The organism is Methylotuvimicrobium alcaliphilum 20Z (assembly GCF_000968535.2).
Lineage (GTDB): Bacteria > Pseudomonadota > Gammaproteobacteria > Methylococcales > Methylomonadaceae > Methylotuvimicrobium > Methylotuvimicrobium alcaliphilum.
On sequence record NC_016112.1, the window covers coordinates 4,091,584 to 4,552,956 of the forward strand.

394 protein-coding genes, 2 tRNA genes, 1 other RNA gene, 1 pseudogene and 2 CRISPR repeat arrays (2 of these 400 cut by a window edge) are annotated in these 461,373 nt (G+C 49.4%); of the genes and pseudogenes, 176 read left to right on the forward strand and 222 right to left on the reverse strand.

Translation table 11 applies throughout. The features are described 5' to 3' along the window. The 7 genes from ubiB to MEALZ_RS17425 all read left to right on the forward strand — a co-directional run. Positions 1–156 carry the end of a ubiquinone biosynthesis regulatory protein kinase UbiB gene (gene ubiB / locus MEALZ_RS17395; RefSeq protein WP_014149961.1) on the forward strand. Its footprint begins 1,395 nt before the window's first position, so only the last 156 of its 1,551 coding nucleotides appear in the window; its start codon lies off the left edge, out of view; the stop codon is at positions 154–156. Positions 157–626: 470 nt separating this feature from the next. After that, on the forward strand, positions 627–1,799 hold the full coding sequence (locus MEALZ_RS17400) for a phosphoglycerate kinase (RefSeq protein ID WP_014149962.1): 1,173 nt from the start codon (positions 627–629) through the stop codon (positions 1,797–1,799). Positions 1,800–2,217: 418 nt separating this feature from the next. Then, the gene (gene rpoZ, locus MEALZ_RS17405) at positions 2,218–2,457 is read left to right on the forward strand and encodes a DNA-directed RNA polymerase subunit omega (protein WP_014149963.1); all 240 of its coding nucleotides are present in this window, start codon (positions 2,218–2,220) and stop codon (positions 2,455–2,457) included. 7 nt (positions 2,458–2,464) lie between these two features. After that, on the forward strand, positions 2,465–4,648 hold the full coding sequence (spoT, locus tag MEALZ_RS17410) for a bifunctional GTP diphosphokinase/guanosine-3',5'-bis pyrophosphate 3'-pyrophosphohydrolase (RefSeq protein WP_014149964.1): 2,184 nt from the start codon (positions 2,465–2,467) through the stop codon (positions 4,646–4,648). Positions 4,649–4,683: 35 nt separating this feature from the next. Continuing rightward, positions 4,684–5,085, forward strand: a complete 402-nt coding sequence (locus MEALZ_RS17415; protein WP_014149965.1) for a RidA family protein — start codon at positions 4,684–4,686, stop codon at positions 5,083–5,085. Between the two features lie 15 nt (positions 5,086–5,100). Further along, positions 5,101–7,182 carry an ATP-dependent DNA helicase RecG gene (gene recG, locus MEALZ_RS17420; RefSeq protein WP_014149966.1) on the forward strand — a complete coding sequence of 694 codons (2,082 nt, stop codon included), beginning with the start codon at positions 5,101–5,103 and terminating at the stop codon, positions 7,180–7,182. After that, a complete protein-coding gene (locus tag MEALZ_RS17425) occupies positions 7,179–7,751 on the forward strand; it encodes a chorismate--pyruvate lyase family protein (protein WP_014149967.1) in 573 nt (190 codons plus the stop codon). The genes recG and MEALZ_RS17425 overlap by 4 nt, the downstream gene beginning before the upstream one ends. Before the next feature lie 78 nt (positions 7,752–7,829). Here MEALZ_RS17425 and MEALZ_RS17430 read toward each other — a convergent pair whose 3' ends face one another. Beyond that, on the reverse strand, positions 7,830–8,273 hold the full coding sequence (locus MEALZ_RS17430) for a hypothetical protein (RefSeq protein WP_014149968.1): 444 nt from the start codon (positions 8,271–8,273) through the stop codon (positions 7,830–7,832). A gap of 308 nt (positions 8,274–8,581) precedes the next feature. Here MEALZ_RS17430 and hemL point away from each other — a divergent pair, with 308 nt between their 5' ends. Further along, on the forward strand, positions 8,582–9,862 hold the full coding sequence (hemL, locus tag MEALZ_RS17435) for a glutamate-1-semialdehyde 2,1-aminomutase (RefSeq protein WP_014149969.1): 1,281 nt from the start codon (positions 8,582–8,584) through the stop codon (positions 9,860–9,862). A gap of 470 nt (positions 9,863–10,332) precedes the next feature. Then, positions 10,333–10,950 carry a class I SAM-dependent methyltransferase gene (locus MEALZ_RS17440; RefSeq protein ID WP_014149971.1) on the forward strand — a complete coding sequence of 206 codons (618 nt, stop codon included), beginning with the start codon at positions 10,333–10,335 and terminating at the stop codon, positions 10,948–10,950. 34 nt (positions 10,951–10,984) lie between these two features. On the opposite strand, the gene hspQ is transcribed toward MEALZ_RS17440, so the two are convergent. After that, entirely contained in the window at positions 10,985–11,296 is a 312-nt protein-coding gene (gene hspQ, locus MEALZ_RS17445; RefSeq protein WP_014149972.1) for a heat shock protein HspQ, read from the reverse strand. A 158-nt stretch (positions 11,297–11,454) separates the two neighbouring features. On the opposite strand from hspQ, the gene MEALZ_RS23830 reads away from it, so the two are divergent. Then, positions 11,455–11,583 carry a hypothetical protein gene (locus tag MEALZ_RS23830; RefSeq protein WP_269844349.1) on the forward strand — a complete coding sequence of 43 codons (129 nt, stop codon included), beginning with the start codon at positions 11,455–11,457 and terminating at the stop codon, positions 11,581–11,583. A 67-nt stretch (positions 11,584–11,650) separates the two neighbouring features. Then, on the forward strand, positions 11,651–12,265 hold the full coding sequence (ribA, locus tag MEALZ_RS17450; RefSeq protein ID WP_083877788.1) for a GTP cyclohydrolase II: 615 nt from the start codon (positions 11,651–11,653) through the stop codon (positions 12,263–12,265). Between the two features lie 8 nt (positions 12,266–12,273). Here ribA and MEALZ_RS17455 read toward each other — a convergent pair whose 3' ends face one another. After that, positions 12,274–13,455 carry a M20 aminoacylase family protein gene (locus MEALZ_RS17455; protein ID WP_046061667.1) on the reverse strand — a complete coding sequence of 394 codons (1,182 nt, stop codon included), beginning with the start codon at positions 13,453–13,455 and terminating at the stop codon, positions 12,274–12,276. A gap of 86 nt (positions 13,456–13,541) precedes the next feature. On the opposite strand from MEALZ_RS17455, the gene lexA reads away from it, so the two are divergent. The 3 genes from lexA to MEALZ_RS17465 all read left to right on the forward strand — a co-directional run bounded on the left by lexA (position 13,542) and on the right by MEALZ_RS17465 (position 15,465). Then, entirely contained in the window at positions 13,542–14,213 is a 672-nt protein-coding gene (gene lexA, locus MEALZ_RS17460; RefSeq protein WP_014149975.1) for a transcriptional repressor LexA, read from the forward strand. After that, on the forward strand, positions 14,210–14,365 hold the full coding sequence (locus MEALZ_RS22850; RefSeq protein ID WP_014149976.1) for a hypothetical protein: 156 nt from the start codon (positions 14,210–14,212) through the stop codon (positions 14,363–14,365). The genes lexA and MEALZ_RS22850 overlap by 4 nt, the downstream gene beginning before the upstream one ends. 737 nt (positions 14,366–15,102) lie before the next feature. Continuing rightward, positions 15,103–15,465: a SirB2 family protein gene (locus MEALZ_RS17465; protein ID WP_014149977.1), complete on the forward strand. Its 363-nt coding sequence runs from the start codon at positions 15,103–15,105 to the stop codon at positions 15,463–15,465. Positions 15,466–15,554: 89 nt separating this feature from the next. Here the strand turns inward: MEALZ_RS17465 and MEALZ_RS17470 are convergent, their stop codons facing one another. From MEALZ_RS17470 to MEALZ_RS17495, 6 genes are all read right to left on the reverse strand, one after another. Further along, positions 15,555–18,098: a two-component system response regulator gene (locus tag MEALZ_RS17470; protein WP_048481348.1), complete on the reverse strand. Its 2,544-nt coding sequence runs from the start codon at positions 18,096–18,098 to the stop codon at positions 15,555–15,557. Between the two features lie 8 nt (positions 18,099–18,106). Continuing rightward, positions 18,107–20,914 carry an ATP-binding protein gene (locus tag MEALZ_RS17475; protein ID WP_014149979.1) on the reverse strand — a complete coding sequence of 936 codons (2,808 nt, stop codon included), beginning with the start codon at positions 20,912–20,914 and terminating at the stop codon, positions 18,107–18,109. Beyond that, positions 20,901–21,830, reverse strand: a complete 930-nt coding sequence (locus MEALZ_RS17480; protein ID WP_014149980.1) for an ABC transporter substrate-binding protein — start codon at positions 21,828–21,830, stop codon at positions 20,901–20,903. Before MEALZ_RS17480 ends, MEALZ_RS17475 begins: the two co-directional genes overlap by 14 nt. A 3-nt stretch (positions 21,831–21,833) precedes the next feature. Beyond that, positions 21,834–23,789 (reverse strand): TonB-dependent receptor plug domain-containing protein, encoded by a 1,956-nt coding sequence (locus MEALZ_RS17485; RefSeq protein WP_014149981.1) that lies wholly within the window; start codon positions 23,787–23,789, stop codon positions 21,834–21,836. A 187-nt stretch (positions 23,790–23,976) separates the two neighbouring features. Then, positions 23,977–24,741 carry an inositol monophosphatase family protein gene (locus tag MEALZ_RS17490; protein WP_014149982.1) on the reverse strand — a complete coding sequence of 255 codons (765 nt, stop codon included), beginning with the start codon at positions 24,739–24,741 and terminating at the stop codon, positions 23,977–23,979. Positions 24,742–24,770: 29 nt separating this feature from the next. Further along, positions 24,771–26,387: an alkaline phosphatase gene (locus tag MEALZ_RS17495; protein WP_014149983.1), complete on the reverse strand. Its 1,617-nt coding sequence runs from the start codon at positions 26,385–26,387 to the stop codon at positions 24,771–24,773. A 367-nt stretch (positions 26,388–26,754) separates the two neighbouring features. Between MEALZ_RS17495 and MEALZ_RS17500 the strand changes: the two genes are divergently transcribed. The 4 genes from MEALZ_RS17500 (at position 26,755) to MEALZ_RS17515 (ending at position 35,399) form a co-directional block, all read left to right on the forward strand. Next, positions 26,755–28,872: an HDOD domain-containing protein gene (locus tag MEALZ_RS17500; RefSeq protein WP_162531691.1), complete on the forward strand. Its 2,118-nt coding sequence runs from the start codon at positions 26,755–26,757 to the stop codon at positions 28,870–28,872. Between the two features lie 39 nt (positions 28,873–28,911). Further along, positions 28,912–31,395, forward strand: coding sequence for an EAL domain-containing protein (locus tag MEALZ_RS17505; protein ID WP_014149985.1), 2,484 nt, complete (start codon positions 28,912–28,914; stop codon positions 31,393–31,395). Positions 31,396–31,829: 434 nt separating this feature from the next. After that, positions 31,830–33,992, forward strand: a complete 2,163-nt coding sequence (locus MEALZ_RS17510; protein WP_014149986.1) for a zeta toxin family protein — start codon at positions 31,830–31,832, stop codon at positions 33,990–33,992. 513 nt (positions 33,993–34,505) lie between these two features. Beyond that, a complete protein-coding gene (locus MEALZ_RS17515; RefSeq protein WP_014149987.1) occupies positions 34,506–35,399 on the forward strand; it encodes a hypothetical protein in 894 nt (297 codons plus the stop codon). A gap of 590 nt (positions 35,400–35,989) precedes the next feature. Here MEALZ_RS17515 and MEALZ_RS17520 read toward each other — a convergent pair. The 6 genes from MEALZ_RS17520 to nadC form a co-directional block, all read right to left on the reverse strand. Beyond that, entirely contained in the window at positions 35,990–36,643 is a 654-nt protein-coding gene (locus tag MEALZ_RS17520) for a response regulator transcription factor (RefSeq protein WP_014149988.1), read from the reverse strand. Beyond that, positions 36,631–40,068 carry a PAS domain S-box protein gene (locus MEALZ_RS20825; protein ID WP_014149989.1) on the reverse strand — a complete coding sequence of 1,146 codons (3,438 nt, stop codon included), beginning with the start codon at positions 40,066–40,068 and terminating at the stop codon, positions 36,631–36,633. The genes MEALZ_RS17520 and MEALZ_RS20825 overlap by 13 nt, the downstream gene beginning before the upstream one ends. Positions 40,069–40,422: 354 nt before the next feature. Next, positions 40,423–42,627 carry a putative bifunctional diguanylate cyclase/phosphodiesterase gene (locus tag MEALZ_RS17530; protein WP_014149990.1) on the reverse strand — a complete coding sequence of 735 codons (2,205 nt, stop codon included), beginning with the start codon at positions 42,625–42,627 and terminating at the stop codon, positions 40,423–40,425. A gap of 70 nt (positions 42,628–42,697) precedes the next feature. Further along, positions 42,698–43,381, reverse strand: a complete 684-nt coding sequence (locus tag MEALZ_RS17535) for a hypothetical protein (RefSeq protein WP_014149991.1) — start codon at positions 43,379–43,381, stop codon at positions 42,698–42,700. A 296-nt stretch (positions 43,382–43,677) separates the two neighbouring features. Further along, complete coding sequence (locus MEALZ_RS17540) at positions 43,678–44,160, reverse strand: flavin reductase family protein (RefSeq protein WP_014149992.1); 483 nt, start codon at positions 44,158–44,160, stop codon at positions 43,678–43,680. A 1-nt stretch (position 44,161) separates the two neighbouring features. Then, positions 44,162–44,992 carry a carboxylating nicotinate-nucleotide diphosphorylase gene (nadC, locus tag MEALZ_RS17545; RefSeq protein WP_014149993.1) on the reverse strand — a complete coding sequence of 277 codons (831 nt, stop codon included), beginning with the start codon at positions 44,990–44,992 and terminating at the stop codon, positions 44,162–44,164. Between the two features lie 32 nt (positions 44,993–45,024). Here nadC and ampD point away from each other — a divergent pair, with 32 nt between their 5' ends. Then, complete coding sequence (ampD, locus tag MEALZ_RS17550) at positions 45,025–45,627, forward strand: 1,6-anhydro-N-acetylmuramyl-L-alanine amidase AmpD (protein ID WP_014149994.1); 603 nt, start codon at positions 45,025–45,027, stop codon at positions 45,625–45,627. 495 nt (positions 45,628–46,122) lie between these two features. Here the strand turns inward: ampD and lspA are convergent, their stop codons facing one another. Genes lspA through ribF form a run of 3 tightly spaced genes read right to left on the reverse strand, consistent with a single transcriptional unit; the run spans position 46,123 to position 50,382 of the window. Further along, a complete protein-coding gene (lspA, locus tag MEALZ_RS17555; RefSeq protein ID WP_014149995.1) occupies positions 46,123–46,596 on the reverse strand; it encodes a signal peptidase II in 474 nt (157 codons plus the stop codon). 15 nt (positions 46,597–46,611) lie between these two features. Then, positions 46,612–49,437, reverse strand: coding sequence for an isoleucine--tRNA ligase (ileS, locus tag MEALZ_RS17560; RefSeq protein ID WP_014149996.1), 2,826 nt, complete (start codon positions 49,435–49,437; stop codon positions 46,612–46,614). Between the two features lie 15 nt (positions 49,438–49,452). After that, on the reverse strand, positions 49,453–50,382 hold the full coding sequence (ribF, locus tag MEALZ_RS17565; protein ID WP_014149997.1) for a bifunctional riboflavin kinase/FAD synthetase: 930 nt from the start codon (positions 50,380–50,382) through the stop codon (positions 49,453–49,455). A gap of 398 nt (positions 50,383–50,780) precedes the next feature. On the opposite strand from ribF, the gene rpsT reads away from it, so the two are divergent. Then, positions 50,781–51,044, forward strand: coding sequence for a 30S ribosomal protein S20 (gene rpsT / locus MEALZ_RS17570; protein WP_014149998.1), 264 nt, complete (start codon positions 50,781–50,783; stop codon positions 51,042–51,044). Positions 51,045–51,090: 46 nt separating this feature from the next. On the opposite strand, the gene proB is transcribed toward rpsT, so the two are convergent. From proB to rplU, 4 genes are all read right to left on the reverse strand, one after another. Further along, positions 51,091–52,212 carry a glutamate 5-kinase gene (proB, locus tag MEALZ_RS17575; RefSeq protein ID WP_014149999.1) on the reverse strand — a complete coding sequence of 374 codons (1,122 nt, stop codon included), beginning with the start codon at positions 52,210–52,212 and terminating at the stop codon, positions 51,091–51,093. After that, entirely contained in the window at positions 52,199–53,233 is a 1,035-nt protein-coding gene (gene cgtA, locus MEALZ_RS17580) for an Obg family GTPase CgtA (RefSeq protein WP_014150000.1), read from the reverse strand. The genes proB and cgtA overlap by 14 nt, the downstream gene beginning before the upstream one ends. A 103-nt stretch (positions 53,234–53,336) precedes the next feature. Further along, positions 53,337–53,594, reverse strand: a complete 258-nt coding sequence (rpmA, locus tag MEALZ_RS17585; protein ID WP_014150001.1) for a 50S ribosomal protein L27 — start codon at positions 53,592–53,594, stop codon at positions 53,337–53,339. Between the two features lie 20 nt (positions 53,595–53,614). Then, entirely contained in the window at positions 53,615–53,926 is a 312-nt protein-coding gene (rplU, locus tag MEALZ_RS17590) for a 50S ribosomal protein L21 (protein ID WP_017842030.1), read from the reverse strand. Between the two features lie 267 nt (positions 53,927–54,193). On the opposite strand from rplU, the gene ispB reads away from it, so the two are divergent. Continuing rightward, entirely contained in the window at positions 54,194–55,204 is a 1,011-nt protein-coding gene (ispB, locus tag MEALZ_RS17595) for an octaprenyl diphosphate synthase (RefSeq protein ID WP_014150003.1), read from the forward strand. Here the strand turns inward: ispB and MEALZ_RS17600 are convergent. Then, complete coding sequence (locus MEALZ_RS17600; protein WP_014150004.1) at positions 55,201–56,778, reverse strand: sigma 54-interacting transcriptional regulator; 1,578 nt, start codon at positions 56,776–56,778, stop codon at positions 55,201–55,203. The two genes, ispB and MEALZ_RS17600, sit on opposite strands and share 4 nt — an antisense overlap. A gap of 273 nt (positions 56,779–57,051) precedes the next feature. Here MEALZ_RS17600 and MEALZ_RS17605 point away from each other — a divergent pair, with 273 nt between their 5' ends. Both MEALZ_RS17605 and MEALZ_RS23075 read left to right on the forward strand, forming a co-directional pair. Next, a complete protein-coding gene (locus MEALZ_RS17605) occupies positions 57,052–57,627 on the forward strand; it encodes a beta-class carbonic anhydrase (protein WP_014150005.1) in 576 nt (191 codons plus the stop codon). Between the two features lie 273 nt (positions 57,628–57,900). Continuing rightward, on the forward strand, positions 57,901–58,056 hold the full coding sequence (locus tag MEALZ_RS23075) for a hypothetical protein (protein ID WP_174888152.1): 156 nt from the start codon (positions 57,901–57,903) through the stop codon (positions 58,054–58,056). A 788-nt stretch (positions 58,057–58,844) separates the two neighbouring features. On the opposite strand, the gene lpxC is transcribed toward MEALZ_RS23075, so the two are convergent. The 19 genes from lpxC to rsmI form a co-directional block, all read right to left on the reverse strand. Next, positions 58,845–59,768, reverse strand: coding sequence for a UDP-3-O-acyl-N-acetylglucosamine deacetylase (gene lpxC / locus MEALZ_RS17620; RefSeq protein WP_014150007.1), 924 nt, complete (start codon positions 59,766–59,768; stop codon positions 58,845–58,847). Positions 59,769–60,194: 426 nt separating this feature from the next. Then, positions 60,195–61,352 (reverse strand): cell division protein FtsZ, encoded by a 1,158-nt coding sequence (gene ftsZ, locus MEALZ_RS17625; RefSeq protein WP_014150008.1) that lies wholly within the window; start codon positions 61,350–61,352, stop codon positions 60,195–60,197. Between the two features lie 36 nt (positions 61,353–61,388). Continuing rightward, positions 61,389–62,615, reverse strand: coding sequence for a cell division protein FtsA (ftsA, locus tag MEALZ_RS17630; RefSeq protein WP_014150009.1), 1,227 nt, complete (start codon positions 62,613–62,615; stop codon positions 61,389–61,391). 35 nt (positions 62,616–62,650) lie between these two features. Then, a complete protein-coding gene (locus MEALZ_RS17635) occupies positions 62,651–63,391 on the reverse strand; it encodes a cell division protein FtsQ/DivIB (protein ID WP_014150010.1) in 741 nt (246 codons plus the stop codon). Between the two features lie 6 nt (positions 63,392–63,397). Further along, the gene (locus tag MEALZ_RS17640; RefSeq protein WP_014150011.1) at positions 63,398–64,330 is read right to left on the reverse strand and encodes a D-alanine--D-alanine ligase; all 933 of its coding nucleotides are present in this window, start codon (positions 64,328–64,330) and stop codon (positions 63,398–63,400) included. Then, complete coding sequence (murB, locus tag MEALZ_RS17645; RefSeq protein ID WP_014150012.1) at positions 64,327–65,220, reverse strand: UDP-N-acetylmuramate dehydrogenase; 894 nt, start codon at positions 65,218–65,220, stop codon at positions 64,327–64,329. Before murB ends, MEALZ_RS17640 begins: the two co-directional genes overlap by 4 nt. A gap of 61 nt (positions 65,221–65,281) precedes the next feature. After that, entirely contained in the window at positions 65,282–66,721 is a 1,440-nt protein-coding gene (gene murC / locus MEALZ_RS17650) for a UDP-N-acetylmuramate--L-alanine ligase (protein WP_014150013.1), read from the reverse strand. After that, the gene (murG, locus tag MEALZ_RS17655) at positions 66,718–67,773 is read right to left on the reverse strand and encodes an undecaprenyldiphospho-muramoylpentapeptide beta-N-acetylglucosaminyltransferase (protein ID WP_014150014.1); all 1,056 of its coding nucleotides are present in this window, start codon (positions 67,771–67,773) and stop codon (positions 66,718–66,720) included. The genes murC and murG overlap by 4 nt, the downstream gene beginning before the upstream one ends. After that, positions 67,755–68,933, reverse strand: coding sequence for a putative lipid II flippase FtsW (gene ftsW, locus MEALZ_RS17660; protein WP_014150015.1), 1,179 nt, complete (start codon positions 68,931–68,933; stop codon positions 67,755–67,757). Before ftsW ends, murG begins: the two co-directional genes overlap by 19 nt. Beyond that, a complete protein-coding gene (gene murD, locus MEALZ_RS17665; RefSeq protein WP_014150016.1) occupies positions 68,930–70,306 on the reverse strand; it encodes a UDP-N-acetylmuramoyl-L-alanine--D-glutamate ligase in 1,377 nt (458 codons plus the stop codon). Before murD ends, ftsW begins: the two co-directional genes overlap by 4 nt. Beyond that, a complete protein-coding gene (gene mraY / locus MEALZ_RS17670) occupies positions 70,303–71,385 on the reverse strand; it encodes a phospho-N-acetylmuramoyl-pentapeptide-transferase (RefSeq protein ID WP_014150017.1) in 1,083 nt (360 codons plus the stop codon). Before mraY ends, murD begins: the two co-directional genes overlap by 4 nt. A 1-nt stretch (position 71,386) precedes the next feature. After that, the gene (locus MEALZ_RS17675; protein ID WP_014150018.1) at positions 71,387–72,748 is read right to left on the reverse strand and encodes a UDP-N-acetylmuramoyl-tripeptide--D-alanyl-D-alanine ligase; all 1,362 of its coding nucleotides are present in this window, start codon (positions 72,746–72,748) and stop codon (positions 71,387–71,389) included. Continuing rightward, positions 72,745–74,211 (reverse strand): UDP-N-acetylmuramoyl-L-alanyl-D-glutamate--2,6-diaminopimelate ligase, encoded by a 1,467-nt coding sequence (locus MEALZ_RS17680; RefSeq protein ID WP_014150019.1) that lies wholly within the window; start codon positions 74,209–74,211, stop codon positions 72,745–72,747. The genes MEALZ_RS17675 and MEALZ_RS17680 overlap by 4 nt, the downstream gene beginning before the upstream one ends. Continuing rightward, positions 74,208–75,947 (reverse strand): peptidoglycan D,D-transpeptidase FtsI family protein, encoded by a 1,740-nt coding sequence (locus MEALZ_RS17685; RefSeq protein WP_014150020.1) that lies wholly within the window; start codon positions 75,945–75,947, stop codon positions 74,208–74,210. Before MEALZ_RS17685 ends, MEALZ_RS17680 begins: the two co-directional genes overlap by 4 nt. Beyond that, on the reverse strand, positions 75,948–76,226 hold the full coding sequence (gene ftsL, locus MEALZ_RS17690; RefSeq protein ID WP_014150021.1) for a cell division protein FtsL: 279 nt from the start codon (positions 76,224–76,226) through the stop codon (positions 75,948–75,950). Further along, positions 76,223–77,149: a 16S rRNA (cytosine(1402)-N(4))-methyltransferase RsmH gene (rsmH, locus tag MEALZ_RS17695; protein WP_014150022.1), complete on the reverse strand. Its 927-nt coding sequence runs from the start codon at positions 77,147–77,149 to the stop codon at positions 76,223–76,225. Before rsmH ends, ftsL begins: the two co-directional genes overlap by 4 nt. 115 nt (positions 77,150–77,264) lie before the next feature. Then, positions 77,265–77,732: a division/cell wall cluster transcriptional repressor MraZ gene (mraZ, locus tag MEALZ_RS17700; RefSeq protein ID WP_046061673.1), complete on the reverse strand. Its 468-nt coding sequence runs from the start codon at positions 77,730–77,732 to the stop codon at positions 77,265–77,267. 553 nt (positions 77,733–78,285) lie between these two features. Next, positions 78,286–78,650: RNase P RNA component class A (gene rnpB, locus MEALZ_RS21100), an RNA gene on the reverse strand. A 202-nt stretch (positions 78,651–78,852) separates the two neighbouring features. Further along, the gene (rsmI, locus tag MEALZ_RS17705) at positions 78,853–79,713 is read right to left on the reverse strand and encodes a 16S rRNA (cytidine(1402)-2'-O)-methyltransferase (RefSeq protein WP_014150025.1); all 861 of its coding nucleotides are present in this window, start codon (positions 79,711–79,713) and stop codon (positions 78,853–78,855) included. 107 nt (positions 79,714–79,820) lie between these two features. Between rsmI and MEALZ_RS17710 the strand changes: the two genes are divergently transcribed. The 4 genes from MEALZ_RS17710 to MEALZ_RS17725 all read left to right on the forward strand — a co-directional run bounded on the left by MEALZ_RS17710 (position 79,821) and on the right by MEALZ_RS17725 (position 83,465). After that, the gene (locus tag MEALZ_RS17710; protein ID WP_223842327.1) at positions 79,821–81,638 is read left to right on the forward strand and encodes a penicillin-binding protein activator; all 1,818 of its coding nucleotides are present in this window, start codon (positions 79,821–79,823) and stop codon (positions 81,636–81,638) included. A 9-nt stretch (positions 81,639–81,647) separates the two neighbouring features. Further along, positions 81,648–82,010, forward strand: a complete 363-nt coding sequence (locus tag MEALZ_RS17715) for a YraN family protein (RefSeq protein WP_014150027.1) — start codon at positions 81,648–81,650, stop codon at positions 82,008–82,010. An 11-nt stretch (positions 82,011–82,021) separates the two neighbouring features. After that, positions 82,022–82,609: an SIS domain-containing protein gene (locus tag MEALZ_RS17720; protein ID WP_198482309.1), complete on the forward strand. Its 588-nt coding sequence runs from the start codon at positions 82,022–82,024 to the stop codon at positions 82,607–82,609. A 262-nt stretch (positions 82,610–82,871) separates the two neighbouring features. After that, on the forward strand, positions 82,872–83,465 hold the full coding sequence (locus MEALZ_RS17725) for a DUF5610 domain-containing protein (protein WP_014150029.1): 594 nt from the start codon (positions 82,872–82,874) through the stop codon (positions 83,463–83,465). 290 nt (positions 83,466–83,755) lie between these two features. Here the strand turns inward: MEALZ_RS17725 and MEALZ_RS17730 are convergent, their stop codons facing one another. Both MEALZ_RS17730 and recD read right to left on the reverse strand, forming a co-directional pair. Next, positions 83,756–85,093 carry a DNA recombination protein RmuC gene (locus MEALZ_RS17730; protein WP_014150030.1) on the reverse strand — a complete coding sequence of 446 codons (1,338 nt, stop codon included), beginning with the start codon at positions 85,091–85,093 and terminating at the stop codon, positions 83,756–83,758. Between the two features lie 120 nt (positions 85,094–85,213). Next, positions 85,214–86,848 carry an exodeoxyribonuclease V subunit alpha gene (recD, locus tag MEALZ_RS17735; protein WP_014150031.1) on the reverse strand — a complete coding sequence of 545 codons (1,635 nt, stop codon included), beginning with the start codon at positions 86,846–86,848 and terminating at the stop codon, positions 85,214–85,216. Positions 86,849–87,070: 222 nt separating this feature from the next. Between recD and MEALZ_RS17740 the strand changes: the two genes are divergently transcribed. Next, the gene (locus MEALZ_RS17740; RefSeq protein ID WP_014150032.1) at positions 87,071–87,532 is read left to right on the forward strand and encodes a septal ring lytic transglycosylase RlpA family protein; all 462 of its coding nucleotides are present in this window, start codon (positions 87,071–87,073) and stop codon (positions 87,530–87,532) included. A gap of 823 nt (positions 87,533–88,355) precedes the next feature. Here MEALZ_RS17740 and recB read toward each other — a convergent pair. Together recB and MEALZ_RS17750 are read right to left on the reverse strand one after the other, a co-directional pair. Next, on the reverse strand, positions 88,356–91,901 hold the full coding sequence (gene recB, locus MEALZ_RS17745) for an exodeoxyribonuclease V subunit beta (RefSeq protein WP_014150033.1): 3,546 nt from the start codon (positions 91,899–91,901) through the stop codon (positions 88,356–88,358). 94 nt (positions 91,902–91,995) lie between these two features. Then, positions 91,996–92,718: an SPOR domain-containing protein gene (locus MEALZ_RS17750; RefSeq protein ID WP_014150034.1), complete on the reverse strand. Its 723-nt coding sequence runs from the start codon at positions 92,716–92,718 to the stop codon at positions 91,996–91,998. 606 nt (positions 92,719–93,324) lie between these two features. Between MEALZ_RS17750 and ftsH the strand changes: the two genes are divergently transcribed. The 4 genes from ftsH to yfbR all read left to right on the forward strand — a co-directional run bounded on the left by ftsH (position 93,325) and on the right by yfbR (position 97,523). Continuing rightward, complete coding sequence (ftsH, locus tag MEALZ_RS17755) at positions 93,325–95,280, forward strand: ATP-dependent zinc metalloprotease FtsH (RefSeq protein ID WP_014150035.1); 1,956 nt, start codon at positions 93,325–93,327, stop codon at positions 95,278–95,280. Between the two features lie 393 nt (positions 95,281–95,673). Further along, entirely contained in the window at positions 95,674–96,078 is a 405-nt protein-coding gene (gene mscL / locus MEALZ_RS17760) for a large-conductance mechanosensitive channel protein MscL (RefSeq protein ID WP_014150036.1), read from the forward strand. 431 nt (positions 96,079–96,509) lie between these two features. After that, positions 96,510–96,662: a hypothetical protein gene (locus MEALZ_RS23005; RefSeq protein WP_017841142.1), complete on the forward strand. Its 153-nt coding sequence runs from the start codon at positions 96,510–96,512 to the stop codon at positions 96,660–96,662. Positions 96,663–96,938: 276 nt separating this feature from the next. After that, positions 96,939–97,523 carry a 5'-deoxynucleotidase gene (yfbR, locus tag MEALZ_RS17765; RefSeq protein ID WP_014150037.1) on the forward strand — a complete coding sequence of 195 codons (585 nt, stop codon included), beginning with the start codon at positions 96,939–96,941 and terminating at the stop codon, positions 97,521–97,523. 74 nt (positions 97,524–97,597) lie between these two features. On the opposite strand, the gene MEALZ_RS17770 is transcribed toward yfbR, so the two are convergent. The 12 genes from MEALZ_RS17770 to MEALZ_RS17825 all read right to left on the reverse strand — a co-directional run bounded on the left by MEALZ_RS17770 (position 97,598) and on the right by MEALZ_RS17825 (position 108,701). Beyond that, positions 97,598–99,121, reverse strand: coding sequence for a phytoene desaturase family protein (locus MEALZ_RS17770; RefSeq protein WP_014150038.1), 1,524 nt, complete (start codon positions 99,119–99,121; stop codon positions 97,598–97,600). Beyond that, positions 99,118–99,540, reverse strand: coding sequence for an acyl-CoA thioesterase (locus tag MEALZ_RS17775; protein WP_014150039.1), 423 nt, complete (start codon positions 99,538–99,540; stop codon positions 99,118–99,120). Before MEALZ_RS17775 ends, MEALZ_RS17770 begins: the two co-directional genes overlap by 4 nt. After that, complete coding sequence (locus MEALZ_RS17780) at positions 99,533–101,062, reverse strand: HAL/PAL/TAL family ammonia-lyase (RefSeq protein WP_014150040.1); 1,530 nt, start codon at positions 101,060–101,062, stop codon at positions 99,533–99,535. The genes MEALZ_RS17775 and MEALZ_RS17780 overlap by 8 nt, the downstream gene beginning before the upstream one ends. Continuing rightward, positions 101,062–101,664 (reverse strand): Uma2 family endonuclease, encoded by a 603-nt coding sequence (locus tag MEALZ_RS17785; protein WP_014150041.1) that lies wholly within the window; start codon positions 101,662–101,664, stop codon positions 101,062–101,064. Before MEALZ_RS17785 ends, MEALZ_RS17780 begins: the two co-directional genes overlap by 1 nt. 1,020 nt (positions 101,665–102,684) lie before the next feature. Next, complete coding sequence (locus MEALZ_RS17790; RefSeq protein ID WP_014150042.1) at positions 102,685–103,608, reverse strand: LpxL/LpxP family acyltransferase; 924 nt, start codon at positions 103,606–103,608, stop codon at positions 102,685–102,687. Continuing rightward, on the reverse strand, positions 103,605–104,339 hold the full coding sequence (locus MEALZ_RS17795) for a glycosyltransferase family 2 protein (protein ID WP_014150043.1): 735 nt from the start codon (positions 104,337–104,339) through the stop codon (positions 103,605–103,607). The genes MEALZ_RS17790 and MEALZ_RS17795 overlap by 4 nt, the downstream gene beginning before the upstream one ends. Beyond that, a complete protein-coding gene (locus MEALZ_RS17800) occupies positions 104,336–106,030 on the reverse strand; it encodes an AMP-binding protein (RefSeq protein WP_014150044.1) in 1,695 nt (564 codons plus the stop codon). The genes MEALZ_RS17795 and MEALZ_RS17800 overlap by 4 nt, the downstream gene beginning before the upstream one ends. Next, positions 106,020–106,571: a COG4648 family protein gene (locus MEALZ_RS17805; protein WP_014150045.1), complete on the reverse strand. Its 552-nt coding sequence runs from the start codon at positions 106,569–106,571 to the stop codon at positions 106,020–106,022. Before MEALZ_RS17805 ends, MEALZ_RS17800 begins: the two co-directional genes overlap by 11 nt. Beyond that, entirely contained in the window at positions 106,571–106,819 is a 249-nt protein-coding gene (locus MEALZ_RS17810; protein ID WP_014150046.1) for an acyl carrier protein, read from the reverse strand. The genes MEALZ_RS17805 and MEALZ_RS17810 overlap by 1 nt, the downstream gene beginning before the upstream one ends. Next, positions 106,816–107,079 (reverse strand): phosphopantetheine-binding protein, encoded by a 264-nt coding sequence (locus tag MEALZ_RS17815; protein WP_014150047.1) that lies wholly within the window; start codon positions 107,077–107,079, stop codon positions 106,816–106,818. Before MEALZ_RS17815 ends, MEALZ_RS17810 begins: the two co-directional genes overlap by 4 nt. A gap of 54 nt (positions 107,080–107,133) precedes the next feature. Next, complete coding sequence (locus MEALZ_RS17820) at positions 107,134–107,826, reverse strand: beta-ketoacyl synthase chain length factor (RefSeq protein ID WP_014150048.1); 693 nt, start codon at positions 107,824–107,826, stop codon at positions 107,134–107,136. A 17-nt stretch (positions 107,827–107,843) separates the two neighbouring features. After that, complete coding sequence (locus MEALZ_RS17825; protein ID WP_014150049.1) at positions 107,844–108,701, reverse strand: YicC/YloC family endoribonuclease; 858 nt, start codon at positions 108,699–108,701, stop codon at positions 107,844–107,846. 53 nt (positions 108,702–108,754) lie between these two features. Here MEALZ_RS17825 and MEALZ_RS17830 point away from each other — a divergent pair, with 53 nt between their 5' ends. The 3 genes from MEALZ_RS17830 to rdgB all read left to right on the forward strand — a co-directional run bounded on the left by MEALZ_RS17830 (position 108,755) and on the right by rdgB (position 111,040). Next, positions 108,755–109,654: a serine/threonine protein kinase gene (locus MEALZ_RS17830; RefSeq protein WP_014150050.1), complete on the forward strand. Its 900-nt coding sequence runs from the start codon at positions 108,755–108,757 to the stop codon at positions 109,652–109,654. 72 nt (positions 109,655–109,726) lie between these two features. Further along, positions 109,727–110,446 (forward strand): ribonuclease PH, encoded by a 720-nt coding sequence (gene rph / locus MEALZ_RS17835; RefSeq protein WP_014150051.1) that lies wholly within the window; start codon positions 109,727–109,729, stop codon positions 110,444–110,446. Next, a complete protein-coding gene (rdgB, locus tag MEALZ_RS17840) occupies positions 110,447–111,040 on the forward strand; it encodes an RdgB/HAM1 family non-canonical purine NTP pyrophosphatase (protein ID WP_014150052.1) in 594 nt (197 codons plus the stop codon). It abuts the gene before it with no gap. Positions 111,041–111,333: 293 nt separating this feature from the next. Here rdgB and MEALZ_RS17845 read toward each other — a convergent pair whose 3' ends face one another. Beyond that, complete coding sequence (locus tag MEALZ_RS17845) at positions 111,334–112,638, reverse strand: hypothetical protein (protein ID WP_014150053.1); 1,305 nt, start codon at positions 112,636–112,638, stop codon at positions 111,334–111,336. A 183-nt stretch (positions 112,639–112,821) separates the two neighbouring features. Here MEALZ_RS17845 and MEALZ_RS17850 point away from each other — a divergent pair, with 183 nt between their 5' ends. From MEALZ_RS17850 to MEALZ_RS17865, 4 genes are all read left to right on the forward strand, one after another. After that, the gene (locus tag MEALZ_RS17850; RefSeq protein WP_014150054.1) at positions 112,822–113,601 is read left to right on the forward strand and encodes a pentapeptide repeat-containing protein; all 780 of its coding nucleotides are present in this window, start codon (positions 112,822–112,824) and stop codon (positions 113,599–113,601) included. A gap of 65 nt (positions 113,602–113,666) precedes the next feature. After that, complete coding sequence (hemH, locus tag MEALZ_RS17855; protein WP_014150055.1) at positions 113,667–114,746, forward strand: ferrochelatase; 1,080 nt, start codon at positions 113,667–113,669, stop codon at positions 114,744–114,746. Positions 114,747–115,041: 295 nt separating this feature from the next. Next, positions 115,042–117,240 (forward strand): TonB-dependent receptor family protein, encoded by a 2,199-nt coding sequence (locus tag MEALZ_RS17860; RefSeq protein WP_014150056.1) that lies wholly within the window; start codon positions 115,042–115,044, stop codon positions 117,238–117,240. A 225-nt stretch (positions 117,241–117,465) separates the two neighbouring features. After that, entirely contained in the window at positions 117,466–117,954 is a 489-nt protein-coding gene (locus tag MEALZ_RS17865; RefSeq protein ID WP_014150057.1) for a PepSY domain-containing protein, read from the forward strand. A 347-nt stretch (positions 117,955–118,301) separates the two neighbouring features. On the opposite strand, the gene MEALZ_RS17870 is transcribed toward MEALZ_RS17865, so the two are convergent. Beyond that, on the reverse strand, positions 118,302–119,672 hold the full coding sequence (locus tag MEALZ_RS17870) for a cation:proton antiporter (protein WP_014150058.1): 1,371 nt from the start codon (positions 119,670–119,672) through the stop codon (positions 118,302–118,304). Between the two features lie 1,331 nt (positions 119,673–121,003). Between MEALZ_RS17870 and MEALZ_RS17875 the strand changes: the two genes are divergently transcribed. Continuing rightward, entirely contained in the window at positions 121,004–121,822 is an 819-nt protein-coding gene (locus tag MEALZ_RS17875) for an MlaA family lipoprotein (protein WP_014150059.1), read from the forward strand. A 386-nt stretch (positions 121,823–122,208) separates the two neighbouring features. Here MEALZ_RS17875 and MEALZ_RS17880 read toward each other — a convergent pair whose 3' ends face one another. Beyond that, positions 122,209–123,141, reverse strand: coding sequence for a bile acid:sodium symporter family protein (locus tag MEALZ_RS17880; RefSeq protein WP_014150060.1), 933 nt, complete (start codon positions 123,139–123,141; stop codon positions 122,209–122,211). A 560-nt stretch (positions 123,142–123,701) separates the two neighbouring features. Here MEALZ_RS17880 and MEALZ_RS17885 point away from each other — a divergent pair. Further along, positions 123,702–124,328, forward strand: a complete 627-nt coding sequence (locus tag MEALZ_RS17885; RefSeq protein ID WP_014150061.1) for a phosphoribosyltransferase — start codon at positions 123,702–123,704, stop codon at positions 124,326–124,328. Between the two features lie 90 nt (positions 124,329–124,418). On the opposite strand, the gene MEALZ_RS17890 is transcribed toward MEALZ_RS17885, so the two are convergent. The 4 genes from MEALZ_RS17890 to amrB all read right to left on the reverse strand — a co-directional run bounded on the left by MEALZ_RS17890 (position 124,419) and on the right by amrB (position 127,389). Further along, positions 124,419–125,327 carry a hypothetical protein gene (locus MEALZ_RS17890; protein ID WP_014150062.1) on the reverse strand — a complete coding sequence of 303 codons (909 nt, stop codon included), beginning with the start codon at positions 125,325–125,327 and terminating at the stop codon, positions 124,419–124,421. Between the two features lie 272 nt (positions 125,328–125,599). Next, the gene (locus MEALZ_RS17895) at positions 125,600–126,043 is read right to left on the reverse strand and encodes a SoxR reducing system RseC family protein (protein ID WP_014150063.1); all 444 of its coding nucleotides are present in this window, start codon (positions 126,041–126,043) and stop codon (positions 125,600–125,602) included. 22 nt (positions 126,044–126,065) lie between these two features. Continuing rightward, positions 126,066–126,623, reverse strand: a complete 558-nt coding sequence (gene amrA / locus MEALZ_RS17900) for an AmmeMemoRadiSam system protein A (RefSeq protein WP_046061240.1) — start codon at positions 126,621–126,623, stop codon at positions 126,066–126,068. Next, complete coding sequence (gene amrB, locus MEALZ_RS17905) at positions 126,610–127,389, reverse strand: AmmeMemoRadiSam system protein B (protein WP_014150065.1); 780 nt, start codon at positions 127,387–127,389, stop codon at positions 126,610–126,612. The genes amrA and amrB overlap by 14 nt, the downstream gene beginning before the upstream one ends. Positions 127,390–127,491: 102 nt before the next feature. Between amrB and amrS the strand changes: the two genes are divergently transcribed. Genes amrS through MEALZ_RS17920 form a run of 3 tightly spaced genes read left to right on the forward strand, consistent with a single transcriptional unit; the run spans position 127,492 to position 131,022 of the window. Then, a complete protein-coding gene (amrS, locus tag MEALZ_RS17910) occupies positions 127,492–128,577 on the forward strand; it encodes an AmmeMemoRadiSam system radical SAM enzyme (protein ID WP_014150066.1) in 1,086 nt (361 codons plus the stop codon). 26 nt (positions 128,578–128,603) lie between these two features. Next, the gene (locus MEALZ_RS17915; protein WP_014150067.1) at positions 128,604–129,815 is read left to right on the forward strand and encodes an ABC transporter permease; all 1,212 of its coding nucleotides are present in this window, start codon (positions 128,604–128,606) and stop codon (positions 129,813–129,815) included. 7 nt (positions 129,816–129,822) lie between these two features. Next, positions 129,823–131,022, forward strand: coding sequence for an ABC transporter permease (locus tag MEALZ_RS17920; protein WP_014150068.1), 1,200 nt, complete (start codon positions 129,823–129,825; stop codon positions 131,020–131,022). 39 nt (positions 131,023–131,061) lie between these two features. Here MEALZ_RS17920 and MEALZ_RS17925 read toward each other — a convergent pair whose 3' ends face one another. Beyond that, positions 131,062–131,940, reverse strand: a complete 879-nt coding sequence (locus MEALZ_RS17925; RefSeq protein WP_014150069.1) for an alpha/beta hydrolase — start codon at positions 131,938–131,940, stop codon at positions 131,062–131,064. A 192-nt stretch (positions 131,941–132,132) separates the two neighbouring features. After that, positions 132,133–132,588 (reverse strand): YaiI/YqxD family protein, encoded by a 456-nt coding sequence (locus MEALZ_RS17930; protein ID WP_014150070.1) that lies wholly within the window; start codon positions 132,586–132,588, stop codon positions 132,133–132,135. Positions 132,589–133,075: 487 nt separating this feature from the next. Here MEALZ_RS17930 and rep point away from each other — a divergent pair, with 487 nt between their 5' ends. The 31 genes from rep to MEALZ_RS18085 all read left to right on the forward strand — a co-directional run bounded on the left by rep (position 133,076) and on the right by MEALZ_RS18085 (position 170,888). Further along, on the forward strand, positions 133,076–135,079 hold the full coding sequence (gene rep / locus MEALZ_RS17935) for a DNA helicase Rep (RefSeq protein WP_014150071.1): 2,004 nt from the start codon (positions 133,076–133,078) through the stop codon (positions 135,077–135,079). Between the two features lie 38 nt (positions 135,080–135,117). Continuing rightward, positions 135,118–135,194 (forward strand) — tRNA-Arg (locus tag MEALZ_RS17940). 569 nt (positions 135,195–135,763) lie between these two features. Next, entirely contained in the window at positions 135,764–136,522 is a 759-nt protein-coding gene (locus MEALZ_RS17945) for a rhomboid family intramembrane serine protease (RefSeq protein ID WP_014150072.1), read from the forward strand. Between the two features lie 278 nt (positions 136,523–136,800). Next, the gene (locus MEALZ_RS17950; protein ID WP_014150073.1) at positions 136,801–137,364 is read left to right on the forward strand and encodes a Uma2 family endonuclease; all 564 of its coding nucleotides are present in this window, start codon (positions 136,801–136,803) and stop codon (positions 137,362–137,364) included. Beyond that, entirely contained in the window at positions 137,348–138,400 is a 1,053-nt protein-coding gene (locus tag MEALZ_RS17955) for a sulfite exporter TauE/SafE family protein (RefSeq protein ID WP_014150074.1), read from the forward strand. The genes MEALZ_RS17950 and MEALZ_RS17955 overlap by 17 nt, the downstream gene beginning before the upstream one ends. Then, positions 138,400–138,963, forward strand: a complete 564-nt coding sequence (locus tag MEALZ_RS17960; RefSeq protein WP_014150075.1) for a hypothetical protein — start codon at positions 138,400–138,402, stop codon at positions 138,961–138,963. The genes MEALZ_RS17955 and MEALZ_RS17960 overlap by 1 nt, the downstream gene beginning before the upstream one ends. A gap of 31 nt (positions 138,964–138,994) precedes the next feature. Next, on the forward strand, positions 138,995–139,180 hold the full coding sequence (locus MEALZ_RS17965; RefSeq protein ID WP_017841850.1) for an addiction module protein: 186 nt from the start codon (positions 138,995–138,997) through the stop codon (positions 139,178–139,180). Between the two features lie 56 nt (positions 139,181–139,236). Beyond that, positions 139,237–139,866 (forward strand): COG4648 family protein, encoded by a 630-nt coding sequence (locus MEALZ_RS20830; RefSeq protein ID WP_014150077.1) that lies wholly within the window; start codon positions 139,237–139,239, stop codon positions 139,864–139,866. A gap of 32 nt (positions 139,867–139,898) precedes the next feature. Then, positions 139,899–140,489 carry a hypothetical protein gene (locus MEALZ_RS17975; RefSeq protein ID WP_162472988.1) on the forward strand — a complete coding sequence of 197 codons (591 nt, stop codon included), beginning with the start codon at positions 139,899–139,901 and terminating at the stop codon, positions 140,487–140,489. 94 nt (positions 140,490–140,583) lie between these two features. Continuing rightward, positions 140,584–141,162 (forward strand): hypothetical protein, encoded by a 579-nt coding sequence (locus MEALZ_RS17980; RefSeq protein ID WP_014150079.1) that lies wholly within the window; start codon positions 140,584–140,586, stop codon positions 141,160–141,162. A gap of 487 nt (positions 141,163–141,649) precedes the next feature. Then, positions 141,650–142,297 carry a LolA-related protein gene (locus MEALZ_RS17985; protein WP_014150080.1) on the forward strand — a complete coding sequence of 216 codons (648 nt, stop codon included), beginning with the start codon at positions 141,650–141,652 and terminating at the stop codon, positions 142,295–142,297. A gap of 1 nt (position 142,298) precedes the next feature. Continuing rightward, complete coding sequence (locus MEALZ_RS17990) at positions 142,299–144,599, forward strand: MMPL family transporter (RefSeq protein WP_014150081.1); 2,301 nt, start codon at positions 142,299–142,301, stop codon at positions 144,597–144,599. 371 nt (positions 144,600–144,970) lie between these two features. Further along, entirely contained in the window at positions 144,971–147,376 is a 2,406-nt protein-coding gene (locus MEALZ_RS17995; protein WP_014150082.1) for a type I restriction-modification system subunit M, read from the forward strand. Beyond that, positions 147,373–147,738 (forward strand): DUF1016 N-terminal domain-containing protein, encoded by a 366-nt coding sequence (locus tag MEALZ_RS18000; RefSeq protein ID WP_014150083.1) that lies wholly within the window; start codon positions 147,373–147,375, stop codon positions 147,736–147,738. Before MEALZ_RS17995 ends, MEALZ_RS18000 begins: the two co-directional genes overlap by 4 nt. 60 nt (positions 147,739–147,798) lie before the next feature. Continuing rightward, entirely contained in the window at positions 147,799–149,124 is a 1,326-nt protein-coding gene (locus MEALZ_RS18005) for a restriction endonuclease subunit S (protein ID WP_014150084.1), read from the forward strand. Positions 149,125–149,144: 20 nt separating this feature from the next. After that, positions 149,145–150,317 (forward strand): DUF4268 domain-containing protein, encoded by a 1,173-nt coding sequence (locus MEALZ_RS18010; RefSeq protein ID WP_456299093.1) that lies wholly within the window; start codon positions 149,145–149,147, stop codon positions 150,315–150,317. A gap of 249 nt (positions 150,318–150,566) precedes the next feature. Then, complete coding sequence (gene tnpA, locus MEALZ_RS18015) at positions 150,567–150,860, forward strand: IS66 family insertion sequence element accessory protein TnpA (protein WP_014150086.1); 294 nt, start codon at positions 150,567–150,569, stop codon at positions 150,858–150,860. Further along, entirely contained in the window at positions 150,848–151,198 is a 351-nt protein-coding gene (gene tnpB / locus MEALZ_RS18020) for an IS66 family insertion sequence element accessory protein TnpB (RefSeq protein WP_014150087.1), read from the forward strand. The genes tnpA and tnpB overlap by 13 nt, the downstream gene beginning before the upstream one ends. 86 nt (positions 151,199–151,284) lie before the next feature. Further along, positions 151,285–152,877, forward strand: coding sequence for an IS66 family transposase (gene tnpC / locus MEALZ_RS18025; protein ID WP_014150088.1), 1,593 nt, complete (start codon positions 151,285–151,287; stop codon positions 152,875–152,877). A 116-nt stretch (positions 152,878–152,993) separates the two neighbouring features. Next, the gene (locus MEALZ_RS18030) at positions 152,994–153,779 is read left to right on the forward strand and encodes a Fic family protein (RefSeq protein WP_198482311.1); all 786 of its coding nucleotides are present in this window, start codon (positions 152,994–152,996) and stop codon (positions 153,777–153,779) included. Next, positions 153,760–156,801 carry a type I restriction endonuclease subunit R gene (locus tag MEALZ_RS18035; RefSeq protein ID WP_014150090.1) on the forward strand — a complete coding sequence of 1,014 codons (3,042 nt, stop codon included), beginning with the start codon at positions 153,760–153,762 and terminating at the stop codon, positions 156,799–156,801. The genes MEALZ_RS18030 and MEALZ_RS18035 overlap by 20 nt, the downstream gene beginning before the upstream one ends. Before the next feature lie 144 nt (positions 156,802–156,945). Next, positions 156,946–157,488, forward strand: coding sequence for a hypothetical protein (locus MEALZ_RS18040; protein ID WP_162472989.1), 543 nt, complete (start codon positions 156,946–156,948; stop codon positions 157,486–157,488). Positions 157,489–157,497: 9 nt separating this feature from the next. After that, a complete protein-coding gene (locus MEALZ_RS18045) occupies positions 157,498–158,820 on the forward strand; it encodes an NAD(P)/FAD-dependent oxidoreductase (RefSeq protein WP_014150092.1) in 1,323 nt (440 codons plus the stop codon). 525 nt (positions 158,821–159,345) lie between these two features. After that, on the forward strand, positions 159,346–162,990 hold the full coding sequence (locus MEALZ_RS21080) for a response regulator (protein WP_014150093.1): 3,645 nt from the start codon (positions 159,346–159,348) through the stop codon (positions 162,988–162,990). Continuing rightward, positions 162,987–163,388: a response regulator gene (locus MEALZ_RS18055; RefSeq protein ID WP_014150094.1), complete on the forward strand. Its 402-nt coding sequence runs from the start codon at positions 162,987–162,989 to the stop codon at positions 163,386–163,388. The genes MEALZ_RS21080 and MEALZ_RS18055 overlap by 4 nt, the downstream gene beginning before the upstream one ends. Then, positions 163,375–163,764 (forward strand): response regulator, encoded by a 390-nt coding sequence (locus tag MEALZ_RS18060; protein WP_014150095.1) that lies wholly within the window; start codon positions 163,375–163,377, stop codon positions 163,762–163,764. Before MEALZ_RS18055 ends, MEALZ_RS18060 begins: the two co-directional genes overlap by 14 nt. After that, the gene (locus tag MEALZ_RS18065) at positions 163,751–166,033 is read left to right on the forward strand and encodes an EAL domain-containing protein (RefSeq protein WP_014150096.1); all 2,283 of its coding nucleotides are present in this window, start codon (positions 163,751–163,753) and stop codon (positions 166,031–166,033) included. Before MEALZ_RS18060 ends, MEALZ_RS18065 begins: the two co-directional genes overlap by 14 nt. A gap of 860 nt (positions 166,034–166,893) precedes the next feature. After that, a complete protein-coding gene (locus tag MEALZ_RS18070; protein WP_014150097.1) occupies positions 166,894–167,295 on the forward strand; it encodes an exosortase system-associated protein, TIGR04073 family in 402 nt (133 codons plus the stop codon). Between the two features lie 36 nt (positions 167,296–167,331). Continuing rightward, the gene (locus MEALZ_RS18075; RefSeq protein WP_014150098.1) at positions 167,332–168,240 is read left to right on the forward strand and encodes a lytic transglycosylase domain-containing protein; all 909 of its coding nucleotides are present in this window, start codon (positions 167,332–167,334) and stop codon (positions 168,238–168,240) included. Between the two features lie 63 nt (positions 168,241–168,303). Continuing rightward, positions 168,304–170,205: a bifunctional diguanylate cyclase/phosphodiesterase gene (locus tag MEALZ_RS18080; RefSeq protein WP_014150099.1), complete on the forward strand. Its 1,902-nt coding sequence runs from the start codon at positions 168,304–168,306 to the stop codon at positions 170,203–170,205. A gap of 5 nt (positions 170,206–170,210) precedes the next feature. Continuing rightward, entirely contained in the window at positions 170,211–170,888 is a 678-nt protein-coding gene (locus MEALZ_RS18085; protein ID WP_014150100.1) for a transglutaminase-like cysteine peptidase, read from the forward strand. A gap of 23 nt (positions 170,889–170,911) precedes the next feature. Here the strand turns inward: MEALZ_RS18085 and MEALZ_RS18090 are convergent, their stop codons facing one another. From MEALZ_RS18090 to MEALZ_RS18100, 3 genes are all read right to left on the reverse strand, one after another. After that, on the reverse strand, positions 170,912–172,282 hold the full coding sequence (locus MEALZ_RS18090) for a TolC family outer membrane protein (RefSeq protein ID WP_014150101.1): 1,371 nt from the start codon (positions 172,280–172,282) through the stop codon (positions 170,912–170,914). 139 nt (positions 172,283–172,421) lie between these two features. Continuing rightward, complete coding sequence (locus tag MEALZ_RS18095; protein ID WP_014150102.1) at positions 172,422–173,210, reverse strand: vWA domain-containing protein; 789 nt, start codon at positions 173,208–173,210, stop codon at positions 172,422–172,424. Positions 173,211–173,532: 322 nt separating this feature from the next. After that, positions 173,533–173,871 (reverse strand): hypothetical protein, encoded by a 339-nt coding sequence (locus MEALZ_RS18100; protein ID WP_014150103.1) that lies wholly within the window; start codon positions 173,869–173,871, stop codon positions 173,533–173,535. Positions 173,872–173,958: 87 nt separating this feature from the next. Here MEALZ_RS18100 and MEALZ_RS18105 point away from each other — a divergent pair, with 87 nt between their 5' ends. The 4 genes from MEALZ_RS18105 (at position 173,959) to MEALZ_RS18120 (ending at position 180,156) form a co-directional block, all read left to right on the forward strand. Beyond that, on the forward strand, positions 173,959–176,139 hold the full coding sequence (locus MEALZ_RS18105; RefSeq protein ID WP_014150104.1) for a type I secretion system permease/ATPase: 2,181 nt from the start codon (positions 173,959–173,961) through the stop codon (positions 176,137–176,139). Positions 176,140–176,156: 17 nt separating this feature from the next. Further along, positions 176,157–177,497, forward strand: a complete 1,341-nt coding sequence (locus tag MEALZ_RS18110) for an HlyD family type I secretion periplasmic adaptor subunit (protein WP_014150105.1) — start codon at positions 176,157–176,159, stop codon at positions 177,495–177,497. Between the two features lie 10 nt (positions 177,498–177,507). Continuing rightward, the gene (locus tag MEALZ_RS18115) at positions 177,508–178,143 is read left to right on the forward strand and encodes a response regulator transcription factor (RefSeq protein WP_014150106.1); all 636 of its coding nucleotides are present in this window, start codon (positions 177,508–177,510) and stop codon (positions 178,141–178,143) included. A 294-nt stretch (positions 178,144–178,437) separates the two neighbouring features. Beyond that, positions 178,438–180,156, forward strand: a complete 1,719-nt coding sequence (locus tag MEALZ_RS18120) for a retention module-containing protein (RefSeq protein ID WP_014150107.1) — start codon at positions 178,438–178,440, stop codon at positions 180,154–180,156. 20 nt (positions 180,157–180,176) lie between these two features. On the opposite strand, the gene istB is transcribed toward MEALZ_RS18120, so the two are convergent. The 3 genes from istB to MEALZ_RS23090 all read right to left on the reverse strand — a co-directional run bounded on the left by istB (position 180,177) and on the right by MEALZ_RS23090 (position 182,740). Then, a complete protein-coding gene (gene istB, locus MEALZ_RS18125; RefSeq protein ID WP_014146713.1) occupies positions 180,177–180,923 on the reverse strand; it encodes an IS21-like element helper ATPase IstB in 747 nt (248 codons plus the stop codon). After that, positions 180,910–182,469 (reverse strand): IS21 family transposase, encoded by a 1,560-nt coding sequence (gene istA, locus MEALZ_RS18130; RefSeq protein WP_014150109.1) that lies wholly within the window; start codon positions 182,467–182,469, stop codon positions 180,910–180,912. Before istA ends, istB begins: the two co-directional genes overlap by 14 nt. A 124-nt stretch (positions 182,470–182,593) precedes the next feature. Beyond that, on the reverse strand, positions 182,594–182,740 hold the full coding sequence (locus tag MEALZ_RS23090) for a hypothetical protein (protein WP_176564468.1): 147 nt from the start codon (positions 182,738–182,740) through the stop codon (positions 182,594–182,596). 148 nt (positions 182,741–182,888) lie between these two features. On the opposite strand from MEALZ_RS23090, the gene MEALZ_RS18135 reads away from it, so the two are divergent. The 5 genes from MEALZ_RS18135 (at position 182,889) to MEALZ_RS18160 (ending at position 191,183) form a co-directional block, all read left to right on the forward strand. Next, positions 182,889–185,840 (forward strand): midas domain-containing protein, encoded by a 2,952-nt coding sequence (locus MEALZ_RS18135; protein ID WP_014150110.1) that lies wholly within the window; start codon positions 182,889–182,891, stop codon positions 185,838–185,840. A gap of 234 nt (positions 185,841–186,074) precedes the next feature. Continuing rightward, a complete protein-coding gene (locus tag MEALZ_RS18145; protein WP_068794399.1) occupies positions 186,075–186,641 on the forward strand; it encodes a hypothetical protein in 567 nt (188 codons plus the stop codon). A gap of 186 nt (positions 186,642–186,827) precedes the next feature. Further along, positions 186,828–188,669 carry a glycoside hydrolase family protein gene (locus MEALZ_RS18150; protein ID WP_014150112.1) on the forward strand — a complete coding sequence of 614 codons (1,842 nt, stop codon included), beginning with the start codon at positions 186,828–186,830 and terminating at the stop codon, positions 188,667–188,669. 164 nt (positions 188,670–188,833) lie between these two features. After that, a complete protein-coding gene (locus MEALZ_RS18155) occupies positions 188,834–189,352 on the forward strand; it encodes a class I SAM-dependent methyltransferase (protein WP_014150113.1) in 519 nt (172 codons plus the stop codon). Positions 189,353–189,716: 364 nt separating this feature from the next. Then, the gene (locus tag MEALZ_RS18160; protein ID WP_014150114.1) at positions 189,717–191,183 is read left to right on the forward strand and encodes an O-linked N-acetylglucosamine transferase, SPINDLY family protein; all 1,467 of its coding nucleotides are present in this window, start codon (positions 189,717–189,719) and stop codon (positions 191,181–191,183) included. Between the two features lie 93 nt (positions 191,184–191,276). Here MEALZ_RS18160 and MEALZ_RS18165 read toward each other — a convergent pair whose 3' ends face one another. From MEALZ_RS18165 to MEALZ_RS18275, 22 genes are all read right to left on the reverse strand, one after another. Then, the gene (locus MEALZ_RS18165; RefSeq protein WP_014150115.1) at positions 191,277–192,059 is read right to left on the reverse strand and encodes a Bax inhibitor-1/YccA family protein; all 783 of its coding nucleotides are present in this window, start codon (positions 192,057–192,059) and stop codon (positions 191,277–191,279) included. A 172-nt stretch (positions 192,060–192,231) separates the two neighbouring features. Further along, positions 192,232–192,750: a CRISPR direct-repeat array (repeat unit 29 nt; unit sequence CGGTTCATCCCCACGGGCGTGGGGAACGC). Positions 192,751–192,843: 93 nt separating this feature from the next. Further along, a CRISPR array of direct repeats spans positions 192,844–194,276; the repeat unit is 29 nt; unit sequence CGGTTCATCCCCACGGGCGTGGGGAACGC. A 115-nt stretch (positions 194,277–194,391) separates the two neighbouring features. Beyond that, a complete protein-coding gene (cas2e, locus tag MEALZ_RS18170) occupies positions 194,392–194,694 on the reverse strand; it encodes a type I-E CRISPR-associated endoribonuclease Cas2e (RefSeq protein WP_014150116.1) in 303 nt (100 codons plus the stop codon). Between the two features lie 132 nt (positions 194,695–194,826). Then, on the reverse strand, positions 194,827–195,738 hold the full coding sequence (gene cas1e, locus MEALZ_RS18175; protein ID WP_014150117.1) for a type I-E CRISPR-associated endonuclease Cas1e: 912 nt from the start codon (positions 195,736–195,738) through the stop codon (positions 194,827–194,829). A 3-nt stretch (positions 195,739–195,741) separates the two neighbouring features. Then, positions 195,742–196,044, reverse strand: a complete 303-nt coding sequence (locus tag MEALZ_RS18180; RefSeq protein WP_014150118.1) for a type II toxin-antitoxin system RelE/ParE family toxin — start codon at positions 196,042–196,044, stop codon at positions 195,742–195,744. After that, a complete protein-coding gene (locus MEALZ_RS18185; RefSeq protein WP_198482313.1) occupies positions 196,045–196,404 on the reverse strand; it encodes a type II toxin-antitoxin system Phd/YefM family antitoxin in 360 nt (119 codons plus the stop codon). A gap of 29 nt (positions 196,405–196,433) precedes the next feature. Continuing rightward, positions 196,434–196,709, reverse strand: a complete 276-nt coding sequence (locus MEALZ_RS18190; RefSeq protein ID WP_014150120.1) for a type II toxin-antitoxin system Phd/YefM family antitoxin — start codon at positions 196,707–196,709, stop codon at positions 196,434–196,436. 249 nt (positions 196,710–196,958) lie between these two features. Next, entirely contained in the window at positions 196,959–197,390 is a 432-nt protein-coding gene (locus tag MEALZ_RS18195; RefSeq protein ID WP_046061244.1) for a type II toxin-antitoxin system VapC family toxin, read from the reverse strand. Then, entirely contained in the window at positions 197,368–197,625 is a 258-nt protein-coding gene (locus MEALZ_RS18200) for a ribbon-helix-helix protein, CopG family (RefSeq protein ID WP_014150123.1), read from the reverse strand. Before MEALZ_RS18200 ends, MEALZ_RS18195 begins: the two co-directional genes overlap by 23 nt. A gap of 255 nt (positions 197,626–197,880) precedes the next feature. Further along, positions 197,881–198,066, reverse strand: coding sequence for a hypothetical protein (locus tag MEALZ_RS18205; protein WP_014150124.1), 186 nt, complete (start codon positions 198,064–198,066; stop codon positions 197,881–197,883). A 40-nt stretch (positions 198,067–198,106) separates the two neighbouring features. Beyond that, the gene (gene cas6e, locus MEALZ_RS18210) at positions 198,107–198,727 is read right to left on the reverse strand and encodes a type I-E CRISPR-associated protein Cas6/Cse3/CasE (RefSeq protein WP_014150125.1); all 621 of its coding nucleotides are present in this window, start codon (positions 198,725–198,727) and stop codon (positions 198,107–198,109) included. Then, positions 198,714–199,406 carry a type I-E CRISPR-associated protein Cas5/CasD gene (cas5e, locus tag MEALZ_RS18215; RefSeq protein WP_014150126.1) on the reverse strand — a complete coding sequence of 231 codons (693 nt, stop codon included), beginning with the start codon at positions 199,404–199,406 and terminating at the stop codon, positions 198,714–198,716. The genes cas6e and cas5e overlap by 14 nt, the downstream gene beginning before the upstream one ends. A gap of 3 nt (positions 199,407–199,409) precedes the next feature. Then, on the reverse strand, positions 199,410–200,660 hold the full coding sequence (gene cas7e / locus MEALZ_RS18220; RefSeq protein WP_014150127.1) for a type I-E CRISPR-associated protein Cas7/Cse4/CasC: 1,251 nt from the start codon (positions 200,658–200,660) through the stop codon (positions 199,410–199,412). Then, entirely contained in the window at positions 200,653–200,910 is a 258-nt protein-coding gene (locus tag MEALZ_RS18225) for a DUF2442 domain-containing protein (protein WP_014150128.1), read from the reverse strand. Before MEALZ_RS18225 ends, cas7e begins: the two co-directional genes overlap by 8 nt. 5 nt (positions 200,911–200,915) lie before the next feature. Then, positions 200,916–201,173: a DUF4160 domain-containing protein gene (locus tag MEALZ_RS18230; protein WP_014150129.1), complete on the reverse strand. Its 258-nt coding sequence runs from the start codon at positions 201,171–201,173 to the stop codon at positions 200,916–200,918. Between the two features lie 2 nt (positions 201,174–201,175). Further along, entirely contained in the window at positions 201,176–201,652 is a 477-nt protein-coding gene (casB, locus tag MEALZ_RS18235; RefSeq protein WP_014150130.1) for a type I-E CRISPR-associated protein Cse2/CasB, read from the reverse strand. After that, the gene (gene casA, locus MEALZ_RS18240) at positions 201,645–203,171 is read right to left on the reverse strand and encodes a type I-E CRISPR-associated protein Cse1/CasA (protein ID WP_014150131.1); all 1,527 of its coding nucleotides are present in this window, start codon (positions 203,169–203,171) and stop codon (positions 201,645–201,647) included. The genes casB and casA overlap by 8 nt, the downstream gene beginning before the upstream one ends. A 58-nt stretch (positions 203,172–203,229) precedes the next feature. Further along, positions 203,230–205,848, reverse strand: a complete 2,619-nt coding sequence (gene cas3, locus MEALZ_RS18245) for a CRISPR-associated helicase/endonuclease Cas3 (RefSeq protein WP_014150132.1) — start codon at positions 205,846–205,848, stop codon at positions 203,230–203,232. A 67-nt stretch (positions 205,849–205,915) separates the two neighbouring features. Beyond that, complete coding sequence (locus tag MEALZ_RS18250) at positions 205,916–206,896, reverse strand: helix-turn-helix transcriptional regulator (protein ID WP_014150133.1); 981 nt, start codon at positions 206,894–206,896, stop codon at positions 205,916–205,918. Between the two features lie 811 nt (positions 206,897–207,707). Continuing rightward, on the reverse strand, positions 207,708–210,377 hold the full coding sequence (locus MEALZ_RS18260; protein WP_014150134.1) for a sensor domain-containing protein: 2,670 nt from the start codon (positions 210,375–210,377) through the stop codon (positions 207,708–207,710). Further along, the gene (locus MEALZ_RS18265; protein ID WP_014150135.1) at positions 210,352–210,819 is read right to left on the reverse strand and encodes a hydrogenase maturation protease; all 468 of its coding nucleotides are present in this window, start codon (positions 210,817–210,819) and stop codon (positions 210,352–210,354) included. The genes MEALZ_RS18260 and MEALZ_RS18265 overlap by 26 nt, the downstream gene beginning before the upstream one ends. Continuing rightward, positions 210,816–212,345 (reverse strand): nickel-dependent hydrogenase large subunit, encoded by a 1,530-nt coding sequence (locus MEALZ_RS18270; RefSeq protein WP_014150136.1) that lies wholly within the window; start codon positions 212,343–212,345, stop codon positions 210,816–210,818. The genes MEALZ_RS18265 and MEALZ_RS18270 overlap by 4 nt, the downstream gene beginning before the upstream one ends. 1 nt (position 212,346) lies before the next feature. After that, positions 212,347–213,288, reverse strand: a complete 942-nt coding sequence (locus MEALZ_RS18275; protein WP_014150137.1) for an NADH-quinone oxidoreductase subunit B family protein — start codon at positions 213,286–213,288, stop codon at positions 212,347–212,349. 62 nt (positions 213,289–213,350) lie between these two features. On the opposite strand from MEALZ_RS18275, the gene MEALZ_RS18280 reads away from it, so the two are divergent. Further along, positions 213,351–213,704: a putative zinc-binding metallopeptidase gene (locus tag MEALZ_RS18280; RefSeq protein WP_162473024.1), complete on the forward strand. Its 354-nt coding sequence runs from the start codon at positions 213,351–213,353 to the stop codon at positions 213,702–213,704. A gap of 229 nt (positions 213,705–213,933) precedes the next feature. Here MEALZ_RS18280 and MEALZ_RS18285 read toward each other — a convergent pair whose 3' ends face one another. Together MEALZ_RS18285 and MEALZ_RS18290 are read right to left on the reverse strand one after the other, a co-directional pair. Beyond that, positions 213,934–214,356: a GlcG/HbpS family heme-binding protein gene (locus tag MEALZ_RS18285; RefSeq protein WP_014150139.1), complete on the reverse strand. Its 423-nt coding sequence runs from the start codon at positions 214,354–214,356 to the stop codon at positions 213,934–213,936. 64 nt (positions 214,357–214,420) lie between these two features. Further along, entirely contained in the window at positions 214,421–215,023 is a 603-nt protein-coding gene (locus MEALZ_RS18290; protein WP_017841793.1) for an arylesterase, read from the reverse strand. Here MEALZ_RS18290 and MEALZ_RS18295 point away from each other — a divergent pair. The 14 genes from MEALZ_RS18295 to MEALZ_RS18360 all read left to right on the forward strand — a co-directional run bounded on the left by MEALZ_RS18295 (position 215,022) and on the right by MEALZ_RS18360 (position 228,468). Then, positions 215,022–215,714: an ABC transporter ATP-binding protein gene (locus MEALZ_RS18295; protein ID WP_014150141.1), complete on the forward strand. Its 693-nt coding sequence runs from the start codon at positions 215,022–215,024 to the stop codon at positions 215,712–215,714. The genes MEALZ_RS18290 and MEALZ_RS18295 overlap by 2 nt on opposite strands. Beyond that, positions 215,711–218,194, forward strand: a complete 2,484-nt coding sequence (locus MEALZ_RS18300; RefSeq protein ID WP_014150142.1) for an ABC transporter permease — start codon at positions 215,711–215,713, stop codon at positions 218,192–218,194. The genes MEALZ_RS18295 and MEALZ_RS18300 overlap by 4 nt, the downstream gene beginning before the upstream one ends. 77 nt (positions 218,195–218,271) lie before the next feature. Then, complete coding sequence (locus MEALZ_RS18305) at positions 218,272–218,667, forward strand: glycine zipper family protein (protein ID WP_014150143.1); 396 nt, start codon at positions 218,272–218,274, stop codon at positions 218,665–218,667. A gap of 305 nt (positions 218,668–218,972) precedes the next feature. After that, positions 218,973–219,512, forward strand: coding sequence for a PAS domain-containing protein (locus MEALZ_RS18310; protein ID WP_014150144.1), 540 nt, complete (start codon positions 218,973–218,975; stop codon positions 219,510–219,512). After that, positions 219,512–220,993, forward strand: coding sequence for a methyl-accepting chemotaxis protein (locus MEALZ_RS18315; protein WP_046061245.1), 1,482 nt, complete (start codon positions 219,512–219,514; stop codon positions 220,991–220,993). The genes MEALZ_RS18310 and MEALZ_RS18315 overlap by 1 nt, the downstream gene beginning before the upstream one ends. A 602-nt stretch (positions 220,994–221,595) precedes the next feature. Continuing rightward, on the forward strand, positions 221,596–222,981 hold the full coding sequence (gene atpD / locus MEALZ_RS18320; RefSeq protein ID WP_014150146.1) for a F0F1 ATP synthase subunit beta: 1,386 nt from the start codon (positions 221,596–221,598) through the stop codon (positions 222,979–222,981). Positions 222,982–222,988: 7 nt separating this feature from the next. Then, positions 222,989–223,393: a F0F1 ATP synthase subunit epsilon gene (locus MEALZ_RS18325; RefSeq protein ID WP_014150147.1), complete on the forward strand. Its 405-nt coding sequence runs from the start codon at positions 222,989–222,991 to the stop codon at positions 223,391–223,393. Beyond that, on the forward strand, positions 223,386–223,724 hold the full coding sequence (locus MEALZ_RS18330; RefSeq protein ID WP_014150148.1) for an AtpZ/AtpI family protein: 339 nt from the start codon (positions 223,386–223,388) through the stop codon (positions 223,722–223,724). The genes MEALZ_RS18325 and MEALZ_RS18330 overlap by 8 nt, the downstream gene beginning before the upstream one ends. After that, positions 223,717–224,016: an ATP synthase subunit I gene (locus MEALZ_RS18335; RefSeq protein WP_014150149.1), complete on the forward strand. Its 300-nt coding sequence runs from the start codon at positions 223,717–223,719 to the stop codon at positions 224,014–224,016. Before MEALZ_RS18330 ends, MEALZ_RS18335 begins: the two co-directional genes overlap by 8 nt. Positions 224,017–224,020: 4 nt before the next feature. Next, entirely contained in the window at positions 224,021–224,689 is a 669-nt protein-coding gene (locus tag MEALZ_RS18340; RefSeq protein WP_014150150.1) for a F0F1 ATP synthase subunit A, read from the forward strand. A 277-nt stretch (positions 224,690–224,966) separates the two neighbouring features. Beyond that, positions 224,967–225,248, forward strand: a complete 282-nt coding sequence (locus MEALZ_RS18345) for a F0F1 ATP synthase subunit C (protein ID WP_014150151.1) — start codon at positions 224,967–224,969, stop codon at positions 225,246–225,248. A 4-nt stretch (positions 225,249–225,252) separates the two neighbouring features. Next, positions 225,253–226,053 carry a F0F1 ATP synthase subunit B family protein gene (locus MEALZ_RS18350; RefSeq protein ID WP_014150152.1) on the forward strand — a complete coding sequence of 267 codons (801 nt, stop codon included), beginning with the start codon at positions 225,253–225,255 and terminating at the stop codon, positions 226,051–226,053. Beyond that, entirely contained in the window at positions 226,043–227,566 is a 1,524-nt protein-coding gene (locus MEALZ_RS18355) for an alternate F1F0 ATPase, F1 subunit alpha (protein WP_014150153.1), read from the forward strand. Before MEALZ_RS18350 ends, MEALZ_RS18355 begins: the two co-directional genes overlap by 11 nt. After that, the gene (locus tag MEALZ_RS18360) at positions 227,563–228,468 is read left to right on the forward strand and encodes a F0F1 ATP synthase subunit gamma (RefSeq protein ID WP_014150154.1); all 906 of its coding nucleotides are present in this window, start codon (positions 227,563–227,565) and stop codon (positions 228,466–228,468) included. The genes MEALZ_RS18355 and MEALZ_RS18360 overlap by 4 nt, the downstream gene beginning before the upstream one ends. 166 nt (positions 228,469–228,634) lie before the next feature. Here MEALZ_RS18360 and MEALZ_RS18365 read toward each other — a convergent pair. Continuing rightward, positions 228,635–230,139 (reverse strand): IS3 family transposase gene (locus tag MEALZ_RS18365; RefSeq protein ID WP_408607020.1). Its coding sequence is split into 2 segments (ribosomal slippage): positions 228,635–229,701 and positions 229,701–230,139, totalling 1,506 coding nucleotides; the frame shifts between segments, so codons are not numbered across the junction. A gap of 455 nt (positions 230,140–230,594) precedes the next feature. Here MEALZ_RS18365 and MEALZ_RS18375 point away from each other — a divergent pair. Continuing rightward, entirely contained in the window at positions 230,595–231,008 is a 414-nt protein-coding gene (locus MEALZ_RS18375) for a Dabb family protein (RefSeq protein WP_014150155.1), read from the forward strand. Between the two features lie 280 nt (positions 231,009–231,288). On the opposite strand, the gene MEALZ_RS18380 is transcribed toward MEALZ_RS18375, so the two are convergent. The 3 genes from MEALZ_RS18380 to mpl all read right to left on the reverse strand — a co-directional run bounded on the left by MEALZ_RS18380 (position 231,289) and on the right by mpl (position 237,558). Next, positions 231,289–231,759, reverse strand: a complete 471-nt coding sequence (locus tag MEALZ_RS18380) for a nucleoside deaminase (protein ID WP_014150156.1) — start codon at positions 231,757–231,759, stop codon at positions 231,289–231,291. Positions 231,760–232,035: 276 nt separating this feature from the next. Continuing rightward, complete coding sequence (locus MEALZ_RS18385; RefSeq protein WP_014150157.1) at positions 232,036–236,121, reverse strand: hypothetical protein; 4,086 nt, start codon at positions 236,119–236,121, stop codon at positions 232,036–232,038. 84 nt (positions 236,122–236,205) lie between these two features. Next, positions 236,206–237,558: a UDP-N-acetylmuramate:L-alanyl-gamma-D-glutamyl-meso-diaminopimelate ligase gene (gene mpl / locus MEALZ_RS18390; protein WP_014150158.1), complete on the reverse strand. Its 1,353-nt coding sequence runs from the start codon at positions 237,556–237,558 to the stop codon at positions 236,206–236,208. 160 nt (positions 237,559–237,718) lie between these two features. On the opposite strand from mpl, the gene MEALZ_RS18395 reads away from it, so the two are divergent. Then, on the forward strand, positions 237,719–238,813 hold the full coding sequence (locus tag MEALZ_RS18395) for an alkene reductase (RefSeq protein WP_014150159.1): 1,095 nt from the start codon (positions 237,719–237,721) through the stop codon (positions 238,811–238,813). Here the strand turns inward: MEALZ_RS18395 and MEALZ_RS22855 are convergent. Next, positions 238,802–238,975 (reverse strand): hypothetical protein, encoded by a 174-nt coding sequence (locus MEALZ_RS22855; RefSeq protein WP_162472990.1) that lies wholly within the window; start codon positions 238,973–238,975, stop codon positions 238,802–238,804. The genes MEALZ_RS18395 and MEALZ_RS22855 overlap by 12 nt on opposite strands. A 368-nt stretch (positions 238,976–239,343) precedes the next feature. Between MEALZ_RS22855 and MEALZ_RS18400 the strand changes: the two genes are divergently transcribed. Next, positions 239,344–240,924, forward strand: a complete 1,581-nt coding sequence (locus MEALZ_RS18400; protein ID WP_014150160.1) for a methyl-accepting chemotaxis protein — start codon at positions 239,344–239,346, stop codon at positions 240,922–240,924. Between the two features lie 117 nt (positions 240,925–241,041). After that, positions 241,042–243,435 (forward strand): Lon protease family protein, encoded by a 2,394-nt coding sequence (locus MEALZ_RS18405; RefSeq protein ID WP_014150161.1) that lies wholly within the window; start codon positions 241,042–241,044, stop codon positions 243,433–243,435. Between the two features lie 145 nt (positions 243,436–243,580). Here the strand turns inward: MEALZ_RS18405 and MEALZ_RS18410 are convergent, their stop codons facing one another. Further along, positions 243,581–244,243, reverse strand: a complete 663-nt coding sequence (locus tag MEALZ_RS18410) for a PEP-CTERM sorting domain-containing protein (RefSeq protein ID WP_014150162.1) — start codon at positions 244,241–244,243, stop codon at positions 243,581–243,583. Between the two features lie 323 nt (positions 244,244–244,566). Here MEALZ_RS18410 and MEALZ_RS23245 point away from each other — a divergent pair, with 323 nt between their 5' ends. The 4 genes from MEALZ_RS23245 (at position 244,567) to MEALZ_RS18425 (ending at position 248,152) form a co-directional block, all read left to right on the forward strand. Continuing rightward, positions 244,567–244,740 carry a hypothetical protein gene (locus tag MEALZ_RS23245; protein ID WP_014150163.1) on the forward strand — a complete coding sequence of 58 codons (174 nt, stop codon included), beginning with the start codon at positions 244,567–244,569 and terminating at the stop codon, positions 244,738–244,740. 289 nt (positions 244,741–245,029) lie between these two features. After that, positions 245,030–246,346 carry a sigma-54 interaction domain-containing protein gene (locus MEALZ_RS18415; RefSeq protein ID WP_014150164.1) on the forward strand — a complete coding sequence of 439 codons (1,317 nt, stop codon included), beginning with the start codon at positions 245,030–245,032 and terminating at the stop codon, positions 246,344–246,346. A gap of 11 nt (positions 246,347–246,357) precedes the next feature. Beyond that, positions 246,358–247,281: an HDOD domain-containing protein gene (locus tag MEALZ_RS18420; RefSeq protein ID WP_014150165.1), complete on the forward strand. Its 924-nt coding sequence runs from the start codon at positions 246,358–246,360 to the stop codon at positions 247,279–247,281. 121 nt (positions 247,282–247,402) lie between these two features. After that, entirely contained in the window at positions 247,403–248,152 is a 750-nt protein-coding gene (locus MEALZ_RS18425; RefSeq protein WP_014150166.1) for an IS5 family transposase, read from the forward strand. 339 nt (positions 248,153–248,491) lie between these two features. Here MEALZ_RS18425 and MEALZ_RS18430 read toward each other — a convergent pair whose 3' ends face one another. The 3 genes from MEALZ_RS18430 to MEALZ_RS18440 all read right to left on the reverse strand — a co-directional run bounded on the left by MEALZ_RS18430 (position 248,492) and on the right by MEALZ_RS18440 (position 250,769). After that, positions 248,492–249,022, reverse strand: coding sequence for a hypothetical protein (locus MEALZ_RS18430; protein ID WP_014150167.1), 531 nt, complete (start codon positions 249,020–249,022; stop codon positions 248,492–248,494). A 451-nt stretch (positions 249,023–249,473) separates the two neighbouring features. Continuing rightward, positions 249,474–250,274 (reverse strand): hypothetical protein, encoded by an 801-nt coding sequence (locus MEALZ_RS18435; protein ID WP_014150168.1) that lies wholly within the window; start codon positions 250,272–250,274, stop codon positions 249,474–249,476. Positions 250,275–250,286: 12 nt separating this feature from the next. After that, positions 250,287–250,769, reverse strand: coding sequence for a hypothetical protein (locus MEALZ_RS18440; RefSeq protein WP_014150169.1), 483 nt, complete (start codon positions 250,767–250,769; stop codon positions 250,287–250,289). Positions 250,770–250,972: 203 nt separating this feature from the next. On the opposite strand from MEALZ_RS18440, the gene apbC reads away from it, so the two are divergent. The 3 genes from apbC to MEALZ_RS23010 all read left to right on the forward strand — a co-directional run bounded on the left by apbC (position 250,973) and on the right by MEALZ_RS23010 (position 253,629). Further along, positions 250,973–252,064: an iron-sulfur cluster carrier protein ApbC gene (apbC, locus tag MEALZ_RS18445; RefSeq protein WP_014150170.1), complete on the forward strand. Its 1,092-nt coding sequence runs from the start codon at positions 250,973–250,975 to the stop codon at positions 252,062–252,064. A gap of 403 nt (positions 252,065–252,467) precedes the next feature. Next, positions 252,468–253,034 (forward strand): dCTP deaminase, encoded by a 567-nt coding sequence (gene dcd / locus MEALZ_RS18450; RefSeq protein WP_014150171.1) that lies wholly within the window; start codon positions 252,468–252,470, stop codon positions 253,032–253,034. Positions 253,035–253,470: 436 nt separating this feature from the next. Then, positions 253,471–253,629 (forward strand): hypothetical protein, encoded by a 159-nt coding sequence (locus tag MEALZ_RS23010; protein ID WP_014150172.1) that lies wholly within the window; start codon positions 253,471–253,473, stop codon positions 253,627–253,629. 48 nt (positions 253,630–253,677) lie between these two features. Here MEALZ_RS23010 and MEALZ_RS18455 read toward each other — a convergent pair whose 3' ends face one another. The 10 genes from MEALZ_RS18455 to MEALZ_RS18500 form a co-directional block, all read right to left on the reverse strand. Then, entirely contained in the window at positions 253,678–254,481 is an 804-nt protein-coding gene (locus MEALZ_RS18455) for a heme ABC transporter ATP-binding protein (RefSeq protein WP_014150173.1), read from the reverse strand. Continuing rightward, positions 254,482–255,531, reverse strand: a complete 1,050-nt coding sequence (locus MEALZ_RS18460) for a FecCD family ABC transporter permease (protein ID WP_223842328.1) — start codon at positions 255,529–255,531, stop codon at positions 254,482–254,484. A 17-nt stretch (positions 255,532–255,548) separates the two neighbouring features. Next, positions 255,549–256,421, reverse strand: a complete 873-nt coding sequence (locus tag MEALZ_RS18465; protein WP_014150175.1) for a heme/hemin ABC transporter substrate-binding protein — start codon at positions 256,419–256,421, stop codon at positions 255,549–255,551. 286 nt (positions 256,422–256,707) lie between these two features. Further along, positions 256,708–257,256, reverse strand: coding sequence for a HugZ family pyridoxamine 5'-phosphate oxidase (locus MEALZ_RS18470; protein WP_014150176.1), 549 nt, complete (start codon positions 257,254–257,256; stop codon positions 256,708–256,710). Positions 257,257–257,864: 608 nt separating this feature from the next. Then, on the reverse strand, positions 257,865–258,854 hold the full coding sequence (locus MEALZ_RS18475; RefSeq protein ID WP_046061248.1) for a ChuX/HutX family heme-like substrate-binding protein: 990 nt from the start codon (positions 258,852–258,854) through the stop codon (positions 257,865–257,867). Positions 258,855–258,856: 2 nt separating this feature from the next. Further along, positions 258,857–259,135 carry a hypothetical protein gene (locus tag MEALZ_RS22935; protein ID WP_014150179.1) on the reverse strand — a complete coding sequence of 93 codons (279 nt, stop codon included), beginning with the start codon at positions 259,133–259,135 and terminating at the stop codon, positions 258,857–258,859. Positions 259,136–259,692: 557 nt separating this feature from the next. Then, positions 259,693–261,471 carry a Kelch repeat-containing protein gene (locus MEALZ_RS21085; protein WP_014150180.1) on the reverse strand — a complete coding sequence of 593 codons (1,779 nt, stop codon included), beginning with the start codon at positions 261,469–261,471 and terminating at the stop codon, positions 259,693–259,695. 168 nt (positions 261,472–261,639) lie between these two features. Further along, complete coding sequence (locus MEALZ_RS18490; protein ID WP_014150181.1) at positions 261,640–261,891, reverse strand: hypothetical protein; 252 nt, start codon at positions 261,889–261,891, stop codon at positions 261,640–261,642. Positions 261,892–261,900: 9 nt separating this feature from the next. Beyond that, on the reverse strand, positions 261,901–264,285 hold the full coding sequence (locus tag MEALZ_RS18495; RefSeq protein ID WP_014150182.1) for a TonB-dependent hemoglobin/transferrin/lactoferrin family receptor: 2,385 nt from the start codon (positions 264,283–264,285) through the stop codon (positions 261,901–261,903). A 39-nt stretch (positions 264,286–264,324) separates the two neighbouring features. Further along, complete coding sequence (locus MEALZ_RS18500) at positions 264,325–264,603, reverse strand: hypothetical protein (protein WP_014150183.1); 279 nt, start codon at positions 264,601–264,603, stop codon at positions 264,325–264,327. Positions 264,604–264,967: 364 nt separating this feature from the next. Between MEALZ_RS18500 and MEALZ_RS18505 the strand changes: the two genes are divergently transcribed. Continuing rightward, entirely contained in the window at positions 264,968–265,345 is a 378-nt protein-coding gene (locus MEALZ_RS18505; protein WP_014150184.1) for a hypothetical protein, read from the forward strand. Between the two features lie 147 nt (positions 265,346–265,492). Here MEALZ_RS18505 and MEALZ_RS18510 read toward each other — a convergent pair whose 3' ends face one another. Together MEALZ_RS18510 and MEALZ_RS20835 are read right to left on the reverse strand one after the other, a co-directional pair. Then, positions 265,493–266,539: a hypothetical protein gene (locus MEALZ_RS18510; RefSeq protein WP_014150185.1), complete on the reverse strand. Its 1,047-nt coding sequence runs from the start codon at positions 266,537–266,539 to the stop codon at positions 265,493–265,495. Positions 266,540–266,718: 179 nt separating this feature from the next. Beyond that, positions 266,719–267,951, reverse strand: a complete 1,233-nt coding sequence (locus MEALZ_RS20835) for a response regulator transcription factor (protein ID WP_048481350.1) — start codon at positions 267,949–267,951, stop codon at positions 266,719–266,721. Positions 267,952–268,352: 401 nt separating this feature from the next. Between MEALZ_RS20835 and MEALZ_RS18520 the strand changes: the two genes are divergently transcribed. Continuing rightward, positions 268,353–268,559 (forward strand): DUF6494 family protein, encoded by a 207-nt coding sequence (locus MEALZ_RS18520; protein ID WP_014150187.1) that lies wholly within the window; start codon positions 268,353–268,355, stop codon positions 268,557–268,559. 793 nt (positions 268,560–269,352) lie between these two features. Here the strand turns inward: MEALZ_RS18520 and MEALZ_RS18525 are convergent. From MEALZ_RS18525 to MEALZ_RS18545, 5 genes are all read right to left on the reverse strand, one after another. Continuing rightward, positions 269,353–270,144: a sterol desaturase family protein gene (locus MEALZ_RS18525; RefSeq protein WP_014150188.1), complete on the reverse strand. Its 792-nt coding sequence runs from the start codon at positions 270,142–270,144 to the stop codon at positions 269,353–269,355. Further along, positions 270,132–270,821 (reverse strand): TIGR04283 family arsenosugar biosynthesis glycosyltransferase, encoded by a 690-nt coding sequence (locus tag MEALZ_RS18530; RefSeq protein ID WP_014150189.1) that lies wholly within the window; start codon positions 270,819–270,821, stop codon positions 270,132–270,134. Before MEALZ_RS18530 ends, MEALZ_RS18525 begins: the two co-directional genes overlap by 13 nt. Before the next feature lie 420 nt (positions 270,822–271,241). Further along, positions 271,242–273,221 carry a GumC family protein gene (locus MEALZ_RS18535; protein ID WP_014150190.1) on the reverse strand — a complete coding sequence of 660 codons (1,980 nt, stop codon included), beginning with the start codon at positions 273,219–273,221 and terminating at the stop codon, positions 271,242–271,244. Between the two features lie 352 nt (positions 273,222–273,573). Next, a complete protein-coding gene (locus MEALZ_RS18540) occupies positions 273,574–276,891 on the reverse strand; it encodes a DEAD/DEAH box helicase (protein WP_014150191.1) in 3,318 nt (1,105 codons plus the stop codon). 471 nt (positions 276,892–277,362) lie between these two features. Beyond that, positions 277,363–278,034: a DUF3047 domain-containing protein gene (locus tag MEALZ_RS18545; RefSeq protein ID WP_014150192.1), complete on the reverse strand. Its 672-nt coding sequence runs from the start codon at positions 278,032–278,034 to the stop codon at positions 277,363–277,365. 424 nt (positions 278,035–278,458) lie between these two features. On the opposite strand from MEALZ_RS18545, the gene MEALZ_RS18550 reads away from it, so the two are divergent. Next, positions 278,459–278,545, forward strand: a tRNA-Leu gene (locus tag MEALZ_RS18550). Positions 278,546–279,153: 608 nt separating this feature from the next. Here the strand turns inward: MEALZ_RS18550 and MEALZ_RS18560 are convergent. Both MEALZ_RS18560 and MEALZ_RS18565 read right to left on the reverse strand, forming a co-directional pair. Continuing rightward, the gene (locus tag MEALZ_RS18560) at positions 279,154–280,155 is read right to left on the reverse strand and encodes a phage integrase (protein WP_014150194.1); all 1,002 of its coding nucleotides are present in this window, start codon (positions 280,153–280,155) and stop codon (positions 279,154–279,156) included. Between the two features lie 304 nt (positions 280,156–280,459). Next, entirely contained in the window at positions 280,460–280,642 is a 183-nt protein-coding gene (locus MEALZ_RS18565; RefSeq protein WP_014150195.1) for a hypothetical protein, read from the reverse strand. Between the two features lie 209 nt (positions 280,643–280,851). Here MEALZ_RS18565 and MEALZ_RS18570 point away from each other — a divergent pair, with 209 nt between their 5' ends. The 6 genes from MEALZ_RS18570 (at position 280,852) to fba (ending at position 286,413) form a co-directional block, all read left to right on the forward strand. Beyond that, the gene (locus MEALZ_RS18570) at positions 280,852–281,307 is read left to right on the forward strand and encodes a ribbon-helix-helix domain-containing protein (RefSeq protein WP_014150196.1); all 456 of its coding nucleotides are present in this window, start codon (positions 280,852–280,854) and stop codon (positions 281,305–281,307) included. Positions 281,308–281,437: 130 nt separating this feature from the next. Beyond that, positions 281,438–281,689, forward strand: a complete 252-nt coding sequence (locus tag MEALZ_RS18575) for a hypothetical protein (protein WP_046061251.1) — start codon at positions 281,438–281,440, stop codon at positions 281,687–281,689. Between the two features lie 1,206 nt (positions 281,690–282,895). Continuing rightward, positions 282,896–284,065: an acyl-CoA dehydrogenase family protein gene (locus tag MEALZ_RS18580; protein WP_014150199.1), complete on the forward strand. Its 1,170-nt coding sequence runs from the start codon at positions 282,896–282,898 to the stop codon at positions 284,063–284,065. Between the two features lie 61 nt (positions 284,066–284,126). After that, positions 284,127–284,447, forward strand: a complete 321-nt coding sequence (locus tag MEALZ_RS23530; RefSeq protein ID WP_223842329.1) for a class I SAM-dependent methyltransferase — start codon at positions 284,127–284,129, stop codon at positions 284,445–284,447. 27 nt (positions 284,448–284,474) lie between these two features. Next, the gene (locus MEALZ_RS23535) at positions 284,475–284,939 is read left to right on the forward strand and encodes a class I SAM-dependent methyltransferase (protein ID WP_332881507.1); all 465 of its coding nucleotides are present in this window, start codon (positions 284,475–284,477) and stop codon (positions 284,937–284,939) included. A 460-nt stretch (positions 284,940–285,399) separates the two neighbouring features. Further along, on the forward strand, positions 285,400–286,413 hold the full coding sequence (gene fba / locus MEALZ_RS18590) for a class II fructose-bisphosphate aldolase (protein ID WP_046061698.1): 1,014 nt from the start codon (positions 285,400–285,402) through the stop codon (positions 286,411–286,413). A gap of 389 nt (positions 286,414–286,802) precedes the next feature. On the opposite strand, the gene MEALZ_RS18595 is transcribed toward fba, so the two are convergent. Continuing rightward, the gene (locus MEALZ_RS18595; protein WP_014150203.1) at positions 286,803–287,072 is read right to left on the reverse strand and encodes a Txe/YoeB family addiction module toxin; all 270 of its coding nucleotides are present in this window, start codon (positions 287,070–287,072) and stop codon (positions 286,803–286,805) included. Positions 287,073–287,074: 2 nt separating this feature from the next. Further along, the gene (locus MEALZ_RS18600; protein ID WP_014150204.1) at positions 287,075–287,335 is read right to left on the reverse strand and encodes a type II toxin-antitoxin system Phd/YefM family antitoxin; all 261 of its coding nucleotides are present in this window, start codon (positions 287,333–287,335) and stop codon (positions 287,075–287,077) included. 213 nt (positions 287,336–287,548) lie between these two features. On the opposite strand from MEALZ_RS18600, the gene MEALZ_RS18605 reads away from it, so the two are divergent. The 6 genes from MEALZ_RS18605 to MEALZ_RS18625 all read left to right on the forward strand — a co-directional run bounded on the left by MEALZ_RS18605 (position 287,549) and on the right by MEALZ_RS18625 (position 289,883). Further along, positions 287,549–287,797 carry a type II toxin-antitoxin system Phd/YefM family antitoxin gene (locus MEALZ_RS18605; RefSeq protein WP_014150205.1) on the forward strand — a complete coding sequence of 83 codons (249 nt, stop codon included), beginning with the start codon at positions 287,549–287,551 and terminating at the stop codon, positions 287,795–287,797. Continuing rightward, positions 287,787–288,086 (forward strand): type II toxin-antitoxin system RelE family toxin, encoded by a 300-nt coding sequence (locus MEALZ_RS18610; protein WP_014150206.1) that lies wholly within the window; start codon positions 287,787–287,789, stop codon positions 288,084–288,086. The genes MEALZ_RS18605 and MEALZ_RS18610 overlap by 11 nt, the downstream gene beginning before the upstream one ends. A 99-nt stretch (positions 288,087–288,185) precedes the next feature. After that, on the forward strand, positions 288,186–288,395 hold the full coding sequence (locus MEALZ_RS23875; protein WP_014150207.1) for a hypothetical protein: 210 nt from the start codon (positions 288,186–288,188) through the stop codon (positions 288,393–288,395). A gap of 37 nt (positions 288,396–288,432) precedes the next feature. After that, complete coding sequence (locus MEALZ_RS18615) at positions 288,433–288,681, forward strand: type II toxin-antitoxin system ParD family antitoxin (RefSeq protein WP_198482315.1); 249 nt, start codon at positions 288,433–288,435, stop codon at positions 288,679–288,681. Further along, positions 288,681–288,977, forward strand: a complete 297-nt coding sequence (locus tag MEALZ_RS23990) for a type II toxin-antitoxin system RelE/ParE family toxin (RefSeq protein WP_014150208.1) — start codon at positions 288,681–288,683, stop codon at positions 288,975–288,977. Before MEALZ_RS18615 ends, MEALZ_RS23990 begins: the two co-directional genes overlap by 1 nt. Before the next feature lie 54 nt (positions 288,978–289,031). Further along, positions 289,032–289,883, forward strand: coding sequence for an REP-associated tyrosine transposase (locus tag MEALZ_RS18625; protein ID WP_014150209.1), 852 nt, complete (start codon positions 289,032–289,034; stop codon positions 289,881–289,883). Between the two features lie 81 nt (positions 289,884–289,964). Here the strand turns inward: MEALZ_RS18625 and MEALZ_RS21090 are convergent, their stop codons facing one another. The 5 genes from MEALZ_RS21090 to MEALZ_RS18645 form a co-directional block, all read right to left on the reverse strand. Then, a complete protein-coding gene (locus tag MEALZ_RS21090; RefSeq protein WP_014150210.1) occupies positions 289,965–291,875 on the reverse strand; it encodes an acyltransferase family protein in 1,911 nt (636 codons plus the stop codon). Positions 291,876–291,993: 118 nt separating this feature from the next. Further along, complete coding sequence (locus tag MEALZ_RS18635; protein ID WP_223842392.1) at positions 291,994–292,224, reverse strand: type II toxin-antitoxin system RelE/ParE family toxin; 231 nt, start codon at positions 292,222–292,224, stop codon at positions 291,994–291,996. Then, entirely contained in the window at positions 292,160–292,333 is a 174-nt protein-coding gene (locus MEALZ_RS23540) for a type II toxin-antitoxin system RelE/ParE family toxin (protein ID WP_014150211.1), read from the reverse strand. Before MEALZ_RS23540 ends, MEALZ_RS18635 begins: the two co-directional genes overlap by 65 nt. Beyond that, a complete protein-coding gene (locus MEALZ_RS18640) occupies positions 292,330–292,623 on the reverse strand; it encodes a ribbon-helix-helix domain-containing protein (protein WP_223842390.1) in 294 nt (97 codons plus the stop codon). The genes MEALZ_RS23540 and MEALZ_RS18640 overlap by 4 nt, the downstream gene beginning before the upstream one ends. Before the next feature lie 135 nt (positions 292,624–292,758). Continuing rightward, entirely contained in the window at positions 292,759–293,151 is a 393-nt protein-coding gene (locus MEALZ_RS18645; RefSeq protein WP_046061253.1) for a thiol-disulfide oxidoreductase DCC family protein, read from the reverse strand. A gap of 447 nt (positions 293,152–293,598) precedes the next feature. Here MEALZ_RS18645 and MEALZ_RS18650 point away from each other — a divergent pair, with 447 nt between their 5' ends. Continuing rightward, on the forward strand, positions 293,599–295,395 hold the full coding sequence (locus MEALZ_RS18650; RefSeq protein ID WP_014150214.1) for an assimilatory sulfite reductase (NADPH) flavoprotein subunit: 1,797 nt from the start codon (positions 293,599–293,601) through the stop codon (positions 295,393–295,395). Positions 295,396–295,408: 13 nt separating this feature from the next. Next, a complete protein-coding gene (gene cysI, locus MEALZ_RS18655) occupies positions 295,409–297,115 on the forward strand; it encodes an assimilatory sulfite reductase (NADPH) hemoprotein subunit (RefSeq protein WP_014150215.1) in 1,707 nt (568 codons plus the stop codon). 195 nt (positions 297,116–297,310) lie between these two features. On the opposite strand, the gene MEALZ_RS18665 is transcribed toward cysI, so the two are convergent. The 4 genes from MEALZ_RS18665 to MEALZ_RS18680 all read right to left on the reverse strand — a co-directional run bounded on the left by MEALZ_RS18665 (position 297,311) and on the right by MEALZ_RS18680 (position 300,097). After that, on the reverse strand, positions 297,311–298,363 hold the full coding sequence (locus MEALZ_RS18665) for an MJ1255/VC2487 family glycosyltransferase (protein ID WP_014150216.1): 1,053 nt from the start codon (positions 298,361–298,363) through the stop codon (positions 297,311–297,313). Beyond that, complete coding sequence (locus MEALZ_RS18670; RefSeq protein WP_014150217.1) at positions 298,360–298,887, reverse strand: phosphatase PAP2 family protein; 528 nt, start codon at positions 298,885–298,887, stop codon at positions 298,360–298,362. The genes MEALZ_RS18665 and MEALZ_RS18670 overlap by 4 nt, the downstream gene beginning before the upstream one ends. Positions 298,888–299,065: 178 nt before the next feature. Beyond that, positions 299,066–299,296 (reverse strand): hypothetical protein, encoded by a 231-nt coding sequence (locus MEALZ_RS18675; RefSeq protein WP_084685536.1) that lies wholly within the window; start codon positions 299,294–299,296, stop codon positions 299,066–299,068. Between the two features lie 3 nt (positions 299,297–299,299). Further along, positions 299,300–300,097, reverse strand: coding sequence for a UDP-2,3-diacylglucosamine diphosphatase (locus tag MEALZ_RS18680; protein ID WP_014150218.1), 798 nt, complete (start codon positions 300,095–300,097; stop codon positions 299,300–299,302). A 217-nt stretch (positions 300,098–300,314) separates the two neighbouring features. Here MEALZ_RS18680 and MEALZ_RS18685 point away from each other — a divergent pair, with 217 nt between their 5' ends. The 4 genes from MEALZ_RS18685 to MEALZ_RS18700 all read left to right on the forward strand — a co-directional run bounded on the left by MEALZ_RS18685 (position 300,315) and on the right by MEALZ_RS18700 (position 306,552). Beyond that, positions 300,315–301,175, forward strand: coding sequence for a DUF3014 domain-containing protein (locus MEALZ_RS18685; RefSeq protein ID WP_014150219.1), 861 nt, complete (start codon positions 300,315–300,317; stop codon positions 301,173–301,175). 148 nt (positions 301,176–301,323) lie between these two features. Continuing rightward, on the forward strand, positions 301,324–301,563 hold the full coding sequence (locus tag MEALZ_RS18690) for a hypothetical protein (protein WP_014150220.1): 240 nt from the start codon (positions 301,324–301,326) through the stop codon (positions 301,561–301,563). A 246-nt stretch (positions 301,564–301,809) separates the two neighbouring features. After that, complete coding sequence (gene ppnN / locus MEALZ_RS18695; protein WP_014150221.1) at positions 301,810–303,180, forward strand: nucleotide 5'-monophosphate nucleosidase PpnN; 1,371 nt, start codon at positions 301,810–301,812, stop codon at positions 303,178–303,180. 360 nt (positions 303,181–303,540) lie between these two features. Further along, a complete protein-coding gene (locus MEALZ_RS18700; protein ID WP_014150222.1) occupies positions 303,541–306,552 on the forward strand; it encodes a sensor domain-containing protein in 3,012 nt (1,003 codons plus the stop codon). Between the two features lie 1,467 nt (positions 306,553–308,019). Here MEALZ_RS18700 and MEALZ_RS18705 read toward each other — a convergent pair. Genes MEALZ_RS18705 through MEALZ_RS22865 form a run of 4 tightly spaced genes read right to left on the reverse strand, consistent with a single transcriptional unit; the run spans position 308,020 to position 309,566 of the window. Continuing rightward, complete coding sequence (locus tag MEALZ_RS18705; protein WP_014150223.1) at positions 308,020–308,397, reverse strand: hypothetical protein; 378 nt, start codon at positions 308,395–308,397, stop codon at positions 308,020–308,022. Positions 308,398–308,438: 41 nt separating this feature from the next. Continuing rightward, entirely contained in the window at positions 308,439–308,792 is a 354-nt protein-coding gene (locus tag MEALZ_RS18710) for a hypothetical protein (protein ID WP_014150224.1), read from the reverse strand. Positions 308,793–308,843: 51 nt separating this feature from the next. Continuing rightward, a complete protein-coding gene (locus MEALZ_RS18715; protein WP_014150225.1) occupies positions 308,844–309,356 on the reverse strand; it encodes a hypothetical protein in 513 nt (170 codons plus the stop codon). Positions 309,357–309,389: 33 nt separating this feature from the next. Further along, positions 309,390–309,566, reverse strand: a complete 177-nt coding sequence (locus tag MEALZ_RS22865; protein WP_014150226.1) for a hypothetical protein — start codon at positions 309,564–309,566, stop codon at positions 309,390–309,392. Between the two features lie 360 nt (positions 309,567–309,926). On the opposite strand from MEALZ_RS22865, the gene recC reads away from it, so the two are divergent. Beyond that, the gene (recC, locus tag MEALZ_RS18720; protein ID WP_014150227.1) at positions 309,927–313,067 is read left to right on the forward strand and encodes an exodeoxyribonuclease V subunit gamma; all 3,141 of its coding nucleotides are present in this window, start codon (positions 309,927–309,929) and stop codon (positions 313,065–313,067) included. 155 nt (positions 313,068–313,222) lie between these two features. Here recC and MEALZ_RS18725 read toward each other — a convergent pair whose 3' ends face one another. The 11 genes from MEALZ_RS18725 to MEALZ_RS18780 form a co-directional block, all read right to left on the reverse strand. Beyond that, the gene (locus MEALZ_RS18725) at positions 313,223–313,771 is read right to left on the reverse strand and encodes a PqiC family protein (protein ID WP_223842330.1); all 549 of its coding nucleotides are present in this window, start codon (positions 313,769–313,771) and stop codon (positions 313,223–313,225) included. Between the two features lie 79 nt (positions 313,772–313,850). Then, positions 313,851–314,852 carry an MlaD family protein gene (locus MEALZ_RS18730; protein WP_014150229.1) on the reverse strand — a complete coding sequence of 334 codons (1,002 nt, stop codon included), beginning with the start codon at positions 314,850–314,852 and terminating at the stop codon, positions 313,851–313,853. Positions 314,853–314,870: 18 nt separating this feature from the next. Then, on the reverse strand, positions 314,871–315,638 hold the full coding sequence (locus tag MEALZ_RS18735; RefSeq protein WP_014150230.1) for an ABC transporter ATP-binding protein: 768 nt from the start codon (positions 315,636–315,638) through the stop codon (positions 314,871–314,873). A 19-nt stretch (positions 315,639–315,657) separates the two neighbouring features. Next, positions 315,658–316,821: an MlaE family ABC transporter permease gene (locus MEALZ_RS18740; RefSeq protein WP_014150231.1), complete on the reverse strand. Its 1,164-nt coding sequence runs from the start codon at positions 316,819–316,821 to the stop codon at positions 315,658–315,660. A gap of 720 nt (positions 316,822–317,541) precedes the next feature. Beyond that, a complete protein-coding gene (locus MEALZ_RS18750) occupies positions 317,542–317,952 on the reverse strand; it encodes a hypothetical protein (protein WP_014150233.1) in 411 nt (136 codons plus the stop codon). A 21-nt stretch (positions 317,953–317,973) separates the two neighbouring features. Continuing rightward, the gene (locus MEALZ_RS18755; RefSeq protein ID WP_014150234.1) at positions 317,974–319,050 is read right to left on the reverse strand and encodes a metallophosphoesterase; all 1,077 of its coding nucleotides are present in this window, start codon (positions 319,048–319,050) and stop codon (positions 317,974–317,976) included. A 14-nt stretch (positions 319,051–319,064) separates the two neighbouring features. Beyond that, on the reverse strand, positions 319,065–320,279 hold the full coding sequence (locus tag MEALZ_RS18760; protein ID WP_014150235.1) for a cytochrome-c peroxidase: 1,215 nt from the start codon (positions 320,277–320,279) through the stop codon (positions 319,065–319,067). An 89-nt stretch (positions 320,280–320,368) separates the two neighbouring features. Continuing rightward, a complete protein-coding gene (locus MEALZ_RS18765) occupies positions 320,369–322,627 on the reverse strand; it encodes a sensor domain-containing protein (protein ID WP_048481351.1) in 2,259 nt (752 codons plus the stop codon). Between the two features lie 13 nt (positions 322,628–322,640). After that, positions 322,641–325,916, reverse strand: coding sequence for a chemotaxis protein CheB (locus MEALZ_RS18770; protein ID WP_014150237.1), 3,276 nt, complete (start codon positions 325,914–325,916; stop codon positions 322,641–322,643). 464 nt (positions 325,917–326,380) lie between these two features. Next, the gene (locus tag MEALZ_RS18775; RefSeq protein WP_014150238.1) at positions 326,381–326,605 is read right to left on the reverse strand and encodes a hypothetical protein; all 225 of its coding nucleotides are present in this window, start codon (positions 326,603–326,605) and stop codon (positions 326,381–326,383) included. Next, the gene (locus tag MEALZ_RS18780; RefSeq protein ID WP_014150239.1) at positions 326,602–327,639 is read right to left on the reverse strand and encodes an asparaginase; all 1,038 of its coding nucleotides are present in this window, start codon (positions 327,637–327,639) and stop codon (positions 326,602–326,604) included. Before MEALZ_RS18780 ends, MEALZ_RS18775 begins: the two co-directional genes overlap by 4 nt. A gap of 58 nt (positions 327,640–327,697) precedes the next feature. On the opposite strand from MEALZ_RS18780, the gene MEALZ_RS18785 reads away from it, so the two are divergent. From MEALZ_RS18785 to MEALZ_RS18795, 3 genes are all read left to right on the forward strand, one after another. Next, positions 327,698–328,189 (forward strand): dihydrofolate reductase, encoded by a 492-nt coding sequence (locus MEALZ_RS18785; protein WP_046061255.1) that lies wholly within the window; start codon positions 327,698–327,700, stop codon positions 328,187–328,189. Positions 328,190–328,491: 302 nt separating this feature from the next. Beyond that, positions 328,492–330,432: a multicopper oxidase family protein gene (locus MEALZ_RS18790; protein ID WP_014150241.1), complete on the forward strand. Its 1,941-nt coding sequence runs from the start codon at positions 328,492–328,494 to the stop codon at positions 330,430–330,432. Between the two features lie 465 nt (positions 330,433–330,897). Next, positions 330,898–331,719, forward strand: coding sequence for an AlbA family DNA-binding domain-containing protein (locus MEALZ_RS18795; RefSeq protein WP_014150242.1), 822 nt, complete (start codon positions 330,898–330,900; stop codon positions 331,717–331,719). A gap of 678 nt (positions 331,720–332,397) precedes the next feature. Here MEALZ_RS18795 and MEALZ_RS18800 read toward each other — a convergent pair. The 5 genes from MEALZ_RS18800 to apaG all read right to left on the reverse strand — a co-directional run bounded on the left by MEALZ_RS18800 (position 332,398) and on the right by apaG (position 335,928). Beyond that, a complete protein-coding gene (locus tag MEALZ_RS18800; protein WP_014150243.1) occupies positions 332,398–332,667 on the reverse strand; it encodes a Txe/YoeB family addiction module toxin in 270 nt (89 codons plus the stop codon). Then, a complete protein-coding gene (locus tag MEALZ_RS18805) occupies positions 332,648–332,920 on the reverse strand; it encodes a type II toxin-antitoxin system Phd/YefM family antitoxin (RefSeq protein WP_014150244.1) in 273 nt (90 codons plus the stop codon). The genes MEALZ_RS18800 and MEALZ_RS18805 overlap by 20 nt, the downstream gene beginning before the upstream one ends. 993 nt (positions 332,921–333,913) lie before the next feature. Further along, complete coding sequence (locus MEALZ_RS18815; protein WP_014150246.1) at positions 333,914–334,354, reverse strand: hypothetical protein; 441 nt, start codon at positions 334,352–334,354, stop codon at positions 333,914–333,916. A 381-nt stretch (positions 334,355–334,735) separates the two neighbouring features. Continuing rightward, entirely contained in the window at positions 334,736–335,569 is an 834-nt protein-coding gene (locus MEALZ_RS18820; protein ID WP_014150247.1) for a symmetrical bis(5'-nucleosyl)-tetraphosphatase, read from the reverse strand. Between the two features lie 2 nt (positions 335,570–335,571). Further along, positions 335,572–335,928, reverse strand: coding sequence for a Co2+/Mg2+ efflux protein ApaG (apaG, locus tag MEALZ_RS18825; protein WP_408607033.1), 357 nt, complete (start codon positions 335,926–335,928; stop codon positions 335,572–335,574). A gap of 101 nt (positions 335,929–336,029) precedes the next feature. On the opposite strand from apaG, the gene MEALZ_RS18830 reads away from it, so the two are divergent. The 5 genes from MEALZ_RS18830 (at position 336,030) to MEALZ_RS18860 (ending at position 341,521) form a co-directional block, all read left to right on the forward strand. Next, complete coding sequence (locus MEALZ_RS18830) at positions 336,030–336,551, forward strand: ankyrin repeat domain-containing protein (protein ID WP_014150249.1); 522 nt, start codon at positions 336,030–336,032, stop codon at positions 336,549–336,551. 77 nt (positions 336,552–336,628) lie between these two features. Continuing rightward, a protein-coding gene (locus MEALZ_RS18840) for an IS3 family transposase (protein WP_408607020.1) occupies positions 336,629–338,133 on the forward strand; the annotation gives its coding sequence in 2 pieces (ribosomal slippage) (positions 336,629–337,067 and positions 337,067–338,133; 1,506 coding nt in all). 360 nt (positions 338,134–338,493) lie between these two features. Further along, entirely contained in the window at positions 338,494–339,723 is a 1,230-nt protein-coding gene (locus tag MEALZ_RS18850) for an NADP-dependent isocitrate dehydrogenase (protein WP_014150250.1), read from the forward strand. After that, on the forward strand, positions 339,720–340,853 hold the full coding sequence (locus MEALZ_RS18855; RefSeq protein WP_014150251.1) for an efflux RND transporter periplasmic adaptor subunit: 1,134 nt from the start codon (positions 339,720–339,722) through the stop codon (positions 340,851–340,853). Before MEALZ_RS18850 ends, MEALZ_RS18855 begins: the two co-directional genes overlap by 4 nt. Next, a complete protein-coding gene (locus MEALZ_RS18860; protein WP_014150252.1) occupies positions 340,853–341,521 on the forward strand; it encodes an ABC transporter ATP-binding protein in 669 nt (222 codons plus the stop codon). The genes MEALZ_RS18855 and MEALZ_RS18860 overlap by 1 nt, the downstream gene beginning before the upstream one ends. A gap of 22 nt (positions 341,522–341,543) precedes the next feature. Here the strand turns inward: MEALZ_RS18860 and MEALZ_RS18865 are convergent, their stop codons facing one another. Then, on the reverse strand, positions 341,544–342,383 hold the full coding sequence (locus MEALZ_RS18865) for a 23S rRNA (adenine(2030)-N(6))-methyltransferase RlmJ (protein ID WP_014150253.1): 840 nt from the start codon (positions 342,381–342,383) through the stop codon (positions 341,544–341,546). A gap of 215 nt (positions 342,384–342,598) precedes the next feature. Then, the gene (locus MEALZ_RS18870; RefSeq protein WP_014150254.1) at positions 342,599–343,351 is read right to left on the reverse strand and encodes a DUF5765 domain-containing protein; all 753 of its coding nucleotides are present in this window, start codon (positions 343,349–343,351) and stop codon (positions 342,599–342,601) included. 362 nt (positions 343,352–343,713) lie between these two features. Between MEALZ_RS18870 and MEALZ_RS18875 the strand changes: the two genes are divergently transcribed. From MEALZ_RS18875 to MEALZ_RS18895, 5 genes are all read left to right on the forward strand, one after another. Continuing rightward, positions 343,714–344,517, forward strand: a complete 804-nt coding sequence (locus tag MEALZ_RS18875) for a response regulator (protein ID WP_014150255.1) — start codon at positions 343,714–343,716, stop codon at positions 344,515–344,517. 379 nt (positions 344,518–344,896) lie between these two features. Further along, on the forward strand, positions 344,897–346,345 hold the full coding sequence (locus MEALZ_RS18880; protein ID WP_046061702.1) for an ATP-binding protein: 1,449 nt from the start codon (positions 344,897–344,899) through the stop codon (positions 346,343–346,345). 465 nt (positions 346,346–346,810) lie between these two features. Next, positions 346,811–347,497: a response regulator gene (locus tag MEALZ_RS18885; protein ID WP_014150257.1), complete on the forward strand. Its 687-nt coding sequence runs from the start codon at positions 346,811–346,813 to the stop codon at positions 347,495–347,497. Positions 347,498–347,876: 379 nt separating this feature from the next. Continuing rightward, positions 347,877–348,260: a Spy/CpxP family protein refolding chaperone gene (locus MEALZ_RS18890; protein WP_014150258.1), complete on the forward strand. Its 384-nt coding sequence runs from the start codon at positions 347,877–347,879 to the stop codon at positions 348,258–348,260. A 127-nt stretch (positions 348,261–348,387) separates the two neighbouring features. Then, complete coding sequence (locus tag MEALZ_RS18895; protein WP_014150259.1) at positions 348,388–348,876, forward strand: DUF6515 family protein; 489 nt, start codon at positions 348,388–348,390, stop codon at positions 348,874–348,876. A gap of 214 nt (positions 348,877–349,090) precedes the next feature. On the opposite strand, the gene MEALZ_RS18900 is transcribed toward MEALZ_RS18895, so the two are convergent. The 7 genes from MEALZ_RS18900 to MEALZ_RS18935 all read right to left on the reverse strand — a co-directional run bounded on the left by MEALZ_RS18900 (position 349,091) and on the right by MEALZ_RS18935 (position 358,781). After that, positions 349,091–350,595 (reverse strand): IS3 family transposase gene (locus MEALZ_RS18900; protein ID WP_408607020.1). Its coding sequence is split into 2 segments (ribosomal slippage): positions 349,091–350,157 and positions 350,157–350,595, totalling 1,506 coding nucleotides; the frame shifts between segments, so codons are not numbered across the junction. A 147-nt stretch (positions 350,596–350,742) separates the two neighbouring features. Then, complete coding sequence (gene pgl / locus MEALZ_RS18910; RefSeq protein WP_014150260.1) at positions 350,743–351,426, reverse strand: 6-phosphogluconolactonase; 684 nt, start codon at positions 351,424–351,426, stop codon at positions 350,743–350,745. Positions 351,427–351,839: 413 nt separating this feature from the next. Next, positions 351,840–352,829 (reverse strand): M28 family peptidase, encoded by a 990-nt coding sequence (locus MEALZ_RS18915; RefSeq protein WP_014150261.1) that lies wholly within the window; start codon positions 352,827–352,829, stop codon positions 351,840–351,842. A gap of 308 nt (positions 352,830–353,137) precedes the next feature. Further along, entirely contained in the window at positions 353,138–353,638 is a 501-nt protein-coding gene (locus tag MEALZ_RS18920) for a DUF3368 domain-containing protein (RefSeq protein ID WP_014150262.1), read from the reverse strand. Positions 353,639–353,827: 189 nt separating this feature from the next. Continuing rightward, positions 353,828–354,172, reverse strand: a complete 345-nt coding sequence (locus MEALZ_RS18925; RefSeq protein WP_014150263.1) for a UPF0175 family protein — start codon at positions 354,170–354,172, stop codon at positions 353,828–353,830. A gap of 121 nt (positions 354,173–354,293) precedes the next feature. Continuing rightward, positions 354,294–357,785, reverse strand: coding sequence for a TolB-like translocation protein (locus MEALZ_RS18930; RefSeq protein ID WP_206742859.1), 3,492 nt, complete (start codon positions 357,783–357,785; stop codon positions 354,294–354,296). 420 nt (positions 357,786–358,205) lie between these two features. Continuing rightward, on the reverse strand, positions 358,206–358,781 hold the full coding sequence (locus MEALZ_RS18935; protein ID WP_014150265.1) for a DUF1318 domain-containing protein: 576 nt from the start codon (positions 358,779–358,781) through the stop codon (positions 358,206–358,208). A gap of 885 nt (positions 358,782–359,666) precedes the next feature. On the opposite strand from MEALZ_RS18935, the gene MEALZ_RS18950 reads away from it, so the two are divergent. The 4 genes from MEALZ_RS18950 to MEALZ_RS18970 all read left to right on the forward strand — a co-directional run bounded on the left by MEALZ_RS18950 (position 359,667) and on the right by MEALZ_RS18970 (position 365,149). Further along, positions 359,667–361,346, forward strand: coding sequence for a carbon starvation CstA family protein (locus tag MEALZ_RS18950; protein ID WP_014150267.1), 1,680 nt, complete (start codon positions 359,667–359,669; stop codon positions 361,344–361,346). After that, positions 361,343–361,615, forward strand: a complete 273-nt coding sequence (locus MEALZ_RS18955; protein WP_014150268.1) for a cory-CC-star protein — start codon at positions 361,343–361,345, stop codon at positions 361,613–361,615. Before MEALZ_RS18950 ends, MEALZ_RS18955 begins: the two co-directional genes overlap by 4 nt. A 4-nt stretch (positions 361,616–361,619) precedes the next feature. Beyond that, positions 361,620–362,627, forward strand: a complete 1,008-nt coding sequence (locus tag MEALZ_RS18960) for an ArsA family ATPase (RefSeq protein WP_014150269.1) — start codon at positions 361,620–361,622, stop codon at positions 362,625–362,627. A gap of 584 nt (positions 362,628–363,211) precedes the next feature. Beyond that, positions 363,212–365,149, forward strand: coding sequence for a TIGR03768 family metallophosphoesterase (locus MEALZ_RS18970; protein ID WP_014150270.1), 1,938 nt, complete (start codon positions 363,212–363,214; stop codon positions 365,147–365,149). Positions 365,150–365,369: 220 nt separating this feature from the next. Here MEALZ_RS18970 and MEALZ_RS18975 read toward each other — a convergent pair whose 3' ends face one another. The 5 genes from MEALZ_RS18975 to MEALZ_RS19000 form a co-directional block, all read right to left on the reverse strand. Beyond that, complete coding sequence (locus tag MEALZ_RS18975) at positions 365,370–366,221, reverse strand: DNA ligase (protein ID WP_014150271.1); 852 nt, start codon at positions 366,219–366,221, stop codon at positions 365,370–365,372. A gap of 113 nt (positions 366,222–366,334) precedes the next feature. Beyond that, entirely contained in the window at positions 366,335–369,862 is a 3,528-nt protein-coding gene (locus MEALZ_RS18980) for a translocation/assembly module TamB domain-containing protein (RefSeq protein ID WP_046061261.1), read from the reverse strand. A gap of 618 nt (positions 369,863–370,480) precedes the next feature. After that, positions 370,481–372,190, reverse strand: a complete 1,710-nt coding sequence (locus tag MEALZ_RS18990; RefSeq protein ID WP_014150273.1) for a GGDEF domain-containing protein — start codon at positions 372,188–372,190, stop codon at positions 370,481–370,483. A gap of 1,199 nt (positions 372,191–373,389) precedes the next feature. Beyond that, complete coding sequence (locus tag MEALZ_RS18995; protein WP_014150274.1) at positions 373,390–374,130, reverse strand: class I SAM-dependent methyltransferase; 741 nt, start codon at positions 374,128–374,130, stop codon at positions 373,390–373,392. Between the two features lie 167 nt (positions 374,131–374,297). Further along, positions 374,298–375,110 carry a hypothetical protein gene (locus MEALZ_RS19000; protein WP_014150275.1) on the reverse strand — a complete coding sequence of 271 codons (813 nt, stop codon included), beginning with the start codon at positions 375,108–375,110 and terminating at the stop codon, positions 374,298–374,300. A 159-nt stretch (positions 375,111–375,269) separates the two neighbouring features. On the opposite strand from MEALZ_RS19000, the gene MEALZ_RS19005 reads away from it, so the two are divergent. Next, entirely contained in the window at positions 375,270–375,716 is a 447-nt protein-coding gene (locus tag MEALZ_RS19005) for a sigma D regulator (protein WP_046061704.1), read from the forward strand. Positions 375,717–375,788: 72 nt separating this feature from the next. Here MEALZ_RS19005 and MEALZ_RS19010 read toward each other — a convergent pair whose 3' ends face one another. After that, positions 375,789–378,440, reverse strand: coding sequence for a UPF0182 family protein (locus MEALZ_RS19010; protein WP_014150277.1), 2,652 nt, complete (start codon positions 378,438–378,440; stop codon positions 375,789–375,791). Positions 378,441–378,960: 520 nt separating this feature from the next. Here MEALZ_RS19010 and MEALZ_RS19015 point away from each other — a divergent pair. After that, on the forward strand, positions 378,961–381,237 hold the full coding sequence (locus MEALZ_RS19015) for a multiheme c-type cytochrome (protein WP_014150278.1): 2,277 nt from the start codon (positions 378,961–378,963) through the stop codon (positions 381,235–381,237). 842 nt (positions 381,238–382,079) lie between these two features. Here the strand turns inward: MEALZ_RS19015 and pepN are convergent. The 4 genes from pepN to MEALZ_RS19035 form a co-directional block, all read right to left on the reverse strand. Then, positions 382,080–384,728, reverse strand: coding sequence for an aminopeptidase N (gene pepN / locus MEALZ_RS19020; protein ID WP_014150279.1), 2,649 nt, complete (start codon positions 384,726–384,728; stop codon positions 382,080–382,082). A gap of 230 nt (positions 384,729–384,958) precedes the next feature. Beyond that, complete coding sequence (locus MEALZ_RS19025) at positions 384,959–385,336, reverse strand: DUF423 domain-containing protein (RefSeq protein ID WP_014150280.1); 378 nt, start codon at positions 385,334–385,336, stop codon at positions 384,959–384,961. A 1-nt stretch (position 385,337) separates the two neighbouring features. After that, on the reverse strand, positions 385,338–385,856 hold the full coding sequence (gene moaB / locus MEALZ_RS19030; RefSeq protein ID WP_014150281.1) for a molybdenum cofactor biosynthesis protein B: 519 nt from the start codon (positions 385,854–385,856) through the stop codon (positions 385,338–385,340). A 264-nt stretch (positions 385,857–386,120) separates the two neighbouring features. Then, on the reverse strand, positions 386,121–387,476 hold the full coding sequence (locus MEALZ_RS19035) for a DegQ family serine endoprotease (protein WP_014150282.1): 1,356 nt from the start codon (positions 387,474–387,476) through the stop codon (positions 386,121–386,123). Positions 387,477–387,745: 269 nt separating this feature from the next. On the opposite strand from MEALZ_RS19035, the gene MEALZ_RS19040 reads away from it, so the two are divergent. After that, positions 387,746–389,116 (forward strand): cyclic nucleotide-binding domain-containing protein, encoded by a 1,371-nt coding sequence (locus MEALZ_RS19040; RefSeq protein WP_014150283.1) that lies wholly within the window; start codon positions 387,746–387,748, stop codon positions 389,114–389,116. Positions 389,117–389,196: 80 nt separating this feature from the next. Here the strand turns inward: MEALZ_RS19040 and rpmG are convergent, their stop codons facing one another. Together rpmG and rpmB are read right to left on the reverse strand one after the other, a co-directional pair. After that, positions 389,197–389,352: a 50S ribosomal protein L33 gene (gene rpmG, locus MEALZ_RS19045; RefSeq protein WP_014150284.1), complete on the reverse strand. Its 156-nt coding sequence runs from the start codon at positions 389,350–389,352 to the stop codon at positions 389,197–389,199. A gap of 11 nt (positions 389,353–389,363) precedes the next feature. Next, positions 389,364–389,600 (reverse strand): 50S ribosomal protein L28, encoded by a 237-nt coding sequence (gene rpmB / locus MEALZ_RS19050; protein WP_014150285.1) that lies wholly within the window; start codon positions 389,598–389,600, stop codon positions 389,364–389,366. A 722-nt stretch (positions 389,601–390,322) separates the two neighbouring features. Between rpmB and gshB the strand changes: the two genes are divergently transcribed. The 9 genes from gshB to MEALZ_RS19095 all read left to right on the forward strand — a co-directional run bounded on the left by gshB (position 390,323) and on the right by MEALZ_RS19095 (position 397,339). Next, entirely contained in the window at positions 390,323–391,270 is a 948-nt protein-coding gene (gene gshB / locus MEALZ_RS19055) for a glutathione synthase (protein WP_014150286.1), read from the forward strand. Positions 391,271–391,605: 335 nt separating this feature from the next. After that, complete coding sequence (locus tag MEALZ_RS19060) at positions 391,606–392,487, forward strand: energy transducer TonB (protein WP_014150287.1); 882 nt, start codon at positions 391,606–391,608, stop codon at positions 392,485–392,487. Between the two features lie 38 nt (positions 392,488–392,525). Next, entirely contained in the window at positions 392,526–393,089 is a 564-nt protein-coding gene (locus tag MEALZ_RS19065) for a YqgE/AlgH family protein (RefSeq protein ID WP_046061705.1), read from the forward strand. Next, positions 393,082–393,528 (forward strand): Holliday junction resolvase RuvX, encoded by a 447-nt coding sequence (gene ruvX, locus MEALZ_RS19070; RefSeq protein ID WP_014150289.1) that lies wholly within the window; start codon positions 393,082–393,084, stop codon positions 393,526–393,528. Before MEALZ_RS19065 ends, ruvX begins: the two co-directional genes overlap by 8 nt. Positions 393,529–393,537: 9 nt before the next feature. After that, entirely contained in the window at positions 393,538–394,056 is a 519-nt protein-coding gene (gene pyrR / locus MEALZ_RS19075) for a bifunctional pyr operon transcriptional regulator/uracil phosphoribosyltransferase PyrR (protein WP_014150290.1), read from the forward strand. Between the two features lie 3 nt (positions 394,057–394,059). Beyond that, positions 394,060–395,022, forward strand: a complete 963-nt coding sequence (locus MEALZ_RS19080; protein WP_014150291.1) for an aspartate carbamoyltransferase catalytic subunit — start codon at positions 394,060–394,062, stop codon at positions 395,020–395,022. Continuing rightward, complete coding sequence (locus tag MEALZ_RS19085; RefSeq protein ID WP_014150292.1) at positions 395,022–396,311, forward strand: dihydroorotase; 1,290 nt, start codon at positions 395,022–395,024, stop codon at positions 396,309–396,311. Before MEALZ_RS19080 ends, MEALZ_RS19085 begins: the two co-directional genes overlap by 1 nt. Next, positions 396,304–396,606, forward strand: a complete 303-nt coding sequence (locus MEALZ_RS19090; RefSeq protein WP_014150293.1) for a c-type cytochrome — start codon at positions 396,304–396,306, stop codon at positions 396,604–396,606. The genes MEALZ_RS19085 and MEALZ_RS19090 overlap by 8 nt, the downstream gene beginning before the upstream one ends. Positions 396,607–396,610: 4 nt before the next feature. Then, a complete protein-coding gene (locus tag MEALZ_RS19095) occupies positions 396,611–397,339 on the forward strand; it encodes an LOG family protein (protein WP_014150294.1) in 729 nt (242 codons plus the stop codon). A gap of 160 nt (positions 397,340–397,499) precedes the next feature. Here the strand turns inward: MEALZ_RS19095 and MEALZ_RS19100 are convergent, their stop codons facing one another. The 11 genes from MEALZ_RS19100 to MEALZ_RS19155 form a co-directional block, all read right to left on the reverse strand. After that, positions 397,500–399,071: an FAD-binding protein gene (locus MEALZ_RS19100; RefSeq protein ID WP_014150295.1), complete on the reverse strand. Its 1,572-nt coding sequence runs from the start codon at positions 399,069–399,071 to the stop codon at positions 397,500–397,502. A gap of 391 nt (positions 399,072–399,462) precedes the next feature. Then, positions 399,463–400,467: an SGNH/GDSL hydrolase family protein gene (locus MEALZ_RS19105; protein ID WP_162472991.1), complete on the reverse strand. Its 1,005-nt coding sequence runs from the start codon at positions 400,465–400,467 to the stop codon at positions 399,463–399,465. A 290-nt stretch (positions 400,468–400,757) separates the two neighbouring features. Beyond that, positions 400,758–402,773 (reverse strand): hypothetical protein, encoded by a 2,016-nt coding sequence (locus MEALZ_RS19115; protein ID WP_014150297.1) that lies wholly within the window; start codon positions 402,771–402,773, stop codon positions 400,758–400,760. Positions 402,774–402,801: 28 nt separating this feature from the next. Then, entirely contained in the window at positions 402,802–404,232 is a 1,431-nt protein-coding gene (locus MEALZ_RS19120; RefSeq protein ID WP_198482319.1) for an ATP-grasp domain-containing protein, read from the reverse strand. Between the two features lie 102 nt (positions 404,233–404,334). Next, positions 404,335–405,642, reverse strand: coding sequence for a sensor histidine kinase (locus MEALZ_RS19125; RefSeq protein WP_014150299.1), 1,308 nt, complete (start codon positions 405,640–405,642; stop codon positions 404,335–404,337). Beyond that, on the reverse strand, positions 405,639–407,468 hold the full coding sequence (locus MEALZ_RS23100) for a DUF1295 domain-containing protein (protein WP_014150300.1): 1,830 nt from the start codon (positions 407,466–407,468) through the stop codon (positions 405,639–405,641). The genes MEALZ_RS19125 and MEALZ_RS23100 overlap by 4 nt, the downstream gene beginning before the upstream one ends. Beyond that, a complete protein-coding gene (locus tag MEALZ_RS19135; protein WP_014150301.1) occupies positions 407,461–408,006 on the reverse strand; it encodes a DUF2878 domain-containing protein in 546 nt (181 codons plus the stop codon). Before MEALZ_RS19135 ends, MEALZ_RS23100 begins: the two co-directional genes overlap by 8 nt. Beyond that, positions 407,993–409,258 (reverse strand): SAM-dependent methyltransferase, encoded by a 1,266-nt coding sequence (locus tag MEALZ_RS19140; RefSeq protein WP_014150302.1) that lies wholly within the window; start codon positions 409,256–409,258, stop codon positions 407,993–407,995. The genes MEALZ_RS19135 and MEALZ_RS19140 overlap by 14 nt, the downstream gene beginning before the upstream one ends. 25 nt (positions 409,259–409,283) lie before the next feature. Then, positions 409,284–410,042 (reverse strand): DUF1365 domain-containing protein, encoded by a 759-nt coding sequence (locus MEALZ_RS19145; RefSeq protein WP_014150303.1) that lies wholly within the window; start codon positions 410,040–410,042, stop codon positions 409,284–409,286. After that, on the reverse strand, positions 410,039–411,280 hold the full coding sequence (locus MEALZ_RS19150) for an NAD(P)/FAD-dependent oxidoreductase (protein ID WP_014150304.1): 1,242 nt from the start codon (positions 411,278–411,280) through the stop codon (positions 410,039–410,041). Before MEALZ_RS19150 ends, MEALZ_RS19145 begins: the two co-directional genes overlap by 4 nt. Further along, a complete protein-coding gene (locus MEALZ_RS19155; RefSeq protein WP_014150305.1) occupies positions 411,277–412,215 on the reverse strand; it encodes an acyl-CoA desaturase in 939 nt (312 codons plus the stop codon). Before MEALZ_RS19155 ends, MEALZ_RS19150 begins: the two co-directional genes overlap by 4 nt. Positions 412,216–412,375: 160 nt before the next feature. Here MEALZ_RS19155 and MEALZ_RS19160 point away from each other — a divergent pair, with 160 nt between their 5' ends. The 4 genes from MEALZ_RS19160 to MEALZ_RS19175 all read left to right on the forward strand — a co-directional run bounded on the left by MEALZ_RS19160 (position 412,376) and on the right by MEALZ_RS19175 (position 414,146). Continuing rightward, entirely contained in the window at positions 412,376–412,924 is a 549-nt protein-coding gene (locus MEALZ_RS19160) for a nuclear transport factor 2 family protein (RefSeq protein WP_014150306.1), read from the forward strand. Further along, positions 412,897–413,451, forward strand: coding sequence for a chalcone isomerase family protein (locus MEALZ_RS20845; RefSeq protein ID WP_014150307.1), 555 nt, complete (start codon positions 412,897–412,899; stop codon positions 413,449–413,451). The genes MEALZ_RS19160 and MEALZ_RS20845 overlap by 28 nt, the downstream gene beginning before the upstream one ends. Positions 413,452–413,641: 190 nt before the next feature. Further along, complete coding sequence (locus MEALZ_RS19170) at positions 413,642–413,926, forward strand: BrnT family toxin (RefSeq protein WP_014150308.1); 285 nt, start codon at positions 413,642–413,644, stop codon at positions 413,924–413,926. Then, positions 413,910–414,146, forward strand: coding sequence for a CopG family transcriptional regulator (locus MEALZ_RS19175; protein ID WP_014150309.1), 237 nt, complete (start codon positions 413,910–413,912; stop codon positions 414,144–414,146). The genes MEALZ_RS19170 and MEALZ_RS19175 overlap by 17 nt, the downstream gene beginning before the upstream one ends. Positions 414,147–414,428: 282 nt before the next feature. On the opposite strand, the gene MEALZ_RS19180 is transcribed toward MEALZ_RS19175, so the two are convergent. The 3 genes from MEALZ_RS19180 to MEALZ_RS19185 form a co-directional block, all read right to left on the reverse strand. Beyond that, complete coding sequence (locus MEALZ_RS19180; RefSeq protein WP_014150310.1) at positions 414,429–415,466, reverse strand: porin; 1,038 nt, start codon at positions 415,464–415,466, stop codon at positions 414,429–414,431. Beyond that, positions 415,429–415,890 (reverse strand): hypothetical protein, encoded by a 462-nt coding sequence (locus MEALZ_RS23205; protein WP_014150311.1) that lies wholly within the window; start codon positions 415,888–415,890, stop codon positions 415,429–415,431. The genes MEALZ_RS19180 and MEALZ_RS23205 overlap by 38 nt, the downstream gene beginning before the upstream one ends. A gap of 143 nt (positions 415,891–416,033) precedes the next feature. Continuing rightward, positions 416,034–417,134, reverse strand: coding sequence for a hypothetical protein (locus MEALZ_RS19185; RefSeq protein ID WP_014150312.1), 1,101 nt, complete (start codon positions 417,132–417,134; stop codon positions 416,034–416,036). Between the two features lie 151 nt (positions 417,135–417,285). On the opposite strand from MEALZ_RS19185, the gene MEALZ_RS19190 reads away from it, so the two are divergent. The 3 genes from MEALZ_RS19190 to MEALZ_RS19200 all read left to right on the forward strand — a co-directional run bounded on the left by MEALZ_RS19190 (position 417,286) and on the right by MEALZ_RS19200 (position 419,180). Next, on the forward strand, positions 417,286–418,521 hold the full coding sequence (locus MEALZ_RS19190; RefSeq protein ID WP_014150313.1) for a mechanosensitive ion channel family protein: 1,236 nt from the start codon (positions 417,286–417,288) through the stop codon (positions 418,519–418,521). A gap of 100 nt (positions 418,522–418,621) precedes the next feature. Next, the gene (locus tag MEALZ_RS19195) at positions 418,622–418,852 is read left to right on the forward strand and encodes an AbrB/MazE/SpoVT family DNA-binding domain-containing protein (RefSeq protein ID WP_046061710.1); all 231 of its coding nucleotides are present in this window, start codon (positions 418,622–418,624) and stop codon (positions 418,850–418,852) included. After that, positions 418,842–419,180, forward strand: a complete 339-nt coding sequence (locus MEALZ_RS19200; protein ID WP_046061711.1) for a type II toxin-antitoxin system PemK/MazF family toxin — start codon at positions 418,842–418,844, stop codon at positions 419,178–419,180. The genes MEALZ_RS19195 and MEALZ_RS19200 overlap by 11 nt, the downstream gene beginning before the upstream one ends. A gap of 143 nt (positions 419,181–419,323) precedes the next feature. On the opposite strand, the gene MEALZ_RS19205 is transcribed toward MEALZ_RS19200, so the two are convergent. The 5 genes from MEALZ_RS19205 to MEALZ_RS19225 form a co-directional block, all read right to left on the reverse strand. Next, positions 419,324–420,103, reverse strand: coding sequence for a methyltransferase domain-containing protein (locus MEALZ_RS19205; RefSeq protein WP_014150316.1), 780 nt, complete (start codon positions 420,101–420,103; stop codon positions 419,324–419,326). A gap of 22 nt (positions 420,104–420,125) precedes the next feature. Next, positions 420,126–420,854: a response regulator transcription factor gene (locus MEALZ_RS19210; protein WP_014150317.1), complete on the reverse strand. Its 729-nt coding sequence runs from the start codon at positions 420,852–420,854 to the stop codon at positions 420,126–420,128. Between the two features lie 61 nt (positions 420,855–420,915). Beyond that, entirely contained in the window at positions 420,916–421,902 is a 987-nt protein-coding gene (locus MEALZ_RS19215; RefSeq protein WP_014150318.1) for a Tim44 domain-containing protein, read from the reverse strand. A gap of 265 nt (positions 421,903–422,167) precedes the next feature. Next, on the reverse strand, positions 422,168–423,532 hold the full coding sequence (locus MEALZ_RS19220; RefSeq protein ID WP_014150319.1) for a hypothetical protein: 1,365 nt from the start codon (positions 423,530–423,532) through the stop codon (positions 422,168–422,170). A 124-nt stretch (positions 423,533–423,656) separates the two neighbouring features. After that, entirely contained in the window at positions 423,657–424,292 is a 636-nt protein-coding gene (locus tag MEALZ_RS19225) for a BPSS1780 family membrane protein (protein WP_014150320.1), read from the reverse strand. 930 nt (positions 424,293–425,222) lie between these two features. On the opposite strand from MEALZ_RS19225, the gene gnd reads away from it, so the two are divergent. The 4 genes from gnd to MEALZ_RS19245 all read left to right on the forward strand — a co-directional run bounded on the left by gnd (position 425,223) and on the right by MEALZ_RS19245 (position 430,863). After that, complete coding sequence (gene gnd, locus MEALZ_RS19230; protein WP_014150322.1) at positions 425,223–426,668, forward strand: decarboxylating NADP(+)-dependent phosphogluconate dehydrogenase; 1,446 nt, start codon at positions 425,223–425,225, stop codon at positions 426,666–426,668. A 27-nt stretch (positions 426,669–426,695) separates the two neighbouring features. Next, positions 426,696–428,186, forward strand: a complete 1,491-nt coding sequence (gene zwf / locus MEALZ_RS19235; protein WP_014150323.1) for a glucose-6-phosphate dehydrogenase — start codon at positions 426,696–426,698, stop codon at positions 428,184–428,186. A gap of 662 nt (positions 428,187–428,848) precedes the next feature. Further along, a complete protein-coding gene (locus MEALZ_RS19240; protein ID WP_014150325.1) occupies positions 428,849–429,529 on the forward strand; it encodes an SDR family NAD(P)-dependent oxidoreductase in 681 nt (226 codons plus the stop codon). 71 nt (positions 429,530–429,600) lie between these two features. After that, entirely contained in the window at positions 429,601–430,863 is a 1,263-nt protein-coding gene (locus MEALZ_RS19245; protein ID WP_046061712.1) for an NAD(P)/FAD-dependent oxidoreductase, read from the forward strand. Between the two features lie 279 nt (positions 430,864–431,142). Here the strand turns inward: MEALZ_RS19245 and MEALZ_RS19250 are convergent, their stop codons facing one another. From MEALZ_RS19250 to MEALZ_RS19335, 18 genes and pseudogenes are all read right to left on the reverse strand, one after another. Beyond that, entirely contained in the window at positions 431,143–431,343 is a 201-nt protein-coding gene (locus MEALZ_RS19250) for a hypothetical protein (protein WP_014150327.1), read from the reverse strand. Next, a pseudogene (locus MEALZ_RS23880) lies at positions 431,333–431,602 on the reverse strand (BrnT family toxin). The gene MEALZ_RS19250 and the pseudogene MEALZ_RS23880 overlap by 11 nt, the downstream one beginning before the upstream one ends. A 391-nt stretch (positions 431,603–431,993) precedes the next feature. Then, positions 431,994–432,284 carry a HigA family addiction module antitoxin gene (locus MEALZ_RS19260; protein ID WP_014150329.1) on the reverse strand — a complete coding sequence of 97 codons (291 nt, stop codon included), beginning with the start codon at positions 432,282–432,284 and terminating at the stop codon, positions 431,994–431,996. Positions 432,285–432,298: 14 nt separating this feature from the next. Then, on the reverse strand, positions 432,299–432,625 hold the full coding sequence (locus MEALZ_RS19265; protein WP_198482321.1) for a type II toxin-antitoxin system RelE/ParE family toxin: 327 nt from the start codon (positions 432,623–432,625) through the stop codon (positions 432,299–432,301). Between the two features lie 332 nt (positions 432,626–432,957). Next, entirely contained in the window at positions 432,958–433,308 is a 351-nt protein-coding gene (locus MEALZ_RS23210; protein WP_198482323.1) for a hypothetical protein, read from the reverse strand. Between the two features lie 801 nt (positions 433,309–434,109). Next, the gene (locus tag MEALZ_RS19280) at positions 434,110–434,661 is read right to left on the reverse strand and encodes a hypothetical protein (RefSeq protein ID WP_014150334.1); all 552 of its coding nucleotides are present in this window, start codon (positions 434,659–434,661) and stop codon (positions 434,110–434,112) included. Positions 434,662–434,958: 297 nt separating this feature from the next. Further along, entirely contained in the window at positions 434,959–435,660 is a 702-nt protein-coding gene (locus MEALZ_RS19285) for a urate hydroxylase PuuD (protein ID WP_014150335.1), read from the reverse strand. A gap of 642 nt (positions 435,661–436,302) precedes the next feature. Further along, entirely contained in the window at positions 436,303–437,166 is an 864-nt protein-coding gene (locus MEALZ_RS19290) for an RnfABCDGE type electron transport complex subunit B (protein ID WP_014150337.1), read from the reverse strand. Positions 437,167–437,188: 22 nt separating this feature from the next. Further along, positions 437,189–438,046, reverse strand: a complete 858-nt coding sequence (locus MEALZ_RS19295) for a ferredoxin reductase domain-containing protein (RefSeq protein WP_014150338.1) — start codon at positions 438,044–438,046, stop codon at positions 437,189–437,191. Positions 438,047–438,272: 226 nt separating this feature from the next. Continuing rightward, positions 438,273–438,854 carry an electron transport complex protein RnfA gene (locus tag MEALZ_RS19300; protein ID WP_014150339.1) on the reverse strand — a complete coding sequence of 194 codons (582 nt, stop codon included), beginning with the start codon at positions 438,852–438,854 and terminating at the stop codon, positions 438,273–438,275. Continuing rightward, complete coding sequence (gene rsxE / locus MEALZ_RS19305) at positions 438,851–439,492, reverse strand: electron transport complex subunit RsxE (protein WP_014150340.1); 642 nt, start codon at positions 439,490–439,492, stop codon at positions 438,851–438,853. Before rsxE ends, MEALZ_RS19300 begins: the two co-directional genes overlap by 4 nt. Before the next feature lie 221 nt (positions 439,493–439,713). After that, positions 439,714–440,424, reverse strand: a complete 711-nt coding sequence (locus MEALZ_RS19310) for an FMN-binding protein (protein ID WP_014150341.1) — start codon at positions 440,422–440,424, stop codon at positions 439,714–439,716. An 11-nt stretch (positions 440,425–440,435) separates the two neighbouring features. Continuing rightward, on the reverse strand, positions 440,436–441,434 hold the full coding sequence (locus tag MEALZ_RS19315) for an RnfABCDGE type electron transport complex subunit D (protein WP_014150342.1): 999 nt from the start codon (positions 441,432–441,434) through the stop codon (positions 440,436–440,438). Beyond that, the gene (gene rsxC, locus MEALZ_RS19320; protein WP_014150343.1) at positions 441,427–442,767 is read right to left on the reverse strand and encodes an electron transport complex subunit RsxC; all 1,341 of its coding nucleotides are present in this window, start codon (positions 442,765–442,767) and stop codon (positions 441,427–441,429) included. Before rsxC ends, MEALZ_RS19315 begins: the two co-directional genes overlap by 8 nt. A gap of 4 nt (positions 442,768–442,771) precedes the next feature. Continuing rightward, a complete protein-coding gene (locus MEALZ_RS19325) occupies positions 442,772–447,628 on the reverse strand; it encodes a 2-oxoacid:acceptor oxidoreductase family protein (protein WP_174888162.1) in 4,857 nt (1,618 codons plus the stop codon). A gap of 609 nt (positions 447,629–448,237) precedes the next feature. Continuing rightward, the gene (locus MEALZ_RS23835) at positions 448,238–448,366 is read right to left on the reverse strand and encodes a hypothetical protein (RefSeq protein ID WP_269844354.1); all 129 of its coding nucleotides are present in this window, start codon (positions 448,364–448,366) and stop codon (positions 448,238–448,240) included. 46 nt (positions 448,367–448,412) lie between these two features. Then, entirely contained in the window at positions 448,413–449,117 is a 705-nt protein-coding gene (locus MEALZ_RS19330) for a hypothetical protein (RefSeq protein WP_014150345.1), read from the reverse strand. A 42-nt stretch (positions 449,118–449,159) separates the two neighbouring features. Next, complete coding sequence (locus MEALZ_RS19335) at positions 449,160–449,387, reverse strand: hypothetical protein (RefSeq protein WP_014150346.1); 228 nt, start codon at positions 449,385–449,387, stop codon at positions 449,160–449,162. 73 nt (positions 449,388–449,460) lie between these two features. Between MEALZ_RS19335 and MEALZ_RS22870 the strand changes: the two genes are divergently transcribed. The 3 genes from MEALZ_RS22870 (at position 449,461) to MEALZ_RS19345 (ending at position 451,370) form a co-directional block, all read left to right on the forward strand. Further along, positions 449,461–449,622, forward strand: coding sequence for a hypothetical protein (locus MEALZ_RS22870; RefSeq protein ID WP_162472992.1), 162 nt, complete (start codon positions 449,461–449,463; stop codon positions 449,620–449,622). A gap of 83 nt (positions 449,623–449,705) precedes the next feature. Further along, positions 449,706–451,094: a sodium:solute symporter family protein gene (locus tag MEALZ_RS19340; RefSeq protein ID WP_014150347.1), complete on the forward strand. Its 1,389-nt coding sequence runs from the start codon at positions 449,706–449,708 to the stop codon at positions 451,092–451,094. A 66-nt stretch (positions 451,095–451,160) separates the two neighbouring features. Then, positions 451,161–451,370, forward strand: coding sequence for a (2Fe-2S)-binding protein (locus MEALZ_RS19345; protein WP_046061270.1), 210 nt, complete (start codon positions 451,161–451,163; stop codon positions 451,368–451,370). A 72-nt stretch (positions 451,371–451,442) separates the two neighbouring features. Here the strand turns inward: MEALZ_RS19345 and MEALZ_RS19350 are convergent, their stop codons facing one another. Continuing rightward, entirely contained in the window at positions 451,443–452,006 is a 564-nt protein-coding gene (locus MEALZ_RS19350) for a DUF2780 domain-containing protein (RefSeq protein WP_014150348.1), read from the reverse strand. Between the two features lie 477 nt (positions 452,007–452,483). Between MEALZ_RS19350 and MEALZ_RS19355 the strand changes: the two genes are divergently transcribed. Next, complete coding sequence (locus MEALZ_RS19355) at positions 452,484–452,759, forward strand: cupin domain-containing protein (protein WP_014150349.1); 276 nt, start codon at positions 452,484–452,486, stop codon at positions 452,757–452,759. Between the two features lie 59 nt (positions 452,760–452,818). Here the strand turns inward: MEALZ_RS19355 and MEALZ_RS19360 are convergent, their stop codons facing one another. The 7 genes from MEALZ_RS19360 to tkt all read right to left on the reverse strand — a co-directional run. Further along, positions 452,819–455,308 (reverse strand): heavy metal translocating P-type ATPase, encoded by a 2,490-nt coding sequence (locus MEALZ_RS19360; protein WP_014150350.1) that lies wholly within the window; start codon positions 455,306–455,308, stop codon positions 452,819–452,821. A gap of 129 nt (positions 455,309–455,437) precedes the next feature. Beyond that, the gene (locus tag MEALZ_RS19365) at positions 455,438–457,180 is read right to left on the reverse strand and encodes an FAD-dependent oxidoreductase (RefSeq protein ID WP_014150351.1); all 1,743 of its coding nucleotides are present in this window, start codon (positions 457,178–457,180) and stop codon (positions 455,438–455,440) included. Positions 457,181–457,328: 148 nt separating this feature from the next. Continuing rightward, on the reverse strand, positions 457,329–458,408 hold the full coding sequence (gene fbaA / locus MEALZ_RS19370; RefSeq protein WP_014150352.1) for a class II fructose-bisphosphate aldolase: 1,080 nt from the start codon (positions 458,406–458,408) through the stop codon (positions 457,329–457,331). A gap of 130 nt (positions 458,409–458,538) precedes the next feature. Next, entirely contained in the window at positions 458,539–459,525 is a 987-nt protein-coding gene (locus MEALZ_RS19375) for a transaldolase (RefSeq protein WP_014150353.1), read from the reverse strand. A gap of 307 nt (positions 459,526–459,832) precedes the next feature. Continuing rightward, positions 459,833–460,036, reverse strand: coding sequence for a hypothetical protein (locus MEALZ_RS22875; RefSeq protein ID WP_162472993.1), 204 nt, complete (start codon positions 460,034–460,036; stop codon positions 459,833–459,835). Positions 460,037–460,149: 113 nt separating this feature from the next. Continuing rightward, positions 460,150–460,821 (reverse strand): hypothetical protein, encoded by a 672-nt coding sequence (locus tag MEALZ_RS19380; protein ID WP_014150355.1) that lies wholly within the window; start codon positions 460,819–460,821, stop codon positions 460,150–460,152. A gap of 102 nt (positions 460,822–460,923) precedes the next feature. After that, a protein-coding gene (gene tkt / locus MEALZ_RS19385) for a transketolase (RefSeq protein WP_014150356.1) crosses the window boundary here: on the reverse strand, positions 460,924–461,373 show its 3' end. 1,563 nt of this gene lie beyond the right edge of the window; the window shows 450 of its 2,013 coding nt (coding positions 1,564–2,013); its start codon lies beyond the right edge, outside the window; its stop codon occupies positions 460,924–460,926.

Here is a 461,373-nt window from a genome sequence, read left to right on the forward strand (position 1 = left end):
GCATTGAACGACGCAGGTCACGCCCGCGCGCAAATGGATCAACAAAACCGCGAATTGCATTTATTACGCAAACAAATCGAACGTAACCAAAATACCACATTGACTACGATTTTGATCGGCGCGGCAATGATAGGCGCTGCTATTTTGCTACAATAATACAACTTTAGATCACGCGACTAATTTGCCATATTCATCTCGGAGCAGTGTGGATTTTTGCTCCGTGCAATATCCGCATTCACCTTGCAACTAAACTCCATAGGTCATTAGCTATGAATCGAAATCATCCATAATTTAGGCGCGAAGGCCTCGGCGTCCTTTGACGAGCTTACAGCGCATAAATTTGATTAGGAATATGCACAAAGTAACTTATACAAGTAGTAGGCTTTGTGGCGGTTTGGTGACTCGCTTGACAGGACGCCGTGAATACGTCCATGTAGGCTTGACGGCGGAATCTGATTGCCATGGATGGCATGAATGCAGATTTTGCAGGAGCAAAAATCTGCCCTGCCGCCGACACCTGTCAACCGAGCCACCAAACCCCCTCCAACAGTTGTCTAAGTTATTTCATGCTCGTTCCTTAGCTACATTTTAAACCCTATCTCAACTCAGCATCAGGAGCCAAACATATGTCGATAAAAAAAATGGTCGATCTGGACTTATCAAATAAACGCGTATTGATTCGCGAAGACTTAAATGTCCCGATCAAAAACGGGAAAGTGGCTAGCGACATCCGCATACAAGCCAGCTTGCCCACTATTAAACACGCCTTATCAGCCGGCGCCGCAGTCATTCTGATGTCGCACTTAGGTCGTCCCGAAGAAGGCGTTTACAGCGAAGAAGCCTCGATGAAACCGGTTGCCGAACATTTACAAGGCTTACTAGGCAAACCCGTGCGCTTAGAGAAAGACTGGATCGACGGTATCGAAATACAGCCAGGTGAAGTCGTTTTATGCGAAAACGTGCGCTTCAATAAAGGCGAAGGGAAAAACAGCGAAGAGCTCGGCAAAAAAATGGCTGCCCTATGCGATATTTTTGTAATGGACGCATTCGGCACCGCACATCGAGCCCAAGCGTCCACGCACAGCGTTGCGCAATTTGCACCGATCGCTTGCGCCGGCCCCTTATTAGCTAAAGAATTGGACGCCTTAGGCAAAGCATTGGAGAGCCCTGACCGGCCTCTGGTCGCAATCGTGGGCGGCTCGAAGGTTTCGACCAAGCTCACCGTACTCGAATCCCTATCGCAAAAAGTCGACCGGCTCATCGTCGGCGGCGGTATTGCCAATACCTTTATCGCTGCAGCCGGATTTCCGGTAGGCAAATCCCTCTATGAAGCCGATTTAATCGATGAAGCCAACCGATTGATGGATCAAGCAAAACGTAACGGAGCTGAAATCCCGGTTCCGGTCGATGTGGTTTGCGCAAAAGAGTTTTCGGAAAGCGCCGCCGCAACAGTCAAAAAAGTCGCCGATGTTCAAGACGACGATTTGATTATGGATATCGGTCCTGAAACTGCGGCGCTTTATGCCGACATTCTAAAATCTGCGGGCACGATCGTGTGGAACGGGCCGGTCGGAGTTTTCGAATTCGATCAATTCGGTGGCGGTACCGAAGCCCTATCTAAAGCCATTGCCGACAGCAGTGGCTTTTCAATTGCCGGCGGTGGTGATACGCTAGCGGCCATCGACAAATATGGAATCGAAGAAAAAGTATCTTATACTTCGACCGGCGGCGGCGCGTTTCTTGAATTTTTGGAGGGCAAAGAATTACCGGCCGTAGCCGTTTTACAACAACGCGCTTGAGAAGCTCTGTATCGACTGATTACACGCCGAGGCAACGACTCCGGTGAAAAGTTATCGCATCTTCGAAATCATACCCATCGCAGATCAAAATTCGGCACCAGGGGCCCGTCAAAGGACGCCGTGAGAATACGTCCATGTAGGCTCTATGCCAGCATCCATGCTGGCAAAGCCTTTGCCAGGCCCCCCGGTACCTCCTTAGGCACTGCCGAAATTTGAAGTGCGAAAGGTATAACGCCTGTTTAAACTTAACACCACTGTCTCAGCCTCTCGCGACTGTTACAAACCGTTCGTAATTTGAACTGCAAAAGAGTTATCAGAGTCTTTTATTGAAACGCTGATTTAATCAGCGTTTCCTTTTATAATAAATGCCCTTTTCATCCGGCCTATAGGCCGGTATTTATTGTTTTACAGGATCACCATGGCCAGAGTTACTATTGAAGACTGCCTTGAGCACGTCGAAAACCGTTTTAAACTGGTGTTGTTAGCCAGCAAACGCGCCCGCCAATTGAGCAAGGGCGCGGAAGAATTTATCCCGCGCGGCAAAGACAAAGACACCGTACTCGCCTTGCGCGAAATTGCTGCAGGACATGTCAATGCCGACAACATCAATCTGCTGCATCGAACCGGCGACGATACCGAAGCCGATTTAACACTCTAATAAAGCCATGTTACAACTAGCTGACAGTCTCGAACTCGAACGTCCTCAGGATAAACTGATCCGGCGTTTATGCTCGACTCTGGAAAGCTATATGGACCAAAACCAAATCAACGATATCTGCAGGGCCTATCAGTATGGTGCGGAGGCGCATGCCGGCCAGTTCAGAAAGAGCGGAGAAGCTTACATTTGCCACCCTATCGCCGTGGCCATCAGCCTGGCGGAAATGCGCATGGATGCGAAAGGGATCATGGCAGCGCTACTGCATGATGTCATCGAAGACACGCACGCCAGCAAGGATGACCTCGGCCGCTTGTTTAGCATGGAAGTGGCCGAACTGGTTGACGGCGTTACAAAGCTGAGCAAAATCGACAGCAAATCGAGAGCCGAAGCTCAGGCGGAAAATGTCCGAAAAATGTTTTTGGCCATGACCAAAGATTTGCGCGTCATCATGGTCAAACTAGCCGATCGTCTGCACAACATGCAAACCTTAGGCTCGATGCCACCTGAAAAAAAACGCCGCATCGCTCGAGAAACACTGGATATTTATGCGCCCATCGCCAACCGACTGGGCATGAACCATATCCGCCATCAATTGGAATCCCTCGGTTTTAAAGCCTTATACCCCGGCCGCCATGCAGTCCTAAAAAACGCCGTCAAAAAAGCGCGAGGGAATCGAAGAGAAATCGTCGAAATCATCCAGAATTCGATTAAAAACCGCCTACGCGAAGCCGGCTTGGAATGCGAAGTCGAAGGACGTGAAAAAAATCTTTATAGCATTTATCAAAAAATGCTCAACAAAAAGATATCCTTTGCCGACGTGTTCGACGTTTATGCCTTTAGAATTCTTTGCGATCAACCCGACACCTGCTATCGCGTACTGGGCGTCGTTCATAATCTCTATAACCCGGTCCCCGGGCGATTCAAGGATTATATCGCATTGTCCAAGGCTAACGGTTATCAGTCCCTGCATACGATATTGATCGGCCCTTACGGTGTCCCGATTGAAATTCAAATCAGAACCCATGAAATGCACCGAATGTCGGAATCGGGCATTGCCGCACATTGGCTTTATAAATCCGATAGCGATAAAGCGGAAAGCGACAAAACCGAGCATGCCCAAGCACGAGCTAATGAATGGCTGCGTGAATTACTGGAGATTCACAAATCGGCCGGCAACTCCATGGAGTTTATCGATAATCTTAAAATCGACCTCTACCCCCAAGAAGTCTTCGTATTCACGCCTCAAGGCGGTATTATCAAATTGCCACGCGGCGCGACGATCGTCGACTTCGCTTATGCGGTGCATACCGATATCGGCAATTCCTGCGTCTCGGCTCGGGTCGATAAACAACTGGTGCCGTTGCAAACGCAACTCGAAAACGGCTTAACCGTCGAAGTCATCACCACATCTTGGGCCCGACCCAATCCGCTCTGGCTAAACTATGTCGTCACCGCTAAGGCCCGCAGCAGCATCCGCGCCTATCTAAAGAACTTTAAACAACAGGAAGCGATCAACCTCGGACGCCGCCTCCTGGAAAAAGAATTGCAAGGCATGAACTTACAATTGGACACCATTCCATCGGAGCGCGTGAACAAACTTTTGGAGGTGCTGTCGGTCAACTCGATGGATGTCTTACTCGAGGACATAGGACTCGGTAATAAAATGCCGTTTTTGGTCGCCAAACGCTTGAGCCAAGACGACATCTCGTCGACGGTTAGACTCGACGATAACGAACAAGGCATCAACAGCCCGCTAATTATCAAAGGTACGGAAGGCATGGTCGTCACACTGGCCAAATGTTGCCGCCCGATACCGGGCGATTCGATCGTCGGTTTTTTCAACCCCGGACGCGGCATCGTCGTTCATCATCATGAATGCAGAAACAGCAGCGATTCAAGAAAAAAACAAACCGGCTGGCTGGATGTCGAATGGAGCAAGGATACCAGTGGAGAATTTCCGGCGGAAATTCGCATTGAGCTACTCAATCAACGGGGAACACTCGCAACTATCGCCGCAACCATCTCAGAAATGGACTCGAATATCGAAAACGTCACTGTAGTCGACCAGGACGACCGAGTCTCGGTCGATTTGATCACACTCACCGTTAAAGACCGAGTCCATTTAGCCAATATTATGCGCCGCCTGAAAAAATTGACGATTGTTTTAAAGATTACGCGAGTCAAGGCCTAGATAAATACTCTTAGATCAAACTTATCACTCTGCTCATGAATAAAGAAATCATCCATACTCCGGACGCGCCACAAGCCATCGGCACTTATTCACAGGCCGTTAAGGTCGACAATACCGTTTACTTATCCGGTCAAATCCCCTTGAACCCTAAAACCATGGACGTTGTCTCGGAAGACATTCGTAACCAAATCACCCAAGTGTTCCTTAACTTAAAAGCGGTCGCATTAGCGGCCGGCGGCGATTTAACGGATATCGTCAAATTGAATGTTTATTTAACCGACCTATCCAACTTCCCTATCGTCAACGAGGTCATGGGTGAATTCATCAGCGAACCCTACCCGGCCCGAGCCGCGATCGGAGTCGCAGCATTACCGAAAGGTGTTGGCGTCGAAATTGACGCTGTCATGCATTTACGTAACGAACTCTATCCGGCATAGAGCCAACACTCTACGATGGACCGTAACGATCCACTTGATCAATCGGTCGCTTCATTGGGCGGCATCGGCAAACAAACGGCAAGCAAGCTAGAAAAGCTAGGCATCCGAAACTGTCAGGATCTTATCTTCCATCTCCCACACCGCTATGAGGATAGAACTCGAACCCAAGCCATTGGGGCTCTAAAACCGGGGATGACTGCCTTGATCAAAGGCAAAGTCGAATTAACCGACACGCTGCTGCGAGGCCGTAAAAGCCTGATCTGCCGAATCGGCGACGGCACCGGGTTTATTAGTCTACGTTTTTTTCATTTTAGCGCCGCGCAACTGACGCAGCTGAGCCCGGGAACCTACCTCAGTTGTTTCGCGGAAGTGCGTCACGGCTATGCGGGCTTAGAAATGATCCATCCCGACTATAAAATCCTCAACAATCCCGAACAAACGGTCACCGAAGACACCTTAACGCCGGTTTATCCGCTGACCGAAGGCTTAAGCCAATCCTTACTTAGAAAAGCGATCAAACAAACGTTAAACCTGCATCTTAAACACTTGACCGATTGGTTACCGGAATCGCTTTTACAGCGTTTCCATTATCCTACGCTAATAGAGGCCATCAACTTCCTGCATGCCCCAAGCGAACAGATGACCGCCGAGACATTACTCCAAAACGATAATCCGGCGCGAAAACGCTTAGCCTTTGAAGAACTGTTAAGTCATCATCTCAGTTTGAGAGTCGTCCGTGAACAAGCCCGCGCACAGCCAGCCCCTCCTTTTACTATTGACGAGATTACCCGTCGGCATTTTCTAAAATCGCTACCTTTCCAACTAACCGGTGCGCAACAACGCGTTATTACTGAAATCGAAGCCGATTGCAGTCAACAACAACCCATGTTACGCCTGGTACAGGGCGATGTCGGCTCCGGCAAAACCGTCGTTTCGGCATACGCCGCCTTACTAGCCTTGGCAACGGGATATCAAGTCGCAGTCATGGCGCCGACTGAATTGCTGGCCGAACAACATTTTCGAAATTTTAGCGCATGGTTCGACAGTTTTCAGACTCAAATCATCTTCTTGACCGGGCAAATCAAAGGCAATACCCGAAAGGCCGCGCTCGAATCGCTTGAAGATGGCTCTGCCGGCATCGTGATCGGGACACACGCCCTATTTCAAGAATCCGTCACCTTTAAAAAACTAGGTTTGATCGTCATCGACGAACAGCACCGCTTCGGCGTGCATCAACGTATGGCGCTCAGAGACAAAGGGCGTAATGCCGGAATTCGACCGCATCAACTGGTCATGACCGCCACACCGATCCCGCGAACCCTGGCTATGCTACAATACTCGGACCTGGATATCTCGATCATCGACGAATTACCGCCCGGCAGAAAGCCCATCGTCACCAGCGTCATTCCCTCCGAACGCCGCGAAGAGGTCATTGCCCGTATCGGTCACTGGGTCGCTCAGAAACGTCAGGCCTACTGGGTCTGCACCTTGATCGAGGAGTCCGAGGCCTTACAATGCGAAGCCGCCGAAAAAACCGCTGAACTACTCACCCAAGTATTACCGGACATTCGCATTGCACTGGTACACGGACGCATGAAAGCCGCCGACAAGGATGCCGTAATGCAAGACTTTAAGAACCACCGAATCGATCTTTTAGTCGCGACCACCGTCATCGAAGTTGGCGTGGATGTTCCTAACGCCGGACTCATGATCATCGAAAATCCGGAACGCTTGGGCCTATCTCAACTTCACCAGCTACGAGGACGGGTCGGCCGGGGCAAAGACGATAGTTATTGTTTGCTACTCTATCAATCCCCTCTCTCCGACACGGCGAGACATCGGCTCGGTATTCTAAGAGACACAAACGACGGCTTTATGATTGCCGAAAAAGACTTGGAGCTACGCGGACCGGGCGAAGTCATGGGTACCCGACAAACCGGGCAAATGCAATTTAAAATCGCCGATTTGGATCGAGACACGGATCTACTGGATAATATCCCAACGATTGCCGAATCGCTGCTTCACCATTCCCCCGATGCCGTTCAACCGTTAATCAAACGCTGGCTCGGAGAAACCGTCAATTATGCCGAGGTATGATACGCTTGCCGATTAAAAGCCTTTTATTAACACAAGAACCGAACTGGATCGTCAGTCGCCCCGGAGAGCACCATACGATTCCGCGGTCAGCGCAATCCTGGATCTACGAGCCCGGATCGATCACGCAACGATTGCGCAGCTACTACGGCGATGCCGTCAAAGTAAAAATACTACTCAATTGCCGGCGCCTGCCTTTTTTGAGCGAGCGCGAACGGCTCAAACTCAATCCGGGACGTTACACCTTAACCCGCGAGGTGTTATTGCATGCCGACGGCAAGCCGCTAGTCTTAGCTCGTACGCTGATTCCGGAAAAAACAATCAAAGCCGCTCGGCGCAACCTAGCCCACCTTGGCACTAAACCGCTGGGAGAAGTGATTTTTTCTTATCCTAAGTTAGCCAGACTGGAAATGGATTTCGCGCTTATCGCCCCGCCGCTTTGGACGCCCTTTGCCGTCAACGAAGCCTGTATCGAACAACCGCTCTGGGCAAGAAGAACCGTATACGCCATCCGCCAAAAACCGCTACTGGTTAACGAGTTCTTTTTACCGGAAGTTTTAAACTTGCTTTAAATCGAATTCGGCGCTGGCGGATGTTGCATGAACCTTCACCGCCAAGCGCCGAATTTTAAACGTAAGCGCTAGAACTAATTAGCGCTTACCGAATAGATTAGGACTTTTCGGTTGGGCTTTTTTTTGCAGACAGTGGTATGCGGCGCTTTCGAATTTAATCCTAAGAGACTGCGTATTTTTATTTTCTTTGACGAATAGCTCGGCTTCCTTAGCCGTCAAATCCTTGAGCAGATAAGTCGCGATACACATGCAAGGTTCGGCAAAACGTTTTCTGTCGAGTTCTTTATTGACTGAATTCTTAACTTCCCTTTCCACACATTGATCGGCAAATTGGTGTTCGAATTGATGCTTGACCAAATCGCTGACTTCGCTCCCATGCGCGTGATCAAACTTGACATGAGCTTTGGTTTTAACCGGCTCCGAAGGCCTCGAAGAAGACTTATCGTCCGAGCATCCGGCGATCAAAAAAAAGCCCGTCAACAAGACGCCCCACACTAGACTAATATTTTTTATATAATGCATTGTTTTGGTAATAGTTTTAAAGTTTAGATACTTAAGGCCAAACGAAACAATAATATGATGATTTCATGTCTTTGTATACCCTAGTACAATAGGAGTCGAAACCATCAGTCCTTTACAAGTATATATTTCGCACTTCAAATTTCGGCATTGTCGGAGGAGGCCTTGGGGTGCTCGGTAAAGGCTTTGCCAGCATGGAGCTGGCATAGAGCCTACATGGAAGTATTTACGGCGTCCTTTGACGGGTACCCCAAGGCCGAATTTTCATCTACGATGGTTATACTTTGACCCGCTCTAATTCAAAAAAAATCATGACCCATTCAAACGATCTATTCTCCGCAGCAAAACAAGTCATTCCCGGCGGCGTCAATTCGCCGGTTAGATCATTCGGCGGCGTCGGCGGCACACCGGTTTTCATCGACCATGCTTCCGGCCCTTATATTTTCGATAGCGAAAACAAGCGTTACATCGATTATGTCGGTTCCTGGGGACCAATGATTCTAGGACACGCCCATCCTGAAGTGATCGCTGCCGTCACTGAAACCGCCCAAAAAGGTCTTAGCTTCGGTGCGCCGACCAAAATTGAAACCCGCATTGCTCAAGCCGTTTGCGAACTGATGCCGTCGATCGAGTTGGTTAGAATGGTCAGTTCCGGCACCGAAGCGACAATGAGCGCGATTCGCTTAGCCCGCGGCTTCACCGAACGCGACAAAATCGTTAAATTCGAAGGTTGTTATCACGGCCATTCCGACTCGCTCTTGGTCAAGGCCGGCTCGGGAGCACTAACATTCGGAGTACCGAGTTCGCCGGGCGTTCCTGCGGCTCTGGCGGAAAATACGATCACGTTAACCTACAACGATAACGAATCTGTCGTCGAGTTATTCAAAAAAATCGGCGACAGCATCGCTTGCATCATAGTCGAACCGGTCGCCGGCAATATGAACTGCATCCCGCCGGTTTCCGGTTTTCTCGAAACGCTACGCCAAGTCTGCGACGAATCCGGCGCGCTATTGATTTTCGATGAAGTAATGACCGGATTCCGTGTAGGATTGCATGGCGCACAAGGGGTTTACAACATCACGCCCGACCTGACCACGCTCGGTAAAGTCATCGGCGGTGGCATGCCGGTCGGCGCTTTTGGCGGCAAACGACAAGTCATGGAATATCTCGCACCGATCGGTCCGGTTTACCAAGCCGGTACACTCTCGGGCAACCCGGTCGCCATGGCCGCGGGACTGAAAACACTCGAGCTGATTGCGAAACCGAACTTCTACGAAGTTTTAACCGAGAAAACGGCCCGCTTCGTCAATGGCATGAAAGACCGTGCCAGCCAAGCAGGAATACCCCTTTCAAGCAATGTCGTCGGAGGCATGTTCGGCTTGTTTTTCAGCGAAGACAAGCAAATCACTTCGTTCGCACAAGTCGCTCAATGCGATCAAGACCGTTTCAAACGCTTTTTCCACTCAATGCTCGACAATGGTGTTTATCTGGCTCCGTCGGCCTTCGAAGCCGGTTTCGTTTCAGCCGCGCATAGTGACGAGATCATCGATGAAACGCTGGATATCGCGGCAAAAGTCTTCAAGACTTTATAAACACGCGGATTAACCCTATCGTCGATTAAATTTCGGCACTTCAATACCTTCTCTCTTTGAGAGAAGGTTAGAATGAGAGCGATTAAAAGCTGAAACTTGATGCGCGTGTACTATAAACCTAACGTTCATGAAGGCCCGGCAAATGAAAGCGCGTGGCGTTGGTGGAGGGTGCGATCACTCGCCCGACAGGACGCCGGTGCCGAATTTTGATCTACGATGGGTATATATCGAAAAATTAAATAAAGAGTCTAAATCTACGAACTTTCACAGTAAAGTCGGTAGTTTAACCATAAAGCACATGCAGTATATTAGTTAATTCAATAGGTTGCTTTAGCAACCCACTAATTTTCGGGTGAACGAAAGTTTTACACAAACGGGTAAGAAGCTATTCTTCATGATTTTCATGGTGAAAGGCTCTTTCTAGGATAAACCAATTCGAGTTCTTTAATGCGCTATGACACGGAGATGATATGAAACCGGACAGCCTCTCGATCAAAAAACGCTATGACCGACTAGCGCCTTATTTCGACAACCTTGAAGCCGTCATGGAAGGCTTATTTTTCAAAAAATGGCGAAACCGCTTATGGGCCAAAGCCGAAGGCGAGCATATTCTTGAAATTGGCGTAGGCACAGGTAAAAACTTCGATTATTACCCGCATGGCGCCCGGATAACCGCAATCGACTTCAGCGGCAAAATGCTGGATATTGCAAGACACAAAAAAAACCGAAAACAGATCGATGTCGATCTTCATGAAATGGATATCGAATCGCTTGAATTTGCCGACAATTGTTTCGATACCGTGATTGCCTCTTTCGTATTTTGCTCGGTCCCCTCGCCCAGAAAAGGGCTCAAAGAATTGCATCGAGTCTTAAAACCGGGCGGACAAATCGTGCTGCTCGAACACGTTTTAAGCTCAAGACCTTTGCTTGCTCGCTTGATGAATCTATTGAACCCGTTGACGGTTTCATTGCTCGGCGCAAACATCAATCGGCAAACGATCAAAAACGTGCAAGCCTCCGGCTTCAGTTCGATTCATGTCGACTCGAGCAGCGGCGACATTATCAAACTGATACAAGCGCGAAAATAAACTCGATTGACGAACGGCTGCTTCGTTCGCGAGATCAGTTCTTCATGACATGCAACGAATAAACCCCGTTTTCAAAATCGTCAAAATAGTAATCTACCATCGGATTATGAATGCGCTGCTTGTTCTGACTGACCATCAAATTGCATTCCGCGACATAGGTTTGGTGACTGGCATTATCGACCAAGACATGATACCAAGGTTGATTCTTTGCGGGTCGACTGCGCGCTACTTTTTCGTACCATTCTTCGCCGCCGCGAAACTCGAAATCGACATCGTAGATAACCCCACGGTAATTAAACAATTTATGATGAACGATCTGCCCTAAAAAATATTTTGCTTCTTTCATAACCCGTCTCTTCAAGCCAAGCAGCTCTTATAAACCTTTCGCACTTCAAATTTTGGCAGTCCCTAAAGCGCCGCCGGGGTGCTCGGCAAAGACTTTGCCAGCACGGATGTATTCACGGCGTCCTTTGACGGGCCCCCGGTGCCGAATTTTGATCTACGATGAGTATATCTAAACTTGCCGCCACATCGGCCGCGCAAAGTCCGACTTCAATAAAAGAATATCATAATCATCACAAACACCCTAAACCGCCGAAAATGCATAAACCGAGAATTGCTGAAAAATCCTAAAGTTTTTCGCTACGAACCGGACGAATTAGTTAAAATACAGCCCATTACATTATTTCGATTAAACGACGTGAAGCCTCAGATAAAAAATCTTGTTCAAACCCGCATTCCAACCCGTTACGGCGAATTTGTTCTACATTACTACAGCAACAACATCGACACTAAGGAGCATGTAGCCTTCGTAAAGGGCTCAATCGCAAACCAAAGCCGAATTCCGGTTCGCATCCATTCCGAATGCTTTACCGGCGACGTTCTCGGTTCGCGACGTTGCGACTGCGGCGAACAGCTCGACAAGGCACTGCAGATTATCAGCAACGCGGGGCAAGGCGTGTTGATTTATTTACGCCAAGAGGGTCGCGGTATCGGGTTATTGAAAAAACTGCAGGCTTATAACTTACAAGACCAAGGCATGGATACGGTCGATGCCAACATTCATTTAGGTCATTTGGACGACGAGCGCGACTATACTTTCGCCGCGTTAATGCTACAAGACTTAGGCGTCGATTCGATCCAATTGATTACCAATAACCCGAGAAAAATCGATGCATTGACTCAACTCGGCATCAAAGTCGAGGATCGCATCCCGATCGAATCGGTTTTCCATAACGACAATCGCGCTTACCTAACTACCAAAGTCGAAAAAATGAGCCACTTGTTAACCCTGCCGAATGAAGACAAAAACTAATCGCACCGTCAAACTTCCGCCGGCAAAACCGTTTCCACCAAGCTAACCCAATAGGCGGCTCCCATCGGTAAAATTGCATCGTTAAAATCGTAATGCGGATTATGCAATAAACAACTGCCTTCCGAGGGGCCGTTACCGATCCATACATAACACCCAGGCACCTGCTGCAGCATAAAAGCAAAGTCCTCCGAGCCCATGCTCGGTACCGGGCACAAATCGACTCCTTCGCTTCCCGCTACCTTTGCTGCCGCCAGTAATGCCAATTCGGTCGCATCCGGCGCGTTGACCAACACCGGATACCCCGGATTCTCGGGATTGAACGCAACCGACCCGCTAACGCCCAATCCCGCACAAATTCCTTCGACCGTCTTTCTAATCTTATCAACAATCAATTCCTGCACCGCTGGTGTAAAGCATCGAAACGTACCGCGCAACACAACCGACTCGGGCAAGGCATTCCAAGTATCGCCCCCATGAATCTGCGTAATGCTGACTACCGCCGAATTGAGCGGGTCGACCGTACGGCTAACAATGGTTTGTAAAGCACCGATCACTTGCGCCGCGGCGACAATAGCATCGTTGCCTAAATGCGGCATTGCGGCATGTGAGGCACGCCCTGTGACAACAATCTCGAAACAATCGAACGAAGCCATCATCGGGCCGGATTTGACGGCAAAATGTCCTTCCGGAATATCGTGATAATTATGCATACCGAACACGAAATCGACTGGAAACAACTTAAACAAGCCGTCATCGATCATCCGTTTCGCACCGGCCCGGCCTTCCTCGGCCGGTTGAAAAATGAAATATACGGTTCCATCGAATTGAGGATGTCGACTTAAATATCCTGCCGCACCGAGTAGCATCGCACTATGACCATCGTGCCCGCATGCATGCATTTTTCCATCATGCTTCGAACGATGCGCAAACGTATTTTGCTCTTGAATAAACAACGCATCCATGTCCGCTCTTAGCGCAATTTTTCGAGAGCTCGTGCCAGCTTCCAAACTCGCCACAACACCGGTTTGCCCCAATCCTTCATGCACATCAAGCCCGAATTCCCTTAATCTTGCGGCAATAAAACGCGCCGTTTCGTTTTCCTCGAATGCGGTTTCAGGAAATTGATGCAAATGCCGCCGCCACTGCCGCATCGGCTCATGCCATTCCGATAATTTTTTTACTGTCGTCATAGCCATTCGAAAAACATAATAAAAATAAATATTGTTTTCTGTTTGTTCTTTGTATACTATTTTTCAAAACAGATAGAGAACAAACTATGCATCCTTTCAACTTAACCCGTAAACAACAAGAAGTATTTGATTTTTTACTCGATCAACAAGACTTTACACATCCACCGACACTCGACGAATTATGCGCCGCTATCGGACTAAAATCGAGAGGCTCGCTGCACAAACATATTCAAGGACTCATTAGTGCCGGCCTAGTTGAAGCTCCTAACCGTAAACAACGAGGCATCCGTTTAACAGCCCACGCCTTGGCACTGAAAGAACCTTCGGCTAACGATCAACGCAATACGCTACCGTTAGTCGGCGCAATCGCCGCCGGCAAACCGATCGAAGCCATTGAAAATATCAACTACATGCACGTCCCAGATCAACTAAAATCCGACAAGCCTTGCTATATCTTACAGGTTAAAGGCGAATCGATGATCGACGAGGGCATTTTCGACGGCGACTGGGTCGTCATCGAACAACGCAGCCACGCCCTTAACGGCGAAATCGTCGTAGCATTGATCGACAAGATGGAAGCCACGCTCAAAATCATCGAACAGTACCCGCATGAAACGGTACTGATTTCGGCGAATCCGGGTTTAAAACCAATGCGCTATAAACCTCATCAAGTTGAAATTCAAGGCGTATTGATCGGGCAAATGCGCAGTTATCGGCACAAAAACCCATCCCGCCACTTAACCGGAGAAAAATCATGACCCCACGTTATCACATGCAGGATCAAGTCCATGACCGTATCAAAGATCTGATGGGCGAAAACCAAACCTTCCCATGGAACGAAGGCCGGCTACCGAATATCGTCGCACCGGCCATTATCGTATTATTTTTACTCCTGGGCTTGAATTGGTAAACATGACTGTACACTTACCTCACTTCAAATTTCGGCATTAGCGTATGGAGGTACCGGGGTGTTCGGTCGATTTTTGCTCCTCGGCAATTGCTCCTGCATTGCCCTACTACACGCCATCCTTGGCGTAATGCAAAATCTGCATTCACACCATCCTTGGCGCTTAGCTGCCGCCAAGCCCCCATGGATGGGTTTACGGCGTTCCTCGACAGGCATACCCCATACCCTAAAATCGGCGAAACTGCTCAAACTAGGAATTGCTGCTGTTTTCTTGAGAGTAGCGCGTTAATGCATAGCATGTTATAAATTAACGCGCGGTTATAAACAGGTAAACCGGCGCCAAAAAACAACGGCTAACCCTAGAATAAGCATTGGGTCCACTAAAATATACCCATCGTAGATCAAAATTCGGCACCGGGGTGCCATCAAAGGACGCCGTGAATACGTCCATGTAGGCTCTATGCCAGCTCCATGCTGGCAAAGCCTTCGTCGGACACCCCGGCGCCTCCTTAGGCAATGCCGAAATTTCAAGTGCGAAAGGTATAGCTAATAAACACAATTATTCGACGAAATAACACATTGGTTGTTGATCAATGAATGAGGACAAGTCAAACCGCACCTCTAGAGAGTCATTAGTTTTGTGTCTACCATGCTTTCCGTGCACAATGCCCTGATTTCAAGTAATACGCAGAACATTCATCCTATTTGGCCATCACCTTTTCTAGAAAATTAAAATCACTATGATCAAACATATCCACATGCTTTTTGTCGCGCTCTCCATCATCAGCTTTACCGGGCGCATATTCTTGTCGGAAACCCACTCTGCATTACTATCGCAAAAATGGTTAAAAATAGCCCCGCATGTCATTGATACGGTGCTGCTAGTCAGCGGAATTTCATTGGTTTTTATCGGTGGCTGGCTCTCGGCCGATTTCGGCTGGATCATTGCCAAAATCGTGGCACTACTAGGTTATATCGGTCTAGGTATCGTCGCGATGCGCAGTCATGGCAATCAACGCTGGCTGGCATTTGCGGGCGCCTTACTTTGCTTTATTTATATTGCGCTCGTGGCAGTCAACAAACAAGCATTTTTCTTTCTGTAATTCTAAACCCTAACCGGGGCAATATCCTTGCCCCTAACCAAGCACTTTCGCTTTAAAAGATAGCCGCGGCGATCACGGTAAAAACCTGACTACTCCTTCGCCAATACCGAAATTGACTCGTTCAAAAAAGCTTCAAATTCATCGATCGCCACTGGCTTTGAAAACAAATAGCCTTGAAAAACCCGGCACCCCAGGTTTTGTAAAAATGTTAGCTGTTCATGGTTTTCAACACCTTCCGCGATGGTACTTAACCCAAGACCATCGGCCATCGAAATAATGGCTTTAACAATCGCTCGGCTTTTACTATCGGCAATACAGTCCCGGACAAAAGACTGGTCAACCTTCAGCGTATCCAATGGGAAGTTTCTGAGATAGCTCAAATTGGAATAACCGGTACCGAAATCATCGATTGATATTCGAACCCCGATATTCCGCAACTGGGCCAGCGTTTTGATCGATTCGTAAGAATGGTGCATCAAGCATCCCTCGGTTAATTCCAATTCCAACATCGACAAATCCTGAAGCCCACTAGACAAAATAATATGCCGTAAACGTTGCGCGAAGTCTTTTTTAGCAAATTGACGCGGCGAAACATTCACAGCCAAATAGCTGCAGGTTTTATTGAAAGGCGCCTGAGTTTCCTCCCAGTGCCTGAGTCGCTCGCAGGCTGTCGCCAGCACCCAATCGCCAATATCATGAATCAACCCGGTTTCCTCTGCCAATGGGATAAAATCCATCGGTGAAACCCATCCTAATTGGTCGTTGTTCCAACGAATCAAACACTCGGCGCCGATGACCGATTTCAGACTGATGTCGACTTGCGGTTGATAATGAAGCTCGAACTCGGCGTTTTCGATCGCTTTCTTCAACAGCGTTTCCAATGTAAAGCGTTGCCGCTCTCTTTCCGCCATACTGGGGTAAAATAATTTAAAGCGATTACGGCCTTTTTCCTTCGCGACATACATCGCGGTATCGGCATGCTTGATTAGGTCGTTACCGGTTGCGGCATCGTGCGGATAAAACGCGATACCGATACTTCCCGTCACCGTCAATTCATGATGCGCCAAATGGATTGGGAACGCCAATACCTTACGCACCTGCTCTGCTACCTGGGCCGTATGCAGTTCGGCAACGGACTTATCACCTCCCAAGTTGGTCAACAAAACAATAAATTCATCGCCGCCTTGTCTGGCCACGGTATCGGCTTCTCTGAACATGTCTTTTAGCCTTTCGGCAATCGTCATCAATAACTGATCGCCGACCGAATGCCCCAATGTATCGTTGATATTTTTAAAGCGATCCAAATCGATGAACAATAATGCCACGCTGTCATCCGTTCGTTCGGACTGAGCCAAGGCTATTCGCAGTCGATCGCTCAATAAGGTTCTATTTGCGAGCCCCGTCAAATCGTCAAAATAGGCTAACTTGCGGATTTCTTGTTCCTGTGCCTTTTGGTTGGAAATATCGGCAAATACAGCAATGTATTGGGCGACGTTCCCTTGAGCATCGGCAATAGCGGTGATACTCAACCACTCCGGATAAATCTCACCATTTTTACGCCGATTCCATATCTCGCCTTGCCACTTCCCGGTTTTTTGCAAGCCGTTCCATAACGAGCGATAAAACAGCTTATCTTGCTTTCCGGATTTAAGAATGCCGATATTTTTGCCAAGCACATCCTTCGCCGCATATCCGGTAATCGCTTCAAAAGCGCTATTGACTCGCAACAGCACGCCACGAGCATCGGTAATTGCAATACCGTCCAACGTATTCGCGAATACGGAGGCGGTTAGCCGAACTTCCAACTCCGACCGTATGCGTACCAACAAGTGAGTCAATTTTTCAGCAATACTTTTAAAAATACGGGCTCCGGCGCCATTATCAGTCGCCGGCGTATATAGTAAAACGCCCAATAACCGGTCCGCTTCGATCAATGACAATGCTTGCCACGGCGGAAAGCCGTTACCGGCAACTAATGATTGCGTCGGCAACCCCTCGATTCGCTCAGGATAATGCGTTAATCCGGAATCGGTTTGACCAACGAACTTCAATCCTTCATCATTCATTAGATAAAGCGCACAGGAACGGCTGAACGACTGAACTAAAGGCTCCGGTGCAATCAAATTTAGGGTTTGCCTTGCCATTTCTTCGAGCGAATCGAACGTTCCGCACTTCAATGCCATCAACGATGACAACAAGGCCTGCAAGCGAATGTCGTTATATTGATCGCTAAGCGCTTGTGCGGCGCGCAACATATAACGAACATGGTGGATCAGCACCGGCCAATTGATCGGTTTCGTAATAAAATCGCTGGCTCCAGCCTGATATGCCTCTTCAATCGACCGAGTGTCGTCGGAGCCCGTCAAGATCAGAATCGGGACATGCTGCCCTTGGGGTAATGCTCTGATTATCCGGCAAACTTCGATGCCGTCGATTCCGGGCATATTGATATCGAGCAAAATAATATCGGGATGAACTTGCTCATAAACAACCAGGCCGCGCTCTCCGCTTTCCGCCGATTCAACGGTAAACCCATGGGGTGCCAATGCCTCGCTAACCAAGATCCGAATCGCGGGATCGTCATCGATGATTAACAAAAGCGGTTGTTCGGCTGTTCGGTCTGTTGGCGACATAGTAGCGTTCACGATAAAGAATCGAGTTGCGCGCGCAAGGCATCGGCGACGCAATCGAATTCATTTTCAATAGTGGTTATTAAATCCGATAGATCTTGCCACTGTGCATCGATCGCCTGGATCTCTAAACGTTTACAAACTGCGGATAAGGTATCGGCACCGAGATTGGCGCTAGACGATTTTAAGCTGTGCGCGGCTTTTCTCACGACATCCCTATTCTCTTGCGCGTAAGCCTGCTTGATTGTTCGAATTTGTTCCGGCGATGTCTCTAAATAAATCGTTATGATTTTCGCTAAAATAGCGGTCGAACCACCGGGATCTAAGTCTCGAATTCTGGCGAGTGCATCCATATCCAACACCGAATGATCGGAACTTTCAATTGATCTTATTGAAACGCTTTGAACTTTATGCGGCAACCAATGCTTCAGCTTATCGATTAAGTCTTCGACGATAAAAGGCTTACTCAAAAAATCGTCCATACCAACTGTCGCGCAACGCTCCCGATCGCCGGAAATTGTTGCCGCCGTCAACGCAATGATGGGCGTTTTAATCCGCTGCTGTTCGCATTCGAGCGCACGAATTTTTTCGGTGGCCGTATAACCATCCATGACCGGCATCTGGCAATCCATCAAGATCAAATCGAAATCATGCTCGGTAAATTGCTCGACGGCTTCGGCACCATCGGCGCAAAGAGTCGTGCGGCATTCGAGGCCTGCAAGAATGGCCTTCGCGAGCTCTTGATTAACAAGGTTATCTTCAACCACTAAAATAGCCGCTTCCGGAAGTTTAACTAAATCGCATCGAGAAGAATTCTCACCAGCCCCGGGACAATTATCCGTGGCAAGAACGGAAGGCTTGATGCATTTTTGCAAATCGAGTAGATGATAGGGTTGATTCAAATAGGCATCCGCCTGTTCGGACAACTCCGCATTACCCCACAGCACTGTCCGTAACCCGGTTAATCCTGACGTCTTGCCGATTTCCGTCAACAAGGCGCCGAGTCCCGACAAGCGATCATCAATCACAATCGTATCGAACGCCTCCGCGTTATCGGCAGCCTCGCGCACCTTCGCTAACGCCTCATACGTTGTTGCCGAAGTTAGCGCGACCCCCGACCATGCCTGTATCTGTCTCGCCATAATATCAACCTGTGCACCCGGCTGAGCCGCAATTAAAACCTTACAACCTTGCAAGGACACCGCGGGCTCACTGTGCGCAGGCACCGGCTTCTCCAGCGTTAACTCCACGGCAAATTGCGATCCCACACCCGGTTCGCTGCTGCAATCGATAGAGCCTCCCATTAATTCGACCAATTGCCGGGTAATGCTCAGGCCTAGTCCGGAACCGCCGTATAAGCGGCTCGACGATTCATCGGCCTGAGTGAAGGGCTCGAAAATGAATTTGAGCTTGTCCGGCTCGATGCCGATACCGGTATCTTGGATTTCGATGCGATAGCGAACCGACAAAGCATTTTCATCCAGCACCCGCACCCTAATAATCACTTGGCCTCGATGCGTGAATTTAAGTGCGTTACCGACCAGATTCACCAAAACTTGATGCAAATGCGCCTGATCGCCGCAGACCCATGTCGATAATCTCGGCATCACGTCGAAACACAAATCGACATTTTTAGCCGCCGCTTGCGCCGAAAATAAATCGGCGATTTGATTCAAGGTGACATAAAGATCGAAATTGTCCGAATGTAAATCAAATTTACCGGCTTCGATCTTCGAAAAATCCAGAATATCGTTGATTAACGATAATAACGACTGCGATGAATTGGCGATCAATTGCACATAATGCCGCTCTTGCTTATTCAAGCCTTCTTTCAGTAATAATTCGCTAAAACCGATGATCGCATTCATCGGCGTCCTGATTTCATGGCTCATGTTAGCCAAAAATTGCGATTTAGCCCGATTCGCGGCTTGCGCTTCTTCAGCCAGCATGACGGCTTTATCGGTAGCGACTTCCAGCGCTTTCGTGCGCTGCCGAACTTTTTCACGCAAATCTTCACGCTGCGCCATGATGCGGGAACGGTAAATGCTCAATCTTCTGAGCATCTTATTAAACGCTTCGGTCAACTCATTAATTTCCCTGCCACCCTTGATTTTTAACTGCTGATCGAAGTGCCCGTTGGAAATATCGATCGCCGCATCGGCCAAACGCCGGGCGGGCAAAGTAATTTTCCTCGTCATCCTGACCGTCAACAAAATCGCGACTATCGAAATCGCCAAGCTTACCAATAGCGCATTAACGATCGCGATTCCTGCCGTCCGAAAAAAAGGCCCCAATAACAAACCGTATTCAATGCGCCCGATATATTCGGGCGTTTGAGAGCTATCGTTCAATTCCAGCAACATGGAATCGTCGGGCGCCTGACTGTAGCCATAAATCTCTTTGCCGAATGCCAAGCTTGCATAACGGCTTCTGTGCGTCAATAGCGTCAACAATCGCGGCCGCGCTTGCTCAGTTGGGGACGTAGGCTCATAATCGCCGTAGATAGTACTATGCCGATACATCAGCTGATTATCGGCATCGTAAAAACGGATATAAGCTATCTCGCCTATTTGATCCAGTTTACGTGCAATCTCATGCAATTCGCGGACATTACGGGTATAGAGCGCATATTCGCTGTTGATTGCAATCATTTCAACCAAAACCCGGGCATGGGTCAGCAGACGGCTGTAATTATCGGCAATAGACTGATAGGCATTGACGCCCGTAATAATCAGCGACGTACTGAGAATCAGCAAAATCACGAACGCATTGAACTCCTGAGTCAGGCTCCTTTGCGACTTTACGTTAAAAAACTTCATGGGCATCTTGAATCAAACTTTCCGGCAATTCCAACTTCATATGCCGTAGCGTTTTCATATTGATCGAGTAAAACACTTTCCGGGGCGGCTCCACCGGAATTTGTTCGGGAGGAATGCCGTTCAAAATTTTCACGATTTTTTCGCCGCACTGAACTCCAATATCGAAATAGTCTCGATCGAGCGAATAAAGCGCCCCTGCCTTGGTCCACTGATTCGACAAACCGACCAAAGGAATTCGGTTTCGAAACGAATAAAGCAACACATGCTTGGCGGTTTGCGCATTTAAAATACCGGATTCGGCGAAACTCCATAACGCTCCGGTATTCTGCGGCAAACGTTTCAATACGGACGGCAAATCCGAGTGATCGTTGACGGCTTGCGCATGAAGCCTGAGCCCGATTTGCTCGGCAAGTTGCTGAGCCCTACCTAATTCGGCACCGCTTTTTTCTTCATGATACAACACGGCAATCGACTTATCGGAACCGATAAACATCTTGAGCCATTGCAGTTCGATTTCCAACGGAAACTTCAGTACTAACCCAGTGACATTCTCGCTATCGCCCAAGGCTTTTTCGTCAACGATCAGCCCCGCGCATATGGGCAATTCGCTAAACTCAGATACGGCAAATGCAGTCGCCTGACTACCCAGCGATAAAACGGCTCGGGACCGACTGGCCGAAACGGCTGCTTTAATCGGGGCATTATTGCTGGCGTCTTTATAAACATGCACATCGAGCTCAATACGGAACCCGCTGACCGAAAAAGCTTGTCGAACACCCTCTAGAACCTCCTGATAAGGTTCCGCATCCCGACTCAAAATCGCGGTAATCGTAATACTCTGCGTATCGGCGAGACACTGGGGCACGCAAATCAGCAGGCTTGACAACCAGCAGCCGATTACGATCAATCGGCTCATCGGTTAAAACTCATAATTGAACTTAACCAAAAACAAACGCCCGTTTTGTTCGATGGTTTCGGCGCGCAAGTCGGTCGTAGAAGGATCGTGATAACGACTATCGAAGAGATTATAAATACTGCCGCTCAGCTCCAGCCCCGAAATCAAATTGCTGGAAAAAACGGTCATATTAGCCAGAAAATAGCCGGGCACGTTTGATGAAAATGTGTTGCGCCGGCTGGTATAACTCAAGTTAAAACCGGCAAAGACAAGATCTTGCCACAAAGGACCGGTAATATTGAGTTTGGTTAGGTGTTCGGGCGAGTTTTCGGGTTTTCTGGGGTCGCCCTGTACCTTCGATTGCTGGTAGGCATAACTGAAAGCCGCGCGCCAACCATTTTCCCACTGCCCTTGCAGCTCGGTTTCGATGCCGTAAGTTTCGATCGAATTGACGTTTTTATAAATATAAGGATTCTCAACCGTCCCGCCTCCGGTCAAGCGAATCATATCGAATTCCTGGTTGAAATAAGGCGCGAGCGTAAGCAGATAATTGCGTTGAATACGCTGAATGAGATTCACTTCATAAGAGCGCATCGTCTCAGGCTCTAAATCCGAACTCCCGACCCAAATATTGCCGAAACGGTAATTTTCCTCGAAAGCGCTCGGCACGCGAAACGACTGGCCGTATAACAGCTTTAAGGTCGTATCGGTAAACGGTTGGTAAATAAGCGCAGCCCGGGGATTTAGTGCATCGGCGATACCTTCATAACGGTCATACCGTACGCCGGCATTCAAGGTGAGATTATCTAAAATACGGTAATCGTCCTGAATATAAACACCCCAAATCGTGCGTTTGATAGCCACATCCGCAAATTGTTCGCCGGATCCCCGCTCGAAACTGCGCATCGCCTGCTGAAAATTATACCGGTATTCGCCGCCGACAATGACGTGATGGTCGCCGAATGATTTCGACAATTTCAGCTCGTTACCCCATAACTGACCGCGAAACACGTCGCGGCTTAAATCGTCCGGCACGAAGGCATAATAACCGTCGAAAGCATTGAAGTCGTAATAGGTACGCGCCATGACTTCGAGACCGTTATCGAAATAATGTTCGTAGAGCAAATCGGCATAAGCGCGATCGTCATCCAGACTATTACGGGAGTCGTTGAAAATCGTGTCGACAATCGGCACCGGCGGCCGCTTGCTGCGGCTGACGTAGGCGCCGCTCAAGGTAAAATCGCCCACCGTGTATTTGGCAAAACCGCGCTCGGAACGGTCCTTATCCACATCGCGAGCGGTCCCGAGACCGGCCACGGACAAATTATCCTCGCCCTCGCTCTGAAAATGCGAACCGGACAAATAGAGCTCCGATCCGTTGTCGAAGCGTTGCCCGTAAGTGAATTTCCCCTTATAGGTCTCCTGACTGCCGAATACACCGGTCACGGACGGACCTTCAAGATCGCGGCCGCGCTTGGTAATGATATTGAGTATGCCGAGAAAAGCATTGCTGCCATAGAGAGAAGATGCCGGCCCGCGAACCAGCTCGACGCGACTGATATCGTCGACATCAACCATGAACTCGGATCCGATCGCGCTGAAATCGACCAGGTTGTCGTTGCTGCGATGACCGTCGATCAATACCAAAACACGGGTATTGTAATCGCCGCTCCGATTGAAACCGCGAATACCGATACGCTGATAAATCCGATCATTGCTGGTATACATGCCGCGCATGCTGCCGACAATATCGCCTAGATTGCGATAACCGAATTTTTTGATATCCTCTGATGTCACGATACTGACAGACGAAGGCGCCTGCGTGACCGGCTGCTCGTATCGCGATGCGCTATAGACCGAAGGAATGTCTTCAAACAATATTTTTTCGTCGAGCGCTGCCGTAAAATCTTCGGCAACAACACGAAATGTCAGCACCAGATTCAGCAAAAAAGACCTGGCAAATACTTTCGGGATTATCAACAGGATTGCTCCACCATTCGACTCGATTGCTCGTGCAACCAAACGAAATACCGGAACGCAACGATGCAGGCCGGTTATTATACTTTAGAAATAAGCGAACAGACATTGTCTTAAACGCGAAACCAAGCCGCAACTCGATGCTTGATTATCGCCCCCGGGCAACCCTATCCTGGAAATTGCCGATACCTTACATCAACGGCAAAATCTGATCCAAAACCTTGCCGTTCGTGACCAAAATCTGTTTCGGAAAAATACCGGGATTACCCTTGAAGTCGGTCACGGTTGCACCCGCTTCCTTCGCGATCAATGCGCCCGCCGCGACATCATAAAGGTTCAATTCTTGCTCCCAAAACGCATCGACCTGAGCATCCGCAACCAAACACAAATCCAACGCCGCCGACCCCAGTCGACGCTGCCCGGCCGTCACTTGCGCTATCCGGCAAAAGCGCGCCAAGTTATTGTCTGTCAAATAACTTCGCAAACACGCAAAACCCGTGCTGACCATCGCATCGGCCAAGTTGGTTTCCGAAGACACATGAATACGCTCGCCATTCTTGTATGCGCCTTGCCCTTTTTGCGCCCAATAATAATCGTCGAACGCCGGTGCATAAACCGCGCCGAATTCCATTTCACCCTCAATTTCGAGCGCCACGCTGAGCGACCAAAAATACTGGCCTTTCGAAAACGAATGCGTGCCGTCGATCGGATCGACAACCCAACGACTGCTTTGGTTTTCGGTCTTACCGCTTTCCTCGCCCCAAAAACCGAATTGCGGATAGCGCCCGGTCAACTCCTTCTTCAAAAACGCTTCAACCGCGACATCGGCTTCGGTAACGAAATCGCGGGGCGCTTTTTTAGTAATTTCTATATGCTTCAAAGCTTTGAAATGATTCAATGCAATGGAACCGGCTTCGCGGATAACCCGCTCAAGATCGCTTGTAGAAATAGACATTATCGGCCTTAGAAATGAATTAAAGCCGTTTATTGTAAAGCATCGGCGGCAAGGCGGCCTATCTCAGTATGATGCAGAATTTTTTCAAAAGGTTGTAAAACCTGCCTAGGCCCTTGCATAAATACATACACCGGAGTCGAGGTGTGCGTGCCGGTGGCCCAGACCGCGTGCTGTTGTTCGGCAACTTCTCGCGCAAGCAGATTTTGACGATTGCCTGCCGGATAAGCAAAAAACGCGCTGTTAAAGCCCATCATAGGCACGCGCTTTAAACTCAATGATTTGTGGTTTGGCCGGTAATAGCGGTTTTTTTCAGTCGCCAAAATACGCTCGGCTTGTCTTTCATCGATTTTGAATTCGGTATAAAGATTAACCATCTCGACCAACCTAGCCGGTTTCTGTTGCGCCTTCGGCAAGGACTCGAAGCGCTTGAACAGCTCAAAGTAACTCAACTGCTGTGCATACAACCTATCCAACACTTCAGGATTGCCGTAATTGAAGGACGGTTGAAACTGCCTGCCTTCTTGAAAATACGCACCAGGAAGCGAGCGGGGCTCGGGTAAATCGGCCGCCGAATAACTAAAGCCGAAGCCGCCGGTTTCATGATCGGCCGTGACGATCAATAAGGTATCGTCTCGCCCTTGCATCCAGTCAAGCACTGCTTCGAGCGTTTCATTCATCCGAAGCATTTCGTGCAATAAGGTGCCGGTATCGTTGCCGTGCGAAGCCCAATCGATCTGCCCGGCCTCGATCATCAGAAAAAAACCTTGTTCGTTTTTCGACAAGATGTCCAGCGCCTGCCGCGACATTTCCTTCAATGTCGGAACGGTACGTGCCGGGTCTTGTTTGGCTAGGGTCTCGGCAATGCCATTCGGTAATTCGGACGCGGCAAACAACCCTAAGGTTTTGTCTCGGGCTTGCTGCAATTGCGATTTATTGAAAACCAACTCATAGCCCTGTTGCCGTGCTTGTGCCAATAGATTTTTTCGATCGTTCCGTTTCGAAGCGATCGAGTCGGTCCGGCCCAGTAATTGCGCTGCCGATCGGTAATCTTGCGATTGTTTGTCGTTGACGGTTTCGGGCAACCAATAACTCCATCCCGCCGAAAACATAACATCCGGACCGATAGCCAGCAAATCTTCGGCAATTTCATTTTCGAGACTTCGATGTGTCTGATGCGCGGCAAATGCCGCCGGCGTCGCATGCGTGATGCGCGTATCGGATACCAGCCCTGTAGCCTTACCGATACGCTTGGCTTTTTCGACAATCGTTTCGCGGCGGTTGCCGTCTTTATCCAGCCCCAGCATTTCCGATCCGGCAAAATATCCGGTCGCCAATTGAGACGCCGAAGCTGCGGAATCGGTGACTAACGTGCCGGCCGCGTGCGTCGTCGAAATAGTTAATTTGGCATCGCCTTGTTCAATCATGCGGTCGAAAGCGGTTTTGCGCGATTCGATCACACTGCTTGGCGCTTGCCTAGCATAAGACAATAACAACCCGACTTGCTGCGGCCCCATGCCGTCGCCGATCACTAAAATGACGTTGTTAATACGAGCATCTTCCGAATGCGCCAGGTCAACACCGGCACATCCTGATAATGCTAGGTTCAATAACCCCAGCAAACAGATCGCAATGTAAATTTTTTTCATATCAAATGCCGGCATCCGAATAAGCTTTAGTCAATATGTTGTTGTGCATGATTGTTATACCCTTTGCTCGTCAAATTTCGGCGTCGGGGTGCCCGTCAAAGGACGCCGTGAATACGTCCATGTAGGCTCTATGACAGCATCCATGCTGCCAAAGCCTTTGCCGAACACCCCGACGCATCCATACGCTAATGCCGAAATTTGAAGTGCGATAGGTATAGATTCAGCACGAGCTCACAAGCTCGAACCGTTCCGATGAATCAACGCTTATGAGTCTAACAAGAAACGAACGCCAAACACCGAATTATCGATTATGATAAGGTTATCAATACTATAAATTCGCCGATCGGTAAAGCTCATGGAAACCGCCATGTCAAAAATTCTCTCTGAAATAGACCCGCAGCAATTGCCGGCTATTCCTAAAGTCTTATTGAATCTGATCGAAGCCTTTCAAAATCAAGATACCGGCTTCGAGGACTTGACTCGAATCATCTCGCAAGACGCCGGGCTCAGTTCGAAAATATTGTCCGCGGCAAATTCGCCTTTCTATCAGCAATTCGGAGAATTAAAAAACTTAAATCGTGTGTTGATTATCCTAGGTCTCGAGCCGTTAAAGACCATCACAATGACCAGCGTGGCTCAACAATTTTTTAACCAAATCTCGCCGTCTCAACAGAACTATCTCGAAATCATTTGGTTCAGGTCATTGGCATGCGCTCATTTTGCAAGACGTTTGGCAAAACTCATCGGTTTTGAATCGCCCGATCAGGCTTACTTGACCGGCCTACTGCATCGCATCGGACAACTAGCTCTTTTGCAATGCTTTTCTAAAGAATACGGCGCATTACTAAACGATCATTCCGAAGACCTTCCCGAATCGTTCGAAAAAAAAACATTGGGAATATCACATTGCGAAATCGGCGCTTATATCATTGACACCTGGAATATTCCCGGCTTTCTCGCAGACGCCGTTTTGTATCAAAACAAAGCCTCTCAAGCAATACTCGATAGCTCTACCTTAGTTAAATTGATCAACTTGGCAGCGCAATTAAGCCGATTCGACAGACAAAACAGCGCCGTTGTTTACGCCGAAGCCCATGCGCTATTCGGACTCGGACAAGCGATTCTCGACGAAATAGCGGTCGATGTAAAAAAACAGGTCGAACAGACCGCCGGAAGCCTTGGAATTGCCGTTGCGAAGCCTGAAGACGGCACGACGGTCATCAGAGCAAAACTCGAAGAACGTAACGCGATTCAGAAACGTCTCGGCAAGCATGCCAGGGATTTGGCATTCCTCGGCGCCATTGCACGAAACAACGATTTATCCGAGCAATTCGATAAAATCCTAACGACTCTATTGCGTGACTTGAATATTTTATTCGGGTTCCGGTCAACAGCCGTGTTTCTAGTAAACCCGGAAAAGCCCATGCTTGAAGGTTATCCATTACCCGAGCAAAACAACGCCAACCTATTGTCGAATTTGTCGATCGAACTCAAGCCTAACCGCAGCTTGGTCGCGAATGCGTTATTGAACCAACGCTTGCTAGATTCTTATCAAACCACCCTGCCCGATCCCATTCCGGTTATCGACCGGCAAATTTGTCGATTGCTCGAAAGCGAAGGCATGTTAGCAATTCCCCTTAGCGCGAATAATAGGCATTGGGGAGTTATTGTTGCGGGATTGGCGCCGACCGACCAACTCCAAGTCAAGGCTAAACGGGGTTTGATCTCGTTATTTGCCGGCGAAGCAACCCGTATCCTCTCTAATCATCGTGTAGCAGGCGAGCGCATCAGAGAAAACATCGACACGATGCAATCGGACTTTCAATTACAGGTAAAAAAAATAATTCATGAAGCCAACAATCCGCTGAGCATCATCAATAACTACCTTTATTTGCTCAACCTTAAACTCGGTAGCGACAGCCCGCAAGAAATCGGGCTCATTCAAGAGGAAATCAACCGGGTCGGCGAGATCATCCTGCGCCTTTCCGACACACCGACACAAGAAAGCGCCGGCGGCGATTCCGGCCCGATCGATATCAACCAAACCCTAAGCGATTTGATCGCGCTTTTCGAGGGCGGACTCTTCGCCCCTCGTCGAATAGAGGCCAACTTGAAACTCGATGATCGGCTCCCGAAAATCGCCGTCAGCAAATCCAAGCTGAAACAGATTCTAACTAATTTAATCAAAAACGCCGCCGAAGCATTGCCTGACGGCGGTCAAGTCACGATCTCAACCCGCGACCGCGTTTATTTAGGCAATCACTGTTACGTGGAAATTCAAATCCACGATGACGGTCCAGGTTTACCCGATACGATCAGCGAACAGCTATTCCGACCGGTTACCAGCACGAAAGGCGAAGGCCACTCCGGACTCGGGCTTACTATTGTCAAAAACCTGGTCGACGAACTAGCCGGCACTATCGGCTGCAACTCGACGCCGGACGAAGGAACGACCTTTCAAATTTTCTTACCCAGAACGCTATAACCATGCCTATAATTAGTAAATAGGATCACGGTATTAAATATGGGCGCCATAGCAAGCTTACATTCTAACTCAGACATCGAGATACTAATTATCGATGACGAACCCAAGGCACGCGCAAGTTTACACGATATTCTCAAATTATCCGGCTATCGCGTCGCTATGGCGGAAAACGTCGAATCGGCCATCGAATTGATCAACGAGCAAAATTTTCCTTTGATTTTGCTCGACCTGAATATGCCTGTTCTGAACGGTCATCATTTTTTGGACTATCTAGCCCACCACGATATCGACACGCAAGTCCTGATCATCAGCGGCGAAGCGACTTTCGCCCAGGCCGCACGCTCATTGCGTTTTAACTTTGTCCAGGAATTCATTAAAAAACCCTATGCGGTCGAAGCCTTGCTGCATTCGGTTAAAATTGCCTCCGAAAAAATCCGCCTGAAAGAAATCAATAATAAAGTTCAGGCGCAATTATCGAAATCCGAACAATTACACCGCTTTTTCGTCGACAGTTCGCCCGACATCATTTACATGCTGAACGACCGAGGCGAATTCGTGTTTCTGAACAATGCCATCGCTAACATCCTAGGCTACGATAAGAGCGAAATCATCGGCAAACATTATTCCTCGTTGGTGTATCAAGCCGATCTCGACAAAGCGAAATACGCTTTTAATGAACGCAGGACCGGCGATCGCTCCACCAAGGCCATCGAACTTCGTTTACGGTGTAAAAACAGCGATCAGCCGAAATATGTCGAAACCAATTCAATTACAATCGTACTGAGTTCCAAAGGCGTTTATAAGAAGAAAAAAGAAAATAAGGAATTTGTCGGCACCTATGGCGTCATTCGCGACATCAACGACCGCAAACTATCCGAAAATACCTTGCGCAAACTCAATTTAGCGGTCGAAAACAGCCCTAATTTGATCTATATCACCGACAGTAAAGGCACGATCGAATATGCCAATCCGAAAATTTTTGAAATCTCCGGTTACACCGCCGAAGAAATTATCGGCAAAACACCGCATATTTTTAGTTCCGGAGAAACACCGCCGCACGAATATCAAGAGCTTTGGAGCACCATCTCCTCCGGCAAAATTTGGCGCGGCATTCTCAAAAACCGAAAAAAAACCGGGCAACTGTATTGGGCCCAACAATCGATCGCACCGATGCTGGACTCGGACAACCGGGTAACGAATTATGTTGCGATTCAAGAAGATGTGACCGAAACGCTCGCTCAGCGCGACATGATTACCTATCAAGCGACTCACGATCCATTGACCGACTTGATTAACCGCACCGAGTTCGACCGCCGTTTGAAACGGATTATCAACACGGCTAAAACCAAAGGCTCCGGGCATGTTTTGTGCTACCTGGATCTCGATAACTTCAAAATCGTCAACGACACCTGCAGTCATACGGCAGGCGACGAATTGCTTCGCCAAATCAGCCGGCAATTATCGACATTGATTCGCAATCGCGACTCCCTGGCCCGACTCGGCGGCGATGAATTCGCGATACTGATGGAACACTGTACGCTGGAACAAGCTCAAGCAACTGCCGAACGCATTCGGCAACACATCGAACGCTACCAATTCCGCTGGGACGACAAAAGCTTCCGAATCGGCGTCAGTATCGGCATGGTCACGATCAATGCAGAAAACGGCGGTTTCGATGAATTATTAAAACGCGCCGATATCGCTTGCTATATAGCCAAGCAAGACGGCCGAAACCGCTCCCATGTCTTCACCGAATCCGATCAGGCTTGCATTGATTACCGCAACGAAGCCGCGTGGCCCGAAAAAATCGAACAAGCCTTGTCGCACAACCGCTTCCGACTCTATCGGCAGCGAATCGTCGCACTGAAAAGTATCGAAGGCGATCATTACGAAGTGCTGTTGCGCCTGCAGGAAGACTCCGGCAAAATCATTACGCCAAACGCATTTTTACCGGCGGCGGAACGCTATCAATTGGCCGCTTCAATCGATCGATGGGTTATTCAAAAAGTGTTCAACTGGATGCTTGAACATCCCGACCGGCTAAGTTCACTAACGTTGTGCTCGATTAACCTTTCCACGGCAGGCTTGAACGACAAAGGACTACTCGAATTTATTATCGACCGCTTCAAGCAAACTGCACTTCCTGCCGAAAAATTCTGTTTCGAAATCACCGAAACGGCAACCATCTCCAATTTAACTGCAGCAACACAATTCATTACTTCGCTTAAGGAACTCGGCTGCCGATTTTCACTGGATAATTTCGGTAGCGGACTGTCTTCGTTCGCTTATCTTAAAAACCTTCCGGTCGACTTTCTCAAAATTGACGGCGTTTTCGTCCGCGACATCGAAACCGATTCGGTAGCGCTAGCGATGGTCAAATCGATTAACGATATCGCCCATGTCATGAATAAAAAAACCATCGCCAAATTCGTCGAAAACGATTCGGTAATGAAAATCCTTTTGGATTTGGGTGTTGATTATGTTCAAGGTTACGGCAGCGACGAGCCTTCACTTTTGAAATAAATCAGCAATTCCCAGTTTGAGAAATTTCTTCGTGTTCAGGGTGCGGGGTATGCCTGTCGAGGAACGCCGTAAACCCAGCACCTAAATCCAGCACCTAAATTCCATAGGTCTTTGGCAATGATTCAAAATCAAGGTTTATTTAGGTGCTGGATGAATTACCCAAAATAGTTAACCATAGCCAATGAACTATGGAATTTAGGTGCTGGGTAAACCCATCCATGGGGGCTTGGCGGCGGCTCCCTGCCGCCGACATCCTCGCCAAGCACACTCCGCACCCTTTTTTATTCTCAAATTGGGAATTGCTGGAAATAAGTCGGCCATGCCTTTCTTGTTCTTGTAAAATCCTGAGCTTGTAAATGCCCTAATGGATGTCGTCTTAAAAAGACTGTGACCAGCCTTTTCCGGACCGACACTTGACCAACGAAAGGTATACGATGAATGACACCAAAGTCCGGCTTTCCGGTTATCACCGCCTCAAAAAATTACGCACTGCATTAGCAACAGCCAGGGGTACCGTTCTACTTGCCGATTTAAAACGAGAAGCGGAAGGGACTATCTCGCATGACCAAACCAAACGGGTCACTTATCTAACCACTCTGTTCTCAAGAATTCATCGAGAACTGTTTCAAGACTGGAAAGACCAAGCCACGATTCGGCACCGCCCCGGTACGATGACCGATGCCGATAAGCGCCTGAAATTTCGTAAAACCATCGGGCGTTTGGTACTAGATGAAGAAGCTAATAGAGATACGGCTATTTTCGACAATAACGGCTTTGTCATCAACGCCGACAACATCGATGAAAGATTGGCCGATTTTTACTTAAAAATGCGCATCGTTAGACCCTTTGATTACGGTAATCGCATCACGCTCGATTTTTTCATGACCATCTTGGGAAGATTGCCGGCCTTCAAAGCCGTTTATGAACACGGCATCGATTTTCGCCGTATCGATCAACATGACGCCATCGCACTGCACGATACGTCAAGCGATATTGAAGCGCTAACGCGTGCCTTCCGCCATGCTCTCGACTCGCTACGCAACCAGTCATTAATCAACCAAGCCAACGGCTACGGAATTTGGCCCGAAAATAAAACCTTCGTCTCGGGAATCCCTTTCTTATCCTATGTCACCGAAAACGGCACCCAATGCCTGGTATCGGTCAACGGCGGATTGGTACCGTTGGACAGCATACAAGAAGAGCTATTTACCGCCGGCAAACACATTGCCGATTATCCCTTATGCTCACCGGATAACATTGTCGGCTACCTGCCCGGCACCGAAGCCTTGCGTACAACGGAAAAAACCGAAATCGACGGCATAACCGTCGGCAAACAAGGAGAGGCGCCGCTATTTTGTCTTGACGTCAATATGTTGACCGGCTTGCGCTCGCCCAGTCATGCCGAATTGTTGGAATTGGTCAAGCAGTGCGCGGGCAATCAGGCAAGCATTTTTAACTTAGCCGACAACGACAGCCTAAAACAACAATTACTGATTGCCGCGAACGGAGACGAACGTTTACAGCGAAGCGTTGAAATTGCGTATGTCAGGCTCGCCAAAATCGTGCGCATTCTCAAACACGCCGAAGACGATATTTTCTTCGGAAAAACGCCGGTCGAAGAACCCCGGCTATTTATGTCGATGGGCGGGGCAGGTTCCGGAAAAAGCGTCGTCGAGGAAATCGCGACAAATCATTGCGGGGACAATTTCGTAATTGCCTCGCTCGATGAATTCAGAAAGCAAAGCGATCTTTATAAAGTACTGACCGCTGCCAACCACCATAGCGACGATTACGTATACGTGGAACCATTCGCCAACCGATTGCGCGACGCGGTAGCCCATCGCGCCAAACTCGAGCGGATCAACATACTCTACGACGGCACCGGAATCCCTTATTCGCCTCGCTATTCAAGCATTATCCATGAATTCAAACAAGCGGGTTTTTATACGCAAATCACCGCTGTCGATGCCTTTATCGTCAAGCCCGGCAATCGCGAGCATGAACTGATCCGTTCCACCGTGATCGATAGCGTCAAACAACGCTTCGAAAAAACCGGCAGAGCCTTACCCTGGGTCATTACGGTTTATAAACACATTCGCTCCCCTGAATCGTTTCTCGATGCTTTAGAAGACCCGGCTCTGGATAAAATTTCTCTATTTGCTAACGACAGCGAACCGGGCATGCATTACTTGATCGCCGAAAGCTTCAATTTACCCGACCGCGAAGTCAAGTTACTCAAAACCCATCAACTCTCGGGTTCGCTCGCTAAATCCCTCATCTCGCTGAGTAAAACCAATGACGATTCGTTACTAAGAAATTTAGCACACAACGACAAAACAACCCTCAGGCGAATGATCGATCGAAATCCCGAGTACAACGAGCAAAATGTCGCTTACTTAATTCACAATAGACTTCACGATCACCGAGTATTAGTCATTTACAACTGCCGGCGAATGATCGATTTTATCGATAAACGGCAACTCAATCCCAATGCGTCAGGCGAACAAGGCCTATTACACAAACCGGAAGCATTGGCCTTCCATGTCGACCCTCCCTCCCGCACCCCTTGGCTAATCTCGCTTCAAGATTCGACTTGATTGAATCATGTGCCTCTCTACCAAACCGAAAATATCGAAATATCCTTGAGGTCTAAAGCGGAATGGGAGCGTGGGAGTTCCTGATTAGCAAGTTTCTTCAGCTAAAGCCCAAAGATCAGCATATCCCTAGCAGGACGGGTTCGTAAGCCATGCGCGTCAAGCTAAAAACGGCCAACCCACATCACGCTCTTTCCCAAGCTGGAGCTTGGGTAACAGCATATTTTAGTTTTTGCGACTACGACTGGCCCCTGCTCGGACACTTGCTTCGGCAAGCTGAAGCATCTTGTTAATAAGGTGAGAGTTTAACTATCCATTACCAATTTGGATACTCAATATAGACAAGCATCGCTGATTTCGGATGTATAAATATAAAAACACTACCAAGTCCTAATTGCTCACCCAAAGCGACTAGGTTATCCTTAGCAACCGGCAATCATAAGTTTCCGGAGCGAAAAACTATAAATATATTGGTCTTTTGCTATAACAACTAAAATAAAAACAGAGGTTCTCGAGATGGCAATGAATTTTTTGGATCAACTACTTAACCTAGCAGGGCTTAAATTGCCCGAAGCTAAAGAACGTTATGATCCTTCCGTGTATATACAAGAGGAGATCAAACCTTCGGCCGCTAATGCGGAACCGGCAAGGGCTAATAATACAGCACAACAGGAACAAGCGACTTCAGAATTAACCGGGGTTGCTAAATACATGGCGAAACAGAAACAACAAGAACAACCGCAAGCCGCTCAGGAAACGCAATCTGACACAGGCGAACCCAAAACGGCACAATTATCCGGTGTCGCAAGATATGTAGCAAAGCTGGAACAAGAAGCGCGAGAAAAAGCCGAGGCGGAAGCTGCTGCTTTGGCTAATATGAGTGGCGTCGAACGTTATCTCGCCAGACTGGAAGGCAAAACAGTAGCACCCCTAAACCAAACACCCGTAAACAACACACCGAAAGAAGTCGCACCGACTCGAGTCGAACGCTATTTGTCGAGTCGGATAGAAAATACATCTGCTAAAACGGTAGCGGCACCGGCTAAACCTGCTGCAAAAGAAACGAAAGCTGTAGCGAAACCCGTCGAGACCCAAGCAAAACAGCCAGAGACAGTGCCTGTTAGCAAGCAAGCCCAGCCTGACAAACCCGCCGAAAAGAAAGCAAGCAAACCGTCCGCGTCGGTCAAAAAAGAACCTGAAGTTAAAACAGCGCCAAGCGATAAAATTATCGACCTTACCGTTAACGGCGAGCAATGCCATGCTACGACCTCTAGAGGTAAACGCTGCCGACGCTCAACGGGTTTAAAAGTCATAGAAAGAACGATCGACGGCAAAAAATACAGATTTTATGCTTGCCCTCAACACAACAACAAAGACTTTCAGCCATCTCCCGAGATATTGGAAAGATAAACCTGGAAAAAGCATTTCATCATGAAGAATAATAAGTTAGTTCAATGACTTGCCCAGCCTTAACAAGTTAAGCGCCCATCATGACCTAAAGACCACAAAATGTTAAAGCTGGGCTTGTTATTTGTTTATACTCATCGTAGATGAAAATTCGGCCTCGGGGTGCCCGTCAAAGGACACCGTAAACCCAGCACCTAAATCCAGCACCTAAATTCTATAGGTCTTTGGCAAAGATTCAAAATCATGGCTTATTTAGGTGCTGGATGAATTATCCAAGACAATTAACCAAGGCAAATGGGTTATGGAATTTAGGTGCTGGGTAAATACGTCCGTGTAGGCTCTATGCCAGCTCCATGCTGGCAAAGCCTTTGCGAGCGCCATGGATGGCGTGAATGTCGATTTTGCAGGAGCAAAATCGACCTAGCACCCCGGCACCTCCATGCGTCAATGCCGAAATTTGAAGTGCGATGGGTATAGGTTAACGCGAACATAAACAGTTACACATCTTAGGAATGAGCAGGAACGTCCCTTTTATCAATATCGAACAGATTGTTGATAAGGAGGGCTCGGTTAAAACTTATACCGATATCAATTTATTCCGATTCAGAAGAAGATGCCTCCGGCGGCAGTCGACAAGTTTCACACAAACGGGCCAATTCCAGAAGGCTGGTTGCACCCGTTTTTTCCATGACTCGAGCACGGTGCACCTCGACGGTACGGTGGCTGATACCCAGTTGCCTTGCGATTTCCTTATTGGCATGGCCCGCCACCACCAGCGACATTACCTCCGACTCTCGGGTCGTGAGACCGTTTAAACGCCTACAGAGCGCTTGCTCTGCCAGTAGCGAGTCTTCGTACCTCCGGGCTTCTTGCTCTAGGACCCCCCGAATCCGTTCGATCAATAACTTACTGGAAACGGGCTTCGTCAGAAAATCAACCGCTCCGGCTTTGATCACGCGAACGGTCGTGGGTATGTCTCCATAACCGGTCAGGAAAATGATAGGCAAATGAATATCCCGACGGAACAATTCGGTTTGCAACTCGTCGCCGGTCATATCCGGCATGTTGAGATCGAGAACCAAGCATCCTCTCTTGCCCGGACAATAATCTTGCAGAAAATGCTCGGCACTCTCGAAAGTTTGATAATTAAAGCCGGCGACTTCCATGACTTCACCGAGGCCGTCACGCACCGCATCATCGTCATCGACGATGAAAACGTAGAAGGTTTGAGTGCTTATATCGCGCATGGCAAGGTAAAATGGATGCTAAGGCCGTTGCCCGCATTTGGCTCGGCCCACATTTTCCCGCCGTGAGCCGCAATCAAAGAACGGCTTATCGCAAGACCCATTCCTAAGCCGGCCGGTTTAGTGCTATGAAAAGGTTGAAAGATATTTCTAAGCGCTGCAGGATTCTCGACACCTATTCCGCTATCGCGCACTGTCACCAGTATCATGCCTGGATCCGCCTCATAGCGATGCGTTGTCACGATGATCGCTACGGCTTTTTCTCTCTGTTCCAACATAGACTCCAGGCCATTACGTAGCAGATTGATCAATACCTTCTGTATCTGCAGAGCATTGGCCTTAACCAGAGGCAAGTCAACGGCAAGATCCAGCTCAATTTTAAATTCATCAGAGAGCCCATCGGTTTTCATTAAATCGAACACTTCATGGATCGAGGCATTAATATCCACCGGTTCGCTAACGGTTTCCCCTTTTTGCAATAGACTCACTAATTGCCGTATCACTTCGCCGGCGCGCAGCGCTTGTTGCGAACATTTTTCCATTACCTGACAGAGCTTTTGCGGATCGGGCTTATCCGTTTGACACAAATGCAGCGCCACATCGGAATAGGAGGAGATGGCTGCCAGCGGCTGGTTCAATTCGTGGGCAAACGCAGCGGCCGTCTGGACCGCAACATATAAGCGGGACGACTGTTCCATTTTGTCGCGCCGCTCGTTGAGCTTCTTTTGCTTCATGTAGTCGGTAATGTCTAAATTGATGCCCAGGATACGGTAGGCTCGATTATTTTGATCGCTCAACAAAACACCGCGTGAATGAATCCAACGGTAAGACCCGTCTTTGTGGCGCAAACGAAACTCCAATTCAAAATTCGGCTTGTGATCGGCAATGAAGTTTTCTATCGTCGCCATGACATATGCGCGATCGTCCGAATGCAAGCGGCTTTCCCAATCCTCGCTCCGGTTAAGTGATTCGCTATCGTCAAGGCCGATTTGCCGTTTTAATTCGGGCGATAAAAATAACTGACGGGTAATCAAATCCCAGTCCCAATATCCGGCATTGACTTCTTCGACGACCAGGGCGAGTCGAGCTTCGGAGTTGCGCAGCTCTTGCTCGGCCTGTTTGAGCGCCGTGATATCTAGAAAAGCCCCCACGGCACCACGCGGCTCGCCTTGTTCGTTAAATAAGGGCGAAGCATTGCCGAGTATTGTTATCTGTTGGCTGTCGGGCCGAATAATATCGATGACTTGGTTTTTGACTACTTCTCCGCGAACGGCGCGCCGCATCGGTAAATCCTCATTTGCCAGCTCGAGCCCGTTTTGCATGACACGAATGGCGTTCATAACTTCACTACGGTTGGAAAGACCGACCCTCATCGGTATGCCGAGCATCACCTCAAGCGCCGGATTACCGCGAATATCGTAAACGTCCGAGCCATCGGCAATGCACAGTCCGATCGGTGCAGTATTGAAAATGACTTGCATCTCTTCTACTCTGCGCTCCAAGCTCCGGTTTAGTAAATCAATTTTTTTCTCGGTCAGCTTTCTATCCGTGACATCGACGACATGCACGACGACACCCTTGATCTTTCCGGTCGTATCCGTATTAGGAATATAAGTGGCCTGGACCCAGCGAGGCTCTCCATGCCCGTAGGGTATTTGTTGATCAAAATTTACCTGCTCCCCTGCAAGGGCGCGTTCGAAATAGGGTTTAACGGTACGCCAGGCTTCTTGACCGATGATTTCCGGTGCTTTTCGACCAAGGATCCGATCCGCTGTGATACCGAACCATTTTTCATAGGTCGCATTGACTCGCAAATACTTAAACTCGGTATCCAAATAAGAGATCAGCGCGGGCGTCGCGTCCATGATCAAACGTATTTCGTTTTCCCGGTCGCGTAATGTCAATTCGGCCAATTTACGGTTGGTAATGTCTTGAATATAACCATGCCACAGCATACTACCGTCCATTTCGCATTGCGGCATCGAATGACCTTCGATCCAAATCTCGCCTTTGGTCGGATGATTGTAGCGGAACGCGTCTCGCCAAGCTTGCAAGGTGCGCGCGGACTCGGCAATGGTTTGATGAATATGATCGAGATCGTCGGGGTGGGTGCGAGCGAAAACAGGGCTAAAATCCTCGGCTACAACATCGGGGCTGATCCCATATAACGATTCGAACAGCGGACTGGCATAAGGCATGCTTGCCGAGCCATCAGGGCGTAATCGGAACGAACAAATGACCCCTGGCACCGTTGCGGCAATCTTGGTTAATTGGTCCTGTAATCTTATCTGCTCCTTCATGGTCAATTCCGCACTCATGCGTTCCGTCACGTCGCGTATGATTGCGGTAAATGTTTTCCGACCATTAATCTCGCCCTTGGAAATGGATGCCTCGATCGGGAACTCCTCACCATCGGCTCGTATGCCCCTAATAGACGCGAGTTCATTTTTTATTCGATGAGCAAGTCCTGCCTTATCGAATCCACGTATATTTTTACCATGTGCTGCGCGGAACCGCTCGGGAATAAAACGCTCGATAGTCCCGCCGATGGCTTCATCCGTACTGCAACCGAACATTTTTTCCGCTGCTGAGTTGAATAGCAAAATACGTTGATCGACGTCGACAGTAATAATCGCATCGCTAGCCGACTCGACTATGTCAGCATAGCGCTGCCGACTATCCAGCAGCTCCAATTCGTTGCGTTTGTGATCGGTAATATCTTGCGTGGTCCCGAACCCGCCCAGCAAGTTGCCCTTTTTATCGTATTCCAGCCAAGCCTTTTCTCGAACCCATTTCACCGTGCCATCTACCAATAAACGGTGCTCGATATCGTAGGGCTCGCCGCGCAGACCCTCTCGCCACATCCGGTCGACATAGTCCCGGTCTTCCGGATGCACGATGGCTAGAAAAGTCTGATAGGTCTTCGGCGTGCCTATCGGAATACCGAAAATACGGTGATTCTCGTCGGACCAAATTAATTCGTCACGCTTGATATCCAGCCGCCAACTACCGATTTGCCCTACCGTTTGCGCACGATCCAAATCCTGTCGACTTTCCCATAACGCACGGGTGATTCGCCTATGAAAGCTGGTTGTCGCGACCATAACCACTGAGACAAAGCAAAAGGCTGCGTTTAATATCAATAGGTCGTCGAATTCGGTCTCGGCCGGAAACAATATCAGTGCATTGACTGCGATCAAGGATAATGCCGCCGCAAGAAAGCCGGGGTTCTTCCCTAACCAGAAAGAGACCAGATTAATCCCGAAAGCAAATAACAAAAATGCAGCGCGATCACCTATCACTGGAAAATAAATGGTCGCGAATGTCGTGGCGACGACGACCAGTACCGCCAGTCCGTATCGCAACACGGCAGGTTGATCGCCTAAATTAAAGAAAGTTTTTTGGATTTTACATCGCGCGTCGGTCATCGGCTCTGATATTTAATGTTTATTGACGAGTGTCAATTTTGGGTCGAGCTACATAAATTGTGTTTGCCTAACAAATTGATATTCTTTCTCTCATCTACTGCCAATAAGCTCTCATTCTTTACAAGCAAAGAGATCTCAACGATCGCTCGAATTGCGTCAATATCTGGTTTTTTAAAACACTGATTAGCTACTTATCGACCAAGTCTTAACATTTTCTGACAGGCCCCCCCTATTTTCAATACAAACAGAAACTTATGCATTTTTGGGCAGTCCTTTTCGGTTCCGGCTTGTCCGGGTAGGGTAAAAGTAGTGATGATTTCAGAAAAGACTCAAAACTGTTTTTCAGTCGACCGTTCATTCGCGTTTCTGTAGCAACGTATCAAAGGCTTCGGCGGATAGGGGTTTTGAAAGTAGGTAACCTTGAGCAAAATCACAGCCCATTTTTTCGAGTTGCTCTCGCTGTTCATGGGTTTCCACCCCTTCCGCGATCACCTTTATCTTGAGTTTGTGCGCCATAGCAATCATCGCTTCACAAAGCATTATTTTATTCGATTGATTCAGCAACTGGCTGACAAACGACCGATCTATTTTTAGATATGCAATATGAAATTTTTGCAAGCAGGACAATGATGAGCAACCGGTGCCAAAATCGTCGATACTGATCGGCATGCCAATTTCACAGAACGAAGACAAAGTGCTTGAAATAGCATGTGAAGTGTCCAATAGAAGACCTTCGCCTATTTCGACTCCAATACTGTCAACCGTAAGTCCATTTTGTTGCAAATGCTCGAACCAACTATTTTGATGTTCGCTGCCGTAATGGAATAACATTGGAGAGCCGTTGATGCTGATCTGAAAACGTTTATCAAAATATCTTCGCCAGAGCTTCACTTGTCGTGCCGCTTCTTTAAATACCCAATCGCTAATTTCAACGATTAATCCTGTTTTCTCGGCAACCGCAATAAAATCCGTCGGATTAAGCCATCCCTGCTGCGGATGTCGCCAGCGGATCAGCGCCTCCGCCTTATAAATTACTCCGCTTGCCAATTCGATAATGGGCTGATAGTGCAACTGCAACTGATTATCGGCAAGCGCATCTCGCAAATCGTTATCTAAAATGGCTTGGGATCGAACAGTCTCCTGTATGGTATGAGTGAAATAACTGAACCGGTTACGGCCCGCCTCTTTGGCGTCATACATGGCTTGATCGGCATTCTTCATCAATGTTTCAATTTCGGAGGCATCCTCCGGATAAAATGTGATACCGATACTAGCGGAAATATTGACCTTTTTGCCATTCAACAAAAGCGGCTCAGCCAGTTGTTGCAATATACCTTGAGCAATGCGTTCAATGCTGACACGATCCTCCATTTCATTCAGAATAATGGCGAACTCATCGCCGCCCAAGCGCGCCACCGTGTCGGTCTCGCGCACACAATGGTTCAACCGCCGCGCAATCTCCAACAACAGACTGTCACCCATGTCGTGCCCCAAGGTATCATTGATTTCCTTGAACCGGTCGAGATCAAGCAACATCAAAGCCATCGTCCGACCTTCCCTGTAGGCTTGTTTGATTGCCAATTGCATGCGGTCATAAAACAAATACCGGTTGGGTAAGCAGGTTAGCTGATCGAAGTTTGCTCGTTTCCACATCGTTTCTTCCGCGCGCTTGCGGTCGGTAATGTCGGTGCTAATCGCGACACGCTGCAGTACCTTACCGTTGCTGTCGTAATTGGTATTGATTCTCAACCATTCAAGATAAATTTCACCATTCTTGCGACGCTTCCAAATCTCGCCCTGCCAATGTCCGGTTTTCCGCAAGGCCTTCCAGATATTCAAATAGAAACGACTGTCATGGCACTCGGATTTATAAAAATGTGCGAATTGACCGACGACTTCCTCTTCGGTGTAGCCGGTAAGTTTTGTGAAAGCGGGATTGACGGCAACGATACGGTAACTGGCGTCGGTAATCAAAATAGCTTCGTCTATCGCCTGATAGGCCATTGTGGCGACTTGTAATCGACGCTCGGTTTGCTTGCGTTCGGTAATGTCCGAAACCGAGGCACGACAGGTTTGAAGTAAAGGATCGGCAATGGCCTTAATTTCTATCCAAATCAATCGCCCGGCTATTTTTAACGCCACCTCGCAGCTTTGATGATGCCTGATTGAAAATGTTTTCTCCAGAAAAGCATTGAATGTAGATTGAGACTCTTCAGCGACTAGCTTTGCAAAATGTTGTAGGCATAAAGTCGACCGCGGTATGCCAAGCAGCCACTCTGCAGCCTGATTGGCATCGACAATGCTGCTATCGGAGGCCAGCATGAAATAGGCAACGGGTATAAAATCGTCGAGCTTGGTATAAAGTTCTAACGAGGAATCAAGCTGGGTCGGGGCAATGCGCAACTTGTCCAGTTCGCCCCGGCGGACTTTTAGTTGGCGTTGTAGATTTTGGGAACCTGTCGCTTTTTGGGCGATTGCCGCCGACATTTTACTGAGTTGTAGTTCAGTTTGCTGAGGCAGATGGCTGTCATCGATAGTGCTATGGGGCATCTTTTTCATAAAACAGCTAACCCCCTCGAATTTATTGAAAACAATGAACCTAGACTAGTTGTCGATAGCGCCTTTTTAGTTAGTTCTTTGTCAGTATCTTGCCCTGGTCAAGTATTGATCCAATTTCTTCAAATTGAAGGACATTTCTATCGGTCGATAAAACAAAGTCGGCCAGCGCAGTGATTGCGAGCCAATTTGACCTATCATTGATAAAACTGAATGCGTCCATGAAGAGCGCCTTGAGTTTTTTCTCTCTTAGCTCCCGAGTCACAATAAAGCAATCAAGATACTCGTTGACGAGCTCTAAATCGGATGATCCGCCATAATATTGCAGCGCCTCGATATTCACTAACCGAGGGTTAATGAGCTCATTGTCGCACAATGCGATATATCTGGCTTCGGCCAGCGGTCCAACGAGTAAATTGATGATATCGGCTTCGAAAGCACACTGATAAGCAAGCTTTTGTGCATTAGAAAAGTATTTTGTCGTTTCGTGAAACGAGGTTGCTATCGTATGAATCAAGCGGCCGCCTTCTACTTTAGCCATATAGCGAGCCGATCGATCTCCCAAACACTCGGACGACTGAAAGTCGGTATTTAACGGTTTGACACATATCTGAAAAAAAACCGGCGGCAGTCCTTTCTGTTGGTTGCCCAAATGTATGGCTGCAGCATGGCCCGCTTCATGGAAAGCGATGTTACGGCTGATTTCTCTATGGGATTGTGAAGATGAGACCTTAAGATTAAAGGTACGATTCATCATGGTGAGCCCTCTCTTAAGATATAGGATTATTCTGTTTTATCGGGGGGTTAGTATCTATGAATCATCATCTGAAAACTATACGTATGAATACTTACGAACTGATGTTTCAGAGTACAGAAAATCGAATAAGAGAGATCTGCTTCTGGCAGCAAATCGACCCGTAGCTTTTGCTAATGAAATTTAGCTAGACCAAGGAATGGAGAGAATCCCGAGCGGCATCGAAGGATGAAACAGCTGATCATCGCGTACATCAGCCATGTGGGGTCTATCAAACAACAGCGGAAGGCTTATTCTTGCTATTCCTGGTATAGCTCGCTGCTGCCATCCATATCGCCGGTCTGACTATAGAGCATCGAAGGACCGTTTCTAAGCATCGCCGCGTCGACGACCCTCAACACAGCGATGCGATGATCGCCGGCATCGGTGAAATGACTGAGCTCGCAATCAAAATAGGCGAGGCTTTCGGGTAATACCGGTGCGCCGGTTTTCGCCTGTTGCCAGGCATATCCCGTCATTTTATCGGGTACGGAACGGCCGAAATGTTCCGCGATAGCCATTTGATCTCGACCTAGGACATTGACTGTACAGCATCGGCCCGATTCGAGCAGCCGATAAGAATTGTGCTCAGGATTGATGCTAAGCGCCAACATGACCGGATCGAAAGACACCTGCATGAGCCACGCTGCGGTAAAGGCATTGGTTTTTTCGCGGTCGCGCACGCCGACCACATAAACGCCGTGACTGATTAGCCGGCATAAATCCGCTATTTTTTCGCTCATGTCAATTCACCAGGTTGATACGCATCGAAAGGTCGATCGCTTTAACATTTTTGGTCAAAGCCCCTACTGAAATAAAATCGACGCCGGTTTCGGCAATTTTTTTAACGCTTTTCAGATCGATATTACCGGACGCTTCCAGCTCGACCCGGCCGCCGTTTAGCTTAACCGCGGCCTTCAAATCGTGAAGCCTGAAATTATCAAGCATGATCCGGTCCGGCGCGGCAGCAAGCGCCTGTTCAAACTCCTGCAGATTCTCCACTTCGATTTCGACCGGTAATTCGGATATTTCGCGCGCCATTTGCACTGCTGCTGCAATCGAACCCGCCGCAATGATATGATTTTCTTTGATCAAGATCCCGTCGAACAGGCCGATTCGATGATTAACGCAACCGCCGCAAGCCACTGCGTATTTTTGAAGTTTTCTCAAACCGGGTAAGGTTTTACGCGTATCGAGGATACGGCACTCCGTTCCGGCTACCGCATCGGCGTATTCTCTCGCTTGCGTCGCGGTTGCGGACATTGTTTGTAGAATATTTAACGCACTTCGTTCGCCGGTCAACAAGGCGCGAGCATTACCCTGTAACCGACATAGCACAGTATCCTTTGAAATCTTATCACCCTCGGTGACTAGCCATTCGATATGTACATTTTCGTCTAGGAGCCGGAACACGGCGTCGAAACAGGCGTGTCCGCATAAGACCATGGCTTCACGGGTGATAACTTCAGCCCGAGCGTTTTTGTGTTCGGGAATGATTTGCGCGGTAATATCGCCGGTACCGATATCTTCTTCGAGGAAAAGTTGAATTTGCTCAATAATGGACGATTGGTTCATACTTTAATGCTCCGCATAATTTTAAAAAGCCCATGATACTCTCGAATCACTGTCTCGATGATTGTACGCAAAGGCCTTCACCGAATCATGACGAACGCCCCGACCCTAACGATATTTCGCTAATTGTGATTCATTGCATCAGCTTGCCGCCCGGCGAATTCGGCACGCCGCATATCGACCGCTTGTTTAGCAATACATTATGTCCCGGCGATCACCCTTATTTTCAAGACATTCATCAAATAAGAGTCTCGGCGCATTTGCTGATCCGAAGGACCGGCGAAGTCGTACAATACGTACCATTCGACAAACGCGCCTGGCATGCGGGCCTTTCAAGCTATCGAGGCCGCGAACGCTGTAATGATTTTTCAATCGGCATCGAGCTCGAAGGGACCGAAACATCTCCCTACACCGACGAGCAATATGAACAACTCGCGGCAACGCTCCAGTGTCTATTTAAGCATTATCCGAAATTGTCCAAACAAACGCTGACCGGACACAGCGATATTGCACCTAACCGCAAGACCGACCCGGGCCCGTCGTTCGATTGGGATAGGCTGCTCGATTTATTAAGGAACGAGCATGAAATAACTTCGACAAATGTGGAAAGGGGGTTCGGTGGCTCGATTGACAGGTGACGGCGGCAGGGCAGATTTTTGCTCCTGCAAAATCTGCATTCATGCCATCCATGGCAATCAGATTCCGCCGTCAAGCCTACATGGGCGTATTCACCCAGCACCTAAATTCCATAGCCCTTTGGCTATGATAACTATCTCGCATAATTTAGGTGCTGGGTTCACGGCGTCCTGTCAAGCGAGTCACCGAACCGCCACAATGCTTAATGCTTGTAGAAGTTATTTTGTGCATATTCCTACTCCCTTTTGATTGAAAAACCGTCTAAGAATAAAAGGTATGGGATGTGTCTATCGAGGACCGCCGTGAACCCTTCCATGGGGGCTTGACGGCAGCGATCCCTGCTGCCGACATCCTCGCTAGCCACACCCCACACCTTCATAAAGTTAGCCATTTTTTGAGTATAAAGGGAGTAACGTAGTGTAGGCTTCGAGAACCCTTTCGAGCGAACCGGGTCAGGATACTCATCAAAAGGTACGCATTGCGTACCCACCGCTTTTTCACGAGGCTTCGTCTTTTTTGCCAAAACCGAACGACTCGGCAATCATCAACGCGACACCGATCGTAATTGCCGAGTCGGCGATGTTGAAAGCCGGCCAATGCCAATCCTGATAATAAACATCGAGAAAGTCGATTACATAACCGTAAGCGAGTCGGTCGATCAAATTGCCGACCGCACCGCCCAGCACCAATGCCAACGAAACCGCCAACAGGGTTTCATGCCGCTTGAGCCTTGCCAACCAAACCGTTATCACAACGCTGATCACGAAGGCCAGCACGGCAAAAAACCAGCGCTGCCAGCCGCCGGCTTCGCTCAAGAAACTGAATGCCGCACCGGTATTATGCACATAGGTCAGATTGAAAAACGGCAATACTTGAATCGATTGATAAAGCTGCATGTTTGCCGCTACCGCAAGCTTGGTAACTTGATCCAGAACCAGCACGACAAACGATAACCAAAGCCATTTCAACATTCGACCAGTCCTTATTTACGCGTAATGCCTGACTTCGCCGTCGCCGACTATATTCTCGACGCAGCGTCCGCACAATTCCGGATGATTCGGATCGTCACCGATATCAGAACGTTGATGCCAGCAACGCACGCATTTAACATGTTCGGATACCGAGACCTCGATCTTTAATCCTTCCAAATCGCATTGAACGGCATCATCGGGGCTCGATGCCAGTTCTTGAACCGTTGCCGCCGACGTAATAAACACAAAGTGCAATTCGTTCTCGAGTTGTTTCAAGACCGGGAAGTAACGCTCGTCGGCATACAAAGCGACCTCGGCATTGAGCGATGCGCCGATCGCACCGGTCTTGCGCACCCGCTCCAATTCCTTGCTGACCGCTTCGCGCACGGCCATTACCTTTGACCAGAAATCTCTATCCATCGGAGAATCTTTGTCCAACTCGAAAAGCCCTTGGTACCAAGTTTCGAGAAATACGGATTGACTGCGCTGCCCCGGCAAATAGTGCCAGATTTCGTCGGCGGTATAGCTGATGATGGGCGATAGCCAACGCGTCAATGCCTCGGCGACATGATACATCGCGGTTTGCGCGGAGCGGCGCGCCAAACCGTCCTCTTTCGCGGTATATTGCCGGTCTTTGATGATGTCCAGATAAAAACCGCCGAGGTCGACTGCGCAGAAGTTATGCACTTTTTGGTAGACCTGGTGGAATTGATAGCTTTCGTATGCGGCAACGACCTCTTGCTGCAAACAATAAGCGCGGTCGACGACCCAGCGGTCCAATGCCAATAGTTCGTTCGCAGGAACCGTATGCAGGGCCGGATCGAAGCCGTCCAAATTGGACAGCAAGAAACGCGCGGTATTACGCAAGCGTCGGTAGACATCGGAGGTTCTTTTCAGAATTTCGTCCGAGACATTCATTTCGGCGCGATAATCGGTCGCCGAAACCCACAGACGCAACACATCGGCACCCAAGGTTTTCATGATCGTTTGCGGTGCGACGACGTTGCCGCTCGACTTGGACATCTTCTTGCCGTCCGCATCGACCGTGAAGCCGTGCGTCAATACCGCCTTGTAAGGCGCCACACCGCGCATCGCGACCGATGCCAAGAGGGACGATTGAAACCAACCGCGATGTTGATCCGACCCTTCCAAATACAAGTCTGCCGGAAAATCCAGGTTATCCCGGGCATCGAGTACGGCATAATGCGTCACACCGGAATCGAACCAGACATCGAGCGTATCTTGCATTTTTTCGTAATGCTCGGCATCGTCGCCGAGTAATTCGGCCGCGTCCAATTCGAACCAGGCGTCGATGCCTTTTTGTTCGATGCGCAGAGCAACCTGTTCGATCAATGCCTCGGTGTTCGGATGCAAGTCGCCGCTTTCCTTATGCACGAATAACGCAATCGGCACGCCCCAGGTACGCTGACGCGATACGCACCAGTCCGGACGGCCGCCGACCATGCCTTCGATACGGGCCTGCCCCCAGTCCGGTATCCATTGGACCTTGCCTATCTCCTCAAGCGCCTTGTCGCGCAAACCGTTTTTCTCCATCGAGATAAACCATTGCGGCGTCGCGCGGAAGATGATCGGCGTCTTATGTCGCCAGCAATGCGGATAACTGTGCAGCATCGATTCGTGATGCACCAGTTTTCCTTGCTCAGCCAAAACCGCCAAGACATGATCGTTCGCGGTAAAAACATGCTCGCCGGCAAACAATTCGGTATTCGGCAAGAATACACCGTTGTCGCCGACCGGGTTATCGACCGGCAAATCGTACTTCAAGCCGACGACATAGTCTTCCTGACCATGACCGGGCGCAGTATGTACCGCCCCGGTACCGGCCTCGATCGTGACATGATCGCCGAGTATCACCGGCACTTGGCGCGCATAGAACGGATGTTGCAACAACTGATTTTCCAAAGCGTCGCCCTTGCAATAAGCGATCACATGATAATCTTCAAAGCCATAACGAAGCATTGCATCTTTCAGTAAGGCTTCGGCCAAGACCAGCCTTTCCTTCGCGCCGTCTTTTTCGCATTGCACGACCGCATATTCCAATTCCGGGTTCAATGCTACAGCCTGGTTGGCCGGCAAGGTCCACGGCGTGGTCGTCCAAATCACGACCGAGATTGGGCCTTCGCCTTCGTGCTCGGGCACATGATGACAGCGCGCCAAAAATGCGGCTTCATCGACGACCTGAAAACGCACATCGATGGCCGGCGAATGTTTGTCTTCATATTCGACTTCGGCCTCGGCCAGCGCCGAACCGCAATCGGTACACCAATGCACAGGTTTAGCGCCTTTGCTGAGATGACCGTTTTTGCTGATCTTGCCGAGTGCGCGAACGATATCGGCCTCGAACTTGTAATTCATCGTCAAATACGGGTTATCCCATTCGCCCAATACACCCAAGCGAATGAATTCGCCTTTTTGCATCTCGACTTGCTTGGCCGCATAGTCGCGGCAGGCATTGCGGAATTGGGCCTCGGAAACTTTGCCGCCGGCCTTGCCGACTTTCTTTTCGACCATCAGCTCGATCGGTAGACCGTGACAATCCCAACCCGGTACATAAGGCGCATCAAATCCGCTCAATGATTTAGACTTGACGATGATATCTTTCAAAACTTTATTGACCGCGTGACCGATATGAATCGCACCGTTCGCATAAGGAGGTCCGTCATGCAGAATGAAGCGAGGGCGGCCGGCAAACTCTTCCCTGATTTTTCGATACAGATCGATGTCGTTCCAAGCCGCCAGCCGCTCCGGTTCGCGTTGCGCCAGATTGGCTTTCATCGGAAAGTCCGTTTTAGGTAAATTCAGTGTAGTTTTATAATCCATCGTCGTTAACTTGAGTTAAATCAGTAAAATTTTTTTAGCTTCGGCCACATCGTTGACGATTTGCGCCTTGAGTTCGGTCAGCGAAGGAAAACGCATTTCATTTCTTATTTTCTTCTTGAAATGCACTTCGACATAGTGCCCGTAAATATCGCGATTGAAATCGAATAAATGGGTTTCCAAAATCACCTTCGAACCGCCGCCCACGGTCGGCCGGGTTCCGACATTAGCAACACCGGGAATTTCCCGCCCATCGATGCCTGTCATGACAACCGCGAACACGCCCTCGATCGGCGTGTTTTTTCGCGATAGCTGAATGTTCGCGGTTGGAAATCCTATCGTGCGCCCTATCTTATCGCCATAGGCCACTCGACCACAAACCGAATAAGAACGCCCGAGCATACTGGCCGCATAATCCAAGTCGCCCTCGCCCAAGGCATCCCGAATCATCGTGCTGCTAACCCGATGCCCGTCTAATTGGTAAGAAGGCGTATCTTCGACTTGAAAGCCGAATTCGAGGCCTTTTTCCTTGAGCATAGCAAAATTACCGCGCCGCGCCTTGCCGAAATGAAAGTCGTCGCCGACCACGAGATATTTGACATTCAGCCGTTTCAACAAAATATCTTCGATAAAAGCCTCGGCCTCCAAGTCTGCGAAATAGCGATTAAAACGCAGTATCAATACTCGATCAATCGGCGATGCCGAAAATTGAATGATTTTTTCTCGTAACCGGGTCAAACGCGACGGTGCATTTCGGCCTTGAAAATATTCCAACGGCTGCGGTTCGAATATCAAAGCGACCGACGGTAACCCCATGCCCCGGCCTTGCCGTGCCAATTTGTCGATAACCGCCCGATGACCTAAGTGCAAACCGTCGAAATTGCCTATCGTCAGCACACAACCTTTCGGCATAGGCTCAATGTGAGCCAATCCTCTAATCAATCGCATGAACACATCTTGTTAGAAAAACAGGGAATTCTAACATTATCCGGCGTCTGTGACCGACAAATTGCATTCCAAATTATAATACACCTTTCGCACTTCAAATTTCGGCACCGGGGTGTTCGGCAAAGGCTTTGCCTACATGGACGCATTCACCCAGCACCTAAATTCCATAGCCCATTGCTATGGTTAATTGTCTTGGATAATTTAGGCGCCGGGTTCAAGGCGTCCTTTGACGAACACCCCGGTGCCGAATTTTGATCTACTATGGGTACATAAAAGGTATTCGACAGCCAACTGATTAGCTTGCCCGATCTATCCCGCATCATTAAAAATTGACAATAGTAGCACTACGCAAGATAATATGCGGTCTTATTAACTCACCCTTTACGAATCGATATACTATGGCTAACACAGCACAAGCTAAGAAGCGGGCGCGACAAGCGGAAAAAAGCCGCATTCGTAACGCTGGACAACGCAGCAATCTGCGTACCTTCATCAAAAAAGTTCTGGCTGCGGTCAACGCAGGCGACAAAGAAAAAGCGCAAGCCGCTTTTCAAACTGCGGTTCCCATCATTGATTCCGCAGCCAACAAAGGACTGATCCATAAAAACAAAGCCGCACGCAGCAAAAGCAGATTAAACGCTAAAATTCGCGGACTTGCTTAATCGATAAAAAAGCCGAATGCGGTGCCCTTCGGCTTTTTACCCTCCCCTACATGACAACCATATTGTCACGATGAATTAATTCCTCATCGTCCGCATACCCGAGAATACACTCGAATTCCGAACTCGGTCTTCCGACAACTTTTCTCACATCTTCCGCACTATAATTAATTAAGCCTCGCGCAACCTCCATCCCTTGCGCACTCACGCAAGAAACCAATTCGCCGCGCTGAAACCCGCCGATTACGTTTTTTACCCCCACCGCCAACAAGCTTTTGCCAGCATCCCTTAAAACTTTCACCGCACCATCATCCAATTCCAGGCGACCCTTAACCTGCAACTGCCCGGCCAACCAACGCTTTCTCGCCAATAACGGCCCAATACTCGGCACCATATAGGTACCAATTGGCTTACCCGCCACGATTTCAGCAATCACATTCTCTGCAACACCGGCCGCAATCACGGTGGCGGCGCCGGAACGCGAAGCCAATCTTGCCGCTCGCACCTTGGTATACATCCCTCCTCGACCAAGCCCGCTACGACTATCTCCTGCCATAATATCGAGACTGGCATCATTCACATTGATTTCCGAAACCAAACGCGCAGCCGGATCAATGCTCGGATCTGCAGTAAACAACCCCTGCTGATCGGTCAAAATAACCAACAACTCGGCTTCAATCAGATTCGCCACCAAAGCACCCAATGTATCGTTATCGCCGAAACGAATTTCTTCGGTCGCCACCGCATCGTTCTCATTAATAACCGGCACGACACCGAATTTGAGCAGCGCCAACAACGTGCTCCTCGCATTTAAATAGCGCCGCCGATCCGACAAGTCATCATGCGTCAACAAAACCTGCGCGGCATGCAATCCGTGTTGCTGAAAATTATTTTCAAAAACACGAACCAACCCCATTTGCCCCACCGAAGCCGCAGCCTGCAATTCATGCAATGTTTTCGGACGAACCTTCAAACCTAAACGAGCCATACCCTCGGCTACCGCCCCTGAAGAAACTAAGATCACTTCGATACCGCGCGCACGCAAACTTGCCATTTGCGCGACCCAAGCCGCAATTGCCTCCTTATTGAGACCTCGTCCGCCGGCGGTCAATAAAGAACTACCGATCTTGACTACTACCCTTTTCGTTTTAGCAAAATCACTTCTGCTCACTGTCGCACCGCCGCCGATCTTCCAAAAAATTCATGATCGCGAACATCAGTTCACGCGTTCCCTCACCCCGCAAAGCCGAAACCTTGAACACAGGCCCTTGCCATTCCAATTCGTCGACAATAGCCTGACAATGCTGTTCCACCGAATCGGATTCAAGCCTATCGATTTTATTCAGCACCAACCAACGCGGCTTATCGGCCAAATCATCACTCCATGACTTAACCTCTTGAATGATCTTACGCGCTGAAGAGACTGGCGAATCCATCGACTCATAAGGCATTACATCGATCAAATGCAGCAATAACCCGGTGCGCGACAAGTGCTTTAAAAACTGCAAGCCCAATCCGGCACCTTCGGCCGCCCCCTCGATCACACCAGGTATATCGGCGATAACAAAACTGCGCAAATCATCGACCCTAACCACGCCCAAATTCGGATGCAAGGTCGTAAACGGATAATCGGCGACTTTCGGACGAGCCGACGACACCGCCCGTATCAGACTGGATTTGCCGGCATTGGGCAAGCCCAAAAGCCCGACATCGGCAATCAGAGTCAATTCCAGCTTGAGCATCCGATGCTCGCCAGGCGTCCCTTTCGTCGCCTGCATCGGCGTACGATTAATACTACTCTTGAACCGCGTATTCCCCAGACCATGAAAACCGCCCTGCGCGACCAGTAACCGCTCACCCGCCTTGACCAACTCGCCCAAAACCTCACCGGTTTCGGCTTCGCACACCAAGGTTCCGGGCGGCACAGGCACCAAGCAATCCTCTCCTTTCTTACCGGTACAATTGCGAGCCATACCGTTTTGCCCCCGCTGAGCCCTATGCACCGACTGGTAACGAAAATCGACCAAGGTATTGACGTTTTCGGTAGCTACCAAATAGACACTACCACCATCACCACCATCACCACCATCCGGCCCACCTTTCGGAATATATTTTTCACGGCGAAAACCGACAGCGCCATTACCGCCATCGCCCGCCTCAACCCGAATCACCGCCTCATCAACAAATTTCATCGCTTACACGCCGCATCTTCATCCGTTCACAAACAAAAAAGCCCCACCTTGAAGGGCGAGGCTTTTCATTAAACACTGCTTGCCGCGAATGCGGCGCAAGGTCTTATGCAGCAACAATACTGACAAACTTGCGTTTATTAGGCCCTTTGACCTGAAAAACGATCTTGCCCTCTGCCGTTGCAAATAGAGTGTGATCTCTACCGCAGCTAACATTATCGCCCGCATGAAATTTAGTGCCGCGCTGACGCACGATAATATTTCCCGCTTTTACGACTTGGCCGCCGAACATTTTAACACCCAAGCGTTTTGCATTGGAATCGCGACCGTTCCGAGTACTACCACCCGCTTTCTTATGAGCCATTACCCTACTCCCAAAAAAATTTAAGCAGAAATACCAGTAATCTGGACTTCTGTGAAATACTGACGATGCCCCATTTGCTTCATATGGTGCTTACGTCTTCTGAATTTAATAATTTTGATTTTTTTGTGCCTACCTTGAGACACCACAGTCGCCGTAACCTTGCCGCCTTCGACATAAGGCTGACCGACTTTTACAGCATCACCCGACTGAACCATCAGCACCTTATCGAATTCAACGCTATCGCCTGTTCCCAGCTCAAGTTTTTCTATTTTTAAGGTCGCACCTTCTTCAACCCGGTACTGTTTTCCACCTGTTTGAATTACCGCATACATCCGCGTCAGCTCCATCAAGCAACTATCTGTTAAAAGTAAACAGACAATTATATTTTTAAAAAAAAGTTACGTCAAACTTATATCCAACGAACTATTCGATTTCAACGCATAAAATAACACAAGAAAGCTATTGACACCAATATACTTTATTCAATAGCATGGTCAGTTATCTTAGCTTTCACCCGAAAATAATTTTATTAATCGGATTTCACGGGCAGCCCACCCGAAACAAACTTTAATTGACATTTTTTGAGCACTCATCGACTCATGACATCCCAAACCAACCTTAGCCCGAATACTAAGCAACATCCGGATTTCAACACCATCAAGGACCTCACAACCGAGGAAACCAAAGCGGTCGACAAGCTCATTCTCGACGAATTAAGCTCCGATGTCATTCTCATTAATCAAGTAGGTCATTATATTGTCGGCAACGGCGGCAAGCGTTTGCGCCCGATGCTGCTATTATTGGCAGCCAAAGCGCTCGGCCCAATTCATAACCATCATCTCATTTTAGCCGCAGTCATTGAATTCATTCATACCGCAACTTTACTGCATGACGACGTGGTGGACGAATCGGAATTACGACGCGGCAAAGAATCCGCCAATGCGGTTTGGGGCAATGCTGCCAGCGTTTTAGTAGGCGACTATCTGTATTCGAGCGCCTTTGAAATGATGGTTAGAACCAACAACATGCGCGTAATGGAAATCCTATCCAAAACCACGACTGCGATTGCCGAAGGCGAGGTATTGCAATTACTTAACTGCAACAACCCGGAGACCACCGAAGCCAAATATCTTGAGGTCATATCGCGCAAAACCGCAATTTTATTCAGCGCCGCCACACGACTCGGCGCAGTGATCTCGGAAAGCAGCCCGGAAATTGAAGACAACCTCGCACGATACGGCCAGCATCTTGGCATCGCTTTTCAATTAATCGACGACGCCCTCGACTATAAAGCCACCAAAGAAGAGCTCGGTAAGAATCTGGGCGACGACCTAGCCGAAGGCAAGCCCACACTACCGTTAATACACGCCATTCAGGTCGGCACATCCGAAGAAACTCAAATCATCATAGACGCGATCAAAACCGGCGACCGCGATGCCTTCCAAGAAGTCTATAACGTCGTGCAAAAAACCCAAGCCATCGCCTACACCGAACAAAGAGCCCACGAAGAAGCACAAAAAGCAATCGATGCACTAGCCATATTACCCGACTCGACCTACAAGACCGCCCTAATTGCTCTCGCCGAATTTTCGGTTCAGCGAAATTATTAGCGATCGATATCCAAACCCGGATTAACGCGAAATTGACCGGCATCCATGCCGTACTTTTTTAGCTTTCCGTACACCGCTCTCGGCGTCAAATCCATCGCTTCAGCTACTTTTTTGACATCACCGCGATGCTGGCGCAAAGACGCTTGCAAAAAATTCCGCTCCGCATCCGCGACAACGCCTTCCTTGATGTCCCGCCAACTACCAGCAACCGCCGCCGAAGAAAGCAATTCCAGATCAAGCTGCGTAATTTCGGAACCGACTGTAAACAAAACCGCACGCTCCAATACATTCTCCAACTCTCTGACATTACCAGGCCAATGATAAGCGCGAATCTTTTGCATCATGTCCCGACTAACTGAAAGCACCGTTTTATTATATTTTTCGCCCAACCTTTTTAAAATAACCTGAACCAAATACGGCAAATCCTCCCCTCTTTGCGTCAATGGCGGAATAGACAACTTGACCACATTCAAACGATAAAACAAGTCTTTACGAAACAAGCCCTGATCGACACGCTCTTGCAAATCCTGATTTGTCGCAGATATCAAACGCACATCGACCTCAATAGTTTTTTTACCCCCAACCCGCTCCAACTCACCCTCTTGCACCACCCTTAGCAGACGGGTTTGTGCGGCCGCAGACAACGAATCCACTTCATCCAGAAACAGCGTACCGCCATCGGCTCGCTCAAAAACACCTTGCTGAATCTCCACCGCCCCGGTAAACGCCCCTTTTTCATGCCCGAACAACGCACTCTCAATTAAAGTATCGGGAATCGCACCGCAATTAATTGCCATGAAAGCTTGACCGCTACGCCAACTCATCGCATGAATAGCACGTGCAACCAACTCCTTACCAACCCCTGTCTCTCCTTGAATCAAGACCGTCGCGACTGTCGGAGCAACTTTTTCAATCGCCTGCAATACTTTTTGCATTACCGGAGATCTTGCCACTATGACGGGCGGCTGCTTTTTAGTGGGCCTTGGCGATTTCAACCGCCATATTTTTTGCATGCTCTCTTCAATGCGAGAATGCAAATCCGTCATATTACTTGCACCCTCCTCACTATTTCGATGACCATATTCAAGCCCGGGACGTTCTTTTGCCTCTTCCTCATTCAGATATACCGACACATCGCAGCCACCGTCCTTACGAGCGATGCTCTTAGTGATTTCCACCTTGGCATAACCGAAGTTTCTGGCTGCAATCCCGCCGAAAACACTAGAGGTCATTCGACATAACTCCGGAAAATGCGTCACCCCCCCTCCAAAAGGACAGCAACTATTTTTAACTCGAATACATTGACTATCAGCCGAGTCCAGAGAAAATCCACCGCCGATTTTATTTTTTAACCCAACAATTAACTCAATATAGCTTTCCAGATCCAAAGCATCTTGGATATTGCGCTCTTCTCGATAGGTTTCCTCAAAAAACCTTCCCGCAGTTCGAGCGATGTATTCGATAAGCTCCTCGCTATGAGTTTTGCCTTGCTGCTCGGCAGCATGCATCAACTCCAACACAAAAGTCTGTAAAAAAAAGGTTGGCGTTAAATCGGAAAACGAAGTCTCATTCATGCGGCTCTCGTGTGAAATCTAATTTCACTAATTGAACCATAATTTCACAATATTTCCCAGGAAACTTTCTAACCTATTGTATTCACAAACCTTATAATTTTGCGATTCGATGGCATGCAAAATGCTTGACTTTATAAGATAAACCTTTTGAAACGAGTCCCAATTTAAAATATCAGCCTGCGCTTAATCCTTTGGAAACCCAACCCATTTATACTAAATACGCAGACGATAATAACGAAGCACTATTAAAACAACGATAATGAGGAGAAACACATGAGCAATGTATTGAATGAAGTTTTACTTGCCAACCGCGAATACGCCAATAGTTTCGACAAAGGCGACCTGCCGATGCCGCCGGGACGTCGTTTCGCAATCTTGACCTGCATGGACGCACGTCTCGACCCCGCTAAATACGCAGGCCTCTCCGAGGGCGACGCTCACGTCATCCGTAATGCCGGTGGACGCGCCAGCGACGACGCAATCCGTTCGCTAGTCATTTCCTACAAACTCTTGGGCACCCGCGAATGGTTCGTGATCCATCACACCGACTGCGGCATGGAAACTTTCACGAATGAAATTATGGGCGATTTATTATCTAGCAGTCTAAAAACCGCCTCAGTCGATGCCGATGGCTGGCATGACAGTTGCGAAGGCCCCGGCTGCACCGACGGCAAATACATCAATTGGCTGACCATCAAGGATCAGGCGCAAAGCGTGACGGAGGACGTGATGCGCATCAGAAACAATCCGTTGGTACCGTCCGATATTCCGATTTACGGCTATATCTATGACGTCAAAGACGGTAAATTGATAGAAGTTCCCGAAGCGACTGCGGCGGGACGCGCATAACGATGCAGCAGCCATGTTCAGCCGTAGTCATTGGAGTAAGCCCGGAGCAAGGATTGGACGCCACACTCGCCAAATGTTTTTCATCCAAAGGCTTGCACGTTTTTATTGCAGGCCGAAGTGAAGATAAGCTGCCATACCTTTCGCACTTCAAATTTCGGCAGTACCTGAGGAGGCGTCAGGGTGTTAGGTCGATTTTTGCTCCTGCAAAATCGACATTCACGGCGTCCTTTGACGGACACCCTGGCGCCGAATTTTGATCTGCGATGGGTATACATGCGGCCAAAACCACTCGCCAACAAGGAGGACCGGCCCTTAGTCGTCGCCGGCGCAACGGTTGAATACGCCATTGAGCACCTTTTCGAAACGATAGCCTTACAAGGCTATCCGCTCGAAATTGCCGCCTACAAATGTCGACAGCAATATTCGTAGCCCACTTTTGGAAACCAAAAACGAAACATTCTCTCGTTTGTGACAGCAAAATTGTTTGGGTGGATTTTATTCGGCAAGGAAGCCGCCCCTCTCATGCTCGAACGCGGCAAAGGTAAGCTGCTTTTTACAGGCGCTACCGCTTCGCTGAGAGCAAAGCCGACGTTTACAGCTTTCGCTTCTGCCAAAGCCGGACTTAGGATTCGGTCATAAATACCTTTCCGATTTTTAACGCAAGGTAAGCAGGTTCGGTAACTCGATTGATAGGTGTCGGCGGCAGGGAAAGCCGCCGTCAAGCCTACACGGACGTATTCACGGCGTCCTGTCAAGCGAGTTACCGAACCCGCTAAAAAGCTCATAGCACCAGGATGTTATTTTTCACGAAATCCTTAGAGCCTTGGCACAAGGTATTGCGCAAGAATTTTCACCGCGCGACAGGGGGGAGGGGATAACTAGCGAGGATGTCGACAGCAAGGAGCTGCCGCCAAGCCTCCAATAAAGGGGGCTCGGGCTCCTCGATAGACATGCTCCGCACCAAACAAACTTGAACGATTATTCAGAACGAAGGCAACTGGCAAGCCGCGCTCTATATCGACGACCAAGCAAACGCGATTATCGAAATCTTCGGCACCCAGCCAAGCGAGTGAACGAACCTCCGCAAAGCCTACTACTTGTAGAAGTTATTTTGTGCATATTCCTAACTGTCTTGGATAATTTAGGTGCTGGGCCTCTTTGACGGGCAGGACACCCCGGCACCGAATTTTGATCTACGATGCGTATAAAACGATCGACTATGTCGGCGTAACCAATGTCTGTGCGGAACGCATAAATGAAATCGGTGCTTCGTTTTCGTCATCAAAGGTCACCATCTCCCAAGCATCACGATCTTTAAGCAACGCACGTAACAGCATGTTATTCAATCCGTGTCCGGATTTATAGCCGATGAACTCGCCGATTAAACTGTGGCCAAGTAAATATAGATCGCCGATCGCATCGAGAATTTTATGCTTAACGAATTCATCGGCATAACGCAGACCATCTTCATTGAGAATTTTGTCGTCGTCGACCACGATGGCATTGTCGAGACTGCCGCCCAAAGCCAAATTATTTTGCCTGAGCATATCGATATCTTTCATGAAACCGAAAGTCCTGGCTCGACTGACTTCCTTGACGAAAGTGGTCGATGAAAAGTCCATCACGGCCGTTTTCAAATGATCTTTGAAAGCGGGATGCTCAAAGTCGATCGTAAACGTTACTTTGAAACCGTTGAAAGGCTCAAATGCCGCCCATTTATCGTCTTCCTCGACTCGAATCGGACGTTTGATACGAATATATTGCTTTGGGCTATCTTGCTCTTCAACGCCGGCGGATTGTAACAAGAAAACGAAAGGCCCTGCGCTTCCGTCCATAATCGGCACCTCGGGAGCGCTAAGATCTATGATGGCATTGTCGATCCCAAGCCCGGCGAATGCCGATAATAGATGCTCTATTGTCGATATTTTAATATTATTTTGTACGAGAGTGGTCGACAAGGTCGTTTCGCCGACATTTTCGGGCGTAGCATCGATTGTGACCGGCTCTTCTAAATCCACTCTGCGAAACCGAATGCCCGTATTCGGCTCTGCCGGGCGCAAAGTCAAATAAACCTTATCGCCGGTGTGCAGACCGACACCCGTCGCCCGAATAGTATTTTTTAACGTACGCTGTTTTATCATAATCAGTAATGCCAAATAAATGGGGCAAAACGCCGAATTTTAACACAATTTGATACTGCTCTAAGTAATAAAGCTAGGCATACACTACACGGCCATATTTAAGACTTTTATATACCCATCGTAAATCAAAATTCGGCACAGGGGTACCCTGCAAAGGCCCAGCACCTAAATTATCCCAAATAGTTAACCATAGCCAATGAACGATGGACTATGGAGTTTAGGTGCTGGGTAAACCCATCCATGGGGCTTGGCGGCAGCGATCGAACGCTAGGGATGGCGTGAATGCAGATTTTGCAGGAGCAAAAATCTGCTCTGCTGCCGACATCCTCGCCAGCCACACCCCATACCTTCATAAAGTTAACTAACTTTTGAGTATAAAGGGAGTAAGGGTGCAGATACCCATTCGGACTGCCCGCCAGCTCCCGATTAATCGGCTTGCCGTCTCAAAAATGCAGGAATATCCAAATAGTCCATGTCGACGTCTTTTTTCGGCTGCGCCCCGAAACGTGTGTTACGCGGCTCCGACCGGTTTTGGCGAATCACAGTTGGCTTCTCAAAGTTGGTATAATCATTATCCACAGCGGCTTGTTTGACCGCCAGTTTGATCGGTGCCGCGACTGCTGCAGGTTGAGAACCCATGCCTGTCGCGACAACGGTCACCTTGATTTCATCGCCCAGGGTTGGGTCGATCGCGGTACCGATTTTGATAATGGCATCCTCTGCACCGAACTCATGAACGATATTACCAACTTCATCGAATTCGGAAATCATCATATCGGCGGCACTGATGTTAACTAAGATGCCGCGCGCGCCTTGTAGATTGATGTCTTCCAACAATGGACAGGCAATGGCTTTTTCTGCCGCTTCTCTCGCTCTATTTTCGCCGGATGCGGAACCGGTACCCATGATTGCGGCTCCCATTCCCGACATCACGGTTCTAACATCGGCAAAATCGACATTGATCATACCCGGATGGGTAATCAATTCAGTAATGCCTTGAACCGCATCTAATAGCACATTGTTGGCGGCACTGAAGGCGCTCATCAACGAAATATTGTTACCCAATACCGGCAGTAATTTTTGATTCGGGATCGTTATCAACGAATCGACATATTTTTCCAATGCGACAATACCTTGTTCGGCGACCGCCATTTTCTTTTTGCCTTCAAAGTGAAACGGCTTGGTCACGACCGCCACGGTTAAAATCCCCAAGTCTTTGGCTATCTCGGCAATAATCGGAATCGCGCCAGTCCCGGTTCCGCCACCCATGCCGGCTGTCAAGAACACCATGTCGGCACCTTGTATGACTTCACGAATCCTATCCCGATTTTCTTCGGCGGCTTGCTGGCCCACATTGGGGTCGGTTCCCGCGCCTAAACCTTTTGTTAATTCCGCGCCTAATTGAATGATCGTATCGACATTAAGTTTCTTCAATGCTTGAGCATCCGTATTGGCACAAATAAATTGCACGCCGTCGATCTGTTTTTCAACCATATGGTTGACCGCGTTTCCGCCGCCACCGCCGACCCCAATGACTTTTATTACGGCATTTTCAGCGCCGATATCCAACAACTCGTATTTCATTTCGATTCCCCTTACAAAATCACAATTTTTTAGTTCTTAAAAATTACCCTGAAACCATTTCTTTATCTTGCCGATGAACCCGGTGTTTTCGACATCGAGCCCTTCAAAACTTCCTCTATGCTCTTTCCCATAGAGCAACAATCCAACCCCTGTGGAATGAACGGGGTTTTTCACCGCATCGGTCAATCCCGAAACATGTTGTGGCACCCCCATGCGAACCGGCATATGAAAAATCTCCTCGGCCAACTCTATCAATCCCGTTACTTTCGAGCTCCCTCCCGTCACCACGATGCCTGCAGCTATCATTTCTTCGTATCCGCTACGTCTTAATTCCGCTTGCACCAGCAGCATCAATTCTTCATAACGCGGCTCGATAATTTCCGCGAGATTTTGCACCGATATTTTACGCGGAGCTCGATCCCCGATACTCGGCACTTCAATTAACTGTTCGGTATTCGCTAATTGCGTCAATGCGCAGGCGTATTTCTGCTTGATTTGTTCGGCGTTTTGGGTCGGCGTTCTCAGGGCTACCGCGATATCGTTAGTCACCTGGTCGCCGGCTATCGGAATCACAGCCGTATGCTTAATCGCGCCGTTTGCGAATACCGCGATATCGGTCGTGCCGCCTCCGATATCGATCAAACAGACCCCTAAATCCTTTTCATCTTCGGTTAACACCGAATTACAAGACGCCAGCTGCTCCAAAACGATATCGTCGACTTCGAGCCCGCAGCGGCGTATGCATTTGATGATGTTTTGCGCGGCGCTGGCGCTGCCGGTCACCATATGGACTTTCGCTTCGAGTCGAATACCCGACATTCCGATCGGCTCTTTGATACCGTCTTGCAGATCGATCACAAATTCTTGCGGCAAAATATGCAAGATTTTCTGATCGGCCGGAATCGCAACCGCTCGTGCCGAATCTATCACTCGATCGATATCGTATTGCGTAACTTCTTTTTCCTTTATGGCAACGATACCGTGCGAATTGAGACTGCGAATATGGCCGCCGGCGATTCCGGCAAATACCGAGGTAATTTGACAACCGGCCATCAGCTCAGCTTCCTCGACAGCTCGCCTAATCGACTGCACGGTCGATTCCAGATTGACCACGACACCTTTTTTCAAGCCTCTTGATACCGTACATCCGATACCAATAACTTCCATCTCGCCGCCGTCCGTATATTCGCCGACAATAGCCGCGACTTTGGAGGTTCCTATATCAAGCCCGACTACTACATTTCGATCTGATTTTTTTGCCATTATATAAACTCTTACAACGCTCTTATCTTCGTCTGTTAGGACTGTCGCCGCTCGGCGGCCATTTTTTTCCAGTCTATTGCTTTAGCTTCCGGCTTCCACAACACGGTATATCCGTTCGGATATCTTAAATCGACTTTGGCCATCGCATCGATTTGCTCCGGCCCAAACAATTGCAGTGTTTTCAAAAATCGCTGAAAACTTTTAAGTTGCTCCTTCCTGCCCAGCAAAACCTCCGTTCCATTACTTAACAGAATCCGCCATGATCGCCTTTCATCAATAACGAATTCGCTTAATCCTAAGGCCCGATCGGCTAACGTTGTGCTGATGCCTTTCATAATCTCCAGTACTTTTTGCTGCTGCCCTGAAGGCCCCACCAACATCGGTAAATGATCGAAGCGATCGACATTCGCCGGAATAAACACCTCTCCGCGAGCATTGAGTAAGCCGATCTTCCCCCAGCGTGCTACAGCTGCCTGCTCATATACTTTTATATCAATCGCATCGGGCCAAACTCTTTTGACGCTGACTTTATCGACCCAAGGCATTTGTTCGACCGCTTCCTTGATCGCCTCGATATCGGCGGAAAAAAAACCCGTCTTTACCAGAGGCAACAATATTTCCTTCACTTCGCTTTTGCTAATATATTGAAAAACCCCTTCCGTTCTTACGTATTTGATGGCAGTAGCATGCGCTTCGTAATTTTTCAGATTACTCCATACGACCCACGTTATGCCTATCAATATCAAGGCACTCGCTATAATTCCGGAACCTCGCATGATTCCTTATCCGTAACTCGTTTCGAGAATTCGCCATACCAATTCCTCAAAGCTTATTCCTGCCTGTTTGGCGGCCATCGGCACTAAGCTGTGATCGGTCATGCCGGGCACGGTATTGACTTCAATCAATTGTGTCTGACCGGAATTATCGATGAACGCATCAACCCGCGCCCAACCCTCGACCGCCAGCGCCTCGCAAGCCGACACCGCCAATGCTTGAAGACGCTGTTCCGTCTCTGCATCTAGCCCGCATGGACAATGATAGCGAGTGGTATTCGCTCTATATTTCGCTTCGAAATCGTAAAACACATTCGGCGTTTCGAGGCGAATAACAGGCAGCGCTTCCCCGTTTAATACCGCGATCGTATATTCGTTGCCGCTAACCCAGGCCTCGGCATAGACATCGCACCCGGATTGCATAGCCAGACGAAAAGCTTCAATCAATTCCGTTAAGCTATTCGCCTTGCTCATGCCGATGCTGGACCCTTCCAAAGCCGGCTTAACGATAAGCGGTAAGCCAAGCTTTTCTATGCAAGCCTGCGCATCGTTTTCGCTTTTCAATAAAAACCATTTCGGTGTCGGCAAGCCTAAGCCCTGCCAACATAGTTTTGTGCGCAGTTTATCCATACTTAAGGCTGAAGCTAATACGCCGCTACCCGTATAAGGCAATCGCATCGCTTCTAAAACGCCTTGTAACACACCATCCTCGCCACCGCGGCCGTGAATAATATTGAAGACACGGTCCGCTTTGACGCCGGTCAGTGCATCAATTGCACTGCCGGTGACATCGACGACCTCAACATCTAAACCTTGGCTTTTCAATGCCTGAAACACCGCCGCGCCACTGATCAATGAAATTTCACGCTCGGCTGCCGTACCTCCCATGAGCACGGCCACGCGCCCGAATTGTTCGGGTTGTTTTATTTGAGTCGGCTTCATAAAGATTCACCCACCACACAAACTTCTGTTAGCAATCTTATCCCCTGCATTGTTTCCACGGTGTCTTGGACATAACCGATCAACGTTTCGATATCCGCCGCGTTTGCACCGCCTGTATTGACGATGAAGTTAGCGTGCTTGGCCGATACTTCGGCGCCTCCAATACGGTAGCCCTTCAATCCGCATGCTTCTATCAGCCGAGCGGCAAAATCGCCCGGCGGATTTTTGAATACCGAGCCGCAACTCGGCTGGTTGGTCGGTTGTGTCTGATTGCGTCGTTCCAACAATATCTTTATTTTTTGCTGGCTCTCGGCCACATCCCCCGGTTCCAGTCTCAACTCGGCGGACAAAAACCATTCTTGCGCCGGACCCGATACCGAACGATAGGCTATGTCGTAATCCGGGCGGTTTCGTTGTCTAATTTGTCCGAACGCATCAACCGTTTCAACGCTGTCAACGATAGCCCAGGTCTCACCGCCAAAAGCCCCCGCGTTCATTTTCAACGCACCGCCGAGAGTGCCGGGAATACCCGCTAGGAATTCGGCGCCAACCATGCCTTGTTCGCCGCAATATCTGGCGATTAATGCACAAGGAACGCCGGCTTCGACATATACGATAGATCCATCTTTTTTACTCATGCGCTTCAGTCGGTTACGCGTATTGATGACCGTCCCGCGAATACCGCCATCCCTAACCAACAAATTACTGCCTAGACCCAACCAAAAAAGCGGCTCTCTGCCATGCTGCGACTTTATAAAATTGATCAGGTCTTGTTTATCCTGCGGTATAAACATCCAGTCGGCCTCGCCGCCTACCCGCCAACTGGTATATTTGGCTAATTTTTCATGAGCAAGTAACCGCCCCTTTATTTCATCACGCACTGATTTCATCGCTCAATGATTGCGTTTTTCATCATATCTTGGCCACCTGTTTTCATCACGGGGTCTACGATCAACGATGTTCCAGCGCTGCCGCCAATTGCTCCGGCAAGTCGGTGGCAATTTGTCCGACATTGCCTGCCCCCATTGTCAGCAATACGTCGCCGGCTTGTAAAATGCCTGCCAATATTTCCGGTAGCTCTTCCAAGTCTTCGACGAAAACAGGATCAACTTGCCCTCTAACCCTGATCGCGCGACTCAAGGCCCGCCCGTCGGCACCGGTAATCGGAGCTTCTCCTGCCGGATAAACATCGAGCAAGATCAAGACATCGACGCTCGACAGCACTTGTACGAAATCCTCGAACAAATCCCGAGTGCGGGTATAGCGATGCGGTTGAAAGACAATGACTTCCCGCCGATTCGGCCATGCCTGTCGCACAGCTTCCAACGTCGCTGCAATTTCGCGTGGATGATGCCCGTAATCGTCGACCATCGTTAATCTGCCCTTATCGATCGGCAAATCACCATGTATTTGAAACCGTCTTCCAACACCTTTAAATGCTTGCAGGCTTTTAACAATGGCCGCGTCGTCGACATCCAAAGCCGTCGCGATCGCAATCGCCGCCAATGCATTGAGCATGTTATGCCAACCCGGCATATTCAAGGTTACCTTAAGCGGTTCGTAGCCTCCGGCACGCAATACTATGAAGCTCGTAAACATACCGTCTTGAACGACCTCAACGGCCCGAACATCTGCTTGTTTATCAACTCCGTAAGTCTTGAAGGGTTTGGACATCTGCGACAACACTTCTCGAACACCCTCATCATCGATACACATCACCGCCAATCCGTAAAACGGCAATTGATGAATGAACTTGATGAAAGTATCTTTTAAATTGCTATAGCTGCCTTGATAGGTCGCCATATGGTCCTGATCGATATTGGTCACGACCGCCATCATCGGCTGTAAAAATAAAAACGAAGCATCGCTTTCATCGGCTTCGGCAACCAAATAATGTCCTTGTCCGAGCTTGGCATTCGCGCCTGCACTGTTCAACCGTCCGCCAATTACGAAAGTCGGATCCAGGCCGGCTTCGGCTAGGATGCTCGCGATCAAACTGGTCGTCGTCGTCTTTCCATGCGTTCCGGCGACAGCAATGCCGAAACGGAAACGCATTAATTCGGCAAGCATTTCGGCGCGCGGAATAACCGGGATTCGCTTAATAACGGCTTCGTCGATTTCCGCATTGCTACGGTCGACTGCCGACGAAACGACAACCACATCGGCATCGCTGATATTCTCTCGGCGATGTCCGATAGTGACGCTAACACCTAGTTCAACCAATCTTTTGGTAGCAGCGCTTTCCTTAAGATCCGATCCTGAAACCTGGTAGCCTAAGTTCGATAAAACTTCGGCAATTCCACTCATACCGGTACCGCCGATACCGACGAAATGAATGCGATCAATGTTACCTAAGGCCTTGGTCGGCATTTTGACTCTAGGAAGATTCATCGTCCGACCTCCGCTTGACAACACAATGCCACAGCCTCTGTCGCATCCAGCTTGGCGCAGGCTCTCGTTTTCTTGCCCATTTCAGCCAAACGCTCGACCACGTCCTTGATTCGCTCGGCCAAAGTTTCGGGCGATAAATCTTTTTGCGGTAGAATCATGGCGCCTCCGACATCGGCCAAATAGCGCGCATTCGCGTTTTGATGATCGTCGATCGCATGCGGTAATGGAATCAACACAGCCGGAATACCGGCTGCAGCCAATTCGCTGACCGTCATTGCCCCGGCCCGGCACACCGCGATATCGGCCCATCGGTAAGCCTCTGCCATATCTTCGATAAATGCGGATACTTCCGCATCGACGCCTAATTCTTGATAACGCTGTTCGACTTGAGTACGCATGATTTCGCCTGTTTGATGCCTGACTTTCAATCCGCTCACGACCGCAACCGCATCCGGAACGACTTGATTCAGCACCTGCGCCCCCTGACTACCGCCGATAACCAGCAACCTGACCGCATCTCCGGGCTGATGCTCTTTTTTTTCAGGAATCCCTATCAATTCTTTACGTAGCGGATTGCCGCTCCATAATGCATTTATTTTTTTATCGAAGCTTCCTGGAAACGCTTCCAGCACTCGGTTAGCCCATTTGGCTAACAAGCGGTTAGTCGTACCCGGCACTCGGTTTTGTTCATGAATCACCAGAGGAATGCCCATTAATTTAGCCATTAACCCCCCCGGCCCCGAGACAAAGCCGCCCATACCCAAAACGACATCCGGCTTGCGGCGGCGCAAAATCCGCCACGCTTGCCCGCAGGCTTTTATCAACAACAATACGGCCTTGATTTTCGAGAATAGCCCTTTGCCGCGAACACCTGCCACCGACAGCCAATCGATGTCAATTTTGTGCGCCGGAACGACGCGGCTTTCCAAGCCGCCTTTTGTACCGAGCCAACTCATTTGCCAGCCTTGTTCGGCAAGATAATTGGCTACCGCCAGTGCCGGAAACACATGCCCGCCGGTTCCACCGGCCATGATTAAGATACGCGCGCCCAAACCGGCCTCCTTTTAGGCTGGCTTGCAGTCATTTCCTGAACTTCGCTATTGACTCGACACAATATTGCCACCGCACAACACATCACGATCATACTGCCGCCCCCGTAACTCATCAGAGGCAAAGTTAAACCCTTAGTCGGCAACATACCCATGTTGACGCCCATATTGATGAACGACTGGAAGCCGAACCAAATCCCGATTCCGTAGGCAATGAATGCCGCGAATTTGTTGCCGACCGCTTCGGCTTTAGCGCCGATATCAATGGCGCGCCAAACCAATAGTGCGAATAGTACAATGACCGTGACGACACCCAATAAACCCAATTCCTCGGCAATCACCGAAAACAAAAAATCGGTATGCGCCTCGGGCAAATAAAACAATTTTTGAATCCCGCTACCGAGTCCTACACCAAACCACTCGCCCCGCCCAAACGATATCAACGCCTGAACCAATTGAAAACCGGTGTCCTGCGGATCAGCCCAGGGATCCAAAAAACTGATCACTCGCCGTAGACGATAGGGCGAAACAATCACCAGCATCGCAGCTATCGCTAAAACCGAGGCCAATAAGATGCCGAATTGCCATAAACGGGCGCCAGCCAAAAACATCACGCCCAAGGCAATAATCAGAATCACGACTGCCGAGCCGAAATCGGGCTCCATCAGCAACAATACGCATGCGACCGTGAACAATAACAATGGCTTAAGCAAGCCGAACGAGGAGTTTCTAACCGAGTCCTCGTAACGCGTGACATAACTCGCCATATAAATGACCGAAATCAATTTTACGACTTCCGAAACCTGGATACGGAATCCGCCTATCGACAACCATCGAACCGCACCATTGACCCTGACGCCAAGCCCCGGTATCAATACCAATACCAACAAACCCAGACCGAATACGAATAAATTCGGCCCCCATTGCTCCCATTTTCTGAGCGGCACGGTAAAAACACCCGCCGCCAACACCAAACCCAGCCCGATATGGATCATCTGCTTGGTCGGATAAAGTAGGCTGTTGTTGTCCAGCTTCGCGCCCAAGTGCAACGAAGAAGACGACACCATCACATAACCGATGAGCAATAATCCCGTAATTACAGCAAGCAATAACGGATCGAAATAAAACCGGCCGGCTTTAATTGGCGCTATCTGAAGGCTCATGCATTTAGCTCCATAACTGCGGTCGCAAATTTTTCGCCGCGTTCTTTATAGCTTTTATATTGATCGAGACTCGCGCAAGCCGGAGAAAGCAATACGGTATCGCCTTCATCGGCAATTTCGGCAGCAATTTTCACTGCCCGGGCGACATTTTCAGCTTTATAAATGGGCACGCTGCCATTCAATGCTTGCTCGATTAAAGGCCCGTCCTTGCCCATTAGGATCACGCTTTTTGCCTTGCGTTGGATCGCCGGGACTAATTCGTTCATGTCCGCGCCCTTTGCATCGCCACCTGCTATCAAAATCACCTGACGGGTATAACCTTCCAATGCGGCAACGCAAGCACCGATATTCGTTGCCTTTGAATCGTTAACCCAAGTGATGCCGTTTTTAACGGCAACTCGCTGCATGCGATGCTCTAAACCTTTAAATTTTTTTAATGCTTTGCACATCGATTGTTCGTCCAAACCGATCGCCGTACCCAACGCTATTGCCGCCAATGCATTCGCGGCATTATGCAGTCCTTCAAGCGGCAACTCGTCCAGCATCATCAACCGCTTGTGATTCTGCATCAAATATCCTTTATGGCCATCCCAAGCCAAATGGAATTCCGCCTCGCTATTGATTGAAAACGTCGAAATCTTCCGACCCGGCACGGCCATATCGATAACCAAGGGATCATCGGCATTCAAAACCATAGCGCCGGTGCCCCGAAATATTTTTTGTTTTTCCCGAGCATATTCAGCGACATTGTCATATCGGTCCAAATGATCCGGCGATATATTCAACACTGTCGCCGCAGAAGCATTCAGTATCTCGGTACGTTCCAATTGAAAACTGGATAATTCCAAAATATAAAGTTCGATGTCCGGCGCCAATAAGTCCAACGCCGGCGTTCCCAGGTTACCGCCGACTGCCGTTTTTTTTCCGGCTTCCTTAGCCATTGCGCCGAGCATGGTCGTTACAGTACTTTTACCGTTCGATCCGGTAATCGCGACGATCGGCGCCGCTGCACAGGCCGCCAACAAATCGATATCGCCGATGATTTTAGCGCCTTGCGCATGCGCCTTGACGATCGAATCTTCTCTAAGCGACACGCCGGGGCTGACAATCAAATGAGTCGCCACTTTAAAAGCATCGGCATCGAAACCGCCGGTAAACACTGCTGCATCGGGCAGGTTTTCCAATAGCTTGTCGAGCAGCGGCGGCTTTGCCCGGCTGTCGACGATGGCAAAGCGTATCCCTTGTGCATCTAAGAAGCGAGCGACCGATAACCCCGTTTCGCCGGCTCCGACTACCAGCACTCTGGAATTGGCCGAATCCAGACCAAACTTTTCGGATAATGCCGTGGCTGTATTGACTACATTCATCGTCATCTCAACTTCAAAGTCGACAAACCGATTAACACTAAAATAAAGGTCACGATCCAAAATCTGACAATAACGCGCGGCTCCGGCCAACCTTTCAATTCAAAGTGATGATGAAGCGGCGCCATGCGAAACACCCGTTTACCGGTCATTTTGAATGATGCGACTTGTATAATCACCGACAGGGTTTCCATCACGAATACGCCGCCCATAATCACCAAAACAATTTCCTGTCTAACCAGCACCGCCAAGACACCCAGCGCCGCACCCAGCGACAGTGCGCCGACATCGCCCATGAACACCATGGCCGGATAGGTGTTGAACCACAAGAAACCTAGCCCGGCGCCGATTAATGCTGCGCAAAACACGATCAATTCGCCCGAATTCGGCAAAAACGGTATAGCTAAATATTTCGCAAACTCGACATGGCCAGACAAATAGGCGAATATCCCCAGGCCTGCCGCCACCATGATAGTCGGCATGATCGCCAAGCCGTCCAAGCCATCGGTCAAATTCACCGCATTGCTGCTTCCGACGATGACAAAATAAGTCATAACAATATATAGCCAGCCCATTTCGATACCGACATCTTTGAAAAACGGCACGATGAACTGAGTCTCGGCCGGTGTGCTTGCCGTGACAAACAAATAGACGGCGGCACTCATTCCGATTAGCGATTGCCAAAAATATTTGGCCCTCGCCGACAACCCGTCGCTATTACCCAGCATGACTTTTTTATAATCGTCGACAAAACCGATGATGCCGAAGCCCATCGTAACGATAAAAATCACCCAGACATAACGGTTGTCGAGGTTGCTCCACAGCAAGGTACTAATGCCGACCGCAACCAGTATCAACGCACCGCCCATCGTCGGCGTTCCGGCTTTGTCGAAATGCGTTTTAGGCCCATCCGTGCGCACACATTGACCGATTTTTCTTCTGGTCAATTTTTTGATCATGAACGGCCCGATCACCAGCGAAATAATCAACGCAGTGAGCGCACCCAAAATGGCCCGCATCGTCAAATATTGAAACACCCGAAACGCACTATCGAGCGTCATCAAATATTCGGTTAAATAAAGTAACATGCTATTTCCTGTAATTCTCTACGATGGCTCCGACCACACGTTCCATGCGCTGAGCTCTCGACCCTTTCACGAGTAGGGTTTCATGACCGTTCATTTCGCGCTTCAAAGCTTCTGTTAATTCATCTTGCGTTTCGTAAAAAATGCCTCCTTCGCCAAAAGACTGCACGGTATTCCGAGCGTCGGCTCCGGTCGCGAACAGCCTTTTTACGCCAATCGTTTTCATGGCGTCACCCATTTCGCGGTGTATTTTCGCGCTTTCGGGTCCCAGTTCGCCAAAGGCGCCCAAAACCACCCAGGGCTCACCGCCGCATTCGATCAACACATCGAGCCCCGCCTTCAGCGATGCCGAGTTAGCGTTGTAGGTATCATCGATCACGATATTGCCCTGACGCCCGGCCAGCGGCTGTAACCGCCCGGTAACCGGCTGGACCTTTTCCAGTCCTTGCTTGATCGTCATCGGCTCAAAACCCAATGCGGTAGCGGCGGCACCTGCGGCCAAGGCATTCAGTACATTATGCCGGCCGGCCAATTTGAGCCGCATCGGATAACGCACCGCACCTTGAATCCATTCGAAAGCTGTCGCAAATTCGCCGTTTTCGATACGCGTTACGATGTTTTCGGCGCGAATATCGGCGCCTGGTTTTAGCCCGAACGACAATACCTTGCGTGTTCCTGCCTGCTCTTGCCAATAATCGAAATAGGTATCGTCATGATTCAACACCGCTGTCCCGTCCGAACCGAGAGAGCCGATAATTTCGCCTTTCGCTCGAGCGATGCCGTCGACACTGCCGAAACCTTCTAAATGCGCGGGGCCGACATTGCTAATAATCGTCACCTGCGGCCTGGCATACCGACTGGTATAGGCAATTTCACCGGCATGGTTCGCGCCCATCTCGATCACCGCATAGCGATGCTCGGCGCCCATCTTCATTAAGGTCAACGGCACACCGATGTCGTTGTTCAGATTGCCTTGGGTATAAAGAACCGGGCCTTGAATCCCCAATATCGCAGCGGTCATTTCTTTGACCGTGGTTTTGCCGTTGCTGCCGGTAATGCCAACCACTTGTGCAGCTTGCCTGTTCCGCCAAAAACCGGCCAATTCAGCCAGAGCCAGGCGAGTATCGGACACTACAACAATCGGCATCGTCACCTCGACCTTACGACTTAAGATCGCCGCGACTGCTCCTGCCTGCTCGGCATCACCGACAAAATCATTGCCATCGAATCGCTCGCCTTTGATCGCGCAATAGAGATTGCCCGTTTCGATGGTACGCGTGTCAATACTGACTCCCGTGACGACCTTATCCTCGCCGAACAGAACTCCGCCGACATAATCCGCGATTTCGCTCAACATTAACTTCATTGCCCGACTAACCTCAGTGCTTTTATTACGGTCTCTCTATCGCTAAAAGGTATCTTTCGGCCTTTTACTTCTTGATATTCTTCATGGCCTTTACCCGCGATCAACACACAATCACCGGAGCCGGCCTCGCTAATCGCTGTCTGTATCGCCAGCGCCCTGTCATGGATGACGGAAATGCCGCCCGACCGACAGCCTTCCATAATGGCTTCGACAATCATTTCCGGCGCTTCTCCGCGCGGGTTGTCATCGGTCAAAATAACCCGGTCCGCCCACTTTTGCGCAATACGGCCCATTTGCGACCGCTTGCCCTCATCCCGATCGCCGCCGCAGCCGAATACGACCGTCAATTGTTTTTCGCATTGCTTACGAAGTCCCTTCAATACTTTTTCAAGAGCATCCGGCGTATGGGCATAGTCGACAAAAACCCATGGCTCATTGCCGCCACCATAACGTTCCATGCGCCCTGGGATCGCTTGTAAGCGTTCGATTTTGATAGCCGCTTCATCAAAATCGATGCCGGAAGCCAATAACGTGGCAAAAACCGTTAACGCATTTTCCGCGTTGAATTCACCAAATAAAGGGATACAAACTTTTTTTTGTCGATCCCGCCAGCTCAAGTTAAGCTCGATTCCTGATAATGTCTGACGAAGCGAATCGCCGAGAACCGATTCGCCATAGGGTAAGGTTTTGCCTCGGAGAGTGCCGGCCCATACGATTACACCGTCGGGAACCGCTGCCAGCACTTGCTGACTGTAGGCATCATCCAAATTGATCACGGCAAATTTCACACCAGGCATTGCCAACAACCTTAATTTGGCTTGAACATACCGCTCCATCGAGCCGTGATAGTCCAAATGGTCGCGACTGATATTCGTATAAACAACCCCTTGAAAACGGATAGCGTTCACTCGTCCCTGCTCTAAGCCATGCGAGGAAACTTCCATCGCAACCGCTGTCAGTCGGTCGTCGAACAATTTCGCCAACATGCATTGAATCGCCAATGCATCCGGGGTCGTATTGATCGTTTGGTGTAAATGGCCCGAAACTCCCCAGCCTAAGGTACCGATAATCCCGCATCGATCCAGGGCTTGAGCTAAAAACTGGCTGCACGACGTTTTTCCGTTAGTGCCGGTTATGCCAATCACATGCAATCGACCGGACGGCTCGCCATAGAATCGGCTTGCGATCGCTCCCAACTTCATATTCAAATCTTCGACCGCGATAAATGGCACATCACTCAGACCGCCGCCTAACCATTCGTTCGCCCCACGAGACTCATAGAGCACCGCACTTGCCCCGAGTTCGAGAGCTTGGCGAACATGCGCCAAGCCATGCTGCCTAGCGCCTTGCACGGCGATGAACACGTCGCCCGGTTTAATATCCCGGCTATTCAGAGATAACCCTCGAACGATGATATCCGCTCCGGTCCTTGCATGGCCCAAGAGCAGTTCTGCTAATTTCATTGCGCTACGAGATCCGGGGTTTTACTGATCAAAACCGGCATGGTTTCTTCTTGGTCCGGCGCGACATCGAGTATTCTCAGCGCACCGGCCATAACTTTGGAAAATACGGGACCTGCCACCGCACCTCCATAATAAGCACCAGCCGAGGGTTCATCCACCATCACCGCGATCACGACGCGCGGATCGCTAGCCGGTGCCATACCGACAAAAATCGATAAATATTTTTTTTCTTTATAACCGCCTTCGCCGGCTTTTTTAGCCGTTCCAGTTTTGCCGGCGACTCGATAGCCATCGACCCTAGCCTGATAGGCAGTGCCGTCTTTCAACACGACTTGTTCCAGCATGGTTCTAATCGACTGGGCCGTTTTCTCGGAAAACACGCGTTTGGCTTCGGGGTCACGATCGCGTTTCAATAAACTAACCGAATGCAGCACGCCGTTATCGGCCAAAGCCGTATAAGCCCTTGCCAGTTGAAGCACCGAAGCATTCATACCGTAGCCGAACGATAAGGTCGCCTGCGCGAATTGATTCCAGCGTTGGTAATCCAGCACGCTACCACTTGCTTCCCCTGGAAAACCGATACCCGCCGCGTTGCCGAATCCTAATTGATTGTAAATGCCCCAAAAATAGTCCGGAGGCATCTCCAGTGCGACAATGCTGGTTGCAACATTGCTTGATTTTTTCAAGACATGCGTTAAATCGAGCGTGCCGTAGTTATGCACGTCCCTGACAACATTTCTGCCAATTCGGTATATTCCATTCGTTTCGATTTTTAAGTCAGGCTTGATGTAACCGCCGTCGAGCGCCGCAGCGATAACAAAGGGCTTGACCGTCGACCCCGGTTCGAAAACATCGGTAATCGCTCGATTCCTAAAAGCACTGCCCTTGAGATGCGTTCGGGTATTTGGATTGAACGCAGGATGGTTAGCATCGGCCAGCACCTCACCGGTTTTTGCGTCTAAGACAACCAATGCCGCTGCTTTCGCTCGGTGTTCTAGCACTGCCGACTGCAATTCTCGATAAGCCAAATATTGAATGCGCTCGTCGATACTTAATTGTACATTCCGCCCATCGATCGGTGCGGAGATCGCCTCGACATCACCGATAATTTGCCTTTTGCCGTCGCGAATAACCCGCTTGCTCCCGGCCGTCCCTCTCAGTACTGAGTCATAGGCAAGCTCAATACCTTCTTGGCCGACATCGTCAACATTCGTAAACCCGACCAAATGAGCCGATACCGGACCCGCCGGATAATAGCGTTTAAATTCCCGCTCGAAATAAACACCTGGGACATCTAATGCTTTTACTTGCGCAGCCAAATGCGGATTGATGCGCCGTTTGACATAAACAAAACGCCGCTTAGTACCTGGCACGATCAAGTTGTTAATTTTCCTATCAGGCAAATCGAGAAGCTTTTCCATTTGTCTGATATCAGCCTGTTCGGCACCCGCGAGTTCTTGCGGATTGACCCAAATCGATTGAACCGGGGTGCTAATCGCCAATGGCTCTCCGTTTCGGTCCAGTATCATGCCTCGATAAGCAGACACCGATACCGAACTGACATGACGCATGTCGCCCTGCTGTTTGAGAAATTGCTTTCTCAATACTTGCAGATCGAAGGCCCGAACAGCCAGCAAGCCCATCGCTCCAAGCATAAAAACCAGTAACACTTTACGTCTGACGGTAAAGTCCGTTTCCGGCTTCCCCTTTTTTTTACGCGTTGAAAAACCGTGCATCTAAGGTTTTAAATAAATAATTTTGTCTCGTTCCGGCATGACCAGTTTTAGCTTATCCCGAGCAATTTGTTCGACTCGATTTTCTTCCGCTAATGTCGTCAACTCCAACTGTAATTGCCCCCACTCCACTTCGTATCGATCCAGCTCGCGTTCTTGTTGCTGTATTTCGACAAACAGCAATCGTGACTGATACTTACTGTAAATGACCCCCAGTGCGGATCCCAGTAATAACAGCAACAAACCTGCCAAGGATAAAATAGCGCTCCTGGTTTCCGTCACAACCGCTCCGCCACGCGCATGATTGCGCTTCTTGACCGTGGATTTTTCGCTACCTCGTCTACACCGGCTTTAATCGCCTTGCCGACTTTGCGCAAAATCCCCTTCTTTATCTCAGATTCCATAATCGGCAATCTGCCTGGATCGTACTTGGCACCCGACTCCGCTCGGATAAAGCGTTTGGCGATTCGATCCTCCAATGAATGAAACGAGATCACAACCAGCCGTCCTCCGGGTTTCAATACATCGACCGCCTGTTCCAAACCACTTTTCAACTCTTCGAGTTCTCGATTGACTGCAATCCGAATTGCTTGAAATGTCCGTGTTGCAGGGTGTTTATGCTTTTCTCTAACAGGCACGCTGTTTACAATTAGCTCGGCAAGTTGCCGCGTCGTCGATAGCGGTTGCTCCCGGCGTTGTTCGACAATGGCGCGAGCAATTCGACGTGCAAAACGCTCTTCGCCGAATTCGAATAACACTTGAACCAAATCACGCTCATCGACTTCGGCCAACCATTGCGCTGCAGACAAACCCGAGCGATGGTCCATACGCATATCCAAAGGGCCGTCATATAAAAAACTAAACCCCCGTTCGGGGGTATCCAATTGCGGCGACGAAACACCTAAGTCCATTAGCAGGCCATCCACCCGCCCTTGCACATGCTCCTGCTCGGCGATAGCTTGTAACGACGAAAAGCATGCATGATGCAGGCTAAAACGCTTATCGCTCGCTATTTCTCGTGCCCATTCCGACTGAATCGCATCTGCGTCCCGGTCTAAGGCGAGTAAGCGGCCGGAAGGACCTAAACGATTCAAAATCCCCCGACTGTGTCCGCCACGCCCAAACGTACAATCGATATAAATGCCATCGGTTTTAATGGCAAGAGCTTGCAACGCCTCCGAAAATAATACGGGCGAATGCTCCATTTAATAAATCTCCCGTATTAACCCAGCCTTAACAATTTGTAGTGACCATGAATTACGATATCGAATATTACCATTAAGTTTCAATTACTTGCGCCAGCCAAATGTTGCAGTCGAGTTAAAAATACAAAGATCCTAACTCTTCGAGACCTTCGGTATCGTCGCTATTCATCCATTCGGCTTCCTTGGCATTCCATGCCTCCTCATTCCATATTTCAAATTTATTCAATTGTCCAACCAACATAATCTTCTTGTCCATGCTTGCAAAAGTTCTCAGTTTCTCCGGCAATAATATACGGCCTTGCATATCCATTTCGCATTCTGTCGCGTTACCGATCAAAAACCGCTTAAGCTTGGTCAACATTTTATTTAAAGTCGGCTTCTTAAGAATGGCCTGCTCGACCTTTTCCCATTCCGGCAAGGGATAGAGCCACAAACAGCCGTTCTCGCCGACGCAATGCTCATCGACTGCAACCGTGACGATTAATTGCCGATCACAACTTTCCAACAACTCCTCCCGATATTTAGTCGGAATAGCAAAACGCCCTTTCGCGTCAAGGTTGATTGGATTGATGCCTCTTAACAAGATAAGCCCCGGCTCGCCAAAAAATTCCCTTTTTTTCCACTTTACACCACTTTTGTTCACTATAGATTTCAATCAGACCTTAGTCAAGATCGATTTGAATTTAATTATTTTCGACAAGACAATGACTTATGAAAACAGAACAAAACGCTTTGAACAGGGCACAGCCGGAAAAATAATTTATTCGTTTTATCAAAACGTTAATTAATAATGCTAAAGAAAACTATTACTTAATAACAAAGCGTCGAATCAGAACCATCTTAGGATTAAGCAAATCCAATCCGACAAATGCTGCAAAGGACTTGCTGCCACCGTAAAACTTAATCGGCAACAAAGAGCGCTGAACCCGGTTTTCAATATTAAAGACATGAAAATAGGCTTTGTCTCGCACTGAAAAGAAGAGAAAAGAAGTATTATGGACTTTGAAAATAACATAGCCGCTGCGGACTAAGACAATCTGAATCGCCGATTGTTAGAGAATTAACGGCAATCAGATTAAAGGGGGGGATGCGCCGATCTTTTCTGCAAATGCGCAAAAACTCGGTAATCGCTAATAGAAAAGAGTCGGCCTGTAAGCCGGGTTCTGTCGCGAACAGTCATTCATCTAGGCCGCAAGTCACCTTACGGCTCGAGCGATCTACCCGGGAACCGCGCGGGCCACGCGTCTGTTCCCCTATTTGATCTTGCTCCGAGTGGGGTTTACCCTGCCACGCCTGTTGCCAGCCGCGCGGTGCGCTCTTACCGCACCATTTCACCCTTACCCCTTACCTAGAATTAAGATCTAGGTAAGGGGCGGTATATTTTCTGTGGCACTTTCCGTAGACTCGCGCCTCCCAGGCATTACCTGGCACTCTGCCCAATGGAGCCCGGACTTTCCTCTCTTCTACCCTAAGGCAAAACAGCGACTGTCCGGCCGACTCTCGGCGGAAATTATACGCGAATTAAAAACATGTCGGAAAATTAATTTGCGGTGAGCGGTGAAATAATGCGACATTTAATCCATTTGTCAAGCCAAAATTTCCTCTTTCCTCTTTCCTCTTTCCTCTTTCCTCTTTCCTCTTTCCTCTTTCCTCTTTCCTCTTTCCTCTTTCCTCTTTCCTCTTTCCTCTTTCACCTTTAACCTTTAACCTTTCACCTTGCCCATCATCTCCAAAGCCGCCTGATACAGCACCTTCTTCTTAGCCCCGGTAATTTCAGCGGCTAAAGACGCGGCTGTCTTGACAGAACATTCATTTAAAAGAATCTTTAATACCGATAAATGTTCGGCACTCAATGCTTGATTATTTTTGTCGATGACGGCGCCTTCGACAATCACGACGAATTCGCCTTTGCGCATGTTTTCGTCGCTTTCAACCAATTCCAGCATCTCGTCCAAACGGCGCTTGACGATCGTTTCGTGTAATTTAGTAATTTCCCTCGCAATTACCAACTGCCTGTCGGCCTGCAAGATTTCCGACATATCCTTCAATGCATCTAAAATTCGATGACTGGACTCATAAAAAACCCAAGTCGACTCGCAATTCAACCGCTCTTTAAAAAATGTCTTACGTGATGACGAAGTCCGTGGCAAGAAACCTTCGAAAATAAACCGACTCACAGGTAAACCTGCAGCAGACAAGGCTGCAATCAAAGCGCAAGCACCCGGAATCGGTGAAACCTCGATGCCGGCATCTTTGGCCATGCGTACCAAAGGCATACCGGGATCGCTCAATAGCGGCGTACCTGCATCCGAAACCAACGCAATATCGAGACCTCCGCGAATTTTTTCGAGCAATCCGGCCGAAGCCGTTTCTTCGTTGTGCTGATGCAATGAGACTAAGCGGTTGGCAATACCGTAATGCTGTAATAGCATTCTGACATGTCGAGTATCTTCCGCGGCAATCAAATCGACTTCCTTTAACACGTCGACGGCCCGGAAACTAAAATCCGCTAAATTACCTATCGGCGTGGCAACCACGTATAATTTGCCGCATTGACTAGACATTGGATTCTCTCATCTGATTAAACCGATCTATTTTAAAGGTATACCCTTCTATGAGTCGCCATTTTCATTCGCCATTTTTGCTGCTTTGCACTTTTCTCGCAGGGTGCATGCCCCCCCAAGACCATGAACCGTCTTTTCCGGCGGACGCTCACACGGCTAAAGCCTTCATGGATCAAGGCCAACCCGCCAAAGCCGCGCAAGTTTATCGACGCATTGCCGACGAGCAATCCGAGTTTCAAGACCAATTACGCTTATTTACGATCGAATCGTTAATCCAATCCGGCGATAGCGATACCGCTAAACACTATGCCGACGCAATCAACCCGGATAACCTTACTTTGTTGCAACGCAACCAGCTTAATCTTTATTACGCGCAAATCGATCTCAGCTTCGGCGATGCGGAACAAGCAAGCGCTAGACTAAATCTAGTCAAACCGCTGCAACTACCGCGCTCCGATCAAATCAAATTCCATCAATCCCGTGCCTTTGCCTATTCGTTGACCGGCGAACTGAAAAAAAGCGCTGCTTCGAGAGTCGAATTGAGCCATTTGCTGCCGCCCGCGCAACAACCGGCCAATCATGCCGCAATTCTTGAGACCTTAAGCTTGCTACCCGTAGGGACGCTGGAACAAACAAGCCCCGAAAGCACCAATGTCTTATCCGGATGGATGGCGTTAGCGCAATTACTCAAAACCAACCAACATAATCGCGCTCTGTTGGATACCGCATTGGATCAATGGCGGCAAAACTATCCTCATCACCCCGCTGACTCGGCATTTCTGCAAGGCTACTTGGCTCAATCGGCGCATGCTTTCAAACAACCGGGCAAAATCGCCGTGTTTTTACCCGAAACAGGCCCTATCGGACGCGCAGGAAAAGCCATTCGCGAGGGCATCATGGCCGCCTATTATCAGGATCGCAATGAAACCAAACCCGATCTTCGTTTTTACGACAGCGACCAAAGCCCACTACCGGTGCTTTATCATCAGGCTATTGCCGAGGGCGCGGAAATGGTCATCGGCCCGCTCAGCAAACCCGACATTGAAAACCTAGCGGCATCATCTGATTTGAGTATTCCGGTTCTTGCACTAAATCATGTTCCGGAAATAAACAAAGCCAATCTTTACCAATTCGGACTCAGCCCAATCGACGACGCCGAACAAATCGCTAGCCTTGCCTGGTTCGACGGTCGACAAAACGCATTGTTATTGATCCCCGATACCGAGCAAGGCTTAAGAATCGGCGAATACATCCGGGATTTCTGGAATAAAGCCGACGCAAACCTGCTGGAAATTCAAACTTATCAAGCCAATCAGACCGATTTTTCCGAACCGATTAAAAAACTATTGAATTTGGATGAAAGCAATCAGCGTTATCAAAAAATCCGACAATTCTTACCAACAGCCGTTTTCGTCCCGAGAATCCGACGCGATGCCGATGTCATTTTTCTGAATGCCTATGAAACGGCGGCGCGCTCGATTAATCCGCAATTGCGTTTTTTTCATGCCCAGCACTTGCCGATTTATGCCACACCCCATATTTATAGCGGTTTGCCTAATCCTCAGCTGGACACGGACTTGAACACGATAACGTTTTGCGACATTCCTTGGCTATTCGACAATGTTTACCAAGGCGAATTAAGTATTAATGCCTTACGCAGCACTTGGCAACAATTCCCCAGCGTTTATTTACGTTTAATGGCAATGGGTATCGACGCCTATAATCTGGTTCCGCATCTTGGTAAACTAAGCAGCGTTCAATATCATGGCGCGACAGGCAACTTGTTGCTGACGAGGGACGGCCGAATCAAAAGAAATTTGGTTTGCGCCAAATTCAATCAAGGAGTACCTAAGGTCATCGGTTTTGTTCAAAGCACGTCCGAGAGCTACCAAAGCATCGCGGTTCCGAACGACGACTCGTATTGAGGACAGCATTTGTTAAATCCATTCAAAGCCAAACACCTGGTCAGCGGCGAATCTGCCGAGGAGAAAGCTCACCGCTTTCTTATCGAGCAAGGCCTGCAACCGGTGGCCCGTAACTTTCGCTGCCGTTTGGGAGAACTGGATTTGATCATGAAAGACGGCGAAGCGCTGGTAATTATCGAAGTCCGCTACCGTAAATCCGACCGTTTCGGCAGTGCTTTGGAAAGCGTCACCCCGCGAAAACAATCGCGCATCATTGCCGCCACACGGTTCTATTTATCACGACACCCGTCGCCTTGTCCGATACGCTTCGACGTTGTTGCCGTTTCCGGCAACGCCAATATCGATTGGATAAAAAACGCCTTTTTAACTTGACCACTTCCATCATGTTACAAGAACGAATTACCCTGCATTTCAACGAAAGCCTACAAACTCTACAAGATACTTTGGCCGGTCTCGGCGAAACGATTGGATTCGCCTCACAAAAACTAGTGACGGCGATATTAAACGACAACAAAATCCTAGTCTGCGGTAACGGCGCTTGTGCCGCAAATGCCGGACAGTTTTCGGCGGCGATGCTAAACCGCCTGGAACGCGAGCGCCCGGCCTTACCGGCAATTGCGTTGACTGCCGACACCGCCGTTATTACCTCGATTGCTGCGGATTACCATTTCGACGACATCTTCGCCAAACAAGTCAAGGCCCTTGGCCAAAGCGAAGATATCTTGCTGGTCTTTTCCAGTAACGGCAACCCGGCCAATATTCTCAAAGCCGTTACCGCCGCACACGACAAAAATATATCGGTGATCGCATTGACCGGGCATGATGGCGGTATGCTGGCACCTATCTTAAATACCTCGGATATTGAGATCCGGGTCCCCTCCAGTAACGACAGCCGGATCCGAGAAACGCACTTATTGATTAGTCACTGCTTATGCGATCTGATCGATCACCAAATATTCGGAAGCCTTTAACCTAGGAAAAGCGATTAACCATGAATAATAAGTTAATTCAATAAGTTGCTGTAGATTTGCATAAAACTTTCGCACACCGAATAGGTTGGCGAGAATGGAGAATGTTTAGGTATTTTCTTGAAATCCTTCATGTGCGTCATGGTTAACTGCCGAATTTAGATGTAACGTTAAAGCCTCACTCTTTTCAAACTAAAGATTTGAAAACCACGGCCGCTACAATAAGTGGATAACACTTTAACAAATCTTAACTTCGAGGCTAATAATGGAGATCAAAACAGAACCGTTCGGCCAGACGGTAAGTTCCATGGCCAAAGACCCTTCCCATAAAAGCGAAGGGCCATTCGGGCAAAAAATATCCGAATTAGCTCAAGCTAAAAAATCCGAAACCTCGGCTGCTGAAGCCAAAACCGAATTAAACCGTTCGATCTTGCAAACTTCGCTCGATGTCAGTTTAAGCGCCGGTAACGAGCCGATGGCTCTATTATTCAAGACCGCGCTCGAAGGCATTAATGACGCGCTCAAAGCCGATTTCGGCGACAATGCCATTCAAAAAGCTTACGAAGATGGCGTGGATGTTTCTCCGGAAGCCACCGCCGGGCGCATCGTGCAAATGAGCACCGCTTTTTTCGAGCGTTATCACGCTAATCACAGCGACCTCAGTATCGAAGAAGCATTGGAATCGTTCGTCGAACTGATCGGCAAAGGCATCGACAAAGGCTTCGGTGAAGCTCGCAATATTTTGCAAGGACTCAACGTACTGGGAGGAAGCATTGCTGATAATATTGATAAAACTTATGACTTGGTCCAGGAAGGACTGAAAGCATTCGTTGAAAATTATCAGTCTGCCAGAGAGTAACGCTACTTTAGCCTGCTTAGGATTTCGCGATAAATATACCTTTCGCACTTCAAATTTCGCCAGTGCCTGAGGAGGCGCCAGGGTGTGCGGCAAAGGCTTTGCCAGCATGGAGCTGGCAAAGGGCCTACATGGACGTATTCACCCAGCACCTAAATTCCATAGCCCATTGGCTATGGTTAACTATCTTGGATAATTTAGGCGCAGGGTTAACGACGTCCTTTGACGGGCACTCCGGCGCCGAATTTTCATCCAAGATGGATATATAACCAAATCCTTACCACACACAAAGTCTAGTTTGATACATTTGACTCATCTACCTGCTCTATGCCCGCTCGGTCCGCAATCGACTTCGGAAATTCCTTTTTCACTTTTACACCGAGATCGACGAAGCTACCGGCCTGCCGAATCAGGTTGCCGTTTCCGGTCGTCAATTTATTCATGATGCCGTCGTATGTTTGCCCGACTGTCGCAAGTTGCCTGCCAAGCTTTTCGAAGTCTTCGACAAACCCCCTGATTTTATCGTACAGTGCTCCGGCTTTGTCGGCGATCGCGCGCGCGTTTTCGTTCTGTCGTTCATAGCGCCAAATATTGTCGACGGTGCGAAGCGTAGCCAGTAACGTGGTCGGCGTGACTACGACGATTTTGTGTTCGAAGGCATCATTGAACAGTTTTTCATCAGCCTGAAATGCAGCCATGAATGCCGCTTCGATCGGCATGAACAACAGCACGAAATCGAGAGAACGCAGGCCCTTCAAGTCGGAATAGTCTTTACCGCTCAAACCTTTAATGTGTTCGCGCACGGCTTGCACATGCGCCTTAAGCGCCGCTTCGCGCTCTTGGTCGTCCTCGGTCGAACAATATTTTTCATACGCCAGGAGCGATACTTTCGAGTCGATCACGACATCCTTATTTTCCGGTAAACGAACGATCACATCGGGCTTGAACAAGCGGTTATCATGATCCCTGAATGCGCCTTGGGTCTCGTATTCTACGCCTTTGCGCAAACCGGATTGCTCCAGAACTTTTTCCAGAATCATTTCTCCCCAATTGCCCTGTGTTTTCTTGCTGCCTTTGAGCGCACGGGTCAAATTCAATGCTTCCTGGTTCATTTTTTCGGTATCGCGGCGTAACGAGATGATTTCCTGGCGAAGAGAAATGCGGTCTTTGGTTTCGTTGTCGTAGATATTCTCGATGCGAGTCTTGAAATCTCCGAGCTGCTGCCGAAGTGGGGCAACGATATGATCGAGCGCGGTTTTATTATGTTCGGCGAATTGCTTGCCGCGTTCCTCGAAAATTTTGGCGGCCAGATTTTCGAATTGGGTTTTGAGTTGTTGCTCGGCTTGCTGCAGCAATAGCAGTTTTTCCGAAGCGCTTTTACCTTGTTCTTCGAGCCGGGCATGCAGGTCGGCATTCGCAGTTTTAGTTCTGAGTAACTGTTGTTGTAAATGATCGCATTCGCTCTCCTTGGCATCGAGAATTTTAAGTTTTTCCTCCGCGACGGCTAGGCGAGTTAGCATTTGCTGATTGTTTTTTTTCTCTCGAAGATTGAATAGCAGCACCGATACAATACCGGCGAGAAATCCGATCAACAACACAACCGGTCCGGGTATTTGGTTTAGTAATTCCATTAGGTTTGTTCAAGAAATAGCATGCTGATAACACTGATTAACACCGATAAAGAGATCATTGCTCAGCTCCCTATATTAAAGTCAAATTGGTAGACTGGCTTTTTCTTTGTCATCCTAGCTTCATAAGTCGGCTGTGGGCATTAGTTTTTGCGCCAAGCCCCCGAAGCGTTCGATTTTACGCAGCACGGTTTCGTTGAAAACCTTTTGATCGGCCAGTATTTTGACCGATTTCCGGGCGCGGGTAATCGCGGTATAAAGCAATTCTTTGGTCAACACCGGATTATGTTGGTCTGGAAGAGCGATAAGAATTTCTTCGAATTCCGAGCCCTGGCTTTTATGGATCGTCATCGCATACACGGTTTCGCAATGCGGTAATCGGGCCGGCAGGCATTTTTTTATACTACCGTCGGGACGCTGGAAAAACACCATCAATTTCCCGTTTTGCTCAGAGTCTTTCAGGCACAGACCGATATCGCCATTATAAAGCTGCAGCGCGGCATCGTTTTGCGTGATCATGACCGGACGTCCATGATACCAAGTCCCGATAGGGTTAATATGACCTGTTGAAGCCAATCGGCGCTCAACTCGGCTATTAATATCGGCGACGCTATATTTTCCGGCCCGATTCGCACAGAGCACTTGAAATCGCTTGAAGACATTAAAAATTTGCTCGATATCATTTGAATTCTCGATCGCGCGTAAATAATCGAGCCGCTGTCCGGCAATATAGGCGATAGCATCTTGATTCAATAAGCCGATGTTTTCATTACCGGCCTGCAATGCCGACCAAGCGGCTTCAGGGAGCTGCAAATTGACCGCTTCGGCCAAGTTTTTGATCGTCACATCGAATCGGTGCGCTTTTTTTAGTTCGACAGTATGATCCGGCAACGCTGCGGTCAAGTCTGCCAATACCGCGCCCGATTCGACCGATGCCAACTGATCCTTATCGCCGAGTAAGATCAACCGGGCACTGGGTTTGAGTGCATCGACCAATTTACTCATCAACGCTAAATCAACCATCGATGCCTCATCGACTACGACCAAATCGAAAGGCAGGGGTTTTTCGGCATTATGCCGGAAATAAGGCGAAGGCGGACGAGAGCCTAGCAGGCGATGCAGCGTCGTGACCGATTCGGGAAGAGATTGTTTGATAGCTTCCGAGCAAGGCAAGGCGCTCTTGCTGTTACCTATCGATTCCTGCAGGCGCATTGCGGCTTTTCCGGTCGGCGCTGCCAAAGCGATGAATAACGGGCGTTCTGCCAATTCCTGCAGCAAAGCCAGAATCTTAACGATAGTTGTGGTTTTACCAGTCCCGGGACCGCCGGTAATGATGCAGAACGTTCGATTAAGCGCGGTTTTGGCTGCTTCACGCTGCCAGTCGGTTTCTCCTGTAGTGGTCGGGAAGTAGCGGTCCAATAAGGCCTCGGCGTCAGCATGGGAGACATTGACGCGGGTCATTGCACCGATCCGGTTGACCAAGTTTTTTTCATAGGCCCAATAACGCTGCAGATAAAGTCGGTCGTCTTCAACTATTAACGGCGCGGCATCGGTCGTCGAAGCCAGACCTGATGCCAAGACTGCCTTACGGGCTTTGGCATCAATACGGATACAACTATGCCCTTGATTTTGCTCGAAGGAAAGACGGGCGATCAGTTTTTCGAAATTATCTTGCGCGGCACCGCTCAAGGCGCTACGGCGACTCAAAAAACGAGAAAAAGCCATATCGAGGCGGGTAAAAGTAGATTCTTCTGTCATTTGTCAGATAAATTTCGGCGCTTGTTGCCGGAAAATGAAGTTAATAAGACGCTTTAAAACGTCACGAGAGAAATAAAGGGAGCCCTTATAAGGCAGTGTCTCAATAGCTTTTGGCATGGAGATATTTACCCCGAATATTGATTTTGAATTCTACGGCTTAAGTTTAGCTTAATATTCTCAAGGGTAAAATCATTTTATTGTTAAATAATAAGGCTTTACATTATGAATAAAATCATATTGGCAAGTTCTGTGTTTGTGATGAGTAGTCTATTTACTCAGCCTGTAAAGACAGTTGAAGCATCCGATCAGCATAAAGCGAAGCTGACTTCGGGTAAAATCTCCGGAAAACCGACAAAAGGACGATTGGGCCGAGCCTCTTGGTACGGGCCTAAGTTTCACGGCAAAAAAACCGCTAGCGGACGCAAATTCGATATGTATGCGATGACTGCGGCCCATAAAACGCTGCCATTGTTATCCTACGTGAAAGTCACCAATCCCAAAAGCCATAAATCGGTTGTCGTACAAATCACCGACCGCGGGCCTTACCATGGTAAAAGGGAACTGGACTTGTCCTATGCCGCAGCCAAGGAAGTGGGCATTCAAAAGCAGGGAGTCGGTTTTGTAGAGATTCAACCGCTGAGTCGTTCTCAAGCGATAACCGAAATTCGCAACAATGATTCATAATCGAATCATAAATAAGCGAATAGCAAAAAAAGCCGAATGACATTTGTCTTTCGGCTTTTTTATTTCGTGGGTGAAATTATTTTATGCCCCCCATACCTTTTATTCTTAGACGGTTTTTCAATCAAAAGGGAGTAAGGATTTCGTGAAAAACAACTTCCTGGAGCTATAAGTTTTGTAGCGGGTTCGGTAACTCGCTTACCGTGTATTAAAAATAGGGAAGTTATTTATGACCGAATCCTAAACAGCGTAGCCCGGATGGAGCGAAGCGCAATCCGGGCAGCTCGGAGCCTCGCCATTCCCGTATTCCGCTACGCTGCATACGGGCTACATGCTTTAAATATACACTCCCAAGCTAGAGCGCTCATCGTTATACATAAGTCAAAAATTACCCTTTTGCCATCTTAACCAATGAGACCTCGATTCCATTTTTTGTCGCTCAACGTTCCCGACTTCGAAATCGCGATCTGGGGATCGCTCCCACAGAGCACCCTACCCCCCTTGCATAAGTATCTACACAAGTTTTCAGCTTTATAAAACAATTAGTTAAGTTAATTTTTCTGTAATCTAGGATAAAAAAGTAGACTAAAAACTTCAATTTTTAGCCCCCTATCTTCATAAAAAACCAGAAGAAACTTTATAACAGCATGATTTTAAATGATAAAGATGTGTAGATACTTATGCCCCCTTGTGGGAGCGACGCCTTCGTCGCGATTTCGAAGCCACTGATGTTCAATATCCGCAGATTTATCAAACAGCACCGCTTCCAAGTATACGGCGACCTCTGTTTAGCAAGTTTACCGATACTTGTGTATAACGGCGAGAGCTAGAGCTTGGGAGCGAGAGCCTCCGTTCCACCAAAAATCTCCGATAAGGCCTCGATACGTCGTAAATCCGGCCTATCCCGATAAACACCGCTCATCGGCTGTTCGGGCTGCATGCCGCGCACGAATAAATACAATGCCCCGCCGAAATGCTTTTCGTAATCGTAATCGGCCAAGCGTTGACCCAAATAGCGATGTAACACCAGCGTATACAGCCAATATTGCAATCCGTAATTATGCTCGCGCATCGCGTCCGTCAACGTTTCCGGCCGGTAGTCCGGCAGGCTGTTGGTTTTATAATCGATGACGAAATAACGGCCGCCGTATTCGCAAATCAAATCGATGAAACCGGTCAAATAACCGCACATTTGCTTGCTGTTCAGCGCTTGATAAACCGGAGAGTCCGATAAGATCGCATTGATATGTGCTGCGTTCATCGGCTGCATTGCGAGATAAAACGGCATTTCCTTCAAACATAGCTCATCGGCAATATTCATCAACAGAAAAGCCGGATCGTCTTCGGCCAAAGGCGTTGTCACGACGGCTTGCAATAAGCGGTCGATGGCTTCAGGGTGCTCCGTTTGCAAACCGTAGCGTCGACAGGTGTTATCGCGCAACTCGGCTATGTCCGGCATATCGGCCAAATACGCGAAATCGAGATGCTCCAGCAAGTCGTGCACGACGTTGCCGGTATGCGCGCCTTTCGGCAACGCCTCCTGCATGCCGACCGCCGACAAGGCCGGTTCCGCATCGAGCGAAGCCGATTCGCGGGCCTTGTCTTCCGGCAATTCCGGCGCATCCTGTAGACTCAAGGCCGAGAGTGCCGTGTAACTGCTCATTTGCCAATCGGTGCGCAAAGAACGTTGCCTCGATCTTGCCGATAGCCGGGTTTCGTCGAGCGGTTTTTCGTAACGACCCTTTGGCATCGCCGGTAATTCCAATAAACGATATTCGAAAGCCTTCGGGTCGCGGCTGCAATAATCGATCAGGATCGTTTGTTGCGCGGCAAAATCGCAATCTTCGAAATCGAGTAGCCAAGCCAATGCAGACTGATTCGGAACATCCTTGCTTCGAACATCGGCCCAGGCCAGATAACTGCGATATTTAGCCCGGGTCAGAGCGACATAACATACGCGCAAATCCTCGGCCAATTCTTCGTCGATCGCTTGCGCGCGGCGGCGTTCGAAATCCTCCGAGCCTAAATCGGCGACGATGCGCCCTTGCTCGTGACATTGAATCAAAGTCCTACCGGTCGAGAGCCGGCTGCTGCGTTGCCAAAGCGACGGACAAAAAACGATATTATACTCGAGCCCCTTCGACCGGTGCATCGTGACGATCTTGACCGCTTCGTCATCGCTTTCCAAGCGCATGCATTGCTCTTCGAGACTGACTTTGCCGTCCGCCGTATCGGCGATGCGCGCGCGCAGCCAGTCCAGCGTTTTTCCGATGCCTAAATGCTCGTCGACGGCGGCTTGCTGCACTAACTCGATTAGATGATGCAAGTTGGTCAAACGTCGCTCGGCAAGCCGAGTAGCCGATAGTTGCAGACGTATTTGTTCCTGGTCGAGCAAGCGCTGCATCATCGCCATCAGCCCTTGACTCTGCCAATGTTGATAGTAATTCAAAAAATGCGACAGCCAGGCATCCAAAGCCGCTTCTTGATTCAAGGTACGATATAAAGTCTGCCCGTCTAACCCGAACCAATCGAGCGTCAAGGCTTGCTTCAATAGCACCGTGTCGCCGGGGTGGGCAATGGCTTGCAGCAAGCAAAACAAATCGGCCGCTTCGGCGGTCGCGAATACCGATTCGGTGCTGTTCAAAACCGAAGGGACGCCGGCTTCGCGCAATGCCGCTTGATATTCCGAGGCTTGCCGATTGGTTCTGACCAATACCGCGATATCGCCCGGCTGAACCCGCCTGCCGCTATCGCTCAAAAAGTAAGGCTCGTTGAGCAATCCGACGATTTCGTTGACGACCTCGGCCTGAAGGCATTCGCCGGCTTTGCCGGAACTCCAGTGGCCCTTGTCGCTTTGCGGCAGCTGCCAGAGCATCATCGGCGCCAGCGTCTTTTTATCGAGACTTAGGGCTTTGTCCGCATTGTCGGGAGCCCCTATGACTGGATGGAATTGCAACTGTTCGAGAAAAAAGGCCCGCTCGCGCCTGAATAAGGCATTAACCGCCTCGACCAGGGTCGGCTGCGAACGCCAGTTCGTGCCGAGGGTAAACCGATGATGCGCCTGTTGCTGTGCGGCAAGGTAGGAAAAAATATCGGCACCGCGAAATTTATAGATCGCTTGCTTGGGATCGCCGATCAAATACAAATAATGTGCGTCTGAACCGAATAAGGTCGAAAATATCAGCCACTGATTCTGATCGGTATCCTGAAATTCGTCGATCAATGCGGCCTTGAAGCGTTGTCTCAATTCGGCGGTCAATAATTCCCCTTGATTGCCTTGCAAGGCATTGGCAAGCCGGCTAATCAAATCATCGAACGACAATATATTGAGTTGCTGCATCTGCTTGTCCAGTTCTATGCGGACATGTTCTAACAGCGCCCGACGAAAAACCAGACCGATTCGATCGATCGAGTCGACCAATACCTCGAAAGGCGTGGTGTCGATTTTCAGTGTTGCCAGATACTCGTGCTTGCGCTGCTCGCCGGTTTGCGTTTTGGTTTTTCTAAACTTGTTACCGTTCAAGCCATCGACCAGGCCGGTTACCGTCAAACATGCAAAAGCCTCGGGGCTTGGAAGCTGCAGTGTTTCCTGGTTTAGCCAGGCGCGCAACTCTTGCAGGCGATGTTCAAAAATTTCGGTATACGACGATTTGAAGAAGCCGTCACCAAAGTGGTTCAGCAGTGTTTGAGCAGCCTGATCCAAGTGGATACGCGCTTGCTCTGCCTGTTCCCGGCAGACGGCTAATGCTTCGTTCGGATCGCGATACTCCGGAAAAATCTCGATGTCGAGCGGAATGCGATCGATACCGGCTAATAATGCATCCGGAGTTGAGTACGTTGCGGTCAACAAAGCGGCTTCCCAGGAGGCTCTTTGATAAATTTGGCCGCGCCAGAAATCGTCGGCACAAGCTTGCTTAACGGCAGCCGCATCGGCGGTCAGTTCGGAATCGAATAGCTGGCCGCTTTCCAGCGCATGCTCTTTTAAGACCCGTTGGCAAAAACCGTGAATCGTAAACACGGCGGCCTGGTCGATATCGAGTAGCGCCAATTCCAGCCTTTTTTTGATCAGGTCGCGGTCGATCTCGAGCCGGTTTAACCACGTGATGATCGCGCCGTCAATGTGTTCGGTTTTCCCGCTTGCAGCCTGTTTAGCCTCATTGAGTCTGAGCCTAATTCGCTCCTTCAACTCCTCGGTAGCGGCCTTCGTAAAAGTCACCACCAACAACTCGTCGATTTTCATGTCGAATTCGACGACAAAGCGCAGAGCCAGCATTGCGATCGCATAGGTCTTGCCGGTACCGGCGCTGGCTTCGATTAAGTTGATACCTTGGCGGCAATCGGTTGTTATCGGGTCGAAATGTTCGGATAGCATAGAGCTTTTAGTGAGGGTGTTGGCTTGCTTGAATTTATGTAGCGATTCGCGGATTTTCCGAGTGAGTCATCAAAAATAATCGGCTATATTTCATTCAGCCACGACCCCAAGCTTGATCGACACCGATCCAAACCGATTTGATACCGAATTGCTTCTTTAAGGCTTCTGAAAAACGTTGGGCTTCCTGCATGCTGCTAAAGCCGGGTATGGTCAATCGATACCAGGTTTTGCCGTCGACGACTACCTCATTAATGTCAACGGTAACACCTTCTTTTCTCAGACGTCCCGCTTTCTTTTCAGCGGTAGCCGCTTTTTGAAAGGCGCCAATATTAATCGAGTAATCCTGAGCTTTTGGGGCGTAGCTCCGCTGCTGAGTTCCTGATTTAGACTTGGCTGTCGACTTGACAGATAGTTGCTTGATTTTATTTTCCAAGTTATTAAATTTATCAAACAAGATTTTTTGCTTTTCGAGCAAGTCATTTATTTTATCAGCCCTAACCACTTCTGGCTCGGTCGAGTCGATTCGCGCCTCTTTAGCATCGCTCAATTCAGAAACTTGTTGACTCAAGCGCTCAATTTTTGCCGCCAACTCATCATAATGTTGGTAGCCTACCATTTTACTGGGCTGCTGTTGTTGTGCAATCAATCGGGACACTTGCGCTTTAAGATCGGCATTTCGATTGTTACTGATCCAAGCAAAAATCCCGGCGATCAATAACGCAATGATAGCAATGCTTAGCGCGGCGATATTGAAGCTTGATGTTTTAGCCTGATTTGTCTCTAATTGCTTTCTGGTAAGTTCGTCAAATTCTGTCACCGGTTTTCTCCATTGTTGGCTTGATTATGCGGATGCAATCGACTCATCGATTTTAAATAAACTCTTTGCTATATCCATCATAGATCATAATATAGATCATAATTCGGCATCGGGGCAGCCAAAGGCCCAGCACCTAGATTATCCAAGACAGTTATACCTTTCGCACTTCAAATTTCGGCAGTGCCTAAGGAGGCACCGGGGTGCTCGCAAAGGCTTTGACAGCATGGATGCTGGCATAGAGCCTACATGGATGTATTCACCCAGCACCTAAATTCCATAGCCCACTGGCTATGGTTAACTATTTTGGGTAATTTAGGTGCTGGGTTCACGGCGTCCTTTGACGAGTCCCCGGTGCCGAATTTTGATCTACGATGAGTATAACCATAACTAATAGATATGGAATTTAGGTGCGAAGTAAATACACCCATATAGGCTCTATGCCCCTTACCTAACGCTGGGTGAGGGAGCGCACACCCCGGCGCATCTTCAGGTACTGCCGAAACTTGAAGTGTGAAAGGAGTGAGAAGCGTTAATTTTTATAATTTGAGTGGTACTATGTGAGAATAGACAGCTGATCCATTTCGTCCGTTTTCCGAGGTCATCACTATGGACAAAAAAAATTCCGATAATTTCCTGCAAATATTGACCGGGTTTCTGCTTCAATTACTGAAATCGCTAAAAACAATACTGACCGGTCTTTATCGGTCACTTTTTAAACCCGAGCCGGAAAAGGAAATCAATGCGCCGGAAAAGCCCGATAAGAACGATAAATTGACACGCTATTTGTTGATCGGCCTGGGCTTGTTGATGATTTTCTCGATCTTCAATCAGGCTACCGAACTACAAAAAGACGAACTACCCTACAACCAATTTCTCGAATTGGTTAAGAATAACAAAATTCAACGTGCCGTGGTCACTGAAAAAACGATTACCGGCCTGATCAAGCCCGACACCCCGTCAGATTCTCCCCAACACTTCATGACCATTCCTCTGTGGGATGAACATCTCGCCGAGACGCTCGCAGAGCATAACGTCGACTACATCGTTAGAAGCGGAGAAAGTTGGCTTGGCAATATCCTATTCAATTGGATCATTCCGATGCTGATCTTAGTAGCGATCTGGTCCTGGCTGTTTCGGCGCATGGCCGGCGGCGGACCGGCCGGGCGCGGCTTTTTGAATATCGGTAATAAAATCAAGATACATCCGGAAACGCAACCGAAAATCACGTTCGACGATGTTGCCGGTAGCGAGAGTGCGAAGCAGGAGCTAAAGGAATCGATCGAATTTCTTAAAGCCCCGGAAAAAATTCAAAAGCTCGGCGGACGTATGCCGAAAGGCGCATTGCTGGTCGGTCCGCCCGGAACCGGTAAAACTTTGCTGGCAAGGGCGGTGTCGGGCGAAGCCGGCGTGCCGTTTTTTAACATTAGCGGCTCTGAATTTATCGAACTGTTCGTCGGTGTCGGTGCTGCCCGAGTTCGCGATTTATTCGAACAGGCTCGCCAAAAAGCCCCTTGTATTATCTTTATCGACGAACTCGATGCGATTGGCCGCTCGCGCGGAGGGCCAATGGTGATGGGCGGCCATGACGAACGGGAACAAACGCTCAATCAATTGCTGACCGAAATGGATGGATTCGACCCGTCGTCGGGCGTGGTCGTATTGGCCGCGACCAATCGCCCGGAAATTCTCGACAAAGCCTTGCTGCGCGCCGGACGCTTCGACCGGCAGATTATTGTCGACAAACCGGACCTCGAAGACCGCGTCAAAATTCTCAAACTGCATAGTGCTAAAATGCGGCTCGCTTCCGACGTCGACTTGACCGTCGTCGGCAAACGCACACCAGGATTGGTCGGCGCCGATTTGTCGAATATCGCGAACGAAGCAGCGATTCTAGCGGCGCGCGTCGATCGCGACGATGTACGCATGGAAGACTTCGAAGCGGCGATCGACCGTATTTTGGCCGGTCCCGAGAAAAAATCGCGAGCGTTGGGGCCCGAGGAAAAACGCCGCGTTGCTTACCACGAGGCAGGTCATGCATTGGTCGCCAAGCATGTTCCCACCGGTCAGCCGATACATAAGGTTTCGATCATTCCGCGCGGCGTTTCGGCTTTGGGCTTTACACTGCAGCTTCCGGTCGAGGAAAAGTTTCTGTCCACCGATGCCGAACTAAAAGATCAAATCGCGATTTTGATGGGTGGGCGCATGGCGGAGGCGATCGCATTGGGCAATGTATCGACCGGCGCGCAAAACGACTTGGAAAAAGCCAGTGAAATCGCTCGGGCCATGGTGTGCTATTTGGGCATGAGCGCCAAACTCGGTGCGTTGACTTACGGCAAACGTCAACAACTGCAATTTCTCGAAACCGAAGGCACCGAATATCGCAATTACAGCGAGGAAACCGCTAAGCTGATCGATGCCGAAGTCAAGGCGCTGGTCGATGAGGGAATCGAGCGCGCGATGGATATTTTGACTGCTAAACGGCACGTTTTGGATCAGCTTGCCGAAATTCTTCAGGAAAAAGAAGTAATCCACGGAGAGGATATCGATGCGCTTTTGGGTTAAGGAGAGCCAAAACGGAAATAGGCAAGGCCAAAAGACATTTATCGACGAAAAATACTGTTCTCCCAAAAGGCATAAGTATCTACACAATTTTTCAGTTTTATAAAACAATTAGTTAAGTTAATTTTTCTGTAATCTAGGATAAAAAAGTAGACTAAAAACATCAATTTTTAGTCCCTATCTTTATAAAAAACCAGAAAAAACTTTATAACAGTATGATTTTAAATGATAAAGATGTGCAGATACTTATGCTCAAAAAAAAGGGGGGGGATCAGGGCGGACTTGGAGTATCGGTGAGACGAACTTAACCTCGACCTCATTAACAAAGGATGGTATTGGAGTGGACTTCTATGGCAAGAGCAATAATAACAATTCTATCTTTTGTGGAGTTTTACTATGAGTATTTTAAGTGAGTTCAAAGAATTCGCGGTTAAGGGCAACGTAATCGACATGGCGGTCGGTATTATTATCGGCGCGGCATTCGGTAAAATCGTTTCGTCATTTGTCGGTGACATTATCATGCCGCCAATCGGCGTTTTGATCGGGGGCGTAGATTTTTCCGATCTAGCTATTGTGTTAAAGGAAGCCACGGAAGGTGCGGAAGCCGTTACTTTAGGTTACGGTAAATTCATTCAAACATTGATCGACTTTACTATCGTCGCTTTTGCGATTTTCATTGCTGTCAAATTTATTAACAAGCTCAAGAGGCAAGAGGCGCCGGCGCCGGAAGTTGAGCCGGAACCTTCCAAAGAAGAACAACTATTAACCGAGATCAGAGATTTGCTCAAAGAGAAAAAATAAAAAACGCATAAATCTTTAAATCGAAAAGGGGATATTCAACCCCCTTTTTATTGTTTGATGTTAACCCAGCTCTAACATCGTTGCCATTAAGTTAAGCCGTCACAGAAATAAGTAATACTTGCATTCAGGCTCTAAATGAGTGTCAAAAGCTTGCCATACACGTCACTGGACTCCGCCACAAATCCGTATGGAACGGATTTGCATTTACCCGAAGGGCTCCGGGCAGGATAGCCCGGAGTGAATCCATGGCAAAATAACGGTCAGAAGCGCAAAAGGGAGTCTCAAATTAACCGAAGAATGAGCTAAAAGATCTTTTGTTACGCAATAGGAAACAATCTATCAATAATTAATCCTATTGTTAACACTAAGGCAACTCGGTATAGTTGCCTTCAATCCCATTAATTCATACCTTTTCACTAGGATATTGCGAAATGACTGATTTTCAGAAAGATATCGCGCTCGGTCTGATGTTTATCATCGGAATTTTCGGATTCATTTCCGGAGCTTTTATCGTTTCAGCAATGACATTTGCCTCGGCCGCGATGTTTAGTATCATGTTTTCCAATCGCCGTATTCGCGATTGATTCTCCCCCTCGTTACCTTTTTTACCTCGTGTGTTGTTTTGCCGGAGCTTTATGCTCCGGCTTTTTTTTGTCCGCCGGAACCTGCAAAGCGGTTTAAGGAACGGGCATGAATTAAGTTAGGCAACCGACGCCACAATTTTTGATCGTATTCAAGGCGCCGAATTATGATCTACAAAGGTTATACTTCGCGCGAATGTGGCCGCGCGAAGTATATTAATATCCGTGATATTTTATCGTTAAAATAAGTTACGCATTTTTCGCTACGGAGCCACAATCATGTCGGGATTTTTCGCTACCATCAACCGTTTGAAATATATTCAACGCTGGGGGCTTAAACGTAATTCGATCAATGAAAACGTCAAGGAACATTCATTCGATGTCTGCGTGATCGCGCATTTATTATGCATCATCAAAAACGAGCTATTCGGCGGGGCGATCGACCCCGGCGAGGTCGTCTTGGCCTCACTTTATCATGACGCGCACGAAAGCATTACCGGAGATCTGCCGACGCCGATCAAAAAATTCAATCCCGGAATATTAAATCATTATAAGGACATCGAGTCGGTCGCCTCGCAGGCATTAGTCGATACCTTGCCCGATGCGTTAAAAGACGATCTGTATAACTATGTCACCGAGTCCTGCGAGGAGTCGATTACCGAATTGGTCAAGGCTGCCGATACGATCAGCGCCTATGTCAAATGCGTCGAAGAGACTCGGGCCGGCAATTTCGAGTTTAAGGATGCCATGGACGACATTGAAATACGACTCAACAAGATCGATTTACCGGAGGTCGATTATTTTCGGGAGCACTTTCTGCCGGCCGTGCATTTAACGGTGGATCAGCTATATCAAGGAGAATAATGTCGGTTAGCGGTTAGCGGTTAGCGGTTAGCGGTTAGCGGTTAGCGGTTAGCGGTTAGCGGTTAGTAGTGATTCTATGCTTGTCCAATCGATTCGATCAATCGCCAGAACTCGGCTTGTTGCCTAATTCCCAACACTTTTTGTGCAGCCTGCACACCGGAGACACTGACGCCGTATACGCCGCCGCCCGGCGAAGTCCAATGGCCGGCGAAATACAGCCCCGGCAGCGGCGATTGATTGGGGATACGAGTGGGGCCGACTTGACTCGGCGAGACGTCCCAGCCGTAGGCTGCGCCTTGAAAATTTTGCGTGTAGCGGCGCATTGTCGCCGGTGACCCGCCTTCAATGAACAAGATATGATCCTCAAGTCCGGGAATATACTTTCCGGCCAGTTTTAGCATCGCATCCATATAGCCCGGTTTGGCCTGTTGCCAGGACTCGGCTGCTTGATAAGGCAGCAAGGTGGTCAGCATCAACAAGTGTTGTCCGGGCGGGGCCAGATTCGGGTCGACCAGCGTCGGCGCGGTGATACTGAGCCAAGTAATCTCGCCGTTGCAGGTCGCGGCAAAATTCTTCTCATGATCGAAGTCTTGGAAACAAAACGACTCGTGAGCCAATTTATGCTCGATGAGATCGATATCGGTCGCGATATAAACTGCGAAAATTGACAAAGAATGCTGCATTTTTTTGATGCGTTGAATATAACGCGGCGGAAAATGCTCTTCGCCGATCATCTCGCAAATCGTATGCCGGATGTCGGCATTGGCGATCACGACCGGCGCGGCAAACTTTTCATTTTTTACCTCGACACCGGCAATCCTTCCTTTTTCGATCAGAATTTTATCGACCGGCGCTTTGAAGCGGATCTCGCCGTCGTGCCGTGCGAGCCCGTCGACCAGCGTATCGGCCAAATGCTGGAAACCGCCCTTGCAGTAATAAGCGCCGTCGACCATGTAGCCGATCAACATCGTCGACCAATAGACAAAAGAGACTTCCGAAGGCGGCAGGCCAAGATAAGGCCAATTGCTTGCGAAGAGCCCCAGTAATTTCGGGTTGATGATGAATTCTCGTGCCACTTCGGCCAGGGTTGCTTTGCGGTATTTGCATAAGGCCGGCATCAAGCGATGCGCCTCGGCGAAATTAGTGCAGGCCATGATTTCATCGGCGACGGTGATTTCTTCGGCCACCTGCAGACATAAACGGGTCAAGTCGCGTAAACCCTGCCGTTCTTCCGGAAACAGCCGCCCCAGCCGTTCGCAAAACGCCTCGACCGATTGCGGCAAGGCGGCGTCCAAACCCGGATAACGGGCATGGCTGAACGGGTCTATGTTGATGAACTCGATACAGTGTTCGACATCGAGCGCCTGTAACACCTTGTAGATGATTTGTCCGCCCCGGTAACCGTCAGGGCCGCAGCCGCTGATCAAATGCACGCCGGAATCGAAACGGTATTTTTTGCGCTTGAAACCGTGCGCATAACCGCCGGGCCGGTCATGGCTTTCGAGTACCAACACCGACTTACCGGATTTCGCGAGCAAACCGGCGGCGGTCAAGCCGCCAATGCCGCTGCCGACGACGATGACATCGTAGTCCTTCACGATTCGTTAAGTCCTAGTTTTTCCAACAAAACCGGCGGCGACTCGTAACACATTTCTCCTGTGGCGATCTCGACCGCGACTTGATAGGTATAACCGCGCGTCAAGCGCGCGCCGGTTTGTTTATCGAAAATCAGGTAATTGATTTTCATGCGGTTTTCCCACTCGGTCAATTCGGCATGCACGATGATTTTTTGGCGGAATTTCGCAGGCTTCGCATAGCGGACGCGCACATCGACGACCGGCCAGGCATAGCCGGATTCGCGCATTTGCATGTAACCGTAGCCAATCTTGTCGAGCAGAGCGCAGCGGGCGATTTCGAAATATTTCAGATAATGGCCGTGCCAGACGATTTCCATCAGATCGACATCGAAAAACGGCACTTCGATTTCGACTTCGCAGGAGACGATGGCCTTAGTCATACAGAACCCAATGCCGGTCGCGGATCAATTGCAGGCAGAGGCGCAAGTCCCGCTCCAATGCCCGGTCGGCGTCGAGAAAACCGATCTTGGCCCTCACCTGCTGCATCGTATTCTTGAGGCCGGCACTAAAATCCGACTGCCCCCCACGCAATTCGACGCCCTGTACGACGGCGATCAACAACGCCGCGGCGACTTGCTCGGTCAATTCGATGATGCGCACGCAGTCGCGGGCGGCAATCGTGCCCATGCTGACCTTGTCCTGATTGTGGCATTCGGTCGAACGCGAAAACGCACTGGCCGGCATCGTCAACTTCAAGGCCTCGGCGGTCCAGGCCGACACGGCGATTTGTAAGGCTTTGAAACCGTGATTCAGCATCGCCTCGTCGCCTTTCGCGCCGGATAAATTGGCCGGCAAGCCGTGATTGAACTTGGTGTCCATTAATTGCGCCATCTGCCGGTCCATCAGATCGGCCAGATTCGCGATAGCCGTTTTCAGGCTGTCCATTGCGAATGCGATATGGCCGCCGTAAAAATGTCCGCCGTGCAAGACATGTTCGCCTTCGGCGTCGATAATCGGGTTGTCGTTCGCGCTGTTCAATTCGTTTTCGATGAATTGCCGAAGCCACGGCAGCGCGTCTTCGAGCACGCCGATCACATGCGGCGCGCAGCGCAGCGAATAGCGGTCCTGCAGGCGCGTATCGTTGCGCGGCGTCTGTTCGGTGACATGTAGGTCGTCTCGGATGCGCGCGGCGACCCGGATTTGCCCTGTATGCGGTTTGACCGAGAACAGTTTTTCGTCGAAATGATAGGCATTGCCGTTCAGCGCGACCGAAGCCAACGCGGTGATGCGCGTACACAATTGCGACAGATAAGCCGCGCGTTGATAGGCCAGACAGGCTACTGCCGTCATCGCCGCGGTACCGTTCATGATCGCAAGGCCTTCCTTCGGTTTCAGCGTCAACGGAGCGATGCCCAATTTCGCAAGTACTTCAGCGGCATCCAGCTTCTCGCCGCGATAGATCACTTCGCGCTCGCCGGCCAGCACCGCCGCCAAATAGGATAACGGCGTCAGATCGCCGCTGGCGCCGACCGAACCTTCCTGCGGGATCAACGGCAGTATGTCGTGCTTGAGTAATTCGGCGATCTGTTGCAGCAAGCGGTAACGTACGCCGGAAAAACCCCGCGCCAAACTATTCAAACGCACCGCCATGATCGCGCGGGTTTGCGGTTCGTCGAAATGCGCGCCGAGGCCGCAGCCGTGGAAAGTATAAAGATGGCGCGACAAGTCGCCGGTCTTGTCCAGCGGTATCGACACCGTGCAGGAGTCGCCGTAGCCGGTCGTGACGCCGTAGACAAAGCCTTCTTCCCGCAGCAAGGTTTCGATGAATTCGGCGCCCTTGTCGATCCGCGCAACAAAGGCCGGCGCATCGCTCAATTCGAGCCGATGCGAGCGGTTCGCAAGCGCGGCAATGTCTTCGATCGTCAAGTCTTGTCCGTCGACGATTACGGTTCGTTTAGTCATTAGCGGCCAGCAAAAAGATCAGTTAAATCAATTGATAAGTCGGGAAATAGATAAGATGATGCCGACTCATCGGCAAACATGGCTTTGAGCTGATACTGCCCTTCAGCATCGAGAACAAACTGGTGAATCGCTTGTTGTTCCGGGTAAACCAACCAATATTCTTGTACGCCGCATTCTTGATAAAGCTGATATTTGATTTGCATCTCCCGCTTGGAATTACCTGGAGAGAGAATTTCGATGATCCAATCCGGCGCTCCGTTGCAACCTTGTTTATCCAAAATGTCGGGATTACAAATGACGCAAAGGTCCGGTTGCACGACGGTAAAAATTTCCTGATTGCTCAGCACGGATTGTTTTCTGTCGTAAAGGCGCACGTCGAAAGGCGCCGGAAAAATTTCGCAGCGTTTATTTTTCAGATGGAGGTCGATGCCGACTAGTAGTTTTCTTTCGATACGTTGATGCAGAACGTTCGGCGCGGGTGACATCAACATGACTTTGCCTTTGATCAATTCGATGGTTTCTTTGATATGCCAGGTCAAATAATCGGCATAGCTATAGGTTTGCTCAGGGTCGAGTTGCGACAATTCGGTGATTTTAGGCATAATAATGATTACCTGCTCTTAATTTTAGCCAGGGTTGTCGAGGGCTAAGCAATACTGCCATTAAGTAAAGGGAAACCCGTCATTCCGCCATGGGCTGGCGGAATCCAGTACCATGGATGGCAAGTTTTTTAAGGTACCTTAGAGCTTGAATGCAAAAATTACTTATTTTAATCACAGCTTAACTTAACCTGATTAGCAAGTTTCTTCAGCTAAAGCCCAAAGATCAGCATATCCTTAGCAGGACGGGGTTCGCAAACCATGCGCGTCAAACTAAAAACGGCCAACCCACATCACGCTCTTTCCCAAGCTCCAGCTTGGGAAAGACACCCCGGAAGCTCCAGCTTCCTGAGACCGACACAACCTCCGCTCACTCTCAATAAGCCCCGCGACTCGCTCGTTCAATTTTTCTCCTGATTAGCAAGATGCTTCAGCTTGCTGAAGCCAATTGTCCGAGCAGTGGCCAGTCGTAGCCACTTCTGCGGGACGGGTTATTTAACCCGTCCCCAACGTTTCGGTTTGCCCTAAACATTTCGGCTAACTTCGGCCAAAGTCAAAACGTTTAGGACGGGGTTGCAAACCCCGTCCTGCTAGGGATATGCTGGTTTTTGGGCTTTAGCTGAAGAAACTTGCTAATCAGGATTTTTCTTGATTGTCGGGAAGCTAGAGCTTCCTGAACAGGTTACCCAAGCTGGAGCTTGGGTAACAGCATATTTTAGTTTTTGCGACTACGACTGGCTTCTGCTTGGACACTTGGTTTCGGCAAGCTGAAGCATCTTGCTAATCAGGTAACTTAATGGCAGTGAGGGCTAAGCAAGGGAGCATCCTATCACATCGCCCCTTAGGGTTTGGTCGAAAATAACTTCCCTATTTTATGGAGGGTTCGGTAGCTCGATTGGCAGGTGTCGGCGGCAAGGAAGCCGCCGTCAAGCCTACACGGACGAATTCACGGCGTCCTGTTAAGCGAGTTACCGAGCTCTCAACAAAGCTCATAGTTCCAGAACGTTATTTATGACGAAATCCTTAATCATTTCCATCCTGCCAAAAATCGTAAAAATTGAACCATTGCAGCGGCTCCTGCAGGCAATAGTACTGCAAGCGGTCGGCATAGTCCTGAGCATAGCGTCTGGCCCGTTCGTCGCGCTGTTTTCTCGGTAGATTCAATCCGTCGCCGAAATGATCGAAATAAATCGCTTGCTTGCCCTGTCGTTTCAAGCAAAACAAGGTATAGACCGGACATTTCAGCAATGACGCTAAAATATACGGTCCTTGCGGAAACATTGCCGTTGCGCCGAGAAAGCGCGCCTTGACAACACGCCCTTGCCCTGTGACCGGAATTCTGTCGGCGGCAATCACGACCAGTTCGCCGGCTTCGATTTTGTCCTGCAGCAGCATTGCCGTCGCGGCGTTCATCTCGGTGACTTGAATCAGATTCATACGCCCGGATTCGGCATAACGGTTTAGCAGCGCATTGAATTTTTCGGCATGCTTGGTGTGCACCAAAACATTGACCGTTAAGTTTTTGCGCAGCTTCGCGATGACCCGGCACACTTCCATATTGCCCAGGTGAGAGCCCAGGATCAAAACGCCCTGGCCGTGTTCGAGATGACTGACGATGGCGTCCCGGCCATGGTAGTCGACATCGTTTAACGAGATTGCGCCGCTCCAGGCCGCCAGTTTATCGATGATCGCATTCGCGAAAGCGATGAAATGCAGATAACCGCCGTAGCGGCCGCTTCGTATCGTGTCTGCGGGCAGAAAGGCCGATACGCGCTTTAAATAATCGATGCTGGCTGCGCGCGCCTTACCGTTGAGCAGCCAGTAATAACTGACCACCGGATACAAAAACACTTGCAGCACCCGGCGTCCGAACAACAGATAGACCTTGAGCAGTAATTGCATGCCCCAGATGACGCCGCGTTCTTCCATGTTGGCCCAATGTTTCATCGCCAATGCCTCATCAACAAGCGAGGCAGGCGTATCAGCATGCCGAAGAACAATTGCGCATGTTTTCGCGAAATCAACAGATTATCGCGCAGCATGTCGAAATGCGAAACGCCGTCCAGCGGATAGCGCACTTCGGTTTCGACATTGAGCACATCAACGCCTTGCCAGTAGAGACGCACAGCGATTTCGATGTCGAAGTCCATGCGCAGGCCCATTCGGGTCGATTGCAGCAAGGGCTCGACAGCTACGAGCGGATAGCAGCGAAAACCGCACATGCCGTCTGCGATTGAAAGCGAAAGCGTGTTGATCCAAATCCACAGATTCGTGAATTGACGCCCGTACAAGCGCCCCTTGGGCACGGTGTCATCGAAACGGGGCTTGCCGAGAATCAGCCGGTTTGGATGTCGTTCGGCCGCCTTAAGCAGACGATCAATATCCTCGAGCCGGTGCTGTCCGTCGGCATCGACCTGCAGCGCATGGCTGAAGCCATCGGCTATCGCTAGGCGCAAACCGTCGATGACCGCCGCGCCTTTACCACCGTTGTCTGGGCGTTCGTATAACACGACCCAGTCTTGTTCACGTTCAGACAATTGCTTCAACACCGAACTGCAAGACGTCGTGCTGCCGTCGTTGATCAAATAGCAAGGCAGACCGTAAGGTTTTAATTGTTCAACGACCAGGCCGACCGCGTCTTCGTGATTGTAAACCGGGATAATGACGCAAGCCTTCATGGGCGTGCTCCGTACAACATTCGTCCGGAACTGTGCGATTCGCTGACCGAACTCAGATCGAAATAGAGCTTGCCGGCCTCGTCTCGCCATTCCAGCGCCATCTTGATTAAGGCATCCGGTAGAATGATTTTTTTAAATTTGACCGCTTCCATCGTCAGAAAAGGCTGTTCGATCGAAAAAAACAATTTGCCGTAATGTTCGGCCCAAGCCAATTGCGTCACGCCCGGCAGAATCGGCATGCCCGGAAAATGGCCGTTGAAATAGACCAGTTCGGGTTGAATGCGAAATTCCAGTTCGGCGCTGTTGATCGCGATCCGGCAGTATAGCAATTGCGGATATTTGGCCGAGTCCAACGCGAACAATTGCCGAAGTAAGGCATGATCGATTTTACCCTGTCGGGTCATCGGCAAGCTGTCGAAGAACAGCCATTTGCGCGGTAACACCACCGATTCGAAGGCCCGTTGCAATTGCCGCCGCAATGACTTGAATATGGCCGCGCGGCCTTGGTGGCGTAAAGCCTCCAAGCCGCTTTCAGTCAGCACGATAGCGGCTGCCACACGGTCCCGCCGGTTGCTGAGCAGCAAACAATGCGCCTGTTCGACCCAACCGGATTGACTCAAGGCGTTTTCCAATGCATCCAACGATAAGCGTTTTTCCTCCACTTTGACGATGCGGTCGAGCCGGCCCAGCAAGCTAAAGCGCCCCTCGTCGTGCAGCTCAATCCGATCGTCCATCGGGTAGGCGACAGCGTCGGGCAAGTACGGCGATGTCAGCAAACAGCGGCCATCCTCGCTCCGACTAAGTCCGATACCGGCAAAGGGCGTCCATCGCGTATCTTGAGCGGAGCGGCGCCACGCAATGCCGCCGGTTTCGGAACTGCCGTAAACTTCGATGACTTGTTGCCCGCAAAGCCGCTCGATTTGCGTTGCGGCGTTGGGCGGCAGCGGCCCGCCCGAACTGAAAATAGCGCTGAACTTGGCTATTTGAGCCCAATCGGTCAGTTCATCGAGTCTTTTCAATTGCGCGGGGCTTGCGACCCAATAGGCGGGTTGGCCTGCCAAGGCTTTCAACATCGGCTCGGGACTCAAAAATAGCTGGCTGTGAAAACAACGTCCCGACGCCAGCGGCCATAACAATCTGAACAACAATCCGTAAATATGCTGATGACTGACGGTCGCGGCCGCCGCCGACTCTCCCAACAGTCGGCCCCACTGAGCTTCCAGGGCGTCGATCTCGCGTTGCAATTGCAGCAGGTTTTTGACGATGGCCTTAGGTCTGCCGTTCGAACCGGAGGTAAAAAGCGTCACAGACGTATCTGTCGGGTTTAGCGCATGCAATTCGATATTTACTTCGGCAGGGCTGGCCAATGTCGATTCGCGCCCGTGCCAGGCGCCGATCAATGCAACGCCTTGCCCGGCTAGCTCGTCGGCGGTCACCTGGCAGTTATTGCCGGGAATGATGACTTTTTTGTTTGAATGCCACAAGGCAAACAGCAGCACCGCGAACGGATAGGCGTCTTCATGATAGAGGGCATGGCAAGACTCAGTACGGTGCTGTAATGCCGCGGCCGCGGCCGCGACATCGGCGCAGAAGCTTCGCCGGTCCAACCGTTGTCCTGCATGCACGGCGACCGTTCGTGCGTGATGCGAGGGTAATGCGCAGCGGCTCAGCGGAATTGGTTCAACGCACATGGTCCTGCGTCCTGATTCGCACCCAATATTCGATCGCCATCAATAATCCCATCAATACATAAGCCAGCAGGCCATTATACAGGCTCCAACAGGCAAAACTGCACCACAGCGCGGTCGCGGCGGCAATCAGTCCGTTCAGTAAAAAAAACACGCACCAGACCTGAGTGACTCGTCTGGTGTAAAGCACGCCTTGCGGCGGCAAATCGGGATGTTGAAGACGCGCCAGCCGTTCGATCACCGGCGGCGGGAAAAATAGGCTCGAGGCAAACACCAGTAGCAAGCCCAGATTCATCAAAGCAGGATAAAAACGCAGAGTGATCTCGTTATTATTCCAGACGGCCAGGCCGCAAAACAGCAGCGCGGAGATGATCAAGCCTTGACTGGCCGCGCCGGTAGTCCGACCGCTGACCAGGCGCACAAGCAACAGCGCGGCCAAGGCCATGGCAATCTGCCAGGGTTGCACCGATCGAATGCCGAAATAAACGGCCAGCGGATATAACAGCATCAAGACACCGATGACGCCGTTAAGCCATTTGCGCATTAGATATGGATCAGTTTATCGACGGCTTCGACGACATCGCCTACGGTGCGTGCGTTCTTAAAATCTTCCGGCTTCACGGCCTTGCCGGTCAACTCCTTGAGTTTGACGATCATATCGACCGCATCGATGCTGTCGAAATCGAGGTCTTCATAAAGACGGGCCTCCGGCGTCACGTCGTCCGCGTCTATCTCGAACATCTCCTGCATGATTTCCCTGATCATTTGCAGAATGTCATCGCGATCGTTCATGCTGCCCTCTGCTCGGAGTCAATAAATTCAGCCAGCGCCGCGACCGACGCGAAAATTTTTACCACGTCGTCTTTTTCCGAATCGATTCGGATATTGTATTTCTTTCGGATCGCGAGTCCCAGTTCCAAAGCGTCGATCGAGTCCAGCCCTAAGCCTTCGTTAAACAGGGCTTCGTGACTATCGATATCGTCAACGCCGATATCCTCCAAATCGAGCGACTCGATAATCAATTTTTTTAATTCATTTTCCAAACTGCTCATACATTTCTCTAAAAATTATATCAATAGCGGTCGCCGCCGAAATTCAGGCTTCGCTTAGTCGGGACGTTTTTCCCAACTCCAATTCCGGCGCGGCATGCAGAAGGTCAGCCGAGTCTGCGGCTCGGTCAAAAAGCGAATAAAGGCCGGCAATTGTACCGGTTGTTCGCCGTCATTTCCGGTTGATACTGAAGAAGACACTGTCAGCGCTTGTCCCGCGCCGCTTTTTGCAATCATCAATGCTAGCGCGCAACTCGTATCCGAAGACAAGCGATAAGGGGAAGACGGATAAAAGGTCGGCAGCGGCTCATCGTAAAACACCAGCAACACCCGTTCCGCGCCTTCCTGAAGCAAACCTAATCCTTCAATAAATGCCGGCGCCATGCCTTCCTCGCCGGGAGCGAGCACGGTACATTGCAGCTTGTTTTTCCAGGCCATCGAAAACAAACCGGCAATGGCATTGTGGACCGACAAGCTAAACCCGGTCGGCGAGACTTCCTCGCCGGCCTCAAGCATCTCCATCATGGACAAGGATTTAGCCAATTCGCCGTGAGCGGAACTGAATACCGCTGGCACCATGACGTCTTCGTCAAGGCATTGAGCAACGGCACAGAATACGGTCTTGGCCAGCGGTGTCAAGCGCCTTTTCAGCATCGGCGGAACGTTGGCAAGCCATTGGGCGGGATTGGCCGGTTGGAGAGGCAAAGGCGGCCAAACCGACCATTTGGATAAGATGAAATCCGATTGCATTCGAGCTCTCTTTAGATTCACTCGATATTCTGAATTTGTTCGCGCATTTGTTCGATTAACACTTTCAAATCTATCGCAATGCCGGTCATTTCCTTATCGGCGGACTTAGAGCCTAAGGTATTGGCTTCACGGTTCATTTCTTGCATTAAAAAATCCAGCCGGCGGCCGACCGGTTCTTGGGCTTTTAGGCTTCGTAATACCTCGTTGACATGCGTTTCGAGCCGGTCTAATTCTTCTTCGACATCCAGTTTTTGAGTCAAAAAAACCAATTCCTGCTCCAGTCGGTCGAAATCGGGTTCGATAACTAAATCGTGAATTCGGAGCTTCAATTTTTCCCGAAGATGCGACAATACTTCGGGCATTCTGTTGCGTGCTGCAATGACAAGTTCGCGCATCTTTAGACAACGCTCGTCGATGAGACTTGCCAATTGCTCGCCTTCCCGGGTTCTGACCTCGAGCATTTGATCGAGAGTTCGGTCGACTAAATCAAAAATGCCTTGGCCAAGAACTGCGTTATCGGTGCCGGTTTCTTGTTGAATGCCGGGATAAGCCAAAATGTCGAGAGCCGAAAAAGTTCGGTGTTCGGACATTAGCGATTCGATAGTGCGGGCTGCGTTTAAAAGTGCCTCAACCGCCTGTAGATCGACGTTAAAATTTTGCGGAAGCTTTTTATAATTTAATGCGCATTCCACTTTGCCGCGTTTGATTTTTGCGGCAATGGCGCTACGTATCGGCGCTTCGGCAAAGCGTAAACGCTCGGGTAGCTTGACAGTGATGTCGCAATAACGATGATTAACCGAACGCAGTTCGCAAAGAACGGTTAAATTTTCGATGACTGCCTCATCTCCGGCAAATGCCGTCATACTTCTAATCATTTTTCACCTATAATTGTCGTGTTTTTCACGAATTAACCCAATGACGCGACTCAGTGGCTGAATACTACGATCCGGATAACTATCCAAAGCAATGGAATTATCTCCAATCCGGCACCATTATAGACGACTATATGATCGAGCGGGAATTGGCACGCGGCGGCTTTAGTTCCGTTTACTTGGCTCGCCGGCGATTGGATCAAGTTCAAGTCGCGATCAAGGAGTATCTGCCTAGAAAACTAGCCCATAGAACTTGGAATAATCAAGTCGTGGCTAACAGCGAGGAAACCAAAGCTTTGTTTAAGCGAGGTAGGGCGCTATTTTTCGAAGAAGCGATGGTATTGGCGAAGTTAAAACACCCGAATATTGTTGAAGTCATCAATTTTTTTCAAGAAAATTCGACAGTGTATATGGTGATGACTTACGACTACGGGCTTACCTTGGAAAAAATCCTGCAAAAAAGATTGCTGGATATTAGCGAGGAGTTTTTAGTGCAAGTTTTCGTTGCACTCTTAGATGGCGTTGGGTTTATTCATCAGCATAATCTCGTGCATTTGGATATTAAGCCGGCCAATATTTTAATTCGGCCCGGAAACGATCCTGTATTACTGGATTTCGGCGCGATTCAAACTTTTCCTAATCCGGCACGACATAAACAAAGCAAAGTACTGACCAACGGGTTTTCTCCGGTCGAACAATATTTAAGCAATAAACCGCTCGGGCCTTGGACCGATCTGTATGCGATCGGCGCGAGCATGCGGGCTTGCCTCGACTATAAGTCGCCGCCTCAAGCAACTGAGCGCGCTCAGAATGACTCGCTGATCCCTGCCGTGAAGGCGCACAAAAAAAAATATTCCAAAAAACTGTTGGCGGCTATCGATTGGGCGATGGCGGTTAAACCGTCCGATCGTCCGCAAACGGTGGCCGATTATCTAAAAGAGCTGACCGCGAGTTGAATGCTCAAAAGCCCTCTTTAAAGTGGATGCTTTCGGTTATACTGTTTCGCTATTTAAATCATGAGTAACACTATGAGACCAAGCGGACGCAACCCTGAGCAATTGAGAGAGATTAAGTTTACCTGCGGATACACCAAGCATGCGGAAGGTTCCGTGCTGGTAGAATTTGGCGACACGCGTGTGATATGTACGGCCAGTGTCGAAACTAACGTGCCGCGATTTCTCAAAGGTAAGGGCGAAGGCTGGATTACCGCCGAATACGGCATGTTGCCGAGATCGACACACGACAGAATGGGACGCGAAGCGAGTCGCGGCAAACAAGGCGGACGCACTCAGGAAATTCAACGTTTGATCGGGCGCTCGCTGAGAGCCGCGGTCGATATGAAGGCGCTGGGTGAAAACACCATCACGATCGACTGCGATGTGCTGCAAGCCGATGGCGGAACGCGAACGGCATCGATCACCGGCGGCTTTGTTGCCTTGTCGCTGGCGGTGCAAAAAATGCTCGCTAAAAAGCAAATCAAGAAAAACCCGTTGCACGGTCAAGTCGCATCGGTTTCAGTCGGTATCTTCAAGGGCGTTCCGGTATTAGACTTGGATTATGCCGAAGACAGCAATGCCGAAACCGACATGAATGTCGTCATGAATGACGCTTCGGCATTCATTGAAGTGCAAGGTACTGCCGAAGGTCACGCGTTTCGTAAGGACGAGCTCGATGCGATGCTGAGCCTGGCCGAGCATGGCATCAAACAATTGCTGGAAAAACAAGCCAAAGCCCTGGAAAACTTTTAAATGTTATCGAATCCATCCCAACCGATCGTTCTGGCCAGCGGTAATCCCGGTAAGATCCGGGAAATTCAGGCGATTTTGGCCGGCCATCCGATTGTGCCGCAGTCGCAATTTCAAATCGCGGAAGCCGATGAAACCGGCAAGACCTTCGTCGAAAACGCGCTCTTGAAAGCTCGTAATGCGGCATTCCATTCGGGATTGCCTGCAATCGCCGACGACTCCGGGTTGGCGGTGGATTATTTGCACGGCGCTCCGGGAGTGATCTCGGCGCGTTATGCGGGTTCGGATGCCAGCGATCAAGATAATGTCGAAAAGTTATTGAAGGAATTGGCCGGCGTGCCGTTCGAACAGCGAACCGCGCGCTTCATCTGCGTGATCGTGTTCATCGAGCATGCCGAAGATCCCTGTCCCGTCATCGCGCAAGGGATTTGGGAAGGCCGTATCTTGGATGAGCCGGTCGGAGACAACGGTTTCGGTTACGATCCTGTATTTTGGGTACCCGAGTACGAATGCGCTTCGGCTCAGTTAGCGTCTGAAGTCAAAAATGCGATCAGTCATCGAGGCAAGGCGCTAAGCATTTTGGCATCGGCTCTTTAAAGTCGGCTTCCCACTTAAGACGGGACAAAAGCACTAAGAATTATACCCATCGTAGATCAAAATTCGGCACCGGGGTGCCCGTCAAAGGACGCCGTGAATACGTCCATGTAGGCTCTATGCCAGCATCCATGCTGGCAAAGCCTTTGCCGAGCACCCCGGCGCCTCCTTAAGCATCGCCGAAATTTGAAGTGCGAAAGGTATAACCCTTCGCCCTGAGCGCAGCCGAAGGGCTCGCCACGAACGGATTGACCTTAAACTGTTCCGCGTTAAGTGAGCAGCCTTAAAGTCGAGCGCTATCCGCCCGGGTCGACGACGACAACCTGCGCGAATCCTCCGCCGGGTGTGCGGAAATTAGTCGTCTGGCCTTGATACAATCTTGCGCTGACTAACTGCACTTGACCGTTGTAAACATAATTACGCAAGTCCAATTTAAAACCCATCACTGCGTCATCGACTTCCAAGTGCCTTTCGCTTGGCGCTACCCATTGTTGCGCGACATAATCGCCTTGCAATATTTCCCCGAATACTCGCCGAGTGAGTTTATCGCCGCGATAAGCAGCCTTACTGCCGTAACCTTTGGCCGGTTTGAAAAATAAACGTTTCCGATCGGACCAAAGTTTTTCCGCGTCTTGTTCTCGCACAACGACGGTTTGCGCAATTCCGGACAGCAAAATCTCGCGAGTGGCAGCATCCACGCCAATTTCTTCTAAAGCCGCTGTGTCGGTCAACACGGCCAAATTGCGTTTATCGGCATATAATGCGTGATTTCTGGGATAAGGCGTCACGACTACGGCATTGTCTAAATAGGCATTGCGCAAAGCTTGCGAGGCAATTTCTTCCAAACTGAAATCGGTCAGACGGTTATAAACGAGGTCGATGTGAAGCTCTCGACATAACAGCTTGCCGTTGCTGAAGGTCAACTCCGACGGATCGCAAATGACCGCTTCGATACCGTGCCGCTCGAAGAGCTTTTCGAATAGTAAAAACTCCGGATACATATATTGCTCGGCCGGTTGCTCATCGACGATGGCAACCGTTTTTAATGTCTGCTCGCCCCGCTCCTGCCGCCATTCTTCGAGGAACATATCGATGAAAACTTGCTCGAGCGATTGTTTTAACTCCATCCCGGGCAATTGACCCGGACGCCTGTCGCCTGCCTGATCGCAACAAGCGATTTGGGCGCGTGCCAGGATCGCATTGACCAGGGCGCCGCCGGCATTCGTATTGATTTCGATTAATTGCGGCCCGCTGGGCCCAATATGAAAATCGTAACCCAAAAAAACGCCTCGGGCTTTCGGCGTAAAAAGGGCGGTTTCAGGCGCATAAGCCAATACCCGCTGTTGATAAGCCGGTAAATCGATCACTTTTTCCAATGCCGCGATAATCTTCCATTGCCGCCGTAAGCAGGATTCATCGACGAATACGGCCGATTCCGCGAATAAATGCGGCCGCTCCTCGGTGAGCATGCGGAATAGATTGAGGTCGTTAAGAGCCAGCAATTCATCCCGCAAAGCATGACGGTCGAGCGACACGCAGCGGCATTCGCTATTTAATAATTCGACTTTTTTGGCGCATGCCGGATCGTTACAAGAAGTCATGAGTGCGTTTTGAGACAAATGCAGGGAGAATAGGAAAGGAGATTAGTTTAACTCAGAAATATCGGAACGTCAGGAACAAAGCATTTCGTTTGTAATGGAATGAGCGTTTTAGAAAACGGAACATGCCCTTGCTCAAAGTATATAATGAGTTTCGATTAAGCCAACGCATTAGGAGATGTTACGATGAAAATACCTACCCTATTTACCTCGTTGTTTTTATTGGCACTCAATACTTCCTCGACGCTAGCGGCCGATCTTGACCGTGCGCAAATCGAACAATTGCTAAGCAAGGCTACAAAAGAGAAACCGGCCGATTTGCGCCGGAAGGACTTACGTGGAGTCGATTTATCCGGCTTGGATTTTCGCCATGCCGATTTATGGGGTGCCGATTTGAGAAAGGCCGACTTTAGCAATAGTAATTTGTCCGGTTTGGTATTGGATTTGACCGTGATGACCGGCATCAATTTATCCGGTGCCGATCTTTCGAATAGTAGCGTATTCGGCGTCAGTTTAGTCAAGGCCAATTTGAGCAAGGCTAATCTAAGAGGCAGTCGCTTCATTGCCGTGATGGACGGTGCTAATTTAAAGGGCGCCGATCTGAGAGACGCCAATTGGGGCGCGGATATGAAAAATCAGCCGATGGGTTTGATGCGCGCCAATTTAAAAGGCGCCGATTTAACCGGAGCCAATTTGGCCGGGGCTAATTTGAGTCGGGCCATGTTACGTTTGGCCAAATTGAACGGTGCCAATCTGCAAAACGCTAATTTAATGGTCGCGGACATGGCCGGTGCAGATCTCACCGGTGCCGATTTGTCGGGTGCCGATCTTTCCCAAGCCAAATTGCTGGATACCGATTTTTCACAAGCCAACCTTGCCGGCACAAAATTTCATGGCATAAAAGATAAAGCTGAACTTAGAAGTTTAGAAAAGAGCAAAAATTTAGACCAAGCGCTGTTCGATTGATTCTGCTTTGTCAATAAGGCTGAGTTAACAAACTTCAATAAAACAATATTCCAAAGCGAAAAAGTATGAAATTTAAAGGCAGTCCCGAATTTACGCATAAACAAAACGATAAAGTCGGTGTTTTGATTACCAATCTCGGTACGCCGAAAGCGCCGACCGCGAAGGAGTTGCGCGTTTATCTTAAGGAGTTCTTGTCCGACCCTCGGGTCGTCGAGGTTCCTCGATTCATCTGGTGGTTCGTGTTGAATTTCATCATTCTGCGAATTCGGCCCCGTCGTTCGGCAAAATCATACAAATCGATATGGACCGACAAGGGTTCGCCGTTGATGTTTCATACCCGGCATCAAGCCGAAGCCTTGCAAAAAAATCTACAGGCGGATTGGGGCGACGATCTGGTGCTCGATTTCGCGATGCGCTACGGTACTCCATCGATCGCATCGGTACTGGATAGGCTATTGCAACAAGGCGTCCGAAAATTATTGGTGCTGCCGCTATACCCGCAATATTCGGCGTCGACGACCGCCTCGACTTTCGACGCCTTGGCGGATCAATTCAAAAAGCGCCGTTGGTTGCCGGAATTGCGCTTCATCAATCACTATCACGATTTCGACCCATTCATTCAAGCCGCGGCCGACCATATTCGGCATCATTGGCATGCACATGGCCGTGCCGATAAATTGATTTTTTCTTATCACGGCATTCCGTTGCGCTATCTACATAACGGTGACCCATATCACTGCGAATGCTACAAAACGTCTCGATTGATCGCCGAAGCGCTAGAACTGGCTCCGGACGAATACATGACAACGTTTCAGTCTCGTTTCGGCCGGGAGGAATGGCTTAAACCTTATACCGACGAGACGCTGAAAGCGTTGCCGGGGCAAGGCTGCAAGTCGGTACAAATTTTCTGTCCGGGTTTTGCCGCCGATTGTCTCGAAACGATCGAAGAAATTGGCGTCGAAAATCGGGCGTATTTTTTGAGCAGCGGTGGCGATCATTACGAATACATTGATGCGCTCAATGCCGAGCCAGGGCATATCGACGCGCTGGGTCAATTGATTCGGCAACACCTTCAAGGCTGGGAAATCGAACACGATACAGAGAAGCGCAATCGTTTGGCGAAAGCGTTGGGGGCGAAGGTTTAAGGGGGGAGTTAGCGGTTAATAGTAAGCGGTGAGCAGTGAGCGGGAAGGAGTAAACAGTAAGCAGTGAGCAGGAAAGAGGAAAGAGGAAAGAGGAAAGAGGAAAGTAGGGCTTGACAAATGGATTAAATTCTGCATCATTTCACCGCTCACCGCTCACCGCTCACCGCTCACCGCTCACCGCTCACCGCTCAAAAGTTCCCCAACAAAAAAATTCAGGAGTTTTTCCTATAGGTAAAAGGGATAACGCTCACTAAAATGGCCGCTTTCAAAAAAGTGGCTTATGAGTGGTAGCGCAATGTCTTTAACTTCTATAATAAAAATCGAATCTAATCAGAATGCGACGGGTAGCGGGCAAGGCCAAGTAGCGCCGTTCCGCATGTGCTTAATGACGGTAGCCGTGTTGGCCGCCGTGAATGCTAATGCGGCTAAAGTAGATGATCGTCCACCGGCCGTAAAACTGCCTCCTCTGGAAATTATCGGTGAAGAACCTTCGCAATTAGAGCATATTCCTGGCTCCGGCTTCGTCATCGATAAAACTACGCTCGATCGACAAGGCCCATTGTCGACGAAGGATGCCATGCGTACCATTCCGGGTATTCATATCGTTGACGAGGACGTGTTGGGACGGCGTTTTAATTTAGGCATACGAGGATTGGATCCAAGGCGATCGGTTCGCACGCAATTACTGGAAGATGGTGCGCCGATACAATTGGCGCCTTATAGCGATCCCAGTAATCACTATATTCCAACTAATAAACGTATCGATCGTATCGAAGTCTTGAAAGGTTCCGGACAAATCATGTACGGTCCTCAAACTGTCGGCGGCGCGGTCAATTTTGTCAGCGCGCCGATTCCTGAGGAATTCGGTGGATCGATTTCGGCGGCCGGCGGCAATAACGGCTATTACGATACCCACTTAAGATTGGGCGGTACGCTCGATAATGTCGGCCTGTCTTTGGATTACATTCGGCAAGAATCGGACGGCAATCGTAGCGGCCAGCATCAAGAAGTAGATGATTTGGCACTCAAAGCCCTGATTAAAATCGACGATCGTCAACGCCTCATGCTAAAAGGGATATTGACTCATGAAGACGCGGATATGGGCGAGGCCGGCCTAACCAGCGAAATGTACCAGCGCAGTCAACGCACCAACCCTTTACGTAACGATAGCTTCGAAGTACGCCGTTATGCGGGGCAAGCGCTCTATGAATTCGATATTTCCGATACGATGCAGTTCAGCACCAACATCTACGGCAATCATATGTTCCGGGAGTCGATTCGGCAGGCTAACGATTCCTCGCAAATGAATAACTGTGCTAATCGACGCGAACCGATTTCCGCCGATGTAGCTCCGACATGCGGGAATGAACAGCGGCCCAGGACTTACAATGTGTTTGGCATAGAACCTAAGCTGGTGTTCATGCATGACGCATTCGGTGTACAGAGCGAAACCACGTTGGGTATACGCGGGCATTTTGAATGGGCCGACCGCGAACGTTATGTCGGTAATGCCGGACCAAGAGATACCACTCAAGGTAGGAATAACAACAATCACGGGCGTAATCGTTACCAAGACAATTCATTAGAAACCCAAGCGCTATCATTTTTCGCACAAAACCGCTTCTTTCTGGGCGACTTTACCGTAACGCCGGGGGTTCGTGTCGAGCATTATCATCAAGACAATATCAACAATATCGACAGAGCCACGGAAAGTTTAGTTAGGACGGAAGCCCTGCCTGGCGTTGGCGTGACCTATAATGGCATAGATAACACCACGCTATTTGCCGGCGTTCATCGAGGTTTCGCGCCGGGTAGAATCGGTGATTTTGTCGACCCGACGAAAAATATCCTTAGCCAAGTAGAGCCCGAATTAAGTTTGAATTACGAAGCCGGTGTTCGAACCTCGCCTACTGCGGGTGTTAATCTTGAAATGACCTATTTCAGAATCGATTTTGAAAACCAAATTGTGGAAGACATAACGGTCCCGGATACTCGGTTTATCAATGTCGGCGAAACGGTACACCAAGGGGTGGAAACCGGTTTTCGTTTGGATTCCAATCAATTATTCGGTACCGATTATAATTATTATTTAACAACGTCTTATACCTATCTCGATGCTTATTTTGCCAGTACCGAAGCCAGGGCGGGGATCGTTAAAGATAATCGTTTACCTTATACTCCGGAGCATTTAATCAACGCCAATGTTGGTGTCGAAACGCCTTGGGGTCTGGACATCCGTTTTGGTATTCAAAGCGTTAGTCAGCAATATGTCGACATTGAAAATACCCGAGAAGAGAATGCGAACGGACAAGAAGGCATTATTCCCGGTTATACGGTTTTCAATGTCTCGGCAAATTATCAAGTTGTCAAAAACGTCAATGTATTTATGAATGGCTATAATCTGAGCGACAAAAAATTTATAGCCAGCCGTGTAGATGGTATTCACCCGGGCCAGGGGTTTCAAATGATGGGCGGTGTGAAGTGGGCTTTCTAATAGTGTTTCTTATAAAGTTGCGGCAGCTAAGATTGACTGCGTAAGATAAAGGCTTTTGACAAAGCCTCCTGGCCCATATTAAAAAATATAGTCAGGTAAGGTACGCATCGGATATCTTTCTTGAGGCTTGGGGTAACGGAAAGCTTGGGCTATGCTATCAGGTACGTACCATCTACGGTTGATGCCCCTTCAACTTTTTATGTTCATTAATGAGGTCTATCTATCATGAACCACAACTATAATATTATTTGTTTGAGCGTCTTGCTGGGCTTATTCGGCACAGCAGCCGTTGCACAAGACAATACGGCCTTCGACTCCTGCCGGAAAGCTGTCGGCGAGGTGACGCAAGACCCGATTGTCAAAATGAAGCTAAAAAACAAAAAAGGCGTCGAATATTACAAAATCAAGGCAAAATCGTCTGACGGCGCTAAATGGGAGTTTAAATGCGATAAAACCGGCAACATTTTCGAAAAAGAACAAGAACTTCCGAGCGCCGATCACCCAGCTTTTGCGGCCTTAAAGAAAATCGATGAAGAACAGGCCCGAAAAATAGCGCTAGAAGCCTATCCGGGCAGGGTTAGCGAAGTGGAATATGAAATCAATACCGACGGTTTTGCGGTCTACGAATTCGAAATAAAAATGGCGGATGGACGCGAAATGGAAGTCGAGGTCGACGCAGGAACCGGTAAAATCATCAAGGCCGAGGAAGATTGATTTTTTAGTGCACCTTGCTGTCAATTGCAGGTTCGGTGCGGGTTATTCAACCCGTTCCGAACGTTTATGTCTGCTTTAGGCATGGTCGAAACGATCAGGACGGGGTTGAAAACCCCGTCCTGCAGTTGTAGGGTGCGCATCGCGCACCTTTCCACGGTGCCGAACCTGCGAGAGGTCCCGACCCTACTGCTCATACAATCTGGCTTTCAATCGATGATAGCCGCTATAAAGCGGAAATATTCAATATCTTGTTGCACAAATCCTTGCCCGACTTTTCAAAGAGTTCGGAAATTAGACGGCTCTCGCTTCATTGCTACCCTGCTCTTTTTTTCCGCGCCCCTGCGTGATCAATGACTGTCAACGTGTTTTTTCAATAAATAAGACAACAAGGGCGGCGTCATTAGTGTGGTGATAATCACCATCAGCACGATCACCGAAAAGACTTCGGAGGGCAAAATGCCGGCGGTGTGACCGGCCATTGCGAATACCAAGCCGACCTCCCCGCGCGGCACCATGCCTATGCCGACAACCATTTTTTTAGCGGCGCCTGCCCCCAAGCCCGCAACCAGTTTGCCGACGACCGCTACCACGGTCAGAATTAACGCGGTCAATAAAGTTTGCGTGTCGAACAACGTATCGAGTTTTACGCTCATACCGGTCAACACGAAGAAAATCGGCGTAAAAAAGTGATAAAGCGGATTCATCAAATCCTCGACATGCTTTTCGGCATGCAGGTCGACTACCTTCATGACATTTTCCTTGATTTCTCCCGTTTCGTGTTGCACGCAAGCTTTCAAGTCGGTGACGATTTCAGGATCATGGAAAAAACGAAAATGTACTTGATCGAGCACCAAGCCGGCAGCAAATGCGCCGATAATCGGTGAAAGCCCGGCAACGTGCGCAAAATAGGCAAACAACAAACAGAAAGTGACCGCCAAGCCAAATTTCATGCCGACGCCGGAACTGATTTTGGACAGCGCATGGCCGATCGGTGCAGCTGTATAGTGACCGAGAATCACAGCGCCGAATAAAAACAGGAAGGACTCGCCGAAAATGCCGGCGATCTCGCCCGAGCTAATGCTGCCGACCGTACCGATCGCCATCACGATCGAAAACGCGATCAATGCCAAGACATCGTCGAATACCGCAGCGCCCAAAATAATTTTGGCTTCCTGAGAGTCGAGCAGCTTCATGTCGCGAAAAATACTGGCTGCGATAGCCACCGACGTTGCCGTCAACGCGCCGCCGATCATCAAATAAACATGATCTTCGAAACCCGGCATCAACAAAGGGCCCGCGACAAAAGCACCCAAAACGAACGGAACGACAACACCGATCAACGCTACCAGCAAAGCGCGGGGGCCGACTTTCATCATTTCGCTGATATTGGATTCTAAGCCGATTTGAAACAAGAGAATAACCACACCCAGCTCGGCGAAAAATAAGATATGTTGATCGAATTTTATCGCTTCGAAAAAATCGAAGCCGATGAGCCCTAAATTACCGAGCACAAGACCTAAAATTAATTCACCCAAAATTGCCGGCTGACCGACTTTTTCAATCAGGCTGCAGGTTTTAGCGCCTATCAATAAGATAGCGATGAATAAAAAACTGCGTGCATCGATCGGGTCGCTGCCGTCAATCGACGGCGATGCGCCAAAAGCAGGGCCTGCAATTAGCGCAATAAAGATAAAAGACCAAAGCCATTGCCGATTCATTCGTGCATCTCCTAAATTTATGGTGATTTTATTTTTTAAACCTTATGCCCTTAACCCATGTTTGACACTAAGATTTAATAATCATTATAAATCAGTACCTTACTAATTTAAAAATCGCCATCAGGCACTACATTTAAAAATTTAGCGTTTACGTTAAGTGTTTTTGTTAATGATTACAATTGTTTATGATTTTTTAAGAAAACAGTGAATCTTGTATTACATTTATCTTAATTGTCAATACTTGTAGTGCCATAAAATTAATAACTCTTTTTCATTCAATGGCTTGTGATTTTGCTTGTTAAAGATAGGTTAACGCTTATAGAGTCAAATAATTGAATAAAATAGTTATTATTGCTTTTTTGATTAACATTTTAATCAAGTGATGTGCGCGAGTGGCGTGTGTTAAAAACCGAAAATGTGACTGTGTGAAGTATAAATTATTCTAAGTTGTCGATTAGACTACGACTTTAAGAATATTGACCTTTGTTAACTTGAAAGCTCATAGTAAGTTCGGTCTGCTATGCTAATGCCCATAAATTTGGGTTTGACTCGTTTTTGATCGAAAAAACATCTTAAGAATCAAATGTGAGAGTGTCTTATCGAGGACCTTCGTTGACGACATCTTCACCAGGTATATCTTTCACTTTTAAAGGTAATTATTCACATCCCCTATCGTTCCCACGCTCCAGCGTGGGAACGTAGACCGAGACGCTCTAGCTTCCCGTACCGCTGGAGCAGTACTCAGGCGTTCCCACGCAGAGCGCTCATCGTTATACATAAATTGTAGGGTACGCTGCGCGTACCAAAGCCGTGCCCTGGCGGCTCGGTTGGCACATGAACATCGCGGGGTTACCATGGTACGCACAGCGTACCCTACGCGGATCGCCTAGCGCTAGGTGATCCGCGAGTGTTAAGTGACAATAAATGGTATTGAGGTCTCGTTGGTTAAGATTGCGAAAAGGGTAATTTTTGACTTATGTATAACGATGAGCGCAGAACGTGGGAACGATAATTGCCGTGGGACTAAATAGCTACTTTTAAAGTGAGTCAATCTTTGGCTATAAAGCAAGGAAGAATGGTTGGTTTATGGCGGTCATTCAGGCGGGAAACGGCGCTGAATATTGATTGCATAAAGCTTTGTTCGATGATTAACGTCGCACCCTATTAGGTCTTAATTAACATTGTTTACTGGACATTTCGAGGAGGCTCCGCAGGATTTATTCTTTTTTACCGTCAGCTGTTGGCAGAATCAGCAATAAGAACTCATAACAATCAGGAATTACTGCTAAAATGACGCCGATTTATTTAATGAATAACTAAATAAGAAGACTATGCGCCTTAAATTACTCGCCTCCGGGCCTCATACTTTTACAACAGCAGGCTTGTTATGCACAGTCCTGTTGAGCGGCTGCGCCGCGACTCCCGCCAACCCAGACGATCCATGGGAGGGCTGGAATCGTAGCGTGCATTCCTTCAATGAAGATCTCGATCATTACATCATGAAGCCAATTGCCAAGGGCTATGATTACGTGACCCCTGAGCCGGTCAATCAAGGGGTCACCAATTTCTTTAGCAATATCGACGATATTGGCGTGATTCTCAACGATATCTTCCAATTGAAATTAGCTCAGGCCGGAAAAGATACCGGACGTTTTTTTCTTAATACAACATTAGGCTTGGGAGGCTTTTTCGACGTAGCAAGCGAAGTCGATTTACCCAAGAATATTGAAGATTTTGATCAGACTCTTGGCTATTGGGGTGTTCCAACCGGTCCATATTTAGTGCTGCCGTTCATCGGCCCGGGCTCTCCGCGAGGCGTAGTGGGCCTGGTTGGCGATGCCTTGATGGATCCGTTAACTTATACGATGTTTGCCGGAGCAGCGGTTAGCGCAGCAAGTACAGCAGCCAATGCGATAGAGGGTGTCGACAAGCGTGCTGGCTTGTTGTCTTCGGAGAAGATTTTAGATGAAGCCGCAGTCGATCGTTACGAGTTCATCAAGACCGCTTATTTCCAACGCCGCGAATACTTGGTTAGGGACGGTGTTATGTCGCCGGACGATCATGATGATTTGTTCGATGATCTGGACGGCTATTTTGACGATGAAGATACCAGTCATCACTTGCAATTGGACAGTCCCGCCGATAAATAGTACGACAGGCTGATTAAAATTACATAAGCAGGCGATTGTTGAGATACATTTTGCTAGTCAAATTTCATTGCCTGTATGCCCGCAAAGACCCAGCCCTAAATTACCAAGATTGTTAATCATAGCCAATGGACTATGGAATTTAGGTGCTGGGTGAAGCTGATTTTATATAACGCCAAGAATGACTTGTAGTAAAAGGGGCTTAGGCGATGCTGGGCGGAAAAATGATCCTGTATTTTATGTACCCACACTATCCTTGAAACTCTGCAATTGCCGAGAAACAAAAGCCTCTACCCTAATGATAAAGCCCCACCCCGGGCAGCCTTCACAAGCCGATACCGAAACTCGCGAAAGCAAGTAGTTCATCCTCCATTATTAATTATCCCCATCTATCTTTTACTCTTTCGTATACGCCACCAGGCCGCCAGTACACTGCCGATAATCGAATGAAAACTTGCCGAAATGGCCGAGGGAATCGGTGCCAGGGCCATTTGTGCAAAGCTGGACTGGGCAAGTACCGCGCCTAAGCCGGAGTTTTGCATGCCTACCTCGATTGAAATTGTGCGAGATGCGTTTTCTTCAAGCCTCATCAAACGCGCCATTGCATAGCCGATTGTAAACCCGCCTAGGTGCAACAAGGCAACCGCGCTCAATAACGGTAAAGCCGAATCCTTTATCGTGCCTGCATTCGCACCAATGATGCTCGCGCAAATCAAAGCAATGACCATCACTGAAACGAGCGGTGCGATTGGCGTTACGGCCTGAACTAAACGCGGCGTATAGCGATTCAGCAACATACCCGACAAAACCGGCAAAATCACCACTTGTAGAGTATTAAAGAATAAGCTCCAAGCATCCACCGGAACATAAGCTCCGGCTAGCCAGTGAGTTAATAGCGGTGTCATGACAACGGCGGCGAATGTAGAGCACATCGTCATCAATACCGATAGCGCGACATCGGCATGAGCAATGTAGCTGACCACATTAGATGCGGTGCCGCCGGGACAGCATGCCACCAGTATCAGACCGACCGCCAATTGCGGATCGAGCGAAAACCCATAAGCTATGGCCCAACCCAAAAGAGGCATCACGGCAAATTGAGCAACGACGCCGATTAAAACCGGTCGAGTAGTACGCGTTACCCGTCGAAAATCCTCGAAGCTAAGCGTAATACCCATGCCGATCATGATAATAGCCAAGCCCCAAACAATCATCGGACCGCTGAACCAAGTAAACCAAGTAGGGAAAAATAATGCTAAACCGCTACAGGTGATGACCCAAAAAGGAAAAAGATTGGCGAGCAAATTAAGTAAGCGAAGCACGTCGTTTTAAACCGAATAAATGACAGGCGACAAGTATACTTTAAATGAGCTCATTCGCGGTTAATCAAGCCGGAGTTTGTATTTGGCACAGCAAATTCGTTCGCCTTCCCCAAAAATCAAGGCTATATTCGCGTTAATAGTTAAAATTAATACTAAGACCAATCTCGAAACTTGAAGACTGCAGGGTACGCTGTGTGTACCCTGCAGTCTCACCCGTAGCTTGGAAACGTGCCCTCCTGTGTTGCTTTATACTGACATAAGCTACGCGCAGCGTACCTAAAATTCATATTGAACTTTTAAGTGCTTCCGGTAGTGGTAGGTGCGTTTTCAGCTATAACCGTATAAATATACCTTGCTGATCGGCATGTCGGCTCTCAAGCAATTCAAGGTTACGCAGTAGCGGAGCGTCATAACCATTGAACAGCCATGACGCCGATAAATGCGACACCAAGCAACTATCACAGCCGAACTTTGGTCCAATGATTAAAATTTCGAGAACTGGCTCAGTCATCTCAATAATTGAGACTTAAATTTCAGTGCCCCACAAATAATTTTCGCCCATGCAAAATAACTTTACAGCAAAAATCATTTCTCTTCAGGAAGCCTATTCAGTATCTCATAGACTTGCCCTCGACATCATGAAAAGCTCGGTATCTTTCGATATCGTTATTGCGGTTGCCCGGGGCGGAATGTTCCCCGCGCGCTTGATGTGTGATTTTTTAAACATTGGCCAACTAGCATCCATGCAGATAAAGCATTACCAAAGTGGAGCGGAGATTCTGAAACACACTGAAATAATCGACCCCATTACGGTAGATATTTCAGGGAAAAAGGTTTTGATTGTCGATGACGTTAACGATACGGGGGAAACGCTAATCGAAGCCGTTAATCATGTACAAAGCCTAAAACCAGCTTTGCTCAAGACAGCCGTCTTGCATGAAAAGAAGAATACTGTTTTCGAGGCCGACTTCAGCATCGAAAGACTGGATGAATGGAAATGGCTGGTCTATGAGTGGGCGGCGGCGGAAGATATTCTGAATTTTTTGAAAAACGACGGCATGCTGCAACAAAACATAGAAACAATACGTGATCATTTAGACAAAAAATACGATCTTTTCATTGAACACCGACTCCTTCACGATATCTTGCAAATGGAACAAAACTATACCTTTCGCACGACATCCTAAGTTGTTAGGATGTCGGCAACTCAATTCTGCCGACATCCCGTAAACCCCGAAAATCAGACATTTTTGCCCTACCCTAATAGGGTGGTCTGATTATTTATTGATTTTGCTTTTGATGAACGAGATGAGCGGCTTAACGCCATTTTCGATGAAAAAGCAAACGGTTTGCTTTGCTGCATGATAAATCACGGCGCTCATCGAAGTCTGTTCATCGAGCGACAGCTTCTTAGCCGATGCTTTTCTGATGTTGTGATAGTGAACAGCCAAGCCGTCGACAAAGACGTAGCGATACGCCCACATTTCGGCGATCGATGTAAACCACATAAATGCGAACGACACGGCCATACCCATGCCGGCGATAATCACGAGCCAGGCAAACATAGGGTGTAGCTTAGTGAGCCACCACGACATGATGTCCGCTATCAAGAATACGTAAGGCATGCCGATTGCGGTGCTTTTGATTACGACCGACGCGGTTTCGGAAAAACTAAAAATCAGACCGACGAACATAAAAATAAAAGCAATACCAAATAAATGGATATGCGATATGCGAATCAACGAGGCGAAGGTAGCGCCTTCGTCTTGTTCGGTCACGGCTTTCAGTTGAGAAAAGTCGTTGTAATTAGGGATTCCCGACGCATCGGCGTTGTGACACATCACACATTTGGTTTCGATGATTTTTTTTGAGCCGCTGGATGCGTATTCCGATTGTTCCGCACCGTCCCGAGTCCATTGAATCAGTGCGAAGCGCTCTTGCTCGGTCGCATAGGGTTTCATCGAGCCGTTTAACTTGGTTTCGAGTAAGGTACCCGAGCGGTTGCCATAATAACTGTAGACGATATCGTCGATCGATAGTCCGAACTTGCCGTCGGCCATACCGTGCGTAAAAAGAATTTGTATCAACGCAAAAAAGTAACCGACAGCAACGGTGCCTAAATAGCCGGTAAACAAGACTTTGATCGGAAGGTCGAGTTCTTTGAGATGGGATTTAAAAGGATGCATAGCGTGTTTCCATGGAAAATAAAAATCGAATTCGTAAAAAGGAAGGTGTAGACATAATAGACGCAAATTGCGGTCCATGTCGGGGCTTGAACGCATGCGAAATGCGCATCTCGTGCAATTTTATAAGACTTTCGGCGTCACCAAGCCTGAAAAAGCCATGAGACGCGGTTCCGGCGACTCTTTCGAACAACCGCGCTCTTTTTAGATCGTGCAATTTCATAGCAAATGGGATTCTAACCAGGTTCGCAACGAGTACTAAAACGGTGCAAAGGTCAGTCCGTTGATCTTCTAATGACGACAGGTCTCGAAAAAAAGGTATAGAAAAAAGATTGCTGCAGCTTGGAGATTGCCCAGAGGGACAGTAATAATGCCGAAATCGCGGTGCCGGCAATCACCAGATCGCCATGTTCGTATCCGGAAGGCAGAAATGCTTCCGCGACCGCGCCGCTTAGAACCATCACAACCAAGGGCAACATATATAGCAATAGCGAGGCCTTGATTAAAATCCCCTCGCTAATTCCGATAACGACTTCGTCGCCGGTTTTTAACTCGATGTCGCAATCGACGGCGATCGAGCGCTTCTTGATAAACTTATCGAGCACCGAGGTGGAGCAGGAGCTTTTTTGCAGGCAACCGCCGCAGCCCTGCTTTGGCTTGCTTTCGACCCAAACTTGGTTATGTTCGATTTTTGCCACGATTGCATTTTCTTCGATCATGATCGCTCCTCGCCACTTTGAATCAATCGATAATTTCGGCAGTATACCGCGAAACCTTAATGCTATCCGACCAATAATACGGGGGAAGCCCGGCTTTTTGTTTGAGATGTTGCAAGAACTGCCGAGGATCGGGCAAGGACTCCCATACCGAAGGTAAAAAGGTACCTCGTTTGAGGCCTTCTTCTAAAATCAAGCCGTCGATACCAGGGCGCAATTGGTCGATTAGATCTTGCTCCGAAGTGAATGCAATCGGTTCGGCGGGATTCAGTATCGAAATATGAATGTCCAATGCATCGAGCTCGTCGGCTTCGAGCGGTGGAAACCGGTAATCCTTGAATGCTGCGGAGAAAGCATTCTCGGAGACATCCTCAGCCATGGGTCTAACCGCTTCGAGCATGCCGATGCAGCCGCACAGTTGTCCTTGTTTTTGCAAGGTCACGAATGTTGCGCGCGGCACAGTCAATTCGGGTGGATAATCGCTTAGATCGATCTTGAGCGCTTTGCCGGACTTTAAGCCATGAGCAATGGATGACTTGGCTAAATCCAGAAGGCGCCTGCGGTCTTGTTCAGTCAACGACATAGGCGCCATACCCCACGACTCGGTCTTTATCGCCTGCGGTATCACCGGAATTTCTGAGATCGACGGCTTTAATACGCATCGATTTTTGCCGCAACAATTTCAATAATCCGGAAACCGGAACTTTGCCGCAGGCGGCCTCGGACGATAGCTTTTCGTATTGCATTTGCTCGATCAAGGTACTGGTTTGTTGATCGAGTTTTTTAGCAGTCGAATAATCGTGATAATGACTTAAATCGGAGCTGATGACGATCAAGGTTTCGGGACCGCCCCAAACCAAATCGAGAGCACGGCTGACTTGATCGGCCGAAGCATCGCCGGCAACTATAGGCACTAATTTAAAATCGGCCAAGGTTTCCTGCAAGAAAGGCAAATGCACTTCCAGGCTGTGCTCATGAGTATGCGCTTGTTCGATATATTCGACAAACGGCAACTTTATCAATGCTTCGACCGCAGTCCGGTCGATAACTACATTGCCCAATGGCGTTGTGTAGTAGTCGGTACGGGTAACGGCCAAGCCGCGAAAAGCCACACGGTGCGAAGGCCCGATCAGCACGACTCGGGTGATGCTGTCGCGGGCTTGTTTTAGTCTCGCATAGGCGCTGGCGGCAACCGGGCCTGAATAAATGTAACCGGCGTGGGGGGCGATAATCGCCTTCGGAACTTTCGCCTCGGTTTCGGCATCATTTAAATAATGATCCACCATTGTTCGTAACTTAGTCGGATCGTCAGGATAAAACAAGCCTGCGACTGCGGGTCTTCTGTTCATAGACAATATCCTGTATAAAAAGAGGAATGAAGAGGATTTTATAGCGGAAAGCTTACAATTCACTGACCCGTTAAAACATTTATTGGTTCCGGGAGAGCGCTAATGCCTAACTTGATTACCCCAGACACCGTTACGACACGCTATTGGCATGCCTTAGAGGATGGGCGCGTACAATGCGATCTATGTCCTAGATTTTGCAAATTGCATGAGGGTCAGAGAGGATTGTGTTTCGTCAGGCAAAACCAAAACGGTCAAGTTGTCATGACCAGCTACGGCCGGTCTAGCGGCTTTACGATCGATCCGATCGAAAAGAAACCATTGAACCATTTTTTACCCGGCACGCCAATTCTATCCTTCGGCACGGCCGGATGCAATCTAGCATGTAAATTCTGTCAAAACTGGGATATCAGTAAATCGCGCGAGATGGATGCGCTGATGAGCTTGGCATCGCCCGAAGCCATTGCCAGAGCCGCGCGGGAAAACGGCTGCGATAGCGTCGCTTATACATACAACGATCCGGTTATCTTTCATGAATATGCCATCGATACCGCAATCGCTTGCCGAGAGCTTGGAATCAAATCGGTCGCGGTAACGGCCGGTTATGTGTGTCCTGAGCCTAGGGCCGAGTTTTATCGATATATGGATGCCGCCAATGTCGATCTCAAGGCCTTTACCGAAAACTTTTATCATAAAATTACCGGCAGTCATTTGGATGCCGTGCTCGATACGCTGCTTTATCTTAAGCATGAGACTTCAGTTTGGTTCGAGTTGACGACCCTGGTCATTCCCGGCGAGAACGATTCGGAAAACGAATTCGAGGCGATGACGCAATGGGTCGTCGAAAACTTAGGCCCCGATGTGCCGATGCATTTCACGGCGTTTCATCCCGATTGGAAAATGATGGATAAGCCGCATACGCCAGTTTCTTCTCTACTGCTCGCGCGAGACATTGCTATCAAAAACGGCGTCCGTTACGCCTATGTCGGTAATGTGCATAAAAAAGAAGCGGACAGCACTTACTGTCATCACTGCGGAAAACTCCTGATCGGCCGCGATTGGTATCAATTATCCGAATGGAATCTCGACGAAAAAGGTTGTTGTAAATTTTGCGGAACGCGTTGCGCCGGCGTTTTCAATGAAAAGCCTGGGAATTGGGGTGCGCGGCGCCAAGCAATCGAGGTCGCTTAATGCTCTTTGCCTAAATCCCCAAGTTCATGCTGATTCATGACACTTTAACTCAAGCATTTGGCTCGATTAAAACCCAGCCGTTAAGGGTTTCGTTGATTATTCTCGCGATGAGCATCGGTGTGGCGTCGGTTACAGTATTGGTTGCATTGGGCGAAAGCGCTCGCAATTACATAGTCCAAGAATTCGAAGCGCTCGGTACGCATTTGGTGATCGTTTTACCGGGCAGAACGGAAACTGTTGGCGGACACCCACCGATTATGGGCGAAACGCCGCGCGATTTGACGCTAGACGATGCCGAAGCCTTGTTCAGAAGCCATTATATCGCCGCGGTTGCGCCGGTTTCGGTCGGTTCCGCGCCGGTTTCGGTGCGCGGCCAAGCGCTCGAGCGCGAGGCGAATATTTTGGGTTCGACGCATGCGTTGCAGCGCGTGCGCCGATTGACTATGGCTCAGGGGCATTTTTTACCGGATATGGATGTTAAGCGAGCGCAACAAGTCTGTGTCATCGGCCAAACGATTCGCGAGGAATTATTTCCGAGAGGTCCGGCCATCGGACAATGGCTGCGTATCCATGATCGCCGTTTTCGAGTCATCGGCGTGCTGTCGACCGAAGGCCAATCGATCGGCGTCGGTTTCGATGAGATCGTGATCGTTCCGGTTGCCTCGGCGCAAGCCTTATTCGATACGCAAGGCCTGTTCCGGGTCTTGGTCGAAGCCAAGTCCAAACCGGCGATGTATAAAGCGGTCGACGACATTCGCGAAATCATCAAGGCTCGCCACGAAGGCGAAGACGACGTGACGATCATCACGCAAGACAGCGTGGTACAAACCTTCGACAAAATATTGACCGCACTGACCTTGACTGTCGCCGGGATTGCCGGCATCAGCCTTGCGGTGGCGGGTGTGCTTGTTATGAATGTAATGTTGGTCAGCGTGACGCAACGTACATCTGAAATCGGCCTGCTGCGGGCATTAGGCGCAACCAAGAGCCAATTGCAGCGTTTGTTTTTGACCGAGGCGGCGTTGTTATCGTTGGCCGGAGCGGTTTTAGGAGTCGCTGTCGGTCAATTGATTTTGTTCGTGTTGCAAATGCTGTATCCGGCGTTTCCGTTCATTTTTCCGAATTGGGCGCTTGCCGCCGCGCTAGCAGTATCGCTGGCTACAGGCTTGATTTTCGGGGTGTTGCCGGCACGCAAGGCGGCGAAGATGGACCCGGTTTCCGCGTTGGCGAAAAGGTAAGCAGACGATGACTATTTTCGATTTGGCCGGTTTATCGCTCCGCACCGTACTCAATCAAAAGCTACGTTCTTCATTGACCGCACTGGGTTTGATTATCGGCATTGCCGCTGTCGTGATTCTGACTTCGATCGGGCAAGGCATTCATCGTTTCGTGTTGGACGAATTCACGCAATTCGGCACGAATCTGCTCGCGATCACCCCAGGCAAAACCACGACCTTCGGCATATCCGGAGCCACCATCAGCACGGTGAGGCCCTTGACGATCGGCGATGCCGAGAGTGTCGGCAGGCTCCCGAATGTCATCGCCGCAATGCCGATGGTGCAAGGCAATGCCCGCGTGGAAACGATTGGCCGCCACCGGCGCGCCAATGTTTTCGGCGTGAGTTCGGCATTGCCGGAAATTTGGAAAATCAATGTTGCCAGCGGACGGTTTCTACCCGAAGACGACCAGAGCGCTTCTCGAGCATTCGCCGTTTTGGGTAGTAAATTGGCTACCGAGCTATTCGGCCGCGCCAATCCATTGGGCGAGCGCATTCGCATCGGTGGAGACCGCTACCGAATTATCGGCGTGATGGAATCGAAAGGTCAAATGCTCGGATTCGATTTGGACGACACGGTTTATATCCCGGCGGATAAGGCCTTGGAATTATTCAACCGGCAAAGCCTGATGGAGATCGATGTCATTTACAATCCCGACATTTCGGTCGACATCGTCGAGCAAGCCATTAAGGATTTATTGATTCGGCGCCACGGTTTCGAGGATTTTACGATCATAACGCAGAATAAAATGCTCGAAACCATGGATTCGGTGTTATCGATTCTGACGCTGGGGGTTGGCGCGTTAGGCGGTATTTCGTTATTGGTCGGTTCAGTCGGCATTTTGACGATCATGACGATCGCCGTTTCCGAACGTATCTCCGAAATCGGCCTGCTGCGTGCGCTCGGCGCCGAGCGCCGCGTGGTTTTTCAGTTGTTTTTAGCCGAAGCCTTGGCGCTTAGCCTCGCCGGAGGATTGGCCGGTATTGCCGTCGGCATGCTTACCGTGCAATTGATCGTCGAGTTTATTCCGGCCTTACCGGTGCAATTGGCATGGGATTACTTGGCTGCCGCCTTTGTATTGTCGCTGGCGATCGGCATGGCCGCCGGCGTGATGCCGGCGATCAAGGCCGCACGCTTGAATCCGCTGGAAGCCTTACGGACCGAGTAGCCGGAACCGAAACGTGAGCTGCCGGGCGTTGCATTCTGTCTATTGCCGGGTTTTTAAATATCGGTCGAGAAACGCTAATACTTCGTCTTTGTATTGCTTGGCGTTGTATTCGAATAAGTCGTTATGGGCCGCGCCTTTGAAAACGACCCACCGTTTAGGCTTGTTCGCCGCATCGAATAACTGCCGTGCTTGAGTGATCCGCGTATGTCGGTCAAGGTCGCCATTTGCGATTAGAACAGGCGCTTGGGACTTGGCGATATGATCGATAGGGCGAAGGTCCGACGGCGAAACGCCCAGGCGCGGTTTAAGCTGCCAAAGCAATAATGGCGTCAATACATGGCTCAATGGCCCGATGCGCATTGCAATCCGGTTGTCGACCGCATCCGCTATCGTGGTATAGACCGACTCTAAAACCAGAGCATCGACATCTAACGGCGATGCCAATAATGCGGCAGCGCCGCCTAATGAAATTGCGACGACTCCGATTCGATGCCCGGGGTTCAGTTTTCGGGCATAAACCACAGCCGCACGTACATCATGGCGTTCGAGATGGCCGAATGTGATATATCGGCCTAAGCTTTCACCGTGGGCTTGAAAATCGATCAAAACCACGGCGTATCCCGCATCGAGAAAAAACTTGGCGCGCCCGAGCATGGCTTTGCGGTTAGCGCGAATCGGATGCAGCAGAATAATTGTCGCTTTTGCATCATCGCTCGATGCATACCAAGTCGCGATAGAGGCACCGGATTCGCTATCGAGCATAGTCTCGACTACCGGGAAATCTAAGTTTTCCGCTTCTATGTGACGATAAGCCGGTGCGACTAACGCGCCGCCTACTTGCCAGGCCTCAACCAGCAAGGCAAGCAAAACCAAGCCGCTCGCACCAATAAAGTATCGCCAAAAGTTGGATCGGGACATCGAAAAACCTACTCCCCTTTTGATTGAAAACCGTCTAAAAATAAAAGGCATGGGATGTGTCTATCGAGGACCGCCGTGAACCCATCCATGGGGCTTGACGGCAAATCCCTGCTGCCGACATCCTCGTTAGCCACACCCCATACCCTCATAAAATTAGCTAATTTTTGAGTATAAGGGGAATAGAAGCGATCTTTAACGATGCTTAGCGTATTGCGTCAATAATTTATCCAGATGATTAGCAAAGTTTTTTCGGTCGTTTTGATTGAGAGCAGCGGGACCTTCGGTTTGAATGCCGCTGGATCGCAATGTATCCATGAAATCCCTCATATTCAGCAGCGATCGAATATTTTCGCTGGTATATAATTCGCCACGCGGATTCAATGCCTTAGCGCCTTTTTCGATCGCTTCGGCAGCCAAGGGGATATCGCCGGTAATGACAAGGTCGCCCGGAGCGAGTTTCTTGACGATTTCATTGTCGGCCACATCGAACCCCTTCGACACCCGAAGGAAAGCGATAAAACGCGACGGCGGCACATTCACTGAATGATTGGCGACCAACGTCAATTGTGTCTTGGTACGCTCGGCCGCCTTGAACAAAATCTCCTTGATCACCACCGGACACGCATCGGCATCCACCCATATTTTCATATTGCAACCCTGTTGATCAGCGCGTGAACAAAAAAAGAAAAAGCCAATTTTTTCCAAAAACCCTTGCAAGCTTAACGAAAATTCTACTCCAATAACCGACAGAAGGTAACTATCATTCCCACGCTGGAGTATGAACGATAGTGGGATGTGAATAAATACGACAGAGAAAGCCGATGCATCTATACAATTGAAGCAGTTGCTACCGATACTTCGAATAAAACCGCTAAGGAATATGCACAAAATAACTTCTACAAGTAGTAGGCTTTGTGGCGGTTCGATAAATCGCTTGACAGGACGCCGTGAATACCTCCATGTAGGCTTGACGGCGTTCCTCGACAGGCATGCTCCACACCCTAAATTGCGAGAATATGTTCAAACTGGGAATTGCTGGGTACCTCCTACCAAGAGTTATTGAGAAATTAGATGTCAAACATGGGTTAAAATATATCCATCGTCGAAGTCCGCTTATTTCATTTCGTTAAACAACATGGCCGAACTTAATCCCCAACAACTTGCGGCGGTGCGTACCGTCGATGTGCCTTTGCTCGTGCTGGCAGGTGCCGGCAGCGGCAAGACGCGCGTGATCACCGAGAAAATCGCTTATCTGGTCAAGCAAGGCACGCCGGCCCGGCATATCGCCGCCGTAACGTTCACGAACAAGGCGGCGCGCGAAATGAAATCGCGCGTTTCGAAACTGCTGAACGACAAAGACATTCGCGGCTTGACCGTGTCCACTTTTCATTCGCTCGGTTTAAATATTCTTCGCAAGGAACACAAGACGCTCGGTTATAAAGCCGCGTTGACACTGTTTGATGAACAGGACAAGCAAACCCTTCTGAAAAACCTGGTCATGCACAACGGGAAGGAATGCGATATCGATAAGGCCGATCATTACGCTTGGCAGATCGGGCAATGGAAAAACGCCTTCGTGACGCCGGAACAGGCCCTGTCTCATGCGACGCAAGAGCAAGCACCGGCCGCGCATCTATATACCGATTACACGCGCAGCTTGAAAGCCTACAATGCGGTCGATTTCGACGATTTGATTTTGATGCCGGTGTTATTGTTTCAACAGTATCCGGAGGTTCTCGAAAAATGGCAGAACAAGATTCGTTATCTGCTGGTCGACGAATATCAGGATACCAATATCACGCAATATCAATTGGTAAAACTGCTAGCCGGTAACCTCGGGCGTTTCACCGTGGTCGGCGACGACGATCAGTCGATTTATGCCTGGCGCGGCGCACAACCGGAAAATTTGGCGCAATTGCAAAAAGACTTCTCGCGCTTGAAGGTTATTAAGCTTGAGCAAAATTACCGCTCGGCCGGGCGGATTTTGAAAGTTGCGAACCAATTGATTGCAAACAATCCGCACTCGTTTGAAAAACGCTTGTGGAGCGATTTGGGCTTCGGCGATCCGCTTCGCGTGTTGAGCCATAAGGACGAAACCATCGAAGCGAAACAGGTCGTTTCGGAAATCATTCATCACAAGTTTAAAACCGGCAGTAGCTACAAGGATTACGCGATTCTATACCGCGGCAACCATCAATCGCGACTGTTCGAACGGGCGCTACGCGAAAACAACGTGCCGTATTTCATCAGCGGCAGCACGTCGTTTTTCGCATATACCGAAATCAAAGACATACTCAGTTATCTACGCTTGTTCGTGAATCCGGACGATGATGCCGCGTTTTTGCGCATTATCAACACGCCGCGCCGCGAAATCGGTCCAACCACGCTGGAAAATCTCGGCGCCTATGCGAACGAGCGTCATGTCAGCTTGTTTAAGGCTAGCACCGAAATGGGTCTAATGCAGCGGCTGTCCGACAAGGCGCGACAGCGGTTACAAAAATTTACCGACTGGGTGAACGATACCGCCGATCGCATGGAGCGCGGCGATACTTTCGCAGTGATCGAGCAGATGATAAGCCAAATCGGTTACGAAGCCTGGCTGCGTGAAAATGCGAAAACGCCGCAATCGGCCGAACGCAAGATGCAAAATGTTTACGAACTGATCGACTGGTTGAAGCGCATCGCCGACAAAGACCAAGGCAGCGAGAAGTCATTGTCTGAAATCGTCTCGAAAATCATGTTGATGGATATACTCGAGCGCAACCAGGAAGAAGAGGCCGGCGATCAGGTCAGCCTAATGACACTGCACGCGGCCAAAGGCCTCGAATTTCCGCATGTTTTCTTAATCGGCATGGAAGAAAACCTACTGCCACATCAAAACAGCATCGAAACCGATAATATCGAGGAAGAGCGCCGCCTTGCGTATGTCGGCATCACGCGCGCGCAGCGTTCGCTGACCTTCAGTTATTGCACGCACAGAAAGCGCTATGGCGAAATTTCCGAATGCGAACCGAGCCGCTTTTTGGGCGAATTGCCGTCCGACGATTTGGAGTGGGCCAACAAAAAACAGCTTGATCCGGCCGTGATCAAAGAACGCGGCAAGGCCAGCCTTGCGCATTTGAAAACAATGCTATCGTAATTATCGCTGCGATCGGTTAGAATACGCATCCCAAACAAGCGCCCGTAGCTCAGCTGGATAGAGCGCGGCCCTCCGGAGGCCGAGGCCAGAGGTTCGAATCCTCTCGGGCGCGCCATTTTGACATCTACCCCAAAACGGCCATTTTTGCTCTGTGCCCTGCCCTTTAAAATCGATTGAGGTCAAATGAAGACTTCGACCTTTACCCCCGTTTGCGCATTTCGCCCATTTCAAAATAAATCAGCACAGATTTGAATTCTATTTTTTGAATTGATATTGAGCTATTCCTTGATGTATCAGCACCAATATTAATATACCTTTCGCACTTCAAATTTCGACAGTGCCCGAAGAGGCACCGGGGTGTGCTGGCATAGAGCCTACAGGGATGTATTCACCCAGCACCTAAATAAGCCATGATTTTGAATCATTGCCAAAGACCTATGGAATTTAGATGCTGGGTTCACGGCGTCCTTTAGCGGACATCCAGGCGCCGAATTTTGATCTACGACGGGCATCTAAGATAAAAGTTAGCTTTTTTTGAGCATAAGGGGAGCAATTGAAACCTATCGGAAAAGCGTGGCACGGCCCGGCCAAGGCATCTTTATCGGCGAACCGCTTGCTAAACCGTTTGCCTAGTCTGCAAAAAAGTTTTAGTGTGAGAAGCATTAAAGCCTACCGAGATTAAAAATGATACCGATACGAGACGATAACCCCACCGTTCGCCCTCCCGTGATCACGATCGTAATCATTGCAGCGAATATCGCGATATGGCTATTGCTTCAAGGCGCTGGCGGAGAAGCTGCATTGGTTAAGTCGCTGTGTCATTACGGCTTAATTCCGGGTGAATTATTGAATACGGTGCCCAAAGGCATGACAATTCAGGTCACTGCGAACTACGGCTGTATTCTGAGCGGCGAAACAGGCAATAGCACCCTGTTGACTCATGCCTTTTTGCACGGGAGTTGGTTTCATTTAATCGCCAACATGTGGTTTTTATGGATTTTCGGCGATAACGTCGAGGATGTGATGGGTAGCTTTCGATTCGTAGTATTTTATTTGCTTTGCGCAATCGCCGCGGCGGGGGCCCAGATTTATAGCAACCCGGGAGCCGCGATACCTATGGTAGGCGCCTCAGGCGCGATCGGCGGCATCATGGGCGCTTATGCCCGGCTATATCCAAGAGCACGGGTACATACGATAATACCGATTGGTTTTTATATCACTTCGTTTTCCGTTCCCGCCGGTTTTATGCTGGGTTATTGGTTTTTGATTCAATTGTTGAGCGGCATTCCGGCAATCGGCGATGAAGCCGGCGGTGTCGCCTTTTGGGCGCATGCAGGCGGTTTTGTCGCAGGACTGATTTTAATCAAACCGATGCACCGCCCCGACTATCTGGCCGAACATAACGCGCTAATGGCCGGCCGTCGACCCGATGACCGGTTTTGATTCGTCACCATTTTGTCATTTAGGAACGAGCATGAAACAACGTCGACAACTTTGGAAGGGGGTTCGGTGGCTCGCTTGACAGGTGTCGGCGGCAGGGCAGATTTTTGCTCCTGCAAAATCTGCATTCATGCCATCCTTGGCAATCAGATTCCGCCGTCAAGCCTACAGGGACGTATTCACGGCGTCCTGCCAAGCGAGTCACCGAACCTCCGCAAAGCCTACTACTTGTAGAAGTTATTTTGTGCATACTCCTTAAGATTCTCAGGATAAATAGATTTATGCAACAAGCAGAATCATTAACATTTACCGCAAACGATTTTTTGGCCTGGGAGGAATCCCAAACCGAGAAACACGAATACATTGCCGGCGAAACCTTCGCGATGGTCGGCGCGCGGCGCGAGCATGTTCTCGTTACCGGTAACTTATTGGCCGCGCTGAAGCTACGATTACGCGGTACGCCTTGTCAATCCTACATGGCCGGCATGAAACTGCGGGTCGAGTCGGCCGACGCGCTCTTCTATCCCGATGTCATGGTGACTTGCCATCCGGAAGACCGCAAGGCCGGGCAATTTTTAGCCCATCCGACGCTCATCGCCGAAGTATTGTCCGACTCCACGGCGGCATTCGACAGGGGCCCTAAATTCGCCGCATACCGCAGTTTGGAGTCGCTCAAGGAATTTGTCATTGTCGATATCGACGCGCTACGGGTGGAGTGTTATCGGCGGACTTCGGACAACGAATGGATGCTGCATGATTACACCGGCCAACAAGATTGCCGATTTTCCAGTCTCGAATTAACGGTTCCGCTCGCTGAAATTTTTGAGGATGTTCTTGCGGATTAAGCGTTCACCAGCCTTGATCGACAATCAAACGGTAATTCATCCAACCGACCGTTTAAATAAACCATTACTGTTTAGCACGGCTTTGGCACTTGCGGTTTGGCTGATTTGGTACGCCTACAGCTCGCCGGATAGCCTATCGATCATCGAAGAAAATTGGACCGTCACTTTGACGATGGTCTTCGGCTCGTTCATCGCCGGCGCGACCAGCGAAGGCGGCGGGGCGGTCGCTTTTCCTGTGTTCACGAAAGTACTGCATATCGCGCCGCTCGATGCCAAGGTCTTCTCATTGGCCATTCAAAGCGTCGGCATGACCGCCGCGTCGTTGACGATTATCGCACTACGCGTTCCGGTTGCCTGGCCGGTCATTGCCTGGGCCAGTTTAGGCGGTTTGGTCGGGGTTTCGATTAGCTCTACGGCATTGGCGCCCTTGCTACCGCCCGCTCTGTTAAAAATGCTGTTCACCGCGATGATCGCCGCTTTTGCATTGCCGTTGACGATCTTGACTTGGCAAAAGCGACTGTATAATGACACGCTGCCGTTTTTCGGCGCGCGCGAAAAAGCCATTTGGCTATTGACCGGAACCGTCGGTGGCGGCATGACCGGCTTGGTCGGTAGCGGCATCGATATCATTTGTTTTTCGGTGATGGTGTTGTGGTTCCGTTTATCGGAAAAGGTGTCGACGCCGACTTCGGTGATCTTGATGGCGGTCAATGCGCTGGCCGGATTTGCGCTGCATGGGTTCTTGCTGGATAGCTTCAACGCGACGGTTGAGCGTTACTGGCTGGCGGCGGTACCGGTCGTCGTGATCGGCGCGCCATTGGGCGCTTATTGTTGTACAAAACTGAATAGTCGGGCCATTGCCGTGATTTTGATCCTGTTGATCCTGGTCGAGTTGCTCAGCTCGCTGATATTGATTCCATTAACTGCTAATATTATCGGCATCAGCCTGACGGTTTTCGTCATTTTTTTGTGGTTCTATTATCGAATGGCCCGGTCCACGCGTTACCGACCGGCTTGTGAAAGAGGAGAAGAATAATGATGCGCACGACTACTTACGGTTTATTTTTATTAATACTGTTTTCGCTGGCCTCCTGCACCAGGGCCATCAAGCCCGAAGCCCTACCGTCACATATCACACTGGGGGACACTTATTACACGCAATTCGTGATGCGTTACGAAAAAGACGTCCATCCGACGACCAATTACCGGCGCGGCGCGTCGATTCCGGTCAATACCCCGGTTAGGCTATTGAAAATGACCAATAAAACGATCGAAGTCGAGGTCGATAATTCCAGCCAGCATTTGACGGTCAAAAATTTTCAGAAACATACCGGCGATGACGTCTATCAGGCCTTCGATAAATTATTCGCGCCAAATAAAGTCGATTTATCAAGGTTCAACGCCTTGGAAAAGCAGCATATTCAAAACGGCACGGTAGCTAAAGGCATGAGCAAGGACGCAGTACTAGTCGCGATCGGCTATCCGCCGATGACCCAAACGCCGAGCTTGGACGGCAACCGCTGGGTTTACTGGAGCCACCGTTTCAATCGTTTCAATGTGCATTTCAAAGACGGCAAGGTGAGTTGGGTCGAGGAATGATTATTCGGTTTTATAGAGTTCGAGAATGACCATGAATACATTTGAAATTAACAAAATGACTACGACAGAACGTCTTGAAACCATGGAGGCAATTTGGGATTCCTTGGTCCGTGACGAAACTGAAATTGGCATGCCTGATTGGCACCGAGATGTTCTCGACGAAAGACGCTTACGTATTGAACGAGGCGAAGCGAAGTGTTTTTCCCTTAACAAATGAGTGGTCGGCGCTAAGCCCATTTTTGCTTTTTTCCCTACTATGTATCCTTGTTCGACATGACCGCCCTCATAAAAAGCATTATCGCCACCGGCTTGTTTTTGTCCTATCCGTACCTGATTTACCGGGGGATCGAAAGCGGGATGGTCTGGTTGGCTCCGGCTATTTTTTCCGGCATCTATCTCATGCGGGCGTGGGCCGCTCCCAGCCTGAGAGTCAAAATCTACAAAGGACTGTTCGCGCTTGCCTTGCTGTTGGGCGCGTATTATCTGCAAACCGTCACCGCGAAAATATTGCCGGTATTGATTCAACTCATGTTGATGGGCGTTTTCGGGCGGACTTTGCTCAAAGACAAGGGACCGCCGTTTATCGAAAGCTTCGTAAGGTTGGAGTTTCCGGAAATTCCTCCCGAAATCCTTGTCTATTGCCGTCAATTGACCCTGCTCTGGACCGCCTTTTTCGCATTCAATGCCCTCATGTGTACAGTCTTGGCAATCTGGGGCAACGACTTTTGGTGGACACTCTATAACGGCGCATTGATCTATGCGATGATCGGCGCTCTGATGATCGGAGAATACATTTATCGCCATTTCCGCTTTCCCGGCCTGGGCATTCCCGACCCGCGCTCGACGATTAAAACGATGATCGTCAACGGACGTAGAATCTGGATGGACGTGCAGGCGAGGTAATCCATGTTATGGATATGCACGAAAGACCATTCATGATCGAACTCAGATGGGAAGGGCCATTTAGCTGGCCAAACCGGATTAATCAAGGAATTGATAAGCCCCTTAGTGATTCGACAGCATCATCGAAATGTGGAGTTTATCTCTGGACTGTTGAGTATTGCGGAGGTTATTTGATATATGCAGCGGGAATAACACGCCGACCATTCGAAAAAAGATTTCGAGAACATACGCGAGCTTACCTTAATGGTGTTTATACCGTTTTCGATGTCCCATCCTTAAAAACAGGTGTCCGTAAAGTGATCTGGGATGGCTTTTGGTTTCAAAAAAATTGTGCGGCAAAAAAATTAGAATTCGATAACCGGTCAGAAGAAATTAGCATCGCAACGAATGAGCTTCTATCAAATTATCGCGTATTCGTCGCACCGATTACACCTAATCCACGTCTTTTAGAACGCATTGAAGCGGCTATAATGAACACACTCTATAGCACAACCGGGCCAACCAGTACGATACCGGATAGAGGAATGGCTTTAGCGCCTCGCTGGCCTGAAGAAGATCCAATACGAATTCGAAACAGTTCTCCCGTATTGTTACATGGCCTTCTGGAAGAATTTGAGGCTTAAGATAGTCGCTATGAAATTAGGCTATTTCTGTACCCGACACTGAAGATACCTACATAATAACTCCTCCAATTATTTTTTACAGCATGGACAATCAATGCAATTGGAACTTATTGGACCGTTTAAAATTTGTTCGGCGCATGAAGGTAATTTTTTTAATTTACCGAATGCATCAAAAAGAGGAATCTACATTTATGCCATTCATCTAGCGAATATGGGTTATCTGGCAACCTATGTCGGAGAAACAGGCGCTTCATATTCAAAACGCATTAAAGAGCATACTGTCAACACATTGAGTGGCTACGAGCGTATTTACGACCCTGATGCTTTGCAAGCGGGCAAAAAAATTTTACTCTGGGATGGGCTGTGGAAATCGAATCGGCAAAACTGTTTTGGAGAATTTATCGAGCGACATAACGAACTTGCACCAATTATCAGCCAATATGTCCGTCTGTTCGACATTTTTTTACTTCCCTTGGATTCGACTGCAAGAGTTCGTCGGCGCATCGAGTCTTCCATAGCAAGGCATCTCATGTGCCAGCCGACGCCAATCTCCGGGCTTATCGATTCCGATATCCGTTATCTAAAAAAATTGAAAGATGAGGAATCACCAATCAACGTAAAAATCTCTGGAAGCTCGGTTATTTGCGGATTTCCACTCAATATCTTGGCTTGAAGGAAAATAAGCTAATTCAATAGCTTTACATGGCCTCAGCTCGGGATAAAAGAGTCATACATTCCAGGGAGTTAAGACAGTATCAGGTGGCTCTGGAAGAAGTGTGCGCGGCATGGATGCCGCGCTCAAGCCTACATGGACGTATTCACGGCGTCTTCTGGAAGAGATGCCTGATACTGGCTGGTTTCTTAAACCGAACTTATACCCTTTGCCAGTCAAATTTCGGCGTCGGGGTGCCCGTCAAAGGACGCCGTGAATGCGTCCATGTAGGCTCTATGACAGCATCCATGCTGCCAAAGCCTTTGCCGAACACCCCGACGCCTCCATACGCTAATGCCGAAATTTGAAGTGCGATAGGTATAGGTTACATAAGATTTCTCTCCGTGCGAAAAATGTAAAGTTATCTCTTACTGATAAACTTCATAGTTAAACTGCCGGATTTAAGATGAGCATCCGTAAAATCAAGCTGCATGAACAAACACTCTAAATGAAAAAACCTATCAAAAACCCGTCTTGCCTTAAATTGCTTTTGCTGCTGCCGGTCTTATTGCCGGCAAATGCTGCCCATGCCGTCGATACCGAGTGGAAAGTCATGCAAAGGATGCAATCGGATACGGCGGTTCGAATCGCCTATCGAGAAACCCGCATACTGGAACTCATCGACCAACCTTGGCAAGGCAGCGGATATCTGTACTCGCTTGCGCCGGATTTGATGATCAAGGAGCAATTACAACCGGAGCGGGTATTGATGGGAATCAAGGGCGACCGGATGTTATATTTCGATCCGGTGAATAATTTGCGCCATCGCGGCGAGCTGGACGCGGCAAATCCGTTAAGCTTGCATATCGCCTTTTTCAATGCCTTGGTCAATGCCGATGTGGCCTTGCTGCATCGGGTGTATCGCGTCGATTTCGACGCCCGGGAGCAAGACTGGCTGATGACGCTGAAACCCAGGCGCGGCGACCGGTCCGGACTGACTGTCGTTATTTCCGGCCAGCCCGGACAACAAGCCGAGCGTATCGAAATCAGGCAGGCCGACGGCGATTTCAGCGAATTTTTGTTGCGCAAGGATGCTGAAGGCGAGGCGATCGAAACCGAAGTGAATCGCTTGTATAAAGAATTGCAGGGGAACTGATTTGCCGAACCGACGCAATAGCCTGTTTTATCTGTTGCCGCCGCTGTTGGCATTACTGGTGGCACTGACGGTCGAATTCAAGACCGATCTTTCCGCCTTCATCATCGCCGGCGACAATGCCGAGGAACTGTTGCTCGCGAGCGAAATGCAGTCCGGTGCATTGTCGCGGCGCTATCTGATTTCGGTCGGTTCGGATACAGGCGAGCCGGTGAGCGGCGCTTTCATAATAGCATTGCAGGACCGATTGAATGCCATCGACGGCGTGCTCGAAGTCTGGTCGCCCGAACGACAAAACCAAAACATCGAAGCGGTGCAAGCGCTATACCGCGATTACGCCGGCGCGCTGTACAGCCTTAAGCCGGAGCAGGATTTGGCAGAGCTGTTCACGCCGCAAGGCTTGGCGCAACGAGCCGAGTTTTTGAAACGAGCGCTATTGTCTCCGCAGGGCGCGATGGTCAAAAGCATCGCCTTGCAAGATCCCTTGTTATTGACGCTGAACGGCTTTCGCACCGTCGGTGCGCAAATGCAACAAGCCGGCATCACCAATACGCAATACCGGAATCTGATCCTGGAAACCGAAATGGCCGGATTGGACGCGCCGCAACAAAGCCGAATTCAGGCGGCGATCGAACAAGCCTTCAAAGAACTGATGCATGACCGGCCGGAGTCATGGCGACTGGAAATGACCGGCGTTCCGGTGTTCGCGGCAGCAACGCAACAATTGATTCAGGGCGATATCGTCCAAATCAGTATCCTTTCTTCGCTCGCGCTAATGGCGTTGTTTCTGCTGTTGTTTCGTTCGTTCGGGGCGCTACTGCAAGTGTTCACCTTATTAATTATCGTGATCCTGAGCGCGATACTGACCACCGCTTGGGTGTTCGGCTATGTGCACGGCATGACGATCGCGATCGGCTCCACGCTGATCGGTATCTGCATCGACTACCCGATACATGCGATTGCGCACGCGCAAACGGTTCGCGCCGAGGACAAGACCGCGGCAATTATTAGAATCTGGCCCAGCCTGTTACTGGGCGGCATAACGACCTTAGTCGGTTATGCCGCCTTAGGCGCGTCCGGTTATCCGGGATTTCAACAAATAGCGGTCTATGCCGGCACCGGTATCATTGCCGCTTTATTGTTGACTCGCTTCATCCTGCCTGGCTTGGTCGCGGACGGCGACCGCAGAACGTTAACGGTTCCGCTAGTCGCGCGTTGGGCAAATTTCTGCGCGCGTTTTCGTCCTTGGCTATTGACGGTATTATTGGTGCTGCTGGCCTCGTCGTTGTTCGCCTTGCCGTCGTTACGCTGGCTCGAAGACATGCAGGATCTAACGCCGGAACTGGATTATCTGAAAGAAAACGATAAACGAATCAGGGCGCGTATGGTCAGCATCGAGCCGGGGCGTTTCTTGCTGATTACCGGGCAAGACATCGAAACCGCACTGCAAAAAGCCGAGCAAGTTTATCCGGTGCTGGATCGATTAAAACAACAAGGCGATCTAAACGAGTATTTCGGCCTGTATCCGTGGTTACTATCGACACGTCAGCAAGAACTTAATCAGGCCCTATTGCAAGACCATCTGACCGACGCCAATCGGCAGCTTTGGCAACAGGCGCTGCGAGAACAGGGCTTGTCGGTCGAACGGCTAGGTCGGTTCGACTATCCGAAGCAGGACGCGCTGACATTAGAGCAGGTATTCGAAACGCCGGTCAAAAGATTGATCGACAGCCGCATCATCAGCACGGAGCGTCAAAGCGTCGTGATGATCTGGCTGGCCGAACATGAACCCGAAGCGCTACGGGCGGCGCTAGCTACGATAGAGGATGCACGCTATTTCAGCCAGCGAGATATGCTCAACGACATGACCCGCGACTATACCGAGCGGGCGCAAACTTTGCTGGCGGCCGGTTTATTTATTATCGTGCTGCTATTGGCCGTGCGCTACCGAAGCCTGGTAAAAACGCTGCAAACCCTATTGCCGGCGGTACTGGCGGCGCTGTTCATTTTAAGTCTCTGGTCGCTCGGCGGCGCGGCGATCAGTTTTCTGCATTTGGTCGGTTTTCTGTTGGTCGTCGCAATCTGTGTCGATTACGGTATTTTTTACCAGGAAAATCGCGGCGGCGATATCAAACTAACCTATCAAGCGATGGCCGCCTCGATGTCGACCAGCGCGCTGGCTTTCGGTTGTCTAGGTACAGCCGAGAGCACGTCGCTAAGAATTCTGGCCGGTGTCGTCGTGCTCGGCGTGTTGCTGGGCTTTTTGTTTTGTCCGCTGATTATCAAGCACCGGGAGGATGCTTGAAGATACGGTAAAAAAACAACATCCCCGAATAACTTTCACGCTCCGCGCTCGTCGTTATCTAATCAAATTTCGGCGCCGGGGCGCTCGGGCTAATGGTTTGAATGACACACATCAGAAGCCTTAGGATTTCGTGATAAATAACGTCTTTGAACTATGCGCTTTGTTGAGGGTTCGATAACTCGCTTGGCAGGACGCCGTGAATACGTCCGTGTAGGCTTGGCGGCGGCTTTCCCTGCCGCCGACACCTGCCAATCGAGCAACCGAACCCTCCGTAAAATGGGGAACTTATTTACGACCCAATCCTTAAAAAAATTGAACAACATCTGAAATGAATCAGTTCCCGATGAAACCGGGCACTCAAAGGAAAAAAAATGGACCACAGTGTACACAATAAGCTGATCTCGTTTATCTGGAATATCGCCGACGACTGTCTGCGCGATGTGTACGTTCGCGGCAAATACCGTGATGTCATTCTGCCTATGGTGGTATTGCGTCGGCTCGATACCCTGCTTGAGCCAACCAAAGAAGCGGTGCTGGAAGAAGTAAAATTTCAGAAAGAAGAAATGCAAGCCACAGAGTTGGACGACGAACCGTTAAAAGCCGCCAGTGGCTATGTGTTTTATAACACGTCCAAGTGGACGCTAAAGTCACTCTTCAATACCGCAACGAACAACCAGCAAATCTTGCTGGCAAACTTTGAAGAATACCTGCTCGGTTTCAGCGACAACGTCAAAGAAATCATTGAATGCTTTAACTTGAAGTCTCAGATTCGCCACATGGCGTCAAAGCAAGTGCTGCTGGATGTCGTCGAAAAGTTTGTCTCGCCTTATATCAATCTAACGCACGAATCCGTTGAAGATCCGAATGGCAACAAAATGCCAGCATTGACCAACCTGGGCATGGGTTATGTGTTTGAAGAGCTGATCCGCAAATTCAACGAAGAAAATAACGAAGAAGCGGGAGAACACTTTACACCCAGGGAAGTGATTGAACTGATGACCCATTTGGTCTTTGACCCGGTAAAAGACCGGCTTCCACTGACCATGACTGTCTACGACCCGGCTTGCGGCAGTGGCGGTATGTTGACCGAATCGCAAAACTTCATCGAAGAAAAATACCCGAACGACAATCGTGATGTGTATCTCTATGGTAAAGAGATCAACGACGAAACCTACGCTATCTGCAAATCCGACATGATGATTAAGGGCAATAACCCGGAAAACATCAGAGAAGGCTCAACCCTGTCTACCGATGAATTTGCCGGTACCAAGTTCGACTTCATGCTGTCCAACCCTCCCTACGGCAAAAGCTGGGCCGGTGAACAGAAGCACATCAAAGACGGTAGTGATGTGATTGACCCGCGTTTCAAAGTAAACCTGAAAGACTACTGGGGCAATGAGGAAGTGGTTGATGCCACGCCTCGCTCCAGTGATGGTCAGCTGCTGTTCCTGATGGAAATGGTCAGCAAGATGAAAGACCCGGCCGTAAGCCCGCTCGGCACCCGTATCGCCTCTGTTCACAATGGTTCGTCACTGTTTACCGGCGATGCCGGTGGTGGCGAAAGCAACATTCGCCGTTACATCATCGAAAACGATAGGCTGGATGTCATCGTGCAATTACCGAATAACCTGTTTTACAACACCGGTATCACCACCTATATCTGGGTTTTGAACAACAACAAACCTGAATCACGCCAAGGTAAGGTGCAGTTAATCGACGCCAGCCTGCTGTTTCGCAAACTGCGCAAAAACCTGGGTAACAAAAACTGCGAATTTGCCCCCGAGCACATTGAAGAAATCACCCATACCTATTTGGCCTGCGCCGAAGTTGAACGCCAACTCAACGACAACCAAGACCCCATTGGCCTGGCCAGCAAGGTGTTTAACAATGCCGACTTTGGCTATTACAAAGTCAGCATTGAGCGCCCTGACCGGCGCAAAGCGCAATTCACGCCAGAGGCCATCGCGCCGCTGCGCTTTGATAAAGCCCTTAGCGAAGTGATGGAGCACCTTTACCAAGAACACGGCGAGCGCGTCTACGACGCCGGCTTTTTAAAATCCATCGACAAAGCCATTCTCAGTTGGTGCGAAGACAACGACATCAGCCTAAACACCAAAGCCAAAAGCAAATTGCTGGATGTGAAACACTGGCTGTCATTGCAAGCCCAGCACCGCGTCGCCACCGAGCTGATGGCCGCCATCGGACAGGAGGAATACAATGACTACAACCAGTTTAAAGAATTAGTCGAAGCCCAACTTAAAGCGCAAAAAACCAAACTGAGCGCCTCAGAGAAAAACGCCATTTTAAACGCCGTAAGCTGGTACGACGACAGCGCCGCCAAGGTGGTGAAAAAAGTGGTTAAACTCAGTAACGACAAAATGACTGAATTGCTCGAACGCTACCAATGCACCGAAGCCGATTTACCCGATTTTGGTTATTATCTGCTCAAGGGCAATGAATTCATCACCTATGAAAGCAGCGCCGACCTGCGCGACAGCGAATCCATCCCGCTGGCTTACCCAGCCAAGGGTGAGCATTCCGCTATTCATCAATACTTTGTGAATGAAGTACAGCCCCATGTCGACGAAGCCTGGCTTAACCTCGATTCGGTGAAAATCGGTTATGAAATCAGCTTTAACAAATACTTTTATCGTCATAAGCCGCTGCGTTCATTAGAGGAAGTTGCAACCGACATTATTCACCTGGAACAGCAGGCGGAAGGGTTGATCGCAAATATTTTGGGTTTAAAAAATCTATCCGAGGAAAACACAGTATGAAACATGAGATGGCTAGCGTGCCCCATGAGTTCATGTCTGAGGTGAAAGCGTTGGTTGAAAAGACGCGTAATACGATCGCCCAAGAAGTGAACCAGCAAATGACGTATTTATATTGGCAACTTGGAAAGCGAATCAACGAAGAAGTGTTGCAAGGGCAGCGCGCTGACTATGGGAAAAAGATTGTCACATCGCTGTCGCGACAATTGACTGCTGATTACGGCAAGAGTTTTAGCGAGAAAAACCTACGCAAGATGATGCAATTTTCGGCAATTTTTCCGGATGAAAACAATGTCGCACCACTGATGCGACAATTAAGCTGGACCCATTTCACTCTTCTGATCCCCATTGCGGATGAATTTTGAAAGCGTTCACATTGGGCAAGTTCAAAGCCGAAAAAACTGCAAAATTAGGAAGATACAATTATGGTAACTATTGCAGAAATGCCGAAGTATAAGGCTTATAAGGAATCTGGTGTGGATTGGCTTGGTCTTATTCCTGAACACTGGGATTTAAAGCCACTCAAGCATGGTGCCAATGTAGTTCTAGGTAAGATGTTATGCCCATCCAATAAAGGTGGATACTTTTTAAGGCAATACCTCAAGTCAAAGAATATCCAATGGCTGAAAGTTGATGTTAGCTCGGTAGATGAAATGTGGTTTTCTAAAGAGGAGCTAGATCTATACAAACTTGAGATTGGCGATTTGGTTCTTAGTGAGGGTGGAGAAGTAGGCAAAACTTGCATTTGGCAAGGTGAACTAGCGGAATGCTATATACAAAATTCTGCGCACAGAGTCAGAATGTTTGAAGAGAATAATAATAGGTTTTTCCTTTATCAAATGTATTCTTGTGGAAATAGAGGTTATTTTGATGCAATCGTAAATCGCGTAAGCATTGCACATTTGACTAGAGAAAAGCTCGTTAATGTGAAATTTGTTTTTCCGATTCAGCACGAACAGGCTCTCATTGCCAAATACCTAGACCAAAAAACCGCCCAAATCGACGAAGCCATTGCCATCAAGCAGCAGCAAATCAGCTTGCTCAAAGAGCGCAAGCAAATCATCGTTCAGCAAGCGGTCACGCAAGGCCTCGACCCCAACGTACCCATGAAAGATTCGGGCGTGGATTGGATTGGGATGATTCCAGCGCATTGGGAAGTTCGTCGAAGTAAATTTTTGTTTACACAGCGAAAGGAAAAAGCTTGGAAGGAAGATGTGCAATTATCAGCAACTCAGGCTTACGGGGTAATACCGCAAGAACAATATGAAGAATTGACTGGTAAGAGAGTTGTTAAAATCCTGTTCCACCTAGATAAAAGAAAACACGTTGAAAAAGATGATTTCGTTATAAGTATGAGAAGTTTTCAGGGGGGACTGGAAAGGGCGTGGTCACAAGGTTGTATTCGTTCCTCGTATGTGGTTCTTAAAGCTTCAGAAAAAATAGATCCTTCATTTTATGGGTATCTATTGAAACTGCCCTCATACATCAAAGCACTGCAGCAGACAGCAAGTTTTATTAGAGATGGGCAAGATCTTAACTTTGACAATTTTTCTCAAGTTGACCTATTTATTCCCCCAATTGAGGAGCAAGCTATGATTGCAAATTACATTGATGCTTTTATGAAGTCTTCGGATGAAGGATCGATTCTTTTAGAACAGCAAATAGAAAAACTCAAAGAATACAAAACCACCCTGATCAACAGCGCCGTGACAGGCAAGATCAAGATCACGCAAGAAATGGTCGAGCAATAGGACGCACGAATATGTTCACGGTGAATCATCAAACCAACAGAATCAGTCCGGTTAAAACGAAGAAGTTTAGTGAATTGGGCTTTACCGAGCGCAAGCACCTTCAGGAATGGTTAGCACACCAGCCTGACGCACTCGGCGAAGAGCTGTTGATTATTCAAAAGGAGTTCGATGGTTTTGATGATACCCGTGAACGCTTGGATTTACTGGCGCTCGATAAAGATGGCAACCTAGTCATTATTGAAAACAAGCTGGATGACAGTGGCCGCGATATGGTTTGGCAGGCGCTTAAATACGCTTCTTATTGCGCCAGCCTGACCAAGGCACAAATTGTTGAGATTTACCAGCAGTACTTGGACCGCTATGAACCAGTGACAGGAGAAGTTGACCTGTTAAATGCCCCTCAAAGTGCCTCAAGCCGAATTTGCGAGTTCTTGGATGCGCCTGATTTGGATGAGTTAAAGCTCAACCTGGGGAATAGCCAGCGCATTATGTTAGTTGCGGCAAACTTTCGCAAAGAAGTGACCAGCACCGCACTGTGGTTATTGGGCCAAGGGATTAGCATCGCCTGCTTCAAAATCACCCCCTATTCACTGGGTGAGCAGCTACTGATTAATATTGACCAGATTATCCCGACACCAGAAGCCAAAGAACTGATGATTGGCATTAATGCCAAAGAAGCGGAAGAAAAAAGTACCGAAGTGGTATTAAAAAACCGTCATACCGTTCGCCGGGAATACTGGGAACGCGCCTTAGAGGCTTTTCAGAAAAGCCCTTGTCAACTTTATAACAATATTAGCCCTAGCAATGACCATTGGTTATCAGCCGGTTCTGGTTTGAGCGGTTGCCCTTACAACCTGATTTTTCTGCAAAAAGAACTACGGGTTGAACTGTCGATCAGCCGCAGTGAAACCGAGGATAATAAATTCTTGTTCGATTATTTGCTGGGCCAAAAAGCTGATCTCGAACAAAGATTTGGGAATGCTCTGCACTGGATGCGGCTAGACGATAAAAAGATGTCTCGTATCCAGTTCTGCGTTGAGGTAGATGGCTACAACAAAGAGACTTGGCCAAAAGCCGTCGCCTGGCATCTTGAACAGATGAGTAAATTTGAACAAGCCTTAAAAGGTAGCCTACAAAAGGCGGCAGAGGCACTGAAACAACACCATCTAGCAGGTAGTGAACATGCTCTATAACCCGCCTTACACCATTACGCCCGCTATTCTAAAGCAGGTTGCCGGCATCAGTGAGACCATAGGGCGTTTAAGCATGCAGGTGGAAATGAACAACGCTCTGCGGTTACGCCGTGCCAACCGCATTCGCACGGTGCAAGGCTCGTTAGCCATTGAGGGCAATACCCTGAACGAAGGTAAGCGTCCAACGCCACCATCTAAAAAATTTTTCCCGCCGTTGTTATCCTCATTATTTTTCCACGAGGAGAGCACATGGCATTATCGGACAAACAGAAACATCACATCGAAGCCTGGCAAGCCAGCGGATTGACGAAATCAGCGTATTGCCGTCAGGTCGGTTTAAGCTACAAAACCTTTACCCGTTGGTGCCGATTGGCTCGGCAAGCGGCGGACTCCGATGCGCCTGCATTAATACCGGTCCGGCTGCAACCGGAGTCGACGGCCTCGGGTTCGTTGTCGTTGCGTTGGCCGCAAGGCCACGTTTTGGAAATACCGGGCAGTGTATCGCCACATTGGCTCGGGGAGCTGCTGCAATGTCTGGCTTGATTGAGAGTCCGGCGCAAATCTGGCTGGCGGTCGAGCCGGTCGATATGAGGCGGGGCATCGATGGCTTGTCGGCGATTGTCCAACAGCGCTTAGGTTATGCGCCGTGCGCCGGGGCGGCGTTTATTTTTCGTAATCGCGCCGGTAATCGTTTGAAAGTGTTGCTGTGGGACGGCAATGGCGTTTGGCTGTGTCAGCGGCGTCTGCATCGAGGCTCGTTTACCTGGCCCAAGGCCTCCGAAACCGTATTTGCCCTGAGTCAGGCGCAGTGGCAATGGTTGATTGCCGGTGTCGATTGGCAGCGCTTATCGGCGTCATCGTCAGCCGATTGGCAAGTCTAAAAGGCCTGAAAAAAAACACGTAAAAAATCGTAGAAACCCAGTTGAATCAAGTGCTTCAGAGGGCTTAATAGGGTATAATAAACCCCATGAATCCACTGGCTGAACTTGATCAATTGAACCTAGAGCCCGCCGCGAAAAATCATGTCGCGGCGTTGCTTCAGGCGCTTCTTGATCAAGCCGCTCAGGACGCCAAAACCATTGAGGCTAAAGACCTCAAAATCGGCGCCCTGACCTACGAATTGGCCTATTACAAGCGTATCCGCTTCAGCACCAAGAGCGAAGCGCTGGCACCGCTGCAACGCGACGTATTCGAGGAAGCCTTCGATACCGACATTGCCGCTATCCAAGCCGAGGTCGAGCAGCTTCAAGACGACCCGGCGGGTGATACTGCGGGTCGCCCCAAACGTCCGCGCGCCGGCCGCCAACCCTTACCGGATCATTTGCCCCGCATCGAGCACCGTCACGAACCCGAATCCTGCACTTGCGGTCAATGCGGCAAGGACTTGGTCAAGATCGGCGAAGACGTCACCGAACAACTGGATGTCGAGCCGGCCAAATTCTTTGTCCATCGTCATATCCGCCCGCAATATGCCTGCCGGACTTGCGAAACCGTCACGGCGGCACCGATTCCTCCGGCCGTGATCGACGGCGGTATGGCGGCAGTCGGCTTGCTGACCTGGGTGCTGATCGGCAAATTCCTCGATCACTTGCCGTTGTACCGACTGGAACAGATCGCCGCCCGCAGCGGTGTGATCTTGTCCCGCTCGACACTGGCCGATTGGGTCGGACGCCTCGGCGTCGCCCTGGAGCCCTTGGCGGAACGCCTGGCTTGGCATCTAAGGCAACGCGATAGCTTGCATGCCGACGAAACCCCCGTTTCGCAACTGGATCCCGGCAACGGCAAAACCAAGAAAGCCTATTTATGGGCTTATCGCAGCAACGACTTGCAACCCGGCCCCAAGATCCTCGTCTTCGACTACCAAGCCGGTCGCAGTGGCCGGCATGCGCAGCGCTTTCTACAAGACTGGCATGGTCACCTGCTGGTCGATGACTACAGTGGCTACAAAGCCCTGTTTGCGACGGCGCGTGCGCATCCCGAATCGTCTTGCCTACTCGAGCCGTGCGTCGAACTGGCGTGCTGGGCGCATGTGCGCCGAAAATTCTTCGATCTGTATCAGGCCAATCAGAGCCCGATCGCGCAGGAGGCGTTAAATCGTATCGCGGTCTTATATGCGGTAGAAGCCGACGCGCGGGAACTGACGTCCCTAGGACGCCAAACCCTTCGGGCCGAAAAAAGCCTGCCGGCACTCACGGACTTACACGACTGGCTGCACCAAACCCGGTTGCGCACCGCACCGAATACCGCGTCCGCCAAAGCCATCGATCACGCGTTAAAACGCTGGCCAGCCCTGACGCGTTACGCCGAAACCGGCGATTTACCGATCGACAACAATCCGGTAGAAAACGCCATCCGACCCATTGCCCTGGGCAAAAAAAACTGGCTGTTCGCGGGATCCGAACGTGCCGGCCAACGGGCCGCCGTCATTCAAACCCTGCTCGGCACCGCCAAACTCAATGGACTTGATCCGGCCGCTTGGTTAAATGAAACCCTGGAAAAACTACCCACCTGGCCCAATAGCCGGATCGACGAATTGTTGCCGTTCGACCGCGGGGATTAAATCATGTTCTGTCGAGCACGAATAGGTGGCTCGGTTGGACGCTTACGAACGAAGCCCAGATCACCGCTATTTTAGAGGGTAAGCGCATCATTGCCCCACCCAAAGAAGTGCTGGAAGTGCAGAACGCACTGAAGGCCTACGATTATCTGAGCCAGTGGCAACCCGCCAATAAACAGCACTTGCTGCACGCGCATCAGGTGTTGATGGCGGGTTTATTAGAAGACGCTGGGCATTACCGCCAAGGCGGTGTGGGCGTTATGTCGGGCAATCAGGTGGTGCACATGGCGCCGGTAGCCAATCAGGTGCCACGGTTAATGGCCGACCTGCTTAACTGGCTGCAAACCAGTGATGCGCCAGCGTTGATCACGAGCTGTGTGTTCCATTACGAGTTTGAATTTATTCATCCCTTTGCCGATGGCAATGGCCGCATGGGGCGTTTGTGGCAAACCTTGATTTTAAGCCAGTGGCAGCCCGTGTTTACCGACATACCCGTTGAAAGCCTGATCCACCAACATCAGGCGGAATACTATCAAGCCCTGCGCGACAGCACAGCCCGCTCGGATTGTGCGCCCTTTATTGAATTTATGTTGGCCATCATTGCTGTAACTCTGCAAGAAACCTTGGCCAACGAATCGGACTCACAGCAAAAAACGAGGGTAGAAACGCGGGTAGAAACGCGGGTAAAAACCCCGGAAAAGATTTTGGCACTACTGGCACACCACCCCGAAATGGCATTAGCCGATGTGGCGGTGCAATTGGGGCATTCGCTCAGTACCATTGAACGCGCCGTTGCCAAACTGAAACAGCAAAAGCGTCTTGTCTATCAGGGCCCTAAAAAGGGTGGCTATTGGCAAGTAGTAAACCAAGAACAGAGGGATAAACATGGTCAGTCAAACCAATGAACAAGCCTTAGAAGCGGCGATTGAGCTGGCGTTAACCGGCACTTGTCTTGAAGCTAAGAAAGGAGGTATAACCGATATGGTTGTGCCGCCTTATGCTGCGCCGCACTGCGGTTATGTTGCTGGAATACCGGCTGATTTCAATATGCAATACGCCATCGATGAACGTTTCTTCTGGCAGTTTCTGGAAAAAACTCAGGAACAAGAGCTGGCCAAGCTTCAGAAAAACAACCCGGGCGATTGGCAACGTAAGCTGCTTGAACGTTATGACCGACTGATCAAAAAGCACGGTATCTTACATCTATTGAAAAAAGGCTTAAGTGTCGATGATGCGCATTTTAACCTGCTGTATCCCGCACCACTCGCCAGTAGCAGTGAGAAAGTAACGCAGAATTTTGCAAATAACATTTTCAGCTGCACAAGACAGGTTCGGTACTCGCTTGCCAATCCGCTGCAAGAGATCGATATGGTGCTGTTCATCAATGGCATTCCTCTGGTCACGCTTGAGCTAAAGAATGCTTGGACGGGGCAGACTGCGCGTTATCACGGCCTGAAACAATACCGTGAAGACCGAGATACAACACAGCCGTTACTGACGTTTGGACGTTGCTTGGTGCATATGGCGGTGGATACGGATGAGGTTTACATGACCACCAAATTGGCTGGGGAAAGTACCTTCTTCTTACCTTTTAACAAAGGGCATAATCTGGGCCAGGGTAATCCTCCAAATCCGCAGGGTCATAAAACAGCTTATCTTTGGGAAGAGATCTTCACCAAAGACAGTATTGTCAACATCATTCAGCACTTTGTTCGGCTAGATGGCGGCAGCAAAGATCCATTGCCAAAGCGAACGCTCTTCTTCCCGCGTTACCATCAGTTGGATGTTGTTCGAAAGTTGGTCGATCATGCCTCGAACAACGGCGTCGGTCAGACTTATTTGATTCAGCACTCTGCCGGTTCAGGTAAGTCAAACTCGATCACTTGGGCGGCTTATCAGTTGATTGAAACCTACCCTGCGTCGGAAGCGGTATCCGGTGGCAAAGGTCTGGAGCAACCTTTGTTTGACTCGGTGATTGTTGTCACAGATCGGCGTTTATTGGATAAGCAACTCAGAGACAACATTAAGGAATTCTCTGAGGTCAAAAATATCATCGCCCCGGCACATAAGTCATCCGAGCTGAAACAGGCATTAGAGAATGGCAAGAAGATCATCATCACGACCATTCAAAAATTCCCCTTTATTATTGACGGCATTAGCGATCTGAGTGATAAACGCTTTGCCGTGATTATTGATGAAGCTCACAGCTCGCAGTCGGGTTCGGCGCACGATAGCATGAACCGAGCCATGGGGCGCACAGATGTCGAAGAAGCGGAAGATGCGCAAGACAAAATTCTGCAAGCCATGAATTCACGCAAAATGCGTGGCAATGCCTCTTATTTGGCGTTCACGGCAACCCCGAAAAACAGCACCTTAGAGAAGTTTGGCCAGAAGCAAGCAGACGGCACATTCAAACCATTTCATCTGTATTCGATGAAGCAAGCGATTGAAGAAGGCTTTATTTTGGATGTGCTGGCCAACTACACCACCTACAAAAGCTACTATGAGATTGAAAAATCCATTGCCGAGAACCCTGAGTTTGACACAAAGAAGGCACAGAAAAAGTTAAGGGCTTATGTTGAGCGAAGCCAGCACACCATCGATACCAAGGCCGAAATCATGCTTGAGCATTTCATTCCACAGGTGGTGAATGCCAAAAAGCTTAAGGGCAAGGGCAAAGGGATGGTGGTGACTCAAAATATTGAGGCAGCGATCCGCTACTACAAAGCCATTCGTCGTATTTTGGAAGCGCAAGGCAATTCGTTTAAGGTTCTAATCGCCTTTTCCGGCACCAAGGAAGTGGACGGTATTGAGTACACCGAAGCCGATATCAACGGCTTTGCAGAAACCGACACCAAAGACAAATTTGATACCGATGAGTATCGCTTATTGGTGGTTGCCAATAAGTACCTGACCGGCTTTGACCAACCCAAGCTTTGCGCCATGTATGTCGATAAAAAACTCGCCAGCGTTTTGTGCGTGCAAGCACTATCCCGCCTTAACCGTAGTGCGCCGAAGTGGGGTAAAAAAACGGAAGACTTGTTTGTTTTGGATTTCTTTAACTCCGCTGAAGATATTCAGGCTGCATTTGATCCGTTCTATACGGCGACTTCGTTGTCTCAGGCAACCGATATCAATGTTCTGCATGAGTTAAAGGATGCTCTGGACGAGGTAGGGGTATATGAGTGGTACGAGGTAGAGAATTTTGTTGCGCGTTTTTTTAACAATGAAGACGCGCAAACGTTAAGTCCGATTATTGATACCGCAGCGGCCAGATTTGAGAGCGAATTGGAACTGGCGCCTGAAGCTAAAATAGACTTCAAAATCAAGGCCAAGCAGTTTGTTAAGATATACGGCCAAATGGCATCGATCATGCCTTATGAGATGGTGGCATGGGAAAAGCTATTCTGGTTCCTGAAGTTCTTGATCCCTAAACTAAAAGTGGCAGACCCTGATGCGGATGCCATCGATGAACTGCTGGAGTCAGTAGACTTGAGCTCATACGGTTTACAACGTGTGAAACTCAACCATGTAATCAAGCTGAACGATCAAGAAACAGAGCTCGACCCGCAAAACCCTAATCCTCGCGGTGCGCATGGCGGCGAGAAAGAGGCTGATCCGCTAGACGAAATCATCCGTACCTTTAATGAGCGCTGGTTCCAAGGGTGGAGTGTGACGCCTGAAGAGCAAAGAATTCGTTTATTGAGTATGCGAGATGCACTGACTAAGCATCCGGATTTTAAAAGTAAGTATCTGGAAAGCGCCGATCCCCACAACCAGCATTTGGCTTTTGAAAAAATGGTGAAGGAAATCATGTTACAAAAACGAAAGGATGATTTGGACTTCTATAAGCTTTGGGCAAATGATGCCGCTTTTAAAGCTTCGCTTATGAACAGTATACAGCGTATGGTTGACGGGTATATATAATGGTAAAAGCCGTATTGATCATGAAGAGCTAATTATTCACACCCCTCTATCGTTCCTACGCAGAGCGAAGGAACGATAATTGCTGTGGGACTGAATACTTACGCTATGCTTATACGCTTGTTTATTAATACTAAGAGGAGGTAAATGATGAAATTAACTTATTTGGTCTTATCGGTTTTTCTGTTGGGTTTGAGCGGTTGTGCTTCGCAAGGCTCGAAATCCGCCAGTCAGCCGATACAAACCAGCGGCACCGGCACCTTGATCATTAAACCGATCGCGTTTAAAGACGAATCTTATATTCGAGGCGCAGTCAAAGAAGAATGCAACCTAGACGGCAAGTTATCTCAGTTCATCAAAGAAAATGCCGCGCGGAACTATGCAACCATCCTGACCGATACCGAAGCAGGACCGGCGGACGCGAAAGTTCTGACAGTCACGATCGATGAAGTGCAAGGCGCTGCCGGCGGAGCATGGTCAGGCCCTAAAATCGTCACGATTACCGGAACACTCACTGAAAACGGCAAAGAGTTGGGCGATTTCAAGGCCCGCCGTTATTCCGGAGGCGGCATGTTCGGCGCCTATAAAGGCACTTGCGCCATTTTAGGTCGCTGCGTTAAAACCTTAGGCCGAGATGTCGCCGAATGGATGATGCATCCGACTGCAAAGGCTGTTTTGGGCGATTTATAAGGTCATTTTATGACTGCTATCCCCAGCTCATGCGACGTTCTGGTGATCGGCGGCGGCCCGGCCGGTAGCAGCGCGGCTACACATCTGGCGCAAGCCGGCATCGATGTCGTGTTACTCGACCGGGCGACTTTCCCTCGCAACCAAGTCGGTGAAAGCCTGATTCCGCATATTTGGAAATTTACCGATATGACCGGCGTATCGGAAAAAATCGAACAAGAAGGCTTTCTCGCTAAAGCCGGCAGCATCACGGCCTGGAACGGCAAAATCAAACAAATCCGCTTTTCGGACTTCGGTTATACCCGCCCCGGCCTGCATGTCGAGCGCGATATTTTCGACGACATCCTGCTAAAGCATGCCCAAAGCTGCGACGCCCGGGTGTTTCACGAAGTCGCGGTCAAAAAAATCGACCTTTCCGACAGCCGTTGGCCGAAAGTACACTATACCGACAAGCGCGGCAGCAGTAACGATGACGGCAGCATTCGTTGCCGCTTTGTCGTCGACGCGAGCGGCCCGAGCTCTTTGTTGGCCAACCAGTTTAAAACCCGCCGGACTATCAGTACGCAAACTAATTTTTTATCGTTGTGGGGTTATTTTACAGACTCACGATTTGTCGGCGTCGACCGCCAAAGCCATAGCGAAGACGAGCTGGCAAAAGTCAAGCCGGTTACCTTTGTCATGTCCTTTGAAGACGGCTGGATCTGGCATATCGTATTGCGCGGCAAAACCAGCGTCGGCCTTATCGCGCCGACCGAGCGCACCAAAGGCATGGATCGCCAGCAACGGGAAGCTTTTTTTCTGAACGTCTGCACAAAACTGCCGCACTTGAGCCGTCTGCTAGAAACCGCACAATTCATTGAAGGCTCGCTGCAATTCAGGCCGAATTATTCTTATTATTCCGACAATATCTGCGGCGAAAACTATTACTGCATCGGCGATGCTGCGGCTTTTGTCGACCCGGTATTTTCTCACGGCGTGCAAAATGCCTTATACAATGCGGCGGCGGCGGCGCTGGCGATCAAAGAATCGCTCAAGCACGAAAGGCATCGCTTGCGTTACAGTCAATTATGCGAAAGCCGTATGCAGCAGTTTTACGGCTTCTCGAGAGCCTTGTCGCTCGGCGACTTCGGTTGTAATGGCGTCAATCCGCAGCTCGTTAAAAATCTGATGAAAGCGATGCCGCCTTTGGAATTGGAGCTCATCCTGTTCGCCTCGGAAACCACCAACCGCTCCGAAAACTTCCGACGCCTGGCCCGGGAAGCCGGCGTGTTAGGGTGCTTTGAGGAAAGCTTTTCCGGTAAAGCTCATGAACGAATCGAAGCTTTGGATTTTTAAGCGGAGCAACCCGGATTTAGTGAAATGGAATCCGAAAATTTCGAAGCCTGAAATCTCCCGTATTCCGCCCTGTCTGCGGACGATTACGCAAAAGGTGTTGCTTTATTAACAAGACAATTGCCTTTGGGGCTTCGGCTTGTCCGGGTTAAGCAATGTCAACAGAAATAAATATGTGATAGCTGTCTCATTTCTCAAGAAGATAAGGTGCATTATCTTCATATAAGAAAGAGAATCGACGTTAGAAATCGTTATTACCGGAGTGCTATGCGTACCACGGCAACTTCACCAATGCTTAACACAAGCCTTTAAGGTTTGATCCGGGTAGGGATTCGGTGCTTAACGAGCATGAAGGTACGCGCAGCGTACCCTACAATTTATGTATGACGACGAGCGGTTCTCCGTGGAAACGAGGAAAAACCTTTATCCAAAAAAGGAGCGATGCACTGTGTTGTAGGTAGTTTTTTTACGCGGGAGCAAGCCTAACATTCATTTCAGCTTAACTAATCGATTAAGCAAGGCGAATTCATGAAAAACACATTACAGCAACTGTTGCCTGCCGCTTTACGCAAAAGCTTGTCGATCGGCCTTAGAGGCCGCCTGCTGTTGCTGGTTTTTGTGTCGTCGATTCCGGCTTTCGGTTTAATCATCTATTCGGCGATCGAAGATCATAAGGCTGCCGAACGAGAAGCTCGAGAACAAACACGGGCTCTAGCCGCGAGGATCGCCGATAAACAAAACCGGCTATTCGAAGAAACGCGGCAATTGCTGATGCTATTACCGAATATACCTTATGTCACCGTTCCCGAATTATTGCCTCTCTGTCAAGAATCCTTGCCGCGCATTCATCGCCAAAATCCTTTATTCGCCGACATCGGCATGACGGATAGCGAAGGTAATTTATTATGCAATGCACTGAATTTCGAGAACCCTGCCAATTTTTCCGAACGATTATGGTTTCGCCGCGCCATCGCTAGCCGACAGTTCGCCATCGGCGATATCATCTTTGGTCTACCTTTAAAATCGCCCGAATTGATCATGGGTCACCCCGTCTTTACAGAGGACGGAAAGCTATTGAAAGTACTCTATGCCTCGATCGACCTGTCTTGGCTGCAGGCGGCACTAACACCGTTATTACAGTCGGACGAGACCGTGGTATCGCTCATCGATACCGATAATACCGTGTTGCTGCGCGTTCCGGATACCGATTACGAATGGACAGGACGATCCGCGCCGGCGTGGGAAATACCGAACGACAACTGCCGGGCATTCGAAGAACTTAAGGGTGTGGACGGCATTTCACGAATCTATGCCTCCGAACCCGTGCTATGGATCAACGATAAATGCATCCATGTGCGGGTCGGCGTGCCCAAAAAGGTTTTTTTCGAGCTGGTAGAATCGCGCATGTATCGAAACATCGCCGTATTATCGGCCGCTAGCTTTGCGGCATTGTTAATTGCCTGGTTCGGCAGCCGATGGCTGGTCTTGCATCGAATGAATATTTTAACCGATGCGGCGCAACGTCTGGGCGAAGGCGATTGGTCCGCGCGCGCCAACCTCGATAAATCCGATGACGAAATCGGCCGTCTCGCGCGCATATTCGATCAAACGGCCGCTCGATTACAGAGCCGCGAGGCCCGCCTGATGCAATCCGACCGGGCGCTGTCGCACGCCAACCGCGCCTTGAATGTCTTGAGCGCCGGCAACAGAGCCATGCTGCATACCGAGGACGAACAAAGCTTGCTGAATGAAATCACCCGTATGATCGTGGAAAAAGGCGGTTACCGAATGGCCTGGGTGGGATTTGCCAAGCACGATACCGACAAAAGCATCGAACCTGTGGCGCACGCCGGCAGCGATCGGGACTATGTCGACCGCCTAAACCTAAGCTGGGGAAATGATAGTACGCGCCATGGCGCTTGCGGACGAGCCATAGCCGAAGGCCGTCCAATAGTCGTGCCCGACATCGCCATGGCGCCGGAATACCGTTCCTGGCGAGAGGCGGCTTTGCAATGCGGCTTCGCTTCTTGCATCGCACTACCGTTGATCGATAGTCATCAAACTTTGGGCATGCTCAGCATCTATGCCACGGAAACCGATGCTTTCGACAGCGTCGAAATCGAATTATTGAAGGAGGCTGCTGCCGATTTGACTTACGGTATTTGCAGACTGCGCGATCAAGCCCGGAGCCGGCAAGCCGACGAAATCGAAGACCTCTACAACAAAGCGCCATGCGGTTATCATTCGCTGGACGAACAGGGACGCTTCATTCGCATCAACGACACCGAACTGGCTTGGCTGGGCTACGCACGGGAAGAAGTGATCGGTAATATGCGTTTTTTCGATCTCTTGACACCATCGAGCCAAAAGGTATTCGAGGAAAATTTTTCTATTTTCAAAAAACGAGGCTGGGTACGCGAGCTCGAATTCGAGATGCTGCGCAAGGACGGCACGATTTTACCGGTATTACTGAATGCTTCCGCGATTCGCGACGAAAACGGTAGCTATTTATCAAGCCGATCGACCGTTTACGATATCACCGATCGAAAACGCGCCGAAGAAGCGATGCTTCAGACCAAAGAAGCAGCAGAAACCTTATCCCGCATCAAAAGCGAATTTTTGGCCAATATGTCCCACGAATTACGCACGCCGCTTAACGCAATCATCGGCTTTTCCGAAGTACTCAAAGACGAGCTGATCGGAGAAATGACGCCGGAGCAACGTGAATATGTCACCGACATCTTTCATAGCGGCCAGCATTTACTCTCGTTGATCAACGACATCCTCGATCTGTCGAAAATCGAAGCCGGCAAGATGGCCTTGGATCTCGACACGCTCGATATCGACGATTTACTGCGCAATAGTCTTGCTATTGTCAAGGAAAAGGCTGCGGCACACCGCGTCCGGCTGCAGCTTGAAACGGCAGAACCGATAGGGCCGGCCATGCTCGACGGACGTAAGACCAAGCAGATCATTTATAACTTACTGTCCAACGCGGTCAAATTTACGCATGAAGATGGCCGGGTGACACTACGGTACCGCAAGGTAAGCCGCCTCGATGTCGAAGCTTGGACTTCCGATGCGGAAACTTGTCTGCGAATGCCTTTACCGGTAAACCACTTCGAGCAATTTATGGAATTCGAAATCGAGGATAGCGGCATCGGAATTTCGGTCGAGGATGCGCCTCGCCTATTCCACGCCTTTTCGCAATTGGATTCCTCACTGTCCCGTAAAAGCGAAGGCACCGGGCTAGGCTTGGTGTTAGTGTTAAAACTAGCCCAACTCCACGGCGGCACCATGGCCGTGGCCAGCACGCCGGGACAGGGCAGCCGTTTCTTCGTTTGGCTGCCCTGGCGCGATATCGGTGCCGATCATATCGAGCGGCTCCCCTCTAACCGGCAAAACGAGTTGGACTCCGGGCATTCATTGGCGCTGGTGATCGAAGATAACCCGGTCGCCGCCGAGTTGATCCGCTTGCAATTGGAGCCGGAAGGATTCGAAATAGCGCTTGCCGAAAATGCTGCAGCGGGACTTGAACTCCTGGCGCGCCTACAGCCCTCGCTGATCATTCTGGATATCCTTTTGCCGGACATGGACGGCTGGGAACTGTTGGCCCTTATCAAACAATCCGATAGCCCCGCAACGAACATTCCGGTGGTCATCGTATCGATAGTCGCAGACGCGCAAAAAGGCTTCGCTCTGGGCGCCAGCGCGGTATTGCAAAAGCCGGTAGGCCGAAACGAATTGGTTAACGTGCTGACAAAATTAAGACCGGTAACGCCGATGGAAGGCGTCAAAGTTTTGGTCGTCGACGACGATCCGAAATCCGTGGACCTGTTATCAGCTTATCTGCTCGAACCCGGGTATATTGTATTGAAGGCCTATGGCGGCAAGGACGGCATCGCTCTGGCTCAACGCGAACGACCCGATCTGCTGGTGTTGGATTTGATGATGCCAGATATCAACGGATTCGATGTCGTGGAAGCACTGAAGCAGAGCCCCGACACCGCCGATATTCCGATTGTAGTGGTAACAGCGAAGACTTTGACGACTGAAGACCGCGCCGTCTTGAACGGAAACGTTGAGACCATCATGGAAAAATCCAGTTTCAATCACAAGAGTTTCGCCAACGAAGTCCGAAGATCTTTGCGACTGAACAAGAGAACAATATGACTGCGCAAATACTGGTAGTGGAAGATACGTTTATCAATATGAAACTCGTCTGCATGCTGCTTGAAAAGGCCGGCTACCGGGTGTTGCGGGCCGACAACGCCGAAGACGGCATCGCGCTGGCGCAAAGATATTTGCCCGACCTAATTCTGATGGACATTCAATTGCCCGACATGGATGGTCTTGAAGCGACTCGTCTTTTGAAAAAAGCGGATGCTACAAAGCATATTAAAGTCGTCGCATTGACCGCTTTCGCAATGAAAGGCGATGAGGAAAAAATGATCGCGGCCGGTTGCGACGGCTATATCGCCAAACCGATTCAGTACAAAAATTTTCTTGGAGAAGTTGAAAAAACGCTTTCGATGAACCTCCCAAAGGAAGAACGCCATGACAATACCTAAAAAAATCTTGATTACCGACGACGACCCGATTAACCGTAAACTGGTGGAAAGCCTTTTAAAACCGAATGGTTACGATATTCGTAGCGTGGAGTCCGGACAAGCCGCGCTGGATGCGGTCGATTTCGACCCGCCCGACTTGATTTTGCTCGATCTGATGATGCCGGGCATGGATGGCTTCGAAGTGGTCAGGCGGCTCAAAGCCGATGCCGCTACCGGCCGAATCCCTATCGTGATGTTGACGGCGCTCGATGACGACGGTTCGCGCGCCCGCCTGACTTCGGCCGGGATCTCCGTGATCCTGACCAAGCCTTTAGACCGCTGGGCCTTACAAGGCTGTATCAATCAATTGCTGGGAGGCTGTCATGGCATCGAGTGATACGCCTATCGGCGAAACTCACACGAAAACGGAGCTAGAGAGGAGGAACCGGCTCTATACCATGTTGAGCCATATCAACCGGTGTATTATCCGCACCAAAGACCCTCAGGAACTTTACTTTGCAGCTTGCCGCATCGCCATCGAAAGCGGCGGTTTCGCGATTGCCTGGATAGGCTTGATCGACTCGGAAACTGGAAGCCTGATACCGGTCGCCTCTGCCGGTAACGTCACGGTAACTCAGCTCAAGAGTTTAAATGAAGGCAAATTCGACGTCTTATCGAACGACAAGGAGACCGCCGGCGGGTCGCGCTTTTCATCCTGGACCGAAATGTCCGAGCAATTAGGCTTGCTTGAAGGCGCCTCCTTTCCGATACGGCTTGAAGGCAAGACCGTCGGCTCTTTCAATATCGCGGCGAAAGAGCCGGGCTTTTTCCGCGACGCCGAAATCAATCTATTGCTCGAAGTGGTGGATGATATTTCGTTCGCGCTCGACATTATCCGCCGTGAGGAGAAGCGGACCGCCGCCGAGAGTAAGATGCGCTATTTCGTCTATTACGACTCCCAAACCGGCCTCCCTAGCCGCGCGCTATTCGAAGAACGCTTGAACGAATCTTGTTATAACGGAAACGCGCATCAAGTCGTCGTGATGGTCGTTAACCTTCGCAGGCTACAAATCGTCTTGCATTTACTGGAACCCGATACCGGCCTGGCGATTATTCGGACTCTGGTCGACAGACTCGAATCGGTATTGCCGGCCGTTCCTCGCGCTCGCATCGACGAGGCGAAATTCGCCCTGCTATTGCAAGATCCGGAAGGTTTGCATGTCGCGGAAGAGCTGGCCTGGGAAATTCATAAGGTCTTGGCCGAGGCCGTCGAGATCGACGGGCAAGAGTACTATCTCGACCCGTTTATCGGCATCGCAAGATTTCCATTGGACGGCGAACCGGCGGAGGTTCTCAAGCACGCCATACTGGCCGCCTCTTCCCCCGACACCGACACTATTTGCCGTTTTTTCTTCGCCGATATGGATGAAGGATCGCGGCGGCAACTGAATCTCGACACCGCCTTGCGCCGCGCTCTGGAGCGTAATGAATTCATTTTGCATTATCAACCGCAATTGGATTTATCGACAGGCCGAATCATCGGCGCCGAAGCCTTACTGCGTTGGCAAAGCCGCGATTACGGCTTGGTTTCGCCGCTGAACTTCATCCCGCTGCTCGAAGAAAACGGCATGATAAACACGATCGGCGAATGGGTGCTGCAAGAGGCTTGCCGGCTCAATCGAAAATGGCAAGACGAAGGACTCCCGCCGTTGCGCATGGCGGTCAATCTTTCGGCTAGACAATTTCATGGCGGCGATATTCCGAACATAGTCAAGCGAACTCTCGAGAAAACCGGTCTTGAACCGCAATGGCTGGAATTGGAACTGACCGAGAGCATCGTACTGATGGATGCCGATAAAGTCATCCGTACGATGCACGAGATATCGGCGGAAGGCATCGGTTTCGCATTGGACGATTTCGGTACCGGCTATTCATCGCTCAGTTATTTGCAGCGGCTTCCGGTTGCCCGGATCAAAATAGATAAATCCTTCGTAGCTAATCTCACTTCTAATCCAAGCGATGCGGCGATCGTTCGCGCGGTCGTCGGAATGGCGCACAGTTTAGGCTTGAAAGTCATCGCCGAAGGCGTCGAAACCGAAGGACAACTGGGTTTTTTACGCGGCATCAACTGCGAAGAAATCCAGGGCTACTTATTCAGCCGCCCATTGCCGGCCGATGATTTTACCTTGTTATTACGAGAGGGCCGAAGTATTCCGCCCAAGCAAATCGAGAAGCCGGAACGGGTCTTATTACTAATCGACGACGAGTCGAATATCATTTCGGCATTGACGCGCGTATTACGACGCAAGGGATTTCGCATCGTCGGCACTACGAGTATCAAGGAAGGATTCGAATTGATGGCGATTCATCAACCGGGCGTTGTCATTTGCGACCAGCGCATGCCGGAAATGACCGGAACCGAATTTCTAAGGCGGATCAAGGACATTTACCCCGACACGATACGCATCGTGCTGTCGGGTTATACCGAATTAAATTCCGTGATCGATGCGGTCAATCATGGCGAAGTCTACAAGTTTCTGACCAAGCCGTGGGAAGACGAAGCGCTTTGCCAAGTAATCGGCGATGCGTTTAATATTTACGAATTGCGCCAGGAAAATCGCTATCTTTCTCGAAAGCTAAATACAAATCGAGCTAGATCCGAATAGACTTAAAGAGACCTTTTCCCCGCGTGCATCAAGCTACTCCCTTTTGATTGAAAAACCGTCTAAGAATAATAAGGATTTGGTCGAAAATAACTTCCTTATTTTTGGAGGGTTCGGTAGCTCGATTGGCAGGTGTCGGCGGCAGGGAAAGCCGCCGAGACATCCTCGCCACGCACACCCCGCACCCTTTTTATCCTCAAATTGGGAATTGCTGCCGAACCCTCAACAAAGCTCATAGTTCCAGGATGTTATTTATACCTTTCGCACTTCAAATTTCGGCAGTGCCTGAGGAGGCGCCAGGGTGTGCGGCAAAGGCTTTGCCAGCATGGAGCTGGCATAGAGCTTACAGGGATGTATTCACGGCGTCCTTTGACGGACACCCTGGTGCCGAATTTTGATCTGCGATGGGTATATCACAGCAATTCCCAGTTTGAGCAGTTTCGCCGATTTTAGGGTGTGGGGTATATCACGAAATTCTAAGGTATGGGATATGTCTATCGAGGATCTTGGACGATTTTGATACTGCTAGGTTTCCACGCTTTGTGTCGTAATCACCGGGACCTAAATGAAAAGACGGTTATAATTACTTAAATTAATTAACTATTCAGTCCCCAGGCAATTATCGTTCCCACGCTCTGCGTCACTGCCATTAAGTTAAGCCGTCACAAAATAAGTAATACTGGCATTCAGGATCGAATGTGCTTCAAAAGCTTGCCATCCATGGCACTGGATTCCGCCAGTCCATGGCGGAATAACGGGTTTCCCTTAACTTAATGGCAGTGACGCTCTGCGTGGGAACGATAGGGGTGTGAATAATTACTAAATTAATCGTCGTTTAATAATAATTTTGGAGCGTTTATATCATGATCGATAAAGCTATTAAGTTGCCGGTTTTTGTCATTTTGCTTTGTGTGTCGACGTTTGCTCATGCCGAGCCCGAACAGGATAGCTATGCCACTCAATTTTTTGCCAAATCAGGCAATGCTTTGGCAAATATCACTACCGGTTGGCTAGAAGTCCCTAAAAACATTTATATTACCACTCGAGAAACTAATATTATTTACGGTTTCATTGGCGGCACCGGCATGGGGATTTTTCATTTGGCTGGACGCATAGCCACAGGCGTGTTCAACCTTATCACCGCGCCGATTCCTTCCGACCCGATCGTCAACCCTCACTACGTCTGGAACGATTTCGGCACGAAAACCACATACGCCGTTCAGTTTTACCTAGAAGAACCCAGTACCGAAACAGCTCCTCAATAACCTAAGTCGTCTGTTGACGAAAGCAATTCTATCAAAATGTCTTTCATCCCCCGATTATTGCCGTTATTGTTGGCCCTACTCGTAATATTATTTCACGGCACGTTTAGCTTCGCTCAACAAGATGAAGAACTCGAAACGATACTCGAATTAGAGATGCCCGCAACACGTCAATTGATGGAACGCGCTTTTAGGTTGACGCGTCATGGGCGTAATCGTAACGACTATTGGCAAGCGGCAGTCAATTTTTGCAAAGCAGCGCGCCTAGGCAGCATCGAGGCCCAATATCAATTAGGCATGTTGTACGCATCCGGAACCGGCGTTCGCTCTCATCGTGATTACGCTGCCGCTTTATTTGCCACGGCCGGACAGCAAGGTCATCAATTAGCTCAAGCCATGCTCGATTCCATGCCGTTGAAAAAACTACAACTACCCGGCTGCATGCTTTCCGACAAACAATTGCCGGCTAAATCGGGCTATCGATCGCATTCGTTCTCTTTTTCCAAGGATATCGACATTGATAAGCTGATAAAAAAACTGCCGCCTCAAAAAACATGGATCATCGATTTGGTCTATACGATGGCGCCTTGGTATCAAATCGATCCACGCTTGGCGCTATCGATTATCAGCATTGAATCGAACTTCAATCCCAATGCCGTCTCGCCCAAAAATGCGATGGGCTTGATGCAATTGATTCCGGCCACGGCCGAGCGCTTCAATGTCCAAGACGCGTTCGATGCCGCACAAAACATCAAAGCGGGTTTACGTTATTTGAGGTGGTTGCTAAAACGTTACGATGGCGATGTGGCGCTCGCCGCGGCCGGCTATAATGCGGGGGAAGGCGCTGTCGATCGACATAAGGGCATTCCACCCTATCCCGAAACGCAGGCTTATGTAGCGCGCGTACTCAATTTATATAAAAAGAAACGATGCTGCGATGGGTTTTGAGTTTGGTTTCGTTGCATCATGATCAGGCGCCCGGCCTCATCATCAATCAATTAAGGCGTTAATATGTCATTGTCTAAACAATTGCTTTTGCTAATTTCGTTGATTTTTCTGGTTATTTTCAGCATCAATTTTGCGTTGAGTTTAAACAAGATCAAAAGTTATCTGGAAATCGAAGCCCAGGTTCATGCTCAAGATACCGCAACGTCTTTAGGCTTGTCCCTCAGTCCTTATATGACTAACGAAAGCGATCCCATTTTAGAGACGATGATCAACGCGATTTTCGATATGGGTTATTATCGCGAGATAAAGTTGGTCAACGTCGACAATAAAACCTTGATCAAAGTAACCAACGACAGAGTGTTTACCGAGGTTCCTCAATGGTTTGTCGAATGGCTGCCTATGCAAACTGCAACCGCATCGAGCGAAATCAGCTCCGGCTGGATGTTAAGCGGGACGATTTTTGTTTCGACCAACCCGGGATTCGGTTACCTAAAACTCTATCAATTGGCCCAAAGCGCCATGACGTTTACGTTGATTACTTTCGTCGGCGCGGTTTTATTGTTATTTTTGATATTACGTTTCGTTTTATCGCCGCTGAAAAATATTAATGCATTGGCCTTATCGATTGCGAAAGGACAGTTTAAAACCATCGAAAATATCCCGTGGACAACCGAGGTTAAAAATGTCGCCTTATCGATGAACTTAATGTCGAAAAAAATCGAAGGCGTCATTAACAACCTGAATCATAAACTGGACGGTTTAGGGAAAAAATTACACAACGACGACTTGACCGGCTTGCTCAAAAAAAGTTGTTTCGAGTCGGACATGAAACAATTGTTCCTGAACAACACAGAAGCCTATGTTTTCATTATTAAAATAGACGGCCTAACTAAACTAACGAAAGAATACAGCGACGAGCGAGTCGACGCTTTTTTGAAAACGTTCGCTCAGTCTCTTCGAGACATCAGCGCTTGTTATCAAAAACATCAGGTTACGCCCTATCGGCTATTGGGCTCGGAATTCGCTTTGTTGGGGCGTACTTTAGATCGAAATCAAGCCGAGCATTTAGCTGAGTCGTTGATCGAGTCGCTCACCGAAATCGCCGAAAAGTACGGTCACACCGATATTGCTCACATCGGTATTTCTTCGATAAACCCGCTTGGAACACCGGCGATTAGCTTGGCTTCGGCAAACGAAGCTTTCGAACAAGCGCAACTGATAGGCGCAAACAGTTACTTCATCAAGGAGGACAGCAGTCATGCGAAAGATGTCGGCGAGTGGAAAAATTTGGTCTTCGACGTCATCGATAACCGTGACTATGAAATTGCTTACCTCGATCCAATCCAAGACCTGACAAGCGAACGGGTTTTGATCGAAGAAGCTTCATTTCATGCACTCGATTCCGAAGGAAATCCCATCTCGGTAGGCCCGTTTGTCGCAATAGCTGAAAAATTCAAAAAAATCATTGCGTTGGATCGCGATATTATTCGGCATGCGCTTGACTATATCGACGCGCAACATCTCCAGCACGCGATTGCCGTCAATGTTTCGACCCGAACGATCAAGAATGCCGAATTCAGAACTTGGCTGGTCGAACAACTCAAATCTCGTCCCGTCGGCAAACAATTGATTTTCAATATTGCAGCTTATGCCGTCACCAAAGACTTCGACGCTTATTGCGAGTTTTTCCGATTTGCTCGCACGCTCGGCGCGGGAATCATGATCAAGCGATTCGAGCCTCAATCGATGCCGTTGGAATATACCAAAGCATTGCGTCCCGACTTTATCCGTCTGACACGCGAATTAAGCAATGATTTAACCGATCACGAGGCAAAGATAGCGTTTATCGAAACTATCGTGCAGGCGGCCGAGTTACTGGATATCAAGGTGATTGCCGAAAACGTCCAGTCCGATGAAGACTGCGCAACGCTCCTCGCTCTCGGTGTCGATGGCGCCAGTCGATAATTCTCATGACGATAAGCGTTTTACGACAATGGCGCCTGATCAAGTCGATCTGCTTGTTGGTCGGCTTGTGTCTGAGTCTGTTCGCAACGGCTCAAATCGACATCAGTTCGGAGCTATTGTCACGAGTCGAAAACAAATATGGTGTAGCGGGGCGTCAGCGTGTCGAAGCTTGGAAACAATTGCTGGAAAACCCCGACATTAAAATATTGTCGGCGCGAGAAAAACTCAAAAAAGTCAATGATTTTTTCAATCAAAAAATTGACTTTGTCGATGATATTCTTTTGTGGGGCGTGGAAGACTATTGGGCGACACCGGTCGAGTTTTTGGCTCAAGGCGCTGGAGACTGTGAGGACTACGCCATCGCCAAATACTTTACGCTAAAAATACTGGGAGTCCCCGATGACAAATTACGCATCACCTATGTCAAAGCCGTTGAGTTGGGACAAGCACATATGGTTCTGACATATTTCGAGACGCCACGCTCAGTGCCGCTAGTTTTAGATAATCTCATCCCTCAAATCAAGCCGGCAACCGAACGCGGCGATCTGATACCGGTTTATAGTTTCAACGGTTCGGGGTTGTGGTTGGCCAAAGCGCGAGGCAGCGGCCAACGTGTCGGCGGATCCGATCGTTTGAGTCTTTGGACCGATCTCACGAACAGGCTGCTACAGGGCAGCCTGTAAGGCGTCTTTTCAGTACGCTCCTCTCAATTGAAAAAACGGGCATCCGCCTGTTGTTCTTCGGTGATTGGTTTGATCTCTTCCGGCAAGTCCGTTCCCAAAAACCGGTTCAATTTCCCCATGCCGGCCAAAATGCGATAACGCGCCGCAAGTTCGTTATACATGGCATCGGTATAGGCTATGCTGGCCATATAGACCTCGTTCGTCGTATCCAGCAAATCTAAAAGCGTGCGCTGACCGATATTGAATTGACGCTTGTAAGCCTCCAGCGTCTTGATGCTGGAAGTTCGATGCGATTCAAAAAAAGCCATTTGGTTGTTGAGCGTTTGATAAGCGACCCAGGCCAGCCTAACACTTTCCATAACCTGTCTATAGGTATTGTCTCTTATGTTTTTGGCTTGAGCGATTTCGTGAGCGGTTTGGCGGCGTCTGGCGATGTCTCGCCCGCCATTAAATAAGTTGTATCGCACGCGAACCATAGCCGTTAAGTCTTCATTGACGCCGCGAATACCACCTGTGTCGTCATTGTTATCATAACTCACTTCAAAATCGACCCGAGGATAAAACGGCGCCGACGCGGTCTCATGCTGCGCTTTCGATTCTTTGATATCCGACTCAGCTTCTTTTAGCGTAGGATGATTCGCCAAAGCCAATTCGATCGCGTCATCGAGGTTCGACGGGATGTCGCCGTTTTCCTTCGATGGGCTGGGTGCTTCTTCCAATGTTTTAGGTAATACGCCTATGACGCGATAATAGCCAGTCTCGGCATCTTGCAAATTACCTTGTTGAGCGAGAAAATTCGATTCTGCGTTGGCAAGACGGCCGGTTGCTTGATCTAGGTCCGATCTACGGCCGACCCCGCGCTCGGTCCGCAGCCTGATTTGACTAAAAATACTGCGATGAGTATCGAGGTTTTCCTGCGCCAAATCCAATAAGTCTCGATTTCGTAGCATTTCGATATAGGTTTGAGCAGCTTGAAGACCAATGATTTCGGATCTTCCGAAAACTCTATACGCCTGCGCATCGGTTTTGAACGTAAACCGGTCGACTTCATGCGGCGTTTCAAACCCATCGAAGATCATTTGTCGAAATTGTACCGATGATTCGGTTCTGCCAAATTGATTGACGCCTCCCCTTTGATTAGTACCGCCAAACCCTCGCGTGAACGGCGTATTCGCTCTTTCCAAACCGTAACCGGCGGACACATCGATCTTGGGTAAATAATTCGCCTTGGCTTGATCGATTTCTTGTTCATAAGCCAAACGTACCGATCTGGCTTCCTGAATCTCGGGATTCTCGTCGAGAGTTCGTTGTACGGCTTGACGCATCGACTCGGCATGACTTGGCAAAACAGTCAAACTCAATGCCAAACAAAAACCTAACAATGGCTTCTTCATATCTATTTTTTCCGTTAATGTTATATCCCGCACCCGTTTCGTTTACCGAGTAAATATACCTATCGTAGATCTAAGGCACCGCGGTGCCTCCTTGGGCACTACCGAAATTTGAAATGCGAAAGGTATAGATTACGGACAGTTATTCGGTCTCATTCTGATTTTCATGCAAAACGACCGAAGCAATAAAGGCATCGAAACCGGATGCCGGGTAAATGGTCCTCGATGTAGTATAAAAACCGCAACCGCCTATATCCGCAAGTTTATTTAACATCGATTGCCCCGGTATATCACTCGAATTTCCTGTCCATACCGTGTAAATGCAAATCGAATCGCCGTAACGGGCTTTCAGAACCTTGGCGAGCGTCACCGGAGAAGTGATGTAACCGTTGCCATCGCTAATGATCAATAACGCCGTTTGCCCTGAAATCGAAGACAAATCCGCTACGACTTCTTCAAGCGCATTAGTCAGCGTCGCGCCACCGCTTACGCACTCTTGTTGGCCTAGGCTAGACAGCCATCGATCATGATCATGGGGCTCGAGCGGGTAATCCAAACGGCTAAGCCGCCAGTCCAAACAAGGCCCAAAGCCAAATCGTCGAAGCGCGACATTAATGTCGAGCCCTTCGATACTGTTGTTTATCCGAAACAATAGCTCTCTGGCTACCGAAAATTTTGTTGGCTTGGCATCGCCGGGAAAATCGTTATCTTGATCGGCATTGCCATGATAGGCTTCTTTCATCGAAGACGAGCTATCCAAGAGCACATAAACGTGATCGGCTTTTTGTTGATAGCCGTGGTTTTGAATCAAATGATCGAGCTCGATCGTTTTTATCGGCCGGAAGGTTCTGATTGGCTGTTCTGCACAAGCGCTTAACGCAATCGCTATCGGAAAAATTGTCGTCAGTAAGATTTTTTTTATTTTTATCATAGAAGAATTATGGGTGTTACGAGATCGATGATCTCTTAACGTTCAAGCGAGCTATTTTAACGAATGTTCGTACGCTCAATATACCTTTCGCACTTCAAATTTCGGCAGTGCCAGAGGAGGGGCCTGGGTGTCCGGTCGATTTTCGCTCCAAAATCGACATTCACGCCATCCATGGCGCTCACAAAGGCTTTGCCAGCATGGAGCTGGCATAGAGCCTATATGGACGTATTCACGGCGTCCTTTGGCGGACACCCAGGCGCCGAATTTTGATCTACGACGGGTATACATCCTTATCAATCGCGGTTCTCAAACGAGAGTATTGCTAAAATATACCTTCGTCCGTATCGATCAATGGTGAAAGAGAAATCATATCCGAACGCAGTCGCTGACGTTTGGAGAGTTTTTCCTGAGCAAACGGCGGTAATTCGGTAATAGCAAACACCTGTTTTTTTATCAATAGATCCACCACGTCTTCCAAAACCCGAATAAGCTCTAAGTCGGACTCTTCTAGTTCCTGCAAGACTTTGTTCGACAAGGACTGAGAGTGTCGATACTCCAAAACCTCGGGTTCGTCATCGGTCAACCATTGTGCATCAATGGCCGTTTCGGTGTCATATAACGCTATAATCTTTCCCGCGCTATCGCGTATTGCATAGGGCATAAGTTATCGTAAAAGTAACCAAAAGCGTTTTCATTCTAGTACAATCAAACGCTTTGTAAATAATTATTGGCAGCGACAATAACAACAATGAGCCTATCGAATTCGGAACAAGCGGGGAATATAGAAATAGCCGGCGGCAACGACAACGACAGTTCGTCGGTTAACGATCCTTTACTGAATGCATTGTTGGTCTTATGTAAATTGTTGCAAAACCCGCACTCCGCCGATGCGTTGACGGCCGGCTTGCCCTTGGAAAGCAATCGCCTGACTCCGGATTTATTTCCGAGAGCCGCCAAAAGAGCGGGCCTGGCGGCAGGTCTTGTCGTCAGACCGCTCGATCGAATTTCCAATTTGGTCTTGCCCGCCATTTTGCTGTTAAAGCAAGGTCAAGCCATAATCCTGCTGTCGAGAGATGGCAACCAATGTAAAGTTCTGTTTCCTGAAACGGAAGACGGAATAAAAACTGTCGCGCTGAACGAACTTAACCAAGATTACACCGGAGCCGCCTTTTTCGTTCAACAAGAGCATTCTTTCGACAGCCGCATCGACCAAACGCAAGCGCCCAAGTCAGTACACTGGTTCTGGGATGTCATTTTCAAGTCCTGGCCGATTTACAGCGAAGTCTTGATGGCTTCGTTTCTGATCAACCTCTTCGCGATATCCACGCCGTTTTACGTCATGAACGTGTATGACCGAGTGGTGCCTAATCATGCGCTGGAGACCTTATGGGTCTTATCCACCGGCATGCTGATTATCTATACTTTTGAATTCATCATGAAGAGCTTACGCAGTTACTTCATCGACACCGCCAGCAAACGTGCCGAAATCATCTTGTCAGCTACTTTATTCGAGCGCATCATGGGCATCAAAATGGAATCCAGGCCAACGTCACTAGGCGTGTTTGCCAATAATTTCAATGAGTTCGAGTCATTTAGAGACTTTTTGACCTCGGCAACACTAACCGCATTGATCGATTTGCCTTTCACGATTCTTTTTTTGATCGTCATTTGGTATCTTGCGGGAGACATGGTAATCATTCCGTTGACCGTCATTCCGGTCGCATTAGTCAGCGGGTATTTCATTCAAAAGCCGTTGAGAAAATTGTCTCAACAATTATCCCAATTTTCGTCGCAAAAAGGAGCAACGCTCTACGAATCGTTATCGAATTTGGAAACCATCAAAGGCGCCAGCGCCGAAGGACAATCGCAAAAAAAATGGGAAGAAACCGTCGCTTATATGAGTAAGCTGAGCGTGAAATCCCGTTTTTACTCGTCTTTTGCGACTAATCTCATCACTTTTTTACAGCGCATGACCTATCTGATGGTCGTTATTTATGCAGTCTATTTAATCATCGAGGGTGAATTGACGGTAGGCGGGCTCATCGCCTGTACGATTTTGACACGCCATGCCTTGAATCCAATAGGAAAATTCGCCGCGTTGTTGACGCGTTACGATGCCGCCCGAACTGCGTTAGATTCATTGAAACAATTGATGAATCAACCCGTTGAGCGCGACGAATACAAAAAATATTTACATCGCCCCAAATTCAAAGGCTCCATAGAATTTAAAGATGTGACTTTCAGCTATCCAAATCAACCGATCAAGGCACTTGAAAATGTCTCATTCAAGATCGATGCCGGGGAACATGTCGCGATACTCGGACGAATCGGGTCCGGCAAATCGACGGTCGAAAAATTGTTACTAGGGTTTTACGAGGTTCAATCCGGCGCAATTCTGATAGACGGCACCGATATTCGTCAAATCGATCCATCAGACTTACGCCGTCAAATCGGTTACGTGTCTCAAGACATTTCGTTGATGCACGGCAGCGTCAAAGACAACATTACGCTCGGCGCCCGATACGCAGACGACACGATGATTTTACAAGCCGCACAATTAGCCGGAGTGACTCATTTTGTTGACAAACACCCGCAAGGCTTCGAAATGCCGGTCGGCGAACGCGGGCGCTCGTTGTCTGGGGGGCAACGGCAAAGTATTGCCGTAGCTCGCGCACTGCTGTTGTCCCCACCCATTTACGTGATGGACGAGCCGACCAATGCAATGGACAACAGTACCGAAGATGGTTTCAAAAAACGCTTGGCCCCTCATATCAGGGATAAGACACTATTATTGGTGACGCATAAAACGTCTTTGTTAAGTTTGGTGGATCGTTTGATCATTATGGATAACGGACGAATCATAGCGGACGGCCCGAAAGACCAGGTTCTCAACGCTTTAAAACAAGGTCAGATCAAAGTTTCCAGTTAATCGGAGAGGATTCAACAGTGTTTTTAAATTCAAGCGCGCGCGAAAAAGACGAAGACGCTAGATACATAAGCGACATCTATGCCGGTGTGCTGTATCGCTCCTCGTTTCACAGCCATCTCATTTTGTGGCTAACCGCTTTGTTTACCTTAGTCGCATTGGCTTGGGCAAACTTCGCGATGCTTGACGAAATCACGCGCGGTTCCGGAAAAATAATTCCTTCCACCAGACTACAAGTCATTCAAAATCTCGAAGGTGGAATTCTGGCTGAAATTCTTATCCGCGAGGGCGATATCGTCGAAAAAGGCCAACCGTTAATGCGCCTCGATGATGTTCGCTTTGCCGCAACCTTCGGCGAGGAACGCATCAAACAATTCGAGTTACAAGCACAAATCGCAAGGCTGAATGCATTGGTCAATAAAACGCCACTGCTAATCCCCGAAACCATCGAAACCAACTACCCCGAATTAGCGCGGCAAGCTCAACGCTTGTATGAATCCAAAAAAGAAGAATATCAATCGACCTTGGAAACCATTCAACAACAAGTTTCTCAACGCGAACAAGAACTCGTTGAGGCGGAATCGAAAATATCACGTTTGACGGATAGCTATGCGATGCTGGCCAAGGAACTGGAATTATCGGAGCCGCTGGTCGACTTTGGCGCGTTGTCCGAAGTGGAATTATTACGCTTGAAAAGAACGGCCAACGACTTACAAGGAGAACTAAGAGCCACGCAACTGTCGGTACCGCGTTTACGCGCTGCGCTGAAAGAAGCCAAAAGCCGTATCAATGAACATCAAACACAATTTCGCACGGCTCTTATCCAGGAGCTTAATGACGCTAAAGTTGGATTCGATCGCATTGCCGAATCGATGCGCGCTACCGAAGACAAAGTCAGCCGCACGTTGATCAGAGCCCCCGTTAAGGGCACAGTCAAGCAAATCAAAATCAACACGATCGGAGGCGTTGTTCAGCCCGGCATGGATTTGATCGAAATCGTACCGTTTGAAGATCAACTGCTCATACAAGCCGAGATCAGGCCGTCCGACATTGCCTTCTTGCATCCGGGTCAAAAAGCCATTATCAAATTGACCGCCTACGATTTTGCGATTTACGGCGGCTTGGAAGCAACCTTGGATCATATCAGCGCCGATACGATTACCAACCCGGAAGACGGTAAAAATTATTATCTTATTCGTTTGACCGCCAAACAAACTTATTTCGAAAGACATGGGGATCTGTTGGACATCATTCCGGGCATGACCGCCGATGTCGAAATTTTAACCGGCAAAAAAAGTGTTTTGGACTACTTACTGAAGCCTATTTTACGTGCCAAAGCAACCGCGATGCGAGAACGATAAGAACGTAACGATGACAGCTTCGATTCTAATCATATCCAGCTCGAATACTACGTTGAATAAATGGCGCTCAGCGCTATCCAACAATTATGTCGTCGAGTTCGCCGATCGAATGGAATCTATAGATAATCGCTATCAACTGGTCATCATAGAAACAAGTTTTATAGATCGAGAACGCCCCCCTTATCAATTCATAAAAAATTATTCGGGCCGGGTTTTGTTGATCGGACATAATTGGCCCGATAGTCGGCAAATAGAGCTCATGACAGCCGGTGCAGCCGGGTATTGCGAAGAAGACGTCGGCACAAAAATTATAGGAATAGCCGTATCGAGAATTTTAAAAGGCGATCTCTGGATGAAACGTCACCTGGTTTCGAAAGTAGTCGCCGAACTGGTCAAAATTGCCCATTCAAGCACACCACCCCCACCCCATTCCACATCGGTCGATCTCGACTGCCTGACGCCACGCGAACATGAAGTGATCGAACGGGTTCAAAAAGGTCTGAGCAACAAATTGATCGCGTCCGAGCTCGATATTTCGGAAAGAACTGTCAAAGCTCACATGACATCTATTTTCCATAAATTAAATATCCCCGATCGATTTCATTTAGCCGTTTTGCTTAACGATAGAAAACAAGAATCGAATTAGAACTTTTTAAAACGGTAATTATACTCATCGCAGATCAAAATTCTGCACCGGGGGTCCGTCAAAGGACAACCAGGCGCCGAATTTTGATCTACGACGGGTATATTAAATAACCTCCCTAAACCCTCGGCAACTACTCCTGCGTTTTCGCTCTGTTCATTATGTCACAGTACCACACTGTACTTTTCGTACAATAGTCAAAAAACTAAAACCGTGGAACAATGAAAGCGTCAGTAAATTAATCAATAGCCTTTGACCGAAAGGTTACTATAATTATCAAAAGCTTGGAGAGCAATAATGGCCGTTCAAGGTGTCGTGTCAGTCATAGAAGGAACCGTTAAAGCCATCAGTGCCGATGGAACGGAACGCATTTTGAAAAGCGGCGATCTCGTATTGCCGGAAGAAAGGATACAAACCGACGCGAATAGTTCTATCGGCATCTCTTTTGATGACGGATCTTTCATTACACTAGGCCATAACACAAATGAACTGATCAGCGAATTATTAGAATCCGGCAATGACTTACTCGAAACCTCCCAAGCTTTAGCAGACTCGGAAGAAGATCTTCTAAGCGAACTTGAAGATAGAAGAGACGCTATCCAACAAGAAGTTGACGAAATCCAACAAGCATTATTGGAAGGCGCAGATCCAAGCGTTGACTTAGAAGCTCCTGCAGCTGGCGCGCCTGGCACCGGAGACGGTACGGTATCGGAAGGAAGCAACGAAGGCAGTAGCACCGTCATCATTGAATACGAAGGCGATCAAGTCGACCCTGATGCTGGATACAGCACTATTGGCCCAAGTCAAGAATTTACCGAAGATAATGAAAGCTTCGATCCTCTTTTAGCGGAAGAAGGTGATACGGACACCGATACCGATACGGACACCGATACGGACACAGACACAGATACCGACACAGATACGGACACCGATACAGACACGGACACGGATTCCGACACCGACACCGACACCGACACGGATACCGACACGGATACCGATACCGACACGGACACCGATACGGACACCGATACGGACACTGATACGGATACCGATACCGATACCGATACCGATTCCGATACAGACACTGATACGGATACCGATACCGACACAGATACGGATACGGATTCCGACACCGATACCGATACGGACACCGATACCGACACCGATACGGATACCGATACCGATACTGACACCGATTCCGACACGGATACGGACACGGATACCGACACAGACACAGACACAGATACGGACACGGACACAGACACGGATACCGATACCGACACCGACACGGATACCGACACGGATACCGACACCGATACTGACACCGATACTGACACTGACACTGACACCGATACGGATACGGATACGGATACGGATACTGACACGGATACCGATACAGACACGGATACCGATACGGATACAGACACGGACACGGATACCGATACCGATACCGATACGGATACCGATACGGATACCGATACCGACACCGACACGGATACCGACACTGATACCGACACTGATACGGATTCCGATACAGACACGGATACGGACACCGATACCGATACCGATACCGATACCGATACCGATACCGATACTGACACCGATACGGATACGGATACGGATACCGATACCGATACCGATACCGACTCAGATACCGATACAGACACGGACACGGACACGGATTCCGACACCGACACCGATACGGACTTGGATACCGACACGGATACCGACACGGATACCGATACGGATACAGATACAGACACGGACACCGATACGGACACGGATACCGATACCGATACCGATACCGATACCGACACAGATACGGACACCGATACAGACACGGATACCGATACCGACACCGACACGGATACCGACACCGACACGGATACCGACACTGATACGGATTCCGATACAGACACGGATACGGACACCGATACCGATACCGACACGGATACCGACACTGATACGGATTCCGTGTCAATGGCCAACAGAATTGAGCCAGTTTTGGCCATTTAAATTGAGCCACTTTTCCAGGGTTACGATGCTTGATTTAGCTTTGATTTGAGTCGATAACTTTCCCCTCCCAGCATAAAAATGTGTGAATGATGGATGATGCGGTCGACGATGGGTACGGCGACGTTGTCATCGATAAAAAACTCGCCCCAGTTGGTGAATTCCTTGTTGGTGGTCAGGATCACCGAGCGGTATTCGTACAGCGCATTGATGAGCTGAAACAGGTTGTGCATGCCTTGTTTGTTCATCGGCAGGTATCCTAGTTCGTCGATGATCAGCACATCGAATTTGAGCAGTTGGTTGATTTTCTTTTTCAACTCGCCTTTGAGTTCGGCCAGTTCCAATACCTCCATCAAGCCTAGTGCGGTGTTGAAGCTGACCTTATAACCGGCATCAATGGCTTTCAGGCCGATGCCGATGGCCAGGTGGGTCTTGCCGACCCCGGGCGGTCCGATGAAGACCACATTGTCCCGATTGTCGATAAAGCCGAAGTCGAGCAGACTGTTGACTTCCCGTTTACTGATGGTGGTCTGAAAGCGATAATCGAACTCTTCCAGGCTTTTGAGCAAAGGAAAGCCAGCGCGTTTGCGGTTTTGCTCGATGCGCTTGGCGTTGCGCTGGCGCTGTTCATGTTCAACCAAGCTTTCGGCAAACTGCAGGTAGGAACTTTCATGGGTCTCGGCTTGGCCAAGCAAGGTCGGCAAGTGCTCGGCAATGGCCGTCAGGCACAAGCTGCGGTATTGCCTGGCAATCTGATCAATGGATGGCATGGCTCTCTCCTTGGCCAGCCGAGTGGCCATTCAGGGCACGATAACGGGCCAGCGGACATTCTTGCTTGATGGCGGCAGTGGCCTGCTCTGATGGCGGCATCGATAGGGCATCGCTGTCGTCCGAGCGTCCCACAGACTGCCGCCAGGCCTCCAGTCGTTCTTTCAGGCCGCTGGCCGTTAACCGAGGCGTGTCGATCAGTCGCGTCAGCACCGCTTCGGGAATCGCACCCTGCTGTTTGATCTGCTCGGTCAGCACCTGCTTGGCACCGGCCAGCTGGTCTTTGTAGATTTTCGGCGAGCTGGCTTTCAACAAGGCACATAGCTGAGTCACGACCGCCGGAGACGGCAGCAGTTCATGCAAGTCCTTTTCAAGCGTTTCGATGCGTAGCGACATATCTCGGTAATGATGCCGGTTCTTGATAATTTGCCCCTTTTCCAGACACACAGCATGTTCGGCGATCACTTTGTGAGTACTGAGATCGCTGATCTGGATGACGCCGTTAGCTTCATGCACGGCGACACGGGCGCATTGATACGCCATCGGTACCGAGTATTTATTGGATTGCCAGGCGATCAAGCCGGTTTTATCCGCCTTGCGGGTGATGCGGGCCTGGCTGGCGGTAGCGTCAACACAAGACGGCGTCAGGTAAGCCCGCATATGGCCTTGCTCGTTGGCCGCGTAATGTATCGCCGGTTGTTGGCCGGTGGTGCCGTGTCGCCGTTGATTGGCTATCCCGTCGAGCCAGTCGGTCATATGGGCCTTCAAAGCATCCCAGTCGGTAAAAGTCTCGCCATACAAGGCATTTTGTTTGACGTATTTGACCCCGGCCTCGACCTTGCCTTTGCTTTCCGGATCATAACCTTCACAAGCCCGAATCGTGAAGCCCGCTGCCGTGGCGTACTGATGGAAGCGCTGGTTCAAGCGCAACTCGCGAAACACTTCGCTAATGACCACCAGCTTGGTCTGATCGTACACGCACTCTTGCGGCATGCCGCCGAAATAGCGAAATGCCGCATCGTGCTGGCGAATCAGCATCTCGGTATCAATCGGCTTGGCACAGATCGAAACATGCATCAGACGCGAATACGATAGCACAAACACTATGAAATATACCGTCGTCGCCACGCCGCCAATCATCACATCGCGGAGTTCGCCGCCATCGACCTGGCATTGTTCGCCCGGCACCATGTCCAATACCGGCTCATAATAACGCGCCTGCTTAAAGCTAATCTCTTGCTTGAGAGCCTGTATATAACGCCGTACCGAACGGTCGGAAACGGCCAAATCGTCCACTTTGGCCTTCAGTTTGCGCAGCACTTTGACCGCTGACAAGCCCGGATAGGTTTGCAGCAACTGAATAATGTAGTCGCGGTAATCGTCCAGCTTCTTACCACGGGATATCTCTTCCTGCAGGGCACTAATGTCCGCAGCCGACAGCTTCAGGTATTTGCTCACGGTGTTACGGGAAATACCCAATTGACTGGCAATCTGACGCTCGGATAAGCCGTTGCCATCGTTGTATAACGCTTTAATCTGATGGATCACAATCCACTCCTTCATGACGCTCCCTGGAAAAAATTCAGGGACTCTGTCAGATTTATTGGTATAAATAAAGTCTGAAAAAGTGGCTCAAAATTGTTGGCCATTTCTGGCTCAGTTTAATTGACCATTAACATTCCGATACAGACACGGATACGGACACCGATACCGATACCGACACGGATACCGATACCGATACCGACTCAGATACCGATACGGATACGGACACGGATACCGACACGGATACGGATACCGACACAGACACGGATTCCGACACCGATACTGATACTGATACCGATACAGACACGGATACTGATACCGACACGGATACGGATACAGACACAGATACGGACACAGACACGGATACCGATACCGACTCAGATACAGACACCGATACGGATACGGACACGGACACCGATACGGACTTGGATACCGACACGGATACCGATACCGACTCAGATACCGACTCAGATACCGATACAGACACGGATACTGATACCGATACAGACACCGATACGGATACTGACACTGACACCGATACGGACACGGACACGGACACCGATACGGACTTGGATACCGACACGGATACCGATACCGACTCAGATACCGATACAGACACGGATACTGATACCGATACCGATACCGACACGGATACCGATACAGACACGGATACCGATACAGACACGGATACTGATACCGATACCGATACCGATACGGACACTGATACGGATTCCGATACCGACACCGACACGGATACCGACACGGATACCGATACAGATACGGACACCGATACAGATACGGATACAGATACGGATACGGATACGGACTTGGACACCGATACAGACACGGATACCGATACGGATACCGATACGGATACCGATACGGATACGGACTTGGACACCGATACAGACACGGATACCGATACGGATACCGATACGGATACCGATACCGATACGGATACCGATACCGACACGGATACCGATACCGATACCGACTCAGATACCGATACCGACTCAGATACCGATACGGATACCGATACCGACACGGATACCGATACAGACACGGACACGGACACGGATTCCGACACCGACACCGATACGGACTTGGATACAGACACGGACACCGATACAGACACCGATACAGACACCGATACGGATACCGATACAGACACGGACACCGATACCGATACCGATTCCGATACAGACACTGATACGGATACCGATACCGATACCGACACGGATACGGACACCGATACCGATACGGACACCGATACCGATACCGATACCGATACCGATACTGATACTGATACTGATACCGATACGGACACCGATACAGACACGGACACAGACACGGATACCGATACAGACACGGATACGGATACGGACACAGATACCGACACGGACACCGATACGGATACTGACACGGATACGGATACGGACACTGATACGGACACTGATACGGATACGGATACCGATACGGACACCGATACCGACACTGATACGGACACCGATACGGATACCGATACCGACACGGATACCGATACGGATACCGATACCGATACAGACACGGATACGGATACCGATACGGATACCGACACGGATACCGATACAGACACGGATACCGATACAGACACGGATACGGATACCGACACGGACACCGATACCGACACGGACACCGATACAGACACGGATACGGACACCGATACCGACACGGATACGGATACGGACACAGATACTGACACCGATACGGATACTGATACAGACACGGACACCGATACAGACACCGATACAGACACCGATACCGATACGGATACGGATACGGACACCGATACTGATACCGATACGGACTTGGATACCGATACGGATACCGATACCGATACCGACACGGATACGGACACCGATACCGATACCGATACCGACTCAGATACGGATACGGACACCGATACTGATACTGATACAGACACGGACACGGACACGGACACAGATACGGACACAGACACGGATACCGATACGGATACCGACACGGATACTGATACCGATACGGATACGGATACGGATACGGATTCCGACACAGACACGGATACGGATACGGATTCCGACACAGATACGGACACCGATACAGACACGGATTCCGATACCGACACTGATACCGATACGGATACGGATACGGATACAGACACTGATACGGATACAGACACCGATACCGATACGGATACGGATACAGACGATGACTGCGAGATACCTCACGCAATCTCATATATTGCCTTCAAGCTGGAAGGACGAACCGGCGGTGTTATAAAAGTCGAGTTTCCAAGTAGCCCTGAATTTACCAATGTTGCTATCGCCGTATCATTGGCTGAATTCATTGAAAACAACAATGGCTCCAATGTGCTCGATATCATCATCAAAGCCGGACCGGGGCATTACGACCAAACAGGACAATCGACTACTACCGATGGCTGGACGACTAATCCTGGAGGTCTAGTTATTGGACGTACTTATTCACTTCAAGACTTTATCGATCAAGGTTTTGAGGCCGACCCTGACTCTAGCTGTATTACAGAATATGCAGCGGTGAGTATGTCTGCGGAGACAATAACTACTTATGAATTTGATGAAGAGAATATAGTCAACGCTGAAGAAACCTCTTTTGAAGAAGAGTTTTCGGATGAAGAAATTGACACCAGTACAGAAGACGAGGATTCGACCGAAGAAAAAGAGGAGTCCACCGATGATGAAGATGTGACTGAGGATGAACAATCTGATGAGGTCGATCAAGATTTGTCTGACGGTGAAGACACCACTGACAATGAAGAACCGGATAATTCCGATCATACCCCGGATGACCACGAGCCAGATCAGGATGAAGAAAGCAAAATGCCTGAAGAAGGCTCTACTTCTGATGAAACCGACGAGTCCGCCAAAACTCAAAATGTCATTAACAACGAAGAACCTGATAATGGTGATGAAGAGGATTCCGATCAGGATAACAATGGCAACAGGCAAGGCAACAATGGTCACGGCAATGGCGATCAAGATGCTCCTGCCAATTCCGGAGACAACAATAATGCTGAAAACAGCGACAACTCCGGCCAAGGCAACAGCGGCGGCAATAGGCAAGGCAACAACGGTCATGGTAACGGCGACCAAGATGCTCCGGGCAATTCCGAAGACAACAATAATGCAGAAAACAGCAATAACTTCGATCAAGGCAACAGCGGCAAGACTTTAAGTCTCGAAGACCTGTTAGATGATGGAGACGATTTGTTCATGAGCGATAACGACCCTAGAACTTCTGGCGCCGATATGGACGACCCGCTTAATCCATTTGAAAACGGCTTCGATTTACCCGATAGCCTAGAACCGGATCCGGAATAATTAATGACCTTGTAAGCTCATATTCCGTAGTCGATCATTCTAAAAAGTTAATGGTCGCCTGCGGAGTCCATGCGATTATTGACTAGCACCATTCAATTGGAATATTGCGAATTATCTCGCAGATAATCCGGCTACGCCTTGATAGGTTCTCTAGTTGTAAACCAATTCGTTACTTCATACATGGGAGATTAAATGATAATCCAACATCGGTTCTACAAATGCACGGCATTGATCATGCTATTAATTTTTATGGTAATCATGCCTGCCAAAGCTGCATTGATTTCCGACTTTACCGGTCCTTATAGCCTCAACAATTGGACGGAAACCATAGGTGGCAATGGCGCTATTGATTTAGACGGGTTTAGCTCTGTGACTTTAACCGGATCAGATCGAGAAACTCCTTTAGACTATCCTAATGAGTCTCCTATTGTTGTCGATTTCACGATTGAAGCAGTCGCTTCTGGTTTCGTATCTTTTCAATGGTTTTATGAAACATTGGATAAAGATGAGTGGTTTGGAGGCTCTCAATGGGACCCATTCGGCTACTTGCTTAATGATGTGTTTTTCCAACTCACTGACGACAACGGTGCTTTTGAACAAACCGGCCAAACCCACTTCTTCGTCAATGCAGGCGATATTTTCGGATTTCGACAAAAAACCATAGACGATCAATTCGGAGCCGGAATTACAACAATCAGTCAATTCAGCGTGCAGGTGCCTGAACCTCATATTTCGTTTCTATTGAGCCTGGGGTTAGCCTGCTTTCTTTTAACTTATTCGCGTCGGCTAAAAAGAAGTTGACAGGCTACATCATCGACTTTCATCGCTTCGATAAACTCCAGAGAAAAGCCCAATAAAATACACGCGATAAACCATCCCAAACTAATGAGCCGCTCCGAGCGGCTCATTCCTGCTTTGTGGACCGACAGACTCTAAGTCTGTCCAAGAAAATCAATCAAACCACCCTTCGATGCACAAAACTCACTCATGGCAGATCAAAACCGAGCATTTCATAGCAAAACGGACTTTTCGGCGGAACATCGGTTATTGAATGACATCCGTCAGGCATTAATTTCCGGAGAGAGCGCTTTTTCAACGACTGACCTTGACTTGCCATTCGATCCGGCTATTTCGCAGATTTACATTTCGCTGTTTCAACGAGGTTTGAAATCGATACGCTGGGGGGCTAGAAGAGCAACGATCGAAGCTACATTGCAACGTATCGTTGAAAAACTCAAAACCAACCCGGCTCTTTCCGACTTTGCCGTTCAAGACGCCAATCAATGCCGGATTTTGTTTGAGATGGTGACCGAAGAGCGCCCGTGCCCACTGAAATCGTTAACCGGGTCGACGTTTTGCGACAGCCGTTTCGAGCCGGGCATTACCGGCATCAAATACGAATTTAAAGGCGTATTACGCTACTTTATGCCGACCGACGCCGTCGTGCATAGCATCATGTCCGTTTCGCAACTGCTGCGCTTCCTCGCGAAAAAAACCGGCATCGCGAAACAATCCAACCGGTTTTCAGTTCGCGAAAAACTGATGCGAAGCGAACCGATATCTTCTAGCCTGATCAAAAGTATTGCGTTCATCAGCTATACCGATCGAGAAATCTTACCGCTTTATCGCGGTTATCCGATTAGCAAAGTTCGATTCGACAAAGAAACCTTGCTTGAAAGTACATTGAAAAGCATCGATTGGCTCGTCGCCAACATGAACGATGACGGCAGTTTTTTGTATTTTTACGACGCTTATCAAGATACGAAAGTAGACTTCGATCACCCCAAAATGGCCGATCCTTTGTATAACAACATATTGCGTCATTGCGGCGGAACTATCTCGCTGTTGCGCGGTTATGAATTAACCGGACGCAACGATTATCTCGAAGCCGCTGGCCATTCGATGCAATATCTGTTTTCGACACTCAGAGAACACGAGTGGCAAGGACGCTACGCCTGCTATCCGTTCGACAATAAAAAATCGAAACTCGGCGGCGCGGGCGTTGCACTAGTCGCGCTGATGCATTATTACCGGCATACCGGCGATGAAGCCTATCGACTCACTATCGACGGTCTCGTTCGACATATTCTGTCTCGAATCGCCGACGACGGCGAAATGATCGGTTATTACATTCACCCGTTATTCAATCAAGGCCAGCCAATCATCGACCCGCCCGATGATATCAAAAGACAATTATTCTCTTTTTATTATCCGGGCGAAGCCTTATTGGGACTGGCTCTATACTACCAGTGGATCGATCGGATCGATGACGATTTAAAAAAAGAAATCGCCGAAAAAAGCGAAAAAGCGCTGGATTTTTTAGTGGACATCCGGCCCGTAAAATACAAGGAATTGTTTTTGGAGTTACCCGCCGATGCTTGGCTAATGCAAGCGACCGAGGAATGGGTTAAGGTCGAAGGTTTTCGCAAAAATAGCTATATCGACTTTGTGTTTAATGATGCGAATGCCATGATCGAACATAGTTATACAGATGAGAACTCGCCCTATTTAGATTATGCTGGAGGCTTCTATTATTACTATGGCGACCATGTTTATCACGACGGTTCGCGTTGCGAGGGCTTAATTGCCGCATATTATCTGTCGACCTATCTGGGGGAACAGAAGCGTGCCGACAAAATAATGGCGGCAATGATCGCGTCCGCCAAGGGCCTTATGTATACCCGACATACAGCGGAATCGACATATGCGCATTTATATCCGGAAAAAAGCATAAACAGCTTTCGTTTTAAACTAACTCGTCAATGGGTTAGGGTCGACTCGGTACAGCATACGGCTTGTTTTTATTCAAGGTTATACTTCGTGATGTAAGGTCGAATTTCCGACTTAGAGAGCAAATACAATCAAAGTGCTTTTCTGTTGGGTCACATTATTGGCGCAAATATCCTGTAGTTCTCGAACAGGCACTTCGGAGCAGAATTTGATTTGCAAAGAAAATAATGAAGTATTTTCAGTAGTTCTGGAGGCGTGCAAAAATGGCAAGCAAACTACATATCGGCGGCACGAAAAGAAAAGCGGGATGGGAGATATTCAATATTGTAAAAACCGACCATGTCGACCATGTGGGTAATGCCAATGATTTATCTCGTTTTGCGGATAACACATTTTCTGCAATCTATGCTTCCCATATTTTGGAACATTTCAGCTATATTAGCGATCTACAAGAAGTTTTGAAAGAGTGGTTTAGAGTTTTACTTCCCGGTGGAAAAATTTATCTTAGTGTCCCGGATCTAGATACATTGGCCACCCTGCTGGTCGATAAAAGCCTAAGTTTTAAAGATCGGTTTTATGTGATGAGAATGCTCTACGGAGGGCAAACGAATGCATACGATTTTCATATGGTAGGCCTTAACGAAGATTTTTTAAGGTTTTATTTAACAAAGGCCGGGTTTAAAAGTATTACGAGAGTCGAAAGATTCGGCATTTTCAACGATACGAGCAATAAGCAGTTTTTAAACCGGCCTATTAGCTTGAATATGACAGCCCTTAAATAAACTGTAATCGTTTAGCCCATTTATACCATCGCACATCAAATGTCGACGCTTCAATACCTTCTCCCTCTGGGAGAAGGCTAGGATGAGGGGATAAAAAAACCGAAATTTGATGTGCGATAGTTATAAATTGCACCACGAGGTTCATGATGGTCTAGCCATTGTCCCGGCAATTGAAAGTTCTCTGGTTGAGAGGGCGCGGTCACTCGCCCGACAGGACGCCGTGAATACATCCATGTAGGCTCGACGGCGGCTCCCTGCCGCCGACGCCTGTCGGTCGAGCAACCGCACCCTCTTCGGAATCGGCATTGTGTTGAATATCGAAAAATTAGGGGACTAAACAAGGCAATCAGGTAGGAAACAGAAAATGTCGGATTCATTTAAAAATGTGTTTGCGCAGGGAGTTGCTGCATTTGAGCAAGGTAACTATGACGAAGCCGCTGCTTTTTTGAAAGAAGCAAAGAGCATGAACACGGATGACTCGCGTGTTTTTCGCGTGCTAGGCAATTGCTTGCGTCTGCTTGGCAAGGTCGATGAAGCTATTTCAGTATATCGAGAAGGATTGCAAATCAAATACGATTTAAATACGCATCAACGTTTAATCAATACCTTAAATTACAGTGACGAGCCTCCTTCGTTAGTTGCCCTAGAGCATAAAAAATGGGCCGAAGCATATACAAATCACTACGTTTTAAAATATAAACTTTCGCTTAAGCCACGCAGTAAACATTTAAAAATTAGAATCGGCTATGTGTCTCCGGATTTTAATGCTCATCCGGTGGCTTATTTTTTGTTGCCTATTATTCAAAATCACAATAAGGACATTTTTGAAATATTCTGTTATGCCAATATTAATCAAGAAGATGGTGTGACTCATCAATTTAAACTGGCCGCCGATCGATGGATCGATATTCGACACATGTCTACAGTACAGTTGTTCGATCAAATTCAACAGGACGCTATCGATATTTTAATCGACGTGGCAGGCCTGACCAGCGGTAATCGGTTAGATGTATTTGCTTTACGGGCTGCCCCCGTCCAAGTGACTTATTTAGGGTATCCCGGCACAACAGGTTTAAAAACAATGGATTATCGCCTTGTTGACTCGATCAGCGACCCTCAAAATGTCTCAGACGAGTGGCATTCAGAAAAACTGTATCGCTTGCCAGATTGTTTTTTATGCTTTCGTCTGCCCCCTGAAAATTTGAAAATAAATGATGCGCCGTGTCAATCAAAAAGTTTTGTGACCTTCGGTACGTTCAATAAAATTTCAAAAATCACAGATAGAACGATTGCTTTATGGGTACAAATCTTACAGGCCGTTCCTGATTCCAAATTTGTGCTGAAGGGGAGAGGTTTTGAAAAGAAAGTTGAACAGAATCGTATCAAGAAACGTTTTGCCTCTGCCGGTTTAGAACAGATAGACAGACTAGTATTGTACGGATTCTCGCCAAAAAGATCAGAGCACTTATTGCTGTATAACGAACTGGATATTGCACTTGATACTTTTCCTTACAACGGCACCACAACAACGATGCAGGCTATTTTTATGGGTGTGCCGGTCATTGCTTTAGACGGTAAGTCACATGTCGCAAGAGTCTCGCAATCCATATTAAGCGCAATAGGCGCAAATGAATTAGTCGCAATGGATGAAGAAGACTATTTCTTAAAGGCGGTACATTTGGCGAACGATAAAGAACGCATCGCGCATTATAAAAAAGAGCTACGTTCGATGCTTGAAGATTCACCGATTAGGAATGAAATGAATTTTATTGCAAACCTGGAAGAAGCTTACAGGAGAATGCTTCGAGAAAAACAACTAAGGATTTGGTAAAAAATTACTTCCCTGTTTTTAAAATGTAGGGACAATAATAGGCAATCGAACACGGGCCGACGAGAGCCTGTTGTCACATTTCCCGTTTATCCCTCATCGTCTAGCATTTGCAATCAGCCTCAGAACCGAAATGTACATCCACACTAAGGTCACTAGCATGCCCAGTCCCAAGTACCAGCGCATCCACGAAGGTTGAGCGCGTTGTATAGCATTGTCTATACGACGAAAATCGACTAGTAAATTTAACGATGCGGTCACGACGATAAAGCCAAACCAAAGCATCCCACCCACACCGGCACCATGCAAAAAAGGCAAGGGCACACCGGCAAGCAATGCGGTAAATCCCACCAAATAAACCAGCGCGATAGTAGCCGTCGCGGCGTAAATCAGCACAAAAAGTTTTCGCGTTACTTTAATCACACCGGTCGCATACAACGCATACATTACCAAAGCGATGCTGAATGTCACAACCAAAGACTGTACGGCAATGCCAGGAAAGCGTTGTTCAAGTGAAAGCGCCAATCCGCTCATGAACACCCCGCCCGCTAAGGCATATAACGGCGCGGTTACAGACGCCCAGTGCCGATAAAAAGCGGTCAGTAATACCAAACTAAAGCCGAAAACGCCGCCGCCGAAGCCGATATTACGAACGATGTTCGCGACTACTTTGTCATTGCTCGCAATGCTCGGATAAAAATAAGCCGCCATAGCCAGTGCAGCCAATAAACTGAGCGTAAATAAAAGCCCCAGAGAAAACATCTGTTGCCGAAGAGAAAGCCTGAAAACCGGTTGCTCAGTTGGGGAAGAAATGGGTTTAAAGCTTCGAGGTAAATTCAATAATGGGCTACCCAGTCCCAAAGTTCTCGGTAATGCCATAAGTCGCGTACCTTGTCATAATCAAATCAGCATTTTAGCCATAGATTTGATAAAGTCTCAATAACACATGCGACAACTACGTTGACATTTACCGGTACAGAACAGGCAAGTAATATATCCCCACAGGTGTGGGGATCGCTTGGTCTTTGTTTCTGTCTTGATGCTGAAATTGCGGTTCATCCCCACGGGCGTGGGGAACGCGCCAGGTTGTTTTGGTGCGTGCGCTGCGCTTCTGGTTCATCCCCACGGGCGTGGGGAACGCCGATTTTGAGGCTTAGGCTTGTCTTAGTATTACGGTTCATCCCCACGGGCGTGGGGAACGCATAGCTAGTCCCGGCTGGATTTCGGTCGCCGACGGTTCATCCCCACGGGCGTGGGGAACGCTTGTTGGCTTCTTCGGACGCGCGCTGTAGCACCGGTTCATCCCCACGGGCGTGGGGAACGCCTGCAGCCGCTTTCGCGCTCTCGTCATCCTGGCGGTTCATCCCCACGGGCGTGGGGAACGCGTCATGTTCGCGAACGAACAAGGCCCCTTTTCCCGGTTCATCCCCACGGGCGTGGGGAACGCACGCGAGGTGCTCGAATGAAAGGCGTTGGGTCCGGTTCATCCCCACGGGCGTGGGGAACGCCACTAATACTGATTTCGGCAATTTGATCGGGACGGTTCATCCCCACGGGCGTGGGGAACGCAAGTTGCGTCTGATCATTTGGGTGCCGACGAGCGGTTCATCCCCACGGGGGGGGGGGAACGCACTAACTCAGTCGTAGCCCTGGAAATAACCTGCGGTTCATCCCCACGGGCGTGGGGAACGCGCCAGCGCGCGGAAAACAAAAACGCACGATCGCGGTTCATCCCCACGGGCGTGGGGAACGCTTAATAATAGAAATGGCCCGCGTCCGTGAAATACGGTTCATCCCCACGGGCGTGGGGAACGCTGCTAAAAACAGAAGCTGAAAACCGAAAAGAACGGTTCATCCCCACGGGCGTGGGGAACGCCGTCCAGAACCGATCGCACGACCGCAGCCGGACGGTTCATCCCCACGGGCGTGGGGAACGCTTGGCTACGGGCATAACCTAGACTCAAAGCCACGGTTCATCCCCACGGGCGTGGGGAACGCCTCAGCGGTCGAATCCCAAGACTGGTATCAAGCGGTTCATCCCCACGGGCGTGGGGAACGCCTTGCTAGTGTCCTCGACCGCGTCCGCCAACGCGGTTCATCCCCACGGGCGTGGGGAACGCTTCCTCTTGTGCGGCCGGATTTGCCGGGATGACGGTTCATCCCCACGGGCGTGGGGAACGCTTCTGCAAATACTCCAACCGCTCCAACAACCGCGGTTCATCCCCACGGGCGTGGGGAACGCAAGAATGGTACTACATCGATCAAGCGGTAAGGCGGTTCATCCCCACGGGCGTGGGGAACGCGCGACCAATGCCGTCTAAATACCAATCCCCACCGGTTCATCCCCACGGGCGTGGGGAACGCAAATCAAACGCACATGAATTCGTCATTTACAACGGTTCATCCCCACGGGCGTGGGGAACGCGGAGATGAACCGCAAGAGCAAGGCGCTGGACCTGGTTCATCCCCACGGGCGTGGGGAACGCTTTTTATAATGTTTGTTCATGATTCGGTTTGTCGGTTCATCCCCACGGGCGTGGGGAACGCGATAGCGATTAACACTGCATTGAGCGCTGCCGCGGTTCATCCCCACGGGCGTGGGGAACGCGACGACGGGTATCGAGCGGACGAATGCGTATACGGTTCATCCCCACGGGCGTGGGGAACGCTCTGTATGCCGGTATATTTTCGGGGATAACAACGGTTCATCCCCACGGGCGTGGGGAACGCCGTGTACTTTCAGCCGTATCTGATGCAAATGGCGGTTCATCCCCACGGGCGTGGGGAACGCGTGGTGTCGTCCAGATCAACATACCAAAGTAGCGGTTCATCCCCACGGGCGTGGGGAACGCTAGGAAAGCGGCACCCATGCCCACAATAGCAGCGGTTCATCCCCACGGGCGTGGGGAACGCCGCTGATGTTCAATCCAGTCGAGGCGTTGATCCGGTTCATCCCCACGGGCGTGGGGAACGCCCCCAACAGCATGCCAAGCCCTTCTTGAGAAGCGGTTCATCCCCACGGGCGTGGGGAACGCTTGACACCCGTACCGGCAGCAAAGGCCGTATCTGGTTCATCCCCACGGGCGTGGGGAACGCACTTATCTTAACCGATTGTTAGATAAACAGAAAATCAACCTGCAAATTTCTACCGATTATTTTCGGTATTTCCGGATTGTTAAAGAGCGGTTCATCCCCACGGGTGTGGGGAATGCTAAAGAGCTTTGGCTTCATCGTCTTCAATAGGATAAAAGGATACGAGTTTCAGCCCGTCGAGCTCGACCGGCAGGCGTCGGTTTTTGCCTAGCGTCATGAAATCGAAACCGGACTCGGTATTGGTCGACCAAACCATCACGGCGTTGCCGTCTTCGATACCGGCCTCGATCTGTTGCCAGATCATTTCGCGGACTTTAACCGATAAATCGCCGACATAAACTCCTGCTCGGATTTCGATGAGCCAGACGGCTAAACGACCTCGCAGTCTCGGCGGTACATTTTCAACGACAATGACTAACATGATGATTCGGTGAGTGGTGAGTAAATATTGTTATCGCGCTTCAAATTTCGTTTTTTGCTCCCCTTATCCCGGCTCGTTTCGGGAGAGAGTTAGCACGAATGCGCCGAAATTCGAATTACGAATAGTTTAGCGCTAACTTCGGTGCCCAACGTCGCCGATGTTTTCCGGGTTCGGTATTGCCGGCTCGATGTTTTCTTCGGCCGGCTTCGGAATTTCCAACTCGCCGGCGGCAAGGACATCTTCGATCGTCGGGATGATTTTTTTCAGGATTTTGGTTTGCCGAAAGATATCCCGGCACATCAGGCGCACCTCACGCTCCGGATCGTGATAATTTTTCGCAGCGATTTTGAAAGCGTGCGGAATGATATCGTCGAATTTGAACAAGTCGGCGATATCGTAAACGAACGACAAGGGCTTGCCGGTATGAATAAATCCGATCGCCGGCGCATAGCCGGCGGCCAATACCGCCGCTTCGCAGATTCCGTAAAGACAAGCGGTCGCCGAACTAATGCAGCGGTTCGGCATGTCGCTTTTGTCCCATTGCGACGGATCGTATTTGCGGCCCTTCCATTCGACGCCGACCTGCTTGGCCAACAGTTGATATGTCTTTTTGACTCGGGCGCCCTCAATGCCGCGCAATTGTTCGACGCTCCGTCGTTCGGGCGGCTTTTCGCCGAAACGGATTTCGTACATTTTGCGAACAACTTTCAAACGCGCTGTGTCGTCCAAAGCCAGCTTGGCCTGATACAACAATCGGTCGGACCTTGCGCCGCCCGGCTGTCCGGAAGCATAAAGCCGAACGCCCGCATCGCCGACCCAGACCAGCAAGGTACCGGCTCTAGCGGCCAATGCTGCGGCATGATGCGAAATCCGAGTGCCCGGTTCCAGCATGATACAGGCGATGCTGCCGACCGGGATATGGGTACGGATACCGGTTTCGTCGATGACGACGAAGGCGCCGTCCTTGACATCGATTTGGCCTTTCTGGATGAAGACCATAGATACGCGTTCTTTCATGGCGATGGGTTTTAAAGGTGGAAGCATAGGCTAGGATTGGTTTAGGTCAGGAAGTTGCAACAATCGTTCGCTCCGCCAAACCCTAACGACATGGATTTGCGGATTGTCCAACCAATAAACGACTCGAAAAGGCGGGTGGATAAGTTCGCGAATTTTGGGCTCGGCAAATTCCGGCACGATCCTGCCAATCTCGGGATGTTTGATCAGGACTTCAAGATGGGCAATGATCCCAGAAACAAACTTTTCGCCGATGTGCTCGATCCCCTGCTCCCGATAGTAGGTTTTGATGTCCATAAGATCGTTAATGGCTGAATCGGCAAACAGTAGTTTCATTTAGTCAATAGCTAACTTGGTTTTGACTTCCGCCAACTCCATGACTCGGCCATTTTTCACATCCATCAAGCCCTGGGCGACGGCTTTCATAAAGGCACGCTCTTCTTGATCTTTTTCGTAATCATCCAAATTTTGCACCACTGCGACTCCACGGCCCCGGCTGGTTAACAATATAGGCCGATGGGTGTCTTTTACTTGATTAATCACCTTGGCCGGATTTATCTTTAAATCGCTTAGCGAAATAACATCTTCGGAAAATTTAGTTTGCATCTGCTCATCCTTACTGATTTTAAGACCGGATTTTAGCACCTGTTTACTGGTGCTGTTTGATTCTACGAAGATCGACAGTAAATCAGACAAGGTCGGCACGGATAGCCAGACCGAAGAGTTCATATCAATCCGCGGCGCTGGCGTAGCCTTGCGAATGCCTCTTGACTGGAGACGGTCTTTCCTTCTACTGCCGCCTGTTGGCTTTGGGTCAACAACTTTAGCAACGCCAGCGTTTCTTGGGTTTGTTCATAATCGGCGACCGATTGAATCACCATGGCCGCTTCACCGTTTTGAGTGATAACCGGCGGTTGATGGTCGGTTTTGAGTTTTTCGATCACCTCGGCGGCATTGGCTTTTAAGTAACTGATGGGTTTTATATTTTCGGACAATTTCATTCTGCATACTCGCAAATAAGTCTAAATTTCAGACCGGATTAGATCATCACCAGCAACCTAACGAACTCTAAGCCGGAGCCCAAGGCCGTTACCATATTCGCTTGGCGTCGAGTGATAATTTGCAAAGTCGCCCTCACAACACATCGTTAATCCGCAGTAACGTCATGCCGCAGACTACAGCGGCTTCGGCTTGTGTATATTGATTGACCTGAATGCGTTGTAATAATTTCACATGAGCTTGCTTGTACATCAGGAATCCGGAAACAAAAGATTTTGAAAGGGTTTGCGATTTTTCCAACGGTAGGTTTGAAAGTCTCGCATATCGGTAGAAAGAATGCGTCCGTGACCCAATTCTTCCGCCAAAATAACCAACGAGGCGTCGGCTAAATCCATCGGCAAGTCGGCGTATTTTTGCATCAACACTATCATCCGTTTCAAGTGAGCGGGACGCAGTTCGTAAATGTCGAACAAGCCTTCATCGTATGTCGAGAGAAATGCACAAGCTTGATTTTGCCCCAATCTCGATTGCAAAAAATAGCTGGTTTCCGTTATGACTGGCCAAGTCGAAACCAAACCGGCATCAATCCGGCCAAGCATATCAACGGCTTTAAGATGATATGAGTCATCCTTGTTGAGCAACGCATACCAAAAACCGGTATCAGCGATGACCCAGTTTTTCATCGATATATTCTGCGACATATTCTTTATACCGGACCGAACCATCGCTTGGCCCATGGCCTATGCCGGCCAACTTATCGATTAACATCCGGTTTTTTTCTGCGCCCGATAATTCCGTTTTTTCATAAAGTAAATCCAAGGCAATTTTGATGATTTCCGTCGTATTCAGATTCGTTTTCCGTTGTATGGCTTTCAGTTTCTGTTCGTAATCTTCGTCAATTCGAGCGGTAATACGCATTTCAAATCTCCTATGCGACTCTTTGTCGGTCGACTATAACACTAAGCCCTCGGCAACAGAAAGCAAGCCGCAGCCGACGGATTTGAGCGGGCGAAGCATCAGAAACCGGTTTTGAAAAGGTTTATGATTTTTCAACGGTAGGCTTGAAAGTCTCGGATATCAATGGAGAGAATATCAATTGATACCGTGCTTTTCCTTCAAGCCGTTATAAAGATAGTCTTTATAGTTTTCCGACAAATCTTCCGGCCCTTCGGCTCACCCGACAAAATTGCTTTCCAACAAAGCCTTCATCTTGGCGCCGGAGTGAGTTTTTTGCCTTAACGACTCGGCTTTTTCCGCCAGCAGTTCCTTGATAATCCGGGTTACGGTTTCGCCGGTTTGTTCCTGGATAAAAAGTAAGTCTTGTTCGCTTTGATCGTCTAATCTGGCATTGATTTTCATATTCGCCGCCTACATTCGGCATGCCGTGCCGACTATATCATCAAACTTTGGCTACCGACAGCAAGCCGCAGCCGAAGGCTTTGGCCGGGCCGATACCTTGTTGGACTTGCCCAATAAATTTATCCGGTTCTTGTACGATCAAAACACCTTCAAATGTAACAGGTACAATCTTGCCGCTGTGACCTTTTGGATTTTCTTCATCTTTTTTATAAAAGTACAACGGAGGGCAAGGACGAATAACCAAACTATCGAGCTGCGCCCATGACTGCAGTTTGCGTTCTAGCCAATTTTGACGGTCTTCATCTTTTATCAGGGGCACACGATTAGATTTAATTTCCCCTTTTTTATTTTTTCTCTCTTGCTCATCTTTTATGGTTCTAACCGGATTGGCAACCAGCAAGAAACGCAAGCGCTGGTTTTTAATTATGATTAATGGAAGCTCTCGCGTAGCCAGCAAATTGACCTGTTTATTTCCAACACTTGGCGCTATTTCAGACTGCATCAAAATAGATGCACCTACACCCACTTGTTGCTGCTCAACTCGAAATAAAAAGCTGCGCACTTTATCGTCTTGACCTGGAAACAATTTCCATAAGTCTTGATGTATCTGGTAGATATTTTTCGGTTTTTTAAAATCAATGAATACTTTACTCAGGTACATACTTGTCTCCCGAACCTAAAATATAAATTTTTCGGTTGTTAAATTGGCGCACGTTAGTAGCAAATAAGGGTTGATCACGCACCATCATTGGTGTACCACCGTCCAATGCTATTTCACTGTAAAGCGTACCTTGATAGGGCTCAATTAAACTCAGGGCTGCTTGTACATTGTGTGCGCTCACGACTGTTTCGTATAGAGGGCTTTGTATTGGACAAGAACGCCGTCCTAGAAACGGTGTGTAAACCGGCTTTTTGATTGCCTGCTTGATTCGCTCCAGGTCATAATCAGTATTTTCTGAAAAAGCTAGCGCTACTGTAAATTCAGCATCGCAAAGATATTCGCGCCTTGAAACTATTGCTTCAGGCCTAGCTTTTCCGTCAACCTTTCTTGCATGTTGCACAGTATGAAAATCAGTGATTTTTTGCATTGACACGAGTTTGTCTTCTGCGCCTTTCCGCTGGGCAATTTTGCGTTTATTAACCCGAACTGTCAGTTGAAAACTCTTATCCAGTTTTTTTAAGGATTTTATTTCTTCGCGCTCGATGCCAAGACACGCACCTAACAAGCCGACAATCGCGCTACGCGTTGGAAATATTAAGCTGGGGCGATAATCTTCATAAGTATGTCCTCCCCAAGCCTGCATAGCGCCTTGCAATTTAATGATAAGGTAATCCTGCATGATCTATACCTTGCCGTCATTTTGTAACCATTGCTCCAACTCGGCTAAGGTTTTCATGCGTTGGGTGGATGGTAAAGCACAATTTTCACTACTGAAAAAAACAGTCATGTCTTTAAAACCGTAAATATCATCAGTTTTTTGTTTATATTCGCAAAAAGCATCAATTGATGGTTTACGAAAACCACCTTTTTGTCCTCTTGCAACAGGTTCTTCAAAAGCATTGGCTAAGGAAATAGGCATATCACTCAACGATACACAGGCAAAATCGGTAAGATTAAATGCGGCAAAACTATTTTGTTTAGCGGATGGAATAGTGGTGGCTAGTAAATGTAAAAAATGTTTGGCGATTTCCAATGCCCGCGCACGGTCAACACCCAGGTTTTTTTGCAACAGCGACAGGTTAAGGCTAGCGTAACGGTAAAAAACACCGGCGCTGAATTCTTGGGTATCCAAGTGGCCTGAACCTGTTTCACCGGAGTCTTGAATCAAATCGTCAACTGCCGTAAACCAATCAATATCGCCATCGACGGTATGCGTAGTGATGGCATGGGCGACCGCCATTGCGCCGTCAACTTTGCTCATAAGGCCATCGGTTGTCATACGCCCAAACAGGGCAATGTCCACGGCGGAAGCGAGGGCGTTGTTGATGGCTTCGGCTTTCTCCTTCAATTGTTTTTCTATTTTTTTGTTAATCGCTTTCTCTATTAAATCCTCTAAGTTCTCTTTCTTCTTTTTTGTATCTTCAATCTTTTTCATTTCATCCGCTGATAAGCCTTCATTTTTAACTGCTTTGATGACACGGCAAATTTCCCTAATTTCATTGCTTACCCAAGGCGCAACGGCAATTTTTTTGCTGGCTTTCTTGGCCGCCCCTTTTTCAGCTGGATCATCGCCATTGTCTGACGCGTCGGCTTCGCCAGCAGTCGCTTTAGCAGTTTTCACAAAGCGGTCAATTGCTTCGCTAACAAAAGCGGGCTCAAATTCGTCACTTAGTTCTTCAATAAACTTCTCGTTCAACTTGCTTAAATCGCGGGTGCGGATAGACGGTTCTCCCAAGTTTTGCTGCCAATAATTGTTGCTATGTTCTTGCAAACGGGGCTTGCGCATTTCCCGCTTCAAACTCTGGCTGGAAATCCGCACCCGTCGCGTGCCGCCAAAAACAGCGGTTTTTTGCATCCCCATATCATCACGATTTAGGCAGGAGGAATTATGAGAAATCAGGATGTGGTAATTGACGAAGTTTTTATCAGACATTTAGGGTTCCTTGTGATTGTAATAATTCATGCAGAAATTCAGGGGCTAAATCAGCGCCATTGGGCCAAACAATAGTATCGAGTTCTTTATCTAATTTGACTTGGTTGAACACATTCAAATCTTTAAGCGGTTCAAACATACCTCCCCACAATTCGTTGCTTAAATCGACAACGCCTTCTACGTCATCGTTAAATTTGAGCCATATTCGGTAATCTTGCAGATGCTTGGCATCGATAACGTGTAATATCATTGCGGTTACTCCAAAGGGGCTATTTCTTTTAAAGGCTCGCGTTGTTGACAGTAACGCCAATTTTCAAATAGTTCTTCCTGATGCAAATCCAACCATTCCAACACATGTTTTAACGCTCGTTTTGGGAACTTACCCTCAACAATGCCGCCATCGATGGTGACGATAATTTCGTACTCGCCGTATTTGGCATGGAAGTGGGGCGGGCTGTGATCTGACCAATACATGGTAATAATGATGCCTAAAAAACGGCTGATGATAGGCATGATCAAACCTCTGTTGTTTCTTGGGTTTGGGATGATAAGGAAATATAAAAATCACGCATCAATTGGTGCTTGTTCTTTTTCCCCCAATAAAACAGAAGATTACCCAGCTCTGTCCAGTCGGCATAAGCAATGGGTTTTATTTGTTGCACAACCCGCCTTAACTGAATCAAATCATCAGGAGATTCTCTACGTACCACTAAAAACAAGCGTTTCTCGCTAATGCCATGCTCTTGTAATGATCTGCCGAGTGGTGTGCCATTAGTTCGCTGTTGCACCCAAGGTAAAAAATAAACCACCTGCGCTGCCTGTTTTTCGTGTTGTTTTAATTGAAATTTAGTCGCGTTGATTAATTGATAGAACGCAGCAATTCCCGGCATATCATCAGGACTGGTTGTACGCCGTAACATGGCCTTCTGGCCGTTATCCAGTTGCTTATAGCGTTCTACTAACTTTAAATAATCATTTTCCGGCTTAGTCATGTACTGCTCCCATTTTATTTAGCCTATTGTTTAACAGGGCGCGGCTTTCAATAATGGCCTGTAGCATTTTAGGTTCATGCTCATAAGGTTCCATAATTTGTTCAAAAATTTTCCGAGCTAAAGCTGCAAATTGTTTTTGATAAGACGCTATGTCCTCCCAGGCCAATTTTCTTAAAATACTGTGCATCATACTTTCTGAGTTTTCGAAATACGCTTGCTTGGCTTTACCTTTTACTGCTTTTTTAAAACCCGATTCTTTGCCTTTATGCTTGCCCTTATCTATGGCGATACGAGCAAATTCATTCATTGCCCAATCCAATTTTTTGTAAACTTCAAGTCCCATCTTAATTAAATGATCCATTTCAGCACTTTTATTTTCCCAATTGGTAGAAAGACTATAAGTTTCATGTTTACGTCCGGCCAGACTTTCTGCGCTCCCGCCTTTAACATAACCGCCTACGGCTAATTTGATATTACGCCCCCGCCAAGTGCTGTTATCTTGATATTGCTGTACGACCAACGCACAACTTGTACCTTCTTGCTGTGCATCAACTATTTTCAATTGCTTGTTCGTATAGAAAAAACACAACATTTGCCCCCATAACGGCAAATCATTGCGAGCTGAAAGAAAGGGTTTTTCTTTCGCGTTGCCTGTGTGTAGCCGTAGTATGTCAATCGGAGTATGGGGGTGTTGCCAAAAGCCTGGAACGCTACACATGCCGGCATTTTTAAAAAAGCCAGTGGCCAAATCATTTTTAACTTCCAACTTTATTTTTGCAGGTTGCCAGAATAAACCTCGCAACAAGCCGATTTGCAGCGCGTGTTCTTGTTTGTCTGTATGCGGCTGAATAACCCAAGTGGGCTGCCGAATCTCTGCACTCAATAATTCGGGGGCTTTCTCCTGTAAAAACGCTTTACTCAGTACGTTTGTCCAAATGGTTTTTCTTAAATTCTCACTTAAAACTAGGGTTGTTAACGGCATTGAGCCTTTTAAACCTACTGAAAATGCCGCGCCCCCTAAGCTAAAACCATTAGTCGCTTGCTGAAATAAAGCAATGGCAGCATCGCCCAAATGAACAGCCTGAATCTCGTCAGGCGTGTTAAAAAAACCATTAGATGATGCACTGGTGCTGGTTTTTTCAGGCAAACCTATAAACAGTTTCTGTAACGATGCCCAATTTTTATTGCCTTTCTCCGGTGTCACTGTGGCGCTTTGCATAAAAGGTGTCTCGGCGTGAAGCAGATCAAACCAGCTGATAAATGGTTGTATGGCCTGCTCATACTCTAGTTCAGGCATCGGTTCAGACCAGCGTTTTTTCAAGGCTTTTGCATCTTCCGGCATCAACACTACTTGCACCAAGCAAACAAGTAACTGCAAGGCAGCGAGATCCATATCGTCACGCAAAACCGCTAAATGCCAATCTTGTTTTTGCTTATCGCACAACAACTGTTTTAAGGAAATTCGTTGCGCTTCACCGTTTAACGATACGGGGATCCAATTATCAATCAGTAAATTCATTTTTTCTCCAGTCCAAAATTAGGCGCGATTTGTAAGATACGGTCAAAACCGCTGTTCCTTACGTTTTCTTTATCGCCAAACCTATCTCTTTACAATAAATAAACGCAACCTTTTCCAGCCGACTAATCCAGTGTCCTTTTTCAAGAACCATCGGTAAAAAGCGCAATCCTCTAGCATCTGCTTTAGGCAGTTGATCCTGCCATCTCTGAGTGACAGAAACCGAGTTCAAGTTGATCGCCTCCCAATACTGCCATTTTTCCAAGCCCTCCAAATCAACATCGTCTAAGGTAAAAAACTTGCCTTGTTTTTTAATGACCGGAATAATGGTTAAACTCATTTCACCGTCACGCGTCAGTGATCCGGCTTTATCGCTTTCATCGCTTTTAATCTCCTCAACCTTCCGATGAATTATCATGTTTGCAATCATGCGCTGAACGCCAACTACTTCATCTGAATATTTTTGGTAGGCTGTTTCTACTGCTTCCGGCTCATCGCCCCATGCTTCTTCACGGTAAACCTTTTCTATCCAATCCCGATATGCGGTATAAGCTCTTAAATCTTCCTGATTTGAACTAAAGACAATTACTTTATTTTTCAGAAATTGTTCTGTTCGCCACAAGGCCCTTAGATTTTGATAAACATAGCGGGTATCACCGTAGACAGTCTCTGTAGCCGGCACAATCACCACGCACCGTGGATGTTCAAACCCTAGCGGTCTGTTATAGCGTTGATGCCGGTGCAGTCGACCCAAACGCTGGAACAATAAATCGACCGGACAAAGCTGAGTCAACATCCAGTCAAAATCTAAATCGAGACTTTGTTCAACTACTTGGGTTGCCACCAAAATTCGCCCACCTGACGCACGTTCTTTTTCATTCTTACCGTAATAGCGGGAAATTTCTTGCTCTATTTTCTGACGATCAACAAATCGAAAGCGCGAATGGAATAAATCAACTGGAATCGTCGTTAATGCGGCTAACTGATGGGAAAAATGTTGCGCATCGCTAACCAGATTGCAGATTACAGCAACTTTCGCACCTTGCTCAGCGGCTTGAACGATTTTTTCCAACTGCTCTGCCGATAAAACGAGCTGCTCAGCCCGCCATGTTTCAACATTTACAATGCGTTCAGCAGTTTGCTCGGATTCCGGCAATTCAAAGGGAGAAATTTGATTGGCAGACGCATGGGTCACTAACGGATACGCCGGATTTTTCTGTCCCGATTGAACACCCCAGCTTTGTAATAATTTGGCTTTTTGATGATGCGGCAATGTCGCGGACAATAAAACAGCACTCCCGGAGGCTTGCTTTTGTCGCTTAAGTACTTCAGATAGTAAACCGTACATGTAGCTGTCATAGGCATGAACCTCATCAATAATTAAAATGCTTTTTTGAATACCAAAGCCACGGACAAATTGATGGCGCACCGGCAGCACCGATAATAAAACTTGGTCTATGGTGCATACGCCCATTTGCCCTAAAAATGATCTCTTTTTACTCGCTCCCAGCCATTCTGAGCATTGTACCAGCGCTTCTTCAGCGCCTTGGGCTGTCAATCGGGAATTTGCCAGAATGGCTTTGAAGTCAGAGTTTAAATCCCTTTTGCCATGCGCCAAAACTACGCTTGCACCGCCATCAAATAATTTATCGGCAACCTTTTCTAATCGCTTCAACATTGCGTTGGCAGTGGCTTGGGTCGGCAATGCAAAGATGATACTGCTGCCATATCCAGTTTTGGACGTTAATAATTTTGATGCGTAAGCTAATGCAGCTTCGGTTTTTCCAGAGCCGGTAGGTGCTTCGATAATCGTTAATCCTTGTTCAAGAGGAAAACTATCAACTACTGTTTGTAAACCTTGTGGCTTGTAGTCTGGGAATAGAACAGTCATGCCCCCTTTACCGCTCACTTTCGACAACACACCGAACGCCTTTAGTGCATTTTTGGCGGCAGGTAAACGCGAATCAAAATAGCTTTTTAGATCGGTTTGTATTGCCGTTTGATAGGGGAAATAATCATTCGATGATCCTATCCAATCACAGACGCTACAAAATCCTGCAAGCATGCGTGGCATGGTCTCTGGGATGTCGCTGTATTCCAAGCCAGCAGGCTCCAAGAACAGTTTTTTAAGACTTTGCACCCATTCAATGCGTGCCTGTTTATCTTGTCGCTTAATGTCATCACTAATAAACGCAGGCTCTACCAACGAATCGTTGTCAGGAATGCGCCCATGATGCCCTGCCACTTCCCGCATCCAGTCCATGGCTTCATTTTCACTTATACAATCAAAACCATATTCGGAAACTTCTTGCTCAAACCAACCATAGCCATTACAGCCGTGATCGTACTTGGTATCCACTAAGCTATTAAGAGTGGTGTATATATCGGTTTGTAACTTTTGCATCGTGACGGACGATTTCATCTGAAACCGAATATCCAGCTTACCCAAGTCATGCAAAACGATAAAAAACATCAGCCAGGCATAGGCTTTTTCTTCTGTTTCTACCTCGATTGATTGCCTGAATTGCTGTCGAAGTGGAGCGCTACTTTCCCACCATTGATCAGCCACCGCCGCCACATCCAAACAATGATACGGCAACAAATGATAGGCCGGACCATCGGCATTTTCCGCATCCGGCCTGGCTTTACCCCAGTATCGGTAATACAGCGCTTGATTCATATCGTCCTCGTCTAACGGTCTTGTTGGTCATTATGCATAGCCACCGTATCAAAGCGTGATACGGTACTTATTCTTTTTGATAAATTTTCGCCATTTTTTGAATTTGCTCGATCGCGGCTTCGCGTAAAAAGGCAGGTTCCAAAATTTCGACTTCGGCGCCGTGGCGGAGAATATCCATTAATAGTTCGCGGTGATCGCCGAACGGTATGTTCAGCTCGTAACTGCCGTCTTCGTGCCAGCGGCCGGTTTGTTTCGGATGCCATTGTTCGTCGGCGACCCAGCGGGCGCGTTCGGGCGTGAATTTCAGTTTTGCGGTGTGTTCGGCTTTGCCGGAGAAGATGCCGTAGGAGGAACTGAAATAATCTTCGAGTTGCTGTCGATCGACGTTTTGGGAGGGTATTTCTTGGCGGGCGGCGGTTTTAATGCGTTCCAGTGCGAAGGTGCGCAGTTCTCTTCTAAAGTGACACCACGCGTCAAGGTACCAGTTGTCCCGGTAGTAAACTAGATTTTGCGGGGATACGCTGCGTGTGGTTATTTGTCCGTCGCTACGCGCGTCGTAGACCAAATCGAGGCGTTTATTATCGAATAGCGAGCCTGCGATCTTGGCGAACCATGGATTTCGAACTTTTTGTCGCGAGGCGATCGGGATGATTTTGATGCATTCCAGTTTGCGTTCTGCGCTGCTTCGATCTAACGCGAGAAGTTTTTCGATCCGGTTTTGCAGTTGTGCGATTTGCTCGCCGAACAGGCCCGGCGATATTTTGCGCAGCATGGTATGGCAGGTCAGCAAGCCCCATAATTCCTCGGCATTGAACCATAAGCCGGGCAGTTCGTAAGGGTGTTCGCCGGCTTCGGTGTCGTAATAATAACCGTTGCGTTTACGGTCGTAGGCGATCGGCGCGTCGAAGTGGTCGCGCATGAGTGTTAGCAACCGCTTTACGGTCGCTTCGCTGCATTCGAGTTTTTCCTGTAATTGGGCATTGGAAATCGGCGTTCGGCGACCGGATAGGATGGTGTGTAATTGGTAGATTCGTTCAAAGCGGTCCATCGCCGCATCTCCTGGTTTAGTGTCAGGTTTTTTAAGGATAGCGTATTTTCGGAAAACTCATGCTCACTTCCATTGAGCTAAAGGTCAGGATTTACATTTGATATCAACAAAGCGGGGCTTGCAGTCAAGCATTTACACATGAAGGGAGCAGGTTTAATTAATAATTTAACCTGCTCCCTTTGGGACCGTTATCGGCCACCAGCGTTATGGAAAATATATCGAATCAAGGTTCTGCACTCTTTTCTGACAATCTTTTCGAAAATCGACATTGTATCGGCTTTCGGTTCTGTTGATTGTTTCAAGTGCGACTGATCTTCAGATCCGGCTTTCAAAACTGCACGTTGATGAAATATTTTATGCAACTTGTTCGCATGAATCATAATGACCTCCTAGAGGATGAAAGAACATTATTTTGCAAAAAATGGCAAGGCTAAACTTCCATATTTTTCATTGCCATTCGGGTTAATCCGGACATAATTTCCGCATTTCAAATTTCGGCATTCCGCTACTTATTTCAGCCCGCCTAATCTTGATTTACGAAAAATTACTCCATAAAAATACCCTGCATGATTTTCCAAAGACTTCATTAATTGGCGTCTTCGAATATAAATTTATCCATTTTTCCTTTCATTTTTCTTTCATCTAGAAGCAAATAGACACCTATCTCCCAAAGTATGTATCCATATCGCGATGACTATACCCATCGGAGTTCAAAATTCGGCACCGGGGTCCCCGTCAAAGGACGCCGTGAATACGTCCATGTAGGCTCTATGCCAGCTCCATGCTGGCCCCTCACCTAGCGTACCCGGCTTCAATCAAAAAGATCTGCATCGAACTTTTGCTTGGCCAATAGCTTCCGGAAGCTTTCGGCGTCCAGCGGGCGGCTGTAATAATAGCCCTGCACTTCGTCGCATTTTAATTCGTTAAGAAAAGCCGCTTGTTCTGCGGTTTCGACACCCTCGGCCAAAACGGTTAGTTTCAAACTGTGTCCGAGTGCGAGAATCGCTCGGGTAATGGCCATATCATTGCTATCTTGCGGAATATCCATCACGAATGAGCGGTCGATTTTCAACTTGTCGACCGGCAGGCGTTTCAAATAACTGAGCGACGACTGCCCGGTTCCGAAATCATCGATCGCCAGGCTCACACCCAATGCGCGAAGCTCTTCCATGATACGAACGTTCTGTTTCGCTTGACGCATGATATAGGTTTCGGTGATTTCGAGCTCTAGGTGCTGGGGAGGCAGTCCCGTTGTTGCAAGGACGTTGCCGACCGTTGCCAAAATATCGCTGCGTTCGATCTGCGCGCCGGACAGATTGACCGCGACCTGTTTGAATGCGTAACCGGCGTCGAGCCATGCCTTGGCTTGACTGCATGCGGCCGATAGCACCCATTCGCCGATCGCGACGATCAGCCCCGATTCCTCGGCGATCGGAATGAACTTGTCGGGCGCGATCAGGCCGTGCTCGTGATGATTCCAGCGCAATAAAGCCTCGGCTCCGATCAATTCGCCGCCGGATAAGGCGAATTGCGGTTGGTAATGAAGATGGAATTCCTGGCGTTCCAGTGCGTCGCGCAGCTCACTTTCGAGAAAAAGACGTTCTTTCGCGCGCGTAGTTAGATACGTTTCGTAAAACTGAAAATTACCGCGTCCTTTTTCCTTGGCTCGATACATCGCAAGATCGGCGTGTTTGATTAAGGACATGGTGTCTTTGCCATCCTCAGGATAACAACTGATGCCTATCGACGTGCCGATCTCCAGCTTATGGCCTTGAACGATGAAAGGTCTAGAGAGGTACGCAATGATTTTGCGGGCGACCTGTTCGACATCGGAGCGGCTCCCGGTATTTTCGAGCAAAATGATGAATTCGTCGCCACCCAAGCGCGCGACCGTATCGTCTTGGCGCAAAGAACTCTTGATTGCGTGTGCGACCATGCGCAAAAGCTCGTCTCCGGCCGGATGCCCGAGACTGTCGTTGACGTGCTTGAACCGGTCCAGATCAAGAAACAAAACTGCCAGCGGATGGTAGTCGCGATTCGCCCTCTCCAGTGCATGCTCGCAGCGCTCGTTGAATAACTGCCGGTTCGGTAGTTCGGTCAAGGCATCGTAATAGGCCAGATGGTAGATATGTTTCGCGCTTTGCTTTTGTTGGGTTAAATCGTAAAAGACGCTGATATAGTGCGTCACGCGTCCGATGGCGTCGCGCACCGACGATATATTTTGCCACAGTGGTATCAGTTCGCCGTTCTTACGCCGGTCCCAAATCTCACCCTGCCATTTGCCGTCCCGTTCGAGTGCGGCCCACAGACTGCGATAAAATTGCTTATCGTGGTGCTCGGATTTCAGCAAGCTCGGTTTTTGTCCCAACACCTCGTCGGACGAATAGCCCATGACTTCGCTGAACATGCGGTTGACCTTGACGATGCGCGTATTCGCATCGGTGATTAGAATGCCATTCAGGCTATTGTCGAAGACGCTCGCCGCAAGACGCAACTGCTCTTCGGCCAAGCGTTGCTCGGTGATATCCTGAATCGTTCCGACCAACCGTAAAGCCCGCCCGGCATCGTCATAGTAGATGACGCACCGTTCGTGTATCCACTTAATTTGTCCGCCGGCCGCTAACAGACGATGTTCGATGTCGTAAGAACCATGCGTGCTTAGGGCGGATGTGAAAGCCCGGTCGACTGCGGCCCGGTCGGCTGGATAGACGAGTTCGAGAAAGTCCGCATAGTTACGGGGTATCGAAGCCGAATCGAGCTCGAAAATAATACACACTTCCTCCGACCAAGTGAGTTTGTCGCACGTCAAATCCATTTCCCAATGCCCCAGGCGGGCGATTTTTTGCGCCTCTTTCAGGCGTTTTTCGCTTCGGCTCAATCGCTCTTGTTGTTGTTTGAGCCGCGTGATATCGCTCGCGCAAATGACGGCGCCTTCTTCTTTGCCTTGAGGGTTGTGTTGCAGACTCGCCTCAAACCAATAATGGCGATAGCTTCCGTCGCGGCTTCCCAGACGGTGCTCAGCGGCATAGGAACCCGAACGCCGCACGACTTCAAACAGCGGAGAAAAAACGGGCCACGGCAAACCGATCGCTTGTGCGACAAGCGCTTGTCGTTCGTCGGGATGCAACCAGTCGTCCAGCACGCGATTGTCCGGAATCGAATCGGTTCCGGTCAACTCCTGCGCGCAACGCCGATTGACTTGGCGTATATGCCCATCAGGTCCCAGCACGATCATCATCGCGCCGGTCGAATCCATGACGCGACGGATGAAATTACTTTGATTCAGCTGATGTAGGTTGGCTTCCTTTAGCTCGTTACTACGTATTTCGAGCACCCGCAGCATCGAATCGGCCTGCTTGGCGTCGATCGACAATTGTTGCTCGAGCGCCGCGTTGGCGATTCGAAGCGCTTCGAATTCGACCCGCAAACGCGTCAGTTCCTCATTTAGGTGCGATTCATTGACGGGAAACTTGCTCGGCATATTTTTCCAGTAGAACGAAGGCATCGTCGACAGCTTGGCGCACCGGTTTTGACAAGCCCGGACGGAACGGTGCCGCTCCAAGGATTTCCGCTGCGATGATCTCGATGCGTGGGCAGTCCGGCAACGCGGCAACGGCCTTTAACAAATAGCCTACGCCGATGCCGTGGCCCGGTAACGTGATTTCGGCCGTAACAACATTCGGCGATAATCGGCTTAATTTCCCTGGTATGCCGCCCGATGCGACGGCGTCGACGACCATCACCTCATGGCATCCTTGAAATAGCGCTAATGCCGCCAGACCGGGCGTTCCGGCGTCGAACACGCGCACGTTATCCGGCAGCGGCAGCGCCGCTAGCCGTTGGTAAACCGCCGGACCGAAACCGTCATCACCGTGGAGCGGATTACCGAAGCAAACGATATGACATAATTGCCGATTACTCATGGCCCGAAACGTAGCCTCGTGCCGGTGTTCAGCACATGTACCGTGCACACTAGGCACGGATCGTGGGAGCGAATGACATGCCCGATTTCTACGGGATCGTCCGGATCCTGAACGCTCAGTCCGACTAGGCTTTGCTCCCAATGCCCCGGCAAGCCTCCGCTGTCTCTAGGAGAGGCGTTCCACGCGGTTGGTGTGATGATTTGATATTTTTCGATGACACCGTCTTTGATTTTGAGCCAGTGCCCGAGCGCCCCGCGCGCGGCCATGATCAGACCGTATCCTTCTCCGTCGGTTTCCTGTGTTTTGGCCGGATTCAAAATATGCGGCTCGTGTAGATTCGCTGTTAACTCGTCGAGTATCAGTCGCGCTTGCTTCAATTCGACGGCGATTCGCCTGACCCGCGCGAATTGCCGAAGCCAAGCGCTGCCGCCTTCGGCTTGGTGCAGCGACGCAATCAGTGCATCGCCGCCGATCAGCAGCTCGGCCACCGGTCCGGTCTGCACCACCTTATCGCCGTAGCGCGGAGCCTTCGCCCAAGTGTAGCGGTCGCTGTTCGGCTGAAAATCGGGGACGGTTTCGCCGTTCCACGGATGCCGCCCGCCGTCATAAGGCCGGAACCAGGAATGACGAACGTGCTCATTGATCAGTTGTTGATCGTATGGCCCGACCGTGCCGCTTCCGCCGTCGTAGAAACCGCCCGGCAGCACACGCGCGTCGTGCGGCGCGGACCAACTGTCGGGATCGCACCAGGCGCCATAGCTGAGCATGTGCGGCGTACCCGAGGCGCACAGGTGTAGGCCGAGCGAGCGGGCCGCGCGGCTCATCAAACCCAGCGCGCTGCCGGCATGCGCCGGCGTATCGAGCCAAGCGAAATAGCGCTCGGCATCTTCCAAGGCCAGCCAATCGTCGAGCGAAGCGCCGATGACGCGCCGTTCGTACCAGCGCTGAATCTCATCCAATACCGAGCGGCAGGCCAACAGCCGGCGCAGATCGGCCGGCGTCGTCACGCCGCCGGGTATCATATAGGATGAATGCGGCCATTGCCCGCCGAAATGCGCGACGATTTCGACCGCTTTCCGCGTTTGAGCCAACGTTTCGAGATAAATCGAACCGCGAAACGGTTCGAAAGCGTCGACCGCATCGTCGAACCAGCTGTGCTGACTATAACGCCGATGGCAAAAATCGGGCGCGAAAAACAGAAAGGTTTGACGTAAATCGTTCTGTATACCTTCGGCAATCAGGCAAAGATTGCGGATGCGCGTCGCATTCGGCGGCACCGGCGTCCGCCAGGCATGTTCGAGCGCGAGCACTGCCGAGTAAAGATGAGCCGTGCCGCAAATGCCGCAGACCCGCGGCGTGATCACCAACGCATCGCGGGGCGCCCTGCCCATCATGATCTGCTCGAAACCGCGATACAGTGTGCCGACGGTCCGAGCTTCCGTGACGACGCCGTCGTCGAGCACCAAAGCGATTTCGAGGTCTCCCTCGACGCGGTTCAAATTGATGTTGACTTCAATCGTAGCCATCTCAAACGTCCATTTTCTTGTCTTTGACGCGTTCCGGCGCAGCGGCGCGGGCAAGATTCTTGTATGCCATGTACCGGGGACGTTCGACGCCCAGCGGCAAGCGCAACGGAATGTCGCCGATTTTCTCAGTCAGGAACAAATCGGTGTCGCGAGGGAAGCTCGGCGACGTGCAACCGAAACAAGGCACGCCGGCGCGAGTCTTGCTGCTGGTGCCGTTCCACAGATCGCTGTTGCATACCGCCTGCGTCATCGGCCCTTGGCAGCCGAGATTGAAAAACAGACAGGCGCGCCCGCCCGGTTCGTTTTCTTCGATGTCGTATTCGTGATACTCGTTACGCGTACACCCCTGATGAACGACGGTATTGAAGAACGCCTTAGGACGATTCAGTTCGTCCAGCGGCAACGGCAGTCCGGCGGCGAGCCAGGCCAGCGTCTGGGTCATGGCGTGGGGATGTGCCGGACAACCGGAGACGTTGACGACAGGAAGGCCCGCGCGCGAACGCCACTCCGGCGGCAACAGACCGCCCGGAGTCGAACGGTTGTATTGCAGGCCGATACAATCGCCCGGATTCGGCGCCGCGGCATGAACGCCACCGTAGGCAGCACAGGTGCCCATCGCGACGACCGTACCGGCCCGCTCTGCCAATTCACGCGCGATGTCCATGCGCGCCCGGCCGCGGTAGCTATCGTACAGACCGGTACCGCGCGGGGCCGTGACGATGCTGCCTTCGACGCAAAGTATGTCCAACGCTTGTTCGCCGTTGACGATGCGTTCGAGCAGCGCGTCGTGCTCGCGCATCGACGCGCCGGACAACGAGGGGTGCCATAGCAATTCAACGCCGTGAGCCGAAAAAATTTGTTCGAGGCTCGGTGATTCAGCACTCAATAGCGCCAGCGAATCGCCGCCGCAGGCGCCTGTCTGTAGCCAGAATAAGGTAGCCATCGTTTTCGTCTCATTTGAAGTAAATCATTGCATTATAGGGAAATTGCTTAACTTCACAACACATCGCTAGATATCCCCATATCTTTTCATTTTTAGACGTTTTTTCAATAGAAAGGGAATACCTCGACGTGGCGAGCGTGCAAGATACCGCTCAGAATTTTGGGCTCGGCGGTGGCGGTTACGCCGATGACCTGGATGCGATACTTTGCTCATTCGGCGCGATCGGTTTGGTGGTGAATGAGATCAATAGGGACATGGGGTTGCTCGACTTGACGCACGAGCTCATCACACCCGCAATTCAGGGCAAACTCGCCTACATTCACGCACTAGCGTGCACTGCCATTAAGTTAAGGATTTTTCCGTTCGCCCTGAGCCTGTCGAAGGGTGAATGGAAAAATCCTGGGTCGATAAGTTAAGCCGTCCATGGTTCGACAGGCTCACCACGAACGGCTTAACTTAATGGCAGTGCGCACTAGCGTGGGGAAGATAAGTCGATTGGCATGGCGACCAATGCGACAAGAATGACGATGCGGTTTGTTTTTGTTTCAGTATTATCTAAGGAGGCTTCGGGGCGTGCGGCCGACATCTGTCAATCGAATCCTCCTTCCTTGCGATATTAGAATGAAGTTATTTCATGCTCGTTCCTTAGCAAAATAAACCGGCCGCGTGGATTCCGGCGATCGCACAGCGCTCGTCTTGGTCGGAGACGTCGCCGGAGATTCCGACCGCGCCGAGAATTTTGTGGTCGGCATTACGAATCAATACGCCGCCCGGTACGGGCATGACTTTTCCGTCGGCCAAGCCGATCAGCGCGTTCATGAAGTCGGGGCGTTGCTCGGCGACGGCGGCAAGATTTCGCGACGACATGCCCATGTTAACCGCGCCCCACGCTTTGGCGATCGCGACTTGCTCTCGAATCATCGTGGCGCCGTCTTCACGTTGCATCGCTTTGAGATGACCGGCTTCGTCCAATACGACCACGGTCAGCGGTTCCAAGTTGAGTTGGCGGGCATTGGTTAATGCGACATGAATGATTTGATTGGCTTTTTCCAGAGTTAAGGCATTCATCAATGATCTCGTTATTATATTTATTGGAGTGAATCGGCTGGGTGGAAACCCGAAATAAGGCTTGTCATTTTAACAGCGGACCTAAATATTCCCATACTTTTTCGGCGATAATCGGTTGTGCGTCGGCATTCGGATGAATTCGGTCGCGCTGCATCAGTTCTGCTTTCAGGGCCACGTCTTCGAGTATAAAAGGCACGAAAGGCAGGTCGTGTTCTTTGGCCAGTTCCGGATAAACCTGGTAAAAAATTTCAATATAGCGTTTACCGAGATTCGGCGGCATGCGCATGCCTAGCAGCAAAACTTGCGCACCGGCCTGTTTCGAACGCTTGACGATTTCATTCAAGTTGTCGTGCATTTGCTTGGGGGTCAATCCTCTTAAACCGTCGTTGCCGCCAAGCTCCAGCAGCACCCATTCCGGGCTATGCCGCGCCAACGCGCTGTCGATGCGCGCCAATCCGCCGGCGCTGGTATCGCCGCTGATGCTTTCGTTAACCACCTGATGCGGGAACTTTTCGGCCTCCAGCTTTTTCTGAAGTAAATCGACCCAGCCTTTCCCCGCTTCTATTCCGTATCCGGCGCTGATACTATCGCCTAATACGACAATCGTTTCAGCCGACACGACCGCTGAACTTAACGCTATTATTACTGCAAGCAAAAATTTAAACATGACAAAGACTCAACCTGAAAGAACGTTAAAAGATATTATCGTCACCGAAAATCTCGGTAAAACCGTGCAAACTTCGGATGGCACCTTACATATCTTGGCATCGGTCGATTTACAAATCAAACCGGGAGAGAGTCTCGCGGTGGTCGGCGAGTCCGGTTCCGGCAAATCGACTTTATTGAGTTTGTTGGCCGGGCTCGATACGCCGACAAGCGGTTCCGTGACGATTGACGGTCGCGATTTGACGGCGATGGATGAAGACGGGCGGGCGGAGGTACGTAACGAGTTGATCGGCTTTGTGTTTCAGTCGTTTCAATTGTTGCAGGGGTTGACCGCTGTCGAAAATGTGATGTTGCCGTTGGAGTTGGGCGGCAACAAAAATGCGCGTGTTTTGGCCGCCGATTTGCTCGGCAGGGTGGGATTAAGCCACCGGCTCAATCATACGTCAAGGCAGCTTTCCGGCGGCGAACAACAGCGCGTCGCGTTGGCCCGCGCTTTCGTGACGCGGCCGGCTATTTTATTCGCCGACGAACCGACCGGCAATCTGGACAGTAAAACCGGCGAACAAATCATCGATTTATTGTTCGAATTGAACCGAGAAAACAGCACCACGCTCATATTGGTCACGCATGACAGCCATTTGGCCGAACGCTGCCGGCGCAGCATTAAACTCGATGCCGGGAGACTGGTATGACGCGTTTTAATCTGGCGCTACGCTTGTTGTTTCGCGATAGCCGTTCCGGCGAACTCACGATTCTGATTGCCGCGTTGATCATCGCCGTGACCAGTTCGACTGCAATTACGCTATTCGCCGATCGCCTGCATCGTACGATGACCTTACAAGCCGCCGATTTTCTCGCGGCCGATTTGGTAATAACGAGTCCCGAACGCATTTCCGGCACATGGCTGAAAAAGGCCGGCGAATTGGCCTTGACCCGTTCGGAAACCGCCGAGTTTTCAAGCGTCTTGATGGAAAACGACGAACTGTTGCTGGCCGGCGTGAAGGCGGTCAGTCCCCGTTATCCGTTACGCGGTTTTTTAAAGGTCACCGGCGCCGATTTCAGCGACGAGCAAATAGTGGCTTCCGGACCTGAGCCGGGGTCGGTATGGGTTGAAAAACGCGTGCTGTCGGCACTACATTTGCAAATCGGCGATGCCTTGACGGTCGGCGAAAAAGCGTTGACGATCAGCCGTGTCTTGACTTACGAGCCGGACAAGCGGGGCGATTTTTACAGCCTGTCCCCGCGGGTCATGATGCATGCCGACGACTTACCTGCTACGGGAGTAATACAACCGGGCAGTCATGTGCATTATTTCTTTCAGTTTGCCGGCGAGGCGCAGAGCATCATGGCATTCAATCGTTGGGTCAAGCCGCAGCTGAATCCATCCCAGCGTATCATGGATATTCATCAAGACCGCCCTGAAGTCGGCAATGCGCTAAATCGGGCCGAGCGTTACTTAGGTCTGTCCAGCATTGTCGTGATTTTGATCGCCGGCGTTGCGATTGCCGCCGCAACGCGCCGGTATAGCGAACGTCATTTCGATGCCACGGCGGTATTGAGATGCTTAGGCTTGAAGCAAAAAGAAATTTTATGGCTTTACGGTAGTCAGTTTTTTATTCTCGGAATGTTGGCCAGCGCCATCGGTTGTCTTCTAGGCTGGTTTGCGCAGGCCGGGCTGTTTCATCTTTTGCATGATTTGTTACCGGATGCCATCGCCTCGCCGAGCTGGTTTGCGGTATTTTTCGGTTTCGCGACGGGCATGGCGGTGTTGTTGGGTTTTGCTCTACCGCCGCTGCTGAGACTCAAACGGGTGTCGCCGCTACGCGTGTTGCGCCGCGATCTGGAGCCGTTACCGTCCGCGGCTTGGCTGATTTACGGTTTGGCGATCGCTATTATCGCGGTTTTGATATGGCGTTATACCGAAGATTTTAAAATGACCGGCATCATCATCGGCGTCGGCCTGATCGCGTTACTCGTATTGGGCAGCGCGGTTTACGGAATCCTTTGGGCCTGTCAAAAATTGTTGCCCAGTTTGCCCCTAACTTGGCGTTTCGGCGTGCAAGGTTTGATTCGTAACCGGCAGGCATCGGTGAGTCAGATTTTGGCATTTAGCATCACGCTGGTGGCGATGACCTTGAGCTTCACGGTCAGAAACGATTTATTGACTGATTGGCAACGTCAGTTGCCGGAACAGGCGCCGAACCATTTCGTGTTGAATATTTTTCCCGAACAACAAGCCGGTTTCCAGCAGGATTTGGATGACCAAGGCCTGACCGGCAGCCGCTTTTATCCGATCGTTCGCGGACGACTCGTCCGAATCAACGGCATTCCGGTGCAGAAAATCGTCAGTAAGGATTCCCAAGGCGAACAAGCCACGCATCGCGACTTGAGCCTAACCTGGTCGGAGCAGGTGCCGGATGAAAACAAGATTCTATCCGGCAAGTGGTGGACGAATGATAGCCCGGGTTTGGTGTCGATCGAGCAAAAATTGGCTTCGAGTCTAGGCGTGGAGCTCGGCGACAAGCTGACTTTTACGATCGGCAGCGAACAATTGCAAGCGAAAGTCGTCAATATTCGCAGCGTTAAGTGGGATACGATGAAGCCTAATTTTTATATGATTTTTTCGCCGGGAACCTTGGACGGATTTGCCAGCACCTCGATGACCAGTTTTTATTTGCCGGAAAATCAAAAACATTTCTTGAATGAACTGGTCAAACGCTACTCGAGTGTAACCGTTCTGGAAGTGGATTTGATTCTCAAACAATTCCAAACGATCTTGGCGCAACTAACCCAAGCGATCAACTATTTGTTATATTTCGCACTACTGGCCGGATTTACCGTGCTGTTCGCGGCGGTTCAAGCCGGGTTAGACCAACGCATTCATGAAGGTGCGCTGATGCGAACGCTAGGGGCGCATCGGCAATTTTTAAGGAAGACGCATATAATCGAATTTGCGCTATTGGGTTTTAGTGCGGGGATTTTGGCGATCGGCCTGTCCGAAATCGTGCTTTTCGCGTTATATACCGAAGTGCTGCACTTGAATTACCGGCCCAATTTTCTGCTATGGTTGGTCATGCCTACGCTTAGCGGTTTTTTTATCGGACTCGCAGGTTTCTGGGGCGTTAGGCATGTAGTCGACAAACCGCCGGTATCCGTTTTAAGGGAACTTTAATCGATATAATTCATTCTTTATTCATATATAAGGTTTTATTTTTGCTCCAGCTATAAACTCAACAAAGAGGTATATTTATGAAAAAATCGACACTTGGAATCACCATGATCGGTGGACTGTTACTTTCGGCTTGTGCATCTCAAACCGGTTGGACACCCACGGTCGATACTTACGATAGCCCCAATGCTTATCGCTTGAATCAAGACCTTTACGAATGCGAACAATTGGCTCGTGAGGCAGCAGGCGGTACCGCTAAGGAAACCGCTATCGGCGCGGGTGTCGGCGGCTTGATTGGCGCGGCCGGCGGTGCTGCTGTCGGCGCCTTTACCGGTGATCCCGGCAAAGGGGCTGCGATCGGCGCGGCGGCCGGCGGTTTCGGCGGCGGTGCTAAACAAGGCTTCGAGGCCGAGGAAGCCTTCAAAAGAGCTTTCCGCACTTGTTTACGTAACCGCGGCCATAGAGTCGTCAATTAAATAAAGTCGTTAATTAATCGGCTTATTGCTACCTAAATCCTTAGAGGCGATATATTTATCGCCTCTAAGGTCATTTGATGAAACAACTATCTTCATCCTCTCGTCTCATCTTCTCTCTAACTCTCGTTCGTCTGTCGTTGAAAAATTTCGAACGATTTCCGTTTTTCTACCATACTTTTCGATAAACCCGGATAATAATAAGGGTATAAACTATTTAGTTGGTGGCGATATTTTTTACAACAGCTAGAATTTATGGAATCGACTCTGCTTAAAATGTATCGAACCTCATAAGGCGCTTCACAAAGATGAAAAAAAATATTATCCCGAATAATAACGAAAAGAAACTGGGCGATAACGACTTTATCGTTTCGAAAACCGATATTATCGGCAAAATCACTTACGCTAACCGTATTTTTATGGAAATTGCCGGATACTCCGAATCCGAATTGCTTGGCGTACAGCACAACATTATTCGACATCCCGAAATGCCGCGCGGCGTATTTCGGTTTATGTGGGATACCCTAAAGTCCGGAAACGAATTTTTCGGTTTTGCCAAAAACCTGTGTTCCGACGGTGGGTTTTATTGGGTTTTCGCAAATATTACGCCGGACTACGATAAAGACGGCAAATTGCAGGGTTATTATTCGGTTAGGCGCAAACCGCCGACTTCGGCATTGGATGTTTTGGTGCCGATTTATCGGGAAATGCTGGCGATAGAAAAAAGCTGTTCCGCAAAAGAAGCTCCGGATAAATCGTTGGCTTATTTATTCGATGTCGTCGCGCAGACCGGCGCCAAAAATTATGACAGTCTCGTTCTGGGGCTTTATAAACCGAATGGAGTTTAATGATGAGCCGCCATACCAGTGCCGATATCCCTTATCTCAAAGCCAAGGTCAATTATGCCGTAGCCGGTATTATTTTACTCGCTACGATCAATTTTTTGTACGCGACTTTTATCAGCGGTTTTTCATGGCTAATTCTACTCTTTAACCTTGGACTGACTGTCATTGCGTTTTACGCGCTCACAGAGACAAAAAAATATTTAGGCATTATTGGCATCATCCAAGATGTATTAATTAAAACTAATGACGGCGAACTTTACCACCGTATCACCGGAACCAAGGGAATGGGCGAACTCGGCAAAATCGCCTGGGAATTGAACGAAATGCTCGACATCATGGAATCTTATTTCAAGGAAATCACGACTTGTTTCGATCAAGCGGCCAAAGGCAATCATAACCGTTACGCTCTTGCGGACGGCTTTCCCGGCTTACTTAAATCGTCAGCGAAATCGGTCAATAAAGCACTGCGAGTCATGAGCGATAATGAAACGATGATCACGAAAAATCGCCTATCCGCCGGACTGCACCTGCTGAACACCTCGAATTTACTCGATAATCTCAAATCCAATCAGGAAGACCTACTGAGCATTACCGAACAAATGCATAAGGTTGAGGGCATAGCGATCAACACAGGGAATAACGCCGAAAATAGCTTGTCGTCGGTCAATACGATTAGCCATTCATTAATCAATATCAATGACAATATTCATTCGGTTAGCGATGTCATTACCGCGCTGATCGATGACAGTAAAAAAGTAACCGAATCCTTATCGATGATCACCGGTATCGCCGACCAAACCAATCTGTTGGCGCTCAATGCTTCGATCGAAGCCGCACGCGCAGGCGAATACGGGCGTGGTTTCGCGGTCGTCGCGGAAGAAGTCAAAAACTTGTCCGATCACACTAAGAATGCGGCGCTGGAGGTTACTAAAACACTCAATTCATTCAATAAGCGCGTCAATCAAATGCATTCCGAAGCCGAGGCATCCGCCGAACTTTCCCAAGAAATCATGGAAAAAGTCGACGAATTTCGGAATCAGTTTGCCGATCTTTCAGTTTCGGCAAAAGCGTCGGTCGGCTATATTAGTTATGCCAAGGATAAAACCTTCGCACTATTAACCAAAGTCGATCATATCGTTTATAAACAGAACGGTTATATTGCGATCGAAAACTTAAAGCGTTGTCCGCAAGCCGATGCGATCGATATCGATCATCAGCATTGCAGACTTGGCAAATGGTATTTCGAAGGACTTGGGCATGAGCAATTTAGATCCACGCAAGCCTATGTCAGGCTGAATAAGCCTCACGAAGACGTGCATAAATTCACGCGACGCGCCTATGAATATTCACGAAACAACTGGCAAAGCAACAAAGCGATCATCGACAACATAATAAACGACATGCAACAATCGGAAGATGCCAGCGCCGAAGTGATGGCATTGATCAGCGAGATGGTTGAAGAAAAGCATGCAAATTTGTCCTAGCCCAGCCTAAATAAATGTAGTGCCTATGGCTTAAAACATTGAATTATATAAGTTAAAACCATGCCAATTTTTTATCCAGCTTTTACAAATATGACCAGGTCTGTATTGCAGTGAACTAGTATTTGTTTTTACTTATTTTTCAATATCTTATGGCCTGAGAATGTTAAGACTGGGCCAGTACAGCATTATTTTTGTTTTGGCGGTTCGGAATATAGAAAAACTTGACTATTCAAAAGATTATTGATCTCATGACCTGTCAAAAAAATGGATGTTGTACTCGTGTACTAGCGAGATAGGGCGATTATGTCTGGTGGCTGTCGATACCGATTATTGGGCGTTTAAGTGGACCTACTCGGTTTACTATTTTCCGTTTATTGCAAGGTTCTTTTGCCGATTGCAACGAAATTATCAATAGGTTGATGACCTATACTTTTCGCAAATCTAATTTGGGTGCAGGGGTATTCCGTGGTGGCCCCGCACCTAATCCGGTATATCGATAAACCGCTGCTCTTGCAATATCTATCCATGAAGGTAACGACTATCGGACCCAAAAGCACGACAGATATAGCACTGCACTACATAGCTCAACTCAGGCGGCAAATATGAATGATGAAACGAGCCTTACCCATGCCGGTTCAGTTGTTTCGGTCACCGGAAGCGTGGTCGATATCCGGTTCGATCGCTATTTGCCGCCCATTCATACGATTCTGTATGCCGGTCCTGATCGCCGAGTCATCATCGAGGTATTGACGCAGCTCGACGATGCACGGGTTCGCGGTATCGCAATGACACCGACACAAGGATTGGCCCGAGGCATGTCGGTCGAAAACTCGGGCGGCCCTTTAAAAGCGCCGGTAGGCAAAAACATTCTGTCGCGCATGTTCAATGTATTCGGACGTCCCATCGATCGATTGCCGATGCCGTCCGATATCGAATGGCGCTCGGTTCATCAGATGCCTCCGCCGCTAGCGCGTCTTTCGACAAAATCGGAACTGTTTGAAACCGGCATCAAGATCATCGATGTATTGGCGCCTTTGGAACGAGGCGGCAAGGCGGGATTATTCGGCGGCGCCGGAGTCGGCAAGACGGTTCTGCTTACCGAGATGATTCATAATATGGTCGGGCAACACGAGGGCGTGAGTCTGTTTTGCGGTATCGGCGAACGCTGCCGTGAAGGTGAAGAGTTGCACCGGGAAATGACAGATGCCGGGGTATTGCCGAACATGGTCATGGTATTCGGACAAATGAACGAATTGCCGGGAAGCCGGTTTCGGGTCGGTCATGTCGCGTTGACGATGGCTGAATATTTCCGCGATGACGAACGCCGGGATGTCCTACTGCTGATCGACAATATTTTCCGTTTCATTCAGGCCGGCTCCGAAGTTTCCGGGCTCATGGGGCAAATGCCTTCGCGCCTGGGTTATCAATCGACGATGAGCACCGAACTATCGCAATTACAGGAACGCATTGCCAATACCGATACCGGCGCGATCACATCGATACAAGCCGTTTATGTGCCGGCCGACGACTTTACCGACCCCGCCGCGGTTCATACCTTTTCTCATTTGTCGGCCTCTATCGTGTTGTCTCGAAAGCGAGCAAGCGAGGGGCTGTTTCCTGCGATCGATCCACTGCAATCCAACTCCAAGATGGCGACACCGCGTATCGTGGGCGAACGGCATTATCGAATCGCACAGGAAATCAGAAGCACGTTGGCTCAATACGAAGATTTGAAAGACATCATCGCGATGTTGGGACTCGAACAGCTCTCGCGGGAAGATCGTAATATCGTGTATCGCGCCCGCCGTTTGGAACGTTTTTTGACGCAGCCGTTTTTCACAACCGAGCAATTCACCGGCCTGAGCGGCAAGCTCGTTAGCCGCAACGATGCGCTGAACGGTTGCGAGCGCATTCTCAACGATGAGTTCAAGGATTATCCCGAAAGCGGACTTTATATGATAGGTTCGATTGACGAAGCCAAAAAGTGAGTCCACTATGAAGCCGTCATCGATGCATCTTAAAATCTTGTTGCCTTTCCGGGTATTCGCCGAGCACGAGGACGTCAGTCGGATCGTTGCCGAGACTTCCCAAGGCTCGTTCGGCATATTGCCGAACCGCCTGGATTGCGCTGCGGCTTTGGCTCCGGGCATTCTAACCTATGAAACGGCGTCGGCTGACGAGGTTTATTTGGCCATTGATCAAGGCGTGCTGGTCAAGATTGGAAGCGAGGTCCTGGTATCGGTGCGCAACGCCATCGGCGGTATCGAATTGGATCGATTGCGCGAGGCTGTGGAGCACGAATTTCTTGAATTGGACGAACACGAAAAAAACGTTCGTTCGGTCATGGCTAAACTGGAAAGCGGTTTTGTCCGGCGCTTTATGGAGTATCATCGTGGCTGAACCAAACGATAAAAAAAAGCGGTCTACCGACTTGCCGTTGAGCCGTCAAGTCGGTGCAAAGGCCGAACGCAAGCTCGAAGCCCAACGGCAAGTGAATAAGACAATCTGGTTCGGCTTGGGTTGGTTCGGCTTGATCGGCTGGTCTGTCGCCATTCCAATGTTACTGGGAACCATCGTCGGTTTATGGCTAGACAGTCGATATCCCGGCTCCCATTCCTGGACCTTGATGTTATTGATCGGGGGATTGATGCTTGGGTGCTGGAACGCCTGGCGTTGGGTGTCCGAAGAAGAAATCCGAATCCATAAAAAACAGGATAAAAAAGATGACTGAAAATCTGATGTTGGCACTGGCTTTCGGGGCCGGCAGCTTGCTGGGGATGTTTTTTTTCGGAGGACTTTGGTGGACCGTGCAAAAAGGCCTTCAGTCAAAACGTCCCGGACTCTGGTTTTTTAGCAGTATGCTGCTTCGAACCGGCATCACGCTGGCCGGTTTTTATTGGTTGGCTGCCGATCATTGGCCAAGGCTTTTGGCTTGTCTATTAGGCTTTGTCGTTGCTCGTTTCATCGTCGTTCGGTTGACCCGTTTCGAATCGATAAAATTGCCCGAAACTGTCGAGGAATAAGCACATGCGTTTGAGTTCAGATCAAATCATTTTTTGGCAATACGGTTTTATTAAGCTTAACGGCACGATCGTGACGACTTGGGCTATTATGCTAGTGTTGGTTGTCGGTGCGATTCTGATCACTCGAAACCTAACCAGAAGCCTAGAAAATAAACGCTGGCAGAGTGTTCTGGAAGTCATCGTCATTACCTTGAATCAACAAATCGAGGAGGTCGGCCTGAAGCGACCGGAAAAATACCTCGGGTTTCTGGGTACCTTATTTCTGTTTATCGTCACCGCCAATCTGTTTGCGATTTTACCCGGCTATGAACCGCCGACCGGTTCGTTATCGACCACGGCAGCATTGGCCATCGCCGTTTTCATAGCCGTGCCGTTTTACGGTATTGCCGAGCAAGGCTTTGGCGGTTATTTAAAGTCCTACTTAAAGCCGACGCTGATTATGTTGCCGTTCAATATCATCGGTGAATTATCCCGCACCTTGGCATTGGCCGTGCGTCTGTTCGGCAATATGATGAGCGGTACGATGATTGTCGCGATATTGTTAGTTGTGACACCCTTGTTTTTTCCGATTATCATGAATGCATTAGGTCTACTAACCGGCATCGTGCAAGCCTATATCTTTACGATACTGGCGACAGTGTATATTGCTGCGGCCACCCGCCGTCATGATTGACGACATGTGAAGGTAAAGTATGCATCGCGTACCCATTACGGGACAAATTATACCCATCGTAGATCAAAATTCGGCACCGGGGCCCGCCAAAGGACGCCGTGAATACGTCCATGTAGGCTCTATGCCAGCATCCATGCTGGCAAAGCCTTTGTCAGGCACCCCGGTGCCTCCTTAGGCACTGCCGAAATTTGAAGTGCGAAAGGTATAGCCGGGATACCTTTGCAAAGGCTGCGCAGCATACCTTACAAAGCTAACATCAAAAATTAGAGGAGTCATTATGGATATTATCGCTTACATTGCCGTCGCATCGATCATGACCGCTGGCATTACCATCTGCATTGGCAGTATTGGGCCAGCTTTGGGTGAAGGAAAAGCGGTTGCAGCCGCATTAACGGCATTGGCGCAACAACCTGATGCTGCGGCAACAATTACCCGAACGCTGTTTGTTGGTCTGGCCATGATCGAATCGACCGCCATTTATTGTTTTGTCGTGTCGATGATTCTGGTCTTCGCCAATCCTTTCTGGAATTATGTGATAGCCCAGACAGCGGGGCAGTAAAGCCATGCTAATCGACTGGTTCACCGTTTTCGCTCAACTTGTCAACTTCTTGATTTTGATGGCTTTGTTGAAGCGCTTTCTTTATAAGCCCATCATGCAGGCGCTGACCGATCGCGAAAACAAAATTGCCGGACAGCTGGAAGAAGCCCGAAAAATAAAGGCCTCTGCCGAACGAGAACGCATCGAATATGTCGACAAAATTGAACGTTTCGAGCAGCAGCGCGAGAGCCTTTTGAAACAAGTACATGATGATGCGGCTCACGAACGCGAAAAACTGATTAAGGCGGCAAGAATTGAAGCCGATGAGCTTCGTTCCGCCTGGCAGCAAGCGTTAAAAAACGAGCAAAATCGCTTACACCGGGAACTCATGCGAAATACCCGGGAGGAAGTTTTTGCCATCAGCCGTAAAACGTTAGCCGATTTGGCTTCGGTGAGCCTGGAGCAGCGTATTTGCGAAGCCTTCCTCCAACGTCTGCACACGCTCGACGACTCCGAAAAAAATCGGCTTAGCGATGCGATCCAAGAGTCATCGAGTCCAATCCAGGTCCGTAGCGTTTTCGCTCTGATGCCGGAACAGCAAAGCGCGATCAAACAAGCCGTCAGCGATGTATTTTCGGTGAATGCAGAGATTGAATTCGATGTCGATGCCGACCAAATCAGTGGCATCGAACTGAGTTCGAACGGTCGGAAACTATCCTGGAACATCGCAGAATACCTGCAAGACTTTGAGAACAGTATAGACCGGACACTAACGGCTAAAACCGTATCTCAGAGCCATTCCGGACCTGATGCTCATGTCGCCTGATCAGTTAGCAAGCGTTCTGGAAAGCGCCTTCGAGAACATCAAACAGGCTCGTGAAACCTTTAGCCCGCAAATGACCTTGCAAGAGGTGGGCACGATCACAACCGTGTCTACCGGCATCGCCAAAGTGTCCGGATTGCCGGGTGTGGGTTTTGAAGAGTTGGTCAGGTTTCCGAACAATTTATACGGCATTGCCTTCAATGTCGAAGAGGACGAGACCGGCGTCGTGCTGCTCGGCGATTATTGGCATTTACAGGCCGGCGATGAAGTCGAACGCACTGGCCGGGTGATGGACGTGCCGGTGGGCACAGGACTCATTGGACGCGTGATCGACCCGCTAGGTCATGCCATGGACGGAAAAGGACCGCTCGATTTTAGCGAGCGCCGTCCCATCGAGCGCGAAGCGCCAGCGATCATGGACCGGTCGCCGGTGACCGTACCGCTGCAAACCGGCATTAAAGTCATCGACGCATTGATCCCGATCGGTCGAGGTCAGCGCGAACTGATCCTGGGCGATCGGCAAATCGGCAAAACCTCCATTGCGATGAACACGATCCTTAATCAGCGCGATCAAAATGTCCTATGTGTTTATTGCGCGATCGGCCAACGGGCTTCGGCCGTGTCCCAAGTGATCGCCACCTTACAGGAAAAAGGCGCGATGGATTATACGGTGGTCGTGGTCACGGGCGGCCACCGCCCATCCGGTCTAGCCTATATCGCGCCTTATGCGGCGACCAGCATAGCCGAATATTTCATGGAACAAGGCCGTGACGTACTGATCGTCTATGACGACTTAACCAATCATGCCCGCGCTTACCGCGAGCTTTCATTATTGTTGCGCCGGCCGCCGGGACGCGAAGCTTTTCCCGGGGATATTTTTTATATTCATTCCCGATTATTGGAGCGCGCGACACATTTGCATGACGATCTCGGCGGCGGCTCATTGACCGCGCTGCCGATCATCGAAACCGAAGCGCAGAATCTGTCCGCCTATATTCCGACCAATCTGATTTCGATTACCGACGGACAGATTTATTTGTCGCCGGCCTTGTTCGAATTAGGCGTATTGCCGGCCATCGATGTCGGCAAGTCGGTATCGCGGGTGGGCGGCAAGGCACAGCGCCCCGCCTACCGTTCCGTTGCGGGCGACCTGAAGCTGGCTTACGCGCAATTCGAAGAATTGGAAACCTTTGCCCGTTTCGGCACCCGTCTCGATGAACATACCCGCAAGACGATCGAACACGGACGTCGTATCCGCACCTGCCTTAAACAACCGGAATTCGAAACGTTTTCGGTAGCCGAACAAATAGCGGTTTTACTGGCATTGACAGAAGGCTTGTTCGATACCGTACCGCTGGACCGAATGCCCGAGGCTGAGCTCGCGGTTCGCGATGCATCACGGGAGCTGCCCGAAGCGCTACGGCAAAGCCTGTTGTCGAACGAACCTTTGAGCGACTCGAACCGCGGCGCTATCATTGAACTCGCCGGCAAGGCACTGGCGCCGATGCAAAAATGACCGATACGCCGAACGAATTGCGCCGTAAAATCGAAGGCGCGGGCGATCTGAAAAGTGTCGTGCGGACGATGAAGGCGCTGGCCGCTTCCAGCATCGTTCAATACGAAGAAGCCGTACGTTCATTGGAGGATTACGCCCGCACCGTCGAACTGGCGTTGACGGCGAGTCTCAAGCCGATGGGCGTAGGCGCCTATGGCGAAACCGCGCGGCGCAAAGCCGAGGATCGGATCGGCGTGATCGTTTTAGGCACCGATCAAGGCTTGGTCGGACAGTTCAATGACGTGTTGGTCGAATTCGCGATCAAGCGACTTCAAGAATTAGCGGGCGAGCAAATCATCTGGACCGTTGGCGAACGCATTCACGGGCATCTGCTCGACTCGGGATTGGAGGTAAGCAGAGTATTTGCGACGCCCAATTCGGTGGCTGCCATTACACCGTTGATCGGCCAACTGTTGCTCGAAACCGAAACCCGGCAACTGAGCCATGAAAGTTCGCTTTATCTTTTCCATAACCGGCCTAAATCGGAGATCGGCGCCGTCTATGAGCCGGTCTGTCTGCGTCTGTTGCCCCTGGATTCCGCGTGGCGGCTCAAGTTTGTCAAGGCGGCTTGGCCGACCGATAATCTTCCGGAAACGGTCGGCGATTACGATGGGACGCTGAGAGCCCTGATCCGGGAGTATCTCTTCGTTTCGATGTACAGAGCCTGCGCCGAGTCGCTCGCCGGCGAAAACGCCAGTCGCCTGGCGGCGATGCAGCGGGCCGAAAAAAATATCGACGAACTGTTGGATGACCTCGGCCGAACCTTCAATCAGACACGCCAAAGAAGTATCGACGAGGAATTGTTCGATGTCATTTCCGGTTATGAATCGATGTCTAAAAAAGACGATTCGGGCAAAAGGTAAGGTACGACAACATACCCTGTCAAAAAACTTGCCTATAAACCTAAAAAGGGTAGTTTGAGGTTTCACCATGCCGGTGAAAGTGTTGTAGCCCCTTCATGCTTCGACTGGCGGTATATGTCAATGATTTTGAGACACCCATAATAAAAAATTAGTGTAGATTGTGAGTTTAGTTTTCCTGGTCGAGAGCCTCATTTGCCGTCCGTGAAGGGGGCGGGTTAATCCAAGCGGCTTCAGGTACGGCTTGGGCATGGGGTTGGCGGTTTTTGAAGCGTTCCGGATTGCGCTCGAATGCGGCATGCAGGACTTGCGTGCGCTGCGTAACTATCTCGACGGCTTGGCCGCTGTGAACGCTGGCCGGGGTTAACAGTGCAATGCCGGAGTGATAGTGGTCATGGTTGTACCAGTCGAAGAACGTTCCGCAAAAGCTTCTGGCATCTTCGATAGCGCCGAATTGAGCCGGAAAGCCCGGTCGGTATTTCAAGGTCTTGAACTGCGCCTCGGAATACGGGTTGTCGTTGGAGACATGGGGCCGTGAATGGGTTTTGGTCACGCCCAGGTCAGCCAGCAGTTGCTCGACGCCTTTGGAGGTCATACTGCTGCCGCGGTCGGCGTGAATAGTCAATTGGCCTTCACGGATAGTTTGCCGAGTACAGCTTTCGCCAATCAGTCGCTTAGCCAGCTCGGTGGATTCGCGGTGCGCTACCATCCAGCCGACCACGCAGCGGCTGAAAATGTCGATAATGACGTAGAGGTAGAAATACGTCCATTTGGCCGGGCCTTTGAGTTTGGTGATATCCCATGACCATACTTGGTTGGGCGCAGTGGCGAGTAACTCGGGCTTGGTGTAGTTGGGACGACGAAGCTGGTTGCGGCGCTCGCGCACTTCCTGGTGGCGCACCAGGATGCGATAGAGGGTGCTGATGGAGCACAGGTAAACGCCCTCGTCGAGCAGCGCCGCATAGACCTGATAAGGCGAGCAATCCATGAAACGCTCGCTGTGCAGATGCGCCAGGACGTGTAGCTCTTCGTCCGTACTCAGTGCCAGCGGCGGGCGCGGACGTTCGACCGGCCACGAAGAGCGATCTTGTTGTGCGCGATAAAACGAGGCACGGTTGAAGTTGAGCGCCTCGCAGGCGGCCTTAACGCCAACCTCACGGCTGAGTTCAAGCGTGGCCTTCATGATGCTCTCCCGGTGTGGGCTGGAATCTCGCACAAGCCCAGCAGTTGCGAAAGTTTTTTTTGGACATCGATGATAGCCTCCGCCTGTGTTAGGCATGCCTGCAAACGCTGAATTTCGGCTTGCAGACGAGCATTTTCAGCGGCTAACGGATTCTTGTCCGAAGGTTTGCGGCCACGCGGCTTGGATAGACCGGCGCGGATGGCCTGCTCACGTTCGCTGCGCCATTTGCTGAGATGTGAGGAATATAATCCCTCTGTGCGCAGCAACTTGCCGATGCAGCCCGGTTCGCTACACGCATCAGCCTGGGTCAAGATGCGCTCTTTGTATTCGGCGGTAAACGTCCGGCGGGCGGCCTTTTCAAGCACTTCGCTGGTGATGCGGGAAGGTTCCGCGGCGAACGCGGAGGACACTTCAGCCGCCCTACGGGCGTCTTGCGTGTCCTCCGCGTTCGCCGCGGCATGAGGAATAGCTTGTACGGTTGTGTCAGTCATGAGATTTTCTCCGAAAATGTTCCCTAATTAATGCATGGGGCGGTGTCTCAGGTATATTGACACAGAGGGTGGGCTCAGCACGAACGGTCTACAACACATGCCAATTGCTCTTATTAGGCTTATAGTTTCTTGTCGGGTTTAAAACGGCAACAACAAAAACCGCCGTGATTCATCATGCCGGTTCCCGCTTCATGACGGATAGATTAAGGATTTGGTCATAAATAACTTCCTTATTGTTAATGCAAGGTAAGCAGGTTCGGTAACTCGATTGGCAGGTGCCGGCGGCAAGGAAAGCCGCCGTCAAGCCTACACGGACGTATTCACGGCGTCCTGTCAAGCGAGTTACCGAACCCGCTACAAAACTCATAGCTCCAGGAAGTTATTTTTCACGAAATCCTAACCGGCTTTTACCATTCTGCGATCGACCATCGCCTTAATTCCGAGGAGGAAACAAAATGAAATTAGCGAAACCGCTTTCACTCTTAATGATATTGGCCGCATTGAGTTCGGCCGCAGGCGCAAAGGAACAAGCAACCGATCCCAGTGAACAGCGCAAGGCTCATCATGTGGTGATTATCTGGCTGAAACAACACGGCGATGAAAACGCGCGTCGTCAATACATCGAGGGCACCAAACGCCTGGCCAAGCTACCCGGAGTGCTCGCCTACAACATCGGCACGCCTACCGCCGTCAAACGTAAACATGGCAGTCACTCGCTCGACGGTTCCTACGATATCGCGATCTCCAGCACCTTCGAGAACCAGCAAGCGCTGGAAAATTATTTGAATCACCCCGTGCATGATCAAGTCCTTAAAGAAGTCTTGAAACCCTTGGTCGAAAAATACAAGGCTTACGATTTCATCGAATGATCAAGAGCCTAGATTAGTTGGCGTGATTCGAATTTAGGAACAAGTATAAATATACCTAACCGAGCCCTAGATTGCCGCATCGCCCTATTCAATATTTATGCTGTTACCCAAGCTGGAGCTTGGGAAAAAGCGGATAAATGGCAATCGAGGTTCCTCGTTCCCATCGCTCCAGCGTGGGAATGCATACCGATCTTGCCTCGGCAGCTAAGGTATGGGTTTCCACGGATGAACGCGGAAACCCAAAAACTTTGGGGGAGCGATTCCCAAATCGCCCCTCACCCTATTCAATATTTTCCTGGTGGAATATGCCGCGCGGTGCGTTGTCGAACAGCGCATTGCACTCGGCTTCCAACAACCCGCCGACAACATGGCTTTTTCGAAACGGTGTTTTTGCGGCGACTTCTTCGGCGCGGATTTCGATCTGCCACCACCCCCGGCTTTGCAAATACGGAATGGACGTGCCGTAATAAACGGTACCAATTCCCGCCCATTCGATTGCGCTTTGGCACATCGGACACGGCTCGGCCGTCGTGTAAAGGTCGAATTCGCTCCAGTCGCCCGCAGGATATGCCTCGGCACAGCGGTTGATCGCATCGATTTCGCCATGCCAAGTCGGATTCAACGCCGACCGGTTATGGCCTTCGGCGACAATCTCGCCGGCCGCACGCCGAACGATCACCGCCCCGAAAGGAAACTCGGGAACCAGCAAAGCCTGTTCGATCGCTCGGCGCATGTAATCTTCATAAGACATTAACATACCTCGTAAAAGTGAGAAGGCATTGAAGTGCCGAAACTTGAAGTCGCGTAGGTCGGGTTAGCGAAAGCGTAACCCGACATGACGCTAAATGCTTTTTATAGGCTCACAGTAACTATTCAGCGCATGCGGTAGGTTTGGTGTCAGGCATTGATTTCTAAGGACGCGTGAATACATCCCTGTAAGCTCTGACTGCAACGTCCTGTTGCAGACAGCCTTATAAATCAATGCCTGACACCTTCTCATACATAACTTATGCTGAATAATTACGGCTCACAATTGATTCTTCTCCCGATACCCTGAATCCAACGGCGATTCCAGCTTAACGATGTCCTTTTTCCACAGCCCATTCGACGAGAAACAAGTCCAGCCCCATTTCAGCCAGTTTAATAATGCAATTGCAAGCCAGAGCGACCAGGCCAACATTAGCAGGCGGTAGACCATCAGCGGAACCGATACGACGGTTGCGGTCGGCAGTAACTCGGCGCTTCTGTCCTGGTACCAATTCAGACGGTAGGCGCTCGATTGGTTACCGGTAATCTGCATGTCCGGCGAGCCTAGGAGCCCTTGTTCGACGGCCCAGAATAACAACATCAACGACAACAACGTCAAAAGCCCGAGACCGACTTGCGCGGCGTTGAAGGTCTTGGTCGATTGCGCCGGCCGTTCTTTGCGAAGCCCCAATGCGATCAGCCAGAGCACAACGATCAGTGCCGACAACACCGGTATTTGACTCAAGCCGATCAACAGCAACAGCCAGTGCCGGGTTTTCAGTGGCGTCAATGTGACTTTGCCCAGGCCGAACGAGACGATCACGATCACCACCAGTACGCCCCAGATTAACACCGCCGGTCCGAAACGCGGCCCCATCGTCATCAGTACCCAGCGATCCTCGCCCAACGTGACGTGTATGTTGCTGTTGACGCTCGGCAAGGCCAAGTCGACTCGGGACGACTCTAGCACGCTCGACATCGGCACCGGCTCCTGCCAGTTCAAGACGATTTGCTGTTTGCCTGGATCGATCGGCAACACCACTTCACGGTCTTTTTGCCGGATCGGGCGTGATTGGCCGTTGATCGTGAGCGCCTCCAGTACGGCCTGTTCGGGGAGTTGAATCGTATGCTGCACGGCGAGCGAGCTATCTAGAGCAAGCTCCAATTGCGCATTACGGCTGCGGCTTCCCGGAGTCAAATTCAAGCGGCTGCTCTCAATCGTCAGCGTTTGGCCTGGTGCAGGTTCGGGTCGGCTTACCGTCAACAGGATTTGCTCACCGGGCCAAGGCCGCCATTCGGGCAGCCAATAACCGCGTTTATCTTGATGCATCATTGCGATGCCTGCCGTTTCGATATGCCAAACCGGACTCACATCGGCACGCCAGACTTCGATCCATTGGCCGGTTTGTTCGGCACTCAATTCAATGTGTTCCGTTTTTTTCAGCACCGACTCCCAGTGCATGACGCTTTGCGTAGCGGTCATATTGACCAAGGCCTTGCCCTTTTCGACACGCACGCCGCCGGTAATCACCGACTCTCCGTCAAGCAGCGGCACGGCCAAGACGATTGAAGAACCGGATGGCGAGACTCTGACGACGCGGGTCTCGACGCGCCAATCCAAGCCTAATTGTAAAGTCCGTTCAATTCTAACGAACGACGGCAAGATGCCCGGATCGAATGCGGCTTTTTCCGTTACTGCTTCGGTTTGTGCTATTCGGGAAAACTGGAGTTGATCGTCGGTCAAGCCGTTTTCATGAACGCCGAAAACCTGCCAATCGCTGACTGCCAATTCGGCGCGCTTCGGTTTCAATGGCAACGGCACGGTAAATTTTGCCATTGCCGGCGCTGTGCCTTTCATCACGACCCGATGCAAACCTGCGTCGAGAGCAAGCCATAAGCCGTTATTGAAGCTGTACAGCGCTTTTGCCGGTTCGCCGTCTATACTGACCGTATTCGGAAACCATTGCTCGTAGTGTCCCGGCAACGGCACCGCGACTTTGTCCCGTGCGTGTACTTCCAAATCGATCGTCAATTCCTTGCCGGAAATCGTAAATCTCATCAGCGAAATGCCGGCACAATTCGGCACGCAATCAGGCGCTTTCTGCAGCCGGTTTTTCAATTCGTCGAGCAATACAGGGTCGGGAAACGCTGCTTGTACCGGTGTACTTGGCGTCATCATCAATAGCGGCAGACCCAGTATGACCAATAGACTTGCTGCCGAACGATTGAATTTGAAGCGTTTCGGCAAGCGTTCGAGCATCGCGATCGCCAAGAACGCAATCAAGCCGACTCTCAGAAAATTCAGCAGCATTGTCACGAACGGCGACAGATACCATAAGCTGATTTGCTGGTCGGGAGCTACCGATCCGTTCCAGCTCAAATTGATTGTTTGCCATTGCCATTGCGGCAAACCGGGGCCGGTTTGGATTTTTGCATTCGGATCGGTACGTTCGGAAAGCCGTTTTTGCGGTACGGCAGAAGGCACGGCTTGCGCGACGATGCCGGCGGCGCTTCGCGCCTTTTTACGAACCGTATCCAGCGACGGCGCTTCCATCATCATCAATTCATCCGCCGCTTCAGGCATCGCGCCGGCAACGGGACGCTCGTAACGAGGGCCTTGAATCTGTTGCCACGGCTTTTCCAATTGCGGATAGAGTCCGATGCGCACCTGATCGACCATAAACGGTATCGCAATCAACACCAATACAGCTAAGGCGATATTACGGTAAGCGCCGGCCACGTTGCGGAACCGCCCTTCCGGTAACACTTTCAATAAAGCCACTGCCGCCAGTATATTGAGCCAAACCCATTGAGGCGCCCCCGGTTCATGCCAGATCAATACCAAGGTCAGTAAAGTCAATGCGCCGCGATAAACATCCCATAGCCGCAACGCCGCGAGTGCCGCTACCAGTACTAAAAACAAATCGAGCAAGGTCCAACGCGACAGCCAGGAATCCGGCACATTATCGACACCGCCGGCGGCAAATAAGCGCCAGCCGGGCGGCAGGTTCAGTTCGGCGCGAACTTGATGAAAAGATTGCGCCCAGCCGACTGCGTTCAATGCTCCGGGCGATCCATCGATTCGGCTATCGGCATCCAGCCGAATGACGCCCTTTCTGATCTCGACGCCTCGGCTTTGCCCGTCAGGCGCGCGCGTAATCAATTGGTTTGTACCATCCAGGCTAACGCGCCCGAGCTCGACGCCAGGCAATGCATCGAGTCGCCATCCTTGCGATAGGGTTCCGGTAATTTTATCATTGACGGTATATCCTTTGCCGTCGAAATCGAGCCATAGAGTCCGGGTCAAATTCAGGTTGTTAGGTTCTCCGTCCGGGTCGCCACGACGAATCGTTTTCAAGACTAAGCTCTCGCCTTGTTTAATCGCGTATGCTGGGAAGCGCTTCCAATGTTCGGGCAAATTGGTTTGGCTCGGATCGATTGCAGCCGGACGCTCGATTTCGACGACACGCAAAGACGGTCGGGCATCGAAAACCCAAATTTCGGATTTCGGCCAACCGTCCGGCTGATCGGATAAAGGTTCGGATATAGGAATTGAGTTGAGCGCCTCGGTACTTCGCGCCAGGATGTCAAGCTGCCAACGTCCGGGTCGGACTTGTACCAATAACTGACCGTCCGGTTCCAATCGGGCAGGCAGGGGACTATCGATGCGTAACGGAAGAAAGCCTTCCAGTATCGGATAAGCCAATTTGACTTCGCGCTGCTCGCCCGACACATTCAAATCCAATCGCGTGAGGACTTGCATCGGTATCTCGTCGATCAGTTGCCGGAATACCTGAAGCTCCAAGCTATTGCGTTCATCGGGTTTTACGGGGCGGTCATCGGTTCCGGTAAGCCACAATTGGCCTTGTTTTAGGTTAGGTTGATCGATAATTTGGCCTTTGATGCTCAGAGTGATGAGGCCTGTGTCCTGCGGGATCGTCAAGTTTTCGGGCAATTTATCCCAAGCAAAAGTGCCATCGATCGTGTAAGTGCCGGCTTGGAAAAAAACGGCTGGATGCCCCTTCTTTTCCGTTACCAAGAGCGGCTTGCCGTTAGCTGTTACATTGAGCGGCCATTGTTTGGCATGTCCGGGCAAACTCACCCAGCTTTCCCGGTACACTTTCCAAACGATCGTAAAGCGACCTTCGGTGCCGCTAAGCACTAAATCCAATCGCGACGGCCAGGCGCAGCGCTTCTGTTCGAAACTGTTATAGAGAAACGGACAACCTCGCTCCGTATCGTCGTGCAGGACCCAATCGATCCAGGGCTTGAGCGGTTCGGGAACATTTTCCGGTTTGAGCGGCTCGGCCCAACAGGGAAAGGCAAGCCATAATAAGGGCAATAGTAAACACCGAACTCTGAGCATGATCTGAACTCCTGTCGATAAAGGGCGAGGAAAACAATTGCTAAAGCATGCGTTTTGTCTCTTAGGGTACGCGCGTTGCGCTTCCTATCTCAACTCTTGCTGTAAGCGCGTATAAATGCCACCGAAACTGCCGTTGCTCATCAATACGAAGTGACCTCCGTAACGGGCTTCCAATTTGAGCTTGGCGATGATTTCGTCGAGAGTTTTACAGATTTCGATATTGCCGGCGTAATTTTTTAGACCGCTTAAGTCCCAGCCCAGGTTTTCCGGTTGGAATAGAATGGCTTGATCGGCTTCAACCAGCGATTTAGCCAGCGATTCGGTATGAATGCCCATGCGCATCGTATTCGAGCGAGGCTCGACGATCGCAATGATGCGCTCGGAACCGACTTGCTTGCGCAAACCTTCCAAGGTTGTCTTGATTGCGGTCGGATGATGTGCGAAGTCATCATAGAGCGTCACGCCGTCGATTTTGGCCAAGACTTCCATGCGCCGTTTGACATTCTTGAACTTGCCCAATGCCGCGATCGCATCCTTAGGCGTAATGCCGATATGGCGTGCCGCTGCAATCGCGGACAGCGCATTGCCGACATTGTGATTGCCGGTCAAATTCCAAAGCACCTCGCCCTGCTCCGCTCCATCATAATTAACCTTGAATCGAGTCCCGTCCGAATTGATCAATTCGGCATTCCAGGCCGACCGGCCTTGGATCGAAGTCTTTTCGACCGGCGTCCAACAGCCCATGTCCAACACATCGGTTATATTGTCATCGGCTTCGGGTGCAATCACGAGGCCTTCGCCAGGCACGGTTCTGAGCAAATGGTGAAATTGTTTCTTGATCGCATCGAGGTCCGGAAAGATGTCGGCATGATCGTATTCGAGATTGTTCAGAATCGCGGTTCTCGGCCGATAATGCACGAATTTCGAACGCTTGTCGAAAAACGCGCAGTCGTATTCGTCGGCTTCGATCACGAAGAACGACGACTCGCCTAGCCGAGCGGAAATGCCGAAGTTGAGCGGAATGCCGCCGATCAGAAAGCCTGGTTTGAAGCCTTGATATTCCAATATCCAGCTCAGCATGCTGGTTGTCGTGGTTTTGCCGTGCGTGCCGGCGACGCCGAGCACCCAGCGCTCGGCCAAGACGTGTTCGGCGAGCCATTGCGGGCCGGAAACGTATTTCAAGCCGCGATTCAAGACTGCTTCGACTTCCGGATTACCGCGAGACAGCGCATTGCCGATCACGACCAAATCGGGCTTGCAATCGAGATTTTCGGGCCGGTAACCGCTCATCAATTCGATACCTTGCTGTTCGAGCTGAGTGCTCATCGGCGGATAGACATTCTGATCGGAACCGGTGACTTTATAGCCGAGTTCCCGCGCGATCAGCGCCAACCCGCCCATGAAGGTACCGCAAATGCCTAGTATGTGTATATGCAAAGTCTTATCCTTTTACAAAAAACAATATGATGTCCGGTACAATCATAGCCGTAGCGATTCTTTTTGCAACCTTATAAGAAAAACCAATTTTCCGATTCAATGGGATCACTGGAAAGTTGAGTTCACCCGAATTTCCCGTAACACCTCAAGAGCAGAAAAAATGACTTCCGAAGATATTTTATTTACCCCCGTAAAAATAGGCAGATATACACTGAAAAACCGCATCATTATGGCGCCGCTGACCCGAAGCCGCGCGCAGCAACCCGGAGATATTCCCTGGGAGTTGAATGCCGACTATTACCGGCAGCGAGCCGGTGCCGGATTGATTATCTCGGAAGCCACGCATATTTCGCCGCAAGGTAAGGGCTATGCCTTCACTCCGGGTATTTATAGCGCCGCGCAAATTGACGGCTGGCGCAAAATAACCGATGCGGTACATGAAGAGGGAGGATTAATTTTTTTGCAACTCTGGCATGTCGGTCGCGTTTCGCATCCCGACCTGCAACCGGGCAATGCTTTACCGGTCGCGCCTTCGGCTATCGGTATCGAAGGCATGGCATTTACCGAGGCAGGTTTGAAACCCTTTGTTACGCCTAGAGCGTTGGAGTTGTCGGAAATACCGGGCATTATCGACCAATACCGCATCGCAGCCGAAAATGCGTTGATTGCCGGGTTCGACGGCGTTGAGATTCATGCCGCGAACGGTTATTTGCTGGATCAATTTCTGAGGGACGGTTCCAATCATCGAACCGATGCTTACGGCGGCAACATCAATAACAGAATGCGCCTATTGCTTGAAGTCACCGAAGCGGTCGTAGGTGCGGTAGGCGCCGACCGTACCGGTTTGCGTTTGTCCCCGACCAATGCCTTCAACAGCATGAGCGACAGCGATCCGCAAGGCCACTTTAATTATGCGGCCGAACAATTGAACCGTTTCGATTTGGCCTATTTGCATATCGTCGAACGCATGGTTCCGATCGAGGAAGATACCGCCGAATTCGATTTTGCCGCGTTGCGGCGGCATTTCAACGGGCCTTATATCGCGAACGGCGGCTATGACGCGGAAAGTTCACGAAACAGTATTGCCCGAAATTTATGCGACACGGTTGCTTTCGGCAAGCTTTACATCGCCAATCCTGACTTGACCGAACGCTTTCGCCTGAATGCGTCGCTCAACAAGCCCGACCCCGATACCTTTTACGGCGGCGATGAAAAAGGTTATACCGATTATCCGGCCTTGAATTCAGTCGACTAAAGCGATTTCATGCTCGTCCAGTTCCGAGCGGTATAACCAACATGCTTTTTCGCTCTTATCCGCCTCGGAACCGTTTTTTTCATCGCCGAAGCTGCTTAAATACTCCGAACTCAAGCCCGGATAAAAACTGATGCAGACTTCATCCAATTCGTTAAATATCATGCTTTTTGCTCTCATCTCAATTCAGCTTGCATGATAAGTGCGGAGTTTTACATTTACGTGACAACGCTGAAACAAATAATCGGGTTTAGATATATTTATGAAATAATACTGCGACTTATGTTATCAAGACGACGAGGGCTCCAAGTTTATTCGGATCATCCTAAATTCGGCAGTTTAACCATGAAGCGCATGAAGTCTTTCAACGGTCTCGTTATGACTGAACATGGCAAATAAACCAGCTTCGCACTTAAGGCAGGACAAAAGCACTAAGGATTAACCTTAAACTGTCCCGCGTTAAGTGAACAGCCAATAAACCGATTTAATTCGCTTATTCTCAGCCCCCCGTGCTCCCCAATAATGGTCAAACCATGAGAAAAAACCTTCCCATTACACAAAACGAAATCAACTATCCCAGTACCGCCACGATTACTTCGGCAACCGATCCTAAAGGAAAGATCACTTATATCAATCAGGATTTCTTAAAAATAAGCGGTTTCAATGAGCAAGAATTGCTTGGACAAGCTCATAACATCGTTCGCCATCCGGAAATGCCGGAAGCCGCGTTTGCCGACTTATGGAATAGTATTCAGAAAGGCAAGCCGTGGATGGGCATCGTCAAGAATCGCTGTAAAAATGGCGATTATTATTGGGTCGACGCCTTTGTGACGCCTCGCTTCGACAAGGGAAAAGTCATCGGATTCGAATCGGTTCGGGTAAAGCCCGAGCCCGACACGGTTGAACAGGCAAAGAAAACTTACCCAAAACTAGCATCGGGGAAAAGTATCAACACCTTGCTTAATCGCATGAAACTGGGATCTAAATTATTGATCGGATTCTCGTTGCTACAAACGCTAATTTTTGCCGGCCTATTTATTTTTGGTGTTATCAAACTGCCCCCTGCCACGATTGCCTTGGCGATATCCCTGTTATTTTCGTTCGGCCTGATATCGGCGCTGGTACGCCCGCTAAACGATGCCGCATTAGAAGCGCGATCGGTTATCGATAATCCGGTCATGCAACACATTTACACCAACGACGGGGCCGAGTCCGGACAGCTGTTACTCGCTATTAAACTTCTTAAAGCTAAATCGAGGACTATTGTACGCCGTTTGATACAAGCGACCGAGACGCTTACGCAACAAGCCCAAGCCACCGAACGGGAGATCGAACAAGTCAGCGAAGCCATGAAACACCAATTGCAAGAAACCGAGCAGGTGGCGACGGCAATGCATCAAATGACCGCGACGATCAATGAAGTTGCGCAAAGCGCCAGCAATGCCGCCAAGGCTGCAACCGATGCCGACCAAATATCTCAGCAAACGATGCAACGGGTCGGCGAGACGGTCAAATTAATCGGCGCCTTGTCTTCCGAGGTCGACAGCGCCGAATCGGCCATTTTAAATCTTGCTCAATACAGTAAAGATATCGGCGGCGTATTAGAGGTCATTCAAAGCATCGCCGAACAAACCAATTTGCTGGCACTCAATGCCGCAATCGAGGCCGCCCGAGCCGGGGATCAAGGCCGCGGTTTCGCAGTCGTTGCCGATGAAGTTAGAACTTTGGCCGGACGCACGCAAAAGTCGACAGAAGAAATCAATAAAATGATCGAAGTCTTACAACAAGGCGCCAAAAATGCCGTCGATGAAATGAGCAAGGTACGAATCAAAGCAGCCGATGGTGTCGAACACGGAGAAAATTCGGCCAGATTATTGACCGAAACCACGCAGTCGGTCAGCACGATTAGCGATATGATTTTACAAATCGCCAGTGCGGCCGAGGAGCAACACATCGTGTCCGAAGAAATCGCTCGAAACATCGAAGCCATCGATCGCTTGTCAAAAGAAACATCCGAACACGCAACGATAGCCAGTCAAGCCGGCCGCAATCTTTCGAAACTCAGTAAAGATCTCGATCTAATGGTCGAGCAATTCGATGACAATCAAAGTTAAATGGCGCGCGTGCAACTGTGTAAGGACTGCCGAATTTTGATCTACGGGTATAATAACGCTCTCTGCTTCCGAACGATTAGCTACTCACCATTACATTAGCGTCATCTATTATTCATCATGACTGACTACCAGCCGCTTCCTCCGGAAGCCTTGAAATTAACTATTAACCCGAACAGCCTGGATATCCCCCAGGCAATAACTACCGAGCAGCCTTCCATTATAGGTCAAGCCCGCGCCCGATCGGCATTGGAATTCGGCGTCGCGATGCAAAATCCCGGCTATAACATTTATGTCATGGGCGAACCGGGCACCGGGCGTCTGTCAATGATTACCCAACAGCTTGAACAATCGGCTCCAAATCAACCGACGCCGCCAAGTTATGCTTATGTCGATAATTTCGATAATCCGCGCGAACCGGTCTCGATCGAATTGCCTGCAGGATTTGGACAGAAGTTCTGCGCCGATATCGATGAATTGATCGACAATTTGCTGGCTACTTTTCCGGCCGTTTTTGAAAGTCCGACCTATCAGCAAAAAAAAGCCGCGATCGAACGCGGCTTTAATCAACGCTATAACATGGCGATTCATCAAGTCGAGAAAAAAGCGGAATCCTTGAATGTCGCGCTCTATCGCGAGAGTGAAACGATCACTTTCGTGCCCGTTAAGGACGACAAGTTATTGGAAGACGAGCAATTCATACAATTACCGCAAGCCGAGCGCGAAGCGTTTCACCGTCATACCGAGGAGCTCGAAAACTATCTTGGCGATGTCTTGCTGGAGCTGCCGCAATGGCGGCGTTCACTGGTCGAACAACTCAAGCAATTGGACGATGCGACGATTAATCAAGCCATCGAACCGCTCTTCGAGGCGTTGATCGAAGACTATCAAAACGTCGACGATGCCATCACCTATTTAGACGAAATCAAAAAAAACCTGAGTCAAACCATCGTCGACGTATTGGCTGCGAATCCTGGACTCGATAGCCGCGATCAGATCAGTAAGCGCCTTTTGCTGAAAGAGCAGTACGCTCCTAACGTCTTGGTCGATTATAAAACCGAATGCGGTGCGCCGGTCGTTTACGACCCGCATCCGATTTATCCGAATTTATTCGGGCGCATCGAATATATCAGCGATCAAGGCACCCTGGTCACCAACTACCGACGAATCTGCCCGGGCTCGCTGCATCAGGCCAACGGCGGTTATTTGATACTCGATGCCGAAAAACTGCTCACTTATCCTTTCGTCTGGGAAGGTTTAAAGCGCGCGCTGAAGTCCGGTCGTATCGAAATCGAGTCGCCTTATTCGGAGCTCGGCATCAATACAATGACGTTAAAGCCGGAAGTTATCCCGCTCAACATCAAAGTAGTTTTAGTCGGCTCGCGGGATATTTATTACCTATTGCATGAACTGGACGACGAATTTAACGAAATGTTCAGAGTGCTGGCCGATTTCGATCACCGCATTTTGCTGAATCCGGATTCGATGCAAAATTTTGCGCAACTGATGATAAGACATGCGCGCGACACCGGCTCCAAAACATTGACTTCGGCCGCTATTGCCCGCCTCATCGAGCATAGCTGCAGGCTTTCCGAAAACCAGCACCGTTTATCGGCGCATATTAACGATTCCCTCGAAATCATCGGCGAAGCAAACCTCTTGTGCGCGCGTAACGCCGCAGAATTCATCGACCAAGCCCATATCGAGCAGGCCCTTTCCGCGCGCGAACAACGCAACGGTAGGCTATCCGAGGAAATTCTCGACGAAATGCTCGACGGTACGATTTTGATCGATACCGACGGCACCGCAATCGGTAAGGCAAACGGCTTGACTGTTCTGGAAATCGGCGGCAGCAGTTTCGGCGCGCCGGCGCGTATCACCGCGACGGTTTACCCCGGTTCCCGTGGCATCGTCGATATCGAACGCGAAGCCGAACTCGGTCAAGCCCTTCATTCGAAAGGCGTGATGATATTGACCGGCTATCTCGGGCATTGTTACGCACAACAATTTCCGTTTGCCATTTCTGCCAGCATCGCAGTCGAACAATCCTACGGTTATATCGACGGCGATAGCGCATCCTTGGCCGAATTATGTTGTTTGATATCGGCGCTGACACGAACGCCGATCAAGCAAGGTTTTGCCGTGACCGGATCGATCAATCAATACGGCGAAGTGCAAGCCATCGGCGGCGTCAATGAAAAAATCGAAGGCTTTTTTAGACTATGCAAAGCGCGTGGCTTAACCGGTCAACAAGGCGTGATCATTCCTGCGGCGAATAAACGTAATCTCATGCTGATGAAGGATGTTATCGATGCGGTTGAAGCGGGACAATTTGCCGTCTATGCGGTCTCGACCGTCGATGAAGCACTAGAATTATTAACCGGCCAAGAAGCCGGCTTCATGGATTCGGAAGGCAACTATCCGGAAAATAGTATTAACTTCAAGGCCATTTCGAGACTTAAGGAAATCTCCGATATGGCGCATGAGGAAGATAAAGAAGAGGGGCCGGAATAAAGCTAAGGATTTGATTATACTCATCGTATATCAAAATTCGGTTGCTCAATTGAATTGCGCCTTCGGCAGTGCAGGCTTTTGGCCCTACAAAATCTATGGCACTGCCGACATTCTATCGCTGAATATCCCCGGCGACTCTCGCGTATCACATGCCGAATAGGTGTTTCCGTTTTACCTGCGATCTAGCTCCTAAACCCAACAATCCGATACTGAAAAGCAGCGTTAAACTAGGCTCCGGTACCGTCAATGCTAGTGTACTGATGCCGCGGTCTTCGGCTGGTCTGATAAAGGCGGATACATGAGAGTAATCGTTGCTGACATTGCCGCCTTTGTTTGTCCAGCGGCTATTGAATCCACCATCAATACCGAGTGCGATCCCGCTGAATAAATAAGCAATGGTGCTATTGTTAGCCTGCTTAACAAGCAAAGTCCAATCGACAAATTTTCCCAGCCAATCATCCGGTGCAAGCAATGAATAAGAAAACAAGTCATCTCCTGTATTAGGATCCGATAATTCCGATACGGTTAATGTGAAGCCGGCGATATCGGCGCCGCTTGACTCAAAACCATTGCCGTCATTGAATTTACCGATAAAGGAAAATGCATCGCCTTCCCCTTTAAGGTTATCGCTTACAAAAGTTTTTTCTTGCGGGGGGCGAATCGTACTATCGCCGATGCATGCGGTGGCATAGAAGCCGTTAGCCATTGCGTCATTCGCATTGCAAGCAATTATCGATGCCGTCGAATTTAACGGTACCCCCAGTAAAAATAAACATATCCACAGTAAAACAGGCTCACAAAATCTCATGTTGCATTCCTAAAGAAATTAAAAAAGAGGGTAATAATGAACAACAAAATTTGATAATACTGGGCTGAACCTAGAAAAAGCATTTCACCATGAAGATCATGAAGAATAAGAAGTTAATTAACTTGTCATTTGTTGGCATGCAACTTTCGCTCGCCCGAAAGATTAGCTGCAATGTTTAGGTAATCTCTTGAAATACTTCATTAACTTCATGCGCTTCATGGTTGAACTGCCGAATTTAGGCTGAACGTTTATGCCTGATCAAAAGCGCAATTAATCATTCAGTGCCGTTGCGCTTCTAGTCTTCGCTATGACTGGTTTTTCTCATGAAGCCGAATGTAATCAATGCAAAACTCAACAGAAAAAATAAAGAAGGTCCGGGGGCCGTTGACGTCAACGCTTTAAAAAGGAGGGCCAAGATGGAATACAGCAATATTGATTTTGCGTTCATTGTTGATCCTATAATTCAATTAAGTTTCAAAAAAGTAACTGCTATTTAATCAATAGCATTTTTCAAGCCAACTCTCTTAAATCTCTATTCCTGCTTACTGCATCAATGAACATAACCAAGCCAATGCCTTCTAAGAACCGAACCGCCTCATACGGCAAGCAACGGTTCTTTTTTTGATTAAAACCGAAATTCTATTAATAATGAATTAATCAGTTAGAATGCTTTCCGGGCCTGACAACAATGTCATGTTGACTGTCAGGGCTGACACGTCACTAAATCGAAATACTGACAAGTGGCGCTGAAATTTGGTTTTCGGATATAGCTTGCTGATTGGAACTATGCAAATAAACTCGTTCACGCTGAATTCTCTGCTCGAAACCCACGACCTGCCTTTTATTATTGTCAATGCAGCTCAACAAATCGTCGGCGTTAATCGCGCTTGGGAAAATCATTTCGGGCAGACCAGAGAAAGTATTTTGGGTAATGCGTGCTGCAATAATCCGGGCGATTGCCGGCATCGACGTTTTTTTCAAACGCTTGAACCTTATGCGGGTTTATTCAGCGATACCCTGGACGAACGCGAGTATTTATTGAAAGTTCGGGGCTATCCTTTGCTCGATACCGACGGCACGCTTTATCTGGGAGAGTCGGTACTTACCGCCGGTGCGTCGGAACCTCAGGATAAAAGCCCGAAGATGGTTGGCACGTCTTCTGCTTTCATAAATCTGAAATCTAACTTGCAAAAGGCCGCTCAATCGAATGTACCGGTCATGTTAAACGGCGAAACCGGAACCGGCAAAGAGCTCGCCGCCGAATTTATTCATCGGCAATCGCAAAATGCCGATGGAGAATTTGTCATCGTCGATTGCACGGTACTCGGAGAAGACTTGTTCGAAAGCGAACTGTTCGGCCATGAAAAGGGCTCCTTTACCGGGGCGGCATCCGCCAAAAAAGGATTGTTCGAACTAGCGGACGGAGGCACTTTGTTTCTTGATGAGGTCGGCGAATTGCCGGTCTCTTTACAACCTAAGTTATTAAGAGCATTAGAAAGCGGCCAATTTAGGCGGGTAGGCGGTACCACATCGTTGACATCGACGGTTCGAGTCGTGACGGCCACACACAGAAACCTTGGAGAAATGGTGAGAAACGGACTGTTCCGGGAAGATTTGTTTTACCGATTGTCGGTTTTTCCGTTAGAAATACCGGCTTTGAGAGACCGGATAGAGGATATGCCGGCACTGGTAGGACATTTTCTTAAGTCTTTCGGGCAACGCGACTGCTGTGTATATAGTACGACCAAAGCCGCCATGCAAAAATTAATGCAGCACAAATGGCCCGGCAATATACGCGAACTGAAAAATTGCCTGCAGCTGGCAACGTGCCTTTGCAAAAACCACACTATCGATGAACTGGACATTTCCATCATGCGGCGTCAAGGCGCTACATTAAAACCCGGTATGATAGAAAGACGCGGACAAGGAGCGGTAATTGAGGACACTGGGGCATCAAACATAAACCCTTTGGATACTATCGAAGCCGAGTTCATTCGGTCCTTGATCAAAAAATATCAAGGCAACCGTAAGCTGATTGCTTCCGAAATGAATATCAGCGAAAGAACTTTATACCGCAAATTAAATCGCCTCAATATCAATTAATAGAGTTGACAATGGAATCATCACTGAGTAGTTGGACTATCAACACTATCGATCCAGGCTTGGATAATTTTTCGCATCCGGTAGACTTGCGTGAAGAAATCAATCGCATCAAGGCGCTACCACCCTTGCCGGGTATCGCTCGGCAAATTATTGAATTGGCGTCGGATCCGTTAGCGGATGTTAAAAAATTGGCGGCAATCATCGAAATGGATCCCATTCTGAGCTCGCAAGTGATTCGCTGGGCCGGTTCGGCCCTTTACGGCTACCGGGGCAAGCTCGTATCGATACAAGAGTCGATAGCCCGTGTATTAGGCTATGATTTTGTGATGAATTTGGCTCTGGGCCTTAGCGCGTTATCGCCGCTTAAAGCGCCGAAAATCGGGAAGGTCGGCACTCGAATGTTATGGATTCAAGCCATTGCCGGTTCCCGCCTGACATTGACACTCGGCGAAATGATGCCGGCCGAAGAAAGACCGGACCGTCAAACGTTGTTTTTAGCCTCGTTGCTGCACAACATCGGCTTTCCATTGCTCGGGCACGAGTTTCCGGAAGAGTTTGCTTATTTATCGAGAATCATCGATGCCAATGCCACACTAAGCGTTTACAACATCGAGCGGTTTGCCTTCGGCGTCGACCATACTTTGCTAGGCGCTTGGCTCATGCGCAGCTGGTCGATGCCGAAACCGATTGTCGATGTCGTTTATCATCACCATAACCCTCATTACCGCGGCGACAATTACCGGCTTAATTTATTGGTGTATTTAAGCGATTGCTTATTGGGAACCTTAGGTATCGGCGACGGGCAAAATCAAAATTACGGCGAAGAGGAATTTGCCGTATTGAATTTGAATTCGGATGCGGTTCATCAAAAACTCGCCGAACTCAGTGCTTCGCTTGACGATATTGCCGCAATGGCCGACCAATTGACTAGCTAATGAGGATGTAAAAGTATTGGCGAATACATCATTAGGGGCTGTTGCCGTTTTGTAATGTACCCTTGAATTTCAATAATTCCGCCTCATAACTCGTTTATTTTTAGCCAAAAATAAGCAAACTATGCCGCGACAAATGTTAACGGATGAACGGTGGGAAAAATTGAAGATGACTATGTTGAAAATGGGAATATATGACAAACCCTTTCTTCGGCAAACAACCGAAGGGATTTTTTATCGTTTGCGCGTAGGTTGTCCCTGGCGAGATCTACCCAGTGCCTTTGGTAACTGGAATGCTGTTTATAAACGCTTCAATGAATGGTCTCGTAAAGAAAAACTGATGGGTATTTTTAACGAACTGATCGTTGAGCCTGACTTGGAATGGCAATTTATTGATGGCAGTATTGTGAAAGCTCATCAGCATAGTAGCGGTGCGGCACATGGTCAAGAATCAGCGATTGGTAAGTCGGTGGCGGGCAATACAACCAAAATCCATATGGCTGTTGATGCCTGTGGTCTTCCCATCCACTTTACACTGACAGGTGGCGAAGTTCATGATTGTAAAGAAGCGCCAATCTTAGTCGCTGAACTGCCTAAGGCAGACTATATCGTTGCTGACAAAGGCTATGACAGTGAACCACTCCGTGTTCAGATTAAAGAAAAAGGAGCTGTTCCTGTCATTCCAAGAAAAAAGAATTCAACCGTAGGGAATGATGATATGGATTGGTGTCTCTACAAATATCGTCACCTCGTTGAAAATGTGTTTGCAAGACTGAAACATTTCAGAGCTATTGCTACACGATATGACAAGCTAAAACGAAATTTTGAAGCTTCTGTGGCCTTAGCTTGCGCTTTTTTATGGTTACCTATGTGAAACGGCAACAGCCCCTAAACAATTTATTCACCATGAAGGACATGAAGAAAAAGACTATAAATGCAATAAACTAATTGTTCATGTCACTTCATGCGTTTCATGGTTATACCCTTTGCTGGTCAAATTTCGGCGCCGGAGTATCCGTCAAAGGACGCCGTGAATACGTCCATGTAGGCTCTGTGACAGCATCCCAGCTGTCAAAGCCTTTGCCGAACACCCCGGCACCTCCACGCATCAATGCCGAAATTTGAAGTGCGATGGGTATATTTCGTAAGATTGAATACTTCACAGTCTTTAACTCATGGGGCGGGTTTATACAACTCGCCCCGAACGTATTGCTCACTTGCACTCCGGCGGCTCCGGGGCTTTCGGCGTTTCCCCGAACAAGCTCCAACTCGTATTTTCTTGAACGTCGAAAAGGTAAGGCGCTTCGCGGGCCTTAAGATAAGCGGGCGTATATAAACCCTCTTGTATACTGAATTCGTCATACACGGCTTCGCAAAGCATTGTCAGCATTAACTCGCCGGCTTGCAATTCGGTGAGTTTCAACTGCGTTTCTATTTTCGCGCAAACCGTCCCGTCCGCGATTGTTTCGTTTTGTCCGGCAATCCGGTCTCGTCCCGGCTCGCCTCGGTAAATAATTCCCGCCTCGGTTTCATCGAAGCTCAATCTGCGTGTGCTGCATTCGGTCATCAAGATGACCGGACCGGCTTTCGCGGCACCGATCAATTGATCGGTTTTCGACCAATACAGCAGGGCTTTTCGCGGCTCGCCGTCGGAATTCAACGCATCCAGTTCAGCTGTATACATCGAAAGCGTACAACCGTTGAGCAGGACTAATAAATAAATCGAAGTAAAAAGTTTTTTCATGTTTTCTGTTCCGCTTAGGGTTTGATCGCAAATAACTTCCTTATTTTACGGAGGGTTCGGTTGCTCGATTGGCAGATGTCGGCGGCAGGGCAGATTTTTGCTCCTGCAAAATCTGCATTCACGCCATCCATGGCGTTTGCAGATTTTTGCTCCTCGGCAATTGCTGAGTTACATGGATGTAATGAATGCAGAAAATGCAGGAGCATTTTTCTGCCCTGCATTGCCCTAATACACGCCATCCATGGCGTAATACAAAATCTGCATTCATGCCATCCATGGCAATTAGTCGCCGCCGTCAAGCCTACAAGGACGTATTCACCCAGCCCCTAAATTCCATAGCCCATCGGTCATGGTTAATAGTTTTACTAATTTAGGGGCTGGGTCCTGCCAAGCGAGTTACCGTACCCTCAACAAAGCGTATAGTTCCAGGACGTTATTTATCACGAAATCCTTAGTTAGTGACTAAATCGAACAAGCCATCGCCGACCATCGGGTTTTCCCAATATGCCACATGTGCCATGAGCCAGGCTTTTCCGGTATCGACCGGCCGGTCGCGGATGACCCAACCTAAGTCCGGCGATTCGGTGCGGTATTTTTCGGCGATCTCGAAGCCGTTTAGCGTTTGGCCGAACAGTTTTCCGGATACGACCGGATCGGTCCGGTCCCAATAATTGAGCCAGCGGAACATCTTGGTTCCCTCGCCAAGAGATTGGACTTTCTGACGCCTTTTCTTGAACATCGACAACCCTATCGGCGAACCGAGCGTGATTAATCCCTGTACCGGCCAGGTTCGGCGCGAATTTCTGTCGAAGTAATGGTTATCCTTGATCAACTCGTTGATCACATCAAAGGCATAGATCGAACCTAAACTGTGAGCGACAACATAGCAAGGACTGCCTCCGGTAAAAATCTCGAGAATCTTATTCTTGAAGCCTTGCCTAATTTGTGCTGCGGTGCTGGTGTCGAGGCGCGCGGTGACGACATCGCCGATGAGATCGAGGGCATTGCCGGCCAAAACTTCGCCTATCGGATTGGCGGCAATGAGTTTGATTAATTTCCCATATTTGCTTTGCGCTTGATTGTTTAAATTTTCATAACGATAAAGATCGGTCTTGAATTGAAGCGGCATATTGCCCAGACGACTTTTTAGTAACTGTTCGATGAGTCGATCTTGATTCAAATCGCTATCGTCGCCGGTCTGAACGCCATGAATGATCAAAACGGTACGCGGTTTTTTCGGGTCTACAGCCATGGAAGCTCTCCTTTAAAGTTTTGCAATACAGCGTTTTTCCACGGTATCGGTAAAAAATAAAAACCGATTCATTTGCTTTAATTTGATTTCAAGTTGACCGAAATGCTGAGTTGCCTGCAACAGGTATTCGGAACCGGTGACGAAACTATCGCTAAATTTTTGTTCCACGATCAGCTTGCCGTTAAGCAACTCGACTCGGGTAAAAGTTTCGGGTGCGGCATCGAAATAAATGCCGTCCCCCAATGTGCCGATTGCGGTATATTCTCCGCTAATCGTTAAATATTCCCGGCCCGGAATTGTAAAATCAATGCTTATGCGACATGTTCGACCAAATTCGGCCGGCGTATCGACATAAGTCCCATCAAAACTTAGCGACTTCCCGTTTAATTGAAAAAAGTCACTTAAAGCAGTATGAGCCTTTTGTTTCAAATTCTCGTTAGAATAAGCCGTCATCGTCAACACCGCTAAGACAACAATAAAAATTCGTTTGACCATTTCAACAACCTGGAAAATGAGCGATATGACATCAAGGTATTAAAAAAATAGTTCGCTAAAGCAATTTTCGCAAGCGTGGGATAACGACCGCTAAGTTTTGAAATAGCTTGTTCAGTGGTCAATAATGATTTCAGATTGTACAATACTATTCCTTAGTATTTTAGTTGGTTATTAATTCAACACTTCCTTACCCCGGAGCACTCATGGCACAAATTACCCAAGCAGACATCGAAAATCGATTGAAGACGTTTATCGACCCCAATGTTGAAACCGATTTGGTTTCGGCTAAATCGATTAAATCGATCAACGTTGACGGTGCAGATGTCTCGATAAAACTGGAATTAGGCTATCCAGCCAAAAAACATCTCGATGAGTATAAATTAGCTGTATTGGAGCATTTAAAGACGCTGGATGGCATCGGTACCGTGACGATCGATATTACTATCAATATTTTGTCGCATGCGGTACAGCAAGGCTTGAAGCCGCTGCCGGGCATCAAAAACATCATCGCAGTCGCATCCGGCAAAGGGGGCGTCGGCAAATCGACAACGGCGGTAAATTTAGCCCTGGCCTTGGCGGCGGAAGGCGCTAAGGTCGGTATTCTGGATGCCGACATCTATGGGCCGAGCATTCCGACGATGCTCGGACAATCCGGTTTTCCGGAAAGCGAAGACGGCAAAACCATGCTGCCGAAGATGTCGTTCGGTTTACAAACCAATTCGATAGGCTATTTGGTCGACACAAGCCAGCCGATGATTTGGCGCGGCCCTATGGTCACCGGCGCGTTACAGCAATTGCTTAAAGAAACGCGTTGGACCGATCTCGATTATTTGATAGTAGATCTACCGCCCGGCACAGGGGACATTCAATTAACGCTGTCGCAACAAATACCGGTTAGCGGTGCGGTTATCGTCACGACGCCGCAAGACATCGCGCTTCTCGATGCGCAACGCGGTTTAGCGATGTTCGAAAAGGTCAACGTACCGGTGTTGGGCATCGTCGAAAATATGAGCGTGCATATTTGTAGCCAGTGCGGTCATGAAGAAGCGATTTTCGGTAGCGGCGGCGGCGCGGCGATGGCTGAAAAAAACCAGGTACCGCTATTGGGTGCGTTACCGTTAGATAAAGACATCAGGCTAAATGCCGATTCGGGCCGTCCGACGGTCGTCTCCGATCCCGACGGTCGCTCGGCTGAAATTTACCGTGAAATTGCACGAAAAATGACCGCGAAACTAGCCTTGAAAGCCAAAGATTTCAGTAGCAAATTTCCGAATATCGTGATTCAGAATACCTAAATTCGAGCGGACGGACTTTGCAAACGAGATATTGAAACAGCAGCAATTCCCAATTTGGAGATCAAAAAGGGTGTGGGGTATGCTTGGCGAGGATGTCGGCAGCAGGCCAGATTTTTGCTCCTCGGCAATTGCTGAGTTACATGGATGTAATGAATGCAGAAAATGCAGGAGCATTTTTCTGCCCTGCATTGCCCTACTACAGGCCATCCTTGGCGTTCGAGCTGCCGCCAAGCCCCCATGGATGGGTTTACGGCGTTCCTCGACAGGCATACCCCAGACCCTAAAATCGGCGAAACTCCTCAAACTGGGAATTGCTGTTGAAACAGGAAATCCTTATTGTTTTATAATGGCTTGCTTCTATGGTAAAAAAAACCGGATTTCAATTAATTAGGACAAGAATTCAATGAGCATCAAATCGGATAAGTGGATACGCCGGATGGCGGAACAACACGGCATGATCGAGCCGTTCGCCGCAACGCAGGTTAGGGAGACGGAAAAAGGCAGAGTGATTTCGTATGGCACTTCGAGTTACGGATACGACGTGCGTTGCTCGGACGAATTTAAAATTTTCACGAACATTAATTCGGCAATCGTCGATCCGAAGGATTTTAGCGAAGCGAGTTTCGTCGACGTTAAATCCGATGTCTGCATCATTCCACCGAATTCGTTCGCGTTGGCACGCACTGTCGAATTCTTTCGCATTCCGCGCGATGTGCTGACGATCTGTCTTGGCAAATCGACTTATGCGCGCTGCGGCATTATCGTCAACGTCACGCCGCTCGAGCCGGAGTGGGAAGGTCATGTAACCCTAGAGTTCTCAAATACCACACCGTTGCCGGCCAAAATCTATGCGAACGAAGGAGTCGCGCAAATGCTGTTTTTAGGCGGCGACGAGGTATGCGATACATCTTATGCGGACCGAGCCGGTAAATATCAAGGCCAAACCGGCGTGACTTTACCGAAAGCCTAGCCGCGCAGGTCATTCGGCTTAAGCATGGGCTGTTGGGTAGGCTGTCGAAAAAAGCTATTTTAGCTAATTTTTGTGTTCACGCTTTTTAATCTCAAAATATTTTAGAAACTGTTGGTGACCATAGGCTAGAAAACGCTAGGTGTAGGGCGAGCATCGCGCACCTGGGTGGTGTGGGGACCTGTCTTCGGGTTCGGTAACGTGCGGTATATACTTCGCGCGGCCATATTTTCGGTTTTCTAACGCGCTCTTTTGTCCGGTAGCTGCGTTGCGAAAACAGTTACATAGCTTGCTATGCGCCTGTTTTCGCGCCTTGCTACCGAACAAAATAGCATTGCCATAAAAGCCGAAAATATGGCCGCGCGAAGTATAAAAGGAGTAGACAAAGCACATTCTGAAGGTATGCTCTTAAAATGCATATTCAACCGAGGAGGAACTTATGGGGCCTTACTATCGCGGCTCATCGCAAGGCGTAGGCGCTTTTTTTGATTTGTTTTATCAACATCCCATTTTGATGCTGATTTTAACCGCTGGCATTGTAGTCATGGGGATTTTTATATACCGGAAAAGGAATCGGGATAAGATGACTCGCTTGTAATTTGTCGTTCTGTATTCGCAATTCGACCCGTTAGGCAGGTGTCTGTATTCATTCGGCATTTCGCAACAAATGCGGAATCACCAGCGGACAATTCGTTTTAGTAGGGTGAACGGCTATCGTTACCGGATAGCCGAAAATTTCCTTGATCAAATCGGCATCTAAAACCCGCTCCGGACTGTCGAATGCCATCAAGCGGCCCGAATGCAGAACCGCAATACGGTCGGCATAGAGTGCAGCCAAATTCAAATCGTGCAGAATCGCCAGAACGCCCGCCTGAAAACGGTCGGCGAATCGTCTGGCGATCGCCAACACGCTATGCTGATGCGCAAGATCGAGCGCCGATGTCGGCTCGTCGAGCAATAAATAGCGTGGCAGATCACCGACCGGTTCCCATATCTGCGTCAAAACTCTCGCCAATTGTACGCGCTGACGCTCGCCGCCCGATAGCGTAGTATAAATTCTATCGACGAACATTTCGGTATCGGTCAATGCCATTGCTTGCCGAATGATAGCATTGTCGTGCGCCGGATCGCCGTTACGCCGATGCGGGCAGCGCCCCATCGCTACGACCTCGAGTACCGTGAACGGAAACGATAGCGTCGAGTTTTGCGGCAGCACGCCGCGCACGCGGGCCAGTTCGGCTACCGGCCAATCGTCGAGTTCGGTGCCGTTCATGGTAATAAAACCGTGCCGCGGTTTCAAATCGCCGCACATTGTTTTCAGCAATGTCGACTTGCCTGCGCCGTTCGGCCCAACGACCGCGAGTACTTCGCCGGGCTTAACGCACAGCGTGATATCGTCCAACAAACGCTTGCCGCCGATGCCGACAACTATCTTACGCGCCTCCAGCATTCAGCCTCCTAGCATCCGTTGCCGATACAGTAACCACAAAAAGAACGGACTGCCCAAAACGCCGGTGACGATACCGATCGGTATTTCGGCAGGTACGGCCAAGCTGCGCGCCAAACCGTCCGATACCAACAACAGACTGGCGCCGAGCAAAGCCGAGCCCGGCAGTATGATGCGATGGTCCGGACCGAGCCTGAGCCGCAGCAAATGCGGTACGACCAGCCCAATGAAACCGATGATGCCGCCCAATGCGACGCAACAGCCCACACCGAGTGCAACCAAAACGATCACTGCGGTTTTGACGGTTTCGACCGAAAATCCGAGATGGCCGGCTTCCGCCTCGCCGAGTAATAGCGCATTCAAAGCGCTTGAAAAATACGGGAGCAGCAACAAGTTCAGCAGAAAAAACGGCAAGCCGGCGACGACTTGACTCCAGTTAGCGCTGCCGAGACTGCCCATGCTCCAAAATGTTAAGGTACGCAATTGCTGATCGTCGGCGATCGAAGTCAACAAACCCGTTAAGGAACCTGCCAATGCGTTGACGGCGATTCCGGCCAGCAGCAGCGAAGCGATATCGAGACGGCCGCCGGAACCGGCGAAACGGTAGACCAGCCAAGTCACCGCGAATCCGCCCGAAAAAGCCGCTGCAGGCAGATAATAATAACCGAGTATTTGCGCCACGTTCCGCAGCAGGCTGGTTTCGAGCACGATCGCAGCGACCGCTGCCAATGCCGCGCCGCTCGATACGCCGATCAATGCCGGGTCGGCAAGCGGGTTACGGAATAAGCCCTGCATTGCCGCTCCCGAGACGGCCAGCGTCGCGCCAATCAACACGCCTAGTGCGATACGCGGACCGCGTATCGATTCCAATACGGCGCGATGGCCGTCATTGAACGGCCAGGGCAGTTGCAGACCGAAAACCTCGCTCAGAATGGCGAGTACTTGGCCCGGTGAAATCGAATAGGCGCCGATCCCGAGCGATATGATGGCCGTTACAAACAGCAGCAGCGTCAAGCCGCCCAGAACTGCATAACGTTTCGTTCCGCCAGACATTGCAAACGCCGCTTTCATCATTCGGACGCCACGGTATCGACGGTGCGCAAGCGCGCAGCCAAGTCCAGCGCGGCTTGACCGGATCTCGGGCCGAATCCCAACAAATACAGGGCATCCATCGTTACCGCTTTGCCTAGCTTGCCGGCCGGTGTCGCACCGAAACCGGGCATTTTGAACAAGCGCTCGATGCCGCCGATCGCATTCGCTGCCATATCGGTCAACACGATCACATCCGGCGCTGCTTCGATCAAAGCTTCGCTACTTGCCGGCTTAAAGCCTTCGAAACCTTTCAAAGCATTGTCGCCGCCGGCGATACGGATCATCGCATCGGCAGGCGTTCCCTCACCCGAGACGATCGGCGCGCCGCGCGATATAGCCAACACAAACAATACTTTCGGACGTTTCGCAATCCCGGACGTGAATCGATCGAGTCGATCGAAATCTTCCTGTACCTGTTTCGCCAAGCGCTCGCCCTGTTCGGTCGCATTCAACCATTCGGCGACGGCTCGAATTTTGGACACCACGCCGTCCGCCGAATTGTCTTCGTTAACGGTTTTGATTTCCACACCGGCTTGCCGGATCTGCTCGATAACCGTTTGCGGCCCCGAACCTTGCGTCGTCAATAATAGAGTCGGCATCAGCGACAAAATGCCTTCTGCCGAAAGATTGCGCATATAGCCTACCTGCGGTAATGCTTTCGCCGCTTCAGGCCATTGACTGGTCGTGTCGACGCCGGCCAACAGGTTTTCCGCACCGAGTGCATAGACAATTTCGGTCAATGAGCCGCCGACCGCAACGATACGCGGTTCGTTTGCCGAAGCGCCTGCAGTTACGAACACGACGCAACACATGACGGTACGGACGATCTTGAATAGTTTGTTTTTATGCATGTTGTGTTACTGACCTTGAAAGGTTTGGTCTTAAATAACTTCCCTATTTGATAGAGGGTTCGGTTGCTCGATTGACAGGTGTCGGCGGCAGGGCAGATTTTTGCTCCTGCATTGTCCTAATACACGCCACCCATGGCGTAATGCAAAATCCGCATTCATGCCATCCTTGGCAATCAGTCGCCGCCGTCAAGCCTACACGGACGTATTTACGGCGTCCTGTCAAGCGAGTTACCGAACCCTCAACAAATCTCATAGCTCCAGGAGGTTTTTATCACGATATCCGAAATCAATGCGCCGGCATCGATTCCGGCTTGCTTTGTGCGCTGTTCCGATGCCCGGTATCGTTGACATGGCGGAATTCGTCCAAGGCTTCGCCTTCGATCGTGAAAGCGCGGGCAAAACCTTGTACAAACGATCCTTTCGTCGGATGAATACGAAACAAATGGAAGTCCTGCAATTTTTTCAGCATATCGATGAATTGCCCGAATTTCTGTTGAAACGCATCCATGACAAAATGAAATTGTTCGCTATCCCTCGCGATTTCTTCGGCCTGCCCTTGAAACGTGGCCCGTTGCCGCGCGAATAAATGCGATGCTTTATCTTCATCTTCGATGAACAACAGACTGACCTTGTCGTTCTCCAAAAGATTGCGGGTATGAGCCGCCAATTCGCTGATATAGATATAATAATCACCTTGGTATTTCACATAGGCCGCGTAACTGGCTTCCGGCTTACCGTCCACACCTACGGTCGCCATCAACACCGAATCGAAAGAATCGGTCAGTCGGCTGCAGTCCTCACGGACTTGTTCAAAATCTACTGTGGTATCGTTCATGTCATTGTCTCTTTAGTTATTTGAAAATTTGCCGGTCATGTTGCCGCTTTCACCGTAATTGGCGTAGCAGCTTTTGGGTTCGATACCGGTTCGAATTGTCGATCATCGGTCTTGAGGCATTCATCCCAGTCCGCATCTCATTGCCATTAAGATCACGAAAACCCGCGTCATTCCGCCAAGGAGTGGCGGAATCCAGTGCCACGGATGGCAAGCATTGAATACATTCATGTGATATGGATGTCGGCAATCCATGCCGACATGACGGCTCCTGATTAGCAAGTTTCTTCAGCTAAAGCCCAAAGATCAGCATAACCCTTAGCAAGACGGGGTTCGTAAGCCATGTGCGTCAAGCTAAAAACGGCCTCCCACATCACGCTCTTTCCCAAGCTCCAGCTTCCTGAGACCGACACAACCTCCGCTCACTCTCAATCAGCCCCGCGACTCGCTCGTTCAATTTTTCTTGATTGTCGGGAAGCTAGAGCTTCCTGAACAGGTTACCCAAGCTGGAGCTTGGGTAACAGCATATTTTAGTTTTTGCGACTACGACTGGCCCCTGCTTGGACACTTGGTTTCGGCAAGCTGAAGCATCTTGCTTATCAGGTGACGGCTTAACTTAATGGCAATGAGTCTGCATGTTCGAAGAGAATCATAGCGATAGTGCTTCCGGCAGTATCGTAAAGCTCCAAGGTTTTGGCCACAGTATTCCCGGCCGGACGTTCGGAGAGAAGCAGTTCGGCCAACGCGTCTTCCTTCAAATGCAGGTTGAAACCGTCGTCGAGCACGTTGAACCAGGGGCCGGTGATCATCAGTTTCTCGATCGGGCCCGAATGAACCTGCAGCGCGCCGGCATTGCCTACTAAAACGGTCAAACCGGCGCCAACTTCTGACGCTTTTTCCATGAAACGCCGAAACAACGGGGGCGGCAGTCGTTCGGTTTGCAGCGGCTCGGTGCTTTGATAAGGCACGGCTCCACAGGCGATCAAGCGCTCATGCCATGCCTGTCCTAGCCTATCGTTGCCGGCCACGGCGGCTACCGAATCAATGTTTAGCACCGGAGATTCGACATATTGCCGTTGGGATTGATCTTCGGAGCGGTAACGTTCGATCAAGGCCCGATAGGCCGGTATACATCTGCTTTCGGTCATATAAATCTTATGCACGGCAGTACCGTCGCGATCGAAAAATTGCAGACTGTTGCGAGCTCCCTGACGAGTTTGTTCGGTCACGGCGAAAGCAGAATGCCAATGGCGAAAATCCAGAAACAGATCGATGTTATCGCCCTGAATCCGTCCGCCGGTATCGGTCAGCCGGATACTTTGGTAAAAACCGGTTTTTTCGTGCACCGCATCATCGTTGCGGGTCAATGCCATTACCTGGCCTAATGATTCGATTCCACCCAGCAGCCCCTGCCAATCGGCGTCAAGACGAGTCGCATTTTCCCCGCAGCCGGTCGCCAGGAGTTCGACCTCGCTGACTTCCAAAGCGGAAGCGGCCTCCCTAATCCGCAATTGCGACCTGTTCTCGCGTAGTTCGTCCCAGCGGCGTTTTAACGCCTCGGGAGAAATCGAGTTCGTTCGACTATCGTTTGCTTGGCACATGATCATTCCTCTTGCGAATTTTCGTAACCGGACGACTGAGTCTGCGTACAGCGGTCTATCCATGCAATGCAGCGCCAAATTCCTGCCAGGCGTATGAAACCGCAGCGCTGTTCAGGCGTTCCGTCGAAGTCGGGATGGCCGATCAGTGCGTCGATCAGTTCGACTACCGCCTGCGATATGAACCATACACGTTGCGTGAGATATAGCCGCATGTACAGCCGAATTTTCTTCTCGATTTCGGCGGGACCGGGGCTAGCCGGTTGTGTCTGTATTCGATACATTTCATCCTCCGGGCGCTTAGGCGCTTTTAGATTAAAATATGGCCCGAGCCGGGCCGAATTGTCCGGTGCGGGGTTGATAGGGTTTAGCTTAAAATCGCAGGCGCATTTTGTCTGCGCCGCCAACCGATCAAGCCCAGCACGTTCGAACTCAACAGCCAGGCGAAGGCTGGAACGGGAACCTCGGTAATAATGCGTACCATTTGGCATATAAGCTCCCGTCGCCGCCTCGAGTCCAACTACCCAAAATGGCTTCATGGGAATTATCGAAACCGTAGGCGAGTACATAGGATTAGAGACCTCTGGAAAAGATCGGCCGCAGCTATACCTTTCGCACTTCAAGTTTCGGCAGTGCCTGAGGAGGCGCCGGGGTGTGTGGCAAAGGCTTTGCCAGCATGGAGCTGGCATAGAGCCTACAGGGATGTATTCACGGCGTCCTTTGACGGACACCCCGGCGCCGAATTTTGATCTGCGATGGGTATAGACCGGCATAGCCGGTCTATACGGCGATACAGCTTTTTTTATTAACTGAGTCATGAATAACGCCCTCGCTTTATCACTTAGGGGCATGCTTGGTTCCAATAATCACTCCATTGGCGCCGATATTCCCTAATATTTCTAGCGATAGGCGCACCGTCTTCGGTTAAATCGCAATTCCAGTAAGCCGTTCCGGCTCTACAAGCACGGGCAAACAAATTGACATCGCGATTAGTGAATCGTCCGTCTCCATCTAAATCGCAGGTTTGGTCTTCTTCCAGCCAGGGTTTCCAGGTGCCATCCAGTTCCCATGCCGTTATTGCCGATTGCTCAGGTTGTTGAGCTGCATCGATGACGTAGATTTTTCCATCGGTCGCGAACGATACCGGCTCGGCTATCTCTTTAGGCAAATTCGGGCCGATTTGCCAAGTATTGGACACCGGGTCATAGATTTCGACTTTATCCGACTTGGCCAAGCCGCCGGCGCTATTAACGGAGCGTCCGCCGATTAGATAGATTTTTCCATCCAACACCGGGGCCTGTATACCGCTTTGAAATGCCCTCGGCGTCGGCATCGGAGTCATGGCTCTCGTCTCCCAGCGATTGAGCTCAAAATCGTAGGCCGCAATCGCACCGAATAGTCTATTTCTTTGCAGCACGCCGCCGCCTAGAAGATATGCGTGGGCTTTGCCGTCGATAGAGACAGCGGCCAAGGCGGCGCCTTCGCGCCGATTAGTACCGGGTATGTTGCGATGCCTTTTCCATTCATTAGTTTCGGGATTAAAGCTTTCGAGACGATTGATCAATCTGCTTGTGCCATTCGGCCGGGTTTGTTTGCCGCCGAAGACAAATATCTCCCCTCGATCCGTAGTTAGCGCAGTTGCCTCGAACCGGGATGTCGGCATGGCATCAAGTTCAGACCGTTCCACAAGATGATCTTCATTTAACTCGTAAACTCTAGTCGTTTCCATACCCAAGATATAAAGCTTACCGTCTGTAATCGTACTTACGTATTCTTTTAGACTGGATAAAATCCCAGTATCGGTCACTGCAAAACTTCTGTTTGCGTTTTCAGGTAGCAAGTAGGCTTTTTCGCCGATCTGGGCCAATAGACTTGGTACATCGTTCAGCATATCCACGACAGCAAGGTCTAATCGGGTCCATGCAGGCGAATCCGGCGTTGTATCGGGATCCGGTGTCGGCCCAGGCTCAAGATCATGATCAAAAAGAGAAGCCGCGGCAATATCGATCGCAACCTGAGTTAGGCTTTGATGAGGCGGACTATTGAATGAAAAATTATATGCGACAGGTTCTGCAGGTAAGTCCCAGATAGCCAGGTAGTGTACTAAATCGGTTGGGCCCATAGAGCTTGGGAAGGCATCATCATAAAACGTTTTCTCGGTAAAGGTAGGCGCCAAATTGTTTAATTTAATCGAGTCATAATTCATCTGTATGCCCGAAGCTTCGAATTGCAGAACAGCTCGAACCTGTCCCATACCGACGTTACCGGTAACCGAGAAATTATAGTTTTGAGGAACCGAAAAACTGTAAAGGTTTCCCGAGCCGGCAACAAAAGTCCCGGCACTCCAAGCGGCAAAAGCATCGGAGACATTGGCTTCGCCGACGTCCGGAGCTGCGGTGCGGTCGGTTGCAGTACCATAGGAAGCATCGATGAAGGTATCCCATTCGGCGTAGAGCGTACCGGCATCGCCGCGCGCCCATCCGCCCCAAGATGCCGCATGCGGGGCATCGAAACCGTATCCCGGATTGTAAGGATTCGGGCCGTTTTGTATATCGGCCGCAGCCAGGCCGGATACGCTTAAAAATGCTGCGCTTAAAGTTAATCTCAATAAAGTTTTCATTCTTTATCCTCGTAAATGAAAGTTAAAAACCCTTTTCTTAACCTCAAAGACGCAGGGCGAGTCGGTACAAATTTTTAAAGCCGCTTTGATTCGATCCCGAACAGTCAATCCGCAACTCTATCGAAGACATGGGAGGCGCGGCGGCAAGACGCCATTGAAAAGAATTTGTTAGCGCCTCGATTCGCACCGGATGGATTCGAGTGCATGACTGCCGGTTTCCTTGCCGGCATTTAGCGAGTCATCACCGGGCCGAAAATCGACAACATAACGGTATTGTTTGCCGCAATGCAGAATCACCTCTTTTTGTCCTCGTTTGAGAATGCGCATCTCGATGCGCATATCGGCATAGCCTTCATGCGTGAATAATTCGTCGAATAGCGACGACAATTTTTGTTTAATGTCTTGGTAGCTTAAGTGCATCGCCGTATCTCAAAATGCTATTTTTAGCGTCGCGCCGACGTTGCGTCCCGGTCGCGAATAACGCTTCCAGAAATCGGCGTTCGCGTAGGCTCCGAAGGTTGCATGCGGGTCGCCGGCCCGCGTATTGATGTCTTCCCAGTCGATATAGGTTTTGTCGAACAAATTGAACACGCCGACGTTAACCGAAACATGATCGTTGAAACGATAGTAGCCGTTAAAGTCGACGACGCCGTATCCTCGGGGCAGGAATTGCGCATCGTCCGGAGCGGTCTTCGGACGCTTGGCGTCGACCAAGGTTAATATCAATTCAGAGCCCCAGATTCCCGAAGGTTCTTCGTAGCGCAGACCGATCACGCCTTTGGCGGGGCTGATGCCGCGTAAGGACACGTCGTTTACGGAACCGGTTTCGAGATTGACGCCCTCTGCATACGATCCGCTGGCTATTAAACTCGCTCCTTCCAAAGTTTCATGAAACCAATCCAAGTAAAGTTGGCTTTTGAATTCGACGCCCTGAATCCGAATATCGTCAGGGTTATTGATTTGCTGAAATGTCAATCTTGGCGTATCGCCGTAGGCCAAACAGAATCCGGTCTCGGTCGAAGGCACGCAAACCGTGTCCAAAAATAAAAAATTCTTGTAATCGTTGCGAAAAAAAGTCAGATCGAACGTTCCGGCCGCACCTTTGCCGCGCAAACCGATCTCAAATCCGGTGCTGGTTTCGGGTGTCAGATTGAAGTTCGGGATTGTTTGATAACCGAATTGATCGTTGACGAAACCGGCGTTGCTTTCGCCAAAATTCGGGCCTCGGAACCCTTCCGCATATTGTCCGTGAATCGTTAATTCATCGGTGATATGGAATAACGCGCCCAACTTAGGCAGAAACTTGTACTCGTCGAGTTCAGTCGGCTGCACCTTAGACGTCGCATCGTATAGCGAGTCTTTTTGCGGCTTTAAAGAGTAGAACTCGATGCGTCCGCCGGGAATCAACTCTACGCGCCGGTCGAGAAACGTGATGCTGTCTTGAAGATAAGCTCCCGCCTTCGTCACGATACTTTCAGGAAAATCGCGCACCGGAAACGTGTCGGGCGCGACGGTTTTCGAAACGGTACCCGGTTGAATGAACGGCGGTCTACCGGTGGTATAGGTCAGACTGCCATCCCGCTTTTGCGTAATCGTGTTCATGCTGATTTGACCGCCGTATTGCAGTGCATGATCGAAAATACCGGTCGAGAAATGTTTGTCGAAGCGAATTTCTCCGCCGATATCGTCGTTATCGAAGCTGAAAATACGGTGGATTAAATGGCGTTTATTCAGCGGATTGTCGCGATCTTGCCAAGTCTCTTGTGTCGCCGCAGTTTTTTGCCGGTATACGCGCCAGAATGCGCTATCGAATAACGCAAAACCGAGACGGTCGAGCGTATGATCCAATGAGATCCGCCAACGTGTTTGTCTGTCATCGGTGATCAGGCTGAAGATTTTCGTATTCGGCGGAAAACCGATGCCCAGCGGATCTCTGGCATGATAAGCGTCGAGCTCGGACTCGCTGTGCATCCACTCGCCGGTCAAGCGCAGCACATTGTCATCGTCGAAGCGGTAGAGCAGCTTGCCGAGTCCGTTGTAGACTTCGTTGTCTTGCGGGCTCGGCGCGGTCCGTCTTGGATTCAGCTCTTTGTTGTCGCCTTTCGTGTCGGTTTCTCGGCTTTCGGAATGCGTTAACAACAGCAAACTCTCGAAACCCATCGATTCGCCGGCTAAGGTTGCGGTTTTCAAGAAGCTGCGGTCGGTCGAGTTGTAGCCGAGCTTGGCGTCGGCATAATAATCGTTACCGAATGTGTCGAGGTAATCGCGCGGATCTTTGGTGACAAAGCCGACCGTGCCGCCCAGCGCATCGCCGCCGTATTGGGCAGACCCGGCACCACGTATGATTTCGACCGATTTCAGCGCATCCATATCGACCATGTTTCGCGTCGCCGATGCGAACGAGCCGATCGAAAATGCATCCGGCAAACGGACGCCGTCGACTTGCATCAACACCCGATTGCCGCCGAGACCGCGAATCGTAAAGCCGGTCGCGCCGAAACGCTGAGGATCGTTACCGACGTTAACGCCCGGCTCGTAACGGATCAGATCTTTAATACTACGGACCATTCGCCGCTCTATCGTCTCGGCGTCGATTACCGAAGCGGTGCCCGGCTCTTCATCCAACGGACGGGTGCTTGAAGCGCCTTCGACAATCATCGTATCGAGCTCCACCGTATCTTTCATCGCGGCCTTCTCATCGGCAATCGCCGGCGCATTCGCCAACAGTACGCAAAAGCAAGCGCATGCGGTTTTCGAATATTTGCAGTTTAGCGGCGCAGGACATAGCCGAATAAACGAAAAGGCGTTTAACATGTTGGCGAGTGAATTTTTTAGGTTTCATCCTGAACAAACTCAGTGTAATTGAGTGCGCTTGCGGTTTTGTTGCCGCTTTTCCAGCAATGTCTGCGTCACTTGTTGCCAATGATTGAGTAATTGCCGATACATTTGTTGGCCCGTGGGCAGTTGTTCCAGCTCGGACTCGGTAATGAGTCGGCGTAGTTGATTGACGATCATGTGCGCCAGCTTCGGGCAATGATGTCCGTTACTGAATTGGGTGATTAGCATTAACGTGCTCGCATGAAGATGTGTAATTTCATGCAGAGCCGATGTTTCCGATTGATTTTCCAACATGACATCCTCATTCGAGTAAGCAAAAAAAATTGGCGCACGCAGTGTGCGATATGTTTAAGAGAGAGAAGCATCGTGCGCCAAACGATAGTCAGGAGAGGTCAAATATCTATCGTAGCGCTAATAATAATGATTCTCATTTATATGTCAACAAAAATATATCCCCTTAGATCAAAACTCGACTCCGGGAAATCAGTCAAAGAAAGCCGCGAATACGTCCATGTAGACACTCACTCTATGCTTCCTCACCTAATGTTAGGTGAGGGACGAACGCCATTTGCTGGCGTGTAGCTGGGCACCAACAGAACAGTAGGCGCTTAGACGATGCAGTAGCGGGTATCTGTTCAACGCCGCTCATATCGACCAGATGAGCTGGTATGCGAGCGTTCCCAGCGCGGTCGCGACCGTGATAAGCAGCGGCACTCATGAAATCGCCGCGATCGGTAACGTCCCATGGACATCCGGCGTTCCAACCATGTTGAAAATATCAAAACCGAACAGCAAGGATTTTTATTACCTGTCCTATTGTCAAGCGACCGGCAGCGCGACAGTGATTGTCAACGGCGCGGCAATCGCAAACGCCGGCAAAACCGACTTTACCGACAGCAACAGGGGCTCCGGCACCGTCTACGACTTTTTGGTTGGCGCCCGCGATCAAGAGGGCAATGCCTCGGCGGCATCGATAACGGTTACGGCCGGCAGCACGAAAGGCGGCGGTGGTAGTAATGGCAACGGCAAGAAATAAACCGGTCGCAGAGCGATAGGCATGAAAAAGCCGGGGTTCATTCCAATACGAACCCCGGCGTAGTTGTTTATGCCATTTTCGTCAACGTTGGTTCCCGAGCCAAACTAATTGAGACTTAGGCTTGGCAGCCCGAACCATGCAAGCTAATTACTCGTCGGTAGGGCACTCCACCGGCAAGGCCACATCCACATGTACCCCGTAATAGTTGTTTTGTTTAACTACGATCTCACCGATTTGGCCATCACCGACCTTTTTCCACATGAACAATCCGGGCGAGGGGTTTCCACTTGGGGCTTCAGCATAATCCTGAACCTTAATGTTGTCATCGCGGATCGGGTTGCCATCCTCGTCTAACTTGAGATTGCCTTCCTCGTCAAGCTCGTAGTTGATGCCAAACACCCAATCTCCGGAGAGATTAATGGTGATCGTCACGTTGTTATCCCCATCTGGGTTATCCCCATCTGGGACGCTGAAAGTCACTGTTCCGACCGGAATATCCTGGCCGGCAAACAGGTCGACTGTCTTTACTTCGGATTTATATTCAACGTAGGTCGCCCAGTTTCCTCTTTGCGTATATCTATCTCCAGCGGCCCACGCAGTTTCATCCTCATAGCAAATCCCTAGCGGCGGTCCTAGCTCCGGATTCCAGCAAAACCCGCCGATATTGCTCAGTTCTGCAAATCCACCAGATACTGGCGGAGAAGCGAGGCCGGTATCTTTAAGCTTTTGCGGCATGTAGACATAGGTATTGGCTGCAGGACCGCCTTTGATAATTGCGGCTCCGATTGGGTATGTCGAAGTCCAGTCAACAATGGTGCCATCAGTAACGACAACGCTGATGGCGTTCGCGCACTCGGCAGGTAAACCACCGGTTGGCTCAAAAATCTCGGGGTCTTCAAGGGTGGCTTGACTGGTGAAGTTTTCGTAGTCTTTCTTGTCAGTTCGGCATTGGTAGTGGAGTGGGTTGCCGAAATAAGCTTTACCGACATCGGCACACGAACGATTGCCACCCCGCTGGTTACCATCCGCCGGAGGGATGATATAAGGAGTAACCACTTGTGTTGTGGAAATAGGCGTGCTTGCAACAGCACTTTTATCTTGGGGAACATCGGCTGACGCTCCGCTGCTCAACCCCAGCGTCAACGCCGACGCGAACAATGCGATCGCGATTTTGTTGTGTTGTAACGTTTTCATGATAAACCCCCTTAGGTTTAATTCGAATTCCTTTCGTTGATTAGTGCGATCGAGCAATTCTGCTCGATCGCGTTATTTCCAGAAACTTTCAAAAACTGCAGGGGCAGTGTTCCATAAATGTGACGAAGTTCACATTACCCGAATAGGTAGCTTGATGCCCGTGTCGCGACTCGGAAACGTCAGCGCGGGAAATTAGACTTGGCGGCCAGTTGGCTGCGGCGTTGAATGCCGAGTTTATTGAAGATATGCTTGAGATGCATCTTGACGGTTTCCGGGCTGATCTGAAGTTGCCTGCCGATCTCCTTGTTCGTCAGGCCCTCCGCGACCAGCCGGGCAATGTTTTGTTCGCGCTCGGTCATCGAAGCACAATCATCGTGCCAAGAGTCTTCCGGTTTTTGTTCGCCGTGAATCTTCGTCAATTCCAGCAGCGCTTTTTGCAGCACCTGACGGGGCAGCCAAAGCTCGCCCTCGCTGACGGCAAGGATGGCTCTTTTGAACACATCGGTCGAATCGAGCGTCGACAAACGACCGAATACCTCATAGCTCAACGTCTCGTTGAAAAAATCCGGCACGTCGGGATGGGTCAATAGCATGATTTTGAGCTCCCGATCCGCTTGTCTGATCGTTCTCAACCAGTCGTCTAGCGTTCCTTCGATCGACGTAAGGTCGAGCAGCAATAGCTTCGGCTCGATCAGGCTCAACAAGGTCGGTATAAAGCTCAGATCGTCGACGAATTGCCCGACCACGCGGATCGGACCTTCGCGATCAAATAATTGGGCAATTTGAGTGCCGAAGCCTTTCCGCGCTGAAACGATCAACACGGTGCAAACCGGGGCCGTGGCGTTTTGCGGCGCCTGTGCGATCGCTGTTGTGTCGATACGGCCGATTGAACCGCAACGCCCTTCCGTAACAGGACAGACCCGATCCTGCGGCGCCATCGCGGAATCGGGTTGCTTCGCGCACTCCGGGGAGCGATTGCCGTCTTCGAGAGCCAATACCTGCTTGATACGGTCTTCGACGACTTCGAATGGCACGGCTTGCTCCAAAAAGCCCGAATCATTCGGAGCATCGAAGGCATGGACTTGTTGATGTGCCGCTTTGTTGAGCAGACAAACGACCGGAATGTCGATATTGTCGCGTCGACGCTGCAAGAACTCCCGAATCGGCAGACAGAAGCCCGGACAATCGATCAGGATCAAACGCGGATCGGTGCCGGCGAGGGGTCGAAAGTCGGCATTGGGCGAGACATTGAAGGCGGCATAGCCTTGTTGTCTGAGCCGCCGGGTCAACTCAGCCGCATGATCATCGTTCTGCGAAACAATCATGATCTGTTTGTCCTGACTGCTTCGTTTCGATAGAACGTCGCTACGACTATCTTTTTCGGTCCCTTCGGCTGATCGCTTAGTCATCATGTTCCCAATGTTGGCATTGAAGCCGATGCAAGCTCTCTCTCGCTCATCGGCGGGGCGCTGAAAAGAAGTCTTTCGTTTAGGCAGAGATCGATTATAGAGTCAACTCAGCCTGCGATCAATTTCTTAAGCTTGATTACCTGACAAGGGGCCACGCCAGTGAAAGTGTTGTAGACCCTTCATGCTTCGACTTGGCTCGAACGGTCTACAACACATGCCAACTGCTCTTTTTAGGTTTATCAATGCGCACGTCAATCTCACGCGAGAGCCTTTCAACAGGCGGGCCACTTAATCATTCAGATAAAGCTTGATACCTATCCGTATTGGTGGTTTGATTGACGCTGGTCGATTTTCAGGGTCGGTCTTTCCCGACCGGTGTTTCTTTTTGATTTACGGAGGTTGCTATGAACGAAGATACTTTGAATATGGAAGTCAGGAAATTTTTGAAACAAGTCGGCGTCACGTCACAGCGAGAACTTGAGCATGCCATTGTCAAGGCCATTGAAACGGGCGAGTTGAAAGGAACCGAAACGCTACAGGTAAAGATGACCTTGGAATTGCCGGGCGTTCGGTTAACGCATACGATCGAAGATCAAATTAAGCTGGAATAAAACTATACCTGATTAGCAAGATGCTTCAGCTCTCGTCTTTATAGATTAAGTATAAATATACCTAATTGTGCAAAAAGTAGCGACCGAGCGCTAAATTGTTGTGTTGTCCGGAAAGGCTATCGGTGTTTGAGCGTTACTGGCTTCGATAGTCGCGACGAAGGCGTCGCTCCCACAGAGAGCTGCGGACGCTCTGTGGGAGCGATCCCCTGATCGCGATCTCGAGGCCGAGAGTGTTAAGTCACAATAAATGCTATCGAGGTCTCATTGCAGCAATTCCCAATTTGGAGATCAAAAAGGGCGTGGGGTATGCTTGGCGAGGATGTCGGCAGCAGGGCAGATTTTTGCTCCTCGGCAATTGCTCCTGCATTGCCCTACTACACGCCATCCTTGGCGTTTGAGCTGCCGCCAAGCCCCCATGGATGGGTTTACGGCGTTCCTCGGCAGGCATACCCCACACCCTAAAATCGGCGAAACTGCTCAAACTGGGAATTGCTGGTCTCATTGGTTAAGGTTGCAAAAGAGTAATTTTTGACTTATGTATAACGATGAGAGCTCCAGCTTGGGTAACCTGTTCAGGAAGCTGGAGCTTCCCGACAATCAAGAAAGATTGAACGAGCGAGTCGGGGTTGATTGAGAATGTGCGGAGGTTGTGTCGGTCTCAGGAAGCTGGAGCTTGGGAAATAACGTGATGTGGGTTAGCCGTTTTTAGCTTGACGCGCATGGCTTGCGAACCCCGTCCTGTTAGGGATATGCCGATCTTTGGGCTTTAGCTGAAGAAACACGATATCTCGCGTCACTCCCGGCGTAACGCGCTAAACGGCAAACGCAACAAGTTCGCGAGGCCGAGTTCTTCGGGATTTCTGAACGGCGCTAGGCCGATCGGCATGTCGGTTTGTGCTTGCTTGGGTTCGGCGCGGTAGGTGCCGCATAGGCGATCCCAGCAAGAAATCGAAAAGCCGTAATTACTGTCGGTTTCGACCTGTATCGTCGAATGATGAATGCGGTGCATGTCCGGCGTGACGATGAGCCAGCGTAGCATTTTGTCGACCCGTTCCGGGATGTCGACATTACCGTGATTGAACGTGGCCGCGCCGTTCAGGATAATTTCGAAGGCGATCACGGCCAGCGGGTCCGCACCGAGCAACAAGATCCATGCGATTTTATAGAGCATCGAAAAAACGATTTCCAACGGATGAAAGCGAACTGCCGTTGTCGCATCGAAGGCTATATCGGTGTGATGAATCTGGTGCAAACGCCATAACAACAGCCATTTATGCGAGAGCACATGCTGTCCGTAAATCGCAAAATCGAGCGCGATCAAGGTAACTGCGACAGCCGGCCAGCCTTGAATATCGAAAATGTTCAACAATCCCCAAGACTGCTCTTGCGCATAAACCGCGCTCAGATAGGCCGCTCCGCCGACCGTCAATCGCATCAGCAGCATGTTGAACAGAGCCAAGCCGATGTTGATCGGCCAGCGCTGTTTGCGGTCGGGCGATTGCTTACGTCTTGGTCGCAACGCTTCCCAACTGATCATGATCAAAAAAATGCCTAGCGCAATAGATAAGCGGATTACGGTTTCCATAATTTTCCTGTTCGGTAAAGATAAGCCAATGTCTCCGGATGACTGCCCAAAAAATAACGTAGCCTTAGACTCCACATCAATAGAATCGTTCGGTATAAGCCATAGCTTTCCCAGCGTCTGCCGGAACTGACGACATGATCGATTAGACACGCGGGGTTGCCCCATTTTTTCAAAGATTTGCTTAGCGCGATATCTTCCATCAAGGCGATATCGGGAAAGCCCCCCACGGAATCGAAGGCTTTGCGATGCACGAAAATCGCCTGATCTCCGGTCGCGATGCCGGTCCATCGCGAACGTAGATTCATTAGTGCGGCGATCACCTTCAACATGACATGACTACCGCTCAGACGGATATCGAAACGCCCCCAATATACGCCTTCTTTCAGCGCTTGAGTAATCGAGTTCAATGCTTGTTCGGGCAAGACAGTATCAGCATGCAAAAAGATCAAGACTTCGCCATGCGCATGCTTTGCCCCCCGATTCATTTGTTTGGCGCGGCCGACCGAGCCGGTTAATACAAGGTCGGCCAAGTCCTCGGCCAGCGCCACGGTACGATCGCTACTGCCGCCGTCCGATACGATGATTTCCGCATGTTCGCGTAAGTGTTGCAGTTTGCCAAGACACTCAACGATCGAGGTTTGTTCGTTGAGTGTCGGGATTATGATCGAAAAGTGCATGATTTATTTAGGATTTCGTAATAAATAACGTCCAGGAACTATGAGCTTTGTTGAGGGTTCGGTAACTCGCTTGGCAGGACCCAGCCCCTAAATTAGTAAAACTATTAACCATGACCGATGGGCTATGGAATTTAGGGGCTGGGTGAATACGTCCTTGCAGGCTTGACGGAGGTGACTGATTGCCAAGGATGGCATGAATGCAGATTTTGCATTACGCCATGGATGGCGTGTATTAGGGCACCAACAGTAGGCGCTTTAGGCGATGCAGGGCAGAAAAATGCTCCTGCATTTTCTGCATTCGTTACATCCATGTAACTTAGCAATTGCCGAGGAGCAAAAATCTGCCCTGCCGCCGACACCTGCCAATCGAGCAACCGAACCCTCCATAAAATAGGGAAGTTATTTACGACGAAATCCTTATCATTGCGCCGGCGGAAGCGCTTCCGTTTCCAAAGCCGGATGGATTCGGTTGATTTCGGTCACTGAAAGACCGGGGCGTAACGGCGAATAACGCCCGTATTCGACTAAATCGGCGGGCGCTATCGTTCCGACGATGCTTTCAAGTTCGGATAGCTTCAAACCTTGTCTTATGAGATACACGATATAGGTATGGCGAATGGCATCGGCATTGAAATCTTCGGGATGTGTCATGCCGGCATCGATCGCCGCAACGCTTATAATCGCGGAAAGATCGTCGATCGCTAGCGGGCTATCGGTATACCAGGCCGGAAATCGATGTTGCCCGTTAAAATAACTCAATAAACCGTCGAGCGGAATGGTTCTCGGTACGGGGCCGCTCAACCGGATTTCTCCAGCCTCGGCATCCAGATGCTCCGGAGTCAATGCCGCAGCTTCCTTCAATGTAACACCAAGCAATAATAAAGCAATCAGTTGCTTGCCCATTGTATTCGCTTCATTGAGCAACGCGCGTAAATCGGCATCCGACAATTCACGAGGCACTGGCGCATTCAGTCGCTGATGATTGCGGATTTGCGTGAGTCGTTCGGGCGAGACTTGCGGCAAGTCCAGCCGTCCGGTGCCAAACCCCAGGTTGGCGTAGGCCGACAGCGCCGATAAAGCATCGTCCGACTGCTTTTCGCGGGGCGGATGTAAAAATTCGGCTAGCCAAACGCCGAACAGTCCGAGCATGACTGACCCGATAACGATAATCAGTGTATCTCGGTTGTAATTCGGGCTGATGGGATCGCGGGCAAGAAAGGCTCGGTCAATCACGGTAACCTGAGGGTATTTTTCGACCGGACGCGTTTCGATTTGCACCAGTCGTTCTTGCGTTTCTCGATAAATTTTTTCGAGCCCATCGAGATCGGCTTTTAGGCTTTCATGTTGTGCGAAGCGTGAGCTAAACTCCGATGCCATGCGTTTGTGATCCTCGAGCTGTTGACGAATACGATCGAGTGTCATTTTTGCGGCTTGGTATTCTTGCATCGCATCGGTATGCACGATTCTTGTGCCGTATTGCTGCTTGGCTGCGATTTCCTTTTCGAGCTTTTTGATTTCCTCGGGAATGAATCTCATCGACGGTTGCCGAGCCAGGTATTCCCGGGTATAGCGTTTGTCGAATTCGGCCAGCTTTTCCCTGAGCTGTTGCAAGCGTTGCTCCAATTGATCCAGGCTGCGTTGATCCTGAGTCGGCACGACGGCTTGACCTTCTTCGATGGCCTTTTCGACGGCTTCGAGTCGAGCCTTGGCTTTGACTTCGGCCTCATTGGCGTTATTCAATGCCGCCGTTAGTCCGGTTAATTTGGCCAATACCGTATTTTCTTGGCGTTCGGTCGAGGCGATGTCATGTTCGTTCCTAAATTCGATCAGCGCGTTCCGAGCTTGTTCGATTTTAATTTCCAATTCACCCAACTCATCCTTGACGATTTGTATTGTCTTACCTTTGCTGCTTTCGATTTCCGCCGCTCTGGCATCCAAATATACGTCGATCCAGGTATTAATCAAGACCGGTAAAATCTCCGGCATTTCTCCTTCGGCCTGCATCTCGACCAACTGCGTGTCGGGCAACGATTGGACTTGCAAGATTTCCTTGACGTCTTCTAAAGTCAGATTGGCTTGCGGATACGTTATCTCGAGCCTCTTGAGCGTTTCATCCAACAGTTCGCGGCCCAGCAAAATTTGCCGCTGTATCGCGACATGTTGGATATCGGCGGTTTCCGAGACCTGATCGATCGCGGTCATTGCCGATGTCAGTAAAGTTGCAGTACTGCGGTATATTGCAGGGCGGCTGTAGTTGAAAGCCAAGCCGATGAGCAATGCGCTCAGGAATACGCCGAGAAAAATTGGTAAACGAGAGAGAAACCAGCGTTGGGGCGGCGTGCCAGGCGAGTAATACCCTGCATCATTGATGACTTCAATATGCGGCGGATAATCGTTCATCGTTATACTCCCTTTATACTCAAAAATTAGCTAACTTTGTGAAGGTATGGGGTGTGGCTAGCGAGGATGTCGGCAGCAGGGAGCTGCCGTCAAGCCCCCAGGGATGGGTATACGGCGGTCCTCGATAGACACATCCCATACCTTTTATTCTTAGACGGTTTTTCAATCAAAAGGAAGTAATGCCCGTTGTTTATGATGGATCTCGAAGATCACAGATTACACGAAGTTTGCATTTTTTAAACGGTTTTGGCTGGCGCCGTCGTTCGTTTCGCCGGCTGCAAACCCCAGCCTGCCAAGATATCAAATATTTTCGTGTGTTTCGTAGACAAAATGTTTTTTATTGGATCAATGCCTACGACTGTACCGGATCGAATAATGCAGTCAAATCCTCCGAAGTCAGATTAAAACCTTGCTCGTTGTTTTCCTGATAAACTCCGGACGCCAATGCACGCTTTTTTTCCTGCAAGGCAAGAATTTTCTCTTCGACCGTGTTTTCAGTAATCAGTTTATAAACGAATACCGGTTTGTCTTGACCGATTCGATAAGCCCGATCGGCGGCTTGGCTTTCCACCGCGGGATTCCACCAAGGATCGTAAATAATCACGGTATCGGCTTCGGTAAGATTTAAGCCGACACCGCCCGCCTTAAGGCTAATCAGGAATACGTCGACTGTGCCGCCGGTAAATAAATTAATCGCTTCGTCACGGTTTTTAGTCTGGCCGGTCAATTTACTATAAGCAATTTTCCGGGTTTTCAATTCGGTTTCGATGAGCGCGATCATCTTCGTGAATTGCGAGAATACCAAGATTCTTCGGCCTTCCTCAAGTAACTCGGGCAGCAATTCCATCAATAGATCCAGTTTAGCCGACTGTTTGACTTTTTGAGCCTCTTTCAAGTTTAACGTTCTCGGATCGCAGCAGGTTTGGCGCAGTTTCAGCAAGGCATCCAATATCGTAATGTGACTGCGCGCCAGCCCTTTTTGCGCGATCGCATCGCGAACCTTTTTCTCCATGGTCAAACGGATGCTCTCGTATAAGGCGGCCTGTTTGGTGTCGAGCGGCACCGAACGGATCATTTCGGTCTTCGGCGGCAACTCCTTGGCAACCTCTTGCTTGGTCCGGCGCAGTAAAAAAGGTTCGAGCCGGCGCGACAAGCGCTTGCGTTGCTCATAGTCGCCGTGGGTTTCGATCGGCGTACGATAGGTGCGCTTGAAAAAAGCGCTGTCGCCGAGAAAGCCCGGCATCAAGAAATCGAATTGCGCCCATAATTCGCCCAAGTGATTTTCCAGCGGCGTGCCGGTTAAACATAATCGATGATTCGCATTGATTCTTCTGACGATGGCCGATGCCTTGGCCTTGGGGTTTTTGATAATTTGCGCCTCGTCGAGAATCAAATAATGATAATCGGGCTCGGTCAGCGCCTCCTCGTCGCGCGGTAGCAAAGGATAGGTCGTCAGCACAATATCGAAATCGTTGATTTTATGAAAATGCTGTTTTCGGTCGACACCTTGTAGTATTAATACTCTCAAACTTGGTGTAAAGCGCTCGGCCTCGCGCCGCCAATTGCCCATCAGACTGGTTGGGGCAATGATTAGACAGGGAGCAGTCAAACGTCCCTGCTCTTTTTCCAGTTGGATATGCGCTAGTGTTTGAATGGTTTTACCGAGCCCCATATCGTCGGCTAAAATTCCCGCGAATTGATATTCGCGCAAAAATTGTAGCCAATTGAGCCCCAATTGTTGATAGTCGCGCAATTGCGCATTCAAGCCTTCGGGCGGCACAACGTTGGCGATACCTTTGAAATCCCGTAACTTCTTAGCGACTTCGCGAAGCGCCTTACCGCCTTTCAGGCTGAAAAGGCCGTAACTATGCGTTTCCAAATCGGCTAATGCGACCGCATTGAAACGAGATAGGGTCAATACGCCCTGGTCACTGTATGTACCTGCATCGAATAACTCGAACAAGATATCCAAAAACGGCTTAATACGCTCCGACGGAATGTTTAAGTATTGATGCTCGCCCATCGGAATGCTCAGCATTTCGGGTAATTGGTCGCCTTTAAAATTTTCCAAGACCGGCATGATCAAAGGCAAAAGCGGTAACGACTGACCGTCCACGTTAATATTAAAACGCATTTCAAACCAATCGTTACCGCTTTCGTCGATTTCAGCATTCCAAGTATCGGCTTCTTGGAATTTCATCAAAAAGCTATCGTTAATTTCAATTAGCCAACCGGCTTGTTCCAGTTCGGGAACGGTATTTTGCAAGAATGAACCCCAACGAACCGCTCCGCTCGCGTCAGAGGGCTCCGTCTGTGCCGTCATGACAAATTCCGTGTTGCCGGGCCAATCCATCGAACGAAAGCCTTGATCGGTTAAGCGTTGAATCGCCTCGGATTCGGCAGCCTGGTCGCGTGCGATACGCAATAAGCCTTGTTCGGTTTTAATCACTTCCCAAACATGGCGTTCCGGTTCGGCTGAAGCATTATCCGTTTTCGAATAAAAACTGTGCACTTGATTTTTTTCGAGCGTATGCGTCGCAAAAATATGCCCGGCATAATCGAAACCGACCGTCATTGCATGGACATAATTCGACGTCGTAAATTGCGTACCGAACAATGTCAGTACAGGGCGGGGCTTTTGACCCCGCAACTCAACGATTTCAATCCTGCGCGGCGGCGGTAAGGGTAATTCGGGATGTTGAAGCGTTAAACGCTCGCTAAACTCTTCGGCGGCTTCGGCGGGAATACGCGGAATTGTCAGAATTTTTTGCAATTGTTGAAAATCGATTCCATGTATATTCAAAGGCCCGATTAAACCGTTTGCAGGGTCCAGATACATCGGCGGTTCGGTCAAGATTAAAATAGCATTATGTTCGATGGTCAATACCAACTGAAAATCGCCATTATCCTGCATGAGCCATTCGAAATTTAAATCGCGTAATTCGCCGTTCCTTATCGCCGGTTCATCCAATGATTGATAAAACAAACGTTCGGTTTTAACGGCTTGAGTCAGAACCAAATAACCGGTTGCGCCGTTAATGATCGGTACGCCTTCATAAGTGCTTGGTAAAGCGGTGATTAAACGGATAAGTTCTTCGTCGCCTTCTTGAAAATAAGTGTTTGAAGCATACCCATAGCGCAGATTATTGACTGTAGTTTTACGGCCCTTGGATAAGCCGCCGGTTTTCTTTTCACGGGTAATCGTCAAATCGAGATTGAACTCCCCTTTTTTCGAGGCCGGCAGCAGGGTATAGGCAAGAAAATCTTGATAAGGCGATTTGGCGGATGTTTGTTTGTTAAGTGTTTCGAGCCAGCCCAGCCAACTGGAGGTACGGTTACCGGTTTTTATCGGCATGTCAGTCATGTCATTGCGGTATTTAAGGCAAACCGCCGCGACATGCTTACAGTTAAAATGCATCGGACAGGAACAATAACCGACGATTTCAACATTATTGAATTTGTCGTTCCAGGTGACTTTTATATTTTGTTGATAATAGTTGCTACCGCTCCCTTTGACCGTAGATTTCAATTGGACATGCCAGTCACTCTCTTCGGTAATGTTCATTTTCGATACCATGCCGCTTTGGTAATAGCTGAGCCCGCGCGTATAAGCGGAGTCGCCGCATTCGTAACGGATATCGGAGCTTAAAATCTTCTTTTGATCGGTCATTGCTACGTCTGAATAAAGTCGGCAAACCGGTCATTATATACTTTGCGCGAAACAATGCCGATGCGCGGTTTTATTTTTGGCGTTATAACGAAATGAATTTTTTCTATACCTTTGTAAGTATTCAGACCCCTTTGGCAAATTACCGCAATATTGTCCTCCTCCTTTGAAAAAGGGGGATTTATTTAAACAATCTCCCCTAGCCCTCTTTTTCAAAGAAGGGGGACTGAATACTTAGTAACGATCATGAAATAACATCGACAACTTCTGGGAGGGGGGTCGGTGGCTCGATTGACAGGTGTCGGCGGCAGGGCAGATTTTTGCTCCTGCAAAATCTGCATTCATGCCATCCTTGGCAATCAGTCGCCGCCGTCAAGCCTACATGGAAGTATTCACGGCGTCCTGTCAAGCGAGTCACCGAATCGCCGCAAAGCCTACTACTTGTAGCAGTTATTTTGTGCATATTCCTTACAATCAATCCCGGGAGAAATAGATGTCCCCGTAATAAGCCTCGGCGCTGCCGCCGGCATTATCGGTATCGGTCATCAATGCCACGGCATCAATGTAGCGAATAGGTTCGCCGAATTGCGCTTCCAAATCGCGGAGTACATTACGTTTTTCTTGATACCAAGTAGCGGTTTGATCGTCAGCCGAACGCAAAGCGATCATCATCGCATTACTACCGGCAAAAGCATTCGGCCAAACCTTGCCTTTCGGCGAATTGCCGGCCCAAACATAATTGATCGCCCGCGTTCGCCAGAATGCCCAGCCGCCGCTAACCACCACATAGACACGAGCCGCATAATCGTCGCCGGACTTACTTTGCTCGTCGATCTTTCCCAAACGGTTTTCGATGCGCCATCGCCAATTCAAATAAGGCGTTTTTTGAAGATCGATACGCTGTTCTTTAAATAAACCGGACGCCGCCCGATCGCTCTTCGCTCTTAATACGCGAACATCATCCAACAACTCGATCGTATAAAGCGTAGTGCCTTTAAACGATTTAGGTTTCCAGCCGGCAAGGCTGCCGGAGGAGAATTCACCGACCACAAGCCGGCTTGTATCGGCACAAACCGAGCCAAGCCCCGAGAGTGTAGCGATTAACAAGCAACGGATAAAAAACGAACTCAGAAATGATGAATGCAAAACGTGTTCCTCAAGTAAAAGTATTGATTTCAAACGTATCTCGAAACCAGGCAATGGCAAAACGGAAGAACGTTACAAGTAGGCGCCAATTTAAGGAAAAACGCGTCATTACGTCAGGAATTAGCGGAATCAAGGACTACGGATGGCTATGCGTATCTTCAGATCCCATCTAATCTGGATATCGGCAATCCTTAGCGAGATAACGAATAAAGCCGCAAATGCACTATAGAATAGGCATTAAGTTGGCGCTTATGAAAACATTCTACATTGCGAATTCGAAAAATATCGTCGTTTTATCAACTTGCCCGTAAGCGTATCTTAATAAGAAAAATCCGTTTCGCTAGAAACAAAACGCAAGTAAAAAAATACTGGCGAATTCCGTCCGGCATAAGGTACAATGCGCAGCTCTACGACATCCTTAAATGCCTGGGTGGCGAAATTGGTAGACGCAAGGGACTTAAAATCCCTCGGGAGCAATCCCGTGCCGGTTCGATTCCGGCCTCAGGCACCAACAAAAACAACGACTTACATAATGACACGTTGTCGCATCTTTTTGAAGGTGTCGACCAAGTGTCGACAAAAAAAGTCAGACCTGAAAAACTCCGCCGAAAATATTGGACCGACCTGTCGCTTGATAACTATATCAGGCTTGAACGTTTGGCTGCTCAAAATGGTACTACCACTTATAAAATGGCAAGCGCTATAGTAAGCGCCTATCTTTTGGGGGGTTTGGTTCGGAAGGCCGATTGAGCTTATGCCCTCTCGCCGTCGCCGTCGGTCGTTGCTTTTTGGGGGCACAGGCAGGGCGCGCGGTCAAGGGCGCTTAGCGTTCATTTACCCTTGACCGCGCGCCCTGCCTGTGCCCCCCTTAGATAACGTCCGGCGGCGTTGGCGAGAGGGCCATGCTCTTGAGCCCGAGCCCGAGGGAGTGTTGCGCTAGGGATTGGAGAGGAAATCAATCATTTTTAAGCGTTACAGCCAGTTAGTTAAAAACCTTTGGAGCAAAGCGGAAAAGCGTTTTTAGCTTACTGGCTGTTAGCTTAACTATGATTGATTGGATCGGAAAGCCCGTCCCGTAGGGAGCGCCTAACAAACAACAATGAAAAAAAGCAACAACAATCAAAATATTTTTGCAAAAGGGCTTAACTCCCTCGCCTTTTCTAAATGATCGGGCGATAAGTGCGCGTAACGCATTGTCATGGTTAGGCTTTGATGCCCTAAAATCTTCTGTAAAGTCAAAATATTGCCACCGTTCATCATAAAATGAGAAGCGAATGAATGCCTTAGAACGTGCGAACTCTGCCCTTTAGGAAGAATTATTGACGTTCGCTCAATGGCGAACTTAAAAGCCTCAATACAATTACAAAATAAAGCGCTGTCGTCGTCCAAACCGCTTCCGTGATCGATCAAACGCTTGGTCAAGCCCTCCGGTATAGGAACGCAGCGCGATTTACCGCTTTTGGTGCCGTTAAAGCTTACGGCATTATTTCGAATATTACGCTTAGTAATGCCGATGGCTTCAGACCAACGCGCACCAGTAGCAAGGCAAAGGCTAGCAACTAACAGAATGTCGCGGCTGTTGGACTTTTCGAGCTCAATGAACAATTCTTTAATTTGCTCGGTCGTCAAATAGCTGAGCTCCTGTTCGTCAATCTTGAATTGGCGAAGCTTAGCGGCCGGATTTTCCTTATTCCATTGTCCTAGCCGGATCAACTCATTAAAAGCGCTCCTGACATAGGCGATTTCGCGATTAACGCCGTTAGGCGTAATCCCTTCGGCTAAACGTGCCGTTCTATACTCGCTAAGCATCTCTGGCGTAACCTGGTGGCCGTAAGGGTCGCCTAGCCTTTCACAGACTAATAAAAGCCTTCCGAACGTGTTTTTTTCCGCCTTGAGCGATTTCCCGTGATGATCGTGCCAAAACCGCATAAGATCGGAAAGCCGGCGAAAGTCTTTCTTGTCGGGCTCCCAATCCGGGTTCTTAATGATTTTGGTTTTAACGTGCGCTTCCCATCGTAAAGCCTCGGCTTTCGTCTTAAAGTTTTTGCGAAAGCGTTTGCCGCCTCGTCCTCCTGGTTGAATGTCTGCCAACCAACCGGACTCTGTTTTTTTGATTGCCATTTAAGTACCTCACAAAAATTCGCGGCGGTCGAGGGTGCGATGCATTGGACGCGCTTTGGAACATCGATAAAGTTCGGGTGAGCGTTAGCGAACAATACCAGTGAGGCGTAATCGAAGCCAGGCGAGCCCCTCGACCGCCGCCGCGAATTTCTTTTAGCTTTTTCTCTCGTTCTCGGGTCTCGTTTCCTCTTTTTGCTTTTGGGGGTGGGACGCCTCTGTATCACGTCACAATGAAAGTTATAGGACGCTCTGTTAGAGCTTGTTAAAGCTCTTTTGAGAATCCTATAACCTGACTTGTGACTGTTTATTTTTGGCAATCCTTGAGCTTTTCTAGGCTCTCTTTGAGTTGATTGTTTACGACCTGTAAAAGCCCTGTTAGGTGGCTTGCATCAACGCCTTTAGCGTTTATACAAAGCATTTCGATGCTTGCATACGCATCTAAAAGGGTGTCTAGTTCGTCGCGTACGTCTAAAAGTGGTTTGCTCATGGCGTTAAATCCTGTTAAATTATGTTAAAGGTTGTTAAATGTTGTTAAGGTTTGATGCATAATAGTTTAATCAGCCGCAATGAGCAAGCATTATTTCTTGTTAAGTTTTAACATGAAATAACAAGAAAAAGGCATGTCTTGTTATCTATTAGCAATTGCTGTTAACAAATAATAAGTAATAATAAGAATTAACAGGTTATAATGGTCGAATGAGAAAACCGGCGAAAAGATTAACTAAGGCGCAATTAAAAGAGCTTAAGGCGGTAATTTTGAGCCTTAATCCTAACTTGGCACTTGATGCTGTCATAACGCTTTCAAATCAGTTTGAAATGTGGCAAGCCTATCAGCAAAGAAAGTATTTTCTTGTACGTGAACCGATAGACTTTATTGAAGAAACGGTATCAATTGATTTTAGCGCCTTGGATGACCGGCAAGGGCAAGATGAAAAAAGCGAGGTTGAATTGGTGAAAGTTAACAAACAAGCGGAACCGGAAAAGCAATCCAGGCGAACGCGCGGCAAGGGCAATAAACCGGCGAAAAAAGTAACATCAATTGCTATTGATCCTGATGTCTATGCCAAGCTTGAACTAAAGGCTGAGGCTGAGCAACGTTCTATTGGGGCGATAATTCGTCTTGCGATCGGTCAATATCTGGAAAATACGTAATTACAGTAATTACGTAATTACGCTTAAACCGATGAAAAAGGGGGAAAAAAACTGTCAACAAAGTGTCAACGTAAACCAGCGAAACACAAGAAAAATAAGCTTAAACCACTAAAAAAGAGAGTCTAACATTATGAAAAATCAAGAAAATCAAAATATTGAAGAAAATTCCGAGGGTCTTAAAATCCCTCGGTGGCAACACCGTGCCGGTTCGATTCCGGCCCCAGGCACCAACGAAAACAACAAGTTACGAAAAATAAGCTTATTAGCAAAAGCTAATAATTCGGGTTTTGTCGCAAATTTGTCGCACTTCCAAAAAAAACCACTCCCTCTTACCCGCACACGCTGCCGGTTTATTGCTCCCCATTTTTTGGCAGCTTTTTAGCTCCTGGAATTCCAGGAACATTACTGATTATTGTCTGATTATCTTGTTTATAGATGGGTAACGATTAACTTGCGTTCCGCCTTGCGTCAAAAGGGGTGGTGTTTCACTACCGCCTTTGTAAACCTCGTCTTGTTTTAATAAAGTCCTCGTTATGGGGTATTCGTCCTATACCCCATAGGTGTTTACCCATTGTAAAGGGCTGGGGGTCAAAAAAGGGGCAGCTTGAATTAATAATCCAACCTGACCCCCCTTTTTTATTTTTGCTAAATTGCCGGCTTCGCTGATTTATGCGATCGGCGGCAACAAGCTCGAACAAATCACCACGCTTTAACCTAAATTCGGTAGTTTAACTATGAAGCATATGAAGTTAATGAAGTATTTCAAGAAATTACCTAAACATTCTCGCTAACTTTTTTGGTGAGCGAAAGCTCTATAGCAAGTTGTTGAATTAACTTCTTATTCTTCATGATATTCATGGTGAAATGCTTTTTCTAAGTTTAAGAAATATTCTTGCAAAAGCCCGAAACAAAGCAGTATTCAATAGGTTGAACGCAGGCCAAATCCAATCGACGCAAACCGCACCAGCAATTCAGCCAGACGCGATGTATACCTTTCGTACTTCAAATTTCGGCAGCGCCTTAGGAGGCGCCGGGGTGCTACTCCCTTTATACTCAAAAAATGGTTAACTTTATGAAGGTATGGGGTGTGTATATCGAGGACCGCCGTGAACCCATCCATGGAGGCTTGACGGCAGCGATCGAACGCCAGGGATGGCGTGGATACGGATTTTGCATGGAGCAAAAATCTGCCCTGCTGCCGACATCCTCGCTAGCCACACCCCATACTTTTTATTCTTAGACAGTTTTTCGATCAGAATCGATATTCACGCCATCCATGGCGCCCGCAAGGGCTTTGCCTGCATGGGGCTGGCATAGAACCTACAGGGATGTATTCCTTCAGCACCTAAATTCCATAGCCTATTGGCTATGATTAATTGTTTTAGATAGTTTAGGTGCTGAGTTAACGGCGTCCATTGACGGACATCCCGGTGCCGAAATTTGATCTACGATGGGTATGGCGCCACTATGGACACCGCAATGGATTGCGGGAACCCGTCTACATTTTGGTTTTCGATAACTCCCAAAATTCGTAAGGTTTTTTGTATAATGCCTGCCACTAGACCGACGGACAACCCAGGAGATATCAATGACCGCGACTGAAACCTTTCTCGAAGCCGTTCGAGACATAACGCCGATCATTCGAAAACACTCCGATGCGGCCGAGCGTGAACGGAAAATGGCCGAACCTGTTGCGCGAGCGATGCAACAGGCCGGTTTGTACCGGATGTGGCGGCCGAAGGTGTTCGGCGGATTCGAACTCGACCCGGTCTCCGGTTTCCGCATCATAGAGGCCGTTTCGCGCATCGACAGCGCGGCAGGCTGGAATCTGCAAATCGCCGCCGCGCACGATCTGTTCGCGCCGTGGTTCGGCGATCAGGCCGCGCAGGAAATCTTCGGACGCGATGCGATTCCGGTCGGCGCCTTCAATCCGGCGCGCAAGGCCGTTCCGGTCGACGGCGGTTATCGGATTTCGGGGCGCACGTCGTTCGTCAGCGGCGCGCATCATGCGACAGTGTTTCTCGGCTTCGCGAACGTGCACGACGGCGATACGCTGCGCGTCGATTCAAACGGCATGCCCGATACGCGTCTGATCGCGGTTCCGGCCAACAAGGTCAAGATCATCGACAACTGGAACACAATGGGCATGCGCGGCAGCGGCAGTCATGACGTCGAAGTCGACGACGTCGTCATTCCCGAACACTGGGCCGCGCCGTGGGGACCGTTGCGCAATCCGGGCAGCGCTTATACCGGTCCGTTGTACCGGTTGACGATTTGGCCCGCGATCGCGGCATTGGTCGCGCCGGCGCTCGGCATTACACACGCGGCAATCGACGAGGCGATCGGTTTGATCGGTAACAAGATACCGGCCTACGGTTCGACGACCTTGATCAAGCAAAGCCTCGTGCAATCGCAACTGGCGCGGGCCCAAGCGAAATTCGACGCGAGTCGCTCCTACTTTTTCGGCACATTCGACGAAGCCTGGAAGGAAGCGCTTGCGGGCAAACCGATTACGCTACAGATGAAGGCCAAGTTGCAGCTCGCATCGACTCATGCCGTGCTCGAATGCGCGCAGGCGGTCGACTTGATTTACGAGATCGCCGGCGCTTCCGGAATCCGCGAGGACTACGGTTTCGCACGGCATTTCCGGGACATTCATGTCATCACTCAACACGGTTTTCTAAACGCGAGCAAGCTCGAATCGGTCGGGCGAATCTTGCTCGGACTCGAGTCGGAATGGCCGTTTTTCAAATTTTGACGTCCGGCCACCTTTTTTCCATTCTTAAATCCAGCGAGGCGAAAGCAATATGGAACAAACGATGAACGAACTGATGAACCACACCGCCGACATGGGTCAGGCAGAGATGTTTTCGAAGGCGTGGTACAACGAATATTTCCGGCGCGCGGCCGAGAGTTCGGCGCATGCGCGTTTCTGCGAGGCGGTGTATGGACGCGATTTGTGTCAGCACGGCATGATGGACGTCGACGAAATGGCATTTCTGGCCACGATGCTCAAACCCGGCGAGAAGATCCTGGAAATCGGTTGCTCGAACGGTCATATCACCGAGCAGCTTCACGAACAGGCCGGCTGCGAGATATTCGGCCTCGATTATGCCGATGTCGCGGTTGAACAGGCGTAACGAAGAACCGAAGACAAGCGAGACACGCTGAATTTTCACTGCGTCGACCTGATTCGCGACGAGCTGCCGGGCGGCGATTACGACGTCATCGTCGCGATCGACTCGATCTATTTCATGGGCGATTACGGGGCGATGCTGCGCAAGCTCAACGCGACACTGAAACCCGGCGGGCGCATGATCGTCGCGGCGTTCCAGGTCAAGGAAGAGGGCGATCCCTATACCATCCTCGAGCCGGGTCATACCCACATGGATCAGGTGTTGAAAAGTTTATCTTGGGACTATGAGCAACACGATTTCACGCCGAATGTGCGCAATCACTGGATCAAGAATTACGAATATTCGCATAGGCTAAAAGCCGATTTCGAGGCCGAAGGCAACGCCTTTCTATGTGAGGCCCGCATGGCCGAAAACGGCTGGTTCAAGGATCATGCCGAACGGGAAACGCTGGTGCGCTATATTTATCAAATCGAATACAACCCGGCGGTGATCTGACGGGGTATTTCAATTGAATCAAAAGGCTATGTTTGCGTTAATAGTTTGATACCCTATGGAAGCTCTTAAAAAATCCAGAGTCAGCGTAAAACAAAAGTATATAACTCTGAATAACTTACTTTTTCAAAATCATGCCGGTGGTTGAAAGGTGGGTTCGGTTGCTCGATTAACAGGTGTCTGCGGCCGGGAAAGCCACCGCCAAGCCTACATGGACGTATTTACGGCATCCTGTTAAGCGAGTAACCAAACCCTCTACCACGCACGCTGTATTGGAAAGAAATTATTTTTTGAATATTTCCTAAATATCTTGTTTAGCAGGCAAGAGACCCTTCAACTGCTAACGCGAACATTGCCAATCAAAAAAGGTCGAGTTGATTTAACAATTAAACTCGCCTCTTTTCCGCAAGCGTTGATGTCGACACTTAACACGAATCAAAAACAAATCGAAGGAGAGCCGCTCATGGCTTTAGTCTCATTACGACAACTGCTGGATTATGCCGCCGAACACGGTTTCGGCATTCCCGCATTCAACATCAGCAACATGGAGCAGGTCCAGGCCATCATGCAGGCGGCCGATGCCTGCGACAGTCCCGTGATCATGCAAGGCTCGGCAGGCGCCAACCGCTATGCCGGAGAAGTGTTCTTGCGTCATTTGATCATGGCTACCGTCGAACAATACCCGCACATTCCGGTTGTCATGCACCGGGATCATGCACCATCCCCGGACATCTGCGCCCAGGCGATCCAATCGGGCTTCAGCTCGGTGATGATGGACGGCTCCTTGCTGGAAGATATGAAAACGCCGGCCTCTTTCGACTATAACGTCGACGTGACGCGCACCGTCGTCAAGATGGCGCATGCCTGCGGCGTGTCCGTGGAAGGCGAAATCGGCTGCCTGGGGTCTTTGGAAAACAAAACGGGACAGGCGACGAATCGCTTGTTGACCGACCCCGAAGAAGCGGTCGAATTCGTCGAACAAACACAAGTCGATGCGTTGGCGGTAGCCATCGGCACCAGCCATGGCGCCTATAAATTCAGCAAACCGCCGACCGGCGAGGTCTTGGTGATCAGCCGTTTGCGCGAACTGCAACAGCGCTTGCCGAATACCCACTTCGTCATGCACGGTTCGAGCTCGGTGCCGCAAGACTGGCTGAAAGTCATCAACGAATACGGCGGCGACATTCCGCAAACCTATGGCGTGCCGGTCAATGAAATCGTCGAAGGCATAAAATACGGCGTTCGTAAGGTCAATATCGACACCGATCTGCGCATGGCCTCCACGGGCGCGATTCGCCGCTATATCGCCGATCCGACCAACGCATCGGAGCTGGATTCTCGCAAGATATATCAGTCGGCCAGGGATGCAATGCAAGCGCTTTGCCAATCACGCTACGAAGCGTTCGGCTCGGCCGGACACGCGGGTAAAATCAAAGTCGTGCCATTGCGCGATATGGCGAAGCGCTATCAAGGGTAAGAACACTTTGAGCGATAGAAGCCAATTTAGCGTTTATTCAGTCATTCAGTCATAGAGAAACCATCGCAATATTATCTGGAGAAACGGGTAACCTGTAGAAAAGCAGCAATTCCCAGTCTAAGAAGTTTCGCCGTGTTTAGGGTGCGGGGTATGCCTGTCGAGGAACGCCGTAGACCCATCCATGGGGGCTTGACGGCGGCTCCCTGCCGCCGACATCCTCGCCAAGCACACCCCGCACCCTTTTTTATCCTCAAATTGGGAATTGCTGGTAGAAAAGGGGCGATTTGAATTATCAATTTAACCTGACCCCTTTTTTAGAAGTGGCTACGACTGGCCACTACTCGGACAGTTGACTTCGGCAAGCTGAAGCATCTTGCTAATCAGGAAAGTTAATGACGGCTCTCGTAATGAAAACGGCAAGCGATAATGACTAACTCTGTATCGGTTGCCCGATATACCAGGCGGTTTGTATCATCTATGCGTCGTGACCAGTAACCGGATAAATCGCCACGTAGCGGTTCGAGCTTTCCGATTCCGGTAAACGGATCGCGCGCAGAGGCTGTAATCAAGAGGTTTAACCGCTTGAGCGTTTTGTTATCCTGATGTTGCCAGTACAGATAATCCTCCCATGCATCGGGAACAAATCGAATGGCACGCATGATTAATCACTAGGGTGTAATTGATGTTCTTGCGCCTGTCCCGCTTTGTCTTGTGCGATGGCTCTGGCTAATGCCGCCGCGTTCGCTGGATTACTAGTCAGGTGCAATGTCTCCATGATGCTGTTGTAGCTATCCAGCGACATCACCACTGCATCACCTTCTGCATCACGACGACTGATAATGATAACGTCAGCATCTTTTACTACCTCATCCAATATAGACTTGAGAGCATTGCGTGCATGGGAGTAGGTAACGACTTTCATACTTGCCTCACTTGATCATTAAGTTGTACAAGTATAGACAAAAGGAACGGCAATTCAATAGCGCATTATCAAGAGGAACAGAATAAATTCATCTTTAACGATCGTATTCACGCGCCAGCTTTGCTAGCCGCGTGCAATTGATTGCTATGACTTTACAAGACCTATTACCAGGGCTAATATTTGGCCTCATGATAATTAACCCAAGGTATCTCCATGACGCATCAAATCCTTACTGACGTGGCTGCCAGCATCTCCGAACTAAAAGCCAACCCCATGAAGATCGTAGCCAGCGGAGAAGGCATGCCCATTGCCGTGCTTAACAGGAATGAGCCTGTGTTTTATTGTATCCCCACCAAAGCCTATGAAGCTATGATGGACCTTATAGAAGATAAAGAGCTACTGGAAATTGCCAGGAGCCGCATGGACGAAGAAAGCATTAAGGTTAACCTGGATGATCTATGAGTTAGCATTTAAGAAAAGTGCCCTGAAAGAATGGAAAAAGCTCGGTCCCAATGTAAGGGAACTTTTCGCTAAAAAACTTAAAGAGCGGCTTTCCAGTCCACATGTTCCTTCTACAGCAGTTAGCGGAGGAACAAACCTGTACAAAATCAAACTGCGTCAACTTGGATATCGGTTAGTCTATTCAGTATCAGATACTACCGTCACTGTCACTGTCCTTGCCGTCGGAAAAAGAAATCGAAATGAAATTTATGATTTGGCTCTTTCACGCGAGAAGGCCGAAAAGCCATAACGCCCGAAATAACCGGCGTGCTTTAGCGGTCGCACCGGCCATTTATTTCAAGGCCGCTACAAAGCGATACTGGTTGATGCCGAAAGTTACCTTCTAGAAATGACGCGTTATGTTGTACTCAACCCGGTCCGGGCCGGAATGGTGGCAACGCCCGGAGACTGGTTATGGAGCAGTTATCGGGCAATGATCGGTGAAGCACCGACACCGATAAGGTTGGCGACCGGTGGCTTGTTGGCTCAGTTTTCAACTCGGCCATTAGGCGCCAAGAAATGGGGAATTGATTCGGCTCAAGGAAGTGGTAAGATATAATCATACTTTTGCTTTATGAGGAGCACCAGGAATGAGCATGCACCGGAAAACCATCACGCTGACTGAACAGCAAGACGACTGGGTGAAAGCTCAGATTAAAAGTGGTCACTTTGGCAATGATAGTGAGTATATCCGCGATCTCATTCGAAGAGACCAGCAGGCCAAGGAACGTCTTGCCACCCTGAGGCAGGCGCTCGCTGATGGTGAGTCAAGTGGGAAGCCTAAACCGCTGGATATATCGGCTATCAAAGCGGCTGGTCGTAAACTGGTGAAGGCGGCTAGTTAGTGCTTAAGCTAAGCGTCACGCCGAGGGCGGAATCTGACCTGACCGGAATCTGGCTGTATACTTGCGAAGAATGGGGGACTGATCAGGCTGATAAATACCTGGATCAGCTTGAGGCAGGCATGAAACAGCTGCTTAGCTATCCATTGCTTGGCGCTGACTACGCTCATGTGTTTCCTGGGTATCGTAGATTACAAGTAGAGCATCACGCAGTTTTCTATCAAGTTCTAGAGCCGGAGGTGCTCGTTGTTCGTGTGCTGCACGAAGACATGGATGCCCCTCAAAGGCTTCTGGGTTAGGGAGGATAGGGGTCAGGTCTATATTAGTAGTGTTGTTTAATATATACTTTGTTCATGACCAGACCCATTAGAATCGAATTTTCAGGCGCACTCTATCATGTGACCTCCCGTGGCGACCGCCGTGAAAGCATCTATGAAGATGATGAAGACAGAGTTCAATTCCTTGATGTTTTGAAGCGTGTTATCGAGGATTTTAACTGGGTTTGTCATGCCTATTGTTTGATGACTAACCATTATCATTTGGTCATAGAAACGCCTGACGCCAATCTTTCGAAAGGTATGCGGCAATTAAACGGTGTTTTTACACAAACATCGAATCGCCGTCACGGCCGCACCGGCCATTTATTTCAAGGCCGCTACAAAGCGATACTGGTTGATGCCGAAAGTTACCTCCTAGAACTGACGCGTTATGTCGTGCTTAATCCGGTCCGAGCCGGATTGGTGACATCGCCCGGAGACTGGTTATGGAGCAGTTATCGGGCAATGATCGGTGAAGCACCGGCACCGATAGGGTTGGCCACCGATGGCATATTGGCTCAGTTTTCAACTCATCGCAACACGGCAATAAAGCGCTATAGGGAATTTGTCACACAAGGGATGGATCAGGAATCCATCTGGCGAGAGCTAAAACGTCAAATATTCCTCGGTGACGACACATTCGTATCGCAGATGCAGGAAAAAATTAAAGGGAAAAACAACGATGTAAATTTTCCAAAAGCACAAAGACGAGCGCCCGCATTGCCATTAGCCGAATACCAAAAACTTTCTGCCAGCCGGAACGAGGCGATCGTGTCGGCCTATGCCACTGGGGAATATAGCTATCAAGCAATAGCGGATTATTTTGAGCTGCATTTTACAACCGTCGGTAAAATTATCAGAGCAGCAAAATCAAAAAGAAGGCTATGAACCTAGACCTGACCCCTATCCTCTACTCTGTTCCCACGCCGAAACGTGGGAACAGAGGGGGTGTGAATAATTACACTTGAATTAAAGCCACCGCCCTGCCTCTGATTGCGCTACAAAGTCGGAAAACACCTTTCTAACACCAAGAGTCGTGAGATGATTGGTATCCCTATATAACGGCAACATCGATTCGGAATGGCCATTAAAACAGTCTAGCCGTCCGCAAGCAGAATTAATCAGTGTTAAAGCTTGATTGAAAATCACGAAATTATCGGCCTCAGCGATTGTTTGTATTTTATTTTTTAACTTTTTGTGGCTTGCATGCCTAAGCGCTTTCACTCTCGATATCTTATTAAGGACAGCCGCCTTGGTTGGCTTGTAGTTAAAATAAGGGCGTGAAGTAAAATAAAATACTTTGGCTCCGCTATCCATGAAACGATCTAGCAAATCGGTCAACGACTCAATATTGTTATCGACTTCGCCAGGCGGAAGTTTGGCGATGTGTGCGTTCATCGCGCTGATAAAGATTATGAAATCAAAACCGATCTCTTCAACAGAACGCTCTAATAATTGCCGTGCTTTCCCGCATTCGTTTTGGTGTCTTGCAAAGTGTGACTCAATAAAGGCACATCCTCCCACAGAAATTTGCCAGGCCTCTAAATCGTTGGCTAAAACCAAATCCATGAATTTTGTGGAGTAGTCGGCGCTATGAGAATCGCCTACTAATAGTATTTTCTTTGAATCGGGTCGGTCGGTTCTCTTGCAAAGGCTAGCGCGCTCGGAAACGCATGCCGCACCATTGAGACTATTTATGGGCCGGTGCTCGATCCAGGTATTGGCCAAATAGTTTTTTGGAAGATGAGTTAAAGACATGCGCTCGTAAAAGCCTTTCATTAAATGCCCTGTGATGCCGAATATAAAAAATAAACTGCTAACAATGGCGCCGGTTGTAAATAGTTGCTTACGGCTAAAGAAATGTTTGTTTCTAAAAGGATTTTCGACATATTTCCAAGTCAAGTATGCCAGCACTATTGCGGCAGCGGATAACATGCCGAGCGTAAGTTTATTCGGTTCATCGAGACTGTTATGCCGAGCAAAAGCAAATAAAGGTTGATGCCACAAATAGGCGCTGTAGCTGATTAGTCCAATACCGACAAATAACTTATTGCCAAGAAATTTTCCGGCTAGCGTTTGTTGCGTAACGCATGTAATGATTAGAGCAGCGCCGACTGTCGGAACCAAAGCGTACAGACTTGGAAAAGGCTTTTCCTCATCGAAACCGAAGATTGCATAGGCAATTAGCAATAACCCGAAAACGGCGCCGATTTCTCTTAGTGTTCTAGTGAGCTTGGGTTTGTTCTCTCTGGAAGCATGGAACGCAACAAAAGCACCCATTAGTAGCTCCCATGCCCGAGTCGGTAATAAATAAAATGTGGCCAGTGGTTTTGCGGTCGAGCCCCACTGGGCCGCGATTAAGCTGGAAACGGCAACAATCGAAAGCGTTATCAAAACCCAATGTTTACCTAAGCGCCAAATAAACAGCAGAAATAGCGGAAAAAAGAGGTAGTATTGTTCTTCAACAGCCAAACTCCATGTATGAAGCAACGGTTTTAACTCAGCGGTCGCGTCGAAGTAACCGCTCGTCTGCCAAAACAATAGGTTCGACGCAAATGCGGAAACAGCCACAAGGCTTTGCGAGTAGTTTTTCATGTCTTGCGGCAGTAACCATAACCAAGCAAAGGGCAGGCTGGCGAACAGAACGACAAATAAGGCTGGCCATATTCTTCGCGCCCTGCGCTCATAAAAGTTGACGATGCTGAACTTGTCTTGTTCGAGCTCCGACAAAATGATGGAGGTAATCAAATAACCGCTAATGACGAAGAATATGTCTACGCCGACAAAGCCTCCGCTGAATGATTCAAATCCGGCATGAAATAATATAACTGGAACGACAGCAACAGTTCGCAAGCCGTCTATTTCGGCACGATAACGCATTTCGAGGATTGTGGTTGTGTTGAAGAATTGACTCCATTCGTCGCGAAAAACCGTTCAACTTTGATGAAGGCGCGGGATTGTGGGATCACGGGATTAAAAGGGATCGTGGGGGCAGGCCTTACAATTGACATTTACCCTTTTTTACTGCGTTATCTAACTGAAGAATCGTTTCAAAATCTCGTCCGCCATGGAAGATCCCAATAATCGATACGAAATCCTCACCCACTTCAAAAGCAATTGTGGTTCGTCTTTTGTAGTTTGGAATCCGAAGGCCAGGACGTATTTTATCGCGGCGGTTGCCACGGTGCGGAAAAAATCGATAATCCTTCACAATAGCTAACGATGGCATCGGTATATCGCTCTGCAATATTTGGTGATGCTTCGACAGCGAGATAGCGATAAAGCGAAGTCAGTTGCTCCTCTGCCTCTAGCGAGAAAATGACCTGATATGTTTTCAAACTTTTTTGGCGGTGGCAGCCTTATGTTCAGCAGCAAGCCTTGCCCGAGCCTGTTCCACTGAGACAGCCCTTGCAGGGTCGGCTTTCAGGGCATCATAGGCCGGTACGACTTGTTCCAAAAGCCAATTCTCTACTGCTCGGTCACGGGCCATAAGTACCCGCAATCCATCCCGAATCACTTCACTTTCTGTTGCATACTCCCCGGTAGCGACCTTAGATTTTATAACCTCGGCCATTTCTATAGGAAGCGTGATGCTAAGTTGTTTTTGGTACGCATAAGTGTTATCTATCTTAAGAACAGGATTAAATCCTACTCTATTGGATGGCCTGAATCAATTCACATATCGCTCATAGTTTGCAATTTATAGATTGAGTTCAGGGGCTCTATAGCGGACTAAAAAAGGTAAAAAAGGGGTCAGGTTGAATTAATTTTTTTCGTCGATGCGCCGTTTTCCGGTCAACGGCAGACGATAATAGGCGAATAGGCGGTAAGCGCATTCCATCAGAGGTAAGAGTCCAGGAAGTGTTTCGACCAAGACAGCCAACCGGCGATAATAGGGCAAACGCTTCCACAGAACCAAGAATGCACGCGCCCCGGTTTGCAACTGCCTGTTTTCGTCGATGACATGGATACGCTCCATCGCCTGTTTATAACTGATTCCGGCGCTATCGAGAGCTGCCTGGTCGCGGACTATATCAACCCATTCAATCGCGCCGTCTCGATCGAGTCTTTTCATCGCCTTAACTTCGGCTTTGCATATAGGGCAGTCGCCATCATGGAAACATCTAACTTTCGTTGAGAATTGTGGTGTCGTCATTATTTGTCCCGAAAAATCGCCAAACCTTGCTTCATCTATACCACGACGGCCAATAAATCAAAGCTAATTATACCGAGCGGAAGCTGGATTAATGTTCTCAACGGACGGAAACTAGCTTTAATGATAATTGCTGAGTAAAATACTTGGTTATTAGCGTCCGACTTAAAACTGAATCTGTTCAATCAGGGCCAAACGTTGACCCTAAACAGAGCAGTTGGCATGTGTTGTAGACCGTTCGTGCTGAGCCAAGTCGAAGCATGAAGGGTCTACAACACTTTCACCGGCTTGGTGAAGCCTCAAACCAGCCCTCACCCTTCGACAGGCTCAGGGCGAACGGCAGTTTGTGGCTCTCAACTGCTCTTTTTAGGTTGATAGATTTTTGTCGGTAGACATGGGACTTTTCAATAGTTAAAAACTATTCAGCCCTACTGTATAAGGAAAATATTTATGCGTGATACCTTCCCCGAACAAACTCAAACGCCGTTAGACGAGGAACGTTATCGGTTGTTCCGGCAGCTTTCATCCCTGTTAACGTCGGAACAAAAAGCCTGGGTAGCCGGTTATCTGACCGCGCAATTGTCATCGGCGGTAAGCACCACCGCCCATGAGGCAACAGCCGACGAAATCACCATTCTGGTCGGTTCGCAAACCGGCAACTGCGAAGAGCTGGCCGAACAAGTCCATGACTTAGCCGCCGAACGCGGGCTGCGAACCGTGATCAAGGACATGGGCGATTATAAGGCGCCGCAACTGAAGACTGAAAAGTATTTGCTGGTAATCGTAAGCACCTATGGCGAAGGCGATCCACCCGATAATGCTCGAGATCTCTATGACTTTTTATTCAGCAAACGGGCGCCCTCATTAAAACACACCCAATTCGCCGTGCTGGCGTTGGGCGATACCAGTTATGAATTTTTCTGCAAGACCGGCGCCGATTTCGATCAACGCCTGGAAGAACTTGGCGCCACGCGGCTGTTCGAGCGGGCCGATTGCGATGTCGATTACGAGACGGCGGCGGAAGACTGGATGACTTCGGTGCTGAACGTATTAAGCCAGCGTACGCTGAGTGTCTCTGAGGAAACGGGCCTGACGCCGGCCACGGCTAATACCGCCGCCCTATCTCCGTATTCACGTAAAAATCCATTCTCGGCCGTATTGTTGGATGACATCGTATTGAACGGGCGCGGCTCGAACAAGGAAACCCACCACTATGAATTGTCGCTGGAGGGTTCCGGTTTAAGCTATGAACCCGGCGATGCCCTGGGCATCTATCCTCGCAATGCGCCGGAGCTGGTCGAAGAACTGCTAGAAATCATGCACTTCAACGGGGATGACGCAGTCAGCAGCGACGGCAAGGCCCGTTCATTGTATGAAGTCCTACTTTACGACTATGAAATCACGACCTTGACCCGGCCGATGCTGCAAAAATATGCCGCTCTAAACGGCAACCCCAAGCTGGAAGGTCTGTTTGACGAGGCGCATAAGCAAGATCTAGCCGACTATTTGTATGGCCGCGAAATCATCGATTTGATCACCGATTTTCCCTGCGCCGATTTGAATCCGCAAGATTTCATCGATAGTCTGCGTAAATTGCCGCCGCGCCTTTATTCGATCGCCTCCAGCCTGAAACAACATCCCGATGAAGTGCATCTGACCGTTGCAACGGTCCGCTATCAAAGTCACGGCCGCCGCCGTCATGGTGTCTGCTCGACCTTCCTGGCCGACCGTATCGGCTCGGAAACTACGATACCGGTCTATGTTGATCACAACAAAAATTTCAAGTTGCCGAGCGACCCCAGTGCGCCGATCGTCATGATCGGTCCAGGCACCGGTATCGCGCCGTTCCGCGCCTTCGTTGAGGAACGCGAGGCCGTCGGCGCCAACGGCAAGAACTGGCTGTTTTTCGGCGATCAGCATTTCATGACCGACTTTCTCTATCAAAGCGAATGGCTGCGTTATCTAAAAAGCGGCTTGCTAACGCGGATGAACGTCGCCTTTTCTCGCGACCAGGCCGAGAAAGTCTATGTGCAACAGCGCATGCAGGAACACAGCCGCGACCTCTATGCCTGGCTGCAGGAAGGTGCCTATCTTTATGTCTGCGGCGACGAAAAACACATGGCTCGCGACGTGCACGAGACCCTGCTGGGTCTGGTCGAACGTGAAGGCGGCATGAACCGCGATGCGGCGGAACACTATGTGAAGACCTTACAGAAAGAAAAACGCTATCAGCGTGATATTTATTAACGAGGATACAAACATGACCGACGTGTCTGAGGAAGAATTGAACAAGCGTGTCGAAGTGGAACGCATCAAGGATGCCAGCAATTATCTGCGCGGCAGCCTGGTGGAAAGCCTGAATAACCCGTTGACCGGCGCGCTGACCGATAGCGATACCCAACTATCCAAGTTTCACGGCATTTATCAGCAGGACGACCGCGACCTGCGCGACGAGCGACGCAAGCAAAAGCTGGAACCGCATTATCAATTCATGGTTCGAGTCAGGGTCGCCGGCGGCATTTGCACGCCGGCGCAGTGGCTGGAGATGGACCGTATCGCCACTACCTGGTGCAACAACAGCATACGCCTGACCACGCGCCAGGCGCTGCAATTCCACGGCATCCTTAAACGCGACTTGAAACGTAGCATCGCTGAAATCAACGCCTCGCTGCTCGACACCATCGCCGCCTGCGGCGACGTCAACCGCAATGTCATGTGCAGCCCGGTGCCGGAACAATCCCGGCTGCACGGGGAAGCCTATGAATATGCCCGCCGCATCAACGATCACCTGACTCCGAGAACGACCGCCTATCATGAAATCTGGTTGGACGAAAAGCTGATCGATTCCAGCCGCCAGGACGAGGAACCGATCTACGGCAAACATTATCTGCCTCGTAAATTCAAGACCGCAATCGCGGTGCCGCCCGCCAACGATGTCGATATCTTCGCCAACGATCTAGGCTTCATTGCAATTGCCGAGAACGACCGTCTAGTCGGTTTCAATGTCACGGTCGGCGGCGGCATGAGCCTGACCCACGGAGAGCCGAACACCTATCCGCGTTTGGCCGACGTGATCGGCTACTGCCCCAAGCACAAGACACTGCAAGTCGCCGAAGAAATCGTCAAGATCCAGCGCGATTTCGGCGATAGAACCAACCGCAAGCATGCGCGGCTGAAATACACCATTGACGACCGCGGCGTCGACTGGTTCAAATTCGAATTGAATCGTCGCCTGGGCTGGCAACTGGAAGAGCCGAGAGAATACAAGTTCGAATATACGGGCGACCGCTACGGTTGGCTCAAGGGCGTCAACGACACCTGGGATTACACCGTTTTCATCCAGAACGGCCATATCGCCGACGACGATGCGCCGATCATGACCGGGCTGCGCGAAATCGCCAAGGTCCATGACGGCGACTTTCGGATTTCACCAAACCAGAACCTGATCATCGGCAAGGTCAGCGATCACAATAAACCGGTAATCGAATCGCTGCTGCGCCAATACGGTTTTATAGAACCGGGACAGCAAAGCGCGTTACGCTTGAATGCGATGGCCTGCGTCGCCTTTCCGACCTGCGGACTGGCGATGGCCGAAAGCGAACGTTATCTCCCGGCTTTCCTCGACAAACTGGAGCCGCTACTGCAAAGGCTTGGCCTGGAGAATGACCCGATTTTGCTGCGCATGACCGGCTGCCCGAACGGCTGCGCCCGCCCTTTTCTCGGTGAAATCGGCCTAGTCGGCAAGGCACCGGGCAAATACAATCTGTATTTAGGCGCCGGGTTCGAAGGTCAACGATTAAACAAGCTGTATCGGGAAAATATCAATGAGGAGCAGATTCTGACCGAATTGACGCCGTTACTGCAACATTATGCCGACGACCGTCAAGTCGGCGAACGTTTCGGCGACTTTGTAATCAGAAACGGCTATGTCGAAGCAATGATAGCGGGGCGCGATTTTCATCGTTGAATATCGAAGTCAAAACGCCAAAGCTTCGCTCAAAGCCATCGGCTGCCGAGCATCAATGGCTTCGACGATAACAAAAAGGGGTCAGGTTGAATTATTAATTTAACCTGACCCCTTTTTTGGACCCCTTTTTTGGTTTTGCTTTTTGCTTTTTTCAAATTGGCCGATGCGAATTGAGCGACAGAATGGCGCGCGTCATCAAATATCCGCATGCCGCTTGATCTGCAATACGTCAACGCTATCCCATACCGCTTCGGTAAATTTCATGTCCATTTGCGGCATGCCGTCTTTGATCCATTGCACGATAATTTTGGCGACATTCGGGTAGGTGATGTGTACTGCATGCCGATTGTGCAGCCAATTTTCAATGACGGCGACATCCATATTGAACATCGTATGGCCATAGCCGAGTTGTTCGAGCGCGGCGGCGTTGGAAATTTGTTCCATTTGCGCGTGCAGTGGTTTGGCGAGAATTTTTTTGCCTAGTTGCAGCGATTCGCTGGCCAGCTCGAAACCGGCATTACTGATGATGCCGGCGCTGTCGTATAAGTCTTTTTGAAATCCGTCACGCGATAGCGGCTTGCACAGAATATGAGGATATCTTGATTCGACCGGTTGCGGCGCGTAAATATGAAATTCGAAATTTTCGAACGGGCACAAATTCTTGATGACTTCGCTTTGATCTTCGAACGGCAAATAGACGATGATTTTATTGTTGACGATCGATTTCGGAAATTCCGGCGTTTCAATGATCGGCGGCAGGATCGGTTGACCGAAATGATGCCAATGCAAGCCGATGCCTTGGTCGGCCGGAGCGAAATATTTCATCACTTGGTCGGCGATCGGATCCGAGCCGGTCTTAGGGATTTTATGGTTGAACGCATATTGATGGCCGATACCGAGTACCGGAACTTTTTGCTTTTTGGCGGCCCAGGCCGTCACCGGCTCGAAGTCGCTGATGACCAAATCGTAACCCTTTAGATCCAGCGTATTGATATCTCTTATAAAACGAATCGGCCGGGCTTGCAATGCGGTTTTGAGGTAATTGACTTGGCCTTTTTCGGTGTTGAAGGTTAGTCCTTCTTTAAGCTGATAACCGTTGAACACCTCCATGTCGAAATATTTGTCGGCGGGACGGCCGCTGAATTGAAATGTGACATCGAAACCCTGGGCGTAAAGTTCTTTCGCCATGACTCTGGCACGGGTAATGTGTCCGTTACCCGTGCCCTGTACTCCATAAAATATCTTCATAGTGATAATAAGTAATCCAAGCTGAAAATTGCCGTGCCGACGCCTATTGCGGCCCCCATCAAGGTATCGGTCGGGAAATGCACTCCCAATACCACGCGTGAGAAAGCGACCGATGCCGCCCATAGATAAAGCGGAATCAATAAGACCGGTATGAAGAAACCAACTAAGGTCGCCATCATGAAGGCTGCGGAAGTGTGTCCGGAGGGAAAACTGAACTGATCCGAAGGGATAATGACGCTACGAAAATTTTCCAATGCCGCTTGCGGACGATTTCGTTTAAAACTATTTTTAAGAATGAAATAAATCGGACGTTCGATAAGAAACGCCAGGGCCATGGCTTTAAACAGCGGCGATTCGGCACCGCTTTCCCAATACAGCCACGCGGCCGCTAACACATAAAGTATGCCGTCGCCGGTTTTCGAAATATAACGGCATAGACGAACCAGGTGCGTATGGATGCTAACGTTATTCAGCCAGGTAAACATGAACACGTCGCATTTGTGGATCGAATAAATCAGTTTCATAGTCTTGCCCTCGATAGGTGCCATACGCGTCGACCGCGACAGCGTAAGGCGGTGAAAATCATCGATTTTCCATTTATGTTTTGCTCCTTAATTTCAGAGCGAAGCTTAAGGCTGCTCTGTGACAATTAGATGAAGATTTGTTTAAGATTTGATGACAGCAAGCCGAACTGAGATGGCATTAACGAACCTTGCGGCGTAGAGCGCGACCCTTGCGCCAGGCGTGTGAGCTATGGCGGTTTTTCTTGAAGAGTTTGATGACGGTGCGCTTGATTTTGTTCGATGCTTTAAGCATGATCGACAAGCCCACGACCATGGTCGGCAGACCAAGCGGAACCGGCAACGGAAAGAGGATGAGTCCGGCGACAAAGACAGTGCCGCCGACCGACATGAGAATGGTTTTTTTGAGCACCGATTATGCCGCTTGCGCAAGCCCGGTGTCTTCGCTGACGGCATCATCGAGCAATACATGGCTATCTTCGAGCCAGCGTACGATACTGAGCGTTCCGTGCTCGTCCTCGGTTAGCGCGGTGCAGCTTTCGACCCAATCGCCGCAATTGCAATAAGTTTTACCAAACTCCATCGTAGCAATATCGGCATGATGAATATGGCCGCAAATAATGCCGTCCACTTTGCGTTTTTGCGCCTCGAGGCTCAGAATGTGCTGATAATTAGTCATAAAGCTGACCACGTTTTTAACTTTGTGTTTTAAAAACGCGGATAAAGACCAATATTTGTAGCCCAATCGAGTACGGACGGCATTGAACCAGCGGTTGACCAGTAACAAGACTTCATAGGCTTCGCCGCCGATATAGGCTAGGCTTTTGTTATGACAAACGATGCTGTCGAATTCATCGCCGTGTAAAACCAAAAATTTACGGCCGTCTTCGGTAGTATGGACAGCATTCAGTTGAATATCGATGCCGTTGAAATGCATGCCTGCATGCTTGCGAAATACTTCGTCGTGGTTGCCCGGAATATAGATGACCCGGGTACCGTTTTGCGCTTTATTGATGATGCGCTGCACGATATCGCTATGCAGCATCGGCCAATAAGCGCCGGTTTTGAATTTCCAAAAATCGATGATGTCGCCGACCAAATACAGATAATCGGATTCGGTATGATCGAGAAAGTCGCGCAAATATTCGGCTTTACAACCCCGTGTGCCTAGATGCGTGTCGGATATCCAAATGGAACGGTAATGTAGTTTCATTGTAATAGATCCCAAAAGCGGTACATGGCGGCTAAACTACCGGGATAATGTTACAACTTGTTAACCGTTCGATGACGTTTCCATGAAAGGCGAAGGTTTTGATAGGCTAACCTCAAAAAACGTCTGATATTTGGGAGTTTCGAGTTGTGTTTGACGAAAACATGACCATACGAAGTATTCCTGAGATGAAAATACATAATGATAAAAGGGGAAAAACATGGGGTGCTATGATTTGTATCAACGAAGAAAACCGATCGGAATGATCGTTTTCTTGTTAATACTGCTGTTAATTATTGCCGGAGGCGCATGGCTATATTGGCGTTCGACGCAGACGATTGAATCTGAGGTAGGTTTAGAAACTTATGAGCTGCCGGTTCCCTCGGTAACAAAACTTGATGAGGCATTGGTGTCCAACGTTTTGTCGGATAACGAATTAAAAACAAATAGCGAACAAGCAGAAACAGAAGAAACGGAGCCTACAGCTATACCCAGTCTCAAAGAAAGCGACGACTTTATCAACGAAAAATTGACCGCGTTATCGCCTGAACTTGCCTACTGGTTGAGATCGGACGAGCAGATTCGTAAGATTATTCTGATTATCAACGACTTTTCTCAAGGCCAGCGCCTTCATAAGCATATGCGTTGGCTCAGCTTGGATGAACCGTTCATTGCCGAGGAAGACCAGCAAGGACTTTATCTTCCGTCCAAAAGTTATCAGCGTTATAACGCGTTCGCCGAAGCAATCGACTCGGTCAACGTCCATGATATTCTGGAGTTTTATCAAAAAGTCAGACCGCTTTGCCAAGAAGTCTTTGCACAATTCGGCTATCCGGACAGTTATCGGTTAGAGGATTTGATCAAAAAAGCAGGCGCCGAAATTTTATCGGCACCGGTCGTAGAAACGCGAATTGCGTTGATTAAACCGTCGGTACTATATCAATTTGCCGATAACGATATGGAAGCGCTCAGTCCCGTTCAAAAACAAATGCTCAGAATGGGGCCGCACAATACCCGTATCATTCAAAATAAATTGCGTTTATTGATCGAGGCCTTGATAAACATGGACGACACGAATTAAAAAATGGTAATTATTCACACCCCCTATCGTTCCCACGCTCCAGCGTGGGAACGATAATTGCCGGGGGACTGAATAGTTACAAAAAATGCGGGACTTAACCGATTAGCCTACGATAAACATTTCTTGATAACTAAATCCGATATAAACGATGACTGATTTATTACCTCATTTGCACATAGCCGGATTGGTTGTGCTAATTCTGATGGTTATTTTATGGACATTATTGCCGTTCGCCGTATTTGGTATCAAGGCGAAGCAAGACCAGCAAACGCGCATTTTGCGATCCGTTTTAAAAGAACTGCGCACGCTTAATGCCGAACAGACGCCACTTGAAAACGAAATACCCGAACAGGAAATTAGCTACGAAAATAAGCATAACGGTGACTGATTCGGTAAATTCGCGCCGCCTCTGATTTTTGGTATACCTATCGGACTTCAAATTTCGGCATTAGCGTATGAAGGCTCCGGGGTGTTAGGACGTCGATAGTCTCTTACCTAGCCTTGGGCGACACAGCCATTATACCCGTCGTAGATCAAAATTCGACCCCGGGGTGCCCGTCAAAGGCCCAGCACCTAAATTCCATAGCCCCTATGGGCTATATTTTAAGAACACCGCAATACATCCAAGGAAAATATGAAACAAGATGTCGTAGACGCAAGAATCTCTCCGGCCGGTCACTTGGCCGTTCTGTCCAAGACCGAAGTCAATAAATTACTCGATACCAGTCAAGGCGGGCTTTACCGCTTACTGCACAATTGTTCGCTAGCGGTGTTGAATTGCGGCAATTATATGGATGACGGCAAGGAACTGCTCGAACGCTACAAATCCTTTGAAATTCGTGTGCTTCAAGAAGAGCGAGGGATCAAACTTGAAGTGAAAGGAGCTCCGGCCACCGCATTCGTCGACGGTCATATGATCAAAGGCATCAAAGAACATTTGTTTGCCGTTTTGCGCGATATTATCTATGTCAGCGACGAGATCAACGATAACCCGAAATTCGATCTACAAAGCTCCGACGGCGTGACCAATTCGGTTTTTCATATACTGCGCAATGCCAATATCTTGAAAGCCGGCAAGCTGCCGCAATTGGTGGTTTGCTGGGGCGGTCATTCGATTTCGCGCGAGGAATACGATTATTCGAAAGTGGTCGGTTATCAAATGGGCTTGCGAGGACTGGATATTTGCACCGGCTGCGGACCCGGCGCGATGAAAGGGCCGATGAAAGGCGCAACGATCGGTCATGCCAAGCAGCGTATCGGAACCGGGCATTATATCGGTATTACCGAGCCGGGCATCATCGCCGCCGAAGCACCAAATCCGATCGTTAACGATTTGGTGATCATGCCGGATATCGAAAAACGGCTCGAAGCCTTCGTAAGAGCCGGCCACGGTATCGTCGTATTCCCGGGCGGAGTCGGCACGGCCGAGGAAATATTATATTTATTGGGTATTTTGCTGCACCCTGACAACAAGGACATTCCGTTTCCGTTAATCTTTACCGGACCGGCAGGTTCCGAGGAATATTACAAGCAAATCAACCGTTTTATAGGCGACACCCTAGGACTTGCCGCGCAACAACGTTACAAAATCATCATCGACGACCCGGCCAGGGTCGCGCGAGATATGAAAGAGGGTATGCAGCGGGTACGCGAATTTCGCCAGCAGCGCGAGGACGCATATTATTTCAACTGGGCCTTGCAAATCAGTCCTGAGTTTCAACAGCCATTCAACCCGACTCACAAAAACATGGCCGCCTTGCAATTGCATAAAGATCAAGAAAGCCATCATTTAGCGGCAAATTTGCGCCGGGTGTTTTCTGGCATAGTCTCCGGCAACGTTAAAGACGATGGAATTAGAGCGATAGAACAGCACGGCCATTTCGAGATTAAAGGCGATGCCGAAATCATGGGGCCGGTAGATGAATTGTTGAGCGCTTTTGTCAAGCAACAACGCATGAAGCTGCCCGGCAAGACTTATAAGCCGTGTTATCGCATCGTTAAATAAACCATCGAAGTTGCCTGATATACCCATCGTAGATCAAAATTCGGCACCGGGGTGTCCGTCAAAGGACGCCGTGAATACGTCCATGTAGGCTCTATGCCAGCTCCATGCTGGCAAAGCCTTTGTGAACGCCATGGATGGCGTGAATGTCGATTTTGCAGGAGCGAAAACCGACCGGACACCCCGGCGCCTCCTCGGGCACTGCCGAAATTTGAAGTATGAAAGGTATACCTTGTCTATGCTTCAGTTTTAGCGACTTGGATTGGCGCGAACGGTCTACAGCAAATTCTAAGCGCTCTTTTTAGGTTTAGAGAAAAAATACACGAAGCCGAAAAAATAACAATAACAATTGGGAACTCGTTTATGGATACCTTGCCGCCGCTCATTCAGGCACATATGACGGAAATCTATCTGGTTTACGGAATGGCCTTTTTATTCCTGGCCGCGGCGATTTATTTACAACCCAAAGATAATTCGGTTCTGCCTTTTTCGACAATACTGGTTTGGCTGGCTCGCTTCGGAATGTTGCATGGCATTAGGGAGCTTCAATGTGCCTGGGAGCTAATTGATGGCTCCTTAAATGAAAAAAACTCCTTGGTCGGAAACTTATTAAGCTTCGCTTCTTTTTATGCTTTGTTCGAATTCTCCCGGCGCTTTTGGCTGGTGCTTGCATGTAATTCCGAAAACAATCGACGCCGGTTAAAATACATCCGCTTATTTCCTGTTGTTTCCCTGCTAATTGCCGGGATAACGGCGGCGCTATCGCAAAATTACGCCGCTATATTCGACAGCGGCATTCGCTATTTGCTCGGTTTTCCCGGGGCGGCTTCGGCTGGCATTGCGTTTTTGGTTTACGAATACCGCAACCGACCGTATTTGAGTACACTCAAACTTAACTTTGCAATGCTGTTGGCCGGCTATAGTCTGGCTTTTTACAGTCTTTTTACCGGATTGGTCGTTAACGCTCCTTGGTTTGCGACACCAAGCCTTGCCGACGCCCGGATATTTTCGGAAACAACCGGAATTCCTATCGAGGCGTTGCGCACTTTGTGCGCTTTGGCCTTGGCGACGGCAACCGGCATCATGCTGTATCGGGTTAATGTCGAAAAACATCGTAGGGAGTTTCAAGCATCGGCGCAATTGGCCGATTTGAATGCCCGCTTGGAAACTACCATTGCCGCTCGCACTGCACAATTAGAGCGTGCGAATGAAAAATTGCAACAGGAAGTCGAGGAGCGGCGACATATCGAAGAATCGCTTCGGCAAAGCCAAGAAAACTTGAATCGTGCGCAAAGTGTTGCCCATATCGGAAGTTGGTATTTAAATCAGGCCGATAACGGTTTGGAATGGTCGCCCGAGACTTATCGGATATTCGGCGTGCCGCCGGGCATGCCGTTGACTTATGAAGAATTTTTGGAGCGCGTGCACGAGGAAGATCGAGCGTTTGTCGATCGAGCTTGGCAAACCGCTTTAAAAGGGGCCGAGTACAATATTGAACATCGAGCATTGATCGACGGCAAGGTCAAATGGTTACGCGAACGGGCCGAATTGGAATTCGATCGGCAACGAAAAATGATTGGCGCAGTCGGTACCGTGCAAGACATTACCGAATTGAAACAAGCCGAATTGGCCCTTCAACAATCCTTCGAAGATTTGAGCCGCGCCGAACAAAAACAACGGGAGTTACGCATCGTGGCCGAAGCCGAACAAGGCCGGATGGCGGCATTGTTGTCGGCGATGAGCATCGGCATTTTGTTCGAAGACAAGGCCGGCTCCATCGAATACGTTAATCTTGCCTTTCGCCGAATGTGGGCCATAGAAGACGATTTGGATCCGGTCGGACAATCGACTCAATTCGTATTGGAAAATTCGACGCACCGGTTCGCGCGGCCCGATCATGCCTCCAAATACGTGTTGAAAGTCCTGGATACGCATGAAATCAGCGAACGTTTCGAACTGGATCTCTACGACGGCCGCATTCTGACGCAAGTTTCTTATCCGGTGACCGATACCGAGGGGCGAATTTTAGGCCGTTTGTGGATTTATGAAGACATTACCCACGAGCGGCAAACCGCTCAGCAATTGCTTTATTTAGCCGAACACGATGCGTTAACCGGACTTTACAATCGACACCGTTTTCAAGAACAGCTCGATCACATGATTGCGATGGCGCGCCGCAATCACGATAAATTCGCGTTGATTTATTTCGATTTGGATGAATTTAAATACATTAACGATAACTTCGGCCATAGAGCCGGCGATACCGTGCTAGTTCGGATAGCCGGGGAAATTTCGGTGGTTTTGCGCGAGGTTGAGATATTCGCGCGTTTGGGCGGCGACGAGTTTGCGATATTAAGCTATCTACATCCGCAAAACGACATTTCGGTGTTGCCGAATCGGATTAATCAAGCTGTCGCGTCGATCCCGTTCCGGTTTCGGGGCACCAATATTCGTCTGACGACCAGTGTCGGGTTGGCTTTCTTTCCGGAGCACGGAGAAACGGTCGAAGATTTGGTGGCCCATGCCGATACCGCGATGTATCAGGCCAAAGCCAATGGAAAAAACACTTGGGCCGTTTACGATCCCAAGAGGGACGACTCCGGCGCGGCAATGGAAAGAATGTCTTGGCGTCAACGCATCGAACAGGCTTTACGGCAAGATTTGTTGGAATTGCATTTTCAAGGCATCTATCGAGTCGATAACGGTCAACTCTGTCATTTCGAAGTGCTGGTTCGCATGCGCGATCCGCAACATCCCGAGCAATTAGTCATGCCCGGCCAATTTATCCCAATCGCCGAAAATAGCGGGCAAATACTGGAAATCGACCGCTGGGTTTTACGGAGCAGTATTGCCTTATTAAGCGAAAATTCCATTTTACCGTCCTTGGCGGTCAATATTTCCGGACGTTCGTTCGACGACCCCGAATTGCCGCAATTTATCCGCGCTTGCTTGGAAGAAAACCGAGTCGATGCGAACCGCTTGATCATCGAGTTAACCGAAACCGCTGCGGTTTCGGATATCCGCGATGCACAGCGCTTTATCGAGGGCATTCGCCAAGCGGGGTGCACGGTTTGCCTGGACGATTTCGGCAGCGGTTTTTCCACTTTTGCTTACTTAAAATATCTCGAAGTCGATATTTTAAAAATCGACGGCATGTTCATTCGTGATTTGCCGAATAACCGAGAGAATCAAATATTTGTCAAAGCAATGGTCGGTATCGCAAAAGGTATGCACAAAACGGTCTTAGCAGAATTTGTCGAGGACGCGGCAACTCTGCAGATGCTCAAGGAACTCGGCATCGATTTGGCCCAAGGCTATCATTTAGGCCGGCCCAGCGCCGATTACGGAAAATTCATCGAAAATCGCGCGACTTGACGGTGCTTTGACCGGCCTAGTTTCGTTTGTCAAAGCATAAGCATCTACACAAGTCGTTAACCCTGCAGGGATTGCGCGTATCCCGCAGGTATGGCGGATTCGTCGTTATACATAAATTGTGGGTATGCAGCTTGGGTAACAGCATACCCGGGAACGGTGCTGTTTGATAAACCTGCGGATATTGAATATCAGTGGCTCCGAAATCGCGATCTGGGGATCGCTCCCACAGAGCATCCGGCCCCTTGATAGGGGTAGGGAAGATTTCTCTCCCCTCCCTCCGAACCGTGCATGCGGTTCTCCCGCACACGGCTCTCCAGTCGGTGGTTTCCTCATCGGGACAAGCTGGTGAGCAATGGTGTTATTAATTGGTGAACCCCATTACTCCGCGTTACCACGTCAGCCCGCAAACTCGGTTTGATTCGTTACCTTCGGCTCCCTTCAACGGCTGAGCCTCTTTAAGCCTTTTACCTGAGGTTGGCTTAATGGCCGTGACACCGAACGCTACCTCGTTTCCACCTTCCTACCCTTCTTTCCTATGGCCGGTTTTGCTAGCCGGCTTTTACCATCTTTTCCCCTCTCGGTTTAGGCTCGTGTTTGTTTTCTCTGTTTCCGCCTGGTTTCCCAGCGGTGCCACACTGTCCTCGCCTTGCCTTGAGCTTCCTCGACTTACGGTAATATAAGGGTTCTGACTCCTGCCACGGTCACCTCCGTAACAGGTCTCCCCAGTTTCTTCACAATACCTTCTGAACATTCCACTCCCAACCACAAGGTAGGCCCATTTATCGTTTTATCTGCCACAACAACGTAAATGATGGTTTTCAGGCTTCGTCGACTCCCAGGGGACTCGCCGCCTTACCCCGCCGAATCGGATTCGCTTTACTGCGGACTGCTCTTTTGCCTCCAGTTGCTCTCCACCCCACCTCGCGGTGACGCAGTTACTTTCAGCTACGACGTTATGGCTTACGCCGACAGGGACTTACACCCTGCTGATTTTGTGCCCTCCTGGGCGCACTGGGAGCGACGCCTTCGTCGCGATTTCGAAGCCGGATACGTTAAGCAACAATAAAGGGTATCGAGGTCTTAATCGCTAAGATGGCAAGACCGGTACCTACGACTTATGTATAACGGCGAGAGCTCCAGCTTGGGAAAGACACCCCGGAAGCTCCAGCTTCCTGAGATCGACGCAACCGCCGCGCATTCTCAATCCCCCCCGGCTTGCTCGTTCCTAAGCTTTTCACCGGCTGATTTCGAGTTTTTAAGAATGATCCTGAAAAGAGGAGTTGGCATGTGTTGTAGACCGTTCGTGCTGAGCCAAGTCGAAGCATGAAGGGTCTACAACACTTTCACCGGCCTGGTGAAGCCTCAAACTACCGTTCACCCTTCGACAGGGCTCTCCTGAGCGCAGCCGAAGGGCTCAGGGGCGAACGGTAGTTTGAGGCTCTCAACTGCTCTTTTTAGACTGATCGATTAGTCTGTAATCTTGACTAGCCAGCCGTCCGTACCTTTGCAGCGGTTGCGGCCGTCGGCGCTGATAGCTATCCTGGCGTAGGTGTCGCTTAAGTTTTCAGGCAAATTTCCCGAAACTTCATAACCAATGCCTTTTTCGTTGATGATAAGTTCGACAGGTTGTTTTTTTACGGTGACTTTAATGCTATTCGGATCGCTAACGCCGGATGCGCTAAACGAAAAGGCCGATTGCGCGGGAACTTCCGATTTTTCGGCCGGATTGAAGTCGCTGAAGCGCGGCTTATCGCAAGATTTGGTGCTACTGCTGCTACCGTAAGCCCAACAGTTGGTTGCAGCTGTCATTAAGACGAGTGTTCCGATTAGTGCTAGTGATTTCATGATTCCGCCTCGTGTTGTTATTGTAATTGTGTTTGGGTCAATTAGGACTTGAACAATTTGCCGAATAGGCCGGTTTCGTTACTTAACTGTTCTATGCGCTGTTTTGCGGCGATTCCGAATGACGAATCCGGTTCTTGTTCGATCAATTGTTCGAGTACCGCTTGGCTTTTTTTATCCAACAATTCGATCGCTCGCAAGCGGACCGACGGGTAATGGGCTCTTAATGCGGCCAGCTCCCTGAGATAAGCATTGCTTTCGTTTAGTAGTTTGAGTAGGACTTTTTCGGGATCGTCGGTGAATAAATCGCGAACTAGATTACCGTAATGTTGTTGTTCGCGGACTAACTCCCGTGGATCGACTTTGTGTATTTCGGTAGGGTCGTCGCAGCAGCTCATAACATGTCCTCCGCTTAATGGTTGGAGTATTCGATTCTACACCCCCCTTACTCAAAAGCAATCGCCATACTCCATGACCAACAAACGGCAATCGAAAAAACTATTCGGATAATAAGCGCTGATGACGAAGCGAAAAAAACAGTCGAATAAAAAATACAGTGTCATGGTTTTCGCCAAGGTGTTGGCGAACCGGTAGCGGGTATATTTCGCGCAGCGCCAGACCGATACGATCCACCAAATCACCGGAATGAAGAGCATGCCATGTACCGTTTTCCAACTGGCGATCGTAAACGTGACGTTCATGATCCGGTAATCGATATAAAGAAAAACGCCGTTCACGAAAATAAAAAACGGCCAAAATGCCTTCCATAAAGGCGCCTGTCCCAACCAGATATTTAATAAGGCTTGGTAAGGCGTGGCCGCCGCCGGCCATGCCCTATCGTAAAGCGCTTCTCGCGTGGAAACATGAACGAGTAACAAAAGCGCGACCAGAATGAGGACGGTTTCGATCGGACTGATGAAGTCGGTAAAGGTAAATAGAGTCGGCAAGCTATTGATGAACATGAGTCGCTTCCTATTTAATGATTCTGATACGAATTATTCCGCTTCGAATGGCTGCCCGATAATACCTTGTTCGGCAAGCTTTTGCGCCTCGCGCGCTTGTTCCTTTCGTTGTTCGGAATAGAGAGTTCCTATCACTAAAAAAATCATTAACACGATATAAATGATTGCCGTTAGGCGTCTTACTTTTTTAGCTTGTTCGGTTTCGTTCATTGTTTAATCGTTCCAAAGTTCGTATTTAATAGGCTCAATGTTTTATAGGCCAATGATGCAAATATTTTATACAGAGCCCAAAAAGGCTATAGTAATCCTCAAAAGCATTAGTTTATACAAATTCGGCACCAGGGTGTCCGTCAAAGGACGCCGTGAATACATCCCTGTAGGCTCTATGCCAGCTCCATGCTGGCATAGCCTTTGCCGCACACCCTGGCGCCTCCTCAGGCACTGCCGAAATTTGAAGTGCGAAAGGTATAACCGATAGCCTTAGTTTACGGTCTCCGCTTGTTATACTCCCGCCGATAAATAATTTTCCCAAGAGCTTGCCGCCAAAACCGAAAAAAATCAAACCAAGTCATGTTCATTCTGCACAGTTCCAATAAAACCGAAAATCTGCTCGAACATTTGGCAGCCGTCATCGAAACCAGGCCGCTAAGTTCACCGTTTGTCAAAGAAGTGTTTCTGATTCAAAGCCAGGGTATGGAACGTTGGTTGTCGCAGCAATTGGCAAGCCGGCTCGGCGTCTGGGGGAATTATGAGTTTTTATTTCCGGGACGGTTTTTCAGTACCTTAGCACAACGAATCGACAGTCGATTAAATGACGAAGCCTTCAATCGCCATGTGCTGCATTGGCGCTTCGAAGCACTGCTTCGCGAACTCGACAACGAAATATTTGCGCCGCTGAATAATTATTTGGTCGGCGAAACCGCGGCCTTAAAACGTTATCAGCTAGCGTTACAATTGGCCTTGATTTTCGACCAATATCAAATCATGCGTCCGGATATGCTGGCTGCCTGGCAGCAAGGCGAAACGCTTTACGACACGGAAACCGAACGCTGGCAACGCGCGTTATGGCAACGGATTACCGAAAATGCAGGCACGAGGCATCGGGGTAGTTTATGGCTGGAAGTGATCGAGCGTTTTAATTCAGCGCCGCCTGGACAATTTTCCGCCGTTTTGCCTGAGCGAATTTCGATCTTCGGCGTCAATACCATGCCGCCCCTGTTTCTCGGTTTTTTACAGGGATTGGCGAATCATGCGCAAGTGCACTTGTATTTGCTCAACCCCGCTCAAGCTTTTTGGGCGGATTTGGCGACTAAGCGTCAGCGTATCGATCGGGAGGATCCCGGCGGGCATCCGCTGTTGGCGGCATTGGGTCAACAAGGCCGCGAATTTCAAGAGATGTTGTTGGAGCAGGTGCAGTTCGAATTAGAGCTGGACAGTTTCGAACAAGACGAGCCGAGCACGGTACTGCGGCAGCTGCAAAACGACATTCTCAATAACGACAGCGAATCGACGCCTTTAACCCGCGACGGGTCCATCGCTATTCATGCGTGCCATTCCCGTATGCGCGAAGTCGAAGTCTTGAAAAACCAACTGTTGGCCGCATTAGAAAACGACTCCGAGTTGGATCTGCGCGATATCGTCGTAATGGCGCCGGATATCGAACTATACGAACCGTTTATTTCCGCGGTATTCGACGATATTCAGCATGCGGTGGCCGACCGCAGTCTGCGCTTGAGTAATCATGCATTGGATGCTTTTATTGTTTTTTTGAAGCTGAGCCAAAGTCGGTTCGGTTGGCGCTCGGTCCTGGATTTGCTCGAAAAACCGTCGGTTTATCCGGGCTTCGGCTTGTCCGAAACCGATTTGGAATTGATCAAACATTGGGTTCGGGATACGCAAGTGCGTTGGGGAAAATCGGCCGAACATAAACGCGAATTGGGCCTGCCCGAGCTCGATGAAAATACCTGGCAAGCCGCATTGGGTCGTTTGTTGATGGGTTATGCGGTCGGCACCGACGACGATTTTGTCGACGGCGTCTTGCCTTATATCGATATCGAAGGTTCTTCGGCGTTGGCGCTTGGCGGCTTGAACGATTTTATGCAATTGTTGTTTAGAGCCGGCAATGATTTAAGCATGGCTAAATCGCTCAAGGCATGGGGCGAAAAGCTTTATTATTATGCCGATCAATTATTGCCCGAAGCCGATGCCGTCGAGCGCCAACAACTCAACGAATTATTGGCGGAATTAACCGAAAGATTGCCCGAAATTCACAACGCGCCGATCGAGTGGCAAGTCGTCTGCGCCTGGCTTGAAGGCCGATTGGAAGAACACAAATCGTCAAACGGCTTTTTACGCGGTCAACTCACGTTTTGTTCGATGCTACCGATGCGCTCGATTCCGTTTAAAGTAATCGCCTTGCTCGGTATGAACGACGGCGAGTTTCCGAAAGTCGACCGCAATCCGACCTTCGATTTGCTTGCCGCCAATTTCCGCAAGGGCGACCGCTCACGCCGTTCCGACGACCGTTATCAGTTTCTGGAAATCCTGCTGTCGACGCGGCAACAATTGATTGTGACTTATATCGGGCGGTCGATTAGCCATAACGAAACGATACCGCCTTCGGTCGTAATCAGCGAACTGCTCGCCGTGCTTCGCGATCATTACGGCCTGGACAATGGCGTGACCTATCATCCGCTACAGGCTTTCAGCCCGCGTTATTTCGAGCCGGAATCGGCTTTGTTCAGTTATTCCGAGGCCGATTGCCAGGCAGCAGCGGCGTTGGTTAAGCCCAAACCGGAGCCGGCACCTTGGTGGCAAGGCAGTTTAGAGGACGAAACCGACCAAACAATCATTGAAATAGGCGAATTGTTCGCATTTTACCGACATCCGCAAAAATATTTCATGCAACGCCGACTCGATGTCCGTTTCAACGGCATTGCAGCGGATGCCGAGGAGCGCGAACCCTTCGCGATCGGTCAATTGGACGGTTATGCGATTTATCACGAATGGATCGATGGGGTACTGCACGACAAACCGTTGACTGCACAAAAACTGAAGGCACAGGGGCGATGGCTATCGGGCGTGGCCGGCGATCTCGAGTTTGCCCGGCAGCAACAAAGCATCGATGCCTTTGCCGAAGCAATCAAGGCCAAGGCGCTCGGCAAACCGCTCGAGGATTTATCGGTCGATCTGGCGGTCGGAAGTTATCGGTTAGTCGGTAAACTCGGCAATCGTTATGAGCGCGGCAGTTTGTTTTATCGTTACGCCGATTTGAAAGGCAAGGATTTTATGCTTGCCTGGTTGCATCATCTGATGATCAATCAAATCGAACCTCAACAGACTTGCTTGATCGCTCTCGACCAGGATATAACGTTCGAGCCGGACTATTGTGCGTTAGGCGAATTGGAAGCTTGGATTGAAATCTATCGGCAAGGATTGCACAGACCCGATGCGTTTTTCGTCGAGCCGGCCTTCGCTTATGTTAAACAAGCGCATAAATTGTCGCAAAGCAGCCGCGCGGCGAAACCAGCCATAGAGTCGGCAATCGACCAACTAACCCGTGCTATCGAAAAAGCTTATGAACCTGAGCTTAGAAAATTATTTCTCGAAGGCTACAATCCGGTGGAATTGTTGAATGAGATATTTGAAGACCATTGCCGAACCTTACTGCTTCCGGTTTGGGAGCTCATTGACGGGAAATCTGAGGATTAGGAACGAGCATGAAATAACTTCGACGACTGTTGGAAGGAGGTTCGGTGGCTCAATTGACAGGACGCCGGTGCCGAACTTTGATCTATGAGTATATTTATCCGAAGCAAATCCTAAGCCGCCAACGCAGGGGCCTGGAAACACATCGATTGATCTGGCTAGCGTCTCATTTCTTGAAGCACTTGTTGAAGCGATATCGACAATTCATGGCTCATTCGATTCAGGCATTCATTGAGCGCTACCACGATGGTCGAATAATCATCGGTTGATCCCGGCAAACGGTAAGAGACTTGACGGTTTTGTATGACATCCTGACCGCGACTGATAAACCATTGCGCCGTTAAACCGGCGTGTCCATGCTGATCGACATGAAACTCCAAAATAGTCAACGAGATGCGTAGCTTAGCCTGTCTGGCTAAGTTTGAAGATCTAGCATCTACGACCTCGGCAGGGACGAGCATTGAAAGATTTTGCGTCAGTACGCGGCTTATATTGGTATCGAGCGATTCGGCCCAACGGTTGAATTCGTTCAAGTGATAGGTATTTCCACCGGCTCCGACGACAATTTGCGGCCTATCGATATAACGAGGAATGCGCACCCGACCAAGTGCGATAACAGGCTTTGCTCTCGTTGCGATAGCACTGCTTTCTTTTTCATTGACCGGTTCGAGAAGATAAAATTGAGAAGGCGGAGTTGTCCCGCCCATGCATCCCGTTAAGGTTAAGAATAAACAGGTCAAGACGGGCAAACAAAAAGGCCGGATTGCATTCATAATTCAACATTCTCTAGTTATGTTTACCGGAAATTAACGATTCCGGATGCCGTTCCAAATAATCGGCCAGTATTTTGATCGACCGCGATGCATCGTTAACCGATTCGAGCGTTTCGATTAAAGCCGATTCCGGGCCAAAGGTATCGCCAACCATGGCTACCGAGTCCTGTGCCTTATTCAAGGCGGCGGTCGCAGCAGTCAAGGCGTTGTTAGCGGAAGCCAAAATAGGTTTGATATCCTGAACCATCGACCTGGAATCTTGGACCAATAAATTCGTATTATCGATAGCCGTATGCGTTGATTTGAGCATCGGTTCAAGGTTGCGATTGAGCGTGCCGACCGCCTTTTCCATTCCCTCCATAGCATGAGCGAGAGAAACTTGGGATTGCTTGAGTTCATCGGATGCCAGCAGGTCTTTCATTTCTCTTAAATTGTCGGCAAAGTCGGTGACGATTTGTTCCAGCGGCAATGCGCGTAATTGATTGAGGAATTCTTCCGCCGAATGCAGGATTTCGTCGCTGGTTGTTAGGATGCCCGGAAACTCCGGAATCCCTTTATATTCCAGCTTAGCAAACACGGGAGGCTTATTAGTGTGCTTATCTACATCGACATAAAGAAGGCCAGTCAATAAGCTTTGTGTTTCCAGACGAGCGCGAAATCCGGCCTTAACCAATCTGTCCCGAAGGGCCAGGCGTTCTTCGTCTGTAATGGCTCTACCACTCGAGCCTATCACCCTACTGCGATCGATCGCCACCACGACGGGTTTATAAATCTTGATCGAGGTTTTATCGAATTGTAATGCGATATCGGTAACTTCGCCGATCTGCACGCCCTGCATTTTCACCGGGGCTCCAATATTTAAGCCATTGAGCGAAGAGTCGAAGAACACCACGAAGTAAACTTTGTCCGATTTAAAAAACTGGCCGCCGCCAAACATAAACAAGGCTACGATAACCAGTGCGACCGCTCCGACCGTAAAACTACCTATCGCCAATGGGTTTATCGGTTTACTCATAAGACTGCTAGCTCCCTATTAACGCGTTGTCTCGACATTGCCCTCGCCTCGAGTCAAGAATTGAATGATTTTGGAATCTTTGGATTCGTCCAGCAAGCGTTTAGGTGAACCGGTTGCCAGCATGGTTTTGGTTTCGGGGTCGAGAAACACCGCGTTCGTGCCAATGGCAAAGATACTGGCCAGTTCGTGCGTAACAACGACAATCGTCGTGCCTAATGCATCGCTTAAATTGATGATCAGATCGTCCAAAAGCCTTGCGCTGACAGGGTCGAGCCCGGCCGATGGCTCATCGAAAAACAGTATTTCCGGGTCGAGTGCCATCGCTCTGGCCAGTCCCGCCCGTTTTTGCATGCCGCCGCTGATTTCAGAAGGATAATAGTCTTCGAAACCTGCAAGGCCTACCAATGCGAGTTTGTAAGAAACGATATCGGCGATTTCCGTGCGGCTGAAATCGGTAAATTCACCGAGCGGCAAGGCAATATTTTCGGCCAAAGTAAGCGAGCTGAATAAGGCGCCGCTTTGATACAGCACGCCTATGCGCCGCAAGATTCGAATGCGTTCCGCATCGCTTGCGCGCCAAAAATTTTGCCGATCGTAAATGATATCGCCCTGTGCCGGTTGCAGAAGGCCGATTAAGTGTTTGAGCAGCGTGCTTTTGCCGCAACCGCTGCCGCCCATAATTACGAAAACATCGCCGCGGTTAATCGTGAAATTCAAATCGCGCTGAATTACGAAATCGCCGTAAGCCATCGTCAAATCCTTTACCGTGATATGAGGCGTGTTCATGATGACTTCCGAGATGTTTTCAAATGCCCAGCCGATTGCAGATCAAGGTGATGATCGAGTCGGCCACGACGATATAGACGATGCTGTTGACAACCGCGGCCGTCGCGGCATCGCCGACCGCCGAGGCGCTGCGTCCGCATTGCATGCCTCGCATGCAGCCGGCCGTGCCGATCAGTACAGCAAATACCAAACTTTTAAATAAACCTATGCTAAAGTCGGTTAGATCGACGGCCTTGCTGAGTTGATTAAAATATTGGGTCAAGGATACATCGAAGGCGTTGGTAGTGACGATGGCTCCGCCGAGTATGCCCATAAAGTCGGCATAGATACACAACAGCGGCAGCATTAAGATTAACGCCAACATTCTCGGCAACACTAGAAACTCCATCGGTGAGATGCCCATGGTCTTGAGCGCGTCTATTTCGCTGTTGACATTCATCGTACCCAACTGCGCGGCATAGGCAGCTCCCGTACGGCCGGACATAATGACCGCCGTCATTAACGCGCCCATTTCGCGTACCGTTCCCAAGCCAACCAGGTCGGCAATGAAAATTTGCGCGCCGAACATCGCCAGTTGCACCGCGCCGACGAAAGCCAGAATCAGGCCGACCAATAAACTGATCAGCGTAACGATCGCCAAGGCTCCGGGGCCCGCCTCTTGTATGCACAAAAATAAATCGACGGCACGAAACCGTGCTTTGCCTCGCATTAGCGAAATCCCGGCCTGCACCGTTTCGCCGATAAATATAACGAGCCCTTTGGCGTCGGCCAGTCCGCTTAAAACCATCTTGCCAATTTTAGCCAAGGCCGGTGTTTGTTGTGCCGAACGGCGATCGCCGGCTCGTTCCGGAACGGCTCGAGCCAGATTGAGTAGGCCTTGAACGCCATCCGGCAGGCCCGATAAATCGGGTTGGATGCGCTTGGTTTGGCAATAGTCCACGATTTCGAGCAGATACGTCGGCAAGCGGCTGTCCCAAAGGTCGAGATCGCCGGCTTGCAGCGTTAATCGCGCAAAGGGTGTGGCGGTTGCAAGTTGTGCCAATACTTGTTCGACAGGTTTTATATTAGCGCCTTGAGTCCAGTTGCCGGCCAAATGAATTGACCAGGTATCCGCATCGATTTGCTCAAGCTTGATATCGCCCGAGATATTTTTTATATCCGGCATGCCGGTAGTCGCTTTCATCAAAAATTTATCCACAAATTTTTTGGCCGAAAAAATATAAGGACTTCATGGCAAATATACCCATCGTAGATCAAAATTCGGCACCGAGGTGTTCGTCAAAGGACGCCGTGAATACGTCCATGTAGGCTCTATGCTGGCAAAGCCTTTGCCGAACACCCAGGCGCCTCCTTAAGTAATAACGAAATTTGAAGTGCGAATGGTATAACTCCAGGAATTTATTTATCGCGAAATCCTAAATATTCCTGCCATAGTAAAGCAAATCGGAATGTTACTGTGAAAGTTCGTAGATATAGACCCTTTATCTAATTTTTCGATATACGGCGCTCGACAGAGCAAATGCCGGTTCCGGAGAGGGTGCGGTTGCTCGACCAACAGGCGTCGGCGGCAGGGACAGCCGCCGTCGAGCCTACAGGGACGTATTCACGGCGTCCTGTCGGGCGAGTGACCGTACCCTCCCCACCAGAGAACTTTCATTTGCCGGGGCGATGGCTAGGCCTTCATGAACGTTACTGTGAAAGTTCGCAAATCCGAAGTCCTTATCTAATTTTTCGATATGTAAAAATATGCTGTAATAATGCCCAGCGCCTCGCACTTTCATTTGCTGGGGCGATTGCCAGGCTTTCATGAACGTTCGGAGCGGGTTGAATAACCCGCTCCGCGAGAAAGGCGGCTAAGTTATAGGTTTTTACGAAATTGCGCAAAACCCGAGCATGAAGAAGATCAATGCTTGCCCGGCTCCAGCTTCACGCCGCGCCGTTCGTGCGTCACATAAGCCTGAATGGCGGTCATTTTCGGGTCGTCGGCGGCGAGCGGTTGGCCTTCCAGCGGATTTTTCAGACACCAATTGATCATTTCCCACATCGGCACGACTTTACCTAGCTGTTTTTGAAATTTCGGATAAGTTTCAGGATGCGTGTTCGCGGCATTCGGATGGCACTGTGCGCAGGCGACGCCGTTGGTACCTAATTCAGGACTGGTCCATAGGCCTCGGCCTTGTTGGACGACGCCCATGAATTGTTGTTGCCAGCGTTCCAGATCGGCATCGGTAAATTCATCGGCGGAAGCAATGGGCATTGCGAATGTCAGCGCCAACGGCAGCAACAGGATAGCTTTAATGGGTTTGAGTTTCATGCGGTTCTCCCTGTTGGAATCCTAGAAATGCGTTTGCGGCGGAATGCGTGCGTCTTCGCTTTGATAAGCGCTGTCTTCCGGTTGTTTGGTTTTAGTATTGTAGATCACCGAACGCGCGGTGTTGTTATACAGCGTGTAATGCAGATCGACATTGCCGTTACTGGTATTGATAAACTGCCAACCGGTTGCGTCGCGCTCGAAAAAAGGATCGGCACGGTTCATCGGGACGGTTAATTTCGGTAGATATTGCTCGGCTTGAGCGTAAGACTGCGGATAGGGCCACGGCCATGCGGTGGCCATGACCGAGTTGAAGCTGATGTTGCCGATTTGGTTGTATTGGATTTGATGTACATGGCCATATATAACCGATACCTTATCGAAGGGCTTGAGTAAGGCTTGGATTTCTTCGGCGTCTTCGGTCCAGAAATTCCAGCCTTTGAAGATTTTTTGCAGCGGCGAATGCGATAACACGACGATCGGTGTAGTTTTGGCGACTTTGGATAAATCGGATTTGAGCCAGTTTCTTTGTTCCTCGCCGACCATGAACGGCGATCCGTTCGGATTGTCGAGTCCGGCCATTTCCAGCATACGCTGTTCGTTGCTCGGCCAGCGGTTGAAAGTCCAGTCGTCGTAAGTTCGGATGCTATTCAATACGATGAAATGCACGCCCTTATGATTGAAGCTGTAATATTGCGCGCCGAACAGTTGCTCCCAATAGTCGCCGAGGTCGAGATAATAGTCGTGCTCGCCCATCACATAGTGGACTTTATAGCGCAATGCCGACATGATTTCGGCCCCGTGATCCAATTCGGCTTTCGTGCCGAGTTGGGCCAAATCCCCGCCGAAAAACACGAAATCGGGCTTCGGTACCAGTAGATTAGTTTCTGCCACTGCGCGAATCAGTCCCCGGTCCCAATTGCGGACGAAACGCGTGCCTTCGATATGCTGAATATGGGCATCGGAAATATAGGCGAACGTGAAGTTTTCGGCCGTGTCGGCAAAAGCCAATTCAATCAGGCTGATCGGTAACGTGCTGCCAAGGGCTGCGGCTCCCGCTGTTTTCAAAAAACTCCGGCGGCTTTTATGGATCGTATTCATCGTTCAAGTCTCCTTCAATTAACCGCTAGAGCCGATTCGGGTTCGGCCGGTTTTTTAGGGCTGGTCAATGCTTTCATGAACTCGACCAAATCGTCGATTTGCGCACCGGTTAAGTTGAGCGGACGTATGCCGCCGCTCAAGAAATCGTTGACGCGCGCGCCGGCATCCGAGACGCCGCCGTTGTTGTAATGCACCATGACTTCGCGCAAGGTTTTCACGCTGCCGTCATGCATGTAGGGCGCGGTTAATTCGACATTGCGTAGCGTCGGCGTCTTGAATGCGCCGATCTTGTTCAATTCGTCGGTGACCGCGAAGCGGCCGAGTTCCGACGATTTCGGATCGGTCAGTACCATGATATCGACGTCTTTACCCTGATATTTCGCCTCGAGGAAGGCTTGCGACAAGGCCGGAATGTCTTGCTCGATAAGATCGATGCCGATACCGATATTGTGAAAGCGGCTGTCGGTGAAGGTCGCATTATCTTGCTCGATCACATGGCAAGAGACGCACCGGCCTTGTCCGATGAATAAGTTGAAGCCGCGAATTTGCGCATCGGTCATCGCATCGGTTTCGCCTTTGAAATAGAAACGGTCGAACGGCGAGTTGCCGGTGACAAGAGTACGCTCGAAACTGGCGATCGCTTGTACGACATGATCGATCGTCAGCGCATCGCCTGCAACTTCGAAGACGTCTTGAAAAGACTGTTGATAATCCGGATCGCTACGGACGATATCGAGAATCGGGTCGTGATTGGGCAGGCCGTGTTCGACCGGGTTGATGAACGGCTGTTTCGCTTGATTTTCGAGATCGGGTTCGCGCCCGTCCCAAAATTGGGAATGATAAAAGGCCGCGTTCAGCACCGTCGGCGCATTGCGTGTGCCGGTTTTGCCGCTGTGGCCGACTGAGACGGGTAGATTGTCGGTAAAGGTTTTGTTTTCGTCATGGCAATTCCCGCAACTGACCGTGCCGTCGATCGAAAAGCGTTTGTCGTGAAAAAGTTTGTCGCCGAGCGCGATCTTGCCCGGTGTTTGCGGATTGTTTTCGGGGATGGGAACCGGCGGTAAACCTAGTAGTTTGTCTTCTTCGGAATAGCGGATTGTAGGAGCGGTCTGAGTCTGCGGAGGGGGAGAAGTAGAAGGCTCGAGCGGGTCGGTTTTCGGTGTCTCGGTCGATTGCTCGCAACCGAACAAAACGGCAATGCCGAGCGTCAATACGAGTGAGTTGCGCATTTCAAGCCTCCAGCGGACAGAAGAACTGATTGGCATTGTAGTTTTTAAAAAGCCTTATCACAAGGCAATTCATGTTATGGACGATAGGTTTAGTCGAACATCGGAAATAAATCGATCAATCCATCGGCGGGAAGCGGTTTGGAATATAAAAAGCCTTGTCCGAAACGGCAGCCCGCTTGCATCAAGTAGGTGGCTTGTTCGTTATTTTCAATGCCTTCGGCAATGATATCCAAACGCATGTGACGGGCAATCGAAATGATGGAGTGGACAATCACTTTATCGTCAGGGTCGTTCAATATGTCACGGACAAAGGAGCGGTCGATCTTGATCGAATTAATCGGAAATTTTTTAAGATACGTTAACGAGGAATAACCCGTGCCGAAATCGTCCAACGATACGGTTATGCCCATTTGCATCAATTGTTGCAAAATGCGTATCACGGCGGACATATGTTGCATCATGACGGTTTCGGTGATTTCGATTTCTAAAAACCTCGCGTCAAGTCCGGTGCTATCCAGGCACTGCCTGATCGAATGGACCAAATCATTTTGCAGAAATTGTCGTGCCGATAGATTGACGCAGATTTTTTTTAATTGCGGTTGATCTTGATCGCGCCAAATCTTGAATTGCTTACAAGCGGACTTTAAAACCCATTCGCCGATTGCAACGATCATACCGGTTTCTTCGGCAATCGGAATGAAGTCATCGGGTGAAATCAGTCCTTTTCTCGGGTGATTCCAGCGTAACAACGCTTCGAAACCGATAATTTGATTCGGTGTTGTTTGTAAATCGATCAAGGGTTGGTAGTATACGATAAACTCATGATTGGGCAGGGCATGATGCAGATCGTTTTCAAGCGTGCTGCGGGTGAGCGCCTCGGAGCGCATATTATCGGAGAAATATTGGTAATTATTGCGTCCCGAAGCTTTTGCGTGATACATCGCGGCATCCGCGTTTTTGATCAATTCATCGACCGAAGAGCCATCCTTCGGAAATAGCGTGAATCCGATACTCGTCGATGTGATGAACTGGTTGCCGGATAAATCGAAAGGTTGCGATAACACATCGAGTATTTTTTTGGCGATCTCGGCGCTATGTAGTGCCGCACTCTGCTCGTCGACGAAATCGGTCAATAAAATAACGAATTCGTCGCCACCGAAACGCGCGACCGTATCGCTTTCTCGCACGCAGCTTTTGAGGCGTTTAGCCACATTTTGCAGCAATAAGTCGCCGGCAAAATGACCGAGGGTATCGTTGAGTATTTTGAAGCGATCCAGATCGAGAAAAAACACCGAAAGCCATAGTTTATGGCGTACGGCTTGAACGATGCCTTGCTTGAGCCGGTCGTTCAATAAAGCGCGATTAGGCAGTTCGGTCAAGGGATCGAAATAAGCCAATTGTTCGATTTGTTTCTCATTGAGTTTGCGTAGCGTGATGTCGGAAAATATGCCGATATAATGACTGACGCGACCGAATTTATCGTTGATGCGGCAAATACTGAGCCATTCGGCGTATAAATCTCCATTTTTTCTACGGTTCCAGATTTCGCCTTGCCAACAGCCTTCTTTGTTGATTTTTTGCCACATATCGCGGTAGAACTCAGGGCTTTGTCGTCCGGAGGAGAGAATTTTCGGCGTTCGGCCGATGACTTCGGCCGGTTTATAGCCCGTTACCGCGGTAAAAGCGAAGTTTATTTTGAGAATGGTCGTATCGGGCGCGGTAATCATGATGCTTTCCTGGCTATGCTCGAACACTTTCGCGGCAAGTTTTAGTTGCTCTTCCATTTTTTTGCGTTCGCCGATAGTAATGATATTGACCAGTAAACAATCATGATTGAAATCGACACTCGCGCCGGTTTGCTTTTTTATCAAGCGTCCGCTGAGTTCAATGTAAATAGGTTTTTTGTGTCTATCGAGCAATCGCAATTCGATATGCTTTCCGTCCGGTTTTTTATAAAAAGCGTTGTAACGTGCGTTAAAAATACTCAAGTCGTCGACATGAATAAAAGCGGTTAGAAACTTATCGCGTAATTCGCTATGGCTTTTACCGAGCATTTCTTGCACGGTTTGATTCGATTGCAAAATGCGTCCTTTTTCATCCAGTCTTAAAAAACCTACCGGCGCTAGGTCGAAAAGTGTAATGAAGTCGTTTCTTGAAGCAATGAGTTGTTGCTGCGCTTCTACGAGCTGTTCGTTTTGCATGCGCAGTTCGATTTGATGCACATTCAGCTCGTGAAACAGCGTCTGCAAATCAAGCGGCAAATCCGCATCGAGATGGTTCGGCTCGAAATTGATTAAGGCTTCCGCTTCATGTCTTAAATCGTCGATATCCGCTGGATTTTTCTTCATCTTGCGTGCCGGTTTAGTGTCGTTGTTCGCTGAATGCAATCAAAAGCGCTTCTCCGACGTGATCTCCGAGAACCGATGCGTTTATTTTGACGGCTAATTCTTGATTGTCCTTGGTGAGTCTTTGGATCGATAGCGTTTGCGGGACCGAACATCCCCGCGTCAATCCGGCGATAAAGCGCAGTACTTGTGTTCTACCGGATTCGGGCGTTAGGTCTGCGATATTGCGGCCTATGGCTTCTTGCTTGAGCCAACCGTATAAAATCTCGGCGCCTTTATTCCAAGCGGTTATTTTTCCTTGCGGGTCCAGTAAAAGCAATGCTTCCTCGGTATCCATCACGAGCGAAGCAAGGCGCTGAAGGCAACTGACGCAATCGTTTTTGACCGCCGTCATATGTGCGCTGATATCGCGTTCGGTCAAGGCGATCAATTCGTTGCCTTGGCTTTCGGAATAAAGTAGCGAAGCCGTGACGGAAACATCGATCAATTTACCGCTTTTGGTGATACGCCGAGTTTCAAATTGCGATACGGCTTCGCCTAGATGATTTTTTTGCTGCAGCTTAGCAGCGATCGAGATGTCGGCAGACGGCATAAGCGATTGAAATTTCATGCCCAGCGCTTCCCGTTCAGTCCATCCGTAGAGTTTTTCGGCGCCGCGGTTCCAGGTGACGATGTTGCCGTCCAAGTCTTGCAACGTGATCGCGTCGTCAGAATAAAGCGCGAAATTGGCTAAGCGTTCGCGTTCCATTTTTTCGCGTATCTTAAGCTCGGTTTCGGTGCGTTTTAGCCGGTCGATATCGATGAAAGTCAGAATGATGCCGGCATAGGCATTGTCGGATATGGCGTAGGGTAAAACACGCAATAGATACCAATCGCCATTGGCGGTTTGCAGTTCCTGTTCGAACGGCGTTTGATTTTCGGACACCTCGTTGACGATTGCATCCAGATTGATATCGAGAATCGAATGCGACAAATGAAAAAAGGGCCGGCCGAGATCGTTGTCTCGGATATGGAATATCGACTCGAGTTGATGAGTAAAGCGCCTGACTTCGAGATTTTCGTCGAGAAATAGTGTCGCGATATTGGTGCTATTGAACAAATTATCCAAGTCGTTATTAAGCAGCGTTAATTCGGTGATCTTGCCTTGATACTCGGCGTTGACGGTATACAATTCTTCATTGACCGATTGCAGCTCTTCGTTGGTGCTTTGCAGTTCTTCGTTGCTGGCTAGCAGTTCTTCATTGGTTGCTTGCAGCTCTTCGTTGGATGTTTCCAATTCCTCTACCGTCGTTTGCAGGTTTTCTCGCGTGAATTGTAATTCCTGCTCCAGGTCATTGATGCGTTGTCGTGCATCCATGTCGACGTCGTAGGATAAAGGTTCGGTCGAGTTCGGCTTATTGGGCTCGGTCGTTTCGCTGATCATGACCGCGAGCAATTTTTCCTGGCTTTTCTTGCCGGGCAGGTTTTTGATGGTTAGCGTGACCGTTCTTAATTGATCATGGTCGTGAATGCGTATATTGGATAAGACGATTTCATTCGTGCCTTTTAACGCTTTATTAATGCCGGTTGCAATGGGTATTGCCAGATCCTTTATGACGATTTTCGTGACGTCGCTGCTGATTTTACCGCTGGGATAGGATAAATAGTCTCTGGCTTCACCGAAGGTATGCGAGATTTCCATGTTTTCGTTAACCAACATTGTAAACGGCAAAATATCCCCTGCAATGCCGTTGACGAAACGCTCTAACGTCCGGTCTTCGGAAAAACGGTTGATGGCCGGGCGGTTGACAGTCGTTGTGAAGGAAGGTTGAAAGCTAGAACCGGTAATTGGGCGCTGTTCCAAAGGTGTCAGCTCGGTCGCTTTGTATTTACCTTTGGAGCGGTATAGTTTGGTTTTAGGACTGACAAAGTCGAAATAATCGACCATATCGCCGATAGTTTCGCTGGTGCCGAGCAGTAGCAAACCGTCCTTGGTCAGCGAAAAATTGAATAATTCTAAGATTTTTTTCTGTAAAACCGGCTGCAGATAAATCAGCACGTTTCTACAACTGATCATATGAATATTGGTGAATGGCGGGTCCTTGATCAGGTTATGCTGGGCGAAAACCACCATTTCTCTAATTTTTTGCGTGACTTGAAAATTATCTTCCTTGCGTGAAAAATATTTGCTCAATAGTTCCGGCGGCACATCGGCGGCAATACTTTCAGGGTACAAACCGGCGCTCGCTTTCTCGATAGCGTTTTGATCGATATCGGTCGCGAATATTTTGATGCGGAAGTAATGTCCGGATTGCTCACGAGATTCGGCGAGTAACATCGCCAGCGAATAAGCCTCTTCGCCAGTCGAGCATGCGGTTACCCACAAACGTAGGTCATCTCCTTGCAGTTTTCCGATCGATTCAGGTAGCCATTTTTCATTGAACTCTTGAAAAACGAATTCGTCCCGGAAAAAACATGTCACACCGATCAAAAGCTCTTGATAGAGGGTATTGATTTCTTGCTGGTTCGTTTCCATGAACCGGACATATTCGGTCAAATCGGCAAGTTGATTGATGCTGACCCGTCTCTCGATGCGGCGCATTACAGTACTAGGTTTGTAATAGGTAAAATCGATTTTGCATTTTTCGCGAAGCAGCGCGAAGATGCGGGTAATGCTGGTGCCGCCTTGTGGGATGATGTCCGTTTCCAGGCTGCCGGAATAAGGATGTTTAATGAAGGATAATAACTGCGGAGGCATTTCGTCCGGCGCAAGAATAAAATCGGCAAGTCCGGTCGCGGTTGCGTTGTTCGGCATGCCGGTGAATTTGGCGGATTCTTCGTCTTGAACCATCACCATGCCGCCGTGCTCCTTGATCGCCCGAATGCCGCGAGTGCCATCGCTGCCTGTTCCGGACAAAATAATCGCAATCCCGCGATTTCCTGCATCCTCGGCTAGAGATCGCAAGAAGATATCGACTGGCAGGTTAAGTCCTTCGGTTCGAACTTGTTCCTTGAGCAACAGTTTGCCGTGAAAAATGGTTAGGTTTTGTCGAGGGGGTATCAGGTAAATGTGGTTCTGATTGACTGCCATGCCATCCTCGATCCGATGTACGGGCATTTCGGTATGCTTGGACAGTAATTCAGCCATCAGGCTTTTATAATCGGGCGAAAGATGTTGAACGACGACAAATGCGAGTCCGGAATTGATCGGCATTTTCTTGAAGAATGACTCGATAGCCTCAAGGCCGCCGGCCGAGGCGCCGATGCCGACGATATAAGGCGCCGTAAGTTCGGATGAGGTGCCGTTTTCCATTATTGTATTATTGTTGTTAGGGTTAATCGGTCGGCTAAGACTAACATTTTAACCGTACAAATGTTGAAATAAAATCCGGATTTTTACTTGTTTAGAGCGACCTAAAAATCATTTTTATGTCTATAGTGAGAATCTCTGGAACCTAATAAAATCGACTGAGGAACAGTTTTTTTGGTGATTATCCAACTCCAGTATTCTCACTTTCAGTAGCTATTTAGAGCGCTTCTTCGGGTTCAAATGTTCTTTTTACTCCCTTTTGATTGAAAAACCGTCTAAGAATAAACGGCATGGGATGTGTCTATCGAGGAGGGCCGTGAACCCATACATGGGGACTTGACGGCAGCTCAGCGCCAAGGATGGTGTGAATGCAGATTTTGCAGGAGCAAAAATCTGCCCCTGCTGCCGACTTCCTAGCTAGCCACACCCCACACACCATACCTTTATGAAGTTATACCCATCGCAGATCAAAATTCGGCACCAGGGTGTCCGTCAAAGGACGCCGTGAATACATCCCTGTAGGCTCTATGCCAGCTCCATGCTGGCAAAGCCTTTGCCGCACACCCTGGCGCCTCCTCAGGCACTGCCGAAATTTGAAGTGCGAAAGGTATAGCTATTTTTTGAGTATCAAAGGGAGTAGGATTTTGATTTTGCGGCGTTGAAATTTTGATTTGTGAAATAAATAAGGTCATACGGAATTGCTTTTTGCACAGGCAACGTGCTCTCCGGCAATATCCCGTTCGATAAACTTTGTAATTCCGTCTTCGCTAAAATTACCGTAAGCCAGCAGCAGTTTCACATAAGCACATTCGAGCGACAGATTCCAAAGCATTTCGGCGCCTTGTTCGAGTAATTCTCGCGTGCTTTCGTAGGCGCTATCGGAGTGTATCGACGGCGCCAGATAAACCGGAATGCCCTGCTTACGGCAACGTTCGATGAACGGCAGCAATGAGCAATCAGCGCCCCACTGCATCGAAGCGCACGCTGTGCCGGAATGATAGAGATCGTGCAATACCGCATCGATGCCATCAAGATTAAATAGCGTGTAATTCAAACCCGGATAAGGCCTGATTAATGCGATGCGTTTCGAGAAATCCGGTTTTAAATCGAAAGCCGTGCCGGCTTTGTTTTTAAGCGTGATGAGCGGTTCGGAAAAAACGCCGTTTTCGAAACGGCAATAGCTTTTGTTTTGCACGCTGATAAAATCGCCGCTGAGTTGCAGCGAAGAAGCCAGGCGGCTGCCTAAATGGATTTGCGTGTATTCGCCCGGGTTTCGATAAGGGACGAAAACGCCCGTTTCGCGGCGCTGACGGATGAATTCGACCGCGGCTATAAAATTGTTCAAGCCGTTGGCCTCGGGATGATCAAGGGGGCGGTCGCTCGATACCAGCAGCATCGGTTTGTTTAGCGCATGGAAATAAAGACTTAACGCGGCGGCGGTATAGGCTAAGGTATCGGTGCCGTGCGTGACGATGACGCCGTCGTAGCGTTCCGGTTGCTCTGCCTCGATGGTTTTAATCAGTGTTTCCCAGAAGGTAGGTGTAATATTTTCGCTTAAAATTTGAACCGGTCGTATCGTTGTGAAGTCGATTTGTGAATGTTCCGGATACTGTCGTTCAAATAGCTGCAGTAAACGGTAAGGCGCGTTGACGGAAGTTGCGATCGTGCCGCAGGAAGCCTCCGATCCGATCGTGCCGCCGGTAAATACAAGCAAAACGTTTTTCATAGTATGATGAATTCCAAAACAAATCTTCCAAGAATAGCAAAGACCTTTTTTTAACAAAATGAAAATATCTCTAATCGTCGCCATGTCTAGTAATCGCGCGATCGGTATCGATAACCGCTTGCCGTGGCATTTATCCGCGGACCTGAAAAAATTCAAATCCATCACGATGGGATCGCCGATATTGATGGGCCGTAAAACGTACGAGTCGATCGGCAGGCCGTTGCCGGGACGGATCAATATCGTTATTACGCGTAATCCCGATTACCGTCCTTCGGGCTGCGAGGTATATAACGATATCGAAAGCGCGATGGAAAGTTGCCGTAATCATAACGAAATTTTCGTGATCGGCGGAGCGACATTTTACGAGGCCATGCTGCCGGTTGCCGATTACCTATACCTAACCGAGGTTAGGCGTGCGTTCGAAGGCGATACTTTTTTTCCGGAAATCGACAATAATCATTGGTTGGAAACGCATCGTGAGGATATTCACGACGACCCGGACGTTTCCTTCGGGTACAGTTTTGTGAAGCTGGAAAGAATAAAAAAATAGGCGGATTCAACCGATCATCAGTTCCCTCATGTTCAGATTTTAATCATATACCTTTCGCACTTCAAATTTCGGCAGTGCCCGAGGTGGTGCCGGGGTGTCCGACAAAGGCTTTGCCAGCATGGAGCTGGCATAGAGCCTACATGGGCGTGTTCACGGCGTCCTTTGACGGACACCCCGGTGCCAAATTTTGATCTACGATGGGTATAACGAACACGACGGCGGCGACAAGACCATGCTGTTTAGAGAAATTGTAATCATGCATTCGTTCGGCAAAATATAATTACAAAAAAGAGGAAGGAACAATGACAAAACTAATCAATCAACAAAGACGTCAGTTTTTACAATATTCGTTTTTCGGCGTGGCCGCAGCTTCCTTGCCCGGCATTAGCGCCGCGGCGATGAAACAAATCAAGAGCGAGCCCTCCCCCGACTTCAACCCCGATGTCGAAATCGAATTTACCTCGCGTAACGCTTTCGTGCCTATTCTAAGCAATGGGGAGAAGTCAAAAGTACAAAAATATTATGGCAAGCTATTGAAAGGCCCTAAGGATACCTTGCAGGACCTCGGCGATAATTTTTTGGGGCCTGTGATGAATCTGGTCAAAGGTCAAAAAGTCAGGGTTTATTATCGTAACCGGCTAAACGAACCATCGATCATTCATTGGCACGGACTGCATGTACCGCAAGCCAGCGACGGGCATCCGATGTATACGATAGGTCCTGGCGAGCAATATGTGTATGAATTCGAAGTCTTGAACCCTGCCGGAACCAGTTTTTATCATTCGCATGCGCATGAAGTCACCGGCGATCAAGTCTATTTCGGCTTAGCTGGGTTGATTAAAGTCACCGACGATACTGAAAAAGCCTTGGGACTGCCCAGCGGCGAATACGATGTTCCGTTAGTGCTGCAAGACAGGCGCTTCGATGCCAATAACCAACTACGGTATGTGCATGGCATGCACGACAAAATGATGGGTTTTCTCGGTGAGAAAATTATCGTCAACGGCAAGGAGGATACCGAGTTCTCGGTCAAGACGCGGGCTTACCGGTTTAGGGCCTTAAACGGTTCCAATTCCAGAATCTATAAATTAGGTTGGGATGACGGTACGCCGTTGACTGCGATCGGCACCGACGCCCATTTACTGGAAAAGCCGGAAACGCGCCCTTACATCATGCTGGCGCCCGGCGAGAGGGTCGATCTTTGGCTCGACTTTAGCGGGCGCGAAGTCGGGTCGAAGCTCGTTATGTATAGTTTGCCGTATACCGGTGCGATGCCGCCGATGTATGAACGCATGCACGGCATGCAAAGCGATCATGGCAGCATGGAGGAGAATGACTCGGCAAACGAAACCCGCGGCATGGGCATGATGGGCGGCGGAATGATGTCGAGCGGCTTGGCGCAGGGCGCTAAATTTGCCGTCGCGACCTTCAATGTCACCGCAACAGCCGAAGACTCGCCCAAGCTACCGGCCCAATTGGTCGCCTTCGAGCGTTTGACCGAGGCAAGCGTCGACAATGCCGCTAAACCGATTCCAATCGGGATTTCCGAAAAAACGATGCGGCCGCAACTGAACGGCAAATCGTTTACTTTGGATCATGTGTTCGATTTTGAAAAGGTTAAACTAGGCTCGATCAAAAAAATCAAAATTTTTCATGATCATGGCCCTGGCGGCGGTCAGCACGGCGATGCCAAAATGGACCATGATGCTAAACCGAAAGATAATTCGGCAATGCAAATGGAGCATGGCGCCGATAAGCAAGACGATGAGTCGATGCAAGGCGGTCATGGCCGAGGCGGCATGGGGATGATGGGCGGTATGCAACATGACAATGATAAACAGCAAACCGATCATGAAGGTGGCATGGGCATGCGCGGTCGCGGCGGAATGGGAGGCATGCGGCACGGCGGCGATACCGACATGCAAATGGGCGGTGGTATGGAAGAGGGAGAAGGTATGGGTATGATGGGCAGCATGAATCTATCGATGGCGCATCCGATTCATTTGCATGGTCAGCAATACCAAGTTCTATCCCGAAAAATCGGTCCGATGGGCTCGAAAGGCTATGAAACCGTCAAAGACGGTTTTATCGATAGCGGTTGGAAAGATACGGTCTTGGTGATGCCCGGCGAAGAAGTGGAAATTGCCAAGCCCTTCCAGGATTTTAAAGGCCTGTTCTTATACCACTGTCATAATCTGGAGCATGAGAACCTAGGCATGATGCGGCAGTTCTTGGTTGAATAGAGGGGGTATGCCGGATTAACTGAAACCCTTGTCGAAGAAGCTTACATGGATGTAAGCGGTAGACTGTGTCGGGAACTGGCAGTCGAGGTGGAGTACTAACTCGATGAGCTAACGAATTCATATAGTTAGAGGCCGAGAATATCAAGTTACAATAAATGGCATCGAGGTCACAAAGACTAAAATATGCTGTTACCCAAGCTCAAGCTTGGGTAATCTGTTCAGGAAGCTCTAGCTTCCCGACACTTAAGGAAGATTGAACGAACGAGTCGGTGTTGATTGAGAATGTGCGGAGGTTGTGTCGGTCAGGAGGCTGGAGCTTGTGAAAGAGCGCGATGCGGGTTGGTCGTTTTTAGGTTGATGCGCATGGGTTACAAACCCCATCCTGCAAAGGATGCTTGCTTTCAAAGAGGGGAAGTCATCACTCGATGAACTAACGAATTCATACAAATCTAATTTAATTCCACTATGCAGTTTTTGACCAGTTTAGTTTTATTTCGTACCCGGCATTGGGTTGTTTTATATTTTACGGCCGCCTTGCTCGGTGCCCTGATCGGCTTTTTCTTTTTATACCCGATCAACGAATTCGTTTATTACTTCGAACATGAACGCTACCGACCCGATGCAGCGAATGTGATTCGATATGTGACCGGTGAATTGATGAATTCGCTGGGGGGCAAGACTCCGATGAAAACAACTTTTTATGCATTCGTCGGGGCTTGTTTAGGCTGCATTACCGCCCTGCTGTACACAGTCATGCATCGGCGCTGGCTGCAAATTCAACAGCTTACGCATGAGTTGGACAAGGATTTAGAGGCGCTGATCAAACAGGGAGAAAATCCGCATTTGGAATTTAAATCGTCATTGCGCTGGGACATCGTTGAAAATCGAGTTAATCGCGCGCTCGAAGGTGTCGTGATCAAGACCTTGGCCGGCTTTATGAACGGACAAGGCGGTACACTATTGATCGGGGTATCCGACGAAGGCGAAATCCTGGGCTTGAAGAAAGACTATCAAACGTTGAAAAAACCCGGCCGTGACGGATATGAGCAACTGATTATGACCATGATCGCGTCGAATATGGGCGCCGATATCTGTCAATTCGTGCGGGTCGTCTATCATGATCTCGAAGGGCTGGATATTTGCCGCTTGATCGTGCTGCCGTCAACACGCCCTGTCTTCATTCAACAAGGTAACAACCCGAAGCTTTATTTGAGAACCGGCGGCGGTACCCGAGAATTGAATGTACAAGAAGCAATGGATTATATGAAGGCCCGCTGGCATAAATAGTCGGTATACCGAATTCCCAAAACCCTGTTTTCCAATAACCGTTACTCTCGAAGATTCATGCGGACTTCGGTGTTGAAAAGATAACGTTTGGCCGTATCAAAAATTTCATTGATTGTTGAAGCCAAAGAAAAACCAACTTTCAACCGAACCTTGTCGAATTTTCAAGTACTGTATAGCTGATATTCAAACCGACAATTTTTCGAGAAGATCGCAGGCGGCTTTCGGGCATATTAGGTCACACTGAATTTAGGATTTCGTGAAAAATAACTTCCTGGAGCTATGAGTTTTGCAGCAGGTTCGGTAACTCGCTTGACAGGACGCCGTGAACCCAGCACCTAAATTATCCAAGATAGTTAACCATAGCCAACGGGCTATGGAATTTAGGTGCTGGGTGAATACGTTCGTGTAGGCTTGACGGCGGCGACTGATTGCCAAGGATGGGGCATGAATGCAGATTTTGCATTACGCCATAGATGGCGTGTATTAGGACACCAGCAGTAGGCGCTTTAGACGATGCAGGGCAGAAAAATGCTCCTGCATTTTCTGCATTCGTTACATCCTTGTAACTCAGCAATTGCCGAGGAGCAAAAATCTGCCCTGCCGCCGACACCTGTCAATCGAGCAACCGAACCTGCTTACCGTGCATTAAAAATAGGGAAGTTATTTATGACCGAATCCTTAGTGGTCTTCGTAATGTCCACCAATTGCAAAGATGTAAATGGACTTTTCGTCAAATTTATAAATGAGTCGATCTTTTTGAGAAATTCGCTTCGACCAAAATCCGGTTAGGTTGTGTCGAAGCTGCTCGGGTTTACCCAAGCCTTTGCTTGGGTCCTCATGTAGCATTTCTTTTAAGAGTTTACAAAGAGCTTTGTGTAACTTTTTATCTTTCTCACGAAGCTCTTCGTAGATTTCCCAGGTTCTACCCTCAAATACTAGTGATCTCATTCAATTCGTCGCTGGTCGGGGTATAGCCGAAGCTTTTGTTGTGGGTTGCCATTGAATCGGCAATCTGTTTCATTAGGCTGCTGTTCTGAAGAACGTAGAGAGTTTCCTGTTCTCGCTCCCAGTCATCTGCACTCATAACCACGAAAGCTTCGCCGGCCCTACGAGTTACCTTTAGGGGGGTATGATTAGTAATCACATTCTCTACAAGGGATTTTAGTTTATCTCTAAACTGGTTTACGCTAACTGTGTCCATATTTGACTCCATGTGTACGGAAATGCCGTACAAGTGTAGCAGGTAAACCCTAATAACGCTATCAACCTGATGCCCAAAGTTACACTGGTCTTTGGGCATGACCTTCGGCCATTATGGCTGGAGGTTATTGCGGCGTTGAATGGCAGCTCATGAATCCTTGCCGATATTTAGCATAAACCTAAAAGAGCAGTTGATAGCCTCAAACTACCGTTCGCCCCGAGCCCTTCGGCTGCGCTCAGGAGAGCCCTGTCGAAGGGTGAGCGGTAGTTTGAGGCTTCACCAGGCCGGTGAAAGTGTTGTAGAGCCTACATGGAACGTATTCACGGCGTCCTTTAGCGGACACCCAGTCGCCGAATTTTGATCTACGACGGGCATACAACACATGCCAACTCGGGTCGGTGTCTCACCTTCCGAGTAATTAGGTAAACATATACTTCGCGTGTGTTGGTTTAATTGTCTGTGCAACATGGCAGCAAATTCACCTGCCATATTCACAAAATTGGACGGTATTACTCCCTTTTGATCGAAAAACCGTCTAAGAATAAAAGGTATGGAATGTGTCTATCGAGGACAGCCGTGACCCCAGCACCTAAATTATCCCAGATAGTTAATCATAGCTAATGGCTCATGGAATTTAGGTGCTGGGTAAACCCATCCATGGGAGCTTGACGGCAGCAATCGAACGCCAAGGATGGCGTGAATGCAGATTTTGCATGAAGCAAAAATCTGCCCTGCTGCCGACATCCTCGCTAGCCACACCCCATACCTTCATAAAGTTAGCCATTTTTTGAGTATATAAGGGAGTAACAAGATGGTGGTGGTATTTTGTTCCGCGCTTACCTCGGCAATCATCGGCATGCGTCTTAGTTTGAGAGCAAGGGGATTTTCGGAAATTTGGCGAGCGCCATCGGCCGTAGCATAGATCTTTGGGTTGTTCCTCGTAACCATACAAACTAGCGAATTGGTTAGCTGTACGAAATGTTTTCGCCGACTTCAAAACTGGTCTATATGCTGTTGCAACAGTTTTTTCACATGAGCGGACTTTATCAAGTCAAAATAGGTAAGCAACTTTTCCTTGTCCCGCAGGTCGTCCGCATTTAATTCCCACAAGGCTTTTAAATCGTCCTTAATTTCCTCGGCGACCCGTTTATAGTCCGCTATCACGTTGTACCTGGAATTAACTAAATCGATCAGGGTTACTTCATTAACCTGGAAATCTTTGCACAGGCTTTGTATGTTTTCCTCGAGAATTTCAAGCGCCTCATGCTTGTCCAATGCAAGGCAAAGAACATTTTCATAAGTGACTTTCAAATTATAAAAGCTAAGCGCTGTTTCGCTTTCATTTAAATATTCTTGAAGTTCATTTTTCAGCAAATCGAAAAGTTGGATTTTTTCATGCAGGGATAGCATGGAGACGTCGGGAAGCTTAGTCATAAAATATCTGGTAATTTGTAAATTTAAAACGGAAAGGTAAGTCCTGAAATCACAGGAGCTAAAAAACTTTCTTCCTGATCTTATCGATAACTGAACGGTCAAACCGATCTGGAAAGGCTATCCATTTAGCGCCTTTGGCCTGGTAAAAAACATAACGTCAGCTATCAAGAGTAGCGAATTCACAGTCACGACTACGCGCCGGCTGGAGCGTCTTGTTGTGCGGTTGAACGCGCTTGCTGTAAACAAACTCAGGATCAAGATCTACTCCGATATTCAACTCTATGGCGTCAAAAGACACGCGAATAATGATGCAATAGCAGCGATGGTATTTTGCTTGTCAATACCTGATGTCAAATACCCGAAAATGGAAATACCAATAAATCAGCTCTTTTTTTGCCTAGGCTTCAATACGCCTTCGCAATCGATACTGACTCGGAAAACATTCTCTCCCAAATGTAACGCGGTTAGTGCGCCGCCCCAGAGACAGCCTGTGTCGATGCAATAACAATTGTTACCCCGATAGTAACCGAGCGAGGACCAATGCCCGAATACGATGCGCAGGTCGGCATTTTTACGGTTGGGTATTTCAAACCAAGGTTTTAAATTCTTAGACTGGGTTCCAGGCGGCCCGTTATGAATAAAATCGAGTTTGCCGTTATCATCGCAATAGCGCATGCGCGTAAAACAATTGATAATAAAACGTAGCCGCTCGACGCCTTTTAATTGAGGCGACCATAGGTTCGGTTTGTTGCCGTACATGTCTTTGAGAAAATCGGCATAATTGAAATCTTGTAGTGCATTTTCCGCCAGAGCGGCCATTTCGCGGGTCGTGTCGAAGTCCCATTGCGGGGGCAGGCCGGCATGCACGAGACAAAAGTCGTCATTGTAGTGAAACAGCGGCCGATGTCTGAGCCAATCGAGCAGTTCGTCTCGGTCCGGCGCCTCGAGGATTTCGCTCAGCGAGTCTTTTTTGCGCTCGGATCTAATCGAACAAGCCGTGGCGAGCAAGTGTAAATCATGATTGCCCAGTACGGTCACGGCCGAGGAACCAAGCGATCTTACGAAACGTAGGGTTTCCAGCGATTTCGGCCCGCGGTTGACCAAGTCGCCCGCAAACCAGATTTGATCGGTGTTTTCATTGAATCGAAGCGCATCCAATAGTCTGAGCAAATCGTCGTAGCAACCTTGAATATCGCCAATCGCATAAATGGACATGGTTAGTGTAAGGTTCTAGGAATCGACAGCGTGAACTTAGGGATATAAGCTTCAAAATCCTCGCCGTCATCGGAGCGCATCGAATATTTGCCTTGCATCACGCCTACCGGCGTTTCGATCATTGCGCCGCTGGTATAACGAAATGATTCGCCGGGTTTGAGATAGGGTTGTTCGCCGATGACGCCTTCGCCCGTAACCTCTTGTACTTTGCCGTTGGCATCGGTAATCAACCAATGCCGAGTCAATAATTTCGCCGGAATCATGCCGGCATTGGTGATCGTAATCGTATAGGCGAAGACGTAACGTCCTTCTTCCGGGTATGATTGCGTTTCGATGAAATGAGGGGTAGCCTCGATCATGATTTTATTTTTTGTGCTCATCGACGATGGTATAAATTATGAATGCTAAATTGATTAGTATTTCAACTTAACTCGGTTTTAAACGCAAGCAACTATTCAAAATGAGATTCGACAGAGCGTTTCCAATTCTATTGCTTTTGTTGCCTTTGAACGTTTACGCGGCAAGTGCCGTTGATTTGTTTTCCGCCTCGGTCGGCGGTAATCAAGCCCGAGTCGAAGCGCTTCTGGCTCAAGGCCTCAATGTTAATAGCGCAACTCCCGGCGGGCGCACCGCATTGATGGGCGCGAGTTTCGGCGGTAATGCGCGGATTGCGCAAACTCTCTTGGCTTACGGCGCCGATGTGAATATGGCCGATAATACCGGGACGACGGCGTTGATGGATGCATTGATGTTCAGTCATGAAAATATCGTTAACTTGTTGATAACGGCAGGCGCCGATGTCAATGCCAAAGACAATCAAAATATAACGGTATTGGGTCGAGCGAAAAAAGTCGGTAATGAGCGCATCATCAAAATCCTCGAGCAAGCAGGCGCTCAGGAAGCGCCGGAAGTCGAAGAAACGGAGCCTGTGGAGGAAGAAGGCGAAGCCCCTGCAGAAGAACAAGAAAAGCCTGAAGAATAGGGAGGGGACCCTCTGTGTCAATATACCTGAGACACCGCCCCATGCATTAATTAGGGAACATTTTCGGAGAAAATCTCATGACTGACACAACCGTACAAGCTATTCCTCATGCCGCGGCGAACGCGGAGGACACGCAAGACGCCCGTAGGGCGGCTGAAGTGTCCTCCGCGTTCGCCGCGGAACCTTCCCGCATCACCAGCGAAGTGCTTGAAAAGGCCGCCCGCCGGACGTTTACCGCCGAATACAAAGAGCGCATCTTGACCCAGGCTGATGCGTGTAGCGAACCGGGCTGCATCGGCAAGTTGCTGCGCACAGAGGGATTATATTCCTCACATCTCAGCAAATGGCGCAGCGAACGTGAGCAGGCCATCCGCGCCGGTCTATCCAAGCCGCGTGGCCGCAAACCTTCGGACAAGAATCCGTTAGCCGCTGAAAATGCTCGTCTGCAAGCCGAAATTCAGCGTTTGCAGGCATGCCTAACACAGGCGGAGGCTATCATCGATGTCCAAAAAAAACTTTCGCAACTGCTGGGCTTGTGCGAGATTCCAGCCCACACCGGGAGAGCATCATGAAGGCCACGCTTGAACTCAGCCGTGAGGTTGGCGTTAAGGCCGCCTGCGAGGCGCTCAACTTCAACCGTGCCTCGTTTTATCGCGCACAACAAGATCGCTCTTCGTGGCCGGTCGAACGTCCGCGCCCGCCGCTGGCACTGAGTACGGACGAAGAGCTACACGTCCTGGCGCATCTGCACAGCGAGCGTTTCATGGATTGCTCGCCTTATCAGGTCTATGCGGCGCTGCTCGACGAGGGCGTTTACCTGTGCTCCATCAGCACCCTCTATCGCATCCTGGTGCGCCACCAGGAAGTGCGCGAGCGCCGCAACCAGCTTCGTCGTCCCAACTACACCAAGCCCGAGTTACTCGCCACTGCGCCCAACCAAGTATGGTCATGGGATATCACCAAACTCAAAGGCCCGGCCAAATGGACGTATTTCTACCTCTACGTCATTATCGACATTTTCAGCCGCTGCGTGGTCGGCTGGATGGTAGCGCACCGCGAATCCACCGAGCTGGCTAAGCGACTGATTGGCGAAAGCTGTACTCGGCAAACTATCCGTGAAGGCCAATTGACTATTCACGCCGACCGCGGCAGCAGTATGACCTCCAAAGGCGTCGAGCAACTGCTGGCTGACCTGGGCGTGACCAAAACCCATTCACGGCCCCATGTCTCCAACGACAACCCGTATTCCGAGGCGCAGTTCAAGACCTTGAAATACCGACCGGGCTTTCCGGCTCAATTCGGCGCTATCGAAGATGCCAGAAGCTTTTGCGGAACGTTCTTCGACTGGTACAACCATGACCACTATCACTCCGGCATTGCACTGTTAACCCCGGCCAGCGTTCACAGCGGCCAAGCCGTCGAGATAGTTACGCAGCGCACGCAAGTCCTGCATGCCGCATTCGAGCGCAATCCGGAACGCTTCAAAAACCGCCAACCCCATGCCCAAGCCGTACCTGAAGCCGCTTGGATTAACCCGCCCCCTTCACGGACGGCAAATGAGGCTCTCGACCAGGAAAACTAAACTCACAATCTACACTAATTTTTTATTATGGGTGTCTCAAAATCATTGACATATACCGGGAATCGAGATTTTCGTAAGCAATTAAAGCTATACTTCCCTACTAAGGATTTGGTCGTAAATAACTTCCCTATTTTAGGGAGGGTTCGGTTGCTCGATTGGCAGGTGTCGGCGGCAGGGCAGATTTTTGCTCCTGCAAAATCTGCATTCATGCCATCCTTGGCAATCAGTCGCCGCCATCAAGCCTACAAGGAAGTATTCACGGCGTCCTACCAAGCGAGTTACCGAACCCTCAACAAAGCTCATAATTCCAGGGCGTTATTTATCACGAAATCCTAAACCCAAAATCTAAAGGAGCGCGGCATGACCAAAATCCCCGTTAAATCGCCTGTTGTCGAACTGGATGGCGACGAAATGACCCGAATCATTTGGCATTTTATCAAGCAAGAATTGATTCTGCCCTACCTGGACCTGACGATCGATTATTACGATTTGAGTATTCCACAACGCGATGCGACCGACGATCAAATTACAATCGATGCCGCTCATGCCATTAAAAAGCATGGCGTAGGTATTAAATGCGCAACGATTACGCCGGACGAAGGGCGTGTCGAAGAATTCAATCTGAAGAAAATGTATAAATCGCCGAACGGGACGATACGGAATATTCTCGACGGCACAGTGTTCCGAGAGCCGATCATTTGCCGAAACGTACCCCGGTTGGTCCCGAATTGGACGCAACCGATCTGCATCGGCCGTCACGCCTTCGGAGATCAATACCGAGCGACCGATTTTTTAACGAAAGGCAAAGGTACGCTGCGTATAAGCTTTACCCCGGATGACGGCGGCGAAGTTCAGGATTTCGAAGTCTATCATTTCGAAGGCGACGGCGTGGCCTTGGCGATGTACAACACCGACGAGTCGATCGCGGGATTCGCGCGCAGTTGCTTCAATGTCGCATTGGATCGCGGCTGGCCGCTGTACTTGTCGACCAAGAACACGATTCTGAAAAAATACGACGGGCGCTTCAAGGACATTTTCGAAGCGGTCTATCAGGCCGAATACAAGAATCGTTTCGCCGAGCAAGGCATAACTTACGAACATAAATTGATCGACGATATGGTCGCATCGGCATTGAAATGGAACGGCGCATTCGTCTGGGCCTGCAAGAATTACGACGGCGACGTGCAATCCGATACGGTCGCGCAAGGTTTCGGTTCGTTGGGACTAATGACTTCGACCCTAGTGACGCCGGACGGTCAAACCATGGAGGCCGAAGCCGCTCACGGCACCGTCACGCGGCATTACCGTATGCACCAACAAGGCAAGAAGACCTCGACCAATCCAATCGCATCGATTTTCGCCTGGACGCGGGGCCTTGCGTTTCGCGGCAAGCTGGACGGCAATCAGGCCTTGATCGATTTTTGCGACACGCTTGAGAAAGTTTGCGTCGAAACCGTCGAAGCAGGGCAAATGACCAAAGACCTGGCCTTGTGTATTCACGGAGACGACCTGAACGACTCGCATTATTTAACTACCGAAGACTTTTTAAACGTGTTGCGAACGAATCTGGAGCAGCGCCTGACAACATGAGTCGATCGGCACTCATTAGCCTTGCGGTGATGGGCGTTATCGTCGGCGCTTATTATTACGCGAAACGGCCCAAGCCGGTCGAAGTCGAGGTTTATGTTTTGACCGACGGAGAGGTCAAGGCGACCGTGTCGAATACCCGCGTCGGCACCGTCAAGGCTTGCCGTAGATCCTATTTGGCTCCGGCTACCGGCGGCCAGGTGGCGGCATTGCATGTCGCGGAAGGCGATGGCGTCAAAAGAAATCAATTGTTGCTCGAAATCTGGAACGAAGATTTGAAGGCGCAAGTCGAGCTTCAATCGGCACAAATCAAAGTCAATCGAGCCAATGCCGAACAAATTTGCGAGCTCGCCGCAGGCGCCGGACGAGAGGCCGACCGACTGGTTAAATTGCAAAAAAGCAAACAATTCGTTTCGGTCGATATGGTTGACAAGGCCGTGACTCAGGCCAAGGCGCAACAAGCCAGTTGTCGGTCTGCCCGCATTAACGTTGAGGTCGGTATTGCGAATTTGAATGTTGCCAAGGCCGCCGTCGAACGCACGATGATACGCGCGCCGTTCGACGGTGTCGTCGCCGAAGTCAACGCCGAAGTGGGCGAATTCGTCACGCCGTCGCCGCCCGGCATTCTCACATTGCCGCCGATCGATTTGCTGGATCTCAGTTGTTTGTTTGTCTCGGCGCCGATCGATGAAGTCGATGCCGCACAGATCAGAACCGGGATGCAAGCTTGCGTGTCGCTCGATGCGTTTAGCGGAGAGCGTTGTTCCGGCAAAGTATCGCGCATCGCACCTTATGTCTTGGAAAAGGAAAAACAGGCGCGCACCGTCGAAATCGAAGTCATGTTAACGGACCCGAAGGACCTTGAAGGTTTGATGCCCGGTTACAGCGCCGATGTCGAAGTATTGTTGGCGCGCAAGGACAGCGCCTTGAGACTGCCTGCCGAAGCGATTCTAGGTACCGAGCGGGTTCTGTTGATCGGAGCCGACGGCGTTCTTGAAGAGCGCCGCTTCGAACCGGGCTTGGCGAATTGGAATTTTACCGAAGTCGTGTCGGGGCTCGACAAGGGCGATCGGGTCGTGTTCTCGGTAGGCCAGGAAGGTATCGAGGCAGGCGTTGCGGTGCGCGAAAAGTAATGATTCGCCTGGAAGACATTCACCGGTATTTTCAAGTCGGGGAACAGTCGGTGCATGCCCTCGACGATATCGACCTGACCATTGCGCACGGCGAATATCTATCGGTGATGGGGCCGTCGGGTTCCGGAAAGTCGACTTTATTGAATGTGATCGCGCTGCTGGATCAGCCTAGTTCCGGGCACTATTTTTTAAATGACAGGGATATTACACAGTACAGTGATGACGAATTGGCCAAGGTGCGCCGCGAAAATATCGGCTTCGTGTTCCAATTTTTTCATTTGATCCCTCGCCTGACCGCCGCCGAAAATGTCGAAATGCCGATGATGCTGGCCGGAATCGACCGCAAGGAACGGCAACAGCGAATCGAAACAGCCTTGAAGCAAGTCGGTTTATCCGATCGAGCCGGCCATAGGCCCGATCAATTATCCGGCGGCCAGTTGCAGCGCGTCGCGATCGCCCGAGCGATGATCATGAATCCCGGTATTCTGCTAGCCGACGAGCCGACCGGCAATCTCGACAGCAAATCGGGCGCCGAAATCATCGATCTATTGGAGCGTCTTAACGAGCAAGGCGTGACCTTGGTGGTGATCACGCACGACCCGGCGATCGGCGAGCGGGCCAAACGCAAGATTCGTATCGTGGACGGCAAAATCGAAGCTGAAACATGAACCGTGACTTTATCGGGTCATATCATTCCGGAACCAGCCAATCGACAGACCAAGTCCCCATACCATCCGTAAGCCTATCGTTCAGCCAAGGCATTAATTCCCGGGCCTGGCTTTCCAATTGCCAAGGCGGATTGATGAACAACAAGCCCGATCCGGTCATACCCAATTCTTCGCTGTCCGGAAGAATACAGTGTTCGATTCGCAATTGTTTTTTGATACCGGTCTCGACGAGTGCGGCCATTAGATTATCGACTGTTTCTCGGCGAATCACGGGATACCAAAGACAATACACACCGATGGCGAAACGCCGGTACGCTTTTGCGAGCGTGTCAACCACACTACTGTAATCCTCCTTCACTTCATAACTCGGGTCGATAAAAATCAATCCTCTTTTTTGTGGAGGCGGCAGTTTTTTTAATAGATTTTTTAAGCCGTCCTCTTGGGCAACGCTGATTTGCCGGCCGTTACGGTAGCGTTCTTGCAAGATCGCAAAATCGCTACCGTGCAGTTCGCTAAGTTGCATTCTGTCCTGAGAGCGCATCAACGCACGGACAAATTCCGGCGACCCGGGATAATGGCTTAGTTTACTATTGGTGTTTAACGAGCGAATTCCAGCGAAATAACTATCGAGCAAAGGGTGAAAGGTTTGGCTGGGATATAGGCGACCGATGCCTTGCCGGTATTCGCCGGTTTTTTCGGCAAAGGGCGACTGCAAAGAATAGGCCCCGGCGCCGGCATGTGTGTCGATATAAACGAAGGGTTTGTCTTTTTTCTTGAGTTCGATGATCGTCAAACAAAGCAGGCTGTGTTTGAGTACATCCGCGAAATTGCCGGCATGAAATCCGTGACGGTAGCTGAGCATGATTTTGGCTTCGCACTAGAAATTTTAATAAGGCGGGAATGCATGCCGATATTGCCTCGGCAGCCACGGTATGGGTTCCCACGGAGGGCCGTGGGAACCAGAAAAATAGATTCGGCGCCATCCCTGGCAGCCGGATTCCGGCGATCCCTACCGGACTGTCGCGTCCCCTGTTGACTGCGACGTCAATGAGCCGGACAGAGTGCTGTTTTAGACCGCTATAAAGCGTCCGACACTTGGCGGTGATAATAAGGCCATGTTTTGACATGCAAATGCTTGCGGATTGGCGTTTTGATAACCGATACGCATAATGCAATCGAAAACAGACACCAAACAGCGGCATATTCGTTCGGGTCGGTCGTGGTCAGATCGGAAACGAACGGACCGATTAAATAATGGAATCCGACAAAACGCCAAGATCCGTAAAGTAGCGGCAGATAGAAAGACACCAAAATATAAGTAAAAGCATGCAACCCCCAATCGAAACCGAATAACCAGCTTTGCGGTTCGGACATCAGGCCGTTCAATGGCATTTGCCAAGCGATATGCCAATCGCCGGATACCGAACAGGTCGCCGGTCCGCAAAAACCTTCGACACCGATTTGGCATGATCCTGCCCAATCGAAAGGAAACATTTTAACCAACATTGCCAACGATCCCATCGCGCAAATCGTATAAACAGTCGTACGAATTTTTAATTTGACGCTTTCCGGAATGAAATACATTGCGACCATATTGACGAAAAATGGCTGAAAAGCGATGTGAACATAACCGAAAAGCGTCAATATCTGATTATTCGGATTGTCGCATAGATTGATGTAAACGTAGGTTGCCGCTTGCAGGAGTTCCATCAGTGCAAAATACACCAAGGGAATCCACAATTCGTTCGATTCGCCTTTCCTGGCGACATAAACCGCCGTCGACAGCCCTGCAGCCGCCAAAACGGTCGATGCTTCTCCACTCCAACACATAATTCCTATCCTCATTTGTTATAGTTATAGAGATCCCGGTTTTAGCGGGCCTTTTTAGTACTATTTTATAATTTTATTGTTTCGACTGAATTCGGGTAATTTATTAGAAGCCGAAACCGTGCGCGTGATTATATTACAAAGCTTCCGGTTTATTGATTTCATTCGTAAAAAATTTAGTCTCGATTAAATCCGGGCACGAGACTGCAAAAGGCAAGAAATACGTCTAAACTTTAGAAAAATATTGAGTCAGTGGTGAACGGTTAGCCGTTAGCAGGGAGTAGACTTTATTTGACTATGGATACAATTGCTTTCTAAATACCGCTAACCGCTAACTGCAACGGAAACGCATCAATCAACCGCTTATGACATCTTTAAAAATAGAAGACTTATCGATTTTACTGGTCGAACCATCCTCAACGCAGCTTAAAGTCATTATCAAACATCTTAAGGAAGAAGGGATTGCCAGTATTGAAGGGGCGGATTCGGGTAATTCGGCTTTGATGATATTGTCCGATTATAAGCCCGATTTAATCATTAGTAGTATGTATTTGCCGGACATGACGGCTGCCGAAATGATTGTCAAAATCAAAGCCAATGAAGAACTAAACGACGTCCCGTTTATGTTGATATCCAGCGAGACTCGGTTTTCGGCATTAGACCCGATCCGGCAGGCCGGCGTCGTGGCGATCTTGCCCAAGCCCTTCGATCATGACAATTTGCGAAGAGCCCTGCGCTCAACGATCGAATTCATCGAACCGGAAGAACTCGAGTTGGATAATTATGCGATCGAAGCCTTGCGCGTCTTGGTGGTCGACGACAGTTCGATGGCGCGTAAGCATATCGTTCGGGTATTGAATAACATGGGCATCACTCAGATTACCACGGCCAATGACGGTAAGGCGGCGGCCGAGCTATTTCAAGCGACCGGCGAAGCCTTCGATTTAATCGTGACCGATTACAACATGCCGGAAATGGACGGACGAGAGCTGATTAGCCACATCCGCAACGACCGGCAAAATACCTTCATACCGATTCTCATGGTGACCAGCGAATCGAACGAAACCCGCTTGGATCAAGTTCAGCAAGCCGGCGTATCGGCGATTTGCGACAAACCCTTCGAGCCGCAAAACGTTAAAGAAATCTTATTCCGGGTGCTGAACGGCTAACACTTCTTAATTTTTGCACAATTACCGGCGACAATGAGCTATCGCTTAATGGGTAAAGCTTGTGCGCCAGTCTATACCCATCGCAGATCAAAATTCGGCACCAGGGTGTCCGTCAAAGGACGCCGTGAATACATCCCTGTAGGCTCTATGCCACAGCTCCATGCTGGCAAAGCCTTTGCCGCACACCCTGGCGCCTCCTCAGGCACTGCCGAAATTTGAAGTGCGAAAGGTATATATACTTCGCGCGGCCACATTTGCTGTTTTCTAACGCGCTCTTTTGTTCGATAGCTGCGTTACGAAAACAGTTACATAGCTTGCTATGCGCCTGTTTTCGCGCCTTGCTCTCGAACAAAATAGCATTGCCATAAAAGCCGCAAACATGAACGCACGAAGTATACGTGTCAAATTATTCCTGACTTTCCTGCTCACCACGCTGCTTTTGGTTTCGGGGATGTATGTGTTTATGCGCTGGTCTTTGGATCGGGGTTTTAACGAATTCATCAAATCGAGACAGCAGGAGCGCGTATCGGCGCTGATCGAAACGCTTAGCGATTATTATGCTCAAGAACACGATTGGGAAAAGTTGGCTGCTAATAAACAATTATGGATTCAGTTATTGTGGCAGTCCGATCAGCGCCGCCATCGTCCGCCGCCTAGTTTGATAGAGCAGGCGCAAAGCGAACCGTCGGGTTATTGGCCTCCGGCTATGCCGGAAAATTCGATGAACCGGCGTTATACGCCTTTGCAACTGCGCGTTATGCTGTTGCGCGCAGATCGAACGATCATATACGGACGTGCCGATGCAGTAGAGAAACTGGAGGAACTAGAGCCTATCCATTACCAAGACGGTATTGTCGGATATTTGGGGATTTTGCCGGGTAAAACGCCGAGCCAACCCGGCGAATTGCGATTTATCGAGGGTCAGGCCAAGGCCTTCGTCTGGATTGCCTTATTGATGATATTGTTGTCCGCCTTTCTGGCTTGGTTATTGGCTTACATACTGGGAAGGCCGCTAAAGCGGATCACCACGGCGGCGAAAGCGCTTGCTATCGGTCGATACGATGTCAGGCTTCCTGTCGAGTCGTCTGACGAACTCGGCGATTTGGCGCGCGATTTTAACGAATTGGCAACGGCGTTGGAACGGTCCGAACAATCGAAACGGCGCTGGGTCGCCGATATTTCCCATGAGTTGCGTACGCCTTTGGCGGTGCTGCATGGAGAATTGGAGGCCTTGCAAGACGGAATCCGCCCACTGACAGCCGAAGCGGTCGATTCGCTGCTTGGTGATGTCATGAGACTGAATCGTTTGACGGAGGATCTTTATCAATTGGCGCTTTCGGACCAGGGGGCGTTAAGCTATCGCAAGCAAACGCTCGACCCGATGACAGTGTTGCAGGAGGATGTCACCGCCTTATCGCCGGAATTCGATAACCGGCAAATCCGCTTGGAGTTGCTGAATCGTCTGACCAAAGCCGTGCGCATTCATGCCGACCCGGACCGATTGTCGCAACTATTCCGCAACCTATTGAGCAACAGCGCCAAGTATACCGATGCCGACGGGTGCTTGAAGATCATCGTTATGAAAAAAAGCGGTTCGTTGCTGATCGAATTCGCCGACAGCGCGCCCGGCGTACCTGAACAGGAAATAGGGCATTTATTCGATCGCTTTTATCGAGTCGAAAGTTCCCGCAGCCGACATCATGGAGGCGCAGGACTAGGCCTTGCCATTTGCGCGAATATCGTCCATGCGCACAACGGTACGATTACAGCCGGGAAATCAAAATTGGGCGGGCTTAACATCCGTATTGCGCTACCGTTATTATCTTAAGAAAGTTTCATCCTATCGTTCATGAAAGCTCGGCAATCACCCCGGCAAATGAAAGTACGAGGCGTGGGGAGGGCGCGGTCACTCGCCCGACAGGACGCCGTGAATACGTCTATGTAGGCTCGATGGCGGCTATCCTGCCGCCAACGCCTGTCGATCGAGCAACCGCACCCTCTCCTGAACCGGCATTGCCAGAACAGAGTTTTGTATATCGAAAAATTAGATAAAGCACCCATGTCTACGGACTTTCACAGTAAAATCGGCAGTTTAACCATGAAGCAATTCAAGAGCTTGCCTGAGTATCCCCGCTAACCTATCGGGTGAGCGAAAGTTTTATACGAACGCGTAACAAGTTATTGAGATAGCTTCTTATTCTCCATGATCTTCATGGCGTAATGTTTTTTCTAAGTTCATCCACGGTCTCCAAGGTGGTTGATAATGGAAGGTTTTTGATCCGAGGAATATTTTATGAACCGTATCTTGATTGTCGAAGACGAACTCAAATTAGCTCGTCTGGAGGCGGATTATTTACATAATGCCGGTTATGCAACCGATTGCCTCGATGACGGTCTTAAAGTAGTGCCGTGGCTGAAACAAAACCCGGTCGATTTGATTTTGCTGGATTTGATGCTGCCGGGAAAAGACGGTTTGGATATTTGCCGCGAAATACGGGGCTTCAGTTCAGTACCGATCATCATCGTGACCGCACGTATCGAAGAAGTCGACAGGTTGTTGGGCTTAGAATTAGGCGCGGATGATTATATTTGTAAACCGTTTAGTCCGCGCGAAATGGTTGCTCGCGTCAAAGCAGTCTTGCGCAGGCTGCAGCCGCAAAAGGTAAGCGGCAGCGAAGGTCCGATATCGCTGATGTCGGAAAGTTTTCGAGTCCGGGCGGGGCATAGGGAAACCGAATTGACTGCGGTGGAATTTCAATTATTGCAGGCCTTATATGATCAACCCGGACGAATTTTTTCGCGTTCTAAATTAATGGATTTGATCTATCAGGACCAACGCATCGTTTCCGATCGGACGATCGATAGCCATATCAAGAAATTGCGCAAGAAATTGTCGGACTTGTTACCGGGACAGGAATTAGTCCACTCGGTTTACGGTGCCGGTTACCGTTACGAACTACAGGTTAACAGTGAGCAGTAAGCGGTTAGTAGTAAAAAAGGAGGATAGGGTCTGAGGTATCCCCACAAATCGCTCGTTCCCAAGCTCTTTGCTTGGGAACGCAGTACGAGAAGCTCCAACTTCTCGAAACCGGTAAGCGAAAACCAACTTATCTTTCAATTTTCAACCATAGAAAATTGTTTTATATGGCTATTTTTTGGAGATACCTCAGGTATAGGGTAAATCTCTATTTTTATCTCGGCGTTACCGGCAAAAGAGAGTTTTGAGTTTTTGCCATTGTCATACACTTTCACAATGTTTCCACAATTGCTGCAAATTGTTTACGCATTTGGCGTTTATATTAATCATCAAGAACGGAGATAAACCGTTCTTTTATTACTAACCCCAAGAGGATAAGATCATGAACAAAAAAATCATCGCAATCGCAATCGCATTGACCCTTCCGTTGACTGCGGCCGCATTCCCTCCCGGCGGCGGAAAAGGCGGTATGGAAGGCCGTCATGGACAAAGAATAGAGCGCTTAGCCAAGGATTTGGACCTGACTGAAGAGCAACGCACTCAGCTGGAATCCATCTTCAAGGAACAGCATGAAAAATACCGAGCGATACACGAAGAAACCCGCGGCCGCATGCAGGAAGTGCTGAATGAAGAACAAATGCAAAAAATGGAAGCGTTAAAACAGCAGCGTAATGAAAAATGGCAGGAAAAACGCCAGGAAAAACGTCAAGAGAGACGCCAGGAAAGACAGGAAAGGAAATCCGGCAAAACTGTCGACGCACAATAAGCGCAACGACTTGATCTTCTAAGCGATAAACAAAGAGTACGGCTGAGAAGGCAAGTATCGGTAGACAAAATACAACCGCAAGCCAGGGACGGATAGCGGTTTCGCTCGGTACCACCGGGAGATCGTTATGAAAAGTCTAACAAAAATAGTCGTCTTGGCCATGAGTGCGATGCTGTTGATGAATAGCGCCGTCTATGCTCAAGATCACCGGCCTCGTTCGAGTCGGCACAGTTATTCGAAACAACGGACTGCGCCGCCGCAAGCGCCGCGAACACGCATATATGCGACGCCTCGGCAACACTACACGCCATCTCCGCCCTATCCGCATTATTATAAACCCGGTCACCGGACTAGACCTTTGCCTCGCGGCGCATCGAGGATAGTGATCGACCGTTCGAGCTACTATTTTTATGATGGCTTTTATTATCAGCCGTTTCAATCAGGCTATATCATCGTCGATGCGCCGATCGGCGCGATCATCGCCACATTGCCGAGACTGCATCATCAAATGATTTGGCGAGGCTCACCTTATTTTGTCGTAGGCAATACGTTTTATCGTAGGCACCCGAGAGGCTACATCGTCGTCAATAATCCAGGCATTGTGCTTTGGCGATAAACCCAAATTGGCTTCCCAATTAAGGCGGGACAAAAGCACTAAGGATTAACCGTTCGCCCTGAGCGCAGCCGAAGGGCTCACCAAGAACGGATTAACCTTAAACTGTCCCGCGTTAAGTGAGTAGCCCCTAAATTCAATTAGAAAGAACACGGAGGGCGGTATATGTCAATGATTTTGAGACACCCATAATAAAAAATTAGTGTAGATTGTGAGTTTAGTTTTCCTGGTCGAGAGCCTCATTTGCCGTCCGTGAAGGGGGCGGGTTAATCCAAGCGGCTTCAGGTACGGCTTGGGCATGGGGTTGGCGGTTTTTGAAGCGTTCCGGATTGCGCTCGAATGCGGCATGCAGGACTTGCGTGCGCTGCGTAACTATCTCGACGGCTTGGCCGCTGTGAACGCTGGCCGGGGTTAACAGTGCAATGCCGGAGTGATAGTGGTCATGGTTGTACCAGTCGAAGAACGTTCCGCAAAAGCTTCTGGCATCTTCGATAGCGCCGAATTGAGCCGGAAAGCCCGGTCGGTATTTCAAGGTCTTGAACTGCGCCTCGGAATACGGGTTGTCGTTGGAGACATGGGGCCGTGAATGGGTTTTGGTCACGCCCAGGTCAGCCAGCAGTTGCTCGACGCCTTTGGAGGTCATACTGCTGCCGCGGTCGGCGTGAATAGTCAATTGGCCTTCACGGATAGTTTGCCGAGTACAGCTTTCGCCAATCAGTCGCTTAGCCAGCTCGGTGGATTCGCGGTGCGCTACCATCCAGCCGACCACGCAGCGGCTGAAAATGTCGATAATGACGTAGAGGTAGAAATACGTCCATTTGGCCGGGCCTTTGAGTTTGGTGATATCCCATGACCATACTTGGTTGGGCGCAGTGGCGAGTAACTCGGGCTTGGTGTAGTTGGGACGACGAAGCTGGTTGCGGCGCTCGCGCACTTCCTGGTGGCGCACCAGGATGCGATAGAGGGTGCTGATGGAGCACAGGTAAACGCCCTCGTCGAGCAGCGCCGCATAGACCTGATAAGGCGAGCAATCCATGAAACGCTCGCTGTGCAGATGCGCCAGGACGTGTAGCTCTTCGTCCGTACTCAGTGCCAGCGGCGGGCGCGGACGTTCGACCGGCCACGAAGAGCGATCTTGTTGTGCGCGATAAAACGAGGCACGGTTGAAGTTGAGCGCCTCGCAGGCGGCCTTAACGCCAACCTCACGGCTGAGTTCAAGCGTGGCCTTCATGATGCTCTCCCGGTGTGGGCTGGAATCTCGCACAAGCCCAGCAGTTGCGAAAGTTTTTTTTGGACATCGATGATAGCCTCCGCCTGTGTTAGGCATGCCTGCAAACGCTGAATTTCGGCTTGCAGACGAGCATTTTCAGCGGCTAACGGATTCTTGTCCGAAGGTTTGCGGCCACGCGGCTTGGATAGACCGGCGCGGATGGCCTGCTCACGTTCGCTGCGCCATTTGCTGAGATGTGAGGAATATAATCCCTCTGTGCGCAGCAACTTGCCGATGCAGCCCGGTTCGCTACACGCATCAGCCTGGGTCAAGATGCGCTCTTTGTATTCGGCGGTAAACGTCCGGCGGGCGGCCTTTTCAAGCACTTCGCTGGTGATCCGGGAAGGTTCCGCGGCGAACGCGGAGGACACTTCAGCCGCCCTACGGGCGTCTTGCGTGTCCTCCGCGTTCGCCGCGGCATGAGGAATAGCTTGTACGGTTGTGTCAGTCATGAGATTTTCTCCGAAAATGTTCCCTAATTAATGCATGGGGCGGTGTCTCAGGTATATTGACACAGAGGGGGGCGTAAAAATTAAAGTTCGCCCTCCCTTCGTGTTCTTAGTGGCCGATTTCAGTGAGAGGCTTATGGAGCGTTATCTTCAAGCATCGCCAAGGGCTGCCTCATCGATATAAACATCGACGCCGGCGTCCGGTCTGATTAATGCGACCGGCAGTACTTCTCCTTGACGCCATTGCTTGACGGCTTCTTGTTTGCCGGCCCCGGTCACTAAAAACAACACCTGCAGGCTATTGCTGAGGGCTTTGGAGCTCAAAGAAATTCTTTCCGGCGGCGGCTTTGGCGAATTGAAAACGGCATGTACCGTCTCATCGCTTGAATGAACGTGGCCTGGAAATAAGCTCGCGGTATGTCCGTCTTCGCCCATACCTAACAAGACCATATCGAATCGGCCGACCTGTTCGATCGTCGGGCGGTAGGCTTCGGCCGCTTTTTCCGGGCCGAGTTCGGCCGGCATCGTATGGATTTGCCCGGAAGGAATAGAAACCTTATCCAAAAATACCGAGCCAGCCATGCGGCTATTGCGGTCGGCATGATCGACAGGCAAACAGCGCTCGTCTCCATAATAAATATGCCAGTTGTTCCAATCGGCCGAGCTTTCGGCTAACAATTGATAAACCTTTTCGGGCGTGCTTCCACCCGCTAAGACTAATTTGAAGGCACCTCTCGCCGCGATGGCTTGTTCGGAGGCGGCAAGGATTTGCTGTGCAGCGGACGCGGCGACCTTGTCCGCTGTCGCAAACGAATGCCAATGGATTTTTTGCATGGTTTTAAGTCCTCTCGGTGGGTAATGGGTAGTAAGGCATTAACCTAAATTCGGCAGTCAGCCCGCGAAATAAACGAAAGTAATCATACAGTTACATAAATCTGTTAAATTACCCTTTGGGTGAGCAACTTGAAAAACATAACTATTTGGATATTTTCGTGATTTTCGTGGACAAAATGCTTTTTCTAAAATTAATCCAATGAACATGAAGAAACCCCTTCATCTCGATTTCTCTTCAATTACGGCTTTTCCGGGTTGCTTTAATCGAAGAACAATTGTATCAGTTCTTCGGTACTCGTTTCTTGAGTCCACGTTCTTACCGGGCTTTCCATCTCTTCATGCCTATAAGCCGGCCGGCAATACAAACGTCCTCGCCGATTTGACTGAACGCTCCCTGCCGACAGATTACGAATTTATTCGGCTTGCCGGTCGGCAAAAAAACCTACCAGACTCTGAACCAGTTCCGCCATGAACCGGTAATCCAACGTCTCCATCGTGTCGGTGCTTCGGTGATAGTGAGGATTGCGGTAAAAGGCGGTATCGGTGATCATTACGGCTCGGTAGCCTTCGTCCCAAAAAGAAGCATGATCGCTTAAGCGCACCGCCGGCATGATCCGTCCGCTCAGCGGCACAGTGAGCTTGACGACCGGAAGGTTTGGGTTCTGTTGAAAAGACCGGTGCAACGAACGGGTCAACGGCAAGGAACTGAAATTGCCCACGATGCCGATAAAATCGCCTTGTTTTGGATAGCCCAGGAACATCAAGGGAAACGGATAGCGTTGGCAGCTTGGCTCGTGGCAAGTATAACCAACCATCTCAAGGCAAAGCATGCCGTCGATATTTTGCCCCGCCTCCCGGGCCCTTCTTGCATGAACCCGGCTGCCCATGTACCGAGTCCCGAATACCGGCGGTTCTTCCAGCGCGAAAGAAACAAAACTGACAGCCGTATCGAGTCGGCCTTGTTTCGACAAGGCTAGCAATTGGCGCGCCGTCTCCAATTGCACGGCTATTGCGCTGGCGTTGTCGTCTGCGCCTACCGTTCCGGTAACCGAATCGTAATGGGCGCCTATCAAATAATGCCGGGCGGATTGTTTCTCCGGTTCGAGACGCGCTATTACATTGGCCACCGTCATATCCCGATAATCGTAAGGCTCTCTTTCCGTCGTCATGCCAAGGCCTCGATAAAAAGACTCTATATAGGCCGCCGTTTTTTCGAGATGCTCCGGAAAACGCACGCTACGCTCGCCGATGGTCACTGTCAATGCTTTAAGGTGCTCTTTTAAACGTTGTTCGGTCATGTCGAGATCCACTGACGAAAATGCCTGTCGAGCATCGTTCGCCTTAACGCTTGCAGCAAAAAATGCGGCCAAAGCTGCGCTCAAAATCATAGAACGTATGATCATTGTGAAAACTCCGGTAAGGCTATAGTCACAAATATACCCATCGCAGATCAAAATTCGGCACCAGGGTGTCCGTCAAAGGACGCCGTGAATACATCTCTGTAGGCTTTATGCCAGCTCCATGCTGGCAAAGCCTTTGCCGCACACCCTGGCGCCTCCTCAGGCACTGCCGAAATTTGAAGTGCGAAAGGTATAACTTCCCTATTCTATGGAGGCTTCGGTGGCTCGATTGGCTGGTGTCCGCGGCAGGGCAAATTTTTGCTCCATGCAAAATCTGCATTCACGCCATCCTTGGCGTTCGATTGCTGCCGTTAAGCCCCCATGGGTTCATTAACACTAACCAGAACCTGATTGATCACGGCAGCGGAAATGCGAAAGTCAGAACGGTGCAAAACCTCAAACACTGCGTGTGCCGAGGAGATTAAGCCTTGTTTTTTGGCGAGCCCGATAATCGCCGCGGTGCCAATCACGCGAAGACCTTTTTCCTTGGCAACGGCACGACCGGCGCGTTCATCCATAAACAACAAAACTTTATCGAGATTACTCAAACCGATATTGATACAGTCGGTTTCACCGGGATCAAGATCGATCTCAAGTTGCGCCTTTATGGGTTCGGGCCATACCTTGATCCATTCGGCGGCCAGAGCTTGGGCTATGACTAGTTCACCGGGCGCGGCTTTGCCGGGCAACACTTCCTGTTTGACCGATTCCGGCAGAAACACCTTATCAAATAGCTTTGGCAACCAGACCAAACCGTTCACGATTGCCAGACCGATCAAAGGGCTGGAATCAATGACAACGATTCGAGCCATGCGTTGTTAGGGAACGAGCATGAAATAACGTCGACAACCGAGGGAAGGTGGTTCGGTGGCTCGATTGACAGGTGTCGGCAGCAGGGAGCTGCCGTCAAGCCTACATGGACGTATTCACGGCGTCCTGTCAAGCGAGTCACCGAACCACTACAAAGCCTACTAATTGTAGGAGTTATTTTGTGCATATTCCTAGGCCTGTTTCAACCACTGCTCCAAGGTGTCCATGTCGTCTTGTACTTCCTCTGCGGTTTGATTGATAACCGGAATACCTAAGCGCGAAACGTGGGCAATGAAGTTAGCTAACGGCATGTCCGCTAATTTGGCCGAGCGAGCCAGGGATAATTCGCCGTCTTTAAACAAGGCAGTAGCCAAGGCTTTACGCACACCGGGCATGCCGATGATTTTAGCGGATTTGAGTCCTATCATTAAGGCGTCCGGCTCGTTTCTGTTCATGACCAACACCAAATCCTCATGCGCCATCCGCAACGCTTCACTGGGATTATTTTTTAAACCACTAACATTGACTGTTTTCATGGGCATCTCTCATGGGAAGATTGGGTAGGTCTATTATAGGCGCGATTGGCGTAAAAGCTAAAAAACGAGCATGAAACAACTTCTTCAAATATTGGAAATTATTTATCGCGAAATCCTAGGGCTATTCAAGTGTCTTCAAGCCATCCAGATCGAAAGCCGCTAAATAATCGGCAAAAAGGCGGCGCGTAGGCAACCATTTGGGATTCGATTCCCGGATTATAATCTCAAAGGCTTGATTGAGCCTTGCCGGTAAATTGATCGAAAACTGGTCGGGTGATGCGCCGGCGAAAATACAGAGTTCCGCGGCCGTTTGCAGCAGGGCCAAGGTTACCGAATCCATTGGGACGCCGGCGTGAACTCGCCAGGTATCGGCATCGGACAAACCTTCCTCGATATGACGGATAGCCGCACCCAGCCTACCTTGCATTACCGATAAGACGGCGAGATGATGACTGGCGCTTGCCGCTTCTTGAAGATAGGTTTCCTGCTCATATTCCTCAAAACGCTTCAAGAGCCATCGACGCCGCTCCCGCATCGCATCGAAGGCGGCATCGAAATTGCCGGCGCCGCGCTGGGCATGCGCCAAAAGACCGGCGACGATATGGCGGTAATCGTCTTTATCGAGCCGTCCGGCGCGAGTTTCATTTCGTCGCATCGGCTCATCGCTATCGAGTAGCGCCCAAGCATGACTTAATTCCGCGATGGCGAGTTCGTATTGCGACGTTTTTAGCAGCGACGCCCCGAGGCCTAAATGTGCTTTTAAGCGTTCGGCAAGGTTTTCCCCGGTAATTTCGGGTAACAAAGCGCGATAAAGATTTTCGGCCTGTTCATAGTCGCCCCCGACATAATGATAAAAAGCGCCTCTATCGATGACTAAAGTCCTGAATTCGGCGAGTTTGTCGCGATGGTCATCGATTAGCGTCTGCGCGCTTTCGATCTCGCTTTTCGAGGTTCTGTAGCGGCCTCTGAAATAATGACTGCGTGCCTTATCCAAACGGAAAGACAACTCTTGGCGAGGCCGGGTAAACGGCAAGCGAGCGCGTTCCTGAAAGTGGCGTAGCGCAATATGATGATTGCCCAAGGCGGCTTGCAGCAGACCTAATTCATGCAGCACGCTGGCTTTTCGGCGCGGATTGCGCGGTGCCAAGTCCAAGGCCAAATGATAATGAGTATGTGCGATCATCGCCATCTCATGATCGTGGCTGCGATGAAATTCGCGGTGCGCCAGATAGGCGTACAAATGATGAATTTCAGGGCTACGAGGCAAGACTTGCAAGGCCGGAAGAAGTAAAGCCATATCGCGGTCGACCTCCGCGCGGTGTTTCTCCAAGTCGGTGATAGCGTTGAGTCGCTGCCCCCTGAGATAAGCCTGCACGAAAGCCCATTCCGGCGCTTTCGGCCGATCGGAATAACGGGTTTTATAGGCGGCCAGCAATTGCTCGCTGAATTTTCCGCTTCGAAGGCTCGCCTCAATATAGCCTTCATGCGCTTCCAACGATGTCGTAGTTTCGGTGATCTCATGAAATAACTCGGCGGCCTCAGCCGGATGTCCGCCGGCCATTTCGGCATAGGCTTTTTCCAGCACGATATCGGCAAAGATCGCCTCGGCGTGTTTCCGCTCGGGATGGCCGACTAGTACCGTGTCGAGCCAGAGTGAGCCCATTGTGTACAATAATTGTTGATAATCGTTGTACGCGGCATGATCGATTGCGCTCATAATCAAAGCGCGCCGCCGTTCGAAAGAGCCGGTCTCTTGAAAAAGCGAAGTCAAGTGATCCTGAGTGATGGCTTGACTAGCAGCATCGGTTGCCAGCAAATGCGATTCGATGGAAAGCATGAAGCCCAGCGGCGAATCGGGTTCGACCGTTTCGAGACGTTTTGCCAGCGATTGCCGTTGTTCGCGACGCGCAAGGCCTTGTAACAAGCTGCGTTTGTAAGCATCGGCATAACGCAGACGTTCGCGTTCGGAAAAGGCGGAATGTTCGGCCAGTTGCCGGAACATTCGAAGCAAGCGTTCGCGCTCATCCAAGAGACGTAAAAATTTTTGTTGTTGCATGGCGATCAGATGCAAACTGAAAGTATCCTTTTCGCCGGCCAAGTCCAATGCATCAGAAAGCGCTAAGGCTTGTTTTTTATCGCCTAGCACATCGAGTATCTCAAGGCGCGCCATCGCCGCCAAACGATGCACGGTGCTATGTCGAGCGCCTTGCCAACGAGACAGTCTATCCAGTCGCTCTTGCTGAGCCTGAATGAAGGCGGCATTAAGCTTGCCATGCGGAAGACGCTGTTCATCACGGCGGTAAGCCGTCAATTCCAACAAGACCTCAGTCCAATCGGCTAGCCAAGCATCGGCATCGTCTAAATCTTGCAGCAAGCGCAAATGATATTCGGTCGATTCGTATTCATGCAGGCTTAAGTGCTCCAGAATAATCCGGCGGTAAATTGCGATACGCTTGGCTTGGTCTTCAGTATCCGGCAACAGCCTTTTGAGCAAGAGCAAACGTTCCCAAGGATCGCGGGTGACTAAAAGCTCTTCTTCAATACGTTGCCGCGTCCAATCGGGCGGGACTAAGCCACTCAAGGGCAGGCTATAGATTTGTAAATAACCGGCGCGCAAACAGGTCGCGATCAACTTATCTCGTGCCGGGGACGGATATTGGCAATTTCTTCGCCCGCTGGTCAATTGCTCGTAAGAGCCCCGCCGTATCGGGCTTACGGCATCGCCGTCGAATCGCGCGCGAAACAAGATACCGTTATCGCCGCCGTCGATTACGCCGTCGAAATTAGTGTCATTGAGAAATTGGGTAAAGTACAAATATTGTCCGTCCGGCGAAAAGGTAGGAAAACCCGTCGATCCCGGCATATCTGGGCGAAACAGCCGAGGGGATAGACCGGAAATCAACGGATGCAGGACAAATCCGGACGAGGCGCGCATCATGAAACTGAATTGCCCGGATGTCCCTTGTTCGAGTGGAACATAAACCAACCAACGCCCGTCCGGCGATACGGTGGGAGCGGCTATATTGCGGCTTAATAATAATTCGCCCGTGTCGCCGCGCCTTTGTCCGACGGAATATTTACGAAGTTCATGCGTATCCAATAATCCGGTTCGGGTCAGCGCGCCAATGTGCAGGCTGTCCGGAAACCAAAAAACGTGCAGCACTTCGGTGTTTTCATCGGTTAAGCAACGGCGATCGCGCTGTTTGAAATGATATATGCAGGCATCGCCGGAGGCGTCTTCCTGATAAGAAATATACAATAAGCTTTGCCCGTCCGGGCTCAAGCGTGGTTGGCTCGTGTCGGCATTATCATCGAATACCAAGGTCGGCGCATTGCGCAATAGGCTTTGCCGATGAATCTCGGTGGTAGTGTTGGCGTTGCTGACAAAGGAAAGGGTTTCTCCGTCGTCGGCAAGTTGACCTTGGAAATGGTCGTAGCGCCCGGCGGTTAGGCCGACCATCGTTTCTAGTCGGTCCTTGGGCGGATTCGCACCGATTGCAACATTGCTCAGCAATCCGGAGGCGAGCAGACTCCATAGACATGTCTGCAGCTTGTTAGGATTTCGTGATAAATAACGTCCTGGAACTATGAGCGTTGTTGAGGGTTCGGTCACTCGCTTGACAGGACTCCGTGAATACGTCCATGCTTGACGGCGGCGACTGATTGCCGAGGATGGCATGAATGCAGATTTTGCATTACGCCATGGGTGGCGTGTATTAGGGTAATGCAGGAGCAATTGCCGTGGAGCAAAAATCTGCCCTGCCGCCGACACCAGCCAATCGAGTAACCGAACCCTCCCTGAAATCATAAGTATCTACACATCTTTATCATTTAAAATCATGCTGTTATAAAGTTTCTTCTGGTTTATTATGAAAATAGGGACTAAAAATTGAGGTTTTTAATCTACTTATTTATCCTAGATCACAGAAGAATTAACTTAACTAATTGTTTTATAGAGCTGAAAACTTGTGTAGATACCTATGCCCTGAAATAGGGAAGTTATTTACGCCCCAGTCCTTGACGGAAAGAATGCTTATTCGCATTGTTTGATATCCCATTCGCCGCTGTCTTGTTGAACTTGCCCGCCGCAAACCAAGGCTTGCAAATGGCGCTGGCGCCAGATGTCTCTTATCTGCACCGAGCTGCTTTCGGGATTGTGTTCTTGAAGATAGCGCCAAAGTTGTTTACGGCTGCGGTTGACTCGCTGCACGGCTGCGCTGGTGCGTACCGTGGCGGCCGGGCCTGTGCAAGTCGCCGGCGTTTCAATCAACAAACCGCTACGCGCCTCACCGATACAGCGCCCGACCAGTAAATTATCCAAATAGTCGATTTCGCTCAACGGTATTTGCTGAAGTTGCACCAAACGGCCCAGTGCGTCATGGGACAAGTCAGTGCCGGCAGCTTCCAGTTGGCCACGCGTATAAGGGACGGCTTGCGGCACGATCGCCGATTCGCGCAAAGCATTCGCAAGCGTTAGCAATTCGCCGGCCGCTTGTTCTTCAAGAATGGTTTTGCGGTCCAGCAGCACGACATCGGGCGCACTGATACAAGCGGCAAGGGATAGCGCCAGCGCGAATGATATTGAAAATATTGTAAATCGAACGGTCATGATTGATTAAATGGATAACATTAGCATGCAAAAAGTTTCCTGATTTCGCAAAACTTTCAACCGAATCGGCAACGTATACTTCGCGCGGCCATGTTTGCGGATTTTATGGCAATGCTATTTTGTTCGGTAGCAAGACGCGAAAACAGGCGCATAGCAAGCTATGTAACTGTTTTCGCAAAGCTTCCGCTCCTGCTCACGCCCCTTACCTACATCCATGTAGGTAACGCCGCTATCGGACAAAAGAGCGCGCCAGAAAGCCGCAAATGTGGCAGCGCGAAGTATATATCCTGATTAGCAAGTTTCTTCAGCTAAAGCCCAAAGATCAGCATATCCTTAGCTGGATGGGGTCGCAAGCCATGCACGTCAAGCTAAAACGGCCAACCCACATCACGCTCTTTCCCAAGCTCCAACTTGGGAAAGACACCCCGGAAGCTCCAGCTTCCTGAACAGGTTACCCAAGCTGGAGCTTGGGTAACAGCATATTTTAGTTTTTGCGACTACGACTGGCCCCTGCTCGGACACTTGGCTTCGGCAAGCTGAAGCATCTTACTAATCAGGACGTATATTGATGTTCATCATACCGTCTACATAAAGAGGCTGCTATTTTGTTATACCCATCGCAGATCAAAATTCGGCACCAGGGTGTCCGTCAAAGGACGCCGTGAATACATCCCTGTAGGCTCTATGCCAGCTCCATGCTGGCAAAGCCTTTGCCGCACACCCTGGCGCCTCCTCAGGCACTGCCCAAATTTGAAGTGCGAAAGGTATATATACCTTGTTCACGTCAAATTTCGGCAATGCCCGGGGCATGATTTTGATCCTCGAGGGGTATAATCGGCCGGATTTTGATAATCTAGGACACTTTTTCTCTCAAGAGTCGGCTGAATGAATGCAATTTATTTGATGTTAATAGGCTTGGCTGCCATGGCGCTGGGTTATTTTGTCTACGCAAAATTTATTTGCGAAAAAATCTTTAAAGTCGATCCCATGTTTCTGACCCCGGCCCATGAATTGAACGACGGTATCGATTACGTGCCGACCAACAAATATGTACTTTGGGGGCATCATTTTACCTCGGTGGCCGGCGCCGCGCCGATCATCGGTCCCGCTATCGCCGTAATTTGGGGCTGGGTACCGGCTTTCGTTTGGGTTGTTTTAGGCACCATCTTCTTTGCCGGCGTGCATGACGCCGGCGGCATCTGGGCCAGTAACCGCAATCAAGCCAAATCGATCGGCTCATTGACCGGCGACATTATCGGTAAACGCGCCCGCAGTTGTTTCATGATCGTGATTTTTTTGTTGCTGCTGATGGTGAATGCGGTGTTCGCAGTCGTCATTGCCAGCCAATTGATTAGCTTTCCCAGCGCGACGATACCGGTCTGGGGAGCTATCGTTGTGGCGCTGATCATCGGCCAACTGATTTATCGCCGCTCCATCGGCTTGATGAGCGTAACACTGTTAGGCGTCATTGCACTGTATGCGATGATTTATGTCGGTGCCGAATTGCCGGTTTCATTGCCCGAGCAAGTGGCCGGTTTAAACGCCAACCAAAGCTGGATCATTATCCTGTTCGCTTATGCGGCGATCGCTTCGTTATTGCCGGTATGGGTGTTGCTGCAACCGAGAGATTACATCAACGGCATTCAACTGTTCATCGGACTGATTTTGTTTTACGGTGCAGTATTGGCTGCAGGCCCCGAGATTGTCGCTCCAGCTTTCAACACCGATTTGCCGGAAGGCACGCCGTCGATCATTCCGATTTTATTCGTGACCATTGCCTGCGGCGCCATTTCCGGCTTTCATGGCTTGGTGTCGAGCGGCACGACGTCCAAGCAGTTGGATAAAGAACCAGATTTGCGTTTCGTCGGTTATTTCGGCGCGGTCGGCGAGGGCTCATTGGCATTGTCGGCCATCATTGCGACGACTGCGGGATTCGCCACCTTAGGCGACTGGCAGACGGTCTATCACAGTTTCGGGCAAGGCGGCGTCGGCGCGTTCATACAAGGCGGCGGGAATATCCTGCAGCAAGGTCTTGGGCTCGATAACGTCTTGGCGGAAACGCTTCTAACCGTGATGGTTGTATTGTTTGCCGGCACCACGATGGATACCAGCTTGCGTTTGCAGCGCTATATCTTTCAAGAATGGGGCGTGATTTACCGGATCGGCTGGCTGCAAAAACCGCTTCAAGCGACACTATTGGCGGTCGGTTCGTGTTTGCTGCTGGCCTTCGGCGTCGGCGGCGACGGTAGCGGGGGGCTCTTGATATGGCCATTGTTCGGCACAACCAATCAATTGCTGGCCGGATTCACGCTCTTGGTGATTACGGTGATGTTGGTAAAACGAGGCCGGCCGATGTGGTATACCTTGGCGCCGCTGCTGTTTCTGCTGATCATGACCACGCTAGGCTTGTTGATTCAGTTGAAAAGCTTTTACGACCAACAAGACTGGTTCCTGTTGTCGCTCGATATCGTAGTCTTGATTGCCGCCATCCTCATTTCGCTAGAATCGAGCTGGGTACTCGCCAAACAAATCAAAGCCAATAAAGCGGAGGCCGTTAACCCATGAAATTGAGCGATCTAAAAACCCTGTTCAAGCAGGCCGATTATTACGCCGAAGAGTTCTATAACGCCCCCTATCGGGCGGCTATCGCACGCGCCCGCCGTGAGCAGGACGATCTTTTCATGTTGCTGGTGTTTAGCGAAATGATGGGCGTGCCCAATCCTGTCAGTTATTACACACTGGAATTGCAGCCCATCCTGCTCGAACGTTTTCACGACTGGCATCGGCGCATGGGCATGGAGCACTCGCCGCTGGACCATATCAAATGCTGTTGACGCAATGAGTCACCTAACCGATAAGCGTATTCTGTTAGTCGGCGGCAAGGGCGGTGTGGGAAAAACCACGGTGTCCTCGGCGCTGGCCTTACTCGCCGCCCGGCGCGGAAAAAAAGTGCTGCTGGTTTCGACCGACCCGGCGCATAGCCTGGCCGATGCATTCGGCTGCCGAATCGGCGACAACATAACCCGACTGACGGCCAACATAGACGGACTGGAACTGGACCCCGACCGCGAAGTGGAACAGCACCTAGAGCGAGTGAGCGTCCAGTTGAAGCAGTTTACCCGACCGGAAATGTACGGTGCGATCGAAAAACAAATGCGCTTGACCCGTCAATCGCCGGGCGCGCAAGAAGCCGCGATGCTAGAGCGGATTGCCAACACGCTGAAACTGGGTCTCAAGGACTACGATCTGACGATTTTCGACACGGCGCCTACCGGCCATACCTTGCGTTTATTAAGTCTGCCCGAGGCCATCGCGGCCTGGACTCAGGGCTTGCTGAACGCCAATCGACGTTCGGAAAAATTGGCTGAAGTTCTCGAGCACTTAACGCCTAAAGCTGGGCGCGACATCGATAACCCGCTGTCCGACCCAAAAGAACATGCGACGGCAGGCATGGACGAACGTACCAAAGCCATCGCCGAAACGCTGTTGACCCGGCAGCGCTTGTTGCTGCGAACCCGCGAACTATTTCAAGACAAAGAGCAAACGGCCTTGCTGTTTGTCTTGACGCCCGAAAAATTGCCGATTCTCGAAACCGCCCGCACCGTAAAAACCTTGCAGCAAGAACGGCTGCCTCTAGCCGGCTTGGTCGTCAACCGTATATTGCCGGAAGAGGCCGGCGGCGATTTTTTAGCACAGCGCCGCCGGCAAGAAAAAATACACCTGCAGCAAATAGACCAAGACTTTACCGAACTACCGAGATATCCGATTCCGCTACAGGCAACCGACATACAAGGGATCGACGGGCTGAATGGGATGGCGGATTTGTTAAAGAATGCGGGGTTGTGACGGTATTTTCCAAATGGCTTATCGAGCGATAATCGGATGAAGGGTTCTTGCTCTGGGCCGATTTTCCAGCCCGCCCCGAACGTTTCGATTTGCTTGGGCCACGGTCGAAACGTTGAGGACGGGATTACAAATCCCGTCCTGCCAAGGTAGAGCAGGCGCCGCTTTGCCGTTGACCGGCAGATGCGTCGAAAACTGTTCCACCTCGCTAGTGCTTAGGTCACATGCAGCAATTCCCAGTTTGAGCAGTTTCGCCGATTTTAGGGTGTGGGGTATGCCTGTCGAGGAACGCCGTAAACCCATCCATGGGGGCTTGGCGGCAGCTCCCTGCTGCCGACATCCTCGCCAAGCATACCCCACACCCTTTTTGATCTCCAAATTGGGAATTGCTAGGTCACATGGATGGCGCTTGCCAACATGCAAAATAACGCGTTTAATCCACTTGGTTTAGGCCTGTTCGGTACGAATACTATAGAGCTTCAAACGAATCTTGGCTCGTACTTGATTCCATAATGTAGGTGAATTTTCCGAAGCCGGCACTGACGGTATTTTGCATTTAAGCCTGGTGCACATAAAAGGAGAAACCAATGATAAACGACGATCTTAAAAGTAGGGAAAACTCAATGCCGGGCAGCGGCATATCGCGCCGTGACTTTATAAAAGTTACCGCTGGCAGCGTCACATGCTTTTCTTTGAGTTCATGGATGCTTGGATGCGTCACCCATGACAGCGGGTTTGCCCAGATCACGAGTTACCCGATTGATTCCGATGTTTATACTACCCTCGATAGAACCATCAAGCCCGAGCCAACATCAGGGGCTATTTTGCCTGAATATCTCAACCGGATTTCAGAATACGATCAAAATGGATATGGTGTCTGGAGTTATGGCGAAGCGCTAGTTTGCGAACAACGCTTCGATATCATGGGAGTCTATAACCCTCCGGAAAGCAATCATCCTACAACACTGTTAAGATTTTTCAGTATCAGCGACATCCATATCACGGATAAAGAATCGCCTTCCCAGTTGATCTATATGCAGCAACTGAATCAATGTGGTTTTGAGGCAGGTGTTACGTCAGTTTATTCGCCTGTCATGATGTACACACCCCATGTGCTAGACGCGGCGATCCAGACGGTAAACGCCCTGCACCAAAATCAGCCCATCGACTTCGGCATCTCATTGGGGGATGCCTGCAACAGCACGCAGTACAACGAGTTGAGATGGTATATTGATGTCATTGACGGCAAGGTTATCAAACCCAGTTCCGGTGCTCATGAGGGCGCCGATGACATCGACTATCAGAAACCTTTCAAAGCCGCAGGGCTCGACCCGTCGATTCCCTGGTATCAAGCCATCGGCAATCACGATCATTTCTGGCTTGGCTCCATCCCGCCGGACGGTAAATACGGGGATGACCCGAGCTTGCGGGAATCTTGCACCAGCGACGAAGTCATTGCCATGTCAAATGCGCTTTGCCGCGCTAACGACATATATAGCTATAAAACCCCTGAAGAGACACTGTACTATATGGGCGTCATTGATGGTGCTACCCCGAACGGGGAGATCGTAAAGTATGGTCAAGTTGAAAACTTCAGCGCGCCCCCCAAAGTCGTCGCCGACTCAGACCGCTATTCACTGACCAAGATGCAGTGGGTTAAAGAGTTTTTTAACACCTCGACCGAACCGGTTGGTCATGGCTTTAGTCTAGTTCCCACAGGACAGGAAGCCGGCTTTGCCTGTTACAGCTTCGTGCCAAAAGTAAATATACCCATCAAGGTGATTGTTCTGGATAACACCCAGAGGGAGGACGACCAATCCACCAGCATCCATGGGCATGGTTTTCTTGACGAAGCCCGCTGGCAATGGCTTAAAGCGGAGCTTGCGGAGGGTGATGATCAGGATCAACTCATGATCATTGCGGCTCACATACCCATTGGCGTTCAAAAAGCAGGTACCTATATGGAATGGTTTGATAATTCCGCCAACCCCGATGAGCCGCAAAATGCGGTAGACCTGCCCGAATTGCTTGAAGAACTTCACAGCCATCCCAATCTGCTGATGTGGATTGCCGGTCATCGTCATGTGAATGCCGTTAAGGCATTTGAATCACCTGATCCGGTCGATGCTCCTGAAAAAGGTTTCTGGCAGGTGGAAACCTCATCGCTGCATGATTTCCCGCAGCAATTGCGTATGTTTGATATCAAGCTCAATAGCGACTATACGATTTCCATCGTCACGACCAACGTTGATCCGGCAGCCAAAGAAGGAACGCCTGCATGGACCTCCCGCAAGTATGTTGTCGCAGCGCAGCAGATTGTCAACACTGAGTCGATATATCAAGCGGATAACAGGTCTAACTACCTTGTCGATCCAGCCACCCAAAACGAAGCTCGCGTGGATGGCAAGGTCGTTATGGATCCGAGCATTCGGCCGATGCCGACTGGATCGTATAATGCCGAACTACTCAAACAACTAAGTCCGGCAATGATGGCGAAGATGCAGGTGCTGTTCCCCACAATATAAGCAGATCAGAGTCACCGATATCCCTCAGAGCGGAAGGTTGGCCTTACATTTGACATTCAGACCTCCTTTTTCTAATTTGAAATTCAATATTTTTTTGATTCTTGGATTACATGGATGTGAAGCTACGCATTGCCATCCCTGGCGGAATGACCCGTTTTTCCCTTAAGTTGGCGCCTATGGGAGCGAGCCCTAGGCACGAAAGTGAGCAGGCTGACAGAACTCAAGGTTCATCGCGTATTCTGATGAATACGGCAAAACGGGGAATGCCCTTATCGGTGTAGCCTTGATGACGAAAGCTAATAAGACTGCCCAGAGGCGGCGGGGCTTCTCTTTCCCGCTGGCTGAACCCGGTGCCGATGTAAAATTCCTTCCCGTTTTCGGTTCGGACTTTAAGAGAGCCCATCTTGCCGGCAAATTGTCCTTTGCCGGGTCGATAACCGATCACGACCGCTTCCGCATCGTCGTAAGGTTTTAATTTAAGCAACCGATTGCTGCGGCCATGCTGGTAAAGACTGTCTTGATGATGCAGCATGAGGCCTTCGCCGCCTTCGGCCACGACTTGATCCAGTTTCTGTTTTAATTCGTCGGGGGATACGACTCGGAATTGCTTGATGAAATTCAGATACGGCGTATGCCGTTGCTGTGCCATTTGACGCATTGCGGCGACCCGTTCTGAAAAGGGTTTCGGGTTGTCAGGCAGGTCGAAGACCATCAATTTTATTTTCTCCCAGCCGGAATGAGGAGCCTTGCGACTGACGATTGAAACGGTCTGCTGATATTGACCTCTTGCCAACCATAGTTCGCCATCCAGCGTTACATCGGGAAAGTCTTCGATGAACCAGTTTGGCGCATGAAGCAGGTGGCCGTTTTTAGAAATCAGTTGTTTTCCGTCCCAGCGCGCCCGGACCCCATCAAGCTTTTCGCTGACCCAATATTCCGTGACATCGATCGACGGATCGAAAACTTTGGCCTGCATGATGTCCGGTTTTTCAATGGCCGCGGCGCTTGCAACAAACAGAAATATCGGGATAAGCAGCAGGCGGACTAAGTTGAATCGATTAGCTTTGTTCATGCTGTTTGCTCCGTTGGTGGACCGAAATGCTATAGGGTAAGATCCATAATCAAGAATTCTTATGAATAATCACTCCAATCGCAGGCCTTATTTTTCTTGATTCGAAACCCCATCTACTCATTTAATTGCAAGAGCGGCGCGACATGGCGGCTCATGAAGGGGCCTAATGGGATACCGCGGATTTCTTCGATATCGATCAATGCACCGCCGATGCCGCCGAGATCGACTTTCATCGAGGCCAGCCCTTGCGCCATCTCCATTCTGACAAAATTTGGATAACCGAAGGCCAAGGGTAGACGCAGCTTATTGAGCGCCGGATCTTCGCGAAAAGGGTCTAGCAGGTCCAGTAATTCGACCAAGTGTTGCCGGCTCAGACGCAAAATTTGCAGTCGCCCGTCGATTTCAAGTTTGGCCGGTAAAAACACGAAGGCCATGTTGCCGTCGATTCTTTCCCGGCTCTCACCGATTCTTAAACCGGTGGCATTGCCGCGAAACTTGAATCGTTCGGCGCCGGGAAAATAATCGACGATTAGTTGCCCCGAAATCGTGCCGGCGCCCTTTTTGAGTTTGAGCTTATTGAGTGAAAATACGTTATTCTGAATGTGCAGGCTTCCGATGATCGGCGCCGCTTCCAGATTTTTCCAGCGTATCCGGCCGATTTTGAAGAAACTTTGGTTGCTAAGAAACGGTTGGACATCTTGATAACGAATACGAGCGAAGTGGTTGCGCTCGGAATCGTGAACGAGCGAAAAGCCGTTTTCGGCGTCCCATTCGATAGTTTCGGACAGTTGCACGCGGCCGTTTAGTCCGTCGACGTGGAGCTCCTGATCGGGTAGTGCCGCGTTGACATCGTTCAAGTTCAAGGTGGCTTTGATATTGAACAATGTGCCGTCGCTGGAGTTGATCGTAATCGGTGCGCTTAAGGCGCCTCGACCTTGAAACAATTCCGGGGCGGTATCGAGTTCCGCCAAAGATTGCGTTATTTCTCCGTTCAGGTTTAGTTCCCGCCATGATGATTGCTGTATTCCGCCGCTATCGACGACGCCGACTCGGTTCAGCGTTTTGTTTAAACTAAGCCGGGTACCGCCGCCCCGGTTATTCAGGGTCAGGTCGTCCAACACGAAAGATTCCAGGCGACTGGAGTGCGCCCGGCCGCTTAGGCTCAAGTCGCGGATCGGGTATAGCGGAAAATAACTTTGCTCGGCGTTCTTTAGGCTGCCGTCTATGCGAATTTCGATATCGCCGCCGGCCAATCGCGAATCGCCCGTGATGTCCAATTGATGAGTCATTTCGGTTAACTCGATCACTTCGTTCCGTTCGTTGATCGATAGAGACGGTGCGGCTATATTGACGCCGGCTTGAATCTTACGGCCGCGTTGCCGGCCGTTTAACGCTAATTTGAGCACCGGCGCTCGAATCGATAATTCGTTATCGCGGTAGGCAATATTATTGAGATTGAGGTCGATTTGCTGGCTGGCTAGTAATTTATCTGCAAAGCCGGATGTCAAAACCGGCATTCCGGTGTCGGTATCGGCTTCGAGCAAACCTGCGATTGTTCCTCGCTGCGTGAGCTTTGCCGAGAAAGTTTGCCAATCGACCGCATGCGCCTCCGGTAGCCATTTTGCCAGCATGGCCGGTTGTTTCAGTTCTAAACTGCCGTTGTGTCTAAGGATGGCGGAGCTTGATTCGAATTCGGCGGTCGCTGCGGCGGACAGTTGCGAGCCTATAGCCATTGTCATGCGCGCCGTCGATTTTGCGGGGGCGAATTCAGCACTTAGACTGGATACGGGGTCTTGTTCGAGCAGGACGTCATTCAGCCGGGTCTGCTGCGAAGTTAAATTCAAATCGAGGCTATGCCGGTTTTCGCCGCCATGATGCTTGGCATGCAGTTGCACGACGGGAAACTCGGCCGTTAATTCGGAATCGTGAACTGCAATATTTTTTACCGTCGCCGAGAGTTCATGGTCCAGCGAGATCGCCTGGGGCTGGTCGATATTTCGATAGCGGCCTTGAAGCTGTGCCTCAGCGGTCGTTTTTTCGAGGTTTACGTTAGCCAGTTGCTCCATATTCACCGGTAGCTTCCGAACTAAAGCGCCAAGTGCGTCGGTTTGAGCGTTGATAGCAGTATTCAGGTTCGCATCTTCTAGCGTGGCGTTGGCATCGAGCGTTAATTCGTCCACAGTGCCAGTTAGGGTTAATTCGGCATGAGAGGGCAAGGATTGCGCTTCGTTCGGTTCGAAATTAGCCAGCGTCCATTGTAAATTCGTTTGTTCAATTGGTGTTTGCTCAGAGTTGAACTTAAGCGCCGAGACATTCAATACGCCCCCTGCAGAAAAAGGTCGGTCCAGGCGCATCGGGAAATTCTCGGCATTAACGGTTAGTAACGCGCGCTGCAATTCCAGTTCGCTTGCGGCCGCATCCAGGTAAGAGACTTTGCCGATCGGAATGCTAAGTTGAAAATCCGCTCGTTCGGGCCAGTCGATAGCGCCGTTCAGTTGCAACGATAGATTCTTTAAGTCGAGTTTTTGTCCATTTTGATCAGACTTGATCGATTCGGCTTCACCGTCGACGCTGAGTTTTATGGCTTGATCGTTGCCGGCAATGCTTTCGATGCGGTAATTCAGACGCATCGATTCGACATCGATGTCCGGAATTAATGCAGGCCAGGCCGCCAGCAATGGATCGACGTGTATACTGCCTGAGCCGGTTTGCAACAGCGGTAGCGGCGCATTATCCGGCCAGTTCGCGATCAGTTCGGCCTGCGCCGCCGTATCCAGCAGTTGCAGCTTGGTCAAGTTCAGTTTGGTGTCGTGCGCCTCGTTATCGAAAAGGGCTTGGGCATCGATATCGATAATGCTGCCGCCAATCGCCAAGCCGCTATCGAAAGTTTGCCGGAGCAAATTGCTTTGCACGCTTAATCGAACATTGCGACTGGCGTCGATAGTCAGATTCGATGCGAAGCCCAGGTCCATGCTGCGGGTTTCTTGCGTCTCGGTTTGGTAATCGCTTAATTGCAAGCCTTCTGAGCGTTCGGCCGAGTCTATCTGTATGCGCGCCGAAACATCGCCAGGAATCAAGTAGGCGGTCGCATTGATATCGATGCCGTCGAGCCGTTGCCGGCCGACCAAGTCGCCGCGAGAGTCTAGCTCGGTTTGCGAGAGACTTAAACTGTTGAATCGAGCATGCTCGACCAACACCGCCATGGGCAGATCGGCCAACTGCAAGGCATGGGATAGTGGTTGTTCAGGGTCGTCCGGTGCATCGTCACGAAATAAATCCAGAGTCGATAAGCCTTCTTCTTGTAAGACCGTATGAATTGCAAGTTCATCTATTTTAAACTCGCGCAACGTAAATTTACGGCTGAGTAGCGATCGGTAAGACCAGTGCGCGCTGAGGTGGCCGAGGTCTAGCAATAAAGGTGTATGGCGACGATGAATTTCAGGCGCGCTGATTTTTAAACTGTCGATTTGTAGGCGGCCGCTTAGCGGTGCCAAATCCATATTTCGATAGTCGATCGCGATGCCGTGCGGCAAGGCCAATTGCCGGTTTAGCCAGGTTTTAAAACTTGGATGATCGAGATTGGCAAGTAATAGCGTTATGCCAAGCGCTAATAGAGCCAACAAACTTGCTGGCAATGCCAACCAAAGAAGCCGTGAACGGAAAAGAGTCATAGCAGGCAGATTAAGCAATATAAGCCATGGGATCAAGTACTTAAAAACTTGTATGCCCCGGTAATAAATTATACCTTTCGCACTTCAAATTTCGGCAGTACCGGAGGAGGCCTCTGGGTGCTCGATAAAGGCTTTGTGTCGCTATCGCGACGCTTATGTGTAGTCGGTTCGCGGACCGACAACCGCGATACTGCTACGAAACCCAATCCCTGGGTTTCGCCCTTCGGGCCAGCTAAAGCTGTTCAAAATCGCTCCAGGCGATTTTGTCTTTGCTTGTCCAAAGAAAAGTATCCAAAAGAAAAGACACCCGGAGGCCGCTGCATCCTGCGCGCTGACGATTTTGCCGAGGGTTTTCGGAAGGGCTATCCCTAGCCCTCCGAAAACAAGCGGCATCCCTGCCGCTCCCCTAGCGGGCTATTCTCGGCAAAATCGCCAGTGCTCGGCGCGGCCTAACGGGGCCCAGGGAGGGGTACCATAAGTTAAGCCGAATTGACTAAGCGTTCTAAGTAACAGGATAACATATTGATATATTGATTATTTTAATGCGTTTTCCCTGCTATGCCTTCGATAACTTGCATCTATTTGAGCCTATATATAACAACATCGGTTTCGCCCGTTATGCTTGGCTTCATACAGCGCACGATCCGCTTTTGTGATCAGCTTCTCGAGAGATTGCGTTTCCGGGCTCAGACACGAAATACCCAAACTCGCAGTAATTGTTTGTTCGATACCGGGAAGACTCAATTCGGCGATGGCCTCACGCAATCGCTCTGCAAATTTAAGAGCGCTGTGCGAATCCGCCTCTTCCAACAACAAAACAAATTCCTCGCCGCCGAAACGCGCGGCAAAATCGCTGTCTCGACAACTTTTCCGTAAACAATCGGCAACCATGACCAACACTTGGTCGCCCACCGTGTGCCCATAAGTATCGTTGAAGCGTTTAAAGTGATCGATATCCAACACGATGACCGACAAGTTACGTTTGTAACGCAGGGCCGCGCGAAATATTGGTTCGCCTTTTTGATAAAAAGCGCGCCGGTTCATGATATTGGTCAACGGGTCTCTCGTCGCTAATAATTCGAGCTCCCGAGTGCGATCTTTGACTTTTTGTTCCAGCGTTGCGTTGAGCCGCTTTAGCTCGGTTTGCGTTTGTACGAAATGATGTAACGAAATGGCGATCAACGCCAATGAGAAGCTCAACAAGCCCCAGGCCAGCGGTATTCGCCGCCAAGGTAGAATGCTGTGCGCCACAGCCATATCGAGCAACAGCAATAGACCGAAAAAAGCAAATGTGACGATGATGACTTTTTGTTCATTGTTGGCATGACGAAATCTCGAGAAAGCCACTGCAAACAATAACGACAGACTGATCGCAAATAAACCGTCAAAAACGAAATACATTCTGGAAATTGCACTATAACCGACTAATGGCAATATATTGGCGCCTACTACATAGACTAAATGAAATCGCCATAGCGCCCCGATCAATCTTTGATACTTGATACCGGCACACCATTCGCCGAACAATAAAGCCATAGCGACCGGCAATAAAAAATAGCCGGTCGCGGCCAAATGATCCCAAAACAATGGCGCGTTGAACAACCACAATCTGACTTGACTCTGCCCGAAGACCATCAAGGCGGAAGCCAAGGCGAACAATGCCAAATAATAAAAACTTCTCCGCTCGGCTTGCAGTAATGCGAAAACAAATGCCAAACCGGCAATCAGCAAGGAAAAGCCGCTGACGACAATCTGTTCCACTGAATGTTCGAGAATCAATTTGATCAAATCGAGTCGTTCCATCAACTTGACCTCGCCCCACAGGCCGATGTCGCTATAGTCGGAAAACACCCGAAAATAAAGAAACTTGCCGGCAAAATCGGCAGGCAGTTGGATCATGTGCCAAGGCCAACCTTCGAAACGTCCTTGGCCGTTATGATCGAAATTGCCGTACTGATAGATTTTTCGCCCATCCAGATAGGCTTGAACAATCAAGTCTACACTGTAGATATAAATGACCGGGTCTTGCCAATTGCCGTTCGGTAAAACGGTACGGAACCAAATATTGGTTTGTCCGTCGCGTCCCGGAGGATTGGAAGGAAAGTCGATTGGGTGCCATGCTCCATAGGCGTTGTCTTGCAGAGCCCATTCCGGCCGCCCTTGGGCATCGAAAGATGAATCGCCCCAGCGGTATTGCCAACCGCTATGCAATTGCAGGGTTGATTCATACGCTTGGAGGCTAACCGTAAAAAATGACAGACAAAGCAACAACCCGCCTTTCAGCCGGTGTTCCGTCACAAAATTTATTACGTAAACGACTAATCGTGTAAGCAACGGTATCAATCGACCTGATAAATTAAATTGACGGGGAAGCTATCGATTGCGATAGGCTGATAGCAAATATCAGAGACATACCTTATTGCACTGCGCATTTCGACAAAGTCTCAAGGAATTGCTGGCGCGCTTTGCATTGTTGACACGGCCGAAGTATATACATCGCGCGGTCACATGTTCGGTTTTCTAACGCGCTCTTTAGTTCGGTAACTGCGTTGTGAAAACAGTTACATAGCTTGCTATGCGCCTGTTTTCGCGCCTTGCTACCGAACAAAATAGCATTGCCATAAAAGCCGAAAACAGGCGAAGTATAGCACCGTAACGTTAGGGAAAATGGGCATACCTCACAAGCCCAGCAATTCCCAGTTTGAGCATTTTCGCCGATCTTAGGGTGTGGGGTATGCCTGTCGAGGAACGCCGTAAACCCATCCATGGGGAGCTTGGCGGCAGCTCGAACGCCACGGATGGCGTGTATTAGGGCAATGCAGGGCAGAAAAATGCTCCTGCATTTTCTGCATTCATTACATCCATGTAACTCAGCAATTGCCGAGGAGCAAAAATCTGCCCTGCTGCCGACATCCTCGCCAAACACACCCCACACCCTTTTTGATCCCCAAATTGGGAATTGCTGTCACAAGCCGGTACAAACGATTTATACCCATCGCAGATCAAAATTCGGCACCAGGGTGTCCGTCAAAGGACGCCGTGAATACATCCCTGTAGGCTCTATGCCAGCTCCATGCTGGCAAAGCCTTTGCCGCACACCCTGGCGCCTCCTCAGGCACTGCCCAAATTTGAAGTGCGAAAGGTATATTGAATTTTAAATTATGGCTGCATGTTAACCGAATAGCTAGGGTCGGAAAAATTATGACGAATAATTTACTCGACCAGTGCACGAACTTCGAACATTATTTGGCTTACATACCGGAGTTTTTGTAATGATTTAAAGCGCGTTCAAGACTAAGAAAGTATTCAATTTACCCGTCGTAGATCAAAATTCGGCGCCGGGGTGTCCGCCAAAGGACGCCGTGAATACGTCCATGTAGGCTCTATGCCAGCTCCATGCTGGCAAAGCCTTTGCCGCACACCCCGGCGCCTCCTCGGGCACTGCCGAAATTTAACTGGTAAAGGGTGTATTTGACTGGTTGCTTCCTGCTTACCCGTTAGGTCAAGGGCTCACAAGATGCAAAGAACCACGGAAATCGTTGGCGTTTAAGTATCGATGGCTGCCGTTCTTCAACAATATCAAAGCCACCGTGCAGCAGCAGCTCTCGAAGGCAACCGGGCGAATAGAACCAGGTTCCATAACCACCCCGAATACTTGTCATGCCGCCCTGAGTTTTATCTTGGCGCCGCACAATAAATTTAGCCCAATTGCCGGGAATAGGCAGCACCTGAGATGTCTGCATAAGTAAGCGTTCCTTAGTCAGGCCTCCAATTTGACGCAATACAAACGCCGGGTCTGCAATGTGATAAAGCCCACCAAGACAAAGTACGACATCGAACGGCTCATCGAAATAATTTTCGATTTGATAGACATCGCCATGTATGAACTCGATTTTGCAATCAGATTTCAGTGTACTCGCTATAAACTGAGCGCATTTGATCCGTTCTTCCGAGAACTCCACACCCACCACTTCTTTAGCGCCTGCAAGAGCAGCCATAATAGAAAACCCTCCATTGGCTGAAAACAAATCTAAGACTCTTTTGCCTTTAACCGATTCAGTCACCCAATCGCTAACCATGGCCTGCTTCATTTCGTTATTTTCGGCGAGCTTTCGATTTGGGTGGATAGGAGACTCCGCGTTTCGATATATAAATTGCGTAAACCATGATGTAGATGGAATCGCGGCCATAGCGGCTTTCTCACTTTCAGTTAACTCGATATCTAGTCGTACAGCCATAATGCAGTCCCCATTTTTTCTAAAATCGACAATTATACCCATAGCAGTGCAAAATTCAGCATTGAATGCACATCAAGGGTCCAGCAACCCCTCGAGCACTGCCGAAATTAGAAGCGCGAAAGATAAAGCGCTCGGACCGTACTTATTGTCGACCTTGTTTGCCCGATTTATAACTCGAACTTTATCTTATCAAGTCGGCTTTCCAAGGCTGCCAACAACTCTTTTCCGGATTTGACCGTTCCAAAATCGGCCGGCTCTAGGCTTTTGCCGGTTAATACCGAAAATCGTGATAACAAATTTTTCAGGCGATTTTGTTCGCTTACGGTAAATCGATATTGCCGAATCCAGTGCTCGAAGTTAGGCGCTTCGAGGGAGTCAATAAGCTTGGCGCGTTCTTCGAGCTTATCGAGCAGGAGATCCAGAAGACCGATGTTGTTTCCTATCAATTGCTCAACGACTTTCGGATCGAGATTGCGTCCCGGCTCCAACCGGTTGTCCGAAACGACTTTTAAGCACTGGATCAATTCGCCAGTCGAAAACCGCGCCGCCGTCTCAAAGAATGCCGACGCTTCCATGTCGCATAAGTGTTCGTGATTGTAGTCGAACTGAGGTTTAGAACTCGTCAACAGCGATGTTGCAGGACATGGCAAGCCGTAGATAGGCATCGGATAGTAATTTCTACCGGTATCGGCATCGCTGATTTTATTGATTGTCCAAGCGCTACCGATATCATGCGTCCTGTGGCCTGCAACTCCAACATTGATAAATAGCGCATTTTCAAGGCAGGCACTAACGGCTTGCGTGTAGGCCAAACCTGCCGCCATTGCACTTTTTCCCGGTCCCGTAACGGTTAAATAAATCGCTTCATTTCGATACATTGCAAAAGCGCGCACCGCTGTGTCTTTTTTCAAACCGAAGTGTGCAACCAGCGGTTTCGCCTCGCATGGCAACGCAACCGCAAGAAAAATATTCGCCGCCAAAAGAATCAATCTCTCTTTAGATTTGTTGCAGAAACACAACGATAAAATTGATAATCTTGAACCATTTCACGAGAAAGTTTCATAATAATTAATAGATTGTTGCATTATATTAAATTTTGGATTAGATTTGCATTACAACAACAAAATGAGGATCGACTGATGAGCGCTGTTATGCAAACCTTTCCTGAAAGACGCCGGGGTACCGCAGCTTTAATCGATGAATTAAGAAAAGAACGGCATGAGGTGTGGGCAATGTATTGCCGTATTGCCGAGCTAAAGCCTTTTTCTGCCGGTAAAAAAGTTCAAACTCGGCTGTCTGAATTTTCGCAATTACTAGTCGATTATGTGTCGCTTTGGCACTTCGGAATTTATGAGCGATTATTGTCCGGTAACGAAAAACGCCAAGCGTTGTTATCTTTTGCGAACGAACTCTATCCCGAGCTATCGAGAACCACCGATGCAGCTATCGTTTTCAACGATAAGTACGAACACGCCAAAAACCATTTAACGCCCAGCGCTCTCGAGCAAGATCTGTCCGTTCTAGGCGAGCATTTGGCCATCCGCATGACCCTGGAAGACAAGCTTTGCAACATGTTGCTAAATTAAATCATAAAAAATGTATGCCCTATAAAATTTAAGCCGCTGTCGGCCAATTCGACAGCGGCTTTTTTTATCCTCTTATCTCGGCCGACCATTCTCCGGATCGAAAGTGGTCCCAGTGTCGTCCTCTTGTATTTTAATAAAGCGCTCTCTCAATCGTGAAAATGCATTCCATAGCGTGGTGTCCATGACGACTTCATTACCGATCGATACGATCACCCTGGCCAATTCCGGTATTCGAGTTTTAGTCGCTATAAGATAGAGCGGCTGGACATAAAGAATCGAGTGTTCCATCGGCAAAATAATCATTCGCCCCATTTCCACCCGGGAACCGCGCTGGTCCCAGAGCGAAAGCTGGGCCGAAATATCCGGGTCTTGCTCCATCAAGGCCTCGATCTGTGCCGGTCCGTTGACTTGGACTTCCTTCGCAAATTGGTAAACCGTGATACTTTTTTTGAAGGCATCGCCGCATTTTTCTCTATCCATTACACTGGCAACGCCGACCATGCTCAAGTTCTGATTGTTGATCGGCGTCATCGGATTGATCATGACGAATTCTTCCTTGCCGCCGCAATGCCCTAAGTCTACCGTTTGGTAATAAGGCTTGACCTCTTTGCCTCTCACTTCTGCAAAATTCCAAGTCTCGGCCTGTTGATAAAACAATGCCGGGTCACGCTGATGATATTTGGCATAGACTTTCATCTGCAAATAGAACAGATCGCGCGGAAAACGCAATTGTCGCTTTAATTCGGTCGGCATTTCGTCGATATCGCGGAATACCCCGGGATAAGCACGATCGTAAGCTTGAATGATCACATCCGACGGATCGGAAACATAAAAACGAGTGAAACCGCTGTAAGCATCGACGGTGATCTTGACCGAATTGCGGATATAGTTGAATTCCTTGCTGCCGTCTAAAAAATCATCCTCGGCCGATTTCGATACCGGATACCAATTCGACAAGGTATAGGCGTCTTGCACCCAATAGAAGCGGTTTTTCGTGACGACTAAATAAGGATCCTTGTCTAAATGTAGAAAAGGCGCCAGATGACTGATCCGTTCGACGACATTACGACGAATCAACAGCCGGCTCTCTCGAGATATATTGGTCGAGAAAAATATTTTTTCGTCTTTGAAAAAAAATGAAAACAATGCCTTTCTGAACAGCGAAGGGATGGGTATTCCGCCGCTGCCAGTATAAACCGCATCGATCACGGGATCCGGCCGAGTTCCCGAAAGCGCAACCACGTCGAGATTATTCGGTGTGATTGCGTATTTATAATCCTCCATTCCGTAATAAATATCGGGGTGTTTGACTTCTAATCCGACTGTGGAACTTAAATCCAAGTCCCGCAAAAACCAACGGATCGGATTACCCGCATCTTGCGCCGCAGGCGTCACCACCGCGCCGTAACCATGCGTAAAACGCAAATGCGTGTTTTCCCAGTTTTGTGCCTCTTCGGGGAGCTTGGAGATATTCATTTCCCGAGCGGCAAGATTGACCTGACGTTTGAAACCGTCGATCAAATAACGGCCTTCGTCGACATCGAGAAAATGATAATACGGCCGGATACTTTGAATCTGGTTGTAAACATCGCTCAAAAATTCACGATCCCAAACCGGAATATTTTCGAAACGTCTTCGGGTACTCCAGGCTTCGATATCTTTGGTCGGATCAAGCGTCACCGTAAAATCGACGATATCGATATTTTTTAAATCATAAGCATCGAGCGTCGCGACAATATTATGATCGATAAAAGGGCGCTGCGTCCTAACCGGATTAGGCTTGACGATAAATTTATCGATCAATTGCGGTATAAACTTGACTTCTTGCAAGCCCAACGCACTGACAAAGACTCCCAATGAAATCAAAAACGGGACTTTGGTCCGCGTCGTTTCGGAGAAATAATAAAACAGCAATGAAATCGCAGCAGCCAGAAACCCCAGAATCGAGAGCCAAATCAACGGTAGTTGATAGCGTATTTCGACGAAGCCGGGCCCTGAAAACACCGGCTCGTGTCGGTCGACATAAAGCAGCGAAAACCGGTACAGCATGAAACCCCAAACGACGAAGAGCACGACAAAACCGAACAACACCGCCAGATGAATTTTAGCGGCCTTCGGAAACTCTTTTGATTGACTTGGGATAAACGTATGCTGTACCCAATATTGAAAGGCGACCATTATAAAAATAATGATCGCTGTAGCCAGTAGCTCTTCTTGGATGAGTAAATAAATCGGGTAAGACAGTAAATAAAAACCGATATCTTGTCCGTAAACGGGCTCAACGATTCCGGATGATCCGCCGAAGAAATACAACAGCCCCGTTTCCCATTGATGATAAAAGGGAATTGCAATCGCAATGGCTAAAATCAATGCGACCGGCGTAGAAAATTTGAGCGACAAGCTCATGAATAAGTCGGCTAGGCGCTCGAAGCGCTTGCGCTTGGCCGAGTCCAGCAATACATCCTGATTGGGATTGAACCCCAGATAACGGGCCGCCAACCAAAAATGCAAAAAGAAAATCGAAAAGAAAACCGCTGTGACCGCGCCCGAAAGAAAAAAGCGGTAAAGCAATCTCAGCCAAAAATAGCCTTCAAACCTTAATGCTTGAAACCACCAATAATCGACGATCAGATCGAGAAATACGAAATAGAATGCGACATAAACGACAAGCAATATGCCGAGGGTTGCCGCAATAATCTTGGTTAAATGTCTCGGAATCCGCATAGCTTCCTCATTAAATCTATGGATTTACGCATTGTACTTGTCGAAATGCCCGTATTCTAACATTCATCACCGAATTTGCCTCGTTATCGCGTCAAGGCTATAGGTATCTATACATCATTTGTATACCCATCTCACTACAAATTTCGGCAATTGTGTATAAAGAAGCCGAGGGTGTTAGGTGAGGAATCATAAATCATGGATGATTTCCTAGCATCTGAATTATCCAAGTAATCAATCATAACCAATAGGCTATGGATTTTTTTGTGCTAGCCCTTTGAGGGGCGTTACGGCGCCGAAAGCGGGTTAGCAATAGGTATAGTGGACATAAATTCAATGAGTGAAAGGTTTTGAATTACGGCATATGACGCACTAGATGCGTGAAAGCACGCATGTTGAGTTATCCCAATGACTGACGCGGGAGTCATTACCTACAAGAAATCATTGTATTATCAAACAAATAGTAATTTGGCATATTAATTGACACATATTTATTCCGGTTATTTTATTTTTAAGGTAAACAATGAAAAGTCGTAAACTTATTTTTATAGGCCTTTGTTGGCTGTTTATGTTGTTGTATGGTTTTGGAGCCGTGGCGCAGTCCAAAGGTGGCGGTGGAGGCGGTAAAGACAGTACACCGGATGCGTTTGAGTTTGTCGATCAAACCGGTGTTGCGTTAAATACCGCGATTACTTCCGACCCGATCACGATTACCGGCATCGATACCGGCTCCTCTATCGGCATCAGCGGTGGCAGCTATTCGCGCAACGGCGGCAGTTTCACCAGCAAGAAAGGAACTGCATACAATGGCGACAATATTCGCGTTCGGCTGACTTCGGCTAATACCTACGATACGACTAAAAGTACTACGCTCACAGTAGGCGGTGTGTCGGGAACATTCACGGTAATAACCTTGAGCGACACCTTGAATACCACGCCGGATGCTTTCGGCTTCACCGCACAAAGCGATGTCGAGCCGGGCAGTACCGTCACTTCCAATGCAATTACCGTTACTGGCATCAACGCCCCGACACCGATTAGCATTAGCGGCGGTTTGTATTCAGTCAACAACGGTACCTTCGTAGCAACGGCGGGTGAAGCCCATGTTAACGACAGCGTTCGTGTGCGGTTGTTGGCGTCCACTGAGCACGACGTTACGACCAGCGCGACACTAACGATCGGCGGCGTATCGGCCAGTTTCAATGTCACGACTAAACTCAACAGCAACGGCGCGTTTTTATTGCCGCCCGCTTCGCCAGGTAATCCCTCTTTTGAATCTGAACATTTTTCCGGTTCCAACAACTGCACGATGTGCCATAACAACCTGACTGATGAAAATGGTCGGGATGCTTCGATTGAAACGGATTGGTCTTCGACGATGATGGCGAATTCGGCTCGAGATCCTCTGTGGAAAGCCAAAGTGCGTTCCGAATTGAACCGCAACCCTCACTTGGCTGATGTCATCAACGACAAATGCACGCGCTGCCATGCGCCGATGGCGAATTTCGAAGCGCGAAAAAAAGGCGAACCGCTGGAGATTCTCGATAACGGTTTTCTGAATGCCGACCATCCACGTCACAACGAAGCGTTGAATGGCGTAAGCTGTACGGTCTGTCATCAAATCAAAAATTCACCGGATTTAGGTACCTTATCGAAATTCAGTGGCCAATATGATATTGACGGCAGCAAGACGATCTATGGTCCCTACGATGATCTATTCCCAAATCCAATGATCATGAATACCGGATATACACCGGTGTATAGCGAACACGTCAAATCCTCGAAGCTGTGTGGGACTTGCCACAATTTAAAAACACCTTTTGTCGACGAGTCGGGAACTATTCTCAGCACGACACCGGAAAGTGAGTTCCCGGAACAAATGCCGTATAGCGAATGGGAGCACAGCGATTTTGCCAGCACTACGCCAAGAAGCTGTCAGCAATGTCACATGTCACGCGTCAATGGCGTGCCTATTTCCAATCGTCCGATGTGGTTGCAAAAACGAGACGATTTCGCCTTGCACGAGTTTGTCGGTGCCAATAAGTTAATGTTGGATATTTTCAACAATAACAAAGAGCAATTGGGTATTTTGTCGAATAATTTCGAGGAAACCCTCCAAAAAACCCAAGATCAGTTAAATAAATCAGCGACGATTGAAACGGTTACGCAATCTTTAGCGAATAATACGCTGGATTTCACGCTGAAAATCAATGCTCAAACCGGTCATAAACTACCGAGTGCGTATCCCTCGCGTCGTGTCGTACTACATGTGACGGTCAAAGATGCACAGGGCAAAGTAGTGTTCGAATCGGGCAAAATCAATCCTAACGGCAGCATCGAAGGCGTGGATGCCGATATGGATCGCACGACCTTTGAGCCGCATTACGATTTGATTACCAGCCCGGATCAAGTTCAGGTTTACGAGGCGATCATGGGCGACAGCACAGGCCAAGTGACCTATACCTTGCTGCGTGGCGCACAGTATCTGAAAGACAACCGCTTACTACCTAAAGGCTTCAACAAAGCGACCGCGCCGAATGACATCAAAGTCGTGGGCGATGCGTTGACCGATGCCAACTTTGTCGGCGGCAGCGATCAAATCCGCTATCAAATCGGCGGCTTAAGCGGAAGCAGTTACAGCGTGGAAGCCGAGCTAGTGCATCAACCATTGGCCTATTCCTTCGCGCAAGATCTGTTCGTCGAACCCGATGCGGAAGTGCAGGATTTCAAGACGATGTTCAATGCATCGACTCAGAAAACCAGCCGTATCGTGCTACATACTTTTAACGTCTCTCCATAAGGGAATTTTCCTGAGCACAAGGATGTGCATTTTTTAGAATTGTTAACTCACAGGAATCAAACAATAACCTGATTAGCAAGTTTCTTCAGCTAAAGCCCAAAGATCAGCATATCCCTAGCAGGACGGGGTTCGCAAGCCATGCGCGTCAAGCTAAAAACGGCCAACTCACATCACGCTCTTTCCCAAGCTCCAGAGACTGTGAAAGTATTGGCGAATATATCAAAAAATAATTTATTCACCATGAAGACAATGAATAAAAACCCTATAAAATCAACGATCTAACCATTCATGTCACTTCATGCTCTTCGTGGTTATTTGATAATATTGAATGCTTTCACAGTCTCTCCAGCTTGGGTAACAGCAACATCCATCACCGAATTTACCTCGTTATCGCGTCAAGACCTAAGTATATATATCTCGATTTAACCCAGCACGGACAAGCCGAAACCAGAGAGGAAATCATTTTCGTAAAGAGGCTAGATCGTAGATCTAAATCGGCACCAGGGGCCTGTCAAAGAACGCCGTGACCCCCAGCAATTCGCAATTTGGGGATCAAAAAGGGTGTGGAGTGTGCTTGGCGAGGATGTCGGCAGCAGGGAGCTGCCGCCAAGCCCCCATGGATGGGTTTACGGCGTTCCTCGACAGGCATACCCCACACCCTAAGATCGGCGAAAATGCTCAAACTGGGAATTGCTGCCGTGACCCCAGCACCTAAATTATCCAAGGCAGTTAACCTTAGCCAACAGGCTATGGAATTTAGGTGCTGGGCGAATACGTCCATGTAGGCAAAGCCATTGCCGAGCAACCCGGAGCCGAAATTTGAACGGCAAAGGGTAAATCATTCATGCCAAGCTTTTGCTTGCTACTTCATAAACATCTTTGGAAATCGCCTCAGTCGACATGATGCGTTCGAGCTCGCCTTTCATCAAAGCTTGACGGGCCTCGTCATAACGCCGCCATTGCGTCAGTGCGCCAATCATCCTCGATGCGACTTGAGGGTTGAGCGTATTTAATTCAATAATTCTATCGGCTAAAAATCGATAACCTTGCCCGTTAGCTGCATGAAAATGCAATGGATTGGCCTGACTAAAAGAACCGACCAACGAACGAACGCGGTTAGGATTCTTTAAATCGAAGTCGGGGTGTTTCAAGAGGCGTTCCACCGCATCGAAAGTATCCGGCGGAGATGCTGTTGCTTGCAAAGCAAACCACTTGTCCAAGACCAGTGCTTCGTCGCGCCATTGCCGGTAAAAAGCATCCAAACAAGTTGCGCGGGCCGGATGCTGCGTATTGACGATGACGCTCAATGCGGCGATTTGATCGGTCATATTTTTGGCCGTGTCGAATTGCTTGAGCGACCAACGCTGTATTTCGGTATCGTCCAGCTTACTCAAATAGCCGAGACAGACATTTTTAACGCGGCGCCGACCGATTGCTTTGGCATCGAAACAACCTGACTCGTCCCGGTGATTGTCCAGATATAAGCCTCTTAGATCGTCTTCAAGGTGCTTTGCAATTTGACAAGCGACAAATTCGCGTGCCGTATGAATCGCTTCGACATCGATGACCGGCATTTGTTCAGCCAGATAAATCTCCGAAGGCAGACTTAACAACAACGCGAAATACGATAAATCCAACCAGCAGTTTTGAGCGATTTTTAGATAGGCTTCGATCAAGACCGGATTAATCTCAAGCGAACGGCCGTTTTGCAAATCGTCGACTAGTTCGGCGATGACGCGACCGGCCAACAACTGGCCGGCTTCCCAGCGGTTGAACGTGTCCGGATCATGGCTCAGCAAAAATGCCAACTCTTCCAGCGAACGTTGCATCTTGAGTTTCACCGGCGCCGAAAAGCCGCGCAACAATGAAATCACCGGTTTTTGCGGCAATTGTTCGAATACAAAAGTTTGCTCTGTATCGGTCAGTTCGAGCACAATTTTATGACTGACTTGGTCGCTACCTTGCAATCGGCATTGCGCCAGATTACCGTCCGGCAGGATCAATCCGGTTTTAATCGGTATATGCAGCGGTTCCTTGCGAGGCTGGCCGGGCGTCGGCGGGTTGTCTTGCTTAAGGGTCAGCGATAATGTTTGCGCGTCGCTATCGTAATGTTCCGAAACAGTCAATACCGGCGTGCCCGCCTGTGAGTACCAACGCCGAAATTGCGTTAAGTCGACATCATTGGCCGCTTCCATCGCATTGACGAAGTCGTCGCAAGTAACCGCCTGACCGTCATGACGCTGAAAATACAGATCGCAACCCTTGCGAAAACCTTGAGGGCCGAGCAGCGTATGCAGCATCCGGACGACTTCGGCGCCTTTTTCATAGACCGTCAAGGTATAAAAGTTATTAATCTCGATATAAGCGTCGGGCCGGATCGGATGTGCCAGCGGCCCTGCGTCCTCGGCAAACTGCCGGGTCCGCAATGCATTTACGTCTTCGATGCGTTTGACTGCTTTCGAGGTCCGGTCGCCGGTGAACTCCTGATCGCGAAATACGGTAAATCCCTCCTTCAGGCTCAACTGAAACCAATCCCGGCAAGTCACGCGGTTACCGCTCCAGTTATGAAAATATTCATGACCGATCACGCCTTCGATATGCTCGTAATCGCTATCGGTGGCTGTATCCGGGCGCGCCAAGACGAATTTGGTGTTGAATATGTTCAGGCCTTTGTTCTCCATCGCGCCCATGTTGAAATGGCCGACCGCGACGATCATGTACAAATCCAGATCGTATTCGAGTCCGTAAGTCTTCTCGTCCCAGCTCATTGCATTTTTTAGCGACTGCATCGCATGATCGCACTTATCGAGATCGTGGGCTTCGACATAGATTTCAAGCGCTATCCTTCGCCCCGATTGCGTGATAAAGCTATCTCTGACGCATTCCAACTGCCCCGCCACCAATGCAAACAAATAACATGGCTTATTAAACGGGTCTTCCCAGGTAACCCAGTGTTTATTATCGGGCAGTTCGCCTTGAGCTTTTTTGTTGCCGTTCGACAGCAATACCGGATATTTATCCTTGTCGCCGACCAGCGTGGTCGTGAAGCGGCTCATCACATCGGGCCGGTCGAGATAATAAGTAATCTTGCGAAAGCCTTCCGCTTCGCATTGCGTACACAGCATGTTTTTCGAGAGATACAAGCCTTCTAGTGCCGTGTTGGCTTTGGGATTGAGTGTATTTTCGATCGTGACGACGAATTTTTCGTGCTGCGGTACGTCGTGAATGACTAAGGCTTCCGGCGTTTGCAAATAGCGATCGGTACTTAATATGTCGCCATTCAACTGAACGCCGACCAAGGTCAGATTTTCGCCCAGCAATGTTAAGGCACTGTCATCGGCTTTCGAGGCCGGATTTCTGCTCATCGTCAACGAGGCAACGACACGCGTGCTTTCGTTATCCAGCGTGAAATTCAAGTCGGTATCGTGGATGAGATATTCCGGCGGTTTGTAGTCTTTGAGATAGATCGTTTGTGGAGAGGCGTCACGCATAATTTAATTCGATATTTTTTGTGAAAGGGAGTTTTCAGTAAAGTTTACCGTAAAAAAGAGCCAATTGATGCTTTGTTCGGTTTAGTCGCTTGTTTTTATAGGCTAACGATCATGACCAAGCTGTCATCACCCCGGCAAATAAAAGTCCGAGGGGTGGTTAGGGTGCAGGAAGACGAAAAAAATAGACCGCTCTCGTTTAATCGTGACCTCGGTGTTTTATTATTCGCTTTCTACCGCTGCTCTTTGGCGGCATATAAGGCCAACGTCACCCACCCGGCGATGAATGCCAGACCGCCGAATGGCGTAATCATGCCCAACCATTTTTGGTCAAGCAAAGTCAAAAGGTACAAACTGCCCGAAAAGAGCACGATACCGGCAAACATTAGCCAAGCCGACCATGACAACAGCGCTTGCCGAGGATTTTGCCGATGCAGCAGGCCGATTGCGCACAAACCTAACGCATGCCACATCTGGTACGTTACACCGGTTTTGTAAACTTCGAGCATATCGGGGCTTAGCACCGCTTTTAAACCGTGCGCGCCGAATGCCCCCAAGCCGACGCCAATGCCTGCACATAGCGCGCCGACGACTAAAAAATCCCAACGCATGTTATCGCTCCTTTAAACGCGGCATTAACTGTACTAGATTACATGGCTTGGTTCGAAAATCCAGTTGAGCCTCGATCAATTCGTCCCAAGCCGTCTTGCAAGCATGCGACGAACCCGGCAAACAAAAAATGTAGGTTCCGTTGGCGACGCCAGCGACTGCACGCGACTGTATCGTCGACGTTTTGATCGTTTGGTAGGAAATCATTCGGAAGACTTCGCCGAACCCGTCTAAGGTTTTATCGAGCAACGGCTCTACCGCTTCCGGCGTTCCGTCTCGACCGGTTACGCCGGTGCCGCCGGTGGTTAAAACCGCATCGACCGAGTCATCGGCGATCCAATGCGATAGCGCCGCTCTGATTCGATAAATATTATCCGAAACGATTTTTTTTTCGGCAATTCGATGACCCGATGCCAGCGCCTTGTCGACCAGGATTTTACCCGAAACGTCATCGGCTTCGTTACGGGTATCGGATACCGTCAACACGGCAAGATTGAGCGGAATAAAGGTTCGTTCGGTCATTGATTTTGTCGTCAGTGATTTAAAAAATGGTAATTATTCAGCATAAGTCATGTATGAGAAGGTGTCAGGGATTGATTTATAAGGCTGTCTGCAACAGGACGTTGCAGTCAGAGCTTACAGGGATGTATTCACCCAGCACCTAAATACCATAATCCATTTGCTATGATAAACAATTTTGGATTATTTAGGTGCTGGGTTCACGCGTCCTTAGAAATCAATGCCTGACACCAACCTACCGCATGCGCTGAATAGTTACAAAAAATGCTATTTCAAAACCAAGAAGAAGGCTTCTTCGCCGCGCTGTATATTGATCAACAATGCGTTATTGGGATTGGCGACTTGAGCAAGTTCTTCTATGGTGCGAATCCGATAGCGATTGGCTGAAACGATAATGTCGCCCGGTCGTAACCCGGCTCGCCAAGCGTAGGAGTTTGTTGCTATCTGTTCGAATAAAACCCCTTCGATTTGATTTTTTTGCGTCGAGCTTAACACGGTACCGTCAAGACGAGGATGAATCGTTTTACCGGCTAAATGAGGTCGCTGCGGCTTGCCGATTTCAGCCTGAACCAACATTTTTTTATCATCACGCATAATGCCGATATCGACTTTGGCACCGATTTTCATTAAACCGATCATATTACGAATATCGTGACTGCCTTTGATTTTTTGTCCATTGACTTCGGTGATAATATCGCCTGGCTCGAGTCCTGCTTTTGCCGCGGGAGAATTTCCGGCCACTTTGCTGATTACGGCGCCATGTTTGGTTTTTAAATTGAAGGCTTTAACCAGTTCGGGAGTCAAGTCCTGAGTCGTGACCCCTAACAAGCCGCGCCGCACTTCGCCATGAGTGACCAGAGACTCCTTGATCGTCATCGCCATATTGGCCGGAATCGCAAAGCCGATACCGACATTACCGCCGCCCGGCGCCAATATCGCGGTATTCATGCCGACAAATTCGCCGCGCAAATTGACTAACGCTCCGCCGGAATTTCCCGGATTGATCGACGCATCGGTTTGAATGAAGTCCTCATAGCCTTCGATACCTAAACCGGATCGACCCAGCGCACTGACGATACCCGAAGTAACTGTCTGACTCAGGCCGAATGGACTACCGATCGCAATGACGAAATCTCCGACTCTCAATTCGTCGGAGTTGGAAATAGGCAAAGCAACCAAGTTATCGGCGGCAATTTGTACGACCGCAACATCGGCTTCAGGATCGGTTCCGATCAATTTGGCATCGAGCTGGCGTCCGTCGTGCAATGTCACCATGATTTTATCGGCTTTGTCGATGACATGGTTATTAGTCAACACATAGCCTTTCTCGCTATCGATAATGACTCCGGATCCCAAGCTGTTGCGTTGTTGCCGGCGAGGCCGGTCCGGTAATTGAAAAAAATGCCGGAAAAACGGATCTTGCAATAACGGATTTTCCCTCACCTGAATATTAGTTGATGTCGATATATTCACGACTGCCGGCATGCTGCGTTCGAGAATGGGCGACAGCGACGGCAAGGGCTGTCCCTCCACCGCAACAGGCAATCCTGCCGATACTTGCGTGACAGCTAAAAACCCGAATGCTAAGGTCAATATTAAATGACCGAATAAGTGATTCTTCATGAAAGTCCTCGACAGGCTTTAAAGTCAACGTAGACAATATAAGGCAAAAAATGTTTAAAACAAGTCAAAAAACTGAAAATATGGCCGCGCGAATTATATGATCATCAGGCCCTCGTTATCCTAAATTCGGCATTTTAACCATGAAGCACATTAAGTCTTTCAACGGCTTGCCAAACTTATAAAATGCACGTTCCTTATTCTTAATGGTGAAATGCTTTATCTAGAATAATGAGCTATATTAGTCACTTTACTCCTTCCAATGAATTTGAATGGCTGTAGATATCAGCTCCGCAGACGCACAAGCAATTCGTAAACTTGTTCCACTGTCCACTCTGCCCGGACCTCATTTCGAAGCATTGTGCGCCGAAATCACCATCGAAACGGCAGAGCGCGATTCGGTATTATTCAAAAAAGGAGACACGGAGGCGGACTTATTTTATTTATTGAGCGGCCAAGTTTCCTTGCAGGCTCAAGGCCTAAAGGTCGAAATAATTGATGCGGAAAGCGAATCGGCCCGCTTTGCATTAGCTCACCAACTACCCAGAAAAATCGATGCCGTGGCATGCAGTAGCATTCGATTTTTAAGGCTGCCCACGGAAACACTGAGTTATTTATCGTCGCTAAGTTATGAAGAGGAAAGTAGTTACATGGTTATAGTCGAACCGGAAGACAACTCTGATGACTGGATGACAACTCTATTGAGGTCTCCGATATTTCAAAGACTGCCGCCGGCCAATCTACAAAAAATAATAATGAGCCTCGAAGAAGTCATCTTTGAAAAAGGCGAAGCCGTTTTCCATCAAGGCGATCCGGGCGATTATTATTATTTGATCAAATCCGGCCAATGCTTGCTGACTCGCAAACCTTCCGAAAATGCCAAGGAGATCAAATTAGCGCTTCTAAGAACGAGCGATACTTTCGGAGAAGACTCTCTGTTATCGGATAAACCCAGGAATGTTACGATTACAGCCATCAGCAAGTTATCTCTGTTACGTCTTTCCAGACAGCATTTTATAACACTGATCAAAGAACCCGCGCTGAAATACATCGACTTCGAGCAAATGCAGCAAGAACAAGCCAATGGGGCGATCTTATTGGACGTCCGCTCGACCGAGGACTATAACCAATACCATTTAGACGACAGCATTAGCGCGCCGTTCTTTACTCTACGAATGCAATTGAAAACGCTCAATCGCGCCCGCACCGTCGTGGTCGTTTGCGCTAACGGCAAAACCAGCGAGGCGGCTGCATTTTTGTTGCTCCGCAATAAATTCAAAGCGTTTATTTTGGAAGGCGGCATGCAAAAGGTCTCGCCTGAACTTAAAAAAACGGCGGCTCTCTTCACGATCGACGATGGCTTCGAAACCACGTTTCGCAATGCCGAAAACTCGGAAACAAACCCGGAAAAAGAAGACGCTCCGACCGCGACGCATAAAGCGAATTCCGCTGACGAGGGATTGCTCGAGCAGGTCGAACAGCTAAAAGCACAGAACGAGGCCTTATCGGATAAAAATCAGGAACTTATTGAGAGGTGTAAGCAACTGGAAGCTGCCAAGGAAGATGCCATCAAGCAATACCGAATATTATTCAAACAAACGGAAAAGCTAAAAGAAGTTTTAGATAAACTGAAAAAACAATGATTGCGGCGCTAGACGAAAAAGCCACGGCGCTGTATGCGTAACCGCGGCTTTTCGGGCAACGAAAGAAGTATCGTCAAAAATTATTTGATTTTAGCTTCTTTGTACATCACATGCTTGCGAACAACAGGATCGAATTTTTTGATCTCCATTTTCTCAGGCATTGTGCGTTTGTTTTTTGTCGTGGTATAAAAATGTCCGGTGCCTTCGGATGAAACGAGTTTGATTTTATCGCGCATGGTTGATCCCCTTATGCCTTAATACCTTGTTTACGCAAATCGGCCAAAACGGCATCGATGCCTCTTTTGTCGATAACGCGCATGCCTTTCGTGGAAACACGCAGGCGAACCCAGCGATTCTCGCTTTCTACCCAAAAACGATGATGCTGTAGATTGGGGCAGAAACGTCTTCTGGTTTTATTGTTTGCGTGCGATACATTATTACCGGTTACGGGACGTTTTCCTGTAACCTGACAGACTCTGGACATGATTAACCTCTTTGTTTGCCATTATTCAAAAATTAGCCGGCTTTTATACCAAAATTTAGTCGTCAGGTAAACCTTTTATACCTTTCGCACTTCAAATTTCGGCAGTGCCAGAGTAGGAGCCTGGGTGTCCGATAAAGGCTTTGCCAGCATGGAGCTGACATAGAGCCTACACAGACGTATTCACGGCGTCCTTTAACGGACACCCAGGCGCCTCCTTGGGGCGCTGTCGAATTTTGGAGTGCGGAAGGTTTATATGGAGTATTCGCAAAAAGTAACGTTCATGAAGGCCTAGCCATCGCCCCGGCAAATGAAAGTTCTCTGGTGGCGGAAGGTGCGGTCACTCGCCCGACAGGACGCCGTGAACCCAGCACCTAAATTATCCAAGATAGTCAACCATAGCTAACGAGCTATGGAATTTAGGTGCTGGGTGAATACGTCCATGTAGGCTCGACGGCGGCTCCCTGCCGCCGACGCCTGTCGATCGAGCAACCGCACCCTCTTCGGAACCGACATTGTTTTTTCATATCGAAAAAATAGATAAGGAATGCAAAACTGCGAACTTTCACAGTTAAAGAATAGATAGATTTGCATGCGGCATAGATCATTGAAACCTCATTACCATCGCATAACAAGCTAAAACATTCTTTCCCAAGACCTCTGAAACCGCTATAGTTGACGCCTTATTGCCACCCCTTTTTAATTTCGGATTATTGAGAGTTTTTATGTCTATAAAATTCGGCATGGTCATGGACCCGATCGATCGCATCAACATCAAGAAAGATACAAGCTTTGCAATGCTTCTTGAAGCTCAAAGCAGAGGGTGGGAGTTGCATTATATGGAGCTTAACGATCTTTATATGCGTAACGGACGCGCCTATGCGCGTACCCGTTTATTGGAAGTTCAAAGAAACCCGGAGCGTTGGCATCGATTTTCCGGCGAACAGGATATCGCCCTGGATCGACTCGATGTAATCATGATGCGCAAAGACCCGCCTTTCGATCAAGAGTACATCTATGCGACTTATCTGCTCGAGCGCGCCGAAGCCTTGGGCGCTTATGTAATCAATAAGCCTCAGTCTTTGCGTGACGCCAATGAAAAATTGTATACCGCATGGTTTCCGCAGTGCTGCGCGGAAACCATGGTTGCCCGCGATCCGAAACGAATCCGCGAGTTTTTGGCGGAACAAGGCGAGATTATCTTAAAACCGCTAGACGGTATGGGCGGTACGTCGATTTTTCATTTGCGCAAGGACGATCCCAATTTAAGTGTCATTTTGGAAACCATGACGCAATACAATTGTCGTTATGTGATGGCGCAAAAATATCTACCCGAGATTAAAAACGGCGATAAACGTATTCTGATCGTCGACGGTGAAGCGGTACCTTACGCGCTGGCTAGAATTCCGGCTCAAGGAGAAACTCGCGGCAATCTGGCTGCCGGCGGCAATGCGGAAGGCCGTGTGCTAACCGCTCGAGATTCTTGGATTGCCAAGCAAATAGGCCCGACCTTACGCGAAAAAGGTTTAATTTTTGTCGGCCTCGATGTCATCGGCGATTATCTCACCGAAATCAACGTCACTAGCCCGACTTGCGTACAAGAACTGGATAAGCAATTCGGATTGAACATTGCCGGACAATTGATGGATCATATTGAATTAAAACTTCGCTGAATTTCTTGACAATTTGTCGTGTTCAAATTCGAAACCGAAAAAAGTTTTCAAAATGCAGCGATCGGCTGTCATCTTTTCTCAATCAAGACCTTTCTCAGATCTATACCGATCGTTTAAGTTCGCGGAGTAAATGTTTCTGTTGATAGTCATAGTCAAGAAAAGAAAGCGAGGCCGGGCAATTCAACCCGTCCCAAACGTTTTGGTTTGCTTTGGGCATGGTCGAAACGTATAGGGCAGGGGCAAACCATGTCCTGCAAGATACTTCCTTTAAGCTAGAGTTTATAGTTTAATGAAAAAATCACGGATTCCATTTAGTCTTTAGCAATCAAAAGATTATGACAGCTTCGAACACTTTCTTGAATAGAGCTACCAACACATCGGAAAACGATGCGTTATTGATCACGCTATTTATTGCCGCTTTACTTCATATTGGAGTCATCCTAGGCATCAATTTTTCAATGCCCAAACAGGAAGAGACTCATCGTGCAATCGAGATCACTTTAGCCACGACGCCGGCACAAAAAGCGCCTAAACAGGCCAGTTTCCTAGCCCAGGAAAACCAAATCGGCGCCGGCAAACAAAAAACCAAACCGGAACCCCCCAAGCAAAAACTACCCAGCCGCGGGGCCATGCCAAACAAACAACCGCAAAGCAAGCCGGTTCAACGTCAAACCGCAGCTCCCCAAAAAATAATCAGCACGATTCGCCCCGCCGAAACAAAAGCGCCTCCCGCACCGACTAAAGTCCCGGTTGAGCCGCAAAGCAAACCGGTTCCGAAAATTACCGCCGCAGCCTTGCAACAACAAATTGCGCAGCTGGGCACCGAAGTCCGGCAACAGCAACTCAGCGCCGACATCAGCAAAATCAAGCATGTCAATGCTGTGAGCACTCATAAATATGTTGCTTCGCAATATGAGATGGACTGGAAAAAAAAGGTGGAAGCGACCGGTAATCTTAATTATCCTGAAGTCGCCCGCAAAAAAAACTTTTTCGGCACGTTGACGATGGAAGTCGGCATCAATCCGGACGGTACGATATATAATATCCGAATTAAACGTCCTTCAGGCAATGCAGCCTTAGACGAAGCCGCCAAAAGAATCGTTCGTTTAAGCGCGCCGTTTCCGCCTTTGCCTCAAGAATTGCTCAAGGAATTGGATGTTTTAGTGATTACCCGGGTTTGGAAGTTTTCGGACGAATCGGGAATGTCAGCACGTTAACTCAATTAACTCGCGCAGCCATGAACACACTTACCGATATGACCGATACGACTTATTTAAACAATCAATTTCTGATCGCGATGCCTAATCTGACCGATCCGGGGTTTTTTCATACCGTGACCTACCTATGTCAACATAACGCCGATGGCGCATTAGGGATTGTGATCAATCGGCAGATCGACATGAAGCTAGGCGACATCTTCAAACAAATGCAAATCAATGTGACCTTTTTGGCCGCTGCGGAAGCTCCGGTATTTTTCGGCGGCCCGGTGCAACAGGAGCGCGGCTTTGTGATCCACAATCCATGCGGAAGATGGGATTCCTCGATCTCGATATCGGATGAAATCTCGCTAACGACGTCGCGCGATATTCTCGAAGCCATCGCGATCGGCGAAGGCCCCGAACAATATCTAGTCGCCTTGGGCTATGCCGGCTGGGGCGAAGGCCAATTGGAGCAAGAAATCGTCAATAATGCTTGGCTGAATACGCCTAGCGGCAATGACATCATCTTCAATACGCCGGTCAATCAACGCTGGCAGGCCGCAGCTCATCAAATCGGCATCGACATCAATCAATTAACCGCGCCGGCAGGACATGGCTAAACACGACCCGCTAGCTCCTCGCAATCACGACACCTACCTCGGTTTCGATTTCGGTAATAAAAAAATCGGCGTGGCGGTTGGACAAACCACGACCGGAACGGCCAATGCCTTATCGACTTTACGCTCGGTTAATCAAGCACCGGATTGGACGGCTATTGGCCGGCTTATTCAAGAATGGCAACCGGCGGGCTTAGTCGTCGGTATTTCCCGGCAAAGCGATGGCCAGGATAATCCGATTACCCCGCGTATGCTCAAATTTTGCCGGCAATTGGAAGGACGCTTTCAACTGCCGGTTTTTCAGCAGGATGAAACCCTGACGACTTTTGAAGCCAAACAAATGCTGTACGACGACTTGCGAGTCAGCGCCGGCAAGCTCTGGGAAGTGCAAGACCGGCTTGCCGCACAGCTCATATTACAAACTTGGCTCAACACTCAATAACCCCAACATATGACCCATCAAAAACTCGATATTACTGAATTATTGATTCGGCTGGAGTCGGCTATCGGCAATATAATCATTACCAGAAAGCTTGAAAATCCGTTGATGATCGGCATTCGTACCGGCGGCGTCTGGATTGCCGAACGCCTCCATCAACGCTTGGGTTTGACAGAGCCTTTAGGGCTATTGGATATCACGTTTTACCGCGACGATTTTTCGCAAATCGGCGTGCATCCGAATGTCAAGCCGAGCGCCTTGCCGAACACGATCGAGGGCCGCGATATTATTCTGGTCGACGATGTCTTTTACACCGGACGAACGATTCGTGCCGCACTCAACGAAATCTTCGATTACGGCCGGCCTAATCAAGTCGTGTTGGCGGTATTGATCGAACGCGACGGGCGGCAAATTCCGTTGCGTCCGGATTGTATCGGCACCACGATACAACTCGACGCCAATCAACGCATCAAATTGACTGGCCCGGATCCCTTGGATATCCATATTCAAACTCTTGACGCAGCGGCTTAAGGCATGAGTCACAATTTACAATTAAACCCCGAAGGTAAATTAAAGCACTTTCTAACAATTGACGGACTCGACAAAGCACTGTTAACCGAAATTCTCGATACTGCCGAATCGTTTGCCGAAATGTCGGGGCATCATGTGAAAAAAGTCCCCTTATTAAGGGGTAAAACCATCGTTAATCTGTTTTTCGAAAACAGCACGCGTACCCGAACGACCTTCGAACTCGCGGCCAAAAGACTCTCGGCCGATGTCATCAGCATGAATATCGCGACATCGGCCACCTCGAAAGGCGAAAGCCTGCTTGATACGATTCGTAATCTGGAAGCGATGTTCGTCGATATGTTCGTCGTACGTCATGGAACCAGCGGCGCCGCGCATTTTATCGCCGAACATACCGCGCCGCATATCAGCGTGATCAATGCCGGCGACGGCCGGCACAGTCATCCGACGCAGGCAATGCTGGATATGTTCACGATTCGGCAGTTCAAGCCGAATTTCAGCACACTGAGAGTCGCGATCATCGGCGATATTCTGCATTCCAGAGTTGCGCGCTCGCAAATTCTTGCACTCAATACGTTGGGTGCGGCCGAAGTTCGGGTTATCGCACCGAAAACCTTACTCCCCGCACATGTCGAAACGCTCGGCGTCACGGTCTGTCATAACTTGACCGAGGGACTCAAAGACATCGATGTCATCATCATGCTGCGCTTACAAAAAGAGCGCATGACCTCGGCTCTGCTACCCAGCGAAAGCGAGTACTTCAAATGTTTCGGTTTGACGCCTGAAAAACTGGAAATCGCCAAGCCCGATGCGATCGTGATGCACCCGGGACCGATCAATCGCGGCGTCGAAATCGATACGCGCGTGGCCGACGGTCCGCAGTCGGTCATATTACGACAAGTCAGTAACGGCATCGCGATACGTATGGCAGTCATGTCGATGGCGATGCAAACTCAAGGAGCGGCCTGATGAAAAGAATCCTGATCGAACAAGGACGCGTGATCGATCCGGCCCACTCGATCGATCGAACCGGTCCGGTTTACGTTGCCGACGGCAAAATCCTTGCCTTGTTCGAGAAACCCAACGGCTTTGAACCCGATAGCGTCATCGACGCTTCCGGCCAAATCGTCTGCCCCGGCTTTATCGATATCAGCACTCGCTTGCGCCAACCGGGCCAAAGCCATAAGGCCACGTTTCAAACCGAAACCAAGGCGGCCGCGGCCGGCGGCATTACGACTTTGATTTTACAACCCGATACGCGGCCGGTTATCGATACGCCGGCAATTACCGAATTGGTCAAGGAATTGGCTGAAAATTCCAATTACCGGCAAATCCTCCCAGTCGGCGCGCTAACGCAAAACCTCGAAGGCCAAGAACTCAGTTCGATGCTGGCACTGCAGGAAGCCGGCTGCATAGCGGTCGGCAACGGCGGCAGACCGATAAGCAATCTACTGGTATTGAGGCGCGCGATGGAATATGCCGCCAGTCATGATTTGTTGTTGATCTACCGGCCCAATGAGCACAGTCTCAGCAATGAAGGCTGCGCGCATGAAGGAGCATTTGCGACCCGCTACGGTTTGCCCGGAATTCCTGAAACCGCCGAAACGATCGCGTTGTCGCAATGTCTCGAACTCGCCGAATTGACCGGCTGCCGCGTGCATTTCGGACAACTCAGTTGCCGACGCTCGGTGATCAAAATCCAGCAAGCCCAAAAATACGGATTATCGGTCAGTGCCGATATCGCGGCGCATCAGTTGCATCTGACCGAAAACGACATGAAGCCTTTCGATAGCGCTTACCATGTTTTACCCCCGTTACGGAGCAAGCAGGATAAACTCTTTCTAAGAAAGGCATTGATGCAAGGCACTATCGGCACGCTGTGTTCGGATCACCAACCGCACGACCTCGATGCTAAATTAGGCGCATTTCCGGAAACCGAGCCGGGCATATCGGCGCTTGAAACGTTACTGCCGCTGATGCTGAAACTGGTCGATGAAAAATTGATTACCCTCTCCCAAGGCATTGCCGCGTTAACGCAAACCCCCGCCAAGGTACTGCGTTTGGAAAGCGGTACATTGACGCCGGGGAAATCCGCCGATATTTGCATATTCGACCCTGGCCGTCGATGGCAAGTCGACCATTCGACTTGGTATAGCAAAGGTATCAATACGCCCTATTGGGGAGAAACATTAACCGGCCGCGTCAGCGCCACACTGCAATCCGGTAAAATTATTTTTCAAGGAGTGTTTCATGATTAAGATCATGCTCGTTTCGGCCTTTTTTATATTAGCGGCTTGTACCCGCGACTATACGCCTGCCTCCTCGGCAACCGGCGAAAGCATCTTCAAGGAAGCTTGTGCAGAATGTCATCAACCCAAAGACCCGGCAGTCCCGCAAGTCGTTTTTTCACTCAACGAGAAAAATGCTAATGAAAGGTATATCACTCACAAAGTGCAGGGCGGCTCGCTGATGATGCCCAAGTTCCCGAAAATCACCGGTAGCAAAATGCGCTCGCTCAGTACTTACGTGCTCAATCATAGCGTAACCCAATAAAGCGATGAAAACCCCAAACAAGCAACACGATACCGCCAGCATCATCGATGATGTCAAAGGCGATCAATCTTGGCGAATTTTCAGGATTATCAGCGAATTTACCGAAGGTTTCGACCGGTTATCCGGTTTAAGCGATGCAATTTCTATTTTCGGTTCCGCGCGCATACAACCGGATCATCATTATTATTTGAAAACGGTCGAAATTGCCGGATTACTCGGCCAGCATAATTTCGCGGTTATCAGCGGCGGTGGCCCCGGAATCATGGAAGCCGCAAACAAGGGTGCGAAAACGCAGAAACCGCCCGCGGTCGGCTTGAATATCGAATTGCCTATGGAACAACGCCCTAATCCTTATCAGGATATCTCGCTGAATTTTCGCTACTTTTTCGTCAGAAAAGTCATGTTCGTGCGCCATTCGATGGGCTATGTCTGCATGCCGGGCGGATTCGGCACGCTCGATGAGTTTTTCGAATCGCTAACCTTGATGCAAACGCATAAAATTTATCCGTTGCCTTTAGTGTTATTCGGCAGCGATTATTGGCAAGGCTTAATGGATTGGGTACGAACAACAATGATCGAATACGGTACGATTTCGGAAGAAGACCTCAATTTCATAACGCTCACCGACGATCCGCAGGAAGTCGTCGATATCATGGTCAGGCACCGCGAATGGAAAAATCAACAGAGAAGAGAAAGCTTAGGGTCCAACAATATCGACTATAGGTACAGTTGATCGCGCAAGTGCATAGCCTTTGCTTTTAGCAGCAGCGGGGCCGATTATTTATTCAACCCGCATCCGCTCTTTGCTTGGGAAAGAGCGTGATGTGGGTTGGCCGTTTTTAGCTTGATGCGCATGGGTTGTAAACCCCCCGTTCTACCATTGGTGAAAACCCTTAACTCGCCTTTTCCAATTTCCTCATTTCGACCGGCGCAACCCTGCCATTCGAGGAAACTTTATCGTAGACTTCATCGAAAGCCTGCCGGCAGTGAGGCAAATGCTCCCGAATCCGATCGTAACTGCTATGATCGAACATTCTTCTAAAATCATCCCGGCTCATGAAGGTCCTCGCATAGAGTGCTTGATAACCGCTATGTTCGATCACGAATTTTTCCAGCAACGGGAGAGCTTCGGCATTATCGAAACCGCTCTTCGCCGGCGTACCGTAAGCGCCGATGTCGACATAGAGTTCGTCAATTTCGCCATTTTCAGCCTTATACGGCTGCACAAATCCGCCTTGTCCGCCGTTGTCTTTGATCGCCATCGGCGATAGCCACAAAGGGTATAAACGGAAATGCTTATCGAAATAATCGATGGACGTTTCCAGAAAACGCATCGGTACCAGCATATCCTGAACTACATGATATTTTTCCCTTAGCCGCTGAGTGGTTCGCGTTTCGGTATACTTCAATAACTCGATCCGGGGCGGCAAAGCCCAGCCCAACAAAGCCCTGAAAATGGGATGATTGCCGAAAGGAATGATTTCCTCCATCGCCCAAAAATAACTGCGCGTGTGGCGATGGTAATAATCCCGCACCGGCAGATATTCGACGCCTTCCTTATTACTCTGCAGATAGCTTTGAACATGCTTAAAAAACCAAGGTTTATACCACCTTCCAATAGCGTTTAAAGAACCGTCCTGTCCGACGGCATCGACGAATTTACCGGTCATGATAACCGCCTCGTCGCGCCCATAGACCAAAGCTTCAACGAAATCGTTTTTTTCGGTATCGCGCGAGGCTTGCTCGAACACGCTTACTAGATGATCCAAGCTTTGAACAGGCCGGTAGCGAACCCTGACAAATTTTTTGACCGGGATGATTTTCAACTCGGCAGCTACCAGAAAGCCCAGCGTGCCGTGACTCCACGGAATTTGATAAAACAGCTCGGGGTTTTCCGATGCGCTACATTTGACCAACTTGCCTTCCGCCGTCACGATTTCGAAGGCTTCGCAAATATGTTGAAACAAGCCGTATTTATGGCTGCTGGTTTCGACGCCGAAGCCCATGATCAAACCGCCTACCGTTAGGCTGTCCAGTTCCGGAACCACCGGTAAGGTCCAACCTTGCGAGATAAGCGTTCGTGAGAGCTGCCCCATGCTAACGAGGGGCTCTACCCGAACGATACCGCGCTGCGCGTCGATTTCCAACACGTCGTACAGTCCGATATCGATCTTGCGATGAGACAATTTGTACTTGGGCACCAGCTCGCTCATGGTTTTCCAGCCCGACCTCGCCGTACATAGTTTTTGCCCGACTCCTTGCGCTTTCCAATCTTCTATTTGCCGAATGACGCTGGCAACGCGGGTTTCATGTTTTGCCGGGGCGCTACTGAGACGAAATGACAGCCAATTGCGAAATCCGGAATAGGCTCCGTAAACAGCCGAAATCGGCAGTAAAAAAACGGTAGCGAATTGCCCCCGGTAATGGGTCAGTAGGTGTTCGAATAGCTGTTCAGTTTTGATCATGGGGTTATTTGGAATCCAAGATTTAAAAGCGCCAAAGCGCGGTCATCGCTTGATTCTGCGTCGAAGCGACGACATCGCGCTACGTTGCACAGAGAATCAAAAAAACTCTAATTTTAGCCTTGTTGACCTCGAATAGCGACAGTCATTCGGTGAAACTGCTTGATCCTATCGGAGTCAGTGCGCCTGGTCGGCAGGGGCTCATGCTCGAGACGCATGCCTTTCGAAATACAGCCAAACAAGACCGGCGAAATTGGTACCGAAAAAAATACCGTCGAAAGCCGGGGCAATTTACATGGATAGGCAATTTGTCTGGATTGTGAGTTAATAACAAGCTATCAATGGAATTATGCTCGGTTTGGCTCGTTCCAACAGAAAACCTGAAAATGTTTTGCTAATCGCTTAATTCACTCAAAAAAGCATCCCATAGCATATCCCCGATTATGGCCTGACCTTTTAAATTTGGATGAACACAATCAGCGGCCAAATATTCTTTCCAGTCTTGATTCATTTGAGGCAAATTCTCTGTGAGTGCGATTTTGCCTTGAAAGACTGAGTAGGGTAGTTGCCGACCTCGTATTTGCTCGACTTCATCTGAAAGCAGCTGATTCATTTCAGCGGCGGTTTGCTGTAAACGGAACATTTCCTCCGGATCGGTGTACACCGATTTAAACAAACCATAAGCGCGTTCTTGAATATCTCGGCAAGTCGTTGTCGGAAAGCCTATAAAAGCCGGAATACTGACGGTATCGGTCAATGCCGAGATCGGGGATGGGTCTTGCAGCGGCGTCACGATAATTTGGCTATGCGGATAACGCCGGATCAATAGGTTGAAAAAATCTTTGACATTGCTTTTAAAGCTATCAGGGGTATCGCCTGAAACAACATCGATGATATTGAAGTTCACCAAAATGTAATCTGGCCTTCTACCTGCCAACCTATTTCTTAGTCGACGCAATTGATGTCGGCCGAATTTATAGGAACCGGCCAGAAAGCCAACATTCAAGACTCTGACCGGTTTATTAGTGTGTTGTCTTAAACGGGAGGCAAACGAATAACTTTGATTACCCGCTGTAGCGGAAAGCTGATTGTTTGCCGTGAATCTAAATTTTCGTTCCATCAAACGACTATAAGCCATCAAATTATTTTCTGGTTGTTGAATCAAAGCCAGCTGGGCAGGTCTTAACTTTTCTAGGCGCCGTATGGCCTTATTGGCACTTAAATAAAAATCCAGTCCCGGGTTACCCAAGGTTGAATTGGCCCAGACGCCTTGTGTGACACTGTCACCCAGAACGGCCACGATGATCCTCTTGCCGGATGCCGCCGAGCTGGACATTGAAAACAGCAATAGCCATAAGGCGATTAAAATTTTGTATGTCTTGAATTTTGTTTTCAGCATGATCATCCGATTGGCAAGATTTATAGCTTTCGAACTTCAAATTTCGGCAGTGCCTAAGGAGGCGTCGGGGCGCTCGGTTCCTCACCTAACGCTAGGCGACACTGCCATTAAGTTAAGCCGTTCGTGGTGAGCCTGTCGAACCATGGACGGCTTAACTTATCGACCCAGGATTTTTCCATTCACCCTTCGACAGGCTCAGGGCGAACGGAAAAATCCTTAACTTAATGGCAGTGAACGCTAGGCGAGGAAACAGAAAACGGGGTCAGGCCTTAGGAGCAGCCCTGTATTCCCTAGTATTGCGATGCGCTGGCTTGTATGGGGTCGGCAGGCAGGCGGTCGGCGCCCCAGCTCTGGTAAATATGATCTTTGACTCTGTTGAGCTCCTCGGCACTCACCTGGGCTAACTCGCCCCTTTCCAAAGGGTCGTAATGGAAAATGTATAGCCGGGAAGCGAATTGTTCGAAAGGCAGTGACGCCTCGCCAAAACGTTCGCCATTGCCCGAGGTGTCAACCTCTACTCCATTGCCCCAATTCTGGCCGCTGTCATTATTGGGATTGTAGAAATAGACACGCATTTCCTCTTTAGGATCCAGCGCTACTCGCAGGATGGTGATGGCGTGCCAGCCCACAAATCGCCCCGCGCTGTCGGTAACGGCAATACCGGCGGGTTGAGGGTGGATCAGCGGTTGATTGCCGTTGTAATAGGGGTGGTAGCTGGCGTAAAAGTGGCGCAGAAAATCTTCCAGTTGATCCAGCTTTCCGGTTTTCACATCCACATTGATGCGAAAGCCCCGGCCCGACCACCAGCCATGAAACTCTGGGTTAACCCAGCGGTGTGGATCGCCTTCCCGTTCACTGCAGCGCCGTCCCATTTCCGCATATATGCGATCCAGGTGCGGTACCACCAGAAGTGAAACCGGGTCCAGATCCAAGGGAAGTTCCTTGGCAACCCCGGAAACACTTTCCCGCGAGGAAATCGGCTGCCCCTCAAAGTGAATAATGATTTCGTCGTCCCGGGCGGCCCAGACCACCATTTGCAGCATATAATCCGGGTCGTTGTAGGCCCACATGGAGAGGGCTCGAGCCGATTGGCAGGTGGGGTTATTGCCTTGTCCGACCCCCATGGGTAGGCCCAACATACAGAGTACGCCCTGCATCAACCAGGCTCGAGCCATGGGTTCGGGGCCAAAGGCCTGTACCAGACGCTGTTCACAGTAAGGTGAAATGGGTAATGACAGTTGGCGCCATAGTGCCGGTGCCACAGGAGGTTGATACAAAACCCCCCGCTCCAGAAGCAATGCCAGGCCGTAAATAGCTTGGGCAGTTTGAGGATACACAGTTTCATTGATCATAGCGCGCACCAGATCACCATAACAGAGCAGGCAATCGCGGCCAGTACTGGACAATCCTAGGGCCTCGGAAAGGAGGTGGTCGCCATGCTCCTGCAGGTAACGCAACAGTACGGCGTGATAAGGCGAAACCAGACCGGTATCGTGCATGGCCCGGGCAAAACCGGTGGCCTCGTACTGAAGAGCGCTGGAATCCATACTACTCAAGCGCTGACGGTAAACCTCGACGCCGGGATCCTCTCGGCATGCCTGGGTGGCGCCATAAAGGCTGCTGATCAACCGATCCGCGCCCTGACCGCTGATTCCGAGGTCGATATCCGGGTTGGCCTGACAGACGGCGATCTGGGTAATCATCTGCTTAACGCTGTCCACCTGTATGGGCCGCTGTTGCAGAATGCGCCAAATTTCCTCAATCAATCTATCGATCACATGCTCGTAACCGATGCGCTCAGCCAGATGTCGGAACAAATTTCGGGGCAGCCGTGACAACTTACCCTGCTGCTCCCGCTCCGCCTCACTGGGACTACCAAATAACAAGCCCAGGTTGATAGCCAAGACCTGAGTCAGATAGTGATGCGCCTGCTCCAAGGACATGCAGGGGTGAAGGTAGTCACCCATGGCAATAGCGAGCAAGCGAAGCTCACTCAGTGCCTCTACCACCACCGTATCGGCATTGCTACTTTTGAGCGAGTGGCAGGTCAAGCTAGGAATCAGAAGCTGGGGCTCGTCCCAATCCGAGCCTAAAAACACCCCGGCTTCCTCAATCTGCCGAGCACGGGCCTCAACTCTGGCACACCCACCCTCCAGCAGCATCAGTAGTCGCGCCGTGTCGAAAACCCGGCGAATGCGAGTGATTTTTGCAAAGTCACTGACTTCGGCCAGGGCTTGTAGTGCCTTGTCTAGTTTTTCCGACAAGCTGTCTAGCCTGGCAATATCGAGTGTGTCAGAATCAGTCAAGCTGCCTCCTTATAATCGTAGCGGCAGATTATACATAAAAATCGAGGTCTTCCTGATGCTTCAATAAGTCTCTCATAACGTGAGGATCGTGACCGAAAAAGTAAACCAGTCCCCAGTGAGTGCCAAAGGCGGTGCGTTTGGTCACGGTTTCTTCCAGAGGTGGTGTCAATTCGTGAGACTCGAAATACTCGTGCTCTTCGGTCTCCTCGGGGATCTCCAGTTTACTAACCACGCGACGCCGTGGATAGACCCCAAAACAGCCGGCAACACCTTTGGCATCGACTACTTCTTTGGGGAAAAATGCAGTGATTTCTTCTTCGGTGGTTTTCGGGTCGAAGGACAAGATCAGACCCTGATAGGCATTGAAGCCATAGGCTCGTTCAAGCAGCTCGAATACCTTGAATCCGGGTGGTCGATAGGCCACCTCACCGAAGTACATTTCGCCATCGTTGGTTACAAAGTACTCAGGATGGACAAAGCCGAAATCGATATCGAATGCCTTGATCAGTTTTTCAATTTGGGTGGTAATCTGGGCCCGGTATTTTTCTAGTTCAGGGGTGGCGGGAACAAACACCGAATAACCCAGGGTCACGTACTCGGAAATATTCAAAAAGTGAATTTTGCCGTTATGAATCCAGGCTTCTACTGCGAATTCCCAGCCGTCCAAGTGGGATTCCATGAGCACGGGGAATTCTTCATCGGGAATGGTATCCACCTCGTCGGGCGTGCGAATCACTCTGTGCCCCAAACATCCGGCCTTGTCGAAGGCTTTGAGATGAATGGGGTCGTTGGGGTCACCATCCAGTTTGAGCAGCGTTTGGTTCACGCGTTTGAGAAAACGCACCACGTCCTCTCTATCGTGTGCCTCCTCGAAAATACCCACGCGGATACCGCCGAGTTGAGCACGCCGTTTCATTAGCGCCTTGTCGCGCAATAACATGGCTTGGCCGAAAAGGCGAGGGTTATCCAGCAGTACCGAATTGATCGCGCCGGCCCATTCCACCGTTTCTTCGAACAGCGGAATTGAAACATCCACCCCCATGTCTTTCAAGGTTTGCGCAATTTCCATGGAGCGATCGTTAAGCCGCTCAAAGTTCCAGGGAATATAGGGAATATCGTGTTCTTTGCAGTAATTCTCGGCCCAATCGGGAGCCACCACCACATAGCGTCGGTCAAAACGATCAGCGGCTTCAATGGCGTTAATGCTCCAGCCAAGAAGAGCTACATAACCTTTTTCGGGATTAAAGTTTTCTTTTCGATTCGTACTCATAAATGATTGCCTCTGCATCCATTGGCATTTATACACTACTCTTTTTTTTCCACTTTGGCCAATTGGTCCCCTATGGCTGCAATTCCCAATTTGAGGATAATAAGGGTGCGCGGTGTGCTTGGCGAGTATGTCGGCAGCAGGGCAGATTTTTGCCCCATGCAAAATCTGCATTAACGCATCTTGTTGCATTGGTCGACCGTACTCGGGTACTGCGTTGCACCTTTCCCCAAGGGCCATTGATCGTCGCTCGCCTCTATTAATCCGGCGACTCTTTGCAATCAGAAAAAACGTTTAATTTCTTTTTCCCCCGACCCGGCGCGCTTTCGGAAAAACCACCGATATAGCCGTGCCTTCGCCGGGTTTACTGCGAATTTTGAGTTTCCAGCCGAAACGATTGCAGAGCCGCTTGACTATCGTCAAACCTAAGCCGTGGCCGTTTTGACCGTCTTGAGCGCGATAAAAGGGTTCGAAAACCTGTTTGAGTTGTTTTTGCTCCATGCCGATGCCGGTATCCGCGATCGTGACGCGATTTTCGTCGATCGTAATGCAAACCGTGCCTGCCTGGGTATAGCTAAATGCGTTGCGCAGTAAATTGGTCAGTAAGATACTCAAGACTTTTTCAGCGGCCGGCACCGACAACAAACAATTTTGTTCGATTTCGACACTGATTTTATCGTTGGTGACCGCCCGGCCGACTTGCTCGATTAGATTGCTGAGCAGATCATTGATCAGCACGTCGTCTTCGGGCAGCGGTGAAGATTCCTCGCGGGCCAATAATAACAGCGTATCGATCAGGCCTTCCATGTCGCGTAGCGTACTTTCAATCGTTAGCAACGATCGTTGTTCGTTCGGTTGGTAATCCGAGCGCTTATGCAGCAAGGCCAACGAGCTTTTGATGACGGCCAGCGGCGTTCTGAGCTCGTGGCTGGCGTCGCGGGTGAAATTTCGTTCGCGTTCGATGAACAATTCCAAGCGCTCGGTAAAGTGGTCTAAAGCATCGACCAGCTTGGCGACATCGCTGTCGGTGGTTTGCCGTAACTCGCTCAAATCCAGTTCCGCGAGTCCTTGTTTTTTGAAATCGAAACTTTCGACGATATGCGCGAGTGAGATCACCGGCGAGATCGCGTCCCTCGATTGGCGATAAGACATCCAGGCGAACACGTAAATCAGAACCAACACTAAGCTCAGCGGCACGACACCGAAATAAAACGACAAGGCTGCGACTTGCTGTTCATCGAAGACTAAATACAGTCGCGAATCGTCATTATCCTCGATATACACGATCGGCTGCCGTCCCTCTATTAAAGCACGACCGAAGCCGGGCTGCAGCGGTCGTAATGCTCCTGGAACCTTAGAAAAATCGCCGTTGGAAGCCAGATAACCGCTCATATTGAGCGTATCGGGCGCGGGAAAATTTCGATTTTGCCGGTAGCGTTCCCAAAAATGACCGGCTTCGCCTTGTAAGGCTTCGCGGACCAGAACATCTTCGACGATTTTAGCGGCGGCAAATACACCCATCAGTGTCGCAATACTGATCATCAGAATCTGCAGTAAAAAAGCCTTAATCAGTTTATATTGCAGACCTTGCTTGCTCATCATTCACTCGGCCTGATAAAGCGATAGTGCGTAACCAACCATTCGTTCCCGCCCCGATAGCCGAACAGTTCGGCACAAGCCATAAAAAACAACCGCCAACGCTGCCGCCAAACGGCCGCTTGTTCATGCCCGTAGGTTTCCGCAAAAATCCGATCGATTTCGGACGGGTATCGGTCCATGTTGCTCAACCAAGCTTCGGACGTTTTTTGATAATGCTGGCCGGAAACGTCCCATTGGCATTCTATCCTGAGCCGGTCTTGAAAATGCAGTAGCGTGTCACGAGCCGGCATCAATCCGCCGGTGAAAAAATAGCGTCCCATCCAATTATCGTCGCCTTCGGTTTCGAACGGATAGGCCAAATAACGGTGACAAAAAATATGCACGAACAACTTGCCGCCGGGTTTCAACCAGCTGGCGATATTGCTCATCAGATGTCCGTAATTGCGCATATGTTCGAACATCTCCACCGAAACGACGCGATCGTACCGTTCAGTCAATGACAAGCGATTCACGTCGCAGGTGATTACATCGAGATTGCGTAAGCCTCTTAGCTCCGCCTGTTCGAGGATATATTCGCGTTGACTATTCGAGTTCGATACTGCCGTAATTGTACTGCCGGGATAATGTTCGGCCATCCATAATGTCAACGAACCCCATCCGCACCCCAGCTCGAGTATTTGCTGGCCGCCCGCCAATTCCGCTCGTTCGCAGGTCAGCTTTAGCATGCGTGTTTCGGCTTCATCGAGCGTTCGAGTCGTTTCGTCCCAATAGCAAGAAGAATACTTCAGATGCTTGCCGAGTGCATGGCGATAAAAAGCCGCAGGGACTTCGTAATGTTGGCGGTTTGCCGCATCGGTTTCTATCGCGATAGGGCTTTCTCTCAGCGTTTGTAATAACGACAGATAACGCAAGCTTTGCTTTTCGACATCATTGGCGCATTCGTCTTTAAGACGTTGCCTCAACAAATTTCGGATACCGATTCGCATCAATGAATCAGGAATTAAACCACGCTCAGCCAGTTCGATCGCATTCAACATAGAAAATCGATTTTGCAAAGGAGAAGTCGATTTTGGATGCCATGGCAAAAATTTGCTGGTGGTTTGTTGATAGCGCCGGTAATCATCGCCGCGAGAACGCAAGGCTTGTTGTTCGGTATAAGGAATACCGGTCAGAAAATACAAAAAGCAAAACATCACGACCGGTGCGAGCCATAGCCAGTATTGATATTCGCCGCCCCAACCCATCAACGGGTAAGCGAACCAGTGCAGCCATTCGAAAAAATAATTCGGATGCCGGGAATAACGCCACCAACCGGTTCGGCACGTCAGTCCGCGATTATCGGGATTTTTCCGAAATTCGGCCAATTGCCGGTCTGCCGTGGTTTCGCCCCATAAGGCCACACATGCCACCAGTAAAGCGAAAAACACCATAAGCGGATTGGGATCGCGGGTATGCGCGACCGCCCAAAACGGGAGGGACAACACCCAGATAAAACCGGCTTGCAATAAAAAAAACTGCAAAAACCCGCTATCGGCCTTATTCTGCATTGCTGCCCGCATTGCTTGGTAACGGCCGTCTTCCGGCTCTCCGAACACCCGTGCAGACAAATGACTTCCCAATCGTAAAAACCAGGCGAACGTCAGTAAGGCCAGACTGAGCTGTAAATATAGAGGGGCGGTTCCCGTCAACGCATACCAAGGCCCCGCCAACATCATTCCGAATGACCAAATCACATCAACGATACCGGCATTTTTGTGGTTTTGCTGCCACACCCAAGCCATTAACATCGCCACGGTACTTAGTACCGCGATTACGATTAAACTAAACATGTTTTGCCTCCAGTGAATGATCTTTTTGTCTGATTACACGCGCCATCCATAACAAAAGCGGTAGCGCCGCTGCCCAGCTCAAAGCCAGGCCGAAGATCCAAACTCCGGAGTTCTCAGTGATAGTGAGCGCACCGAGTCTTGCCGCCGCCCAATAAGAAAACGGACACGTAATGCCGCCGAGCAGTCCGGCCAACCAAAGACGCGATTGCAACCAGGCCAGCGAATGATTCAAGGTGAGCGCCAAGCCGATCCACAACAGCAAAATCCATAAAGGTGCATAATCGGTATCCGGCCAAGGAGAAGCATATTCGAGCCAACCGAACCTAACCCAGCTGCTATCCAAAATCATGCCAAGCACGACCGCAGCCGGCACCAAACGAAAATCGCCGGCGACATGAATCGCAGGGCGGGTATGCCAAAGCCCGAACAACACTAAAATAACCGGTGCCGGCCAATACTGGCTTGACGCCGCCGACAAGACCGCTGCAAACCACAAGCCTTGCATCCAAGCTATATTAATGAGGTTATTGCGATTCATGACGCGGCAGCCATTGTTCGCGGCGATTGCCGGGTTTGGCCAGCAGCAATTGCACGTTGGAAATCGATTTTTCCCAAAAGCCGCCTTCGCAATAACACAGATAAAACTCCCACATCCTGATGAATTGTTCGTCGTAGCCTTGCTCCCGAACCTTATCGAGCGAAGCCATGAAACGTTCCCGCCAAGCTTTTAATGTTAGCGCATAACTTTCGCCTTGATCTTCTAGATTGATCAAGCGCAAATCGGTGCTCCGCGACGCGCTCGCGATAATCGCGTTGACGCACGGAATGAAACTGCCAGGAAAAATATAGCGTTTGATAAAATCGACACTCTTCAGCGCCTGTTTATAGCGCTGATCTTCGATCGTTATCGCCTGAATCAAGGCCAGACCGTTCGGTTTTAATAAGTTCGCACACTGCTTGAGGTAAGTATCGAGATAATGATGCCCAACCGCTTCGATCATTTCTATCGACACCAGTTTGTCGTAATGGCCGCTGAGATCGCGATAATCCTCCATTAGTACCGTCACGCGATCGGCGACTCCTTCATCGTCGATGCGTTGTCGAGCGGCATCGAACTGTTCTTTCGAGATCGTCGTGGTCGTTATGCGGCACCCGTAATGCTTGGCGGCATAAGTCGCAAAGCCCCCCCAGCCGGTGCCGATTTCGAGGACATGGTCGCTTGGCTTTAAATCCAATTTTCGGCAAATACGCTCCAACTTGGCTGTCGAGGCTTCTTCGAGGCTTAGCTCCAAGTCGTGATAAGTTGCCGACGAATACATGCCATGTTTGTCTAAAAACAACGAGAACAAATCATTACCCAAGTCGTAATGCGCGGCGATATTTTTGCGCGAGCCATGCTTGGAGTTTCGGCGCGCGAAATGCCAGAATTTAAGTAAGGTGTTGGTCAAGGTTGCCAGCCCGCCTTCCATGCTGTCTAGCAGGTCTCTATTGCGCACCAAAATACGGATCACCGAAGTCAAATCGTCGGTTTGCCATAATTTGTCCATATAGGATTCGGCGGCGCCGATCGACCCGCCTAACGATATCTGCCGGTAAGAACTCATATCGAAGACTTCGATATCGGCGCTGAGGCCATCCTGACCGGGTCTACCGAGTACGACTTTGCCGAGCGGGTCGGTCACCGTTAATTGAGCATCTTGCAAATGACTGAGTTTATTCAGCAGCGCTTTGCGCAGCAGCAAATCGAATCTAGCCGGATTCTTGCTTAATTCGGCGGTTGCGGCATTCATTCTTATCTCCTTGATCTAATTCGGTTTATTTATCGGGATGCGAATAAAACGGAATGCCTTTCAGCCAAAGCCGGAAAGCATGCCAATAAATCCTTACAACGATGGCGCAAGTGATAATAGGATATTGCAACGGCACCGAGCGCATCGTGTTCGGGGACGGATCGAGCATGTCCAGTTTCAGGGTAGCATCGAAACAGCATTGCGCTAGGCGGTACAATTGCATGTGTATCGTCAACTTATCGCCGGATAAGGCGAAACGCCACCGGTAATCGATGTCCATCGGCATGAACGGCGAGACATGAAAAGCTTTGCCTAACTCGAAGGTCCATTTACCGTTTTGAGCCGTGCTTTGCCGAGTATCCAAGACATAACAAAACCGTTCGCCCCAGGGTGTATTGGTAATTTCGGCGAGAATGAAGCGGGGCTGATCCTCGCTGTCAGGAAAACAAAAATAAAAACTGACCGGATTGAATGCAAAACCTAAATATCGCAGATGCGTCAGCAAACAAATACGCCCTTCAAATATTTCACCGCTTTGTTGTTTAATTCGGGCTTTTACCGCGTCTCGCAAATCCGAATCCGTAGGCCCGAGATAGTCTTCGCGGTAATAGGCGACCAGATTAAAGCGTTGCTTCGACCAAAAACGACTTTTATCGACGACCTGATCTAATTCGTCGAGATCGAGCCACGTCATGAACAAGGGATAGCGGAAAGCATGCGGTTTCGGCAGGTGGCGCCGGTGGCGCACCCAACCTTTGGCGATGCGACTGTGCAGCGCGTTCATGACGGCGCGTTCAATTTATCGATCGCCAACTGCGCACTGGCCGCGCCGTCTTCATGAAATCCCCAACCCCAATAGGCGCCTGCATAAAACGTGCGGTTAAGGCCGTTAATTTCGGCATGCCTTTTTTGCGCGGCTAAGCTTTCCGCCGTGTACACCGGATGCCGATAATGCCGCTGCATCAAAATTTTTGACGGATCGATGCGGTCCGTGCAATTCAGCGACACCAGCAACGGCTCGGGCGCGTCTAGATTTTGCAGCAAATTCATATAATAAGTCACAGTGCAATTCGCTTGAGCCTCGGTAGGTTTCAACGCATTCCAACTCGCCCAGGCCTTCGGATGCCTCGGCATCAACCGCGCATCGGTATGCAGTACCGTATCGTTGTCCTGAAATGAGAACGCACCGAGTATTTCGTTCTCTTCCGGACTCGGATCGGACAAGAGCCGAAGCGTCTGATCGCCGTGACAAGCAATGACGACGTGGTCGAAACGCCGCTCGCCGCTCTCGTCGATGATAGTGACGCCGTCATAGTCCCGTGCGATCGAGCGAACCGGACTATTTAGCCGCAGTTCGCCGCCGAAGCGCTGCTTGAATGCTTCGACATAGGTCGACGAGCCGCCATTGACCGTGCGCCATAAAGGGCGGTCATCGATCTTCAGCATGCGGTGATTGTTCATGAATGCAACGAAATAGCGTGCCGGAAAGTTTTTCAGGCTTTCCGGCGGTCCCGACCATAAGGCGCAGGCCATCGGCAAAATATGGTCGTCGATGAAGGCTTCGCTGTAACGGTTTTCTTGCAAGTACTCGCCCAAGGTCAATGTATCGTCGCCGCTTTTCAATAAGGCCGGCGCTTCGCGGTAAAAGCGAAAAATATCCGCGATCATCCGATAAAAGCGTGGGCTGAACAGATTGCGGCGCTGACAGAATAACTTGTCGATCGTCGTAGCATTGTATTCGAGACCGGTTTTCGCATCGGCCACGCTAAAACTCATATCCGAAGGCTGCGAAGCAATCCCTAATTCGTTCAAGAAGCGGCAGAAATGAATGTAGTTGTGTTCGTTGAACACGATGAAGCCGGTATCGACTGCAAATTGGCGGTCGTGCAAGACGATATTATGCGTATCGGTATGACCGCCCAAATAGGTGTTGGCTTCGTAGATCGTAACCTCGTGTTGCTTGGCCAAGTAATGGGCCGCATAAATACCGGAGATGCCGCTCCCGACGATCGCTATTTTCATTCGCTGCTTCCTGCATCCAGGCGTTTAGAATTGAGGCGCGCAACCGGAACCGGCTGCAAGTCCCAGATCAAACCGCACCACGACATCAGTTTCAGCAAGTAATAACTAATATCGATCTCCCACCAATAAAAGCCTTGGCGAGCCGAGACCGGATAATGGTGATGATTGTTGTGCCAGCCTTCGCCGAGCGTGATCAGCGCCAGAAAACCGTTGTTGCGGCTGTCGTCGCCGGTTTGGTAACGTTGATTGCCCCAGACATGCGACAGCGAATTGATGGATAGCGTGCAGTGCAGTAATACTATCGTCGATACGAAATATCCCCAGACCAACATTTGCCAGCCTGTCGTGCCGAGCTCCGGAAAGCTCACCTCGAGCCATTTTCCAAGTCCCCATAGCGCAACCGCGTAGAGCAACGGTATTACGACGTCGAAGCGGTCTAGGAAGCGCAGTTCCGGAAATTTGATCAGATCGCGCACCCATTGTTCGCGGGTCGGAAAATGTTTCGAGCTCAAAAACCAGCCCATGTGGCTCCACCAAAAGCCTTTGCGTGGACTATGTATGTCGCGCTCGGTATCGGAATATCGGTGATGGCGTCGGTGATGCGAAGCCCACCAAATCGGGCCTCGTTGCGTCGCCGTTGCGCCAAGCATGCCGAAAAGAAACTGACATACGCGACTGGTTCGAAAAGCCTTGTGCGAGAAGTAGCGATGATAGAACGCAGTGATCGCGAACATACGAATGAAATAGGAAAAAAGTGCCACGATGATCACAATCGGGCTCCAGCCGACTACGAAAACCAACAGACACGCGACATGAACCAGGATAAATGGAAACACGCGCAGCCAGTCGACCTTTTCGCTTTCGGTATCTTTAATTTTGACTCGACTGCTGTCGAACCAACTGAAAAATTTGGTTAATGCGGCTTGTATAAACATTGTAGTCATCCCATAAAGCTTACTCTTTCATTTAAGAGCATAGGTTTTATTAGAATGCTAAGCGCGTGAAAAACATGTGAACGCTTGCATCCGATTTGTTCACACAATAGTGCATAGGGATCGGTAACACTCTACAGAAAATTGAATAACGGAGTGGACGATGAAACGAATGACATCATTATTCGGCATACTACTGGCGCTGACCGGCTGCAGCAGCATCGAACCGAATCCGATGCGCGAGTATTTAGCGATGGCTCCGGCCGAACAGAATGCCGGAAAACATCCTAAAATCAGGCATTTTGTCGAGTTATACGACAACTTGGAAGTGTTGCCGATAAAGACTAAGGTTGAAAATACCTATGCCGAGCAACTGTATTTTAACGATACGCTCGTAACCCTGCATGACCGGCAAGCCCTACAGAGTTATCTCGAACAAACCCAGAAAAACCTCGATTCGATCAGTATTGAAGTTATGTCGGTATTCGAACAAGGCGACGATGCGTTTGTGCGCTGGAACATGCGAACTCGGTTCACGCTGTTGGGTCGAAGCAAGGATGTCACGACGATAGGCTTTAGCCATTTGCGTTTCGACGATCATGGCAAAATCGTCCTGCATCAAGACTACTGGGACAGCACGCAAGGCTTTTTTCTACAGGTTCCGATTATCGGAGGAGTATTACAATGGATAAAAAACGGTTTACACGACTAGCGATCTTGTTAGGCTTAATGTCGTTCGGCAATGTATACGCCGAAGATTTATCGCCCCCGAGCATCAACAATCAGCAGGCCGAACTACCGCGTTGCAGTAAGGGTGAATTGAAAGCTTTCCGCTGGATTCATGTCGGTTATGCCGAACTTTATCTAAACAACTGCAAGAACCCGATCGATGTTTTCAACGATTCTCCGAAACAATTACGCTTTATTTACGAGCGCTCGATTCCGGCCAAGGCCTTCCGCGAGGCTTCCGAGGAATATCTAAAAGCGAACTTAGGCGATCGATATCAGGCTTGGCGTAGCGCTTTCGATCGATTCAATCGCCAATATAAGGACATTGATAAAGGCGATTTTTACGATTTAATTTATGATGCCGAAAACGGTTTGAGACTTTTTCTGAACAATGAACTGCTCGGAGCTCTAGAAGACCCCGAACAAGGGCTGGCTTATTTCAATATCTGGTTCGGCAAAGACCCGTTCTCGAATGCGCTGAAAGAGGCTTTACTGACGCCGGAAATGTAATATCTACAGCCACGCTTTTGTGTATGCCGAGCTTAAAAAAGCTCTATTTGCGTTAATCCAAATTCGTTAGTTTGTCTCGTTCCTAAGTTCCAGGAGCGCTTGGGAAAGAGACAACAGAGAAAAAATAAAAAATCCCTGTCCGCCGCGCACCAATATGGTTATTTAACCATATTGGTGATATCTTCTCTCCATGAGTGAAACTAGCTTTGAGTGGGATGAGATCAAAAATAAGGAAAACCAGCGCAAACATGGTGTTTCATTCTATGAAGCACAGTACGCATTTGTGGATAAGAGACGCGTCATTGCTGAAGACCTAAACCACAGCCAAGATGAAAAGCGTTATTATTGTTTTGGCTTAAACGAAGCAGGTACAGGCATACTCACTGTCAGGTTCACTTATCGGTCCGGTTTCATTCGTATTATTGGCGCAGGTTATTGGCGAAAAGGTAAGAAGATCTATGAGCAAAGTAATTAAGTACAGTGATGAGCCCATTGGTGATTTAAAGCTGGTAACAGACTTTCTTCCATCACCTGAAGAGCTTTCACTTAAAAAAGAGAACACAAAAGTCACAATTTCCCTCAGTTCCGAAAGCGTAGTCTATTTCAAGGAAGTGGCAAAAAAGCATCATCTGCAATATCAAACAATCATCAGGACATTACTTGATGAATATGTGGCCCATCAAAAGCGCCGCTAACAAAATTGCTCACTCCCAAACTCTTGTTTGGGAGTGTCTACCGTCAAGCTCCGCTTGGCGAACGATAAGCAGAGCTTAAAGGTAAGCATTCCCAAGTAGAACTTGGGAACGAAACAAGTTAATGAACCAAATCGCGGGTTAGATTAATGGCTGCGTTACTACATTCATGCCTGAAATCAAACAAAGCGATGGGTTTCCGCTTCGCTACTACCCATCCTACATCACTCCATTGCTCTGTCTCGCTCCTAAGTTCCAGCTTCGGTCCGAGACAACGGGCATGGGTTAAAACGACAAATCCCACTGCAACCAAAACCGCTGATCCGATTGGCGGATGCCATGCCCCGGTTCTTCCACGATCAAATGACTGACCTGAAAATTCACTTTATTGGCATGGCCATTGAAGAAATAGGTCATCACGCCACTGAATTCTTGTTGCCGGTCGTTATCGACGTCGACATTGGGATCGACAAAGGCATATCGTCCGGCAAACTCCAGATTTTTCGGAATGATCGCCAGTAGGTAATGCGGAAAATAGCCGGCTTGGATTAAGCCCCCCATGAGATTCGTTTCTCTCCCTCTGGCGCCTTGGGCTCTTAACGTATCGATAACTTCCTTCCAGTGCATTTCATGTTGAATCGATAAGCCTTGCCATTTAAAACGGACTTCTTCCATCATTTGATTGATGCGGTATTGTCCGTCTTCGCCTACGTTAAAGCCGGGCAGTGCTCGGCAGCTTCGGTTATCGGTTTCGAAGGCGGTGCATCGACTTTGATTGGTCGCCGCCGCGAACGCGAAATTGAGGGCCGGATTTTCATGAAATTCGAGATCGGATTGGGAAAACGGCATCTCTCCACCCAAGGCATTCCACTGCAAGCGGCCGGAATACATCATGTTGTTGTCGTCATTATTGCGCTCGCCGACGCCGAGTCCGGCATAGACGCCGGCATAATAACTGATATCGTGCCAGGTGCCGGGGAATAGATTGCCGAAGATCTGTACCCCTTGTTGCCGGTCTACTGTAAATATGTCGTTGACGATCGACCGGTTGACGAATTGCTGATTGCCGGAAGAGGTCACCCGTTCGTCGTTATACAAAACCTTGCCGCGGCCGAACCATAATTTGGCCCATTGATATTTGTCCACGGTCAAGTTCAAATCGCGTAAAACCGGTTGGGACCAGTCGTATTGCAGATAGTATTTCAACCATGGCCAATAGGCATGACCTCTGAGCTTGGTCCGCGCGCGGCGGATCATGAAGGTGCTTTGGTCGCGGTTCAAGGCATCATTCAAGCCGCCGATCGCTGTCGAAAGGATTGGCATAGCGGGCTTGTATCCGGTTTTGGATGGCCAAGGCGAATTTGCCGTCATCGGTCTTGAATTCAAAGCCGTTCTTGCCGTAACTGACGCCGGAGGGCAGGTTACTCTGGGTTTTAGGCTTCGGCTCATCGGACTTGGCCTCAGCTTCGGCTTGGGTAAGCGCAGTTTGATCGTCTTTTTTCGGTAGCCCATGCTCCGATTTACTAGCCGCGACGGGTTGCGCCGCTTCTAATTGTTCGAGCCGTTTCAGTTTTTCATCCAAGGCTTGCAGCTTAGCATCGAGACGTTTTTCGATTGCCAGCAATTCCTGCATATAGCGTTCCGGATCTTTGGGTTCAGCGGCGGCAACGACTCCGGACAAAAATAGCCCGAACAGCGCGCCCGGAAAAACGCGTGCAAAGGGCCTATAGCTAGATGGCATTTTCATGTATTGCACTGACTTCGCAAGAAAAAATGCGAATTATGACAAATTTGTGACAATCACATGAAAATAATGGTGATCCGATAGTGGAATTTCAAAAAATTATGGGGGTTTGACGAGGATGTCGGCAATTGGAACGAGAAGAACACTTATTTCGTACCGGCCTGCTTAACCAATAGCATACGCCCCAAACGGCGCAACCCGTCGGACGATATGTCTAATCCGAGCGGCGAGCCGATGGCTTCAAGCTCGTACAGCAAATCGGTTGCGGCGATAAACGTCAGAAAGCGCAAGCCCTCTGTACTGGGTACGTCTTTAGCTATCGTTCGCAGCACCGGCGCCACTCGATCCCATGAATCGTTGAAAAACATCCGGACCGGATCGCCGCCGCTCGTGTCGTTGCTCGTCAAACCCTTGTGGAAGGCCGATTTAGCCGCAAGTAAAGTCTCCAAAAGCGTATCGCGAACGTCCTCGGAAACCCTATCTTCCGCGGCTCGATCGATCGCTTGAAATAATGAAGCGTTCCAGCGTTGCCAGGCTACATTCCATTGTTGCATTTCGCTTTCGTTGAATACCGGCGCGGCCTGCTTGTTTGCTCTTGCATTCGCCTGCGGAACCTCAAAAGCGACTTTTAAGCCCAAACCGGTTTCGCCGGCCTTGACTTCGCTGAATCGTAACGAGCTCAATAAGGCTTGCACCGCCGCTTTATTTTCCGGAGTCGTGACGGGTACCAGCGTTTTTTCGATATCGCCGCGCACTTCTTGAAGGTCGAGTTTAACCGATGCCAATTTCGGTTCGGCAAAACGCTTAAGTAAATCCTGCAACTGATCGATTCTCAATGCTTGTCCGCCCGGGTCGTAAGCAACCGCCTTGTCGATCGGAAAGCGTAGAACAGTACCGCCGTTCTCCAGTACCGCGCGTTGAAAAGTTTCGAGCTTGCCTGTCCAATCCAACACGGTTAGGCACTCGCCGCCCATGAGGGTGCCGATGCGCGCATGTACGTCATTGACGATTCGAACGAGGCCTTGTTGCCCGTCGATTTTTGGGTTGGACATATCGAGTAAACTACAGCCGCTTTTATCCTTCCATAAATGGGCAGTCCGATTGGCGCCGGTGTAGAGCTGTTCAACCAGCACATTTCGAATCAAGCGGTAATCGATCGGTAGCGGTATGGTCTTCTGACTTGCGCTAAGGCTTCCCGAATAGACGATTAGGATTCCAAGATAAGCGCTTAGCAAAGTTTTTTTCATCGTATGACTCATATAATCGGTTATGCCCCATGCGGCTTAAGTAGGTTACCATTATTCCCAGTGATATCGTTTTAGTCCAATCATGACTTTCGACGTATTTGTTCAGTCAAATGCATTTAGCAGTTTAATGAATTTCTTTTAGGAGTGATCAGTGTTTGATACGGCTACACAATGGCTGCAAGACTTAAATCTGGAACCTAGCACCAAAGTGGCAATCGCTCTGGCGGCCATCGTTGTCATTGCAATATTAACCCACCTCATTTTGCATTATGTCTTTCTGCGTTTGGTTGAAAAACTGGCCTACCGCAGCAAATGGGTTTGGAAGCGCGCCTTATTCGAGCAAAATTTATTCAATCGCATTGCTTTCGTATTTCAGGCCATGTTGGTTCGCTGGCAAGCGCAGCTATGGCTGGCCCAGGAGTCATTGTTTTTATCCGGCATCGAATTAGCCGCTAAATTGTGGATCTTGTTTTATTTGCTCTTAAGCTTGTTTTCCTTGCTCGACACCTTGCTGTACTTGGCGCATCAATACCGCGTCGCACGGCATTGGCCTTTGCGCGGCGTCTTCCAAAGCATTAAGCTGATTGCATCCGGTTTTGCCTGTATCTTATTCGTTTCGATCATCACCGACAAATCGCCGGTGATTTTGCTCAGCAGTTTGGGCGCGATGACGGCGGTCTTGCTCTTGGTGTTCAAGGATTCGTTATTGGGCCTGGCTGCCGGCATTCAACTGTCGGCCAATAAAATGTTGAGCGTCGGCGATTGGCTGGAAATGCCCAAATACGGCGCCGACGGGGATGTGATCGATATCGGCCTAACCACCGTCAAGGTGCAGAATTGGGACCGTACAATTACCACGATCCCGACTTACGCCTTGATATCCGATTCGTTTAAAAACTGGCGCGGCATGCAAGAATCGGGCGGCCGACGCATCATGCGCAGTATTCGCATTGATGTCAGTAGCGTGGCGTTTTTATCCGAAGAAGATATCGTCCGTTTGCGCAAAACCAAACTACTGACCGACTATATCGAACGAAAACTAGCCGAAATCAACAAGGCCAATGCCGAGGAGCGTGCCGATTTATCTTGTCCTGCGAATGGCCGGCGGCTGACTAATTTAGGTACGTTCCGCGCCTATTTGAATGCCTATCTCAAGGCGCATCCCGGTATTCATCAAGCGATGATTTTGATGGTACGACAATTGGAACCCGATGCGCATGGCCTTCCGATTCAGATCTATGCGTTCAGCAATGATACGCGCTGGGTCAATTATGAAAGTATTCAAGCCGATATTTTCGACCATATATTAGCGGTCGTGCAGGAATTCGGCCTGCGCGTCCATCAAATGCCGAGCGGCCAGGATTTGCAAGCGTTGTTGAGAAACTAATGATTACATAGGGTTAATGAATAACCCCGTTTTCTATTCAAGATTTGCCAGTTAGGTAAATATGTCTTACAGTAAAGATGTTTTACATCGGGAGGTCGATATGTCTCAACTTGCAAAAATCAGCAGCAAAGGTCAAGTGACCATCCCCGCGGATGTCCGAAAAAAACTCCATCTTGAAGCTGGTGATACCATCGTTTGGGAAACTAGCGAAGATGGCCGCATCTGGGTGCGACGAATAAATCCTCTAGATGTAGAATATCTGAGCGCAGTGAGCGGCACTTTGTCCGAATGGAGTAGCGTCGAAGATGATGAGGCTTATCGTGACTTATAACCGTTTCGACATAGTCAAAGTTCCCTTCCCATTTACCGATCGTCAAGCTGTCAAACATAGACCCGCGTTAGTTTTATCCGACGAAGCCCAGTTTAATTCGCGTATTGGTCACATTGTTATGGCCATGATTACCAGTGCCAAACATTCGGATTGGCCGCTCGATACATCAATACAAGACTTGGATTCCGCAGGCTTAAAAGCCGCATCCAAAATTCGTCTAAAGCTATTTACTTTGGATGATCGCTTAATTCTATGTCGTCTCGGCAAACTAAGTCAGATCGATCAAGCGAATTTTGAGAGAAATCTACAAAGTTTGCTAGGCGTATGACTATAACAAAAGGATAAAAAAGCCGGTAAATACGCAGCCGCATTGCCGAATAAGATGATGAGCGGCAACCTTAAGAGCGCTTCACTCAACCGCTAATGGCGTGATCCCATTTTCCCCGAATGGTTAAATTGCCGGATTTAGGCTTAACTGATTTCTCCTTGCCGGCGCGCCAATAGATGGATATAACGCCCCATGTCGCGGTAGGTCGGCATTCGGCAATAACGGTATTCCAATTCGAATAATTCGGCCGGATCGCTGCCGTCTAAAGTGTCTTTGCTTACATAATCGTGAAACACGCGAATACCGGTATGCGCCGTAACGCTAAATCCCTGGCTTTGCAATCGATCGATGACTTCGTGGGGATATTGAGGATTGGGCGGCGTTAGTTTTTTGCCTTTGCCGAGATAGGTATCGTCAAGCAAGTTTCTCCAGCGCCAATGGCCTTTCAAGGCATTGGTATAAACCATCGCATTACGGTTATAGAACAACAGCGACAAATAGCCGCCGGGCTTGACCTTTTCCATAACGATTTGCAAGGCCGGGAGCGGTTCGCCGAGCCATTCGATTACCGCATGAAATAAAACCAAATCGAATAGGGGAAGTTTGGCCGCAAGCGTTTGTAAGGGTTCATGATGAAATTCGGCGATCAGGCCGGCTTCGGAAAAATGCTGCCGCGCCCGCATCAACATCTTTTCCGACACGTCACATATCGTCAGATGATGGCCTTGTCCGGCGAGCCATTGGCTGATTTGCGCAAAACCGCACCCGGCATCCCATATCGACAGAGGTTCGGCAGCCCGGTAAAGCTCGTCAAGGTCTTCCTTCAGCAACTTGAGCCGCCAATCGCCTTTGGACGTACCGTAGACTTTTTGTTCGAATTTTTCGACAACCGGGTCGAAATTGCGGTCTTTCAGTGGTTTCATCGGGCAGGAGCTGCAAAGACGGTTAATTCGGTTCGATCAGCCGATAACCGATCCCCGATTGGGTTTCGAGCAAGGGCACAGCAAACGGCTTGTCGATTTTTTTGCGCAGTTTGTATAAATGGCTTCGAAGCGTGTCGCTGTCCGGGATTAATTCTCCCCAAAGTTCATGTTCCAATTGCTCTCGGGTAACCAGGTTGGGCGATTCGCGCATCAAGATACGCAGTATCCGCAAACACGTCGGCGACAATTGAATAATCCGGCCCTGGCGCATGACCTGCATCGTGTTGGTATTGAACGTCAAATCGTGAATTTGATAAACGGACTCGTCTAATTCGCCGCGTTCGCGGCGGATCAAGGCATTGATGCGGGCTTCGAGCTCCGGCATTTCGAATGGTTTCACCAAATAATCGTCGGCGCCGCGTTGAAATCCTTCCAATTTGTCTTGTAATTGATCGCGAGCGGTCAGCATTAATATCGGCGTCGACAAACGCGCGTCTTTACGCAGTCTCCGGCATATTTCCAAACCGTCGATGCCCCCGGGCAGCGTGATATCGAGAATGATGGCGTCATAGCGTTGCGTTGCTGCAAGATGCAGTGCGCATAATCCGTCGTAGGCATAATCCATCGTAAAGCCGCTGCTTTCCAGATAGGCCCCGACCGCTTGAGCCAGATTTTTATGATCTTCGACCAGCAGCAATGAGGCATTCCGCGGGCTCGGCTGATTTTGAGGATTGGCTGGAGAAACGTCCATATTTTGGAAAGTGTGAAGGTTCGGCGAAGGCCCGCCGAACCTTGTATCGGTAATGTTAAGGTTATTCTTCGACTTGCTGAATACCGTCCAGGTACCATTTCGGCTGCAGGCTATTTCTCGGCTTAACGAAATGCCAGACTTCGCGAACAGCTTGCTCCGGTCCGTAAATGTCTTCGCGCAGTAAGGAATCGAACAATACGGTCGCTTCCAATTCGCTACCGGATTCGCGGACGTCGAGCAATTCGGCTTGAACACTGACGACCTCGGTTCGGTTGTCATCGGTCGAGGCCTTGAGTTGATCCTGTATTTCGGCGAACACGCGGTCGGTAGTCAGGCCTCTGATTTCGGCTAGATCGCGATCGTCCCACGCGGCTTGTAAAGCTCTAAATGCATTTTCGGCACCGTTTAAAAAAGCGTGCTCATCGAAACCTTCCGGCAAAATCAGCTCGCGATTTTCGATAGCAGGCTCGAACCCCGAATCGTTATTGGCTTGAGGGCCTTTCTTAAACAATAAGTCGGTATTGAAACCCGAATTACCGACCGAAGCGCGTGATGGCTCTTGGGCTTGCGGCACTTCATAATCGCTATAGGCGGAAGTTGAGCGCTGTTGCGGTTCATAGCTGTCGCGGCTATAGGCCGGTACCGGGCGCGGGGCATTTTTGGCGCGGGCGGCAAACAATTTATAGAGTAAAAACGCGATACCGCCGAAGACTAAAATATCCATGAAATTGAAGTTCTCGAAGGCACCGCCGAACAACATAGCGCCAAGCAACCCGCCCAAAGCCAGGCCGCCGAGCATGCCCATCAAGCCGCCGCGACTGGCGAGTTTTTGTTTGGCCGCTTGGTTTTGAGCCTGTGCTTGTTGCTGTTGACGTGTTGGGGCGGCTTTTGCCGGTGTGGCGGAGCGTTGATACGGTTTATTGAACGAGGATTTGCCGCCGAACGAGCCGCCTCCGCCGAACCGTTTGGCTTCGGCATCCGAGACGCCGCCCAATCCGAGGGATAGTCCGATGATCAAGGTTGTCACTATGCTGGTTAATTTATTCATAGGTAAGTTTTTGAGTTTTGTTGATTAAGGCAAGAGAAATAATTGGGCTGTTCATTGTATAGCGCAGTCTTTCGCCCTTTTAACCGCGCATTAAAGATTCTCGTTTACGACACGGCAAGAACTGATTGAGTTCCATCGATAGATTCATGGCAAACAGTCAAAACCCCCATCTTTCTTAGTATGAAGTGAATTAAGCAATATGGGGTTAAATCAGGGCGGGTTGAATAACCCACCGCCGCGCCTCAATTTTTCAGGTAATGGCGAATTAAAACTCCTTCACCACAAAGAAAGTAATGTCGCTTCCGCCACGTTCGTCATCCCTTAGTACGTTAAAATTATGGGTAACATCCACGACCAACATCGATTCGCCGAGAAAACCGGTCGCGAGCCGTCCGCCCACCGCGCTATAAAACGTTTCTTTTCTCTTAAATTCGCCGCCGATATTGCGTACCGGATTCAACCAACCCGCAGTTCCGTGCAAGCTGAAATAACTGAAAAAAATCGGCTCCCAGCGGTATTCGGCATTACCGATCAAATAGTGTTCGGGATAATATTCCCATACCGAAGCGCCGGGGAGCACGGGCATGGCAGTCGAGGCAAAATCCCACCCCATCGGATTGACCCCGCCTCCGATGCGTTGCGCCGAAAACCGGTCCAGATTGGCGCCCGTACCGCCATGGACGGAGCCTAATAGCCGGTGTCTATCGCTATCGATAAACGGAACGCCGGTGGCGCCTAAAGCATAGGCGTCGAATCTCAAATGATCCCGAGAATCGCTAGCGCGGTATTGATTGCCCTCAAGTCCCCAGTCGCGCCAATTCACGCGGTGTCCGTAGACCAGGTTTCCGCCGGCGGCAAAACCTTCGTGAGCCAGCCACAATATATTCCGTTTTAGCCCATCGTATTTCACTTCCAGGCGTGAGCCGAGCTCAACGGTATCGCGGGGCGCGAGAAGATTATCGGCGGCTTCGCTGCCTTTGCTGAAATATAAAAACCCCGGCTCGAAATACAGATTGGCCATGAAGATATTATCGTTATAGCCGGGATCGACTTGAGTTCGATAGCCGAGACCGATATCCCATTGTAAACGCCCCCAGTACATTTCTTCATCGAGTACCCTTCGCCCGTCGACAGCCTCGCTCATCGCGGTCGGCGGTGTAAAATTCCTAAATGCTAATGCATATTGAAAATCGCCCCAATCGGGCAACTGTTCGCCGTAGAACAAATCGTTATATGCTCCGGCAATATTTGCATAAAACAATTTGCTTTGTTCGGGTTGCCGCCAAAAATACAGACTGCCTATTGGAAAGATGTCCCGATCGTCGGGCCCCGGCGTGTTGTACTGAAGGCCAAGCATCCAAGCATTCACCGATGTTCTATCACGAGGATCGACAATAATTTCTTCGCCGAGAAACTCGGTTCTGAAACCTTCTCCGGCCAATGGGGTTTTATAATTTTTCGAATCCCGGTCCAGGTAGGGGAGCTCTTGTTCAATAGCGGATTGAATAGCGTCATCTGACGCTATTGCTTCAGTTTGCTGAGCCATAGCCGATGAATTAAAGCACAACAATCCGAACAAGGTTATGGATAGTGGGTAGAATTGCCGAGTGATTAGATCATAGCTAGCCATTTCATATACTCCAAAAAACACGTACTAGATCGTACAATAATTTAGTATAGAGGGTTTCCCATATCCAACTAAAGCAGGACTCGATATTCCGCCAGGAATGACCGAAAAATAGACCTAGTTAATGCTATCGATAAATCGCTTTATAACTGATATAAAACGCACAGAACGTAACCGGCATGATTACGATCATCGCCAAACCAATCGTGATGATAGACAGTACTGCAAAGAGTATCAAAAACAGATAAATCGTGATCATCGCCGAAATATGGCGTCCGCAATTGTAATAACTACTTTTAATTGCATCGACCGGCTTGCTGTCGCTGAACATCACTTGGGGTACTGAATACAACAACGCTGAAATGACCAAGATACCCAATGGCGCAGCTAGTATCAGTGCCGTGAAAGGTCCAAGTGTTACGGTTAATCCCGCTTCAATAATTTCGAAGAATACCATTAACAAACCGAGAATCAACAAAGGTTTCAGCTTGGTCGAATCGATGAAGCCTTGGAAAAAATGGCTGATTTTCACCTTTCGCTGCTCGTCGACTTCTCGAATTGCATACAAAAATCCGCCATACATCACCGGAAAGATCAAAGCGTCTAATATCTCACCGATTACTGGAAGTAGTGCTAGCAGGACTTCCAGAAGAATCCAGATCACGGTGCCGAGAATTAGCATCAGCGGGTTTTTAGTAAACAGCTTCCAACCATCGACAAACCACTGCCTGCCGTCTTTCATTGTATAACCTGTATCTTCCATCACGCTCTCCTAAAATTATTATTGTCTATCGACATCTATTTTAAGTCGATTCAATCAATCATACCTTTCGTATACCTTTCACACTTCAAATTTCGGCAGTGCCAGAGGAGGCGCCTGGGTGTCCGAGGCTTTGCCAGCATGGAGCTAGCTAGAGCCTCACTGCCATTAAGTTAAGCCGTTCGTGGTGAGCCTGTCGAACCATGGACGGCTTAACTTATCGATCCAGGCTTTTCCATTCACCCTTCGACAGGCTCAGGGCGAACGGAAAAATCCTTAACTTAATGGCAGTGAGCTAGAGCCTACATGGACGTATTCACCCAGCACCTAAATTCCATAGCCCATTGGCTATGATTAATTTTCTTAGATAATTTAGGTGCTGGGTTCACGGCGTCCTTTAGCGGACACCCAGGCGCCGAATTTTGAGCTACGACGGGTATAGAAACGAATGCTCATGAAAACAAAGGTCTTACGCTTCAGTATACCGACAACCCGGGATCGGTCCAAATTCGGCACACTCCGTTTAGTAAAAAGATTCGTCAGCATTAAATGTGTAATTATTCACCCCCCTATCGTTCCCACGCAGAGCGCTCATCGTTATACATAAATTGTAGGGTACGCTGCGCGTACCAAAGCCGTGCCCGGGCGGCTCGGTTGGCACATGAACATCGCGGGGTTACCATGGTACGCACAGCGTACCCTACGCGGATCGCCTAGCGCTAGGTGATCCGCGAGTGTTAAGTGACAGTAAATGGTATCGAGGTCTCATTGGCTAAGATTGCAAAAGGGTAATTTTTGACTTATGTATAACGATGAGCGCAGAGCGTGGGAACGATAATTGCCGGGGGACTGGATAGTTACTTAAATGTAGCCGTGCAAAAAAACGCCCCCGTGCTACTATGAAGCTTAGAACAGGTTTTGGGAGCACGTAATATGAAAGCGAATATCGGTTTAATCGGCCTGGCGGTCATGGGCCAGAATTTAGTTCTCAACATCAATGACAATGGTTTTAAGGTAGCCGTCTACAACCGCACGACAGAAAAGACCGACGAGTTCCTCACGGGGCCGGCCAAGGGCACCGAAATCGTCGGAACTTACTCGATCGAAGATCTCGTGCAGAAACTGGAAACGCCGCGCATCGTGATGTTAATGGTCAAAGCCGGAACCGTGGTCGATCATTATATCGAGCAACTAGTACTGCTACTCGATGCCGGCGATATCATCATCGACGGCGGCAATTCGCTATTTACCGACACCGACCGACGCACAAAGGCGCTAAAGGAAAAAGGCTTGCTTTATATCGGCACCGGCGTATCGGGCGGAGAGGAAGGCGCGAGGCACGGGCCCTCGATCATGCCCGGCGGTCACCCGGATGCCTGGAACCGAGTCAAACCGGTATTGCAGGCGATCAGCGCAAAAGTCGACGGCCAGCCTTGCTGTGAATGGGTCGGCTATGGCGGCGCGGGCCACTATGTCAAAATGATCCATAACGGCATCGAATACGGCGACATGCAAATCATTTGCGAAGCCTATCAACTGATGTCCGAAGGGCTCGGCCTTTCTGCCGATGAGATTTCCTCTATTTTCGCCGAATGGAACAGCGCGGAACTCAGTTCCTACCTAGTCGAAATCACGGCCAATATTCTTGCCTATAAAGACGAAGACGGCAGTCCGCTCCTTGACAAGATCCTCGACACAGCCGGCCAAAAAGGCACCGGTAAATGGACCGGCATCAATGCACTGGATTTGGGCATTCCGCTGACGCTGATCGGCGAATCGGTCTTCGCACGCTGCCTGTCGGCGATGAAAGACGAACGCATCAATGCCTCGCAAAAGCTGCCTAAACCGGTCAACCGTTTTGAGGGAAACCGGCAAGAAGCCCTCGAAACCATCCGCAATGCCTTGTATGCATCGAAAATCATTTCTTACGCGCAGGGGTTCCGGCTCATGCGCGAAGCGGCGAAAGAATACGGCTGGACGTTGAACTACGGTAAAATCGCACTGATGTGGCGGGGCGGCTGTATTATTCGCAGCGCATTTTTAAACGATATCAAACAAGCATACGATAGCAATCCTGATTTGGAAAATTTGCTGCTGGCCGATTTCTTCGTCGATGCTATGCGGCAGGCCGAACCCGGCTGGCGTAAAGCCGTCATACTCAGTATCGAACTCGGTATTCCGGCCCCGGCGTTTTCCAGTGCGCTAGCGTTTTACGACGGCTACCGGACGGCACGCTTGCCCGCCAATCTGTTGCAGGCTCAACGCGATTATTTCGGCGCGCACAGTTACGAACGCACCGACCGTCCGCGCGGCGAGTTTTTTCATACCGACTGGACCGGGCACGGCGGTAAAACCGCATCGTCTACTTATAACGTTTAAACTATACGCCTAACACGAGTCGATTCTATGTCTGCTGAACCCTGTACCTACGTCATTTTCGGCGCAACCGGCAATTTGTCCCGAATTAAACTGATGCCGGCGCTTTATCATTTGGATCTCGAAAACAAACTGCCGGAAGGCAGTCGTATCGTGGGCATTGGCCGACGGCCTTGGGACCAAAAAAAATGGCTTGAGGAAGTTCGGGAAATGATCGGCGCAAAGGTTCGTGAAGGTATCGACGAGACTGTATTCGCCCGGTTCAGCGATCGGCTTTCCTATCATCGCGGCGATCTCGGTGAAGCGGAATGCTATAGCGGACTGGCCGCTACCTTGAGTAAGGATGAAGATTTTTCCAAAAACATCGCATTTTATCTCGCGATCAGTCCCGAGGATTTCGGTAATGTCATCGAATCGCTTAGCAAAGTCGACTTACTGAATCAAGAATACGGCTGGAAACGCGTTATCATCGAAAAGCCCTTCGGTTACGATCTGGACAGCGCGCAATCGTTGCAAAAACGGATCGGCCGTTTTTTAAGCGAAGAACAGATCTACCGGATCGATCATTATCTCGGCAAAGGCATGGTGCAGAATGTATTGGTGTTCCGCTTCGCGAATGTCATGCTAGAGCCGCTGTGGAACCGCAACTACATCGACCATGTTCAAATTACTCATGCCGAGGATATCGGTATCGACACGCGCGGCGGCTACTACGATGGGGCCGGAGCTTTGCGCGACATGCTGCAAAGCCATTTGCTGCAACTGATGACGCTGGTTGCAATGGAACCGCCCGCATCGATGGAAGCGGAATCGCTGCGCGACGAGAAAGTCAAGGTCTTAAAATCGATTCGCCCAATACCCAAATCGGCGGTACACGCGCATGCCTATCGCGGCCAATACGCCAAAGGCACGGTCGGCAAGGAAAAGGTCAAAGGCTATTTGGAGGAAGAGAACATTCCGCCAACCAGCATTACCGAAACCTATGCCGCCGTAAAATTATTCATCGATAATTGGCGCTGGCGGGGCGTGCCGTTTTATCTACAGACCGGCAAACGACTGGCCAAAGGTCAATCGGTCGTCTCGATTTGCTTTCGCCATCCGCCGCTGCAGTTTTTTCGCGATACGCATGTGCAATGCATGAATCCGAATTGGGTACTGTTGAGCATTCAACCCGAAGAACGCATTCGCATGGAAATGACCGTAAAAGAACCGGGCCTGGAAATGCGCACGCGCACCAGCAGCCTGGACGCCGGTTTTCGAAACAGCGATGAAAAAGCGATCGACGCCTATGAAGATTTATTGCTCGATGTCATGAAAGGTGACAGCTCGTTGTTCCTGCGCTTCGATGAAGTCGAATATGCTTGGCGCATCGTCGACCCGATTCTGCAAACCTGGGCCGTAGAGCGCGACTTCATCCCGACTTATCCGGCCGGCAGTTGGGGCCCCGCCGAAAGCCGCCGTTTGTTCGAAAAAGAAGATCAATTCTGGCGCACCTCGTTGACGCCGGAGTGGTGCCAGTAAACCTAAATTCGGCAGTTTATACCTTTCGCATTTCTAAATTCAGTAGTGGAAGTAGAATGTAGCCCATATGCAGCGCAAGCGGTTACGCGAAGAGCACGGCTTCGAAGCCCCGGATTTCGTGCTGCTCTATCCAGGCTACGACCTGCATGACGTTTTTATAGTTTTTACCAAGTAAAAGCTTATGATACTGCTCTATACCTTTAGCACTTCAAATTTCGGTAGTGCCGGAGGAGGCGCCGGGGCGTTCGGGCTCCAAGTTCAGTTCTCGAGCGAATTGCGTCTGTTCTTCGATGTAGTCTTCCAAAAGCAAGAAAAAAAGACAGCGAACACCGTTCCTAGTTGTTCCCATGTAACTATGAGTTATCCACATGCCCCTTTCCTTTTTGCGTAACATTAAGGTAAGGGACGCGTCACTTTGACCGACTTATTAGGCCGGTAAACAAACCCCAAGGCTAAAAAGCTACCCGCCAAAACGAATTTAGGGGTTTCACTCTGTACCCAATTCTTAATGACAAATGTAAGACCTGCCCCGACGCTCTTGCGACGCTTGCTAAATTGCCAATACTCGCGATTGACTAACATTATTTGCACGGTAGCCTTATTGTTATACTTTTCGTACTTCAACTGATTTTTTTAGGTTGATTGACCATTGAGGACGAGCCATGCGTAAAATTTTGATCATAGGTGCTAGCAGTGGTATCGGCGCGGCTCTTACCCGCTTGGCTCAGGGGCAATTCCAAACTTATTCCGTCAGTCGTTCAGACGCAGAACCGGGTTTGTCGGAACATTTTAACTGCGATGTCTTAACCGACCCCTTACCGGCTTTGGACGAGCCATTGGCCGGCTTGGTTTATTGTCCCGGCAGTATCAACTTAAAACCCTTCGCAACGATCAAACTCGATCAGTTTCGGCAGGATTTGGAACTCAATCTGCTGGGCGCGGTGCGCTGCTTGCAGCATTATCAGCGTAATCTTCAGGCTGCGGATACGGCCTCGGTCGTGCTTTTCAGCACCGTAGCGGTGAATACCGGTTTTCCATACCATGCCACAGTGGCGGCCGCTAAAGGCGCGGTGGAAGGTTTGACCCGCTCCTTGGCTGCGGAATGGGCTCCGAAGATACGCGTCAATGCGATTGCTCCGTCATTAACCAACACCCCGTTAGCCGAACGTTTGATACGCGAAGACGCTAAAAAACAGGCTGCCGCCGCGCGCCATGCGCTGAATCGCATCGGTGAAGCCGAGGACATCGCTCAGATGGCCTTGTTTTTATTGTCCGACAAAGCCGGTTGGATTACCGGTCAAATCATGCGTGTCGACGGTGGAATATCGGCAGTCAGGACTTAGTCGCTTGGAATTCGCCTCAGCCTTACGTTTGCTGGTTCATGGGTTCACTTTTTGAAAAGGAGAAGGCGGTCATGAGTAAAAAGTACCATACGGTTGTGATCGGCGGCGGTTGTCTGGGCGCTGCCTGTAGTTTTTCGATAAGGCGCAAGCTCGGCAACAAAGCAGAAAAGGTGGCTATTGTAGAGAAAAAAGTATTGGGTGCGGGTTTGAGTTCTCGCCATAGCGCGATTGTCCGCTCGGCCAATGCGTCGCCAATGGCGGCAAGGATGGCCAAAATAGCCACACAGTATTGGAAAAATCTGCAACCGATTTGGGGTGTCGATATCCCTTTTGAACAGTCAGGGGCTATTTGGATCGCCGAGAGTCATTCCGGAAAGTCCTCAAAAAATTGGATGGACTTAGAGCAAGCAATGCAAAAAGAAGGCATCGATTTTACGATGATTTCTCATCAAGATGTGACCGAACTCACTCGGAATGCGGTTAAAATCGTCCCGGAAGAAATCTATTATTATGAGCCTGACGTTCTTCAGTTGGATTCCCCGCAAATCTTGAATGCAATGCAGACGGCCGCTCAAAAAAATAACATCGACATTTTAGAGCATTGCGAGGTCTTTGATTTTGAGCAAGATACTCGGAATGATATTACCGCCTTACACACCAGCCAGGGCAAAATCCTGACGAAGCATGTGGTCAATGCCGCAGGCGGTTGGAGTTCGGAATTGTTTGCCGGCATCGGTTTGCGCATTCCCGTGGCATTGGAGCCCGTGTACGCGGCTAATTTTTTGGTGAGTGTCAACGATATTCCGGAATCCATGCCGATTATCGCCGACTATGTCAATCAAGCCTATTTTAGACGCTGGCGCGGCAGTATTTTGCATATGCACCAACCGAGACGGCGCAATGCTAAAGATATTGCCCGTTCATTCAGCCGAGCAGCGATGAATCCCGACGGTGCCAATGTCATTTACGACGCATTGAGTTTTAATGTTAATCATCAGCAACTCGACAACTATCTAGGCAAAATCATCAGCCGTTTTCCAAGAATCGGAAAACCCGTTTATGCCGGAGGCTATCATTCATTTTTCGATATTACGCCCGATTTAAAATTCATTCTGGGGTCTGACACGCGAGTAAGTAATCTCTATCACTGCTTGGGCGCCGGCCAAGCTTTGAAATATGCGCCGATTTTCGGCGAAATCATCGCTGAATTAATCGTTGAAAAGCGCATGCCGGCCGATTCGATAGACATTGAGGAATTTTCCATAGCGCGATTCGCCGATAAAGACTTGTCTGAATATTGGCGTAGCGATTCTTTACAACCGAGTGCTTTGTAGGTCGATAAGCAAACGTTATCCGATCGGAAGTGTGGTGCTTCTGCGATAAAAAGTAACTTGACTACTTTTATAGAGCGCATCCCCCATGATGTAAAAGTAAGGACTGATCACTCACTTTTCTGACTTCGCTCTTCCTATTAGGGCGCTAATTGTTAGGGATTGAACTATGTAGCCCGTACCAGCGCATACGGCTTACGCGAAGGCCATGGCTCGAAACCCCGGATTTCGCGCTGCTCTATCCAGGCTACGGCCTACCTAGCTGTCGGTTCCTACCCCGAATTATATTGCCATGCCATGTTCTTTTGCATATTCACGTAATGCCTTATTAACGGACTCTGAAGTTGGGAATAGTTTATGTAATTCAGGAGAGATAACCATAATATTAGTTCCTTCCCTATAGCGTTTAACATATTTTCCTCGCACCCCTGATTTGATAAGCTCTTCCGGGTACTCTTCTCGTAATGTATCTTCATTGTTCATATGCTTTATGCTCTCGATTAGTCATGCGCCTTGCAGATATAATGCGAATGTTATCACCTCTTTCTGTGAAAGAAACCACTAGAGGCGTACCCTTTTATGAAACACCAAAAAGCAAATAGCGTTCTTCCTCGTAAGAGTGGTCCGGGTCTAAAACACAGGATGAAAAATCATCGTTAAACACTTCGCTGGCTTCAAAAAAAGAAATGCCATGCTTTTTCTGATTAGAAAATGCTTTGGTTTCATCCCATTCAAAATCCATGAGTACTTTTATCGTTTAGGTTAAAAAGTTTTGTTGAATGAGTATAACGAGTGATATAAAGCTTTAAAAGCAATAACAAACAAATCTTTTGTACACGACAAACCGTTTAAAAATTTTATAAAACGATCGGGATTCGTGTGATCAATGTTGCTCGCCAAATCTTTGTGGCGTCATACCTTCTCTCAACGACACCGCTCTTTATACCGCTGACCGTGATGCTTTGCTTGATTATTGATGAATTGAGTTCGGGAAAAAACATCCATCAGGATTTTTTCAGCATGCTATTTGAGGCTGGGGGATAACGTGGGGGGATTTTACTATTCGACAAATAACTGCGGGTTTGGGCTGGTTTTTACAGGAGCGGAGCGACGACTTCCATTGGAGCCCATTGCTATATGCCCGCAGCAACCAAAGACTCGACATGATACTCAGGTCTATGAGCCGACAGATCATGAGTCGATTGCAGATTAAGCCAAAATTCAGGGGACGTATTGAAAGCCTCAGAAAGTAGCCAGGCAGTATCTGGCGTAATACCACGTTTACCACGTACAATCTCATTAACGCGTTGAACGGATATACCTAAATGAATAGCCAGGGCTTTTTGGGTAATCTCAAGAGGCTCAAGAAACTCTTTAAGTAATATCGTACCTGGGTGTGTTGCAGTTCTGTTCGTCGGAATCATACGTCACCTCACTATTAGTGATAGTCCATAATTTGGACATCATGAGCTGCATTGGCCTCCCAACGGAAAACAATGCGCCATTGATTGTTTATACGGATACTGTGAAAACCCTTGAGATCACCTTTGAGTGGTTCCAGTCTGTTTGCAGGCGGAGATTTAAGATCGTCAAGGTTTTGAGCAGCATTGATTATGTCCAGCTTATACAGCGCCAATTCATGAATCTGGTTGGGCAGTTTTCTAGCTTTGTTGCTGGAAATTCCGTGAAACAAGTCTGAAGTGGCCTTATCACTGAATGAAACAATCATGATGCCGATATTAACGGATTCACGGTATTCATGCAATTTTTAGCGTTAAGGTAAGGGCCGCGTCCCTTTGACCGACTTATTAGGCCGGCAAACAAACCCCAAGGCTAAAAAGCTACCCGCCAAAACAAAAATTTAGGGTTTTCACTCTGTGCCCAATTATTAATGACAAATGTAAGGCCTGACCTCGATGCTCCTTCTTCGATGTAGTCTTCCAGAAGCAAGAAAAAAGACAGCGAACACCGTTCCTGGTTGTTCCCACGTAACTGTGAGTTATCCACATGGCTACTTTCCTTTTTGCGTAACGCCGCCATAAACGGCGCGAGCTTGCGAGCGTCCGGCGACCGTAGGGAGCGAATTTAATGGCCTTGTTAGGCGATTTCATGACCAAGCCCAATACGATGCCAAGCCTCTTTGAATTGTGGCTGATCATAAGAAGTGGGTTGCAACCAGTAAGACACGCGGCCCTCTTTTTCACCGCAATGAGCCAATGATTTTATCTCTTCAGGTAAAAGAACAAAAACATTTGGCTCTTTTGCGACATTATTTACGATGAGCCAGAAGTCACCCATAACTTTTTCAAGTGAGTTTCCGAGCGGAACTGGGTTTCGTTTTGAAAGCGCCTTTACTTGAACCCCGATAAAGTCAGTGCCTTCTTTATTGTATGCAATTATGTCAATGCCTCTTGCATTTCTGGCAGTTGGCATAACATTCCAGCCCATGCACGACAGTTTATAACAGGCATAGTACATGCCGATATTGCCAGTTACTTGAGTCTCTAATTTCGCGCTGGACTCCTTGTGCGCCTAACAAGTTATTGTCCCGACCTGTCTAACATACGGCTTTTCCTGCTTGATTGTCAAGAATGCAGCTACAACGCTAGATTTTCTGAACTGTATAATCTGCATTTAATTCATGATAAACCGATCGGAATAATACCAAAGCTACGTTTTGAATTTCCGCTATGACCAACATAAGCGACAATTGAATATCCAAATGCATAAACAGAAATAAAAAGGATAAGATCGAAATTAGGTCATATCGCGTACTTTCCCGTATTCCTCTATGGGCTAGGTGCTTTAACAGTAGTTTGGTGCGCATCGCGCGTCTAATGGTGTTACTCACGCTGCAGATTGGGTAATCTGTAGAGGAAGCTCTAGCTTTCCGACGATAAAGGAAAAATTGAATGAGCGAGTCGAGGTTGGTTGATGTTGTGCCGGTCTCTGGAAGCCGGATGGAGCTTGGTAAAGATCGGGATGCGGGTTGGGCGTTTTAGTTTGAGGCGTATGGGCTTTATAGCCTACAGCACGGAATTTGTAACCCCGTCCTAAACGTTTCGACTGTGGCTAAAGCAAATCAAAACGTTCGGGGCGGGTTGAATAAACCGCCACGCGCGAAATATCTTCACTTCGCTGGTGCTCTGTTTCCAAGATTTTCAGCTAAGGACAATTCGATTTGTTCGGCAAATCCGCCAGGCGACCCTTGTCCGTTAATTGCTGATGGCGCCGTAATCATTCAAGCTGTTATTCCTGGAGTATGGATTCTAAAATCAATGGCTCTCGTTGATCATAGGCTTCATATTCGCCACTAATCACTTTAAACAACAAGCTATAGGAGACTTTCCAGCGCCCGGTTTTACACTGTAACGTAACGGTTTTGGGATTCAAGCGAATCACTTTGCCGTACATTTCCACGTTCTCCCGTGTGTTCAAAAAGCCCAAAATTTCGCCAATACCGACCTCATGACGCTGTAAGCCAGTGCCCTTGCTGTTATTAATCGCCGTGTCGGCCTGTTCAATATTCAACCAAAAATAGGGCAACTTCCACCTTTTGCCGTCCGTCAGGTTTTGCACCAATACTTTGGTTTTATTACATTCCAATAAAATCGCTTTGATAGGCGCATTATGGACCGCATCGAAGTATTCAACCTCCTGGCCAATGCGTAATTCACGTTTGATGGCCGAAATACGTTTAGGGTCATCGAGCATACGCCGGATCGCGACATTCAATCGATAAAGATCAAACGGCGATGCCGTATCAAGCATTTTGATCACTTCGCTGAAATTAACAGACATATTTCTTCACCTTAATAAATGGTTTCCATCAGAGTACAGCTCGTATGGGCTTTAATGACAGCATACTGCACAGGTTAATGAAAAACCACCATAGTTTTTCATGGTTGACGAGATGAAATGACATCGTAGTTATAAGCGGATAGGCGCTTCCCTGGCGTTCAGGACGGGTTTAACCAACCCGTCCTACTGAAGTCCGGTATAATCGGGATTTGTAACCCCGTCCTAAACGTTTCGACTGTAGCTAAAGCAAATCAAAACGCGCGGAGCGGGTTGAATAACCCGCTCCGCGCGAAGTAATTAGATTAACTCTAAAAGAAGTACAAAAACCAAAGCCAAACCTAAACCGCAATGGATTACGCCCTTTACACTTGCCAATGGCCCCATAAAACCGGCAGACGGCAATTTCTGCGCAAAACCGTATCGGGAAAGCGCCTTGCGTGACGCATTGTATTGGAGACCGAGAATCGCTGCGAAAATCAAAAGGATACTGAGCGTTCCGGAATCATAATGAGGATAATGAGCGGAGGCGCCCATGAAAAATAACATCGGGACTGAAAACAATACATTCGTTCTAGAAGCCAGCCCCGCTTGCGCTGCTGCATCAGCTGCTTCAGGTATGGCCGCTTCGCCTTTCGCGGTTTTTTCGGTGGATGCGATTACTATTTTTTGATTCGGCCAAATGATTAACCAAACGTTTAAGAACATTAAAGTACCGAGCATAGCGCCGATATAGATATCGACCGACCACCCGCTGCCGCGGATTCCCATAATGCCGAGTCCTGTTAGAAAAGTCAGCATGGCTCCCCAGCGAAACCACCATAATGCGCGCGGCACCAACTTTTGAACAACATCTGATTTAGCCGAAGCTTCCGCCTCCTTAAAATACTCTCCTTGCACGAAATTGAAATAGTAAAGCAACCCAATCCAGGTTATTCCGGCCAAAAAATGTCCCCATCGAAACAGCATTTCCAGACCGGGTTGTGTTGTAAAAATGTCCATTAAAACCTCCCCTCATTAATTGATTATTGTTATTTTACGCAATGATTTTTTGTCTAGCCCAAGGGTTAATTCTTTATTGACAACAATGACGAAGTCGTATCCCTGGGTCAGCGTTTGGATGGTCGCTAAGTTTTTCCTGGCTGTCAAGTCAGAAAAAGCATTAATAATTAATAATTTACTACCTTTGTTATAAGAATCGGCTCAGAAGTAAGTTAAGGCATTATGTATTAATAAAGAAAACTTCGTAGGGAGGCCGCAGACAACATAACCTCGAAATAATTGGAGCGATAATGAGGGGAAAAAAGCTTTTCTGGACAACAGAATGCTGGGCTTGGGGGGTAACCATAATCATCAAGCTAAGCGCAGATCCCCGTTGCTAAATCATTATCGACCGCTTTCGGCGAGTCTAAGGGGTGTAGCCGGGATGGATCGCAGGGCAATCCGGGAAGTTCGAAGCCACGCCATTCCCGTATTCCGCTATGCTGCATACGGGCTACGTGCTTTAAAAGCAGGAAGCTCTAGCTTCTCGACGATCAAGGCGGATTGAACAAGCGATTCGGCCGGCTCCTTTCGCCTTTTCACGCAAGATTAAAAAACATTATCAAACGGGGGCGCCTTGAAACTTTTTCAAACTCAAAAAAATCAGCTTTCCCCCATTTTCAATTTCCCTTTGCGGATGATTTTTTTGGCTTCAGCTCCTTTGATAACTTCTCCATTTTTCTCCAGCCAAACGATGGCGCCCGTGGGACATCGTTGGATAGGGGCTTGGGTTTGGTGATTCTTCGAATAATCGACAACGGGTAAATTGTTGATCATCGTGATCAGGCTGGGGGCGTCCATCGCGCATTTGCCGCAGGCCGTGCAGCCGACTTCGCATTCTTCCAAAACCCCATCGCCTGCTTCCAGGCTTTTACAGGCTACCCATAGTCTATGACTGACAGGGTGTATCGAAAAAAGATCCTTCGGACAAACTTCGACGCAGTCTCCGCAGGCGGTACATTTTGCTTCATCGACGACCGGCAAACCGAAGGCATTCATTGTGATGGCATCGAAATCGCAGACTTTTTCACAATCTCCGTGGCTTAAACAGCCCCAAGAACACCCTTTGCCTCCCCCTGAAACCAAGGCCTCCGCTCTGCAACTTGATATTCCTTCATATCTGGCACGATTGATCGCGACATTGTTACCTCCGGCACAGGCCAAGCGCGCGACCTTCTTCTCCTCAGAACCAGCATCCACGCCCAAAAATTGCGCAATCTCTTTTTGTCCTTCTTCGCTGCTTACGCTGCATTTGGCCGGCGGCATTTCGCCTTTGACCAAGGCTTCCGCAAATGGCCTGCAGCCGGGGTATCCGCAAGCACCGCAGTTGGCATGAGGCAGCATGCCCTCCACCACATCGATTCTTGGGTCTTCGTAGACATACAGCTTTTTGTTGGCAATGATCAGCATCAGCGCCAATACCAGCGTCAATCCACCCAGTGCTAGCAAAGCAATCAGAATGGTCATCTCTATCTATCCGGTTCGGAGATCAATAGATCACCTCGGCCCATTTTTTGCCGGCAATCAGTTCGGCTTTCCGGTTTTCCCATTTTTCTTTGGAACCCATGATATTGATAAAGGCTTTGTCGAGATTTTCTTTCACCTTTTCATAGCCGGCGATAAAGATATAGGTGTTGGCCGAACCGAGCATTTCGAGAATTTCTTCGGCCCTTTGCTCTATCGCGTGATCCAGTAATATCGGATCTTCCCAATGCGGCCTTGGACTGAGTGCGTGAAAGGCTTCGAATGTCGCTTTGTCGTAATACTGGGTCAGGTCTCCGTCCTTGTCGTTGAGATAGAGCAGTTCGAGTCCGCTTTTCGCACCATAAAATAAGCGGATTTTTCCGTACCACTCTTTTTCCTGGCTGTAAATGTGCTTGATAAATGCCTTGAATGGCGCGATTCCGGTACCCATTCCAATCATGATAATGTTGGCCTGTTTATCATCGGGCACTTTAAAGGGCAATTCGAAAGGACCGGTAATCGTGATTTCATAGCCCTCACGACGGTCGCACAGGAAGTTGGAGCTCACTCCCTGATATTGTTCTCCGCTGAACTCGTCCACATAAGAACATCTTTTGACCAGCATCGTTATCAGGGACTTGCCGTTGCTTCTTTCCGGAATATCCGCCACGCTGTAAAGCCGATGATGATAGGAATTGCCGAAGTCGCTCTTGTGTTCGAGCAGAACGCCGAAGCTTTGATCTACCTGACAATCGAATTCGGGATTGTCTACCTCCAGTAATATTTCTCGAATTTCTTCCACATTGGCGGGGGTCAGCCTTTCGGTTTTTTTGACCTTGGCTTTGTATTGCTTAGTTGTATCGAGTTCTGATAAATAGGACATGGCTTTATTGCCTCATTTTGAAGATTCGTGATCGATTCGTTTGCTTTTTGAGCAAACCCGGGTGCATCCGCAATTGCCGCAGCTTAGCCTTTCGGCTAAAACGTCCGAGTCTGAAATGTTCTCGGAAAATGTTTCCCGCCATCGGGACTGCACCCAAACCCAAACCAGCAGCATCGATACTACGGCACTGATTCCAATTATAAATGTCATTAACGGCCCCCGTGTTTTATGTGCCTAAGCCCGAAAATCCCATAAACGTCAATGACAAGATCCCTGCGACCAACAAGGTCAACGCGGTTCCTTTGACTACATCGGGGACTTCCGCAAATTCCAATTGTTCTCTGATCCCTGCCATCAATATCAACGCCAAGGTAAATCCAATCCCGGCGCCCAAGGCATAAACGAGACTCTGGCTGAGGCTGTAGGCTTTGTTTGTTTGAAAGAGCGCCAAACCTAAAATGGCGCAATTGGTCGTAATCAGCGGAAGAAAAATCCCCAAGGCTCTAAATAAAGTAGGACTCATCTTCTTGATAAACATTTCCACCAATTGCACGGTGGAGGCGATCACGACGATATAGCTGATCAATTGCAGAAAGGGCGCATCGATAGCCACCAACAAGGCATGGATACCATAGGCGCAAATGGAGCTGATGAGCATGACGAAGGTCACCGCGCCGCCCATTTTGGTGGCGGTTTCCATTTTTCCCGAAACGCCGAGAAAGGGGCAGATGCCGAGGAAATAGGCCAAAACGAAATTGTTGACCAGGCTGGCATTGATAAATATGCTCCAATAGGATTCGGTATTCATCCTTTCGCTTTTTTAACTTTGAAATAATTAAACACAATTAGCCACAATGCTAACGTAAAAAAGCCACCGGCCGGCAGGATCATAATGATCCACTCTTGAAACGATTCCGGAAATATCGCGACATCGAACAAGCTTCCATTACCAAGTAATTCTCTGACCGCACCCAGACAAAAAAGCGCTAATACGAAACCGACTCCCATACCCAAGGCGTCCATGATCGATTTACCTATGGTATTTTTCGAAGCAAAGGCCTCCGCGCGGCTAAGAATGAGGCAATTGACCACAATCAGTGAAATAAATGCCCCTAAATTTTTATGCAAATCGACGCTGATGGCTTGAATGGCATAATCGACGATCGTGACAAACGTGGCGATAATCAGAATAAAGGAGGCAATCCTGACTTGCTTGGGAATAAAGTTTCTTAAAGAAGCGACCAGTATATTGGACATCAACAGCACGAAAGCCGTCGCCAAACCCATCGCCAGCGCATTTTGGGCGGTATTGGATACCGCCAAAACCGGACACATGCCGAGCACCTGTACGAACACGGGATTTTCACGCCAAAGCCCCTTGATGAACTCGTCGGTGGAGCTTGGCTCAGCCTTTTTGTCGATATTATTGGTTATCCGCGCACTCATTTTGAATCCGTATTCACTTTAGGAACGAGCATCAAATAACTTCTTCACATGTCGGAAGGGGGTTCGGTGGCTCGATTGACATGTGTCGGCAGCAGGGCAGATTTTTGCTCCTGCAAAATCTGCATTCATGCCATCCTTGGCAATCAGATTCCGCCGTCGAGCCTACAGGGATGTATTTACGGCGTCCTGTTAAGCGAGTCACCGAACCTCCACAAGGCTTACTATTTCGAGAAGTTGTTTTGTGCATATTTCTTAAACGTTTCGATTTGATTGTATATCAATGGAACCATGGCTGACGAATTTTCACCGATGATATTGCCGATGGCTCTCGAAGAAATGGTTGCTCCGGTGATACCTTCGACCTCCCACGGATTGGATTTACCCCCTTGCTTAACCGGTATCACCTTATTTTGAATCCGAGTCGATTCAGGATCGAGTTTGACCGAAAGCGCTTTGAAGTTGGCCAGAAAGATTTCATCCTTTTCGATCTTATCTCCCAATCCCGGCGTTTCCTTGCTCTCAAGCACATAAAAACCGACGATGGTTTGCGAATGGGGATCGTAGCCGTACAAAATCCGAATGACGTCGGCATAGCCTTGGCCGCTGGCCTCGATGGCTACGCCGAGAAATTCACCGGCGTCGTCGTAACCGGCATAGACCACCGGATTTTTTCCATCCGGTGCTTCGGCAGGCGTGAAATTCCCGTCCGTTCCCAATAAAAACATCCGTGTATTGCTGATGCCCGGCAAAACCTTGAAAACCGCTTTTTCCAGCGCTTCGGTTCGTAAACGATCGATTCTTTCCTTGGTGCCTTCATAGACCAGGACGATTAGCAAGGCGCAAAAGATGCCTATACTCACCATCGCGATCAGCATCTTTTTGCTTTCTTCCGAAGAATTGCTTTGACTCGATACAGAGGGATCGGCATTCATGGTTTTACCTTTCAGGTCCCGTAAACTCTAGGACGGATGAGTCGGTCGATGTGTGGAGACAGCGCGTTTCCCAATAAAATAGCGTACATCACGCCCTCGGGCAAACCGCCCCAAATACGAATAACGACCACAAGCAGCCCGATGAAGATGCCATAAATCACGACGCCCAATGACGTTATCGGGGAACCTACCATATCGGTGGCCATGAATACCGCCCCCAGCATCAAGCCGCCGGAGAAAAGCATAAATTCCGGAGAAGGGTAGATTTCCGGATTAATCCAATACAAAATGCCGCTTAAAACATAAACAGAGCCTAAAATAGCGACAGGAATGCGCCAGTTCATCATCTTGCGGGCAATTAAATAGAGTCCGCCCAATGCGATCAACACGGACGATGTTTCTCCGATCGATCCGCTGACAAGCCCCAAGGCCAAATCCGCGCTTTCCGTGGTAACTTGATCGAACTTAAAAGCAGAAAGCGGCGTAGCGCCCGATATGCCGTCGACGACAGGTTTTGCAAACGGAAAAGTCAGCACCGATTCGGACACGCGGGTAAATCTGTCCGCCAAAAAAGCCGGATGCCAAGTCGTGATAGCGACTGGAAAGGCGGCTTGTAGAATGGCTCTTCCGACCAAAGCCGGGTTAAAGGCATTGTAGCCTAGACCGCCAAAAACGAATTTTCCCAAGGCAATCGCCAATACGCCGCCGATGAAGGTCATCCATAATGGAAAAATCGGCGGTAACGTCAATCCCAACAGCAAACCGGTAATAACTGCGGACCCGTCGGAAATCGTGCTCGGCCGGTTGGAAAATTTATTCAACAGATGCTCGGTCAGTACGCAAGCAATCAGGGAGGTGAGAATCACCAAAAGCGCATCGATGCCGAAGGCATAAACGGCAAAAGCCGTAACCGGCAGAAGCGCATAGGCCACGTTGCGCATGATCACATCGACGCCGACCCCTTTGTTGATATGGGGCGAACTGCTGATACGTAGGGTTTTGCTAAACATGGGCAACCGCCGATTTTCTTTTTCTGACGATTCCCTTGGCCACTCTGAAATATTGCACCAAAGGAATATTGGATGGGCACACATAGGAACAAGAGCCGCATTCGAAACAATCCATTAGGTGGTACTCCTCGGCCATCGTGTCGTAAGCTTCGGATTTTGCCAAGATGCCCAATCGCGAAGGATTCAGAGAAATCGGACAGGCATCGACACAGGCCCCACATTTGATACACGGATAGATTTTGTCGCTTCTTTTGACATTTTCATCGCCGAACACCACGATGCCGGATGTGCCTTTGACAATCGATAGATCCAAGTCGGAGGCCGAAACGCCCATCATTGGCCCGCCCATATAGACTTCGCTGAGGTTTTCTGCGGCTCCGACGTGTTCCAATACAAAGCGTAGCGGCGTCCCGATCGGTATTAGATAATTGCCTTTTTTCTTGATTCCGGGGCCGGTAATTGTGACCACTCTTTCCTGAATGCCACGGCCATGGGGCAATAATCTTCCGATTTCGGCCGTCGTGGCGACATTGACCGCTACGGCATGAACATCGATCGGAAAACCGCCTGAAGGAACCTCTTTGCCGAGCAAAGCCGTAATCAGCATTTTCTCGGCGCCCTGAGGGTATTTGACCGGTACGACTTTGACTTTTACCGGCAAATCGTCAGGAATCCGATCGGCTAAATGATCGGCGGCATCTTTTTTGTTGGCTTCGATGCCGATGATGACCTGCTTGGCGTCGGTGACTCTGAGAAGATACCGAATGCCGGTGAAAATATCATCGGCCTGTTCGAGCATGACTCGATGATCGGTGGTCAGATAAGGCTCGCATTCGATCCCGTTGATGATCAAGTGCTCGCAAAATTTACCCTCTGGGATTTTCAACTTGACGTGGGTCGGGAATGCGGCCCCGCCTAAGCCCACAATACCGGCATCCTGGATGCCTTGTAAAATGGCTTCCGGACTTGCCGACAAGGGAACAGGTGCGCCTTCCACGACTTCTTGTCCGGAAAAAGGGAATGTTTCAAGATAAATGCCGCTTGCCTTTTGACCTCCGATGACTGGGACGTTGGCGATTTTCCTGACAATACCGGAAACCGGAGCATGCATCGGAACCGACAGATAGCCGTCGGCCTTGGCCAGCAGCTGTCCCCTCGCGACCTCCTGGCCTTCGCGTACGATAACCTGAGCCGGCTTGCCTATATGTTGCTGCATCGGAAGGACAATCAACGGAGGAAACGGAAACTGCCGGACGGGCAGTTTGTTCGTGTCCTCCTTGTGTTCCGGGGGATGAACCCCATGCTTGAAAGTATTTGAAGAAAATTTCAACACGGCATCAATTAAATTTTTCGCCTCTTTTGATCCATTTCTCGATATCGGCGGCACTTCTATCGGCAGGCAGTCCCGGATGGATCACGCCGGCGGTACATTTTTCAGCCGCCTTGACCAAATCGCTGTAAGGTCCGGCATTGGCATCTTTGATAAAGGCCTTTTTATCGTTGTTGTAAGCGAAGATATTGGGGTTCAGGTTGATGCACTCGTCACAGGCTGTGCAATTCTCCGTTTCAAGCCAAGGCTCCATGCTATCCGCTTTGACTTCGGCGGCGCCTGTCGAGGTTTCTGTTTCGGTTTCATCCAATGCCAAGTCCATGATGCCTGATCCCTCATCACCGGCTAGCTTCATCAAACCCTTGGCAATCTTTCCGACGACTTCAGTCCGGATTTTGCTTTCTAAATCTTCCACCGGCGTTGTTTTGTCGTCTTTGATGCCGGCAATGGCTTTCAACATGATCCAGAAATCCCTTCTTTCCTCGCAGGACAGTACGATCGTTTTCGAGACCAAAACCCGACTGAGTAGTTGTTTGCTATCCACGGCCCAAATGAACGGAAATTTCCCTTCTCTTTCGGATTCGTCTAGTTTCAGGAAGTCGGCCAAAACCACCATATTTTCATTCCAAGTATCCCGAGGCGCCTTGCGGAAGTGTTTTCTAAACCGTGCTTCGGTCAAGGCGAAATCGGCAAAAGTCATCGCAACTTCCATCGATTTTTGTCTACCGCCTTCGAGGTATTTCAGTTCATAGGTCGGCCATAGCTTGTCCATCGCGGGGTTGCCCTCCAAGTCGAATGCCTCTTGAGGCGTCACGCCTTTGTCGGGGTTGTAGCGGAAGATTGGATAGGCTCTGGATTCGACAACCAATTTGGCTTGATGCGCCCCCATGTCGTCACCGACTCCGTGCTCGGGTTGGCAGGTGGTGTACAGATTGAACAGCGCCGGTCTTTTCGTCATCAAACCGTCGATGAAGCCTTCGATCATGTGGCTGGTGTTGGCCAACGTGGCTTGCATGACATAGGTATTTCTGTGCGCCATGCCGATCAAGCCTATTTCTTTTCTGGATTCGGATTTACCTTTCCCGACTTTGCCGAATTGCGCCATGTCGGAAACTTGACCGACAAAACCCGAAGTACAAGCTTGGCCGCCGGTATTGGAATAGACTTGGGTATCGACAACCACTACTTTAATGGGTTTGCCCGAGGCCATCATGCGCGAAAGATTTTGGAAACCGATATCGTACATCGCGCCATCGCCGCCCAAAGCCACGACAGGCGGACACAACTTCCACTCTTGGTCGGAAAACTGTTCCCAATTGAAATAGCTGAAGAATTCGCTATGATCGCGGGGATTGTATTTTCCGCTCAATTCCAATTCGGCTTTACGTATCAATTTGAATCCGTCGGCCATTTTGGCCATATGACCTTCAAAAATCCCCATAGCCAAGGAAGTACTGTCTTGGAATAGATGATTCGCCCAAGGGAACGGATAGGGATTGTACGGATAGGTACTGCCCCATACCGAGGTACAGCCCGTGGCATTGGTCATGCCCATCGTCGAGCGGCCTTTTCCGGTGGCTCCGTTGGTATATTTCCAATGCAAGTGTTTCAGGCCGGCAATGGTTTGCGTCGTTTCGGTCAACCATTCCTGGTCGATCGGGGAAGAACCTTTTTCATGCTCCAATCTACGAGCAATCCCGGACATGGTCAGATCCCCGCCCTGCATTTCGGCGACAATCTTGGACATCATGTCGGTGTCCGTGACGTTCATTGTATTCATCAATTTGAGTTGAACATGTTTCTCCAGCTTTTCAATCAGTTCCTGAAGATAAGTCACATGTTTTTCGACCCGAGGAATCATCAGGGACTCCACCGTAGCCATGAATAGATGAACGACCGACTTCTCGGAGCAACCCAAACAGGCCCCGTCGCCACTGGCAAAGCTTTGATAGGCCCCTTTATCCAACAAGATGGTTTCCAGAGGACCTATTTTTTCTTCCAGGTCGTCAACGCGATGAAATTTTTTCGGAGTATTCGGAAGGTCGCTCCAAAAGCCCCATTCCTCTCTCAATTTTGCAATCGATTCATCGGTTTGTTTGACTACCCTCAATGCGTCGTCATCGCAGACCTTGACGCATTCCATACAGCCTTTACAGGTCGTAGGATTGACAGTGATGCTGAATAAGCCCCCGCTATTGGCTGCTTTCTTTTCGTGCAGGTCATAGTAGGGCCGAGTCAGCGAAAACTGGAAATCGCCGAGTTCGTCCCTGAACCATTGCAGTTCGGTAGCGAGCAATGAGTCCTTCGATTCTTGTTCGATAACGGCATCGATGGCTTCATTGACCATGTTGTTCACGGTAACACCCTCGTGCGGCTCATTGAAAAGCGCACGAATTTTGGGTTCCAGCTGTTTGACAGTTTTAGGAAGAAATTCGAGTTTGTCGTGTTTCCGTTTCACCCGTTTCAAAACCGTATCGAGCACATCCGATAATTCGCTCACCAAACCGGGAATGGCCGTGTCTGGGCAAACCGTGTAACAGTTGCCGCAAGCCGTGCAATTATCGGCCACCCATTCCGGATGCTCAAAGCGAATGCCTGTCATATCCCTGAACAGCGATGTCGTTGCCGGCATCACGCTCAAACCGATAAAGGGATCGGTTAGATTATCGTTGCCTTGGCCGGTCAGATAGAAATTACCGGTCTGCTCCCAAAACCGGTGAATATCGCTAAGTTTGGATTCACTCTGCGGGCTGGTTTTCAGTAGACTTGGAATCGGAGCAATCAATTGTCCGCTGGTTTTCTCGGCTTGAGCGCCTAAGACTTTGTTTTTGATTTCGTGGACTTCATCGAATCCGCGCTTCACGACGCGCATGTTGTCATCGACGACCCGCTGACCTTTGCTGCCGAACTTATGTTGCAATTGTTCTTCTATCGCTTTCAACAGCGCGACATCGCTGAGTCCGGATTTTTCCATCAAAGGGGAGGCCGCGAAAAAACCGCCCTGAAAGGCAATGCCCTGCATCCTGAGCTGCAATTCCGGATCCGTTGCTTCTTCTCGCGCAATTTTGAATCCATCGACATAAAAGACTCGAATCTCATTGTCGATGATCATCTTTTGATAATGTACCGGTATGTCGGCCCAAACTTCATCGGCGGTTTTTCGCTCGCTTTGAATGATGAAAGTTCCGCCTTTTTTGAGACCCGCCAAGGCATTGGTATGCTTGAAAACATTCGGGTCGGGCGATAGCACCACATCGACGAAATAGTATTCGCAATTGATATTGATCGGTTCGGGCGCGGCGGCAAGATAGTAAGTGGTCGGTTGTCCTTTTTTCTCCGAACCGTATTTGGGATTGGCTTTGATGTCGTAGCCCAAAAGATCGAACAGCGTCATTGCCAGGTTTTTACCCGTCGTGATGGCACCCCAACCGCCGACCGAGTGAAACCTTACCGTAATGGCGCCCGGCGGCATCAGGTTTGGGTTTTCAGAACCGCGAACAGCCAATTCCTTCACATTCGGATAAGCTTCTTGAATGGCTTCTTGATGGGCTCTTTGTTTGGGCGTGAAGGCATGTTCCCGGATAAAGTCGATCGACAAATAAAAGCGTTTTTTATGCTTGCCGTTAGGTAGCATGTTTTCTATCGCGCCAATAATGCCTTCCGGTTGAAGATCGCGGCTGCCCATGCCGAAAGAGCCCGAATATAAAGGCGGCATTTCGCTGAATGAATAGGAAGACAAGTCCGGGTACGGAATATTTTTCTTGTGCGTGCCGTTTTCGATACATTTAGTAATTACCGCACGGGTTTCACGCATGATAGGAGGATCTTCCGCTAACGGCTGATCCAGCCTTTCCAAAATGGCGACGCCTTTTCGGCCCTTTAAAACTTTTCCCAAAAGATCCGCCGGGAAGGGTCTGAACATAACCAAATCCACCACGCCGACTTTCAAACCGCGAGTTTTTCTTAAGTAATCCGCCACCGCTTCGGCGCTAGAGATTACGCTGCCCTGACCTAGAATCAGGTAATCGGCGTCTTCGACTTTATAGGTCATGACGCGTGCGTAACGACGCCCCGTTAATTGATAATATTCCTCGAAAGCCTGGTCGGTCAGTTCTTTGATATGGTCGAAAAAGAAAGGGCGCTGAGCGGCGACACTTTGCATGTAAGCATCCTGATTTTGCACGATACCGGCCATCATAGGATTGTCCACATCCCACACTTCAGGAATACGTCTTCTTTTTTCCCCATAAATAATTCTTTGAGCCGGAGTAGGGGTATCGATGATGTCGTCCGGTCTACCCAGATACTCCTTGATCAACTCCCGCTCCGGCAATAAAAGAGACTCGATCAGATGGGTCGTCAAAAAGCCGTCTTGGGCGATCACGCCCGGATTCAAGGCTAATTCGGCAATCCTGTGGGAGATGATATTCAGGTCGGCCACATGCTGGGCTTTTTTGGCAAAAAGCTGAAAAAAACCGGTATCGTCAATCGCATGATAATCGTCATGTCCCGCATGCACATTGAGAGTGGCTTTGGTCATGGCTCTTGCGCCTATGTTCAAGACATAGGTCAGTCTTTTTCCTACAGCGGCATAGAGCGATTCATGCATGTAGGCAATGCCCTGACCGGAGGAAAAATTGGTGGACCTCAAGCCTGTCATGGACAATCCGGCCGTCACGGCAGCCGCGGCATGCTCTCCTTCCGGCTCAATAAAGATGAGAGGACGATCGGAAATGTTCAAATGTCCTTTGGCCGCCTCTTCAGCCCAGTATTCGCCCATTTGGGTGGAAGGTGTAATGGGATAGGCGCCTGCGGCATCCGAGGATTCGCGTTCGCACATGATGGCTACTGTATTGCCATCCATGGCTACCCTTGTTCCTGGATATTTGAATTGCTTGTTTCTATTTTCCATGACGGTATCGCTTGGTGGGATTATGGATAGGAATTTCAGAGTGACTTTCCGATTTATCCTTCGTTAAAACAGTATTCCAATTGAATCTAATTGGCAATGTTTTTTTGGTCGATTAATTAGGCTTCATTCAGCACAACAATAGCAGATTTGCCGGACTATTTTGGAATGCTGCTGCTGAAACTGACACGCAAAAAACATACCTAATTGATTAGGCTAGGTCGTATCGAATCGGTTTTTCATTAGGGTTTCGCGACAAATAACTTCCCGGAACTATGGGGCTTAGCCTAGGGGTCGGTTACTCGCTTGACAGGTCAAGCGCCTAAATTAACCAAGGCAGTTAACCATTGCATAGTCTGTTGGCTATACAATTTAGGTGCGGGGTGAATACGTCCGCGTAGCACAACAATATCACATTTGCCGCACTATTTTGGAATGCCGCTGAAAGTAATGAACCAAAAGCATACTTGTTGATGGGGCTACGGTCCTATCGAATAGTTTATTTATCCACTCGTAGAATTTGTTAGCGGTCGTGCTATTAACGACATCACCGGCATAAGAGGCTCAGTCTTTGACTTCAACATCGGAATTGTCCTTAAGCCATATCCGGAACTCATCGAGTATGCCTTTGCTGGTCAATTCCGGATCGGTGCAATTGAATACTTCGCAGGGTTGGTTTTTGATTCGGTACATCGGGCTGCCTCTCTTTGTTTTACAAATTACGCATCTTTCAAAAGGCTCACGCCTCGAAACGATAGGACGAGCTGGGCGGAGGCGGTATGTCGTCGTCCGTTCTGGCGTTTCGCCGCCGCATCCACAGTATTAGCCGTAGGCGTAAACTCGGCTTCAGAAACGAGCGGGCGTAGGCCGCTACGGGCGACTGCGGGGCAATTTTCAGGAGGCTGTCATAGAGCTCCTGGGCGATGTCCTGTCGGCCGACGCAACAGAAATAGGCACATAAGACGCTGATAAAACCGGTATGTTCGGAGACATGAAATACCCGCCGCTCAGGATAAAGCAGCATCAGGTCGAATTTATGATCGAATATATCGGGAACGGCATCGAATTCCCCCCGGCTCAACAGCATTTGCGCATAGTTAATCTTGGCGAATAGATAATTCGGAAATTTTCGGTAGGCTGTTTCCGCTAATTCATTGATCTTATCGCGGTGACCCAGCATGCTGTGCGCGGCAACCAGTAAATTGTCTATCTTGGGCACGTCGGGGTGCTTGACCTGCAGCGCTTCCAGTTCGGCAATGGCGGGTTTCGGCCTGTGGTTGGCAATTTCATCATAAATTTTATTTAAGGCGAGCGTAATTTCGGGAGTCAAGTTGTCACTTTTGTCGATTACCGGTTCATTGGTGACAAAATAGACATTGCGCCGGCCTGCTTTAGTGCGTTGGCGGGGGATGCGCGAGGATTTTTTTGATTTCTTATGTGTCATGGCGGATTACCAAGGGCAGAATAAAAGGTTAAGCAACAGGGTTCATCGCATCACACGGATTTCACTAAACCCAATATCAAACAACACCGCCACCGCCGCATCGAGGCGCTTGAACACCCGCATTTGACCGCGCGCAGTCTCCAGCATCGGATTCAGTTTATGCTTTCCTTCCAGTGTAACCGTCCAGCCGTCTCCGGAGGCGTGTTTTTGGATGACGGGCGCCTCTAAAACGCCCGCCTGAAATAAAATTTCGGCTTCTTTACTATTCATATCCACTTTTGCGCATACATAAGCTAGACTAAGTTAAAACAATATTACGCTTTTGTATGATAAGAGTGAACCCATGATTGTGCGAATCGTTTTCATTGTAGCCTTATTCTTGCCTTTCCGGGTAGCGGCCAGGGATGACGATGTCGATTTTAGTCAAACTACTGGAGCGAAGCCGTTAGCGGGAAACTCGAACGACAAGCTCATTACCGCGACAGCGAGCGGCAAGCATTTCTAGCTGTCGACCAATAACATGAATTATACCTTTCGCAAATTTTTCACTTGGTATTTTTTCGGCTCTACCGTCGCCTCTTTGCGCCCATGAACACAGTTCTAACCGGCATTCTGGTTTATATATCGGCACAGCTTTTGATCGGCGTTTTCGTTTCGAAAAAAATCAAAACGGAAGACGATTATTTATTGGCCGGACGTAGTCTTGGCGTAGGCCTTGCCACGTTGAGCGTGTTCGCGACTTGGTTCGGCGCCGAAACCTGTATCGGCGCGGCTGGTGCTGTTTATGAGGAAGGCCTGTCCGGCGCGACGCTCGATCCTTTCGGTTATTCGCTCTGTCTGGTTTTGATGGGCTTAGTGTTTTCGATTCCATTGTGGCGCCGGCAATTGACCACCTTGGCTGATTTGTTTAGGCAACGCTATTCGCCGCGGGTTGAAAAACTTGCGGTATTGATGATGGTGCCCGGTACGATCATGTGGGCCGCCGCTCAAATTCGGGCATTCGGACAGGTGTTATCGGCTACGTCCGGCTTCGAAGTCGAGCTGACGATCGCCTGCGCGGCGCTGGTCGTGATTGTCTATACAATGTACGGCGGTTTGATGGCCGATGTCATCACCGATGCGGTGCAAGGTGTCGCTCTGATCATAGGCCTTTCGATTTTATTGACGATTGTATTGACCGCCGGAGGAGGCTGGCAGCCTTCGATTGCCTCGATCGAACCGGAGCGTTTGGTTTTATTCAAAACCGCCGAGAATGAAAACTGGCTGGATATTATGGAACACTGGATGATTCCAATCGGCGGATCGGTCATCGCACAAGAACTGGTATCTCGGGTACTGGCTTGCCGTTCGCCGCAAATCGCGCGTCAAGCTTGTTTGGCCGGCGGTCTATTGTATCTTTCGGTCGGCTTGATTCCGATCTTGATCGGCTTGCTCGGTTATCGCTTGTTACCGGGTCTGGCAGAGCCCGAACAAATCTTGCCGCAATTGGCGCAGCAATATTTACCAACGTTTTTATATATCATTTTTGCCGGCGCGTTGATTTCGGCAATCTTGTCCACCGTCGACAGCGCACTCATGGCTGCCTCGGCGCTTTTGTCGCATAATCTAATCGTGCCGTTGCTGGGTACGATCGACGAAAGCCGAAAAGTTCGTATTGCAAGACTGGCTGTATTATTCGGCGGCATGGTCGCTTACTGGTTTGCCTTGCAAACCGACCGTGTTCACAGCCTAGTCGAGCAAGCTTCGGCATTCGGCAGTGCCGGCATCGTGACCGTGGTGGTATTCGGCTTATTCACGCGATTCGGCGGTGCTTACAGCGCTGCCGGGTCGCTTTTGGCCGGAACCGTTATCTGGACTGCCGGACACTATGCATTCGATTTGAAAACACCCTATCTCATCGCACTCGGCGGCGCAATTGCGGTTTATTCAACGATTGCCCTTTTAGAACTGAAACTTCATAAAATTGCCCCCTTATGATTTCGATATCGTCTCGATTCGGAAGTCATGTGCTAAACCCAAATTGATAAACGCGACTCAACATTCATGAACCAAGTAAGACCCGACAAAAATAATGACGTACTCTGCACCTGCAGCGGCACAACCGACCGGCAAATTCGCCGGCTCATCGATGAGGGCATTACGGACCCTGAAAGACTGTCGAGAATTACCGGCGCTTGCTCGGGCTGCGGTTCTTGCGAACCTGCGCTTATGTCTTTGTTAAACACCGCTAGCTTGAAAGAACCGCTCGTTTGAAATTCTCTTTTCAGAGACCTTGGCAGGACGGGGTTTGCAACCGCGCCCTAAACGTTTTTTAGGTTTATCCGGCTAAGGCATCAAAGCCGAACGAAGCAGATTCGATGTCGCTTGCCCGCTGGTACCGCTGACATAGTCGACAACCACGGGAATAAACTGATTAACCATACCCGGCGATAAATTCAGTTGACTAAACGACGAATATAGCGATTGCATAGTACCGATAGTTCCACCGGCGCCTCCTAGCATTGCAGCACCACCGACCTGCGGTGCAGCAGCGAGCATTTCCGACATACCTGGAACGGATTGCGACAAGCCGGCGAATGCTTGTTCCGTCATATTCGTTTTAGCAGCTTGAAATATCGCGCCGGCTCCGCCCAGCGCTTGTTGCTGAGTGACGCCCAATTGACCGACTAGCGCTTCGGTCAAAGCGGTTTGTGTCGCGGGCACACTACTTGCGATCGCTGTTCCGGCCTCGATCGTTTGCCTTCCCGTTTGTGCGGTCTGACCAATCGTCGCCAGGCCGCTGTCGACCTTACCAATAACACTCTGCCCGCTCTCCGGAGTACCCGCGCAACCGGCGGTCAGAAGTGAAATGAATAAGGGCGAGATATATTTGCAATGTTTTTTTATCATATTGTCCTCTCAACGATAGCGTCGAGACTTTCGAGGTAGTCTACCAATGTCTCAACAAATGTTCGATCTCGTTCATAGCGACCGAGTGACAAATCTTACAATAAGCGATGCTTATGCAAGACTCCTTTGTTCTAACCGTCATGTTAAACGTACAAAAACCGAAAACCAAATTTAATTCCTAATTCGATGACATTTTATTTCGGTTGATATAACGCCAATTAGGAATTCCTATTTAAAAAAGCGCCTCGATATACCCGTCGTAGCTCAAAATTCGGCGCCTGGGTGTCCGCTAAAGGACGCCGTGAATACGTCCGTCCATGTAGGCTCTATATCAGCTCCATGCTGGCAAAGCCTTTATCGGACACCCAGGCGCCTCCTCCGGCACTGCCGAAATTTGAAGTGCGAAAGGTATAACATCAGTGCCTTTTCAACGGAAGGTGCTAAAATCTCCGCTCGTTACTACTTATCAAGGTTTTTATGTCACAAATCAAGATTGAACATCAACCGAGCGAAGCCCGTTTAGTAGAATTAGGTGTTTCGGACTGGGACATTTGGGAGAAAGAAGTTTCCAAGTTTTCGATCGACTTCGACGAAACAGAAACGGCCTATATTCTCGAAGGTGAGATCATTGTAACGCCCGAAGGCGGCGAGCCGGTCCGAATCCTTCCAGGCGACTTGGTCGTTTTCCCCGAAGGTTTAAACAGCGATTGGGAAGTCGTTAAGCCATTGCGCAAACATTACAGCTACGATTAAAAACTGCTTGAAACGGACTTGCGATTTTGTCAGCCTCAAAATTAATGAGGGCGATTAGCTCATTTTTTCCGGTTCAGGCGTAGCGAATTGACGATGACCGACACCGAACTGAGAGCCATCGCTGCCGAGGCGATGGCCGGGTTAAGCTTACCGGCCACTGCAAACGGTATTGCAATCGCGTTATAACCGAATGCCCAAATCAGATTTTGTTTGATAATACTTAGCGTATTCTCGCTCAATTCGATGGCATCGGCGATTTTGCCGATATCGCCGTCCAACAGCACCAAGTCGGCTGCTTCGATGGCGATATCGGTGCCTTTATCGATCACCAGGCTGACATTCGCGGCCGCGAGCGCCGGCGCATCGTTAATGCCGTCGCCGATCATCGCGACTTTGTGCCCGCTCTCGCGTAATTGACGAATCAATGCTAATTTTTTGGCGGGATCCGCTTCGGAATACACGGTAACGATCCCTACCTGCTCGGAAATATGTCGGGCCGCCAGTTCGGTATCGCCGGTCACCATCCAGGTATCGATCCCGGCTTGATGCAAATGTTCGACAACTTGTCGGGCGTTCGGCCGTATCGTATCGGTAGCGGCAAACAACGCCGCCGCGCGCCGATCGATTGCAAGATAAACCAAGGTCTTGCCTTGCAGAGCCAGTTTTTTTGAGGTCGCTTTAAGCGGTGTTAAATCGATCTGGTGTTGTTTCATCCAGAGATCGCTGCCAAGCAATAATTGACGGTCACCGATTTGAGCGCGAATACCCCGATCCGGCGCATTATGAAATTGCGAGGATTCTTCTATTTCCATGCCACGCTCTTTGGCGTAGCGTACAATCGCTTGACCTAAAAAATGTTCCGAATTGAACTCCGCTGACGCGGCAAACTGCAACAGACGCTCGTCGTCGAAATCCGATATATTGAAGAAGTCGCTTATTTCGGCAACACCTTCAGTGATCGTGCCGGTTTTGTCGAATAAAACAGTATCGATGGACGCCGCCGTTTCTAGGGCTTCGCCGTTCCTAATATAAATGCCGCGCCTGGCCGCCTGACCGGTTCCCACCATCGTTGCCGCCGGTGTTGCCAAACCGAGCGCGCATGGACATGAAATTAACAATACGGCAATCGCATTGGACAAAGCATGCGCTACCCGCTCACCAGCCAACAGCCAGCCTCCGAAGGTCGCACCCGACAATACGATCACCGACGGCACGAACACCGATGCGACGCTATCGACGGTTTTTTGGATTTTCAATTTCGACGCCTGAGCCTGGTCGACCATATGGATCAAACCCGACAAGAAGGTATCCTTGCCGGTTGCGGTGGCGCGCATTTGCAGTACGCCGCTACCGTTGATGCTACCATCGTAGAGTCTATGGCCGGGCTCTTTGATCGCGGGCATCGCCGAGCCGGTTACCATTGCTTCGTTGACGCTGGATAACCCTTTGATCACTTCGCCGTCTGCCGGAATGCGCTCGCCCGGCCTGATCAGAAGAATGTCGCCGATCTCGATTTGTTCGGCCATGATTTTTAATTCTTTGCCGTCTTTGAGCAATGTCGCTTGATGAGGCTGTAGATTCACCAATTTGCGTATGTCTTGAACCGCCCGATTTTTTGCTAGTTCTTCCAGATAACGGCCTACCGTCACAAAATCGATAATCGCGGTCGCTGCACCGAAATAGACATGACGGGAGGGACGAAATAATGCCGGAATGCTGTAGGTATAAGCCGCGCCAACACCTAGCGCAACCAGACTATCCATCTCGGCAGCGCCGCGCTTGGCTTGATTAAACGCTTTTTTGAAAATGTCTCGGCCGCCGCCGATAATGGCGGCACCGGCTAAAACGGCTTGTATTAATAATAGTGTGCGCGATTTTGAGCCGATCGCACTCAGTAACCATACCGGCACGCTCAATTTGCCCAGCGCCAGTATTTGCCGTTTGGCTTTATGTAAATGCTTGCGCTCAAGATCGAATAATAATTTTCGTTCGGCCAAGGAATCGATCGAAAAGCCCTGATAGCCATTGTCCGCGATAATTTTGAATAATTTATCTTTCGGCAAGTAAGTTTTGATCCGCGCGGTTTCGGAAATGTAATTGACACTGGCGTGAAGCACATCAGGCTGCCGTTGCAGGACCATTTCCAAATATAATGCGCAGGAGGCGCAGCTCATATCGCCGACACCGATGACATAGTCTTGAGCAAGTTTGTCGGAATAATTTTTATCCCGCTTTAGGCTTTTCAGCACTTCGCGCGGTTGCACGCCGATATTGGCGATTACGGCATCAAGCAGATGCAATAGATTTTCGAACGGCAATTTTTCCGGATCGTAAAATATTGTTAACGACCCAATCTGCGGCGTGATATTGACCGATTCAACGCCTTCGCGTTTCAACAATAGAATTTGCAAGATATAAGCACGCTCTCGATCTTTTCGTAAACTCGGAACGATGATGCGGAGCCGTTTGTTTAAGCGGTGTGCAATCGAAAAATGCTTGGTCGGTTGTATCGTATCCATATTGCCCATTTTTATGTTTCCGTCGGCCATTTAACTATCCGCTTCAGCATAACCGCTTATCAATAAATTACAAGCCCCTTCTTTTAGTATGGTTTAAAGCCGGAACCAGATGCCCATTCACCTTTCATCTTTCATCTTTCTCCGCTCACTGCTCACTGCTCACTGCTCACTGTCACCATTATAAGTCTCATAAGTTTGCATACCACCCGATAAATTTCTAACCCGAAATCCGTTTTGCTGCAAAATCCGGGTGGCATTGTAAGCTCTTTGCCCAACGCCGCAAACGACCCAAATTTCCCGCTCACGGGATAATTCATTTAACCGATCGCGTAAATTATCCAATGGAATGTTTATCGCATTCGGAATATGTTTCTGCAGAAATTCCGCTTCGGTTCGCACATCGACAAGCTGAGCCTGTGTAAAAGGATCGTCCAATATAAACGCGAGTAATTGCGCCGCTTCGTCCTTATCTTCCGTAACTTGTACATGCGTTTCGAGTAACTCTTCCCATTTTGCAAGCGGATGCATCCCGCGCAATTGATTGGCCGCGATCATGCCGGCTAAATTCACCGGATCTTTGGTCGCTCCGAATTGCGGGGCATAACATAATTCGGCTTCCTCTAAATCATAAACGCTACCGCCCATTTGTATGAACGCCGAGATGACATCGACACGCCGCGCCACACCCGACTCGCCGAGCGCTTGAGCGCCGAGAATTTTGCCGTTGCTAGTGTCGTATAACAATTTCATGTGAATCGGCTTCGCTCCCGGGTAATAGCCGACATGATTACCTGGATGCAAATAAACCTTTTCATAATTTTCATAATTGATCTTCTGTAAGGTCTTTTCGTTAACGCCGGTACTGGCAATTGTCAAATCGAAAAGCCCGCAAACCGATGTCCCTTGAACGCCTCGGTAGGTCGACGGAATTTCTTGCTGATCTCCATTGCTTAATATTGCCGCGGCCGCCAATCGACCTTGCCGGTTTGCAGGACCGGCCAAGGGTAATAGTTGCCATTCTCCGGTTATGACATTCCGTACTTCGACTACATCACCGACCGCCCAAATATGAGAGTCGCTGGTTTGCATGGTTTCATCGACTCGGATTCCGCCTAAATCTCCGATGGCCAAACCGGCTTGACGGGCTAATTGAGTTCTGGGTTTTACGCCAACGGAGACCATGACCGCATCGCTGATTATCGATTCGCCGTCTTGCCGGTGCACGGTTAGCGTTTGATCTTGATTCAGCTCAAATCGGTTAACTTGGCAGTTAAGCTGCAAATCAATATCGTTTTTTTGCAAATACTGCGCGACAAACCTAGCCATTTCCTTATCTAACGCCGGCATGACTTGATCGGTCGATTGCAACACGGTTACCTTTAAGGCCCGTTTTTTTAAATTCTCGGCTAACTCTAAGCCTAAAAATCCGGCACCTAAAACCACTGCGCTTTTCATATTCGCCAAATTGCCGCGTATTTTGCGGCTATCCGGAATCGTTCTTAACACGTATATACCGGGTAAATCGATGCCGTCGATATCGGGCCATACGGCTTCTGAGCCGGTCGAAAGCACTAAGGCATCGTACGATTCATTCCGCTTCCTGCCGGTTTTTAAATCACACACTTCTATACTTTTATTCGTTCTATCGATCGCTAGAACTTCGCTATCGGTACAAACACGAATATTGAATCTTTTTTCGAATAACTCCGGTGTCGCCACGAGCAATTTTTGTTCGTCGACAATCACGTCGCCAATAAAATAAGGTAATCCGCAATTGGCAAAGCTGACATAGGAGCCCATTTCGAAAATGACGATTTCACAATGTTCGCACAGTCGGCGAAGCCGGGCAGCGCAGCTTGCTCCCCCTGCGACACCGCCGATAATTAATATTCTTTTGTTCATTGTCAATTAAGGTTCCTGAATGACTGCTTACGCCCACGTTAAGCCGACAACAATCGGAGTTTTGAGCTTTTTTCGATTCGAAATACGAACTATTTCAGGCAAATAAAAAGCCGATAAGTCATTATCGGCTTTTTAGAATGCGAGGTTATTACAACGTGTTGCTTGCGTTTAAGTCTTGGAATGCTTGTTGCAGACGAGTGACCATGCCGACTTGTCCTGCACGTTGCCAAACGCGAGGATCATAATATTTTTTATTCGGCTTGTCGTCGCCATCAGGGTTACCGATTTGGCCTTGCAAATAACCTTCGTTTTTCTTATAGAATTCCATTACGCCAGCCCAGGTTGCCCATTGAGTATCGGTGTCGATATTCATTTTAACGACGCCGTAGCTGATCGACTCTTTGATTTCCTCAGGAGAAGAACCCGATCCACCATGGAAAACGAAAGTCAGGCTATTTTCCGGCAAGCTGAATTTTTCTGAAACATATTTTTGCGAATCTCGCAAAATTGTCGGAGTCAATTTAACATTGCCCGGTTTATACACACCGTGCACGTTACCAAATGATGCGGCAATCGTGAAACGGTGGCTGATTTTGCTTAAATTCTCATAAGCATAAGCGACGTCTTCCGGCTGAGTATATAGCAGTGAGTGATCCATATCGGTATTGTCAACGCCATCTTCTTCGCCACCGGTTACACCCAATTCTATTTCCAGAGTCATATCCATTTTGGACATGCGTTCCAAATATTTACCGCATATTTCAATGTTCTCTTCCAGACTTTCCTCGGAAAGATCCAACATGTGCGAGCTGAATAACGGCTTACCTGTTTTTTCGAAATGCTTTTCGCCGGCATCCAATAAGCCATCGATCCATGGTAATAGCTTTTTCGCGGCATGGTCGGTATGCAGGATAACCGGTACACCGTAATGTTCCGCCATCAGATGAACATGCTGTGCACCGGAAATAGCGCCTAAAATCGAAGGCATTTGACCTTCTAAGTTAACGCCTTTACCGGCGAAAAAAGCCGCGCCGCCGTTGGAAAACTGAATGATAACGGGGGATTTCGCTTTAGCTGCGCTTTCAAGTACCGAGTTAATCGTATCGGTACTGATAACATTGACTGCGGGAAGCGCAAATTTGTGTTCCTTACAAAACGCAAAGACTTTTTGTACATCTTCACCGGTTACGACACCCGGTTTAACTATATCTAAAATTTTTTGTGCCATTTTGGGTTCCTATATTAAAAAACAAACCCGTTTTCGCGACAACTGCACAAAAACGGGAAAATGTATTTACGGATAAAATTATATAATTTCATGCGATTCATTCCCTGTACCGCAGTGTCGAAACTTATTCTTATCCTTCTAAGGATGCCAAACGCTCAGCCAACAGTTTTTCCAAAGTTTCGAGCGCTTTAGTGAATCCATCGATACCTTCGGATAATTTATCCGTCGCCATTCTGTTATCTGCATGCATACTTTCGAAAGTTGCTTTATCGATAGTGATTTTTTCAATCGCTTGTTCAGCAGCTTTTGCAGGGTCGAGTTTGCGAGGCAAATCGCCTTCGGTTGATTGCAGTTCACCCAGCAGCGAAGGCGAGATCGTTAATAAATCGCAGCCCGCCAATTCGGTGATTTCCCCGATATTACGGAAACTCGCGCCCATAACTTCAGTTTTATAACCAAATTTTTTGTAGTAGTTGTAAACGGTCGTAACCGAAACAACACCCGGATCTTCTGCTGGTGGATAAGAGTCGCGTCCAGTATCTTTTTTATACCAGTCCAGAATACGTCCGACGAATGGAGAAATCAGTGTAATACCCGCTTCAGCGCAAGCGATCGCTTGATGCAATCCGAATAATAAAGTCAGGTTACAATGAATACCTTCTTTTTCGAGAACTTCCGCTGCTTTAATGCCTTCCCAAGTCGACGCGATTTTGATCAGGATTCGCTCTTTTGAAATGCCTTTGGCTTCGTATTGTGCAATGATTTCACGACCCTTGGCAATTGTTGCTTCGGTATCGTAAGACAGTCTGGCATCGACTTCTGTCGATACGCGGCCAGGGATGATATCGAGAATTTTCAACCCGAATGACACGGCCAATCGGTCGAACGCTAAAGTCACGACTTCGGCAGCGGAAGCGCCTGCTCCTAATGTGGCTCTTGCGCCTTTCAGCGTATCGTCGACGATGTCCTGATATTGAGGCATTTGAGCCGCTGCCGTAATCAACGAAGGGTTAGTTGTCGCATCCCTTGGTTTGTAAGTTTCAATTGCTTGAAGGTCGCCGGTATCCGCGACAACGACGGTCATTTCCCGAAGTTGTTCAAGTAAATTTTTTGCCATTTTGTGCACCTTTATTTGCTGTTGTATTAATCTTTATGCTTCCAGGCTATCTTACCGTGTCAATTCATTTATCGGTAACTCATGCCGGGAAGTGAAATGCCAATTAAAGCGATATACCCATCGTAGGATCATAATTCGGTTCCGAGACCCGTTCAAAGGCCTAGCGCCTAAATTATCCAAAACGATTAACCAAAGGCCTATGGAATTTAGGTAGTGGGTGAACACGCCCCTGAAGGCTTTATGCCAAGCACCCCGCCGCCTTAAGCATCACCGAAAATTGCAATGCTAAAGGTATATGCGAACCGCTTTAATTAAGTTGTTTGGATTCGGTTCCTAACTCGTCAAACGATCGAGCATAGCTTTGATGTTTTATGTAATCATTCGATTGCATTTCGTTATCACCCACATGCCCGTATTGGTCCATCGTGATTCGAAACAGCAATCGATCGATACCGGCCTGCATCAACATAAAGTCATCTAGCAAGCCGGTAATCTCTCTAGAAAATATCAAATGCCGGTTAATTATTTCATCCGTGTCGATGAAACAGCGGCCTCAAGCCTTCTGTGTTTATCCGGCAGGCAAACATCAATTGTTTGCTCTTTATCCATTAGCGCTCTTCGATTTTAGCCTTTAGTACGAAGATATTTTGACACGCCGGTTTCCGATTCCAGTTCTTTCTTTTCCAAATATTTATCGACGCCAGTAGCTGCAACTTTTTCTTGTACCGAAGCCGCTTGTTTTTCCAAATATTTAGCGACACCAGTTACGGCAGAACCTTCAAGTTTGCTCAGGTATCTTGCAACACCGGTTGTTCCACTATTCTCTTGATAATAAGCCGATGTGCTCGCACTTGATTTAGCCGCACCCGAACCTCTTCTAAACAACACAAAACCGATAGCGGCCAATACGGCGACTAGGATTACTAGAGTGTTATCCGATTTCGCTTCTTGAGTCGCCGATTCGGCACTCGCGACTTCAGCACTTGAGCTCGCAGAAGACGAGCTTGATTTGGTACTTGGAGCCGCTACTTTTGGCGTTGTATGCTTATATTCACTATCTTGATAAACCACTTTCGGTTCGAAATTGGTTGCAGGATATTGTGGGTCAGGCTCTGTCGTTTTGGCAGTAGCTTCTGCCTTGGCAGGCTGTTTCTCTGTATTGGCGATATAGTCGGCATCCTGATATTGAACCTGTGGTTTAAAATCAGATGCCGGATATTTATCTTCAGCACCTGCTATCGGGCTGGATAGTAGCAAGGATGCCAAAGCACCCATGGTAATAGTATTCACTTTCACGTTGTTCCCCTTTCTGCTGTAGGAAGCGGAAAAGCCATCCGGTACTAACGCATTTCCGAATAACTTTTCGCTCTGTGTAATGTTAATTGTTAAAGTTAATTATTAAAGCAGAGCTTCGACGTGTTTGACGACATTGTCAACGGTGAAGCCGAACTCTTTGAACAGCGCGCCGGCCGGTGCCGATTCGCCGAAACGATCCATTCCGATGACGCAACCTTGTGTACCCGCGTATTTCCACCAGCTGTCGGTCACGCCCGCTTCAATTACGACGCGTTTTGTCACCGATGACGGCAGCACCGACTCACGGTAGGCTTCGTCCTGCGCATCGAATACGTTGGTCGATGGCATCGAGACGACCCGCACTTTTTTGCCTTTGCCGCTCAACTCGTCTGCCGCTTTCACCGCCAATTCGACTTCCGAGCCCGTCGCAATCAGGATCACGTCCGGCTGACCTTCGCTGTCTTTCAGAATGTAGCCGCCTTTGTTGATCGCTTCGATCTGCGCCGGCGTCCGCGCAATGTGCGCTAGGTTTTGCCGTGAGAAGATCAGACA

Coding starts and splice junctions, on each gene's coding strand:
- recG (WP_014149966.1), top strand. CDS start 5,101: ATGGACCGTAACGATCCACTTGATCAATCGGTCGCTTCATTGGGCGGC.
- MEALZ_RS18395 (WP_014150159.1), top strand. CDS start 237,719: ATGACTTCCGAAGATATTTTATTTACCCCCGTAAAAATAGGCAGATAT.
- MEALZ_RS18525 (WP_014150188.1), bottom strand. CDS start 270,144: ATGGAAACCGTAATCCGCTTATCTATTGCGCTAGGCATTTTTTTGATC.
- MEALZ_RS17890 (WP_014150062.1), bottom strand. CDS start 125,327: ATGCATCCTTTTAAATCCCATCTCAAAGAACTCGACCTTCCGATCAAA.
- cas6e (WP_014150125.1), bottom strand. CDS start 198,727: ATGTACCTGAGTAAAGTATTCATTGATTTTAAAAAACCGAAAAATATC.
- MEALZ_RS17825 (WP_014150049.1), bottom strand. CDS start 108,701: ATGATTAGAAGTATGACGGCATTTGCCGGAGATGAGGCAGTCATCGAA.
- apbC (WP_014150170.1), top strand. CDS start 250,973: ATGGCACAAATTACCCAAGCAGACATCGAAAATCGATTGAAGACGTTT.
- MEALZ_RS17415 (WP_014149965.1), top strand. CDS start 4,684: ATGAATAAAGAAATCATCCATACTCCGGACGCGCCACAAGCCATCGGC.
- MEALZ_RS19325 (WP_174888162.1), bottom strand. CDS start 447,628: ATGGATGGCAATACAGTAGCCATCATGTGCGAACGCGAATCCTCGGAT.
- MEALZ_RS18035 (WP_014150090.1), top strand. CDS start 153,760: ATGGTCAGTCAAACCAATGAACAAGCCTTAGAAGCGGCGATTGAGCTG.
- MEALZ_RS18490 (WP_014150181.1), bottom strand. CDS start 261,891: ATGCACTTAAGCTACCAAGACATTAAACAAAAATTGTCGTCGCTATTC.
- MEALZ_RS17820 (WP_014150048.1), bottom strand. CDS start 107,826: ATGCAATCGGATTTCATCTTATCCAAATGGTCGGTTTGGCCGCCTTTG.
- fba (WP_046061698.1), top strand. CDS start 285,400: ATGGCTTTAGTCTCATTACGACAACTGCTGGATTATGCCGCCGAACAC.
- MEALZ_RS19310 (WP_014150341.1), bottom strand. CDS start 440,424: ATGAATGCCGATCCCTCTGTATCGAGTCAAAGCAATTCTTCGGAAGAA.
- MEALZ_RS17710 (WP_223842327.1), top strand. CDS start 79,821: ATGCCCCCCCAAGACCATGAACCGTCTTTTCCGGCGGACGCTCACACG.
- ftsA (WP_014150009.1), bottom strand. CDS start 62,615: ATGGCAAAAAAATCAGATCGAAATGTAGTAGTCGGGCTTGATATAGGA.
- MEALZ_RS19315 (WP_014150342.1), bottom strand. CDS start 441,434: ATGTTTAGCAAAACCCTACGTATCAGCAGTTCGCCCCATATCAACAAA.
- MEALZ_RS19360 (WP_014150350.1), bottom strand. CDS start 455,308: ATGGCCGACGGAAACATAAAAATGGGCAATATGGATACGATACAACCG.
- MEALZ_RS18875 (WP_014150255.1), top strand. CDS start 343,714: ATGACATCTTTAAAAATAGAAGACTTATCGATTTTACTGGTCGAACCA.
- cas2e (WP_014150116.1), bottom strand. CDS start 194,694: ATGTTAGTCATTGTCGTTGAAAATGTACCGCCGAGACTGCGAGGTCGT.
- MEALZ_RS18520 (WP_014150187.1), top strand. CDS start 268,353: ATGAACGAAGATACTTTGAATATGGAAGTCAGGAAATTTTTGAAACAA.
- lpxC (WP_014150007.1), bottom strand. CDS start 59,768: ATGATAAAACAGCGTACGTTAAAAAATACTATTCGGGCGACGGGTGTC.
- MEALZ_RS21090 (WP_014150210.1), bottom strand. CDS start 291,875: ATGCGTTATCGTGCCGAAATAGACGGCTTGCGAACTGTTGCTGTCGTT.
- MEALZ_RS17495 (WP_014149983.1), bottom strand. CDS start 26,387: ATGAAAAAAATTTACATTGCGATCTGTTTGCTGGGGTTATTGAACCTA.
- atpD (WP_014150146.1), top strand. CDS start 221,596: ATGAATGATGAAACGAGCCTTACCCATGCCGGTTCAGTTGTTTCGGTC.
- MEALZ_RS17540 (WP_014149992.1), bottom strand. CDS start 44,160: ATGAGCGAAAAAATAGCGGATTTATGCCGGCTAATCAGTCACGGCGTT.
- cas3 (WP_014150132.1), bottom strand. CDS start 205,848: ATGAATCAAGCGCTGTATTACCGATACTGGGGTAAAGCCAGGCCGGAT.
- MEALZ_RS17640 (WP_014150011.1), bottom strand. CDS start 64,330: ATGAAGCCGACTCAAATAAAACAACCCGAACAATTCGGGCGCGTGGCC.
- MEALZ_RS18710 (WP_014150224.1), bottom strand. CDS start 308,792: ATGAGCTGCTGCGACGACCCTACCGAAATACACAAAGTCGATCCACGG.
- MEALZ_RS17720 (WP_198482309.1), top strand. CDS start 82,022: ATGTTACAAGAACGAATTACCCTGCATTTCAACGAAAGCCTACAAACT.
- MEALZ_RS17850 (WP_014150054.1), top strand. CDS start 112,822: ATGAAAATACCTACCCTATTTACCTCGTTGTTTTTATTGGCACTCAAT.
- MEALZ_RS18540 (WP_014150191.1), bottom strand. CDS start 276,891: ATGACCGATCAAAAGAAGATTTTAAGCTCCGATATCCGTTACGAATGC.
- MEALZ_RS19005 (WP_046061704.1), top strand. CDS start 375,270: ATGAGCGCTGTTATGCAAACCTTTCCTGAAAGACGCCGGGGTACCGCA.
- MEALZ_RS17955 (WP_014150074.1), top strand. CDS start 137,348: ATGTTCTTGCGGATTAAGCGTTCACCAGCCTTGATCGACAATCAAACG.
- MEALZ_RS19260 (WP_014150329.1), bottom strand. CDS start 432,284: ATGATTCCGACGAACAGAACTGCAACACACCCAGGTACGATATTACTT.
- MEALZ_RS18290 (WP_017841793.1), bottom strand. CDS start 215,023: ATGTTTAAATTTTTGCTTGCAGTAATAATAGCGTTAAGTTCAGCGGTC.
- MEALZ_RS17920 (WP_014150068.1), top strand. CDS start 129,823: ATGACTATTTTCGATTTGGCCGGTTTATCGCTCCGCACCGTACTCAAT.
- tnpB (WP_014150087.1), top strand. CDS start 150,848: ATGTCTGGCTTGATTGAGAGTCCGGCGCAAATCTGGCTGGCGGTCGAG.
- MEALZ_RS18970 (WP_014150270.1), top strand. CDS start 363,212: ATGATAAACGACGATCTTAAAAGTAGGGAAAACTCAATGCCGGGCAGC.
- MEALZ_RS18095 (WP_014150102.1), bottom strand. CDS start 173,210: ATGATAAAAATAAAAAAAATCTTACTGACGACAATTTTTCCGATAGCG.
- MEALZ_RS18920 (WP_014150262.1), bottom strand. CDS start 353,638: ATGGCTCGAATCGTTGTCATTGATTCCAGCCCTTTGATCGGTCTGGCA.
- MEALZ_RS18705 (WP_014150223.1), bottom strand. CDS start 308,397: ATGAAATCACTAGCACTAATCGGAACACTCGTCTTAATGACAGCTGCA.
- MEALZ_RS18225 (WP_014150128.1), bottom strand. CDS start 200,910: ATGATATTACACGTTATCGATGCCAAGCATCTGCAAGATTACCGAATA.
- MEALZ_RS19140 (WP_014150302.1), bottom strand. CDS start 409,258: ATGAATGCCGCAACCGCCGAATTAAGCAAGAATCCGGCTAGATTCGAT.
- MEALZ_RS17785 (WP_014150041.1), bottom strand. CDS start 101,664: ATGCCTAAAATCACCGAATTGTCGCAACTCGACCCTGAGCAAACCTAT.
- rpmB (WP_014150285.1), bottom strand. CDS start 389,600: ATGTCCAGAGTCTGTCAGGTTACAGGAAAACGTCCCGTAACCGGTAAT.
- MEALZ_RS17865 (WP_014150057.1), top strand. CDS start 117,466: ATGAACCACAACTATAATATTATTTGTTTGAGCGTCTTGCTGGGCTTA.
- MEALZ_RS18595 (WP_014150203.1), bottom strand. CDS start 287,072: ATGCGTGCCATTCGATTTGTTCCCGATGCATGGGAGGATTATCTGTAC.
- MEALZ_RS23530 (WP_223842329.1), top strand. CDS start 284,127: ATGAACGAACTGATGAACCACACCGCCGACATGGGTCAGGCAGAGATG.
- MEALZ_RS18310 (WP_014150144.1), top strand. CDS start 218,973: ATGAAAAAAAATATTATCCCGAATAATAACGAAAAGAAACTGGGCGAT.
- MEALZ_RS18040 (WP_162472989.1), top strand. CDS start 156,946: ATGATGAAATTAACTTATTTGGTCTTATCGGTTTTTCTGTTGGGTTTG.
- MEALZ_RS19065 (WP_046061705.1), top strand. CDS start 392,526: ATGACCGATACGACTTATTTAAACAATCAATTTCTGATCGCGATGCCT.
- MEALZ_RS18165 (WP_014150115.1), bottom strand. CDS start 192,059: ATGGCATTACCGAGAACTTTGGGACTGGGTAGCCCATTATTGAATTTA.
- MEALZ_RS19250 (WP_014150327.1), bottom strand. CDS start 431,343: ATGAACAATGAAGATACATTACGAGAAGAGTACCCGGAAGAGCTTATC.
- MEALZ_RS18230 (WP_014150129.1), bottom strand. CDS start 201,173: ATGCCTATCATCAGCCGTTTTTTAGGCATCATTATTACCATGTATTGG.
- MEALZ_RS18865 (WP_014150253.1), bottom strand. CDS start 342,383: ATGCTCAGCTACCGTCACGGATTTCATGCCGGCAATTTCGCGGATGTA.
- MEALZ_RS20835 (WP_048481350.1), bottom strand. CDS start 267,951: ATGATGACTAAGCGATCAGCCGAAGGGACCGAAAAAGATAGTCGTAGC.
- MEALZ_RS17440 (WP_014149971.1), top strand. CDS start 10,333: ATGAAACCGGACAGCCTCTCGATCAAAAAACGCTATGACCGACTAGCG.
- MEALZ_RS18055 (WP_014150094.1), top strand. CDS start 162,987: ATGACTGCGCAAATACTGGTAGTGGAAGATACGTTTATCAATATGAAA.
- MEALZ_RS19330 (WP_014150345.1), bottom strand. CDS start 449,117: ATGACACATAAGAAATCAAAAAAATCCTCGCGCATCCCCCGCCAACGC.
- MEALZ_RS18005 (WP_014150084.1), top strand. CDS start 147,799: ATGGTAACTATTGCAGAAATGCCGAAGTATAAGGCTTATAAGGAATCT.
- MEALZ_RS18510 (WP_014150185.1), bottom strand. CDS start 266,539: ATGAAAACGTTACAACACAACAAAATCGCGATCGCATTGTTCGCGTCG.
- MEALZ_RS19160 (WP_014150306.1), top strand. CDS start 412,376: ATGAAACGAATGACATCATTATTCGGCATACTACTGGCGCTGACCGGC.
- MEALZ_RS17995 (WP_014150082.1), top strand. CDS start 144,971: ATGGACCACAGTGTACACAATAAGCTGATCTCGTTTATCTGGAATATC.
- MEALZ_RS18505 (WP_014150184.1), top strand. CDS start 264,968: ATGAGCTGGTATGCGAGCGTTCCCAGCGCGGTCGCGACCGTGATAAGC.
- MEALZ_RS17775 (WP_014150039.1), bottom strand. CDS start 99,540: ATGACTAAGGCCATCGTCTCCTGCGAAGTCGAAATCGAAGTGCCGTTT.
- MEALZ_RS17675 (WP_014150018.1), bottom strand. CDS start 72,748: ATGAAGTTAATGTTGAGCGAAATCGCGGATTATGTCGGCGGAGTTCTG.
- MEALZ_RS18415 (WP_014150164.1), top strand. CDS start 245,030: ATGCAAATAAACTCGTTCACGCTGAATTCTCTGCTCGAAACCCACGAC.
- MEALZ_RS18410 (WP_014150162.1), bottom strand. CDS start 244,243: ATGAGATTTTGTGAGCCTGTTTTACTGTGGATATGTTTATTTTTACTG.
- MEALZ_RS18460 (WP_223842328.1), bottom strand. CDS start 255,531: ATGTCTGGCGGAACGAAACGTTATGCAGTTCTGGGCGGCTTGACGCTG.
- MEALZ_RS18775 (WP_014150238.1), bottom strand. CDS start 326,605: ATGACCTTATTTATTTCACAAATCAAAATTTCAACGCCGCAAAATCAA.
- MEALZ_RS18785 (WP_046061255.1), top strand. CDS start 327,698: ATGAAAATATCTCTAATCGTCGCCATGTCTAGTAATCGCGCGATCGGT.
- rsxE (WP_014150340.1), bottom strand. CDS start 439,492: ATGAGTGCGCGGATAACCAATAATATCGACAAAAAGGCTGAGCCAAGC.
- yfbR (WP_014150037.1), top strand. CDS start 96,939: ATGTCGGGATTTTTCGCTACCATCAACCGTTTGAAATATATTCAACGC.
- hemL (WP_014149969.1), top strand. CDS start 8,582: ATGACCCATTCAAACGATCTATTCTCCGCAGCAAAACAAGTCATTCCC.
- MEALZ_RS18760 (WP_014150235.1), bottom strand. CDS start 320,279: ATGCGCAACTCACTCGTATTGACGCTCGGCATTGCCGTTTTGTTCGGT.
- MEALZ_RS17945 (WP_014150072.1), top strand. CDS start 135,764: ATGATACCGATACGAGACGATAACCCCACCGTTCGCCCTCCCGTGATC.
- casA (WP_014150131.1), bottom strand. CDS start 203,171: ATGAATTTACTGATTGATAATTGGATCCCCGTATCGTTAAACGGTGAA.
- MEALZ_RS17535 (WP_014149991.1), bottom strand. CDS start 43,381: ATGATGAATCGTACCTTTAATCTTAAGGTCTCATCTTCACAATCCCAT.
- MEALZ_RS22935 (WP_014150179.1), bottom strand. CDS start 259,135: ATGTATCGAATACAGACACAACCGGCTAGCCCCGGTCCCGCCGAAATC.
- MEALZ_RS19365 (WP_014150351.1), bottom strand. CDS start 457,180: ATGAACAAAAGAATATTAATTATCGGCGGTGTCGCAGGGGGAGCAAGC.
- MEALZ_RS17975 (WP_162472988.1), top strand. CDS start 139,899: ATGATCGAACTCAGATGGGAAGGGCCATTTAGCTGGCCAAACCGGATT.
- MEALZ_RS17980 (WP_014150079.1), top strand. CDS start 140,584: ATGCAATTGGAACTTATTGGACCGTTTAAAATTTGTTCGGCGCATGAA.
- MEALZ_RS18925 (WP_014150263.1), bottom strand. CDS start 354,172: ATGAAAACAGTCAATGTTAGTGGTTTAAAAAATAATCCCAGTGAAGCG.
- MEALZ_RS18860 (WP_014150252.1), top strand. CDS start 340,853: ATGATTCGCCTGGAAGACATTCACCGGTATTTTCAAGTCGGGGAACAG.
- MEALZ_RS23005 (WP_017841142.1), top strand. CDS start 96,510: ATGACTGATTTTCAGAAAGATATCGCGCTCGGTCTGATGTTTATCATC.
- MEALZ_RS18070 (WP_014150097.1), top strand. CDS start 166,894: ATGATCGATAAAGCTATTAAGTTGCCGGTTTTTGTCATTTTGCTTTGT.
- MEALZ_RS18475 (WP_046061248.1), bottom strand. CDS start 258,854: ATGTGCCAAGCAAACGATAGTCGAACGAACTCGATTTCTCCCGAGGCG.
- MEALZ_RS18700 (WP_014150222.1), top strand. CDS start 303,541: ATGGATACCTTGCCGCCGCTCATTCAGGCACATATGACGGAAATCTAT.
- pgl (WP_014150260.1), bottom strand. CDS start 351,426: ATGCAAAAAATCCATTGGCATTCGTTTGCGACAGCGGACAAGGTCGCC.
- MEALZ_RS18375 (WP_014150155.1), top strand. CDS start 230,595: ATGAAATTAGCGAAACCGCTTTCACTCTTAATGATATTGGCCGCATTG.
- MEALZ_RS18430 (WP_014150167.1), bottom strand. CDS start 249,022: ATGAAAAAACTTTTTACTTCGATTTATTTATTAGTCCTGCTCAACGGT.
- murD (WP_014150016.1), bottom strand. CDS start 70,306: ATGACGATGAATGTAGTCAATACAGCCACGGCATTATCCGAAAAGTTT.
- MEALZ_RS18765 (WP_048481351.1), bottom strand. CDS start 322,627: ATGAAGAAAAATCCAGCGGATATCGACGATTTAAGACATGAAGCGGAA.
- MEALZ_RS18750 (WP_014150233.1), bottom strand. CDS start 317,952: ATGAAACTCAAACCCATTAAAGCTATCCTGTTGCTGCCGTTGGCGCTG.
- MEALZ_RS19245 (WP_046061712.1), top strand. CDS start 429,601: ATGAGTAAAAAGTACCATACGGTTGTGATCGGCGGCGGTTGTCTGGGC.
- gnd (WP_014150322.1), top strand. CDS start 425,223: ATGAAAGCGAATATCGGTTTAATCGGCCTGGCGGTCATGGGCCAGAAT.
- MEALZ_RS18995 (WP_014150274.1), bottom strand. CDS start 374,130: ATGGCTGTACGACTAGATATCGAGTTAACTGAAAGTGAGAAAGCCGCT.
- MEALZ_RS18190 (WP_014150120.1), bottom strand. CDS start 196,709: ATGAAATTGTCCGAAAATATAAAACCCATCAGTTACTTAAAAGCCAAT.
- MEALZ_RS19105 (WP_162472991.1), bottom strand. CDS start 400,467: ATGCTGAAAACAAAATTCAAGACATACAAAATTTTAATCGCCTTATGG.
- MEALZ_RS17425 (WP_014149967.1), top strand. CDS start 7,179: ATGATACGCTTGCCGATTAAAAGCCTTTTATTAACACAAGAACCGAAC.
- MEALZ_RS17455 (WP_046061667.1), bottom strand. CDS start 13,455: ATGACGACAGTAAAAAAATTATCGGAATGGCATGAGCCGATGCGGCAG.
- MEALZ_RS17950 (WP_014150073.1), top strand. CDS start 136,801: ATGCAACAAGCAGAATCATTAACATTTACCGCAAACGATTTTTTGGCC.
- MEALZ_RS21080 (WP_014150093.1), top strand. CDS start 159,346: ATGAAAAACACATTACAGCAACTGTTGCCTGCCGCTTTACGCAAAAGC.
- MEALZ_RS17510 (WP_014149986.1), top strand. CDS start 31,830: ATGAATGACACCAAAGTCCGGCTTTCCGGTTATCACCGCCTCAAAAAA.
- istB (WP_014146713.1), bottom strand. CDS start 180,923: ATGCCATCCATTGATCAGATTGCCAGGCAATACCGCAGCTTGTGCCTG.
- dcd (WP_014150171.1), top strand. CDS start 252,468: ATGAGCATCAAATCGGATAAGTGGATACGCCGGATGGCGGAACAACAC.
- MEALZ_RS18000 (WP_014150083.1), top strand. CDS start 147,373: ATGAAACATGAGATGGCTAGCGTGCCCCATGAGTTCATGTCTGAGGTG.
- MEALZ_RS18115 (WP_014150106.1), top strand. CDS start 177,508: ATGACAGCTTCGATTCTAATCATATCCAGCTCGAATACTACGTTGAAT.
- MEALZ_RS17730 (WP_014150030.1), bottom strand. CDS start 85,093: ATGGAATTACTAAACCAAATACCCGGACCGGTTGTGTTGTTGATCGGA.
- casB (WP_014150130.1), bottom strand. CDS start 201,652: ATGACTAAGCCGGAAAATGATTATTTAAAGTTAGTAGAACGCTATAAG.
- MEALZ_RS17685 (WP_014150020.1), bottom strand. CDS start 75,947: ATGCACGGTTTTTCAACGCGTAAAAAAAAGGGGAAGCCGGAAACGGAC.
- ftsZ (WP_014150008.1), bottom strand. CDS start 61,352: ATGAAATACGAGTTGTTGGATATCGGCGCTGAAAATGCCGTAATAAAA.
- MEALZ_RS18535 (WP_014150190.1), bottom strand. CDS start 273,221: ATGAACGATTATCCGCCGCATATTGAAGTCATCAATGATGCAGGGTAT.
- MEALZ_RS18080 (WP_014150099.1), top strand. CDS start 168,304: ATGTCATTGTCTAAACAATTGCTTTTGCTAATTTCGTTGATTTTTCTG.
- MEALZ_RS18465 (WP_014150175.1), bottom strand. CDS start 256,421: ATGCATAAAAACAAACTATTCAAGATCGTCCGTACCGTCATGTGTTGC.
- MEALZ_RS22870 (WP_162472992.1), top strand. CDS start 449,461: ATGATTGTGCGAATCGTTTTCATTGTAGCCTTATTCTTGCCTTTCCGG.
- rpsT (WP_014149998.1), top strand. CDS start 50,781: ATGGCTAACACAGCACAAGCTAAGAAGCGGGCGCGACAAGCGGAAAAA.
- MEALZ_RS19010 (WP_014150277.1), bottom strand. CDS start 378,440: ATGCGGATTCCGAGACATTTAACCAAGATTATTGCGGCAACCCTCGGC.
- moaB (WP_014150281.1), bottom strand. CDS start 385,856: ATGACCGAACGAACCTTTATTCCGCTCAATCTTGCCGTGTTGACGGTA.
- lspA (WP_014149995.1), bottom strand. CDS start 46,596: ATGTTGAAATGGCTTTGGTTATCGTTTGTCGTGCTGGTTCTGGATCAA.
- MEALZ_RS19100 (WP_014150295.1), bottom strand. CDS start 399,071: ATGATCAAAACTGAACAGCTATTCGAACACCTACTGACCCATTACCGG.
- tnpC (WP_014150088.1), top strand. CDS start 151,285: ATGAATCCACTGGCTGAACTTGATCAATTGAACCTAGAGCCCGCCGCG.
- MEALZ_RS18795 (WP_014150242.1), top strand. CDS start 330,898: ATGCAGTTTTTGACCAGTTTAGTTTTATTTCGTACCCGGCATTGGGTT.
- MEALZ_RS17605 (WP_014150005.1), top strand. CDS start 57,052: ATGAGCAATGTATTGAATGAAGTTTTACTTGCCAACCGCGAATACGCC.
- MEALZ_RS19175 (WP_014150309.1), top strand. CDS start 413,910: ATGAGCAAAGTAATTAAGTACAGTGATGAGCCCATTGGTGATTTAAAG.
- MEALZ_RS19195 (WP_046061710.1), top strand. CDS start 418,622: ATGTCTCAACTTGCAAAAATCAGCAGCAAAGGTCAAGTGACCATCCCC.
- MEALZ_RS18295 (WP_014150141.1), top strand. CDS start 215,022: ATGACAAAGACTCAACCTGAAAGAACGTTAAAAGATATTATCGTCACC.
- MEALZ_RS18815 (WP_014150246.1), bottom strand. CDS start 334,354: ATGACTAAGCTTCCCGACGTCTCCATGCTATCCCTGCATGAAAAAATC.
- MEALZ_RS17530 (WP_014149990.1), bottom strand. CDS start 42,627: ATGAAAAAGATGCCCCATAGCACTATCGATGACAGCCATCTGCCTCAG.
- MEALZ_RS18805 (WP_014150244.1), bottom strand. CDS start 332,920: ATGGACACAGTTAGCGTAAACCAGTTTAGAGATAAACTAAAATCCCTT.
- amrB (WP_014150065.1), bottom strand. CDS start 127,389: ATGAACAGAAGACCCGCAGTCGCAGGCTTGTTTTATCCTGACGATCCG.
- MEALZ_RS17490 (WP_014149982.1), bottom strand. CDS start 24,741: ATGTCTATTTCTACAAGCGATCTTGAGCGGGTTATCCGCGAAGCCGGT.
- MEALZ_RS18780 (WP_014150239.1), bottom strand. CDS start 327,639: ATGAAAAACGTTTTGCTTGTATTTACCGGCGGCACGATCGGATCGGAG.
- ispB (WP_014150003.1), top strand. CDS start 54,194: ATGACATCCCAAACCAACCTTAGCCCGAATACTAAGCAACATCCGGAT.
- nadC (WP_014149993.1), bottom strand. CDS start 44,992: ATGAACCAATCGTCCATTATTGAGCAAATTCAACTTTTCCTCGAAGAA.
- MEALZ_RS18560 (WP_014150194.1), bottom strand. CDS start 280,155: ATGGCAATCAAAAAAACAGAGTCCGGTTGGTTGGCAGACATTCAACCA.
- MEALZ_RS19240 (WP_014150325.1), top strand. CDS start 428,849: ATGCGTAAAATTTTGATCATAGGTGCTAGCAGTGGTATCGGCGCGGCT.
- MEALZ_RS18730 (WP_014150229.1), bottom strand. CDS start 314,852: ATGAGTAAACCGATAAACCCATTGGCGATAGGTAGTTTTACGGTCGGA.
- MEALZ_RS18305 (WP_014150143.1), top strand. CDS start 218,272: ATGAAAAAATCGACACTTGGAATCACCATGATCGGTGGACTGTTACTT.
- ileS (WP_014149996.1), bottom strand. CDS start 49,437: ATGGATTATAAAACTACACTGAATTTACCTAAAACGGACTTTCCGATG.
- MEALZ_RS17895 (WP_014150063.1), bottom strand. CDS start 126,043: ATGATCGAAGAAAATGCAATCGTGGCAAAAATCGAACATAACCAAGTT.
- MEALZ_RS19135 (WP_014150301.1), bottom strand. CDS start 408,006: ATGAATCGCAATAACCTCATTAATATAGCTTGGATGCAAGGCTTGTGG.
- MEALZ_RS19295 (WP_014150338.1), bottom strand. CDS start 438,046: ATGTCCTATTTATCAGAACTCGATACAACTAAGCAATACAAAGCCAAG.
- MEALZ_RS19185 (WP_014150312.1), bottom strand. CDS start 417,134: ATGAAAAAAACTTTGCTAAGCGCTTATCTTGGAATCCTAATCGTCTAT.
- recB (WP_014150033.1), bottom strand. CDS start 91,901: ATGCTATCCGAACATTTCGACCCGATAACAACCGATTGCCGCCAAGGT.
- MEALZ_RS18850 (WP_014150250.1), top strand. CDS start 338,494: ATGACCAAAATCCCCGTTAAATCGCCTGTTGTCGAACTGGATGGCGAC.
- MEALZ_RS19125 (WP_014150299.1), bottom strand. CDS start 405,642: ATGATGAGCAAGCAAGGTCTGCAATATAAACTGATTAAGGCTTTTTTA.
- MEALZ_RS18400 (WP_014150160.1), top strand. CDS start 239,344: ATGAGAAAAAACCTTCCCATTACACAAAACGAAATCAACTATCCCAGT.
- spoT (WP_014149964.1), top strand. CDS start 2,465: ATGTTACAACTAGCTGACAGTCTCGAACTCGAACGTCCTCAGGATAAA.
- MEALZ_RS19215 (WP_014150318.1), bottom strand. CDS start 421,902: ATGAATAAATTAACCAGCATAGTGACAACCTTGATCATCGGACTATCC.
- MEALZ_RS18495 (WP_014150182.1), bottom strand. CDS start 264,285: ATGTTAAACGCCTTTTCGTTTATTCGGCTATGTCCTGCGCCGCTAAAC.
- hspQ (WP_014149972.1), bottom strand. CDS start 11,296: ATGAAAGAAGCAAAATATTTTTTAGGGCAGATCGTTCATCATAAATTG.
- MEALZ_RS23830 (WP_269844349.1), top strand. CDS start 11,455: ATGAGTATATCTAAACTTGCCGCCACATCGGCCGCGCAAAGTCCGACT.
- MEALZ_RS19085 (WP_014150292.1), top strand. CDS start 395,022: ATGAAAAGAATCCTGATCGAACAAGGACGCGTGATCGATCCGGCCCAC.
- MEALZ_RS18300 (WP_014150142.1), top strand. CDS start 215,711: ATGACGCGTTTTAATCTGGCGCTACGCTTGTTGTTTCGCGATAGCCGT.
- MEALZ_RS17805 (WP_014150045.1), bottom strand. CDS start 106,571: ATGCGCAAATGGCTTAACGGCGTCATCGGTGTCTTGATGCTGTTATAT.
- amrA (WP_046061240.1), bottom strand. CDS start 126,623: ATGTCGTTGACTGAACAAGACCGCAGGCGCCTTCTGGATTTAGCCAAG.
- MEALZ_RS18685 (WP_014150219.1), top strand. CDS start 300,315: ATGGGGTGCTATGATTTGTATCAACGAAGAAAACCGATCGGAATGATC.
- rpmA (WP_014150001.1), bottom strand. CDS start 53,594: ATGGCTCATAAGAAAGCGGGTGGTAGTACTCGGAACGGTCGCGATTCC.
- MEALZ_RS19095 (WP_014150294.1), top strand. CDS start 396,611: ATGAAAACCCCAAACAAGCAACACGATACCGCCAGCATCATCGATGAT.
- MEALZ_RS18770 (WP_014150237.1), bottom strand. CDS start 325,916: ATGGAAAACGGCACCTCATCCGAACTTACGGCGCCTTATATCGTCGGC.
- MEALZ_RS18150 (WP_014150112.1), top strand. CDS start 186,828: ATGGCAGATCAAAACCGAGCATTTCATAGCAAAACGGACTTTTCGGCG.
- MEALZ_RS19025 (WP_014150280.1), bottom strand. CDS start 385,336: ATGCGTTGGGATTTTTTAGTCGTCGGCGCGCTATGTGCAGGCATTGGC.
- MEALZ_RS18075 (WP_014150098.1), top strand. CDS start 167,332: ATGTCTTTCATCCCCCGATTATTGCCGTTATTGTTGGCCCTACTCGTA.
- MEALZ_RS18285 (WP_014150139.1), bottom strand. CDS start 214,356: ATGAATGCCTTAACTCTGGAAAAAGCCAATCAAATCATTCATGTCGCA.
- MEALZ_RS18800 (WP_014150243.1), bottom strand. CDS start 332,667: ATGAGATCACTAGTATTTGAGGGTAGAACCTGGGAAATCTACGAAGAG.
- MEALZ_RS18975 (WP_014150271.1), bottom strand. CDS start 366,221: ATGAACAAAGCTAATCGATTCAACTTAGTCCGCCTGCTGCTTATCCCG.
- MEALZ_RS17520 (WP_014149988.1), bottom strand. CDS start 36,643: ATGCGCGATATAAGCACTCAAACCTTCTACGTTTTCATCGTCGATGAC.
- MEALZ_RS18950 (WP_014150267.1), top strand. CDS start 359,667: ATGAATGCAATTTATTTGATGTTAATAGGCTTGGCTGCCATGGCGCTG.
- MEALZ_RS20825 (WP_014149989.1), bottom strand. CDS start 40,068: ATGACCGACGCGCGATGTAAAATCCAAAAAACTTTCTTTAATTTAGGC.
- MEALZ_RS17470 (WP_048481348.1), bottom strand. CDS start 18,098: ATGTCGCCAACAGACCGAACAGCCGAACAACCGCTTTTGTTAATCATC.
- MEALZ_RS22850 (WP_014149976.1), top strand. CDS start 14,210: ATGACCCCACGTTATCACATGCAGGATCAAGTCCATGACCGTATCAAA.
- MEALZ_RS23075 (WP_174888152.1), top strand. CDS start 57,901: ATGCGGCCAAAACCACTCGCCAACAAGGAGGACCGGCCCTTAGTCGTC.
- MEALZ_RS23875 (WP_014150207.1), top strand. CDS start 288,186: ATGACGCGTTATGTTGTACTCAACCCGGTCCGGGCCGGAATGGTGGCA.
- MEALZ_RS18500 (WP_014150183.1), bottom strand. CDS start 264,603: ATGTTGGAAAATCAATCGGAAACATCGGCTCTGCATGAAATTACACAT.
- MEALZ_RS19280 (WP_014150334.1), bottom strand. CDS start 434,661: ATGTCTGTTAATTTCAGCGAAGTGATCAAAATGCTTGATACGGCATCG.
- MEALZ_RS23245 (WP_014150163.1), top strand. CDS start 244,567: ATGAAGCCGAATGTAATCAATGCAAAACTCAACAGAAAAAATAAAGAA.
- MEALZ_RS20830 (WP_014150077.1), top strand. CDS start 139,237: ATGACCGCCCTCATAAAAAGCATTATCGCCACCGGCTTGTTTTTGTCC.
- MEALZ_RS18580 (WP_014150199.1), top strand. CDS start 282,896: ATGACCGCGACTGAAACCTTTCTCGAAGCCGTTCGAGACATAACGCCG.
- MEALZ_RS18145 (WP_068794399.1), top strand. CDS start 186,075: ATGCTATTAATTTTTATGGTAATCATGCCTGCCAAAGCTGCATTGATT.
- MEALZ_RS18100 (WP_014150103.1), bottom strand. CDS start 173,871: ATGCCCTATGCAATACGCGATAGCGCGGGAAAGATTATAGCGTTATAT.
- MEALZ_RS18880 (WP_046061702.1), top strand. CDS start 344,897: ATGAACGCACGAAGTATACGTGTCAAATTATTCCTGACTTTCCTGCTC.
- cgtA (WP_014150000.1), bottom strand. CDS start 53,233: ATGAAATTTGTTGATGAGGCGGTGATTCGGGTTGAGGCGGGCGATGGC.
- MEALZ_RS18180 (WP_014150118.1), bottom strand. CDS start 196,044: ATGAAACTACTGTTTGCCGATTCAGCCATTAACGATCTTATGGACATC.
- MEALZ_RS17930 (WP_014150070.1), bottom strand. CDS start 132,588: ATGAAAATATGGGTGGATGCCGATGCGTGTCCGGTGGTGATCAAGGAG.
- MEALZ_RS18635 (WP_223842392.1), bottom strand. CDS start 292,224: ATGCCATCGTTAGCTATTGTGAAGGATTATCGATTTTTTCCGCACCGT.
- MEALZ_RS18315 (WP_046061245.1), top strand. CDS start 219,512: ATGATGAGCCGCCATACCAGTGCCGATATCCCTTATCTCAAAGCCAAG.
- MEALZ_RS18890 (WP_014150258.1), top strand. CDS start 347,877: ATGAACAAAAAAATCATCGCAATCGCAATCGCATTGACCCTTCCGTTG.
- MEALZ_RS18645 (WP_046061253.1), bottom strand. CDS start 293,151: ATGACGACACCACAATTCTCAACGAAAGTTAGATGTTTCCATGATGGC.
- MEALZ_RS19040 (WP_014150283.1), top strand. CDS start 387,746: ATGGCTGTAGATATCAGCTCCGCAGACGCACAAGCAATTCGTAAACTT.
- MEALZ_RS18820 (WP_014150247.1), bottom strand. CDS start 335,569: ATGTCCATTTATGCGATTGGCGATATTCAAGGTTGCTACGACGATTTG.
- MEALZ_RS18895 (WP_014150259.1), top strand. CDS start 348,388: ATGAAAAGTCTAACAAAAATAGTCGTCTTGGCCATGAGTGCGATGCTG.
- MEALZ_RS22865 (WP_014150226.1), bottom strand. CDS start 309,566: ATGAACGAAACCGAACAAGCTAAAAAAGTAAGACGCCTAACGGCAATC.
- MEALZ_RS19290 (WP_014150337.1), bottom strand. CDS start 437,166: ATGACCATTCTGATTGCTTTGCTAGCACTGGGTGGATTGACGCTGGTA.
- cysI (WP_014150215.1), top strand. CDS start 295,409: ATGACCGACGTGTCTGAGGAAGAATTGAACAAGCGTGTCGAAGTGGAA.
- MEALZ_RS18935 (WP_014150265.1), bottom strand. CDS start 358,781: ATGACCGTTCGATTTACAATATTTTCAATATCATTCGCGCTGGCGCTA.
- MEALZ_RS22855 (WP_162472990.1), bottom strand. CDS start 238,975: ATGATATTTAACGAATTGGATGAAGTCTGCATCAGTTTTTATCCGGGC.
- MEALZ_RS17870 (WP_014150058.1), bottom strand. CDS start 119,672: ATGAATCGGCAATGGCTTTGGTCTTTTATCTTTATTGCGCTAATTGCA.
- MEALZ_RS18740 (WP_014150231.1), bottom strand. CDS start 316,821: ATGAAAGCGACTACCGGCATGCCGGATATAAAAAATATCTCGGGCGAT.
- MEALZ_RS18455 (WP_014150173.1), bottom strand. CDS start 254,481: ATGCTGGAGGCGCGTAAGATAGTTGTCGGCATCGGCGGCAAGCGTTTG.
- apaG (WP_408607033.1), bottom strand. CDS start 335,928: ATGATCGAGGCTACCCCTCATTTCATCGAAACGCAATCATACCCGGAA.
- MEALZ_RS17500 (WP_162531691.1), top strand. CDS start 26,755: ATGTCAAAAATTCTCTCTGAAATAGACCCGCAGCAATTGCCGGCTATT.
- MEALZ_RS19035 (WP_014150282.1), bottom strand. CDS start 387,476: ATGAAGAATCACTTATTCGGTCATTTAATATTGACCTTAGCATTCGGG.
- MEALZ_RS18260 (WP_014150134.1), bottom strand. CDS start 210,377: ATGCCGAGCAAGTTTCCCGTCAATGAATCGCACCTAAATGAGGAACTG.
- MEALZ_RS17875 (WP_014150059.1), top strand. CDS start 121,004: ATGCGCCTTAAATTACTCGCCTCCGGGCCTCATACTTTTACAACAGCA.
- MEALZ_RS18435 (WP_014150168.1), bottom strand. CDS start 250,274: ATGGCTGTAGACCCGAAAAAACCGCGTACCGTTTTGATCATTCATGGC.
- MEALZ_RS19145 (WP_014150303.1), bottom strand. CDS start 410,042: ATGAACGCGCTGCACAGTCGCATCGCCAAAGGTTGGGTGCGCCACCGG.
- MEALZ_RS18045 (WP_014150092.1), top strand. CDS start 157,498: ATGACTGCTATCCCCAGCTCATGCGACGTTCTGGTGATCGGCGGCGGC.
- rdgB (WP_014150052.1), top strand. CDS start 110,447: ATGTTATCGAATCCATCCCAACCGATCGTTCTGGCCAGCGGTAATCCC.
- MEALZ_RS19355 (WP_014150349.1), top strand. CDS start 452,484: ATGTCACAAATCAAGATTGAACATCAACCGAGCGAAGCCCGTTTAGTA.
- amrS (WP_014150066.1), top strand. CDS start 127,492: ATGCCTAACTTGATTACCCCAGACACCGTTACGACACGCTATTGGCAT.
- MEALZ_RS18610 (WP_014150206.1), top strand. CDS start 287,787: ATGATCTATGAGTTAGCATTTAAGAAAAGTGCCCTGAAAGAATGGAAA.
- MEALZ_RS18420 (WP_014150165.1), top strand. CDS start 246,358: ATGGAATCATCACTGAGTAGTTGGACTATCAACACTATCGATCCAGGC.
- MEALZ_RS18275 (WP_014150137.1), bottom strand. CDS start 213,288: ATGGCTACCTTATTCTGGCTACAGACAGGCGCCTGCGGCGGCGATTCG.
- MEALZ_RS19180 (WP_014150310.1), bottom strand. CDS start 415,466: ATGCCAATCCTTTCGACAGCGATCGGCGGCTTGAATGATGCCTTGAAC.
- MEALZ_RS19220 (WP_014150319.1), bottom strand. CDS start 423,532: ATGGCTAGCTATGATCTAATCACTCGGCAATTCTACCCACTATCCATA.
- MEALZ_RS18575 (WP_046061251.1), top strand. CDS start 281,438: ATGAAAAATCAAGAAAATCAAAATATTGAAGAAAATTCCGAGGGTCTT.
- MEALZ_RS18830 (WP_014150249.1), top strand. CDS start 336,030: ATGAGATTCGACAGAGCGTTTCCAATTCTATTGCTTTTGTTGCCTTTG.
- ribF (WP_014149997.1), bottom strand. CDS start 50,382: ATGCGATTGATTAGAGGATTGGCTCACATTGAGCCTATGCCGAAAGGT.
- MEALZ_RS18665 (WP_014150216.1), bottom strand. CDS start 298,363: ATGAAGATATTTTATGGAGTACAGGGCACGGGTAACGGACACATTACC.
- ftsH (WP_014150035.1), top strand. CDS start 93,325: ATGGACAAAAAAAATTCCGATAATTTCCTGCAAATATTGACCGGGTTT.
- MEALZ_RS18565 (WP_014150195.1), bottom strand. CDS start 280,642: ATGAGCAAACCACTTTTAGACGTACGCGACGAACTAGACACCCTTTTA.
- MEALZ_RS19210 (WP_014150317.1), bottom strand. CDS start 420,854: ATGGACGTTTCTCCAGCCAATCCTCAAAATCAGCCGAGCCCGCGGAAT.
- rsmI (WP_014150025.1), bottom strand. CDS start 79,713: ATGTCTAGTCAATGCGGCAAATTATACGTGGTTGCCACGCCGATAGGT.
- MEALZ_RS18625 (WP_014150209.1), top strand. CDS start 289,032: ATGACCAGACCCATTAGAATCGAATTTTCAGGCGCACTCTATCATGTG.
- MEALZ_RS17465 (WP_014149977.1), top strand. CDS start 15,103: ATGATCAAACATATCCACATGCTTTTTGTCGCGCTCTCCATCATCAGC.
- cas5e (WP_014150126.1), bottom strand. CDS start 199,406: ATGCAGGATTACCTTATCATTAAATTGCAAGGCGCTATGCAGGCTTGG.
- MEALZ_RS18405 (WP_014150161.1), top strand. CDS start 241,042: ATGACTGACTACCAGCCGCTTCCTCCGGAAGCCTTGAAATTAACTATT.
- MEALZ_RS18325 (WP_014150147.1), top strand. CDS start 222,989: ATGAAGCCGTCATCGATGCATCTTAAAATCTTGTTGCCTTTCCGGGTA.
- MEALZ_RS23835 (WP_269844354.1), bottom strand. CDS start 448,366: ATGTACCGAATCAAAAACCAACCCTGCGAAGTATTCAATTGCACCGAT.
- MEALZ_RS23205 (WP_014150311.1), bottom strand. CDS start 415,890: ATGAAAATGCCATCTAGCTATAGGCCCTTTGCACGCGTTTTTCCGGGC.
- MEALZ_RS18885 (WP_014150257.1), top strand. CDS start 346,811: ATGAACCGTATCTTGATTGTCGAAGACGAACTCAAATTAGCTCGTCTG.
- rep (WP_014150071.1), top strand. CDS start 133,076: ATGGCCGAACTTAATCCCCAACAACTTGCGGCGGTGCGTACCGTCGAT.
- MEALZ_RS17515 (WP_014149987.1), top strand. CDS start 34,506: ATGGCAATGAATTTTTTGGATCAACTACTTAACCTAGCAGGGCTTAAA.
- MEALZ_RS17505 (WP_014149985.1), top strand. CDS start 28,912: ATGGGCGCCATAGCAAGCTTACATTCTAACTCAGACATCGAGATACTA.
- MEALZ_RS21085 (WP_014150180.1), bottom strand. CDS start 261,471: ATGAAAACTTTATTGAGATTAACTTTAAGCGCAGCATTTTTAAGCGTA.
- gshB (WP_014150286.1), top strand. CDS start 390,323: ATGTCTATAAAATTCGGCATGGTCATGGACCCGATCGATCGCATCAAC.
- MEALZ_RS19335 (WP_014150346.1), bottom strand. CDS start 449,387: ATGAATAGTAAAGAAGCCGAAATTTTATTTCAGGCGGGCGTTTTAGAG.
- MEALZ_RS18340 (WP_014150150.1), top strand. CDS start 224,021: ATGCGTTTGAGTTCAGATCAAATCATTTTTTGGCAATACGGTTTTATT.
- MEALZ_RS18615 (WP_198482315.1), top strand. CDS start 288,433: ATGCACCGGAAAACCATCACGCTGACTGAACAGCAAGACGACTGGGTG.
- MEALZ_RS18085 (WP_014150100.1), top strand. CDS start 170,211: ATGACGATAAGCGTTTTACGACAATGGCGCCTGATCAAGTCGATCTGC.
- MEALZ_RS19060 (WP_014150287.1), top strand. CDS start 391,606: ATGACAGCTTCGAACACTTTCTTGAATAGAGCTACCAACACATCGGAA.
- lexA (WP_014149975.1), top strand. CDS start 13,542: ATGCATCCTTTCAACTTAACCCGTAAACAACAAGAAGTATTTGATTTT.
- MEALZ_RS18205 (WP_014150124.1), bottom strand. CDS start 198,066: ATGAAAATCAATGCCAGATTAGACGATCAAAGCGAACAAGACTTACTT.
- MEALZ_RS17635 (WP_014150010.1), bottom strand. CDS start 63,391: ATGCGAGGTTCCGGAATTATAGCGAGTGCCTTGATATTGATAGGCATA.
- MEALZ_RS19155 (WP_014150305.1), bottom strand. CDS start 412,215: ATGTTTATACAAGCCGCATTAACCAAATTTTTCAGTTGGTTCGACAGC.
- MEALZ_RS19150 (WP_014150304.1), bottom strand. CDS start 411,280: ATGAAAATAGCGATCGTCGGGAGCGGCATCTCCGGTATTTATGCGGCC.
- ftsW (WP_014150015.1), bottom strand. CDS start 68,933: ATGAGCCTTCAGATAGCGCCAATTAAAGCCGGCCGGTTTTATTTCGAT.
- MEALZ_RS17885 (WP_014150061.1), top strand. CDS start 123,702: ATGCAAAATAACTTTACAGCAAAAATCATTTCTCTTCAGGAAGCCTAT.
- MEALZ_RS17985 (WP_014150080.1), top strand. CDS start 141,650: ATGAAAAAACCTATCAAAAACCCGTCTTGCCTTAAATTGCTTTTGCTG.
- rph (WP_014150051.1), top strand. CDS start 109,727: ATGAGACCAAGCGGACGCAACCCTGAGCAATTGAGAGAGATTAAGTTT.
- MEALZ_RS17960 (WP_014150075.1), top strand. CDS start 138,400: ATGATGCGCACGACTACTTACGGTTTATTTTTATTAATACTGTTTTCG.
- MEALZ_RS19375 (WP_014150353.1), bottom strand. CDS start 459,525: ATGGCAAAAAATTTACTTGAACAACTTCGGGAAATGACCGTCGTTGTC.
- fbaA (WP_014150352.1), bottom strand. CDS start 458,408: ATGGCACAAAAAATTTTAGATATAGTTAAACCGGGTGTCGTAACCGGT.
- murC (WP_014150013.1), bottom strand. CDS start 66,721: ATGAATCTTCCTAGAGTCAAAATGCCGACCAAGGCCTTAGGTAACATT.
- MEALZ_RS18670 (WP_014150217.1), bottom strand. CDS start 298,887: ATGAAACTGATTTATTCGATCCACAAATGCGACGTGTTCATGTTTACC.
- MEALZ_RS17845 (WP_014150053.1), bottom strand. CDS start 112,638: ATGACTTCTTGTAACGATCCGGCATGCGCCAAAAAAGTCGAATTATTA.
- MEALZ_RS18200 (WP_014150123.1), bottom strand. CDS start 197,625: ATGCGTATTACCGCTCGAATTGACGAAGATTACGAACAGAAACTGAAA.
- MEALZ_RS19285 (WP_014150335.1), bottom strand. CDS start 435,660: ATGGACATTTTTACAACACAACCCGGTCTGGAAATGCTGTTTCGATGG.
- murB (WP_014150012.1), bottom strand. CDS start 65,220: ATGAAATCAGTGCGTGATGAAATAAAGGGGCGGTTACTTGCTCATGAA.
- MEALZ_RS17860 (WP_014150056.1), top strand. CDS start 115,042: ATGTCTTTAACTTCTATAATAAAAATCGAATCTAATCAGAATGCGACG.
- MEALZ_RS18060 (WP_014150095.1), top strand. CDS start 163,375: ATGACAATACCTAAAAAAATCTTGATTACCGACGACGACCCGATTAAC.
- MEALZ_RS18345 (WP_014150151.1), top strand. CDS start 224,967: ATGGATATTATCGCTTACATTGCCGTCGCATCGATCATGACCGCTGGC.
- ppnN (WP_014150221.1), top strand. CDS start 301,810: ATGAAACAAGATGTCGTAGACGCAAGAATCTCTCCGGCCGGTCACTTG.
- MEALZ_RS18090 (WP_014150101.1), bottom strand. CDS start 172,282: ATGAAGAAGCCATTGTTAGGTTTTTGTTTGGCATTGAGTTTGACTGTT.
- MEALZ_RS17915 (WP_014150067.1), top strand. CDS start 128,604: ATGCTGATTCATGACACTTTAACTCAAGCATTTGGCTCGATTAAAACC.
- MEALZ_RS18960 (WP_014150269.1), top strand. CDS start 361,620: ATGAGTCACCTAACCGATAAGCGTATTCTGTTAGTCGGCGGCAAGGGC.
- MEALZ_RS19225 (WP_014150320.1), bottom strand. CDS start 424,292: ATGGAAGATACAGGTTATACAATGAAAGACGGCAGGCAGTGGTTTGTC.
- MEALZ_RS17480 (WP_014149980.1), bottom strand. CDS start 21,830: ATGAGCCGATTGATCGTAATCGGCTGCTGGTTGTCAAGCCTGCTGATT.
- rpmG (WP_014150284.1), bottom strand. CDS start 389,352: ATGCGCGATAAAATCAAACTCGTTTCATCCGAAGGCACCGGACATTTT.
- tnpA (WP_014150086.1), top strand. CDS start 150,567: ATGGCATTATCGGACAAACAGAAACATCACATCGAAGCCTGGCAAGCC.
- MEALZ_RS18470 (WP_014150176.1), bottom strand. CDS start 257,256: ATGAACGATACCACAGTAGATTTTGAACAAGTCCGTGAGGACTGCAGC.
- MEALZ_RS19350 (WP_014150348.1), bottom strand. CDS start 452,006: ATGATAAAAAAACATTGCAAATATATCTCGCCCTTATTCATTTCACTT.
- MEALZ_RS18855 (WP_014150251.1), top strand. CDS start 339,720: ATGAGTCGATCGGCACTCATTAGCCTTGCGGTGATGGGCGTTATCGTC.
- mscL (WP_014150036.1), top strand. CDS start 95,674: ATGAGTATTTTAAGTGAGTTCAAAGAATTCGCGGTTAAGGGCAACGTA.
- MEALZ_RS17780 (WP_014150040.1), bottom strand. CDS start 101,062: ATGACTAAACGAACCGTAATCGTCGACGGACAAGACTTGACGATCGAA.
- recC (WP_014150227.1), top strand. CDS start 309,927: ATGTTCATTCTGCACAGTTCCAATAAAACCGAAAATCTGCTCGAACAT.
- MEALZ_RS19170 (WP_014150308.1), top strand. CDS start 413,642: ATGAGTGAAACTAGCTTTGAGTGGGATGAGATCAAAAATAAGGAAAAC.
- MEALZ_RS17475 (WP_014149979.1), bottom strand. CDS start 20,914: ATGAAGTTTTTTAACGTAAAGTCGCAAAGGAGCCTGACTCAGGAGTTC.
- MEALZ_RS18570 (WP_014150196.1), top strand. CDS start 280,852: ATGAGAAAACCGGCGAAAAGATTAACTAAGGCGCAATTAAAAGAGCTT.
- ampD (WP_014149994.1), top strand. CDS start 45,025: ATGATACTCTCGAATCACTGTCTCGATGATTGTACGCAAAGGCCTTCA.
- MEALZ_RS18755 (WP_014150234.1), bottom strand. CDS start 319,050: ATGAATACGATCCATAAAAGCCGCCGGAGTTTTTTGAAAACAGCGGGA.
- MEALZ_RS18915 (WP_014150261.1), bottom strand. CDS start 352,829: ATGATCATACGTTCTATGATTTTGAGCGCAGCTTTGGCCGCATTTTTT.
- pyrR (WP_014150290.1), top strand. CDS start 393,538: ATGACCCATCAAAAACTCGATATTACTGAATTATTGATTCGGCTGGAG.
- MEALZ_RS18715 (WP_014150225.1), bottom strand. CDS start 309,356: ATGTTCATCAATAGCTTGCCGACTCTATTTACCTTTACCGACTTCATC.
- MEALZ_RS18270 (WP_014150136.1), bottom strand. CDS start 212,345: ATGGCTACGATTGAAGTCAACATCAATTTGAACCGCGTCGAGGGAGAC.
- MEALZ_RS18160 (WP_014150114.1), top strand. CDS start 189,717: ATGTCGGATTCATTTAAAAATGTGTTTGCGCAGGGAGTTGCTGCATTT.
- MEALZ_RS17925 (WP_014150069.1), bottom strand. CDS start 131,940: ATGTCCCGATCCAACTTTTGGCGATACTTTATTGGTGCGAGCGGCTTG.
- MEALZ_RS19205 (WP_014150316.1), bottom strand. CDS start 420,103: ATGAAACCACTGAAAGACCGCAATTTCGACCCGGTTGTCGAAAAATTC.
- MEALZ_RS17815 (WP_014150047.1), bottom strand. CDS start 107,079: ATGAGCAGTTTGGAAAATGAATTAAAAAAATTGATTATCGAGTCGCTC.
- MEALZ_RS17965 (WP_017841850.1), top strand. CDS start 138,995: ATGAATACATTTGAAATTAACAAAATGACTACGACAGAACGTCTTGAA.
- rpoZ (WP_014149963.1), top strand. CDS start 2,218: ATGGCCAGAGTTACTATTGAAGACTGCCTTGAGCACGTCGAAAACCGT.
- MEALZ_RS19120 (WP_198482319.1), bottom strand. CDS start 404,232: ATGCAACAAGATGCGTTAATGCAGATTTTGCATGGGGCAAAAATCTGC.
- MEALZ_RS19015 (WP_014150278.1), top strand. CDS start 378,961: ATGAAAAGTCGTAAACTTATTTTTATAGGCCTTTGTTGGCTGTTTATG.
- zwf (WP_014150323.1), top strand. CDS start 426,696: ATGTCTGCTGAACCCTGTACCTACGTCATTTTCGGCGCAACCGGCAAT.
- rsmH (WP_014150022.1), bottom strand. CDS start 77,149: ATGGAGCATTCGCCCGTATTATTTTCGGAGGCGTTGCAAGCTCTTGCC.
- MEALZ_RS18440 (WP_014150169.1), bottom strand. CDS start 250,769: ATGGTCAAACGAATTTTTATTGTTGTCTTAGCGGTGTTGACGATGACG.
- MEALZ_RS18790 (WP_014150241.1), top strand. CDS start 328,492: ATGACAAAACTAATCAATCAACAAAGACGTCAGTTTTTACAATATTCG.
- MEALZ_RS19080 (WP_014150291.1), top strand. CDS start 394,060: ATGAGTCACAATTTACAATTAAACCCCGAAGGTAAATTAAAGCACTTT.
- MEALZ_RS18680 (WP_014150218.1), bottom strand. CDS start 300,097: ATGAAACTACATTACCGTTCCATTTGGATATCCGACACGCATCTAGGC.
- MEALZ_RS18735 (WP_014150230.1), bottom strand. CDS start 315,638: ATGAACACGCCTCATATCACGGTAAAGGATTTGACGATGGCTTACGGC.
- MEALZ_RS19340 (WP_014150347.1), top strand. CDS start 449,706: ATGAACACAGTTCTAACCGGCATTCTGGTTTATATATCGGCACAGCTT.
- MEALZ_RS18650 (WP_014150214.1), top strand. CDS start 293,599: ATGCGTGATACCTTCCCCGAACAAACTCAAACGCCGTTAGACGAGGAA.
- MEALZ_RS18335 (WP_014150149.1), top strand. CDS start 223,717: ATGACTGAAAATCTGATGTTGGCACTGGCTTTCGGGGCCGGCAGCTTG.
- MEALZ_RS23010 (WP_014150172.1), top strand. CDS start 253,471: ATGGGGCCTTACTATCGCGGCTCATCGCAAGGCGTAGGCGCTTTTTTT.
- MEALZ_RS18195 (WP_046061244.1), bottom strand. CDS start 197,390: ATGAAAAACTGGGTCATCGCTGATACCGGTTTTTGGTATGCGTTGCTC.
- MEALZ_RS17790 (WP_014150042.1), bottom strand. CDS start 103,608: ATGAAACATTGGGCCAACATGGAAGAACGCGGCGTCATCTGGGGCATG.
- MEALZ_RS20845 (WP_014150307.1), top strand. CDS start 412,897: ATGGATAAAAAACGGTTTACACGACTAGCGATCTTGTTAGGCTTAATG.
- MEALZ_RS18725 (WP_223842330.1), bottom strand. CDS start 313,771: ATGGGCGGGACAACTCCGCCTTCTCAATTTTATCTTCTCGAACCGGTC.
- MEALZ_RS18605 (WP_014150205.1), top strand. CDS start 287,549: ATGACGCATCAAATCCTTACTGACGTGGCTGCCAGCATCTCCGAACTA.
- MEALZ_RS17680 (WP_014150019.1), bottom strand. CDS start 74,211: ATGAAATTAGCAGAACTGCTCTTGGGCCATGCAAGGACCGGAGCGGAT.
- MEALZ_RS18870 (WP_014150254.1), bottom strand. CDS start 343,351: ATGTGTTGGAGTGGAGAAGCATCGACCGTTTTGGCGGCTGCAGGGCTG.
- MEALZ_RS19300 (WP_014150339.1), bottom strand. CDS start 438,854: ATGAATACCGAATCCTATTGGAGCATATTTATCAATGCCAGCCTGGTC.
- mraY (WP_014150017.1), bottom strand. CDS start 71,385: ATGTTACTTTATTTAACCGAATATTTGATGACGCTCGATAGTGCGTTT.
- MEALZ_RS18425 (WP_014150166.1), top strand. CDS start 247,403: ATGCCGCGACAAATGTTAACGGATGAACGGTGGGAAAAATTGAAGATG.
- MEALZ_RS19090 (WP_014150293.1), top strand. CDS start 396,304: ATGATTAAGATCATGCTCGTTTCGGCCTTTTTTATATTAGCGGCTTGT.
- MEALZ_RS17800 (WP_014150044.1), bottom strand. CDS start 106,030: ATGTGCGTTGAACCAATTCCGCTGAGCCGCTGCGCATTACCCTCGCAT.
- MEALZ_RS18265 (WP_014150135.1), bottom strand. CDS start 210,819: ATGAGTAATCGGCAATTATGTCATATCGTTTGCTTCGGTAATCCGCTC.
- MEALZ_RS17810 (WP_014150046.1), bottom strand. CDS start 106,819: ATGAACGATCGCGATGACATTCTGCAAATGATCAGGGAAATCATGCAG.
- pepN (WP_014150279.1), bottom strand. CDS start 384,728: ATGCGTGACGCCTCTCCACAAACGATCTATCTCAAAGACTACAAACCG.
- MEALZ_RS18350 (WP_014150152.1), top strand. CDS start 225,253: ATGCTAATCGACTGGTTCACCGTTTTCGCTCAACTTGTCAACTTCTTG.
- MEALZ_RS18155 (WP_014150113.1), top strand. CDS start 188,834: ATGGCAAGCAAACTACATATCGGCGGCACGAAAAGAAAAGCGGGATGG.
- MEALZ_RS23210 (WP_198482323.1), bottom strand. CDS start 433,308: ATGGGCTGGAATGTTATGCCAACTGCCAGAAATGCAAGAGGCATTGAC.
- MEALZ_RS18690 (WP_014150220.1), top strand. CDS start 301,324: ATGACTGATTTATTACCTCATTTGCACATAGCCGGATTGGTTGTGCTA.
- MEALZ_RS18065 (WP_014150096.1), top strand. CDS start 163,751: ATGGCATCGAGTGATACGCCTATCGGCGAAACTCACACGAAAACGGAG.
- MEALZ_RS18250 (WP_014150133.1), bottom strand. CDS start 206,896: ATGGACCGCTTTGAACGAATCTACCAATTACACACCATCCTATCCGGT.
- MEALZ_RS17795 (WP_014150043.1), bottom strand. CDS start 104,339: ATGAAGGCTTGCGTCATTATCCCGGTTTACAATCACGAAGACGCGGTC.
- MEALZ_RS18385 (WP_014150157.1), bottom strand. CDS start 236,121: ATGCTCAGAGTTCGGTGTTTACTATTGCCCTTATTATGGCTTGCCTTT.
- MEALZ_RS17740 (WP_014150032.1), top strand. CDS start 87,071: ATGAATAAAATCATATTGGCAAGTTCTGTGTTTGTGATGAGTAGTCTA.
- MEALZ_RS23100 (WP_014150300.1), bottom strand. CDS start 407,468: ATGTTTAGTTTAATCGTAATCGCGGTACTAAGTACCGTGGCGATGTTA.
- cas7e (WP_014150127.1), bottom strand. CDS start 200,660: ATGTCTGATAAAAACTTCGTCAATTACCACATCCTGATTTCTCATAAT.
- MEALZ_RS18530 (WP_014150189.1), bottom strand. CDS start 270,821: ATGCACTTTTCGATCATAATCCCGACACTCAACGAACAAACCTCGATC.
- MEALZ_RS17600 (WP_014150004.1), bottom strand. CDS start 56,778: ATGAATGAGACTTCGTTTTCCGATTTAACGCCAACCTTTTTTTTACAG.
- MEALZ_RS18120 (WP_014150107.1), top strand. CDS start 178,438: ATGGCCGTTCAAGGTGTCGTGTCAGTCATAGAAGGAACCGTTAAAGCC.
- MEALZ_RS19345 (WP_046061270.1), top strand. CDS start 451,161: ATGAACCAAGTAAGACCCGACAAAAATAATGACGTACTCTGCACCTGC.
- recD (WP_014150031.1), bottom strand. CDS start 86,848: ATGACAGAAGAATCTACTTTTACCCGCCTCGATATGGCTTTTTCTCGT.
- MEALZ_RS18355 (WP_014150153.1), top strand. CDS start 226,043: ATGTCGCCTGATCAGTTAGCAAGCGTTCTGGAAAGCGCCTTCGAGAAC.
- MEALZ_RS18360 (WP_014150154.1), top strand. CDS start 227,563: ATGACCGATACGCCGAACGAATTGCGCCGTAAAATCGAAGGCGCGGGC.
- MEALZ_RS17430 (WP_014149968.1), bottom strand. CDS start 8,273: ATGCATTATATAAAAAATATTAGTCTAGTGTGGGGCGTCTTGTTGACG.
- rplU (WP_017842030.1), bottom strand. CDS start 53,926: ATGTATGCGGTAATTCAAACAGGTGGAAAACAGTACCGGGTTGAAGAA.
- cas1e (WP_014150117.1), bottom strand. CDS start 195,738: ATGCTTCCACCTTTAAAACCCATCGCCATGAAAGAACGCGTATCTATG.
- MEALZ_RS18380 (WP_014150156.1), bottom strand. CDS start 231,759: ATGTCTTATGAAGATTACATGCGCCGAGCGATCGAACAGGCTTTGCTG.
- MEALZ_RS17400 (WP_014149962.1), top strand. CDS start 627: ATGTCGATAAAAAAAATGGTCGATCTGGACTTATCAAATAAACGCGTA.
- MEALZ_RS18105 (WP_014150104.1), top strand. CDS start 173,959: ATGAGCCTATCGAATTCGGAACAAGCGGGGAATATAGAAATAGCCGGC.
- MEALZ_RS18600 (WP_014150204.1), bottom strand. CDS start 287,335: ATGAAAGTCGTTACCTACTCCCATGCACGCAATGCTCTCAAGTCTATA.
- hemH (WP_014150055.1), top strand. CDS start 113,667: ATGAAATTTAAAGGCAGTCCCGAATTTACGCATAAACAAAACGATAAA.
- ruvX (WP_014150289.1), top strand. CDS start 393,082: ATGGCTAAACACGACCCGCTAGCTCCTCGCAATCACGACACCTACCTC.
- MEALZ_RS17725 (WP_014150029.1), top strand. CDS start 82,872: ATGGAGATCAAAACAGAACCGTTCGGCCAGACGGTAAGTTCCATGGCC.
- MEALZ_RS18955 (WP_014150268.1), top strand. CDS start 361,343: ATGAAATTGAGCGATCTAAAAACCCTGTTCAAGCAGGCCGATTATTAC.